Here is a 452,510-nt window from a genome sequence, read left to right on the forward strand (position 1 = left end):
GCGAAACGGCCACCTGTTCACCGCCGAGGGCACGGTGAAGATCCGCAACGCCAAGCACCGCTTCGATACCCGGCCGCTGGAGGAGGGCTGCGACTGCTACACCTGCCAGCACTTCTCTCGCGCCTACCTGCACCACCTGGATCGCTGCGGGGAAATGCTCGGCTCGATGCTCAACACCATCCATAACCTGCGCCACTATCAGCGTCTGATGGCCGGTTTGCGCGGTGCCATCGAAGCGGGTACATTGGCGAACTTCGTGGAAGGCTTCTACGCACGGCGCGGCCTGCCGGTGCCTCCCGCCCCGAACTGATACCGGCCGGTGCCGGGACCCTGGCGTTCCGGCACCGGCCGAGGCATGTCAGGCACCTCCTGGCAGCCCCCGTTACCCATCCCAACACTTCACACCCATCAGGAGACACTCCCCCATGCTGGATTTCTTCATCGCTCCGGCCTACGCCCAGGATGCCGCTGCCGGCAGCGGCATGGCCCAGATCGTGATGCTGGTCGGCTTCGTGCTGATCTTCTACTTCCTGCTGTGGCGCCCCCAGGCCAAGCGGGCCAAGCAGCACAAGCAGCTGATCGGTGGCCTCTCCAAGGGTGACGAGATCGTCATCGGCGGCGGCGTGCTGGGACGCATCACCAAGGTGAGCGACGACAGCGAGTTCCTGACCATGGAGATCGCCGAGGGCACCCAGATCAACGTGCAGAAGAACGCCGTGGCTGCGGTCCTGCCCAAGGGCACCATCAAGTCCATCTGACTCGTGCCCTTCCCGGCTCCGCCCGGGTCTCGGCAGAGGCCCGGGCGAAGCCGCCCTTCGACCGCCGCAGGGGAACTCGCCGGCGGTCATGACGCCATGGCGTCAGCCTCCTATTGTCAGCAACCAAGGGCAGGGCTCGCATGCTCAACCGTTACCCCCTGTGGAAGTATCTGCTGATACTTGCCGTCCTCATCGCCGGCCTGATCTTCTCGCTGCCCAACCTCTTCCCGGAAGACCCGGCGGTGCAGATCAGCAGCGCCCGCGGCGATGCCACCCTCGATGAGCGTGAGCTCGAGCGCGTCCGGGACTCCCTGGATGAGGCCGGCATCGCCATCAAGTCGGTCGAGAGCAGCGAGAGCCGCGTGCTGATCCGCCTCGGCGATGCCGACGAGCAGCTCCAGGCCCGCGACCGCATCGCCGCCATGCTCGGCGACGACTTCGTCGTGGCGCTCAACCTCGCCGAGTCCACCCCGACCTGGCTGCAGTCGCTCTCCGCCTCGCCCATGACGCTCGGCCTCGACCTGCGCGGCGGCGTGCACTTCCTGCTCGAAGTGGACATGGACGCGGCCCTGACCCAGCGCCTCGAGGTCAACGCCAGCGCCATGCGCGAGCAGCTGCGCAGCGAACGGATCCGCTACCGCGGCACCGAGATCGAGGAGCGCACCCTCACCATCACCTTCACCAACGAGGAGGACCGGGATGCCGCGCGCCGCCTGATCAGCCGCGAATTCCGCGACTTCGACTACCAGAACGTGGGTGACGGCCGGGGCGCCGCGCTGGCCATGACCCTGACCGACCAGGCGGTCAACGAGATCCAGGACTACGCGATCAACCAGAACCTCACCACCCTGCGCAACCGGGTGGACGAGCTGGGCGTCGCCGAGCCCATGGTGCAGCGCCAGGGTCCCGACCGCATCGTGGTGGAGCTGCCCGGCGTGCAGGACACCGTGGCCGCCAAGCGGGTGGTGGGTGCCACCGCCAACCTGGAATTCCGCCTCGAGGCGCGCCCCGATACCCCGGACCTCGAGACCGAAAGCTTCCCGTTCCGCAACGACCCGGCCCGCAGCGCCGACCTGATGCGTGACGTGATCATCACCGGTGACAGCGTCTCCAGCGCCAGCCGCAGCTTCGACGAGAACGGCCGCCCCCAGGTGAACATCAACCTGGACGGCACCGGCGGCACCCTGATGAACCGCGCCACCCGCACCAACATCGGCCGCAACATGGCGGTGCTGTTCATCGAGCACAAGACCCGCGACAGCGTGGAAGTGGTCGACGGCGAGGAGGTCATCGTACGCGAGCCCTACACCGAGCGCGGCCTGATCAGCCTGGCCACCATCCAGAGCGCGCTGGGCAACAGCTTCCGCATCACCGGGCTCGACTCCCCCACCGAGGCGGCGGAGCTTGCCCTGCTGCTGCGTTCCGGCTCGCTGGCCGCGCCGATCTACTTCGTGCAGGAACGCACCATCGGCCCGAGCCTGGGCGCCGAGAACATCAAGCGCGGCGTGATGTCGGTGCAGATCGGCCTGCTGCTGGTCGTGCTCTTCATGCTGATCCGCTACAAGGTGTTCGGCGTCATCGCCAACGTGGCACTGGCCCTCAACCTGACCCTGCTGGTCGCCGCCATGTCGCTGCTGGGCGCCACCCTCACCCTGCCGGGCATCGCCGGCATCGTGCTGACGCTGGGCATGGCGGTGGACGCCAACGTGCTGATCTTCGAGCGGATACGCGAGGAGCTGCGCGGAGGGCTGTCGGTACAGCAGGCGATCCATGCCGGCTACGAGCGCGCCTTCACCTCGATCGTCGACGCCAACATCACCACCCTGCTGGTGGCGGTGATCCTGTTCTCGATCGGCACCGGGCCGGTCAAGGGCTTCGCCGTGACCCTGTCGCTGGGGATCATCACCTCGCTGTTCACCGCCTTGCTGGTGACCCGCGCCATGGTGAACCTCGTTTACGGCGGCAAGCCGGTCAAGAAGCTCTGGATATAAGAGGTGATCATGAAACCCCTCATCAACCGACAGTTCGACTTCATGGGCAAGCGTCGGATCGCCTTCGCGATCTCGGCCGCGCTGATCCTGGTGTCGATCGCCTCGCTGCTGTTCCAGCAGCTCAACCTGGGGCTGGACTTCACCGGCGGCACCCTGGTGGAGGTGCGCTACGCCGTGGCCCCCTCCCTGGACGCCGTGCGCCAGACCCTGGAGGCCGCCGAGTTCCGGGATGTCTCGGTACAGACCTTCGGCGCCTCCACGGAGGTGCTGATCCGCCTGCAGCAGGCCTTTGACCCCGAGGTGGGCGATCGCGTGGTGCAGCTGCTGCGCTCGGGCGGCGACGGCGTCGAGCTGGTGCGCGCCGAGTTCGTCGGCGCCCAGGTCGGCGAGCAGCTGCGCGACCAGTCGGGCCTCGGCCTGCTGGTGGCGCTGGGCATCGTGATGCTCTACGTGGCCTTCCGCTTCCAGTACAAGTTCGCCATCGGCGCTCTGCTGGCGCTGATGCACGACGTGATCATCGTGGTCGGCATCTTCTCGCTGTTCCAGCTCGACTTCGACCTCACCGTGCTGGCGGCCCTGCTGGCGGTCATCGGCTACTCGCTGAACGACACCATCGTGGTCTACGACCGCATCCGCGAGACGATCCGCAAGTCGCGCATCGACGACATGCCGGCGATCTTCAACGAGGCGATCAACATGACCCTGTCGCGCACCCTGGCGACGTCCGGCACCACCCTGCTGGTGCTGATGGCGCTGCTGCTGCTGGGCGGCGACATGATCCACCACTTCTCGATCGCCCTGATCATCGGCGTGGTGGTCGGCACCTTCTCCTCCATCTACGTGGCTGCGGCCCTGCTGCTGGCGGTGCACCTCCAGCGCGAGGACCTGATCCCCGCCAAGAAGGAGGATGCCGAGGCCGAGGAGGAGCTGCCCTAGCCAGCGCCGAGCGCCGAGCGCCGAGCGCCGCACACGATGCCAACACCCGATGGGCATCCACAAAAAATCCCGCCGGATATCGCATCCGGCGGGATTTTTCGTTATCGACGTCGGCACCTGTGACTCGTCACCGAGCGGCTGGGCGCCGGGCGCTCGGCGCCTAGAAGTGCGGCTTGAGCTGCTGTACCAGGGCCTTGAAGAGTCGCGGGCCCGCCGCCATCAGCTGGCCTTCCACCTCGACCCTGGGCTGGCCGTCCGGGGTCCCCATCAGCGCGCCGGCCTCCTTGAGCAGCAGGCTGCCGACGTGCATGTCCTGCTCCTCGAGGCCCAGCACGAAGGCGGCATCGGCGCGACCGGCGGCCAGCTCGGCGAGGTCGAGCAGGCCGCTGCCCGAGGCGCGCTGCACCTCGATGACCGGGCCGAGCTGCTGGACAAGCGTCAGATAGGCCGGCAGGTGGCGCGGACGCAGCCAGGTCTCGGGCAGCCCCATGGCGACACGCGAGCCGCCTACCGCCAGTGTCCTGGGCACGCGGATGCGCTTGCCGTTGTGCTGGGCACCGCGGCCACGACTGGCCAGGTACTCGTCATCGCTGAAGGGGCAGATCACCACCGCGTGCTCCGGACGGCCCTTGACCAGACAGACCAGCGACAGGGCGAAGCCGGAGGCGGCCACGCCGAGGTTGGAGTAGCCGTGGAAGGGTTCGATCTTCCACAGGGTGTCGGCGCCCTCCCCCTCGCCGGCGCGGTGGGGAGTGAAGCGCCCGACGACGCCGTGCTGGGGGTAGCCGCGGGAGAGCTGACGGACGATCAGCGTCTCGGCGTTGCGGGCGGCGTCCTCGAGCAGGCGGTCGAGGTTGCTCTCTTCGTGGGCATTCTCGATACGCTCGCGAATGCGCAGGAACTGTTCGCCGGCGCTGCGCGCGGCGCGCAGCGCATATTGGACCATCGGATGCATGATCGGGCCTTGAGGAGTCGGTGGTGTTAAAGAACGGGGTTAAAAAACAGGTAAGGCGTTCGGTTGGAACGGTCGGCGCGAATCCTAGCAGACCCCGGCCCGTTGCGCCACGACCACCGAAGGTGGCTTGCACGGCGCTCGGGGCTCACAACATGCTAGACTCTGCCGCCCCGGTCCATCGCCCCGTTTCATGTCATCCTAGGGAAGCCTGCCATGCTCGACCGCATCCGTATCGTCCTGATCGGCACCAGCCACCCCGGCAATATCGGCGGCACCGCCCGCGCCATGCACAACATGGGGCTGGCCGACCTGGCCCTGGTGTCACCGCGCTGCGAGGCGGTCACCGCCGACAGCGTGTCCCGGGCCTCCGGCGCCGATCACCTGGTCAACGACGCACGGGTCGTCGAGACCCTGGAGCAGGCAGTCGCCGACTGCACCCTGGTGGTGGGGGCCAGCGCCCGCTCGCGCACTCTGCCCTGGCCGATGATCACGCCCCGCGAGCTGGGCGGGCGACTGCCCACGGAGCTGGCCGGCAACGACGCCCGGGTGGCGCTGGTATTCGGCCGCGAGGACAGCGGCCTGACCAACGCCGAGCTGCAGCGCTGCCACGCCCACGTGCACATCCCCACCAACCCCGACTTCAGCTCGCTGAACCTGGCCGCCGCGGTCCAGGTGCTGGCCTACGAGTGCCGGCTGGCCTGGCTGGCAGGAGAGCCGGCCGAGCCCGAGGCGCCCGACCAGGCGCTGGCCACCCACGAGGAGCTGGAGCACTACTTCGCCCACCTGGAGCGGACGCTGGTCGCCATCGGCTTCCACGACCCCGCCACGCCGCGCCAGCTGATGGCCCGCCTGCGCCGCTTCACCCTGCGGGCCCGCCCGGAGCGCATGGAGCTCAACATCCTGCGCGGCATCCTCTCGGACACCGAGAAGCTCGCGCCCCGACGCGATGACGGCGATCGCCCGGGGCACGATCGCCCGGGGCAGTGACCGGCCGCCGACGCGGCCCAGCCCCCGTGCCGGAGGCACCGCGCCTTGAAGCTGGCGCCCCGCGCCCCCAATAATGAAGGTCATCCCGGTGACCGACGGCCCAGGCCTCCGCTCTCCCCCTGCCACCCATTCCAAGGACCGCTGCATGTTTCAACGCCTGCGCGAGGACATCAACAGCGTATTCGACCGCGACCCAGCGGCCCGCAACTTCCTGGAAGTGCTGACCAACTATCCGGGACTGCACGCCCTTTTGATCCACCGGCTAAGCCACTGGCTGTGGCGCAGGAACCTCAAGTGGCTGGCGCGCACGCTCTCGACCTTCTCGCGCTGGCTGACCGGCGTGGAGATCCACCCCGGCGCCACCATCGGCCGGCGCTTCTTCATCGACCACGGCATGGGCGTGGTGATCGGCGAGACCGCCGAGGTGGGCGATGACGTCACCCTCTACCAGGGCGTGACCCTGGGCGGCACCAGCTGGAACAAGGGCAAGCGCCACCCGACCCTGGAGGAAGGCGTGATCGTCGGCGCCGGAGCCAAGATCCTTGGCCCCTTCACCGTGGGTGCCGGGGCCAAGGTGGGCTCCAACGCGGTGGTCACCAAGGAGGTGCCCGCCGGCGCCACCGTGGTGGGCATTCCCGGCAAGATCGTCAAGCGGGCCGAGCCGGACGCCGCCGAAAGCCTCGAGGTGGACCCCGAACGCCGCGAGGCGATGCGCCGCAAGTTCGGCTTCGACGCCTACGGGATCAGCGAGGACATGCCTGACCCGGTGGCACGCTCCATCCAGGCGATGCTCGATCACATGCACGCCGTGGACGAGCGCATCGAGCGCATGTGCCAGACCCTGCGCAAGGTGGATGCCAGCTACCGCGACGGTCGCCTGCCCGAGCTGCGCGACGAGGACTTCGCCGATGTCCTCGAGGACGCCGACCCCTGCGCCATGCCCGAGAAGGCCCCGACGACGTCGGCCGAGGAGAAGGCATCCACGGAGGCCGGGAGGAAGCGCCAGGGGCAGAATGGTTGACCCTGGCACTCGGTCTTTACCATAATGGCCCTCTGTCCAGGATGCCCTCATCGCCGGGGCGCCACCCGATCATCGAACGCCGACCCGTCTCGGCGCCGAGGTAGCCACCCGCCATGCGCCTGACCACCAAGGGACGCTACGCCGTCACCGCCATGCTCGACCTGACCGTGAATGCGCATGCCGGCCCCATCAGCCTGGCCGACATCTCGCGGCGGCAGGAGATCTCGCTCTCCTACCTGGAGCAGCTGTTCGCCCGGCTGCGCCGGGCCAGGCTGGTGGAGAGCGTGCGCGGGCCCGGCGGCGGCTACCTGCTGGCCATGGCCCCGGAGGCCATCTCGGTGGCCCGGGTGATCGACGCCGTGGACGAGTCGGTGGACGCCACCCGCTGCGGCGGCCTCTCGGACTGCCAGCAGGGGGACACCTGCCTGACCCACCACCTGTGGTGCGAGCTCTCCGAGCAGATCCACGGCTTCCTCGACGGCATCACCCTCGGCCAGCTGGCCGATCGCCAGGAAGTCCGGCAGATCGCCAGCCGGCAGCGTCGCCGCCCCGACGGCGACAGCATCCTTGCCTCGGCGCCCTGAGGGCGCCGGGCCGAACCCGAACACAGCCGAGTCCATGACCACACCCGTCTATCTCGATTACGCTGCCACCACGCCCGTCGACCCCCGTGTCGCCGAGCTGATGGCGCGCTACCTCACCGTCGACGGCATCTTCGCCAACCCCGCCTCGCGCAGCCACATGCTCGGCTGGCAGGCGGAACAGGCCGTGGAGAACGCCCGCCGCCAGGTCGCCGACCTGATCGGCGCCGACCCCCGCGAGATCGTCTGGACCAGCGGCGCCACCGAATCCGACAACCTGGCGCTGATCGGCTACCTGCGCGCCAACCGCGGACGCGGTCGCCACCTGGTGACCTCCTGCATCGAGCACAAGGCGGTGGTGGACACCGCCCATGCCCTGGAGGCCGAGGGCTTCGAGGTCACCTGGCTGACCCCGGGCCGCGACGGCCGCGTCACGGCCGACCAGCTGCGCGAGGCGATGCGCCCGGACACCGTGCTGGTCTCGCTGATGGCGGTGAACAACGAGCTGGGGGTGATCCACGACCTGGCGGCACTTTCCGAGGTGGCCCATGCCGGCGGGGCGGTGTTCCACGTGGATGCCGCCCAGGCCGTGGGGCGCCTGGACCTGAACGTCGAGCGCCTCGGCATCGACCTGATGTCGCTCTCCGGCCACAAGGCCTACGGCCCCAAGGGCATCGGCGCCCTCTATGTGAAGCGCCACCCCGACATCCGCCTCGAGGCGCTGATCCACGGTGGCGGCCACGAGCGGGGCATGCGCTCCGGCACCCTCGCCACCCACCAGATCGTCGGCATGGGCGAGGCCTTCGCCCTGGCCGGCGCCGAGGGCGAGGCCGATCAGGCACGCATCACCGCGCTGCGCGACCGCCTGCTGGAGGGCCTGGTCGACATCGGCGGCATTCACCGCAACACCGCGGTGGACGTGGCCGTGCCCAACATCCTCAACCTGGCCTTCGAGGGCGTGGACGGCGAGTCGCTGCTGATGGCGCTGCGCGACATCGCCCTCTCCACCGGCTCGGCGTGCAACTCGGCGAGCGTGGAACCGTCCTACGTGCTGAAGGGCATCGGCGTGCCGCGCGCCCTGGCGTTGGCCTCGCTGCGCTTAAGCTTCGGCCGCTTCACCAGTGACAGCGACATCGACCGGACGCTCGACGCCCTGCGGCACGCCCTGTCGGGGCTGCGCCGCCAGGCGATCTGAGCCATCATCTGCCTATCGGCATCCACCGCTTTCAGGAGAGAGACCATGGCGCATCTCACGATCACCACCGCTGCCGCCGACCAGATTCGCCGGGTGCTCGACGAGCGCGGCCACGGCCTGGGCCTGCGGGTCTCGGTCAAGCCCAGCGGCTGCTCCGGCTACAGTTACGTGCTCGACTTCGCCGACGAGGCCGCCAATGACGACGTCTGCTTCGAGGAGCACGGCGTTCAGGTCTTCGTCGCTCCCGATGCCCTGGAGATGCTCGACGGCAGCGAGGTGGACTACGTGAACGAGGGGCTCAACCGCTTCTTCCGCTTCAACAACCCCAACGTCAAGGACCAGTGCGGCTGCGGCGAGAGCTTCACGGTCTAGATTCACAGCATTCTCGCGACCCGAGGCGCGCCGGCGACAGGTCTGAAGGGGGTCCTACGCCAGGGGTGAGGAGCACCGCTCCGAACGGGCTGGCCATGGATGGCCAGCCCTGGACCTGCAAGCGGAGCAGGACGCGAGAGCGCAGCAGGGCGTCGGTAGCGCCCAGGGATGGGTTTACAGCGCCCCCGTACAGGCCTGTCGCCGGGTAAGCGCCTCGCAATCGGCGACGATTGTTCAACGCCGCCCCGGGGCGGTATAATCTGCGTCCAATCGGCGTCAGCTGCCGAGCTTCATCAGATTCACCGCGCCGCCCTCGCTTCCATCCCGGGAGCCACGGGCGGCGCGGCGCTATCCATCGACACCCCTGTCCACCACCCCCTACTGGAGACATGCCCATGGCTACCCAGCGCACCCTGTCCATCATCAAGCCCGACGCCGTCGCCAAGAACGCCATCGGCGAGATCATCGCCCGCTTCGAGAAGGCCGGCCTCAAGGTCGTTGCCGCCAAGATGCTGCACCTCGACGACGACAAGGCCGGTGGCTTCTACGCCGAGCACAAGGAGCGTCCCTTCTTCAAGGACCTGGTCGGCTTCATGACCTCCGGCCCGGTGGTGGTGCAGGTGCTCGAGGGCGAGGACGCCATCGCCAAGAACCGCGAGCTGATGGGCGCCACCAACCCCAAGGAAGCCGCGCCGGGCACCATCCGCGCCGACTTCGCCGAGACCATCGACGCCAACGCCGTGCACGGCTCCGACTCCCCCGAGTCCGCCGAGCGCGAGATCGCCTACTTCTTTGGCGCCGACGAGATCTGCCCGCGCTGAGTCAGGCCCCGGGCGGGGGCCATGCCCCCGCCTCCCCTGCCGCCCTCCCTTCCCCGACCCGCTGACCGCCATGACCGCTGATACCGCACCCCAGAAGACCAACCTGCTCGGCATGTCCCGCGAGGAGATGGAAGCCTTCTTCCTCTCCATCGGCGAGAAGAAGTTCCGTGCCGCCCAGGTGATGAAGTGGATCCACCACGAGGGCTGTGACGACTTCGCGGCCATGACCAACCTCTCCAAGGCGCTGCGCGCCAGGCTCGCCGAGGTGGCCGAGATCCGCGGCCCCGGCGTGGTCTACGAGGGCACCTCCAGCGACGGCACCCGCAAGTGGGTGCTGGAGGTCGAGGACGGCAGCTACGTGGAAACCGTGCTGATCCCCGCCGACAACGGCAAGCGTCGGACCCTGTGCGTCTCCTCCCAGGTGGGCTGCTCGCTGGACTGCAGCTTCTGCTCCACCGGCAAGCAGGGCTTCCAGCGCAACCTCAGCGCCGCCGAGATCATCGGCCAGGTGTGGGTGGCCCAGCGCAGCGTGGGCCCGCGCAAGGACACCGCCAACCGCCCGGTCACCAACGTGGTGATGATGGGCATGGGCGAACCGCTGCTGAACTATGACAACGTCGTGCCGGCCATGAAGCTGATGCTCGACGACAACGGCTACGGCCTCTCCAAGCGCCGCGTCACCCTCTCCACCTCGGGGGTGGTGCCGATGCTGGACCGGCTCGGCGACGAGCTCGACGTGAGCCTGGCCATCTCGCTGCACGCCGCCAACGACGAGCTGCGCAACGAGCTGGTGCCGCTCAACCGCAAGTACAACATCCGCACCCTGCTGGACGCCTGCCACCGCTACCTGGCCAAGTGCGACGACACCCGCATGGTCACCATCGAGTACACGGTGATCAAGGACGTCAACGACCAGCAGGAACATGCCGAGCAGCTCGCCGAACTGCTCCGCGAGCTGCCGTGCAAGATCAACCTGATCCCCTTCAACCCCTTCCCCCACTCGGGCTACGAGAAGCCCTCGCGCAACCAGGTGATGCGCTTCCAGCAGTGGCTCTACGAGCTGGGCTACACGGCACCGATCCGCACCACCCGCGGCGACGACATCGATGCCGCCTGCGGCCAGCTGGTGGGACGGGTCAAGGATCGCACGCGGCGCCACGAACGCTACATCCAGTCGATCCAGATCGACGCCGACTGAGCGGGGCCCGCCTTGACTTCAACCGGGCACAACGCTTTGATGGTCAGGCCTTTCACCCCTCCGGCACCTGCCTGCCACCGGCAAGCTGCCGGGAGGGCAGTGTCGACCCTGGGGAGAACACCATGACTCGCCGTTCCCGCTTGCCCGGCGCCATCCGCCTGCCCGCCCTGGCCATCCTGGTCGGCTCGCTGTGGCTGTCCGGCTGTGCCACCCAGCCCCAGGGCCTGGGCGGAGATCGCGAGACCAGCCCGGCCGACGCCTACACGCGCCTGGGCGTGGCCTACCTGGAACGCGACAACCTGCAGCGGGCCATGGGGGCCCTGGACCGGGCGCTGTCGATCGCCCCCGACGACCCGGAGGCGCTGCAGGCCATGGCCATGGTCTATCAGCGCCAGGGCGAGGCGGCCCTGGCCGATGAGACCTTCCAGCGCGCCCTGTCTGCCGACCGCAACTTCACCCGGGCGCGCAACAACTACGCGGCCTTCCTGTATGACCGGGGCCGCATACGCGAGGCCTGCGAACAGCTCGAGCTGGCCTCCGGCGATGCCCAGTATCCGGCCCGGGCCCAGCTGTTCGCCAACCTGGGGCAGTGCCAGCGGGAGCTGGGCGACGTCGCGGCGGCCCGGCGCAGCCTCGAGCGGGCCCAGAGCATCGACCCGCGTAGCGCCCGCAGCTACTACACCCTGGCCGAGCTGGAGTTCGCCGAAGGCAACCATGCCCGGGCCCAGCGGCAGCTCGAGACCTTCATCCGCCTGGCCGGCGCCGATGCCTCCAGCCTGCAGCTGGCACGTGACATCGCCCGCGCCCGGGGTGACCGGGACGCCGCCGCCTTCTATGGCCAACAGCTGGAAGATGCCCGTGGCACGCCTTGAACAACGACCCTACACGAAGGATGCTCAGTCATGAGCGACACCCATACCACCGACCCCGTCGACTCCGCCTTCGCGGCCTCACCGGGCGAGCAGCTCAAGCGCGAGCGGGAGACCCAGGGGCTCTCCCTGGGCGAGGTCGCCAGCGCGCTCAACCTGCGCCCGGCGGTGATCCGGGGGCTGGAAGAGGACAGCTACGAGGAGGTGCCGATCGCCGCCTATCGGCGTGGCTACCTGCGCTCCTATGCCCACCTGCTGGGCATCGACGACAAGCCGGTGCTGGATGCCTACCGCGCCCGCTTCGGCAGCGAGGAGGCCGAGCGCAAGGTGACGCCGGTGAATGTCACCCGCCCCCCGTCACGCCTCGGCGCCTGGCTGTTCCGCCTGGTCACCCTGCTGGTGATCGCCGGCCTGATCGGCCTGACCCTGCTCTGGTGGCAGAGCCGCGGCGGCAACGAGCCTCCCGGCATCGGTGACAGCGGTCCGGTCTCGGTGGACAGCCTCGACGGCACCACCACCATCACCGGGGGCGACGAACCGGCAGCACAGGAGCCTTCGGCCGCCCTGCCGCCGCTGCCCGACGAGGAGAGCGACCTGGGCCTGGTCGAGGACCCCGAGGCCGCCGGCGAGCCGGCCGGCACCGAGGTCGACCCCGATGGATCCCGGATCATCGCCGCCCAGTCGGACGCGGCTCCGCAGCCGGCAAGCGACGAGGCGGTTGCCGAGGACGTGGCCGACGCCGCCCCGGAACCCGAGGCGCCGGCCGAGGAAGCGCCCGTTGCCGGGCCACGCACCCTCGAGCTGACCTTCAACGAGCAGTCCTGGACCGAGATCTTCGACGCCAACAATCAGCGCGTCTTCGTCGGCCTCCAGGAACCCGGCACCACGGCCAGCGTCGAAGGCGAACCGCCGTTCCGCCTGACCGTGGGCAACGCCACCGGCGTCGAGCTGGTCTGGCAGGGCGAGCCCGTGGACCTGGCCGCCCGCGCCGGGGCCAACAACGTCGCCCGCTTCACACTGGGAGAATGATACCGTCACCATGCACGCACAATCCCCCATCGTTCGCCGCAAGTCACGCCAGATCCATGTCGGCAAGGTGCCGGTCGGGGGCGATGCCCCCATCTCCGTCCAGAGCATGACCAACACCAACACCCTGGACGTGGCCGCCACCGTGGCGCAGATCCGCCAGCTCGAGGCCGCCGGCGCCGATATCGTGCGCGTCTCGGTGCCCGACATGGACGCCGCGGAGGCCTTCGGCCGGATCAAGCGCGAGGTCGAGGTCCCGCTGGTCGCCGACATCCACTTCGACTACCGCATCGCCCTGCGCGTCGCCGAGCTCGGCGTCGACTGCCTGCGCATCAACCCCGGCAATATCGGCAAGGAAGAGCGCGTCCGCGCCGTGGTCTCGGCGGCCCGCGACAACGGCATCCCGATCCGCATCGGCGTCAACGCCGGGTCGCTGGAGAAGGACCTGCAGAAGAAGTACGGCGAGCCCACGCCCGCGGCCCTGGTCGAGTCCGCCATGCGCCATATCGACCACCTCGACCGCCTCGACTTCCCGGACTTCAAGGTCAGCGTCAAGGCCTCGGACGTGTTCATGGCGGTGGCCGCCTACCGCGACCTGGCAACGCGCATCGAGCAGCCGCTGCACCTGGGCATCACCGAGGCGGGGGGCCTGCGCTCGGGCACCGTCAAGTCGTCGATCGGGCTGGGGCTGCTGCTGCTGGACGGCATCGGCGACACCATCCGCGTCTCGCTGGCCGCCGACCCCGTCGAGGAGATCAAGGTCGGCTTCGACATGCTCAAGAGCCTGCGGCTGCGCGCCAAGGGCATCAACTTCATCGCCTGCCCCAGCTGCTCGCGCCAGAACTTCGACGTCATCGGCACCATGAATGCCCTGGAGGAGCGCCTCGAGGACATCATGACCCCGCTGGACGTCTCGGTGATCGGCTGCGTGGTCAACGGTCCCGGCGAGGCCAAGGAGAGCGACATCGGCCTCACCGGCGGCTCCCCGGCCAACCTCGTCTACATCGACGGCAAGCCGGCCTCCAAGCTGCGCAACGACCACCTCGTCGACGACCTGGAGCGGCTGATCCGCGACAAGGTCCGCGAGAAGGAGCAGGCCGAACAGGACGTGATCGCCCGCGGGGCCTGATCCCCTCAGTAGCCCCCGGCGATTCATCAAGGAGCACGTGTTGAGCAAGTCCCAGGCAAGTCCAAAAGAGCCAAGCAAGAAGAAGATCCAGGCCATCCGTGGCATGAACGACCTGCTGCCCGGCCAGTCGGCGCTGTGGCAGTACTTCGAGGGGCAGGTCCAGGCGCTGATGAAGCGCTACGGCTATGACGAGATCCGCACCCCCGTGGTCGAGCAGACCGCGCTGTTCAAGCGCTCCATCGGCGAGGTCACCGACATCGTCGAGAAGGAGATGTACACCTTCGACGACCGCAACGGCGATAGCCTGACGCTGCGCCCGGAGGGCACCGCCAGCTGCGTGCGCGCCGCCATGGAGCACGGCCTGCTGCACAACCAGACCCAGCGGCTCTGGTACCAGGGCCCGATGTTCCGCCACGAGCGTCCCCAGAAGGGGCGCTACCGCCAGTTCCACCAGGTCGGCGTGGAGGCCTTCGGCCTCGAGGGGCCGGACATCGACGCCGAGATGATCCTGCTCTCCGCGCGCCTGTGGCGCGAGCTGGGGCTGATGGAGCATGTCACCCTGGAGCTCAACTCGCTGGGCTCCACGGAGGCGCGTGCCGCCTATCGCGAGCGGCTGGTCGCCTACTTCGAGCAGCACCACGAGCAGCTCGACGAGGACTCCCGTCGCCGCCTCGGCAGCAACCCGCTGCGCATCCTCGACTCCAAGAACCCCGAGATGGCCGCGATGCTGGCCGATGCGCCGAAGCTGATGGATCACCTGGACGACGACTCCCGCGAGCACTTCGAGGCGCTCTGCGCCATGCTCGATGCGGCAGGCATCGACTACGTGCTCAACCCGAGGCTGGTGCGCGGTCTGGACTACTATGGCCGCACCGTCTTCGAGTGGACCACCACCGCACTGGGCAGCCAGGGCACGGTCTGTGCCGGTGGCCGCTACGACGGCCTGGTGGAGCAGCTGGGCGGCAAGGCGACCCCGGCGGTGGGCTTCGCCATGGGCATCGAGCGGCTGATCCTGCTGCTGGAGACCCTGGAGCTGGTGCCGGATACCGCCCGCGGCGAGCTGGACCTCTACGTGCTGCCCATGGATGATGCCGCCAGCCGCCAGGCGCTGCTGCTAGGCGAGCGCCTGCGCAGCGAGCTGCCCGGCCTGCGCGCCCAGCTGCACTGCGGCGGGGGCAGCTTCAAGAGCCGCATCAAGAAGGCCGACAGGAGCGGCGCCCGCCTGGCCCTGCTGCTGGGCGAGGACGAGCTGGCCAACGGCACGGCCACGCTGAAGTTCCTGCGCGAGGAGCGCGACCAGCAGAGCCTGCCCCAGGCCGGGCTGGCCACCACCCTGAGCCGCCTGCTGGCCCAGGACATCGCCTGATCATGCGGGGCCGGGCCGACGCGCCGGCCCCTTGGCGCCACCCCGACCGGGGCCCGGCACCGACCCCAGGAACAGAAGGAGACCGCCCGTGGCGGAGCTGAGAACCGAAGAAGAGCAGGTCGATGCGCTGAAGCGCTGGTGGAAGGAGAACGGCATGGCGCTGGTCGCCGGGGTGGCCATCGCCGCCGCCGGCGTGTTCGGCTGGAACGCCTGGCAGGACTACCAGGAGGGCAAGGCCTCGGCCGCCTCCATGCGCTACCAGCACCTGATCAACCTGACCGCCGGCAACGAGCTGGACGAGGCCAACCTCGGCGAGGCCCGCGAGCTGGTCGTCGAGATTACCGACGAGCACGGCAAGACACTCTACGCCGACCTGGCCCGGCTGATCGACGCCCGCCTGGCCGTCGCCCAGGAGGACATGGCCGGCGCCCGGGCCGCCCTCGAGGCGGTGATCGACGCCAGCGGCCGCGACTACGTCAAGGGCCTGGCCCGCCTGCGCCTGGCCCGCCTGCAGGTCGCCGAGGGCGACGCCGAGGCGGCCCTGGCCACCCTGGACGCCGGCGTGCCCGAGGCCCTGGCGGCCCAGCGTGCCGAGGTGCGCGGCGATGCCTTCCTGGCCCTCGACCGCCGCGACGACGCGCGCGGGGCCTGGCGCGAGGCGCTGGGCCTCGCCGAGGAGCGCGACCAGCCGCTGTACGGCGTACAGCTCAAGCTCGATAACCTGGGGCATGACGAGGCCACGATATGACACCGAGATTCCTGATCGCCGCCATGGCCGGCCTGGCCCTGCTGGCCGGCTGTGCCGGCAACAAGGTCGAGCCGCAGTACCCGCCCAAGGAGCTTGCCAGCTTCGAGGAGCGCGCCGAGCTCTCCAGCGCCTGGAGCCAGCGGGTCGGCCGCGGTCTGGGCCGTGCCGCCTACCCCATCGCCCCCGCCCGGGATGGCGACACCCTGTTCGCCGCCGACGAGCGCGGCCGCCTCGCGGCCTTCGATGCCGATGATGGCGACCGCCGCTGGCAGGTCGACCTCGAGATACCGGTCTCCAGCGCCCTGACCGCGGTAGCCGGCGACGTCTACCTGGGCACCCGCAACGGCGAGGTGCTGGCGGTGAGCCAGCGCGACGGCAGCGTGCGCTGGCGTGCCCGGGTACCCAGCGAGGTGCTGGCCGCCCCGCAGCCCAACCAGCAGCTGCTGGTGGTGCAGAGCGTCGACGGCAGCGTCACCGCCCTGGACCGCGCCAGCGGCGACGAGCGCTGGACCTACACCGCCAACCGCCCCTCGTTGACCCTGCGCGGCACCGGCACCCCCACGGTGATCGACCCGGTCACCTTCGCCGGCTTCGCCAACGGCCGCCTGGTGACCCTCGACAACCGCAGCGGCCAGCCGCTGTGGGAGCGGCGCATCGCCGTGGCCCAGGGCCGCAGCGACATCGACCGGCTGGTCGACCTGGCCGGCCAGCCCGTGCTGGCCCCCGACGGCCGACTGTTCGTGACCAGCTTCAACGGCCGCCTGGCCGCCCTGGAGGCCACCCGCGGCGAGCCGCTGTGGGACCGCGAACTCTCCAGCTACCACACCCCGGTACTGGTCGGCGACTTCCTGTTCGTCGTCGACGAGGCGGGCCATGTGTTCGCCCTGGACGCCAACAGCGGCAGCGAGATCTGGCGCAACACCGCCCTGGAGGGGCGCGCCATCACCGCACCGGCCTTCGCCGCCGGCAACCTGGTGTTCGGCGACTTCGAGGGCTACCTGCACCTGATCGACGCGCGCAGTGGCGAGCTGGTCGGGCGTACCCGGGTGGACCGCTCCGGCATCAGCGTGCGGCCGGTCACCGAGGGCAACCGCATCCATGTGCTCGCCGATGACGGCAGCCTAGAGACCCTGGACATCCAATGACACCCGTGATCGCCCTGGTCGGCCGCCCCAACGTGGGCAAGTCGACCCTGTTCAACCGCCTGACCCGCTCCCGCGATGCGCTGGTGGCCGACTTCCCCGGGCTCACCCGGGACCGCAAGTACGGCAACGGCCTGCTCGGCGGCAAGGCCTACACGGTGATCGACACCGGCGGCATCAGCGGTGACGAGGAAGGCATCGACGCCGCCATGGCCGAGCAGTCCCTGGCGGCCATCGACGAGGCGGACATCGTGCTGTTCCTGGTGGATGCCAGGGCCGGCCTCAACGTGGCCGACGAGGCCATCGCCAACCACCTGCGGGTCAACCAGAAGAAGACCTGGCTGGTCGTCAACAAGACCGATGGACTCGACGAGCCCAGCGCCGTGGCCGAGTTCTGGGAGCTGGGACTGGGCGAGCCGCGGCCCATCGCCGCCGCCCATGGCCGCAACGTCACCGCGCTGATCGAGGAGGTGCTCGAGCCCTTCCCCGAGCGCGACGAGAGCATCCCGGCGGACACCGGTACCAAGGGCATCCGCATCGGCGTGATCGGCCGCCCCAACGTGGGCAAGTCGACCCTGGTCAACCGCCTGCTCGGCGAGGAGCGGGTGGTGGTCTTCGACGAGGCGGGCACCACCCGTGACGCCATCGAGATCCCCTTCGAGCGCCGCGGCAAGCCCTACGTGCTGGTGGATACCGCCGGGGTGAGGCGCCGCAAGAACGTCCGCGAGATCGCCGAGAAGTTCTCGATCATCAAGACCCTGGAGGCGATCAAGGAGTGCCATGTCGCGGTCATGGTGCTGGATGCCCGTACCGGCCTGGTCGAGCAGGACCTTCACCTGCTCGACTACGTGCTGACCACCGGCCGGGCGCTGGTGCTGGCGGTCAACAAGTGGGACGGCCTGGAGCAGGAAGCCAGAGACAGGATGCGCACCGAGATCAAGCGCCGCCTGGGCTTCGCCGACTACGCCGAGCTGCACTTCATCTCGGCGCTGCACGGCACCGGCGTGGGCGACCTCTACCCCTCCATCGAGCGCGCCTTCGATTCCGCCAACAGCCACTGGTCCACCAACCGCCTGACCACCATCCTCCAGGACGCGGTGGAGCAGCACCAGCCGCCCATGGTGAACGGTCGCCGGATCAAGCTGCGCATGGCCCACCAGGGCGGCAGCAACCCGCCGATCATCGTGGTCCACGGCAACCAGACCGGGTCGCTGCCCGAGGCCTATCGCCGCTACTTGACCAACACCTTCCGCAAGGTGCTCAAGGTACGCGGCACGCCCCTGCGCTTCGAGTTCCGCTCCGGACAGAACCCCTTCGACAGCATGGCCGGCGCCAGCGACCGGGAGAAGGCCAAGAAGCGCGAACTGGGCCGCACCCGGGAGGCGCGCAAGAGCCGCCGCTGAGCCGCCCCCTCCGCTCCCCATCAGCGCCCGCCCGGCTCGCCATCGACGACGGGGTGGGCGCTGTCGTGATGGGCCGACAGTTTCGCTTCCCCGATGGGCCGACAGGGCCCCGTAAGCCTTGACAGGGATGCCCGGCGGCCCTGAAATACCCTCCTCGCTGCGATGCAGCACTGGCCCTGTCCCCGGAGGACCCCATGACGCTCTCCCGCCACCTGCCGCGCCGCTGGCGCCTGCTCGCCCCGCTCTGCCTCTCCGCCCTGCTCGCCGGCTGCCTGGCGCTGCCCCAGACCGGGCTGTTCGCCTTCCGCCTGGCGGTGACCTCGCTGGGGGTGGAGGAGGTGCGCATCGGCCCCTACGCCGTGGATGCCCGCCTCGACACCAGCGATATCATGTCGCTGGCGATGTCGAGCCTGGGCGCCGGCAGCCTGCCGGTGCAGGCGACCCTGGCCATGGGCCTGGGGCTGCCCACCGGGATGCCCCCGGTGGAGATGTCCGGCTTCCGCTGGACCCTGGACATGCCGGGCGTCGACCCGGTCAGCGGCAACTACGACCAGGACGTGACCCTGACCTCGGGTGACGATGCCAACCTGCGCCTGCCGGTGGCCTTCGACCTGCTGGCCGGCGGTCGCGACGGGCTCGGCCCCATGGTGGAGCTGGCCAGCCAGCTGGCCCGCCAGGGCGAACTGCCCGCCGGCAGCGAGCTTGCCATCACCCCGGGGGACCTGCGGGGCCTGGGCATGACCCTGCCCGCCGGCCTGCTCACCCCGACCATCCGCCTGGGCGTGGGCGAGGACGGCAGGCTAATTCCGCGGGGGTAGGCTCTACTTCCCGTGCAGGCGCCGGCGACCCACCCACTGGGTGGCGAACTGCCAGGCACCACGGCCGCTGCGCCCGCCGCGCAAGGTGGCGAAGCGGATCGCCTCGGCGCGGGCCTCGGCGTTCCAGTCCTCCCGGCTGCCCAGCTGGGTGACCCAGTGGCAGCAGGCCTCCAGGTAGACGTCCTGGTTGAAGGGGTGGAAGCCCAGCCACAGGCCGAAGCGGTCGGAGAGCGAGATCTTCTCCTCCACGGCGTCGCCGTGGTGGAGCTCGTCGCCCACCAGCCGCGAGCCCTCGTTGTCGCTCATGGACTCCGGCAGCAGGTGGCGGCGGTTGGAGGTGGCATAGAGCAGCACGTTGGGCGGCGGGCCGGTCAGGGCACCGTCCAGCACGCTCTTCAGCGCCTTGTAGGCGTCATCGTGCCCCTCGAAGGAGAGGTCGTCGCAGTAGACCACGAAGCGATGCGGCTGATCGCGCAGCTGGGCCACCAGCATCGGTAGGCCCGCGAGGTCGTGGCGGTCGACCTGCACCAGGCGCAGCCCTTCCGGCGCCAGGCTGTTGAGCAGCGCGCGGATCAGCGACGACTTGCCGCTGCCCCGGGAGCCCCAGAGCAGGGCGTGGTTGGCCGGCAGCCCCTGCAGGAAGGCGCGGGTGTTGTCGACCAGCGCCAGCTTCTGGCGCTCGATGCCCAGCAGGTCATCCAGGGAGAGGGCATCGCGGGGCGGCACCGGCAGCAGCCGCCCCCCCAGCACGTGTCGCTGCCAGAGGGCGGCCAGGTCACGCTCCCAGTCCACCTCCTGGGGAGGCGGCGGCAGCCAGTGCTCGACGTGATCCAGCAGGTTGAGCAGGCGACGCGACAGCTCGGGGTTCATGTTCTTCTCCTTGTCGTTCCTTTCCCGTTGTTGACCTTGCAGGCGTTCCCGGTATCTTGTGGCGAACCTTGTCGTGGCGTCCAGCGTCATACCCAACTGGACGCACAAGACCGGTCACAGGAGACCCTCCCCCATGCGCTGGATCCACCTTCTCGCTGCAGGCGCCCTGAGCCTGACCCTCACCGCCTGCACCACCTCGCCCACCGGGCGGCAGCAGCTCACCCTGGTATCCGACGCCCAGCTCAACCAGATGGGCGCCCAGGCCTTCCAGCAGTACCAGCAGGACCTGCCCACCGTGGGCGGTACCACCCACCGCTACGTGCAGTGCGTGGCCGACGCCCTGGTCGGTGCCCTGCCGGCGGAACAGCAGCGCGGCCAGGATTGGCAGATCCGCGTCTTCGAGTCCGACCAGGCCAACGCCTTCGCCCTGCCGGGCGGCTACATGGGGGTCAACACCGGCCTGCTGCAGGTGGCCAGGGACCAGGACCAGTTGGCCGCGGTGATCGGCCACGAGATCGCCCACGTGCTGGCGCGCCATGCCAACGAGCGGGTCTCGACCCAGACCGCCACCCAGCTGGGCCTGTCGGTGCTCTCGTCGGCGTCCGGCATGCAGGGGCCTGGCGGCCAGCAGATGATGGGGGCACTCGGCCTGGGCGCCCAGTACGGCATCCTGCTGCCCTTCTCCCGCCGCCACGAGAGCGAGGCCGACGTGCTCGGCCTGGAGCTGATGGCCGATGCCGGCTTCGACCCCCGCGCCAGCCTGGCCCTGTGGGAGAACATGAGCGCCCAGGGCGGTGGCCAGCCGCCGGCGTGGATGTCCAGCCACCCGAGCCACGGCCAGCGGGTGGGCGGCCTCCAGGCGCAGATGGACAGCGCCCTGGCCCGCTACCAGCAGGCCCGCCAGGCCGGGCGAACCCCCAACTGCCCGCGCCCCTAGGGAAACACTGATCCATTGCTGCGCTCGATATCCAACAAATTTCTGGAAAGCGAATGCTGAGACTCGGCCTGCTGCTGCTGATCGCCCCCCTCCTGGTGCTGATGGGGGTCTTCTTCTGGGAACACTCGAGCGTGCGCGAATGCACGCTCTCGGGGGGCTACTGGGACTACCTGGAGGGGATCTGCCGCGACACGCCCCAGCCCTTCGTCTCCTGGCTGGAGCGCCACCCCTGGCTGGTCAACGGCGGCATGCTGCTCTCCGTGATCGGCATGGGGCTCTGCATGGTGGGGCTGTACGTCAAGAGACGCTGAACGAAGGGTGGACGCCGGCGACTGGAGGCCGAAGGCCTCTCGGTGGCGCCAGAAACCTCTGCAACACCGTCGGGGCGCCTGACGGCGCCGATCGCGATGCGGAGCATCCCTCCTACAACGCCTGGCGCAGCCGCGCCAGCACCGGCGCGGTGTCGGGGCGCTTGCCGCGCCATTGGAAGAAGGACTCCGCCGCCTGCTCCACCAGCATGCCCAGCCCGTCCACCGGGCGGGCGGCGCGCTCGGCGGCCCAGCGCAGGAACACCGTGGGTTCGGCGCCGTACATCATGTCGTAGGCGGTGGCGCCCTTCGCGAAGAGGTCATCCGGCAGCGGTGGGAGATCCCCGGCGAGGCTCGCGCTGGTGCCGTTGATCACCAGATCGAAGGGGCCGGCCACGGCGTCGAAGCCGCCGCCGGCGATCTCGCCAAGATCGTCAAAGTCGGCGGCCAGCCGCTCGGCCTTCTCGGCGGTGCGGTTGGCCACGAGGAGGCTCGCCGGGGCCTCGGCCAGCAGCGGCTCCAGCACGCCGCGCACCGCCCCGCCAGCGCCCAGCACCAGCACCCGGGCGCCGGCAAGTCTCACGCCATGGCGCTTCAGGTCACGCACCAGGCCGATGCCGTCGGTGGTGTCGCCATATGTCTGGCCGTTGCCGCCGAGGATCAGGGTGTTCACCGCACCGGCCCGGCGGGCGCGCTGGCTCAGGGTGTCGCAGAGGCGGAAGGCCTCCTCCTTGAAGGGCACGGTGACGTTGGCGCCGCGCCCCCCCTCGGCCACGAAGCGCCGCCAGGCCCCGGCGAAGTCGTCCAGCGGCGCCTCGATGGCGGTGTAGGCGATCGCCTCCCCGGTCTGCTCGGCGAAGGCGGCGTGGATGGCCGGCGACTTCGAATGGGCCACCGGGTGGCCGAAGACGCAGTAGCGGTCGGTCATGGGTTCTCCTCTTCCCCCAGCCAGTCGCGGGGCCTCAGGTAGTCGGCGTAGAGTTCCGCCTCGCGGCTGCCGGGCTCCGGCGTCCAGGCATACTCCCAGCGCGCCAGGGGCGGCATCGACATCAGGATCGACTCGGTGCGCCCCCCGCTCTGCAGCCCGAACAGGGTGCCGCGGTCCCACACCAGGTTGAACTCCACATAGCGGCCGCGGCGGTAGAGCTGGAAGTCGCGCTCGCGCTCGCCCCAGGGGGTCTCCCGGCGGCGGCGCACGATGGGCAGGTAGGCCTCCAGGAAGGCGTCGCCCACGGCACGCTGGAAGGCGAAGCAGCTCTCGAAGCCGCCCTCGTTGAGGTCGTCGAAGAACAGCCCGCCCACGCCGCGGGTCTCGTCGCGGTGCTTCAGGTAGAAGTAGTCGTCGCACCACGCCTTGTAGCGCGGATAGACCTCGTCGCCGAAGGGCGCGCAGGCATCGCGCGCCACCCGGTGCCAGTGCACCACGTCCTCGAGCACCGGGTAGAAGGGCGTCAGGTCGAAGCCGCCACCGAACCACCAGACGGGCTCCTCCCCCGCCTTCTCGGCGATGAAGAAGCGGACGTTGCCATGGCTGGTGGGCACGTGGGGATTCTGCGGATGCAGCACCCAGGAGACGCCCACCGCATGGAAGCTGCGGCCGGCCAGCTCGGGCCGCGCCGCGGTGGCCGAGGGCGGCAGCCGCTCGCCGAAGACATGGGAGAAGTTGACCCCGCCCTTCTCGAACACCCGGCCGTGCTCGATCACCCGGGAGCGGCCGCCGCCGCCCTCGGGGCGATCCCAGGCATCCTCGCGGAAGCCCGCACCACCGTCCTCGGCGGCGAGGCCCTCACAGAGGCGCTCCTGGAGGTCGAGCAGGTAGGTCTTGACGGCGTCGAGTCGGGCGTGGGCCAAGGCGATCTCCTCGGGTGGCGTGGGTGACGGGTGCGCCGGGTCAGGGGCGCAGTACCCGGCCGCTGACCAGGTCGCGGATGGTGCTGGGGCGCTCGAGGCCACCGAGCTCGCCATCGACGATGGCATCGAGTCCATCGCCGAAGACCTCGCGCACCTCGGCGGCGCTCATGGCCGGCGGTTCGCTGGCGATATTGGCCGAGGTGGAGACGATGGGCCCGCCGAAGGCCTCGCACAGCGCGGCCACCAGGGGATGGGCGCTGACCCGCAGCGCCACCTTCTCGTGGCAGCCACGCACCAGGCCATGGCTGCGGCCGTTGTCGGGCACCAGCCAGGTATGGGGCCCCGGCCAGCTGGCCGCCAGGGGCGCATGGAGCTCCAGGGGCAGCCCCTCGAGCCAGGGCGAGAACTGGGCAATGCTTGCCGCTACCAGGATCACGCCCTTGGCGGGGTCGCGCTGCTTGAGGCGCAGCAGCCGGGCCAGGGCCTCGTCGTTGTCGGGATCGCAGCCGAGTCCCCACACGGCCTCGGTGGGATAGGCGATCACGCCGCCACGGCGCAGGGCGGCAACGGCATGGGCGATCTGGGTGGCCTGGCTCATGGGAGCTCCTCGACGCTTTACAGGGCTGGGATCATGAATGGCCGGGGATTCTATCATGCCCCCGAGAGCCGCACCCAACCGCCGGCGGCGTGGGCCACCCGCCCCTCCAGCTCGAGCTCCAGCAGGCGCCGCTGGCACTCGGCGATGCCCAGCCCCGAGAGACCCACCAGGGCATCCACCGGGGTGGGCGCGCTGCTCAGCCAGCGCAGCAGGGGGTCGCTCGTGCATGTCGGCTCGGCGGGGGACCCCGCGGGCTCGGCCGGGACGCCGACGGGCGGCAGCGCGATGCCGGCCCACTGGGTGAGCTCCACCAGGATGTCGTCCACCTCGCGGACCAGCACGGCCCCGTCACGGATCAGCCTCAGGCAGCCGCGGGCCTGGGGGTTGTGGATGGAGCCGGGCAGGGCGAAGACCTCCCGCCCCTGCTCGGCCGCCAGCCGGGCGCTGACCAGTGACCCGCTCTGCTCGGCGGCTTCCACCACCAGCACGCCGTACGAGAGCCCGGTGACGATGCGGTTGCGGCGGGGGAAGAAGCCGGGGCGGGCCCGGGTGCCGGGGGGATGCTCGGCGAGCAGCAGACCGCCCGGCTCGCGCAGGCGCTCATGCAGTCGATGGTGACGCGGCGGGTAGATCACGTCGACGCCGCAGCCGAGCACCGCGACGCTTGCCCCGCCGGCCTCCAGCGCCGCCTGCTGGGCGGCGGCATCGATGCCCAGCGCCATGCCGCTGACCACGCACCAGCCCCGCCCGGCCAGCTCCCGTGCGAAGGTGGCGGCATTGGTCAGCCCCTCGCGGGTGGCGCGCCGCGCACCGACCATGGCCAGCCGTGGCGGCTCAAGGGCGGCAAGGTCCCCCCAGGCCCAGAGCAGCGGGGGCGGATCGGCGATCTGGGACAGCAGGGTCGGCCAGGCGGGGTGACCGGCATGCAGCAGGTGACGGGACGGGGCCTCGGCCAGCCAGGCCTCCTGGGCGGCGATCTCCGCCGCGAGGGGACTGCGGCCGGGATGGTCCAGCCACAGGCGCAGTGCCGTGGCCGCCTCCCTGGGCAGGGCGGCAAGCCAGCCGTCGGGCCAGTGAGGCCCCAGGGCGGCCAGCTCGGCGAGCCGGCCCGCCCCCATGCCCGGCAGCAGGAAGAGCGCCAGCCACTCGCGGGCCTGCATCCTCGCGGCCACCACGCCGGAAGGGCCTCAGCGCAGGGCGGCGCCCAGGGCGCGCTGCGGCGTGTGAACGCGATCGCCCACTGCCAGGGAGCGGCTCGCCTTCATCACCAGGCCATAGCTCATCTTCTCGTAGGGCTGGAAGACCATCACCAGGCCGGCATCCTCACCCGGCAGGCGCAGGGACTCGCCGGTGCGCGGGTCGCTGACCAGCTCGCCACGCTGCTCGACCATCAGCACATGGCCCGCCTCGAGGCCATCGCGACGGCCGCGGTCCAGGGCGACCACCTGCAGGCGACCGATGAACTGCACGCCGCCGGGCACGGCCAGGATGGTGCCCTCCACCTCGCGCTCCGGGGCGCGGGGGACGAACTCGGTGACCAGGTCGCGGACCTCCAGCGGCAGCACGATGTCGTCGTTGCGGACCTCCTGGCGGGACGAGGTCACCTCCAGCACCACGATATCGTCCTCCTGGCGCTCGCGGCGCGCCTGGCCGACGCTCTCCAGCTCCAGTCCCAGCAGCTCGCCGGTGGCCGGGTCGAGGAAGCGATCGCCCACCCGGTAGAAGCCGACGCGGCCGCTGCCCTCGACCTCGCCGCGGGCATAGAGTCGATCCCCGAGCCCACTGATCAGTCGGCGGTCGTCGCCGCCCACCACGTAGGCCAGCTCCTCGAGGGATTCCGGGTCATCGACGATGCGATGGTCACGCAGGAAGTGGCGGATCGCCTCCAGCGGGATCGGCTCGATCGCCTCGCGGTGGGGAGTGGTACGTACCTCGGGGGAGAGCCGCACCTGCCCCTGGCCGCGCTCCAGTCCCAGGCAGGGGCGACCGTTGCAGTCGTAGAGATAGATCACGTCGCCCGGGTAGATCAGGTGCGGATTGCGGATCTGCGGGTTGACCTGCCACACCTCGGGCCACTGCCAGGGGTGGCGCAGGAACCGACCGGAGATGTCCCAGAGGGTATCGCCACGCACCACGGTGTAGCGCTCCGGCGCATCGCCGCGCAGCCCGTCGTCCCAGGAAAGCCCCTGGGCCAGCGCCGCGCCGGCGAGCGGCCCCACGGCCATCGCCATGCCCAGCACCGTCGCCGCGCCGCCCAGCCAGCGGCGCCATGCCTTGCCACGTCTCGTCTGCTTCATCCCTGCTGTCCCCCGCGTTGCCTTCCCCACGCCTGTCACCCTGGAACGATGACGGCGTGATATAGTCTGAGGTTATCGATGTGATGCGTGATCGGCGGTTTCGCCACCGCCTGCGCACTTCTAGAATAGTGTCATCTTGTAAATGACAGCATAACGGTGAATCCAACGCCATGGCCAAATTACCGATCCTCGAATTCCCCGACGAGCGGCTGCGCACCCGGGCAGCGCCGGTCGAGACGGTCGACGACGAGGTCCGCCAGCTGGTCGACGACATGCTCGAGACCATGTATGCCGCCCGGGGCATCGGGCTGGCCGCCACCCAGGTGGACGTGCATCGCCGGGTTATCGTCATGGACGTCAGCGACGACCAGTCACGCCCGCTGGTGCTGATCAACCCCGAATACACCCCCATGGGCGACGAGCGGGAGCCGATGCAAGAGGGCTGCCTGTCGATCCCCGAGTACTACGCCGACGTGCCCCGCGCGCTCAGGGTCCACCTCAAGGCGCTGGATCGCGACGGCCAACCCTACGAGCTCGAGGCCGACGGCCTGCTGGCCCACTGCATCCAGCACGAGCACGACCACCTCGAGGGCGTGCTGTTCGTCGACTACCTGTCGCCACTCAAGCGCGACCGGGTGATGAAGAAGATGCAGAAGCGCCACCGGCTGATGCAACCCGCCTGAATCCGCCGCTCAGGTTCCCCCCGAAGGCCGACGCACCCGCGTCGGCCTTCGTCGTTTGCGGCCGGCTCCGTTATCATGAAGGGGCATCCACTCCGGCAAGGCCCTGAACATGTCCCGACCCCACGACTCTCACTCCCTCAGCGTCATCTTCGCCGGCACGCCCGACTTCGCCGCCGAGAGTCTGCAGGCGCTGCTGGCCAGCCGACACCGCGTCATCGCCGTCTATACCCAGCCGGACCGCCCGGCTGGCCGCGGGCGCAAGCTGACCCCCAGCCCCGTCAAGGCGCTGGCCCTCGCGCATGGCCTGCCGGTCCACCAGCCCGAGACGCTCAAGGCGGCGGACGTCCAGGCCGAACTGGCCGCCCTGGGGGCCGACATCATGGTGGTGGTGGCCTACGGCCTGATCCTGCCGAGAGCGGTACTGGCAATCCCGCCGCTGGGCTGCCTCAACGTCCACGCCTCGCTGCTGCCGCGCTGGCGCGGTGCGGCCCCCATCCAGCGCGCCATCGAGGCCGGCGACACAGAGAGTGGCGTGACCATCATGCAGATGGACGAGGGACTCGACACCGGCGACATGCTGCTGGTGCGCCCTGCCCCGATCACCGCCGCCACCACCGGCGGCGAACTCCACGACACCCTGGCCGCGCTGGGCGGCGAGGCCATCGTCGAGGCGCTGGACGCCCTCGCCGGCGATGGCCTGCCCGCCACGCCTCAGCCCGAGACCGGCGTCAGCTATGCGGCCAAGCTTTCCAAGGCCGAGGCCGAGCTCGATTTCCGCCGGCCCGCCGCCGAGCTGGCCGCCCGGGTCCGCGCCTTCAACCCCTGGCCGGTGGCCTGGTGCCGCTTCGACGGCGACCGCTTGCGGCTGCTGCTGGCGGAGGCGGGCGCGCCCGTTGCCGGCGAGTCGCCCGCCGCGCCGGGCACCCTGCTCGGCCATGACGATGACGCCCTGCGCATCGCCTGCGGCCCCGACGGCCGCGAGGTACTGCGGGTGACCCGCGCCCAGCTGCCCGGCGGCAAGGCCCTGCCCGTCGGCGAACTGCTGCGGGCCCGTGGCGACCGCTTCCCCCCGGGCCTGCGCCTGGGCCACCAGGACGAGGAGACGCCGGCATGAGCCAGCAGACACCCGACAACCGCCGGGGGCCGGCTCCCCGTGGCCTGCAGAACGACGGCGGCCTGGCGGTGCGCGCCGCCGCCGCCCGGGCCCTGGCGCCGGTGATCGCCGGCAAGGGCTCACTGGCCGGCCTGGACGACCACCAGGTGGTGGCCCGCGACCGGGCCCTGTTCAAGGCGCTCTGCTACGGCACCTGCCGCACCCTGCCGCGCCTCGAGGCCCTGGCGACGAAGCTGCTGGTGAAGCCCTTCAAGGCGCGCGATGCCGACGTCCAGGCGCTGCTGCTGCTGGGGATCCACCAGCTGCTCTACCTGCGCATCCCGGCCCATGCCGCGGTGGGCGAAACGGCCGGCGCCGCCCGCCTGCTCGGCAAGGAGTGGGCGACCCGGGTGCTCAACGGCTGCCTGCGCCGCCTGCAGCGGGAGGCCGCCGAGCTCCAGGCCGAAGTGGACCGGGACCCGGCGGTCGCCCTGCTGCACCCGAAATGGCTGCTCAAGGCGCTGCGCCAGGCCTGGCCCGACGACTGGCGCGCCATCGCCGCGGCCAACAACGAGCCCGGCCCGATGACGCTACGGGTCAACCGCCGCCACGGCGACCGCGAGGCCTACATCGACCGGCTGGCCGCCGCCGGCCTGGAGGGCCGGCTCTGCCTGCACGCCCCGGACGGCATCACCCTGGAGACGCCCTGCGACGTCCACGCCCTGCCGGGCTTCGACGAGGGCCACGTCAGCGTCCAGGACGAGGCCGCCCAGCTGGCCACCGTACTGCTCGGCCCGGCACTGGCACCGCGCCCCGGCGCCCGGGTGCTGGATGCCTGCTGCGCCCCCGGCGGCAAGACCGCCCACCTGCTCGAGGTGTTCGACATCGACATGCAGGCCGTGGACAGCGATGCCGAGCGCCTGGCCCGGGTCGAGGACGCCCTGGCCCGGCTGAACCTCTCCGCGCGGCTCGCCCATGGTGACGCCACCGCCCTCGACTGGTGGGACGGGGTGCCCTTCGAGGCCATCCTGCTCGATGCGCCCTGCTCCGGTACCGGCGTGATCCGCCGCCACCCCGACATCAAGCGGCTGCGCCGCCCCTCGGACATCACGTCGCTGGCGGCGCTGCAGGCGCGGCTGCTCGACAACCTCTGGCCGCTGCTGCGGCCCGGCGGCACCCTGCTCTACGCCACCTGCTCGGTGCTCCCCGAGGAGAACAGCGACCAGGTCGACGCCTTCCTGGCGCGCACCCCGGATGCCGAGTCCACCACTCCCCTCGACGTGGCCTGGGGACGCGAGGCCGGCGCCGGCCGCCAGCTGCTGCCGGAGATCGACAGCCACGATGGCTTCTTCTATGCCAGACTGAGGAAGCGGTCGGGCTGAGCCACCGGCTGCCCATCCCCCATCCGGCACGCGACAGGAGTCCGCATGAGCAACCATACCTACAAGCATATCGAGCTGACCGGTTCCTCCGAGAAGAGCATCGAGGAGGCGATCCGCAACGCCATCGCCAAGGCCGCCGAGAGCCTGCACGGCATGCGCTGGTTCGAGGTCACCGACACCCGTGGCCATATCGAGCATGGCCGGGTGGCCCACTGGCAGGTCACCCTCAAGGTGGGCTTCACCCTGGACTGATCCCGGGCCGCCCCCTGTCTTTCTCGCGACGGCTGGTTTAGGCTTGCCGTCACCGTGCTGCGGCGCACCATCCGTGCCGCCCTCGATGACAGCGGATAACGACAAGCAATGAAGATCATCATTCTCGGCGCCGGCCAGGTCGGCGGCACCCTGGCCGAGCACCTGGCCCGCGAGGAAAACGACATCACGGTGGTGGACACCGACGGCGACCGGCTGCGCGAGCTGCACACCCGCCTCGACATCCGCACCGTGGTGGGGCCCGGCTCCTACCCCATGGTGCTGCGCCAGGCGGGCTGCGAGGACGCCGACATGCTGATCGCAGTGACCAGCCAGGACGAGGTCAACATGATCGCCTGCCAGGTCGCCCACACCCTGTTCCGCACCCCCACCAAGATCGCCCGGGTGCGCGCCACCGCCTACCTGACCCGCAAGGGGCTGTTCGCCCACGAGGCGGTGCCCATCGACGTGCTGATCAGCCCCGAGCAGGTGGTCACCGACCATATCCGCCGGCTGATCGAGCACCCCGGCGCCCTGCAGGTGCTGGAGTTTGCCGGCGGGCTGGTGCAGCTGGTGGCGGTCAAGGCGATCTACGGCGGCCCGCTGGTGGGCCAGGACCTGGCCTTCCTGCGCCGCCACATGCCCAGCGTGGATACCCGCGTCGCCGCCATCTATCGCCGCAACCGGCCGATCATTCCCCGTGGCGACACCGTGATCGAGGCCGACGACGAGGTGTTCTTCATCGCCGCCCGCCGTGACATCCGCGCGGTGATGAGCGAGCTGCGCCGCCTCGACCGGGACTTCCGCCGGGTGGTGATCGCCGGTGGCGGCAACATCGGCGAGCGCCTCGCCGAGCACCTGGAGCATAGCCACCAGGTGAAGATCATCGAGCACAACCTGGAGCGCTGCACGGTGCTCTCCGAGCGCCTCGACCGCACCGTGGTGTTGCACGGTAGCGCCACCAGCAAGCGGCTCCTGGAGGAGGAGAACGTCGAGGAGTGCGACATCTTCTGCGCGCTGACCAACGACGACGAGGTCAACATCATGTCGTCGATGCTGGCCAAGCGCATGGGCGCCAAGAAGGTGCTGACGCTGATCAACAACGCCGCCTACGTGGACCTGGTGCAGGGCGGCGAGATCGACATCGCCATCTCGCCCCAGCAGGCCACCATCGGCAGCCTGCTGACCCACGTGCGGCGCGGCGACATCGTCAACGTGCACTCGCTGCGCCGCGGCGCGGCGGAGGCCATCGAGGCGATCGCCCACGGCGACACCCAGTCGTCGAAGGTGGTGGGGCGTGCCATCGGCGAGATCGAGCTGCCGCGGGGCACCACCATCGGCGCCATCGTGCGCGGCAAGGAGGTGCTGATCGCCCACGACGACGTGGTGGTGGAGTCCGGCGACCACGTGATCCTGTTCGTGATCGACAAGCGCCGCATTCGCGACGTGGAGCGGCTGTTCCAGGTCGGCCTGACCTTCTTCTGACATGATCTTCTCGGGGAGCACCGCGCAATGAGCCTGCGCATGATCCTGCGCATCCTGGGGCTGCTGCTGATGCTGTTCAGCCTGACCATGATGCCGCCGATCCTGGTCTCGCTGCTGTTCGGCGACGGCCAGTGGCAGGCCTTCGCCATCGCCATCGCCATTACGGTGGTGACCGGCGCCGTGATGTACCTGCCCAACCGCGGGGCCCGCAAGGAGCTGCGCACCCGCGACGGCTTCCTGATCGCCGCGCTGTTCTGGAGCGTGCTGGCGCTGTTCGGCTCGCTGCCGCTGATGCTCACCGGTGAGTCCGCCCTCTCGATCACCGATGCGGTGTTCGAGTCCTTCTCGGGGCTGACCACCACCGGCGCCACCGTGATCACCGGCATCGAGGCCCTGCCCGAGTCGATCCTCTACTACCGCCAGCAGCTACAGTGGTTGGGCGGCATGGGTATCGTGGTACTGGCCGTGGCGATCCTGCCGACGCTGGGCGTCGGCGGCATGGCCCTCTACCGCACCGAGATCCCGGGCCCCCTCAAGGACTCCAAGCTCACCCCGCGCATCACCGAGACCGCCAAGGCGCTCTGGTACATCTACGCCTCCCTCACCGTGGCCTGCATGCTCGCCTACATGGCCGCCGGCATGGACTGGTTCGACGCCCTGGGCCACAGCTTCTCCACCGTGGCCATCGGCGGCTTCTCCACCTACGACGCCAGCATCGGCCACTTCGACAGCGCCCTGATCGAGATGATCTGCGTCTTCTTCCTGATCGTCTCCGCGGTCAGCTTCAGCCTGCACTTCGTCGCCTGGCGACAGCGCAGCGTGACGCACTACTTCCAGGACCCGGAGGCACGCTTCCTGCTGCTGTTCCTGCTGGGCCTGGCGGTGATCACCGTGGTCTCGCTGTGGCTCACCGAGACCTACGGCACCGAACGCGGCCTGCGCCACGGCATCTTCCAGGTGGTATCGGTGGCCACCACCGCCGGCTTCGGTGTGGCCGACTTCTCGGCCTGGCCGGGGGCACTGCCCTTCCTGCTGTTCATGGCCGCCTTCGTTGGCGGCTGCTCCGGCTCCACCGGCGGCGGCATGAAGGTGATCCGCATCATCCTGATCCTCAAGCAGGGCATGCGCGAGGTGATGCGCCTGATCCATCCCAATGCGGTGATCTCGGTGAAGGTGGGCAAGGTGAGCGTGCCGGACGGCATCGCCCAGGCGGTGTGGGGCTTCTTCTCGGTCTACGTGATGCTGTTCTTCCTGATGCTGGTGGGGGTGATGGCCACCGGGGTCGACCAGGTCACTGCCTGGTCCACCGTCGCCTCTGCGCTCAACAACCTGGGCCCGGCGCTGGGCGAGGCCTCCGGGCACTACGGCGACCTGCCGAGCCTGGCCAAGTGGATCCTGGTGATTGCCATGCTGCTCGGCCGCCTGGAGATCTTCACCGTGCTGGTGCTGTTTACCCCCGCCTTCTGGCGGCGCTGAGGGGATTTGGCCGGCAACGGTCCATCGTGGATAATCCCCTTCTCACTCCTTCATACCGAGCGTCCATGACCGACTCCCAGGACACCGCGATGCCCACCGAGCCGGCGGCCGGCGTCACCGGCCCGCGCCGCGTCATCCAGGTGGGCGATACCCGCTACACCCTGCTGGGCACCGCCCATGTCTCCGCCGAGAGCGCCGCCGACGTACGCGCGCTGATACGCTCCGGCGAGTTCGACGCCGTGGCCATCGAGCTGTGCGACTCCCGCCACCAGAGCCTCGACAACCCGGATGCCATGCACAACCAGGACCTGTTCGAGATCTTCCGCCAGGGCAAGGCCGGCATGGTGGCGGCGAGCCTGGCGCTGGGCGCCTTCCAGCAGCGCGTGGCCGAGCAGTCCGGCATCGAGCCCGGCGCCGAGATGCGTGCCGCCCTCGAGGAGAGCCGCACGGCGGGCCTGCCGCTGATGCTGATCGACCGCGACGTCGGCGTGACCCTCAAGCGCATCTACCACAACGTGCCCTGGTGGCAGCGCTTCTCGCTGTTCTCGGGGCTGCTCGGCAGCGTGCTGTCGCGCCAGGATGTCTCCGCCGAGGAGATCGAGCGGCTCAAGGAGGGGGACGTGCTGGAGTCCACCTTCAGCGAGTTCGCCGCCGAGTCCGAGACCCTCTACACGCCGCTGATCACCGAACGGGACCGCTACATGGTGCTGCGCCTGGCGGAGGACGCCCCCCCCGGGCGCTACCGGCACGTGCTGGTGGTCATCGGCGCCGGCCATATGAAGGGCATGGCGGAAGACCTGGAGGCAGCGCCCCCGGCCGACCCGACCGCCGAGCGCCGGCAGCTGGAGGTGACGCCGCCCCCGTCGAAGGTCTGGAAGGCGCTGCCCTGGCTGATCACCGCGCTGGTACTGACCGGCTTCGCCATCGGCTTCTCGCGCAATACCGAGCTGGGCTGGCAGCTGGTGGCCGAGTGGTTCCTGATCAACGGGGTCCTCTCGGCGCTGGCCACCCTGGTGGCCCTGGCCCATCCGCTGACCGTGGCGGCGACCTTCTTCGCCGCCCCGCTCACCTCGCTCAACCCCACCATCGGCGCCGGCTTCGTCGCCGCCGGGGTCGAGCTCTACCTGCGCAAGCCCAAGGTGCGGGACTTCTCGACCCTGCGCCACGACGTCACCGAACTGAAGGGCTGGTGGCGGAACCGGGTCTCGCGCACCCTGCTGGTCTTCCTGCTTGCCACCCTGGGCTCCGCCGCCGGCACCTGGATCGCCGGGTTCCGCATCGCCGGCGCGCTGTTCGGCAGCGGTGCCGCCTGACGACGGCCAACCGGCCACACCCATCCCGAGGCAGGTATCGGTATGAGAGATGGCGTCGTCGGTATGAGAGAAAGCAGGACCCGCCTCGTGGTCATTCACCTAAGGTCAATGAAGCGGCCATGGTGCTCCATCGAGAGGACCATAGCCGCCTGCCGGACCATCATCCATGGCAAGCATCCAGAAGAAAGCTTGCGGATAAGACGGGGAATGAAGACATGAAAACGGCCATTACGTCCATGGCACTGTTCCTGCTATTGCTGGGATCCGCTTCTGCCAATGCGGAATCCGAGGACATGCAGCAACTGGCCGAGGAGAAACAGTGCCTGAGCTGTCACGCTCGAGAAGATGACACGCCGAGGGCACCAGGCTTCACGAGTATCGCCGCAAAATACTCGGGTGGGGAGATGCGCGGGTACCTGATCGAGGTCGTGATGATGGGAGGCGAGAAACATTGGGGGTCAGCGACGATGCCCGAACCCCATGAGCGTGCCGAGGTGAGCGAGGAGGAAGCCGAACAGCTGGTCGACTGGATCCTCGGCAAGCACCAGGAGTAAGGCCGTCGCCCCGCGACTCGCCCCCCGGTGACCGCGCTGGCAGAGACTGATCGCGCCAGCGGAAACGCGAGTCGAACCGTCAGCGACCGGTTCTGGCCAGCAGTCGCCGCATCGCCGCCGTCGGCGCCTCGAGCTTCTCGAAGCGCCGGCTGGCGGCGTAGCTGTCGTTGAAGGCGTCGAAATAGTCGTCCAGGACCTGGGCGGCATCGGCGTCGCCGGCCTGACGCAGCAGTTCGGCGGCCACCTCGGCGGTGCAGAGGTGTGCCGGGGAGGCCGGCTTGCGCAGCCGGTAGCGGGTCAGCCGCTCGGTGCGCAGCGGGAGCACCGGCAGCCGGTCGAGGTAGGGGCTCTTGCGGAAGATGCGCCGGGCCTGGCGCCAGGTGCCGTCCAGCAGGATGAGCGCCGGGACCCATCCCGCCGCCTTCGCCTCTGCCACGGCGTCGATGCCCACCACCCGATCGGCATAGTCCGGCTGGTCGTCGGGAAAGATCACGAAGGGGGCGTAGCGCTCGTCTTCCAGCAGCGCCAGCAGCCGCTCGTCCGGCGTGGTGCGGTACCAGGTGAAGACCTCGGTGTCCGGCAGCACGTCGCGGATCAGGCGGCCGGTGTTGGTGGGCTTGTGGTGCTCCATGGGGTGGGTGAGCAGCCACACCCGCGTGTCGCTGACCGCCCGGGCCATGTAGGGGCAGAGGCAGTTGAGCTCCGGCAGGTGACAGCCGGGGCAGCGCGCAACGAAGCTGCCGCGGGCCTTGAACTCCCGGCGCGGCGGGCGGGGATGCCCGGTCCCGGGGTCACGGGAGAGAGCGGCCCCAGGGTCATGGGAGAGCGACTCGTCGGGATGCCGGTCGGCACAGGTGTCGGGCGTGTCGTGCTGCATGGCGGCTACCGCATCGGAGGAGGCGCCGCATTCTAGCACTTGTCCCGCCGCCGTTCAGGAGGCCAGCAGGGTCGCCGGCAGCCAGAGCCGCCCCTCGCGTCGCCAGTGGCGCACCAGCGCCGGCACGCCCTTGCCGGCGGCCTGGCTGAGCCGGGTGACCCCGGGGGGGGCCAGCGCCTCGGCCTCGGGGTCGACCAGCACGCAGGGCGTGTCGAAGGGCGCGTGATGCAGCAGCGAGGCGGCCGGCATCACGGCAAGCGACGTGCCCACCACCAGCAGCAGGTCCGCCTCGCCGACGATCTCGCAGGCCTCGCCGAAGTGCGGCACCTCCTCGCCGAACCACACCACGTCGGGGCGAAGCTGGCTGCCCTTGTCGCACAGGTCACCCAGTTCGATGCCGCCGCGGGGCAGCGGGTAGTGCATGCGGCGGTCCACCGTGGAGCGCGCCTTGAGGATCTCGCCATGCAGGTGCAGCACGTGGCGGGAGCCGGCCCGTTCGTGGAGGTCATCGATGTTCTGGGTGATGATGCTGACCCGGAAGCCCTGCTTCTCCAGCGCCGCCAGCGCCTTGTGGGCGGCATTGGGGCGCGCCCGGCGCACCTGGTCGCGGCGCTGGTTGTAGAAGCGCAGCACCCGCCCGGGGTCGCGACGCCAGCCGCCGGGAGTGGCGACCTCCTCGACCGGATGGTCGGCCCACAGGCCGTCGGTGGCGCGGAAGGTCTGGATGCCGCTCTCGGCGCTGATGCCGGCGCCGGTCAGCACCACCAGGTGGGGGCGTGCGGGTTCACCCATGTCGTCTCTCGTCCGGGTCAGTGAACCAGGCCATTGTCATCGCCGCCGGCGAACCGCTGCTTGTTGCGGTAGGGGTAGACGTCGATGACCCGCCCGTCGCGGACGGCCTGCTGGAGCCCCTTCCAGTAGTCGGCATCCAGCAGCTCCGGGTGGAGCTGGTAGAAAAGCTTGCGCAGGCGGATGTCGGCGAACAGGAAGGGGCCGAACTCCTCGGGGAAAATATCATTGGGCCCCACGGAATACCAAGGCTCGTCGGAGAGCTCCTGTTCGGGGTAGAGGGGCTCGGGGATGTGCCGGAAGTTGCACTCGGTGAGGTAGCAGACCTCATCGTAGTCGTAGAAGACTACCCGCCCATGGCGGGTCACGCCGAAGTTCTTCAGCAGCATGTCGCCGGGGAAGATGTTGGCGGCGGCCATCTGCTTGATGGCGTTGCCGTAGTCCTTCAGCACAGCCCGGGTCTCCGCCTCGTCGCACTGCTCCAGGTAGAGGTTGAGCGGCGTCATCATCCGCTCGGTATAGCAGTGCCTGATGATCACCTTGTCGCCCTTGAGCTGCACCGAGGAGGGCGCCACCTCCAGCAGGTGCGCCAGGCACTCGGGGTCGTAGTGGTCACGGCGGGTGATGAAGTGCGAGAACTCCTGGGTGTCGGCCATGCGTCCCACCCGGTCGTGGCGCTTGACCATGCGGTACTTCTCGCGGACGTTCTCGCGACTCATCGCCTTGGTGGGGTCGAAGCGGTCCTTGATGATCTTGAACACGGTGCGAAACGACGGCAGCACGAAGACCGCCATCACCATGCCGCGCACCCCGGGGGCGATGATGAAACGGTCCTCGCGCTTGGCCACGTGGCGGTTGAGGGCCCGGAAGAACTCGGTCTTGCCGTGCTTGAAGAAGCCGATGGCCGCATACAGCTCCCCGGCCGGCTTGCCGGGCATCAGCTCCTGGAGGTACTGCACGAACTCGCCGGGCACCGGCACCTCGACCTGGAAGTAGACCCGGGTGAAGGAGAAGATGATCGACACCTCCTCGGGCTCGATCAGCACGGTATCGAGGTGCAGCCCCTCCCCCGCGTCATGGAGCACCGGCAGCACCAGCGGCACCTGCTCGCCGCCTCCCCGGATCCGCCCAACCAGGTAGGCCCCCTTGTTGCGGTAGAAGACGCTCTTGAGCAGCTCGATCTCGGTGTCCCCGGCCTCCAGGATCGCCGCCGGCAGGTGGCCCGCCAGGAAGTCCCCGCCCAGCGCCACGTCGCGGGCCAGGTCCACGAAGGGGGTGCGGAAGGGCGCCTCCGCCAGTGCCCAGGCCAGCGCCGCCTCCCAGTCGCCCGCCACCGGCCGCCGCCGGCAGAGCTCGATCCCCGAGTGGTGCGCCGCATCCTCCCGGGAGCTGTAGACGAACATCCAGTCATCGCGGATATGCCGATGGTGGAAGATCGAGCAGAACATCGAGTTGAAGAAGGTCTCGGCCAGCTCGTAGTCCAGCCGCTGGTTGATCAGCTCGGCGTAGTGTCCCTTCGCCTCGCGCCAGCACTCGCAGTGGGCCAGCACATCGTCGTCGAAGGTACGCTTCAGCCGCTCGAGGGTGTCCGTCACCTTCTCCTCGTAGAGGTTGATGCGCTCCGCCGAGGCCTGCTGGGCCTCCCGCCAGGCGGCATCGCAGAAGCGCCGGCTCGCGTCGGAGGTGATCTGCTTGAACCGCGAACGGTACTCGTCGAAGCCGTGCAGCACCGTGGCGGCGAGGCGATAGGCGGGCGAGAGATTCATGGGCGGACTCCGGACAGCGTGGGGCCCCAGCATGGCGAATCGTGCGCGGCAAGGCGAGCCGACCATGGTGGTGAAGGCGGTCGCCGTGCCCTGCGATGCGCCCGCGTCATCGAAAGGTAACGCGACCGACACCCACGGGACACGCGGCTGTCATCCGGCACTGACAGGGTAGAGGCGCCTTATCCCTACCCGCATCCTGCAACCATCCCGAGGTGACACCGTGAAGACATCCCTGCTTTCTCTTGCCGCCGCCATCACCCTCGCCGCCGCCACTCAGGCCCAGGCCGCCGAGTCCTGCCCCACCACCCTGCGCTTCGCCGATACCGGCATCGAGGGCAGCGAGGAGCTGCAGCGCGCCTACCAGGGCTTCGTCGACGAGGTCGAGTCGCGCCTGGGCGTGACGGTGGAGTTCTTCCCGGTAGGCAACCGCACCACCGCCATCAACGCCCTGCGCTTCGAGCAGGTCGATATCGTGCTTGCCGGCCCCTCCGAGTATGTGCTGATGGCCGAGCGGGTCGAGGGCACCAGGCCCATCACCGCCATCGTGCGTCCCGAGTACTACTCGGTCTTCATCGCCCCCACCGACAGCGACATCGAGAGCCTCGAGGACCTCAAGGGCAAGCACGTGGCCATGAAGGACCACGGCTCCACCACCGGCCACATCATGCCCAGCTACATGCTGCACCAGGCCGGCCTGGACATCGACCGCGACCTGCAGATCTCGCTGCTCGACGGCGCCCGCATGCAGGCCCTGGCCGCCGGCGAGGTGGACGCCGTGGGCACCGGCGTGCGCGACTTCGCCCCCTTCGTCGCCCAGCAGGGTGAGGAGAACTACCGCATCATCGCGCGCGGCCAGGACATGCCGGGCGATCCCATGGTGGCCGGCCCGCACCTCTCCGCCGAGTGCATCAGCGAGATGCAGGAGGCCTTCATGAACGACCCCGACGGCCTGCTGCAGGCGATCCTCGCCCCGGGCGAGCGCGACAAGTACCTGGGCGCCGAGATGGTGCTGGTGGACGACAGCGAGTACGACATGGTGCGCGAGTCCTACGCGCTGCTCGGCCTCTCCGACTGATGGAGCTTCCATGCAGCTAAGCATCGACACCCTTACCAAGGTCTATCCGGACGGGACTCGCGCCCTCGACGGGCTGTCATTCGACGTCAGCCCCGGTGAAGGCGTGGTGATCCTCGGCCACAACGGCTGCGGCAAGTCGACGCTGATGAAGTGCCTGACCGGCCTGGAGCGCCCCACCTCGGGGCGCCTCAGCCTGGCCGGCGTCGACCTCGCCTCGGCCTCCCGCCGCGAACTGCGGCCGCTGCGCCAGCGCATCGGCTGCGTCTTCCAGAAGTTCAACATGGTCGGCAACCTCTCGGTGCTGCAGAACGTGCTGTTCGGCCTGATGGGCCGCCGCGGCATCCTGGCCAGCCACGCCCTGACCGCCAGCCGGCAGTCGCGCCAGGAGGCCATGGAGGCCCTGGAGCGGGTCGGCCTTGCCGACCTGGCGGCGCGCCGCACCGACACCCTCTCCGGCGGCCAGCAGCAGCGCGTGGCCATCGCCCGCATGCTGATGCAGGACGCCGAGATCGTGCTGGCCGACGAGCCGGTGGCCAGCCTCGACCCCCGCGCCGGCCGCGAGGTGATGGAACTGCTCTGGTCGGTGGTGCGCGAGCGCGGCATGACCGTGCTCTGCGTGCTGCACCAGGTCGAGCTGGCCCGGGAGTACGGCGAGCGGCTGATCGGCCTGCGCGCCGGACGCCTGGCCTTCGACCGCCCCGTCCGGCAGGTCAGCGATCTGGACCTGACCGAGCTCTATCAGACCCAACCGACCCTGGAGACCAAACCGGATGAGCCAAGCGTCGCCCCGACCCAGCGCCCCGCCCAGGCTTGAGCGCCCCTCCCCCATCGCCTTCATCCTGCTGCTGGCCTTCGCGGCCTTCTTCATCAGCGGCTTTTCCGGCGCCGACATCCACTCGGATCGCCTGCTGCGCGGCGTTGCGAACCTCGGCACCTTCTTCGGCGAGGCGGTGCCGCCGGATTTCGGCCGCTGGGACGTGATCGCCATCGCCATGCTGGAGACCTTCCAGATGGCCATCGTCGGGGTGGTGTTCGGGGTGATCCTGAGCCTGCCCATGGCGCTGCTCTGCGCCCGCAACACCAGCCCCCATCCGATCGTTCGGGTGATCGCCCGCAACGTGGTGGCCACCCTGCGCACCGTGCCGGACCTGGTGTGGGCGCTGATCTTCGTGGTCGCCGTGGGGCTCGGGCCGCTGGCCGGCATCCTGGCCATCGTCATGGACACCATCGGCTTCTGCGCGCGCTTCTTCTCCGAGCGCATCGAGGAGGTGGACCCCGGCCCCGGCCAGGCCCTGGCCGCCACCGGCGCCTCGCGCAGCGGCGTGGTGTGCGGCGCCATCCTGCCCGAGTGCACGCCGTCGTTCGTGGCCACCAGCCTCTTCTCGGTGGAGAAGGCGGTGCGCAGCGCCGTGGTCCTGGGCCTCGTCGGCGCAGGCGGCATCGGCGTGGAGCTCTCCGCTGCCATGAGCCTGTTCCGCTACGACCAGGCCCTCACCGTGATCCTGGCCATCCTGGTGGTGGTGATCGGCGTGGAGCAGGTCAGCGCCTGGATTCGCAAGCGGGTGATTTGAAGGACCGGTGAACCGCGACGACAGGGATCACGCGCCGTGATAGCCGTCCTCCTCGGGGTTCTCGTGGGCGCCTGGGGGCAGTTCGGCCGCCCAGGCCATGGCGGCGGCATGCTCGTGGCTTGCGAAGGCGCGGATCTCCACGGCCTTGAACAGCCGCTCCTCCAGGGCGGCGAACAGCTCGATCCAGGCCTGGTCGGTGACCACGGCGGCGCGGTGGTAGCGGTCGAGGTCGCCGAGTTGGGTCAGGCCGTAGCCGACATCCTTGAGCAGCGCGGTCAGGGTCATGAAGCGCAGGTCGTCGATCTCGACCACCAGGCTGATCAGGGGATGATTGCGCTTGGCGGCCTCGATGGCATCGATGGCCCGCTGCAGCTCGCTGCCCGTCACGATGCCCCCCGCCTTCATCGCCACGACATGCTCCGCCGGGTGGGTGATCAGGTCCAGCATGGGCGTTCTCCTCGGGTCCCGTGAGACGACATGCCTCGGTCGCCTTCAGCATAGCGCGCCGTGAAGCCCCGCGGGCGGAGCCTGCCGACCCCAGGCATCACGAAAACGTCATCATGGGGCGCCAGCATGCAGGGTGTCACCACCTGAGAGTCACCTGGCATGTTTCGACGACGCCCGCGGGAGCCGCTCAGCGAAGCGGAGATCGATCAGCTGATCCTGCTGGCGCGCGGCAACGCCCTGGCCCGGCAGATCCGCGCCGAACGGGCCGAGCGTGCCGAAGGCGCCGCCGTTACCCTGCAGCGCCACCTTGCCTCCGCACGGGTAGGGGATGGCACCCTGAGGATCCTGATGGTCTCGGACGTCTACTTCCCGCGGGTCAACGGCGTCTCCACCTCCATCGCCAGCTTTCGCGGCGCCCTCGAGCGCCTGGGGCACTCGGTGACCCTCATCTGCCCCGACTATCCGGTGGGCCAGGTGGACGAACCGGGGGTCATCCGCATTCGCTCGCGCGGCGTGCCCGGCGACCCGGAGGACCGCATGATGCGCTACCGGGAGGTGACCAGCCTGGTACCTCACCTTGCCGCGGGGGCCTTCGACCTGATCCACGTGCACACCCCCTTCGTGGCCCACCATGCGGGCATCAGGCTGGGGCGACGCCTCGGCATCCCGGTGGTGGCCACCTACCACACCCTCTTCGAGGAGTACCTGCACCACTACGTGCGCTGGCTGCCGTCAGCCTGGCTGCGCCTTGCCGCCCGCCGTCTCTCGGTGCATCAATGCCACCAGCTCGACGCCCTGGTGGCACCGTCGCGTGCCATGCACGATTCGCTGACACGCTATGGCGTGACGACGCCCATGGCGGTGATCCCGACCGGGCTGGCACTGGAAACCTTCACTCGCCCGCGGGACCCGGGTGACTTTCGCGCGCGCTATGATCTCCCGGACAGCGCCAGGCTGCTGCTGTACGTGGGGCGCGCTGCCTCCGAGAAGAACATCGGCTTCCTGATCGAGATGCTGCCGCGGGTGCTGGCCGAATACCCGGACACCCGCCTGGTGATCACCGGCGAGGGGCCGGCCCAGGAGGCCCTGGCCCGGCAGGCGCGAGAGCAGGGCATGTCGGGTGCGGTGCTGTTCCTCGGCTACCTGGACCGCGACGGCCCCCTGCAGGCCGCCTATCGCGCCGCCGACGCCTTCGTCTTCGCCTCGCGTACCGAGACCCAGGGCCTGGTGCTGCTGGAGGCCATGGCACTCGGGACCCCGGTGGTCTCCACCGCGGTGATGGGCACTCGCGACGTGCTCGTGGAAGGCGAGGGTTGCCTGATCGCCGAGGAGGACCTCGACGATTTCGCGTCCAAGGTGAACCGACTCCTGAGCGACGACGCCCTGCGCCATACCCTCGCAGAGCGAGCCCGGGCTTACGCCGCCGGCTGGCATGAGGATGCCAGGGCCGCTGACCTGGTCGAACTCTATCGATATCGCCTTTCGCTGCAAGCTGCCCGCTAGCCCCCTCCGGGTGTGGCCACTCCCCATCGACGAGACGCTCCCCTGACACGGTCTCGTCATGCCCGGTTAACCGCTTCGTCATACCGCTGACGCGCCGCTGTCATGGCCTGTCGGGAAGATGACCAGCGTGCCGATCACCACTCCCGTCATCACGCCATGGAGCCGACATGACCACCCAGACCTTCCACCGTACCCTGCTGGCCGGCGCTATCGCCGGTGCCATCGCCGCTACCAGCCTGGTGGCACACGCCGACCTCTCGTCGCGCTATACCGACACTGACGGCGACATGATCGCCGACATCCCCGCCGATGAGTCGCAGTGGGTCGACCCCGACACCCTGGTGTTCGCCTACACCCCGGTGGAGGATCCCGCCGTCTACGCCGATGTCTGGGCCGACTTCCTCGACCACCTGGCCGAGGCGACCGGCAAGCGGGTGCAGTTCTTCCCGGTGCAGTCCAACGCCGCCCAGCAGGAGGCGCTGCGCGCCGGCCGCCTGCACGTGGCCGGCTTCAACACCGGCGGCGTCCCCGTGGCGGTGAACTGCGGCGGCTTCCGCCCCTTCACCATCATGGCCGCGGAAGACGGCAGCTTCGGCTACGAGATGGAGATCATCACCTGGCCGGGCAGCGGCATCGAGCAGATGGAGGACCTGGCCGGACGCCAGCTCGCCTTCACCTCACCCACCTCGAACTCCGGCTTCCGGGCACCCTCGGCGCTCCTGCGCAGCGAGTACGGCATGGAGGCCGACGAGGACTTCGAGACCGCCTTCTCCGGCTCCCACGACAACTCCATCCTGGGCGTCATCAACAAGGACTACGAGGCGGCCGCCATCGCCAACTCGGTGGGCCACCGCATGCTGGCCCGGGGCGTCATCGAGGAGGGCGACTACGAGATCATCTACACCTCCGAGACCTTCCCCACCACCGCCTACGGCACGGCCCACAACCTGCATCCGGAGTTGCAGGAGGCCATCCAGCAGGCCTTCTTCAGCTACGACTGGGAGGGCACGGCGCTCGAGGCCGAGTTCGCCAACTCCGGCGAGGCGCAGTTCATTCCCGTGACCTATGAAGAGCACTGGTCGGTAATCCGCACCATCGCCGAGGCCAACGGCGTGACCTACGACTGCGACTGATTCCGCACAAGCACTGGCCGCGCTCCAACAGCGGAATCGAGCCAAAAGCACCACGGGCCAGGAGGGCCTCGCTCTCCGGGCCCGTCTGCGTGAAGGGAGACTGACCATGCTGACGCTTACCCAGGTCACCAAGCGCTACCCCACCGGGGACCGCGCCCTGACCGATATCGACCTCACCCTGCCGGCCGGCCAGGTGATGGCGCTGATCGGCCCCTCGGGGGCCGGCAAGAGCACCCTGATCCGCTGCGTGAACCGCCTGGTGGAGCCCACCAGCGGCAGCATCCGCCTGGGTGACACCGAACTGACCCGGCTCTCCGGCCGTGAGCTGCGCCGGGCACGCCGCGCCATGGGCATGATCTTCCAGGAGTACGCCCTGGTGGACCGCCTGACGGTGATGGAGAACGTGCTTTCCGGCCGGCTGGGCCAGGTGGGCTTCTGGCGCAGCTTCCTGCGCCGCTACCCCGCCGATGCCGTCACCGAGGCCTTCCGCCTGCTGGAGCGGGTCGGCCTGCCCCATGCCATCGACAAGCGCGCCGATGCGCTTTCCGGCGGCCAGCGCCAGCGGGTGGGCATCGCCCGGGCCCTGCTTCAGGACCCGCAGCTGCTGCTGGTGGACGAGCCCACGGCGAGCCTGGACCCCAAGACCTCGCGTCAGATCATGCGGCTGATCCGCGAACTCTGTGCCGAACGCGAGCTCGGCGCCATCATCAACATCCATGACGTGGCCCTGGCCCGACAGTTCGCCGATCGCATCGTCGGCCTGCGCGCCGGGGAGATCGTCTTCGACGGGCGGCCGGAGGCGCTGGATGCCGAGACCCTGACCACCATCTATGGCGAAGAGAACTGGGGCGAGGAGGAGGGGGACACCCAGGGGCAGGCGGCTGACGAAGCCTCATCTTCCTCCGCCGAGCCGGCCACCCGCCTGTCGCTGGCCACGGGGGGCGCCTCATGACTCGACAGGCGATGGCCCGGGCGGGCCAATGGCGGCGACTGCCGCTGATCCGTGACCCAAGGCTGCGCTGGGGCCTGGCGCTCGGCGGCCTGGTCTATCTGCTGCTGGCACTCTCCACCATCGACGTCAACTGGGCGCGGGTCGCCGAGGGCGCCGGCCGCGGGCTGAACTTCCTGGCCGCCTTCACCCAGCCCGACTTCGTCAGCCGCCGCGGCGACATCCTCGACGGCATCCTCGAGAGCCTGACCATGACGCTCACCTCCACGGTGACCGGTGTGGCCCTGGCGATTCCGGTGGGCCTGGGCGCCGCGCGCAATATCTCCCCCTGGCCGGTCTACTACCTGTGCCGGGGCATCATCACCGTGTCGCGCACCTTCCAGGAGATCATCATCGCCATCCTCTTCGTGGTGATGTTCGGCTTCGGTCCGCTGGCCGGCATGATCACCCTGGCCTTCGCCACCATCGGCTTCATGGCCAAGCTGCTCGCCGAGGACATCGAGGACCTGGACTGGCGCCAGGTGGAGGCGGTTCGCGCCACCGGGGCGAGCTGGTGGCAGACCATGAACCACGCCGTCCAGCCCCAGGTGATGCCGCGGCTGATCGGGCTCTCGATGTACCGCCTGGACATCAACTTCCGCGAATCGGCGGTGATCGGCATCGTCGGGGCCGGCGGCATCGGCGCCACCCTCAACACCTCCATCAGCCGCTACGAGTACGACACCTCGGCGGCCATCCTGCTGATCATCATCGCCATCGTGCTGCTCTGCGAGTACGGCTCGAGCCACGTGCGGCGCTGGACCCAGTAAGCCTCGGAGACCCTCCTCATGCCCGTTTCGACGACGACGCAGGGCACGCCGATCTGGCGCCTGCGCACCACCCGCGCCCAGTGGCTGGGCTACCTGGCCTGGCTGGCTGCCGCCTGCCTCTTCCTGCTGTGCTGGAAGGTGATCTCCGACAACACCATGTGGGTGTTCGTGGAGGATGCCGGCCGCCAGGGCAGCGACCTGATCAGCCGCATGCTGCCGCCGGAGTGGACCTACGCCCACCGCCTCTGGAAGCCGATGTGGGACACCATGAACATCGCCACCCTGGGTACCGTGCTGGGCATCGCCATGGCGTTTCCGGTGGCCTTCCTGGCGGCACGCAACACCACGCCCCACCCGCTGGTGCGCAGCGCCGCGCTGCTGATCATCGTCTCCTCGCGCTCCATCAACTCGCTGATCTGGGCGATGCTGCTGGTGACCATCCTGGGGCCGGGGGTGCTGGCCGGCATCATCGCCATCGCCCTGCGCTCCATCGGCTTCGTCGGCAAGCTGCTCTATGAAGCCATCGAGGAGATCCACCCCACCCCCGTGGAGGCGATCAGCGCTACCGGCGCCAGCCGCCTGCAGGTGATGAGCTACGGCGTGCTGCCCCAGGTGCTGCCCGCCTTCGCCGGCATCAGCGTCTACCGCTGGGACATCAACATCCGCGAATCCACGGTGCTGGGGCTGGTAGGCGCCGGCGGCATCGGCCTGCAGCTCAACGCCGCCATCAACAGCCTGGCCTGGAACCAGGTCAGCGTGATCTTCGTGATGATCTTCGTCACCGTGCTGGCCTCGGAGTGGATTTCCGCCCGGGTGCGCCACGCCATTACCTGAGGCTCCAACATGCGCTTTCCCGATGCCGACGTGACCACCCTGGACCTGATCCGCCACGGCGAGCCGGTGGGCGGCCGCATGCTGCGCGGCACCACCGACCACCCCCTGAGCGAACGCGGCTGGCAGCAGATGCGGCGCGCCACCGAGGCGCTGATGGTGAATGGCGAGCCCCCCTGGGACGCCGTCGTGACGTCGCCGCTGTCGCGCTGCCGGGAGTTCGCCCTGTGGTTCGGTGAGCACCACGACCTGCCGGTGATCACCGAGCCCGCGCTGGCCGAGATGGCCCTGGGGGAGTGGGAGGGCAGGACCCACGCCCAGGTGCGGGCCGCCGAAGAGGGTGAGGACCGCCAGGCGGCGCTGTGGGCCGACCCCAGCCTCACCTCTCCGCCCGGCGGCGAGACGCCGGCGGCCTTCGATGCGCGGGTCGGCGACGCCTGGCAGGCGCTGCTGGCGGCACCGCCGGGGAAGCACCTGCTGGTGGTCTGCCACCTCTTCGTCACCAATGCCCTGCTGCGCCAGGTGCTGGAGCAGCCGCTCTCCCGCGCCCTCGCCTTCGACCTGCCCTACGCCGCCACCTGCCGCATCCGCCACGAGCGCCACGCCCTGGGCGAGACCAGCCTGGTGGAATGGATCGGACGTTGAGCCCTGTCAGCAAAGGCGTGAGGCCTTCGCGTCCCGCCGGCGCCCCCTACCAGGGCAGCGCCTCGCCGTTGCTGTGCCAGAAGCCCCCGGTGGTCGCGAGGGTCAACGCCTCGATGCGTTCGGCGATGCCGGCGGCCGCCTCCTCCGGGGTGATCAGGCCGCCGAAGTTGACCATGCGGGTCTGCACATAGCCCGGGTGAAGCTGGGCGACGGCGATGCCGCGGGGCTTGAGGTCCATGGCCAGGGACTTGCCGAAGGCGTTGAGTGCCGCCTTGGAGGCCCGGTAGCCGTAGCGACCGCCGGAGTCGTTGTCGGCGATGGAGCCCATGCGGCTGGTGATGTTGGCCACCTTGCTGCCCTCCCCCAGGCAGCCGAGCAGCGCCTCGGTGACGCGCAGCGGCGCATAGGCGTTGACCTCCATCTGTGCGCGAATGGAGTCGAAGTCGAGCTCACCCAGGCGCTCGTCCTTGAGCAGGCCGGCGTTATTGATCAGCAGGTCGAGGCGCCGACCCTCCAGTTCCACGGCGAGCCGGGCGACGTCCTCGGCGCGGGTCACGTCAATGCCCTCGATGACCCGGGCGGCCACCTGCTTGAGCTCGGCGGTGTCATCGCCGCTGCCGCGGCAGACGCCGATCACCTCCCGGCCGGCATCCGCATAGTGGCGGGCCAGGGCGAGACCGACGCCGCGGTTGGCGCCGGTGATCAGTACGGTGGAAGACATGCTGGCTCCTCGATCTGTGCATCTCGCTGAAAACGGCCGAAGGCTGTGATCGGCGCGCCACCCGAGGCACCATGCGACATGGTGCCTTTCGGAACTCAGTAGAACACTCCCCGCGATGGCGCTTCAAGACATGACAAAAAGCCGGCGGCCCCGTGGGGTCGCCGGCAGAATGATCGAATCAGAAAAGCTGAAAAAAGGACCTTCGATTCCGTCAGCTATCAGAAGTGATAGCGGGCACCAACGATGTAGTAGAGGTCATCATTGATGCCGCTGTCGGCAGGCGCATCGAAGTCCTTGTCGGCATCGTTCAGCTCGAGGAACATGTCGAAGCTGTTCGACAGCTTATAGTGAGCCGCGGCAGCCCAGGCGTTTCGGTCACCGGAATTCTCGACATCGATATTGTAGTAGTCGGCATGGAACTTCCAGGAGGCTACGGCATAGGTCATGCCGATACCGACCGTATCGTAGTTGTCGTCCTGGGTCTCGTAGGCGAGGCGGGCCGAGAAGGCATCATTGATGTCGTAGGCCACCGTAGCGCCATAGATGTTCTCGCCCTGGCCGCCGGCCCGGCCATCCTCGTCATCCACATAGCCCAGCGCCAGGCGCAGGCCATCGACCTCGTAGCTGATGCCACCCTGGGTGACAACTTCCGAGGAGGGGGCATCGGGGGCCTCACCGCGCTTGCTGTAGTGCTTGGCGGAGATGAAGGCCTGGAACCCCTCGAGGTTGGGAGAGATATAGCCCAGGGAGTCGCCGCGTGCCTGGAGCCCACCGCCGCCGATCTCGTAGCCCCGCTCGATATAGACGTCGAACGGACCGGCCACGTAGTCGCTGTAGAAGCTGTCGTAGTTACCGGCCATGAAGGTACCGAACCACTCGCTCTTCAGGCCCAGGTAGCTGTTGCGAACCTCACTGAATCCGGAGTCGGTATCGCGCTCGTCCGCATTGAAGCGCCACTGCACCCGTGCGAAGGCACTCAGGTCGGAGGTGATCTGGTGGCTGCCGGTGATCTGCAGCCGAGACCCCACGTTGACAAACTCCTCGCCATTGTCGGTGGTCGGCGTTTCCAGGCCACCACCTTCGATGCCCATGGCGATGCGCCCGTAGAGGTCCAGCTTGGTACCGTCCTGGTCATAGACCACGGCGGCATGCCCGGCAGCACTGGCGGCCATGGCAGCTGCAACGGCAACCGTCATCAGTGTCTTCTTCATGTCATTCCCCTTGAATGATTCGTGAATATCTGGTGGAGAGCATTGACAACAACATTCTTGTTTTCGGAGAACGATACTCGCCAAATATTTCACGCTATTGACAGAAATCTGAAAGGGGAAAAGAAATGATCTTGACCCATAATTGAAAACCCCCTCGCGTCTTCCTGACGTCACACCGGCTGTAAAGCAGCAGCAGTTATCGGCGAGATGGCAAGCGCCTTCGTCCGTCTTCCTCCGGCTATTCAACGAGGACAGGAATGCAGCGGCAGGGGAAGGCGTCAGCCCGACCAGGCAGGATGGTGTGGCGATGCCACCGTGCCGCAGGGGAGCGATCCATCACGGGAATGACACGGCAGTGTCAGCAGGCTGTCACCAATGCCGGGGATGATTCCCCCATGACAGCTCCACGTCAGCGACTACGCTGTGGGGAATACGGCAGCCTCGGCCTGCCAGTGCCATCGGTATCGGGACCCCCAATGAGCCACGACAGCCAGCAACGCATTCGCCTCGAAGCGGTCAGCAAGCGCTGGGGCGAGACACCTGCGGTCGACGCCATCTCCTTCGATGTCGCGCCGGGACAGTTCGTGATCCTGCTCGGCCCCTCGGGGTGTGGCAAGTCCACGACCCTGCGCATGATCGCCGGGCTCGAGCAGGCCTCGTCGGGGCGTATCCATATCGGTGAACGCGATGTGACCCGGCTGCCGCCGGGCGATCGCGGCATCAGCATGGTGTTTCAGTCCTATGCGCTCTTCCCGCACCTGGACGTGGCCGACAACATCGTCTTCGGCCTGCGCAGCCGCAAGGTGCCCAGGGAGGAACGACGGGAACGCCTGCAGCGGGTCGCCGAACTGGTCGATCTCGGCGCCTACCTGGACCGCAAGCCCTCCCAGCTCTCCGGCGGCCAGCGCCAGCGGGTGGCCCTGGCCAGGGCGATCATCTCCGAGCATCCCATCTGCCTGATGGACGAACCGCTCTCCAACCTCGATGCCCGCCTGCGCGGCGAGATGCGTCGCGAGATCAAGGCGCTGCAGTCGCGACTGGGCATGACCGTGGTCTATGTCACCCATGACCAGGTCGAGGCCATGAGCATGGGCGACCGGGTGATCCTCATGCAGGACGGTCGCATCGTGCAGGACGCCAGTCCGGATGCCCTCTACAACCGCCCCGCCACCGCCTTTGCCGCGAGCTTCATCGGCAGCCCGGCAATGAACCTGGTGCGCCTGGTGGCCAGCGGCGAGGCGGCCGTGATCGAGGGAGAACCGGGTGCGGCCGTCGCCCCCCTGGGGGCTGCGGGAGGTGAGCTGGGGCTGCGCCCCGAGGATATCTCGGTGCTTTCCCCCCGGGACCCCGGGCTGCCCGCCAGAGTGATCGACGGCGAGTACCTGGGAGCCGACACCATCCTGCGCCTGGCCGTGGGCAACCAGACACTGCGTGCCCGGTTGCCCGGCAAGCAGCCGCTGGTCGAAGGTCAGGCCTGCCGCCTCGGCTGGGCCCCATCGGTGGCCCACCTGTTCGGCCAGGACGGCTCACGCCGGGACGACCTCACCCCCCTGCCAGTTTCCGCGGCCGTCGGCCGCTCATCGGGCGAAGGCGGACACAGCGCGTCGCCTACACGCTCCGGCACACCCCCGGGCATCCCATCGTGAACACAGGAGCCATGTCATGCGTGCACGTCTCTCCTTCCCCCTGACGGCCCTGGCCGCCGGCCTGCTGGCCGCCGGTCCCGTCACTGCCGACGACCCGGTCGAGCTGACCCTCTACTACCCCATTGCCGTGGGGGGTGCCCTCACCGAGGTCATCGACGGCCTTGTCGACCAGTTCGAGGCCGAGCATCCCGCCATCAGCGTGGACGCCATCTACGCCGGCAACTACGACGACACCCGAGTCCGCGCCATGTCGGCCATCGAGGCCGGTGATGCCCCGCAGCTCTCGGTACTGTTCTCCATCGACCTCTACGAACTGCTGGAACAGGACGCCATCATCGCCTTCGATGAGGTGGTCGAGACCGATGAGGAGCGCGAGTGGCTCGACAGCTTCTACCCCGGCCTGATGGAGAACGGGCAGCTGGATGGCATGACCTACGGCATTCCCTTCCAGCGCTCCACCATCGTGCTCTACTGGAACAAGGACGCCTTCGAGGCCGCCGGCCTCGACCCGGAAACGCCACCGGAGACCTGGGACGACATGGCGCGCATGGCCGCCGCAGTGCGCGACGCCTCGGGCGGTGACCAGTGGGGCGTGATGGTCCCCTCCACCGGCTACCCCTACTGGATGTTCCAGGCCTTCGCCTTCCAGAACGGCCACCGGCTGATGAGCGAGGACGGCACCGAGGTCTACTTCGACGACCCCGCCGCGATCGAGGCCCTGGAGTACTGGGTGTCGCTGGCGACCGAGCATGACGCCATGCCCGACGGCACCATCGAGTGGGGCACCCTGCGGCAGAACTTCATCGAGCAGTCCACGGCGATGATCTGGCACACCACCGGCAACCTGACCGCGGTGCGTAACGAGGCCGACTTCGATTTCGGCGTGGCCATGCTGCCGATGAAGACCCAGCGGGGGAGCCCCACCGGCGGCGGCAACTTTTACCTCTTCAAGGATGCCGACGAGGCGGAGCAGCGCGCCGCGATGACCTTCATCCGCTGGATGACTGACCCGGAGCGGGCCGCCGCCTGGTCGATCGAGACCGGCTACATGGGGGTGAGCCCCGCCGCCTACGAGACCGAGGCGCTGCGAGACTATATCGAGAGCTTCCCGCCTGCCGCCGTGGCCCGTGACCAGTTGGAGCACGGCACCGCCGAGCTCTCCACCTACCAGGGTGGTCGGGTGCGCCGAGCGCTGGACAATGCCGTGCAGGCGGCCCTGACCGGGCAGATGGCACCCGCCGAGGCGCTGGCTCAGGCCCAGCGGGAAGCCGATGCGGCCCTGCGGCGCTATGCCCGTTGAGGGAGGGCGAGGAGGACCTCGGCAGGGCCCCCGGGGCGGCGCCCGCCGCCCCGGGGAGCCGGATGACAAGGGAGGGCCAACATGGTCGAGATGAATGCCCATCGACGCATGCAGCTTTACGGCGCCCTGCTGCTGCTGCCGGCCGCCGTGCTGCTGGCCACCTTCGCCTACCTGCCGACCATCGCCACCCTGATCAACAGCCTGTTCCTGCCCGGCTTTCGCGGCGCACCGACGGAATTCGTCGGGCTGGAGAACTACCGGCTGCTGGTCGAGGACAGCACCTTCTGGCGGGTGGCACGCAACAACCTCATCTATGCACTGGGCACCATCCCCACCTCCATCGCCCTGGCCCTGGCCATGGCCCTGTTCGTGAACGCCCGCCTGCCGGGACGCGGCTTCGTACGCATGGCCTATTTCACCCCGACCATCCTGCCGATGATCGCCGCGGCCAACATCTGGATGTTCTTCTACGCCCCGCAGATCGGGCTGTTCAACAAGCTGCTGGGCGCCCTGGGGCTGTCCGGGGTGAACTGGCTGGGCGATCCCGGGGTGGCGCTCACGTCGGTGATCGTCATGACGGTCTGGAAGGAGGCCGGATTCTTCATGATCTTCTATCTCGCGGCCCTGCAGAGCATGCCGCCCGAACTCAGGGAAGCCGCCGACCTGGAAGGCACCAGCCGCTGGAGCTTCTTCTGGCGGGTAACCTTCCCGCTGCTGATGCCGACCACGCTGTTCGTGCTGATCAATGCGCTGATCAATGCCGTGCGGGTCGTGGACCACCTGTTCATCCTCACCAAGGGCGGACCCAACAACGCCACCAACCTGCTGCTCTACTACGTCTACGAGAACGCCTTCTCGTTCTTCGACCGCACCTACGCCGCCACCATCACCGTGGTGATCCTGCTGGTCCTGGCGATCGTGGCCACCGTCAAGTTCGCTATCCTCGACCGTCGGACGCACTACCAATGACCGCAGCATCACTGCAAGAGGCGAGCTCATGAGCCAAGCCAGTCTCCCTGCCGCCAGGCGGTTTGCGCTGCGGGTGCCGAGTCTCGAGACCACCGCCGCCTGGCTGCTGGCGATCGTCTGGATCTTTCCCCTGCTCTATGCGGTGTGGGCCGCCTTTCACCCGCCGGCCTTCATGGTGCGCTTCGACCTGTTCGCCCCGCTGACCCTGGAGAACTTCACCAACGCCTGGGCCCAGGCCCCGTTTGCCCGCTACTACCTCAACACCTTCCTGCTGGTTACCGGCGTCGTGCTGGCACAGTTCGTGGTCTGTACCCTGGCCGGCTTTGCCTTCGCGCGTTTCCCGATTCCCGGCAAGGACTTCCTGTTCATGCTGGTGCTGATCCAGCTGTTCGTCTTCCCCGAGGTGCTGATCGTCGAGAACTACCGGATCGCCAGCACCCTCGGGCTGGTCGACACCATCACCGGCATCGGGCTGCCCTATGTGGCCAGCGCCTTCGGCATCTTCCTGCTGCGCCAGACCTTCAAGACCATTCCCCGCGAACTGGAGGATGCCGCGCGGATCGAAGGCTGCGGCTGGATGGCGATCCTGCTCAAGGTCTACGTGCCGCTGGCCAAGCCCACCTACCTGGCCTATGGCCTGGTCTCGATCAGCCACCACTGGAACAACTTCCTGTGGCCCCTGGTGGTCACCAACTCGGTGGAGAGCCGACCGCTCACCGTCGGCCTCGGGGTCTTCTCGGCGCCGGAGACCGGCGTCAACTGGGCCACCGTCAGTGCCGCGACCCTGCTCAGCATCGCCCCGCTGCTGATCGCCTTCCTGCTGTTCCAGCGACAGTTCGTGCAGTCCTTCCTGCGCTCCGGGATCCGCTAGCCCATCGCCAGCCCCCAGCCTGTGACGGCCTCGGAGGGTGACTTGCCAAAAAGCGGACCAATTCAGTACACTTTCGATCCCCTCAGGTTCACGCTGTACCGGAGTCGCTCTCCATGCCCACCCCAGGCGCTGACAGGACCCGCGACACCCGACGCATCACCCTGCTGGCCATCTGGGTCGACGCCATCGTCGGGCTGGCCAAGGTCATCGGCGGGGTGCTGGTCGGCTCGGCGGCGCTGATCGCCGACGGCATCCACTCCTTCTCGGACCTGATCACCGACGGCTTCGTGCTGGCGGCCACCCACTACGGCAGCCAGGGCCCGGACCACGACCACCCCTACGGCCACGGGCGCATCGAGACCCTCGCCACCCTCTTCCTCGGCAGCGTGCTGATCTTCGTGGCCGGCGCCATCGCCTGGTCGAGCGTGGAGCGCTTCCTCTCGGCGGCCCAGATCCCACCCCCCGGCATCTGGGCCATGCTGCTGGCCCTGGTCTGCCTGCTGGCCAAGGAGGCGCTCTTCCATCTGACCATGCGCGTGGCGCGCCGCTACCGCTCGCGCCTGCTGGAGGCCAACGCCTGGCACTCGCGCTCCGACGTGCTCTCGACGGCGGTGGTGCTGGTGGCCCTGGTCGGCACCCAGTTCGGCCATGGCTGGCTGGATACCCTGGCCGCGGTCATCGTCGGGCTACTGGTCGGCAAGGTCGGCTGGGACCTGCTGTGGGAATCCGGCCGTGAGCTGGTCGATACCGCCCTGCCGGTGTCGCAGCAGGAGGCGATGCGCGAGGTGGCCCTGGACGTGCCGGGGGTGGTGGGCGTCCACGACCTGCGAACCCGCCAGTCGGCCGGGCGCACCATGCTTGACCTCCACGTGGTGGTATCGCCGCGGATCAGCGTGTCGGAGGGCCACGAGATCGGCAACGAGGTGAGCCGCCGCTTGCGCCAGGCCTATCCGGCGCTGACCGACCTGACGTTCCACGTCGACCCGGAAGATGATGCCGGCGAGGGCGATCCCAGCCGCCTCCCGGGCCTGCCGCTGCGCCCCGAGGTGGAGCGGGCCCTGGCGCGGCGCTGGTCCGGCCTGCCCGAATGGCACTGGCTGCTCGATCTCGAACTGCACTATCTGGAGGGGTCCGTGACCGTGGTGGCCTGCCTCGACGAGCACGCACCGCTGGAGAGTGACGCGACGGCGCAACGCCTCCAGCGCGCCGCCGCCGACCTCGCCTGGTTCTCCCACGTGGAGATCTGCCGCCTGGCGAGCCCTCCGGCAGCGTCAAGCTCCCTTTCGCGCCAGGGATGACATCCCCGCCCCGGACAGCGACAATGGCGGCCCCTTCGGCGACCCTCCTGGCGACTCCACCGGCATGAGCGACCCCCTGCGTATCCTCCACCAAGACGAGCACCTGGTGGCCGTGCACAAGCCGGCCGGGCTGCTGGTGCACCGCACCGCCCTGGCCCGTGGCGAGCGGGAGTTCCTGCTGCAGCGGCTGCGCGACCGGCTCGGCCAGCGGGTCTACCCCGTGCATCGCCTGGACCGCCCCACCTCGGGGATCATGCTGTTCGCCCTCTCGCCGGCGGTCGCCACCCGGCTCACCGAGGCCTTCACCGAGCGCCGGGTGGCCAAGCGCTACCTGGCGGTGGTGCGCGGCATCGGCCCCGAGGCCGAGCGGCTCGCGTATCCCCTGCGGGAGGAGGACGGCAGCCGCCCCAAGGCCGAGATGCCTGCCATGGAGGCGGTGACCGAGGTGCGACGGCTGGACAGCGTGGAACTGCCGGTAGAGGTGGACCGCTACCCGAACAGCCGCTATTCGCTGATGGAGGCGCGCCCGCTGACCGGGCGCCGCCACCAGATTCGCCGCCACCTCTCCCAGCGCGGCTATCCGATCATCGGCGACGCCAAGCACGGCAAGGGCAACCACAACCGCTTCTTCGCCGAGCACCTGGACGCTTCCCGGCTGCTGCTGGCCGCGGTCGAGCTGGCCCTCGTCCATCCGATGACCGGACAGCCGCTGCGACTCCAGTGCGCCCTGGACGCCACCATGTCGGCACTCCTGGAGCGCTTCGGCTGGGCCGGCCACCTGCCGCGGGACGCCGTGCACCGGGCCCTTCCCGATCTCGAACCCATGAGCTGACAGGGACCGCCATGACCGACCTGCCCTTCTCCTCCGCCGCCGTCGTCCACCAGGACACCGTCGAGACCGACGACCACGCCCTGCGCTTCGGCGGCATCCGCCGGCTCTACGGCACCCGCGCCGTCGAGCGCTTCCGCACCGCCCACGTGGTGGTGGTAGGCGTCGGCGGCGTGGGCAGCTGGACGGTGGAGGCTCTGGCACGCTCCGGCATCGGCCGGCTCACCCTGATCGATCTGGACGACGTCTGCGTCTCCAACGTCAACCGCCAGCTCCACGCCCTGGACGGCACCATCGGCCGGCCCAAGGTGGAGGTGCTGGCCGAGCGCTGCCACGCCATCCAGCCCGGCATCGAGGTGAGGGAAGATATTGCCTTCGCGACCCCCACCAACCTGGCCGAGCGGATCCCCGAGGACGCCGACCACGTGGTGGATGCCATCGACAGCGTGGTGGCCAAGGCGGCGCTGATCGCCTGGTGCAAGCGGCGCAAGCTGCCGATCACGGTCACCGGCGCCGCCGGGGGCCAGACCGACCCCACCCGCATCCGAGTCGCGGACCTCGCCCGCACCGAGCACGACCCGCTGCTGGCCAAGGTGCGCTCGCGCCTGCGCCGGGACTTCGGCTTCTCGCGCAACCCCAAGCGACGCTTCTCGGTGGAGTGCGTCTACTCCGACGAACAGCTGGTCTACCCCAGCAGCGACGGCGAGGTCTGCCTGCAGAAGCCGGGCAGCGGCGAGGCCACCCGGCTGGACTGCGCCTCCGGCTTCGGCGCCGCTACCTTCGTCACCGGCAGCTTCGGCTTCGTGGCCGCCTCGCGGGTGCTGGCCCGGCTGGCCAGGCGGGCCGCGGCCGCCCCCCCTTCGTCCTGAGCGCCCCCTTTCTCCCGACACCCCAGGAGCCTGCCATGCCCCGCCCGCTTCCCGTTCCCGGCATCTACGCCCACTACAAGGGCAACCGCTACGAGGTCCTTGGTGTGGCCCACCACAGCGAGACCGAGGAGCCGCTGGTGGTCTACCGCGCCCTCTACGGCGACTACGGCCTGTGGGTCAGGCCCCTTGCGATGTTCACCGAAACGGTGGAAGTGCAGGGCGAGCCGGTACCCCGCTTCGCCCTCGAGAAGGCGTTCTGACGCGCCCTACCTCTGGCCGCGGTGGGCCCACCCCGTCATCCGCTTCTCCAGCAGCGCAAACAGCTCGTACATCACCATGGCCATGGCGCTGATCACGATCAGCCCGGCGAACACCAGCGACATGCGCATCTGGGAGCCGGCGCTCATCATCAGGTAGCCGATCCCCTGATTGGACGCCACCGTCTCCGACACCACCGTGCCCACGAAGGCCAGGGTGATGGCGATCTTCAGCGAGGCGAAGAAGTAGGGCAGCGAGCGTGGCAACCCCACCTTGAGCAGCACGTCCAGGCGCCGCGCGCCCAGCACCCGCAGCACGTCCTCCAGCTCGGGCTCCAGGGTGGCGAGCCCCGTGGCCACGTTGACCACGATGGGGAAGAAGCAGATCAGGAAGGCGGTGAGGATCGCCGGCACCGAGCCGATACCGAACCACACCACCAGGATCGGCACGAAGGCCACCTTGGGGATGGCGTTGAAGCCCACCAGCAGCGGATAGCAGGCGTGGTAGAGGAAGCGCGAAGAGCCGATGATGAGCCCCAGCACCAGCCCCACCGCCACCCCCAGGCCGAAGCCCGCCATGGTGGTCCAGAAGGTCTGCCAGGAGTGCATCCCGATGGGCCCGGCGAAGGTGACCAGGGCCTGGGCGGTAGCCAAGGCGCTGGGGAAGATGAAGGGCGGCACCTCGAACAGCCTGACCGTCGCTTCCCAGACCAGGATCAGCGCCAGCACGGCGACCCAGGGCGCCAGACGCTCGCGCCATCTCGTCTGCGTCGTCATGAGCGCACCTCCCCGCCGCTGTGGATGTCACCGATTCGGGAGCGAAGCGCCTGCACCAGGGTGGTGAAGGATGCCTCAAAGGTCATCTCCAGGGGGCGTGGGCGAGGGAAGTCGATGGGCCGAGCCTCGAGGACTCGCCCCGGACGACGGCTCATCACGTAGACGGTATCGGCCAGGAAGGCCGCCTCGCGCAGATCGTGGGTGACCAGCACCACGGTGAACCGCTGGGCCTCCCAGAGATCCCGCAGGACGCACCACAGCTCCTCCCGGGTGAAGGCGTCCAGGGCCCCGAAGGGCTCATCGAGCATCAGCAGCTTCGGCCGATGGATCAGCGCGCGGCAGATGGAGGCACGCTGCTGCATGCCGCCGGAGAGCTGCCAGGGGTACTGCTCCTCGTAACCCTCGAGGCCCACGGTGCGCAGCAGCTCCCGGGCCCAGCCCTCGAACTCCGCGCGACGGCGACGAAACTGCCGCCGGTAGGGCTCGACGATCTCGAGGGGCAGCAGCACGTTGTCCAGGGTGGTGCGCCAGGGCAGCAGGTTGGCGCTCTGAAACGCCATGCCGCAGATCTTCAGCGGGCCGCTCACCGGCTCGCCGTCGACCCGCACGCTCCCCTCGGTGGGGCCATGCAGACCGGTACAGAGCTTCATGAAGGTGGACTTGCCGCAGCCCGAAGGGCCCACGAAGGCCACGAACTCGCCCTCCTCGATGGAGAGCGAGATATCCTCGATGGCGTTGCCGCTGCTGTCGTAGGCCAGGCTGACCCGATCGAAGTCGACAAACGCCATGCTCAGGGCGCCTCCGGCAGGATCATCCGCGCCTCCCGGGGCGGCAGATAGTCGGCGTTGAAGACCTGCGCGGGGGTCGGCACCACGGGCAGATCATAGGCCTCGGCCACCAGCTGGATGGCGTTGGCCAGGCGCGCCTCGTCCACTGCCCCCACGCCGTTGGCCCGGGCATCCGGAGTATCAATCACGCTCTCGATGGCCAGCTTCAACCGCCGCGTCTCCATCGCCACGTCGATCAGACCGTCCCGGGCCAGTACATAGTCGATGGCGCCATCCGGATCGGCCAGGGTCTCGGCCAGGGCACGGTTGAAGGCCCGCAGGAACCCCTCCACCGCCTCGGGGTTCTCCTCGGCAAAGGATCCGCTGGTGATGATGGCGTTGCCATACAACGGTACCCCATGGTCGGGGAAGGGCAGGATGGTCAGCGCCTCCTCGCCCATGCCGCGCCCCTCGAGGTTGAGCAGGCTGGTGAAGTAGAAGCCGGTGATGGCATCCACGTCGCCGCGCACCAGCAGGGTCTCACGCAGGGTGGGGTCGACGTTCTGCCACTCGACGTCATCGGCCTCGAGGCCGTTGGCGGCGGCGAAGATGCCCCAGGCGCGGTAGCCGGTGTCGAAGGCCGGCGCGGCCAGGGACTTGCCGACCAGATCCGCCGCGGATTCGATGCCGCGATCCCGGCGGGCAAAGACTGCCGCCGGCGTACCATCGTAGACCACGTAGACCCCCTGAATACCGGGCCCGTCGGGGTTCTCGGCCAGGAATTCCACCAGGGCGTTGAGGTCGCCGAAGCCCATCTCGTAAGCCCCCGACGCCACCCGGTTGATGGCACCCGCCGAACCGCTGCCGGAGTCGACCTGGACATCGAGCCCCTCCTCGGCGAAGTAGCCCCGCTCCACCGCCATCAGGAAAGGGGCGGACGGCCCCTCGAAGCGCCAGTCGAGCTGGAAGCGGATACGGGTCTCGTCGGCCAGGACGGCGCCGGACAGGACGAGCCCGGCAAGGGAGAGACCGAGCGCACCGGTCGATAGCCCGGCACGGCGGAGTGGGAAACGGCTCATGGAAGATACCCTCTCGCTGGTTGTTGTGATTGTTGTCATGCAGGAACCCTGCCAGCCCTGCATCCTGACCGACAGGTCAAGGACAGGGGCCACGACGGGGCAGCCTCTCCCCGCGCCCGAGCACCATGACGGCTCGGCACGTCGGAGGCTATGCACCAGCGTAGAACATCCCCGGGCTTCGGGTCCCGAGGGGCCAACGCGGACCGGCGCCACTGTGGGCGCCGGTCGAGATGCGAGGTGAAGGGGGGATCAGGAGGGGGCGCTTACTCGTCGCCGGCTTCCTGCATCTGCTTGAGCATGTAGTTCTCGAGGCCGACCTTGTCGATCAAGCCGAGCTCGGTCTCGATATGATCGATATGGTCCTCCTCGTCGGCGAGGATATCCCGGAACAGGTCGCGGCTGACGTAGTCCTTGACCTGCTCGCAGTAGGTGATTGCCTCGATGTAGTCGGCGCGGCCCTCATGCTCGATCTTGAGGTCGCACTCGAGCATCTCGCGAACGTCCTGCCCGATATTGAGCTTGCCCAGGTCCTGCAGGTTGGGAATCCCCTCGAGGAAGAGGATGCGCTCGATCAGCTTGTCGGCGTGCTGCATCTCCTCGATGGACTCGTCGTACTCCCACTTGGCCAGCGCCTTGAGGCCCCAGTCCTTGTACATCTTGGCGTGCAGGAAGTACTGGTTGATCGCCACCAGCTCGTTGCCCAGCGCCTTGTTGAGATGCTCGATGACCTTGCTGTCGCCTTTCATGGACTCACCTTTGACTGTGGTCGGGGAAGTGTGACTTCAGCTTGGCATGCCGGGAACGGCATTGCCAGGCACTGCTGACCAGTCTAGCGAGATCTGACGAAAAGCCAATGAAATCAATTAAATGACAGCGAAAACGAGAACGATCTCGATTCCGTGAGTGTTGGGGGGAGCGGTCACACGGCGTAGGCGAGGTCCTCGGCGCCGACCATCAGCTCGGCCTTCACCGCCTCGCGGGTGATGCTCTTGCCCTGGGAGGCGCACTTGCCGCACTGGGTGCCGCAACCGGTCTGGTTCTGTACCTCGCGCCAGCTGCGGGCCCCGTCCTCGACGGTCTGGCGGATCCGGTGGTCGGAGACCCCCTTGCAGAGACACACGTACATGAACATCACCTCGCTGCGGCTGACAAGGTTAATGTAAATGATTCGCATAGGCCCCTGCAAGCGGGAAGCGAACAATGTCTGATCCGGGTCAATCTCCCGCGCGGCGCGCCTCCTACTTGACGGGTTTCGGCAGCACCACTACCCGGGTAGCGGAGACAATATCCCCCCAGCTGCGCCGCTCACGGTCGACGAGGATCCAGAGGTAGCCGAGCCCGAAGGCCGCCAGCGAGAGCAGGCCGACCAGGAAGCGGACCAGGGCCTGCACCGGGGTGATGGAGCGGCCGTCGAGGGTCTGGACGCGCAGCCGCCACGCCTGCATCCCCAGGGTCATCCCCCCACGGGTCCAGGAGAAGGCCAGGAAGGCGAAGGCCGCACCCAGCAGCAGCAGCTGCAGCGACAGCCCCCAGAGCGGGCCGGCGCCCACCTGTTCGGCGGAAATGCCCAGCAGCTGGCGGCCGATCGTCAGGTGCAGGCCGGCCACCAGGATCCAGATCGCGGCGATCAGGAAGCTGTCGTAGAGCATCGCGCCCAGGCGGCGGGCGAGCCCCGCCGGCCAGACATCGTCGAGGTTGCCGAAGCGTCGTTGCATGGGAAGCTCCTGGTGTCAGCCGGTGCGCCTGAGCAGGTAGAGACCGAGGCCCGCACAGATCAGGGTCGGGGCCAGCACCGCCCAGGCCGGCGAGAAGCCGAACACCGTGGAGGCCGGCGCCAGCAGGTCCTGCAGGTACTTGAAGGAGAGGCCGGTGACCACGCCATAGAAGACCCGGGTGCCGGCGGCCACGGTGCGCAGCGGCCCGAACACGAAGGAGGCGGCCACCAGCACCAGGGAGCCCATGGTCAGCGGCATCAGCATCTTCTGCCAGAAGTGCAGCAGCGGCTGGGTCGCCGCCTGCCCCTGGTCCTGCAGGTAGCGGGCGTAGGCCCACAGCTCGCTGGGGGCCTGGCTGTCGATCGGGCGCAGCAGCCGGGCGAGCTGGTCAGGCGTCAGGCGGGTCTGCCAGGCCAGGCTGGCGTGATGCTCGACCTCGGTGCGCTCCTCCTCGAAGCGCGTCACCGCCACGTTCTCGAGCCGCCAGCCGCCGTCGCGCCAGACGGCCCGCTCGGCGCTCATCGCCTCGCGCAGGCGCTGCCCCTCGAAGCGGTAGCGGGTCAGGTCCAGCACGGTGTCATCGGCGCGGATGGCGCCGAAGCGGTAGAAGCTGTCGTCCTCGCGCTGCCAGCCGCCGCGCTCGGTGACCACGGCACCGGCCCCCTGGATCTGCTCCAGGCGCCAGGCGGCGGCGAACTGCTCGGTGCGCGGGCTGACGTATTCGGCGATGACCAGCACCACCACCACCACCAGGATGATCGGCTTCATCACCCCCCAGAGGATGCGGGTCAGGGAGCGACCGGCGGCCCGCATCACCGTCAGCTCGTTGCTCGACGCCATGCTGCCCAGCCCGATCAGGGCGCCGATCAGCACGCCCACCGGTGCGTACTGGTAGAAGCGCCAGGGCAGCCGCATCCCCAGGAAGAGCAGCACCTGGAAGGCGCCATAGTCGCCCTCCACGTCGTCAAGGTCGTTGATGTAGGTGATCACCAGGTCGAGGCCGAGCAGCACCACCTGCACCACGATGATCGCGGCCAGGACGTTGCGGGCCAGGTAGCGGTCGAAGCGATCGGCGATCATCCGCTCATCCCCTTGCGCTGGGCGCGCACCATCATGACCAGCCCCAGGGCGAGGAAGCCGGCGTGGATCGGCCACATGCCGATCACTGCCGGCAGGCTGCCGCGCCCGATGGCGTCCAGCGCGGCGAGCAGCAGGCTGAGGTAGGCCACGTGCAGGAAGATCGCCGGCAGCAGCTTGGCGAAGCGCCCCTGGCGAGGGTTGACCCGGGAGAGCGGCATGGCGAGCAGGGTGAGGATGAAGACCATCAGCGGCAGCCCCAGCCGCCACTGCAGCTGGGCCTGGGCGCGCGGCGACTCGTCCCTCAGCAGGGCGCCGGTGGTGGCGTACTCGGGCGAGTCGAGCTCGCGACTTTCACCGGCCTGGGAGAGACGCACCGCATAGGTCTCGAAGGTCAGCCGCTCGGCCTGGTGGCGGCCGGGGTCGACGCTGTAGCGCTCGCCGTCGGCGAGCACCAGGAAGCGGCTGCCGGTCTCCGGGTCGACGGTCTGGTAGCCGGCCTCGGCGCGGGTCACCACGCTCTCCGGGGTGCCGTCACTGCGTCGCTGGCGTTCGCTGATGAACACCTCCTGCATCAGGCTCTGGTCATCGCTCATGGCGGCCATGTAGGCGGTTCGCCCGCTGCCGAAGTCCTGGAAGCGCCCCGGTGCCAGGGCCGAGAAGTCCAGCTGGCTGCGCTGCTCCTCGAGCATCACGGCGTTGTGCAGGGCCCCCGCCGGGGTCAGCCACAGGCTGCACAGCGCCACCAGCACGGCCACTACCGCGGCCGGCACCAGGCTCACCTGCAGCAGCCTGTTGGGGCTGGTGCCGCAGGCCACCAGCACGGTGATCTCGCTGTTGAGGTAGAGCTGCCCGTAGGCGAGCAGGATGCCGAGGAAGAACGCCAGCGGCAGGATCAGCTCCATGAAGCCCGGCAGGTGGAACAGCATCAGGGTGCCGAGGATGCTGGCGGGAATCTCGCCTTCGGCCGCATCGGAGAAGTAGCGAATGAAGCGGCTGCCCATGATCACCAGCAGCAGGACACCGGCGACGGCGGCCATGGTCAGCAGGATCTCGCGGGCCAGGTAACGGAAGATGATCATGCAGCGTCTGCCATGCAATGGGGCCATGCCTTCGGTACACTGGAACGACACGGCAACGTGCCGGCATTATCCAGAATCCCCCCTCGCTTGTAACCCCAATTGCCAGTAACCCCAACGCTTGTCTTGTGGAGACGCCATGGAATTCCCAGTTCAGACGGGTAACCCCGCCAAGGTCGAGTCGCCCTGCCTCGTGATCCCGGTATTCAAGGATGGCGACCTGCTGCCCGCGGCGGCGCGCCTGGATGACGCCAGCGAGAAGCTGATCGGCCAGCTCATCGAGCGCGGTGATTTCGACGCCAGGCTGGGCAACGTGCAGATGATCCCCTTCGCCCCGGGCCTCGGTGCCGAGCGTCTGCTGCTGGTGGGCCTGGGCGAGCGCGACAAGTGCCGGGAGGGTGCCTTCCGCAAGGCTCTGGACGCCGCCTTCACGGCGCTGGCCGGCCTGCCGGTGGACGCCTGCGGCGCGGCCTTCACCGACGTGCCGGTGCCGGACCGCAGCTGCGCCTGGAAGGCCCGCATGGTGGCCGAGGCGGCCCGGCGTGCCGTCTACCGCTTCGACGAGTTCAAGTCGGAGAAGGCCCCCGCGCCGCGCCTGGCCGAGGTGACCCTGCTGGTCAGCGAGGGCGGTGACGCCGGGGCGGCCCGCGAGGGCGCGCGCATCGGCAGCGCTGTGGGCGAAGGCATCAGCTACGCCCGCACCCTGGGCAACCTGCCGGGCAACGTCTGCACCCCGAGCTACCTGGCCGAGCAGGCCGAGGCGCTGGGCCGGGCCTCGGGCGGTGCACTGGAGGTGGAGATCCTCGACGAGGAGGCCCTGGAGGCGCTGGGCGCCCACAGCCTGCTGTCGGTGGGCCGCGGCAGCGAGCAGCCCTCGCGGCTGATCGTCATGAAGTACCAGGGCGCCGACAATCCCGAGGAGGCGCCCCACGTGCTGGTGGGCAAGGGCATCACCTTCGACACCGGCGGCATCTCGCTCAAGCCCGGCGAGGCCATGGACGAGATGAAGTTCGACATGTGCGGCGCGGCCAGCGTGTTCGGCACCGTCAAGGCGGTGCTCGGCATCCGCCCGAAGGTCAATCTGGTGGCCATCGTCGCCGCCGCCGAGAACATGCCCGACGGCCGTGCCACCAAGCCCGGCGACATCATCCGGACCCTCAAGGGCCTCTCGGTGGAGGTGCTCAACACCGACGCCGAGGGCCGCCTGGTGCTGTGCGACGCCCTCACCTACGCGGAGCGCTTCGAGCCGGCAAGCGTAGTGGATATCGCCACCCTCACCGGCGCCTGCATCATCGCCCTGGGCCACCACGCCACCGGCCTGCTCTCCAACGACGACGACCTGGCCCTGGACCTGCTCGACGCCGGCGAGGCGGCCTGGGACCGCGCCTGGCACCTGCCGCTGTGGGACGAGTACCAGGAGCAGCTCGACTCCAACTTCGCCGACCTGGCCAACATCGGCGGTCGCCCGGCGGGCACCATCACCGCCGCCTGCTTCCTCTCGCGCTTCGCCGACAGGTTCCCCTGGGCGCACCTGGACATCGCCGGTACCGCCTGGAGCTCCGGCAAGGAGAAGGGCGCCAGCGGCCGCCCCGTGGGCCTGCTGACCCAGTACCTGCTGGACCGCGAAAGCGATGCCGAAGTGGAAACCGAGACGGAATAACGCCTCGCTCTTGCGTTTTTCCCGCGTCGCCTTTCTCATGTGGGACTGACGATGAATCCACGACCCGGGCCGGCTCTCACCGGCCCGAGCTTCCAGTATCACCCCGGGGCCGGCACGCCCCGGGCGTAGCGGAGACCCCTTGCCGTGTCGAATGCCAGCTTCGAACTCCTGCCCAACTCCACCCCCACGGCCGACTCGATCCGTGAGGACATCCTCGCCAGCCCCGGCTTCGGCCAGTACTTCACCGACCATATGGCCCACGTGCGCTGGACCCTGGACGCCGGCTGGCACGGCCGCGAGGTACGCCCCTACGGGCCGCTGACCCTGGACCCCGCCGCCGCCGTGCTGCATTACGCCCAGGAGATCTTCGAGGGCATCAAGGCCTACCGCCATGCCGACGGCTCGGTGTGGACCTTCCGCCCGGAGAAGAACGCCGAACGCTTCCGCCGCAGCGCCCGCCGCCTGGCCCTGCCGGAGCTCTCCGACGAGGACTTCATCGGCTCGCTCAAGGCCCTGCTGGCCCAGGACCACGCCTGGGTGCCGACGCCCAGGAGCGAGGCCGACGAGTGCAGCCTCTACCTGCGCCCCTTCATGATCGCCAGCGAGAAGTTCCTCGGCGTGCGCCCGGCCCAGGAGGTGGACTACTACGTGATCGCCTCCCCGGCGGCGGCCTACTTCAAGGGCGGCGTGGAGCCGGTCTCGATCTGGCTCTCCAGCCACTACAAGCGCGCCGCCCCCGGCGGCACCGGCTTCGCCAAGTGCGGCGGCAACTATGCCGCCTCCCTGGCTGCCCAGAAGGAGGCCAGCGAGCACGGCTGCGGCCAGGTGGCTTTCCTCGACGCCGCCGAGAACAAGTGGATCGAGGAGCTGGGCGGCATGAACCTCTTCTTCGTGTTCCAGGATGGCCGCATCGCCACGCCGCGCCTCACCGACACCATCCTCGAGGGCGTGACCCGCGACTCGGTGCTGACCCTGGCCCGCGATGAGGGCCTCACCCCCGAGGAGCGTCCGATCAGCATCGACGAGTGGCGCGAGGCAGCGGCCTCCGGCGAACTGACCGAGGTGTTCGCCTGCGGCACCGCCGCGGTGATCACCCCGGTGGGCGAACTGGTCACCGAGCAGGACCGCATCCGCCTGAAGGCGGACAGCGGCAACCCCGTGGCCAAGCGCCTGCGCACCAAGCTGCTCGACCTGCAGTACGGCCGCGCCGAGGATACCCATGGCTGGCTGACCCGCCTGGTGTAACAGTCCAATCGTCGCGACGGGCCCGCTAGGGCGGGTCCGCTGCTACAACGGCTCTCTCCACCTAGGTGAGGGGCGCCGAAGGGCAGGCCGACGCGGAGGTCCTACGCCAGGGATGGCGTCGGTAGCGTACAGGGAAGTATTCACAGCGCCTCCGCAGAGGCCTGCCCTGAGGAAAAGCCCCGGGCAGACTCAGATGACCCAGATCGACTTCTACGTCCTCCCCGATACCACCCTGGAGGCGCGCCTCGACTTCGCCTGCCGGCTGGCCGAGACCATCCAGCGCAAGGGCTATCGGCTGCACCTGCACGCCGAGGACGAGGCCATGGCCCGGGAGCTGGACGAGCGGCTCTGGACCTTCCGCCCCGACGCCTATGTGCCTCACGCCCTGCTGGGCGAGGGGGAAGGAGAGGCCGCCCCCGATCCGCGCATACCGGTCACCATCGGCTGGGCCGCCCCGCCCGCCCCGGACCAGGCCGTCCAGGCGCTGCTCAACCTCGCCCCGGGCATTCCGGAATGGTTCTCGCGCTTCGAGCGGGTCGCCGAGATCATCAACCAGCACCAGGCGGTGCTGGTGGCCAAGCGCGAGTGCTGGCAGACCTACAAGAAGCGCGGCTACCCGGTAAAGGCCCACCAGCTGCGCGGCCAGTCCGGCTGACGCTGGGCGCCTGGTCGCGCTATAATCGGGCCCATTTTTCGTCGCCCTCTCCTGCCGTCCGGCCCCCTGGCCGGCGGTGATCATTTCTGGACCCGGAACGCCCATGGACAAGACCTACCAACCCGAGCAGATCGAATCCCGCTGGTACGAGCGCTGGGAGGCCGATGGCCGCTTCGCCTCCTCCGGCGAGGGCGAGCCCTACTCCATCATGATCCCGCCGCCCAACGTCACCGGCAGCCTGCACATGGGCCACGCCTTCCAGGACACCATCATGGACACCCTGATCCGCTGGCGGCGGATGCAGGGGCGCAACACCCTGTGGCAGGTGGGCACCGACCACGCCGGCATCGCCACCCAGATGCTGGTGGAGCGCAAGGTCGCCGCCGAGGAGGGCAAGAGCCGCCACGACCTGGGCCGCGAGGCCTTCATCGACAAGGTGTGGGAGTGGAAGCAGGAGTCCGGCGGCCATATCACCCGCCAGCTGCGCCGCATGGGCGCCAGCGTCGACTGGTCCCGCGAGCGCTTCACCATGGACGACGGCTTCTACCAGGCGGTCCAGGAGGTCTTCGTGCGCCTCCACAAGGAAGGGCTGATCTACCGCGGCAAGCGGCTGGTCAACTGGGACCCGACCCTGCATACCGCCATCTCGGATCTCGAGGTGGAGAACCGCGACCAGCAGGGCCAGTTCTGGCACTTCCGCTATCCGCTGGCCGACGGCGTCACCACCGACGCGGGGCTCGACTACCTGGTGGTCGCCACCACCCGCCCCGAGACCCTGCTGGGCGACACCGGCGTGGCGGTGAACCCCGAGGATCCGCGCTACGCCTCCCTGGTGGGCAAGTTCGTCGAGCTGCCGCTGGTGGGGCGTCGGATCCCCATCGTCGCCGATGAGCACGCCGACATGGAGAAGGGCTCAGGCTGCGTGAAGATCACCCCGGCCCACGACTTCAACGACTATGAGGTGGGCCGCCGCCAGGGCCTGCCGCTGATCAACGTCTTCACCCAGGACGCCAGCATCCTCGCCCGGGCCGAGGCCTTCGACATCCAGGGCCGGCCGCTGCCCGAGATCGACACGAGCCTGCCCGAGGCCTACGCCGGCCTGGACCGCTTCGAGGCGCGCAAGCGGATCGTCGCCGACATGGAGGCCGCCGGGCTTCTCGAGCAGATCGAGACGGTCAGCAACACCCTGCCCTATGGCGACCGCAGTGGCGATGTCATCGAGCCGCTGCTCACCGACCAGTGGTTCGTCGCCGTGGAGAGCCTCGCCAAGCCGGCCATCGAGGCCGTCGAGAAGGGCGACATCCAGTTCGTGCCGAAGAACTACGAGAACATGTACTTCGCCTGGATGCGCGACCTCCAGGACTGGTGCATCTCCCGCCAGCTGTGGTGGGGCCACCGCATCCCCGCCTGGTACGACGCGGACGGCAACGTCTTCGTGGCCCGCAACGAGGTGGAGGCGACCCGCGACTACCTGGTCGAGCTCGCCCACTTCATCGAGCACGAGCAGGGCGACTTCGACACCGCCATGCGGCTGCGCGGCTTCAACCAGCTGCTGGGCAGCACCACCGAGATGACGCCCGACGCCCTCAGGACCATGGAAAAGCTCGGCGTGCCGCGCCTGACCCAGGACGAGGACGTGCTCGACACCTGGTTCAGCTCGGGCCTGTGGACCTTCGGCACCCTGGGCTGGCCGGAGAAGACCCCGGAGCTGCGTACCTTCCACCCCTCCAGCGTCCTGGTCACCGGCTTCGACATCATCTTCTTCTGGGTCGCCCGGATGATCATGCTGACCCTGAAGTTCACCGGCGAGGTGCCCTTCAAGCAGGTCTATGTCCACGGCCTGGTGCGCGACGGCCAGGGCCAGAAGATGTCCAAGTCCAAGGGCAACGTCCTCGACCCCATCGACCTGATCGACGGGATCGAGCTCGAGACCCTGGTCGAGAAGCGCACCGGCAGCCTGATGCAGCCGCAGAAGGCCAAGGCCATCGAGAAGGCCACCCGCGGCGAGTTCCCCGAGGGCATCGAGCCCCACGGCACCGACGCACTGCGCTTCACCTTCCTCTCCCAGGCCACCACCGGGCGCGACATCAAGTTCGACATGGGCCGCCTGGACGGCTACCGCAACTTCTGCAACAAGCTGTGGAACGCCTCGCGCTACGTGCTGATGAACGCCGAGGGCGAGGACACCGGCCTGGGAGGTGAACCGGTCGAGCTGTCGCTGGCCGACCGCTGGATCATCTCGCGCCTGCAGCAGACCGAGGCCCAGGTGACCCGGGCGATGGAGGAGTTCCGCTTCGACCACGCCTCCCAGGCGCTCTACGATTTCGTCTGGAACGAGTACTGCGACTGGTACCTGGAGCTCTCCAAGCCGGTGCTGTGGGACGACGGCGCCAGCCCCGAGGCCAAGCGCGGCACTCGTCGCACCCTGGTGCGTGTGCTGGAAGCGATCCTGCGCCTGGCCCACCCGATGATGCCCTTCATCAGCGAGGAGATCTGGCAGCGCGTGGCCCCCCTGGCCGGCACCCGTCAGGGCGAGGGCGACTCAATCATGGCCCAGGCCTGGCCCAGCGCTGAGCCGGAGAAGATCGATGAAGCCGCCGAGCGGGACATCGAGTGGCTCAAGGGCGTGATCGTGGCGATCCGCAACATCCGCGCCGAGATGAACATCGCCCCGGGCAAGCCGCTGGACGCGCTGCTCACCAAGGGCGGCCCGGACGACCCGGCGCGCCTCGAGGCCAACCGCCGCTTCCTGGCCAAGCTGGCCAAACTCGAGAGCGTCTCCTGGCTCGACGACCCGAGCAAGGCGCCCCTCTCAGCCACCCAGCTGGTGGGCGAGATGGAGGTGCTGGTGCCGATGGCGGACCTGATCGACAAGGACGCCGAACTCACCCGCCTGGGCAAGGAGATCGAGAAGCAGGACAAGCTGATCGGCGGCATCGAGAAGAAGCTCGGCAACGAGAGCTTCGTGGCCAAGGCGCCGGAGGCCGTGGTGGAGAAGGAGCGCGCCAAGCTCGCGGACTTCCTGGCGGCGCGCCGCCTGCTGGAGGAACAGCGCGACAAGATCGCCGCGCTCTGACCGACCCCGTCGGCGTCTCAGCCAGCGGCCCGCCCTAGGCGGGCCGCTGGCCGTTGGGGGCCTGCCCCCGTGGCAGCGCTACCACGACCATGTTGCAGCCGCGTTAAGAAACGCTGTTCTGCCAAATCCCGTTCCCCTAGAATGGTCCGCCACACCCACCGACCCGCCATGTCTCGATGCCTCAGACCGACTCGACCTTTGCGCTTGGCCGCCTGCTGATCTTCAACCTGCTGGGCGCCCTGCTGGTGTTCTCCTGGCTGTCGCCGGACCTGCTGTTCTGGACCGAGCTGGACGATGCCGTGTTCTTCACCACCAACGCCTGGCTGCACGAGGGGAACCCGGCCTGGGTGTGGCTGGTGGCGACCACCAACGCGCGGCTCTTCGACGTGATCAGCCTGGTGGTGCTGCTGGTGATCTACCTGTGGGCCATCTCCCGGGATCCGCTCCGCGAGCCGAGACTGCTCCGCTGGGGCGGCATCGGCATCACCATGCTGCTGGTGGCGGTGTTCATGGCCCAGGGCGTGCGCCTGGTGATCGACTACTCTCACCCCAGCCCCACGGTGGTCTATCAGGAGGTCAATCGGGTCACCGAACTGGTCGACTTCGCCACCAAGGACAGCTCCGGCGCCAGCTTCCCCGGCGACCACGGGGTGAACCTTTTCCTGTTCACCGCCTTCATGTGGCGCTTCGCCGGTCGCAAGGTGATGCTGGTGAGCCTGGTGGCGGCGGTGATCCTCAGCGCCCCGCGCATCCTGAGCGGCGCCCACTGGTTCAGCGACGTCTACTTCGGCGCCATCGCCATCAACCTGATCATCGCGCCCTGGTTCCTGCTCACCCCGATCGGGCCGGCCATGGCCCGCGGCATCACCGCCGGCATGGCCAGGGTCCAGGCGCTGCTGCCGGGACGCTAATTCGCCTTGCGCCAGCCGCCCAGCACCCGCTGATCGGGGCCGAAGAAGACCAACCGGTCATGGTCGATCAGGTAGCGGTAGGCGGTCTCCAGCATGCCGGTCACCCGGGCCGCGTCCTCGCCCTGAGGGCAGGCGCGCCGGGTGGTGCCCAGCTGCGAGAACTCGATGCGCTGGTTCTCGCCCAGATTGGCCCGCCCCATCAGCTGGTTGCAGCCGTCGCTGCCGGTGACGCTCCCGTCGGCCGCGATGCGAAACCAGGCGGGCTCGGGCAGCGAGAGCCGCTCGTCGGTGCCCACCAGCAGCAGGTTCCAGCGCTGCTCCACCACCGGGCCCGAGAGGCTCACCTCGCGCTCCGGCGGCGCATCGGGGCGGCTTCCACAGGCCGCCAACAGGGCCGCGGCGGCTATCACCAGGCCCAGGCGGGCCACAGCTGTCATCTTCATGGGTCGTCGTTCTTCCTTGTCACGTGGCCGGCCGCCTACCAGCTGCCGGTGTTTTCCATGGAGGCCCAGGGCTCCTGCGGGGGCAAGGCATCGCCCTTCTGCAGCAGCTCCACCGAGATGCCGTCGGGGCTCCTGACGAAGGCCATATGGCCATCCCGGGGCGGGCGGTTGATGGTGACCCCGGCGTTCTGCAGCTTCTCGCAGAGGGCGTAGATATCGTCGACCCGATAGGCCAGGTGGCCGAAGTTGCGCCCGCCGGTGTACTCCTCGGGGTCCCAGTTGTAAGTGAGCTCGAGCTCCGGCGCCTTGAGTTCGGCGGAACGCGCCTCGTCCTCGGGGGCGGCCAGGAAGACCAGGGTGAAGCGCCCCTTGTCATTCTCCTTGCGCCGCACCTCCTTCAAGCCCAGCAGGTCGCAGTAGAAGTGCAGCGAGGCGTCGAGGTCGCTGACGCGCACCATGGTGTGCAGATACTGCATGTTCAACTCCTTGTCGGGGGGAATCACGGGGCTATCGCAGATGGCGGTACCGCTCAAGGCTGTTCCGGTGACAGGCCTGCGAGGGGGCGCCATGAACCCCTCCCTGGGGGCTACCTCGACCTTCCCTGGTCCACGGACCCCCTCTTCGACCTGTCCCCGGCGCCTTTCGCTGACGCGCCATCGATAGCTCCAAATAGCCTTGTGGGATCAGTGAGTGTACTCGTTGAAGATCTCCGGCGTGCGATCGTCGCGGTGCCAGCCCAGCACCTGATAGTCGTCGTAGCGGCCGGTCTCCATGCCCGGCGAACCGTGGGGCATGCCCGGCACGGAGAGCCCCGCCACATCCGGGCGCTCCTCCAGCAGGCGATGGATGTCGGCCGCCGGCACATGGCCCTCGATCACGTAGCCATCGACCATGGCGGTATGGCAGGAGGCGAGCTCGGGGGTCAGTCCCTGCTCGATCTTGATGGCGCGCATCTCGCGGGTCTTGTGGCGCTCCACCGTGAATCCCTCGGCCTCCAGGTGGTCGGCCCAGGCGCCGCAGCAACCGCAGTTGGGATCCTGGTACATCTCGACCACGGGCCCCTCGGCCAGGGCGGGGGCCGTCAGCATCGCCAGCAGGGCGCCGGTGGCCAGGGGGAGAGTCATTCGCTTCATCGCAGTCGCTCCGCGGTGATAGGGTAATGGCACGATTGTCGGCGTCGACGGGGTCCTTGCCAAGGGGGCGGGATCACGTCAGCTCGCGACCTGGAGCCCCAGCATGAGCCACTACTGTGACCTGGCCCCGGGCCATCCGTTTCACGGCCCCTACCATGACCACGAATATGGCTTCCCGGTGGCCGACGACGAGGCCCTGTTCGAGCGCCTGGCCCTGGAGATCAACCAGGCGGGGCTCTCCTGGCTCACCGTGCTGAAGAAGCGCACCGCCTTCCGGGCCGCCTTCGAGGGCTTCGCCATCGACCGGGTGGCCGCCTATGGCGAGGCCGAGCGGGCCCGGCTGCTGGCCGACGCCGGCATCATCCGCAACCAACTCAAGGTCGACGCGGTGATCCACAACGCCGGGGTGATCCAGGCCCTGCGCGAAGAGCACGGCAGCCTCGCCGCCTGGCTCGACCACCACCACCCGCTCTCCCATGCGGAGTGGGTCCGGCTCTTCAAGCGCACCTTCCGCTTCACCGGGCCGGAGATCACCGGCGAGTTCCTGATGAGCACCGGCTACCTGCCCGGCGCCCACCGCGACGACTGCCCGGTGCAGGCGCGCATCCTCGCCGCCGGGCCACGCTGGGTAGAGCGATGAGCCACTGAGCGAGGAGCGCCGGGGGCAGGCCGAAGAGGGGGTCCTATGCCAGGGGTGAGGAGGATTCCTCCGAACGGGCTGGCCATGGATGGCCAGCACCGGACCTGCAAGCGGAGCGGGACGCGAGAGCGCAGCAGGGCATCGGTAGCGTACAGGGACGTATTCACAGCGCCCCCTCGCAGGCCTGTCGCCGGATCAGCTCCGTGCCAAGGGCCTCAACGGCAAAAGGGAACCCGCCCCCCGCCCGTGGCATCATAGGCAAGCACTCTCAGCGAGGAACGCCTCCCGATGGATTCGATTACCCAGGCCGCCCTGGGGGCCGCCGTGGGCGGTGCAGTGCTCGGCCGCCGGCTGGGCCGCAAGGCGGTGCTGATCGGTGCCATGCTCGGCACCCTGCCCGACCTGGACGTGGTCATCGACTACGGCGATGCCGTGGCCAACGTCACCGAGCACCGCGGCTTCTCCCACTCGCTGTTCGTGCTGGCGGGGCTGGCCACGGCGCTGACGCTGCTCTCCGCCCGCTTCGCCCCGGCCCGGGATATCTCCCTGGCGCGCTGGGGGGCCTTCTTCGGGCTCTGCCTGCTGACCCACCCGCTGCTCGACGCCCTGACCGCCTACGGCACCCAGCTCCTGTGGCCGCTGGACGTGCCACCCGCGGCCTGGCCCATCGTCTTCATCATCGACCCGCTCTACACCCTGCCGCTGCTGGTGGGCATCGGCGTGGCGCTGGCCACCGGCAACGGGCGGCGCGGACCGGCCTGGGGGCTGGCACTCTCCAGTGCCTACCTGGTGTTCGCCTTCGGCGCCAAGCAGCTGGTGGAGCACCGCCTGGAGCCGGTGCTGGCCGAGCGGGGGCTTGCCGAGGCCCCGCGGCTGGTCCAGCCCACCCCCTTCAACACCCTGCTGTGGCGCGTCACGGTGGTGGATGGCGACGAGCACCACGAGCTGCTGATGGGCCTGCTGGACGGCGACACCCCGCCGCTGGTGGAGTCCTATCGCCGCGGGGCCGAGCTGGAGGAGGCGGCGATGGCGAGCGAGCGAGGCGCGCGGCTGGCGTGGTTCGCCGGCCCCTTCCTGCGCTACGAGACCCTCGAGCTCGACGGCCACGAGACCCTGGTAGCCACCGACCTGCGCCTGGGCTTTCCCGGCTTTCATCCCTTCGCCTTCACCCTGGCCACCCGCGACGGCGATGGCTGGACGCCGGTGGCGACCTCCGAGCAGCTCGAAGCCCCCTCCCGGGGCAACCGCGAAGCGCTCTCGCGCCTGGCCGGGCGTATCCTGGCCCCGGAGCCGGCGCTCTGCACCAGCGACTTCGTCGCCGCCGGCTGGGCATTGGAGACCTCGGACACCTGCTGAGGCGGGCAGGCTCCACACAGGCAGCGGGGCGGCCGGATGGCCGCCCCGCTGCGTCGTGTCGGCTACCGCACGGGTGCCTGCCGCCTTACAGGCGCTCCACCAGGCCGTCGATGGCCTGACGGGCCTCCTTGAGGGCCGCGTCACGCTTGCCCTCGCCCATGGCGAGCCCTTCGGCGAAGACGGTATCCACCTCCGTGATGCCGATCATGCCCAGCATCAGCTTGAGGTGCGGGGTCTGGGTATCCATCTCGGTGCCGGCATACTGGCCACCGCGGGCCGCCAGGATGACCGCCCGCTTGCCCTCCACCAGGCCCTGGGGGCCGTTCTCGGTGTAGCGGAAGGTCACGCCGGCGCGCATCACGCGGTCGAACCAGGCCTTGAGCTGGCTGGGAATGCCGAAGTTGTACATCGGCACCGCCAGCACCACCACGTCATGGTCGCGCAGCTCCTGGATCAGTGAGTCCGAGCGAGCGGCCAGCTCGCGCTGCTCGGGGCTGCGCTCCTCCTCGCTGACCTGCCAGCTGCCCAGCTCGACCAGGGCCAGGTGGGGCAGCTCGTCGGCCGCCAGGTCGCGACGGGTCACCTCGACGCCGCGGCCCTGGGCCTGGGCGGTGAAGTGATCGGCCAGGGCCCTGGACTGGCCGTTCTCGCCGAGGATGGAAGAAGTGATCACAAGGGTACGAGTGGTCATGGCGACCTCCTGAAGGTCAGTCATCGGTACGATGGCCACCATGATAGGTGCATTTTTTGCCATAAAAAGCGCAAAAATCCGCACCCCACGTTCGATAAAAACGAAAGCACGACTAAGCGAGCCTGAAGCCCATTGGCGCGTCGCGAGCGAACACGGGTCGCGTGCGGCCGGAGCGCAGTTTCCGGAGTTGACTGTGTGCTCAATGAGGATACGACCGGGCCGGCGCACCGGCACCGCCCGCGCGCGAGCTGCGGAGCGCAGCAGCGCCCATGGTGCTTCAGGGGGCGATGCCCTGGCCGCAGCCCCGATACTGCTCCCCCTCGACACTCAGGGTCACCCGCGCCGGGAAGGGCTCGCCGCTCATGTCGTCCAGGCAGGCGCCGGCCTCGATGCGCAGCTCGAAGGGGGTGTCGCCGCGGCCGCTGGCCAGGATCACCCGCCCGGCGCCGTTGTCCAGGGTGGTGACCCGATAGGGCAGCGTCTGCTCCCGAGTGCCGTAGTCCAGGGTCAGGGTCGCCTCGGGGCGGTCATTGGCCAGGTGCACCATCCAGCCCGGCTCGTTGCCGCGTGCCTGGAACATCACCCCGGGACGCTGCTGACGGGTCAGCGCCTGGCGCTGCATGTAGGCCTGACACTCGAGCCTTCCCCGGGGCGTCTCCACGATGGCCGCATCCCCCTTGTTCCAGAAGCTGACCTGGCCGCCCTCGTAGCGGGCACCGCTCGCCACCACCGCCGGCTGGAGCCGCCAGGCACCGTGCGCCGACCAGAGTCTCAGCTCACCCTCCGGCCCCTTCGGGTCGGCGGTGACCAGCGACTGGTCGGGCATGCAGCGCCAGGCGGTGAAGCTCTCGGCGTCGCCGGGGAAGAGCACCGAGGGGAGCAGCGGCGCCTGGCCTCCCGGGGTGATCGGCGCCGGCGAGGTGGCGGTGGCACAGCCGCCGAGCAGCAGGGCCAGGCCGAGGGCGGAGGGGGCGAGCAGGCGGGACATGGCATCTCCTTGCGAGGATAGTGATTCCGTGATCCGCCGAGCATAGCAGCCGCCACGGTCGCCGGCCGCTCCCGCTGGCTCAACGCTGCCCTCCCCCGGCCCTCGCCCCCGTCAGCCGTGGCGCCGTCGCAGCCGCTCCGCCGCGGCGACCATGTTGGCCAGGGCCGGCTCCACCTCCTCCCAGCCACGGGTCTTCAGCCCGCAGTCGGGATTGACCCAGAGCCGCTCCACCGGGATGCGCTCGGCGGCCTTCTCCATCAGCGCCACCATCCAGTCGACCTCGGGGATATTGGGCGAGTGGATGTCGTAGACCCCGGGGCCGATCTCGTTGGGATAGGCGAAGTCCTGGAAGGCATCGAGCAGCTCCATGTCGGAGCGCGACGTCTCGATGGTGATGACGTCGGCGTCCAGCGCCGCGATGGCGGCGATGATGTCGTTGAATTCCGAATAGCACATATGGGTATGGATCTGGGTCTCGTCCCGGACCCCGGCCGCCGTGAGCCGGAAGCATGCCACCGCCCAGTCGAGGTAGCCCTGCCACTCCCCCTGACGCAGGGGCAGCCCCTCGCGCAGGGCGGGCTCGTCGATCTGGATGGCGCGGATGCCGGCCGCCTCGAGGTCGAGGACCTCGTCGCGCAGCGCCAGGGCAATCTGCCGGCAGGTGGTCTCCCGGGGCTGGTCGTCGCGCACGAAGGACCACTGCAGCATGGTCACCGGCCCGGTGAGCATGCCCTTCATCGGCCGGTCGGTGAGCGACTGGGCATAGCGGCTCCAGCGCACCGTCATGGGGCCCGGGCGGCTGACGTCACCGACGATCACCGGCGGCTTCACGCAGCGCGTGCCGTAGCTCTGCACCCAGCCGCTGCAGGTGAAGACATAGCCCTCCAGCTGCTCGCCGAAGTACTCCACCATGTCGTTGCGCTCGGGCTCGCCGTGCACCGGCATGTCGAGGCCCAGCGCCTCCTGGCGGGCCACGGCATGGGCGATCTCCTCGCGCATGCGGGCCTCGTAGGCCTCCCGGGAGAGCTCGCCGGCCTTGACGGCGCGACGGGCGGCGCGGATCTCGTCGGTCTGGGGGAAGGAGCCGATGGTGGTGGTGGGGAACAGCGGCAGCCCGAGCGAACGCCGCTGGGCCAGGGCGCGCTGCGGATAGGGGCTCGCGCGCTCATGATCCGCCGGCTCGACGCCTGCCAGACGGTCGGCCACCGCGGAACGGTGGAGTCGCGGCGAGTCGCGGCGGCTCTGCAGGGCCAGGGTGGCGGCCTCCAGGCGCTGGCGGTCGGCCTCGGTGGCGCGGCCGTCGAGCAGGCGCGCCAGGGTGGCCACCTCGTCGAGCTTCTGGCGGGCGAAGGCCAGCCAGCTGGCGAGCTCGGGGTCCAGCCCGGTCTCGCGCTCGAGGTCCACCGGCACGTGCAGCAGCGAGCAGGAGGGGGCGACCCATAGCCGCCTGCCGAGCCGCATGCGCGCCTGGGCGAGCCGCTCCCGGAGCAGCGCCAGGTCGGCCCGCCAGACGTTGCGCCCGTCGATGGCCCCCAGCGAGAGCACCTTGTAGGCGGGCAGCCGATCCAGCACGGCCTCGAGCTGTGCCGGGTCACGCACCAGATCGACATGCAGGCCCGCCACCGGCAGGTTCACGGCGAGGCCGAGGTTGTCGCCCAGGCCGCCGAAGTAGCTGCCCAGCAGCAGCTTCACCGGCGCCCGGCCGAGCACGCTGTAGGCGGCCTCGAAGGCCTGCTGCCAGGCCCGCGGCAGGTCCTGCACCAGGGCCGGCTCGTCGAGCTGCACCCACTCCACGCCCCGCTCGGCCAGGCGGGCAAGGATCTCGCCGTAGACCGGCAGCAGGGCCTCCAGCAGCGACAGGCGGTCGAACGCCTCGCGGCCCTTCTCCTTGCCCAGCCACAGCCAGGTCAGCGGGCCGAGCAGGGTCACCTTGACCGGGTGGCCCGCGGCCAGGGCCTCGTCGACCTGATCGAAGAGGCGCGAGCTGGCCAGCCGGAAGGCCTGACCGGCGTGGAGTTCCGGCACCAGGTAGTGGTAGTTGGTATCGAAGAACTTGGTCATCTCGCAGGCCGCGGCGGGCTCGCCGCGGGGCGCCCGGCCCCGGGCCATGCGGAAGGCGGTGTCCAGGTCCACCTCGCCGGCGGCCAGCTCGGCATCGGCCGCGAAGCGCGCGGGGACGGCCCCCAGCATCACCGAGAGGTCCAGCACCTGGTCGTAGAAGGCGAAGTCGCCCACCGTCACCAGATCGAGCCCCGCCTCGCGCTGGGCCGCCCAGTGGCGGGCACGCAGTTCGCGCCCCACCCGCTCCAGCCCCTCACGGTCGAGCTCGCCCCTCCAGTAGGCCTCGGTCGCCCGCTTCAGCTCGCGATTCGCCCCGATGCGGGGATAGCCGGAAACATGAGCGATAGTCATGATGAAACCCTTTCGACATGAATGATTCGACGAAGTCTGGCTGGCCCCGCGTTGTGAATCAAACTAAACTTCCTAATCTTCAAGATGAAAGTGGCTCACACAGATGCTGGAACTTCGCCATCTCCGCACCCTGGTCGCCCTGCGCGACGCCGGTTCCCTGGTGGAGGCCGCCGAGCGCGTGCACCTGACCCAGTCCGCCCTCTCCCACCAGATCAAGGACCTTGAGGAGCGGCTGGGCAACCCTCTGTTCGTGCGCAAGACCCGGCCGGTGGAGTTCACCCGCGCCGGCCAGCGCCTGCTGACCCTGGCCGAGCAGGTGCTGCCGCTGGTGCGCATGGCGGAGCGCGACCTGGCCAGGCTGGCCGGCAACGAGCAGGGGCGGCTGCACATGGCCATCGAGTGCCACAGCTGCTTCCAGTGGCTGATGCCGACCATCGACCACTTCCGCGACCACTGGCCGGAGGTGGAGATCGATATCCCCGGCGGCCACCACTTCGACCCGCTACCGGCCCTGGCCCGCGAACAGCTCGACCTGGTGATCACCGCCGACCCCCAGCCGCTGCCGGGCATCCACTACGAGCCGCTGTTCCGCTACGAGGGGCTGCTGGCCGTGGCGCGCCAGCACCGCCTGGCAGGCCAGGCGTTCGTCACCCCGGAGGAGCTGGCCGACGAGACACTGATCACCTATCCGGTGGAGCACTCGCGGCTGGATGTCTTCACCCAGTTCCTCGAGCCGGCCGGAGTGCGCCCCAGGGAGATACGCACCGCCGAGCTGACCATCATGATGATGCAGCTGGTGGCCAGCGGACGGGGAGTCTGTGCGCTGCCCAACTGGGCGCTCACCGAATACCTGGAGCGTGACTACGTCAAGGCAGTGGCGCTGGGCGAGAAGGGGGTGTGGAGCACGCTGTTCGCGGCGATCCGCGAGGAGACCCGACAGGCGCCGTGGATGGAGGACTTCCTGCGCACCGCCCGGGAGACCTCCTTCGCGGTGCTGGAGGGGGTCAGGCCGGCGTAGGGCCCGGCCCCTCCCCGGGGCCCTGGCCGAGGCGCTGGGGCAGCAGCAGGGTGAAGCGCGCCCCGCCGAGCTCGGGGCTCTCGTCCACCGCCACGCTGCCGCCGTGCCAGGCCATGACCTTCTGGACGATGGAGAGCCCCAGGCCGTAGCCCCCCGAGCTGCGGGTGCGGCTGTCGTCGAGCCGGGCGAAGGGCTTGAAGATCGCCAGCCGCTCGCCGGCCGGCACCCCGGGGCCGTCGTCCTCCACGTCGATGCGCACCAGCCGCGGCTCGGCATGCAGGCGGATAATGACCCGGGAACGGGCGTGGCGGCAGGCATTGGCCACCAGGTTCTGGAGGGCACGCTGCAGGTAACGAGGCTCGGCCATGGCCTCGACCTCGGGCCCCTCGGCCAGGGCGATGGCCAGGTGGCCATGCAGCGGACTCAGCGCCTCGATCACCCGTTCCGCCATGGCGCGGCCATCCACCAGGCTGGCCTCCATCTCGCGGCCGTTGACCGCATCGCTGCCCAGGCGGGCGTAGGTGAGGATCTCGTCGATCAGGCCATCGAGCTCCTCGATGTCGCCGTCGATACCCTGCAGCTGGCGACGGATCGCCGGGTCGTCGGTCATGTCCTCGACCATCTGCACGGCGAAGCGGATGCGCGCCACCGGCGTGCGCAGCTCATGGGAGACCGCACGGATCATGTCCTGCTGGGCGCGCAGCAGCGACTGCACCTGGGTCGCCATGCCGTTGAAGGCCATGCCCAGCCGGCCCAGGAAGTCCCCGCTCTCGACCTTGACCCGGGTGTCCAGACGCCCCGCCGCGATGCGCGTGGCCGCCAGCTCCAGGCGGGCCATGCGCGCCTCCACGCCGCGCACGATCAGGTAGATGGTCGCCCCCAGCACGGCGAGCAGGATCACCACCAGCAGCAGCTGCAGCGAGCCGGGCATCGGCTCGAAGGCCTCCACCGGGCCAATGGCCAGCCAGGTGGCCGACCCCGCCTCCTGGGGCAGTGCCAGATACATCGCCATGGACCAGCGGCCCGGCAGCAGGCGGATCACCACCTCGCCGTCGGCCAGCCGGTTGAGCTGATAGGCATCCAGCCCCGAGGGCGCCGCATCGCTCAGGCTCACCGGAATGCTGCCGCGGGACACCCGCTCGAGGCGGGCATGGCGCTCGTCGACGGGCACCTCGGCGAGCCACTCGCCGAGCAGCTCGGTGAGCCCGCGCAGCTGGTGCTCGCTGAGGCTCGCCAGGTCCACCTGCAGCAGGCGTTCGCCGCCGGCCAGCAGGTACTGCAGCCGCCAGCCCTGCTCGCCGCGCGAGTGCACCAGCACGCGGTCGCGCTCCAGGCGGGCGCGGGCGAAGTAGTTGAGGGAGACGGCCTCGACGGGCAGCACCGTAGGGGTCATGTCCAGCCGCCGGGCCTGGGAGGCCAGCCAGTCGCCGTGGGCCTCGGGCGGCAGGGTCGCGAGCCGCTCGGCAAGCAGGCGCATGGGCGCCTCGGCGAGCTGCTCGCGATGGTGCTCGCGGCGCACCTGGTCGACCATGGCCAGCCCCAGCAGGGCCAGGCCGAAGGTCAGCAGCAGCGCCAGCGCCAGCAGCACATAGACACGCAGGAAGGTGCTGTCGGCCAGGGCCCGCCGCATGGATCAGCTCTCCCTGACGAAGAGATAGCCCTTGCTGCGTACCGTCTTGATGCGGTGCGGCTGGTTGGGGTCATCGCCGATCTTGGGACGAATGCGTGAGACCCGCACGTCGATGGAGCGGTCCTGGCCGTCGTAGCGGATGCCGCGCAGCTGGGAGAAGATCTCCTCCCGGGTCAGCACCCGGCCGGCGTTGCTGGCCAGCAGCCACAGCAGGTCGAACTCGGCGCTGGTCAGGTCGATGCGCCCCCCTTCCAGCCACGCCTCGCGGGTCGCGCTGTCGATCTCGAGGTTACCGAAGACGAGGCGCGTCTCGCCGGTCGCCTCGCTGCTCTCGGCGCGACGCAGCAGGGCGCGCATGCGTGCCAGCAGCACCCGCGGCTGCACCGGCTTCGGCACGTAGTCATCGGCGCCCATCTCCAGCCCCAGCACCTGGTCCATGTCGTCGGTCCGGGCGGTGAGCATCAGGATCGGGCCCGGGTAGTCGCTGCGCACCCGCCGGCAGATCGACAGGCCATCCTCGCCCGGCAACATCAGGTCGAGGATCACCAGATCCGGCTGCAGCGCCAGGATACGCTCGACGCCGCGGGCGCCATCGGCCTCCAGGGTGACGCGAAAGCCGTTGGCTTCCAGGTAGTCACGGGTCAGGTCGGCCAGTCGCTCGTCATCCTCGATGATCAGCACATGATCCTGTTCCCGGGGTTCCAAGGTGTCGTCCATCCTCTGTTCCATCCTGGCTGGCAGGTGATCGGGGAGGCGGTGGCTCCCGCGCGGGAGTCTTACCGCCAATGGCTAAAGGATACCCGAAATCCCGGGATGCGCCTGCCTGTTGCCGATCGGCGACATCACGCCGCCTGCCGGGCCCGCCGTACGGTGCCGGAAAGACCCCAGGAAGGCCACAGCCCATCCACAGGTTATCCACTTGATGGAGCCGAAAAAGCACACTATCTTGTGTCCGACGCGGCCACGGGCACCATATGCTGTGCCCTAGCCAACGAAGCCATTGCTGTCAACCGCCACCGTCATCACCCGCTTCGCTCACCAGACAGGGACCCCCGGCGCCATGGATACCACCGCTACTCCGGACGAGTCGTCCGTTTCCGTCACCGCACCCCGCACCCTTCGCGTCATCAAGCGCACCGGCGACGTGGTGCCCTTCGACGCCGGCAAGATCGCCGTGGCCATGCGCAAGGCCTTCATCGCCGTGGAGGGTGACAACGCCTCCGCCTCCTCCCGGGTCCGCGACTTCGTGCGCGACGCCAGCGAGGCCATCGCCCAGGCCTTCCTGCGCCGCATGCCCGACGGCGGCACCCTGCACATCGAGGACATCCAGGATCAGGTGGAGCTGGCCCTGATGCGTGCGGGCGAGCAGAAGGTGGCCCGCGCCTACGTGCTCTATCGCGAGGAGCACGCCCGGGCGCGCGCCGCCGCCGGGGGCGACATCGCCAGGCCCCACCCCACCCTCAGCGTGACCCTGGCCGACGGCACCACCCGCCCGCTGGACCTTGGGCGGGTCGAGACCCTGGTGCATGACGCCTGCGAGGGACTCGCCAGCGTCGAGCCCGGGCGGATCGTCGAGGAGTCGCTCAAGAATCTCTACGACGGCGTCACCGTCGACGGCGTCTCCCAGGCGCTGATGATGACCGCCCGCACCCTGGTGGAGAAGGACCCCGACTACACCTACGTCACCGCCCGCCTGCTGCAGGACAACCTGCGCCGCGAGGCGCTGGCCTTCCTGGGGATCGCCGATGAGGCGACCTACCAGGAGATGGCCGAGCTCTACAAGCCCGCCTTCCAGGCCTACATCGCACGCGGCATCGAGTTCGAGCAGCTCGACCCGCGGCTGGCCGAGTTCGACCTGGAGCGCCTGGGCGAGGCCCTCGACCATACCCGCGACAACGCCTTCACCTACCTGGGCCTGCAGACGCTCTATGACCGCTACTTCATCCACCGCGATGACGTGCGCTACGAGCTGCCCCAGGTGATGTTCATGCGCGTGGCCATGGGCCTGGCGCTCAACGAGGACGATCGCGAGGCGCGGGCCATCGAGTTCTACGAGCTGCTCTCCAGCTTCGACTACATGGCCTCCACCCCGACCCTGTTCAATGCGGGCACGGTACGCAGCCAGCTCTCCTCGTGTTATCTCACCACCGTGCCCGACGAGCTCGACGGCATCTACAGCGCCATCCGCGACAACGCGCTGCTCTCCAAGTGGGCCGGCGGCCTCGGCAACGACTGGACGCCGGTGCGCGCCCTGGGCTCCTGGATCAAGGGGACCAACGGCAAGAGCCAGGGCGTGGTGCCCTTCCTCAAGGTGGTCAATGACACCGCGGTCGCGGTAAACCAGGGCGGCAAGCGCAAGGGGGCCGTCTGCGCCTACCTGGAGACCTGGCACCTGGACATCGAGGAGTTCCTGGAGCTGCGCAAGAACACCGGTGACGACCGCCGCCGCACCCACGACATGAACACCGCCAACTGGGTGCCGGACCTGTTCATGAAGCGGGTCTTCGACGACAAGGAGTGGACGCTCTTCTCGCCGTCCACCTGCCCGGACCTCCACGACCTCTACGGGGCCGCCTTCGAGGCGCGCTACGAGGAGTACGAGGCGATGACCCGTTCGGGCCAGCTCAAGCTGTTCAAGCGCGTCCGCGCCAAGGACCTGTGGCGGCGGATGCTCTCGATGCTGTTCGAGACCGGCCACCCCTGGATCACCTTCAAGGACCCGTGCAACCTGAGAAGCCCCCAGCAGCATGCCGGCGTGGTGCACTCCTCCAACCTGTGCACCGAGATCACCCTGAACACCTCCGCCGACGAGATCGCGGTGTGCAACCTGGGCTCGGTGAACCTGGCCCAGCACGTGGTGGACGGCGAGCTCGACGGGGAGAAGCTGAAGCGGACCGTGCGCACCGCCGTGCGTATGCTCGACAACGTCATCGACATCAACTACTACGCGGTGCCCCAGGCGTCGCGCTCCAACTTCCGGCACCGCCCGGTGGGGCTCGGCATCATGGGCTTCCAGGACGCCCTCTACGCCCAGGACATCGCCTACGCCAGTGACGGAGCCGTGGCGTTCGCCGACCGCTCCATGGAACTGGTGAGCTACCACGCCATCGAGGCCTCCAGCGACCTCGCCACCGAGCGTGGCCGCTACGAGAGCTTCGAGGGGTCGCTGTGGAGCCAGGGCATCCTGCCCATCGACTCCATCGGCAAGCTCAAGCAGGAGCGCGGCGAGAAGTACATCGAGCTCGACGAGAGCACCACCCAGGACTGGGGCCGCCTGCGCGACAAGATCGCCGAGCAGGGGATGCGCAACTCCAACGTGATGGCCATCGCCCCGACCGCGACCATCTCCAACATCTGCGGCGTGACCCAGTCCATCGAGCCCACCTACCAGAACCTCTACGTGAAATCGAACCTCTCCGGCGAGTTCACCGTGGTCAACGCCTGGCTGGTGCACGACCTGAAGGCCCGCGGCCTGTGGGACGAGGTGATGATCAACGACCTCAAGTACTACGACGGCTCGGTGCAGCCCATCGAGCGCGTGCCTGCCGACCTCAAGGCCAAGTACGCCACCGCCTTCGAGGTGGAGCCGAAGTGGCTGGTGGAGGCCGCCGCGCGCCGCCAGAAGTGGATCGACCAGGCCCAGTCGCTGAACCTCTACATCAAGGGCGTCTCCGGCAAGAAGCTCGACGTGACCTACCGCATGGCCTGGTTCCGCGGCCTAAAGACCACCTACTACCTGCGTGCCCTGGGCGCCACCTCGGTGGAGAAGTCCACCGTCGAGCGCGGCAACCTCAACGCGGTGAGCAACCAGGCCCCCTCCGCGGCACCGGCACCATCCGCGACACCGGCACCATCCGCGACACCGGCGAGCGAGGCCTCAGCGGGAGGGGCAAGAGAGCCCTCAGCGGGGGGTGCAAGAGAGCCCCGCGGCGTCGAGGACTTCCTGGCCGGCAAGGCGGGCAGCGGCTCCCGCGCCCCGAGTGCCGCCGATATCGACGACCTGGGCTGCGAAGCCTGCCAATAAGCGCCAGGCAAGAGGGAGGGCGCCAGCCTCCCTCTCCGCCAACACCGAATGTAGCCGGAACCTGACCGGGAGAGAGACAGATGCTGAACTGGGACGAATTCCACGAGGACGACAGCGCCGTTGCCGAACCGCCGCAGGCCCAAGCGGCACCGACCCCGGCGGCCGAGCCGCAGCCGGCGGCCCCGCAGCGCGAGACCGTTGCCGAGAGCCGCGGCAGCTATCAGATAGCCGAGGGCGACCGCCTGGCCAGGGCCCGCAAGTCTCTGGAGGAGCTCGACGTGGCCGCCGGCCTCGAGGAGCTGGAGATGGGCGCGGCCCGCATCCAGGTCGACGACAAGCAGATGATCAATGCCCGCGCCGACCTCAACCAGCTGGTGCCCTTCAAGTACGAGTGGGCCTGGCAGAAGTACCTGGACGGCAGCGCCAATCACTGGATGCCCCAGGAAGTGAACATGAACGCCGACATCGCCCTGTGGAAGAGCCAGGACGGCCTGACCGCGGACGAGCGGCGCATCGTCGAACGCAGCCTCGGCTACTTCTCCACCGCGGATTCGCTGGTGGCCAACAACCTGGTGCTGGCCCTCTATCGGCTGATCACCAACCCCGAGTGCCGCCAGTACCTGCTGCGCCAGGCCTTCGAGGAGGCGATCCACACCCACGCCTACCAGTACTGCGTGGAGTCGCTGAGCATGGACGAGGGCGCGGTCTTCAACATGTACCGCGAGGTGCCCTCGGTGGCCGCCAAGTCCGCCTGGAGCCTCAAGCACACCCAGTCCCTGGCGCGCCCGGACTTCCAGACCGGCACCCCGGAGACCGACCAGGAGCTGCTGCGCAACCTGGTGGCCTTCTACTGCGTCACCGAGGGCATCTTCTTCTACTGCGGCTTCAGCCAGATCCTCTCCATGGGGCGGCGCAACAAGATGACCGGCGTGGCCGAGCAGTTCCAGTACATCCTGCGCGACGAGTCCATGCACCTGAACTTCGGCGTGGACATGATCAACCAGATCAAGATCGAGAACCCGCACCTCTGGACCCCCGAGTTCCAGGACGAGGTGACCCAGATGATCCTCGAGGGTACCGAGCTCGAGATCGCCTACGCCCGGGACACCATGCCCCGCGGCGTGCTGGGCATGAACGCGGCGATCATGGAGGAGTACCTGCACTTCATCTGCAACCGCCGCCTGGCGCAGATCGGCCTCAAGGAGCAGTTCCCCGGCGCGCAGAACCCCTTCCCGTGGATGAGCGAGATCATCGACCTGCGCAAGGAGAAGAACTTCTTCGAGACCCGCGTCACCGAGTACCAGGTGGGCGGTGCGCTGAGCTGGGACTGATCCCGAAGACGCAAGGCCGGGGCACTCCGCCCCGGCAAGGATGGAGGGAGGCCTCGTCATGATGGAGATGCCCATCGCGACCCGTGAGAGCGGCGCGTCCGCGTCCACCGGCCTGCCACCACCCCAGATGATGACGCCCTGTCCGGCCCTGCCGGGCGGGGCGTTTTTCATGGCCGGCAACAGGTAAAACAACGGAGGACAATCCGATGCAGGCAACCCAAGCCGTGGCACGTGGTGACTCCCGGGCGTGGCAGTCCGCCCTGGACCGGGCGCTGAGCGCCCACGACAGCGAAGACGCGCTGGCCCACTATCTCCATGTGGCCTTCGCCTTCCCCTCTCCGGCGCCCAACCCCTACACGAGGGACCATCCGCTGCTCAACTACCGGGAGCTCAAGGAGTGGGCCAGTTCCCGTGGCTGGCGGGTGCGCCCCGCCCCCGAGTGCGCGCCCGATGGCGAGAAGTACAGCCCGCCGGTGCGCTTCTCGCGCCTGGCGAGCCGCTACCACTGAGGCTCGGGCGTCTCCCCCCCGCTCCCGGGCAGGAGGGAGCGGGCACACCTATCCCGGAGGGAGTATTGCCAGGGTCCGGCGGGTCGGCACAGACTGAAGACTCCCCGCAACCGACGGCGGAGCCTTCATCGAGGAGGGAGCACCATCCATGGAGAAGAGCATCATCACCCGGGTCTATGTGCCGACCCATGTCCGCCGGCTGCCCAACGGTGAGCGCGTGAGAGTGCCGGGGCACTACAAGGCGCCACCGAGCCGGAAATAGTCGGCGCCCCCTTGAAGCAGCCCATCGTCGGCTACCACCTCGACGAGGAGGGTCACTGGGTGGCCGAGCTGGCCTGCGGCCACTGCCAGCACCTGCGCCACCAGCCGCCCTGGACCGAGCGCCCCTGGGTGCTCAGCGCGGCCAGGCGGCGTTCACGGCTCGGCCTGCTTCTCGGCTGCGTCAAGTGCGACCGGGGCGAGCCCCGGGACCTTCCCGACCCCGAATAGCATCGGGCCGCCCGAAGGCGGCCCGATGCGTAGCTGGCCCGGGTAGCCGGGCGCTCCGGGCGCTATCCCTTGGGCCCCAGCAACAGCCAGACGATCAGCCCCAGCAGCGGGAAGAACAGCAGCACCAGGATCCACAGCAGCTTGGCCAGGCCACCGGCCGAACTCTTGGCCACCTTGACGATGGCCCAGATCACGATGATCAGCCAGATCAGGCCCAGCAGGCCTCCTACCTCGATTCCCATTCGACCTCTCCTTGTCCATTACCCGACGGCGCGATGCCGTTTCTCGACATACCGCCTATAGAGGTAGCACAGCGACGGCGAAACGGACAATCGCGACCGGTAGCGATTTGTCAGCGGCGGTAACCAGACCCGTCAGTCGGGCAGCAGGTGGCCCACCTTCACGTAGATCAGCGCCCCCTCCTCGCCCGTGAAGGGCGCGTGCTGGCTGCGGTGGGGGCTGCGCAGCCAGCTGCCGGCGGGATAGGCCCCGTGCTCGTCGTGGAAGACGCCCTCCAGCACCAGGATCTCCTCGCCGCCCCAGTGGGCGTGGGGCTGGAAGCGGGTGTTGGGCGCCCAGTGCACCAGCGCCACGTGCTCGCCCTCGAAGTCATGCAGGGGCAGCACCTCGAGCCCCTCCACCAGCCCCGGCTGCCACTCGGCCGAACGGGTATCGATCACCTTCTGCTCGGTATCCTGGGACGAGAACTGGTGCAGCTTGACGAAGAGGGTGGCGCCCTGCTCCCCCACCCGGGGGGCATGGGCGGTGCCGATGGGGTTGCGCAGGTAGCTGCCCGCCGGGTAGCGGCCGTGCTCGTCGGCAAACTCCCCCTCCAGCACCAGGATCTCCTCGCCGCCGCCATGCTCATGGGGCGGGAAGGTGCTGTTGGGCGCATAGCGCACCAGGGAGGTGGCCCGTGCCACCTCCTCGCCGATGCGGTCGAGCATCATCCGCTCGACCCCCGCCATGGGCGAGTCGACCCAGCGGTAGTCCTCGGGGGTGACCACCACCCGCTGGTGGAAGTCGGCATTGAGTCGCATGGCACTCTCTCCTGTCTGGGGCCCGCGTCAGGGCCGTGTCGTGTGGGTCGGACCGCCGGCGACGCCTGGCGTTCCCGGCAGCTGCCACCAGTCCGGCAGCCGGGTGCGGACCTCGTGCCGGGCGAAGCGGTCATCCATCAGCACCACGGTACCGCGATCCTCTGGGCCGCGGATCACCCGACCGGCGGCCTGCACCACCTTGATCAGCCCCGGCACCCGGTAGGCGTAGTCGTCGCCGCGGCCGAAGCGCGCCTGGAGCCGCGCCTTCAAGGCCTCGTTGAAGTCATCGAAGGGCGGCAGCCCCAGCGTGGCGATGAAGGCGCCGATCAGCCGCTCCCCCGGCAGGTCGACCCCCTCGGCGAAGGCGCCCCCCAGCACCGCGAAGCCGATACCCTGCCCCTGCGGCGTGAAACGGGCCAGGAAGGCGTCGCGCTCTGCCTCGCTCATCCCGCGGCTCTGGGTCCAGGTGGGAATCGTCGGGTGCGCCTCGGCGAAGGCCGCCCGCGCCTGCTCCAGATAGGCGAAGCTGCTGAAGAAGGCCAGGTAGTTGCCGGGGCAGCGGCGGTACTGGCCGGCCAGCTCGGCGACGATGGGCGCCACCGAGGCCTCGCGATCCCGCAGCCGGGTAGAGATATCGGCGCGGATGCGCACCTCGAGCTGCCCGGCGGCGAAGGGCGAGGCCACCGACTGCCAGACCGTTTCCACCGGCAGCCCCAGCAGGTCGCGATGGTAGGCGGGTGGGGCCAGGGTCGCCGAGAAGAGCACCGCGGCGTGGGCCGCCGCGAAGCGCGGGGCGAGGAAATCCGCCGGCACCAGGTTGCGCAGCCCCAACACCGCCCGACCGCGTCCGTAGCGGGCCAGGTCGCACAGCGAGTGGTCGCCGAAGGCCTCCGCCAGGCGGGTGAAGGCCAGCGCCTCGAAGAGCAGCTCCTGAAGCTCGGGGCTGGCCCCCTCGGGGTGCTCGCCCAGGTAGTCGGTGATGGCGCTGGCCGCCCCCTGCAGGGCGCCCACCATGGCCTCGGGCACGCCCTCTAGCACCCGATAGGCCGGCCGCCCCGTCTCGCCGGCCTCGGCGAGCCCCGCCTCCTTCACCACGCCCTGCCACTGGCGGGCCAGCCGCGCCAGCGGCCGGGAGAGCGCCGGCGGCGCGCTGCGGCGCAGCCGGGCGAGCCGGCGCTGGTCGAGCTCGGCGCTGTACATGCCTCGGGCCCGCTCCACCAGGTTGTGGGCCTCGTCCACCAGCAGGCCCACCCGCCAGCGATTGGCCACCGCCAGGCCGTGGAGCAGCGCGTTGGCGTCGAACCAGTGGTTGACGTCGCCGACCACCAGGTCGCACCAGCGCGCCAGCTCCTGGCCCAGGTAGTAGGGGCAGACGCTGTGCTTGCGGGCCACCTCACGCAGCGCCTCGCGGTCCAGCCAGCCGCGCTCCACGGCCGCCTGGCGCGCCGCCGGCAGGCGGTCGTAGAAGCCCGCCGCCAGCGGGCAGGCCTCGCCGTGGCAGGCCCGGCCAGGGTACTCGCAGGCCTTCTCCCGGGCGGTCAGCTCCAGCACCCGCAGCGGCAGTCTCTCGGGAGCTTCCGCCGAGGGACCACCGTCCTGCTCGCCCTCCGTGCCAAGCGCAGGCTTGGCCCCCAGCTGGCGCAGCGCATCCAGCGCCAGGGCCCGCCCCGGGGTCTTCATGGTGAGGAACATCACCCGGTCGAGGCCGTGGCGGGGCATCGCCGCCAGCTGGGGAAAGAGGGTGCCCAGGGTCTTGCCGATGCCGGTGGGGGCCTGGGCCAGCAGGCAGCGGCCGGTGGCCGCGGCCTTGTAGGCCCCCTCGGCCAGTGCCCGCTGGCCGGTGCGGAAGTCGGCATGGGGGAAGGCGAGCCCCGTCAGGGCGGCATCCCGTCGCGCGCGATGCGCCGCCTCCTGCTCGGCCCAGGCGCGATAGCGCCGGCACAGCGAGGCGAGGAAGGCGGCCAGCTCGGCGGCCTCGAAGCGCTGCTCGAGGCGGGTCTCCCGGCCGCTGGCCACCTCCAGATAGACCAGCGCCAGGGTGATCTCGGCCAGGCCCCGCTCGGCGCAGAGCAGGGCGCCGTAGGCCCTGGCCTGGGCCCAGTGCAGGGCACGCTGGTTGTCGGCCATGCGCTCGAGGCTGCCGCGGTGGGTCTTCACCTCCTCCAGGCAGTTGGCGGCCGGGTCATAGCCGTCGGCGCGACCGCCGACGGTGAGCCCCTCGACCACGTGGGAGAGCGCCACCTCGCGCTCGTAGCCCTCGCCGCGGCGGCGGGCCACCTCGGCATGGCCGGCGATGCCCTCCTCGGCGCTGGGTGCGGGGGTGAAGCGGTGGTCCAGATCTCCCTCACGGGCGGTGAAGTCGCACAGGGTGCGCACCGCCACCCGATGGCGTCGCACCTCGCTCATGCGAGCTGCACCCAGCGCACGTGGCAGACCGCCGCGGGAATGCCCTGCTCATGGAAGAAGGCGAGCCAGCGGCGCTGGTTGTCTTGCAGGCGGTCGCCGGGGCCCTTCACCTCGATCAGCCGGTAGCGCGGCTCTCCCTCTGCCGCCTGCGGGAAGAACTGGATCAGGTCCGGCAGGCCGGCACGGTTGGCCTTCAGGTCGCCCAGCAGCCGCGCGAAGCAGGCGCGCAGGTGCTCGGCGGGCAGGCACGAAAGCGAAAGCGAAAGCAGCGCCTCGTCGAGCGCCCCCCAGTGCACGAAGGGGTTGGCGAGCCCCTGCTTCTCCCGCCATGTCGAAAGGATCGCCCGCTCGTGGCGGCCGTCGTCGAGGCGCGCCAGGCAGGCGTCGAAGCGCTCGCGCCGGCGGGCCACGAAGTCCTCCCGGTAGAGGTCCGCCGGCCCGCTGTGGAAGGGGTGGAAGAAGGCGCCGGGCAGGGGCGCGAAGAGCGCCTCCCAGCAGAGCAGGCCGAAGAGCCCGGTGAGCAGGGTATTCTCCACATAGGCCACCGGCGCGTCGTCGTGCTGCAGGTACGCGCCCACCGCCCGCTCGACGCCGAGGGAAAACGACTGGGAGGCCGGCAGGCAGAGCTCGAGGCGCTCGGGGGCGGGCGCCGCCTCACGGGTCTGCGCCGCCAGCCCCAGCCGGCGCCGCAGGCGGGGAAGCAGCCGCGAGAGGGCCTGGGCCTCCGCCTCCCCCGGCGCCCCGCCGGCCAGGGCCTCGACCCGGGCTTCCGACAGGGCATGGGCCTCGGCGTGCTCTCCCCGGCGCTCCAGCAGGCGCAGGTATCGGATACGCGCCTCTACGCTGCCGGCGTCCACCGGCCAGCCCGCCTGGTGGTAGAGCCCAAGCGCCAGCTCGCCCTCCCCGGCCCGCTCGGCCTGTCGGCCCAGGGCCAGGTCCAGGCGCCGGCGCCTTGCCGCGAGCCAGGCGTTGTCCGCCGGTACGGCTGGCCGCTCGGCGGCCAGCGTTGCCACCGGCTCATCGGCGTCGAGCCGTTCGCGCAGCCGGTGCAGGGCCAGGTAGGCGTCCACCTCCGCGCGGCGCTGGAAGGCCCGGGAGTCGGCGCTGAAGGCCACCCGCTCGAAGCGCTGCACCCCGAGCTCGGCAAGCACGAAGTCGGACCAGTCCTGGCGCAGGTTGCCGAAGAACATCAGCCGAAGGCGGTCGCAGGTGGCCATCACCGTCAGGCGCACCACTCGATCCGGGGCCGCCGGCCACCACGCGGCCAGCGGACGCGCCGCGAGGCCCCGAGGCGCCAGGACATCGAGCAGGGCGGCCTTGCCCAGCGAGGCCGGCAGCCCTGCGGCGCGAATCTCATCGGCCAGGGCCAGGCGCAGCTCGGGCAGGCGCAACTGGGCGAAGAGGGTCACCAGGGAGAGGGCGGGGTCGTCCTCGACCAGGCCGGCCGCCACCAGCGGCGCCAGGGCCGCCTCGCCGCCGCCACTCTGGCCACTGATCTCGGCGTCGATCTCGGTGTTGATCTCCGGATAGACGAGTTTCGAGGTGCGAAAGTGCTCGCCACGGCGCATCACCATGCGCACCAGCAGCGCCCGGGAGGCCCGGGGCAGGGCGGCAAAGTCGACCAGGAACGCCTGCTCCTCGTCGCCGAGCAGGTCGCCATGGCGCTCGGCGACCCAGTCCAGCACGAACTGGAAGTTCACCAGGTAGTAGAAGGGATCCGCGAGGGAGGCGGCGGGAGAGATACTGGTCATCTATCCATGATATCAGCCTCGACGGGCTGGCTCACAGCCCCTCCGCCAGCGCGGCCACCACCTCGGCGGCGGACACCTCGCGGCAGCGGCTGGCGTTCTGCCCCGCCCACAGCGGGGAGAAGTCGCCGCTGCCCTGGGCCTCGGCGGCGGCGCGCAGCGGGGCGATGGCGGCGGTGGCCAGAGGGAAGGCCGGAGCGATGTCGCTCATCGGCCCCAGTTCGCGCATCAGCCGGGTGACGATACCCCGGGCCGGGCGCCCGCTGTAGAGGTTGGTCAGCGCCGTGTGGCGGGCCGCCTGGCTCATCAGCGCCCGCCGGTGAATCGCCGAGACACCCGACTCGGGGCAGCAGAGGAAGGCCGTGCCCACCTGCACCGCCTCGGCGCCCAGTGCCAGCGCCGCCGCCACGCCGCGGGCATCGGCGATGCCGCCGGCGGCGATCAGCGGCAGGTCGACGGCCTCGCGCACCTGGGGCAGCAGCGCGAAGGTGCCCACCTGGGTGGTGGACTCCTCGGTCAGGAACATGCCCCGGTGGCCGCCCGCCTCCAGCCCCTGGACGATGATGGCATCGGCGCCGTGGGCCGCGAGCCACTCGGCCTCCTGCACCGTGGTGGCCGAGGCGAGCACCGTGGCGCCCCACGCCTTGACCCGCTCGAGCAGCGCGGCCTCGGGCAGCCCGAAGTGGAAGCTCACCACCTCGGGGCGGAAGGGCGCGAGGGCATCGCAGGCCTCGTGATCGAAGGGGCGCCGCCCGGGGCCCTCGGGCACGGCACCGATGTCGAGGTCGAACTCGGCATAATAGGGGGCCAGCGCTTCATGCCAGCGCGCCTGGGCGACGGGGTCCGGCGCAGGCGGTGCATGGCAGAAGAAGTTGACGTTGATGGGGGCGGCGGTGGCGGCGCGGATGGCGGTGAGTTCCTCGGCCATGGCCGACGGCGGCAGCATGGCGCAGGGCAGCGCGCCCAGCCCGCCGGCCCTGGCCACGGCAATGGCCAGCTCGCTGCCCTGGGCGCCGGCCATGGGGGCCTGGAGGATCGGCCAGGTTACGCCGAGGGTGTGGGTCAGGCTCATCGGGGCTCTCCCGGATCTTGTGGAGCGTCTTGTGGAACGTCGGGTGGGTCGTCGGGCTCCCCGTCGCGGCGCCAGGGCCGGCGGGGGCCCAGGGTGTCGGCCACGAAGGCGCCGCGCTCGCCGAGGGGACGAGGCTCGCCGACGGTGGTGTCGCGGCGGGTCTGTCGCTCCATTTCACCGTTGATCTCGGCCCCCAGCAAGACGACGAAGGCCGATAGCCAGAACCACAGCATCAGCACCAACACGGCTCCCAGCGACCCGTAGAGCTGGCTCAGGGTGGCCATCCGCCCCATGTAGAGCGAGAGGCCGGCGGAGCCCAGGAGCCACAGCAGGGTGGCGGTGACGGTACCGACGCTGACCCACTCCCAGCGCGGCGAGCTGCGGTAGGGGGCGAAGCGGTAGAGCACCGCGATCACCGCCATCATCACCAGCAGCAGCGCCGACCAGCGCACCAGGCCGACCAGCATGGCCGGGATACCCGTCAGTCCGAGCTGGCCGCTGGCCAGGGGGAAGAGGGCCACGACGACGATGGTGACCAGGGTCAGGGCGATCAGCCCCAGGGTCAGGGCGGCCACCACCAGCAGGCGGCCCAGCGGACCGCGCCGCTCATCCTCGCCGTAGACCAGGTTGAGGGCGATGATCAGCCCACGCACCCCCTTGGAGGCCGCGAACAGGGCGATTGCCAGGCTGCCCAGGGCGGTGAGGCTGAGGCCGGTGGGAGTGTTGTCGCCGATCTCGCGGGCCTGCTCCTCGATCAGTCCCGCTGCCTCGGCCGGCACATGGCGGGCCAGCTCGGCGATCTGGCGGGCCATGTCCTGGGGGTCGAGCACCAGGGCCCAGAGGGAGATGACCGCCGCGATGGCGGGAAACACCGAGAGCAGGGCATAGAAGGCGATGCCGGCGGACAGCAGCCCGATGCGGTCGTCGGCCAGCTGCACCTTGACGCGCCAGAGGATGTCGAGCCAGCCGCGGCCGGGAATCTGGTGGGGGTGTGCGGCGTGGCGTCCGCGGCGCGGTGGAGCCATGGGGTGCCTCAGTTCGCTCGGGCGGGGTGCAGGACCATGCGGGCGTCACGGATCTCGATGTCGAAGCGGTTGAGGAAGCTCATGCCGAGCAGCGCCACGTCGCCCTCCATGCCGGGGCTGATGGAGCCGCGCACCTCCCGCGCCGCGAAGCCGCCGAGGCTCACCTCGTCGAGGGTAGTGAGGTCGCCTCGCACCCGGCCGTTGGCGGTGTTGAACCAGGCGCTGCCGGTCGACTCCAGCCCCAGCCGGTCGGCCAGTTCCGCGGAAACGGCCACATAGGTGGCCCCGGTGTCGAGGAGGAACTCCACCGGCTCGCCGTTGATGCGCCCGGTGGCCAGGAAGTGCCCGGCCCGGTTGCGTTCCAGCACCACCGAGCTCTCGCCCTCCACGGCATTGACCAGGTGGGCATTGGGGTTGCGCTGCTCCTCCAGGTAGCCGTGGAACCACCAGGTCCCGGCGCCGATGAACAGCATCCAGAACAGCAGCATCATGCCGAGCCCGGTGCGACGGACCGCCCTGTTGTCATCGCTCATGGCACGCCTCCCGCGCCGTTGGTGGTCTTCGACACTCATGCGTTGACACCCGACACCCCCCTGTCTGTACTGAATGCCGTCCAGCCGGACACAGGCTCAATCACAAGGATAACGCCCCATGCAGGACAGCACTCAGCTTTCGACCCCCGAGCGCCTCCATCATTCCCTTGCCGCCGGCCTCTGCCTGGGCGCCGCGCTGCTGATGGCCGGCGCCGCCCAGGCCTGGGACGGCCTGGTGGAGAAGCAGGTCTTCGAGATGGACGCGTACACCACCCGCGGCGGCGAGACCATCGCTCCCCTGGCGGTGGGCTGGGAGGCCTACGGCACCCTCAACGAGGCCCGCGACAACGCCATCCTGATCACCCATTTCTTCTCCGGCACCAGCCACGCCGCCGGCCGCTACGAGGAGGACGGCCCCGCCGGCTACTGGGACAGCATCATCGGGCCCGGCAAGCCACTGGATACCGACGAGTACTACATCATCGCCTCGGACACCCTGGTCAACCTCAACGCCCATGCCCCCAACGTGACCACCACCGGGCCGGCCTCGCTCCACCCGGAGACCGGCGAGCCCTGGGGGCTGGACTTCCCGGTGGTGACCATCGGCGACTTCGTCGATGTCCAGAAGGCGCTGCTGGAGAGTCAGGGCATCGAGCGGTTGCACGCCGTGATGGGCGCCTCGATGGGGGCGCTGCAGGCCTACGAGTGGGCCAGCACCTACCCCGATCGGGTAGAGCGGCTGATCCCGGTGATCGGCGCCGGCGAGGCCGACCCCTGGCTGCTGGCCACCCTGGCCGCCTGGGCCGCGCCGATCCGCGTGGACGCCAACTGGAACGGCGGAGACTACTACGATGGCGAGCCGCCGCTGGACGGCCTGCGCGAGGCGCTCAAGCTGGTTACCCTCAACGCCAACCACTGGCAGTGGGCCAACGAGACCTTCGATCGCAGCTGGGCCGACGAGGAGGCCGACCCCGCCCGGGATCTCGACGCCCGCTACGCCATCGAGCAGACCCTGGACGACATCGCCGCGGCCCGTGCCGAGCAGGCCGATGCCAACCACCTGCTCTACCTGGTGCGCGCCAACCAGATCTTCATGGCGGGCCACGGCGAGAGCCTGGAGGAGGGCCTGGCCGCTATCGAGGCACCGACGCTGATGCTCTACAGCGAGGATGACCTGGTCTTCGCCCCCCAGAGCGTGAAGCGGACCGCCGAGCTGATCGGCGCCGACGGCACCCCGGTGGAGCTGATCCCGCTGGAGGGCACCCGCGGCCACCTGGATGGCGTGGTGGCCATCGACCAGGCCGGCGATCGCCTGCGCGCCTTCCTGGCGGAGTGAGCGGCCTGATGCCCTGGCGGCTCAGCCCGCCAGGGCCCGCACCAGCAGGTACCCCCCCATGGCCAGCAGGCCGCTGAGGAAGGCACGCCGGAAGGTCGACTCCGAAAGCCGTCCGCGCAGCCACTGGCCCAGCCGCATGCCCACGAGGGCAGGCAGCACGGCCCCCAGGGAGAGCAGGCCCAGTTCCACGCTGAGCAGCCGCTGGCCTCCCAGGGCGGAGCCCAGCGCCAGGGTGGTAACCACGAAGAGCACGCCCATGGCCTGGATCAGCATCTCCCTGGGCAAGCCGAGAGACTGCAGGTAGGGCACGCCGGGAAAGACCGAGGAGCCGGTCATGCCGGTCAGCAGGCCGGTCAGGGCCCCGTTGATCGGCGCGGCATGGCGGCCACGGCCGACCAGCCTGTCCAGGCCCAGGTGGCATAGCCCCGCGAGCGCATAGAAGGCGATCAGCGCTCCCAGCAACCCGGAGAGCCAGCGCACCTCGACCCGGGCGAGGATGCCCACGCCCAGCCACACCGTCACCACCGATGCCAGCAGGAAAGGCCAGAGGCGCCGCACGATCCGCTGCAGGTAGCCTCCCACCAGCGCCTGCCAGACATTGGTGATCAGGGTGGGCGCCAGCAGCAGCGCCATGGCCGGCTGCAGCCCCAGGGTGGCGGTCAGCAGCGCCAGCGACACCGTGGGCATGCCCATGCCGATGACGCCCTTGACGCCACCGGCCACCAGGAAGGTGGCGGCAATGAGCAACAGCTCCAGGGTAGTCGGCATCCTGTCGGGCTCCCCGGGGCAGTCGCGGCGCCAGCCAGCGATGCGCCTGGCGCGCACGGGGAAAGCTGCCGCTGGACGGAGCGATCAGCCGCTGCCCCTCTCGGTGTGAATCGACACAGTTGACCCGAGATTGACGGCCCTCGCAACGTTCGGCCAACCCCGACGCCCCCTAGACGACCCGATCCAGCAGATCCCTGACCAGGGCCACGGGCTGGACCCGAGGCACCTGGAACTCGATATCCTCCCCGTCCATCGCGAAGGGCTCGCCCTGCACATAGTGGATCGGGAAGCCGACACCGAAGCGCATGCCGCCGCCGGCCTCGGCGGCGGCCAGCTCCCAGCGCTCTTCGTAGAGGTCCAGGGTACGCACCAGCAGGTCGGCCTCGACCTGGGCAAACCCCGCCAGGTCGAAGCGGAACACCGGCTGGCCCTGCAGGGCGACGCGCGCCTCCAGCTCGAGCCCCTGATCGGGCTGCCAGTCGAGTACCACGCCGGTTTCGGCGCGGGCCTCGAGTCCCAGCTCCCCGCCCGCCTCCAGTCCCAGCGTGGCGCTGACCACCGGAATGCCCGCCCCGAGGCCGCCGCGCAGGAACAGGCGCAATCCGGCACTGGCCGGCACCGCCAGCAGCGCCTCCCCGACCACCCGGGTCTCCTCCTCACGATCCGGGTTGTAGGTCACCTCGATATCGAGCTCGTCGAGGGTGCCGGGTCCCACCGAGGCGCGCAGGTCGAGCCCGCCGCCCAGGGTGGCGAAGATGCCGACGCGCTGGCGCGCCACGGTGAAGCCGACGATGGGAATGTCCAGACGGACCCTCATCAGGTTGCGCTCCCAGGGATCGGCCTCGAACAGGGTGACGCTGTCGGGGATGCCGATGCCGCCCGTCAGCTCGACCTCGCCCTGGGGCAGCACCGCCAGGCCGGCGCGACCCTCGAGCCAGGGCGTCAGCGCGATGGCCGCCTCGCCGGCACCGAACAGCGCGATCCTCTCCCCGGGCGCCTCGAGGCGCTCTCCGGTCTCCTCATCCACCTCGCGGTTGGTGGCACCGAAGGTCAGCTCTCCGGCGATCAGGCCACGGGAGTAGGCCCCGCGCCCCTCGACATCGAACAGGCCATCGTCCAGGGAGGCAGTGAGCCCGGCGTCGAAGCCGGGCAGGTCGGCGTTGATCTCCCCGGCGATCGCCAGCGCATAGCCTTCGTCCTCCTCGCGCGGGGCGATGGTCCCCGTCAGCTCGCCCCCCTCCACCCGCGGGATGGCATCGCCCAGCGTCACCCCGGCCGAGAGCATGGCGCCCTCGCCGCGGCTCACCGAGAAGGTCAGCTCCCCGGCCTCCAGCGCTGCCAGGCTGGGGGTGATCTCGCCCTCGCCACTGACGCTCTCGCCGTCCACGGTCAGCTCCAGGCTGGCGGCCTTGACGCCGCGCAGCTTGCCCTCGCCCACTGCCAGCCTGCCACTGCCCGTCAGCGCGCCCTCCTCGTAGGCCAGCGCGACCCGAGCCGTCTCGAAGAGCCGGCTGTCGAAATCGAAGTGGCCCCCGAAGCTGAGCTCTCGACTGCTCGCCTTCGCCTCGAGCTCCCCTTCACCATAGGGGGCCAGCGCGAACTCGATCTTCCCCTCACCGCCCCAGCCATCGGCGGTGGAGGCAAAGAGCACCAGGCTGGAGTCGGTCAGCTCGAAGGGCGGCGGCAGGCGCAGGTCACCGGTATCGATGGGCTGCTCCAGGCGAAAATCGTTGCCGCGCAGGGTAAAGGCCAGCCCCCTGTCGCCGAGGATGGGTAGCTCGGGCAGCAGGATGCCCTCCACGTTCAGCCCGCCCTCCTCATCGACCTCGAGCTCGTCGAGCTCCACCAGGACCGGCAGCGCCTGGGTCGCCTCCTTGCGCTCCAGGAAACCGTCGAGCAGCGCCTGCAGGTGCCGCCCCGTCAGCAGCCCGGCGCGAGGATCGCCCGGCAGGCTCAGCACGGGCAGGGAGAGGTCCTCGCCGAAGGCTTTCCAGTCCGGATTGTCGCCGGGAATATTGACGTCCAGATAGCCGAGGTTGCCGCTGTCGGACTCGCCGTTTAGGTTGAACCAGTAGCCGCGGACCACCAGCGGTGCCAGCAGGTCACTGTCGATGGCCTGCCCCTTGTCGGGCTCATCGAACTGCAGGGCCGCGGCGGCCTCCGGCGAGGTGTAGACCACCACCGGACGGGGCGTCTCATGCAAGGTATCGTGGACACCCCTGTCGGGTGCCGAGCGGGCCGACGAGGCGACCGTACGGCTGCGACCCTCGCTCTCCTGCGGCGTGCGGGACTCCGTCGCATCGCCCATGATCGCACTCCTTGCCGGCTTTCCCGGCTAGCGGTAGCCGGTCACGAAGGCCCGGCCGATCAGCTTGAAGGTCTCGATGAACTCCTCCGGGGCGCCCCCTTCCAGTTCGGCCCGCAGGCTCACCTGCCCCTTGCCGACCACCGGCAGCCAGATATTGTCCGAGGCCGAGGAAGTGCCCGCGCCGAAGGCCAGGTAGAGGTGTTTGCTGTACGAAATCGGCCTCTCCTGGCCGTCATCGAGGGTCGTGAAGGTCAGCGTCAGCTCGCCGAGACGCTCCTGACGCTCGCGCCCCTGCCCCGCCGGCAGCGCCGCCGCCGAGACATGCAGCAGCACCTCTCGCGCCTCCTTGACGATGCGCTCGGGCAGGGGCCAGGCAGGGGCCTTCTTGAGGATGTCGAAGAGGTTGAAGCGTCCCTCCTTGCCATCCAGGGGGTATCGCTTGCCATCGGGCTCCCAGGGCTGCCAGGCCACCCCGGTCACCCAGCCGCCGCGGTGCTCGCCGGTGGCGAGCTCGGGGATGGCGCGCACCCCCTTCGCCTCCCGAGGCACCAGGAAGCCGGCCTCGTCGCGCTCCCAGAGGCCCTCGCCGGCCTGGGCCGGAGGCTCGGCCCAGACCGCGTTGCCGCGCTGGTCCTTCGCGGTCAGCACGAGCCCCTTCCTGGCCCCCGGCGGATGGACGAAGGACTTTTCGGCCACGACCGCTTCCCCGTGCACGCGAGGCGCCGTGACCCCCTTGTCGCTGCGGATCTCGCCGGCGACCTTCATGGGCCCATCCACCGAAACCGCCTGGGTGACATGCAGGTCCCCCTCGATCTTCCCTCCTCGGGTACGGTCGAGGACCACATCGTCGAGGCTCTGGGGCGGTGCCGAGGAGGAGGTCCTGGCCCGATAGGGCAGCGTGCGGGCATCCAGCCGGCAGAGGAGGTCATTGAGCAGGACGCCGAGCGGCTGGCGGCGCTCCTTCCAGTGTCCGAGCCCTGCCTCCGTCAGCAGGGACCTGACACTGGGCTTGCGATCGCACTTCCCGAAGTGGTGGGTCACCGCCTCGCTGTTGAGATGAACCAGCAGGGCGTCCAGTGCCTGCTGGACGTTCTCCGGCGGCTCCCCCTCGCCCGGTGCGAGCAGGGCCTTCCAGCGCTCCGGCACGAGGCCCGCGTCGTAGCCGATGCGGTCGGCCAGCAGCGAAGCCAGGTCGAGACACTGGAAGCGCCGCCGGGTGGCGTCATCCAGCGGCTGGGGCTCACCATCCACCACGCGGTAGAGGCGCAGGTAGTGATGCCGGATACCCAGCGGGGTCGCGCTGGCCAGTTCGATGCGCGCCGCCTCCTCGGCGGCCTCGCGCAGGGTCGCCAGCCAGTAGTCGCCGCTGACGAAGCGTCGCTCGCCAAGCTCCAGCTCGAGGCTGTAGCGGTCCAGCATCAGCAGCAGTCGCTCGTCGGTCAGGTGAATCTCGGCGCTGCCGGCCTGGCGGGCTTGCTCCTCGCTGTCGTGACGCTGCAGCGCCGTGCCACGGTGCCAGCCCTCCTGCCATTCCCAGGCACCGCCCGAGCGCGTCAGGTGGCAGTAGCCATCCCAGCGGCGCAGCCAGGGCAGCTCGGGGTCCTCCTCCTCGTGGGGGGCCCGGCCGGCGACCAGCGCACCACGCCTGGGAGTCCCCGCGCTGTCATGAAGGTGGATGCCGAGATGGCAGTCGCTGTCGGGGCCGAAGGGCTCGTAGACCCGGTCGGGGCTGACGAACCCCGGCGGCAGCGCGTCGCGCGCCTCGGCCTCGGCGCCATTCTCCCGGGACCACTTGAGCACCAGCTCCCCGTCGCCTCCCGGGCCGGGATGGTGATGCACCTCGAGACGAAAGAGCGCATCACCGATCCCCGGGTGGAAGACCTCCAACTGAGGCTCGCAGGGGTCGTCGACCAGCGTGGCCTCCTCGCGCTCCCGGATCGTCAGCGAGGCATCGCCACAGGCGGGCAGGTCGGCCGCTGCGTCGAAGGGGTCGTCATCCAGAGGCGCCCACTTGAGCTGCACCATGGTGCGGGTACGGGTGCAAGTGTCGGCGCCATTCAGCGCCGGGTCGGCCAGCGAGGGGTCCTCCAGGGCGGTAATCTCGCGCTCCCAGAGGTCGACGTAGAGCACATGGTCCCCCGCCGGCGGGGCGAGCCCGGGCAGGTCGGCCTGCACGCTCAGGGGGTCCGCGCCCGCATCGGCGCCGGGTGCCGCCACCCACTCACCCAGCCGGCCATCGACCGCCACCCGCCCCCACCGGAGGGTGGGTCGGCCGTCCTCGTCGATGCCCAGCAGGCCGCCACTCGCCGGCATGCCGCTGCCCAGCGCCTGTCGACTGCTTTCCACCAGGGTCCGGCGCAGGGCATCCACCAGCGCGTTCCAGTCGGCATCGGTCAGCACCCGCCCCTGCTGCTGGTGAACCGCGTCATAGCGATGATCCGACTCCCTGCGATAGCGCGATATCTGTGTCTTCATGTCGTCTCCCTGCCTGGTGTCGGCTCTGTTTCAGCGCCGCAGTCGAGGGGGCTGTCGGGCGAGGCGCGGGTCGGTGATGATGGCGGTGGTCATGCCCAGCGGCAGATGCTGCTCGAGCTTGTGGCGGACCGCCTCGAGGCGACGCTGGTGGAAGCGATGGTGGTAGGCCCCCATCTCTCCCCCGTCCTCGGCGCCGGCATGGATCTCGGCGGGCCCGTCGGGATGCAGCACCCCGCAGCCCTCCTCGCCGAACTGTCGGGAGAGCATGACCGGCGCCCGGCTGGCCATCGAGGCGTGATGCACCTCCAGCCAGGGGCGGTCCTCCACCGCGGCGTAGGGCACCAGCGCCGGCAGGCTGCTGTAGCGCAGGCAGCCACGCCGGGGCGGGCCGCTATCGCTGGCCAGGTCGGCCCGCAGCGGGCCCAGCACGAGGCTGTCGCTCGCCTGGAGGTGTTCGGCCACCAGGCCGCCCAGCACGGTGGAATGCTCCAAGCGACACAGCGCCGTGGCGGTGCGTGCATAGCCGGCCAGGCTATCGCGCAGCGACAGGGCCGGCACCTCGCCGCGCGGCGAGAAGACCACCACGGCGCGACTGGCGGCGCAGCGTTCGAGATGCAGGGTCGCGCGACTCACCCTGAGCGTGTGAAGGAAGACCAGGTCCTCGAAGTGGAAATGGCGCGCCACCCCGTCGTCGGGGAGGTCCAGCACCACGCGGCCGGTGACCGGCAGCGGGTGCCCGTCGGCGCTGGCCACCCGATGGTGCTCCGATTCGAGCATCCAGCCGCTGGGCACCGGGCGCCGGATGCGCTCTACCTCCCAGCGCCAGGGCGAGGTCGCCACGAGGCGCCGACAGGCCTGGCGCCCATCGCGCAGCGGCCGCCAGTCGGCCTCCCCGCAGGCGATGTCCCCCGGCAGTGCCATGCCGCCGACCGGCTCGCGCGCCAGGGGGAAGAACCCCCGGCCCGGCGGCAGGTGCAGCAGCAGGCTGCGCGGGTGGAAGCGCCGCGGGCGGCGGCCGCCCACGCTCAGCTCCGCGGTGCGTAGCGTGAGGTCCTCGTGGCTGCCGGGAAAGCATGGCACCCCGGACTCGCCGACGAGCCGCGGGGTGCCGTCATCGTCCAGCACCCGCCGCATGCGGTAGCGGAAGTCGGGCGTGACCACCCGCGGCAGCGGGGTGCCGGGCAGGTAGGTGGTGATCACCCGCTGCCAGCCCTCGTGGACCCGCGCCGGCGAATCGGCCACCGCCGCGGCGAGCTCCTCCAGGGCCGCCACGGTGCCCTTGCGCTTGCGCCAGCGCACCGCATTGAGCACCTCCTGGCGCCGCCCCGCCACCGTGGGCGAGACCAGCCGGGCATCCAGCAGCTGGCCGAGGTAGGGCAGGATCCAGCTCTGGGCGCTCTCGTGGAAAGCATCGTCCAGGCGCTGTTCGAGGGTGCCGTGCAACTGGTCGAGCAGCAGGCCACAGCCGTCCAGCCAGGCGGCCAGCTGGCCCGACTCGTCGCGCTGGCGATAGAGCTCGGGCAGCAGCAGCCACAGCTGGCGGCCCAGCCGGCTCGACCATTGGGGATGGGGGACATCGGGCATCATGGGGTCGCCTCCTCCCAGTCGATGGCAAGATGGCCGGCAGCCAGCGGCAGGTGGAGCACCTCATCCACCCCGGCAGGCACCTGGCGCAGCCCGCTGTCGAGCGCCGGCATCCGGTCGCGGCCGATGGCGCAGCGTGAATTGACCACCCCGTCCACCGCCTCGATGTAGCGGAACACCTCGGCGATGGTCAGCGGCTCGCCGATATCGCGCTCGGCCAGCGTGAGCGCGCCCTGCAGCACCCGGCGCACCGCCTCGACCACCGTGTCGGGGTCGAAGGCCGCCGTGTCGAGGCGCAGGCGGGCGCGCAGGTGGATCGCGACCGGGGCGGCCTCGACCAGCCCCACGCGAATGCCCGGTGCGACGTGGGACTGCAGGTAGGCCGACAGGCTGGCCAGCAGGTGCGGCGACGCCTCCCCTCCCGCCGGCAGCACCACCACCGTGACCGCCCTGGCGCGTCGGGTGCGCGCCGGACCCGGACGCGCCCGGGCGCGCCAGACGCTGCTGTGGCTGGTCGCCAGGGCGGCGAAATCCGCCAGCGAGACGGCGCGATCGAAGGTCAGCAGGGTGGCCGGCGCCGAACGACGCAGCGATTCGCTGTCCTCGACGGCATTGCCACCCACGGCGGGCAGGGGCTGGCGCACGCCCGAGAGGCGCGGGTCGGGGCGGGCCAGGCGCTCCAGGGAGCCCGGCGGGAGGTTGCCGACCGGACCGCTGCCCTCGCGCCAGCCGATTCGCACGTTGCCGCGGCGCGCCGGCACGCGGCGTCCCCGCTCGCCATCGCCGAAGCCCAGCAGCAGGTCGCCATCCTCGGTGTAGCGCACGGTGTAGTGGCGATCCTCGGGGCCGGCGTCATGCAGCTGTCCCACCTGCTCCCAGTGCTCCCCCTCCACCCGGACCTCGAGCGCCGCGCGCACGCCCCCGGGCAGCTGGCGGTCGGCGGTAAAGGCCACATCCTTCAGGGCGACAGGCAGCCCCTGCGGGGTGATATCGACCCCGCCGTAGACCCTTTCCGGACGCGCCTCGCCATGCCCGGCGGCCACCACGTTGCCGTGGATGACCACCTCCGAGACCCTCAGGCCCAGGTCGTCGAGGGAGGGCGACAGGAAGACCCGCCCCTGCGCGTCGACCCGCTCGACCTCGGCCTCGACGGCCCGCCCGGCCGCACCGGCCACCAGCACGCGCCGCCCGCGACCCAGCTCGGCGGGCAGCGTCTCCAGTGCCAGACCGGGACCGGTAACGAGGCCCTCGTTGCGATCCCAGCCCCGCGGCCGCGAGACGTGTCGAAAGCCGCAGTGCAGCACGCTGTCGCCGAGCCAGAAGCGGCCGCCGCCGCGGTGTGCCCAGCCGGCGACCGTCAGGCGACGCCGCTCCCCCTCGAGGGAGGCCACGCTCTCCAGCCGGCCACAGGCGAACTGCTGCCCCCGCTGCACCACCACCAGGCCGCCCGCCTCGGCATCCCGGCCTCCCCTGACCTCCAGCTGCTGGTCCAGCGGCCGGCATCGGTCATTGCGCACGAAGGGCTCGAAGGGCACGCCGCGTGAGGGCGGTGCCGCCATCACGTACTGGGGGTTGCCGCGCTGCGACTCCCCGAGCAGCGGATCCTGGGTCGAGTCCTGAATGCGCAGCAGGCTGAAGCCGGCATGGGCGACGTCCAGGTCGGCCGGCCGGTACTCGACGCCGAGGATGCGATAGGCCTTCAGCTCCCGGTCGCTGCCGGGGCGCGCGACCCAGCTTCCCGCCAGGTCTCGCAGGTCGCCGGCCACCTTCAGCCGTACCACCCCACCCGCCTGGCCCTCCAGCTCTCGGCCGATGACGCCGGACACGGCCAGGCGGCGTGCCTTCGCCAGGTGGCCATGGCGGAAGTCGAGCCAGTCGAGGGGCCGGTCGAGGATCACGGCGCGCGCTTCCCGCGCGACCACCCGGCGAAAGCGGTCGGCGGGATCGGCGGCGGGCCCCAGGTAGACGACGTCGCCGGGGTCGAGGGGCGGCGGCGGCTCGGCGAGGCGCAGGCGCCTCGCCGCCAGGGGGGCGGCGACCTCAGGAACCGGCCCGAGCAGCGTCGGCCTCTCACGTACCCCGTGATGCACCCGGGTCTGCCCTCGGACAAAGCCATGCCTCTCGCCGAGGCCCTCCGCCAGACGCACCCGAAGCCAGCCGGGCGCCACCTCGCTGACCCCAGCCACCCGACACACCCGCAGGCGCCCCTCCACCTCGTCCTCCAGCACCAGCGGCTCGTCGGCTCGGACGTCGCCGGGCTTGCCGGGCAGCTCCAGCTCATCGCCGCACAGCGGGGCCGGCGAGCGGTCGTGGCCCGCCAGGCGCAGGGCATTCAGGGAGGCATGAACGTCGATATCCTCGAGGGTCTCGAAGGTCAGCGGGCCGCCCTCCAGCGGCTGATGGCGCACCGCCAGGCCCGCCGGGATCCGGCCATCGCGCCCCTCCCGGGCAAGCAGCACCAGCGGCGTGGCGGCGGAGGCCGGCGGCGCGGGGATATAGTCGATCATGGTCACCAGCTGGCGCACGCGCTCCCACAGCGTGGCCGTGCCCAGATACCCCTCGTTGGCCTCGGCATCGACATGGCCGGCCAGCACCTGGCTGGCGCGGGCGAGTGCCCGGGCGATCTCCCAGGCGGGGTCGCGGGTCGGGGTGCGGTACTGGTCGAGCAGCCGCTCGCGGCGGGTCTCGTCGCGCTCATCGGGCGGCGGTCCCATGACCCGCTCCCAGCGGGTGAGCTCGGGCTGGCCGGCAAATCCCGCGCGCAGGGTCTCGAGGAAGCTGGCGGCATTGCCGTGGACATACTCCAGCCGCGCCAGGCCGGCGCGGTTCCAGCGGGTCAGTTCGTCTCGTTTCATCCCCGCAGCCCTCCCTTGAGGTCGAGGCGAAGGTGACCCCGTGCCGGCCGCGCCGGGTCGCCGTCACACACCGGGAACTCGAGCCCGGAGAGCGCAATGCGTCCCGAGCGCGACTCGTCCGGATAGCGCCGTCCCGCGCGCTTGAAGCGAGTGAGGCAGACATCCCGCACGCCGGCGAGCGCCATCAGGGCCTGATAGAAGTCCGAGGCGTAGAGGTCCTCGCCGAAGGACAGACGCCCCGGGTGGAAGAGCCCCGCCGGCCCGTCGCCCAGCACGCGACGCACCGCCGCCTCCACCTCGGAGCGAAAGTGCTCGTCCGCTACCGTGACCCGCAGGCCCAGCACGATGCCCACCGCCGCGGCATCGCGCAGGACCACCTCCTGGCCCGCCAGGCGGCGCGCCTCCAGGTAGTCGCGCAGCACCCGGCGCACGCTGAGTGCCTCCCCGAAGGGCGGTCGCCACTCGGCCCCCTGCCCATCGAGGAAACGGGACAGCCGGCGGGACAGCTCGGGCGGCGCCACCGCGGGCAGCGGCTGGTCCAGGGGCTCGCCGTTCCAGCAGATCACCGCCACCTCGATGCGCTCCCAGGCCCCCGTCCAGCGCGACCAGGCGTGGGCCTGCTCCACCAGCGGATGGGCGATCAGGGTGGCGGCGTGGTCCTCCAGGGTGACGGCACGCTCCTGCCGGCGAATCCTCCGCGGCCCCTCGGCGCGATCGGCGTCCAACAGATCGGGGCGCGCCCGCCACAGGCGATACAGGGCCTCCCGGGAGAGCTGGCGATGCTCGGCGGCATCGAAACCGATCATGCGCAGCAGGGCGTCGACGCTGGCCGGCCGCCGTGCGCTGTCGAGGGTGGCCTCCGCCGTGACGCGGTCGTGCATGTCCGACAGCCAGTCGAGCTGGGTGGCCAGCACCTCCACCAGCACCACCTCCAGGTCGGCGGGATTCCAGTCACCGCGTTCGGGGAAGCGCCGGGCCAGGTCGGCCAGCATCATCGCGCGGAAGCCCTCGAAGTCACGGGTACGCCAGTCGAGGTCATCGGGGATCGCCGGCGGCGGCTCGGGCATCCGCACGCGACGCCCGCCGCAGTCGGGACAGCCGCCATCGAAGCGCAGCTCGGGGCGCGGGAGCTCAGCCATGCCAGCCCTCCCCGACCACGAAGGTCTGGCGCTCCTGACGGTCGATGGCCGCTAGCCGATAGCGAATCTCGATGATCAGCCGCGCCTCGTCGCTGTGCAGGTCGACCCTGAGGGTGGCGGGGTCCACCTCCCCGCGCAGGGCCTCGGCGAGCGACGCCGAGAGCTGCTGGGCGGCGGTCTCGCGCAGCAGGGAGTCGGGCGCGGCGAACACCAGCCGCCGCGCGCCAAACCCGAACGCCGGCCGGTAGATGCGCTCGCCGGGGGCGGTGAACAGCACCTGCTCGATGCGCTGGCGTATCTGGTCCGCCCGCCCGCAGCGCCGGGCGCCGCCGGCCTCGATGGCGAACGGGAAGGCCAGGCTGTCGCGTTCCGGCATTCTGCTCATTGGTCACCTCCTGCCGCCAGGCGCCGGGCCCGGGCGATGGTTCCGGCCCGTCAGCCGGTCATGGTTCGAGTGGAGAGGGTGCTGAACTCGCCCTGGGGAATCGGCGGCCCCGACGGCCCCGTGCTGGTGGGGTGCACATGGGTGGCGAAGAGGCTCAGGAAGCTGGTGCCCTTGATCAGCGGTTCGCCCCCCTCGCCGGCCAGGCTGACCATGCTGCCGTTCACCACCACCCGGGTGCCGTCCACGGTGATGCCGGCCGGTCCCATCTCGATGCGGTTGCCGAAGGCGTCCTCCACCACGGTGCCGGTGCGGGAGAGCACCAGGCGATTGCCGCTGGCATCCTCGAGGCGCACCTCGCCCCCCTGGCTGTCCAGCACCAGGGTGGCACCGCCGGGGTCGGTCAGCCGTGCCGCCCCCTCCGGCTCCAGGGTCAGCTCCGCGCCTCCGGCATGGCTGAGGCGGCAGCGCTCCTCGCCGGGCTCGTCGTCGAAGCGCAGCTGGTGGCCCCCCGGGGTTCGCCATAGCCGGCTGCGGGGTTCCGCCCGGGCCGCCCCCTCGGGCAGCTGGTCGGGGTGCTGCCAGGTGCCGCCCGTCCAGATCGGCCGGTCGATGTCGCCCTCCTCGAACTCCACCCAGACCATCGCGCCGGGGTCGGGGATCGCGAAGAGGCCGTAGCCGGGGCCGGCGAAGGGCACGCAGGGCAGCGCCCAGTCGGTCGCCTCGCTGCCCAGCACCGAGGGGATGCGCAGCTGCAGGCGGCCGGCCTGGTCGGGGTCGGCGTTGTCCACCACGAAGCCGCGATACTTGCCGAATCGCCGCTCGTCGATATGCCGGGCGAGTCGCGCCATGTCCTTCTCGAGCTCGGTCATCGTCTCCTCCGGGTTGCCGATGGATGTATCAGGACTCGGGCCAGGCATCCTGGCCCAGGGCGTTGCGAATCAGTCGGAAGCGCTGCCGATAGCCATCGGCGGCAAAGCGATGGGTCACCTCGGCGACGTAGTAGCGCCCGCCGTAGGTCGAGCCGACGCCGTCGATCACCACGGTGCCGTGGGGACGCAGCACGTGGCCGTAGCGCACCCCGTCCAGTTCCCCCTCGGCGACCACCTTCCAGGCATTCTCGTTGGCCGCGGCGATGGCCCGGGCCACGACCTCCGCCTGGGTGGCCCCGCCGGGCCGCGGGAGGTCCCAGACGAAGGGCTCGTGCCCCATGCCCGCGCTGCCGGCCGACTGCCGGCCGAGCAGCGGCAGGTCGGGCTCATGGAGCTCGGCATGGGCCTCGCTCTCGTCGGCATCCGCGCGCACCACGCGAACCGCATCGGGCAGGTGGCCGTCATGGCGGATATCCACCGAGAGGCAGTTGGTGTCGCTGCCGGCATGGACCAGCAGGGGCGGCTGGTCGCCCGCCTCGAGCCGGGGGGCGTGGAAGTGCAGCACCCCCTGCTCGACGAACAGCTCGAAGCCGTTGGCCTCGGCGCGGCGGCGCAGGAAGCGGATGTCGGTCTCGTCCTGGTTGAGGGCCGCGTTGGTCAGGCCGTCATCGCCCTCGAAGGCCAGCCCGTGGGATGCGGCGATCTCGGCGGCGATCTCGCCATCGCGGCGCGGCTCGTCGCGGCGCGACCAGCAGCGGCGGTGATGGCCACGGTCGAGCAGCAGGGATTCATCCTGCAGCGCCACCTCGACCCGGGCCTCGGCCATGGACTCCGGGGCGGTGACGGTCACCTCGCGGATCACCCCGTGCAGCACGGGCTGCTGGTGGTCACCGAAGGCCGCCATGACCACGACCCGCCGCCAGGGGCGCAGCAGTTCGCTGTCCTGGAGCCACCACTCGCCGGTCTCGTCGCGAAAGGTGTCGAAGCTCAGCGTGCCCACCCCCGCGGCGCCGCGCTCGAGACTGACCTGGACCTCGCGCAGCCAGGGATAGAAGGCCGCCAGCTCCTCGTCGTCGATGAACAGCCGGCACTCCACGGGCTGTCGCAGGGGGGCATCATTCGCCGAGGCGCCCATGCTCACTCCTCCCGGGCCGGAATCAGCAGCACCTGCCCGACCGCCGATGCCTCCAGCAGGTCCCCGGCGAACAGCCACTCGGGGTTGGCGTCCAGCAGGCGCCACCAGCGGTGCGGGTCACCGTAGTAGTAGCGCGCCAGCTGGTCGGGGCGGTCCCAGGCGCCGAGGGTGTGCTCCAGCACCGGCGTGGCCGGGCCCAGCTCCCGACTGCGCAGCCCCGCGAAGCCTTCGCCCTCTGCGGTGGCCCGGAAGCCACGGGTGCCGGCGTAGCGCGATGTCCGGTCGATCATGGTCGCTCTCCTCTCGGGCGCTTGTCGTGGTCTCTCCTGAGGTCTCGACTAGGTGACCTGCGGCCCCTCCTCCTGGCGCAGGGCCGTGCGGAACTGCCGCTTGATCTCCTCGCCGTAGAACTCGTTGCGGCTCTCGATGACCTGCAGGGTCAGCGTCGCCCGGGCCCGGTAGGGGTAGAGGCTGGGCAGCCAGTCGCTCACCTCGACCTGGGCCTGGGTCATGAACACCGGCAGGTGGTGGGGCCCCCAGCGGAACAGCAGCACCGAGGCGAACTCGTGCCGGGCGAAGGCCCTGGCCCCGCCCTGCCCCAGGGCCGCCAGGGTCCGCTGGCCGTCGGCCCCCTGGACCTTGGGCTCGAGCATGCTGCGCAGGGTATCGAGCTCCGGCTGGACGCCGAGGCGCGACGCCGGCTCCTCGCCGGCATTCATGCGGTCGGTGGCATCGAGCAGCACCGTCACCGTGAAGCTCTCGGGCTCGAGGCTGATGCCCTGGGAGGCACGGGGGACCTCGCTGCGGCCGGCAAAGTCATAGCCGCCCCGGGTGCCGGGCGCGTTGCCGGTGCGCAACGAGACGCTCCGCGTGCGGGTCATGGAGGCCGGATTGAACTCGAACTCGAGCCTCAGGGGCCGGTCGACCTCGGCATACTCCTCGAGGCTGCCGCGCTGGTAGCGCAGGCGGCCATGGTCACCGCTGATACCGTTCATGAGTGTCCTCCGGGATGGGGGTCGAGATCGGCCGTCGGGGGCCGGCCGCTATCCGCTCGGGTCAGCTCCCGGGCGAGGCAGTCGCGCAGGCGCTCGGCGATCAGCCGCGCCAGCTCCTCGGGCCCCGCCTCGGCGGGCAGCGTCAGCCGGCCGAGATCGAGCCGGTCGAGATCGTGCCGACCCGTGGCCAGCGGCTGCCCGGGCGCCAGGTCGGCGAGCTCCCTGGCGAGCCGGCACGCGATGAGTGGCCGCCAGGCGGCACAGCGCGGCGGCAGGTGGAGGCAGAGGTGGTCGATGCGCAGGCTCATGGCATCTCCTCCAGGAACGCCTGCAGCGGGCCCAGGGCCTCCCGCGGGGTGTCGCGGCCATCCTTGCCGAGCTCATGCCAGACCGCCTCGGCCAGCGCCGGCATGCCCAGCTCGCCATCGCGCCCGGCCGCCAGGAAGGCGGCATGGGTCGCGGCGTTGCGGATCTGGCCGCCGGTCAGGCCGACCTCGGCCAGGCGATCGACATCGAGGTCGCTGGCCAGCGGGGCCCTGGGCGGCAGCAGCCCCCGCCAGAGGCGGCGGCGCGCGGCCCGGTCCGGCCGTGGAAACTCGATTACGGTCTGGAAGCGGCGGATGAAGGCGGGGTCGAGGTGCTGGCGCTGGTTGGTGGTCAGGATGCAAGGCCCACGGTGGCGCTCGATGCGCGCCAGCAGGTGGCTAACCTCCATGTTGGCGTAGCGGTCACGGGCATCGCTGACCTCCCCCCGGCGGCCGAACAGGCTGTCGGCCTCGTCGAACAGCAGCACCGCCCGACGGCCGGCGGCGGCATCGAAGAGCCGGTTGAGGTTCTTCTCGGTCTCGCCGATGTACTTGCTGACCAGCAGGCCCAGGTCGACCCGGTAGAGCGGCCAGCCGAGGCGCCGGGCGATGGCCTCGGCGGCGAAGGTCTTGCCGGTGCCGGGCGGCCCGGCGAACAGCGCCACCGGCCCGCCCATCGCCCGGGCGCCCCAGTCGCCGTAGACGCGCTCGGCCTGGGTCACCCAGAGCAGGAAGGTCTCGATGCGCCGGCGGGCATGGGCCGGCAGCACCAGCGTCTCCCACTCGGCCTCGACCGGGAGCGCCAGCGCCCCGGGCAGCGTCACCGCCTCGCCCCGCCCCATCAGCCGGGCCAGCGCGGTGGCCCCGGCGCGCAGGGGCTGGTAGGCATCCAGCCGCTCGCAGCTGACCAGGTCGCGACGTCGCAACGGGGCCTGCTCGGCCAGGCGTTGCTGCAGCCCCTCGCCCTCGTGGTCATCGAGGAACAGCAGGTCGCGGATCAGCGCCGGGCTGGCAAAGGCCCCGCCGGGCTGCAGCGAATGGTAGAGCATGCCGATGCCGGCATCGGTCTCCGGCGCCAGCACGCAGGCCAGGATGTCCTGCTCGAGATCGTCCAGGGCGTGCTCCTCGACGAGCTCGCGCCAGGGTGAGCGCTGCCGGCCGCGCCGCACCCTGGCCTGCAGGGCGGCCAGGCGACGGCGCTGCGCATCGCTGACCTCGCGACCGGCACGCCGCTCGGCGACCAGCTGGCCCAGCAGGCCCAGCCGCTGGCGCTCCGGCTCCAGGTTGGCCACGCTCATGGCGCCTCCTCGGGGTGGATCGAGACCAGGATCGGGTCGCTGCGCTGGCCACCGCTCGGCCGGCGCGCATGCAGTGCCGCCTGGCCGGGCCCGGAGAGTGGCAGCGCCACCCGGACCGCGGATGAGAAGGCGGAGGCAGCGAGGCGCCGCACCGGTGGCACCAGGGCCAGGGCCGGCTCGGCCAGCACCCGCCAGCCCTGGTCGCGGTCCCACACCTCCCAGACCAGCTCGACCTCCTCGGGCTCGCCGGCCACCAGCACCTCCACCTCCAGCGGCAGGGCCGACTCGGCCGCCACCAGGGCCTGGCTGAGTCGGCCGCCATCATCCAGGGTCGCCAGCAGCGGGCGCCAGTCGCCATCGCCCCGGGGCGTCAGCCGGGACGGTGCCGCGGCCTGCAGGGCAGGCGGCATCGCCTCGCCGTGCGTCTGGGCCGAGACCCCCACCCCCAGGCTGCCGACGCGCGGGCGACGGTCGGCGGGCTGCCCCAGCGGCAGCGGCAGCAGCGCCAGCTCGTAGGCCATGGAGGGGCGGCTGGCGATACCGCTCTGGTTCGCCCAGAGCTGGTTGAGCGCCTCCAGGTCGAGGTTGAGGGGAATCACCTGCAGCCGCGCCCGCCCCTGCTCGTCCTCGACGTCGAGGATCGGCTGCCGGTGAAGGGACGCCACCACGCCCCCCAGCAGCCGCAGGTCCATCTCGCCGGCCGTGATGGTCTGCCCCTCGTCGCCGGTCTCGTCGCTGGAGAAGGCGCTCAGCAGGCAGTGCAGGCGCAGGTAGATCGGCGCCGGATAGGCCCCGTCGGCGGGAAAGCCGTCGATCTCGGTGCGGTAGACGAAGAGCCCCAGGTGCTGGGCATCGGGCTCCTGGCGCGCCTCGGCGAGCACCGCTTCCGGGTGGCCGATCAGGATGCGGCTGGCCGGCATCGCCAGAGCCTCGGCGAGATAGGCACGCAGGGCGCGGGCGGTGCGGGATAGGCTGTTCGGCTCGACCATCAGGGCCTCCGCATGTAGCGCCGGCTGGAGAGACTCGACCAGGCGCTCGGCGATACGGGCGACCCGGCCTTGGTGCCGGCCTCCTCGACGACGACCTCCACCCGGCCGATATGCACGCTGGCCTCACCGTGCGGCGCCTGGCGTCGTGGCCGAGACTCCTCGGGCGGTGGCGACAGGAGGGGCTCGACGACCTCTCGCCGGGGCGAGGCGGCGCGAGGACGGCCGGGATCGAGGGAATGCGACTCGACGTCAGGCTCGGGGAGCGCCCGAGAGCAGGGCGTCGCCGGCCGCTCGCGACGGGCGGGCGGCGAGCCGGCATCGCAGGGGTCTGACGGGGTGCCGGTGGTGGGGAGGGTCGGGCCGTCGTCAGGCTCCACGACGGACCTGACGTCTCGTGCCTGCCCTCCCTTGGGCGGCATGGTGGATGCAGCGGTCGTGTTGCTCACCGGCAGCACTGAGGCGGGACCCTCCTCAGCGGGCCTGGCATCGCCGGAGGGCGCGACGGTCGGCGCATGACGCCCCGCCTCGTCGCCAGTTCGAGCGGTCGCTGCGCGGGCCCCGGGCACGGTGCCGGGTTCCGGGTACGCAGAGGCCGGCGGCAGCCCGGACGCAGGGTCACGGCCTGACGCCACCGAGGGGGCGGGAGCCGGGGAGAAAGCGGAGGCTGGCCCCGGACGTCGGGCGCTGTGCCCGGGACCTCCGGGCTCCGGTACCTTTAGCGCGTGTGACGGACTCTCGACCGACCATCGCCTGGTACCCTCGGACCCGTTGCGAGGTTCCTGCCGGGCGGGCCCATCGTCCTGTCGCCGGGCGGGGGGGAAAGGATCATCAACGCTGTCCGCTTCGCGCTCGAGTCCACGATCAGGGGGTCTCGCTACCGAATCACTCACACTTTCCTGAGAATCGGATAAAGACACTGACCCATTCGCTGTCGATAACGTCACGTCAGGCTGTTCAACCAGATATCCCGCTCCCGCCCGGGAAGCGTCCTGCGGTGGCGGGGAAGGCGTTGCCGTGTCGGCATCCGGGGCATCACGGCCGCTGTCCGGCCGCTGGCCCGCGCCTCCCGGCACCGCAGCAGACCCGGCAATTTCCGCCGGGCCAGGGGCCAGTCCTCCTGAGGAGGACTCTAGTTCGCCCATGGGCATCCCGCCAGGCGGCCTGCGGCCCTCTGCCTGGAGCGCGGTCCGCTGCGCCTCGAGATAGATCCCTCGGATGAACTCCATGGCACTCGCTCCTTGCCGGCGCACCGGCCCGGCTCACCGATACAGGCCCCGCTCCCGGTCGATCAGGGCCAGATAGTGCTGCCGCCGCCAGCGCGGCAGGTCGAGGATCTCGCCCTCCTGCCAGTGGTAGGCCAGGGCCAGGCGATGCACCTCGCCGAGCAGGCCATCGATGCCGAACCCCAGCCCCAGGTCCGCGGCTACCGGCACGCGCTGGCGGGTACCGCACTCCGGGCAGTCGGCCTCGAGCTCGCTGGCCACCTCCGGCGAGGCCTCCTCCAGCGCCGCATCGATGGCCGCGAGCTCCGGCGGGGTCAGGCTGGCCGCGAGGGCCTCGACGGTGAAGCCGCTGTCCGCCTCGAGCAGGCAGTCGGCCACCAGCCGGCGAATCGCGGCCTCCTCCTCCAGGCCCGCCAGGCGGGCCTGGTCCGCGCCGGTGGGCACCCTCAGGCGCAGCCGCCCATGGCGTGCCAGCTCGAGCTCGGCCCAGGGATATCCCGCCCCGGCCGGCTTGACCGGCAGCTCCGAGCGGCGGAAGTGGAGGTCGAAGGGCGCCCCGCACTCGCGACAGGGGTGGCTCAGCCAGACCGCGTCGCCCACCACCACCCTCGCCAGCTGCCGTGTCAGGAAGCGGCGATCGCCCACCGACATGGCCGCGACCGTCGCCCGGTCCAACGGCCCTCCCTCGAGGCTCTCGATGGCCACCGCCAGCAGCTCGGTGATCCGCTCGGGCAGGCTTCGAGCGTCTTCCCCCCCTGCGGCCAGGGCCTCCTCGAGGCGCCCGGTCAACGGGCGAAAGCGTACTTCGTTCAGGCGGCGACCCTCGCGCAGCACCCCTCCCGGCAGCCGACAGGTGCCGGGGGAACTCGCCGCCGCACCGACTCGCCCGGCCTCGTCCGACATGCGCATCAGGACTCGGTGGGCTCGGAGACGCTGGTGTCGCGCTCCCAGCCCTCGTGCTCGAGCTGGATGGTCTGGATGCCCACGCTGTTCATGGTCCCGGCATCGAACTCCGGCAGCGCCTGGTACTCGGAGACCCAGGCGCGGTAGAGCTTGTAGGAGATCGCCACCTGCCCCTGCAGGTTGAGCACGTTGATGACGATGTCCTTGCGGAAGTTCTTCAGCGACATCCCCCCGTCGCCCTGGATGCTGTTGACCAGGTTGGCCCACTGCTCGAAGACCGGATCGTGGGTCAGCCCCTGCTCCAGGGTCACCGGCTCGTAGCTGGTACCGCCGGGCAGCCGGCGCTCGTGGGTCGGGTCGCCCCCGGTCCGCCAGCCCACCGCCTCGGTGGTGCGCTTGAGGGCACTCATCTTGCTGAGGCCGGCGACCGGCCTGCCGTCGATCAGCACCTGGAACTTGAAGGTGCGGTAGGGATCATGCCGGTGGGTATTCACGGTGAAGAGTGGCGCTGCCATGGTTCGCTCCCCCTATGCCTGGCCGACCTTCTGCTGCAGCCGGATGATGACGAATTCCGCGGGCTTGAGCGGCGCGAAGCCGACCTGGACGATCACCTGCCCCCGGTCGATGTCGCCCTGGGTCATGGTGTCGCCGAGGCCACAGCGCACGAAGTAGGCGTCGCTGGCCTTGCCGCCCTGGAAGGCCCCGGCCCGGAAGAGGCCGTTCATGAACGCCTCGATGCTGAGGCGCAGCGCCGACCAGAGCGACGCGTCGTTGGGCTCGAAGACCGCCCACTGGATGCCGTTGTAGAGGCTCTGCAGGATGAAGATCGCCGTGCGCCTGACCGGCACGTAGCGCCACTCCGGGCTGGCCCGGGTCGCCAGGGTACGCGCCCCCCAGATCACCGCACCGAATCCCGGCAGGCTGCGCAGGCAGTTGACCCCCAGCGGGTTGAGGGCCCCCTGGTGCACCTCCTGCACCTCCTGCTCGAGGCCGGCCAGCCCCAGCAGCGCCGTCTCGACGCCCGCCGGCGCCTTCCAGACCCCGCGCCGCGAATCGGTGCGCGCCCACATGCCGGCCGCGAAGCCGCTGGGAGGCACCTGCACGAAGCGTGGCGACCGCGCGGCCCCCGGAGGCGGCTCGGGCGTGTAGTGGGGATTGCCGACCGTCACCCAGGGGTAGTAGAGCACCGCATAGGTCGAGGTCGGCAGGCCGAGCGCCTTGACCTGGCCGGCCGTCTCCAGGGTGGCATCGGGTGGCGGGTCGAGGATCACCATGCGGTTGCGCAGGCGCTCGGCCTGGGCGATGGCGGCATCGATGACGGCATTGCCGGTGCCGTCATCGGCCCAGACCTGGCCGGGCAGGCAGAGGATGCTGACGTCGCCGATGCCCTCCACGGCGGCGAGCCCGGCATCGTACTCGCCGGCCCCAGGGTCGCTGCCGTCATCCCCCTCCTCGAGGACGACGCTGCCGCCGGCGGCGATCAGGCCCGCCAGGTACTGGCTGCCGCTGGTCTCCACGCCACCGTGCGCGACACCCAGCCCGAGGAGTACCGCAGCGTCATCGTCATCGGCGGGGGTCACGACCACCGCGGAACCGGGCAGCCGGGAGCCCGAGGTGAGTACCAGTCCCTCGGGGGTCGCCTCGCAGGTAAAGTTCGTGCGCGGGTTGGCGTCGGACGAGACACCTTGCCTGACCTGCTTCTGGACCTCTTCGGCCACTGCCGCCAGGTCATCGTCGACGGTGAACTCCGCCGCATCGAAGCCAACCTCGACGCTATGCTGCGCCTGGGCGCTGCCATCCAGGGTCACGGTGAAGGAGGTGCCGTTCAGGGTGACGGGGTCGAGCGTCGCGAGGTCCCCGGCGCTGCGGCTGGTGCCGAGCTGGTAGTCCGAGACCTCGCCCAGGGTCACCCTCACCCGCCGGGCGTCATCGTTCACCCGCGCCTCGATGAAGTCGGCGCGACTCTCGTCGAGGGTCAGGTCCTCGAAACGCTCCTGCTCCTCGTACTCGCCGTCGAGTCGCTCCTCGACGACCAGGGTGAAGCGCGGCGGCGTCTCCTCGGCCTCCTGGCGCTGCAGTTCCACCCGCAGCGCATTGCCCCAGGCCCCGCCGCTGGCGGCCTCGATCCTGAGCAGATGGTCATCCGGACCGGCCGGCGGATCGCCGTCCGGAAGCATGAAGCCCCGGGCAGCCTCGGCCCCGCGGGCGAGACGCACCACGTAGGCGGCCGAGCCGCCGTTGTGGAAGAAGGCCCGGACGGCGTGGCCGAGACTGTCGCCCCGGGGGTCGGTGACCGCCCGCAGGCCGCCGAAGGCCTGGGCATAGTCGTCCCAGCTGCTGATGAACACGGGTGAGGCCTCGGGGCCGCGTGCGGCGAAACCCAGGAAGGCTGCCGTCGAGGTGCCCACGGCCTCGATGGGCCTGGCGCCGCTGGGAATCTCCTCCAGGTAGACGCCGGGGTGGCGGTAGGTGGCCATGCTGTACCCTCTCGTGTCGACGGTGTCCGGTGATGCGCGCGCATCACGTCAGGTCAGTCGCAGAGGGATACCCGCCTGTCGCCCATGACATGGGGCCTCGCCGATCATGGCCCCGTACCGAGATCCCTCGCCGGCTTCCGGCCCTGGCAGGCCGGTAACCGTCAGCATCGAACATAATGAGGGTTCTCGCCAATGCAGGATGAGGGAGCTCAGCCCTCCGGCGCGTCCCTGCCGTTACGCGCCTCCCACTCCACCGCCGCCCGCTGGCCCCGGGCCTGGTCCACGGCCAGGCAGATCAGGATGGCGACGATGAAGAGCGCGGCGCAGAGCAGGATCGAGGCCTGCAGGCCCACCACCGACTGCAGCAGGCCGAGCGCCACGATGCCGAACACCCCGGCCAGCTTGTTGGCCAGGCCCCAGAAGCCGAAGAACTCGGCGGCCTTGCGGGTGGGCGAGAAGAGCCCCACCAGGGCGCGGCTGGCCGACTGGCTGGAGCCCAGCGAGAGCCCGGCCAGGCAGCCCACGAACAGGAAGAGGTGCTGGGCCTCCCAGCCGAGGGCGAAGCGCGCATTGAGGAAGGCGGTGACCTCAGGCGTGGCCCAGATGGCGATGATGGCCGCCACCCAGAGTCCCAGCGTGAAGAGATAGGTGACCTTGGTGCCGATGCGGTCCTGGATGAAGCCGAAGCCGAGTGCCCCGGCCGCCGCGGTGATCTGCACGATGATGAACATCAGGTTGCGGATCGACTCGTCCCAGCCGATCACCTGGGCGCCGTAGATGAAGGCGAAGGCGATGATGATGTAGACCCCGGCCATGGAGAAGAGCAGCGAGACCAGGAAGATGCCCAGGTCCCGGAAGCGCCTCAGCTCGTGCAGGGTGGTGGAGACCCGCTCCCAGGCGATCTCCCGGTAGGGTTTGCCCGGCGGCTGAGGGGTGCCACGCTCCTTCACCCACAGGAAGGTGGGGATGGCGGTGACCAGGAAGAAGGCCGCCGCGAAGGGCCCCACCCAGCGGATGCGCTCGAAGTTCTCGGCGGTGGCCTCGCCCAGCGCCACCAGGGTGAAGCCCGCGGCGAAGAGCCCGCCCACGTAGCCCAGCGCCCAGCCGAAGCCGGAGATCTTGCCCAGGTCCTCCGGCGGCCCCAGGTCGGGCAGGAAGGCGGCGATGAAGGACTCGCCCATGGAGTAGGCGTAGTTGGAGACCACGATCAGCAGCAGCCCCAGCACCACGTAGCCCGGCGCCACGAAGTAGAGCATGGCGGTGGTCGCCACGGTGGCCAGGTAGCTGGCGAAAAGGAAGCGCTTCTTGGCGGCCTGGTAGTCCATCACCGCCCCGCACAGGGGGCCGGTGACCACCACCAGCAGGTAGCTTGTCGCCAGCGCCAGGCTCCACAGGAAGTTGGCCAGCCGGTAGCCGTCGCCGCGGTCGCCGACGATGACCGTGGTGAACAGCTCGCCGAACACCACGGTGATGATCAGCAGGGTGTAGGCCTGGTTGGCGAAGTCGAACATCGCCCAGCCAAGGATCTCCTTGCGCGAGGCGCGGGTCCGCGGCGGCGTGGCGCTGGTCAGGGGGGGCATGGGGCTGTCCTTGCGGGTCGAGACGGCAAGCCTAGCAGCATGGGCCAGAGGCGCACCATCTCAACCCGCCGAGCACTCAGCGGCAGAGCCGGAAGCCACGCATGCCGAAATGGAAGTGGTCGGCGTGGGCCGGGTTGTAATCCGGCCCCAGCACGTTGCCGAAGAGGTCGCAGGCGCCATCCCTGGCCTCGCGCAGGAATTCGCCCCGGTCGCCCTCGTCGTGCCAGTGATCGAGCAGGCGGATCTCGCGCCCGTCGGCCAGGTGGAAGGCGGCCACGTCCAGCGCCTCGGCGGTGGCGTGCTCGCTGGGCCTCCCCTCCTCACGCCCGTAGACGTTGCGGCAGGCGAAGCTGCCCAGGTGCTCCACCCTCGCCACCCGGCTGCCCAGCACCGCCTCGGCGGCAGGCTGCAGGCGCTGCCGCTCGAAGAGCGTCCAGGCCAGCGCCAGCGGGCAGCTCGCCACGAAGCTCGCATTGAAGTCGACGCCGCTGGCCTCGAGGCGGACCACGTTGGCCAGCGGGCAGCCGGCCACGGGTTCATGGTCCGCCAGCGGAGTCATGCGCAGTTCGCCCTCCGGCACCGTGGCCAGGGCCGCGTGGCACCCCTCGCGGTCGTCGGCCAGGCGGCGCAGCTTCCACTGCGTCACCGGGGTCAGGGAGTCATCGACGTGAAGCGGCTCGGCGGGGTGCCAGTGGCGGGGAATCTGCGCCTCGAACTGCCACCAGGCCAGCGCCAGGGCGCTGGCCAGCAGCAGCAGGATCAGCAGCCCACGCATCGCCTTGACCTCCTGGATCGGCTTGTGGACAGGGTCACGAGCCGTCGGATGGCCTCTCTCCCGATCTGCCGCCTTCACCTGATGGGGTCGCCTGCTGGAGACGGTCGATGGCCGAGCCTCCCCGTCGGGACAGGTCGGCCAGGCGATCGATCTGCGCATCCAGCCGGGGAAGGGCCTCCTGGCGATAGCGTGACAGATCATCGATGGCGCCCATCACGTCCTCGAAGGCCTGCTCGAGGGCCTGCATGTCCAGCATCGCCCCGGAGGCGCGCTGCTGGATCTCCACCCCCTGCTGGCGCAGGGTGCGGGCCGTGCCGCCGATCATCGCCGAGGTGGTGGCATTGAGGGCCTCGACGCGGTCCAGCACCAGCCGCTGGTTGGCCATGGCCAGGGCCACGGTCACCGCGACCGTCAAGGCCGAGACGGTGACGTTGATGGCACGGTCGACGCCGCGTATCAGCTCGCGATTGTTGCGGATGACCACTTCCAGTGCCAGCACCCCCTGCTGGCTGACCGTCAGCTGCTGCTGAAGATCGACGACCCGCTGACGCAGCGGGAAGAGCAGCTCCTCCTCGAGAAAGCCTCGCTGAGGGTCCGCCGCGTCTCGCCGTGCGATCGCCTCCTGCAGACGTCTGTCGATCAGCCGCCCCAGGGCGACCTGTCGCGCCAGCTGGCCGAGGATCTCGCCCAGCGCGGTCTGATCGTCACTCAGCGTCAGGTTGTCACGACGCAGCATGTCGCGGCCCGCCTCCAGGTCGGCGATGATCGCATCCAGCGCCTGCTGGGCACTCTCGAACTTGCGAAAATAGCGCTGCAGGCGGCTGCCGACACCGGGAATCAGCGCCAGCACCCTGTCCAGCGGACTCGGCGATAGCCGGTGCCGGGCGGGGTCGAGCTGATGCATGCGCTCGCGCAGCTCGACCAGCGACTTGGCCACCGGCCCGCCTTCGTCGCCCTGATGGGCCAGCTGGCGCAACGGGGTGTCCAGCATGGCGCTGCGATGCGCGGCCTGCTGCTGCAGTTCCAGCCCCATCTCGTCCACGGCACGGCGCTGGCGAGCCAGCGATCCCTCGTCAGCGCCGGCGATCACCTCGGCGACGAACTCATCGGCCATGGCGGCCAGGGTGGCATCGTCGTCCGTGGCCTGGCCGCGGCCCTCCTCGGCGGTCCCCGGCTCGGATGTCCCCGCCTCGAATGTCGTAGTGCCCAGCTGACGGGCGATCTCCTCCAGGGGGGGCAACGACAGGCGGGAGCCGCCTGCGGATTCCTGATTCATAAGCACCTCGTCGAGACCTGAAATTCCCTCTGCCACTGACCCGGAGATCGAGCCATCCGTCTCCTCATCCACTGCCTCGCCCGTAGCGGTCGGCCCCCTCGACGAAGCGGCGCAGCTCCTCGAGGGCTCGGTCGGTGGTCAAGGATGCCTGGGGTCGCCCGGTCTCGATACGCGCCATGGCCACTGCCGTATCGTCGAGCACCGTCAGCGCCGACTCGTTGCGCGCGGCGAGCTCGCCCAGCCGATGCTCGGTCTCCTCGACCAGTTCCAGGCGACGCACCAGGGCGGCCCGCTCCTCCTCGCCCAGCCGCCTGTCATCGGCGGCCAGGCGGCGGCGTACGAAATCGGCATCCACGCTGGCGACCCCGCGGGCCTGGGAGGCCATGGCGTTGAGGGTATCCACCGCGCCGAGGCAGACCTCGGCCACCAGGCCCCGCGCCCGCTCGAAGGCCAGCTCGCTGCTGTCGAAGCGGCTCCTCAGCACCGCCAGCACATGGCGGTAGCGGCTGTAGAGGCGGTCGGCCTGAACGGCCAGGTCTGGCCGGCTCGCCTCGAGCAGGCCCTGCTTGGCTCGGCACATGGCCAGCACCAGGCTGTCGGCGTCCGCCGGCGGCCGGTCCGGATCGAGGACGGCCACACCGGCCTCCTGGGCATCACGGGCCTGTCGACTCCGGCGCTGCCGGCTCTCGGCCTCGCGCTGTATCCGCAGGCGGCGCTCTCGCCGCTGACGCAGCCAGCCGCGCAGGCGCCGCTCTAGCGGCAGCGCCACGGGAACCGCGACGATGCCCGCCAACCACCCCGGGAGGCTTGGCCCGAAGCCACCCCACAGCGAGGTCAGCCACAGCAGCATGCTGATGGAGGGCACCACCAGGCAGTAGCGGACGATGACCTGCCAGCGTGCCGGAGTCTCGGTGCCCAGAGCCAGCGACGGATTGACCAGCCCCACCAGCAGCCAGGGCAGGCAGGTCATGAAGAGGCCATAGGAAAATCCCTGCAAGAATCCCAACATGGGCCGGTATCCTTTATCCAGCGGCAGGAGCCGAGTATGGCTAGCCGGTGACGGCGAGCAGGTGCAGCGCAGCCCTTGGCGAGCATTGCCCCGGTGCAGGCAGCCGCCTACAGCAGCAGGGTCAGGATCAGGGCAGCGCCCCCGACCACGAGCGCCACGATCACGGCCACGTCGACCAGCCGATCCAGCCAGCGATCGAACTGCGCCCCGGACAGTCGACGCGACGGTCGCCGGCGGGTGGCACCGCGTCGCCGAGGGCCGCGGGCCGTGGGAAGGAGAGACATGGCGGAAGTCCGATTTCACCATTTCCCCTGAGCTTACGACCTGCGACGCTCCCAGGCCAGCGGAGACGACGCAGGCAGCCAGCGTCAGATCCCGTCGCGGCGATTGATGCGACGATTGACCACATTCGGCGCCCGGCGCAGGCGCTCCTCCTCACCGAGCAGCTCGGCCTCGAAGGCGTCGGCCCCCACCGGGGTCTCGCCATGGCGACGGAAGAGCTGGGTCAGCATGGCCTTGCGGTCGGCGCGCAGCTCGCGCACCAGCACCACCACCATGCCGTAAAGGATGAAGGTGAAGGGCAGTGCCGAGAGCACCGAGGCCGACTGCAGGCCGGTGAGGCCGCCGGCGGCGATCAGCGTCAGGCAGATGGCGGCGATCAGCACGCCCCACACCACCCGCTTGAAGAGCGGCGGGTTGATGGAGCCGTTGTCGGTCATCTGGGCCACGATGTAGGAGGCGGAGTCCGCCGAGGTGACCAGGAAGATGAAGATCAGCAGCATCGCCACCACCGAGAGCAGGCCGCTGAAGGGCATCAGGGCGAACATCTCGAACAGCGCCACGGTGATGTTGGCCTGGGTGGCCGCGGCCAGCCCCACGTCACCGTTAAGCTCCATGTTGAGCGCCGCGCCGCCGAACACGCCGATCCACAGGCAGGCCAGCAGCGGCGGGACCACCAGCACGCCGAAGACATACTGCTTGATGGTGCGCCCCCGGGAGACCCGCGCCACGAAGGTACCGACGAAGGGCGACCAGGCGATCACCCAGGCCCAGTAGAAGATGGTCCAGCTGCTCGCCCAAGTGTTGTCCGAGTAGGGCGAGATGCGCAGGCTCATGCCGATGAAGTTCTGCAGGTAGTCGCCGATCCCCAGGGTGATGGTCTCGAGGATGGCCACCGTGGGGCCGGTCGCCAGCACGTAGAGCATCAGGCCGATGCACAGGATCATGTTGAGGTTGGAGAGGCGCTTGATGCCCTTGTCCAGGCCCGACCAGGTGGAGGCCATGTAGGCCAGGAACATCACGAAGAGGATCAGGAACTGCCAGAGCACCGACTCGGGCAGGCCGAACACGGCGTTGAGCCCGCCGTTCATCTGCAGCACGCCCAGCCCCAGGGAGGTCGCCACCCCCATCACCGTGGCCACCACGGCGAAGACGTCGAGCGCCGGGGCATAGCGGCGCGCCCCGGGATGCTTGGCGGTCACCGAAGAGAGCACCGAGGAGACCAGCCCGGCCTGGCCCTTGCGGAACTGGAAGTAGGCGATGATCAGGCCCACCACCGCGAAGGCCGCCCACTGGTGGATGCCCCAGTTGAAGTAGCTGTACTGGATCGCATAGCGCGCCGCCTCGGTGGTCTCGGCCGGCATGTCGCCGTAGGGCGGCTCGATGTAGTGGAACATCGGCTCGGCCATGCCGTAGAACACCAGACCGACGCCGAAGCCGGCGGCCAGCAGCATGCTGATCCAGGAAAAGAAGCTGAAGCTCGGGGTGCTGTCCTGGGGGCCGAGGCGGATCTTGCCGTACTTGCTGAAGGCCAGGCCCAGCAGGAAGATCACGAACCCGAACACCGAGAAGAGGTAGAACCAGCCGAACAGCTGGGTGACACCGGCCAGGGCGGCACTGGCGGCATTGCCGAATCCCTGCGGGAAGGCGGCTCCCACCGCCACCAGCGCCAGGATGATCAGCGCAGAGACGGTAAAGACCGTCTTTCCTCCATGATCTGCCATATCGGCACCTTCTATGTCCAAGTATTGTACAGGATGAGTCTATCAGGCATGCGCCCTTGCCGCATGGCAGGCCCGCCGGGGATTGCATGCGGCGCCCGCTGCCCCGATGATGAAAACGTTCAGCAGGCTAACGTCTTTCCCCCCAGCGCTTCCAGGAGTCGCCATGCCCCGTCTCGCCGACACGCCCCTCTCCGTCCTCGACCTGGCACCGATCCGCGAGGGCGGCAGCGCCGCCGACAGCTTCCGGGAGAGCGTGGCCCTGGCGCGGCTGGCCGAGCGGCTGAGCTTCACCCGCTTCTGGCTGGCCGAGCACCACGGCATCGAGGGCATCGCCAGCGCGGCCACCGCCGTGCTGATCGGCCATGTGGCCGGTGCTACCGAACGCATCCGGGTAGGCAGTGGCGGCATCATGCTGCCCAACCACCCGCCGCTGGTGATCGCCGAGCAGTTCGGCACCCTGGAGACCCTCTACCCCGGGCGCATCGACCTGGGGCTGGGACGCGCGCCGGGCTCCGACGGCGCCACCATGGCCGCCCTGCGCCGGGACCCCTACGCCGGCGTGGAGGACTTCCCCCAGCGCCTCGAGGAGCTGCAGGGCTTCCTGGGCGACGCGCAGCCCGGCCAGCGGGTACGGGCCGTACCCGGCCAGGGCACCAAGGTGCCGATCTGGCTGCTCGGCTCCAGCGGCTACAGCGCCCAGCTGGCCGCCCGCCTCGGCCTGCCCTTCGCCTTCGCCGCCCAGTTCGCCCCCGGCTACCTGTTCGAGGCGCTGCGCCTCTATCGCGACAATTTCCGCCCCTCCGCGGTGCTGGAGCGGCCCCACGCCATGGTGGGCCTGCCGGTGATCGCCGCCGACAACGACGCCCACGCCGAGTACCTGGCCACCACCGCCCGGCAGAAGTTCCTGGGGATGATCCGCGGCCAGCGTACCTGTGCGAAGCCGCCGGTGGAGCACCTGTCGATGACCCCCATGGAGGAGGCCCAGCTGCAGCAGTTCCTGGGTGCGGCCATCGTCGGCGGTCCGGACACCGTGCGTGCGGGGCTCGAGGCCTTCCTCGAGCAGACCGGCGCCGACGAGCTGATGCTCAACACCGACGTCTACGCCCTGGAGGATCAGCTGAGAAGCTACGAGATCGTCGCCGAGGTGTGGCGCTCATGAGCCGGGACGACGACGCACAAGCGACCCTTGGTCACCTGGTCGAGGGCTTCCGGCGCATGGCCCCGCTCTCGCTGTTCGTCATCGTCTTCGGCCTGGCCTTCGGGGTCGCGGCCCTGCAGCAGGGGCTCTCCGGCCTGGAGACACTGCTGATGAGCGGCCTGGTGTTCGCCGGGGCCGCCCAGTTCGCCACCCTGGAACTGTGGGGCGATACCATCCCGCTGGTGCCCCTGGTGGCCATCACCCTGGCGATCAACGCCCGCCACCTGCTGATGGGCGCCGCCTTCTACCCCCACCTTCGCGACCTTCCCGCCGGTCGGCGCTACGCCAGTCTGGTCCTGCTCAGCGACGCCAACTGGGCCATGGCCATGAGCGGCGGCTCCACGGCGGCGCGGCTGGGCATCCTGGTCGGCGGCGGTATCGCCCTCTGGACCACCTGGATGATCGGCACCGGCCTGGGCGTGGCCTTCGGCAGCGGCATCGGCGAGCCCGAGCGCTTCGGGCTGGATGCCATCATGGGCTGCTTCCTGCTGGCCATGCTGGTGGGCGACAAGCGCGACCTCGGCGTGTTGCTGCCCTGGGGCGCCGCGGCCATCGCCGCCCTGGCGGCGATGGCCTGGCTGCCGCCCCATGCCCATGTGATCGTCGGCGCCCTGGCCGGCGGCCTGGTAGGCCTGCTGCTGCCCCCCGCCCGCCAGGAGGCGACCCGATGACCCTGACGGCCGCCAACGGCGGGGTGCTGCTGGCCATCCTGATCATGGCGCTGACCACCTACCTGACCCGCGCCGGCGGGGTCTTCGTGATGGCCCGGGTGCCCATCGGCCCGCGCGTCGAGCGCTTCATCAACGCCATGGCCGGCTCGGTGCTGGTGGCGGTGATCACGCCCATGGCCGTCCATGGCGACGGCGGCGCCCGCATGGCGCTGGTGGCCACGGCCGCGGTGATGCTGGCGCTGCGCAAGCCGCTACCGGCGATCACCGCCGGCATCCTCACCGCCGCGCTGTGGCGGCTGGTCGCATCCTGAGCCATCCTCGGAACGAAGCGCCCCGCCCGCTTTCCAAGGGCCAGCCCCTACGAGGGCCCCATTTCCTGCGGCGCCATGCGCCGCCCAACGGAGAGAGTGATGTCCGATTCCCGAGGCCCCGACCAGGACCCGCGCCGCGACTACCACCGCAACGTCGCCTGGCGCACCGCCCAGGCGTGGCAGCAGCGCGCCCGGCAGACCAACGCCGGCGGCCTGCTCGGCAGCCTGAAGATGCTGCTTGCCTGGCTGCTGTTCGGCGCCATGATGATCGTCGCCATGGTGCTGGGGCTGTTCTTCCTGCTGCTCGGCTGGGCGCTGATGCCGCTGCTGCGCTACCGGCTGAAGAAGCGCATGGAGAAGATGCGCGCCGACCAGGCCGAGGATGTGGGAGGCGGTTTCCACTACCGCGAGACCCGCTATCGCGAGACCCGCGACGCCGCCGGCCGCCACCGCGAACAGCAGGTGCTGGAGGGGGACTACGAGGTGAAGCCGGAGCAGCGGGGGCACGACGGTGCCCCCGATGACTCGCGCTGAGGGCTCAGGCCGCCAGCCAGGCCAGTGCCCCGGCGGCCATGGCCTCGATCCCGGTACGCAGGGTCACGGCGTTGCCCGGGAAGTAGTAGGGAGAGTGCGGCATCTCCAGGTGGCGCATCTTCTCGGCAACGCTCGCTCCGGGGGTATCGGCCCAGCGCCCGGCCGGCGTGGCGCCGATGAACCAGTAGACGCAGGGAATATCCTCCCCCCCGAAGCCCCCCGCCTCGGCATGGCCGAAGAAGGGGAAGTCCTCGCTGCCGTTGAGCCGCGGCATGGCGTAGAGGCCGGCCTCGCCGAAGTGCTCGGCGTGGGCGCGTCGTACATGCTCCACCGCGGTCGGATCGTTGTGCAGGGCGATGGTCTCGTTGAGCACCCGGAACGCCGGCGGCCTGGGCGAGCGTCCCGCCTCGCACTCGGCGCGGACGATGCGCTCGATGCTCGCGACCACCTGGCGGTGCAGGGCGTTGTCGAAGCTGCGGATATTGATCTCCAGCTCCGCCGAGTGGGGGATGATGTTGGCCTGGGTGCCGGCGTGCAGCTTGCCGACGGTGACCACCACGGTCTCCTCCGGCGGCACCTCCCGGGCGACGATGGTCTGCAGGCGGGTCACCACGTGGGCGGCGATCACCACCGGGTCCACCGTCTGGGCGGGCATGGAGCCGTGGCCGCCCGCCCCGTGGATGGTCACCGCCAGGTTGGTGCAGGCGGCCATGGCGCCGCCGGCGATATGGCCCACGGTGCCCGCCAGGGCCGGCATGTTGTGCTGGCCGAGGATCACGTCCGGCCGCGCGAAGCGCGTGTAGAGGCCGTCGTCGAGCATCGCCTTCGCCCCGCCGAAGATCTCCTCGGCGGGCTGGCAGACCAGCATCAGGGTCCCACACCAGTGCTCCCTTAGCCCGGCCATCACCGCGGCTGCGCCCACCAGGCAACTGCTGTGCAGGTCGTGGCCGCAGGCGTGCATCAGCGGCACCTCGTTGCCGTCCTCGGCGACGGCAGTCTCCCGGCTGGCGAAGTCGAGCCCGGTCGCCTCCCTGATGGGCAGCGCGTCCATGTCGCCGCGCAGCATCACCACAGGCCCCTCGCCGTTCCTGAGCAGCGCTACCACGCCGGTGCCGCCCACGCCGCGGGTCACCTCATAGCCCAGGCCCGCCAGGGCCTCGGCGAGTCGGGCGGATGTCTCATGCTCCTGGAAGGGAAGCTCCGGATGCTGGTGAAGCTGGCGATAGAGCGCCTGGACCTCCTCCAGGGTCGCGTCCACCCGGGCGCCGATGGCGCCCTTGAGATCCCACGTCGGGGTTTGCGTCGTCATCATGGCCTCCTTGGCGCTCATGGGGTGCGTTGCGGGGTCGGAACCGCCAGGGCGGGCTTGCCGAGCCACTGCCAGGCCGCCACCACGCCGACGTTGAGCAGCATCGCCCAGACGCCGGCGTGCCAGCCCAGCGGCGAGCTCCAGACGAAGTCCATCAGCAGGTAGGCGAGGCTGCCGACCAGGGCGCCGCCCATCACGCTGGCGCGACGCAGCCGCGGCAGGAACAGCGCGCCGATGACCATCGGGAAGAGCTGGACGATCAGCCCATAGGCGCCGAGCAGCAGCAGCACCAGGGATGCGGGGTTGGCCAGGGCGAACAGGTAGGCGATCAGCGACAGGGCGAGCACGCTCCAGCGGGTCACGCTCACCGTGGCCCTCTCGCTGGCACCCTTCATCACCGTGGGACCCATCACATCACGCACCAGCACGATGGCCGCGGTATGGGCCAGGTTGGCACCGGTGGACATGGCCGCCGCCAGGGCGCCGGAGAGCATCAGGCCGATGACCCAGGGCGAGAAGTTGGCCACGTCCATGACCATGCGCAGCAGCACGGTGTCGGAACGCACCAGGGGCTCGTCGGCAAACACCAGGATGCCGGCGAAGCCGATGAACAGCAGCGGCACCAGCAGGTAGGCGTAGAGGGGATAGAAGACGCTGACCTTGCGCAGGGTCTTGCCGCTGTCGGCGGAGTAGAACTTCATGAACAGGTGCGGCCACATGGCGCCGCCGAAGGCGCTGACCAGCACCGCGGTGCTGAAGTAGCCCCAGTTCATGCCGGTGGCCCCGGGCATGGTCAGGTACTCGGGCATGGTCAGCTGGATCTGGCTGAACATCTCGCCGACCCCGCCGTAGAGGCGCTCGGAGATCGACAGGCCCAGGAACCAGGCGATGGCGATCATCATGATGCCCTGGATCAGGTTGGTCCAGCCGATGCCGTTCAGGCCGCTGCAGAAGACGTAGGCGGCGACCACCACAAAGGCCAGCAGGGCGCCGAGCCAGAAGGGGATCAGCCCGTCGGTGGCGGCCTGGAACAGCAGGCCCGCCCCGGCGATCTGGATCGTCAGGTAGGGCACCAGCGCCAGCACCCCGATCACCCCGGCGAGAATGCCCAGCGGCCGGCTCTGGTAGTGGTCGGCGATCATGTCGCCCTGGGTCAGGTAGCCCTTCTGGCGCCCCAGCGCCGCCACCCGAGGGCCCATGGCCCAGATGGTGATCGGCACCAGCGACAGGTAGGCCAGGATATAAAAGGCCGGCGCCCCATGCTGGTAGGCCCAGCCCGGCGCCCCCAGGAAGGCGAAGGCGGAGAAGATCTCGGCGCCGAGAATGAAGAACAGGATCACCACGCCCACGTGGCGCCCCCCGGCTACGTAGCCTTCGAGGCTCGAGCTCTCCTGGCCCCGGGCGCGCAGGCCGACCCAGAGCACGCCGACGAGGTAGGTCAGGGTGATGCCGACGACGATCAGGGAATCACTCATGGCGGCCACCCCCGTGACGGATCACGAAGGCCACCCACATGCCGGCGAACAGCACCAGCATCCATAGGGCGTACCAGAAGAACAGGAAGGGAAGGCCGAGCACGGTGGGCTCGATGCGGTTGGCGATCAGGGCGCCGGGCCAGATCATGGCCAGGGTGCACAGCGCGAAGTGCAGCCCCGTCATCAGGTGATAGGTCTTGGTCATGGGAGTCATCCAGCTCGCGAAGCGAGTCTTGTTGTGGGTTGTCGTTCGACTATGGCCCAGGCCGAGAGATAGAAAAAATAGAGTCTTTGGATGCCATCCATATCAATCGGGCATGGAAGGCTCCCTCGGGGAGCAGGCTCCCGACCTCCCGGCCGGGAGCTTTTCGCTAGCGGGCCAGGCTCGGGCTCGCCCGGCCGGCCTCCGCCACCGTCACGGCATCGGCCACCAGCTCGGCGGTGATGGCGGAGAGGGTCCAGCCCAGGTGACCATGACCGGTGTTGTAGAAGACGCTGGGCAGCCGCCCCCTGCCCACCCGGGGCATCATGTCGGGGAGCATGGGGCGCAGGCCGGCCCAGGGCACGACCCGGCGGGTGCTGACGCCGGGGAAGCACTGCTCGACCCAGTCGATCAGGGGGCGAATCCGGTCATGGCGGATATCGCGATTGATCCCGTTGAACTCGGCCGTGCCGGCGACCCGGAAGCGATCGGCCCCCAGGCGGCTGGTGACCAGCTTGGCCTCGTCGTCGAGCAGGCTGACCATGGGCGCCGCCTCCCGGGAGGCGCGATCATCGAGGTGCACGGTGATCGAGTAGCCCTTGACCGGATAGACATTGATCCGATCGCCGAGCCTGGCCGCCAGGCCGCGACTCCCGACACCGGCGCAGACCACCAGGCCGTCGAACTCCTCACGCCCCAGCTCGGTGGCCACCCAGGCGCCGTCGGCATCGGCTCCCACCTCGCGGACCTCCATGCCGTAGCGCGTCGTCACCCCGCGTCGTTCGATGGCGGCCGCCAGGCCCTGGGTAAACTTGTGGATGTCACCGGTGGCATCGCTCTCGGTGAAGAACCCGCCGTAGTAGTCGCCGGCCAGGTTCGGCTCCAGGGCACGCATCTCCTCGGGCGTCACCGCCCGACGCTCCAGGCCTCCTTTCGCCAGCAGCTCGGATACCTTCTCGGCATGGGCGAAGCTCTTGTGGTCGCGGTAGATATGCAGGATGCCCCGCCGCTCCAGATCGAACTCGATGTTCTCTTCCCGGGCCCACCGGTAGAGATGGTCGCGGGCCGCGATCGCCAGGCGCGCCGTTTCGGTGGTGTTGTCGGCATAGCGGGGGATCGCCGCCATGAACTCGGCGAACCAGCTCAGCTTGTGCCAGGAGGGCTTGGGGTTGACCAGCAGGGGGGCATCGGCACGCAGCATCCAGCGCAACCCCTTGAGCACCGTGGGCCAGTGGGTCCAGACCTCGGCATTGGAGGCCGAGAGCTGGCCGCCGTTGGCGAAGGAGGTTTCCATGGCCGCATAGCGGTTGCGCTCGTAGAGGGTGACGTCCAGGCCACGCTTGAGCAGGGCATGGGCGGTGGTGACGCCCGTGATGCCCCCCCCGATGACGGCAATACGTTGCATCGCTCTTCTCCAGACGCGTCGGGTTGACCCCGCTGCCGCCTGGCAGCGAGCACCCCTTCCGTCATGGAACCTGAGAGATTCACGGTAGCCCGGTAGCCGGTGCCCGCTTGCTCCTTCGGTGTGCCGACGGACGCTGTCGCCGGCCGCTCTTCGGAATCGTTGACGCCACAGCGGTCCGGTGGCCTGAGAGTTTCCGGGGCAGTTGCTCCTTCGGCGCCGGCACCGCTGGACGCGGACCGGACTCTCCCGCTGTCGCGATAGTCGTCATTCCACTATCCGCCCCTGGACCCCATAGCAAAAGTATCAATAATGGATGACACCCATGCCATCCAGGTATTGCCGTTCCCATGGAATTCCGTCAGCTGCACTACTTCGTCGCCGTGGTGGAGGAGGGCTCCATCTCCGCCGCCAGCCGCCGCGTGCATATCGCCCAGCCGGCCCTGACGCGCCAGATCCGGCTGCTGGAGGAGGATCTCGACACGCGGCTGTTCGACCGCCATGCCCGCGGCATGCGGCTGACGGTGGCGGGCCAGGCCCTCTACGAGGAGGCCCAGGCGCTGCTCGACCGGCGCACCCGGCTCCGGGCTCGCCTCGCCTCGCTGGGCCAGGGAGTGATCGGCAAGGTCAGTCTGGGGGTGACGGTGACCCACCTCTGGGTGCCGGAGGTGGCGGAGCTGCTGGGGCGCTACCGCGACCGCTATCCGCAGGTCGCCTTCGAGGTCTTCCCGCTGCTGTCGGGGCCCCAGCTGGAGCGGCTGCGGGAAGGCAGCCTGGATGCCGGCATCCTCTACCTGGATGGTGACGGCCACCCGGGGCTGGAGGCCCGGCGCCTGCAGCCCGACCACCTGCTGCTGGCGGTGCCGGAGGCCTCGTCCTGGGCCAGCGCCCCGCCGGCGAGCCTGGCCGAGCTGAGCGATGCCGACTTCGTCTGGGGCTTTCGCAGCGCCTCGCCGGTCTACTACGACCGCGTCCAGGCCCACTTCCAGCGCCTCGACTTCCATCCTCGGGTGGTGCAGTACGGCGCCGACAACATCGCCATCCTCAGCATGGTGGCGGCGGGCCTGGGCATTGCCATCCTGCCCGCCGCCAGCAGCTGCCACCCCATGCCGGGCATCCGCTTCCTGCGCCTGCCGGAGCTGGACACATGCGACATGCCGCTGTGGTTCGCCTGGCGGCCGGACAACGACTCACCGGCGCTGCACAACCTGGTCGAGCTGGTCCGCGAGACCGCCGAGGGCTGACCTTCCCGACGCCGAGACGAGACGGCATTCGACAGGCCAGAGGCAAGCGACCCGCCAGAGGGCGGGTCCACTCGCCCGACGGACTCGACGAGGTCAGCCCCTGGGCCGCATCACCGCCACCGGGCAGCAGGCCTCGTGGAGCACCTCGTGGCTGACGCTGCCGGCCACCACCTGGGAGAGGCCGCTGCGCCCGTGGGTGGTCATGGCCAGCAGCACGTCGCGGCTGTCGGCCAGGTAGCTGACGATGGCGTCGGCCGGGGTGCCGTGCAGCACCTCCCAGTCCACCTCGATGCGGTACTCCCGCTCCAGGCGACGAGCCAGCCCATGCACATAGCCGGACTCCATCACGTCGCCCGGGGCGCCCTCCCCCGCGGCCGCCGCCATGGCACTGGCGTCGATCACCTGCAGCAGCTGCAGGCGGGCCCCGAAGCGCTCGGCCAGCGCCACCGCGTGGGGCAGCATCGCCTCGGAGAGCGGGGAGCCATCCACGCACACCATGACCACCTCCACCCGGCCATGGCGCTCGGGCGCGTAGCGGGGCCCGCACAGCAGTACCGGGCGACTGGCGCGGCGCACCACGCCCGCGGTCACGCTGCCGATCAGCATCTCCGGCACCGGGCGACGCCCGTGGGCGCCCAGGCACAGCCCAACGCCCTCCTGATCGGCCAGGCTCGCCAGGGCGTCCTTGGCGCTGTCGTTCACCACCACCTCGACCGGGATCGCCGCGAGGCCGGGGGTCTTCTCCTCGGCCAGGCGAGCCCTGAGGGCATCCCGCCGCCCCTCGGACTGGGCCGGGTCGGCGACCACCGACACCACGCTCAGCGAGGCCCCGAGCTGGGCCGCCAGGTTACGGCCCAGCGCCAGGCCGCGCAGGGAGTGGTCGGTCTCGTCCAGGGCCACATGGATCGTCTGCATGAAGGTTCTCCTCGAGGCGCCGGGCGAGTTGTCGGAATGACCCGGCACGTCTGTGATCGGCGCCTGGCGCCTATTGTTGTTTCTCGGAAGCCGCCTCGGCAGCGGGGCGCCGCGACAGCGTGAAGGGTCGGTGCAGCAGCTGGTAGGCCAGGGCCCCCACCACCACGCCCCAGAAGGCGGAGCCCAGGCCCAGGAAGCTGATCCCGGAGGCGGTGGCGATGAAGGTGATCACCGATGCCTCCAGGTGGTCCCTGTGGGCGGCGAAGGCGCTGACGTTGCTGGTGATGGCGCCGATCAGCGCCAGCCCCGCCAGGATCGCCACGAACTCGCCGGGCAGCGAGGTGAAGAGCAGCACGATGGTGCCGGCGAAGGTGCCGCCAATCAGGTAGAAGAGCCCGTTGGCGACCCCGGCCACGTAGCGCTTGTCGGGATCCTCGTGGGCCTCCTTGCTGGTGCAGATTGCCGCGGTGATGGCCGCCACCACCGTGGTGATGCCGCCGAAGAAGGCCGTCACGAAGGAGGTCAGGCTGGTCACGGTGACGATCGGCCTGGCCGGCGTGCTGTAGCCGGAGGTGCGCAGGATGGCCATGCCCGGCAGGAACTGTCCGGTGAGGCTGACCAGCACCAGCGGGATCGCCAGGCTCAGGGTGGCGTTCCAGGTCCACTCGGGCCGGATGAACTGCGGCTCGGCCAGCTGGATCGAGACCCCGCGCAGGCTCGCCCCCTCCAGCACCACCGCCAGCACCACGCCGACGATCAGCAGCAGGATCAGGCTGTAGCGCGGGGTGAGCCGCTTGAAGGCCAGGTAGGCGATCACCATGCCGATGGCCAGCGCCGGTACCGACGCAAGGGACTCGAAGACCCCCACCCCGAACTGGAACAGGATGCCCGCCATCATGGCGCTGGCGATACCCGGCGGGATCGCCTGGACGATGCGGTCGAAGGAGCCGGTGATGCCCACCACGAAGAGGATCGCCGCCGCGATGAGGTAGGCACCTACCGCCTCGTTGAGCGACAGCCCCGGGAACAGGGTGACCAGGAGCGCCGTCCCCGGTGCCGACCAGGCAGTCACCACCGGCACCTTCAGCCACAGGCTGAGCCCGATGCCGGAGGCGGCGGCGCCGATGGAGATCGCCCAGACCCAGGAGGTCATCATGGCCGTGGAGATCTCCGCGCTCTGGGCGGCCTGGAAGAAGATCGCCAGGGGCCCCGCGTAGGAGATCAGCACCGCCACGAAACCCGCCGTCACGGCGGGGATCGACCAGTCCTTGTGCAGTTGCATCATTGGCTCCGTCTTGGTTGGCAGAGTGCGGCGTCAGGCGACGCCCAGATGAGTATCGAGAATCGACGGATCCTCCCTGAGCCCCTGGGAATCGCCGCTGTAGACCACCTCGCCCTTGACCAGCAGCAGGTGCTTGTCGGCCACCTCCAGCAGGTTGTCGATGTTCTTGTCGACGATGATGCTGGCGATGCCCGAGGCCTTGATCTCGCGGATGATCTTCCAGATCTCGTCGCGGATCAGCGGTGCCAGGCCCTCGGTGGCCTCGTCCAGGATGATCATGTCGGGATTGGTGGTCAGCGCCCGGCCGATGGAGAGCATCTGCTGCTCGCCCCCGGAGAGGAAGGAACCATCGTGATTGATGCGCTGGCCGAGGCGCGGGAAGGTGTCCAGCACCCGCTCCAGGGTCCAGGGCGATTCGCCCCGCTCGTTGGGCCGCGCCGCCATGATCAGGTGCTCGCGCACGCTGATGCCGGGGAAGATGCCGCGCCCTTCCGGCACATAGCCGATCCCCTGGCGGATCAGCTGCCAGGGGCGCCGCTTCGTGGTGGGCTTGCCCTTGATGCTGACCTCCCCCTCCCGCGGCGGCACGAAGCCGAGGATCGACTTCAGGGTGGTGGTCTTGCCCATGCCGTTGCGGCCCATCAGGCTCAGGGTCTCGCCGGGCATCAGGCGCAGGTCGACCCCGTGCAGGACATGGCTCTCGCCGTAGTAGGTGTGCAGGCCCCTGGCCTCGATCAGCGGGGCGGCAGTGGATGACAGTGTCATGCGGCGGACTCCTCATGATGACGGCCGAGATAGACGTCCCGCACCCGCTCGCTGGCCCGGATCTGGGCGGTGGGGCCGGTCTCCAGCACGCAGCCATCGACCATCACGGTGATGCGGTCGGCCAGGCGGAACACCGAGTCCATGTCGTGCTCGATCAGCACCAGCGGATAGCGGTCCGAGAGCCCCTTGAGCAGCTCGGTGACCTGGGCGGTCTCCTCGCGGCCCATGCCGGCCATGGGCTCGTCGAGCAGCATCAGCCTGGGCGCGGTGGCCAGCACCATGGCGATCTGCAGCTGGCGCTGCTCGCCGTAGCTCATCGCCGAGGCCGGGGTATGGGCGCGATGCGTAAGCTGGCAGGTCTCCAGCACCTCCAGGGCGCGCTCGTCCACCTCGCGGGCCCGGTGGCGCGACCGCCAGCTGCCGAAGACGCCGCCCAGGTGGATGCGCGCCGCCAGCTGGCAGTTCTGCAGGCAGGTCAGCCGCGGGAAGATGTTGGTCTTCTGGTGGCTGCGGCCGATGCCCATCCGGGCGATCTGGCGCGCCTTCCGGCCCTGGATCGGCTGGCCCTGGAAGAGGATCTCGCCTGCGGAGGGCGGAAATTCGCCGGAGAGCAGGTTGATCAGGGTGCTCTTGCCCGCCCCGTTGGGGCCGAGGATGGCGTGGATCTCGCCCTGGCGGAGCGTGAAGTCGACGCTGTTGACCGCCACCAGGCCGCCGAAGCGGCGCGTCAGGCCCTTGGTTTGAAGCAGAGGGGTTTTAAGTAAAGGGGTCTCGAGCAGGGCGTCGTGATGTGTCGTGGCACTCATGGCTCAGCCCTCCTTGCTGGTGGCAGGCGCGACGGGCTTCGCCGCCTCGCTACGCGCGGTGGTGGTGTCCCGCTTCAGCCACTTGAGCAGCGGCGACTTGGCCAGCGACTCGCGGCTGGGCGGATCGATGATCAGCCCGGCGATGCCGCGGGGCAGCACCAGCACGGCGAGGATGATGGTGATGCCCATCAGGATCGGCCAGTGGGTGGTCAGGTGCTCGAAGGTGTGCTGCAGGATCTCGTAGGCGAAGGCGCCGAGGATCGGGCCGAAGATGGTGCCCATGCCGCCCAGGATCAGCATCATCAGCACCTCGCCGGAGGTGTGCCAGCCGAGCTGGGCCGGGTTGGCGAAGCCGTACTGCATGGCCGCCAGCATGCCGGCGAGGGAGGCCATCACCCCGGAGATCACGAAGGCGACCAGCTTGTAGTGGCTGGTGGCATAGCCCAGCGCCTCCATGCGGTGCTCGTTGTCATGGATGCCGTCGAGCACCTGGCCATAGAAGGAGCGGGTCAGCCAGCGCAGGAACAGATAGCCCACCACCACCATGGCCAGGCAGACATAGAAGAAGGTCAGCGGGTTGTCGAGGTCGAGCAGCACGGTGCCGCCGATCTCCACGCTGGGCCGGAACATGATGAAGACCCCGTCGGTGCCTCCGGTATGTCGCGAGGTGTTGACGAAGTAGTAGAGCATCTGGCCGAAGGCCAGGGTGGTCATGATGAAGAAGATGCCCTTGGTGCGGATGACCAGGAAGCCCACCACCAGCGCGGCCAGGGCCGCCACCAGCATCACCAGCGGCATCATCCACCAGATGGCGGCGGGGCTGAAGGCGGGGCTGGCGAGTGCCAGGGTATAGGCGCCGAGGCCGAAGAACAGCGCGTGGCCGAGGCTGACCAGGCCGACGATCCCCACCAGCAGATCCAGGCTCATGGCGAACAGCGCCAGGATCAGCATCAGGGTCATCTTTTCCATCATGAAGTCGCTCTGGGCGCCGAACACGGCGGGGCCCCACAGCGGGAAGAGGGCAACGAAGGCGGTCAGCACCAGCATGATGATGACGACGCGCTTGGGATAGCGATGCAACATGAGATGGCTCCCTCAGGCAAACAGCCCGCGTGGCTTGACCAGCAGCACGGCGGCCATGATCAGGTAGATGACCATGCTGGCCAGGCTGGGAATCAGGACCGACCCGAAGGTCTCGGCCATACCGATCAGGATCGCGCCCCAGAAGGCACCCTTGATCGAGCCGATGCCCCCGATGACCACCACCACGAAGCAGGTGATCAGGATGCTGTCCCCCATGCCCGGGGCGATGGAGGTGAGCGGCGCGGCGATCATCCCGGCGAAGGCGGTGAGCGCCACCCCCACGCTGAAGATCAGGGTGAAGAGGGTGCGCACGTTGATGCCGAGCCCCTCCACCATGTCGCGGTTGACCGCGCCGGCGCGGATGATGATGCCGAGCCGGGTATGGCGGATGACCCAGTAGATGACGCCGGCCAGCGCCAGACAGACGCCCATCACGAACAGCCGGTAGTGCGAATACTGCAGGTTGTCGGTGAGCTGGATGCGCCCGCTGAACAGCTCGGGAATCGGCACGCTGTGCACGTCGCCGCCCCAGATGATGCGCTGCATCTCGTTGAGCACCAGGATCAGGCCAAAGGTCAGCAGCACCTGGTAGAGGTGGTCGCGCTTGTAGAGCGTGTCGAGGAACAGCCGCTCGATGATCAGGCCGAGCGCGATGGCGATGGGGATCGCCGCCAGGATAGCCAGCCAGAAGTTGCCGAGGCGAAAGGTCAGGTCGTAGACCAGGTAGGCGCCGATCATGTACATGGCGCCGTGGGCCAGGTTGATGATGCCCATGATGCCGAAGATGAGCGTGAGACCGCTGGCGATCAGGAACAGCAGCAGGCCGTACTGCAGCCCGTTGAGCAGCTGCACGCCGAAGAATGCGAGATCCATGGGACCCCTCCGAGAATCGTGACCGAGGGGCGAGCGGCGCCCGCCCCGTTGTGCATGAGGCAGTCGTTACATGCGGCAGGCTTCGTCCGGCACCTCGAGGTTCTCGTGGGCGATGCCGACGACCTCGTGCTTGCCGTTGCGAATCTCGCGCAGGTAGACGTTCTGGATGGGGTGGTGGGAGTCGGAGAAGCTCAGCGGCCCCCGCGGGCTGTCCAGTTGGACGCTGGCCAGCGCCTGGATCAGGCGCTCGCGGTCGGCGGTATCGCCCTCCACGGCTTCCAGGGCCTGGACCAGCATCATGCCGGTGTCGTAGCCCTGCACCGCATAGGTGTCGGGCAGCTGGCCGTAGGCCTCCTGGTAGGCCTCGACGAAGGCGCGGTTCTGGGGCGTGTCCAGGGTCTCGGCATAGTGCAGGGTGGTCATCACCCCCTCCCCCGCCTCGCCGATGGCGGCCAGGTTGCCGTCGGTGAGAAAGCCCGAGCCCAGCAGCGGAATGGACTCCTTGAGGCCCGCGGCGGCGTAGTCGCGCACGAAGCTCACGCCGCCGCCGCCGGCGAAGAAGGTGTAGACCGCATCGGGCCGGTCGCTTGCGATCTGGGCCAGGTAGCTCTGGAACTCGGTGTTGGGGAAGGGCACCAGGATCTGGCGCACGATCTCGCCGCCGGCCTCGGTGAAGGCCTCCTCGAAGCCCGCCAGGTCCTCCTTGCCGCCGGCGTAGTCCCAGGTGATGGTCACGACCTTGCGATGGCCCATCTCGTAGGCGGCCTTGCCCATGGGGTAGCTGTCCTGCCACATGCTGAAGGAGGTGCGGAAGACGTTGGGCATGCACAGCTCGTTGGTGGCGGCACCCAGCCCGGCATTGGGAATGATGGTGATGGCGCCGGTCTGCTGGGCCACCCGCAGCATGCCCATGGCCACGCCGGAGTGCACCGGGCCGATCACGAAGTCGACGTTGTCGCCGCGCACCAGGCGGCTCATGTTTTGGGGGGCCTTGGAGGGGTTGGCCTCGGAGTCGAGCTTCACGTACTCGACGTCACGGCCGCCGAGCCGGTCGCCGTGCTGGGCGATGGCCAGCTCCAGGCCGTTGGTGATCGCCTCGCCCAGCGCGGTGTAGGTGCCGGTGTAGGGCAGCATCAGGCCGAGCTTGACGGCCCCGTTGTCGCTGGCATGGGCGGCACTGCCGGCGGCCATGCCGGCGGCGATCAGGGAGGTCAGGGCGCACTGCTTGAAGGTGGTTTTCATTGTGTTCTTCCGGGTGATCAGAGGTGGGGGCTCGGGGCCCCTGCTTGTTATAGAGAGCTTCTTAATTGAGACGGCGTCCCTGCCGCACTGCCATCGTCCATCTGCGCGAGTCGACATGACCCGGCCGGCGTGATCAGACGTGATAGATATCGATGACCTGGTGGATATAGTCGTTGTTGAGTTGCACTACCTTGCGGGTGATCAGCGGGCTCTCGCCCGACACGTCCAGGGTGTAGAAGGAGCTCCCGAAGAAGGTCTGGGTCTCCTTGTAGCGGTGGTTCAGGGTCTGCCAGTTGAAGCGCAGCTCCACCTTGCCGCCCTCCTCCTTGAGCACCTCGAGGTTGGTGATCTGGTGGGTGGTGCGCGGCTCCGGCGTGCTCGCCCCGCTGCGCTCGGTCTTGATCCGGTAGACCCGGTCCTCCAGACCCTCGCGGCTCGGGTAGTAGATCAGCGAGATCTCGCTGTGCGGGTCGCGGGTCAGCTGGTCGTCGTCGTCCCACGCCGGCATCCAGAACTCGACGTCCTTGCTGTAGCAGGTCAGCCACTCGTCCCACTCACGGTCGTCGAGCAGGCGCGCCTCGCGGTACAGGAAGGCCTGGATCTCGTGGTAGCTAAGGCTCATGGTGTCTCTCCCCTTCTCGGTAAGGCCTGACTCAGGCGCTCTGGGTGGCGATAAACTGGCTGCGTTCCTTGTCGATGGCGCGCAGCATCTCCTCGACCCAGTGCTTGTGATGCAGCACGTAGAGGCCTTCGTCTTCCGGCGAGGCGCCGCTCAGCAGCGGCTGCATGTCGATCGCCTTGGCGTTGTCGTCGGCGCCTTCGATCCACTGCTTGGCCCCGCGGGAGAGGTCGTTCCACTCGGCCAGCGACCCTTCGTAGCCGGTCTGGCAACCGCGGAACTCCTCGAGGTCGTCCGGGGTGCCCATGCCGGAGACGTTGAAGAAGTCCTCGTACTGGCGGATGCGCACGCGACGGTTCTCGGCGGACTCGCCCTTCGGCGCGAAGCAGTAGATGGTCACCTCGGTCTCGTCGACGCTGATCGGGCGCAGCACGCGAATCTGCGTGGAGAACTGGTCCATCAGGTAGACGTTGGGGTAGAGGCAGAGGTTACGGGTCTGGTTGACGATGGAGTCGGCCCGCGCCGCGCCGAACTGCTCCTCGATCCACTCGCGGTTCTGGTAGACCGGACGCACCTCGGGGTTGAGCAGGCGGGTCCACAGCAGCATGTGGCCGTTCTCATAGGAGTAGAAGCCGCCCTGGCTCTTCGACCAACCGTCGGCGTCCACCGCCTTGGTGCCGCCGGCGTCGTAGTTGCGGCGGTCCATGGTGGAGGCGTAGTTCCAGTGCACGGTGCTGACGTGATAGCCGTCGGCGCCGTTCTCGGCCTGCAGCTTCCAGTTGCCCTTGAAGGTGTAGGAGGAGGTGCCGCGCAGCACTTCCAGCCCTTCCGGGGCCTGGTCGACGATGTTGTCGATGATCTTCTTCGTTTCGCCCAGGTACTCGTCCAGCGGCTTGACGTCCTCGTTCAGGCTGCCGAACAGGAAGCCCTTGTAGCTCTCGAAGCGCGGCACGCGGGTCAGGTCATGGGAGCCCTCCTGCTTGAAGCCGTCCGGGTAGGCGCCGGTCTTCTCGTTCTTGGCCTTGAGCAGCTTGCCGTCGTTCTTGAAGGTCCAGCCGTGGAAGGGGCAGGTGAAGGTGCCCTTGTTGCCGCGCTTGCGGCGGCACAGGGTGGCGCCGCGGTGGGCACAGGCGTTGATCAGGGCGTGCAGCTCGCCGGCCTTGTCGCGGGTGATGACCACCGGCTGACGGCCCATGGTGACGGTCATGTAGTCGCCCGGCTCGGCAATCTGGCTCTCGTGAGCCAGGAACAGCCAGTTGCCTTCGAAGACGTGCTTCATCTCGAGCTCGAAGAAGGCCGGGTCGGTGAACATGCTGCGGTGGCAGCGGAAGATGCCGGCCTCGGCGTCGTCGACGACGGCACCGCGCACGCGCGCTTCGAGTTGATCAAGCTTGCTGGTCATGATCGGGACTCCTGGGTCTCGTGAGAGACGCTGTCTGGGTCAGGCACCTCTCGTCCTGGCGGGAGCCAAGGCTCCCCCTACCCATGGCGGCGAGGCCGCCATGGCGAGACGTGCATTGTGAGAATCCGGGGGGCGTCGGCCGGTGGCCGACGCGGGGTCAGGGCCGGGCCTCAGACCTTGGCGGTGCCGGCCAGCTGGCTGTGCTGGTCCTGCTCGTCTTCCTTGGCGCGCGGACGGGCGTGGCGGGTCTGCAGCTCGGCCACGTCGGTCCTGGCCAGCTCGATGTCGAACACCACCTCGGAGAAGGGGCCGTCCAGCTCGCGCTGGGCGATCACGTCCTGGGCCTCGATGCGCTCGGCCGGCACCACCAGCTCCTCGCGGGTGGCGAAGGCGAAGTCATCGAAGGTGTAGGGGTCGCCCGCCAGGTTGATCTGGGTGGTCAGGTGCTGGTGGCCCGGCGCGGAGATGAAGTAGTGGATGTGCGCCGGACGCTCGCCGTGGCGGCCCAGGGACTTCAGCACCACGTCGGTGGGGGCGCCTTCCGGCACGCCGTAGCCGGACGGGATGATGCTGCGCGCGGTGTAGCGGCCTTCCGCGTCGGTAAAGATGGTGCGACGCAGGTTGTACTCGGACTGGGTCGGGTCGAAGAAGGAGTAGCCGCCCTTGGAGTTGGCGTGCCAGATCTCGACCTTGGCGCCGGCGATCGGGGTGCCGTCGACGTCACGCACCTGGCCGGTCAACCACATGGTCTCGCCATCCGGGTCCTTCCCGTCGTCCATGCGCGCGAAGCCCTCGGCTTCCGGGGCGCCGGCGACATACAGCGGGCCCTCGATGGTGCGCGGGGTGCCGCCGACGCGCTTGGCCTCGGCGTCGATGGCGTCCTGGCGCATGTCCAGGTAGTGGTCGAAGCCCAGGCCCGGCGAGAGCAGGCCGAACTGGGTCTGGCCGCCCAGGGCGTTGAGCATGCTGACGGCGGACCAGTACTCCTCGGGGGTGACGTCGAAGTCGTCGATCAGCTTGAACAGGTCGGAGAGCAGGCGGTGCATGATCTGCTTGCTGCGCTCGTTGCCACCTTCCTGGTCGAAGCCGGCGACGGTCTTCAGGAAATCCTGGACGTCGGGGGTATCAAAGATCTTCACGGTCATGGTGGGTCATCTCCTCGTCGTTGTCGTTGTGCCCTGCGCTGCGTCAGGGGGAGTGCAAGGCCATGGTGTGGGCGGCTCTGGTGTCCGCTTCTACTGGATGTCGAGGGGATTCTGGCGCTCGCCGCAAGAGGCAACCAATATCGAATGGGTACCCCGCCATACCTCAGGGGTATCGGGCTGCCCGACCGGGCAGGTCAGTGCCCCGCCACGGCCGACGGCAAAAAACCCATGATTTACCAATGCATTAACCGAAAGCTTCGTGTCTCAGGTGGCACCTGCCACCGGCTGCCGCGTCAGGAGACCGCCATGCCGGCGGCGAAGGAGGGTCAGAAGGGGGGATCGCCAGCGCTCCGGGGGCGCCGGCGGGGCGAAAGCTCACGCTGAATCAACCGGGCACCGCCGGAACATTGCGACAAAAGCATAATGGCCGATGACGCCGACAAAAAAGGCGACGGGGTTGTCCGTCGCCAAGCCACCGGTCGCGCGCGACCGATCGAGAGAGAGGGATAGTAGGGCTCAGCTCGCGATGGAGATGGCCGGCAGGGTCGGCTTCGGTACCGAGAGCTTCTCGGTGGGGGCGATCACCTTCGCCTCCCCGACGACCACCTGAGCGCCGTGCTGATTGCGAACCTCGCAGCCTAGCACCACGCGATTCCGGGGCTCCTTCCTGACCACGGTCAGCATGATGCTCAGGGTGTCGCCCAGCCTGACCGGACGCTTGAAGGCCAGGCTCTGCTCCAGGTAGATGGTGCCGGGGCCGGGCATTACGGTGGCGAGCGCCCCGGAGATCAGCGAGCCGCTCCACATGCCGTGGGCGATGCGCTCCTTGAACATGGTTTCCGCAGCGAAGTCGGCATCCAGGTGCAGGGGGTTCACGTCGCCGGAAACGGCCGCGAACAGCACCAGCTCGTCGCGGGTCAGGGTCCTAGTAAAGGTGGCGGCATCGCCCTCCTTCAATTCGTCGTAGGTAATATTGTCGAGGGTCGTCAGGGTAGCGCTCATCGCGGGCTCCGGTAATCAGGGGGTGAGTAGGCTCGGGGTGAAAAGCAGGGCGGTCTCTGGCGTGGTGCCCGCGGGGGTCAGTGCCCCATCTCCAGCCCCACCTTGCCCATCCGACTCCCCGACTCGAGGCGATCCAGCGCATCGTGAATGGCCTCCAGCGGATAGACGCTGTCGATGACGGGGGTGATCCCGTGGCGCTCCACGTAGGAGAGCAGCTCCCGGAACTCCGCAGCGTTGCCGCTGGTGGAGCCGATGATCTGCAACTGGCGAATGAAGAGACGCCTGATATCCGCCGAGGGCTGGTCCCCCGAGGTCGCCCCGCAGGTCACCAGGCGCCCGCCGCGCACCAGCGACTTCATGGCCGAGGCCCAGACGGCCTCGCCAACGTTCTCGACCACCACGTCCACGCCGCGGCCGTCGGTAAGCGCCATGACGCGTCGAGCCACCTCCTCGGTACTGCCGTTGATCGCCTCGTGGGCGCCCAGCGTCAGGGCCCGCTGAAGCTTCTCGTCCTCCCGGGAGGTGACGATCACCCTGGCGCCGATGCTGGCGGCCAACTGCATGGCGGCCAGCGACACACCGCCGCCCACCCCGAACACCAGCACGGTCTCCCAGGGCTTCAGCTGCGCCCGGGTGAAGAGCATCCGCCAGGCGGTGAGGTAGTTGACCCCCAGGGCCGCGGCCTGCACAAAGTCCAGGTGCGCGGGCATGGGGAAGAGGTTCTCCACTGGCACGCTGAGCCACTGGGCGAAGGTGCCGTCCACATGCTCGCCCATCAGCTTCATGCGGGTGCAGAGCACGTCGTCGCCCCGCTGGCAGAACTCGCACCGCCCGCAGATCAGGTTGGGAAAGACCACCACCCGCTGGCCCGCCGCCAGGCGCGTCTCGCCCTCCTCGATGGCCTCCACCACGCCAGCGCCGTCCAGCCCCATCACCAGCGGCAGCTCGTGGGTGATGCCCGCGCCGCTGTTACGCATGTAGAGATCGACCTGATTGAGGGTGCCCGCCTCCAGGCGCACCAGCGCCTCGCCCGGCCGTCGCCGGGGCCGTTCGCCCTGCCTGACCTCGACCACCTCATTGCCACCGTGGCCGGTAATCACGACGGTCTTCATGGTCTCCTGCATGGCTAGGTCCTCTCCAGCAGCGTGGCGATGCCCTGCCCAACGCCCACGCACATGGTGCACAGGGCGTAGCGCTTGCCGCTCTGCTGCAGCTCATGGGCCGCGGTCAGCAGCAGGCGGGCACCGGACATGCCCAGCGGGTGGCCGAGCGCGATGGCACCGCCGTTGGGGTTGACCCGCGGGTCGTCGTCGGCGATCCCCAGCTCGCGCATACAGGCCAGCGCCTGGGCGGCGAAGGCCTCGTTGAGCTCGATCACGTCGATCTCGTCCAGCGACACGCCGGTGCGCGCCAGCAGCTTCTGCACCGCGGGCACCGGACCGATGCCCATGATGCGCGGCTCGACGCCGGCGGTGGCCATGCCGAGGATCTTCGCCATGGGGGTGAGGCCGTGCGTCTCCACCGCGGCGGCGCTTGCCACCAGCATGGCGGCGGCGCCGTCGTTGACCCCGGAGGCGTTGCCGGCGGTGACGCTGCCGCCCTCGCGGAAGGGCGCCGGCAGGGCGGCGAGCTTCTCGAGGGTGGTCGCGCGCAGGTGCTCGTCCTGGTCGAAGCGCAGCGGTTCCTGCTTGCGGCGCGGAATCTCGATGGCGGTGATCTCCAGCGCGAAGCGGCCGGCGGCCTGGGCGGCGGCGGCCTTCTGCTGGGAGCGCAGGGCGAAGGCGTCCTGATCCTCGCGAGAGATCTTGAACTGCTCGGCCACGTTCTCGGCGGTCTCCGGCATGGACTCGACGCCATAGGCCGGCTTCATCAGCGGGTTGATGAAGCGCCAGCCGATGGTGGTGTCCTCGATCTTCTGGCCCCGGGAGAAGGCGCTGTCGGCCTTGCCCATCACGTAGGGGGCGCGGGACATGGACTCCACGCCGCCGGCCAGCGCCAGCTCCATCTCACCGGCCCTGATGGCGCGGAAGGCAGTGCCCACCGCGTCCATGCCGGAGCCGCACAGGCGGTTCAGGGTGGTGCCGGGGATGGATACCGGCAGGCCCGCCAGCAGCGACGCCATGCGCGCCACGTTGCGGTTGTCTTCGCCGGCCTGGTTGGCACAGCCCATGAACACGTCGTCGATGGTGGCCGGATCGAGACCCGGCGCCTCGGCCAGCACCGCCTTGACGATGGCGGCCGCCAGGTCGTCGGGGCGCACACTCGAGAGGGTACCGCCGAAACGGCCCACGGCGCTGCGCCGCGGATGACAGAGGTAGACACTATTCATAACTAGCACCAAGTTATTCACGGCAATTTATTTAAAGTTCTTGCGGTAGGACTTGAGGATCTCGCCGACGATGCCGCTGCGGAAGCTCAGCACGCAGATCACGAAGATCACCCCGAGGATCGGCCCCACCCAGTTGCCCAGCGGCGACTGGGCCAGCAGGTGCTGCAGGCTGACCACGATGCCCGCGCCCACCACCGGACCGAACAGGGTGCCCACTCCGCCCAGCAGGGTCATCAGGATCACCTCGCCAGACATGTGCCAGTGGGCGTCGGTCAGCGAGGCCAGCTGGAACACCACCGTCTTGGTGGAGCCGGCAAGGCCCGCGAGGCCCGCGGAGAGCACGAAGGCCACCCACTTGTAGGCGTCGACGTTGTAGCCCAGCGACACCGCCCGCGGCTCGTTCTCGCGGATCGCCTTGAGCACCTGGCCGTAGGGCGAGTGCACGGCACGCTGCTTCAGGGCGAAGCCGAGCAGGAAGATGGCGAACACGAAGTAGTACATCACCAGGGTGTTGCCCAGGCTGATCACACCGAACAGATCGCCCCGCGGCACCCCGTGCAGGCCGTCCTCCCCGCCGGTGAAGGGCGACTGGAGGAAGATGAAGTAGACCAGCTGGGAGAGCGCAAGGGTGATCATGGCGAAGTAGATGCCCTGGCGGCGGATCGCCACGGCACCGAATACCGCACCGAGCGCCACGGCGGCCAGGGTCCCGGCGAGGATGCCCAGCTCCGGGGTGAGCGCCGGGTGGCTCGACAGCAGGTAGCCGGTGATGTAGCCGCCGGTGGCCAGGAAGGCGGCGTGGCCGAAGGAGAGCAGCCCCGCGTAGCCGAGCAGCAGGTTGAAGGCGCAGGCGAACAGCGCAAAGCACAGCACCTTCATCAGGAACACCGGGTAGGCCACGAAGGGCGCCACCAGGCCGATGACGATCAGCACCAGGTAGAAGACGTTGCGGCGCATGTCGGCGCGGCGCTGGCGCTTCATGGACGGCGTCAGGGTCTGGGTCGCGGACATGGTCATGCCTCCTTGCCGAACAGGCCGGCGGGTCGGGTCAGCAGCACCAGGATCATCACCAGGAAGATCACGGTGTTGGCCGCCTCGGGGTAGTACACCTTGGTCAGGCCCTCGATCAGGCCCATGCCGAGGCCGGTGAGCACGGCGCCGAGGATCGAGCCCATGCCGCCGATCACCACCACGGCGAAGACCACGATCAGCAGGTTGGAGCCCATGGTGGGCGACACCGGGTAGAGCGGTGCGGCCAGCACCCCGGCGAAGGCGGCCAGCGCCACGCCGAAGCCGTAGGTCAGGGTGATCAGCAGCGGCACGTTGACGCCGAAGGCCTGCATCAGCGCCGGGTTCTCGGTGCCGGCACGCAGGTAGGCGCCGAGCCGGGTACGCTCGATCATGTACCAGGTGAACAGGCACACCACGATGGCCGCCACCAGCACCCAGGCGCGGTAGGTGGGCAGGAACATGAAGCCCGTCTGGAAGCCGCCCTGCAGCGCCTCGGGGGTCGGGTAGCGAGCCCCGGAGACACCGAAGAAGTTGACCAGGGTTCCCTCGAAGATCAGCGCCAGGCCGAAGGTCAGCAGCAGGCCGTAGAGGTGATCCAGGTGGGCGATGCGACGCAGCAGCACGCGCTCGATCAGCATGCCGAACAGGCCGACGAAGAGCGGCGCCAGCAGCAGCGCCGCCCAGTAATTGATGCCCAGGTAGCGCATGCCGAGCAGGGTGATGAAGGCCCCCAGCATGTACATGGCGCCGTGGGCGAAGTTGACGATCTTCAGCAGGCCGAAGATCACCGCCAGGCCCAGGCTCAGCAGGGCATAGAAGGCGCCGTTGATCAGGCCCAGCAGCAGCTGCCCCATGAACACTGCCAGGGGCACCCCGAATATCATCGTCATGTCGAAAGTCTCCTATTAGAGCCGGCTCACACGCCTAGCAGGGTGTGCAGATGCTCGCGTCGGCTCGGCAGCTCGGCCGCCGAGATCTCCTCGACGATCAGGCCGTGATCCATCACGAAGTGGCGGTCGGCCAGCGGCGCGGCGAAGCGGAAGTTCTGCTCCACCAGCACGATGGTCATCCCCCGTTCCTTGAGCTTGACCAGCACCTGGCCAAGCGTCTGGACGATGACCGGCGCCAGCCCCTCGGTGATCTCGTCGAGCAGCAGCAGCCGCGCCCCGGTGCGCAGGATCCGCGCCATGGCCAGCATCTGCTGCTCGCCCCCGGAGAGCCGCGTGCCCTGACTGCGGCGCCGCTCGTAGAGGTTGGGAAACATCTCGTAGATCTCGTCGATCGACATCCCGCCGGAGCGCACCGTGGGTGGCAGCAGCAGGTTCTCCTCGACGTCGAGGCTGGCGAAGATCCCGCGCTCCTCGGGGCAGTAGCCGATCCCCAGCCGCGGGATGCGGTGCGCCTTCATGTCGAGGGTCTCGGTGCCGTTGATCATGATCGAGCCGGTACGCCGGCCGACCATGTTCATGATCGCCTTGAGGGTGGTGCTGCGCCCGGCGCCGTTGCGCCCCAGCAGCGTCACCAGCTCCCCGCGCTTCACGTCGAAGTCGACGCCGTGGAGGATGTGCGACTCGCCGTAGAAGGCGTGCAGGTCGCGCACGCGCAGCATCTCGGCGCCGTCGCGGTCCTGGTACTCCATCAGGCTCTCGGCTGGCTGGTTCATGCGCTGGCCTCCTCTTCCGCCGCTTCGCTGCCCATGTAGGCCTCCTTGACCCGCGGGTCGGCGGAGACCGTGGCGTAGTCGCCCTCGGCCAACACCGCACCGCGCGCCAGCACGGTGATGCGGTCGCACAGCCGGCTCACCACGCTGAGGTTGTGCTCCACCATCAGCACGGTGCGCCCGCGGGCCACCCGGCGGATCAGCTCGACGATGCGGTCGACGTCCTCGGCGCCCATGCCCTGGGTCGGCTCGTCGAGCAGCATCATGGTGGGGTCCATGGCCAGGGTGGTGGCCACCTCCAGCGCCCGCTTGCGCCCGTAGGGCATCTCCACGGTGAGCACGTCGGCATACTCCCGCAGGCCCACCTCCTCGAGCAGCTCGATGGCGCGGTCGTTGAGGTGGTCGAGGGTGCGTTCGGACTTCCAGAAGTGGAAGGAGGTGCCCATGGGCCGCTGCAGGGCCACGCGCACGTTCTCCATGGCGGTCATGTGGCCGAACACCGCGGAGATCTGGAAGGAGCGCACCAGGCCCAGGCGGGCGATCTCGTTGGCCTTCATGCCGGTGATCGGCTTGCCGCGGTAGAGGATCTCACCGCGGGTGGGCGGCAGGAACTTGGTGAGCAGGTTGAAGACCGTGGTCTTGCCTGCCCCGTTGGGGCCGATCAGGGCGTGGATATGCCCCTCCTGGACCTGCAGGTTGACATCGTCCACGGCGGTGAAGCCGCGGAATTCCTTGGTCAACCCGCGAGTTTCCAGTATGTACTCATCTGCCATATTGATTCCCTTGTCGTTGTTGATAATCAGGCAGCGGGTGCAAAGGGGCGCCACCGGGCACCCGGTGTCATAGTGACTCGCATAGAGGAAGTCCCAGCGCGATGCGCTGCTTCAGCCAGGGGCTGACGCGATAGCGTGGCTCGCCATAGTGGTCGTGGAGACAGCCGAGCACCCGGGCGAAGGTCTGTGGCCCGAAGCGCTCGCCGAAGGCCAGCGGGCCCTGCGGGTAGCCCAGCGCCAGCTTGACGGCACGGTCCAGGGTGGCCGGCTCGGCCACGCCGCGGCGCACGATCTCGCTGCCGATATTGACCATGAAGGCGAGGATGCGCTGGGCCACGAAACCCGGCGAGTCGTGGATCACCTCCACCGGCACCCCATCGGCGCCGAGGGCCGCACTCGCCTGGGCCAGCACCGCCTCGTCGATGGCGGGGTGGCGCATCAGCACCCGGCAGGCGTCGAAGCCGGCCAGGGTCTCCAGCGCCAGGGTGCGCTCCGCCGGCAGGCCCCGCTCGGCGATGGTCTCGCTGACCGTCGCCCCCATGGGCGTCACCAGGCAGATGGCCTCCGCCGAGGGGGCCGCGCCCTCCTCCAGCCGCGATCCGGCCTTCTTGGCCAGGCGGGCGATGCGCTCACGCCACTCGGGCTCCCGGCGATCCAGCCAGAAGGGGCGCGTGACGGGGACCGCCGGCGGCGGCACGACGTCCGGCTCGAGCCGTTTTCCCTGTGCGTAGCGGTAGAACCCCTCGCCGCTCTTGCGCCCCAGCAGGCCGGCGGCAATGCGCCGCGGCACCTGCCAGGAGGGCGTGTAGTAGGGGTCGTCATAGAACTGGCGGTAGACCGACTCCATCACTGCATGGGTCACATCGAGGCCGATCAGGTCCAGCAGCTCGAAGGGCCCCATGCGGAAACCCAGGGAGAGGCTGAGGATGCGGTCGATCTGCGCCGGTGTGGCGATCCCCTCGTCCAGCAGCCTCAGCGCCTCGGGGACGTAGGCGCGCCCGGCGTGGTTGACCAGGAACCCGGGGGTGTCCGGGGTCAGCGCCGGGAAGTGGCCGGCCTCCCGGGCCAGCCGCTCGAGCCGCGCGATCACCTCGGGACGGGTCAGCTCGCCGCGCACCACCTCGACGATCTTCATCAGCGGCACGGGGTTGAAGAAGTGGTAGCCCGCGACCCGCTCGGGGTGGCGGCAGGCGCTGGCGAGGCGCGTCACCGACAGCGACGAGGTATTGCTGGCCAGTATCGCCTCGTGGGAGACCACCTCCTCCAGCTGGCGCAGCAGCGCCTGCTTGGCCTCCAGGTTCTCGACGATCGCCTCGATCACCAGGTCGCACTCGGCGAGCCCGGCCAGGCCATCGCTTTGGTGGATGCGGGCAAGCGTCGCGTCCCGCTCTTCCGCCGAGAGGCGCCCCTTGGCCACCGAGCGCTCCAGCAGCTCGCCGATGAACCCCAGGGCTTCCTCGATGGCCCCTTCACGGCTGTCATGCAGCCACACCTCGTGGCCCGCCACGGCGAACAGCTGGACGATGCCGCGTCCCATCACGCCGCTGCCGACGACGCCGATCCTCTCCTTCGCTGACTCCGCCATGCCTCACCTCCTTAGAGCTTGCTCTCGAGTTCCGGCAGCGCCTGGAAGAGATCCGCGACGAGGCCGCAGATCATGGAGAGCGCCACCGGGAAGATCCCGATCTTCCTTACAGCTTGCTTTCCAACTCGGGCAGCGCCTCGAAGAGATCGGCGACCAATCCATAGTCCGCGACCTGGAAGATCGGCGCCTCCTCGTCCTTGTTGATGGCGACGATCACCTTGGAGTCCTTCATGCCGGCCAGGTGCTGGATGGCACCCGAGATGCCTACGGCGATGTAGAGCTCGGGGGCGACGATCTTGCCGGTCTGGCCCACCTGCATGTCGTTGGGCACGAAGCCGGCGTCCACCGCGGCGCGCGAGGCCCCGATGGCCGCGCCCAGCTTGTCGGCGATGCCGTCGAGCAGCGTGAAGTTCTCGCCGTTGCCCATGCCGCGGCCACCGGAGATCACCACCCGGGCGGCACCCAGCTCGGGGCGGTCGGACTTGGCCAGCGCCTCCTTGAGGAAGGTGGACTGGGTGTTGTCGGCCACGAAGTCCACGGCTTCCACGCTGGCGGCGCCGCTTTCGCTTTCCGCCACCGCATCGAAGCCGGTGGTGCGCACGGTGATCACCTTGAGGATGTCCTCGCTCTGCACCGTGGCGATGGCGTTGCCGGCGTAGATCGGGCGCTTGAAGGTGTCCGGAGACGCCACCGCGATGATCTCGGAGATCTGGGCGACGTCGCGCAGCGCCGCCACGCGGGGCAACACGTTCTTGCCGGTGGTGGAGGCGGCCGCCAGCAGGTGGGTGTAGTCGCCGGCCAGCTCGTTGAGCAGCGCCGCGGTGGGCTCGGCCAGCAGGTGGGCGTAGGCGGCGTGGTCGGCCACACGCACGCGGGAGACGCCGTCCAGCCTGGCGGCGGCCTCGGCGATGGCGGCCACATTCTCGCCTGCCACCAGCACGTCGATATCGCCGCCACTCTCTTTGACAATCTGCTGGGCGGCCGCCACCACATGGGCGGTGGCGCCGGCCAGGGCGCCGTCGTGATGTTCGGCCAGGATCAGGATGCTCATGCGACCACCTTCGCTTCGTTCTTGAGTTTGTCGACCAGCTCGTCCACGGAGCCCACCTTGATGCCGCCCTGGCGCTCGGCCGGCGGCTCGACCTTGAGCAGCTTGACCCGGCTGGCGACCGAGATGCCCAGCTCCGCCGGGGTCGTGACGGAAAGCGGCTTCTTCTTGGCCTTCATGATGTCCGGCAGCTTGGCGTAGCGCGGCTCGTTCAGGCGCAGGTCGGTGGTGACGATGGCGGGCAGGGTCAGCTCGACGGTCTGCAGGCCGCCGTCGACCTCGCGGGTGACCTGGAGCCGCGGCTCATCACCTTCGCCCTCGACACTGATTGCGGAGGCGAAGGTGCCCTGGGGCAGGCCGGTGAGGGCGGCGAGCATCTGGCCGGTCTGGTTGTTGTCGGTGTCGATGGCCTGCTTGCCGAGGATCACCAGGCCCGGCTGCTCCTCTTCCACCAGCCTGGCCAGCGCCTTGGCGGCGCCCAGCGACTCGACGCGCTCGTCGGCCTCGGCTGACGTATCGATATGAATGGCCCGGTCGGCGCCCAGCGCCAGGGCGGTGCGCAGCTGCTCCTGGGCGGCCTTGGGGCCGATGGTCACGGCGACCACCTCGGTGGCAATGCCCCTTTCCTTCAGGCGCACCGCCTCTTCCACGGCGATCTCGCAGAAGGGGTTCAGGGCCATCTTGACGTTGGTGAGGTCGACGTCGGAGTGATCCGGCTTGACCCGGATCTTGACGTTGTAATCGATGACGCGCTTGACCGCGACGAGGACTTTCATGGCGTATCTCCCTTAGCTTGTTGTTGGGTGCGCCGAGTCGGGGCTCAGCAGAAGGCCTGGAGGCCGGTCTGGGCACGACCGAGAATCAGCGCGTGGACGTCGTGGGTCCCCTCGTAGGTGTTCACCACCTCGAGGTTGACCAGGTGGCGCGCCACCCCGAACTCGTCGCTGATGCCGTTGCCGCCCAGCATGTCGCGGGCCAGGCGGGCGATATCCAGCGCCTTGCCGCAGCTGTTGCGCTTCATGATCGAGGTGATCTCCACCGCGGCGGTACCCTCGTCCTTCATGCGCCCCAGGCGCAGGCAGCCCTGCAGGGCCAGGCAGATATCGGTCTGCATGTCGGCCAGCTTCTTCTGGATCAGCTGGTTGGCGGCCAGCGGCCGACCGAACTGCTGACGGTCCAGGGTGTACTGGCGCGCGGTGTGCCAGCAGTCCTCGGCGGCACCCAGCGCCCCCCAACTGATGCCGTAGCGCGCCGAGTTGAGACAGGTGAAGGGACCCTTGAGGCCGCGCACCTCGGGGAACATGTTCTCCTCGGGCACGAAGACGCTGTCCATGACGATCTCGCCGGTGATCGAGGCGCGCAGCCCCACCTTGCCGTGGATCGCCGGGGCGGAGAGCCCCTCCCAGCCCTTCTCCAGCACGAAGCCGCGGATATCGCCCTCGTCGTCCTTGGCCCACACCACGAAGACATCGGCGATGGGGCTGTTGGTGATCCACATCTTGCTGCCGGTGAGGCGATAGCCGCCGTCGACCCGGCGGGCGCGGGTCACCATGGCGCCGGGGTCGGAGCCGTGGTTGGGCTCGGTGAGGCCGAAGCAGCCGATCCACTCGCCGCTGGCGAGCTTGGGCAGGTACTTCTGCCTGGTGGCCTCGTTGCCGAATGCGTTGATCGGCACCATCACCAGGGAGGACTGCACGCTCATCATGGAGCGGTAGCCGGAGTCGACGCGCTCGATCTCCCGGGCGATCAGCCCGTAGCAGACGTAGTTGAGGCCGCTACCGCCATACTGCTCGGGGATGGTGGCGCCGAGCAGGCCGGTCTCGCCCATCTCGCGGAAGATGGCCGGGTCGGTCTGCTCGTGGCGGAAGGCCTCCAGCACGCGGGGGGCGAGCTTGTCGGCGGCGAACTGGGCAGCGCTCTGCTGCACCATGCGCTCCTCTTCGGTGAGCTGCTGGTCGAGGAGCAGCGGGTCTTGCCAGTGGAAGGCGGGGTTCTGGGACATGGCGAAGGTTCCTGTCGTTGTCGTTAGGGGCGCAGACCAGCGTCAGCTGGCCTCGAGAAGGTCGGCGTAGGCCTTGAGGTGACGGTCGTCATCGCCGAAGCGGTGGCCGAGCATCACCAGATGGCGGGCATGATGGGCGAGGCTGTACTCCCAGGTCATGCCGATACCGCCGTGGAGCTGGATCGCCTCTTCGGCGATGAACTGGGCCGCGCGCTTGACCACGTGCTGGGCGGCGATCAGCTGTCGGCTGCGCTCGAGGCTTGCCGGCGCGTCGGCCACGCAGGCGGCGAGGATGGTCATGGAGGTGGCCAGCTCCAGCTCGGTGGTCATGTCCACCATGCGGTGCTGGAGCACCTGGAAGCGGCCGATGGGCTTGCCGAACTGCTGGCGGGTCTTGAGGTAGTCCAGGGTCAGCTCGCAGGCCTGCTGCATGCTGCCCACCGCCTCGGCGCACTGGGCCGCCATGGCGCGCCCCAGCTGGTGGTCCAGGGCCTCGAAGGCGGAGCCGCCCGCGCCCAGCAGGGCGTCATCGGCCAGCATCACACCATCGAGGGTCAGGTCGCAGGCCCAGGGGCCCGCCATGGTGGGATAGGCGCGGCGCTGCACGCCCTCCGCGGCCGGGTCGACCAGGAACAGCGAGAGGCCGTCGCACTCGCCGGGCTCGCCCGCCGTGCGCGCCAGCACCAGCACCTTGTGGGCGGCCTGGCCGCCGATCACCACCGACTTGCGGCCCGAGAGCCGCCAGCCGTCGGCAACGCGCTCGGCGCGGGTCTCGGTCCACTCGGGCCGATAGTGGGTGCGCGGCTCCTCGCTGGCCACCGCGAGCCGCAGTTCGCCGGCGGCCAGGGCCGGCAGCAGCGCCTCGCGCTGGGCCTCGCTGCCCAGCGCCTGCACCAGGCCCCCGCCGAGGATCTGCGACTCCAGGTAGGGCTCCAGGCAGAGGCCGCGGCCGAGCTCCTGCATCACTACCAGGTTCTCGACGCCGCTGCCGCTCATGCCGCCATGGGCCTCGTCGATGGGCACCGCCAGCACGCCAAGCTCGGCCAGCTGGGCCTGGAAGGTCTCGCTGAAGCCCGGCTCACTGCGCTGCACCTGGTCGCGCTGCTCGAAGCCGTAGTGCTCCCTGACCAGCCGGGCCAGCATGTCCTGCAGCATCTGCTGCTCGTCACTGAAGGAAAAGTCCATGGTGGTCTCCTATAAGCCCAGCTGGGCCTTCGCCAGGATGTTCTTCTGGATCTCGTTGGAGCCGCCGTAGATCGACAGCTTGCGCAGGTTCAGGTACTGGGCGGCCGGCGCCACGCTGTAGTCGGCGTGCAGCGGCTCGCCGTCATGCTCGAGCTGCATCTCTTCGGCCAGGAAGGGCAGGGCGTGGGGCCCCAGCACCCGCCGGGCGAGATCGCTGATCGCCTGGCGGATCTCGGAGCCGGTGATCTTGAGGATCGAGCTCTCCGCCCCCGGCACCCCGCCGGCCTGGGCGCGCGCGAGGATGCGCAGGGTGCTCATCTCCACCGCCATCAGGCGCATCTCCACCTCGGCGATGCGCTGCCGCAGCAGGGGGTCCTCCAGCGCCGGGCGACCGTCGATCACCTCCTGGCGGGCGATCGCCTTGAGGTGGGCCAGGGCCGCCTTGGAGATGCCGATGCCGGCCTGGCCAGTGCGCTCGTGGGTCAGCAGGTACTTGGCGCAGGTCCAGCCGTCGTTCTCCTCGCCCACCAGGTTCGCCACCGGCACCCGGACGTTGTCGAAGAACACCTCGTTGACCTCATGGGCGCCGTCCAGGGTGATGATCGGCCGCACCGAGATGCCGGGGCTCTCCATGTCGATCAGCAGGAAGGAGATGCCCGCCTGGGGCTTGGCCTCCGGGTCGGTGCGCACCAGGCAGAAGATCCAGTTGGCGTGCTGGCCCAGGGTGGTCCAGGTCTTCTGCCCATTGACGATGTAGTGGTCGCCCTCGCGCACCGCCCGGGTCTTCACCGCGGCCAGGTCGGAGCCGGCGCCGGGCTCGGAGTAGCCCTGGCACCACCAGTCCGTGCCGTCGAGGATGCGCGGCAGGTAGTGGGCCTTCTGCTCGGGGGTGCCGAACCTGATGATCACCGGCGCCACCATGTTGACACCGAAGGAGATCAGCCGCGGCGCACCCGCCGCCGCGCACTCCTCCTCGAAGATATGCTTCTCCACCACGCTCCAGCCTGTGCCGCCGTGCTCTACTGGCCAGTTGGCGGCGTACCAGCCGCGGCGGTGAAGGATCGCCTGCCAGCGCTGATGATCCTGCTTGGTGAGCTTCTTGCCGAGCCGCACCTTGGCGGCGATATCGGCAGGCAGTTCGTCCGCCAGGAAGGCCCTGACCTCATCGCGGAAGGCCAGCTCCTGTTCGCTGAAATGGATATTCATGCGGTGGTCCCTCTTGTGTTGTCTCCGCCGCCGTCGACATTGAGCGAGCGGCTGTCGCGGCCGCGCGCCAGGAAGGCCTCGACCTTGGCCTGGCGCTGGGGTGAGGCCAGGCACTCCAGGAAGAGCTCGCGCTCGCGGGCGAGCGCCTTGTCGAAGGGGTGGCGCATGGCCGCCTCCAGGGCCTCGACGGCCTTGAGGGGGGCCAGGTCGCCCGAAGCGGGCAGCGCCAGCGCCTCGCGCTGGGCGACCAGCCACGCGAGCGGCGCCTCCCCGGTAGCGACGAGCTCACGCTCCCGCGTGGGGCGCACGCCCTGCCCGGCCAGCTCCGCCGCCATAGCGAGGCGCGCCGCCTCGGGGGTATGCCCCTGGTCCGCCACGCCATCCACCAGCCCCAGTTCATGGGCCTGTCGGGCACCGATGGGCTCCCCGGAGAGGATCATCTCGAGGGCCGCCTCCAGCCCGATGAGGCGCGGCAGGCGCTGGGTGCCGCCGGCGCCGGGAATCAGCCCCAGCTTGACCTCCGGGAGGCCGAAGCGCGCATCGGGCGCAGCGAGGCGGTAGTGGCAGGCCATGGCCAGCTCCAGCCCGCCCCCCAGGGAGACGCCGTGGAGCCAGGCCACCACGGGCTTGGACGAGCTCTCGATGGCATCGATCACCTCGGGCAGCACCGGGGACTGGGGCGGCTTGCCGAACTCCTTGATATCGGCGCCGGCGGAGAAGCAACGGCCACCGGACTGCAGCAGGATCCACTCCACCCGGGGGTCCTCCAGGGCGTCGGCCAGGGCTGCCACGAGCCCCGACCGGACGGCCTGGCTCAGGGCATTCACCGGCGGGCTGAAGAGCGTGATCAGGCCGCAGCTCTCATGTCGGGTCAGGGTGACGGGGTTGCACATGGCGCTTTCTCTCCCGGTGGTTGTTGTCGGCCGAGCCAGGGGGGCTCAGCGATGCCGCCAGACCGGCGGGCGTTTCTCGATGAAGGCCTGCATGCCCTCCTTCTGGTCCTCGGTGGCGAAGCTGGCGTGCAGCAGCCGGCGCTCGAAGCGCACGCCCTCGGCCAGGGTGGTCTCCTGGGCCCGCTCGACGGCCTCCTTGTTGAGCCGCACCGCCACCGCGGACATCGAGGCGATCTGGGCCGCCGCGGTCATCGCCTCGTCCAGCAGCCGCTCCGCCGGCACCACCCGGCTCACCAGGCCGCTGCGCTCGGCCTCGTCGGCCGCCATCAGGCGCCCGGTCAGGCACAGGTCCATGGCCTTGGCCTTGCCGATGGCGCGGGTCAGCCGCTGGGTGCCGCCGGCGCCGGGCAGGGTGCCCACCTTGATCTCGGGCTGGCCGAAGCGGGCCGTGTCGGCGGCGATGATCAGGTCGCACATCATGGCCAGCTCGCAGCCGCCGCCCAGGGCCATCCCGGCCACCGCGGCGATCACCGGCTTGCGGCAGCGAGTCACCTCCTCCCAGTCACGGGTGATGAGGTCCGAGAGATAGGCCTCGGAGAAGGTCAGCGACTGGATCTCCTTGATGTCGGCCCCGGCGGCGAAGACCCGCTCCCCGCCGGTGATGACCATGGCGCCGATGGCGTCGTCCTGTTCGAAGGCGCGCAGCGCGCCGCCCAGCTCGCGCATCAGCGCCCCGTTCAGGGCGTTGTGGGCGTCGGGTCGGTGGAGGGTGATCACACCGACGGCGCCCGTGCGCTCGACTCGCAGATTCTCGTACATGGATGCCTCCAGAGTGCCGTGGCCGGAAGGGCTCCCCGGCGCGATTCATGACAGCGTGTTGTCGCATCACTCGGCCCGGACCCGGCCCGATCTGGACTCGAGTCTAGCCAGCCTCAAAATAAAAGACAATGTATTGACATAATTTTTATCCTAGCCTAACTTTCCCCAAGGCGGCCGGCGATGGCGGCGCCTTTTTATCAAACGAGAATATGACCAAAAACAACTCACTTTCAGGAGCTTGCATGCCAATCCATACGAATCTGACGCCCGAGCGCAGAAAATCCATGGTCGAGCTAGGTGCCTGGAATGACAAGATCATTACAGACTATCTGGACGAGGCGGTGGCCTCCGCCGGGGACAAGGCCGCCATCATCACCTACCGCATGGCAGACGGCAGCCGCGTGGAACTGAGCTACCGCGAGCTGAACGAGAAGGTCACTCGCATCGCGGCGGGACTGGCGGAGCTGGGGGTAAGAAAGGGCGATATCGTCTCCTGCCAGCTGCCCAACTGGTGGCAGATGACCGCGCTGCATCTGGCCTGCGTGCGCATCGGCGCCGTGCTCAACCCGCTGATGCCGATCTTCCGCGAGCATGAGCTCGAGTTCATGCTGGGCATGGCCGAGAGCAAGGTGCTGGTGGTACCCCAGACCTTCCGCAAGTTCGACCACGGCGCCATGGCCCATGAACTCAAGCGCTCGCTGCCCAAGCTGGCGCATGTGCTGGTGATCGGCAGCGAGGGGGAGGACAGCTTCGAGCGGGTGCTGCTGGAACGCGCCTGGGAAACCGAAACCGATACCGCCGCCCTGTTCCGGGAGCGTCGCCCGTCGGGAGACGACGTGGTGCAGATCCTCTACACCTCCGGCACCACCGGGAAGCCCAAGGGGGTGATGCACACCTCCAACACCCTGTTCAGCCATATCCGCCCCTTCGCCGAGCGCCTGGCACTCGGCGCGACGGACACCGTCTTCATGCCCTCCCCGCTGGCCCACCAGCTGGGCTTCCTCTATGGCCTGATGCTGCCCGTCTATCTCAAGGCCAGCGTGGTGCTCCAGGACACCTGGCTGCCGGAAGAGGCCGTGGCCATCATCCGTGCCGAACGGCCCAGCCTGATGCTCGGCTCGACCCCTTTCCTGGCCGATATCGCCGAGCAGGCCATCGAGCACGGCCCGGACCTGCAGTCGCTGACGCTCTTCCTGTGTGCCGGCGCCCCGATCCCCAGCCCCCTGGTGGAGAAGGCCGCCCAGAACCTGCCGACGCGCATCCTCTCCGCCTGGGGCATGACCGAGAACGGCGCGGTGACCACCACCCTGCCCGGAGACGACCCGGAGCGTGCCGTGCATACCGACGGCGTGCCGCTGCCCCATATCGAGCTCAAGGTCACCGACATGGAGGGCAACCCCCTGCCCGCCGGCCAGGAGGGCCCGCTCTATATGCGCGGCGCCAGCCTCTTCGTCGGCTACTTCAAGCAGCCGGAGCTCTACGGGGTGGATGACGAGGGCTGGTTCCCCACCGGCGACCTGGCGCGCCTCGACGAGCAGGGGTATGTGCGCATCACCGGACGCTCCAAGGACGTGGTGATCCGCGGCGGCGAGAACATTCCCATCGTCGATATCGAGAACACCCTCTATCAGCACCCGAAGATCCAGACCCTGGCCCTGGTGGGCAAGCCCGACGAGCGCCTCGGCGAGCGGCTGTGCGCCTACGTGACCCTCAAGGAGGGCGAGGAGTCGCTGACCCTCGAGGAGATCTGCGCCTTCCTGACCGAGCGCAAGGTGACCCGCCAGTACCAGCCGGAATTCCTGGAGGTGCTCGACGAACTGCCGCGCACCCCCTCCGGCAAGATCCAGAAATTCAAGCTTCGCGAGCAGCCCCTGCAGGGCGCCTGAAACAGAAACCCTATTCCCCACTACCCGAGCGGAGAGATGACATGAAAGGACTTGAGAACAGAACCGTGATCGTGACCGGCGGCGGCGGCGGCATCGGCCAGGCCGTGTGCAAGCGCTTCGCCGAGCATGGCGCCAGGGTGGCGGTGCTCGACCGCGATGAGGCCGCGGCCCAGGCCACCGTAGAGCTGATCACCGAGGCCGGCGGCACGGCCCGGGCCTACGCCGCCGACATCACCGACTACGCCGCCATCGTCAGCACCGTGGCGAGCATCGAGCAGGATCTCGGCACCCCCACCGTGCTGGTCAACAACGCCGGCTTCGACCGCTTCATGCCCTTCCTCAAGACCGAGCCGGCCATGTGGGAGTCGCTGATCGCCGTCAACCTGACCGGGGCACTCAACATGCACCACGTGGTGCTGCCGAAGATGGTCGAGGCCGGCGGCGGCCGGGTGATCAACATCGCCTCCGACGCGGCCCGCGTCGGCTCCTCCGGCGAGGCGGTCTACGCCGCCTGCAAGGCCGGCATGCTGGGCCTGAGCAAGACGCTGGCCCGGGAGCTCGCCAGCAAGAACGTCACCCTCAACGTGGTCTGCCCCGGCCCCACCGATACCGCCCTGCTCAAGGACGTGGCCGATACCGCCCGCGATCCGGAGAAGCTCCTCGAGGCCTTCCGCAACGCCGTGCCCATGCGCCGCATCGGCCAGCCCGAGGACTACCCCGGGATCATCACCCTGCTCGCCAGCGACGAGGCCAGCTTCATCACCGGCCAGGTGATCAGCGTCTCCGGCGGCCTGACCATGGCCGGCTAAGCGCCTCCCACGTCCTTTACCCGCAGCGAATTCCAGGAGCTCAGCGATGAACTACGAAGATATCCTCTATGACGTCACCGATGGGGTGGCCACCATCACCATCAATCGCGCCGACCGCTACAACGCCTTCCGCGGCCAGACCTGCATGGAGCTGCTCGACGCCTTCAACCGCGCCGGCTGGGACAAGTCCATCGGCGTGATCGTGCTGACCGGCGCCGGCGACAAGGCGTTCTGTACCGGCGGCGACCAGGGCGCCCACGAGGGGCAGTACGACGGGCGCGGCATCATCGGCCTGCCGGTGGAGGAGCTGCAGACCCTGATCCGCCAGGTGCCCAAGCCGGTCATTGCCCGGGTCAACGGCTTCGCCATCGGCGGCGGCCATGTGCTGCACGTGGTGTGCGACCTCTCCATCGCCTCCGAGACCGCCATCTTCGGCCAGGTGGGCCCCAAGGTGGGCTCCGTGGACCCCGGCTTCGGCACCGCCTATCTCTCCCGCGTCATCGGCGAGAAGCGCGCCCGCGAGATCTGGTACCTGTGCCGCAAGTACACCGCCCAGCAGGCGCTGGAGTGGGGCCTGGTCAACGCCGTGGTGCCGCCCGAGCAGCTCGACGAGGAGGTCCGCAAGTGGTGTGACGAGATCCTCGAGAAGAGCCCCACCGCCCTCTCCATCGCCAAGCGCTCCTTCAATGCCGACAGCGAGAACATCGCCGGCATCGGCGGCCTGGGCATGCAGGCGCTGAGCCTCTACTACGACACCGAGGAGTCGAAGGAAGGGGTCGCGGCCTTCAAGGAGAAGCGCAAGCCGGATTTTCGAAAGTTCTAGCTCCGCAAGTATTACAACCGCTGATGCAGGTTCAGCACTGACGATAGGCGCCGCCGCCCCAGCGGGCCGGCGGCCTCCCCCAGAGAGGATGGAGACGGCCATGAACTTTGCCTTTACCGAACAACAGGACGCCATTCGCGAGAGCGTGGCCAAGCTGTCCGCCGACATGCTGGCCCCCCGCTACCGCCAGCGCGAGGAAGAGGCGCTCATCGAGCGCGAGATCGTCGAGATGCTCGGCGAGATGGGCTGCCTGGGCGGCGAACTGCCCGAGGAGTATGGCGGCAGCGGCCTGGACTGCGTGACCAGCGGCGTGATCATCGAGGAGATCGCCCGCGGCGACTTCAACGTCGGCTACCTGCCGCTGCTCGCCTCGCTGAACGGCCAGATCATCGCCCAGCATGCGCGCCCCGAGCTGGCCCGGGAGTGGCTCGCCGGCATCACCTCCGGCAAGAAGATCTGCTGCATCGCCCTGACCGAGCCCCACGGCGGCAGTGACGCCGCCAACCTTAAGCTGAAGGCCACCCGCGAGGGCGACCACTTCGTGCTCAACGGCGAGAAGACCTCCATCTCCATGGCCGACCAGGCCGACGTGGCAGTGGTCTTCGCCCGCACCGGCACCCAGGAGCAGCGCGCCAGCGGCATCAGCGCCTTCCTGGTGCCCATGGACCTCCCCGGCATCACCACCAGCCGTTTCGAGGATTCCGGCCAGCGCGCCATTGGCCGCGGCTCGATTTTCTTCGACAATGTGGCCGTGCCCGCCGATCACATGCTTGGCGAGGAGGGCCAGGGCTTCAAGCAGGTGATGCAGGGTTTCGACTACAGCCGCGCGCTGATCGGCCTGCAGTGCCTGGCGGTGGCCCAGCAGTCGCTGGACGAGACCTGGCAGTGGCTCACCGAGCGCGAGGCCTTCGGCCAGCCGCTGGCAGCGTTCCAGGGGCTGACCCACCCGCTGGCCGAGTACCAGACCTACGTCCAGGCCGCTCGCCTGCAGTGCTACTACGCCCTGTGGCTGAAGGACAACGACCTGCCCCACACGGCCGAGGCGGCCATGAACAAGTGGTGGGGCCCCAAGCTCGCCTTCGACGTGATCAAGCAGTGCATGCTGGCCCACGGCCACACCGGCTGGGGCGAGGACCTGCCCTTCTCGCAGCGCATGCGCGACGTGCTGGGGCTGCAGATCGGCGACGGCACCGCCCAGATCATGAAGAACATCATTGCGCGCCAGTCGGTACCCCGGTGAATGCCATCGTCGGGGCCTGGGGCTCCGCCCACCACCCGGCGCCGCCGCTTTCCGACAAAGGAGTGCTACCCATGGCTGCCCAGGACGACAGAAGCGTCGCCAACCGCCTGTTCTTCCGCCTCTTCCAGGCAAGCAACATCCTGCAGAAGCAGACGGTGAGCGCCGTGGGACTGACCACGGTGCAGTGGGCGGTGCTGGGGGCGCTCTCACGCCGCGGCTACGAGGGGGGCATCGCCTTCAACGACCTGGTCGAGTACCTGATCGTCAGCCGCCAGAGCCTGGACGGCGTGCTCAAGCGGCTCGAGCGGGAAGGCCACGTGCAGCGCATCCCCCACCCCGACGACGGCCGCGCCCGGCTGATCCTGCTTACCGACCAGGGGCGCGCCTACTGGGAGAGCCTGCAGCCGCAGATCCATGACTTCTACGCCCAGGGCCTCAAGAGCCTGGGCTTCGACGAGACGGTCAGCCTGCTGCACTACCTCAACAAGCTCCAGAAGGACCTGGAGGCCATCCAACCCATCACATCCCAGGAGGAAATTCCCTCAACCGAGGGCACCATCGACACCTGACCGCTCAGCCGGCGCCTGCCGGCTAATTCCTCAACACCCCGAGTCACAACAACAACGGCCTCGCCGCTTCCGGTGAGGCAAGGGAGAACTCATGTCCAGACAACGTCACCCCATGCTCAAGACCACCGCCCTGACCCTCGGCGCCGCCCTGCTGGCCGGTGTCGGCAGCGCCCAGGCCGAGATCTCCGACGGCGCCATTCGCCTCGGCTACCTGGCCGACATGTCGGGCCCCTATCGCGACCTGGCCGGCCCCGGCGGCCTTGAGGCCATGCGCATGGCCATCGAGGAGCACGGCGGCTCGATCCACGGCGCCCCCATCGAAGTATTCAGTGCCGACGACCGTAACAGCGCCGACGTGGGCGCCAACACGGTGCGCGAGTGGATCGACCAGCGCGACGTCGATATGGTCGGCGGCCTGGTGGCCTCCTCGGTGACCATCGCCGCCACCCGCCTGCTCGCCGACCATGACCGCATCGCCATGGTCTCCGGCGCCGCCGCGCTCGGCATCACCAACGAGCACTGCAGCCCCAACCATATCCAGTGGGTCTACGACACCCACGCCATGTCTAACGGCACGGCGCGAGCCATCGTCGACGAAGGCGGCGAGCGCTGGTTCATCATCTCCGCCGACTACGCCTTCGGCCACTCCCTGGAGGAGGAAGTCTCCAACGTGGTCACCGAGATGGGCGGCGAGGTGGTCGGCACGGTGCGCCACCCGCTCAACAGCAACGACTTCTCCTCGTTCGTCCTGCAGGCCCAGGGCTCCGGGGCGCAGATCGTCGGCCTGGCCAACGCCGGCGCGGACACCGTCAATGCCATCAGCACCGCGGGCCAGTTCGGGCTGGTGGAGTCCGGCCAGACGCTGGCCGGACTGATGGTCTTCCTCAACGACATCCACGCCCTCGGGCTCGAGACCACCCAGGGCATGCAGCTGACCACCGGCTGGTACTGGGACATGAACGACGAGGCGCGGGAGTGGGCCCAGCGCTACTACGAGCGCATGGGCAGCATGCCCACCATGGTGCAGGCCGGCGTCTACTCCAGCACCCTGCACTACCTCAACGCCATCGAGGCCACCGGCAGCGATGACGCCGGCACCGTGCGTGCCTGGATGGGCGAGAACCCGGTCAATGACATCTTCACCACCAACGGCGTAATCCGCGAGGATGGTCGCATGGTCCACGACATGTACCTGGTGGAGGTGAAGTCGCCCGAGGAGTCCGAGGGCGAGTGGGACCTCTACCGCGTGCTGCGCACCATTCCCGGGGAGCTGGCCTTCCAGTCCCTGGAGAAGAGCCGCTGCCCGCTGATCACCCCCTGAGACAAGAGGCAGTAGGCAAGAGGGGGGCGCGGCCAGCCGGCCGCGCCCCCTTGCGTTGTGGCCGAGCACTGCTCAGGCCGCCTGCACCTCGATGCGCCGCCGGCGGTGCGTGTCGCGCCGCGGCAGCGTCAGGTGGACGACGCCACTGTCGATCCGTGCGCTGATCGCCTCGCTGTCGATCTCGTGGCTGAGGGTGAAGCGCCTCGCGTAGCGCTGGGCGCGCACCTCGGCGTAGAGCGGGCTCAGCCCTTCGGGCATCGGGATCGCCACCTCGCCTTCCAGGATGAGCACGCCGTTGTCCACCTCGATGGCCAGCGAGTCGCGGGTCACGCCGGGAATGTCGGCGATGATGTGCACGGCATCGTTCTCCTCGTGGATATCCACCGCCGGCAGCAGCGTCTCCTCCCGGCGCTTCTCCCCGGCAGAGCGGGGGAAGTCGGCGTCCTGACGGGTGATCTCGTTCATCTTTCTCACCTCCTTCGGTCTCGAAACGCGGTACTCGCGGGGCGGACTCAGGCCGCTTGCACCTCGATGCGCCGCGGCTTGAGCTCATCGCGCTTGGGCAGCACGATCTCGCACACGCCGTCCCGGAAACGCGCTTCGGCCCGATCGATGTCGAGCCCCTCAGGCAGCGCCACCGCTCGCCGGAAGTCGCCATGGAAGCGCTCCTGGCGGAAGCGCGTGCGCGCTTCATCGCCCGTGGGCGCCTCACGGCGACCGGCCACGGTTAGCACGTTGTCCTGCAGGCTCACCTCCAGGTCCTCGGCCCCGAGCCCCGGCACGAAGACGTAGACGCGCACCGCCTCGTCGGTGCGCCCGACGTTGATCGGCGGGAAGCTGCCGGACGGCACCGAGCGGATATCGGCCGCTCCGCCTCCGGGGAACATCTCGTCGAACAGTTGGCGAACCCACTCCATGCCCTGGGCGCGGGCCGGATCCAGGCCCCTGAGATCTCCGAACATATCGAACACCTCCTTCGCTTCAACAGCCAGATGACGGGACGGGGCCGAGCGGCGCGAGGCCGACAGGGCCCCATGATCTGCAAGATAGGTACGGTCGACCCGGTTTCAAGGTGTCGGAAGCGACGTCTCGAGCGCCGCCGGCGTTGATACGAGGCCCAGCCACCAGGCAAGCAAAAAGGGCCCGTATCGCCGAAGCGGATACGGGCCAAGGAGGATCGATTGACAGCCGCTGGCCGGCTCAGTCGGCCGGCTGCTTCTTAAGGGGATGGGCGTTGCTGGCGAACTCGAAGTCCTTGGTCTCGAAGATCATCGAGACCACCACCCCCAGCACCAGGGCCCAGAAGGTGGCGCCGATATCCAGGATCTGGATGCCCGAGGCGGCGATCAGGAAGGCGAACAGCGCGCCCATCTCGTGCTTCCTGCCGGAGAAGGCGATGGCCATGGCAGAGGTGATCACCCGCATCAGGGCCAGGCCGGCGATGATGGCGATGAAGTAGCGCGGCGTGGCCTCCAGCAGACTCACCACGTAGCCGTAGAAGGGGGCCGCCACCACGAAGATGGCGCCGGCCACCACCGCGGCGACCCAGCGCTTCTCATGGGTGCCCGCCTCGGGCGAGGAGCAGATGCCGGTCATGGGCGCGGCGATACAGGTGCTGTGCAGGTTGAAGAAGGCCGAGACCATGGTGCCGATGCCGCCCACGGCGGTGATGCCGTTGGCCGGCACCTCCTTGTAGCCCATGCCCTTGATCAGGCCGACGCCGGCCGGGGTCTCCATGCCCACCAGGATGATCGCCAGCGGCAGGCCATAGGCCAGGAAGGCGTTCAGGGTGAACTGGGGCATGATGAACTCGGGGAAGCGGATGGTGGCCTGGACGCCCGAGAGGTCCACCCCGGTGGCCATCAGGTAGATGACCCCGGCCAGCATGGAGACGATCAGTGGCGGCACCTTGCGCAGCAGCCGGGCCGAGAGGAAGAAGGCCAGGATCATGACGGTCGCCGGCACGATGGCATTCTCCAGCGGGCGCACCATGTTGAGGCCGAAGCTGAGCAGCATGCCGGCCACCATGCCCATGACGATGGGCATGGGCATCAGGCGCATGACGATGCCCATGACGCCCGATAGCCCCGCCACCAGCGAGATGGCCCCGGCGATCAGGGTCGCCCCCAGCGCCGCCTCCAGGCCCACCACGGGGATCACCGCGGCGAACATCAGCGCGCCGGGGATGGAGTTGGCCATGGGCATCGGCAGCCGGTAGTAGGCCGGCATGAAGATGCCGAACAGGCCGTTGATCATCAGGTAGCTGATGACCCAGATCATGATGAAGGAGGAGTCGAGCCCGGCGGCGGTGCCGGCACTGATGTGCACGACGCCGACGCTGAGCCCCAGGATACCCGCGACCAGGCCAGTACTGGCGTTGTCGACGTTGAGGTCGCGAAGGAAGTCTTTTGGCGCGTGCCGCAGGCTCACGCCCTTCTCGATATGCTTCACGGTGAGCTCCAGGGGGGTGATGTTGTCGTTGGTATTGTGTCGGTGGCTGGCAACGAGATGCGCCGGCCCGGAGCCTTCCGAACCGGCGCAGCGCGGACTAGCCCTGGTCGCCGCCACCCACCGGCAGCACGCTACCGGTGATGTAGCTGGCCTCGTCCGAGGCCAGGAACAGGATCGGCGCGGCCATCTCGTCCAGGGTGCCGTAGCGCTTCATCAGGCAGCTCTGCTTGGTCTGGTCGATATGCGCCTGGAACCAGGCCTTCTCCGTCTCGTTATCGGGCTCGGGCGTGCCGCGGGAGATCTTCCGCGGCGGCGCCTCGGTGCCCCCGATACCGGCGGCCGCCACGCGGATGCCGTGCTCGGCATACTCGAAGGCCAGGGACTCGGTCAGCGCATTGACGCCGCCCTTGGCCGCCGAATAGGGGATCCGGTGGATGCCGCGGGTGGCCACCGAGGAGACGTTGACGATGACGCCACCGCCCTGGGCCACCAGGGTGGGCAGCACGGCGCGGCAGCACCACAGCGTCGGCATCAGCGAGCGGGTGACCTCGGCGGCGATCTCGCTCTCGGTGAACTCGGTGAACGGCTTGAAGTTGATCGCCCCGCCCACGTTGTTGATCAGGATGTCGATGCGGCCGAAGTGCTCGACGCTCTTCGCCATCACCTCGGCGGCACCGTCCCAGGTCTCCAGGTCGGCCTGCAGCGCGATGGCGTCCACGCCCTGCGCCGCCAGCTCGGCGACCACCTCATGGATCAGGTCGGCGCGGTCCACCAGAGCCAGGCGGGCGCCCTCGGCACCGGCGCGCTCGGCGACCCGCTTGCCGATGCCCTGTGCGGCCCCGGTGATGACCATCACCCGGTCCTGAAAACGAGGGCCTTCGAAGCGGTTCCGGCTCATGCGGCCTCCCCCACCTGGTTGGGTGTGAACTTCTCGTAGTGGAAGCTCTGCGGCACGATGCCCTGGGCGTCGAAGTGCTTGAGCACCGCGTCGACCATGGGAGGCGGGCCGCACAGGTAGACGTCGACGTCGCCGTCGTGCATCACCTCGGCGTCCATGTGGTGGGTCACGTAGCCCTTGCGCGGATGCTCACTGGCCTCGTCCACCACCACGGTGGCGTAGGTGAAGTTGGGCAGCTTGGCCGCGAACTCGTCCAGGGCGTCCACCTTGACCAGGTGGTCGTCCTTGTTGACGCCGTAGATCAGGTGGATCGGCGCCTCGCAGCCCTTCTCCACCAGCTGGGAGAGCATGGAGAGGAAGGGCGCGAGGCCCGTGCCGCCAGCCAGCATCAGCACCGGACGAGTCACCTCGCGGATGTAGAAGCTGCCCAGCGGGCCGGTCAGGGTAAGGCGATCGCCTGCCGCGGCGCGCTCGCCGAGATAGCCGCTCATCACCCCGTTGGGGATGTTGCGGATCAGGAAGGTGGCCCGCTTCTCACCCGGCAGGGAGCTGAACGAGTAGGAGCGATGCGCCTCGGTGCCCGGCACGTCGATATGCACATACTGGCCGGGCAGGAAGGTGATCTCGGCGCCGTCATCCAGGTCCACCACCAGCTCGATGCTGTCCTCGGAGAGCTGCTCGACCGCGGCGACCGTGCCCTCGACCTTGCCCACCTCGGTCTTGCACAGGGTGGAGGCAACGGGGACCTGGATGACGCAGTCGGAGGACGGCACCATCTGGCAGGTCAGCACCATGCCGTCGGCGGCCTCCTCGTCGGAGAGCGCCTCCTCGATGTACTCGTCGCCCATGTCGAACTCGCCCTGCTCGCAATGGCCCTTGCAGGTGCCACAGACGCCGTCGGAGCAGTCCATCGGCAGGTTGACCTTCTGGCGGTAGGCAGCATCGAGAACCGTTTCACCTTCCTTGCAGCCGATGAAGCGGGTGACGCCGTCCTCGAAGTTGAGGGCAATGGTGTAGCTCATGGTCGTTCTCCTCCGACACCGGGTCTTCGTCTATCAGATGTGGTAGATATCGATGACCTGGTGGATATAGTCGTTGTTGAGTTGCACTACCTTGCGGGTGATCAGCGGGCTCTCGCCCGACACGTCCAGGGTGTAGAAGGAGCTCCCGAAGAAGGTCTGGGTCTCCTTGTAGCGGTGGTTCAGGGTCTGCCAGTTGAAGCGCAGCTCCACCTTGCCGCCCTCCTCCTTGAGCACCTCGAGGTTGGTGATCTGGTGGGTGGTGCGCGGCTCCGGCGTGCTCGCCCCGCTGCGCTCGGTCTTGATCCGGTAGACCCGGTCCTCCAGACCCTCGCGGCTCGGGTAGTAGATCAGCGAGATCTCGCTGTGCGGGTCGCGGGTCAGCTGGTCGTCGTCGTCCCACGCCGGCATCCAGAACTCGACGTCCTTGCTGTAGCAGGTCAGCCACTCGTCCCACTCACGGTCGTCGAGCAGGCGCGCCTCGCGGTACAGGAAGGCCTGGATCTCGTGGTAGCTAAGGCTCATGGTGTCTCTCCCCTTCTCGGTAAGGCCTGACTCAGGCGCTCTGGGTGGCGATAAACTGGCTGCGTTCCTTGTCGATGGCGCGCAGCATCTCCTCGACCCAGTGCTTGTGATGCAGCACGTAGAGGCCTTCGTCTTCCGGCGAGGCGCCGCTCAGCAGCGGCTGCATGTCGATCGCCTTGGCGTTGTCGTCGGCGCCTTCGATCCACTGCTTGGCCCCGCGGGAGAGGTCGTTCCACTCGGCCAGCGACCCTTCGTAGCCGGTCTGGCAACCGCGGAACTCCTCGAGGTCGTCCGGGGTGCCCATGCCGGAGACGTTGAAGAAGTCCTCGTACTGGCGGATGCGCACGCGACGGTTCTCGGCGGACTCGCCCTTCGGCGCGAAGCAGTAGATGGTCACCTCGGTCTCGTCGACGCTGATCGGGCGCAGCACGCGAATCTGCGTGGAGAACTGGTCCATCAGGTAGACGTTGGGGTAGAGGCAGAGGTTACGGGTCTGGTTGACGATGGAGTCGGCCCGCGCCGCGCCGAACTGCTCCTCGATCCACTCGCGGTTCTGGTAGACCGGACGCACCTCGGGGTTGAGCAGGCGGGTCCACAGCAGCATGTGGCCGTTCTCATAGGAGTAGAAGCCGCCCTGGCTCTTCGACCAACCGTCGGCGTCCACCGCCTTGGTGCCGCCGGCGTCGTAGTTGCGGCGGTCCATGGTGGAGGCGTAGTTCCAGTGCACGGTGCTGACGTGATAGCCGTCGGCGCCGTTCTCGGCCTGCAGCTTCCAGTTGCCCTTGAAGGTGTAGGAGGAGGTGCCGCGCAGCACTTCCAGCCCTTCCGGGGCCTGGTCGACGATGTTGTCGATGATCTTCTTCGTTTCGCCCAGGTACTCGTCCAGCGGCTTGACGTCCTCGTTCAGGCTGCCGAACAGGAAGCCCTTGTAGCTCTCGAAGCGCGGCACGCGGGTCAGGTCATGGGAGCCCTCCTGCTTGAAGCCGTCCGGGTAGGCGCCGGTCTTCTCGTTCTTGGCCTTGAGCAGCTTGCCGTCGTTCTTGAAGGTCCAGCCGTGGAAGGGGCAGGTGAAGGTGCCCTTGTTGCCGCGCTTGCGGCGGCACAGGGTGGCGCCGCGGTGGGCACAGGCGTTGATCAGGGCGTGCAGCTCGCCGGCCTTGTCGCGGGTGATGACCACCGGCTGACGGCCCATGGTGACGGTCATGTAGTCGCCCGGCTCGGCAATCTGGCTCTCGTGAGCCAGGAACAGCCAGTTGCCTTCGAAGACGTGCTTCATCTCGAGCTCGAAGAAGGCCGGGTCGGTGAACATGCTGCGGTGGCAGCGGAAGATGCCGGCCTCGGCGTCGTCGACGACGGCACCGCGCACGCGCGCTTCGAGTTGATCAAGCTTGCTGGTCATGATCGGGACTCCTGGGTCTCGTGAGAGACGCTGTCTGGGTCAGGCACCTCTCGTCCTGGCGGGAGCCAAGGCTCCCCCTACCCATGGCGGCGAGGCCGCCATGGCGAGACGTGCATTGTGAGAATCCGGGGGGCGTCGGCCGGTGGCCGACGCGGGGTCAGGGCCGGGCCTCAGACCTTGGCGGTGCCGGCCAGCTGGCTGTGCTGGTCCTGCTCGTCTTCCTTGGCGCGCGGACGGGCGTGGCGGGTCTGCAGCTCGGCCACGTCGGTCCTGGCCAGCTCGATGTCGAACACCACCTCGGAGAAGGGGCCGTCCAGCTCGCGCTGGGCGATCACGTCCTGGGCCTCGATGCGCTCGGCCGGCACCACCAGCTCCTCGCGGGTGGCGAAGGCGAAGTCATCGAAGGTGTAGGGGTCGCCCGCCAGGTTGATCTGGGTGGTCAGGTGCTGGTGGCCCGGCGCGGAGATGAAGTAGTGGATGTGCGCCGGACGCTCGCCGTGGCGGCCCAGGGACTTCAGCACCACGTCGGTGGGGGCGCCTTCCGGCACGCCGTAGCCGGACGGGATGATGCTGCGCGCGGTGTAGCGGCCTTCCGCGTCGGTAAAGATGGTGCGACGCAGGTTGTACTCGGACTGGGTCGGGTCGAAGAAGGAGTAGCCGCCCTTGGAGTTGGCGTGCCAGATCTCGACCTTGGCGCCGGCGATCGGGGTGCCGTCGACGTCACGCACCTGGCCGGTCAACCACATGGTCTCGCCATCCGGGTCCTTCCCGTCGTCCATGCGCGCGAAGCCCTCGGCTTCCGGGGCGCCGGCGACATACAGCGGGCCCTCGATGGTGCGCGGGGTGCCGCCGACGCGCTTGGCCTCGGCGTCGATGGCGTCCTGGCGCATGTCCAGGTAGTGGTCGAAGCCCAGGCCCGGCGAGAGCAGGCCGAACTGGGTCTGGCCGCCCAGGGCGTTGAGCATGCTGACGGCGGACCAGTACTCCTCGGGGGTGACGTCGAAGTCGTCGATCAGCTTGAACAGGTCGGAGAGCAGGCGGTGCATGATCTGCTTGCTGCGCTCGTTGCCACCTTCCTGGTCGAAGCCGGCGACGGTCTTCAGGAAATCCTGGACGTCGGGGGTATCGAAAATCTTCACGGTCATGGTGGGTATCCTCTGCGTTATCTCTTTGCTTCCGCCGGGGCGGGGCTGGCGTGATTCGTCCGTGACTCAGGAGTCGTCCTCGCGGATGGAGGACGGGTGGCGACACAGCGGCTTGACGCTGATCTCCATGTAGGGGAAGAGGGGCAGGTTGGAGATGATCTCCTGCAGCTCGGCGTTGTCCTCGACGTCGAAGATGCTGACGTTGGCGTAGCTGCCGGCCACGCGCCACAGGTGGCGCCACTTGCCGGCGCGCTGCAGCTCCTGGGCGTAGGCCTTCTCGGTGGCCTTGATCTCGGCGGCCTGCTCGGCCGGCATGGACGGGGGCAGCTTGACGGTCATTTCCACCTGAAACAGCATGGCTCGATCCTCCGGTTGTCGTGTCGTGGGCTTACTTGCGCGCGTAGTGCGCCAGCTTGTCTTCGTCGAGGGAGATGCCGAGGCCCGGGCCGGCCGGCAGGTCCACGCCGAACTCGCGGTAGTCGAGCGGCTCGACGACGATGTCGTCCTTGAGCAGCAGCGGGCCGAACATCTCGGTGCCCCAGGCCATCTCGGGCAGGGTCGCCCAGGCGTGCAGGGAGGCGGCGGTGCCGATGGTGCCCTCCAGCAGGGTGCCGCCGTAGAGGCCAATGCCCGCGGCCTGGGCCACGTGGGCCAGCTCCAGCACGCCGTTGATGCCGCCGGACTTGGCGATCTTCAGCGCGAAGGCGCCGCTGAAGCCGCCGCGGGCCAGGTCGAGGCCGTCGCGGGCGTCCTGCACCGCCTCGTCGGCCAGCATCGGCACGTTGAAGCGGTCGGCCAGACGGGTCAGGCCGGCATGCTCGCGGGCGGGAATGGCCTGTTCGATCAGCTCGATGCCGGCGTCCTGCAGGGCCTGGATGCCGTAGACCGCGGTGGACTCGTCCCAGGCCTGGTTGACGTCGACGCGCACCCCGGCGCGATCGCCCAGGGCCTCCTTGATGGCGGCCACGTGGCGCACGTCGTGCTTCACCGGGTTGGCACCGATCTTCAGCTTGAAGTCGCCGTGGCGCCGCTGCTCGAGACGCAGCAGGGCCTCGTCGATGTCCTTGGCGGTATCGCCGCTGGCCAGGGTCCAGAGCACCGGCAGGTGGGTCTGGCGGGCGCCGCCCAGCAGCTCGGCCACGGAGAGGCCCAGGCGCTTGCCCTGGGCGTCGAGCAGCGCGGTCTCCAGTGCCGACTTGGCGATCATGTTGCCGCGGGCATGGCGCTCGAGCCGGGCACGCAGGGCGTTGACGTTGCCGGAGGGCTGGCCGATCAGCAGCGGCGCCAGGTAGGTGTCGATGTTGCGCTTGATGCTCTCGGGGCTCTCCGGGCCGTAGGCCAGGCCGCCGATGGTGGTGCCCTCCCCCAGGCCCTCGATGCCATCGCTGTGGCGCATGCGCACGATGACCAGGGTCTGGCAGGCCATGGTGGTCATGGAGAGCTTGTGGGGACGGATGGTCGGCAGGTCGACCAGCAGCGTCTCGATGGACTGGATAGTGGCGCTCATGAGGGCTCCCGATGCGGGCAGTAAGGTGATTGCATGGCAGTCTGATTGCAGCGGGAAGACGGAACCAATATTGTTTGGGTGCCCCGCCATACCCAGGAGGTATCATGGAGCTGCGCCATCTGAGGTACTTCTGCGTGGTCGCGGAGGAGCTCAATCTCACCTGTGCGGCCGAGCGACTGCACATGTCACAGCCGCCCTTGTCCAGGCAGATCAAGCAGTTGGAGCAGGAAGTGGGGGCCGAGCTGTTCGAACGGGGACCGCGCGGCCTGCGCCTGACGGCCACCGGCAAGTTCTTCCAGCAGCACGCCCTGCAGATCCTCGAGAAGGTGGACGCCACCCTGGAGTCCACCCGCCGCATGGCCCGCAGCAAGCGCGTCATGTTCGGCATCGGCTTCGTGGCATCGGTGTTCTACGGGCAGCTGCCGCTGCTGGTGCGCGATCTGCGACAAAAGGATAATGTCGAGCTTGGCCTGGCCGAGCTGACCACGGTGCAGCAGATCCAGGCCCTCAAGGCGGGACGCATCGACATGGGCTTCGGGCGGCTCCGGATCGACGACCCGGAGGTGGAGCAGGAGGTGCTGTTCGACGAGCCGATCATGGCCGCGGTGCCCTGCGGCCACCCCCTGGAAGGCACCACGCCCACCCTGGCCGAACTCGCCCGCTACCCGCTGATCCTCTTCCCCGCCAAGCCCCGCCCCAGCATGGCCGATATCATGCTGGGCATGTTCCGGCGCCAGGGGCTCAAGGTGGAGGTGGTTCAGGAGGCCAACGAGCTGCAGACGGCGCTGAGCCTGGTGGCTTCGGAGATCGGCATCACCCTGGTGCCGGAACAGGTGCGCCGGCTGCGCCGCGATGGCATCAGCTATATCTACCTGGCGGACCGCTCGCTCACCTCCCCGGTGATCTGCAGCCGCCGCCGCGGCGAGAAGCCCACGCCGATCATGCAGGAAGCCAACGCCATCCTCGAGGTACTGGTGGAGAACCGCCGCAGCGGGCGCTATCCCTAGGAAGTGGTATCAGCACTCGATGGCGTTGACGGCGAGTCCTCCCTTCGAGGTCTCCTTGTACTTCGACTGCATGTCGGCACCGGTGTCGCGCATGGTGCGGATCACCTTGTCCAGGGAGATGAAGTGCTGGCCGTCACCGCGCAGCGCCATCTGGGCGGCGTTGATCGCCTTCACCGAGGCGATGGCGTTGCGCTCGATGCAGGGCACCTGCACCAGGCCACCCACCGGGTCGCAGGTCAGCCCCAGGTTGTGCTCCAGGCCGATCTCGGCGGCGTTCTCCACCTGGTCGATGGTGCCGCCCATCACCTCGGTGAGCCCGGCCGCGGCCATGGCGCAGGCGGAGCCCACCTCGCCCTGGCAACCCACCTCGGCGCCGGAGATCGAGGCGTTCTTCTTGCACAGGATGCCCACCGCGCCGGCGGCCAGCAGGAAGTCCACCACGTCGCGCTCGCCCGCGCCCTTGCGGAACTGCATGTAGTAGTGCAGCACCGCCGGGATGATCCCCGCCGCACCGTTGGTGGGGGCGGTGACCATGCGCCCGCCGGCGGCGTTCTCCTCGTTCACGGCGAGCGCATAGAGGTTGACCCAGTCCATGGCCGACATGGTCGAGGCGATCAGCGAATGATCGTCCTGGCTGGCCAGCATGCACCGGTAGAGGGCCCTGGCGCGTCGCTTGACGTTGAGCCCGCCGGGCAGCACGCCCTCGGCTTCCATCCCCTTGCTGACACAGGCCTGCATGGCGTTCCAGATCTCGCCGAGGCCCTGGCGGATCTCGGCCTCGCTGCGCCAGGCCTTCTCGTTCTCCAGCATCAGCTCGCTGATGCGCAGGCCGTGCTCGCGGCACAGCCGCAGCAGCTCCTCGGCGGTCTGGAACTCGTAGGGCAGCTCGGCGGTGTCGGCGTCGAGCTCGCCCCGCTCGGCCTGGGCCTCGTCGATGACGAAGCCGCCGCCCACCGAGTAGTAGGTGTTGCGATGGAGCTCCCCGCCGTGGCCATGGGCGATCAGCCGCATGGCATTGGGGTGGTGGGGCAGGTTCTCGTCGAGGAACTGCAGGTCGCGGGCCCACCGGAAGGGCACGCTGTGCCGGCTATCCAGGCGCAGCGTCTCCGACTCGACGACCTCCTCGATGCAGGGCGCGATGATATCCGGGTCGATGCGGTCCGGCCGCTCGCCCATCAGCCCCAAGACCACCGCCCGGTCGGTGCCGTGGCCCCGGCCGGTGGCGGAGAGCGAACCGAACAGCTGGACCTCGACGCGCGCCACGCGCGTCAGCAGGTCATCCGCCTGCAGCTCGCCGACGAAATCGCAGGCGGCCCGCATGGGGCCCACGGTATGCGAGCTCGACGGCCCGATACCGATCTTGAACAGGTCGAAGACGCTGATTGCCATGTTGCACCACCCCGGGCTGCCCGGATGTTGTGAATCAAGCCGCTATTGACCGAGCAAGGCGGGCCGACCGCCATGTGGCCCGCCTGCCCTGACAGCATAGCCGGCGTCACTTGCCGCGGTAGTAGCCCGGCGTGACGAAGGGCATTTTGCTGACGGTCATCGGCAGGCGCTTGCCGCGCACCTCGGCGTAGACGGTGGTGCCCACCTCGGCATTGGCGATGGTCACGTAGCCCATGGCCACCGGCTTGCCCACGCTGGGGCCGAAGCCGCCGGAAGTGACCACGCCGATGCCGTTATCCTCGGCGTCGAACAGCTCGGCGCCCTCGCGCACCGGGGCACGCCCCTCGCCCAGCAGGCCGACGCGCCTGCGGGTGTGATCCTTCTCCGCCACCTGGTGCAGGATCGGCTCGGCGCCGGGAAAGCCCCCGGCACGCTCGCCGCCCGGGCGGCGCGGCTTGCCGATGGCCCAGATCAGCCCGGCCTCCACCGGCAGGGTCGTGGTATCGATGTCATGGCCATAGAGGCAGAGCCCCGCCTCCAGGCGCAGGGAGTCGCGGGCGCCCAGGCCGATCGCCTCGACCTCCGGCTCGGCCAGCAGCCGGCGGGCCAGCGCCTCGGTCTGCCCGGCGTCCACCGAGATCTCGAAGCCATCCTCGCCGGTGTAGCCGCTGCGGCTGACCCAGACCGGAATACCGTCGATCTCGAAGCGGCCGTGCTGCATGAAGACCATCTCGCAGGCCTCGGGACACAGCCGGGCCATCACCTCGGCGGCTAGGGGGCCCTGGAGAGCCAGCAGGCCACGATCCAGCTCCTCGATCTCATGGCCCTCGGGCAGGTGGTCGCGCAGGTGGGCGATGTCCTGATCCCGGCAGGCGGCGTTGACCACCAGGTAGAGGTGGTCGCCGGCGTTGACCACCATCAGGTCGTCGAGGATGCCGCCCGTCTCATCTGTGAACAGCGCATAGCGCTGCATGCCCTCGGGCAGGCCGACGATATCCGCCGGCACCAGGGTCTCCAGAGCCTCGGCGGGCGAAGGACCCCGCAGCAGCAGCTGCCCCATGTGGGAGACATCGAACAGGCCGCAGGCCTGGCGGGTGTGCTCGTGCTCCTTCTTCACGCCCAGCGGGAACTGCACCGGCATCTCAAAGCCGGCGAAGGGCACCATCCTGGCGCCCAGCTCGACGTGAAGGTCATACAGGGGGGTACGTTTCGGTTGGCTCATGGCAGCTGCCTCCACTATTCGCGGGTCATGGGTGTCGGGTCGGGGCCGCCGTCAGGATATCGGCGCGCCGAATGCGCCCGGGTGGCACCAGACTAGACCAAGTTTCTTATAGGAAACAATAGGCGCCTAAGGAAACTCTAGATTCCTCCACCGTCGCGAGGCCAGATAACCGCAGGCAAACCCCAGTAACGCAGGCCGCGGGCGTCTTCTCGAGTCGCTCGACGTGACAGTTCGCCATCATGGCAGCCCTGCCAACGAGGGCAGGTGGCAGGAAGAGGCGGGAAGCAGACAGGGATCTTGAAGGGCAAGGCTCAACCCAGGGTCACGCGCCCTGAAACGTTTTTCCTAAGGGAAACGCACGATGGCCTCGGCGGTCCGTTCGAGGCCGACCCACGCCGAGGCCAACAGGTCAGTTCAGGGCTTCGCCCAGTCCGCCCGGGTGCTGTGCACGGCGCTCTTGTGGGTGATCTGCCAGCGGCCGTCGAGCTTGAGCAGCGCCAGCACGTCCACCCAGGAGTCCGCCAGGTTCTCGGTATTGTCGAAGCCCAGCAGCACGCTGGCCACCTCGCCGGCCTGGGTCACCTGGATGACGCGACCGCGCACCTGCCGGTGGCTGGCCGCCCAGCGCGCGAAGCGATCGCTGATCAGGTCCTTGCTGAAGCCGCCCTCGGCGTCCACCGCCAGGATCCAGGCGTCCTCGTGGAAGGCCTCTTCGAGCCTGTCCCGACGGCCCTGAAAGCCCTCCACATAGCCCTGCACCACGCGGACGATCTCGTCATGGTCAGGCGTGCGCTCGTCGACTGTCGTGTTCATGCGCTTCCCCTCCTGGTATCGAATTCATGCCAGCGCCGCCCGCCGTGAGACGGCAGGCGGCGTGTCACCCGAGCGGGTGGATCAGGCGGGCTGGCCGAGGCCGAGGATCTCGCGCGCCTGCTGCCAGGTGGCCACCGGACGCTCGTACTGTTCGCACAGCGCCACGGCTCGCTCGGCCAGAGCCGCATTGGAGGGGGCCAGGGTGTCGCGGTCGAGGCGCACGTTGTCCTCGAGGCCGGTGCGGGTGTGGCCGCCGGCGGCGATGGACCACTCGTTGAGCTTGAGCTGGTTGGAACCGACACCGGCGCCGCACCACTGGGCATCCGGCGCCAGGCGCTTGAGGGTCTCGATGTAGAAATCGAAGGTCGGCTTGTCGGCCGGCATGGCGTTCTTCACGCCCATCACGAACTGCACGTAGAGCGGCGCCTTGAGCTTGCCCTGCTTCGACAGGTTGACGGCCTGGTGGATGTGCGACAGGTCGAAGGCCTCGATCTCGGGCTTGATGTCGTACTTGAGCATCTCGCCGGCCAGCCAGTCGACCAGCTGGGGGGCGTTCTCGTAGACCCGGTTGGGGAAGTTGTTGGAGCCCACCGACAGGCTCGCCATGTCGGGCTTGAGCGGCAGCATGCCGCCACGCTCCTCACCCGCCCCGGAGCGGCCGCCGGTAGAGAGCTGGATGATCATGCCCGGGCAGTGCTTCTTCAGGCCTTCAACAAGGCGCCCGAACTTCTCCGGGTCGGAGCTGGGGGTCTGGTCATCGTTGCGCACGTGGCAGTGGGCGATGGTGGCCCCGGCCTCGAAGGCCGCCTGGGTGCTCTCGATCTGCTCCTCGACGGTGATCGGCACGGCCGGATTGTTTTCCTTGCGCGGCAGGCTGCCGGTGATGGCGACACAGATGATGCAGGGGTTGGACATGGAGACCTCTTTTCACGCCGAGGCGTGACTGATTGAGTGTTTCTTGTGTGTTGGGGCCAGGCGGCACGCCTAGGCCTGTTCGATCACCGCCAGCAGCTGCTCGGCGAACAGGCCGGGCACCTCCACGGAGGGCACGTGACCTACGCCCTCGAGGATCTCCAGGGGAGCGCCGTCGAGCTCCGCGGCCAGGGCCTCGAGGGTCGCCGGCGGGGTGGCCAGGTCCTCGCTCCCGCCCAGCAGCTGCACTTTCACCGGCTTGCCGCTGAGCTTGCCGGTAAAGGCGTGGCTGCCCAGCATCTCGCACAGCCTGGCGTAGGAGTCATCGTCACCGCGGCCCATCTGGGTGCACCAGCCCGCCCTGAGGGCCGGCTCGGCCTCGAAGCAGGCCGGGGCGAACCAGCGCGGCACGATCTCCTCGGACATCGCCGCCAGGCCCTCCACGCGGATGCGGCCGGCGCGGGTGTTCCACAGCTCGGCATTGCCGATCACCGCCCCGGTGTTGGTCAGGGTGGCGGAGAGCAGGCGCTCGGGGTGCTCGCTGATCAGCTGCTGGCCCACCACGCCGCCGATGGAGGTGCCGGCGAAGTGGAAGCGCTCGGCACCGGCGAGGTCGGCCAGGGCCAGGGCCTCCGCGGCCAGGTCGGCCGGGGTGATCGGACGCTCGCCCCAGGCCTGGCTGGCGCCGTGGCCGGGCAGGTCCCAGGTCAGCACCCGGTAGCGCGGCAGCAGCGCCGGCAGGACGTCGTCCCATACCGCCTGGCTCATGCCCAGGGGGTGCGCCAGCACCACCAGGGGGTTGGCCTCGCTGCCGAGCAGGCGATAGGCGACGCTGCGCCCGTTGATGTTCAGAAATGCCATGGAAACTCTCCTGTTAAACCCGCTCGATCAGGGTCGCGATGCCCTGCCCCACGCCTACGCACATGGTGCACAGGGCGTAGCGCTTGCCGCTCTTCTGCAGCTCGTGGGCCGCGGTCAGCAGCAGCCGGGCGCCGGACATGCCCAGCGGGTGGCCCAGCGCGATGGCGCCGCCGTTGGGGTTGACCCGCGGGTCGTCGTCGGCGATCCCCAGCTCGCGCAGGCAGGCCAGCGCCTGGGCGGCGAAGGCCTCGTTGAGCTCGATCACGTCGATCTCGTCCAGCGACACCCCGGTGCGCGCGAGCAGCTTCTGCACCGCGGGCACCGGGCCGATGCCCATGATGCGCGGCTCGACGCCGGCGGTGGCCATGCCGAGGATCTTCGCCATGGGGGTGAGGCCGTGCTTCTCCACCGCGGCGGCGCTTGCCACCAGCATGGCGGCGGCGCCGTCGTTGACCCCGGAGGCGTTGCCGGCGGTGACGCTGCCGCCCTCGCGGAAGGGTGCCGGCAGGGCGGCGAGCTTCTCGAGCGTCGTCGCGCGCAGGTGCTCGTCCTGGTCGAAGCGCAGCGGTTCCTGCTTGCGGCGCGGAATCTCGATGGCGGTGATCTCCAGCGCGAAGCGGCCGGCGGCCTGGGCGGCGGCGGCCTTCTGCTGGGAGCGCAGGGCGAAGGCGTCCTGATCCTCGCGAGAGATCTTGAACTGCTCGGCCACGTTCTCGGCGGTCTCCGGCATGGACTCGACGCCATAGGCCTGCTTCATCAGCGGGTTGATGAAGCGCCAGCCGATGGTGGTGTCCTCGATCTTCTGGCCCCGGGAGAAGGCGCTGTCGGCCTTGCCCATCACGTAGGGCGCCCGGGACATGGACTCCACGCCGCCGGCCAGCGCCAGGTCCAACTCGCCGGCCTTGATGGCGCGAAAGGCGGAGCCCACCGCGTCCATGCCGGAGCCGCACAGGCGGTTCAGGGTAGTGCCGGGGATTGATACCGGCATGCCCGCCAGCAGCAGCGACATGCGCGCCACGCTGCGGTTGTCCTCGCCGGCCTGGTTGGCGCAGCCCATGAAGACCTCTTCGATGGCGGCAGGGTCCAGCTCGGGGGCTTGTGCCAGCACCGCCTTGAAGATGGCGGCCGCCAGGTCGTCGGGGCGCACACTCGAGAGGGTACCGCCGAAGCGGCCCACGGCGCTGCGCCGCGGATGGCAGAGGAATACGTCGGTCATTGCCTTATCTCCTGGAAATCGCTGCGGGTGGCGGCATCACGCCCCGGCGTGGGCGCGGGCGGTACGGTCCTTCAGGTCCCGCAGGATCTCGAGCTCCTTATCGCTGGGCTCGGGCGTGCTCTCGAGCCGCTCGGCGAAGCGGATCTCCCAGCCAGTGGCCTCGATCACGTCCTCGCGGGTCACGCCCGGATGGAGCGACACCACGACGAGCTCCTTGGTCTCGGGGTCCGGCTTCATCACGCACAGATCGGTGATCACCCGGGTCGGGCCCTTGCCGATATTGGGCACGCCGTCGCGGCCCTTGCCGTCGCGGCCGAAGCCCAGGGTGGTGACGAAGTCGACCCGGTCGACGAAGGCGCGCCTGGAGTGCTTCAGGGTGATGAAGACCTCTCCCGCATTCGTCGCGATCTCCGGCGCGCCGCCGCCGCCCGGCAGGCGCACCTTGGGCTCGCGGTAGTCGCCGATCAGGGTGGTGTTGAGGTTGCAGTAGCGGTCGATCTGGGCGGTGCCCAGAAAGCCCACGTCGATCTTCCCGCCCTGCAGCCAGTAGCGGAACATCTCCGGCACCGCCACGGTGGTCAGGGCGGTCTCGGCCAGCTCGCCGTCACCGATGGAGAGCGGCAGCACGTCGGGCTTGGTCTGCAGGGTGCCGGACTCGTAGATCAGCACCACGTCGGGGGCGTGTGTCAGACGCGCCAGGTTGGCGGCCTCGGAGGGCAGGCCGATGCCGACGAAGCAGGTGGTGCCGTTCTCCAGCGCACGCGCCGCGGTGACGGTCATCATCTCCGAGGAAGTGTATTCGAGGCTCATCAGGCGTTCCCCCCTGCGTTCATGACGTTCTCTTCGATCCAGGCCGTGAAGGTGTCGCGATCCCGCGCGATGGCGTCCCACTCCTTGTAGAAGGCGTTGTTGCGCGGGTAGTAGCCGTGGGCATAGGAGGGCAGCGAGCCCTTCTCGGCCACGGCGATGGCATCGATGGCCCAGCCCGGGATGATGCAGGCGTTGGGGTGGTAGTCCGCTTCGCTGCGCAGGTCGTCGACGATCTCCTCGACGGTGACGATGCTCTGCCTGGCAGCCAGCACCGCCTCCTTCTGCACGCCGACGATGCCTTCCACCAGCACATTGCCGGCGCGGTCGGCCTTCTGGGCATGGACGATGGAGACGTCCGGGCGCACCGAGGGCACCGCCGCCAGGCGCTCGCCGGTGAAGGGGCACTCGATGAACTTGATCTGGTCGTTGACGCTGGGCAGCTCGCTGCCCACGTAGCCACGCAGCACCGCCAGGGGCAGGCCCGCCGCGCCGGCCTCGAAGGCACAGGCCATGGCGGCATGGCTGTGCTCGAGGATCTCGACCTTATGGGGCCAGCCCTTCTCCACCGCATCGCGCAGGCGATGCAGCGAGCCCACGCCGGGGTTGCCGCCCCAGGAGAAGATCACCTTCTTCGCGCAGCCCGCACCGATCAGCTGATCGTAGATCAGGTCAGGGGTCATGCGGATCAGGGTCAGGTCGCGCTTCTTCTGGCGAATCACCTCGTGACCCGCGGCGAAGGGAATCAGGTGGGTGAAGCCCTCCATGGCCACGGTGGCGCCATCCTCGACGTAGCGCGCTACCGCGTCATGCAGGCTCAGGAACTCGGCCATGGGATCTCCTCCTGGCGGTGACTCTCGCAAAAGTTCGAATAGCGAACTTTGTTTTGTGATGCGAACAATTTATCCCGCTTTCGGCCCATGGTCAAACCTGCGCTGGCGTTCATCGCACGACAAAACCGCATGGCGAACTAATGTTCGCCATGCGGCAACATGATAGACTGGGAAATAGACAGTGAATTCAAGGAGGATAGCGAGATGTCACGCAGTGACAGCGATGAGGTCCTGACCCCCGACGATCGCGATTTCGTCACCGCCCTGGCCAGCGGCCTGGAGGTGATCCTGGCCTTCGACGAGGCGCATCCGCGCATGACACTCAGCGAGGTCGCCGCGCGCACCGGCATGAACCGCGCCCGCGCCCGGCGCTTCCTGCTGACCCTGCATGCCCTGGGCTACGTGCGCAAGCAGCAGCGTGTCTTCGAGCTGGCCCCCCGGGTGCTGCAGCTGGGCTACGCCTTCCTCTCCGCCAACGACTATCGCAGCGTGATCCAGCAGGTGCTCGAGGATATCACCGAGGCCTGCGGCGAATCGTCCTCGCTGGGAGTGCTGGATGGCGACGAGGTGATCTACGTGGCGCGCTCCTCCTCGCGCCACCGGCTGATGGCCATCACCCTCTCGGTGGGCACCCGACTGCCGGCGGCCCACACCTCCATGGGGCGCGTGCTGTTGGCCCAGCTGCCGGACGCGGAGCTCGACGCCTGGCTCGAGCGGACGGTGCTGGAGCAGCATACCGACAAGACCATCACCGACAAGGCCGAGCTCAGGCAGTGCATCCTGAAGGTGCGCCAGCAGGGCTACGCCATCGCCGACCAGGAGCTCGACTCCGGGCTGCGCTCCATCGCCGTGCCGGCCTTCGACGCCAACGGCAAGCTGCTGGGCGCCATCAACATCAGCACCAATGCCGCCCGGGTCAGCCACGCGACCCTGATGGAACAGTACCTGCCGCTGCTGCAGGAGAAGTCACGGCTCATTCGCACCAGCATCAGCTGAGTCTCTCCCCACTCCAAGGAAGGCAACACCGTGCTGGAGATACTGGCCATTACCCTGCCGATCTTCCTGCTGATCGGCGCCGGCTTCACTGCCGCCCGTTCCGGCCTGATGAGCCGCGAGCACATGCAGGGCGTGGGCACCTTCGTCATGTACCTGGCGCTGCCCTCGCTGATCATCCGCGCCCTCACCGACTACCCCCTCGCGGAGGTGCTGAACCCTGCCTATCTGGTGGCCTACGGGGCGGGATCGCTGGCGGTCTTCCTGCTGGGGCTGGCGCTCTCCGTGGGGCTGCGCGGCAAGCGCCTGGATGCCGGCGCCATCCACGCTCTGGGCATGTCGGCGTCCAATAGCGGCTTCATCGGCTACCCCGTGGCGCTGATGGCCATCGGCCCGCCGGCGGCCATCTTCATGGCGCTGAACATGGTGGTGGAGACCCTGATCATCATTCCCGTGGCGCTGATCCTGGCCGAGGCCGGCCGCCAGAACGGTAACGGCCTGGGCCCGGTGGTTCGCCAGACCTTCGCCCGCCTGACCCGCAACCCGGTGCTGGTCGGCCTGCTCATCGGCATCATCCTGGCGCTGAGCGGCCTGCGCCTGCCCGGCCCGCTGGCACAGGCCATCGACATGCTCGCCGAGGCCGCCGGCCCCGCGGCGCTGTTCACCATCGGCGGCATGCTGCATGGCCTCAAGGTGCGCGGCATGGCCCTGGATGTCGGCCAGGTGGTGCTGGGCAAGCTGCTGCTCCACCCCCTGGCGGTACTGGTCGCCTTCCTGCTGCTGCCCGCCCCCGACCCGCTGCTGATCGCCGCGGCCCTGCTGTTCGCCTGCGCGCCGATGATCAGCGTCTACCCGCTGTTCGGTAAGCAGTATGGCCAGGGCGACGTCAGCGCCGCGGGCCTGATGGTCAGCACCCTGGCCTCCTTCATGACGATCAGCCTGACGATCTGGCTGCTGGCCCGCTTCGGGCTGCTGCCGGTCGGCTGATCTGGCAGCTTTCGATTAGCCTGCTAGTATTAAGCCTCTGCCTCTAGACGCTCGAGCGCCATGCCGCCTTCCACGACCACGCTCCCCACCCCTGCCGCCGATCGCCCCCTGCTCGGCATCGCCTTCATGCTGGGGGCCGGGCTGCTGTTCACCCTGCTGGACACCGGGGTCAAATGGCTCACCCAGAGCTATTCGCCCGTACAGGTGGTCTGGGCGCGCTACGCCGGCCATATGCTGGTGCTGGGCGGTTACCTGCTGATACTCGGCTGGCCCCGCTGCCGGGAAATCCTGGCCTCCATCGAGTCGCTTCCCGGCCAGTTCCTGCGCGGCCTGCTGCTGCTGGGCGCCAGCACCTTCGCCTTCCTGGCCTTTCGCGAGCTGCCGCTGCTGCAGGTCTATGTGATCAATTTCAGCGCGCCGCTGCTGGTGACCCTGCTGGCCATCCCGCTGCTGAAGGAGAAGGTGACCCCGGCACGCGGTGCCGCGGTCGTGACCGGCTTCATCGGGGTGGTGATCGCCGTGGGGCCGGTGGACTGGCGTGCCCAGCCCGCCGCCCTGCTGCCCTTCGGGATGGCGTTCTGCTTCGCGCTCTACCAGCTGGCCACGCGGCGCTTCGGGCGCAACGACCATCCGCTCGCCTCGCTGTTCTATGCGGGACTGGCCGGCGCCCTGGTGAGCTCCCTGGTGGTCCCCTTCGTCTGGACCCCTATCACCGTCGGCGACATCCCTCTCTTTCTGATGGTCGGCACCCTCGGGGCGGTAAGCCAGCTCAGCCTGATCCTGGCCATGCGCTGCGCACCCGCCTCCCTGGTCTCGCCCTTCCTCTACCTGCAGATCGTCTGGGCGACCCTGGCCGGCTACCTGGTCTTCGGCGATGTCCCACTGCTGGCCACCTACCTGGGCGCCGTGCTGATCATCGGGGCCGGGCTCTTCCTCGCGACGCGCCGGCACTGAAGCGACACCGGCGGCAGCCCGAACGCCGATACCCGTGACCACCAGCCCGGCCACCCACCTGACCACGAGGCTGCCGCGGCCCTGCCCCAGCAACCACAACGCCAGCGGTCGGGCCGCTGGCGTTGTCTTGTGGAAAGGCTCAGGGGTAAGGAATCAGCCGTCGGCGGCCTTGATGACAGCATCCAGCGCCGCCTGGTAGCCCTGGGTGCCGAGGCCGGCGATGACGCCGTCGGCGCGCAGGGAGACATAGGAGTGGTGGCGAAAGCTCTCGCGCTTGTGCACGTTGGAGAGATGCACCTCGATGATCTTGCCCTCGAAGGCGTTCAGTGCATCGAGTATCGCCACCGAGGTATGGGTATAGGCCGCCGGGTTGATGATGATGGCGGCGGTACCGTCGAGGCGCGCCGCCTGGATCCAGTCGATCAGCTCCCCCTCGTGATTGCTCTGCCGGCAATCGAGGTCCCAACCTGCCAGGACCGCCTTCTCACGCAGGGCGTTGTTGACGTCATCCAGGGACTCGTAGCCGTAGATCTCCGGCTGGCGGGTACCCAGCAGGTTGAGGTTGGGTCCGTGCAGTACCAGTACCTTGCGCTGACTCATCAGACTGTCTCCACATCATGTTGGCCGAGCCGTCAGGAGAGCCACCCGCGAGCCTCTCCGGAATACGCGATTGTGTGTCGCTCCCCCCGGGGTTGCAAGACAGCCAGCCCGCGCGGAACGGCCGGCGCCACATCGAGGGGGGAGCGGCGCCGGGCGCAGAAACATCCAATCTGGTCAGATTGCCCCTGACCCCAGCTGTGCATCCCCCCCCTGCCCTGCCGACAATGCGGATCAGCAAGACCACAGCGAAACCTTGAAGTCGCCAGGCTGCTTTCATGGCCGGGAACATCAACAGGATTCCCGGCACCCAGACCGGCTTCCCGACTCGGGGGCCACATATCGACATGGCATGTCGCCATGCTTTTGCCTTCAACAACTCCAAGAGGTGACCCGATGGACAAGACACGTTTGGCAGGGAAAAACTGCCTGATTACCGGCGCCGCACGCGGCATGGGGGCTGCCGTCGCCGAGCATTATGCCGCCCAGGGGGCCAATGTCTGTGTGGCCGACCTGAACATCGAGGGCTGCGAGGAAGTGGTCCAGCGCATCAACGCAAGGGACGGCGGCAAGGCCATCGCGGTCAAGCTCAACGTGACCGAGAGGGACCAGGTCAAGGCCGCCGTGCAGGCCACCGTCGACGCCTTCGGCAGCCTCAATGTCATGGTCAACAATGCCGGCATCAACAAGCCGCTGATGTTCCTCGACATCACCGAGGAGAACTGGCACCAGATCATGGACGTCAATGCGCTGGGCTGCCTGCTCGGCATGCAGGAAGCCGCCAAGCAGATGATCGCGCAGGGCAAGGAGAACGGGCCCTACAAGATCCTCAACGTGGGCTCCATCCTGTCGCGCCAGGCCTTCGATGACGTGGTGCCCTACTCCTGCAGCAAGCACGCCGTGCTGGCCATGATCAACGGCGGCGCCAAGGCGCTGGTCGACCACAACATCACCGTCAACGGTTACGGCCCCGGCGTGGTGCGCACCGAGCTGTGGGAGCAGCTCGACAAGGACCTGGTTAGCATCGGCAAGTTCGACAAGCAGGGCCAGTCCATGGACGAGCTCGCCGAGAAGATGATCCTGATGAAGCGCTACTCCTACCCGGAAGATGTGGTCGGCACGGCCTCCTTCCTGGCCAGCCCAGAGTCGGACTACATGACCGGCCAGCTGCTGATGATCGACGGCGGGATGATCCTGCAGTGATGGCATCGGCCAGCCGGTCGATGGCTCAGTAGCAGCCCCTGTCTCGCATCACCCGATCGGCCCTGTCCTGCGCCAAGGACAGGGCCTTCTTGATGGAGCGCCGCCCGTCCAGCACCTCGAAGATCTCGTGTCCGGCGATGCTGATCAGGTCGGTGATGCCCGGAACGGGAGGCCGCGGCCAGGCCTGCAGGATATCCTTCCTCGCCATGTCATCCACGATTCCGATAAGCGGTGACAGCGCCGAGACCTCCGGGTCGCGGCTGACGCTGAAGCGCGGGGTCACCAGGCTCCCGTTCAGGATATAGAGCTTGGACATGTTGGCCGAGGTGAGGTGACGCAGGGCCGTCCAGACACTCTCGATCCGCTCCTCGGCGAGGTTGGACGGAATGGCCAGGGCATAGCCCCCGATCGGGGTGATCGCACGGCCATGGTTGCCGATGGGGTGCGGCAGATAGCCCGTGTTGCCCCAGGCTGGCGACTTCTGATCGAACTCGATGAGCGGCGCCAGCAGCGTGTAGCAGTAGGCCATGCAGGATTCGCCGGAGGCATAGGATTGGGCTCGCTCGTACCATGCCATGTGGAGAATGTTGGGGGGCGAATACTTGAGAATATCCAGCATGTACTCGCAGGCCCGGTAGGCGGCATCCGACTGGAACATTGGCCGCAGCTCTTCCCCGGACGCCTGCTGGAAGTCATAGCCTTCCTCGCAGCGGCGAAGGTTGATGATCGGCTGACCGAACTTGGCCATCAGGAAACTGAAGGTATGGCCCAGCGGCGTGCCTCGCGCGGCATTCCAGGCAATGCCGTAACGCCCCCGGGCAGGGTCATGCAGCCGCCTGGCCACCTTGATCAGCTCCTCGGTCGTCGTGGGGGGCTCGAGCTGTGCCTCCTCGAGGATATCCGTCCGGTAACAGAGCAGCTCCGGGGTGGTCTGCAGGGGAATGCCGTATTGCTCACCGGCGTATCGCGTGCTCTGCACGGCGACAGGATGGAAGTCGGAGAGGTCATAGGCATCGCGCCGGATGAAACGATCGAGGGGCGTCAGGATGCCCTTCGACGCCAGCTCCCCGAACCAGGGCAGGTCGCAGGCCACCAGGTCATAGCGGGACTTCGCCCGGCCGGCATTGGTGAGGATCGCCTCGAGAAGGTCATCGATCGACCTGGCGGAGTTGTGGATCTCGAGACCGAAGATCGACTCCAGCTGCTGCTTCAGGTTGTGCATCGCCATGAAGGTGGGATCGGCGTGGATGAGCCCACGCAGCCCGCCCTTCAGTTCGAGCCGTGCCGAGAGCACCGCCGGTGGAGAGATCACGCGATCCGTCTCGGCCGCGCCGAGGAAGATCCGGCGACCGGACTCCGAGGCCGGGTCCACGCCGAACAGCGGGCCCAGCAGGCCCTTGATGCGGTGAGCATAGGCCTCCCACTCCTCGATCATCATGGGCGAGGGGTGCAGCGAGACGGTCTTGCCCGACCTGGTCCTGGGGCGTGACAGGATCAGCCCGCGCTTGATGATGCTCTCGATCCCGCGCTTGGCGGTACCGTAGGAGAGCCCGGACGCATCCGCCAGCGAGGTGGGCGTCGTCAGCCGGCCGGCCAGATGGTTGCGCATGAGGTGAAGCATCATGCGCAGCTCCCGGTAGCCCTGGTTCAGGGAGAGCGAGTGCTCGGTCTCCTCCTCGAACTTCTCGATGAAGTCGATGAAGCGAGAGAGCTCCGTATCGGAGAGCTTCGGCCTCGGCGTCTGGGACAGACTGTCGTAGGGCCCCTCGGGATGGCTCTCGTCGGGGAGGTCGCTCATGGTCGCCTCGAGGCAGGAAGAAAGGGAGTGCCACAAGATAGCGCCGCCCAACGCCTGGCCGCAAACGCGACGCCAACGCGGCTACCCCCAGCCGTCGACGATCAGCCGAATGCCCAGCAGGATCAGCAGGCCCAGGATGATCCGGAAGAAGAGCTCACCGCTCAGCCGCTGCTGGATGACCAGCCCCAGACGTACCCCCAGCCAGGCCACCGGGATCAGCAGCAGCGCGATGGTGAGGTTCTCGACATTCAGCAGGCCGAGCATGCCGTAGGGCACCAGCTTGACCAGGTTGGTGGCGGCCAGGAAGACCACGGCGGTTCCCAGGAACTGCTCCTTGGAGAGCCGGCACTGCAGCAGGTAGAAGTTGAGCGGCGGCCCCCCGGCGTGGGCGATGAAGCTGGTGAAGCCGGCGATACCGCCGCTCAGTGCACCCGTCCAGGCGGGCAGGACCCGGCCGCGGAAGGGCTTGAGCAGCCCCCACAGGCCGAACAGGATCGAGAACACCCCCAGCAGCACCTTCAGCAGGTCCTCGTCGAGGCGGCCGTAGGTCAGGTAGCCGACCGCCACCCCCAGCACCGCCGGGGGAAACATCAGCCAGAGCACGGCGCCCACACGGTGACGCCACCAGGCCTTGAGGCTGAACACATCCATCACGATCAGCAGCGGCAGCATCACGGCCACGGCGAAGGCCGGGCTGGCCTTCAGCGAGATCAGCGGCACCGCCACCACCCCGACGCCGCCGGCGAAGCCGGATTTCGAGATGCCGGTGATCAGTACGGCGATGATGATCAACACGATGAACTGCCAGTCGTACAGCATGCGGGCCCCTGCTCTGTGACCGGGTACAAAAAGGGGCCGTGGCGATCACGGCCCAATCGGAGTTTGCCATTGGCTCCCGTGAGGAAAGTGCCTCACGGGCTTCCGGGAGTCGCCTCCCGAAAGACGGGGTTACAGGACCTCGCAGATCTCCTCGAAGGCGAAGCGCTCCTGGCGCGGGAAGAGTGCCTCGGCATCGCCGTAGCCCAGGTTGCAGAGGAAGTTGCTCTTCACCTTGCCGTCCGGGAAGAAGGCCTCGTCGACGGCGGCATTGTTGAAGCCTGACATCGGCCCGGCATCCAGGCCCAGCGCCCGGGCCGCCAGGATGAAGTAGCCGCCCTGGATCGAGCTGTTGCGGAAGGCGGTGGTATGGATGAAGTCCGGCTTGCCCTCGAACAGCGACTTGGCGTCCTTGTTGTGGGAGAACATGCGCGGAAGATGCTCGTGGAACTCGGTGTCGAAGCCCAGCACCGCGACCACCGGGGCCTTCATGGTCTTCTCCTGATTGCCCGGCAGCAGCGCGGGCTTGAGACGCTCCTTGGCCTCCTGGCTCTTGAGGAAGAGGATGCGGGTCGGCTGGCAGTTCATGGAGGTCGGGCCGAAGTGCATCAGGTGGTAGAGCTCGCGCAGGGTCTCGTCGCTGACGCTGCGGTCCTGCCAGACGTTGTGGGTACGCGCCTGGGTGAACAGGGTCTCGATTGCGTTGTTGTCGATAGCTGTCATGTCGCTTTCCTCTTGCTGGATGGTATTGGCTTCAGGGTGTCTCGTCTTGCAGTGGGACTAGCGGCTCGCCTTGAGGCCGAAGTCGTAGGTCAGATGGCGGAAGGGGACTTCCATCGACCGTCCATCCGGTGCCTTTCCCGGCGGCAGCAGCTGGTACTCCCTGACCAGGGAATCCTTGACGCCGAAGACAGCGTCGGAGTCGAGATAGGGGTCGTCCTCGGCGAAGACCTGGGTCACCAGGGTTTCAAAGCCCTCGGCCATCAGCATGAAGTGCACGTGGGCGGGGCGATAAGGGTGTCGACCGGTGACCTCCAGCATCTTGCCGACCGGGCCGTCGGTGGGAATCGGGTAGGGCGAAGGGGTCACCGTCCAGAAGGCATAGCGCCCCTGGTCATCGGTGGTGAACCGGGCCCGCAGCGAGGCGCCCTCGAGCTCCTTCTGGACGTCGTAGAACCCTTCGCTGTCCGATTGCCAGACATCGATGACGACATTGGCCAGGGGCTCGCCGCGCTCATCATGCACCCGCCCCTCCACGAAGAAGGGCTCCCCCTCGACGTTCCAGTCGATCGACTCGCCCCGGGCGGCCTGGGGCGGATCGGCCACATAGAAGGGGCCCAGCACCGTGCTCTCGGAGACCATGGGATCCGAGGTGTGGTGATTGATGGCGTCGACCAGCATGGTGACGCCCAGGGTGTCGGAGAGCAGGATGAACTCCTGGCGCTTGTCGTCGCACATCTGGCCGGTGCGAGTCAGGAAGTCGATGGCCTGGGTCCACTCCTGCTCGGTGGGCTCCACCTCGCGGATGAAGGCGTGCAGGTGGGTGACCAGGCTGTTGAGCACCTGCTTCAGGCGCTCGTCACCGCAGCCGGCGAACTGCTCGATCACGGCATCCGTGATGTTCACGGCGTTAAGGTTTCGCATCTCGTCATCCCCTGGCGCCGGAGGCGCTCTCGATGGCCGGCAGCCCGGAAAGGCGCTCGGTATGGTGGATCGTGGCGATGTAGTCGTCCTCGCCGTGGCCCGTGCCGATCAGCGAGCTGTAGGCCTCGCGCATCTGGGCAGCCAGGGGCACGGCAACACCGTCGGCGTGGGCACAGCCGAGGATCAGGTCCAGGTCCTTGGCCATCTGGGCGGCCGAGAAGGTGGAGGTGAAGTCGCGGTCCTTCAGCGGCTGGGTCTTGTACTTGACCATCGGCGAACCGACGGCGCTGTCGGCCATCAGGTCCAGCATCGCCTCCCAGCCGATGTTGCCCTTGCGGGCCATGGCCAGGGCCTCGCCCATCATCCCCGCGCTCACCGCGATCATCAGGTTGATCGCCAGCTTGGCGTAGCGGGCCTGCTCCTCGTCTCCGAGCCAGTACTGGGCCTTGGTGAAGGCGGCCATCACCGGCACGGCCGCCTCCAGGGCGTCGCGCGGGCCGGAGACCATGGCCGACAGGGTGCCGGACTCGGCGGCGACGGGGTTGCCCGACACCGGGCTGCGCAGATAGGCGATGCCCCGCGCCTCGGCGGCCTCGGCCACCCGGGCGGAGGCCTCGATGCTGACGGTGCTGGTCTCGATCAGCACGCTGCCCGGGGCCATCGCCTCGATCAGGCCTTCCGGCCCCAGGTGCAGACCCAGCAGCGCCCGGTCATCGGGGATCGAGACGAACACCAGGCGGCACCCCTCGACGGCGGCGGCCAGGGACGGGTGAGGGGCGATGCCGGCCTGCTCGGCCAGGGCCATCCGCTCGGCGCTGAGGTCGAACCCCTGGACGGGGGTCCCCGCCGCCGCGATCCGCGCGGCCATGGGCAGGCCCAGCTTGCCGAGGCCGATCCAGGCGACCTTGTTGGTGGCTGTCATTGTGTTGTCCCCCCTTGTTGCCGTGACTGAAGCTCGGCGTAGATGCGGTGACCGGAGGCTGCCAGGTGGCGGACCCCCTCCTCGACGTCCGCCAGCAGCCTGCCGTGTCGCTTGTGGAACTCTCCCGCCACCATGACGCTGTCGACATTGGCCAGGCTCGCCTGCATGACCACGGTGGAGACCGGATCGCTGACCGGCTGCATGTTCAGCAGGCCGCTGTCCAGCAGCACCAGGTCGGCCTGCTTGCCCGGCGTCAGGCTGCCGATGCGCGCCTCCAGGCCCAGGGCGCGGGCACCGTCGAGGGTGATCCACTGAAGCGCCTCGCGAGTGCGGATGGTCGAGGTCTCGGGAATGCCGCCCCGCTCGCGCCGTGAGGCATCGTTGTCCAGCGAGCGCTGCATGCCGAGCGCCATGCGGGCCACGGTGAACATGTCACCGGAGATCACCGATTCCAGGTCCACCCCCAGGGAGACCACGCCGCCATGCCGGCGAACGTGGCCGGTGATCGGGAAGCCGTGCCCCTGGGTCATCTCGTTCTCGGGCGCGACGGAGAAGGTCACCCCCTGCGCGCAGAAGCGCGCCAGCTGAGCGTCGCTGAGGCTCTGGCCGTGGACGATGTTGATGTCCGGCCCCAGCAGCCCCTTCTCCTCGATCACGTCCCAGCCACCGGGGCTGACGGCCTCGCCGCCGCCCTGGTGCATGGAGGCCACCAGGCCGAACTCCTTGGCCAGCTCGAAGTCCTGCAGGCTGACCTCGAGGGTGGAGTAGTGCGGCCCGAGGATGGCCAGCCCCAGGGTGACGCGCCCTGCGGGGTCGGCCAATTCGCCCTCGAGCAGCCGCTCGACCTCGCTGCGCGGATGGGGGATCTCGCTGAAGTGGGGCTGCCCCGGTTTGGGGTCCGGCTTGGGCGAGCCATGGAAGAACAGCGCCCGGATGCCGGACGCCTTGAGCCCGTGCACCGCCGCATCGGTGTGCTCGGGGGTGGGGTTGTTGTGGCACCAGTCCCCCAGGGTGGTGGTGCCGCAGTTGAGCTGGTTGAGCGCCCCCATGCGGGTGGCGATCTGGATATCGTCGGGCGTGAAGAGCGTCGCCAGGCCGCGGTGGACATGGCCGAAGTACTCGAGCAGCGTCCAGTTGGCGGCCACCCCGCGCAGGGCAGTCTGCCAGGTGTGCATGTGCGCGTTGACCAGGCCGGGGATCAGGATGCCGCCGCGGCAGTCGATGACCTCGGCGCCCTCGGCCGGCAGGTCATGGCCCACGGCCAGGATCCGGTCGTCTTCCACCAGCACCTGGCCGTCGGCCAGGTCGCCGAGCTCGGGGTCCATGGTGATCACGGTGGCATTCGTAAATAGCGTCTTCATGTTTGGACTCCCTCCTCGCTCGCCGGCCGATGGCCGACCAGGGCATGGCTCAGCAGGCGATGGATGCCCTGGGCCTCGACCTCGCGGGGATTCCAGTAGGGGTTGCGGGTGGCGATCTCGGTGGCGCGCTCGACATCACTCGGCTTGAGGCCGATCTCCTCCAGCGCCGTGGGCGCACCCACCGCCCGGGCCAGGTCGAAGAGGCCGGCGGCGGGATCCTCGCAGCCCAGGGCTCGGGCGATGCGCGACATCGCCTCGGGGGCCGCCGGGGCGTTGTAGGCCACCGCATGGGGCAGCACGATGGTGTGGGTCTCGGCGTGGGGCAGGTCGAAGGAACCCCCCAGGGTGTGGCAGAGCTTGTGGTGCAGCGACATGCCCACCGACCCCAGGCAGGTACCGCACAGCCAGGCGCCATACAGGGCATCGGCGCGCGCCTCGGCGTTGCCCGGGTCGCCGGCGATCACCGGCAGGCTGCGGGCCAGCGCGGCGATGCCCTCCTCGGCCATCAGTGAGATCACCGGGTTGCGGTCGCGGGCGTAGAGCGCCTCCACCGCATGGGCGATGGCATTGATGCCGCTGGTGCCGGACATCCCGGCGGGCAGCGAGAGGGTCAGGTCGACGTCGTAGATCACCGTCTCGGGCAGCACCTCCAGGGTGCGCTGGGTGGTCTTGATGCCGTCGCGGGTCTCGCCGAGGATCGGCGTCATCTCGGAGCCGGCATAGGTGGTGGGGATGGCCACCTGGGGGAGCCCGGTGCGCAGCGCGATGGCCTTGCCCAGGCCGATGGTCGAACCGCCGCCGATGGCCACGGTGCAGTCCACCGTCAGCTCCTCGACCACCCGCATGGCGCGCTCGGTCACCTCGACCGGCGTGTGCATGGCGGCCTCGGTGAACAGCCCGGCCCCGCGCTCGCCCAGCTGCTCCAGCACCGCGCGGGCCTGTTCCTGCTGCTGGGGAGTGGCCAGCACCAGGGCCCGGCGGCAGCCGAGCTGCTCGATTTCCTCGGCGAGGCGCGACAAGGTCCCCTGGCCGAATACCACCCGAGATGGCAGGCCATGATAGACAAAGGGTTGCATGAATCTTTCCTCAGACGTTGAAGGTGCATGGGGGCGCCCCAGCGGGCGCCGCGGCGGCGAATCCACCTAGGCGGTCGCCGCCGCCGGGGCTGACGTGCCCATCCCGGTGATCGCCTGCACCAGCGCGTCCTCGCTGACGCTGTCACCGTCGAACTCGGCGGTGACCCGGCCGTCGTACATGGCGATGATGCGGTTGCTCAGTCCGAGCACCTCCGGCATCTCCGAGGAGATCACCAGCACCGCGTAGCCGGACTTGGCGAGGTCCTTGACCAGGGCGTGAATCTCGGCCTTGGAGCCCACATCGATGCCGCGGGTCGGCTCGTCGAGGATCAGCAGCTTGGGGTGGGTATGCAGCCACTTGCCGATGACGATCTTCTGCTGGTTGCCGCCGCTGAGGTTGCCGACCTTCTGGCGCCAGCTGGGGGTCTTGATCTTCATCGCCTGGTGGTACTTGTCGTAGACGCTGCGCTCGGCCGAGCCCTTCATGAAGCCCGCGGAGGAGACGCTGGAGAGGCTCGCCAGGGTCATGTTGTCCCGGCAGTTCATGCCCAGGATCAGCCCCTGGTCCTTGCGATCCTCGGGCACCAGGGCGATTCCCGCGGCCACCGCATCGTGGGTGTTGCGAAAGTTCACCACCTCGCCATCCAGCACCACCTCGCCCGCCACGGGCGTGCGCAGCCCGAAGATGGTCTCGGCCACCTCGGAGCGCCCCGCCCCCACCAGGCCATACATGCCGACGATCTCGCCCTTGCGGACGTTGAAGCTGACATCCTCGAAGATCCGCTTCACCGTGAGGTTGCGCAGTTCAAGCATGTTCTCGCCGAATTCGGTGGGCTTGCTGGCGTGGTCGAGCTCCAGGCTGCGGCCGATCATCATCCGCGTGACCTCGTCCTCGCTGGTCTCGCCGGTATTGACCGTGCCGGTGTACTCGCCGTCACGCAGCACCGAGATGCGATGGGAGAGGTGGAAGATCTCGTCCATGCGGTGCGAGATGTAGACGATCCCCACGCCCTGCTCGCAGAGCGAGTGGATCACGTCATACAGCACCGGCTTCTCGTGGTCGGTGAGCGAGGCGGTCGGCTCGTCGAACACCACCACCCGGGGGGTGAAGACCAGCGCCCGGCCGATCTCGACCATCTGCTTCTTGGCGATCGACAGCGACCCCACCAGGTCGTCGTGCCGGAAGCTGCACTTGAGGGTCTCGAGGATGGCATTGGTGTCCTCGCGCAGCTTGCGCCAGTCGACCCGGTTGCCCCACTTCTTCGGCAGGCTGCCGAGGAAGATGTTCTCGGCCACGGTCATCTCCGGCACCAGCGACTGCTCCTGGTGGATCAGCACCACCCCGGCCCGCTTGGCATGCTTGGGGTTCTCGAAGGCCATCTCCTCGCCGCCGAGGATGATCCGCCCCTCATTGGCCTGGTGCTTGCCGGCCAGCACCTTCATCAGGGTGGACTTGCCGGCGCCGTTCTCGCCGAGCAGGGCATGGACCTCGCCGGGGCGAACGTCGAAGTCGACCTTGTTGAGGGCCACCACCCCGGGAAAGCGCTTGGTGATGCCTTCGAGCTTGAGCACCGGGTCGGCGTCGATCGGCTGGCGCTGGCCAGTCGTGGCGTGGACGGGAGTCATATCCGCACCTCCTTGGTCGAGGGCACATTGAGCTTCTTGTCGATGATCAGCACCGAGATGAGGATCACCCCGAGCACGACCAGCACGTAGAAGGCCGGCACCTGCATCAGGTTCATGCCGTTACGCAGGATGCCGATGGCCAGCACGCCGCCCAGGGTGCCGACGATGCTGCCGTAGCCGCCGGTGAGCTTGGTGCCGCCGAGCACCACCGCGGTGATGGTCCACAGCTCGTAGTCACGCCCGAGGTTGGGCGTGGCAGCGCCCATCTGGCTGGCCAGCAGTACCCCGGCCAGGGCCGCGAAGAAGCCAACGATGATGAAGTTGATCATCATGTGGCGGCCGAGCCGGATGCCGGCGTCGATGGAGGCCTCCGGGTTGCCGCCCACCGCGAAGGTGTTGCGCCCGTGGCCGGTGCGGGTCAGCACCAGGTGCATCACCAGGGTGCAGGCCAGGAAGATGATCGCCAGTACCGGGATCGGCCCGATCGTGCTGGCGCCGAAGTCCGAGAAGGCGAAGTTCATCGAGTAGAAGGACTGCTCGCCGGTGTAGAGGAAGATCAGCCCGCGGATGCCCAGCATGGCGCCCAGGGTGACGATGAAGGCGTTGACCCCGGTCTTCCACACCACCAGGCCGTTGATCGCGCCGAGCAGAATGCCGGAGGCCAGCGCCGCGATGATCGCGATGGTCAGGCCATAGTCCTGCAGTCCCACCGCCAGCGAGGCGGCCAGCCCGAGTATCGCCCCCACCGAGAGGTCGATGTTGCCGTTGATCATCACGTAGGTCATGCCCAGGGCGATCAGGCCGATGGTCGATGTCTGGACCAGGATATTGGTGATGTTGCCCAGCGACAGGAAGTACTCCGACATGAAGCTGAAGAAGATGAAGATGGCGATGACGAAGACCCAGATCGGCTGGATGACTGTCCTGCCACGGAAGAAACCTTTGATGGAAATCATGTGTCATGCCTCCGGGTCATGAGTGGGTCGTCAACAGGCGCTTGCGCTTGTTGGCGAGATCCAGCCAGACGGCCAGGATGATGATCACCCAGGTCACGATCCACTGGGTGTAGTAGGGGTAGCCCATGAGCAGCAGGCCGTTCTGGATGAAGCCGAGGATCAGCACGCCGATCACCGTCTTCCAGATGCTGCCGGCGCCGCCGAGCAGGCTGGTGCCCCCCAGGATGATGCCGGCCAGCACCAGCAGCTCGTAGCCCTGACCCACGTTGTTCTGGGAGCCCATGACCCGCGAGCCGAGCACCAGGGCGGCGCAGGCCACGCAGAAGGCCGAGATCAGGTAGGTGCTGAAGACGCACCAGTTCTTGCGGATGCCCGAGTAGACCGCCGCCATGGGGTTACCGCCGACGGCGAAGATGCGCCGCCCGTAGCCGGTGCGGGACATGACGATCTGCATCAGGATGGCCAGCAGGCCGAACAGCAGCACCGGCACCGCGATCCCCAGCACATAGCCGCGACCGAAGAAGGCGAACCAGGTGCCATCCTGATTGGCGATATCCACGTTCTGGCCACCGCTGTAGATCAGTACCAGGCCCTGGATAATGGAGAGCATGGCCAGGGTGACGATCAGGGAGTTCAGCCGCATGAAGCCGATCAGGACGCCATTCACGGCGCCGAGCATCAGGGTCAGGGCGAACATCATCAGAATGGCATTGGTCGGGCCGATCTTGTCGTGGAGATCCACCACCAGGACGGTGGAAAAGGACAGCATCGAGCCTACGGAGAGATCCAGGTTACCGCCGATGATCACCACCGTGACGCCGACGGCGATGATGCCGATGATCGAGGCCTGCCGGACCACCGTCATGATGTTCGACTGGGAGAGAAACTGCTCGGAGAAGAACGAGAAGACGACCATGCCCAGCAGGAAGAAGATCAGGATACCCTGGGCGGAGAGGAAGCTCATCACCCCCGCCTTGCTGACATTTCCCGCCAGGAGTCGTGTTTTGGTTTGTTCTGCAGAAGACATGAGAATCACCTGTTTAGGTAGGACCGTGCGTAAGGAATGACTGCGCTCCGGCCAGTCCTGTCACCCGGGGCAGGCATCGCTCGTGCGACGCCTGCCCCGGGCAGTTGACCGTGACGTCAGAAGACCGGACGGTCGAACTCTTCCAGGTTTTCAGCGGTGATCTTCGGGGTCTCGAAGAAGTTGAGCTTGGGAACTTCCTCGCCGGCCAGCACGTCCAGTGCCGTCTGCAGGGCCGCCTCGGCATCGTCCACGGGAGACTGGTAGATGGAGCCGTAATACTCCCCACGCGCGATGGCGTCGTAGCCCACGGCGAAGTTGGTGGCGCCGATGAAGATGATCTCGTCGGCCCGGTCGGCCCCCTTGGCGGCATTCAGGGCGCCGACCCCCATGTTGTCGTCACCGGAGTAGACGCCGTCGATGCGGTCGTACTTGGTGAGGAAGTCCTCCATGACGCGCTGGGCCCGCTCACGGTTCCAGTTGCCCGGCTGGGTCTCCATCAGCTCGACGTCGGGGCAGAGCTCGGCGAGACGCTCCTCGAACCCGGCGGCCCGCTCGATGGCGGTGGTATAGCCCGGCTGACCGGAGATCTGCACGATCTGGCCCTCGCCCCCCAGGGCATCGCACATCATCTCGGCGGACGAGATGCCCTGCTGGACGTTGTCCGGACCGGAAAAGGCCGCGATAAAGTCGAGCCCGGCCTCGGCGATCTTGGAGTTGGTCACCACCACCGGGATACCGGCGTTGTGCGCCTGGCGAATGGCGGGAATCACCGCCTGGCCATTGGTCGGCCAGATGATGATAGCGTCGACCTGCTGCTGGACGAGGTCCTGCATCTGGCCGATCTGGCGAGCGACATCGCCACCGGCATCGAGCACCACGACATCGACATTCCCCGCCGCCTCCGCGGCCTCCTCGAAGGCGCTTTCGTAGGTGGTCTGGTAGCTGTCGACGCCGACGTTATTCTGGGTAATACCGATCCGATAGGTCGTCTCAGCGTGGGCGATGCCCGAGGAAAGGAGAAGCACACTGGTGGCTAGCGCTGTCTTGTAGAACATGTTGTCACCCGTTGTTGTAATGGCTTGTTGTAATAGCTTGGTGGATTGGCAATCTGGCGTTGCTTCGCTGACATGGGCGGCTGCCCGTCAGGGTGAATGAAGCTTATGGCCCGGGGAGAGCGCGCGGCAACGAGGCGGGAGGCGAAAAATGGCCATTCTGGTTATTTCTGCCATGAGGGGGGAAACAGCGGTCAGCCACCAGATGAACAGGCCCCGGCCGTCGAGACGGTCGGGGCCTTCAGCATGGCGGGGAAGCAACAGAACGGGGCCGGCCGGGGCAGCCAGGCCGGCCGCGGGTCAGGAGGCCGGCGGCTCCAGCAGCCGCTCCCAGGCCGCGATGACCGCCTGGCGATGGGCCTCGAACGCCTCCTTGCGGCCACGGGCGGGCTCGCGGGTGAGCGAGGCGCGGTGGGCGGCGCTGCGCAGGGCCAGGTAGGCCTCGCGCAGGCGCCGGCACTCCTCGGCGGGCAGGCGGCCGGTGGCCTCCAGGGTCTCGAGCAGGCGCATGTTGTCGCTCCACTGCAGCAGCTCGGGCGTCTCGTGGCCCATGGAGAGCACGGCAAACTGGCAGAGGAACTCGATGTCGACCATGCCGCCGGGGTCGTGCTTGAGGTCGAACTCACCCTCCCCGCTCTTGCCGCCCAGGTGGTCGCGCATCTTGTGGCGCATCTTCACCACCTCGTCGCGCAGCGCCGGAAGCTCGCGCTCGCGCCCGAGAATCTCGCCGCGGATCTCGGCGAAGCGGGCCGCCAGCCGCTCGTGGCCCGCCACCACCCTGGCGCGCACCAGCGCCTGGTGCTCCCAGGTCCAGGCATCGCGGCGCTGGTACTCGGCGAAGGCCTCCAGGGAGCTGACCAGCAGCCCCGAGTTGCCGGAGGGGCGCAGCCGCATGTCCACCTCGTAGAGGCTGCCGGCGGGGGTCACTGCGGTAAGCAGGTGGATGATGCGCTGGCCCAGCCGGGTGAAGAACACCGGGTTGTCCAGCGGGCGCTTGCCGTCGGTGCTGCCGCGGGGGGCGCCGTCATGGATGAAGACCAGGTCCAGGTCGGAGCCGTAGCCGAGCTCGATGCCGCCCAGCTTGCCGTAGCCGACCACCAGGAATTCCGGGGCATGGCCGGCACGGCCGCCCTCGGCGCGCTCCGGGAAGCCGTGCTTGCGGGTCAGGTGCTTCCAGGCCATGGCCAGCACCGCCTCGAGGATCACCTCGGCGATGAAGGTCAGGTAGTCGCTGACCTTCATCAGGTGGCGAGTGCCGGCGATATCGGAGGCCGCCACGTGCAGCACCTGGGCATGCTTGAACACCCGCAGCGCCTCCAGCTGGGCCTCCTCGTCCTCCTCGGGAATCCGCCCCAGCGCCTGGCGCAGCTCGTCGGAGAGCCGCGCCTTGTCGGCCGGCGTGTAGAGGGTCTCCGGGGTGAGCAGCTCGTCGAGCAGGATCGGGTAGCGGGCCAGCTGCTCGGCGATCCAGGGGCTGGCCGAGCAGAGCGACATCAGGTGGCCCAGGGCATCGGGGTTCTCGCGCAGCAGCGCCAGGTAGGCGGTGCGCCGCAGCACCGACTCGACCAGCGGCAGCACGCGCTCCAGCGCCGTGTCCGGCGCCTCGCTCTCCGCCACGGCATCCATCAGCAGCGGCATCAGCGCTTCCAGCCGCTCGTAGCCGATGCGCTGCATGCCCTGGACCTGGCGCGACTGGTAGAGCCCGTGCAGGCGCCGGGCCGCCGCCGCGGGGTCCTCGAAGCCGGCCTCCTCGAGCAGCTCGGCGACCTCCTCCGCGTCGAGCTCGCCGCGCCACAGGGCGCGCCAGCTCTCCAGGGCGATGCCCGCCTCCTCGCCGGCGTCGCCCTCCTCGACCTCCTCCTCCGGGTCGGCGATCACCGCATCGAAGTGCCGGCGTACCCGGGCCCGCACCTCGTCGAGGCGGGCCATGACCGCGGGCCAGTCCTCCATGTCCAGGGCCAGGGCCACCCGCTCCCGGTCCAGGTCGTCTTCGGGCAGGCTCTGGGTCTGGCGATCCTCCAGGGCCTGCAGCACATGCTCCAGGTCGCGCAGGAACACATAGTCGGGGGTGAGCTCCTCGACCACCTCGGCGGGCAGCAGGCCGAGCTCGGGCAGCCGCGTCAGGGCGGTCCTCAGCGAGGTGACCTGCAGCTCGGTATCGCGACCGCCGCGGATCAGCTGGAAGGCCTGCACCACGAACTCCACCTCGCGGATGCCGCCGGGGCCGAGCTTGATGTTGCCCTCCATGCCCTTGCGGCGCACCTCGCGGTTGATCATGCCCTTGAGCTCGCGCAGCGACTCGATGGCGCCGAAGTCGAGATAGCGGCGGTAGACGAAGGGCCGCAGGCTGGCCAGCAGCTCGGCGCCGGCGTCGAGGTCGCCGGCCACCGGGCGCGCCTTGAGCATGGCGTAGCGCTCCCACTCGCGCCCCTGGTCCTGGTAGTAGCCGGCCAGGGACGAGAAGCTGCCCACCAGGGGGCCGCCGTCGCCCAGCGGGCGCAGGCGCATGTCGACCCGGAAGGCGAAGCCGTCGGCGGTCACCGCGTCCAGGGCGCCGATCAGCCGCTGCCCCAGCTTGGTGAAGTACTCCTGGTGCTCCAGGGACTTGCGGCCACCCTCGGTCTCACCCTTCTCGGGGAAGGCGAAGATCAGGTCGATGTCGGAGGAGAGGTTGAGCTCGCCGGCCCCCAGCTTGCCCATGCCCAGCACCACCAGGCGCTGCTCGCTGCCGTCGCGGCGCGGCGCGGGCCGACCCCAGCGGGGCTCGAGGAAGCGCTCCAGCCAGGTGAGCGCCCCCTCCAGGCAGGTCTCGGCCAGCCGCGACACCGCAGCCGCGGTGGCCCACATGTCGATCCCCTCGGGGCGGGTCAGGTCACGCCAGACGATGCCGGTCATCCGCGCGCGCCGGAAGCGTCGGATCGCCGCCTGCATGGCGGCCTCGTCCTCGGCGGCCTCCAGCCGCTCGTCGAGCCAGTCGCGCAGCACCTCGGCGTCGGGGGCGGTGTCCAGCTCGCCGCTGGCATCCAGGTGCAGCAGCCACTCCGGGTAGCGCACCAGGGTCTCGGCGACGAAGTCCGACACCGAGAGCACCCGCGCCAGCTGCTCCCGGCGTGCCGTCGAGAGCCCCTGCCAGTCCTCCAGCGGCGACTCCCGCCCGGTCATCCCGGCCAGGTTGTCGGCCTGCTCAAGGGCCTCGGCCAGGCGCCGATGCACGTGTCCCAGCGGCGCCTTGAGGGGCTCGGGAATATCGAACAGCGGCAGGAAGTCGTCGGAAAGGGCCATGGGGGTCTCGCAACCGGGGGGGGACGAATGCCCCCAGCATAGCGAAGCCCAGGCGCCAGCGGCACCCGGCATGGCGAATCAGCCCAGGAACTTCTGCCAGGCCAGCAGCACCCAGGTGAACCCGGCCAGGAACAGCGCCAGCATCACCGCGGCGGAGCCGATGTCCTTGGCGCGCCCGGAGAGCTCGTGGTGCTCGGTGCCGATGCGGTCCACCACGCTCTCGATGGCGCTGTTGATGAGTTCCACGATCAGCACCAGCAGACAGCTGCCGACCAGCAGGATCCACTCCACCGGCCCCTGGCCGATCCACCAGGCCAGCGGCAGCAGCAGCCCGCAGAGGGCAAGCTCCTGGCGGAAGGCCGATTCGTTGCGCCACGCCGCCCGCAGCCCCTTGAGGGAATAGCGGGTGGAGTGGATCAGGTGCCGCCAGCCGGTGTGTCCAGGTTTCATGCCATGTCCTCAATGCGCCTCGATCATGCGTTCCAGGTCCAGCGACAGCGGGTCCAGGACCTGCGACCAGCTCAGGTAAGGTGTGCTGCCGGTGCCGTTGACCAGCACGCTGAACACCCCCCAGCGCCCGCTGCGGGTGCGGAAGTAGCCGCTCAGGGCGCGCACCGCCACCGGCTGGTTGAGGGTGCCGGTCTTGAGCATCACCTGCTGCTGAAAGGCGGGCGGGCCCCGGCGGATGAAGCGCATCACCCCGTTGTCGGGCGACTGCAGGGTGGCCACGAAGCTGGGGAAGAGCGCCGCACGGTGAAACATGCTCTCCAGCAGGGCGTTGGCACCGCGGGCCGAGGTGCGGTTCTCGGGGGTCAGCCCGCTGCCGCTGAGCAGGGTCAGCGGGCCGTGGTCGGGAATGCCGGCGACGAACGTCTCGATGGCCGAGCCCCCCAGGCGAAGGTCGCCGCGAGGCGTCTCCACCAGGTTAAGGGCCAGCATGTCGGCCATGAAGTTGTTGGAGTAGTTCATGACCCGCAGCAGCAGCTCCTGCAGCGGCCGGCCCTCCACCGCGGCCAGGGCATGGGCCGCGGCCGGCGGCTCGGCCTCGCTGGTGATGGCCCCCTCACGCACCGCGATGCCGGCCTGCTCGAGCATCGCCAGCAGGGTCGCGGCCGTCTGGCCGGCCGGGTCGGAGCTCGCCCGATAGATGTCACGGGGCCTAGCGTTGGTGGAGATCTGGCCGCGCACCACCATCACGTCACGCCCCTCGCGGGTCACCCGCTCGGCGTTGAGCTCGGTGCCGCTGTTGTCGGGCTTCGTCTCGACCCGGTTGTCGATCTCCACCAGGGCCGCCTGGCTGTCGCAGCTGGTGACCCGTGCCGGCTGGCCAGGGGAGGCCGCCGGCGCCACGCTGACGCACCAGCTGCCGTAGTTGACGCCCGCCGAGGAGAGCAGCGCGCTGTAGGCATTGGCCACCCGCTGGCGGGCATCGCAGCGATCCGTGGTGATGCACTCCACCGGCCCGAACCGCCACTGGCTGACCACCAGCCGGCCCTCCACCCGGCGCACGCCACGCTGGTGCAGGCGCTGGGTGAGCCGCCACAGGTCCTCGGTGGTCAGCGAGGGGTCGCCGCCGCCGTCGAGGATCAGGTCACCCTTCAGGACTCCCTCGCCATCGGGCAGCGCCTCGCTGACCAGGCGGGTGGTGAAGCGGTGCTGGGGGCCCCAGCGATCCAGCGCCGCCGCCGCCAGGTAGGACTTGCTCACCGAGGCCGGCGAGAGCTGGCGTTCGGGCTCGATGGCCCCCAGCACCTCGCGGTCGTCGAGCAGGCGGGCCTCGGCGCCGATCAGGAAGCCCTTGTCGGCCAGCCGGCCGAGCTCGGCGAAGCCCGAGGCGTGGGCGGCCAGCGGCAGCAGCAGGGCCAGCAGGAGGGGGAGTCGCAGCATCACGGACATGAAACGTTACCCGGCAGCCAGGGAATGAACGGGCTCTAGCCTAGTGACCCGAGACCGAGGAGAAAAGCTGAATCACCACCACGCCGCCGATGATCATCGCCATGCCCAGCAGCGCGGGCAGGTCGGGACGCTGGCCATAGACCACCACCCCCACCGCGGCGACCAGCACGATCCCCAGCCCCGCCCAGACCGCATAGGCGATGCCCACCGGAATGCTGCGCAGCACCAGCGACAGCAGGTAGAAGGCCAGCAGGTAGCTGACCGCCACCAGGACGCTGGGCCACAGCCGGGTGAAGCCGTCGGTAGCCTTGAGGGCGGTGGTGCCGACCACCTCGGCGACGATGGCCAGGGCCAGGTAGACGAAGGGCATCAGGACTCTCCTTGCAGGACGGGAACCCGGTCGGGGGCGTGGGGCAGGTCCACCACCAGCCGCCAGAGCGCCTGGCCGCTGGCGTGGTACTTCGCCTCGAAGGGCGTCAGGAAGGCGTCGCCCGGCCGGTAGCGCGACGCCTCCGCCACGATCCCGGTCGCCTGGGTCAGCGCCAGGGCGAACTCCTCCACGTAGAGGCGCCAGTTCGAGCGCAGCTCCAGCCGGCCGCCCAGGGCCAGGATCACCGGGAACACCGGGTGCCCCTGCCAGCGCATCTTGAGGTGGGCCGCCTTGGGATAGGGGTTGGGGTAGAGCAGGTAGTGGCGCGCCGGGCGCCAGCCCGCGGCCAGCGCCAGGCGCCAGAAGTCCACCAGGTCGGCGCGCACCAGCAGGGCGTTGTCGGGCAGGGCGCCATGGTCACGGGACAGCCGGTCGGCGCTGCGATCGACGCCGATCACCGCATGATCGGGAAAGCGCTCGGCCAGCCGGCGGGTGGAGAGCCCCACGCCGCAGCCGGCATCGAGGATCAGCGGCCGGTCGGCGCGAGCGGCGAGCCAGCGGGAGGCCGCCGCGAAGGCCTCACGGGTATGATCGGCCACCGGCTTGCGCAGCGGGTGCTCGAGGGCACGCGACACCCGGCGCGCCAGGTCCTCGTGGGGGCCGGACTGGTTGGTGACGATGGCGCGGGAGCTGGCAGGCATGGCGGCAACCGGACGACGACAGGGCCAGGCATTCTACCAGCCTCGACGAGCTCGGGCAGGTCGTTGCCCGGCGCGTCGCCGGGAATGAAAAAAGGGCGCACCCCGGTGAGGCGCGCCCATGACCACTCGCATGACTCAAACAGCCGTTTCATCCTGGCATGGCGGAGCGTGATTTTCAAACATTCGTTTCACTGCCGGCCGGTCCCGGCCGGCGCCCGATGGCCGCCGCCGCCGCATGACGCCGCCGCGGGCCGGGTGCTATGATCCATGGCCTGATACCTATAACGACTCGCAGACATCAACAGCACAACGAGGAACCCGGCTTGTCACATTTACCGGTGATCGTCGGCATGGGCGGTGTGAATCCCGCCGGCAGAACCTCGGGCCACCAGGCGTTCCGGCGCACCGTGCTCGACGCCCTGTCCGAAGACGACCAGGCCCGGACCCTGCTGGGCCTGGCAGCCATGATGCGCCTGGCCAGCGGCCAGGAGGACGGCAGCTGGAAGGATGCCATGGGCCAGCCGCTCGACGCGGCCTCCATCGTCGCCCAGACCCGGCAGCAGGTGCTCGACCACACCCTGATCCGCCGGATCGAGGACCCCCGCTTCAATGACGAGGGCCTGCCGGCCAACCGTCGGGCCAGCCTCGCCCTGGACTCCCCCCTGATCTTCCGCATCCGCCGTCGCCAGCTGCCGGACGACCTGCCGCCCACCTGGCAGGTACGCGAGCTCGATCGCCACACCCTGGAAGTCACCGTTCCCGCCGGCCACATGGACGTGATGCTGCCCGAGACCCGCCAGGCCCAGGTGCGCGCCGCCGGCCAGCTGCCCTCGGGCTTCGAGCCCAGCACGCTCTACCGCAGCGTGCACCACCCCCGCGGGCTCTCCATGGCGATCTTCGCCGCCAGCGACTGCCTCGGCGACAGCGGCCTCTCCTGGGACAGCCTGCGCGACCGGCTCGACCCCGACGCGGTCGCTGTCTATGCCGGCAACTCCATCGGCCAGCTCGACGACGAGGGCTGGGGCGGCCTGCTCAAGAGCTTCGTCTCCGGCAACCGGGCCACCTCCAAGCAGATGCCGCTGGGCTATGGCCAGATGCCCGCCGACTTCCTCAACGCCTACGTGCTGGGCAGCGTGGGGGGCACCGGCGCGGCGCTGGGCGCCTGCGCCAGCTTCCTCTACAACCTGCGCCTGGGGGTGGACGACATCCAGGCCGGCCGCCGCCGGGTGGTGATGGTCGGCACCGCCGACGCCCCGGTCACGCCCGAGATCATCGAGGGCTTCCGCGCCATGGGCGCCCTGGCCGACGACGACAGCCTCAAGGCCCTGGACGCCCTGGAGCTGCTCACCGATGCCGACTACCAGCGCGCCTGCCGCCCCTTCGCCCGCAACTGCGGCTTCACCATCGCCGAATCCAGCCAGTTCGTGATGCTGATGGACGACAGCCTGGCGCTGGAGGTCGGGGCCGAGATCCTCGGCAGCGTGCCCGCCGTGTTCGTCAACGCCGATGGCTGGAAGCGCTCTATCTCCGCCCCCGGCATCGGCAACTACATCACCCTGGGCAAGGCCGCGGCCTTCGTGCGCGACATGCTGGGCGAGCGCGCCCTGCGCGAGCGCACCTTCCTGCATGCCCACGGCACCAGCACCCCCAAGAACCGGGTGACCGAGTCCCATGTCTTCGACCTGGTGGCCCGGGCCTACGGCATCCACGACTGGCCGGTGGTGGCGGTCAAGGCCTACGTCGGCCACTCCCAGGGCAGCGCCGCCGGCGACCAGATGGCCAGCGCCCTGGGCAGCTTCGCCCACGGCCTGCTGCCGGGCATCGCCACCCTGGATGCGGTGGCCGATGACGTCCATGCGGAGCACCTGCGGCTCTCCCGCGACCCGCTGCGCTTCGCCGCGGACGCGGCCTTCATCAATGCCAAGGGCTTCGGCGGCAACAATGCCACCGGCGTGGTGCTCTCCCCGGGGGTGACCGAGCGGCTGCTGGTGCAGCGCCATGGCGAGACCGCCGTGGCCGCCTGGCAGGCCCGTCGCGAGGCCACCCGCGAGGCCGCCGCCGACTATCGCCGCCGCGCCGACCTCGGCCGGTTCCAGGCCCGCTACCGCTTCGGCGAGGGCGTGCTGGAGGGCCCCGAGCTGGAGGTCAGCGATACCTGCATCCGCATTCCCGGGTATGCCCGCCCCGTCTCGCTGGCGGTGGACAACCCCTTCGGCCGACTCGAGGACTGACACCGATGAACATCGCCGTCTATCCCGGCACCTTCGACCCCATCACCAATGGGCACTTCGACCTGATCGAGCGCGCTGCGCACCTGTTCGACAAGGTGGTGGTGGCCATCGCCTCGAGTCCCGGCAAGGGGCCGGCGTTCGACATCGATTCGCGGATCGCCCTGGCCCGCGAGGTGGTCGCCGGCCTGGACAACGTCGAGGTGGTGGGCTTCTCGGGGCTGATGACCGAATTCATGAAGGCGCAGCAGGCGCGCATCCTGCTGCGCGGCCTGCGGGCGGTCTCGGACTTCGAGTACGAGCTGCAGCTCGCCAACATGAACCGCGCCCAGATGCCGGAACTCGAGACCGTCTTCCTGACACCGGCAGTGGAGAACTCCTACATCTCCTCCACCCTGATCCGCGAGATCGCCAAGCTGGGCGGCGACGTGTCGCAGCACGTGCATCCCGGGGTCGCCGCGGCGCTGAAGAGCCATTACAATACCTGACCAGAACGGTCGGGCTTGACCCGCGCCGAGACAGCACCCTGCCGGGGCACGCCCATCGCGCCGGCCAGAGACTTCCGTGAGGTACCCCATGGCCCTGATGATCACCGACGAGTGCATCAACTGCGACGTCTGCGAGCCCGAATGCCCCAACGGCGCCATCTCGCCGGGGGAGGAGATCTACGTGATCGACCCCAACCTGTGTACCGAGTGCGTCGGCCACTACGACGAGCCGCAGTGCCAGCAGGTGTGCCCGGTGGACTGCATTCCGCTGGACCCCGAGCGCAAGGAGAGCCATGACGAGCTGATGGCGAAGTATCGCCTCATCACCGCGGCCTGAGGCCCGGTCTCCGCCTGCCCCCTGCTGCAACGCAGAACGCCCCGCCATCGTGCGGGGCGTTCTGCGTTCCGGGCCTTCCCCTACAGTTCGTCGGCGCGCTTGCTGACGGTGCAGCCCAGGCAGCGCCGGAACGTCGCCTCGGCCGGGGTCTTGATCAGCGTCTCGGCGGCGGTGTCCACCCCGCCCCCCAGGGCGGTGAAGGGCAGCGACACCAGGAACACCGCGGTGCCGGCCACGGTGGCCACCGCCAGCAGCGGCCGGGCGATCAGCGCATCGGCCACCATGGCCCCGCCGCTGGGTTGGGCCTCCATCCGCTGCTGCTGGGCCACCGCCGGCGTGCTGCCCAGCGCCACCACCAGCGCCAGTATGAAGAAGAATACGGTCCGCTTGCCCATCGCTTTCACTCCCCTGCTCCCTGCAGTCTCTGCTGCCGTTGTCGCCCTGCCAGTACCAGCCAACCGATACGCCGGGTATGGCACTAACCATTGTTAGCTTCTAGAATGCCCGAGGTTACATCCTTTCACAGGATCTTACATCAGGGTAGTCGGCTTTCGCCGCCAGCCCAACCCGCAGGCCCCGCCTGCCCCACCATGCAATGGAGCGCATGATGAAACGTCTGATCGCCACCGCCGCCCTGGCCACCCTGGTCGCCACCCCCGCCCTTGCCCAGAGCTATCAGTACAACCCCGATGAAGGCCCCTATGTGGGTGCCGGCCTGGGTTACTCCAAGCTGGATAACGATACCCTTGATTGGCTCGGCAGCATTGGTGCCAATACCGATGACAGCGATACCGGCTACAAGCTGTTTGTCGGATACCAGTTCAACCCCAACTTCGCCATCGAAGCCAGCTATGTGGATTTCGGTGACTTCACTGCCAGTGGTGCAGGAGGCGGTGACAGTGCCGAACTGAAGCTGGGCGTGGATGGTTTCACGGCTGCTTTGGTTGGCAAGCTGCCGATCCAGAATGGTTTCAGTGTCTTCGGCAAGCTGGGCCTGATTGCCTGGGATGGCGATCTAAGCCTCAATGCGAATATTGACGGGGAGTCTTATCGGGAATCTGGTGGCGAAGACGGCACCGACCCGTACTATGGCATCGGTGCCGAGTACGAGGTCGAGCGCGTCATTATTCGAGCCGAGTTCGAGCGCTACGATATCAGCGAGAGCGGCGAGGACTTCGAGATCGACCTGATCTCCGCCAGCATCGGCTACCGCTTCTGAGCCATCGCCACTGCCCTGCCGCCGCCCCGCCCTCGCGCGGGGCGGTTGCGTTACGGGATGGGCGGCGCCAAGATGGCGCGTTTTCGCCGCCCGCAGGACTGTCGTGAACCGCTCCACCCCCGACGCCGCCCGCCCCGAGGCCGCTCGCCGTCGCATCTGGGCGCTGGCCTGGCCGATCATCCTCTCCAATATCACCGTGCCCCTGCTGGGGCTGGTGGATACCGCCGTGGTGGGCCACCTGCCGGACTCCCGCTACCTGGCCGCGGTGACCCTGGGCGCCACCCTGTTCAGCTTCCTCTACTGGGGCTTCGGCTTCCTGCGCATGGGCACCACCGGGCTGACCTCCCAGGCGGTGGGCCGCGAGAACGACGGCGAGGTGCGCAACCTGCTGGGCCAGTCGCTGCTGCTGGCTGCCGGCATCGGCGCGCTGCTGATCCTGCTCTCCCGCCCGCTGATCGCGCTGGGCCTGTGGCTGCTCGACGGCAGCGAGGTGGCCACGGCCCTGGCCGCCGAGTATGCCCAGATCCGCATCCTCTCGGCACCGGCGGTGCTGGCCAACTACGCCATCCTCGGCTGGTTCCTGGGCCAGCAGAACTCCCGGGTGACGCTGGCCATCCTGGTGCTGACCAACGGCGTCAATATCGTCCTCGATCTCGTCTTCGTGGTGGGGCTGGGCATGACCAGCGACGGCGTGGCCTGGGCCACGGTGATCGCGGACTATACCGCCCTGGCCTTCGGCCTGTGGCTGGTGTCGCGCCAGCTGAAACTGCTGGAGGGCCGCTTCCTGCGCGAACGGCTGCTGAGGCTCAGCGCCTACGCCGAGCTGTTCTCGGTCAATGCCAACCTCTTCGTGCGCACCATGGGGCTGCTGTTCGCCATGGCCTTCTTCACCTCCCGGGGCGCGGTTCAGGGCGACACCGTGCTCGCCGCCAATGCCGTGCTGCTGCAGTTCATCATGCTGACCAGCTACGCCCTGGACGGCTTCGCCCATGCCGCCGAGGCGATCACCGGTCGCGCCGTGGGCCGCCGGCGCTGGGACGAGTTCGGCCAGGCGGTGCGCAGCGCGGCCGGCTTCTCGCTGCTCACCGCTGGCGCGGCCTCGCTGGCCTTCGCCCTGGGCGGCGAGTGGTTGATCGCCCTGCTCACCGGCCTGCCGGAGGTGCGTGCCACCGCCGGCGACTACCTGCCCTGGATGGTGGCGATGCCGCTGATCGCGGTGTGGAGCTACCTGCTGGACGGGGTCTTCATCGGCGCCACGGCGATCCGCGAGATGCGCAACAGCATCTTCGCCGGGCTCGCCGCCTACCTGCCCGCCTGGTGGCTGCTGCAGGCCATGCTGCCCCCGGCGCTGGAGAACCACGGCCTGTGGCTGGCCTTCCTGCTCTTCGCCGTGGTGCGCTCGGCGGTGCTGGGCGCCTACTACCGGCACCACCGCCGCCACCGCTGGTGCCCGGATGCCGCCTCGCCAACCTCATGACAGGACCCCACGGGGGCCCGAACGTTGAGGCAAGGGTGGCGCAACTGCCTGTCACTGCGCTACTTTCTGTGTGACACGCCAATATCGATAACAGAAGAAGGGAACATCCATGCTCAAGGCCCTGTCGAGACCGGCCGTCAAGCTGGTCGAACGCTACCTGCCCGACCCCTACATCTTCGTGCTGCTGCTGACCATCATCGCCGCGGCCGCCGCCATCGCCGTGGAGCGCCAGACCCCGCTGGCGGTGATGCGCATGTGGGGCGACGGCTTCTGGAACCTGCTGACCTTCTCCATGCAGATGCTGCTGGTGCTGGTCACGGGTTTCATGCTGGCCAGCTCGCCGCCGGTGAAGAAGCTGCTGCAGCGCCTGGCCGCCCTGGCCAAGGGGCCCGGCGGCGCCATCCTGCTGGTGACCTATGTCTCGCTGGCCGCCAGCTGGATCAACTGGGGCTTCGGCCTGGTGGTGGGGGCGCTGTTCGCCAAGGAGCTCGCTCGCCTGGTGCGCGTGGACTACCGCCTGCTGGTGGCCAGTGCCTACTCCGGCTTCGTGGTCTGGCATGGCGGCCTGGCCGGCTCCATCCCGCTGACCATCGCCACCGACGGCCACTTCAGCGCCGACCAGATCGGCGTGATCGGCACCGGCTCGACCATCTTCGCCTTCTTCAACCTGGCCATCGTGGCCTGCCTGTTCATCGCCATCCCGCTGGTCAACCGGCTGATGCTCCCCGACGAAAACGAGAGCGTCTACGTCGACCCCAAGCTGCTGGGCGATGACGAAGAGACCCGGGTACGGATCACCCGACCGGCCGAGCGTCTCGAGAACAGCGTCATCCTGGCCTGGCTGGTCGGCATCCCCGGGGTGCTCTTCCTCCTCGACCACTTCTTCCTGCGCGGCGGTGGCCTCAACCTGAACATCGTCAACTTCCTGTTCCTGTCCCTGGCCATCGTGCTTCACCGCACCCCGCGCAGCCTGCTCGAGAGCCTCAACGAGGCGATCAAGGGCGGCGCCGGCATCGTGATCCAGTTCCCCTTCTACGCGGGGATCATGGCGATCATGGTGCAGTCCGGCCTGGCGGCCACCATGTCCGAGGCGCTGGTCTCCTTTGCCACCGAGACCTCGCTGCCCTTCTGGTCCTTCATCAGCGCCGGCATCGTCAACCTCTTCGTGCCCTCCGGCGGCGGCCAGTGGGCCGTGCAGGCGCCGGTCATGCTGCCTGCCGCCGAGGCACTGGGCGTGGACGTGTCCCGAGTGGCCATGTCGGTAGCCTGGGGCGACGCCTGGACCAACCTGCTGCAGCCGTTCTGGGCGCTGCCGGTCCTGGCCATCGCCGGCCTCAAGGCCAAGGACATCATGGGCTTCTGCCTGATCCAGCTGTTCATCACCGGGGCGATCATCTCGGTGGGCCTCACCTGGTTCTGAGCCCCGCCCTGCCCCGAGGATCCCCGGCCCGGCGCCGGGGATCGTGTTTCACGGGCCGCCGGCCCGCCCGACGGGAGCCCTCCGATGTCGCTCTTCCTCGCCGTGATCACGACCGTCACCCTGGTCATCGAGACGCTGGGGGTGATGATCATCGTCGCGGGCTTTGCCATCGCGACCTGGCGCTTCCTCAAGCACCGCAACTTCTACGACAACCGCCACGCCTACCTGGAGTATCGCCACGGCATCGGTCGCTCGATCCTGCTGGGGCTGGACTTCCTGATCGCCGGCGACCTGATCAAGACGGTGATCGTCATGAACAGCGGCGAGCAGGTGGCTACCCTGGCCGCCGTGGTGCTGATCCGCGCCTTCCTCGGCTTCACCCTCCATGTGGAGGTGGAAGGCCACTGGCCTTGGCGTCCCCCTCACCCACCCCAGCGGCGCCGCAATCACGACGATGAGCCCGGCGATGCCTGAGCCCCCTGCCACGAGGACCCCGCCCATGGAAGAGACTGCCCTGCCCGGTCAGCACGAGCTGAGCATGACCGTCCTGATGACTCCCGACATGGCCAACTTCAGCGGCAAGGTGCATGGCGGTGCCATCCTCAAGAAGCTCGATGAGGTGGCCTATGCCTGTGCCAGCCGCTATGCCGGCCACTATGTGGTGACCCTCTCCGTGGACCAGGTCCTGTTCAAGCAGCCGATCCACGTCGGCGAGCTGGTCACCTTCCTGGCCAGCGTCAACCACGTGGGACGCTCCTCCATGGAGATCGGCATCAAGGTGGTCGCCGAGGACATCCGCCACAAGGTGATCCGCCACACCAACAGCTGCTACCTGACCATGGTGGCGGTGGACGACGACGGCAGGCCGGCGCCGGTGCCCCCGCTGGCGCTGACGACCCGGCTGCAGAAGCTGCGCTTCGAGAAGGCGGCCCTGCGCAAGAAGCTGCGCAAGCAGGCCGAGGAGGAGGAACGCCGCACCCAGGCGGAGCACGGCGTGGAGTGAGGCGTCAGCCGCAGCCGATCTCGGTGATGACATCGTCCGCGTCCAGGCGGACGTTGATGCGGTCGCTGCGATAGTCGAGGGTGACGGCCTGGCCGGGGCGGATGACGCGCAGGCTCGCCGCCCGGCTCTCCCGCTGGATCGACTCGCCCAGCGCCTCGCTGTACTCGCGCCCGACCCGATCCTGCACGTGTTCCGCCCCGCAGGCGGCACTCGTCTCCACCCGGGGCGGCGGCGGCGCCGATTCATGGGGCTGCGGGGAGCTCATCCCGGCACAGCCGACCAGCAGCAGGCTGGCGATGACGGCGGGAAGCAGCTTGAGGGGCATGGCCTTCTCCTCTTCCTTGATGAAAAGACCGGAGCGGGTCCCCCGCTCCGGCCTGTGGCAGTTCCTTGCAGCGGATCAGTCGGTGGAACGCTGTATCGCTTCCCCGCCCTCCTCGATGTCCTCGCCGACACCACGCCAGGTGTTGCAGCCAGAAAGCAGCGAGAGGGTGAACAGCGACAGCAGCACGATGGCCATGGTGCGTTTCATTGAGTTGCCTCCTTGCCCGTGGATCTTGGATACCCATATGCAATCTAGCACTACCGGCGGCACTCTGCCGCGCTATCCCAGCAGCAGCCGCAAGATAATCGCGACGATCACTGCGACGGTGAGCCACTTCACCACGAAGGCCCCCCGCGGGCTCATGTTGACCTTCACCGCCAGCCAGGCGCCCAGCATGCTGCCGGCAGCCAGCACCAGGCCATAGCCCCAGCGCACTTGATCGTTGACCAGAAACAGGGCCAGGGCCGGCAGGGTATAGACCAGGATGATCAGCACCTTGAAGACATTCACCTGGGCCAGGTCGATCTTGAGCATGCGGTAGAGCACCACCAGGAACAGCACGCCCACCCCGACCTGAATGAAGCCGCCGTAGAGGCCGATGGCGAACATCGCCAGGGTGACCGCCGGCGTGAGGCGCTCCGCCGTGAGCGGGCGGGTCGCCAGGCGCGGCTGGGGCAGCAGCATCAGCACCGCCGACCCCGCCATGACCGCGATCAGGATCGCCTCGAAGAGGGCATCGCCGGTCTGCAGGGCCAGCCAGGCCCCGATCAGCGAGCCGACCACCGCCGGCACCGAGAGCCGCAGCGACAGCGCCACATGGCGGGCACCGGCGCGGAAGAAGCTGGTCACTGCGGAGAGGCTCTGCAGCACGATCGAGACGCGGTTGGTACCGTTGGCCTCCTGAGCCGGCAGGCCCAGGAACATCAGCAGCGGCAGGGTCAGCATCGAGCCGCCCGCCGAGAGCACGTTGATGAAGCCGGCCACGGTGCCGATCGCCAGCAGGGCGAGCGCTTCGAGCAGGGTCATGCGGGCATCCTTGTCCTCCGGTGGCAGGCCGCACAGCATAATCCCCCCGCCACGAGGGGGAAACTCGCCGGGCGTTGTGTGCCATGATGCCGACAGGAAAGTGCCACGTGAGAGGAGACCGCCCATGGCCGATTTCGAAACGGACGCCCGCCTGGTGGCGGACACCTACCCGGTGACCGAGCTGCCGCTCTGCCAGCTGCGGCTGATGAACGACACCCGCTACCCCTGGCTGGTGCTGGTGCCGCGCCGCCATGGCGCGAGCGAGGTCTTCGATCTCGACGAGGACGAGCAGCAGCAGCTGTGGCGGGAGGGAACGGCGGTGGGGCGCGTGCTCAAGGAGGTGATGGGGGGCGACAAGCTCAATATCGCCACCCTGGGCAACGTGGTGGCCCAGCTGCACCTGCACGTGATCGTCCGACGCCAGGGTGACGATGCCTGGCCGGGGCCGGTATGGGGCCAGGGCGAGGCGACCCCCTACGACATGGACGCCCTGGCCGAGATGCGCGACCGCCTTCTGGCCGAGGTGGAGGGACTGGAGCTCGAGCCGGCGCCGGCTCAGCCGCCGAAGGGGTGACCCGCCGGCACCGACTCGGCGGGCGCCCCGCGCGAGGGCGGCTCGCCCAGCAGCGGCGCGCTGGCCGGCTGGCTGACGCCGGTCAGGGTCAGCGACACCCCCAGGGCCATGATGGCCAGCCCGCCCGCCAGGGCGGCCCAGCCGAGGAGGCGACCGGCACGACGCGCCTGGCGCTGGCCGGCCAGGCGACGCTCCGCCCAGCCCCGGGCGACCACGCTGGCCAGGGCCAGGGCCGAGACGGTGAGCGCGGTGCCCAGCGACATCACCAGTACCGCCGCCACCCCCACCGCGAAGTTGCCGAGCAGGCTGGCCGCTCCCAGCAGCAACACCCCCCCGCTGCAAGGGCGGATGCCGATGGCCACCACCGTGGCCAGCGCGGTGCGCCACTCCCCGGCCTGCTGCGGATCCACATGGTGGTGCCCCCCGCAGCAGGCCGCATCATGATCATGGCCATGGGCCCCATGAGGGCGATGCGCCTCGCCCGCGGTGGCCCCCGCCACGGCCGAGGTGGCGCGCAGCTGGCGGATGGCCCTCAGGCAGAGCCAGGCCCCCACCAGGGTCACCATGAGGAAGCTCGCCTGTTCCACCCAGGCCACGCTGCCCATGGCCTGGCGGGTCAGCCAGCCCAGGCCGTGCACCAGCACCACCACCAGGGCGATGGCTACCAGCCCCTGCAGCAGCGAGGCGGCGAAGGAGAGCGCCAGGGCCCGGCGCCGCGCGCCGCCCTGGGAGAGCAGGTAGGTGGTCAGCACCGCCTTGCCGTGGCCAGGGCCGGCGGCATGGAAGACCCCGTAGCCGAAGCTGATGCCGAGCAGGGTCATCCAGGTGGCCGGCGAGGGCGTTCCGGAGAGCTCGGTGATGGCCAGGGTCAGCGCCCGGTGGAAGTCACGCTGCCAGGCCACCAGCTGCAGGCTGAGCCCCTGGAGCCCCCCTTGCAACAGCAGCTGCCAGGCCAGAGCGGCCATCAGCAGGCCACCGACGAGCCATGCCAGGCGGGTTCGGGTCAGCGGCATGTCACCTCCCCGGTCTCGGCGAAGTGGCGACCGAGCCCGGGCTCGGCCTCGTCGGTGACGTCGAGCATCGCGGCTTCCATCACCTTCGCGGGATCCGGGTCGGCGGGCAGGATATGCGCCTCGCAGTCGAGCTCGCCGCCCAGCGCCAGGGCGTCGCCCGCCGGCGCACCGTCCTCCTCCTCGTGCACCACCTCGATGTAGTAGGTCGGGTCGAACACCTGGTAGCGCAGCATCCGGCCGTTCAGCGCCGTCGGGGTCTCCAGCGGCAGCAGGAAGATGAACTCCACCCGCCCGCCGCGCTCCAGCACGGTGTAGTCATTGACCTCGGCGAGGGCCAGGGGCTCGCCGTCGAGGCGAAGCTCGGTGAAGTAACCCTGGTCGACCAGGTTGTTGCGGATCTCGAGGCCGAGCTGGTCGAGGCCTGCCTCGAGGCCGCCTTCGCCCTCGGCGCGCCCCAGCTCCTCAAGCACCACCAGGCTGTAGAAGGGGTCCATGCGCCAGGCCTGGTGCAGCCCGGTGAGGCGCCCCTCGTCATCCACCACCAGGCGCATGCGCAGGTCGATCCAGCCATGGGGGTGAGCCTGTGCCAGGCCGCTCATGGCCAGGCACAGCAGCAGCGTGGCAGCCAGGGCGAGGTGGCGTCGCGGGTCATCGAACATGATCTCTCTCTTGTGCTTCACGCCATGCGAAAAGGTGAGCCGGAACTGGGGTTCAACGCCCCCTGCCCAGCTGCTCCTGCAACTCCACCAGCAGGCGGTCCAGGGTCTGCGGCGGCATCGGCCGCCCGCCCCGGGTCGCCGCCAGGCTCACCCGGCTCTGCTCGCCCTCCCCCGAGACCGCCACCCGCACCCGGTAGCCGGGCCAGCGCGAGAACACCGCCTCCAGACGACCCAGCTCGGCATCGGCATGGCGCACCACATAGCCGTTGGCCATCAACACCTGGGCCGAGGCGCGCAGCGTGGCGTCGGGGGCAAAGGGAACGTCGAGCTCCCGGGGCATCTCCCGGGGGGATGGCGTGGCGCAGCCCGACAGCAGCGCAGCGAACAGCAGTGCCAGCAGCAGGCGGCTCATCGGACACCTCCCGCCTCGATGGCGCCGCGCAGCCGCTGGCAGAACTCGGCGGTGCTGGCGCTGCGCGCCTCGGCCAGTTCGCCGCGCCAGTCGATCACCTGGATATCGCGGCTCACCCGCACCTCGCCATCGCCGGCCAGCAGCGAGACCCGCTCCAGCTGGGTAGCATCGCGGGTCAGGCTGCCCACGCCGCCGAAGCCGATCATCACCCCGCTGCTCACTCCGCCCCGGCCGCCGCCGATGCCGATCCCTCCGAACATCCCGCGGGTCTCCCAGCCATCGTAGCGGTCCCCGTAGCCGGGCAGGATGCGCGTCCGCTCGGCGCTCACCAGCCCCAGCGTCAGGTCGGTGTGGCGAATCAGGAAGCCCTCGGCCTCCAGGGCGTCGACGGCGGCGCGTACCAGCGACCGAGGAGCCTGGTCGCCGAGCGGCCAGCGGCACTCCGCCGCGGGGCGAGGCTCCGCCGCCGGCAGCGTGGAGGGCGTGGTCTGGCATCCGGCCAGCACCAGCACGAATCCCAGCACGGGAAGCAGCAGCCAGGGGCGCATGGGCAATCTCCGCTGAATGGATAGGGGCAGTGTACGCATCGCTCCGGGCCGTGGAAACGTCGGGCTTCAGCACACCGCCCGGGAGGGCTAAGCTGGGCCGGAAACCCGCGACACGAGCCCGCCCATGAAGATCCTCATCTGCCCGGATAGTTTCAAGGATGCCCTGCCTGCCGAGGCGGCGGCCCATGCCATCGCCTGCGGCATCCGGCGCCTCGGCGGCGACATCACCAGCGTCGAGTGCCCGCTGGCAGATGGCGGGGAGGGCAGCCTGGACGCCCTGCTGGCCGCCACCGGGGCCGAACGGCGCACCGCCCGGGTGCACGACGCCCTGGGGCGCGAGACCCGGGCCGACTGGGGCTGGCAGGCGGGCAGCCGCACCGCCTATGTGGAGCTGGCCGAGGCCAGCGGCCTCCAGGCACTGGCCCCGGCCGAGCGCACCGCCCTGCACAGCACCACCCTGGGCGTGGGCGAGCTGATCCGCGAGGCGCTGGACGCCGGCGCCGAGCGGCTGCTGCTCACCCTGGGCGGCAGCGCCACCAACGACGGCGGCGCCGGCATGCTGGAGGCGCTGGGCGCCCGGCTCCTGGATGCCGACGGAGGCGACCTGCCTCCCGGCGGCGCCGCACTCGCACAGTTGGCCGAGCTCGACCTCTCGGGGCTGGATCCGCGGCTGGCCGACCTTCGGGTGGAGACCGCCGTGGACGTGGACAATCCCCTGCTGGGTGAGCGGGGTGCCAGCGCCGTGTTCGGCCCCCAGAAGGGTGCCACCCCGGACGATGTCGTGCGGCTGGACGCCGCTCTGGAACGCTTCGCCGATGTGACCGCCGCGGCCCTGGGCGAGGAGCATCGCGAGCTGCCCGGTGCCGGGGCCGCCGGCGGCATGGGCTTCGCCGCCCGCGCCTTCCTGGGCGCCACCCTGCGCCCGGGCATCGAACTGGTGATGGCCCAGGCCGGCTTCGAGGCGCTGCTGGATGACGCCGACCTGGTGATCACTGGCGAGGGCCAGCTGGACGGCCAGAGCCTGGCCGGCAAGACCCCGGTGGGCGTGGCCCGCGCGGCAAGGGGGAAGGGGGTGCCGGTGGTGGTGCTGGCCGGGCGACTGGCACCGGGCTGGCAGGCCGCCCTCGAGGAGGGGGTTACCGCCGCCTTCGCCCTGGCCGACGGTCCCATGGGGCTGGACGAGGCGCTGGAGCGCTGTGCCGAGCTGCTGGCGGACCGCGCCGAGTCCGTGGTGCGACTGCTCGCCGCATCCAGGGAGTGACCCGGCCCACTTGAAACCCTGCCGGCACGCCGGCATGTCATGCATAGCGGCTATGGTGGCCATGACCATCATTGGCTCTCCGGCCACCCGGCCGGCGGGTTAGACTGTTCCCATCGCGATCAAGGAGGCATCCGCATGAGCAACACCAACACCATCGGCCTGCACGAGGGCAGCGCCAGCCAGCTGGCCGAGAAGCTCAACGAGCTGCTGGCCAACTACCAGATCTTCTACATGAACGTGCGTGGCTACCACTGGAACGTGAAGGGGCCCCAGTTCTTCCAGCTGCACGAGAAGTTCGAGGAGCTCTACACCGACCTGCTGACCAAGGTGGACGAGGTGGCCGAGCGGATCCTGACCCTGGGGCACCAGCCGGTGCACGCCTACAGCGACTACGTGACCATGTCGGGCATCGCCGAGGACAAGAACGTCACCGACGGCGAGGCCTGCGTGCGCGGCGTGCTGAAGGGCTACCAGACCCTGATCGAACTGCAGCGCGAGATCCTCTCGCTGGCCTCCGACGCCGACGACGAGGGCACCGCCGCCCAGGCCGGCGACTATATCCGCGAGCAGGAGAAGACCGTCTGGATGCTGGGCGCCTACCTGGGCTGAGCCTGCCCGGGGTCCAACCGGCGCAACGCCGGCTGCCGTTGCCACGACACCGCCCACGGGCGGTGTCGTCGTTTGCGGTCACCCCTCCGACATTATGAAGAGAATCGGGAACGGGGCCGCGCGGGCCACGGCATGCCGCCGGGAGCGATAGACTTCCCCCAGTACGCAGGGACGAGTGATCGCCCCGAACGAACAGGGAGGAGAGACCATGAACCGACTGCTGCTGGCCACCCTGATGGCCACCCTGGCGCTGGCCATGAGCCTGCCGGCCATGGCGGATCGCCCCCGCCACGGCGGCTACCAGCCCCAGGTACACCACCACTACCACCACCATGACCGCCGCGCCGACCGCGGACGACACCACTATCAGAAGCGCCACAAGGCGGCGAAGCGCAGCAAGCACCGCCACCGCACGCCGAGCCGCATGGTGGAGCACCACTACTACTCGTCACCGCCCCGCTACCGCGAACCCCGCCGGGACTCTCGCCGCTACCATCGCCGCAGCACCGACATCCCGCTGGTGACCGTGGGCGGCTACCCGGCGGTACGCATCCAGGTCAATCACTGAGACGGGCGGGCCAGGTCCTCGACCAGGGCCCGCAGCAGCGTCCAGAACTCCCCCACCGAGGCGATCTCCGCCCGCTCGTCGGGGGAGTGGGCGCCACGGATCAGCGGGCCGAAGGAGATCATCTCCAGGTGCGGGTACTTGCCGCCGAGGATCCCGCACTCCAGCCCCGCATGGATCACCTTGACCGCCGGCTCGCTGCCCAGCCGCTCGCGATGCAGGCGGCAGAAGCGCGCCAGCAGCTCGCTGTCCGTCCGGGGCGTCCAGCCCGGGTAGGCGTTCTCCACCCGCACCCGAGCGCCGATCAGGTCGAAGAGCGCGGCAAAGCGGTCGGCCAGGTCGGCGGTGGCGCTGTCGCGCAGCGAGCGCACCAGGGCGCAGAGGTGGAAGCGGCCCGCCTCCAGGCCGACCACGCCCAGGTTGTTGGAGGTCTCCACCACCCCGGGCACCTCGCTGCTCATCCGCTCCACCCCGCAGGGCGCCGCGTGCAGCGCCGCCACCAGCAGGTGGCTGGCCTGGGCGGTGAGCGCCTCGCCGACCGTCGTCTCCGGGGCCGAGACCGCCAGCGCCAGGCCGTCGTCCACGCCGGCCAGCTCGGCACGAAGCTCCGCCTCCAGGGCGGCGACCCGCTCCGCCACCGCCTCACGCCGGTCGGCCGGCAGGGCCAGGGTGGCGAAGGCCTCCCGCGGCAGGGCGTTGCGCAGCGTGCCCCCCCGGTAGTCCACCAGGCGCACCTCGCAGCCCTCCAGGGCGCGCAGCACCCGCACCAGCAGCCGGTTGGCGTTGCCCAGCCCCTTGTGGATATCCATGCCCGAGTGACCGCCCTTGAGGCCGGTGAGCGAGAGGCGCAGCGCCACCTCGTCTTCGGTCATGGGGGCGGTGGGCAGCTGGGCCTCCACCACCACGTCGGCGCCGCCGGCACAGCCGATATAGACCTCGCCGCGATCCTCGGAGTCCAGGTTGAGCAGCAGCTGCCCCGCCAGCCACCCCTCGGCCAGGTTCAGCGCCCCGCCCATGGAGGTCTCCTCCTCCAGGGTGAAGAGCGCCTCCAGCGGCCCATGCGCCAGGCTCTCGTCCTCGAGGATCGCCAGCGCCGCGGCCACGCCCAGGCCGTTGTCGGCGCCCAGGGTGGTATCGGTGGCACGCAGCCAGCCATCGTCGCCAATGCGGGTGCGGATCGGGTCGCGGGTGAAGTCGTGGGCGGAGCCGGCGTTGGCCTGGGGCACCATGTCCAGGTGGGCCTGGAGGATCACCCCCGGCGCCGCCTCGCAGCCCGGCGTGGCCGGCTTGCGCAGGCGCAGGTTGCCGAAGGCGTCGCGGTCATGGGGCAGGCCCCGGGCGTCGGCCCACCGTTCGAGGGTCGCCACCAGCGCCGCCTCGTGCCCGGAGGGGCGCGGCGTGTTGCACAGGGTGCGGAAGTGGCGCCACAGCGGCTGCGGCTCGAGCCGCTCGAGATGTTCGTTCATGAGGTGTCTGCTCTGCGATAACCGGCCTACCTTACTCAGCCCGCCCGGACAGGGGAAGCAGCAGCGATGGTATGGCTCGGGGCTATTCCGGCGACAAACCTGCGAGGGGGCGCCATGAACCCCTCCCTGGGGGCTACCTTGACCGTCCCTGGTCCACGGACCCCCTCTTCGGTTTATCCCCGGCGCCCCTCGCCATGAGCGACTGCCACAGCGTCTATCATCGCCGCTGCGGCCTGGCGCAGCCGGGTGGTGACCTCGCGGCGCCCGGAGACGCCGAGCCGGGCGGCCAGCCGCTCGGTGCTCGCCCCCTGGAAGCCCCAGGCCACCAGCAGGCAGAGCGATTCGTCGTCGCCCGCCACGCCCCGCGCCAGGGCGTGGCGCACCAGCGCCTGCAGCGCCGGGCGGACCAGGGCCGGCTCGCGCAGCCCGTAGGCCACGTCCTCCAGGTCGCGGCGGTCGGCGGCATCCGGCGCCGGGCCTTCGCCCTCCGCCAGCAGGGCGGCGGCGATCTCGGGCTCCAGGTCGCACAGCTCGAAGGCCAGCAGCCCCGGCAGGCCGCGCTGGAAGCGCGTGGCCAGTTCCTCCATCAGCCCCTCGCCGCGCTCGCTCAGCGGGCGCGCCACCATCAGCGCATGCTCGCCGGTGGCGGTCTCCCGGGTCAGCCCCAGCCGCACGGCGCGAAAGCCCAGCGAACGCCAGAAGGCGATCAGCCCCGGCTCGGCGCCGAAGCTCGCGCCGAGCAGGTCGATGCCCCCCCGCCGGGCCTCCTCGGCCTCGGCCTCGATTAGCCGACGCCCCAGCCCTTCCCGGCGATGCTCGGCCGCCACGGCGATGCGCACCACTCGCCGTAGCCGCCCGGTCAGCGCCCCGCGGCTGCCGGCGTGGGCGGCCAGCGACTGGGCCATCAGGTGGCCGCGGGGGCGGCGTTCGCCGCGGGCCACCCGCTCGGCCAGCTCGTCCGGAAAGCCGCCCTCGGCGCCGGCGACCAGCACCCCCGCGGGCTGCCCGTCGACCTCCAGGACGCCGAGTTCCACCCCGGGACCGTCGAGCAGGCGGCGCAGGTCGGCGGGGGTGGTGCGGTAGTGGGCCTGCACCAGCAGGCCGAACAGGGTGCGCAGCCGGGCCTCGTCACCGGCCAGCTCGGCGGGCGGCACTCGCCGCCAGGCCGGCGCCGCCGACGACCCGACCGGGGCCGGCTCGGCGTCGAGCAGCAGCAGGCGGTCGACCAGCGGCTCCAGGGGGTCGTCCGGCGCCCAGCGGATCGGCTCGCGCAGGTGCCAGCCCTGCCAGTCGGGGGTCCGACACGCCAGGCGCTCGCGGAAGCGCACCGCAAAGCCACGCCCCGAGCCCTCGTAGCCGTGCAGCGTGGTGGCGAAGGCGATCCGCGGGAAGGCGTCGAGCCACTCGCCGAGCAGCGCCGCAGGAATCGCCGCCGCCTCGTCCACCAGCAGCCGGGCGCCGGCGCCCCCGGCCTCCCCCGCCCGGGCCAGCCGGACCAGTTCATCGGGGGCGACGAAGCGCACCCGCCGGTCCCCCAGCACGAACGCCTGCCCGCGGCGCTGCCCGGCGGGGCAGAGCGCCGCGAGCCGCTCGAACAGCGTGGCGACCGCCGCCGGACGGGGCGCGGTGACGAGGATCTCCCTCTCGCCTGCCGCCAGCAGCCGCGCACAGGCGATGCCCAGCGCCGCACTCTTGCCCCGGCCGCGGTCGGCGGTGAGCACCAGCGGGCGGCGACGGCGCAGGTGCATCAGGCGCGCCACCGCCTCGGCCTGGTCGGCGGTCAGGCAGTCGGGATCGTCGGGCCGGACGGGCGCGGGGCAGGACGGGGCGGAGAGGGTCGGTAGTCGCGGTGGCCGATCGACCGGCCAGTGGATCACCTCGGGGGCCGCCGCCAGGTGCCTGGCCAGCCGCGCCAGATAGCGGCAGGTCAGCTGCTCGGGGCGCCAGGGGTACTCGGCCAGGCGGGCGTAGTCGGCGTCGGGGCGTGCGCCCCAGTCGGGTGGGGTCATCAGCACCAGCAGGCCGCCGGCCCGCAGCGTGCCCGCCAGGGCGCCGAAGGCATCGGGGTCGAAGCCGGCTCCCCGGGAGACCGCATCGACCACCAGCAGGTCCTGCTCGCCACCCAGTCGGGTACGCGCCCTGCCCGGGGTCAGGCAGTCCCCCTCGGCCAGCCCCGACGGGACGTTCGGGGACACCCAGAGCGGGGCCTGCCAGCCACCGGCCTGCCACAGCGCCAGGGCGGCGTGCCGGCAGGCATCGGCACCGCCGGTGAGCCACACCAGACCGCGCCAGCGACGGGCCGACAGGCCGCCGGCATGCCCGAGCAGCGCCTCGACGGCCCGGTCCACGGGCTCAGCCATGGGGGGCCGACCCCGGGGTCATCAACTTTAGTCGCACACCCCCTCCCATTCAACGCAGCCACTGCCCTGCCGCCCGCTTGACCACCGCAAGAAAAAATATGTTAAGAGATTGAAAGTAAAGACAATACCGACCCGCCAGGACAGGCCTTGGTGGCGATTCACCCCCTCCTGCCAGTGTACTTGGCAAGCTATCGATTGTGACAGTGGGCGCGTGCTAGCTTTGATGCTGTCGCCCCGCCTGCCCAGGCGGTCAAGCACCCCCGGCAGGTGACCCCGCCCCGACACGTCCTTCATCCGGGGCGGCATCGGCACGCCGTCTTCTCTACACGAACAGCAACAATCCCCAAGGGAGCACAGCATGAAGAAGATGACCAAGTTTGCCCTCACCGGCCTGGCCGCCGGTGTGGCCCTGGCCGCCCTCTCCGGCACGGCCCAGGCCCAGGAACGCTGGACCATGACCACCACCTGGCCGGACAACCTGGACCTGATCCAGATCGACCGCCACTGGGCCGAGCTGGTCAACAAGCTGGCCGGCGACGAGCTGCAGATCGAGTTCCGCGCCGGCGGCACCCTGATGCCCGGCACCGAGGTCTTCGACGCCACCGAGACCGGCAGCATCGAGGCCGCCGGCGACTGGCCCGGCTACTGGGCCGGCCGCAGCCCGGCCTTCTCCCCGCTGGCCACCACCACCAGCCTGTTCAACGGCATCGACTATCTCAACTGGATCAACCAGTGGGGCGGCTTCGACCTCTACCAGGAGGTCTACGGCGACTACAACATGGTCTACCTGCCCTACGGCATCACCAACAACGAGTCAGGCTTCATGGGCCGCACGCCCATCGAGAGCCTGGCCGACCTGGAAGGCAAGCGCCTGCGTCTCTCCGGCCGTGACCAGGGCCGCGTGCTCGAGGAGCTGGGCGGCTCCCAGGTCACCCTGGCCGGCGGCGAGATCTACCAGGCCATCGAGCGCGGCGTGATCGACGCCGGCGAGTTCTCCACCCCGGGCGTCGACTACAACGCCGGCTTCGCTGAGGTGGTCGAGCACTGGTCGGTACCCGGCTGGCACCAGTCCGCCAGCGTGTTCGGCGTGATGATCAACAAGGACGCCTGGGACGCCCTCTCCGAGGAGACCCAGGAGAAGCTGAAGATCGCCGCCGAGGCGACCATGACCTGGTCGCTGGCCTGGTCCGAGCGCCAGTCCACCGAGGGCACCATCAAGTTCCAGGAGGCCGGCGTGCAGATCAACCAGCTCTCCGAGGAGGAGCTGGCGCGCATCCAGGACATCACCAACGAGGTGATCCTGCGCGGCGCCTGCGAGGACCCGATGCATGCCAAGGTCTATCACTCCATGATCAGCTACCTGGAGCACTACGCGAACTGGCGTGACATCTCCGCGCCGTTCAACATGAGCCGCACCATGGACAACCTGCCGTCTCTGGAAGAGATCGAAGCCTGCCTGTAAGGCCCCTGCCGCCGCCCCGGTGTTCGCACCGGGGCGGCCTGCGTTCCGACGTCGGAGACCGTTCCCATGAATGCGATTGCCAAGGCGATCGACACGCTCAACGAGGCGCTCGGCCGGCTCATCGCGCCGCTGATCGCCGTGATCACGCTGATCGTCCTCTATGACATCGGCCTGCGCTTCTTCGCCGGCCGACCCAGCGACTGGGCCTTCGACATCACCAAGATGCTGTTCGGCGCCCACTTCATGCTGATGGCCGCCTACGGCCTGCGCCATCATGCCCATGTCGAGGTCGACGTGCTCAAGCGCCTGCTCTCGCGCCGCAAGCAGGCGGCGCTGGAGATTCTCGGCTACCTGATCTTCTTCGTGCCCTTCATCTGGATGATGCTGACCCTGGGCTGGAGCTTCTTCATGCGCTCCTGGAGCCGCGGCGAGACCACCTACGGGGTGGTGTCGATCCCGGTCTACCCCATCAAGGGGGTGATCGTGGTGGCGGCCGTGCTGATCCTGCTCCAGGCCGTCGCCATCGTCATCCGTGCCATCCAGCAGCTGCGGGAGGAGAAAACCGCATGAACCTGAGTCCCGAACTGCTCACCCTGGTGATGTTCGGCGGGCTGCTGATCGGCCTGTTCATGGGCCATCCACTGGCCTTCGTGCTGGGCGGCGTGGCCGTCATCGGCGCCTACCTGGGCCCCGGCGAGCGCGTGCTCGGCACCATCATCAACAACATCTACGGCAACGCCATGGACAACTACGTCCTGGTGGCCATTCCGCTCTTCGTGCTGATGGCGCGCTTCCTCAACGACTCGGGGGTCACCGAGAAGATGTTCGAGGCGATGCGCCTGCTGATGGCCAACCTGCGCGGCGGCCTGGCGCTCACCGTGGTCATCGTCTCGGTGCTGCTCGCCGCCACCACCGGCATCGTCGGCGCCTCCATCGCGGTGATGGGCATGATCGCCCTGGCCCCGATGCTCAAGTACCGCTACAACAAGGAGCTCAGCACCGGGGTGATCATGGCCAGCGGCTGCCTGGGCATCCTGATCCCGCCGAGCATCATGCTGATCCTGATGGCCAGCTACTCGCCGGTCTCGGTGGGTGCGCTGTTCGCCGGCGCTCTGGTGCCGGGCGTGATGCTGGGCGCGATGTATGCCCTCTATGTGCTGGTGATCTGCTTCGTGAAGCCCAGCTACGGGCCGCCGGTGCCCGCCGAGGAGCGCGCCGAGACCAGCACCGGCCAGCTGCTGATCATGCTGGCCAAGTACGTGCTGCCGCCCATGTCGCTGATCCTCGGCGTGCTGGGCTCGCTGTTCACCGGCATCGCCACCGCCACCGAGGCCTCGGCCATCGGCGTCGGCATCGCCTTCCTGCTGTTCCTGATCTTCGGCGACCGCAAGGTCTCGACCTGCTTTCGCACCATGATCGAGGCCGGCAAGACCACCACCATGGTGATGCTGGTACTGGTCGGCGCCACCGCCTTCACCGGGGTCTTCTCCCGCGGCGGCGGCATGACGGTGATCAACGACCTGGTCATGGCCATGCCCGGCGGCACCGTGGGCGCACTGATCTTCATGCTGTTCCTGGTGTTCATCCTGGGCATGTTCCTGGACTGGACCGGCATCGTGCTGCTGAGCTTCCCGATCATGCTGCCGATCGTCGCCGACATGGGTGTCGACGTGCTGTGGTTCGTGGTGATGGTGGCGGTGGTGCTGCAGACCTCCTTCCTGACCCCGCCGTTCGGCTATGCGCTGTTCTACATGAAGGGCGTGGCGCCACCGGGAATCGAGATCGTCGACCTCTACAAGGCGGTGCTACCCTTCGTGGCGCTGATCGTGCTGGCCTGCGTGCTGATGGCCTTCTTCCCGGCACTGGTCACCGGCCTGCCGGCGATGCTGCTGGGCTGAGGCTAGTCCCTCCCGCCACAGAGCGCCCGCCGTGACGACACGGCGGGCGCTTTGCATTGACGCCCGTCAGCCGAACGCGGCTGCAGCCGCTCGGCGCACCTGATACTATTCCCCACCGTCAACGCAACTCATTTGCAACTGCTCTGCAAGGAGTCACCCGCTTGTCTAGATCCAGCAGTGGCGGCCTGCCCGCCGCGAAGCGCCGGCTGATCCCCCACCTGCCCCCCTGGACGATACTCCTGCTCGGGATTGCCCTGATCGTGGCGCTGCCGATCCTCTCCATCATGGCGCACATCGTCATGCCGACGGGCGGCGTCTGGCAGCACCTGGCCAGCACCGTCCTGCCGCGCTACCTGGCCAACACCCTCTTCCTTGTCATCACGGTGGGGATCGGCACCCTGGTGATCGGGACCGGCACCGCCTGGCTGGTGGTGATGTGCCGCTTCCCCGGGCGCCGGCTGTTCGAGTGGGCGCTGCTGCTGCCGCTGGCCGTGCCCACCTATGTGATCGCCTATGCCTACACCGACTTCCTGCAGTTCTCCGGCCCGCTGCAGAGCTGGCTGCGCGAGCTCTTCGGCTGGAGCCACGGCGACTACTGGTTTCCCGCCATCCGCTCCCTGGGCGGGGCCGCGACGCTGATCACCCTGGTGCTCTATCCCTATGTCTACCTGCTGGCCCGCGCCTCCTTCATGGAGCAGTCGGTCTGCATGCTCGACGTGGGCCGCTCCCTGGGGCGGGGCCCCTGGCGGCTGTTCGGCAGCGTGGCGATCCCCCTGGCACGGCCGGCGCTGATCGGCGGCGTGTCGCTGGTGCTGATGGAGACGCTCAACGAGTTCGGGGCGGTCCAGTACTTCGGCGTGGACACCTTCACCACCGGCATCTATCGCACCTGGTTCGGGCTCGGGGAGCAGGTCGCCGCCGCCCAGCTGGCGGCCTGCCTGCTGGCCTTCGTCATCGCGCTGGTGCTGCTGGAACGCTGGTCGCGGGGCAAGCGGCGCTACTTCCACACCTCCAGCCGCTACCAGCAGCTGCCCGAGTTCCACCTGGGGGGCTGGCGTGCCGCCGGCGCCTTCCTGGCCTGCCTGCTGCCGATCCTGGGCGGCTTCCTGATCCCCAGCGGCATCCTCACCCAGCTGGCCATCGAGCAGGGCGACGCCCTGTTCGGCACCCGCTTCCTGACCTACGCCCGCAACAGCCTGGTGCTGGCCACCGTCGCCTCGCTGGTCGCGGTGGCCCTGGCCGTCGTGCTGAGCTATGGGGTGCGCCTCAACGACACCCGGCTGACCAGCACCGCCGCCCGCATCGCGGCGATGGGCTATGCGATTCCGGGCTCGGTGGTGGCGGTGGGCATCCTGATCCCCTTCGCCTGGCTCGACAACACCATCAATACCTGGCTACTGGAGCACGGCGGAGAGGTGATCGGCCTGATCTTCAGCGGCTCGGCGTTCATCCTGATCTACGCCTACGTGGTCCGCTTCCTGGCCGTCTCGTTCAATGCCGTGGAGGCAAGCCTGGGCAAGGTCACGCCGAGCATGGATGCCGCGGCACGCACCCTGGGGCAGACCGCCACCGGCACGCTGCGACGCGTGCATACGCCGATCATGCGGGGCAGCCTGCTGGCGGCCTGTATCCTGGTGTTCGTGGACGTGATGAAGGAGCTGCCGGCGACCATCATCCTGCGCCCCTTCAACTTCGATACGCTAGCGGTGAGGGCTCACAGCCTGGCGGCCGACGAGCGGCTCGCCGAGGCCTCCACGGCGTCACTGGCCATCGTCGTCGTAGGCATAGTCCCGGTGATCCTGCTCAGCCTGGCGATGCGCCGCTCCCGGCCCGGCAGCAGCAATTGAGGGGAAGACGAATACCTGGGAGGGGTCCAGCCGCAGCGTCACCGGCTGTCCCTCTGCAGGCAGGAAGACACCGGGCATGCGGGCGTGGACGTGGGCCTCTTCCCCGTCGGGCCCATGGGCGCAGATGTGCAGCAGGCTGGTGCGCCCCAGCAGCTTGGCCATGACGACATGGCTGTACCGGTGCGACTCCCGCGGCGCATCCAGTACCGCGACCTGCAGGGCTTCCGGACGCACCATCACCCTCGCCTCGCAGCCATCGGCCAGCCAGCCGGCCTCGACATTGCCCACCGGCGTGCTGATGACGCCGTCGCGAACCACGCCCGAGAGCTCGTTCACCTCGCCGAAGAACGACACCACGAAGGGGTCATTGGGCGTGCAGTAGAGCTCGCGCGGCGTGCCCATCTGGATGATTCGGCCATCGCACATCAGCGCGATGCGGTCGGCCATGAACATCGCCTCTTCCGGATCGTGGGTCACCAGCAGCGTGGCGGCCCCCACCTTCTTGAGCACGTGGAGGGTGTCGTCACGGATCTGGTCGCGAAGGCGCGCATCGAGGCTGGAGAAGGGCTCGTCGAGCAGCATCAGCTGCGGCTCCGGCGCCAGGGCACGGGCCAGGGCCACGCGCTGCTGCTGTCCGCCGGAGAGCATGTGCGGGTAGCTGTCGGCATGGGCCGCCATGCCCAGCTGCTCGAGCAGCGCCAGGGCCCGACGGCGGCGCTCGCGGCCGGGCAGGCGCTTGAGGCCGAAGGTGACGTTCTCCAGCACCGACAGGTGGGGAAACAGGGCCGAGTCCTGGAAGGCCAGGCCGACGCTGCGTTTCTCTGGGGGCAGGGTGTTCCCGCCGGGCCGTGCGACCTCCTGCCCGTCCAGGACCACTCGCCCCTGCTGCAGGGGCTCCAGGCCGGCCGCGATCCGCAGCAGGGTGGTCTTGCCGCAGCCGGACGGCCCCAGCAGGCAGACTACCTCGCCCGGGGCCACTTCCAGGTCGACTCCCTTGACCACGTCGCGCTTGCCGAAGGCATGGTGGATCCCTGCCATCGACAGCGCCAGTTCACGGGGCCCGGAGGCTTGCATGAGATTGTGCTTCATGGGCGTTCTCGACATCGTGCCGGACAACATGGCCCTATCATAACCGATCCCAAGTGTTAATGCGTTTGAAAGACACTCGCATTTCGATCGTTCCCTGCGCCAGCGCAAGAATCCGGCCTCTCCGGGCTTGACGGCTCTCGGCGGAGAGGGTTCAATGGCCACGAGTTAATGCAACGCATTATCATTCCCATTCCTGAGGCACACGAGGTCCCGATGATGAAGCCTGTTCGTTTTGCCGCCCCGCTGGCCGTTGCCCTGGCCGGCTCCGCCTTCGCCACCGCAGCGAGCGCCGATTCGCTCAATGTCTATTCGGCACGTCACTACGATTCCGACGAGGCGCTCTATCAGGCCTTCACCGAAGAGACCGGCATCGAGGTCAACCTCCTGGAAGGCGACTCCGCCCAGCTGATCGAGCGGATCAAGCGCGAGGGCGTGGCCAGCCCGGCCGACGTGATGATCACCGTGGACGCCGGCAACCTCTGGCGCGCCGAGCAGGACGGCATCTTCCAGGGGGTCGAGTCAGCGGTGCTGGACGAGCGCCTGCCGTCGTCCATGCGCCACCCGGAGGGGCTGTGGTTCGGCTTCAGCCAGCGGGCGCGGGTCATCTTCTATGATCGCGAGGACTTCGATCCGAGCCGGGTCGCCAGCTACGAGGACCTTGCCGATCCCGAGCTCGAGGGCCAGGTCTGCATCCGCTCCTCCAACAATATCTACAACCAGTCCCTGATGGCCTCTCTGATCGAGCACCATGGGGCCGAGGGGGCCGAGGAGTGGGCCCAGGGGGTCGTGGCCAACCTGGCACGCGACCCCGAAGGCGGCGACACCGACCAGATCAAGGCCGTGGCCAGCGGCGAGTGCAACCTCGCGCTGGCCAACCACTACTACTATGTTCGCCTGCTGCACTCGGACAGCGAGGCCGATCGCGAGGCCGCCCGGCGGGTCGGCGTGATCTTCCCCAATCAGGACGGCCGCGGCACCCACATCAACGTCGGCGGGGCCGGCGTAGTCGAGGGCGCGCCGAACCGCGACAACGCCGTGCGCTTCCTGGAGTTCCTGGCCTCCGATACCGCCCAGGAGATCTTTGCCAACGGCAACTACGAGTTCCCGGCGGTCGAGGGCGTCAAGAAGAACCCGGTGCTGGAGTCCTGGGGCGACTTCAAGAAGGACGACCTCAACATCAGCATCCTGGGCGAGAACAACCCCGAGGCGATTCGCATCTTCGATCGCGCCGGCTGGCGCTGAGCCTTCCGGCCCCCGCCCCAACCCGAAACGCCACCGCAGCCGCGGTGGCGTTTCTTTATTTGGTTCATCACTCCGTGGCGGGCTCTTCCGTGTAGGAGGGAGGCTCCGCATCGCGACGGGAGGCCGAAGGCCTCCTGGCGGAGACTGCAGCACCTTCAATGGCTCCACCGGGCCCCTGTCGGCGCCAGTCGCGCAGCGGAGCTGCCCTCCTACATATTGACGTCACACCGATGCCACGCTGGCCGATTATCGGGCCCGTTATTTGTATCAGTGGGCCTCGTCCCAGTTCGCCCCACTCTCCGCCTCGACGATCAGCGGCACGCTGAGCGACGCGGCGGCCTGCATGCGCCCCTTCACCTGCTCGATGAAGCGCTCCACCTGCCCCTCGGCCACCTCGAACACCAGTTCGTCGTGGACCTGCATCACCATCCAGGCGTCCATCTCGCCGGCCGCCAACCAGGCGTCCACGTCGATCATCGCCCGCTTGATGATGTCCGCCGCGGTGCCCTGCATGGGAGCGTTGATCGCCGTGCGCTCGGCGCCCTGGCGGCGGGCGCGGTTCTGGGAGTGGATCTCCGGCAGGTAGAGGCGCCGGCCGAACACCGTCTCGACGAAGCCGTCCTCTGCCGCCTGGGTACGGATGCGCTCCATGTAGCGGGCCACCCCGGGGTAGCGGTCGAAGTAGCGCTCGATCCAGGTCTGGGCCTGGTTGCGCTCGATATGCAGCTGGCGACCCAGGCCCCAGGCGCTCATGCCGTAGATCAGCCCGAAGTTGATCGCCTTGGCGCTGCGCCGCTGGTCGCCCGAGACCTTCTCCAGGGGCACCCCGAACACCTCCGCGGCGGTGGCGGCATGGATATCGCGCCCCTCGGCGAAGGCCTCGAGCAGCCCCCTGTCCTCGGAGAGGTGCGCCATGATGCGCAGCTCGATCTGGGAGTAGTCGGCGGCGACGATGCGGTAGCCGGGCCGGGCGATGAAGGCCTGGCGGATCTTGCGCCCCTCCTCGGTCCTGATCGGGATGTTCTGCAGGTTGGGGTCGCTGGAGGAGAGCCGCCCGGTGGCGGTGACCGCCTGGTGATAGCTGGTGTGCAGCCTGCCGGTTGCCTTGTTCACCAGCCGCGGCAGCTTGTCGGTGTAGGTGGACTTGAGCTTGGCCAGGCCGCGGTGCTCCATGATCACCTTGGGCAGCGGGTAGTCCAGCGCCAGCTCCTCGAGCACGGCCTCGGCGGTGGAGGGGGCCCCCTTGGGGGTCTTCTTGATCACCGGAATCTTCTGCTCCTCGAAGAGGATCTGGCCGAGCTGCTTGGGCGAGCCCAGGTTGAACTCGCGCCCGGCCAACTCGTGGGCACGGGCCTCCAGCTCACGGATGCGCCCCTCGAGCTCGCGGCTCTGGGTATGCAGCCGCTCGGGGTCCAGCGCCACGCCGGTGCGCTCCATGCGCGACAGCACCGGCACCAGCGGCAGCTCGATCGTCTCCAGCACCTCGGCCAGGCGCCCGGTGGCCGTGAGGCGCGGGCGCAGCTCGCCGTGCAGGCGCAGGGTGATGTCGACGTCCTCGCAGGCATAGGGAGCCGCCTGCTCCAGGGCGATCTGGTTGAAGGTGAGCTGCTTGGCGCCCTTGCCGGCGATCTCCTCGAAGGAGACGGTCTTCTCCCCCAGGTACTTGAGCGCCAGGGAGTCCATGTCGTGGCGGGTGGCGGTGGAGTCGAGCACGTAGGACTCCAGCATGGTGTCCTCCAGGGGCCCCGCCACCACGATGCCCTGGCTCGCCAGCACCGAGATGTCGTACTTGAGGTTCTGACCGATCTTGGTCTTCCCGGCGTCCTCCAGCAGCGGCTTGAGGGCGGCCAGCACGGCATCGCGGTCGAGCTGCGCGGGGGCGTCCAGGTAGTCGTGGGCCAGCGGGATGTAGGCCGCCTCTCCCGCCTGAAGCGCCAGCCCCACCCCGACGATCTCGGCCTCCATGTAGTTCAGGCTGGTGGTCTCCAGGTCGAAGCAGAAGGCCTCGGCCGCCCTCAGGCGCTCGAGCCAGGCGTCCAGCTCGGCCTGCTCGAGAATCACCTGGTCCTCGCGAGGAGCGCTGCCAGGGGGCGCGTCGGCATCGGCCGGGGTCGCGCTGCCACCGGTCACGTCATCCACCCCGACGTCGCTGCCCTCCAGCAGCTCGGCGAGCCAGGCCTTGAACTCGAACTCGCGGTAGAGCTCGAGGAGCGCCTCGCGGTCAGGGTGAGCGATGTCCAGGTCGTCGAGGCCCACCGGCAACTCGCAGTCCGTCTTGATGGTGGCCAGCTGGTAGGAGAGGAACGCCTGGTCGCGGTGCTCCTCGAGCTTCTTCGGCAGCGTCTTGGCACCGCGGAAGTCGAGTTCCTTGATCTTCTCCAGATCCGCATAGATGGCATCCAGGCCACCGCCCACGCCCTGCAGCAGGCCCAGCGCGGTCTTCTCGCCCACGCCGGGCACCCCGGGGATGTTGTCGACCTTGTCGCCCATCAGCGCCAGGAAGTCGATGATCAGCGCAGGCTCCAGGCCGAACTTCGCCTTCACGCCGGCCACGTCCAGGGTCTCATCCTTCATGGTGTTGACCAGGGTGATGTGCGCATTGACCAGCTGGGCCATGTCCTTGTCGCCGGTGGAGATCACCGCGTCGCGGCCGGCCTCGGTGGCCTGGCGGGCCAGGGTGCCGATGACGTCGTCGGCCTCCACCCCGTCGATGCAGAGCAGCGGCAGGCCCAGCGCCCTGACGCAGGCATGCAGCGGCGCCACCTGGGAGCGCAGGTCGTCGGGCATCGGCGGGCGATGGGCCTTGTACTGCTCGAACAGCTCGTCGCGGAAGGTCTTTCCCGGGGCGTCGAAGACCACCGCCATGGGACTGTCCGGATAGTCCTTGATCAGCCGCTTGAGCATGTTGAGCACGCCCTTGATGGCGCCGGTGGGCTGCCCCGAGGAGGTGGTCAGCGGCGGCAGGGCGTGGAAGGCGCGGTAGAGGTAGGAAGAACCGTCGACGAGAACGATGGGCGTGTCGGCCATGTATCGGCATCCATTGGGTCGGTGCACCCGGCAGGTGCAGGGGATCGTGATTCTGGTCATCCATGATACGCATTGCGGCCGCGTTTTGCCGCGGGTGGTGGGCAGCGTGCGCCGTGCGCCTTACACTGCGGGTATCTCCCCTCGCCCCTGCCACCGGCAGCCAGGAGGCCACCATGATCGTGACACGCACCCTTATCGCCCTGCTGATGGGACTCACCCTGGTCGCCACCGGGCCCGCCCTGGCCCAGTCCTCCGCCGAGCTGGAGCCGGATATCACCATCCGCCAGGAGGAGGATCGCACCATCCGCGAGTACCGCATCAACGGCGAGCTCTACGCCATCGAGATCCGCCCCTCCCGCGGCCCCTCCTACTACCTGGTGGACCATGACGGCGACGGCAACTTCGAGCGCCAGGAGGGCGACCGCATCGCCGTGCCCCAGTGGATCCTGCGGACGTTCTGATCAGGGGCTTTAACAGGGTCGGGACGCGTGCATCACTCGGCCAAGTCGCTACAATAGGCGGCTTGGCATTCCCGGGTGAGAGACACATGGCCGTATTCACACCGCTTACCGAGACCCAGGTCGCGGACTTCCTGGCACAGTTCGATGCCGGCTCGCTGGTCTCCCTGGAAGGCGTGCCCGCCGGCACCGAGAACAGCACCTTCTTCGTCACCACCGACCGGCGCGAGCTGGTGCTGACGCTGTTCGAGCAGGGTGAGCACGAGGAGCTGCCGTTCTTCGTCGACCTGCTCGACTACCTGGATGAGCACCGCCTCCCGGTGCCGGGGCCCCTGCACGACCGCGACGGCGTGGCGCTGCACAGCCTGGCCGGCAAGCCGGCACTGCTCTTCCCGCGGCTGCCGGGCCGGCACCCCAGGAATCCCAACCTGGCCCAGTGCCGGGCCCTGGGCGACGCCTTGGGCCATATGCACAAGGTCTCGCAGCGCTTCCCCGGCCACCGCCCCAACCCGCGCGACCTCCACTGGCTGCTGCCCATGCACCACAAGGTGCTGGTCTACCTCTCGCCGGAAGACCAGACGCTGATGAAGGACGAGGTGGAGACCTACCAGGGCTTCTTCGGCGATGCCCCGGCGCTGCCTCAGGGCGCCCTGCACGGCGACCTGTTCCGCGACAACACCCTGTTCGAGGGCGACCGCCTGGGCGGGCTGATCGACTTCTACAACGGCTGCACGGGCGACCTGCTGTTCGACCTGGCCATCGTCATCAACGACTGGGCCACCGAGCCCGACGGCCGGTTGAATGCCGAGCGCCACGACGCCCTGCTCGGTGCCTACCAGGCCCGCCGGCCGCTCACCGCCGCCGAGCGCGACGCCTGGCCGATGATGCTGCGCATGACCGCGCTGCGCTACTGGCTCTCGCGGCTGCTGGTGGTCTACGTGGACCCGCCGGCCCACGACCTGACGCCCCATGACCCCGAGCAGTTCCGCTCCATCCTGCTGGCGCGCCTGGAACACGGCGCGCTGCCCCTACCCGAGGTGAATGCATGAGTCTCGCCATGGCCAGTGCCGGCAGCCCGGCGAAGCGCGCACGCCGCGTCTGGAATATCGACCAGTGGGGCAGCGGCTACTACGACGTGGACGACTCGGGGCATGCCCTGGTGCGCCCCCTGGGCAGCGAGGCCGAGGGCCCGGCCCTGCCACTGGACGAGCTGGTCGCCGAGCTCAAGCGCGCCGGCCTGCGCCTGCCGGTGCTGGTGCGCTTCACCGACATCCTCCACGACCGGGTCGAGCAGCTGTGCGCCGCCTTCGATACCGCCATGCAGGAGGAGGCCTTCGGCGGCGGCTACACCGCCGTCTACCCGATCAAGGTCAACCAGCAGCGCCGGGTGGTCGAGGAGATCCTCGCCACCCAGGAGCGTGGCCGCGGCCGCGTCGGCCTGGAGGCCGGCAGCAAGCCGGAGCTGCTCGCCGTGCTGGCCCTCTCCGGGGACGGCCCCTCGCTGATCGTCTGCAACGGGTACAAGGATCGCGAGTACGTGCGCCTGGCATTGATGGGCGAGAAGCTCGGCCACCGGGTCTACCTGGTGGTGGAGAAGCTCTCCGAGCTGCCGCTGATCCTGGAGGAGGCCGAGCGCATCGGCGTCAGGCCGCGGATCGGCCTGCGCGCCCGCCTGGCCACCGTGGGCCGGGGCCGCTGGCAGAACACCGGCGGGGAGAAGTCCAAGTTCGGCCTCACCGCCAGCCAGATCCTGACGGTGGTGGACCAGCTGCGCGAGGCCGATGCCCTGGCCAGCCTGCAGCTGGTGCACTTTCACCTGGGCTCCCAGATCGCCAACATCCGCGACATCCAGGGCGGTCTGCGCGAGTGCGCGCGTTTCTACCAGAGCCTGGTGGAGCTGGGCGCCCCGGTGGACACCGTGGACGTGGGCGGGGGCCTCGGCGTCGACTACGAAGGCACCCGCTCGCGCAGCTTCTGCTCCGCCAACTACTCGATGCTCGAGTACGCCCGCAACGTGGTCTACGCCTTCCGCCAGGCCTGCCAGGAGCAGGGGCTACCCGAACCGCACCTGATCAGCGAGTCGGGCCGCGCCCTGACCGCCCACCACGCGGTGCTGATCACCAACGTGATCGGCGAGGAACGGGTCAGCGAGCAGGCACCGGAGCGGCGGGTCGAGGGCGACCCCCAGGTGGACGAGCTGTGGCGGGTCCATGACCTGCTGCATGCCCAGGTGGAGCCGCGGGGCCTGGTCGAGGCCTGGCACGACCTGGTGCAGGCCATGGGCGAGCTCCACGAGCGCTTCGTGATCGGCATGACCGACATCAACGCCCGCGCCGAGGGCGAGGCCGTCTACTTCGCCGCCTGCGCCCGCCTGCGCTCGCGCCTGGATACCCGCAACCGGGCCCATCGCGAGATCTCCGACGAGCTGGCCGAGAAGCTCGCCGACAAGCTGTTCGTCAACTTCTCGCTGTTCCAGTCGGTGCCCGATGTCTGGGGCATCCAGCAGATCTTCCCGGTGCTGCCGCTGGCCGGCCTCGACCGCGAGCCCGAGCGCCGCGGAGTCATCCAGGACATCACCTGCGACTCCGACGGCCGCATCGACGGCTATGTGGACGGCCAGGGCGTCGAGACCACCCTGCCCCTGCCCGAGTGGCAGGAGGGCGAGGAGAAGCTGCTGGGCTTCTTCCTGGTGGGCGCCTACCAGGAGATCCTCGGCGACCTGCACAACCTGTTTGGCGACACCGACTCGGTGGACGCCGCCCTGGACGATAACGGTAGCTGGGTGATCAGCCACGTGCAGCAGGGCGACCGGGTCGCCGACGTGCTGGGCTACGTGAACTTCGATGCCGAGGTGCTGCGCAACAACCTGGCCGAGCAGCTGGCCGGCAGCGGCCTCGACGAGCAGGAGCAGCAGCGCTTCCTCGACGACCTCTCCGAGGGCATCGCCGGGTACACCTACCTGGAATAAGCGCTCAGCTTGATCGCCATGAGAGGGCGCCGGGGACAGAACGAAGAGGGGGTCCTACGCTAGGGGTGAGGAGCATTGCTCCGAACGGGCTGGCCATGGATGGCCAGCACCGGACCTGCAAGCGGAGCGGGACGCGAGAGCGAAGCAGGGCGTCGGTAGCGCCCAAGGAAGGGTTCACAGCGCCCCCTCGCAGTTCTGTCGCCGGGAAAGCCCCGAGCGGTGCTACTCGAGGCAAGAAACAGCGAATCCCTACTCCGCCACGCGGGTGGTGAACTCCAGGCCGCCGGTCAGGGTGAAGTGCAGCTCGGCGCCGCGGGGCAGCGGTCCGACGCCGGCCGGGGTGCCGGTGAGCACCACGTCGCCCGGCTGCAGGGTGAAGTGACGGCTCATCTCCGCCACCAGGGTCGCCACCGGGAACAGCATGTCCGCCCCCTCGCCGTGCTGGCGCAGCTCCCCGTCGATCTCCAGGGTGAAGGCCAGGGCGCTCCAGTTGGGCACCTGGGAGAGCGGCAGGAAGGCGGAGAGCGGACAGGCCCCGTCGAAGGCCTTGGCGATCTCCCAGGGGTGCCCCTTCTCCTTCAGGCGGGTCTGCAGGTCCCGCAGGGTCAAGTCCAGCCCCAGGCCGATGCCCACCACGGCGCGTTCGGCCTCGTCGGCGGTGGCGTGGGAAAGCTCCTCGCCGATCAGCAGCGCCAGCTCGGTCTCGTAGTGAACCTCGCCCCGCGAGAAGGGCGCGTCCAGAGGCTCCTCCAGGGGAACGGCGCTGGTCGCCGGCTTGATGAACAGCAGCGGCTCGCTGGGCACCGGATTGTCCAGTTCCCGGGCATGATCGGCATAGTTGCGGCCGACACAGACGATCTTGCCTAGCGCGTGGGGAAACTCCTGGCCATCGGTAAAACGTGGAACAAAGCGCATGGCGGGTCTTCTCCTTCTCGTTATGCGTGCCGCCTCGCGGCGACAAGCCCCACAGTCTACCGCACCCGGCGCCCGGTACCACCTCCGCGGGCCGGACGGGTTGCCTCACCCCTCCGGCGACCAGGCCTCGTCGGGATCATGCGCCAGGAAGCCCGGCCGGCGGCGTCGGGCCGCGAAGGGAGCCTGACAGCGGTTGTCGCGACGATTGTAGACGAAGAACACGTTGCTGCGCGGATCCGGGGACATGTTGGCATTGGAGCCGTGCAGCACGTTGCAGTCGAACAGCAGCAGGCCCCCGGCGGCCCCGGTGGGTGCCTCGATGCCGTGGCGCGCCACCAGGGCGGCGAGCGCCTCGCGGCCCGGCACGCCGAGCTCCTGCGCCTTCAGCGACTGCCGGTGGTTGTCGTCCGGCGTCTCGCCCAGGCAGGGCACGAACACCCGATGGGAGCCGGGCACCAGCATCAGCGGACCGTTGAAGTGGTGGTTGTCGGTGAGCACGAGGGAGGCGCTCACCGCATGCATGGCGGGCATGCCATCTTCGGCGTGCCAGGTCTCGAAGTCGGAGTGCCAGTTGAAGCCCTTGCCCTCGAAGCCGGGCTTGTAGTTGATCCGCGACTGGTGCACGTAGGGCTCGCCGCCGAGGATCTGGCGGGCGCGGCCCACCAGGCGTGCGTCCCGAGCCAGCCGGCCGAGCCGCTCGGAGAGGAAGTGCACCGCGAACAGCGAGCGGATCTCGTTGCCGGATGGCTCGGTGATGGAGAAGTCGCGCCCCCGGAAGTCATCGCGCTCCAGCAGCGCGGCAAGCTCCCGGCGCAGGGCGTCGAGCTCCTCGCCGCCGATGAAGCCAGGCTCGAAGAGGAAGCCCTGCCGGTCGAACGCGTCGAGTTGCGCCTGGCTCAGCGGGCCGTCATCGGCGCGCCCCTTGACCACCGCCTCGCGGCGATTGAGCCATGGCATGTCCAGCGGCTCCGAGAGGCGGGTCGGGTAGGGGTCCTCCCCCGGGCGCGGCGCGCTCCTCACGCGGCTCTGGGGATCCGGCGAGTCCACCACGGTGCGATGGGTAACGGTTTCTTGCAGCGTACGGTCAGACGTCTTGACTGACATCCAATCACCTCCTGTGTTTCCGTGACCAGTTTCAGCAAGCATTCCGACGGCAAGACAGCCGCGGGCGACCCCCGCGAAGGCGCCGCAGGAGGTGAGGTAGGGATGCCCGGTGCCGGTTTCAAGGCCCGCTGCGGCGTGGCCAACCGGGAGCCGTCATGGCGGGCGGGGCTCAGCCCTCCCGGGCGGCGAGATACTCGTCCTTGAGCCTGACGTAGTTGCCGGCGGTATAGGGGAAGAAGGCGCGCTCCTTCTCCTTGAGCGGGCGCAGCGCCCGAGCCGGGTTGCCGGCGTAGACATGGCCGCTCTCCAGGCGCTTGCCCGGGGTCACCACCGCGCCGGCGGCGATGATCACCTCGTCCTCGACCACGGCGCCGTCCATCACGATGGCACCCATGCCCACCAGGATGCGGCTGCCCAGTGTCGCGCCGTGGAGGATCGCCTTGTGGCCGATGGTGACGTCGTCGCCGATGGTCAGCGGGAAGCCGCCGGGGTTGAAGTCGCTGGCGTGGGTGATGTGTAGCACGCAGCCGTCCTGCACGCTTACGCGGGCGCCGATGCGGATACGGTGCATGTCGCCACGCACCACCGCCATGGGCCACACCGAGCTGTCGTCGCCCAGCACCACGTCGCCCAGCACCAGGCTGGCGGGGTCGATGTAGACCCGCTCGCCCAGGGTGGGAGTCGTGCCCTGCCAGGCGCGGATCGCCGTCGTCTCGCTCATCGTCGCTTCCTCTTGTGGGTTCAGACCCGTCGGTTCAGACCAGGCCGGCCACCAATACTACCAGCGTCAGCGGGATGGCGACCCAGCGCACCAGGCCGCGCCACAGGGCGAAGCCGCCGGGGCCGACGCCCAGCGCCCCCCGGGCCGCCGACTCTGGCATCACCCAGGCGGCGAAGATGGCGATCAGCAGCCCCCCCAGGGGCAGGAAGATTTCCGGCGGGATGGTGCTGACCAGCTCGAAGGCGTTCATGCCGAACAGCGGCCGCCACTCCGCCAGGCTCGAGAAGGAGAGTACCGTGAGCAGGCCCACCAGCCACACGGCCACGCCCACCGCGGCCGACGCATGGCCGCGCTTGAGGCCGATGCCCTGGAGGGTGGCGACCATGGGCTCGGCCAGGTTGATCGACGAGGTCCAGGTGGCCAGCAGCAGCAGCAGGAAGAAGACGCTCAGCCACAGCGCCCCCCAGGGCAGCTGGGCGAAGGCGATGGGCAGGGTGACGAACATCAGCCCCGGCCCCTCCCCCGGGTCCATGCCCTGGGCGAACACCACCGAGAAGATGGCGATGCCGGCCAGCAGCGCCACGGTGACGTCGAGCACCGCCACGGCGCCGGCGGCCCGCGGCAGGCTCTGGTGGTCCGGCATGTAGGCGCCGTAGGCCATCAGCGCACAGGCACCCACCGCCAGGGTGAAGAAGGCGTGGCCCATGGCATGCATCACCACCAGCGGGGTCACCGCCGAGACGTCCGGCATGAACAGCCACGCCAGCGCCGGGACGAAGCCCTCGGTGGTGGCGGCATAGCCGGCCAGCAGCACCAGCAGCAGGTAGAGCATCGGCATCAGCAGGTTGTTGAGCCGCTCCAGCCCCTTGGCCACGCCGGCGGCCACCACCAGCATGGTCATGGCCAGGAAGAGGGTATGATTGAAGGTCATGCGCCGCGGGTCGGCGAGGAAGGCCTCGAAGCCGGCGCCGATCTCCGCGGGGGTGGCCCCCACGAAGCCTCCGTTGATGGAGGTGACCAGAAACTCGATGGACCAGCCCGAGACCACGGAGTAGAAGGAGAGGATGCAGAACACCGTGAAGGCGCCGAACAGGCCCAGCCAGCGCCAGTGCCGGCTGGCCCCGGCGTCGGCGGCCAGGTGGCCCAGCGACTGCACCGGGCTGCGGCGACCGGCGCGGCCGATCATGATCTCGGCCATCATCACCGGCAGCCCCAGCAGCAGCACGAAGGCCACGTAGAGCAGCAGGAAGGCGGCACCGCCGTTCTCGCCGGTGATATAGGGGAAGCGCCAGATGTTGCCCAACCCCACGGCGGCACCGGTCACCGCCAGTATGAAGGCGCGCCGCGTGCTCCAGCGCTCCAGCGTCTCGTTCATCACCGCTCTCCTGCCCTCTTGGCCTGGCCCGCGGGCCGTCACGAAGGCGGCAAGCCTAGCAGGCCGACCCGCGTCGGCCAAACGATTCGCCGGCGACCGTGGCGTTGAAACCACGGCCCGCCGCCCGCATCTAAGATGCCATTCCCGTCACGACTCGAGGTGCGCATGTCCCGCAACCCACTGCTCGACCCCCATGAGCTTCCCCCGTTCGCCGAGATCCGCCCCGAGCACGTGGTTCCCGCCATGGAGGAGCTGCTCGAGCGCAACCGCCGCGCCATCGAGGCGCTGGTCGAGCAGGCCCACCAGGCGCCGCCCAGCTGGGCGAGCCTGGCCGCCCCGCTGGAGTCCCTCAACGACGAGCTCTCGCGGGCCTGGTCGCCGGTCTCCCACCTCAACGGCACCATGAACAGCCCCGAGCTGCGCGAAGCCTACCAGGCCTGCCTGGGCAAGCTCTCCGAGTACAGCACCTGGCTGGGCCAGCACGAGGGGCTCTTCCAGGCCTGGCAGGCCCTCAGGGAGGGCCCCGCCTGGGCCGAACTGGATGACGCCCAGCGCCGCGCCGTGGACAACACCCTGCGCGACTTCCGCCTGGCCGGGGTCGACCTACCCCCCGAGCAGAAGCGCCGCTACGGCGAGATCAAGGCGCGCCTCTCCGAGCTCGGCAACACCTTCTCCAACCAGCTGCTGGATGCCACCCAGGCCTGGCACCTGGACCTGGCCGACGAGGCCCGCCTGGCCGGCCTGCCCGAGAGCGCCCTGGCCGCCCTGAGGGCCAACGCCGAGGCCAAGGGCCAGCCCGGCTACCGCATCACCCTGGACTTCCCCAGCTTCTACCCGGTGGTCTCCTATGCCGAGGATCGCGAGCTGCGCCGCGAGGTCTATACCGCCTTCGTCACCCGCGCCTCCGACCAGGGGCCCCATGCCGGCGAGCACGACAATGCGCCGGTCATGGTGGAGACCCTGGCCCTGCGCCACGAGCTCGCCGAGCTGCTCGGCTTCGCCACCTACGCCGACTACTCCCTGACCACCAAGATGGCCGAGTCCCCGCGCCAGGCGCTCGACTTCCTCGAGGACCTGGCGCGCCGCGCCGTGCCCCAGGCCCGGGAGGAGTTCGCCGAGCTCGAGGCCTTCGCCCGCGACGAACTGGGCATGAGCGAGCTGGCCCCCTGGGACGTGGGCTACGCCAGCGAGAAGATGCGCGAGGCGCGCCACGCCATCTCCCAGGAGCAGCTGCGCCCCTACTTCCCGGCGCCCCGGGTGGTGGAGGGCCTGTTCCGGGTGGTGGAGCGGCTCTTCGGCGTCACCTTCGAGGAGGACCGCGAGGCCCCGCGCTATCACCCCGACGTGCGCTTCTTCCGCATCATGGAGCACGGCGCGCCCATCGCCGGCTTCTACCTGGACCTCTATGCCCGGGAGGGCAAGCGCGGCGGCGCCTGGATGGACGAGTGCCGGGTCCGCCGCCTGGAGGGCGAGGCCCTGCAGCTGCCGGTGGCCTACCTGACCTGCAACTTCACCCGTCCGGTGGGCGACCGCCCGGCGCTGCTGACCCATGACGAGGTCACCACCCTGTTCCACGAGTTCGGCCACGGCCTGCACCACATGCTGACCCGGCAGACCATCGCCGACATCTCCGGCATCAACGGCGTGGCCTGGGACGCGGTGGAGCTGCCCAGCCAGTTCATGGAGAACTTCTGCTGGGAGCGCGACGGGCTCGACCTGATCGCCGGCCACGTCGACAGCGGCGAGCCGCTGCCCGGCGAGCTGCTCGACAGGCTGCAGGCCGCCCGGAACTTCCAGTCGGCCATGGGCATGGTGCGCCAGCTGGAGTTCTCGATCTTCGACCTGCGCCTGCACCACGAGCTGAAGGCCCCCTCCGCCGCCGAGATCCAGGCCCTGCTGGACGAGGTGCGAGACACCGTCTCGGTGGTGCCCCGGGCCGACTTCAACCGCTTCCAGAACGGCTTCGGCCATATCTTCGCCGGCGGCTACGCGGCGGGCTACTACAGCTACAAGTGGGCCGAGGTGCTCTCCGCCGACGCCTGGAGCGCCTTCGAGGAGGCAGGCATCTTCGACCCCGAGACCGGGCGGCGCTTCCGCACCGAAATCCTCGAGGCGGGCGGCGCCCGGGATGCCGCGGAGCTGTTCCGCGCCTTCCGCGGCCGCGAACCCAGCGTCGAGCCCCTGCTGCGCCACAGCGGCATCCGTGCCGCCTGATCCGTTCACCCCGCCCCGGCCCGCCGCCGGGGCCCGACAGGAGCCCTCATGGCCGCCCAGAAACGCTTTATCGCCGGCGCGATCTGCCCGCGCTGCGCCGAGATGGATCGCATCCGCAGCTGGGAGCAGCACGGCATCCGCTACCGTGAATGCGTCAGCTGCGACTTCTTCGAGCAGCTGCCCATCGAGGACGAGGCCGCGCCGGAGCTGAGCACCCGGGTCAACCAGCCCCGAGAGGAGCAGACCCGGCAGGACGTCCAGCCGGTGAGGATCCTGGACCCCAAGGGGCGCTGAGCGTGACCCGCCAGGGCATGGCCGCGGCCCTGCTCTCCCGCCGCCGGCAGCTCGAGGCAGTCGGGCTGGCCATCGCCGCCACGGTGCTGCTGGCGCGTCTCGACCTGGCCACCCTGGCGGCCGGGCTGGGGCTCTTCCTGTGGGGCATGACCCACCTGCAGGACGCCATCAAGCGCCTCTCCGGCGGCACCCTGGACCGCTGGCTGCACACCGCCACCCGCCACCCCTTCCGCGCCATCGGGGTCGGGGCCACGGCCACCGCTCTGGTGCAGTCCAGCTCGCTGGTCACCCTGCTCGCCATGTCCTTCGTCGGCGCCGGCCTGGTGGCCCTGCCCGGCGCCATCGCCCTGCTGTTCGGCGCCAACCTGGGCACCACCACCGGGGCCTGGCTGATCGCCGCCTTCGGCCTGCGCTTCGACCTGGCCACCTTCGCCATGCCCTTCCTGGCGCTGGGGCTGATCGGCTCGCGGGTGCTCCAGGACGCCCGGGGCGCCATCGCCGGCCTGTTGCTGGGGGTCGGGCTGCTGTTCCTGGGCATCGACTTCATGAAGCTGGGCTTCGAGGCCTGGCAGGATGGTCTCTCTTTGGACGGCCTGGCCGGCGGCAGCGCCTGGCACTGGCCACTGTTCGTGCTGTTCGGGGTGGTGGCCACGGTGGTGATGCAGTCGAGCCACGCCACCCTGCTGATCACCCTGGCGGCGCTGGCCGGGGGCCAGCTGCCCTATCTGCCGGCCCTGGCCGTGGCCATCGGCGCCAATATCGGCACCACCGTGACCGCCGTGCTCGGCGCCCTGGGGTCCGGTTTCGCGGCGCGCCGCCTGGCCGGCGCCCATGTGGTCTTCAACCTGGTTACCGCCGCCGTGGCACTGGCCCTGCTGGTGCCGCTGGCCTGGCTGGTGGACTGGCTGGGCGAGCTGATCGGCCTGGCCGCGGACGCCTGGCCGCTGAAGCTGGCGCTGTTCCACACCCTCTTCAACCTGCTGGGCATCGTGCTGATGCTGCCGCTGATCCCGCGGCTGGCGGCCCGCCTGGAGCTGGCCTTCCCCGAACCCGCCCGGACGCCTCCCGCCCAGGCCCGCTACCTGGCCCCCACCGCCCTGCAGCACGCCGACACCGCGGTGGCCGCCATCGAGCAGGAGTGCCAGCGACTCAACCGTCGCGCCTATCACCTGCTCTGCTCGGCGATCCTGGTCCCCAGCGCCGAGGCGATCGGCCACCCGCCCTCCCGGGCGGTGGTCAAGGCGCGCATCGAGCCGTCGGCCTGGACGCCGGTGAACACCCGCTACCACGAGCAGATCAAGCCGCTGATGGCCGAGATCCTCGACTTCTACTCGCGGCTGGACACGCCCCTCACCGAGGCCCAGGAGGCCCGGGTGGAGACCCTCTACGCCCGCACCCTGCGCATGGTCGAGGCGGTGCGCTTCGGCGAGGTGCTGCAGCGCAGCCTGCTGCGTCACGCCGCCCCGGCCAGCCCCCTGCGCGAGGCCCATGACGACATCCGCCTGGCCCTGGCGGAGGGCCTCAACCGCCTGGCCGCCAACCCCGAGGCGGCCGACATCTCCGCCCCCATCGACGAGGTGCGCCGCCACTGGCAGCAGGCGCTGGCCGAGCGCCTGCGCGAGCACCGCCTGGATCCCTGGCTGGCCTCCTCGCTGATGAACGACCTCCATCAGGCCACCCGCCTGATGGGCGCCCTCGCCCCCGCCTGACTCCGGGCTGTGCGGATTTCCGCACAGGCCCGTGCCGCTGCCGTGCGGAGATCCAGCCTCGCGTCATGCCGGGAAATTCGACCAAGGTGGAATACCGATACGCCAAGTCATTGAAATATCGATGCCTGGCCGTTCGTGGTCCGCAATTTGCGAATACCAGCGTTGAATGCCTGCTTCGCTTCGGGTCCGGCAATCCCGCCAGGAGCTGCCAGACTGAAGCCTGCACGCTCGAGATGGATGCCGACCCAGGCATCACCAACGACAACATGTAACGGAGTCACGCCATGCGCCATCTCTCCACCAAGCTGCTCGCCGGCACCGTCGCCGGCTCCCTGCTGGTCGCCGCGGCCGCCGCCCAGGCCGACCGCAGCGACTGGCCGTCCAACTTCACCGTGGGCACCGCCAGCCAGGGCGGCACCTACTTCGTCTACGGTTCCGGCTGGGCCAACCTGATCGCCGACGAGCTGGATGTCTCCGGCGGCGGCGAGGTCACCGGCGGCCCCAACCAGAACCTGGCCCTGGTGCATACCGGCGACCTGGCCCTGGGTCTGACCACCATGGGCCCGGCCGCCGAGGCCCTGGCCGGCCAGAGCCCGCTGGCCCCCGGCGTGCCCATGGACAACGTCTGTGCGCTCTTCCCGATGTACGAGACCCCGTTCTCCATCACCGCGCTCTCCAGCAGCGGCATCGAGTCGATCTCCGACATCCCGGACGGCGCCCGCATCGGCTTCGGCCCGTCGGCCTCCACCTCCGACACCTACTTCCCGGCCATCCTGGAAGAGCTGGGCGTCAACTTCGAGCGCCGCAACGGCGGCTGGACCGACCTGGGCGGCCAGCTCCAGGACGGCCTGCTCGACGTCATCGCCTTCGCCGCGGGTATCCCGATCCCCGCGGTCAGCCAGCTCGAAGTGCAGACCGACGTGAACATCATCGAGTTCACCGAGGAGGAGCAGGCCCAGGTGCTCGAGGCCTTCCCGGTCGCCGAGTTCCAGATCCCGGCCAGCACCTACAACACCCTGGAAGAGGATGCCCGCGCCGTCTCCATGTGGAACTTCGCCATCGCCGGCTGCGACGTGTCGGAGAGCTTCATCTACGAGGTGACCAAGCTCACCATGGAGAACAACGACAAGATGCGTAACGTGCATCGCTCCGCCGAGACCTCCATCCCGGAGAACATCGTGCACAACACCGTGCTGCCCTTCCATCCGGGCGCGGTGCGCTGGTACGAGGAGAACGGCCACGAGATCCCCGACGACCTCAAGCTGTAAGCCTGCACCACCGTGAATGCCGCCCCGCGCCGAGATCCGGCGCGGGGCGGCGTGCTTGCCGTCCCGAATCACACCCGAGGGTGAATCCCCCATGAGCAACTCTCCCGATACCCGTCCCGGGGCGTCCGAGGAGGCCGTCGACAAGGCACCCGAGACCATCGCCGAGGGCGTCGACGAGGAGGTCGTCGAGTCCAATCGGCGGCTCTACACGGGCTGGCACTGGCTGCTGTTCGCCGGTCTTGCCATCGCCTACTCCAGCTTCCACCTGATCTCGCTGAACGTCTATCCGATGGAGACCTGGTCATTCCGCCTGGTGCACATCGCCGGCGCCCTGGTCCTCGGCTTCGCCCTCTATACTGGCACCCGCTTCGCCGGCGAGGGCGACGTCCAGCACTCCCCCGCGTGGCTGCGCTGGGTGAGCTTCGCGCTGCTGGTGCCCGCCGGCTACGCGCTCTTCCAGGTCTTCCGCATGCAGCAGATGATCGCGGGCGGCGCCATGCGTATCGACCCGGCCATCGAGGCCTGGCACTTCGGCTATCCGCTGATCTTCGCCACGGCCGCGGCGATCCTGCTCTCCTGGGGCTATCGCCAGGTGCGCGAGAAGCTCTCGCCCCCGGACCTGGTGCTGATGGTCAGCGCCCTGGCCGTGGCCGGCTACCTGATCCTGATCTTCGGCACCCCGCTGCGTGCCTCCACCGGCACTTCCTTCGCGCCCATCGGCATCTCCTATGCGGCGCTGGCCGGTTCGCTGCTGATCCTGGAGCTGACCCGCCGCGTAGCCGGCCTGGCGCTGGTGATCATCTCGGCGATCTTCCTGCTCTACGTCTTCGCCGGCCCCTACCTGCCGGGCTTCCTGGGCTATCCCGGGCTGTCGTTCAACCGCTTCTTCAGTCAGGTCTACACCGATGCGGGCATCCTCGGCCCGACCACCGCGGTCTCCTCGACCTACATCATCCTGTTCATCATCTTCGCCGCCTTCCTGCAGGCCTCGAAGGTGGGTGACTACTTCGTCAACTTCGCCTTCGCCGCGGCCGGCCGCGCCCGCGGCGGCCCCGCCAAGGTCTCCATCTTCGCCTCGGGCCTGATGGGCATGATCAACGGCACCAGCGCCGGCAACGTGGTCTCCACCGGCTCGCTGACCATCCCGCTGATGAAGAAGGTGGGCTACCCCAGCAAGAGCGCCGGGGCCATCGAGGCCGCCGCCTCCACCGGCGGGCAGATCATGCCGCCGATCATGGGCGCCGGCGCCTTCATCATGGCCGAGATCACCGGCATCCCCTACACCGAGATCGCCGTGGCGGCGCTGATCCCCGCCATCCTCTACTTCCTCTCGGTGTACTGCATGGTGGACTTCGAGGCGGCCCGCAAGGGCATGCGCGGCATGCGCAAGGACGAGATCCCGCTGTTCTCGAAGCTGGTCAAGCAGGTCTACCTGTTCGCGCCGATCATCATCCTGATCGCCGCCCTGTTCATGGGCTACTCGGTGATCCGCGCCGGCACCCTGGCCACCGCCTCGGCGGCCGTGGTGAGCTGGATCTCGCCCAACAAGATGGGCATTCGCGCGATCCTCAAGGCGCTGCAGCTGGCCGGCACCATGTCGATCCAGATCATCGCCGTGTGCGCCTGTGCCGGCCTGATCGTCGGGGTGATCTCGCTGACCGGCGTCGGCGCCCGATTCTCCTCGCTGCTGCTCGGCCTGGCCGGGGTCAGCCAGCTGCTGGCGCTGTTCTTCGCCATGTGCATCTCGATCCTGCTGGGCATGGGCATGCCGACCACCGCCGCCTACGCGGTGGCCGCCTCGGTGGTGGCCCCCGGCCTGATCAACATCGGCATCCAGCCGCTGGTGGCCCACTTCTTCGTGTTCTACTTCGCGGTGGTGTCGGCGATCACGCCGCCGGTGGCCCTGGCCTCCTATGCCGCGGCGGGCATCTCCGGGGCCAATGCCATGGGCACCTCGGTGGCCTCGTTCAAGATCGGCCTGGCCGCCTTCATCGTGCCCTTCATGTTCTTCTACAGCCCGGCCATGCTGATGGAGGGCAGCGCCCTGCAGATCCTGCGGGTCGGCCTCACCGCCACCCTGGGCATCGTGCTGCTGGCCGCCACCGTCCAGGCCTGGTTCTTCGGGCCGGTGAAGGCCTGGCAGCGCCTGGTGATGCTGGTCGGCGCCATGTTCATGATCTACGGCGGCATCTATACCGATGTGGCCGGCCTGGCCATCGGCGTGCTGATGTTCCTGATGCAGCGCGGGCTGCGCGGGGGCGGCGGCACGCCCCGCACGGCCACCTCGGGGTAAACCTCGCCCTCCCGGCACCGGCCGGGAGGGCGAGCAAACGTCACGACGAGAAAGGGGCCCTGCCGGTAACGGCAGGGCCCCTCTTCTTTCATGGCATGTTCAGGGCCGGCTCGCTGCTCAGCCGACGATATTGTCGAGGATCCTCAGGCTCGGCGCGGCCTGGTTCAGGCCAGCATAGAGAGAAAATGCAGCCGGACGTAACTCCCGGCCGCGTCCTCTCAACCAACAATGTTATCCAGAATCTTCAGGGTCGGCGCGGCCTGGTTCAGGGTGTAGAAATGCAGGCCCGGCGCGCCGCCGTCGAGCAGGCGCTGGCAGAGACGCGAGATCACCTCCTCGCCGAAGGCGGCGATGGCCTCGCTGTCGTCACCGTAGGCCTCGAGCTGCTTGCGGATCCAGCGCGGGATCTCGGCACCGCAGGCATCGGAGAAGCGCGCCAGCTTGGCGTAGTTGGTGATCGGCATGATGCCGGGCACGATGGGCGCCTCGACCCCCAGCGCGCGGGCTCGCTCGACGAAGTGGAAGTAGGCGTCGGCGTTAAAGAAGTACTGGGTAATGGCGAGGTTCGCCCCGGCCTTCATCTTGCGGGCGAAGTTCTCCAGGTCCCGCTCGAGGCTCGGCGCCTGGGGGTGGGACTCCGGGTAGGCGGCCACAGCGATCTCGAAGTGATCGCCGGTCTCCTCGCGGATGAACTCGACCAGCTCGTTGGCGTAGCGCAGCTCGCCGATGCCGCCCATGCCCGAGGGCAGGTCCCCGCGCAGCGCCACCAGGCTATCGATGCCTTCCTCGCGGTAGCGGGCCAGCAGCTCACGCAGCTGCCCCTTCTCGCTGCCGATGCAGGAGAGGTGGGGCGCGGTGGTGATGCCCGACTCGCGCACCCGGCGCACGGTCTCCAGGGTGCGGTCCTGGGTGGAACCGCCGGCGCCGTAGGTCACCGAGAAGAAGCGCGGCCCCCGGGCGGCCAGGGCATCGCGCACCCCGAGCAGCTTCTCCCGGCCGGCATCGGTATTGGGCGGGAAGAACTCGAAGCTGACGCCGAGCGGATGTTCCTGGGTGCTCATCGGGGATCCTCATGAAGCAAATGCATAATGTCGCCATTGTGACGACTCGCCCGGCGGCCCACCAATGAAAGATTCGCGACGACACATCAATCTGGCTCATGTTGGCGTCGCCCCGGCCAGCAGGCATCATGAGCCTTTTGCCCGGAGGCCCCATGCACGCCCTCGACCCCGGCGCCCTGATGGGCCCGCTCTGGACCCTGCTGGCCTATGTCGCCCTGGGCTGGCTGGCCGCCCGGCGGCTCGCCGTGGACCCGCGGCCCGTGGCCACCCTGCTGATCTACCTGATCGCCCCGCTGACCTTCTTCCGCGCCCTGACACTGGGGGGGCCGACGCCCGGCTACCTGCTGCTCACGCTGGCGTCCTTCCTCACCGCCAGCCTGCTGGCCCTGGGGGTCCACCGCCTGACGCGCCATCGCTTCGCGGCCCAGGAGAGTGCCCTGCTGGCCTTCTCCGCCGGCACCGGCAACACCGGCTACTTCGGCCTGCCGGTGGCGCTGGTGCTGCTGCCCCCGGAGGGCGTCACCCTCTACCTCTTCTGCGTGCTGGGCATCACCCTCTACGAGTTCACGGTGGGCTTCTACCTGAGCGCCCGGGGGCAGTTCTCGGTGGGCGAGAGCCTGGCGAAGATCGTGCGCCTGCCGCTGGTCTACGCCTTCCTGGCGGCGCTGCTGGTCAGCGGCCTGGGCCTGGCGGTGCCGGAGGCCGCCATGGAGGGACTGGCGGTGTTCCCCGCCACCTATACCCTGCTGGGCATGATGATCATCGGCATGACCCTGGGGCGGGTATCGCTCCGGGAGGTGGATGGACGCTTCATCGGTGCCTGCGTGGCGATTCGCTACGGCCTATGGCCGCTGCTCGCCCTGGGCGCCGTGCTGGCCCTGCAGGCGCTGGCGCCGCTGTCGCCGGAACTGGCCATGGCCATCCTGCTGCTGGGCGTGGTGCCGATGGCCGCCAACGTGGTGGTGGTGGCCATGGAGCTGGGCATCGCCCCGGCCAAGGGGGCGCTCGCCGTGCTGGTCACCACCCTGGCCGCCCCGCTGCTGATCCCCTTCTACCTGACGCTGATGGTGCGTGTTGCCGGGCTGTGATCAGTAACGATAGCCGTCGGGCTTGTAGGGGCCGTCCGCCGGCACGCCGGTGTAGTGCACCTGGGCCTCGTTCATGCGGGTGATCACCCCGCCGAAGCCCTCCACCATGTAACGGGCCACCTCCTCGTCCAGGTGGCGGGGCAGCACCGTGACCCCCAGGGCCTCGCGCCGCTCCGCCTCGGGCAGGTCGGCGAAGCGCCCCCGGTAGAGGTGCATCTGCGCCAGCACCTGGTTGGCGAAGGAGCCGTCCATCACTCGGGAGGGGTGGCCGGTGGCGTTGCCCAGGTTCACCAGCCGCCCCTCGGAGAGCAGGATCAGGTAGTCCCGGCTGGCCGGGTCGAAGTGGCCCGGCTTGCTGTCGCGATAGACCTTGTGCACCTGGGGCTTGACCTCCTCCCAGTGCCAGCGGCGACGCATGTAGGCGGTATCGATCTCGCTGTCGAAGTGGCCGATGTTGCAGACCACCGCACCCGGCTTGAGGGTGTCGAGCATGGCCGCGTCGCAGGCACCGATGTTGCCGGTGGCGGTGACCACCAGGTCGATGCGGCCGAGCAGTTCGCGGTCGATGCTCTCCCGGCCGCGGTTGATGCCCTCGCGGTAGGGCGACACCACCTCGAAGCCGTCCATGCAGGCCTGCATGGCGCAGATCGGGTCGATCTCAGACACCTTGACGATCATCCCCTCCTGGCGCAGCGAGGCCGCCGAGCCCTTGCCCACGTCGCCGTAGCCCACCACCAGCGCCTGCTTGCCGGCCAGCAGGTGGTCGGTGCCGCGCTTGATGGCGTCCGACAGCGAGTGGCGACAGCCGTACTTGTTGTCGTTCTTCGACTTGGTGACGGCGTCGTTGACGTTGATGGCCGGCACCTTCAGCAGGCCATCGCGCAGCATCTCCTGCAGGCGATGCACCCCGGTGGTAGTCTCCTCGCTGATGCCGTGGATGGCATCGAGCAGCTCGGGGCGCTTGTCGTGGAGCAGGGCGGTGAGGTCGCCGCCGTCGTCGAGCACCAGATTGGGGGTCCAGCCGTCGGGGCCCGCTACCGTCTGCTCGATGCACCACCAGAACTCCTGCTCGGTCTCGCCCTTCCAGGCGAACACCGGGATGCCGGCGGCGGCGATGGCCGCGGCGGCGTGGTCCTGGGTGGAGAAGATATTGCACGACGACCAGCGCACCGAGGCTCCCAGGTCGACCAGGGTCTCGATCAGCACCGCGGTCTGGATGGTCATGTGGATGCAGCCGGCGATTCGGGCCCCGGCCAGCGGCTGCTCGTCCCGGTATTGCGCACGGATCGCCATCAGCGCGGGCATCTCCGTCTCGGCGATGCGGATCTCGCGGCGCCCCCAGTCGGCCAGGGCGATATCGGCCACCTTGAAGTCCTGGTCAGCGGGCGTGCTCACGGCGGGCTGGTTCATGGGATCACCTCGTCACATGGGGAAATGCGTGGGTTTCACTATAGGCAGGGAACCCGAACGCCGACAATCAACGCGGGAAGCCGTCGACCCCCCATTCGCCGAGGCGAGCCGCCAGCGCCGCCACCTCGGGGTGGGTGAAGAAGTCGATCAGTGCCGCGGCCCGCTCCGGCCCCACGCCCGGCTGCTCGCGCCACTGGTGCAACGAGCGCTCCGCCAGCGCCTCCCAGGTCGCGGCGTCCGCTGTAGCGTGTCCGGGCGGCGCCCCCAGGGCGGCGAGCCAGGCGGTGAAGGGGCGCGAGCGGGCGGTAGCGAAGGCGTCGCCCAGCGAGGCCGCCCGCTGCGGGCCGATGCCATGGGCCGCCTGCAGCGACGCGGCATCGAGTGCCAGCCCGTCCAGCAGCCCCGCGACCAGGCCGGCCTCCACCAGCGCCTGCCAGGTGCCGGGCCCCACGCCGGACAGCGCCAGCCCCTCGGAGCCGGAGAGCCAGGCCAGACGCTCCAGGAACTGCCCCTCGCAGCCGGGGCTCGGGCGCCAACAGCTGAGGGCATGGAAGGCCTCGGGATCGGGCGGCGCCAGTTCCGGCCGCTCGGCGGCCCGCCAGGCCACGCCCTCCAGGCGCGGGATGGTCAGGCCCGCCAGGGCGATGATCACGTGATCCCCCGGCCGGATGTCGAGCGATGCCCAGCGCGCCAGGGAGCCCACGCCCACCCGGCGGATCGTCCGCCGGTCGAGCTCCACCGGCACCAGATGCAGCAGCGGGGTGATGCGACCGGTCCGACCGACGCGAAACTCCACGCCGCGCACCTCGGCCAGCGCCTCCCGGGGCGGATGCTTCCAGGCCACCGCCCAGGTCGGCGGCTCGGCCTTCCAGGCCTCCCCCGGCGGTCGCGAGGCCTGTCTCAGCACCACCCCGTCGGTGGCGAAGGGCAGGGGGCCCCGGAACCAGGCGTCGCGCTGGCGTGCGACCTCCTCGAGGGTCGCCACCGGCCGGGTCAGCGCCGCGGACTCGGCGAAGCCCAGCTCGGCCAGTCCCTCGAGCCGCTCCGTCATCTCCCGGGGACCGTCCGGCCAGTCCCACACGAAGAGCCCGATCTCGGCCGCCGCCTCATCCTCCAGCGCCTGGCGGGCCAGCCGACCCGCCACCTCGCTGCGCGCCCCCACCCCGCCCGACTCCGCCTGGACGTGCCGCGCCAGGCGCAGGTGGAGCTCGCCCTGCAGCACGGCGTCCCGTGCCTCGGGCAGGCGCTCGGGCACGGCGGGCAGCCGGCGCACCCGGGCGGTCCATTCCTGCCCGCGGCGGCCGTCGCCGCGGCTGATGGCGCGCACCAGCACCCCGCGGCGATAGACCAGGGTCACGGCCACCCCGTCCACCTTGGGCTGGAGCCAGGCGTCCGACCGTCGGGCCAGCCAGCGCGAGACGGCCCCCTCGTCGGCAAGCTTGGCGAGCCCGGTCTGGGGTACCGGATGCGCGACGTCACCGCCCGGGTGACCCGGCGGCGGCAGCGCGGGCACCCGCCCGGGATGACAGCGACGCCAGCGCGCGAGGCGCTCACGGGCCTGGTCATAGACGTCGTCGCTGACGAGGGACTCGCCGCGCCGGTAGTAGGCGTCGTCCCACTCGGCGAGGCGCTCGACCAGGGTGTGTATCGCCTCCGGGGAGAGCGGGGCCGGGCAGGCGTCGGCCAGCGCCGGCGGCGGGAGCAGCAGGGACAGCAACAGGAGGGCGGCCAGCCACGGCCGGCCAAGGGGAAGACGCAGAGGCATGGGCGGCTCCGCCTGGCGAAGGGGTGGAGCTCACCATAGCAACAGGCCCCGCGCGGCGATGCCGGCGGGGCCTGTCATCGGGCGTAGGCGCTGGCTTACAGGCCGGCGGCCTGGCGCAGTGCGGCGGCGCGGTCGGTCTTCTCCCAGGGGAAGGCCGTGAAGGTCTCGGTGTGCTCCTGCCCCTGGGTGTCGGTCCAGGTGTAGGCGGTCTCGAAGGGCTCGCGGCCGAAGTGGCCATAGGCCGAGGTCAGGCGGTACATGGGATGGAGCAGGTCGAGCATGCGGGTGATGGCGTTGGGCCGCAGGTCGAAGTGCTCGCGCACCAGCTCGATGATCCGTGCGTCGTCGACCTTGCCGGTGCCGAAGGTGTTGATCGATACCGAGGTGGGCTCGGCCACGCCGATGGCATAGGAGACCTGGATCTCGCACTTGTCGGCCAGGCCCGCGGCGACCAGGTTCTTGGCCACGTAGCGCCCGGCGTAGGCGGCGCTGCGGTCGACCTTGGAGGGGTCCTTGCCGGAGAAGGCGCCGCCGCCGTGGCGAGCCATGCCGCCGTAGGTGTCGACGATGATCTTGCGCCCGGTCAGGCCGCAGTCGCCCACCGGGCCACCGATCACGAACTTGCCGGTGGGATTGATATGGTAGCGGGTCGTCTCGGTGAGCCACTCGGCGGGAATCACCTGCTCGATGATCTCGCGGCGGACCATCTTGCGCAGGTCCTCCTGGCCGATGCCCGGATCGTGCTGGGTCGAGAGCACCACCGCATCCACGCCGCAGGGCTTGCCGGCCTCGTCATAGCGGAAGGTGACCTGGCTCTTGGCATCCGGCCGCAGCCAGGGCAACAGGCCGTGCTTGCGCAGCTCGGCCTGGCGCTCCACCAGCCGATGGGCGTAGTGGATCGGCGCCGGCATGAAGCTCTCGGTCTCGTTGGTGGCGTAGCCGAACATCAGGCCCTGGTCGCCGGCCCCCTGGTCCTCGGGCTTGGCGCGGTCGACGCCCTGGGCGATGTCCACGCTCTGCTTGCCGATCAGGTTGAGCACGCCGCAGGTCTCGCCGTCGAAGCCGACGTCGGAGGAGGTGTAGCCGATGTCGGTGATCACCTCGCGCACCAGCGCCTCGAGGTCGACCCAGGCCGAGGTGGTGATCTCGCCGGCGACGATGGCCACGCCGGTCTTGACCAGGGTCTCGCAGGCCACCCGGGCATGCTTGTCGCGGGCGATGATGGCATCCAGCACCGCATCGGAGATCTGGTCGGCGATCTTGTCCGGGTGTCCCTCGGAGACGGACTCGGAGGTAAACAGGGAGTATTCGCTCATGGCGTCCTCGGCCCTCGTTGTATCGGCAATAGGCAGTCGCGAAGTCTACACGCTGCGGCCCTGCCGGGCATCCACGATTTGAAGCCCGGCGTCAAGTCGGCGACAATACGTCACCGACTTCGACCGCGCCGCGCACGTCCCGCGCCGCGCCCGAACCAGCCAGAACGCACCCCCGCCGCCCTCCGGCGGGTCTGAACCGCTTATGTCTGCCGCAGGCGAGGAGCCACCAATGCCATCCCGATTCGAACTGGCCAATGCCATTCGCGCCCTGTCCATGGATGCCGTCCAGAAGGCCAAATCCGGCCATCCCGGCGCCCCCATGGGCATGGCCGACATCGCCGAGGTGCTGTGGAACGACTACCTCAAGCACAACCCGGCCGACCCCAAGTGGCCAGACCGTGATCGCTTCGTGCTCTCCAACGGCCACGGCTCCATGCTCCTCTACTCCCTGCTGCACCTCACCGGCTACGAGCTGAGCCTCGAGGAGCTGCAGAGCTTCCGCCAGCTCCACGCCAAGACCGCCGGCCACCCGGAGTACGGCTATGCGCCGGGCGTCGAGACCACCACCGGCCCGCTGGGCCAGGGGCTGGCCAACGCCGTCGGCATGGCGCTGGCCGAGAAGACCCTGGCCGCCCAGTTCAACCGTCCCGGCCACACCATCGTCGACCACACCACCTGGTGCTTCGTCGGCGACGGCTGCCTGATGGAGGGCATCTCCCACGAGGTCGCCTCGCTGGCCGGCACCCAGAAGCTCGGCAAGCTGATCACCTTCTACGACGATAACGGCATCTCCATCGACGGCGAGGTCGAGGGCTGGTTCACCGACGACACCGCCAAGCGCTTCGAGGCCTATGGCTGGCACGTGGTGCCCAACGTCGACGGCCACAAGCCGGAGGAGATCCAGGCCGCCATCGAGCTGGCCAGGAGCCACGACGACCGGCCGAGCCTGATCATCTGCAAGACGGTGATCGGCTTCGGCGCGCCCAACAAGCAGGGCAAGGAGGAGTGCCACGGCGCCCCGCTGGGCGAGGAGGAGGTGGCCGCGGCACGCCAGCAGCTCGGCTGGCCCCACGCCCCCTTCCATATCCCCGAGGAGATCTACCGCGGCTGGGACGCCAGCGAGGTCGGCAGGACGCGCCAGGACGACTGGCAGGCCCGCTTCGATCGCTACGCCCAGGCGCATCCCGAGCTGGCCCGCGAGTTCCAGCGTCGCGTCCAGTGCAAGCTGCCGGTGGAGTTCACCAGCGAGGCGCTGATCGAGAAGGCCCAGCAGGCCGGCGAGACCATCGCCAGCCGCAAGGCGTCGCTCAACTGCCTCAACGAGTTGGGCCCGCAGCTGCCCGAGCTGCTCGGCGGTAGCGCCGACCTGGCGCCCTCCAACCTGACCTTCTGGGACGGCGCGAAGGCGATCACCCCGGAGACCCCGGACGGCAACTACCTGCACTACGGCGTGCGCGAGTTCGGCATGGGCGCGATCATGAACGGCATCGTGCTCCACGGCGGCTTCATCCCCTACGGCGCCACCTTCCTGATCTTCATGGAGTACATGCGCAACGCCGTGCGCATGGCGGCACTGATGGGCAAGCGGGCCATCTACGTCTTCACCCATGACTCCATCGGCCTGGGCGAGGACGGCCCCACCCACCAGCCGATCGAGCAGCTGACCAGCCTGCGCTCCACGCCGAACCTCTCCACCTGGCGCCCCTGCGACGCCGCCGAGACCGCCGCGGCCTGGGATGCCGCCCTCAAGCGCAACTCCGGCCCCACCGCCCTGGTGCTGTCGCGCCAGAACCTGCCCCACCAGGCGCGCACCAAGCAGCAGCTGGCCAACATCCAGCGCGGCGGCTATGTGCTGCGCGACTGCGAGGGCACCCCGGCGCTGATCCTGATCGCCACCGGCTCCGAGGTCGCCCTGGCCATGGACGCCGCCGCCGAGCTCGAGGCCCAGGGCCATGCCGTGCGCGTGGTCTCCATGCCCTCCACCTACCGCTTCAACGGCCAGGAGGCCGAGTACCGCGAGAGCGTGCTGCCGAAGGCCGTGACCAAGCGCCTGGCCATCGAGGCCGGCCACCGCGACTACTGGCATAAGTACGTGGGCCTGGAGGGGCGCATCATCGGCATGTCCACCTACGGCGAGTCCGCCCCGGCCGGCGACCTGTTCAAGCACTTCGGCTTCACCGTCGAGAACGTGGTCCAGCAGGCCACCGAGCTGCTCGAAGGCTGATCGCCGCGGGCACTTCGACGCGGTGTAACGCAAGAAGAAGGGCACGGCCGCCAGGCCGTGCCCTTCTTCCATTCCCGTCCGGGGCATCGCCATGGACCCTGCTCAGGCGATGGTGACCTCCGGGTCGAGGTAGACGTCCTGGATGGCGTGCAGCAGGGCCACCCCCTCGTCCATGGGCTTCTGGAAGGCCTTGCGACCGGAGATCAGCCCCATGCCGCCGGCGCGCTTGTTGATTACCGCGGTGCGCACCGCCTCGGCCAGGTCGGAGGCTCCCTTGGAGCCGCCGCCGGAGTTGATCAGCCCGGCGCGGCCCATGTAGCAGTTGGCCACCTGGTAGCGGGCCAGGTCGATGGGGTGGTCGGAGGTCAGCTCGTCATAGACCTTGGCATGGGTATGGCCGAAGCCGACGGCCCGGTAGCCCCCGTTGGTCTCGGGCAGCTTCTGCTTGACGATGTCGGCCTTGAGGGTGGCCGCCAGGTGGTTGGCCTGGCCGGTGAGGTCGGCCGCCACGTGGTAATCGGTGCCGTCCTGCTTGAAGGCCGGATTGCGCAGGTAGGCCCAGAGCACCGTGACCATGCCCAGCTCATGGGCCCGCTCGAAGGCCTCGCTGATCTCCATGATCTGCCGGCGGCTCTCGTGGGAGCCGAAGTAGATGGTCGCCCCCACCGCCACGCAGCCCATATCGAAGGCCTGCTCGACCTGGGCGAACAGCGTCTGGTCGTAGATCGCCGGATGGCTCAGGGTCTCGTTGTGGTTGAGCTTGAGCATCATCGGGATGCGGTGCGCATAGCGCCGGGCCACCGAGGAGAGCACGCCCAGCGTCGAGGCCACGCCGTTGCAGCCGCCCTCGATGGCCAGTTCGACGATGTTGGCCGGATCGAAGTAGCGGGGGTTGGGCGCGAAGGAGGCCCCGGCGGAGTGCTCGATGCCCTGGTCCACCGGCAGCAGGCTGAGATACCCCGTCCCGCCCAGCCGGCCGTGGTCGAACAGCCCCTGCAGGTTGCGCAGCACCGCGGGGCGGCGGTCGCTGTCGGCCACCACCCGGTCGACGAAGTCGGGCCCGGGCAGGTGCAGGCTGTCGCGGGGGATGCCCCGGCACTGGTGGGTCAGCAGGGTCTCGGCCTCGTCGCCGAGCCAGTTGGCGATATCGGTCATGGCGTTCCTCTCCGTGGTCGGGTTGATGTCGCTATTCCCAGCGTAGCGGATGACCGTAACCACCGTGGGCCGGGCCTTGCAACCTGTCGCCAGGAGAGGACAAGGGCCCCGCGGTTAGCGACCGCTCCGCCGCCGGCCCGTCGGCCGCGGCGACCGACAGCGGCGCGCGGCCGACACACGAATAGCGTGCTAACATGCTCCTCCCCTTCCGTCGCGACACGCGAGGATCATCGATGGCCGTTCTGCGCGGTTTCCTCTGGCTGCTGGGCTTCCTGCTGCTCGGCGATGCGCTGGTCACCCTGGCCGGCCTGCCGGTCTCGGCCGGCGTGGCCGGCATGCTGCTGCTCAGCGCCTGGCTGATGCTGCGCGGCACGGTATCGGCCGATATCGCCGCCGCCGCCCAGCCGCTGATCGGCGTGCTGGCCATGCTGATCATGCCCGGCGTGGTGGGCATCTTCTTCATGCTCGACGCGCTCGCCGGGCAGTGGACGGCGATCCTCGCCGCCCTGGTCCTCGGCACCCTGCTCAGCGTCTTCACCACCCTGTGGCTGATGCGCCGGCTGATGGGCGGGGGCGACCATGAGTGAGCTGATCGACCACCTGATGGCCACGCCGCTGGGAGCCATCGCCCTGACCCTGGCCGCCTACGTGGCCGGCCTGCACCTGTTCCGGCGGCTCGGCGCCCCCGGCTGGTGTCCGCCGATCCTGGTCGCCGCCCTGCTGCTGGCCGGGGTGCTGGCCCTCGCCAGCATCGACTACGCCGACTACCGCGAGGGTGCCGGCTGGCTGATGCTGCTGCTGGGGCCGGCCACCGTGGCCCTGGGCCTGCCCCTCTACCAGCAGATGCCGCACATCCGCGCCCTGTGGCGCCCGCTGCTGGCCTGCCTGCCGCTCTCCGCGCTGCTGGCCGCGCTCTACGCGGTGGGCATCGCCTGGCTGCTCGGGGCGCCGCCGGAGATCCTCGCCTCCCTCGCGCCCAAGTCGGTCACCGCCCCCATCGCCATCGGCATCACCGAGCAGATCGGCGGCTCGGTGTCGCTGATGATGGGCGGCCTGCTGCTTACCGGCGTGGTGGCCATCGCCGGAGTGGAGCTGCTCTCGCGCTGGCTGGGCATCCGCGACGAGCGCATCCTCGGGCTCGCCCTGGGCATCAACGGCCACGCCCTGGGCACCGTACGCGCCTTCGAGATCGGCCCCACCGCCGGTGCCTTCGCCTCGCTGGGGATGAGCCTCACCGGCATCCTCACCGCCCTGCTGCTGCCGCTGGCCTGGCGCCTGCCGGGACTCGTCGGCTGAAGTGCGCTAGAATCTGCGCTTTGTGTCTGCCCGGGAGTCAGTGCCACCGCCATGGCCCACCGCATCGCCATCAACGGTTACGGCCGCATCGGCCAGTGCGTGCTTCGCGCCCTGATTGAACAACAGCGAGCCGAGCAGCAGCGTGGCGACCCGGCGGACGCGCCGGGAAGCGGCCATCCGCCCCTGGAGGTGGTGGCGATCAACGAGCTCTCCGACCTCGCCACCATCGCCTACCTGACCCGCTACGACACCACCCACGGCCGCTTCCCCGGCCGCGTGGAGGCCGACGGCGAGCAGATGAGCGTGAATGGCCGGTCGATCCGGGTGCTCTCCGAGCCGGACCCCGACCGCCTGCCCTGGGGCGAGCTCGGCATCGACCTGGTGCTGGAGTGCTCCGGCAGCTTCCGGGACCGCGCCACGGCCGCCCGCCACCTGGCCGCCGGCGCCGGCCGCCTGCTCTTCTCCCAGCCGGCGGAGAGCGACGTGGATGCCACCATCGTCACCGGCATCAACGACCACGAGCTCGCCCCCGCCCACCGCATCGTCTCGGCGGCCTCCTGCACCACCAACTGCCTGGTGCCGGTACTCACCGTGCTGGACGAGGCGCTGGGCATCGAGCATGGCGTCACCACCACCATCCACTCGGCGATGAATGACCAGCCGGTGATCGACGCCTACCACCAGACGGACCTGCGGCTGACCCGGTCGGCGATGCACTCCATCGTGCCGGTGGATACCGGCCTGGCGCGGGGCATCAACCGCCTGATGCCCCACCTGGCCGGGCGCTTCGAGTGCCTCCACGTGCGGGTGCCGACCATCAACGTCTCGGCCATGGACCTCGCCATCACGGTGCGCCGCGACACCAGCGCCGCCGAGGTCAACGCCCTGCTCGCCGAGGCCAGCCGCGGCCGCCTGGCCGGGCTGCTCGGCTACACCGAAGAGCCCATGGCCTCGGTCGACTTCAACCACGATCCGCGCTCCGGTATCGTGGACGCCACCCAGACCCGGGTGGCCGGCGGCCGCCTGATCAAGCTGCTGTGCTGGTTCGACAACGAGTGGGGCTTCGCCAACCGCATGCTCGACGTCGCCCGCCGACTGGCCGCCATGCCGCCCGGCACGCCCTGAACCCTTCGCCTGTGGTTTACCTACCAAGGTTTCCAGATGAGGAACACGCCCCGATGAACGTGCGCAAGATGACCGACCTCGACCTCAGCGGCCAGCGCGTGCTGATCCGCGAGGACCTGAACGTGCCCGTCAAGCACGGCAAGGTGACCAGCGATGCCCGCCTGCGGGCCGCCCTGCCGACCATCCAGGCCGCCATGGAGGCCGGTGCCCGGGTGATGCTGATGAGCCACCTGGGCCGTCCCACCGAGGGCGAGCCCGCCGAGGAGTTCTCCCTGGCGCCGGTGGCCGAGCACCTGGGCGAGCTGCTCGGCCGCCCGGTCACCCTGATCGGCGACTACCTGGATGCCGCCCTGGACCTGGCCGACGGCGAGGTGGTGCTGCTCGAGAACGTGCGCTTCAACAAGGGCGAGAAGAAGGATGACGAGACCCTGGCGAAGCAGTATGCCGCGCTGTGCGACATCTACGTGATGGACGCCTTCGGCACCGCCCACCGCGCCCAGGCCTCCACCCACGGCGTGGCGCGCTTCGCCCCCACCGCCTGCGCCGGCCCGCTGCTGGCCGCCGAGCTCGACGCCCTGGAAAAGGCCCTGGCCACCCCGGCGCGCCCCATGGCGGCCATCGTCGGCGGCTCCAAGGTCTCCACCAAGCTCGACGTGCTCACCGCGCTCGCCGAGAAGTGCGACCAGCTGATCGTCGGCGGCGGCATCGCCAACACCTTCATCGCCGCGGCCGGGCATCCGGTGGGCAAGTCCCTGCATGAGGCCGACCTGATCGACCAGGCCCGGGCGCTGATGGAGAAGGTCGAGATCCCGCTGCCCACCGACGTGGTGGTGGCCACCGAGTTTTCCGAGCAGGCCTCCGCGGTGGTCAAGCCGGTGGACCAGGTGGGCGACGACGAGATGATCCTCGACATCGGCCCCGAGACCGCCGCGCGCCTGGCGGGCATGCTCAAGGATGCCGGCACCATCCTCTGGAACGGCCCGGTGGGGGTGTTCGAGATCGACCAGTTCGGCCACGGCACCGAGGTGATCGCCAAGGCCATCGCCGAGAGCCCGGCGTTCTCCATCGCCGGGGGCGGCGACACCCTCGCCGCCATCGACAAGTACGGCATCGCCGACCGGGTCTCCTACATCTCCACCGGCGGCGGCGCCTTCCTCGAGTATGTCGAGGGCAAGACCCTGCCGGCGGTGGCCGCCCTCGAGGCCGCCGCCCGCGGCTGATGCCGGCCCCCATTGAGCGACGACAACCCTTTTTCGATGAAAGACATGCGGCGCCCGGGCGGCGCCGCGACCACGTGAACAAGGTGACCCCATGGCACTGATCAGCATGCGCCAGATGCTGGACCACGCCGCCGAGCGCGGCTACGGCATCCCGGCCTTCAACGTCAACAACCTCGAGCAGATGCGCGCCATCATGGAAGCCGCCGACGCCACCGACTCCCCGGTGATCGTCCAGGCCTCCGCCGGCGCCCGCAAGTACGCCGGGGCCCCCTTCCTGCGCCACCTGATCCTGGCCGCGGTGGAGGAGTTCCCGCATATCCCGGTGGTGATGCACCAGGACCACGGCACCAGCCCCGCGGTGTGCCAGCGCTCCATCCAGCTCGGCTTCTCCTCGGTGATGATGGACGGCTCGCTGGGCGAGGACGGCAAGACCCCGATGGACTACGCCTACAACGTCGATGTCACCCGTCGCACCGTGGAGATGGCCCATGCCTGCGGCGTCTCCGTGGAGGGCGAGCTGGGCTGCCTGGGCAGCCTGGAGACCGGCATGGCCGGCGAGGAGGATGGCATCGGCGCCGAGGGCAAGCTGGACATGGAGCAGCTGCTCACCGACCCCGAGGAGGCCGCCGAGTTCGTCAAGGCCACCCAGGTCGACGCCCTGGCCATCGCCATCGGCACCAGCCACGGCGCCTACAAGTTCACCAAGCCGCCCACCGGCGACACCCTCTCCATCCAGCGCATCAAGGAGATCCACGCCCGCATCCCCGACACCCACCTGGTGATGCACGGCTCCTCCTCGGTGCCCCAGGAGTGGCTCGAGGTGATCAACCGCTACGGCGGCGAGATCCCCGAGACCTACGGCGTGCCGGTCGAGGAGATCGTCGAGGGCATCCGCCACGGCGTGCGCAAGGTCAACATCGACACCGACCTGCGCCTGGCCTCCACCGGGGCGGTGCGCCGCTTCCTGGCCGAGCACCCCAGCGAGTTCGACCCGCGCAAGTTCCTCAAGGAGACCGTCTCCGCCATGCGCGACGTCTGCATCGCCCGCTACGAGGCCTTCGGCACCGCCGGCAACGCCAGCCGCATCAAGCCGATCAGCCTCGAGGCCATGGTCGGCCGCTACGAGAGCAGCGAGCTCGCCCCCAAGGTGAAATGAGGCGCTGACGGTCAGCCAAGCGACAGAAGGGGCGGCCCATCGGGCCGCCCCTTGTCGTTTCCATACCCCACCGCTGCAGGGCGATAGCCAGCCACCTCACGAACGACACCGCCCCCGGCGCATGGCCGGGGGCGGTGGAGAGGAAGCGGTTTCCTCGGATGGGAGCGTCGAGGCGATTACCAGCTGGTGTCCTCTTCCTCCTCGTCAGGCGTCTCCCACTCTTCCTCTTCGTTCTCCTCTTCGTAGTCGAACTCGTACTCCTCTTCCTCGTTCTCGTACTCGGTGCCGTCATAGGCCGTGCCGGTCTCGGCGTTGCCCTGGGTGCTGCCACCGGTGGCATCCGGGGCGGTCTCCTCGTGGGGCGTCGGCTCTTCCGGCTCCTCGTCGTGCATGTCGCCGAAGGCCAGCGGGCTGGCGGCCAGGCCGAAGGTAATACCGAAGATACCGAGTTTCTTGAGGAATTCCTTGGACATCATGTTCGCACCTCCAATGGAGTCTGAACGTGAATTTCCTGATGAAGCCGAGGGCTTCGGTTGTCATGTCGAGAGGCCGGCAGGGCGTCTCGCCGACATGTCCTGCTCACCCCGACAGGTGCAGGCAGCGGGCCAGGCTGCCAAAAGAAAAATAAAAATCCTTTAAAATCAAATTAATGAAAGAATAGTGCGCCAGGCCATCCTGGCCGGGAACACCCCCGCGACGTGGTGAAATCTGGCACATGGGGCCGGCCGGCACAGTGGCCCGCGGCTATCGGCAGGGCGTGGGCCGCCCTGGGACTGCCGGCCGCAGATTGAAAACACTGTTCACAAAGTGGCCGGAGTAGGCTTTAATAAGGGACATGATGCACTCTGGCCACACCCGTGAGGTCTGGTGATGCCACGCCCTCTCTGCCTGCTCTTTGACTGTGACGGCACCCTGGTCGACAGCGAGCCGCTGCTCGCCGACGAGATGTCCACCGCCCTGACGGCGGTGGGACTGCCGTTCCAGGCCAGCGACTACATGGGCGAGTTCCGCGGCGCCCGCTTCCGTCGCATCGTGGCAGAGCTGGAGCGCCGGCACGGCAGCGTCGACCCCGAGCGCCTCGAGCCGCTGGAGGCGACGATGCGCAGCAACCTCAATCGCCGCCTGGCCAGCGAGCTCCGCCCCATCGCCGGTGCCACCGAGGCGCTGGCGCTGCTTCAGGACTACCCCATGGGCGTCGTCTCCAACGGCCCCGAGAACAAGATCCGCACCTCCCTGGCCGCCACCGGCCTCGAGGCGGTGTTCGGAAACCACCTGTTCAGCGCCTATGTCGCCAACTGCTGGAAGCCCGACCCCTGCCTCTACCTTCACGCCGCCCGCGAGATGGGCTTTGCCCCGGCGCAGTGCCTGGTCATCGAGGATTCCGTGGTAGGCGTGCGTGCCGCCCTGGCTGCGGGAATGACGGTGATCCACCTCAACCGCTTCCCCGACGCGGAGGAGACCCCGGAGGGCGCCATCATGATCACCAGCATGTTCCAGCTGCCCACGGTGGTCGCCCGTCTCGCCAACGACCCGCCCTCCCGCGCCGCCACGGCCCGCTGAGCCCACACCCGGCGACGATGCAGCCGGGCGCCGCGGGCGCTATCATCCCGCCACTGCCTTCATTCATCCGCAGGGGAGAGTCTGTCATGGCCTCACTTCAGGATCAGCTTCGCGGCCTGGTCTACTCCACCGAGCACGGGGAGACCTGCCCCGACTGCCGCCAGCCGGTGGCCGACTGCCGCTGTGACGAACAGGCCGAGCAGGCCCGGCTGGCCGAACTCGACGGCATCGTGCGCCTCCGCCGCGAGACCAGCGGTCGCAAGGGCAAGGGGGTGACCACCGTCTCGGGCATCCCGCTGCCGGCGGCCGAGCTCAAGGCCCTCGCCAAGGCGCTGAAGAAGCGCTGCGGCACCGGCGGCGCCGTGAAGGAGGGCGTCATCGAGATCCAGGGCGACCATCGCGATACGCTCAAGGCCGAGCTGGAGGCGCGTGGCTATACCGTCAAGCTGGCCGGTGGCTGAGCCTCGAGGCCGGCCAGCAGGGCGTCCAGCGCCAGCTCGACCGGCGCCTCCAGCTTCACGGCATAGAGGTCGTCGGCTCGGGTGCGCCCGAGGTTGAGGCAGGCGATCGGCTTGCCGTCGCGGGCGGCGGCCCGGGCAAAGCGGAAGCCGGAGAAGACCATCAGCGAAGAGCCCACCACCAGCAGCGCCTCGCTCTCGGCCAGCAGGTCGAAGGCGCGCTCGACGGTATCGCGAGGCACGCTGTCGCCGAAGAACACCACGTCGGGCTTCCAGATGCCATCGCCGCAGCGCGTGCAGCCGGGCACCTCGAAGCTCGAGAAGTCGGTCTCCAGGTCGGCGTCGCCATCCGGGGCGGCCCGCGCGCCGGTGGTCGACCACCGGGGGTTCCGGTCGGCGAGCTCGGCGTGCAGGTCGTGACGCATGCGCCGGGCCCCGCAGCCCATGCAGCGCACCCGGTCGGCCCGGCCGTGGAGGTCGATCACCCGGCGCGAACCCGCCCGCTGGTGCAGGCCGTCGACGTTCTGGGTGATCACCCCGCGGATCCGGCCCAGCGCCTCGAGCCGTGCCAGGGCATGATGGGCCGCATTGGGACGTGCCTCGCCCAGGGTGCGGAAGCCCACCAGGGCCCGTGCCCAGTAGCGCTGGCGGGCCGCATGGCTGCCCATGAACTGCTGGTGCTGCATGGGCGGCGAGCGCTTCCAGCCGCCGCTGCGGTCACGGTAGTCGGGAATGCCGCTGGCGGTGCTGATCCCCGCCCCGGTCAGCACCACCAGCCCGGAATGCCGCTCGAGGAAGGCCCGCAGGTCGTCGAGCGCCTGCCGGTCGACGACCCCGCCCTGATTCGTTCGCATGTCCACTCGCACCTCGCCTTCTCCGCGCCTCGAACCGAAAGAGCATGGCCCCCGACGGTCGAGGTTGTCTAGAATGGGCCAACGACTCCCCTGACCCTCCCCACTGAATGGGCAAGGAATCCCGATGGCCTGGCTGGAATACCTGCTTCCCCTGATCTTCCTGTTTCCGCTCTCGGCCATGGCGGTGATCGTGATGGCACTGCGCAACCTGCACGATGCCCGGGTGCGCTCGCCGTTCGATGCCCACCAGCTCCGCGAGCCCGGTCAGGCCCTGCGCGACCGCCTCGACCGCGCCTTTGCCGGCCTCTTCCTCAACGGCGCCCTGGGGCCCATCGTGACCCTGGCGCCGCTGGTCTACGGCATGGGGCGGATGCTCTTCGCCACCGAGCAGAACTGGTTCGAGTGGGCCCTATACGGGGCACTCAGCACGCTGCTGGTGCTGCTCTACTGCTTCCTGCTGATCCGCGACTTCCAGCGGATTCGCCGCCTGAAGCTGGGGCTGGCCTGCGAGCTGGCGGTGGGCCAGGAGCTGGCGCGGCTGATCCGTCCCGAGGCCCACCCCTACTACGTCTTCCACGACGTGCCGGGCAACGGCACCCGCATCGACCACGTGGTGGTCACCCCCTGCGGGGTCTTCGTGGTAGAGACCCGCGCCCGCACCCGTCCGTTCACGCCCTCCGGCCAGGAGATCAATCTGGTCAACGTGGAGCGCGAGCGGCTGCGCTTCCCCGGCTGGAGCGAGCGCCAGCCGCTGGAGAGGACCCGCGAACTGACCCGCTGGATGACCGACTGGCTGGCCCAGCAGACCGGCCGCGAGGTCCCGGTGATGGGCGTGCTGACGCTACCCGGCTGGAACGTGGAGGCCAGCGAGGCCCCCGACGACCTGCTGGTGGTCAGCGGCGAGAACCTCTCCCTGACCCTCGCCGAGCTTTGCCCCGGCGAGTTCGACCCGGCGGCCCACGATGCGGCGATCGCCGCGCTGCGCGAGCGCGCCGCCCGGGTGGAGCAGCTGAACGCCGCGGCGGACTGACCCCCGGCGGCCCTGTCCGGGACCGTACGGCGCCCCGCGGGCGGCCTCAGTCGCCCCGCAGCCGGCCCCCCATCTCCTGGGCCAGGTCCACGGCGTAGTGGTCGGTCATGCCCCCGATGAAGTCCAGCATCCGCCGGTAGCTGTCGTAGAGGCTCCAGGAGGGGCGCGGAGTGTTCTCACCGATCAGCGCCAGCACCCGCTGATGCTTGAAGGTCGAGCGGCCGGTATGGTGGAGCTCGTGGGCCGCGCCGATGAAGGCCTCCAGCAGGATGCCCAGGGTCGTGTAGGCACCGATCTCCAGCTTGGCCTTGCGCTCGTTCTGGAAGATGCGCTCCCGGGCCAGCTGCTTGGCCGCCTTGACCCCCCAGCCCAGGTCCGGGTGGCAGAGCTCCAGCAGGTCCTCCTTGAGGCGCCCGCCCAGCAGCTCCGCCTCGTGCTGCACGAACACCGCCCCCACGTCGTTCACCGCCCGCTCCATGGCCGCCCCGCGCAGCGCGGCGATGCGCCGCCGCTGGGAGACCCCGTGACGCTGCATGGCCGCATAGTCCGCCGGCTCGCCGCCGGCGATCTGGATCAGCACGTCGGCGACCTCCTCGTAGCGCAGGATGCCCATCTCCAGGCCATCCTCGAGGTCGAGCAGCGCATAGCAGATGTCGTCGGCGGCCTCCACCAGCCAGGCCAGCGGGTGGCGACACCAGCGCCCCTCGCCCCGGGGCAGCAGGCCCAGCCGCTCGGCCACCTCGACGAGCAGGTGGCGTTCGCTCTGGTAGCAGCCGAACTTGCCGGCCGCCCCGCCGTGCTCCACGGTCCAGGGGTACTTGAGCAGGGTGCCCAGGGTCGCCGTGGTCAGGCGCATCCCGCCGCGGAACTGGTTGTACTCCACCTGGGTGACGATGCGGAAGCCCTGGGCGTTGCCCTCGTAGGTGAGCAGGTCCTGGCGTTCGGGCGCCGAGAGCCCGTCGAGCAGGCCGCTGCCGTCGGACTCGGCGCGGGCGAACCAGTCGCGGATGGCGTACTCGCCGGCGTGACCGAAGGGCGGGTTGCCGATGTCGTGGCCCAAGCACGCCGCCTGGACGATCACCCCCAGGTCCGCCGGGGTGATCCAGCCGGGCAGGCGGCCGCTGAGCCGCTCGCCGACGATCATGCCCAGCGAGCGGCCCACGCAGCCTACCTCCAGGGAGTGAGTCAGACGGGTGTGGATATGGTCGTTGTCGGTCAGCGGGTGGACCTGGGTCTTGCGCCCCAGGCGCCGGAAGGAGCCGGCGAAAACGATCCTGTCGTGGTCCTTGTGGAAGGGGCTGCGACCGATCTCGTCGCGACCGCCGCCGGGGCGCTCGTCGCGCCGGTCATGCAGGCGGCTCGGGTCCAGCAGCCGCTCCCAGCTCATCTGCGTCATGGGCGTCTCTCCTTGAGAGACCCCATTCTGGCAGCCCCGGCCATTGCCGCCCAGCCCCGGCGCACGGCGTTGGCCCAGCCCTCGGTTGCCATGGCACCAAATCCGGACTAAATTCAGTCCACATGCCCGTGCGGAACCAGACGCCATGAAGTACTCAGAGAACATCAAGCCGATCAGCTATCTGAAGGCCCATGCCGCCGAGATTTCCCGCTCGCTCAACGAGCTGCGCGAGCCCATGGTGATCACCCAGAACGGCGAGGCCAGGATGGTCGTGCAGGACATCCGCAGCTATGAGCAGACCCAGGAGACACTGGCACTGCTCAAGATCCTGGCGCTGGGCAGCCAGGAGGTCGAGCAGGGCAAGACCCTGGATGCCGCCGAGGGCTTCCATCGGCTGCGCCGCGGGGATCGCTAGCCGTGGCGCTGCGGGTCGAGCTCACGGCCTCGGCCTTCGAGGACCTTCGTGAGCTCTGCGACTTCATCGCCGAAGACTCGCCCCCTGCGGCCGAGCAGCTGCTCGCCGCCATCGAAGCGCGCATCATGTCGCTGGGGCAGCATCCCGAGCGCGGCAGCCATCCCCGCGAGCTGCTGGAACTGGGCATCCGGGAGTATCGCCAGGTCATCGAGCCGCCGGTGCGCATCCTCTACCGCCAGCATGACGAGCGCCTCATCGTCTACCTGATTGCCCACAGTCGCCGCGACATGCAGCGGCTGCTGTCACGGCGTCTGCTCGGCTAGCGTCCTCTCATGACCGCTTGGCGCTCAGCCTACTCTCCGTCCGCCAGCGCCGGCAGCAGGGTCTTCAATTTACGCGTCAGGGTGTTGCGCCCCCAGCCGAGCAGCTCGGCCGCCTCGCCCTTGCGCCCGCCGGTATGGCGCAAGGCGGTCTCGATGAGGATGCGTTCGAAATCCGGGACGGCCTCCTCCAGCAGGTGGGTATGCCCCGCGGCCAGGGCCCGGTCGGCCCAGTCGCGGAAGGCCGTCCGCCAGTCGCCGCTGGGGGCGGTGCCACCGTCGCAGTCGCGCAGCTCCGGCGGCAGGTCCTCCACCAGGATCTCGCGGCCCGAGGCCATCACCGTCAGCCAGCGGCAGGTATTCTCCAGCTGGCGCACGTTGCCCGGCCAGGGCAGGCGGGTCAGGTGGGTCTCGGCCTCGGGGGTGAGCACCTTGATGTCGGTGGAGAGCTCCTTGGCGGCCTCGGCCAGGAAGTGGCGGGCCAGCCGCGGGATGTCCTCGCGCCGCTCGGCCAGCTTCGGCAGGTGCACGCGGATCACGTTGAGGCGGTGGAAGAGGTCCTCCCGGAAGCGCCCGTCGTCCACCAGGGTCTCGAGGTTCTGGTGGGTGGCGGCGATGATCCGCACGTCCACCTTCACCGGCGTGTGCCCCCCCACCCGGTAGAACTCGCCGTCGGCCAGCACGCGCAGCAGGCGGGTCTGGGTCTCGGCGGGCATGTCGCCGATCTCGTCCAGGAACAGGGTGCCGCCGTTGGCCTGCTCGAAACGCCCCTGCCGCTGGGCGGTGGCGCCGGTGAAGGCGCCCTTCTCGTGGCCGAACAGCTCGGACTCGATCAGGTCCCGGGGGATCGCCGCCATGTTCAGGGCGATGAACGGCTGGCCGGCCCGCGGGCTGTGCTGGTGCAGGGCCCGGGCCACCCGCTCCTTGCCGGTCCCGGACTCGCCGTTGATCAGCACGGTGATGTGCGAGTGCGACAGCCGGCCGATGGCGCGGAACACCTCCTGCATGGCCGGCGCCTCGCCGATGATCTCGGCGTCGAGCCCCTCGGGCACGCTCACCGGCCGCTTCCGCTCGCGGGCATGGGCCACCGCGCGGCGCACCAGCGACAGGGCCTCATCCACGTCGAAGGGCTTGGGCAGGTACTCGAAGGCGCCGCCCTGGTAGGAGGCCACCGCGCTGTCGAGGTCGGAGTGGGCGGTCATCACGATGACCGGCAGGTCCGGGTGGGCTTCCCGCACCCGGGCCATCAGGTCCAGGCCGTCGATGCCCGGCATGCGGATATCGGTGACCAGTACCTCGGGTGGGTTATCCAGCAGGCGCTGCAGGGCGGTATCGGCGCGCTCGATGCACTCCACCTCGAGGTCGGGCTGGGCCAGGGCGCGCTCCAGCACCCAGCGAATGGCGCGGTCGTCGTCGACGATCACCACGCGTGCGGCGTCAGTCATGGCGCTTCTCCAGCGGAATCAGCAGTCGGAATTCGGTTTGGCCCGGCACGGACTCGCATTCGATGAGGCCCTGGTGCTGGTGCAGGATCGCCTGGGCGATGGAGAGGCCCAGGCCGCTGCCGTCGGCGCGGCCGGAGACCATGGGATAGAACAGGGTCTCCTGCAGCGCCTCGGGAATGCCCGGACCGTTGTCGATGATGCCCACCTCGCAGACCAGCCGGTGGCGCTCGGCGCCCAGGGTGAACTGGCGCCGCGCCCGGGTGCGCAGCACCAGCCGCGGCTCGGCCGTGCCCGCCTCGGTCATCGCCTCCACGGCATTGCGCGCCACGTTGAGGACCGCCTGGATCATCTGCGCCTCGTCACCGGCGAGGTCGGGCAGGCTGGGGTCGTAGTCGCGCTCGATCCACACCTCGGGGTGCTCCACGATCAGCAGCGAGCGCACCCGCTCCAGCACCTTGTGGACGTTGAGGGGATCGTGGCGGGTCACCCGGTTGGGGCCGAGCATGGAGTCCACCAGGTCGCGCAGGCGGTCCACCTCTTCGACGATGATCCGGGTGAACTCCTTGAGCCCCGGGTCGTCCAGGTCCCGTTCGAGCAGCTGGGCCGCGCCGCGGATGCCCCCCAGGGGGTTCTTCACCTCATGGGCCAGCCCGCGGGTCAGCACCTTGATGGTCTCCTGGCGGGTCATCAGCGCCTCCTCCCGGGAGATGCGCATCAGGCGATCGCGGGGCTCGATCTCCAGCAGCAGTTCGTCCTCCGAGAGCGGGGTGACCGTGTAGTCCACGGTCAGCGTCTCGCCGCCCAGCATCACCAGGCGCGCCTCGCGCTGGGTGAAGGGGTGGAACTCGTCCCGCGCCTTGCCGAGCACCTCGCCGAGGCCATCCTCGTGCTCCATCAGCGAGACCAGCCCCAGCCCCTTCACGCGGGTCAGGCTGACCGCCAGCAGCGCCTCGGCGGAAGGGTTCATCCACCTCAGCCGCAGCTCGCCATCCAGCAGCAGCACGGCCGTGGTCAGGTGTTCCATCAAGCGTTGGTACATCGATCGGGCCATGTCGTATCCACTATTGCCATGGGTACTGCAAGAAGCGCGCCACTCCGGGAAAGCGCGATATCAGCGCATTGTCGCTCTCCGACCGGGCACCGGCATGCACCAAACTAGTGCATGCCGGCCGCGCATGCACCATCGGGCGCACCACACAGGGGACTGCCAGCCCGGGCGGACCCGCCGCCGCGGACGGAAGGGATCAGGACGAGGCGTCGTCACCGCGCAGAGCACGCCGACGCAGTTCCGGCTCGTTGTCGGGGATCCGCCCGGGTGCCGGGACGACACGCTGCCCGGGCGCCGCCGGCTCCTCGGCTGGCGGGGCCGGCGGTCGGGGCGGTGAGGGGTGGTAATAGGGGGGCCGGTCACGAGGCGGCTCGTGACAGGGCCTGGGGCTGCCGTCCGGGCACCACGGCCAGGGTGCCCAGCGAGGGGGCAACTAATCGCCGCCGGCGGGACGGTTCACGTTGGCGCGCTGCACATAGATGGTGACCGGCGAGCTGCGGTGACGCACCTCGCCGCCGGCATCGAGCAGCTCGGCCTGCAGCACGTGCTCGCCGGGATTCATGTTGGCGACCATGAAGGCGGAGGTGTGCATCGCCGTCTGGCTCACCTGGCCGTCGACCAGCAGGCGCACCCGGTGGTCCTCGCGCAGCTCCGGCTCGATGCCCAGCTCCACCGGCACGTTGCCGGCGGCCCCCACCGGGAAGGCCTGCTCATGGGACGGGGAGAGGATCCGGAAGCTGTCGTAGGGCATGAAGGGCTGCCCGGGGGAGCCCGTCGCCGCGGCCGCCCCGCTGCCCTCGACCCGAGGCGCGGCCTCGCCACGGCGCACCTCGCCGGTGGAGGGCACCACGGTCAGCGGGGCGAGCTCCACCTGTTCGCCGCCCCGCTCCGGGTTGTCGGTGAAGATCACGTTGCCCTGGGCATCGGTGGTGCGGTAGATGGTCTGCGCCTGGGCCGCCAGGCTCACCGAGAGCCCCAGCGCCAGTGCTGCGAGTGCCTTGTTCATGCGGATTCCCCTGCGTCGCGGCCGGCCCGATGGCGCGGCCTGTCATATGGCATCCCGAACCTGTTCCTTGGATAGTGTACATAACAAAGGGGTTCCGCCATGGCGGAACCCCTTCTGCGTTCAACGAGCCGATGCCGTTGACGTGCCGCTCCCGCATCGGGAAGCGGCGAGCGTCATCAGCAGCTGTAGTACATGTCGAACTCGATCGGATGGGTGGTCATGCGGATGCGCTCCACGTCCTCCATCTTCAGCTCGATGTAGGCATCGATCATGTCGTCGGTGAACACGCCACCCTCGGTCAGGAAGGCACGGTCCTGGTCCAGTGCCTCCAGGGCCTGGTCGAGGCTGTGGGCCACGGTCGGTACGGCCTTGCCCTCTTCCGGCGGCAGGTCGTAGAGGTTCTTGTCCATGGCGTCGCCGGGGTGGATCTTGTTCTTGATGCCGTCGATACCGGCCATCAGCATCGCCGCGAAGCAGAGGTAGGGGTTGGCGGTCGGGTCCGGGAAGCGGAGCTCGACGCGCTTGCCCTTGGGGCTGGCGGTGTAGGGGATGCGGATGGAGGCGGAGCGGTTGCGGGCCGAGTAGGCCAGCATGACCGGCGCCTCGAAGCCCGGCACCAGGCGCTTGTAGGAGTTGGTGGAGGCATTGGCGAAGGCGTTCAGGGCACGGGCGTGCTTGATGACGCCGCCGATGTAGTAGAGCGCCATCTCGGAGAGGCCCGCGTACTCGTCACCGGCGAACTGGTTGACGCCATCCTTCCAGAAGGACTGGTGCACGTGCATGCCGCTGCCGTTGTCGCCGACCAGCGGCTTGGGCATGAAGGTGGCGGTCTTGCCATAGGCGTGAGCCACGTTGTGGATCACGTACTTCATCTCCTGGACCTCGTCGGCCTTCTTGACCAGGGTGTTGAACTTGACCCCGATCTCGTTCTGGCCGGCGTTGGCCACCTCGTGGTGGTGCACCTCGACGGTCTGTCCGATGGCCTCCAGGGTGTTGCACATGGCGCCGCGGATGTCGTGGAAGCTGTCCACCGGGGGCACCGGGAAGTAGCCACCCTTGACCCGCGGACGGTGGGCCAGGTTACCGCCCTCGATGGGACGATCGGTGGACCAGGCACCCTCCTCGGAGGTGATCTTGTACATGGATCCCTCGATGTCGGACTTCCAGTGCACCTCGTCGAAGATGAAGAACTCGGGCTCCGGGCCGAAGAAGGCAGTGTCGCCCAGGCCGGTGGACTGCAGGTAGGCCTCGGCGCGCTTGGCGATGGAGCGCGGGTCACGCTCGTAGCCCTGCATGGTGGCCGGCTCGATGATGTCGCAGCGCAGCACCAGGGTGGCGTCCTCGGTGAAGGGGTCGAGGTAGGCGGTGCCGTCCTCGGGGCGCAGGATCATGTCCGACTCGTTGATGCCCTTCCAGCCGGAGATGGAGGAGCCGTCGAACATCTGGCCGTTCTCGAAAAATTCCTCGTCGACGTCACGGGCGGGAATGGTGACGTGCTGCTCCTTGCCGCGGGTATCGGTGAAGCGCAGGTCGACCCACTTGACGTCATGTTCTTCAATCAGGGCGAGAGTCTTGGCAGACATGGTGTCCTCCACGTTGAGCTTGGCTCGGGGTAAATGTCGGGATCCTGGAATCCGCTGGTGCCGGGCACCCCGGCACCATGTTTAGCACGCCGCAGGCCCGCTGCCCACGACCGCCAGGCCGAAGCCTGGCACTGTCCAAAACAATGCAGGGGGCGTGCCAACTCTGCACCCCGGAGTGGCGGAAAGAAGCTAATGAATTGATCCCGAAGGCCTTTGCCCCTTCCCTCGACGCACCATCCTGAACCGACGGACGATCGGGCCACCGCTCCCTGCCCGACGAGCGCCGCGTATTGCACGCTCATGGTGCATAAAGCACCGCCGTTGCACCGCCAGGAGGCAAGGTGGCGGACCGGACCCTCGGGATCGGCGTCTGATGCCCGGCTCCATGCGCCGGCACGGCCACTATCGTGCCGGGCAGCCCGGAAAATTCACCCGCCGGCGCTTTGAAACCTTTCTACACTCAGGGCTACAATTCCTTACACCTCATATCCCGGCAGCGAGCCTCAGCCCGCGCCACCGGAATAATCGACTCGGCGGCACGTCCCACGGAGCTCGCATGACCTCCTTCACTGGCTGCATCCTCATCGACGCCCGCACCTCGGGCGCCCGGCTCCCCAGGCAGCTCGCTGCCCTGGCGGACGGCGACGATGGCGCGCAGCCCCGCTTCAACCTCGTGGTGGCCGACGACACCCGCGATCCGCGCCTGCCCGCCATCGCCAGGCGCTATGGCGCCCTGCGGGTACCCTGCCCGGCCGGGCCGCTCGGCGCGCGCCTCAATGCCGCCGTTCTGCACTGCTCCGGCGTGGTGGTGCTGATCCCCGTGGCGAAGCGCACGCCGCCTCGGCACATCCTGATTGGCCTGGCCAGCGGGATCATCGCCCAGACCCACGATGCCGTCCTGCTGCCGGCCGGCAGCAGCGGACGTCTCGCCGGCCTGCTGGCCCGCCTGCGGCGCAGCCCGAGCTGCGACGCCCTGTGCCTGTCAAGGGAGTGGTTCGAGCGCATCGGCGGCTTCGACCCCGAACTGGAGGCCAGCGCCCTGCCGGAGCTGGTCGAGCGGTTACGGGCCTGCGGCGCCCGGGTGGCGTCCACCGCCCGCTGAGCGCAGCCGCCAAAGCATTGAAAAGGCGTGAAACGGTCGAGCCGGCGGCAATCTTCCTGCGACAACGCTGGTAGGGGCCATGGCCCAGCCTCTATAATGCGTCCCCGATTTTTCCCAGCAGGATCCCGTCGTGATCGAGAATCTTCGCAACATCGCCATCATCGCTCACGTCGACCACGGCAAGACCACCCTGGTCGACAAACTCCTCAGCCAGTCCGGCACCCTGGACCGCAAGGCCGAGGGGCAGGAGCGCATCATGGACTCCAACGACCAGGAGAAGGAACGCGGCATCACCATCCTGGCCAAGAACACGGCGATCCGCTGGCAGGATAGCGCCGGCAAGGACTTCCACATCAACATCGTGGATACGCCCGGACACGCCGACTTCGGCGGCGAGGTCGAGCGCGTGATGTCCATGGTCGACTCGGTGCTGCTGCTGGTGGACGCGGTGGACGGCCCCATGCCGCAGACCCGCTTCGTCACCCAGAAGGCCTTCGACCAGGGCCTCAAGCCGATCGTGGTGGTCAACAAGATCGACCGCCCCGGCGCGCGCCCCGACTGGGTCATCGACCAGATCTTCGACCTGTTCGACAACCTCGGCGCCACCGACGAGCAGCTCGACTTCCCGATCATCTACTGCTCGGCCCTCAACGGCATCGCCGGCATGGACCCCGAGGAGCTGGCCGAGGACATGACCCCCATGTTCCAGGCCATCGTCGACATCGTCGAGCCGCCCAAGGTCGAGCTCGACGGCCCCTTCCAGATGCAGATCTCGGCGCTGGACTACTCCAGCTACGTGGGCGTCATCGGCCTGGGCCGCATCAAGCGCGGCTCGGTGAAGCCCAACCAGCAGGTGGTGGTGATCGGCACCGACGGCAAGACCCGCAAGGGCAAGGTCGGCCAGGTCATGACCCACATGGGCCTGGAGCGCGTGCAGACCGACGAGGCCACCGCCGGCGACATCGTCTGCATCACCGGCATCGACGCCCTGGCGATCTCCGACACCCTGTGCGACCCGGCCGCCGTCGAGGCGCTGCCGCCGCTCTCCGTCGACCAGCCCACCGTCTCCATGACCTTCCAGGTCAACGACTCGCCGATGGCCGGCCGCGACGGCAAGTTCGTCACCAGCCGCAACATCAAGGATCGCCTGGACCAGGAGCTGATCCACAACGTGGCGCTGCGCGTCGAGCAGGGCGAATCCCCGGAGAAGTTCATCGTCTCCGGCCGCGGCGAGCTGCACCTCTCGGTGCTGATCGAGACCATGCGTCGCGAGGGCTTCGAGCTGGCCGTGGGCCGCCCCGAGGTGATCATCCGCGAGATCGACGGCGTCAAGCAGGAGCCGTACGAGGAGGTGATCATCGACTGCGAGGAGCAGCACCAGGGCGCCATCATGGAGGAGCTCGGCTACCGCAAGGGCGAGCTCTCCAACATGAACCCCGACGGCAAGGGCCGGGTGCGCCTGGACTTCATGATCCCCGCCCGCGGCCTGATCGGCTTCCGCGGCCAGTTCATGACCCTGACCTCCGGCACCGGCATCCTCACCAGCCGCTTCGACCACTACGGCCCGCTCAAGCCCGATGCCGCCATCGAGCGCCGCAACGGCGTGATGGTCTCCATGGTCGACGGCAAGGCGCTGGCCTACGCGCTCTACGCCCTGCAGGACCGCGGCAAGCTGATCATCGACCACGGCACCGAGGTCTACGAGGGCATGCTGGTGGGCATCCACAGCCGCGCCAACGACCTGGTGGTCAACCCCACCAAGGGCAAGAAGCTCGACAACATGCGCGCCTCGGGCAACGACGAGAACATCGTGCTGACCCCGCCGGTGAAGTTCACCCTGGAGCAGGCCATCGAGTTCCTCGATGACGACGAGCTGGTCGAGATCACCCCGAACCACATCCGCCTGCGCAAGAAGTTCCTCAAGGAGAACGAGCGCAAGCGCGCCAGCAAGAAGTAAGGCGCCGGCATCTGCCGCCACGACGCCCGCCCGGGACTCCCCGCGGCGGGCGTCGTCGTTGTCGCCCCCGGAATCTTCTATGCTGATAGCCTGCCTGCCCCAAACGACCAGCCCCCCGAAGGAGAAGCAGCATGCACAAGCACGTGGAGTGGGACGACCCCGGCGCCGACAGCGTCATGCGCCACTTCGAGAAGGACCCCTCGGGCCACTCGGATCCCGGGCCCGGCGACATCCTCTCGGCGCGCCACGAGGGCGCCGTGGTACGGATCAAGGTCGAGGCCTACGTGGACGGCACCAGCATCGGCGAGGTGGTGGCACTGATCGCCACCGACAACGGCCGGCGCATGAAGTCCCACGGCAAGCTCAACCTGGGCGATACCGTGCGCCTACCCGACGAATCCCGCGCCCTGGAGCCCCGCCCCGGCAGCGCCGAGGATGACGACGAGACCCCCGAGGACCGATAGCGAAAGCCAACACCATCGGCGAACTTAACGCATCCTAAACGATGGATGACTGGCTCCCGGCAGGCTTTTGTCGCACAGTTGCGGCACGGGCCCACAAGGCCACACGACTCGAGTCCCGGGAGCTTCAATGAGCACGCACAACGTCTGGACCCACAAGGGGACCTTCCTGCTGGCCGCCGTCGGCTCGGCGGTCGGTCTCGGCAACCTGTGGCGATTCCCCTACCTCACCGGCGAGAACGGCGGCGGTGCCTTCATCCTGATCTACGCCCTGACCATCTTCGCCGTGGGCATCCCCATCCTGATCGCCGAGACCATGCTCGGCCGCAACAGCCGCCGCAGCCCGATCATGGGCATGCGCTTCCTGACCCGCACCCACAACACCTCGCGGGCCTGGGAATCCATCGGCTGGCTGGGGGCCGCCTCGGCCTTCCTGATCCTGAGCTTCTACTCGGTGATCGCCGGCTGGGCCATCCACTACACCTGGCAGATGCTCACCGGCTCGCTGGCCGGTGCCGATGCCGAGACCATCGGCGCCGGCTTCGACGCCCTGCTCGCCTCGCCGGCCCTGCTCACCCTCTACCACACCCTGTTCATCATCGCCTCGGGGCTGATCGTCGGCATGGGCATCCACAAGGGCATCGAGGGCGGCCTGCGCATCATCATGCCGGCGCTGTTCGTGATCCTGCTGCTGGTGCTGGGCTACGGGGTGGCCAACGGCGACTTCGGTGCCGCGGCCAGCTTCCTGTTCACCTTCAACATCGCCGACCTGAGTCTCGAGGGCTGGCTGGCCGCCATGGGCCAGTCGTTCTTCACCCTGAGCCTCGGCATGGGGGCGATCATGGCCTATGGCGCCTACATGTCCAGCGACTCCTCGCTGACCCGCACCGCCATCGCCATCGCCATCGTCGACACCGCCGTGGCCATGGTGGCCGGCCTGGCGATCTTCTCGCTGGTGTTCGGCGCCGGCCTCGACGCCGGCCAGGGTCCGGGGCTGATGTTCGTCACCCTGCCGCTGGCCTTCGCCGAGATGCCCCTCGGCGCGCTGATCGGCGGCGTCTTCTTCATCCTGGTGCTGGGCGCCGCCATCAGCTCCTCGATCTCGCTGATCGAGCCGGTGGCGGCCTTCCTGGTCGAGCGCTTCGACATGACCCGCCCCCAGGCGGTGTTCGCCATGGTGGTGGCCAGCTGGGCGCTGGGGCTGCTCACCGTGGTCAGCTTCAACATCTACGCCGAGGGCACGATCTTCCACACCCTGTTCGGCCGCAGCGCCTTCGACTTCATCGAGCTGCTGACCAACATCTTCATGCCGCTGGGTGGCCTCTTGATCGCGCTGTTCGCCGGCTGGGCGCTGACCCACAGCGAGGTGATGAAGGAGATGCGCACCAACGAGACCTGGTTCGCCATCTGGCGCTTCCTGGTGCGCTTCGTCGCCCCGGCCGCCGTGGCCTTCGTCTTCCTGCGCAGCATCCCCCAGGTGGAGGGCTACCTGATCCCGACGATCGGCGCGGTGGTGATCGTCGGCGCCTTCGCCGCCGGGCGCACCTTCCTGGTGGAAGACAGCCAGGAGCGCTGAGCCGCCGCCCGCGGCCATGACGGCACAGCCATGACAACACAGCCATGACCACTTCAGCGGATACCCCCATGACACCCATGATCGAGGTCAGACACGTCCACAAGGCCTTCGGCGGCCTCAGGGTCATCAACGACTGTTCGCTCTCGGTGGAGAAGGGCTCGATCACCGGGCTGATCGGCCCCAACGGCGCCGGCAAGTCGACCCTGTTCAACATCATCGCCGGCGCCCTGCCCCTGGACAGCGGCCAGGTGCTGCTCGACGGCGAGGAGATCACCAACCGCCCGGCCAACGCGCTCTTCCACAAGGGGCTGCTGCGCACCTTCCAGATCGCCCACGAGTTCTCCCATATGACCGCCCTGGAGAACCTGATGATGGTGCCCCCGCGCCAGGCCGGCGAGAGCCTGTTCAACGCCTGGCTCAAGCCCGGGCTGGTGCGCCTCGAGGAGGCCGAGGTGCGCCGCCGGGCGCTGGAGGTGATCGACTTCGTCGGCCTGCACCACGTGCGCAACGAGCTGGCCGGCAACCTCTCCGGCGGCCAGAAGAAGCTGCTGGAGCTGGGCCGCACCATGATGACCGATGCCCGGGTGGTGCTGCTCGACGAGATCGCCGCCGGGGTCAACCGCACCCTGCTCGGCGACCTGGTGGAGAACATCGAACGCCTCAACCGCGAGATGGGCTACACCTTCCTGGTCATCGAGCACGACATGGACATGATCGCCCGGCTCTGCGACCCGGTGATCGTGCTCGCCCAGGGCAGCGTGATGGTCGAGGGCACCATCGAGGAGATCCAGAACAACCCCGAGGTGATCGAGGCCTACTTCGGTTCCAACGTGGCCTGAGGGGCTCCAACTTGGCCTGAGGGTTCCAACGCAGCCTTAGGGGTTCCAGCGCGGCCCCGCGCCCGGCCCCACCACGACAACTCAAGAACAACGTACGCAGAGACCCACCCACGATGCCACTACTCGAAGCACGCGACGTCCATGGCGGCTACGGCGGCATGAACATCCTCAACGGGGTGAACATGGCCATCGAGGCCGACGAGATCGGCGTGATCGTCGGGCCCAACGGGGCCGGCAAGTCCACCATGCTCAAGGCGGTGTTCGGCCTGCTGACGGTCAGCCAGGGCGAGATCCTGCTGCGCGGCGAGCCGATCCATAACCTGCCGCCCAACAAGCTGGTGCAGCGGGGCATGGGCTTCATCCCCCAGGAGAAGAACGTCTTCCCGAGCCTCTCGGTGAAGGAGAACCTGGAGATGGGCGCCTTCCTCAAGCCGCAGAACACCCGGCGCATGCTGAAGCAGGTCTACGACTTCTTCCCGCCGCTCTACGACAAGCGCCACCAGCCCGCCGGCGAGCTCTCCGGCGGCCAGCGCCAGATGGTCGCCATGGGCCGCGCGCTGATGGCCGAGCCCGAGCTGCTGCTGCTCGACGAGCCCACCGCCGGCCTCTCGCCGCTCTACATGAACGAGATCTTCGAGCGAGTGAAGGAGATCAACGCCGCCGGCGTCGGCATCCTGATGGTGGAGCAGAACGCCAAGCAGGCGCTGGCCATCGCCGACAAGGGCTTCGTGCTGGCCGCCGGCCAGAACCGCTTCACCGATACCGGCGCCGCGCTGCTGGCGGACCCGGAAGTGGCCAGGAGCTTCCTGGGCGGCTGAGCCCCGGAGCAGGGAGAAACAACCTCGTGAACGAACTCGTCTTCTTCATCAACAACGTGGTGATCGCCGGCAGCGTGACCGGCTCGATCTACGCCATCGGCGCCGTGGGCGTGACCCTGGTGTTCAGCATCATGCGCTTCGCCCACTTCGCCCACGCCGACATGATGACCTTCGGCGCCTTCATGGTGCTGCTGCTCACCGCGGCCTTCCCGGGGGTCGGCGCGGCCGTGGGGCTGCCCACCGCCATCGTCATGCTGCCGCTGGCCATGGCGCTCACCGCGCTGCTGGCGGTGGGCATCGACAAGGCCTTCTACAAGCCGCTGCGCGCCCACGGGGTCAAGCCCATCGTCATGGTGATCGGCTCGCTGGGCGTCACCCTGATGCTGCAGGGGCTGATCCGCCTGTTCGCCGGCACCAGCGGCCAGAGCCTCTACATCGGCGAGCGCAAGGAGATCTTCCGCCTCGCGCTGCCCTTCGAGGGGGTCCGTGCGCCCATCGTGATCACCGAGCCGCAGATCATCCTCTTCGTGCTGACCTTCGCCTGCGTGGTGGGGCTGCACCTCTTCCTCAACCGCTCGCGGCTGGGCAAGGCGATGCGCGCCATGTCCGACAACCCCGACCTGGCCCGCGCCTCGGGCATCAACACCAACACCATCGTGGCGGTGACCTGGGTGATCGCCGGGGGCCTGGCCGCCATCGCCGGCACCCTGCTGTCGCTGGACGTGACCTTCAAGCCGGACCTCAGCTTCTTCCTGCTGCTGCCGATCTTCGCCGCGGCCATCGTCGGCGGGGTGGGCCACCCCTACGGCGCCATCGCCGGGGGCTTCGTGGTGGGCTTCGCCGAGACCCTGGCGGTGTTCAACTGGGCAGTGCTGCTGCGCCCCTTCCGCGACAGCCTGCCCGAGTGGCTCGCCCAGGCCGGCAACCTGGCCTTCGTCGGCACCGAGTACAAGATCGTGGTGCCCTTCTTCATCCTGGTCGCCATCCTGGTGTGGCGCCCCACCGGTCTGTTCAAGGGGAAGGTGATCTGATGAGCACTCAAGACAAGCGCCGCGAGGATCTGGTCGACACCCCGTCGCGCTTCCCCGTGCGCGAGGTGGTCCTGTTCGCCGCCCTGCTGGTGGCCATCCTCGGCGTCTACGCCATGATGGGCACCGCCTACAGCACCCGCATGCTGGTGGAGGCCGCCTGCTACGCCATCCTGGCCCTGGGCCTGACCATCCAGTGGGGCTACGCCGGGCAGTTCAACGCCGGGGTGATGGGCTTCGTGGCCCTGGGCGGCTTCTGCGCCATGTTCTTCAGCGTGCCGGTCAACGACGCCTTCTGGGGCAGCGAGCTGCCCGGCGAGCTGGGCCGGGTGCTGCTCTACGGCGTGGCCGCCGTGCTGGTGGTGATCGGCGCCACCCGGCTCGACCGCCTGGGCGTGCCGAAGCGGCTGCGCACCCTCATCGCCGTGGTGCTGGGCGTGGTGCTCTACCTGGTGGTGATCAGCCTGATGCGCGAGGTGACCGGTGAGATCCAGTCCCGGGCCGGCTTCGTCGGCGGCCTGGGCCTGCCCGCCTGGACCGGCTGGATCGTCGGCGGTGCCCTGGCCGGGGCGGTGGGCTACTTCATCGGCCACATCTGCCTGGGCCTGCGCAGCGACTACCTCGCCATCGCCACCCTGGGCATCGCCGAGATCATCAAGGCGTTCCTCAAGAACTCCGACTGGCTGACCCGCGGCACCGCTACCGTCTCGCCGCTGCCCTGGCCCACCCCGGGTCCGGCGGAGCTGGGCTTCACCCTGGCCCGGGCGGCCTACCTCTCCATCACCGCGGTGATGATCGCGGTGATCTTCTTCCTGCTGCACCGCGCCTACCACGCCCCCTGGGGCCGCATGATCCGCGCCATCCGCGACAATGAGACCTCCGCGGCCGCCATGGGCAAGGACATCAATCGCCGCCGGCTGGAGATCTTCGTGCTCGGCTGCATCCTGATGGGCGTCGGCGGCGGCGCGCTGACCACCTTCAACAGCCTCTTCGATCCCCAGGGCTACCTGCCCCTCAACCACACCTTCCTGGTACTGGTGATGGTGATTCTGGGCGGGCCAGGCAACAACCTCGGCACCATCTTCGGTGCCGTGGCGGTCTACATCATCTGGATCATGTCCGAGCCGCTGGCGCTGTTCCTGATGCAGCTGGCGGTGAGCGTCGGCGAGGGGGCCTTCGGCTGGGACGCTCCGGCCAACATGGACAGCCGCGCCCTGCAGGCCCGGGTCTTCGTGATCGGCCTGCTGATCACCCTGGTGCTGCGCTTCGCGCCCAAGGGACTGCTACCCGAGAAGGTCAAGCACCACGGGTAGAGAGGCTAGAACGTGAAAGGCCCCGGTGGGTTTCCACCGGGGCCTTCTCGTTAGCGCTCTGGCTGGCTCGGCGCGATGCGCTCAGGGCTCGACGAAGCCCTTGCTGGTGAAGCGGCCATCCTCGACCACCATCTCGACCACCACGCCCGGCACGTCGCCGTTCTCGTCGAACTCGTGGGTGCCGGAGGCGCCCTCGTAGTTGATCTCGGTGCCGGCGGCGATCAGCTCCACGGCCTTCTCCCACTCGCCGGGCAGGATCACCTCGCCCGGGGCGCTGGAGACGCTGCGCAGCGCCGCGGAGAGCCCCTCGCGCTCGGCGCTGCCGTTCTGCTCGATGGCCAGGGCCAGCAGGAAGGCGGCGTCATAGGCCTGGGCGGCGAACACCGCGCTGGGATCGAAGCCGGCCGCCTCGGCCGCCGCGTTGAAGATATCGGTGCCCGGCAGGTCGGGGCTGCCCGGGCGGGTGGCGATCATGCCGTCCAGCACGTCGGCGCCGATCGCCTCGACCAGGCTGTCGCCCACCATGCCGTCCGCGCCCACGTACTGGGTGAACATGCCGCTCTCGTAGGCCTGACGCAGCACCGTCTGGCCGGAGGTGTCGGCATAGGCCAGCACCACCAGGGTCTCGGCGCCGCTGGCGGAGAGGCTGCCCAGCTCGGAGCGGTAGTCGGCGCGGTTGTCCTCGTGGGCCAGGTTCTCGGCCACGCTGCCGCCGCCCGCCTCGAAGGCCTCGGAGAAGGCATCCGACAGGCCGCGGCCGTAGTCGTTGTTGACGTAGGTGACCGCCACGAAGTCGATGCCCTTGTCGAGCAGCAGCTTGGCGAGCATCTCGCCCTGGAAGGCATCGGAGGGCACCGTGCGGAACACCAGGTCATTGTCGTCCAGCTCGCTGACCGCCGGGGCGGTAGAGGCGGGCGAGACCATCACCACCCCGCCGGGAATGGCCGCGTTGTTGGCGGCCGCGATGGTCGCGCCGGTGCACAGGGCGCCGACGATGGCGGTGACGTTCTCGGTGTTGACCATGCGGTCCGCCGCGTTGGAGGCCGCCGAGGCGTCGGAGCAGGTGGTGTCACCGCTGGGGATCACCAGCTCCTGGCCGCCCAGGATGCCGCCCTGCTCGTTGACCTGCTGCACCGCCAGCTGGGCGCCATCGAAGATCGGCGGGGTGAGGCTCTCGATCCCCCCGGTGAAGCCACCGAGGAAGCCCAGTTTCACTTCGGCCTGGGCGGCACCGGCCAGTGCCAGGGCGGAGGCCGCTACCGCCATCGACAGTACGCTCTTCTTCATGTTCTTGTTCCTGCGGTTTGTGGCGAAATTTCCCTCCTCAATCTGGAAGCCCCGCGAGGAAAACTCAAGCCCCCTTTGCCAACGCTCCGGGGCGCGCCTTCAACCCGCGGCCAGGGAACTGGCGGGCACCGCGGGGGCTCTGCCTATACTGAAGGCCCCCTTCCCCTGCACAAGGAACCGCCATGCGCCCGCTGATCCCCGCCGCCTTTATCAACAGCACCCTGGCCCTCGCCGCCCTCGGCCTCGCCGCCGGCACCGCCCACGCCTTCGTCCCCGCGGGCGAGGACCTCGTCTACGAGGTCGACGGCGAGGCCTTCGAAGGGTATCTCGCCACCGCCGAGGGCGAGTCCCGCGGCACCGTGCTGATCATCCACGACTGGGACGGCCTGGACGACTACGAGCGCCGCCGCGCCGACATGCTGGCCGAGCAGGGCTATGACGCCTTCGCCGCCGACCTCTACGGCCAGGGCAACCGCCCCCAGGAGATCGAGAAGAAGCGCAGCGAGACCGCCCGGCTCTACGAGGACCGCGAGCGCATGCGCACCCTCACCCTTGCCGGCCTGGCCGAGGCCCGCCAGCGTGGCGCCGCCGAGGCGGCGGTGGTGATGGGCTACTGCTTCGGCGGCGCCGTGGCCCTGGAGCTCGCCCGCTCCGAGGAGGCCGAGGCGGTGCACGGCTACGCCAGCTTCCACGGCGGCCTGGCCACCCCGGAGGGACAGAGCTGGCCGGAAGACGTGGGTCCCATCCTGATCGCCCACGGCGGCGCGGACAGCGCCATCCCCATGAGTGACGTGGCCACCCTGGCCGAGGAGCTGGAGGCCGCCGAGGCGACCTACGAGATCCAGGTCTACTCCGGCGCCCCCCACGCCTTCACGGTGTTCGGCATCGACGCCTATCAGGAGCGGGCCGACCAGAAGTCCTGGGCCGCCTTCCTCGACCTGCTGGAGGAGGCGCTCTAGGCATGCAACAGCAGATCCTCACCCTCACCGAGCTCTCCGGCACCCGCCGCGAGGTCGGCCAGGCCCACGGACGGGCCCATGCCCCGCTGATCCAGCGCAGCCTGGAGGTCTACGACCGGCTGTTCCACGATTTCGTCGGCATCCGCTGGGCCGAGGCGCGCCGCGAGGCGGAGCGCTTCGGCGCCATGATCGAGCGCGGCTTCCCCGCGATCCTCGAGGAGATGGCCGGCATCGCCGAGGGGGCCGGGGTCGAGCCGGCCGACATCCTCACCCTCAACTGCCGCAGCGAGATCTCGCTGACCCGCGCCAGCGGCGGCTGCTCCGCCTTCGCCCTGGCGCGTGCCGGCACCCAGTGGCTGGCCCAGAACTGGGACTGGCGCACCGACCAGCTGCACAACGTGGTGGCGCTGAAGATCAGCGGGCAGGACCACGCCCCGCTGGTCAGCGTCGGCGAGGCCGGCATGGTCGCCAAGATCGGCATGAACGCCCACGGCATCGGCGTCTGCCTCAACGCCATCCGCTCCCGAACCTGCGGCGAGGGGCTGCCGATCCACGTGGCGCTGCGCAAGATCCTCGAGAGCCCCGACATGGCCGGCGCCCTGGCCGTGGCCAGCCGCGACCGGGTCTGCTCCCCCGCCCACTTCCTGGTGGCCAGTGCGCAGGGCGAGGCCGTCGGGCTCGAGGTGCACCCGGGCGAGCCGGGCCGGCTCGAGGCCGCGGGCGGCGTGGTCACCCACACCAACCACCTCTACGCCCCAGGCGCCACCCGCCAGGTGGAGGACTTCCCCCGGGCCGACTCGCAGCCGCGCCTGGCACGGCTGGATGCGCTGCTGCGCGAGGCGCTGGTGCCCGAGGCGGCGATGGACGAGGCAGCGCTGTTCGAGGTCCTCGCCGACCACCACGGCGAGCCGCTGTCGATCTGCCGCCACTTCAACCCCGCCCAGCCCGCCGAGGAGCGCATGGAGACCCTGTTCGGGGTGGTGATGAACCTCACCGAGCGGCGCCTCGCGCTGCGCCACGGCAAGCCCTGCGAGACACGGGACGCGCTGGTGGTGACACTTTGACGCAGATCAACCACGGCCCTCGGGGAGCGGCTATCCTGACATTGTGATGAGAATATTTCTCATCACTGTTCAGGAGATCCCACATGAACAAACTGGCCTTGACCGCCCTGCTTACCGCCATGATGGCCCTTCCGGCCCTCGCCGAGGAGAAGCCCGGCGAGCACTTCGAGGGGGAGCCCTCCGACACCCTGGCCGAGGCAGTGGCCAACTTCTCGAAGTACAACCAGGAGCTTGCCGACCTGCTCGCCAAGGATGAGCTGACCATGCGCGAGATCGGCGAGATCCACGTCCTCACCTACACCCTGGAGAACGCCCTGCAGAAGATCGGCGAGGAGGTGGAGGAGATGGCCGAGGTACTGGAAGAGGTCCACCTCGGGTCGGAGACCGGCAACGTCGAGCGCGTCCGTACCAACGGCGAGGTCTATCTCGAATCCGCCCGCACGCTGATTCCCTGATCGCCCTTCCGCCAACCGCAACGCCGCGGGCGGGCCGGGTCATCCGGCCCGCCCGCGTGCTGCTCCTGCGCCGGCGCTACCCCGCCAGCGCCTCCTCCACCAGGCCACGCGCCTCATCGCTCATCGGCAGGCCCAGCGCCAGCGCGTGGGCCGCCGGCGACATCTTCTTCCAGGTCATCTGCACGATGCGGATCAGGTGGTCGTGGTCGATCTGCCTGGCGAAGTCGGCGAAGTAGTTCTCCAGAAACACCAGGCAGGCGCAGTCCTCCACCGCCTGGGTGCCCGGATCGCGGCCCAGCCCCTGCTTGCGGATCATCCGCGAGACCGCCTCGGCGTCCTCCTCGCCATAGCCCGCCTCGCGCATCAGCCGCGCGGTGGTCTCGCCGGCGCGCCGGCCCTGGTCGCGCCGCCAGGTCAGGTAGCCCACCCGCCCCTCCGGGTAGTCGCCGCGGGGCACCTGCCAGCGCTGCAGGTGCTGGCCGCGTACCGCCAGGCGCACCCGTTCGTCGGGCCGCTCATGCAGGCGCTCCAGCCAGGCGCTCATGCGCCCGGCGTGCCACAGTTCTCGGGGCACCGGCTCGCCCCCGACCTCGACCTGCCGCGGGTCCTCCGCGTGCAGGGCATCCAGGGCGGCCAGGGTCTTCGCAAAGGGGGTAACGGACATGCTCGCTCCTTGTGCTCGATGGCGGGGCCACTGCCTCACAGCATATCAGCGGACGCCCGCACCGGGGCGAAGGCAGGCCATCGGGGAGATACACTGAGCGAAAACCGACCAGGAGAGGCGCCATGAAATACATCTTCGAGGTGCATATCCGCGACGGCTACACCGCCGAGGACTATGCCGACGCCTGGGTACGCGCCAGCGAGCTGATCCAGCGGGCGCCGGGCGCCCGTGGCACCGAGCTGCACCGCAAGATCGACGACCCCCGGACCCTCATCGCCATCGCCCACTGGGACAGCAAGGCCAGCCGCGACACCATGGAGGCCCGGCCGAACCCGGCGGTGAAGGCGATCATCAAGAGCGCCGCGCCCTGCTGCGAGATCCGCCTGGTCGGCGAGTTCGAGGAGCCCGAGTGGGTGGTGATGCCGCCCGGCATGGAACGATGAAGCAAAAAGCCCCCGCAGTGCGGGGGCGAAGGACGCAGGCCGACAGGGAATCCCGAGGGGATGGAGAACATTGGCCGGCCGCGTCGGGGAACACCATGAAACGAGACCGGGCGTGTGCCCGGTCGACGAGCCTTACGACTGGACCTTCTCCTGAACGCGCTGCATCAGCTCGGGGTCCTGCTGGACGGCCTGGCCGATGGCGTTGAAGGTATCCACGTCGAGGCCATTATCCTCGACCGCCTCGACCATCTTGTCGTTGGCTTCCATCTGCACCTCCTGCTGGGAGGCCTCATCCTCGGCGGCATGCATGCGCTCGGTGTACTCCTCGGAGATCACCACGATCTCCTGGGACGCATCCGCGAACTGCTCGAGCTGATCATCGGAGAAATCCGTCGCCGGTGCCGCGGCCTGAGGCTGCTCCGGGGCGGCCGCCGGATCCTGCTGGGCGGGGTCCTGCTGAGCGTGAGCGGCGGCCGACATAAGGCCGGCACTGAGCAGGGCGGCAGCGAACAGGGCAGTCATCCTTTTCATTGATACCTCCAGTAAGTCACCCCTGCATGGGGCCTTGCGTGCATGTGGCCCTATGACGACAGCCACCGCTGCGCGTTCGGAATTTTCCGGTAACTCTTGGTAACAGGATGATTCATCAGGTATCGGTATCAGCCGGCAGGGAGCGAGAGACGAGCGTCATTCCGGACACACCACCAGGGAGAGCAGCCATGGCGTGCTCCTGCCTGCATTCGCCACCGTGCGCAAGGGCGGCAGTGCCGACACCGGCTCCAGCAGACCCCGAAGCCCCTCGAGCTCGCCTTCCTCTCCATGCCCCGCGTCATAGATCAACGTGGCGGTCCCCTTCAGCTCGCTCTCGGACAGCTCCTCATACAGTGAACCGTCCCACACCTTCAGGGTGATACGTCCGTACCGGCCTGAATCCGCAAGGGTAAGGTGCACATCCTGTACCAGCCTCTCCGCCACCGGGCTCGTACTCGCCGAACCACAGACGAACAGGTCGATATCCGTCCTGTCGGCATTGCTCGGGTTGCGCGGAGTCAGGCTCACCCTCTCGCCACTCTGGATGAACGAGGTCACCTGGGGCGGTTCGCGGGGAGCGTCCCCTTCAAAGTACTGCTTCAAGCCCTGGCGCGTCCCCTCGCTCGCGATCAGCCGGGCATCCACCAGCAGCCGCAACGTCTCCTGGCGCGACTCCACCGAGGGCGAGCCCAGCGCACCGATGATCAGCTGGGAATCGAGCCTGGCCCGCTCGAGATAGATATCGGCCACGCCCTTGGCCCCGATCCCGGCAATGGCCAGGAATCCCGATACCAGCGTCACCCAAAGCCCCTTCGATGCATCACCGGCCATATCGTCGCCCCCGTACTGCAGCGCCTGATCGAACCCGGCTCCATGGCCGTTCCACCCTGGCCATCCAGCTTCGAAGACGCGATATGGAGAGCTTAGGTAAGCCCGGAACGCTGCGCGAGCGAAGGCGATCATCCGCGGCGCCACGGCCTGCTGAGAGTTCCACCTGATCGTCGAGATCGAGGAGCTCACGTGGATGGTGGTACCACCCGGCAGCCAGGCCCGGCAGGTCGCTGATTAACCGAGGCCTGATGCGACTGGGATTACTGTGAGGCTTCAGTCGACTGGTGGGAGCTGGGCTCTGCCCGGCGAATGGAGACCGCAGGGCTCCTGGGCGGCAGCGAACGATGGGGTGGCGGCGCTGCGTGCGGCGATCGTTTTCTGGACACCCTTCGTTGCATGTAACGGAAGGGAGCGCTACTCTGTTACATGAAACAGAACGGAGGGTGCGCCATGGTAGCAACCGACAACGTGAACAACCGAGTGAAGAGGCATCGTGCCGCCTTGCGAGCGGCCGGCCTGCGCCCGATCCAGATCTGGGTGCCGGATACCCGCCAACCCGGCTTCGCCGAAGAGGCCCGCCGCCAGTGCGCTGCCGTCGCGGCTGCCGACGCCGGGGATCAGGACCTCCAGGACTTCATGGATGCCGCCCTCCTAGACCTGGACGACGACGAGTGTGACGCATGAGGCGTGGCGACCTGGTGACCATTGCCCTGTCGGGTGACTTTGGAAAACCGCGCCCTGCCCTCATCATCCAGTCGGATCAGTTTGCCGGAACCGGCAGTGTGACGGTGCTGTTGCTCTCCAGCACCCGGGTCGATGCGCCGCTGATCCGCCTCGATGTGGAGTCCACCCCCGAGAATGGACTACAGCGACGCTCCCAGATCATGGTGGACAAGCCCATGACGGTGAAGCGAGAGAGGGTGGGAGAGGCCTTTGGCCACCTCGATGACAGCACCATGGTTGCCGTCAACCGAGCGCTGGCCGTCTTCCTGGGCTTCGCGTGAGCGAGGCTCACCATCGGAGCCCCATGCCTTCCTGAGACCTACCCAACGTTCAGCCTCGATCCACGCTGACAAGCCCCCTCGCAGCGTGGGGTGGGGTGGGGTAAGGCCCGTTTTTTGGTTCATCGCAGACTGGCGTGAAAGCGAAGTGACCTTAAGGGTAGGCAAGAATAGAGAAACGGCGGTAAATCCGAGTAAGCTGATATTCGCCAAAACGTCAGCCTACGGACACCGCCGTTGCCATGGATGCTACCCCGCTCTGCCTGTTCTGGAAAGGGTTCACCGTCGCTCACCACGAGTTCCTGGATCCTCAAACGCTGCGCCTCCAGCAGGAGCCTGATGACCGGATTCCACCGGTCTGCAGCGGCTGCGGGGACCGGTTCTTGAGCTCGCGCTCGAGCTTCTCGATGTCCGGGTCATCCCCGCGCCTGCGGGGACCGGTCCTGACCAATCGCGACGACCTGGATGCCTACCGGGTCATCCCCGCGCCTACGGGGACCGGCCCGTGCACCCGCGCCACGGCCGCGGCCTCGACGGGTCATCCCCGCGCCTGCGGGGACCGGCAGCCTGGGGATGCGGGAGCATGTGACCACGCCGGGTCATCCCCGCGCCTGCGGGGACCGGGCAAGGGCTTCCTGCCGACTGCACAATTTTCGCCTTCCTTCACCCAGGGTCGGGTCGAGGAGTACCTACATCTGCTGGGCACCCACCAGCAGCTGGCATCGCCGTTCACGGGTCTGGGACTCGGCGCCGCGAACACCGAGGCGCTGCCGATGCCGAGCCGAGTGGTGTCACCACAGGTCGTGCGGCAGGTGGTCAAGGCCTCCCGCGAAGGGCAACGCCTGGAGGTCACCTACGCCTCCTTCTCCAGCCCCACGGGCGAAGACAGGATCATCGTGCCGCATACGCTGGTGTTCGCGGCGGGGCGCTGGCATGTGCGGGCCTTCTGCGAGAAGCATCGCGACTACCGGGACTTCGTGCTGAGCCGCTTCCGCGGGGTGCCGGAGCCATGTGGCGACATGCTGGGCGATCACGGTCTCGCCGAGGATGAGGACTGGCATACACCGGTCGAAGTATGCCTGATCCCCGACAGGCGGTTGTCGTCCCGGGAAAGGGCCCTGATCGCCGCGGACTACGGGATGGACGAAGGCGAACTCACCCTGTCATGCCGGGGCCCGCTTGTGCTCTATGCGCTACGCGAGCTGGGCGTGAACCCCCATCATGTGGAAACCGAACCACGGGCCCAGCAGGTCGAGATTGCCAACCGCCAGGACCTTGCAGCATGGATTAGTTGGGGGTGATGGTCGCCTTCGCCTCGGCGTCCAGCCGCTGGGCGGTTCGATCCACTATGCGCAGCCAGATCAGCAGCCCCGCCCCCAGGGCGACGAAGCCACCGGCCAGCCACAGGCCGGTGTCGTAGTGGCCGCTGGCCTCGGCGAGCATGCCGGTGAGCGCCGGGGCGACGATCTGCGCCACGCCGTAGCCCAGGGTCATGCGCCCCATCAGCCGCGCCGGGCTCTGCGGGTAGAGCCGGCCGGCCATGGTCAGCACCAGGCTCACGCAGCCCAGGAAGGTGCCGCCGTAGAGCACCGCGCTGAGCAGCACGCCGGCCAGGCTGCTGGTCACCGCCGGCAGCACGATGCCCACCACCTGCAGGGCCATGGCGGCGATCAGCGCGCCCAGGTAGCCGATGCGCCGGGCGATCAGGTCCCACAGCATCACCGCGGGGGCAGCGGCCAGGCCCACCAGGGCGAAGGTCCAGTTGCCGGCCCCGGCCAGCAGCGGCTCGCGCTCCACGATGGCCACGATGAAGGTGGCGCTGATCACGTAGCCGTAGCCGGCGCAGAAGTAGGCGGCCAGCATCAGCCGCATGAAGGTGCGGGTCGGCGGTTTCGCCGCTCGCTGTCCGCCACCGCCGGCGCCCTCCACCGGCCTGGCGGGGCGCGGCAGCCAGCGCCAGGCGGGCACCAGCAGGGCCGCGGCCAGGGCGGTGAAGCCCCACCACTGGGCCTGCCAGTCGAGAGCCAGGCCCAGCATCAGCTCCACCGCCAGGGCCGCCACCAGCATGCCCAGCCCCACCCCGGCGAAGTGGATGCCCAGCTCGCCGCGCTGCCCGTGGCTGATCAGCCAGTGCAGGATCAGCCCGGAGGCGAGCAGCATGGCACCGCTGCTGGAGAAGCCGGCCACGAAGCGCATGGCCGCCCATAGCCAGAAGCTGTCGGCCAGGGCCATGCCCGCGGTGGAGAGCACCGCCAGCAGCAGGGTGAGGCGGTAGAGAGTGTCCTTGAGCCGGATGCTGTGGATGGAGGCCGCCGTGAGGGCGCCCAGCATGTAGCCGGCGTAGTTGAGGGCGGCCAGCCAGCCGCCCTGGGCATCGGAGAGCCAGGTCTGCTGCTGCATCAACGGCAGCAGCGGCGTGTAGGCGAAGCGCGCCACGCCGATGCAGAGGATCTGGCTGAACACCCCGGCCAGCAGCACGCGGTAGCGCGGGGAGAGAGGAAAGGGCTTGGCCATGCCTGGCGCTCCGTCGGTCCCTGTGATGGTGGGCAGGCCACGCAGGCCTTGGGGCCGGCGTGGCCGGGTAGCGGCCTACCATACCGCACACCCGGCAACCCTGGCCGGCGGTATTCGACCAAAAGCGCAAGGCCAGGACCCCGGCCCGATGCCGCCTCCCGTGGCGCATCTGCCCCTTTTGCGGCCGATCTTGCTACTCTCATGGGCTGACCCACCACCACGGGAGCGCGCCCCATGTGGGATGAACGCTACAGCACGGATGACTATCTCTACGGCACCGAGCCCAACGACTTCCTGCGCGAGCACGCCGAACTGATCGGCGAGCCCCCCGGGCGGGTGCTCTGCCTGGCGGACGGCGAGGGGCGCAACGGCGTCTACCTGGCGGGGCTCGGCCACTGGGTCACCTCGGTGGACGCCTCCTCGGTGGGCCTGCGCAAGGCCGCCCGACTGGCCGAGCAGAAGGGCGTGGCGCTGACCACCCTCCACGCCGACCTCACCGCCCACGAGTTCGAACCCGAGTCCTACGACGCGGTGGTGTCGATCTTCTGCCACGTGCCGGCGGCGGGCCGCCCCCACCTGCACCGCCAGGTGATCCGCGCCCTGAAGCCCGGCGGCGTGCTGATCCTCGAGGCCTACACCCCGGATCAGGTGCCCCGCGACACCGGCGGCCCGGACACCCCCGACCGCACCCCCACCGCCGCCGAGCTCGACGCGGCCTTCGCCGAGCTAGAGATCGCGCTCAGCCGCGAGTGCGAGCGCGAGGTGGTGGAGGGCCGCGGCCACACCGGGCTGGGCGCCGTGGTGCAGTTCATCGCCCGCAAACGCCGATAACAAGGAACCCCAGGATGACGCTCCTTTCCCGACTCCAGGCCCTCGCCTCGCCCGCCATCGGCCTGGGCTGCATGAACCTCTCCCACGGCTACGGCCAGCCGGTGCCGGAGGCCGAGGCGCTGAAGGCCCTCGATACCGCCTTCGACATGGGCTACCGCCACTTCGATACCGCCACCCTCTACGGCGCCACCGCCAACGAGCGGCTGGTGGGCAAGGCCCTCTCGGGCAAGCGCGACGAGATCCTGCTGGCCAGCAAGTGCGGCATGGCCTTCGACCCCGAGCTCGGCCGCAAGGTGATCGACGGACGGCCCGAGACGCTACGGCAGCAGTGCGAGGCGAGCCTCGAACGCCTCAAGACCGACCACATCGACCTCTACTACCTGCACCGCTGGGACCGGACGGTGCCCATCGAGGAGAGCGTCGGCGCCCTGGCCAGGCTGGTGGCCGAGGGCAAGATCGGCGCCATCGGGCTCTCCGAGGTCTCGGCGGCCACCCTGCGCCGCGCCCGCACCGAGCACCCCATCGCCGCGGTGCAGTCGGAATACTCGCTGTGGACCCGCAACCCCGAGATCGCGGTGATCGAGGCGTGCCGCGAGGCGGACACCGCCTTCGTGGCCTTCAGCCCGCTGGGGCGCGGCTTCCTGGCCGGGGCGATCCAGGCCGACACCCCGCTGGCGGAGGGCGACGTGCGGCGCGGCATGCCGCGCTTCAGCGCCGAGAACCTGCCCCGCAACCTGTCGCAGCTGGCCGAGCTACAGGCGGTGGCGAGGGAGCATGAAGTCACCAGCGGCCAGCTGGCCCTGGCCTGGCTGCGCGCCAAGGGCGACGACATCCTGCCGATTCCCGGCACCCGCTCGGTGGCCCACATGCGCGAGAACCTGGCCGCCGACGGCCTGCGCCTGGCGCCGGTTACCGTCGCGCGGCTGGACGCCATGCTGACCCCGGACCGGGTCGCGGGGGAACGCTACGGCGAGGCGCTGCAGGCCGAGATCGATACCGAGGCGTTCCCGCCGGCCTGAGGCACGCCTGGGCAGCACGCAGAACCCCGCGCCGGCGTGAGCCGGCGCGGGGTTCTCGCTGACAGCGGCAGGCCGCCGAGGGCCCGGCCTCAGTCCAGGGCGCGGTCGTCGGCGTCGCTGGGGAAGTCCAGATCCTCCAGCCGGCCGGTCACCGCGGTGGCGATGTTGGCCAGGTGCGAGGCGACCCGCTTGTAGTGGCGCGCCAGCAGCGAGTAGGCCACCGCCTCGTGGAACTCGATCGCCTCCTCCTCGCGCAGCAGCGCCTCGATCAGGTCGTCGCAGCGGCCGCGGATCTCGCGGGTGGCGGTGATCACCCGGTGGGCCCTGGCCTCGTCGGAGTCACGGGTGGCGGCGATCAGCTCCTGGAAGAGCCCGGCGAGCCGCTCCGCCATCTCGTCCAGCGGCTGCTGGTAGCGCGGCACGTGGAAGCCCTCGCTGTAGAAGGCCCCCACCTCGAAGACGTTCTTGCAGTAGTCGCCGATGCGCTCGGCATCCTTGGCCACGCTCATCAGCGCCAGGCAGATGGCCACGTCGTGGCCGGGGTTGACGGTCAGGTGGCGCAGCACCTTGCGGCGGATGGAGCGCTCGAGCTCGTTGACGGCCCGGTCACGCTCGTAGAGCGGCCCGCGCACCTCCTCGGCGGCCACGGTGCTGTAGAGCACCTCGTTGGCGCGGGAAAACATCCAGGCGCCGTGTTCGAGCATCCGGGTCAGGTCCGTGTAGGCCTGGTCGATGGTGTTTTCCGAGGTGAGCGCGCTATAGAGCTGTTTGAACATGGGAAACCTCCCGGTTGGCCGCGCTCAGCGCAGGCTCATGAACAGTTCGGTGGCGGTGATGCCGACCAGCGGCACCACCAGGAATACGCCGATCAGGAACAGGAAGGCGTAGCGGATCTTCTGGCCGGCCAGGCGCCCGTACCAGGTGGCGATGCGCAGCGGGATGACCCGCAGCGGCCACCAGATGGCGGTGCCGGTCAGGTTGAAGATGACATGGAACAGCGCCACGGTCATCGCCGCGGCGATGGGGTTGGCGGTGGCGGCCAGCACGCTGGTCACGGTGGTGCCCAGGTTGGCACCCATCATGAACGGCAGCACCCGGCGCAGGCGCACCACTCCGGCCCCGGCCAGCGGCACCATCAGGCTGCTGGTGATGGAGCTGGACTGCACCAGCACGGTGGAGACCACCCCGACGCCGTAGGCGCGGGCGTCGGTGCGGAAGAAGTAGGTGCGGAACAGGCCGTCCATGTGGCGCAGCAGGGCACCGCGCAGGTTCTGCACCATGAACACCAGCGCCGTGAACATCAGCAGCAGGCCGAGGCCCGCCACCAGCAGCCCGGCGGCCGCGACGCTGGGCATCAGGGCGGCCCCCAGCCAGTTGGCGGCGTCGACGATGGGCGCGGTGATCACCTTGATGGGGCTGCTGGGCTTGGCCACCTCCTCCAGGCCGATCAGCTCGGCCAGCCAGCCGGCCAGCCGGGTGAACATACCGCGACCGCCCTCGTGGAACAGGCTGGTGATCCACTCGATCGGGAAGACGATCAGCACCGTGAGGATATTGAAGAAGTCGTGCATCATGGCCGCGGTGAAGGAGCGGCGGAAGTTGCGCTTGATGCGCACGTTGGCCAGGGCCACGATCACCCCGGTCACCGCGGTGCCGATGTTGGCCCCCATGATGGCGAACACCGCCGTGCCCAGGGTCATCTCGCCGCTGGCCACCAGGGTCACGATCAGCGCCGAGGTGAAGGAGGAGCTCTGCACGACCATGGTGACCAGCACGCCGGCCATCAGGGCGATGAAGGGGTTCTCGCCGTAGGCAAAGGCGCGGGTCAGCAGGTCGCTGTCGCTGCCGAAGGTGCCGAGGCCGGCACCCAGCACGTTGAGGGCGGCCAGGAACAGGTAGAGGCAAAGGCCGGCGTAGAGGCCCCGCAGCCAAGCCGGCACCTCGCGCGGCGACTGGCGGGAGAGGGCGGGACTATCGGGAGAAGGTCCGAGATTCGACATGAGCGGTCTGCCGTGTGGGTGAAGGATCCCTTCGTGACGGTTTAATGACGGTTCCGTGTCACTGCGCGCACGCTAACGCGCCTATGTGACACTTTGATGACATCCACATCAAGTGGGAGGAGACACCCGGATGGATGACACGCTTGACGCGATCATCGTCGGCGGCGGCATGGTCGGCGCGGCCGTGGCGGCGGCGCTGGGCCAGGCCGGCATGGCGGTGGCGCTGGTGGAGGGCGGCGGACCGCCCGAACCGGTCGCCGACGACGCTCCCTTCGACCTGCGTATCTCCTCGCTGAACCTGGCCTCGCAGCGGCTGCTGGAGGCGGTGGGTGCCTGGGGCTTCATCCCCGAGGCGCGCCGCTGCCCGTTCCGCCACATCGAGGCGAGCGACGAGACCAAGCGGCGCCAGGTGCACTTCGGCGCCGCCGACCTGGGGCTGCCGGACTTCGGTCACTTCGTCGAGAATCGGGTGATCCGCCGCGCCCTGTGGCAGCGGCTGGCCGAGCTGCCCGGCGTGGCGACCCACTGCCATGCCGGGCCGGTGGCCTGGCTGCCCGGGCGCCATCGCACGCTGCTGGAGCTGGACAACGGCCGGCTGCTGGCCGCCCGGCTGGTGGTGGGCGCCGACGGGGCCGGCTCCCGCGTCCGCGAGCTGGCCGGCATCGCCACCCGCGACGAGGACCATGGCCTGCGGGCGCTGATCATCAACGTGCGCACCCGGCTGCCCCAGCAGGACGTCAGCTGGCAGCGCTTCACCCCCGGTGGGCCCCAGGCCATGCTGCCGCTGCCCGGCCACCACGCCTCGCTGGTGTGGTACGGCAGCCCGGCGGCCACTGCCGAGCGCGAGGCGCTGGACGACGAGGCGCTGCGCCTGGCCATCGAGCGGGCCTTCCCCGAGCGGCTGGGCGGCCTCGAGACGGTGCTGGGGCGCGCCAGCTTTCCCATCCGGGGACGCCATGCCGAGCGCTATGTGCGCCCGCGCCTGGCGCTGGTGGGCGATGCCGCCCACGTCATCAATCCGCTGGCCGGCCAGGGCCTGAACCTGGGGCTGCAGGATGCCGCGGAGCTGAGCGAGCGGGTGGTGGCGGCCTTCCGCGCGGGGCAGGACCCCGGCGGCCAGGGGCTGCTGGCCGGCTACGCTCGCGCGCGACGCCCCCAGACCCTGGCGATGATCGCCGCCATGACGGCCTTCCACCGCGTCTTCACCGGGGCGGGGCCGCTGCGCCAGGCCGGCGCCGCCGGGCTGGCGGTGGCCGACCACCTGGGCGCCGCCAAGCGCCAGGTGATGCGCCGCGCCCTGGGGCTGTAGCCGTTCACGCCGGCGGCGACGTGGCCTCCCTCAGGGCCGCATCGAGAAACGCCAGCAGCTCGGGCAGCTCCCCCTCGAGGTGCTGGCTGAGGTCGTGATCGCCGGGCAGCAGGCGCAGCCTGGCCGGCGTGTCGCCGCGACTGGCATGGAGCCACTCGGCGTCGCTCGGCGGAATGACGCGGTCGTCCTGTCCGTGGACCAGCAGCACCGGGCAGCGCACCCTCGGCAGGGTGTTCACCGGGGCAATGGCGTCGAAGCGAGTGCCGATCACCCGTTCCACGTAGCGCAGCACGTACCAGCCCAGTGGGAAGAACGGCAGCCGCCTGCCGGCCAGCCAGCGTCGCATCATGCCGTCCGGATGGGCGAAGGCCGAGAGGCTGACCACCGCGCGGATGTCGTCGCGCCGCGAGGCGGCAAGCAGCGCCGCCGCCGCACCCACCGAGTGTCCCAGCAGCGCCACCGGCGCATCCCGCATGCCGGGTCGGGCGCGCAGCCACTCGACGGCCGCCTCGGTGTCTTCGGCGAAGCGCGGCATGGAAGAGAAGGTGTCGGGGTCGCTATCGCCGTGGTTGCGCGCGTCGAACAGCAGCACGTTCCAGCCCGCCGCCTGCAGCGGGCGCGCCACCGGCAGCATCAATTCACGGTTGGCACCCCAGCCATGGATGATCACCACCGTGCCGCGGCCCTCTCCGGGCAGCCACCACCCGGCCAGCCGTCGGTCTCGGCGAGTCGCAAGCGTCACCGTCTCGCCCCTTACCCCATGCTCGGCCAGCCCGAGCGCCAGCGGCACCCTGGGCGCCGCCAGCCCGGCCCTCAGCCGCCGATGGAAGAGGTGCAGCAGAACACCGAGGCCCGCCATCACGCCCGCCATTACGCCCCACCACCCCGCTGTCATTCCGGCTCCCTACTCGCTGTGCATGGCGCCATTCTCCTTGAAGCCAGCGACAGCGTCAGCCGCCGCGATGTCGCGGCTGCCGCCACAGCGGGGCAGTGCTACGCTTGACCCATCGCTGACCCGGAGGCGTCCCATGTCCCTGCTGCTCCCCTTCCTGCGTCGCCCCGCCGCGGCCTGCCTGCTCGCCCTGCTGCTGCCGCTTCCCGCCCTGGCCCAGTCGCCCGATGCCGAGTGGCAGGCCTTTGATTCGGCCCTGGCCGACGGCGCCCGCCATGCCAACACCTGGCAGGTGGGCTGGACCACCTTCTATGCCGGCAGCCTGGCCCTGAACGCCTGGCAGGCCAGCGAGGCGAGCGACCGCGACGACCGCTACGACGCCCGCGTCGGCGTGGTGAAGTCGGCCCTCGCCCTGGGCGGCATGTTCCTCGACCGCCAGCCGCACCCCGCCGCCCTTCGCGAGTTCGAGGCCGGCGAGCCGGGGGATATCGAGGGTGCCCGGGCCCTGCTGGAGTCGGTCGCCGAGGAGGAGCGCCGGCGGCGCAGCCTGGAGGCCCGGCTCGGCTCGCTGGCGATCAATACCGCGGCGGGGCTGCTGATCGCCGTGGGCGACGGCCGCGAGCGCGACGGCGCCATCAACTTCGCCACCGGCATGCTGATCAGCGAGCTGCAGCTGCAGACCCAGCCGCGCCAGGCCACCGCCGCGCTGAACCGCTTCCAGCCGGTCCGGGTGTCGCTCGGCGACCTGCAGCTCGAGGGCGAATACGCCCTGCTGGTGGCACCGAACCAGCTGGGCGTGGCGCTGCGCTACTGACCCACCCGCGGCGTGCTCGGGGGAGTGGCCAGCGACCACTTTGTTATGTTATAACCTCCGCCAGTTTTCGGAGGTCTTCCCCATGGCACATCGCACGCACCGGCATCGCCCGGAAGGGCCCTGCCATTTCTCGCTGATGTCGCTGGCCGCCACCCGCCGCCTGCTGCTGGTGGCCGCGCCGCTGGCGGGCCTGTGGCTCGCGGTCTCCTGGGCCGCCGGGTGGTGGTCCTGATGTCGCGCCTGCAACTGCACGACCTGCAGCTGGCCCGCGGCGGCCGGACGATCCTGGAGCACCTGGACGGCCGCTTCATGGACGGCGCCATCACCGCGCTGATCGGTGCCAACGGCGCCGGCAAGAGCACCCTGATCTCGGCGATCATGGGCATGCTGGCCCCGGTGGCCGGCAGCGTGGAGTGCCAGGTGCCCAGGGAACGGCGCGCCTGGCTGCCCCAGCAGCTGGCCCTGGACCTCACCTTCCCGATGAGCGTGGAAGAGCTGATCATGACCGGCACCTGGCCCAGCCACGGGGCGCTGAAGGGCTACTGTGCGGCCCACTACCGCCGCGGGCGCGAGATCATGGCGCGGCTGGGCATCTCCCACCTGGCCCACCGACAGCTCGGCGAGCTCTCCGGCGGCCAGCGCCAGCGCGCCCTGCTCGGCCGCACCCTGATGCAGGAGGCCGAGCTGCTGCTGCTCGACGAACCGTTCGCCAACGTCGACATCGAGACGGTGGACGTGCTGATGGACGTGCTGCGCGACATGGCCCGACAGGGCGCCACCATCGTCGTGGTGCTCCACGACATGGAGCAGCTCTCGCGCCTGGCCGACGACGTGCTCTTCCTGGCCGGCGGCCACGGCCGCTGGGTCAGCCCCGAATCATTGCTCGACCGCTACGCCGGCCAGCCGCCCCGGGCGCCGCGCCTGCCCCTGACCTTCCCGGATGCCCTCGATGCTGGAACTGCTTGACGCCTGGCTGTTCGCCCCCTTCGATTACGGCTTCATGAAGCGCGCCTTCGTGGCCGGCCTGGCGCTCTCCCTGGCCGCCCCGCCGCTGGGCGTGTTCCTGATGCTGCGCGGCATGAGCCTGATCGGCGACGCCATGGCCCATGCCATCCTGCCCGGCGTGGCGCTGGGCTTCCTGTTCGCCGGCTTCTCGCTGCCGATGATGAGCCTGGGCGGCATCCTCTCCGGGCTGCTGGTGGCAGTGCTCGCCGGCAGCGTGTCGCAGATGACCGGCCATCGCGAGGATTCCGCCATGGCCAGCTTCTTCCTGATCTCGCTGGCAGCGGGGGTGATGCTGGTGTCGCTGGGCGGCAGCAGCGTGGACCTCACCCACGTGCTCTTCGGCTCGATCCTCGCCGTGAACACCACGGCCCTGGTGCTGATCGCCACCATCAGCAGCCTGATCGTGATCATTCTGGCGGTGATCTTCCGCGCCCTGGTGGTGGAGTGCCTGGACCCGCTGTTTCTGGGCGGCCAGGGCGTCCGTGGCGGACTGGTGCACGGCGCCTTCCTCGGCCTGGTGGTGCTCAACCTCACCGCCGGCTTCCAGACCCTGGGCACCCTGATGGCCGTGGGCCTGATGATGCTGCCGGCCACCACGGCACGCTTCTGGAGCAAGCGCCTGGAAGGGCTGATCGGCATCGCCGTGGCCATCGCCCTGGTCGCCAGCACCGGCGGGCTGCTGCTCTCCTACCACCTGAGCCTGCCGTCAGGCCCCGCGATCATCCTGCTGGCCGGCGCGGCCTACCTGCTCTCGGCCCTGCTCGGCCGCCACCACAGCCTGCGCGAGCGCCTGCAGCGCCGCGCCGCACCGCTGGGTGCCCCCGAATCCCACTGACCCGATCCTGCTCTCCACGACTCGAGGACTCCTGACCCATGCGACTCGCCCACGCTTCCGCCGCCCTGATCGGCGTCTCCACCCTGCTCGCCCTGCCCGCCGCCTTCGCTGCCGAGCGCGTGCAGGTCGTCACCAGCTTCAGCATCCTCGCCGACATGGTCGAGAACGTCGGCGGCGAGCACGTCGAGGTGACCTCCCTGGTCGGCCCCGACAGCGACGCCCATGTCTACTCGCCGCGCCCCACCGATGCCCGCGCCCTGGCCGAGGCCGACCTGGTGGTGTTCAACGGCCTGCAGTTCGAGGGCTGGATGGAGCGGCTGATCGACTCCAGCGACTATGCCGGGCCGCTGGTCGTCACCACCACGGGCATCGACCGGGTGGCGGCGGCCCACGACGACCATGGCCATGACGAGCACGACGACCACGGCCACGACGAGCACGACGACCACGGCCACGACGACCACGGCCATGAGGGGCACGACCATGAGGGGCACGACCACGGCCATGAGGGGCACGACCACGGCCATGAGGGGCACGACCACGGCGACGATGACCCCCACGGCTGGCAGGACCTGGCCATGGGCAAGGTCTACGTGGCCAACATCCGCGACGGCCTGATCGAGGCCGACCCGGACAACGCCGAGGCCTACACCGCCAACGCCCAGCGCTACATCAACGAGATCGACGCCACCGACGCCGAGATCCGCGAATTGCTCGGCGAGATCCCCGCCTCCACCAGCGTGATCACCGGCCACGACTCCTTCGGCTACTTCGCCAGCGCCTACGGCCTGCGCTTCCTCTCGCCCCAGGGGCTCTCCACCGAGGCGGAGCCGAGTGCCGCCAACATGGCCCGGCTGATCGACGTGATCCGCGAGCAGAACGTCCAGGCCCTGTTCCACGAGAACATGACCAGCCCGGCGATCATCACCCAGCTCGCCGAGGAGACCGACCTGCCCATCGCCGGCACCCTCTACGCCGATGCCCTGGCCGCGGAAGGCGAGGCCAGCACCTACCTCGGCATGATGCGCCACAACGCCCGGACCCTGCATGACGCCCTGGCCGAGCCGGGCCATGACGACCAAGGCCATGACGAAGACGACCACGACGATCATGGTCACGGCCATAGCCACTGAACGACCGGCCTGGCCAACACGTCAAGGGGCGCCTTCGGGCGCCCCTTGACGTTTGCGTCACTCGAGCTTCCGGCACCCGCCCCCTCTGGCCGCATATGTCGACTATTCGTCGAGATCATTAGCCTGCTCGGCAATATAGCCGCCCACATTGGCAGGAAATGCATAAAACCTGGCCCGATCGATCAACCCCTCCCCGATCTTTGTTCCTACCATGGGGCCTGAGCGTCAGCTCGAAGCACGCTCCGAAGTACACAACAACGGTACACAACAACAACGCAAAGGCCATTCCATGACCACAACCCGCCAGTTCGCCCTGGGCGCCCTCGCCGCCTCCATCATGCTCGCCTCCCACGCCGGGGCCGCCGACTTTACCGACAACGAGATCCGTATCGGCTACCTGGCCGACATGTCAGGCGTCTACCGCGACCCGATCGGCCCCCTGGGCCTGGATGCTATCCAGATGGCCGTCGAAGAAATGGGCGGCAACATCCAGGGCGCCGAGATCGTGCTGTTCAGCGCCGATGACCGCAACAGTGCCGACGTGGGCTCCAGCGTCGTGCGCGAGTGGATCGACCAGCAGAACGTCGACATGGTCACCGGCCTGGTGGCCTCTTCGGTCACCCTGGCCGCGGTCAAGCTGCTGGAAGAGGAGAACCGTCTGGGCCTGGTCAACGGCGCCGTCTCCTCCGGGGTCACCAACGAGAGCTGCTCGCCCAACCATATCCACTGGGTCTACGACACCTGGGCCATGTCCAACGGTACCGCCCGCGCCATCACCCAGGAGGGCAACCCCAACTGGTACCTGCTCAGCGCCGACTACTCCTTCGGCCACGCCCTGGAAGCCGACGTGGAGCGGGTGGTCGTCGAGAATGGCGGCACCATCGTCGGTAGCGCCCGCCACCCCTTCCCGAGCAACGATTTCTCGTCGTTCATGCTCCAGGCCCAGGCTTCCGGTGCCGATGTGATCGCCCTGAACAACGCCGGCTCCGACACCATCAACGCCATCACCACCGCCGGCGAGTTCGGTATCACCCAGGCGGGCCAGATCCTGGCCGGCATGGTGCTGTTCAGCACGGACGTGCGCAGTATCGGGCTCGATGCCGCCCAGGGCCTGCAGTTCACCACCGCCTGGTTCTACGACCGCGACGAGGAGTCCCGCGCCTGGGCCGAACGCTTCCGCGAGCGCACCGGCAGCATGCCCACCCAGGTCCATGCCGGCCTCTACTCCAGCACCCTCCACTACCTTCAGGCGCTCGACGCCGTCGGCACCGACGAGGCCCAGGCGGTACGCGAGCAGATGGCCGCGACCCCGGTCAACGACATCTTCACCACGGGCGGCTATATCCGCGAGGACGGCCGCATGGTGCATGACATGTACCTGGTGGAGGTGAACTCGCCGGAGGAAGCCGCCGACGAGGACGACCTGTTCAAGCTGGTGCGCACCATCCCCGCCGAGGAGGCCTTCCGTCCGCTCTCCGATAGCCAGTGCCATCTGGTCAACAACGGCGCCTGAGGGGGAACGAGATGAGCCTCAATCCGAAGATCCAGCAGAACACCATCGGCGCGGCGCTCAACCGCAGCGCCCGCAAGCACGGCGGCAAGCTGGCACTGGCCTTCAACGACCGGGGCTGGTCCTACGCCGACCTCAACCGGGCGGTGAACCGGGTCGCCAACCGGCTGCTCGATTCGGGCCTCGCGCCCGGAGACCGCCTGGCGGTCTACGGCAAGAACTCCGACGCCTACGTGATCGCCTGGCTGGCGGCGACCCGGGCCGGCCTGGTGCACGTGCCGGTGAACTACGCCCTGACCGCGGACGAACTCGGCTACATTCTCGAGCAGTCCGGCGCCACGGGCCTGCTCAGCGACCTCGGCCTGGCCGACACGGTGACCGCCGCCACCGAGGGCATGGCGCTGGTGCTGTCGGGCACCCTCCATGCGGGGCAGAGCGACGGCTTCGACGTGCTGGCTGCGGCCATGAGCGAGGGCGGCGAGGCCGAGCCGGAGATGGCGGTGGAGGGCGCAAGCCTCGCCCAGCTGCTCTACACCTCCGGCACCACCGCCGCGCCCAAGGCGGCGATGATGACCCACCAGGCCCTGCTCGCCGAGTACATGGCCTGCATGGTGGAACTCGACATCAAGGGCGACGAGCCGATGCTGGCCGCCCTGCCGCTCTATCACTCCGCGCAGATGCACGTCTTCCTGATGCCGGCGCTGCTGCTGGGCGCGCCGGTCCACCTGCGCGAGGCGCCGCTGCCCGACGACTGCCTGGCCCAGATCAGCCGCCAGGGCATCGCCTCCTTCTTCGCCCCGCCCACGGTGTGGATCAGCCTGCTGCGCCATCCCGACTTCGCGCGCTCCGACCTGAGCCGCCTGAAGAAGGCCTACTACGGCGCCTCCATCATGCCGGTGCCGGTACTGGAGGAGCTGCGCCAGCGCATTCCCGGCGTGGGGCTCTACAACTGCTACGGCCAGAGCGAGATCGCCCCCCTGGCCACGGTGCTGCGCCCCGAGGAGCATGATGCTCGGCCGGCCTCGGCGGGCCGTCCGATCCTCACCGTGGAGACCCGCATCGTCGACGCCGAGATGAACGACGTGCCCGCCGGGGAGCACGGCGAGATCGTCCACCGCTCGCCCCAGCTGCTCACCGGCTACTGGGACAAGCCCGAGATGACCGAGGAGGCCTTCCTTGGCGGCTGGTTCCACTCCGGCGACGTGGGCTACGTCGACGAGGAGGGCTATCTCTTCGTCGTCGACCGCATCAAGGACGTCATCAATACCGGCGGCGTGGTGGTGGCCAGCCGCGAGGTGGAGGAGGGGCTGTTCCAGCATCCGGCCGTCTCCGAGGTGGCGGTGATCGGCCTGCCCGACGAGAAGTGGATCGAGGCGATCACCGCCGTGGTGGTGCTCAAGGAGGGCGAGGAGGCCAGCGAGGAGGCGCTGATCGCCCACGCGAAGCGCGTCATGGCCCATTACAAGGTGCCCAAGCGCGTGCTCTTCGCCGATGCCCTGCCCAAGAGCACCGCCGGCAAGATTCTCAAGCGACACCTGCGGAAGGAGCTGAACGCGTGACCCAGGCCACTCCCCTGGACGAGCTGACCCCGCTCTTCCACGACATGATCTGCCGCTTCCTGGAACAGGAGGTGGCGCCCCACTACGAGGCGTGGGAGGCGGCCGGCGAACTGCCCCGCGCACTCTGGAAGCGCATGGGCGAGGCCGGGCTGCTGGGCATCGACATGCCGGAGCCGCTGGGGGGTGCCGGGGCTGACTTCGCCATCACCCAGCTGGTCATCGAGGAGATCTCACGGCGCGGCTACGGCGGCCTGGCCAGCGCCTACAACATCCACGCCAATATCGTCATGCCCTACCTGCTGCATATCGCCACCCCGGAACAGCAGCAGCGCTGGCTGCCGGCCATGGCCAGCGGCGAGGTGATCGGCGCCATCGCCATGACCGAGCCCGGTGCCGGCAGCGACCTGGCCGCCATGAAGACCCGCGCCCCGCGCACCGAGGGCGGCTGGCGGCTGGACGGCAGCAAGCTCTTCATCACCAACGGCCAGGTGGCCGACCTGGTGATCGTCTGCGCCAAGAACGACCCGGAGGCCGGCGCCAAGGGGGTCTCGCTGTTCCTGGTCGACACCACCCTGCCCGGCTTCTCCCGGGGCCAGCCGATCAAGAAGATCGGCCAGCACGCCAGCGACACCGCCGAGCTCTTCTTCGACGGCATCGAACTGCCCGCCGATGCCCTGCTCGGCGAGGAGGGCCGCGGCTTCGCCTACCTGATGCAGGAGCTCCCCCGGGAGCGCCTCGGCGTCGGCGCCCAGGCCCTGGGCGCCATGGAGGGTGCCCTGGCGCTGACACTGGAGTACGTCAAAGAGCGCCGCGCCTTCGGCCAGCGCGTGGGCGACTTCCAGAACACCCGCTTCACCCTGGCCGAGGTGCAGGCCGACATCGAGCTGGGCCGCGCCTACCTCGAGAAGTGCATGGCGCAGTATCGCCAGGGCGCCATGGGACCCACCGAGGCGGCGATCCTCAAGCTGCGCCTCACCGAGATGCAGTGCGCCACCGCCGATACCTGCCTGCAGCTGTTCGGCGGCTACGGCTACACCCGCGAATACCCCATCTCGCGCTTCTATCTGGATGCCCGGGTGCAGACCATCTACGCCGGCACCTCGGAGATCATGAAGGAAGTCGTTGCCCGCTCGCTGCTGGGCAGGACCTGAATCAGGAGAGACCCCATGCGTCTGGATTCCGTTGTCATCCTGGGCGGCGCCCGCACCGCCATCGGCGGCTTCGGCGGCAGCCTGGCGGGCCTTGCGCCCCACGAGCTCGGCACCGTCACCGCCCGGGAGGCGCTCGCGCGAGCCGGCGTCGAGGCCGCGGCCATCGACCACGCCGTCTATGGCCATATCATCACCACCGGCCCCCAGGATGCCTACCTGGCTCGGCATATCGCCCGAGAGAGCGGCGTGCCCGACGAGGCCGGCGCCTTCAACGTCAACCGCCTGTGCGGTTCCGGGGTGCAGGCGCTGCTCTCCGCCGCCCAGCAGATCACCCTGGGCGACAGCCGCCTGGCCCTGGCCGGCGGCGCCGAGTCCATGAGCCGGGGGGCCTACCTGCTGCCGCCCCAGGCGCGCCGCGGCCTGCGCATGGGCCACGCGGCGGTCACCGACCTGACCCTCGGCATCCTCAGCGACCCCTTCGGCAGCGGCCACATGGGCTGCACCGCCGAGAACATCGCCAGCCGCCACGGCCTCACCCGCGAGGCGGTGGACCGCTTCGCCCTGGAGAGCCACCACAAGGCGGCCCGGGCCATCGCCGAGGGGCGCTTCACCGAGCAGATCGTCCCGGTCACCGTGCGCGAGGGGAAGACGGAACGCCGCTTTGACCAGGACGAGCACGTCCGCGAGGGCGTCACCCTGGAGGATCTCGCCCGGCTCCGGCCCGCCTTCCAGAAGGAGGGCATCGTCACCGCCGGCAACGCCTCGGGCCTCAACGACGGCGCGGCGAGCCTGGTGCTGGCCCACGTCGACGAGGCCGAGCGCCGCGGCCTCAGGCCACGCGCACGCTTCCTAGTGGGCACCACCGCCGGGGTCGAACCGCACCTGATGGGGCTGGGCCCGATTCCCGCCGTGCGCCGCTGCCTGGAGCAGGCAGGGCTCGCCATCGGTGATATCGACGTCATCGAGTCCAACGAGGCCTTCGCCGCCCAGGCCATGGCGGTGGCCGACGAGCTGGGCTTCCCGGCCGAAAGGCTCAACCCCAACGGCGGCGCCGTGGGGCTGGGTCATCCTGTCGGCGCCACCGGCGCCATCCTGGTGATCAAGGCGCTGGCCGAGCTGGAGCGCACCGGCGGCCGCTACGGCCTGATCACCCTCTGCATCGGCGGCGGCCAGGGCATCGCCCTGCTGATCGAGCGCTGCTGAAGGAACCCCGGACAACCACGAGGAGACACGCCGATGACCACCGTCAACCCCAGGATCCTGCCGCCCACGCCCTCGGCCACCAACCCGCCCCTGCTGATCGGCGAGCTGCTGGAGAGCGGCGTGCGCATGGCTGGCGACAACCAGATCGTCTACCGCGACCTGAGCCGCCACAGCTACCGCCGCTTTCGCGAACGCGTGCACCAGCTCGCCCATCTGCTCAGTGCCCAGGGCGTACGTGCCGGCGACGTGGTCGCCGTCCTCGACTGGGACAGCCACCGCTACCTGGAGGCCTTCTTCGCCATCCCCATGCTGGGGGCCATCCTCCACACGGTGAACGTGCGCCTCTCGCCGGAGCAGATCCACTACACCATGGAGCACGCTGAGGACGACTTCGTGCTCGTGCATCGCGACTTCGTGCCGCTGCTGGAGGAGCTCCACGAGCGGCTGCCGCGCATCCGCGGCTACCTGCTCTGCCAGGAGGAGGAGACGCCCCTCGAGACCCGCCTGCCCCTGGTGGGCGAGTACGAGGCTCTGCTGGCCGAGCAGCCCGGCCACTACGACTTCCCCACCTTCGACGAGAACGCGGTGGCCACGCTGTTCTACACCACCGGCACCACCGGCAACCCCAAGGGGGTCTACTTCACCCACCGCCAGCTGGTACTGCACACCCTGGGCGAGGCCAGCACCTTCCAGGCGCCGGGGTTCGAGCTGCTCGACCGCGACAAGGTCTACATGCCGATCACGCCGATGTTCCACGTGCATGCGTGGGGCGTGCCCTACACCGCCACCCTGCTCGGCGCGACCCAGGTCTACCCGGGGCGCTACGAGCCGGAAATGCTGGTCAAGCTGCTGGTCAGCGAGAAGGTGGACTTCTCCCACTGCGTGCCCACCCTGCTCGGCATGGTGGTGGGCGCCGAGCCGGTCACCTCAGGCCGGGTCGACCTCTCCGGCTGGAAGCTGTTGATCGGCGGCAGCCCCCTGACCCAGGCGCTGGCCCGGCAGGCCCATGAGCTGGGCATCGATACCCGCAGCGCCTACGGCATGTCGGAGACCTGCCCGCTGCTCACCGCCGACATCCTGCCCCGGGATATCGCCCAGGCCGACTTCGAGACCCAGCTGCCGTGGCGCTGCAAGGCAGGCGTGGCAGTGCCACTGGTGCACCTGCAGGTGGTGGACGAGAGCGGCACACCGCTGCCCCAGGACGGCGAAAGCGTCGGCGAGGTGCGCGTCCGCGCCCCCTGGCTGACCCAGGCCTACTTCAAGGAAACCACCCGCAGCGAGGAGCTGTGGCGCGACGGCTGGCTGCATACCGGAGACGTGGCCACCCTCGACGAGCGCGGCTTCCTGCAGATCCGCGACCGCATCAAGGATGTGATCAAGACCGGCGGCGAGTGGGTCTCCTCCCTGGAGCTGGAGAACCTGATCGCCCAGTGCCCAGGAGTGGCCGAGGTGGCGGTGATCGGCATGCCCGACGAGCAGTGGGGCGAGCGTCCCGCCGCCCTGGTGGTGCCCCGGGATCTCAACGCGCCGCCCACCGGCGACGAGGTGCTGGCCTTCCTCAAGGGGTTCGTCAACGAGGGGCGCATCAACCGCTGGGCGCTGCCTTCCTCCATCCGCTTCGTCGACGAGATTCCCAAGACCAGCGTGGGCAAACTGGACAAGAAGCGCATCCGCCAGGAGGCCTGAGGGCGGGTCTGAGCTTTGACTGAAAAGTCGGCGAGCGAAGAACAGACAAGGCAAAAATCGGCGAAAAGACGGAGTTTACAACTGTAAATGAGCACTTTGAGCTGATTTTTAACGCCGTATGGCCGAGCGCAGCCATTTTTCGGGCAAAGCTTACCGGGGTACCGCCAACGCCCGCCGATAGGCGGCGGGGGTATCCCCGGTCCAGCCACGGAAGGCGCGGCTGAAGCAGGCCTGGTCCTGGAATCCCAGCGACTCGGCCAGGGTCGTCAACGGCTGCTCGCTGCGGGTCAGCGCCTGGATGGCGAAGTCCCGCCGACACTCGTCCTTGACCGCCTGGAAGCGGGTCCCCTCCGCCGCCAGGCGCCGCGAGAGGGTGCGCACCGACAGGTGAAGCGCCTCGGCTACCTCCGCCACGCTGGCCGAGTAGGCGCCGTGGCGGGTCAGGTGCTCGCGCACCCGGTGGGCGAGCAGGCGCTCCTCGAAGGAGACATAGAACCAGTCCGCCGGGGCGCGCTGCAGGAAGGCGCCCAGGTGCTGCTTGGTCTGGCGGATCGGCTCGTCGAGCACCGCCCGATCGAAGTAGATGGCGGTCTGGGGGCAGTCGAAGAGCACCCGTCCCGGATAGAAGTAGCGATAGTCGGCACTGTGTGCCGGCTGGGGATAGGCGCACTCCATCAGCAGCGGTGGAATCTTGCGGGCGATCATCCACGACGCGATGCCGTGGAGCAGCTTCAGCATCAGCTCGTGCACCAGAATGCGGCTGCCTGCCGGCGCGCGGTGCTCCACCAGGCCGATGCGCACCCGCTCGTCGCCGTGGCTGACCTCGTAGCCGAAGTCATCCAGCAGGATCCGGAAGAACAGCCGATAGCGGTGGAGCGCCACCCTGAGGGTCGGCGCCTCCAGCAGGCTCAGGCAGAGCAGCTTGAGGGTACCACCGCGCAGCGGCCGGGAAAAGAACCCCGGCGTCTCGTCATCGCACTCGTTGACCAGCAGGCGATAGAGGGTGGCAAACTGCTCCACGGTGACTCGCCCGTGCCGGGCGTCCAGCCAGCCTGGCGAGATGCCGGCGCGACGCAGCAGGCTGCCACGCTCGCGATGCAGCTGGGGCACCCCGCGAAACAGCTCGCCGACGAAGTGTCTCGACACCGTGACCGTCACTCTGCCCTCCCTTGCCCCTCAGGCCGCATGCCTCGACATGCCCTCGGTTATACGCGATCGTCCTGCCGGCTTCACTTCTCCGTGAGTCGCCTGTGGCGGCGGAACGTTCTGTGCCACCATGCCGGAGGGAACGCCACCGGGAACTCTCCATGCTGGAATTTCGTCAGGTCCACAAGGCCTACGCCACCCTCCAGGGGCCACTGACGGTGCTGGACGGCGTCGACCTGACCCTGGCGGCCGGGCAGAGCCTGGCGCTGATGGGCGAGTCGGGCAGCGGCAAGTCGACCCTGCTGCACCTGGCCGCGGGGCTCGACCTGCCGGATGCCGGCACGGTCTCCCTGGCCGACCGGCCGCTGTCGGCGCTGGCCGAACCCGAGCGGGCCCGGCTGCGGCGCGAGGCGCTGGGCCTGGTGTTCCAGCAGTTCCACCTGGTGCCGAGCCTTAACGTGATCGACAACCTGCGCCTACAGGCCCGACTGGCGGCCGTGGAGGACCCCGAATGGACCGCCGAGCTGGTGAGCCGGCTCGGCCTGGCCGGGCTGGAGAAGCGCTACCCGGAGCAGCTCTCCGGCGGCCAGCAGCAGCGCCTGGCCATCGGCCGTGCCCTGGCCCCGCGCCCCGCCCTGCTGCTCGCCGACGAGCCCACCGGCAACCTCGACGAGACCACCGCCGGCGACGTGCTGGCCCTGCTGCTGGAGCTGGTACACAAGACCGGCTGCGCGCTGCTGGTGGTGACCCATAGCCCCCAGGTGGCGGCGCCGCTGGACCGCTGCCTGGTGCTTTCCCGCGGCCGGCTTCACCCGCCGACGGACCGCTGATGGCCACGGCCCTGTCGACCCTGCTCTCCCACTATCGGCGCCACCCCGGCCAGCTGGTGATGCTGCTGCTCGGCCTCTGGGTGGCCAGCGCCCTGTGGAGCGGCGTCCAGGCGATCAACGCCTCGGCCCGGGACAGCTACGCCCGCGCCGAGGCGCTCTTCACCACCGGCCTGGACCGCCTGGAGCGCCGCGACGGCCAGTCGCTGACCCGGGAGGACTTCACCGCCCTGCGCCGGGCAGGGGTGCCGGTCTCGCCGCTGCTGGAGGGCGAGCTGGAGGGCCCGGACGGCAACCGGCTGACGGTGATCGGCATCGACCCGCTGACCCTGCCCGGCGGCAGCGCCTTCGCCACGGCGGGCAGCCTATCTTCAAGCTCAGGCGAGCTCGCCGGCTTCCTGTCGCCCCCCTGGCAGACCCGGGTGGCCCCGGACACCCTGGCCGCCCTGGGCGTCGCCCGGGGCGATGCCGCAGGAAGCACGCCCGGGCTGAGCGCCGGGCGACGCCTGCCACCGCTGAGCCTGACGCCCTCGCTGCCGCCGGACACCCTGGTGATGGACATCGCCGCCGCCGCGGCCCTGCTGGAGAGCGGCGAGCGGATCAGCCGGCTGGTGGCGGCGCCCGGCGCGCTTGCCGAAGCCCCCGACGGGCTGGTGCTGACGCCTGCCACGACCCTGGCCTCGCCGGGCCAGCTCACCGAGAGCTTCCATCTCAACCTCACCGCCCTGGCGCTGCTGGCGCTGGTGGTGGGGCTGTTCATCGTCCAGGCGGCGCTCGGCCTCGCCCTGGAGCAGCGCCTGGGGATGCTGCGCACCCTGCGCGCGCTGGGCGTGACCGGCCGGGCCCTGGTGGGCCTGCTCGCCCTGGAGCTGGTGATCCTGGGCCTGGCCGGGGCGCTGGCCGGCATCGCCAGCGGCGTCTGGCTGGCCCGGGCGCTGCTGCCCGACGTGGCGGCCACCCTGGGCAGCCTCTACGGGGCGGGAGTCGGCGCCGAGCTGCGGCTGCCCTGGCACTACTGGCTGGGCGGGCTGGCGGTGACCCTGGGCGGCCTGCTGCTGGCCGGCTCCGGCGTGCTGTGGCGGGCGGCCCGGCTCAGCGTGCTCGACCTGGGCCAGGCCCAGGCATGGCGGGCCGGCTTCCACCGCCAGCTGCGGCTGATGGCCATGGCCGGCGGCCTGGCGGCGCTTGTCGGCCTGGCGCTGTGGGCCTGGCTGGCCCGCCTGCCGCCGGGCGAGGGGCTGCTGGCCGGCTTCGGCCTGGTGGCCGCCCTGCTGCTGGCCAGCGCCCTGTGGCTGCCGCCGGTGCTGGCCGCGGCCCTGGCCGGGCTGGCACACCTGGCCCGGCGACGCCCGCTGGCCCAGTGGGCCCTGGCCGACCTGCAGCTGCAGCTGCCACGGCTGTCGCTGGCCATGATGGCCCTGCTGATCGCGCTCTCCGCCAACCTGGGGGTGGGCAGCATGGTGGGCGGCTTTCGCCTCACCTTCCTCGACTGGCTGGACCAGCGCCTGGTCGCGGACCTCTACCTGCGCCCGCCGGCGGAACGGTTCGACGAGGTCCACGCCTGGCTCGGCGAGCATCCGGAGGTGGCCGAGCGACTGGCCACGCGGCGCAGCGAGGCCACCCTGCTGGCGGCCGAACGCGAGAGGGCCTCGCGTCCCCTGGAGCTGCCGATCGGCCTCTACGGCATCACCCCCGGGGCGACCCTGATGCCCGCCTGGCCCCTGCGGGAGACCCTGGCGGGGCGCCAGGCGGCCTGGTCGGCGTTCGCGGCCGGCGACGCCTTCATCAACGAGCAGCTGGCCACCGCCGAGGGGCTCGCCCCCGGCGACCGCCTCACCCTGGCCGGCGCGGGCACTCACGGGGGCTCCCGCCAGACGCTGACCGTGGTGGCGGTCTACCCCGACTACGGCAACCCCCGCGGCGAGGTGCTGCTGGCCACGCCCCGGCTGGCCGAGCGCTTCCGGGCGCCGCCGGGCTCGGTGGGCATCGTGCTGGCGCCGGGCGCCGACGCGGATGACCTGCGTCGCGCCCTCGCCGAGCGCTTCGCGCTGGGCCGCGACAGCCTGCTGGACCAGCGCGAGGTGAAGCGTGTCGCCACCGGCATCTTCGAGCGCACCTTCACCATCACCCGGGCGCTCAACGCCCTGACCCTGGGCGTGGCGGCACTGGCGCTGCTGGCCAGCCTGCTTGCCCAGGCCCGCGAGCGACGGCGCCAGCTGGCGCCGCTGTGGGCGCTGGGCGTGCCCCGCGCCCGGCTGGGCCACCTTCAGCTGGCCCAGCTGGGCGGGGCGGCCCTGGCCACGGGCCTGCTGGCGGTGCCGCTGGGCATCGCCATCACCTGGGGGCTGGTAGCGGTGATCAACGTGGCGGCCTTCGGCTGGCGCCTGCCGCTCCATGTCTTTCCCGGCGAGATCGCCCTGACCCTGGCCACCGCGGTGGCGGTGGCGCTGCTGGCCGCCGCGCTGCCCGTGCTGCGGCTGTGGCAGGCACCGCCCCGCACGCTGCTGGCCGAGGAGACCCCGTCATGAGTGCCCGAGGCGCCCACGAGCGGTGGAGAGATCCCGCCTGGAGAGGCACGGCCTGGAGAAACCCGGCGTGGCGCGGCCTGGCGCTGGGCCTGGCCCTGCTGCTGGGCGGCTGCGAGCAGGGTACTGCGCCCGAGCCCTCCGCCGGCTTCGCCGGCCTGGGCGACAGCGCCGAGGGCTTTGCCCAGGCACGACCCGGCACGCCGCTGCGCTTCCCCGAGGACCACGGCGCCCACCCCGACCACCGCATCGAGTGGTGGTACCTCACCGCCAACCTGGAGGACCAGGCCGGCGAGCCGCTGGGCCTGCAGTGGACGTTGTTCCGCCAGGCCCTGGTGCCCCCCGCCGAGCGCCCCGCCCCCGGCCCCTGGGTCTCCGACCAGCTGTGGATGGCGCATCTGGCGGTCTCCCGGGGCGAGACCCACCGGGTGGCGGAGCGCTTCGCCCGCAGCCACGCCGCGGACCCGATCCATGACGGAGCCGGCCAGGCCGGGGCCGTGGCTCACCCCTTCCGGACCTGGCTCGACAACTGGGTGCTGGCCACCCGGGTGGAAGACCCCGACGCCGACACCTTCGAGCGACTGACCCTCACCGCCTTCGACGGCGAGGGCGAGGCGCGCGTCGGCTACCGCCTCGACCTCACCGCCGAGGGGCCCCTGGTACTGCACGGCGATGCCGGCTTCAGCCAGAAGGCCGCCGACGGTCAGGGCTCGATCTACTACAGCCAGCCGTTCTGGCGCGTGGAGGGCGAGGTGACCCTGGACGGCGAGACCCTTGAGGTCACCGGCCGCGGCTGGCTCGACCGGGAGTGGAGCAGCCAGCTGCTGGGGCCCGAGCAGGCGGGCTGGGACTGGTTCTCCCTGCACCTGGACGACGGCCACCGGCTGATGGCCTTCCAGCTGCGGGGCGGCGGGGCGGCCGGCGGCGACTACCGCTCCGGCACCTGGATCTCGCCCGAGGGGGAGCCCCGGGCGCTGGCACCCGGCGAGCTTGCCCTCACGCCGCTGGCCACCTCAGGCGCGGCCGACCGCGAGGTGCCCACCCGCTGGCGGCTCACGGTGCCCGCAGCGGGCCTCGACCTGGTCGTGGAGGCGCCCCACGCCGAGCGCTGGATGGACACCGCGGTGCCCTACTGGGAGGGAGAGGTGGTCGCCCGCGACCATGACAGCGACGAGCGCCTGGGCGTAGGGTACCTGGAGATGACGGGTTACTGATGGCCGACCCGCACGGCCGAGACCGTCACTCAGGCGGCAGCAGCAAGCTGCAGCGGATACCGGCCGGCAGCGCCAGGTCGGCATTGTCGAGGGTCAGGCGCACGCCGAAGGTGCCACTGGCGGCATCGAAGACGCGATCGACGATGGCGACTTCGGCGGCATGGGTGCCGGCGAAGGGAGCCGGCGTCTCCACGGTCAACACCATGCCCGGCTCGACCTCGGTGAACCGATCGATCGGCAGGAAGGCCTCCACATGCAGCGGGTCGAGGGTCACCAGCTGCATCAGCGACGACTGCTCGTTGACATACTCCCCCGGATGCATCTGACGGCTCAGCACAACGCCATCGACGGGGCTGCCGATCTCCCGGTAGTCGAGCAGGATTCGGGAACGTTCCGCCTCGAGCACGGCCAGCTGGGACTCCAGTTCGGCCATCTCCAGCTCGGCACGCGCCAGCACCTCCTCGGTTCGCGTGCGCTCCAGGTCCTCCACCGCCACCAGCTGCCGCTCCCTGAGCTGGGCCGAGCGGCGGCGCTGAGCACCGAAATACTCCACTCGCTGTCGCCCAGACTCGATGGAGGTCCGGCTGGCGGCACGGGTCTCGGCGATGCGCAGCGTGATGGCCTCCAGGTCAGCCGTGAGGCGGGCCAATGGCTGGCCACGCCTGATCACATCGCCACGCTCCACCAGCACTGCCTCGAGCAACCCCTCGCTGGGTGCGCCGATCGCGACGCTGGCGCTGGGCTCGATCAGGCACTCCCTGATACGCAGCCCATCCGCCTGGACAGGAGGGGCGAATGCCAGGCTCACGAGAAGGCCGATGAGCCCGCTCGCCCCGAGTCCTCCGGTTCGTGACAGCCCCCGGGGGGCGGCGCGGTGACGACAGCTCCACATGGTGCAGGACTCCCTTCGGGGTGGTGGTCTTGACGTTCCCATGGCGAATCAGTCCTTGGCGAAATGCAGCATCTTCCTGAGTCCCTCGTCGCGCCTCATCAGGCGGCGCTTGGCCGTAATGCGCCGGGTCACCAGGCGACGTGACTGCCAGCGGCGCGGTAACAGCCGGCCCCACCAGCCGGTCAGCAGGCTCCCCCCGGTCAGCGACGATGGCATGACCACCAGGCGACACTCCTCAAGCGCCGGCCAGCGCTCACCGATCAGAAACAGCCACTCCTCGGCGGGGTGATCGGAGGTCAGCACCACCGCCAGGTGTGTCACCCAGGGCTCCGGCATCGCGCCGTAACGCCAGTCGCGCATCGCATCGCCCAGGATCAGCCATCTGCCACCCCCTCCCCCGGGCAAGCCTTCGTGCCCTGATGCCGGAGGAGCGATCCCCTCCACCGTCAGCAGCAGGCTCCCGGCATCGTCGCTTTGCAGGGACAGCCACTCCCGCACCCAATCGCCGGCTGCCTCATGGCTCGCCAACCGGTGGACCCCGGACCAGCGGCGGGCCGGACGCGGCTTTCGTGCCGGCCGCCACACCGGTCGACGATGCAGCCAGTCCAGCTCCTGCGCCACGGAGGGGAGCCAGCGGCCCACCCCGCCCACGCGCGGCAGCCCCGACAGCAGGGCATGCACGCGTGCCTGGCTGACCAGCTCCCGGTGGCGCCCCTCGAGTCCGGCGTGCACGTCCAGCAGGGTCCTGAGGCCCGGGACGATCTCCCGGTTGGCGAGCAACGGCTCCAGTCGCTCGTCGAGGATCTCGACTCGCTCCGGGCCTGTCCGGTAATGCACCCCTTCCTGCCAGCCGGTACTCACCAGCAGCGCTGCCCTTACCGCCCGCTGGCAGATCTCGACGTTGGCCATGAGGCCACCTCGCGACCCCGCCAGGCCCGCCAGCACCTGCCGGCCCTGTTCGGTCAGGGTGGGCAAGTCGAAGGCGGACCCGACCTCGAAGTGGTGCGACGCCTGCAGCAGGGCGGACAAGGCCAGGGCCTGAACGGCCAGGGAAGACTCACTGGCGCAGGCGTTGGACGCATGCAGGGCCACGCTGTCCAGGGCGCGCTCGGCAAACAGGTCTCCGGCCTCCTGAAGCAGCACCAGGGTATGGGAGCCAGGGAACAGCTCGGTTGGCGATGCCCCGCCACGGCCCAGCCGAGCGATGTGGCCTCGCAATGCGGCCGCCGTGTGGCCGGAGTCACGGGCGACATGCAGCAGGTCCATGGCCAGCACCCCGAGCGGCACGCAGACCAGTTGACGGGTATAGAGCCGCAAGCGGCCTTCCCGACGCCTCTCCTCCGGTATCACGGTGACCTCCCACCGCGGCTCGGCCTCGGCCGCCAGGAACTGCTGCAAGGCATCGGCCCCGAGGCCATCGGGCGTGACCAGCACCACCTGCCAGCCCGCCCTGGCGGCACTGAGGGCGGCCAGGGCCAGGGCCGGATGCCGGCTGACCGCCCGGTTGTCCAGCAGCATGTCGCCACACAGCAGGCGCCAGGCCTGCATCAGCAGGTCCGGCTGATCCTCGAGGCCGAGGGGCTCGGCCAGGCCTGATGTGCGCAGCACTTCGGCCAGGGCCAGGGCCGCCTCCACGGAAAGGCGGCGCTCGCGCAGGGCCCTGTTGAGAGATCGTTGCGCCTCGACGGAGGCCAGCGCGTCCTGTCGCGATGCGCCCGCGGCCTGCTGCCAGGCCGCCGCGAGGCGAGCCCTGGCACCACGCGAGGCCCATGGCGCCTGCCTTGCCAGGCCATTCCAGGCTACCAGCCAGCGCTCCGGCGGTTCACCGGGCTGCAGGGCGGACGCAGGCCCTCTCCTGATGCGCCAGGGCGAACCGGGTGTAACGGCCAGCGAATCAGACATTCAGGCGCTCCAGGAATACCTGCCGCAGCGCCCGATAGAGCTGCTGCCCCAGCGGCACGTTGCCATGGTCGAAGCGCAACTGCAGTCGGCCCCCCACGCTGTCGGCACCGATCAGCCCCGGGGCCTCGGCCTCGAACAGGAAGTAGGGCTCCATGGCACTGGGCCGTTGCCCATTTGACGGATCCAGGGGCACCTTGCCGCCGCCTTCGCTGGTCAGCGCCAGGCTAGGCAGGTCGGTGGACGCCAGCGGCGATAGCCGCGGATCGGTGAGCATCAGCACACGGCCCGGCTCCGCGGCCGGTCGCGCCAGCACCTCCCGGGTCCGCGTCATCACCAGGTCGATGCGCTCCTGGGGGATCAGGCTGCGGACCACCGGACGCTGCGGATCGACGATCAGTGCCACCGGCTCGCCACGCCTCAGGTAACGGCCTGTCAGGTGCTGGGCGGAGGGCAGCGCCAGGATGCCATCCACGGGGCTTGTCACCACCAGGTCGGCGCGTCGCCGTTCGGCGTCCTCGAGGCGCGCCTCCATCAACGCCAGCTCCTCACCGGTGATGCGCTCCTGGACCCGGTCGCTGACGGCTGCCAGGGCACGTCGAACCTGAAGTTCGCGCACCTGGGCCTGCATGACACGAATCTCGGCATCCAGCAGCGGGGCGTCGAGCACGATCAGCGGATCGCCCCGGCGCACCGGCTTGCCCGGCTCGGCGATCACCTCGGCCACGAAGCCGCTGGCCGTGGCGTGAACCTCCGCCCGGTCGGGCACCCAGACGACTCCCTCGCCCATGGTGGCATAGGGCGCCGGCACCAGGGTCACCGGCAGCACCACGCCGGCGACGAACAGCCCGGTGGCCAGCCAGGCGCGCCCACGCCGACGCTCGAGGCGCGGGCTGTTGAACAGGAAGTGCAGCCCCTTCAGCAATGGCCACACCAGCATCTGCAGGACCGACCAGGCAGCCAGCAGGATACCGAGGGTGAAGAACATCGAGGCCACGAACATCACGATGATGGCCATCAGGAACATCCGGTAGCAGAACGAGGCGATGGCGTAGAAGAGCAGCCAGCCCCGCTCTCCCCGGGCGGTGACCGGCGAGCGGACCTCACCCATGCCGAAGAGGTAGCGCTGCACCAGATAGAAGAAGTAGCGATTGGCGCGAGTGAACAGGTTGGGGATCTCGAGCAGGTCGGCGAAGACGTAGTAGCCGTCGAAGCGCAGCAGGGGATTGCCGTTGAACAGCAGGGTCGATACGCCCCCGACGACCATGACGTTGAAGGCGATGGCCCGCACCAGGCCGCTTTCGGCTTCCAGCCAGACGAACATGGCAATCGCCGCCAGCGTCAGCTCGACAAGGATACCTGCGGCGCCGACCAGCGCCCGCTGCCACTTGGAGGGGTAGGCGGTGGCGGCAGAGGCATCCACATAGGGCACCGGCATGAACACCAGCAGCATGATGCCCAGCTCATGCATCTCGCCCCCCCAGCGCTTCACCATCAGCCCGTGGCCCAGCTCATGGACCGACTTGACCAGGATGAAGACCCCGATCAGCAGCGGCAGGTTGTTGATCGACATCAGCTGGCTGGAGAGATCCGCCGCCAGGCCCTCCCAGTGCATCACCGCCATCACCGAGGCGGCCAGGACCAGCGCCATCCAGAGCAGCAGCCCGACAAGGCCGAGCAGCGGACGGGCCAGGGGGTAGAGCCAGTCCAGCAGCCTGTCCGGATCCAGCAGCGGGAGGCGGATCGCCAGGGGGCTTCGCACCCGCTGCAGCCACTGGCGGCGGCGATGACGGTCACGGCGCTCGAACAGGGCATCCAGGTGCAGGGCGCCCTCGTGGCTCAGGGCATCGGCACCGTGAAGGGTGCCCAGCAACTGGATGGTCTCGTCCTGGGTCGGCGCATCGCCGCCCAGGGTGGCCACCACGTCCTGCCACACCTCGTCGAGGGTTCGCTGGCCATCGAGCTGGGCAATCAGCCGGTAGGCCGCCGGTCCGAAGCGATGGAAACGGCCGGAGACGGGGTCCTGCAGCACGTACCAGGGCTGGCCTCGGTAGAGGTGGCGGTGCATCTGGACGTGTCCGCGCAGCTGCGGGCGGGAGTGGGCAACGGCTCCCCACCAGGGACTGTAGAGGCCGGTATCGATGGCCATCAGGGCCACCAGCGCCAGAGCTGCAGGCGGAACCAGTCGATGATCCTGTAGCTCCAGATCCATGCCAGGCGCCGCTCATCCACGCTCACCTTGGCCACTCCCTCCATGCCGGGGCGCAGCCTCTGCAGGGCCTCGGGATCCTCCAGTACCCCCTCGACCCGGAAGCGATTCTGCCCATCGCCGGGCTCGGACACCGGGGTGATCCGCTCGACCTGGAAGGCCAGCGCCTGCTCCGGCAGGGAGGCCAGGACCAGCTGCCCTCGCTGCTGCTCGGCGAGATGGCCGATGTCGCGCTCGTCGACGCGGACCACGACGCGGTAGGCATCGAGGGGCGCCAGCTCCAGCATCGGCTCTCCCCCGGACATGGCCGCTCCGATGGAGCGCGACAGGTCACCGCTCAGGACATAGGCATCGAAGGGGGCGACCAGTCGGCTGCGACGCACCTGTTCCCGCGCCAGGTCGGCCTGGGCACGCGCCTGCTCGGCCTGGGCAGCGGCCACCGCCACGGCAGAGCGATCGCCCTCCGCCAGGGCCCGCTCGTATTCGAGCTGGCGCTGTCGTTCCATGCTCAGCCAGTGCAGCAGCTCCAGCTGACGATCGGTAGCGTCCAGCTCGGCCAGCACCTGGCCGGCGGAGACGGTATCCCCGGGCCGAACCGATGCCTCGGCGAGATAGCCATCGAAGGGAGCCGCCAGGGTGCGCTGCACACTGCCCTCGATCAGGGCATCGCTGGTGATGCGAAACTGGCCGGTGGCAAGCGACAGGTAGGCCACCAGGGCAGCCAGCAGGACAGCCACCAGCTTCTTGCCCAGGTGCCGGGGGCCGAACAGCGCACCCGCGCCATCGACCAGGCTGTCCCAGCCACGCCCGACCAGCCAGCGGTCGCTGCGACGTCGCGCATCCAGCACCGGTGCCGCGGAAGCCGCCACGGCCTCGAGGGTATCGAGCAGGTGATCATCCATGCGGTCGCGTTCGGCAAGCTCCACCAGGATCACGCCGATACGCTGGTCTCCCCAAGCCAGGGGGACGGAGACCACCGCTGCGCTGCCGGACTGCTCCAGCAGCCGAGCATGGGCCAGCGTCGAGAACACCTGGCCATGCGGGGCCGGATGCATCAGGGTGGCATCCTGGTCCAGCGCCTCGTGCATGGCCGCGGCCAGCAGGCGCATGGCCTGCATGCGATTGTCGGCGACTGCCGTATGGGATAGCGCGGCGACCCTCAGCCGGCCACCGCGGTTGAGCCCCACGCCAACCCGAACGGCGTTCAGCCGGGAGGCCAGTTCACTGGCCAGGCTGTCACAGGCATCGCGCAGTTGACGGGCATCCAGCACCGGTGCCAGCAGGTCGAAGGCGGCCTCGACTCGCTCGCGCTGCTGGGCTTCCTGCTCGGCGCGGCGACGCCAGAGCAGGGTTTCCAACCAGGCCACGCCCCACTGCAGGCGTCGCATCAATTCCGGCAACCCCTCCTTGTCGGCACCCGCCACCTCAAGGGCAACCACGGCGTCGAGCCGGGACTCCAGGAAGACGGGCAAGGCAAGGGCAAAACGCGACTCTCCACCGGCTTCGGTATCGATACGCCTTGCCGCCCCGGCGGCAGAGGCCACCGCGGCATCTACCGCCGTGGAGAGACTTTCGGCAGGGGGACTGGCATCCGGCCAGGCGGCCACGGGGACCAGCAGGGCGTCCTCCACCTCGTGGAACAGCACGACCATGGAGCGACACCCGGGGATCATGCGACTCTGGAGGCTCAGCCAGGCCTGCAGGTACGCCGGCTCATCCTGGGCATCGGCCAGGCGCTTCCACAGCGCCTGGTCGAGAAAGGCAATGCGGTCATGCCCCGGAACATCCGGGTGACGACGTGCGGCTGAGCCTTCCATCACGATGACTTCTCCTGGCGGCATCGCTCCCTGATGACGCCCTTAGCGTCGATTGGCCGACCTACTGGCCACCGGGTCGACCCTCCCGGGGATCCGCGATGTCCAGCTTGCCATAGCGCTTCTCGTACTCGCCGACCACCGCACTCAGCAGGGTGAGTAGTCGCTTGGCAGCGAAGGGACTGACGATGATGCGGTCGTGCAGCTTGACCTTGAACTCCGACTCCCTGGCGTTCCACGTCTGGTTGGTACCGAAGAACAGCGTCACCTCCTCGCGCGTGCTGGTGACGTTCACTACGTTGGCGTAGGACATGTTCATCGCCGAGTCGTCCCAGACCACCTTCGGCGTGGATGACTTGGCTTCGGCACCGTTCGGCGCACCCTGCGCCTCGTTCGGAGTATCAGTCATGGTGTTCTCCATTCTGTTTCACCTCGTGTGGCAACCGGCATCCCATCGCCAGCCGCTGTTTGGCGCCTCTACCGACGGTCACAGAGCGTTACCGTCGGCTCACGTTCAGCGTAGTCGAGAACCGAACTTTCCGATCAGCGACAGCGGCTTCGACAGTGCCAGCGAATTCAACGTATCGAACTCGAATCCTTCCATGTCGTCGCCTTCACCCACAGGTTCCTCTTCCATGGTTTGCTCCGCTGCTGCCTGCCTGGCGCGGTCGGAAAGGATCCTCGCCGGCGCCTCTACCGGCGGCGTGTCGGTCATGCCGCTGTCGCCACGCAGCGCACCACTCCTCAGATCGAACAGCAGCAGCTCATGCCCCAGCGCCAGCCCCTTGCCACTGCCCTGGTCGCGGGGCGGCTCGGCAGGCGCGTTATCTGGCGCCTCGACCTCCCCGCCATCCCCCGTCTCGTACATCATCGGCAGGAGTCTCAGGCCCGGCTCCAGCGACTCGGCCATCAAGGCACCATCGCCATGGGTCAGCCCCGCCAGGTGGCCGAGCTCATGCATCAGCACGGTCAGCAGGTCGATGCGGCCCTGGGCATCGCTGCCCTTTGCCGCATGCAGGCTGCCGTCGGATCCGAGGGTGAATTCCTCGTCGGCATCCGGAGTGGCATCGATAAACCAGCCATGGCTCGCCGCCTGGGCGTCGATCAGGATTCGCCCCTGAACCACCTGGGCCAGGCGCAGCCCGCCGAGGTCGACCACCTCGAGGTCGATCGCCGGCATCGCGTCCGGCAGGTGGTCGCCATGCACGGCTTTCAGGCGATGCCATGCCTCGGCCATCAGCGCCTCGAGCTCCGCCTCGTTCGGCACCGATCCGGCCTCCACGGCGCCCAGGGCGGGGCGAGCCGCCGTCAGGGCCTCCTCGGCATCCAGATAGGCGACATCATTGGTACGGGCCATGAAGTGCTCGAACGCGGCACTGGTGTCCGACTCGACCATCAGCCCCCAGTCGCCGGCGTTGAGCTGGCTGTAGTAGACATGGCCCAGCAGCTGCCAGGCAGCGTCGGCACCCTCACCACTGCTGGCCGGCTTCAATGCCGCGGTGACCTGGCCACCGGTCAGCGTCAGCTTGAGGTCGTAGGCCTCGCCCTCGGTCAGTGTCACGTCCAGGGTGGCGCTGATCTGTGCACCCTTGGCGGTCACGTAACCCAGCAGCAGCTGGCCGGCCCCGATGTCGAGCAGGGCGAACTTGTAGTCGTCGACGTCGTGGTAGTCGTAGACGAAGCCCGAGCGCCCCTCGGCCATCAGCCGTGCCTCGAGTTCCAGGGCGGCGTAGGGGGCGACGCCCAGCGGCAGGTCACCGAACAGCATGGCCGGCGTGCCGGTCGACGAACCGGTCAGCACGCCATCCTGCAGCAGCCAGTCACCGACACTCTCCTGCAGGCCGTGGGCATTCCCCTCGAACCCCCATATCGCCTCGTAGGTGGTCAGGGGCGGCAGGCTCTGGACCTGATAGTTGGCAAAGTGGCTCACCGCGTTGTCGGAGCCCAGGGCCAGGTAGCCATCGTTGAGCAGGTCCGCACCGAAGGCGTGGCGAATCTCGTACCGGCCATCGACGACCAGGGTGGCCAGGTTGCCGTTGAGGATCAGCCCGAGTTCGTAGGTCTGACCACCACGCATCTGCAGGTTCGTCTCGGAAAGGACACGCCACTCGTCACCGATCCGCTGGCCGATCACCAGCTTGTTGGTGCTGATGTCGATACCTGCGAACTTGAAGTCGTCGCTGTCCTGATAGTCGAAGAGGATATAGGCGTTGGACTTGACACCGGCCCTGGGCCGCTCCGCACTGACATCCACCAGGATCTCGACGTAGTTGGGCAGCTGGTCCTGCATGTGCAGGATACTTATCGCTCCCCCATCGGTACCGGCTGAGGTGGAATAGAGCCCTCCCCCCATGGTCCAGTCACCGGACTCCACGGCGAAGGCGCTGCTCTCCAGGGCATCGACGCCATCCCCGAGGAAGAGCTCGCGGCGCATGATCTCGCGCTTGCCCTGGAAGTTGCCGGGCTGCGGGTCGTCCGGGGCGCCGGTCTGCGCCTGCCAGTCGGCGTCCTTCTGCAGCACCAGCCCCAGTTCGCCATAGGGCTCGAAGTTGCGGGCCCCGTCCAGGTCGGCGATGCGCCGATCGTTCCCCTGGTCGTCGGCATGGCGTTCATGATCCGGCGCCCACTGGTCCGCCCCGTCGCTCGCGGAGAGCTCATAGAGGAACTCCTGGAGCTGCGGCTGCAGCGAGCGGCTGATGTGGAAGGCGCCGAAGGGGCTGAAGGGCACCACATAGCTGTTGTACTCGCCCACCCAGTCGATGGCCCGGTCGGCCCCAGTGTTGAGGATCAAGCGGTCGCGCCCGGCGCCGCCGAAGGCGATGTCGGCGTAGGACTGGTAAGCATCCGGCAGGTTGTTGGACAGGGGGGTGTCGGTGTGAAAGTTGGAGCCGTGATCATCGTCCATGTTGATCAGGTCATCGCCGCGGCCGCCATACATGTGGTCGCGCCCACTGCCGCCGACCAGCCAGTCGTTACCCAGGTCGCCGAAGAGGCGGTCGTCGCCATCGGTTGTCCGCCCCTCGCCGAAGCGACTGTCGATGGGGCCTTCGGTGGGATCGAAGTTGAGCAGGAAGTCGAACATCACCACCTGGTCACCGTCATCGTTGAGTCCGACCAGGTACTCGGTCTCACCACCGACCAGTCGCGTAACCAGCAGGTCGAGATAGTCGGCGGCATCACCTGGGAAGGAACCATCATCATTCAGGATCCCCAGTGCAGCTGCGGCATCCACCCACTCGGCGTTCTTCACCCAGTCGCCGTCGCTGCCCAGCATGATGCGCCGCCAGGGGTCGTGCTCGTCGTAAAGCGAGAACTCCCCGGTGCCGGGACGACGCCCCTCGTACTGCAGGATATCGCCAGTATTGATCGGTGCCCGATCGGCATACCAGGACTGTATGGCGTCGTTGCCCCAGAGCTCCTGCTGGCGCACCAGCAGCCAGTTGAGGCCACCGTCGTAGTAGCCCGGCAGCGCCTCGGCGCCGGAGATGGCGTCGTCGCCAGCACCACCGTGCAGCCAGTCGTTGCCCAGGCCGCCGAAGATGATGTCGTTGCCACCCTGGGTGAAGGCGAAGAGGCGCACCGCCAGCTTGAGCTCGTGCTCCTGATTGATCACCGCCTGCTGGATATTGCCGGGCGTGCTGATCACCTTGTCGAGCTCGGTCAGGGCCTCGATGCCGAACAGCGGCTCGGCCTGGCCGTTGCGGCTGGGCAGGATCAGGCCATCGTCGCCGATCACGCCATCATCGCCGGTGCCGCCGCTGATCCAGTCGTTGCCGGTGCCGCCGGTGATCCAGTCATCCTCGCTGCCACCGAAGATGGCATCGTGGCCGGCCATGCCATGGATCAGGTCATCCCCGGATTCACCGTGAATCAGGTCGTCACCGCTGTTGCCCTCGCGGGTCTCGCCCACGCCGGCCTGGTAGTCAATCAGCTCGAAGGCCCGCGGCTGGATCAGGATCCAGCTCGGTTCATTATTCTCGAGCGAGTACCAGGCATCCTCGATGGCCTGCGCATCGGTGCCGGGAGCAAACTGGCGGTCCTCGAAGAACTCGCCGGCGCTCAGGTGGCGGGTGGTATCGAAGTTGTAGCTCAGCGGCAGGCCATCGGCGCCGACCAGGCGATAGATGTTGGCGTTGTCGCCCATGATCACATCGGCATCGCGGCCGTGGCGGTCCTGCCACTCGATGAGGTCGTCATCGGTGCCCACGAACTCGTTGCGCTCCAGCCGCTGGCCGGCGCCGCCGTAGATCTCGTCGCCGCCATCGGGACGCTGGTCTGCCTCGACAAGACCAAACAGCGAGGAGCTGCCGCCAATGATGTCGTCCTGGCCCAGGCCACCGTAGAGCAGGTCGCTGCCGCCGTTGCCCTCGATATAGTCGTCGCCGTCGCTGGCACGCTCGATGACGTTGAAGCGAAGCGAAAGGATCGACGTATTTCCCTCGTTCACATCGACATCAAAGGAATGGGGTCCGGCTTCACCGCGATCACGCCGCGGGTCGATATCGACCTTCTCCAGCCCGGTTTCACCGGCGACGAGCTCGTCCAGTTTATCCTCGGTAGCCGCCTGCCAGCCGGTAAGGGTGAGGCCCCACTGGCCCAGCAAGTTGGCAAGCTCGAAGTCGCCCAGGATCTCGATGCTGCCATCGCCCTGGATCACATCGTCACCCAGGCCGCCGAACAGCATGTCGCCGTCGGCCCCTCCGGCCATCAGGTCGTCGCCGTAGGGACGATGCGCACCGGTGGCATCCTGGGTGTCATGGTCATGATCGAGCAGGCTGATGGTCCGCCCGAAGGACCAGTCGGGGTCCGTGCCCTGGCCATTTACGGTATCGAGGTTAAGCTCCGGGTAGCCGCTGGCGGTGGAGGCCTCGGTACCGACAGCCGGCATGGCGTAGATCTCGTTGCCAGTCAGCTGGAAGTGCCGCTGGCTGCTCGTGGTGTCACTGCGCCAGATGGTGCCACTGTCGCCCAGCATCACGTTGCTGCCGCTGCCGCCGTCCATGATGTCGTTGAAGGAGTCGATGCGCACCCTGGCATCGACCCCCAACGTCTCCCAAAGCAAATCGATTGCCGCGGTGTCACCATCGAGGAGATCGATGCCACCCTCGACGTTGTGGCCGCCGATCATGTCATCGTCGCCGGCCCCGCCGAACATCACGTCGTTGCCCTGCTGGCCGAGCATGATGTCGTCGCCATCGCCGCCGAACATCAGGTCGCCGGCGCCGCCATCCGCGGCACCGGTATCGATGGCGAAGAAGTTCTGCGAATGCCCGAGGACGGTGCCGCCTTCATCGCGATAGGTGGTCAGCTGCGGGTAGAGGCGGCCATGGTCGCCGAACATCAGATCGTCGCCGGTGCCACCGAACATGATGTCGCTGTCGGTACCGCCGAACATAACGTCGTCGCCTTCCCCGCCGTCGATCAGGTCACGGCCGCCCAGGGTCGGGTCGGTGGTGGTGATCAGATCCAGGGTCAGGTAGTAAGTCGCCGCGAAGGGGTTACCGTGAAGGCCCTCGAGATAGGCCTCGATGGAGGCGATGGCCGCATTGCCTGCATTTGCGTTGCCTGTATAACCCCAGACCAGGCGGCCCTGGTCACCCAGGATGATGTCGTCACCCTCCTCGCCGAACAGCAGGTCGCCGAGCACACCACCCAGCACGATATCGTCACCGTCACCGGCCAGCACCAGGTCCTGGCCGCCTTCGTCTTCGTGATCATCGGTAGTTTCCAGGCGGGTTAGCACTCCACCCAGAATCTCGACTTCGCCATTCAATGAATCCCCAGAGACAAAGTCCAGTTCACCGTTATCTCCCAGCAGGATGTCGTTACCGCCCTGGCCATGGATCTCATCACCGGACAGGCCACCGAGAACGATATCGTCACCGTCGCCGGCATAGATCAGGTCGGCGCCGCCGACGAAGTCGCTGGCGTCAGCCGGCTTGTCGAGCAGTGTGCCGTCGAAGGCCGTGCCCCCCAGCCAGCTCTGGACGAATTCGAGGTAGACATGCGCAGGGTTGCTGGTATCGAACCGGAGCTCACCGTTATCACCGAGGATCAGGTTATTGCCAACGTCCTGGTTATCCGGCAGGGCGCCATCCAGATTGCCATAGAGGACATCGCCCTCGGCGCCACCCAGAATGATATCGTTGCCGGCTCCCCCGGCGATCAGGTCAGAGCCACCGCTGGCATTCTCAGTATCGGTCGTGACGATCCGAGAGACGGCACCACCCAGGTAAGGCAACACGCCAGGCCCGGGAGTCAGTGCCTCGGCAGACACCAGTTCCACCCGTCCGTTGTCGCCCAGCAGCACGTCATCACCTGCCTGGCCATGGATTTCATCACCCGCCAGGCCGCCGATGACGATATCGTCGCCGTCACCGGCATGGATCTCGTCCGCACCGCCGACGAAGAGATCCGGGTCGGCCACACCATCGCCGCCCAGCAGGCTGCGCACCAGGGAGAGAGAGATCCAGTCGGGATTGCCGGTATCGAAGACCAGCTCGCCGTTGTCGCCGAGGATCAGGTTGTCGCCGACGACCTGGTCACCCGTCAGCGGGATATCCAGATTGCCGTAGAGGACGTCGCCCTCGGCACCGCCGAGGAGGATATCGTTGCCCTCACCGCCCCTGAGGGTATCCACCCCACCGCTGGCATTCTCGGTATCGGTGGTGACGATGCGCTCGACCACGCCGGCCAGGAAGAGTCGAGCACCGGGGGCATCGGTATTCACCTCCCAGGAGGAGATCAGCTCGACCAGGCCGTTGTCGCCCAGCAGGATATCGTCGCCTTCATTGCCATCGATGGTGTCGCCCGCAGTGCCGCCGAGGATGATATCGTCGCCCTTGAAGCCGAGAATGATATCGATGCCACCGACGAAGCCGTCGGTATCATCATCCTCGGTCACGACACTCTCGACGCGATCGAGATAGACGAAGGACTTGTCGTCGACCGACTGGCTGCCGAAGGTAACGACACCGTTATCGCCGATAATGATGTCGTCGCCATCGGCACCGTGGATCACATCACCCTTGGCACCGCCGATCAGTACGTTACTTCCCAGGTCGCCGTAGAGGGTATCGACACCGCCAGTCGCATTCCTCGTATCGGTGGTTTCCACTCGGGTGAGATAACCGCCGAAGGTCACCAGGGCAGCGCCTTGCTCGTGCAGACCCACGGCCGGGGCGAAGGTCAGCAGGGCGTTGTCGCCGACCAGGATGTCGTCGCCGGTCGCCTCTGCGTAGATCGGAGCACCCGTGCTCTGATCAAAGCCGGTGATTACCTTGACGACAGCGGGTGCATAGCCGTCACCGGAGGCGTTCAGACTGCCGCCGTTGACTCCATGGAGCGTGTCGTCACCGGAGCCACCGATCAGTACATCGTTGCCGCCGTTGCCGTACAGCGTGTCGTTGCCGCCCTCACCGTCATCGGCGAACAGGCTCCTGATGGTGGTGACGCGACGCTCATTGAACTCGATGCGCCCCCAGTCGCCGATCAGGATGTCGTTACCCTGGGGGGCACTCTCCGGCAGGTTGTCGGGATCGACTTCCCAGTCGCCATAGAGATGATCATCGCCACCGCCCCCGATGATGATGTCGTCACCGGCACCACCAACGATGGTGTCATCTCCGTTGATGTCGCTGGGCTGGGCAAGGATCAGATCGATCGTGGCACGGTTGTGGTCGAAGCTATCGTCTTCACTGTCATCGAAGAGGGCCTTGATGTCGTCAGGAAGTTCATCGTCACCGATCAGGCGATGCACGCCCTCCCCGCCGAAGTTCCGATAGGCCACCAGGCCACTGTCGCCGAACAGCACATCGGGGCCGTCACCGCCATCGATGACGTCATCTCCTTCGCCACCAAAGACCAGGTCCGGGCCACCGCCGCCCAGGATGGTATCCACCCCGGCGCCGCCGAAGATGATGTTACCGCCCTCACCGCCACCCAGCAGGGTATTGGTGCCGCTGACCGGATCCGACTCCGCTTCGTCGACCAGGGAGTGGATGCGGATGGCGAGTCCTTCGGCGGTGTATTCGACACGGCCACCATCGCCGAAGATCGTATCACCACCCCTGCCGCCGTTGATGGTGCTGTTGCCGAAGCCACCGAAGATCAGGTCATCCTCGGTGCCGCCGTCCAGGGTATTGTTGCCATGCTCGTAGTCGCCATCAAAGGCCCACTGGATGACCCTCAGGGCATTGCCATCGAAGTCGAAGTCCGAATCGTCTGCCAGGGCATCGTCGATGCCGAAGGCCGAGCCATCACCGAACAGAATATCGAAGCCCTTGCCGCCGAAGATCGTATCGTTGCCTTCGCCACCCTTGAGGATATCATCGCCGGGTCCGCCATAGATGATGTCATTGCCATCGCCACCGAAGATACGATCGTTGCCGCCAGCGCCAAGGTCGACATACTGCACGGAGTGCAGCGTCCAGGCCGAGCTCCTGGTGACCGTGACCTGGCCGCCATCGCCGAACAGGATATCGGCATGATCGCCGCCGATGATGATGTCATCACCACCGCCACCAAAGACCAGGTTGTTGCCGTTGCCCGTCGTGATGCGGTTGTTGCCGTCATCACTGGACGCGGAGGCGTTGATGCGTAGCCCGTCTTCCGTGCTTCCCTCGACCTCGACATCCACCTGACGCAGTGTCCCTGTACCGCCGAAGATCAGGTCATCGCCACTCCCGCCATGGATGATATCGTCACCCCGGCCGCCGAAGATGATGTTGTTGCCTCCCCCGCTGTTCTGGGTGGCATCGATGACATCGTTGCCCAGGCCACCGTAGACCAGATCGTTGCCGCCGCCGAGGTAGATCTTGTCGTTGCCTTCTCCCCCATGGATCTCGGCATCGATATCCCAGACGCGGCTGAGGTCGATCGTGTCAGCCCCCTCACCGCCGCGCACCAGGATCCTGCTGATCCCGCTGTAGGTCTGGGCCGCATTTACCGGAACCCCGAACTGGTCCGACCAGACCTTGACCGAGTCCACCCCGGTCTGCTCGACGATGATATGTTCGCCGATATCACGGGTATCCCCTTCCAGGCGAAGGTGTGCCGAGTCCCCGATATTGAGGATCAGCGTGTCGCCGGACTCGGTGGCCAGGATGGGTTCACGGTCGAAGGGAATCTCGAACTCGAAGAGCACGATGGGCGGGGTGATATCGAGGGTGAACTTGCTGGTCAGGATCTTGACATAGGCGCGCAGCTGGGCGGCGATATCCCCGGAGATATCGAAGATGGCGATGGGCGCCAGCAGCGGGCTACCGGTACGCGCCTCGAATTCGATGACGCTGAGCAATTCACTCAACCGTACTCGCCCGTCACGATCCGGGTCGTAGAGGTCGAAGTTGACCGTGAGAATGATCCCGCCTTCCACCCCGGCACTGCCGATCCCCAGATTCACCTCGGCACCGGCGAAGACCTCGCCGGTCAGGATCAGCTCGGGCACGTCGGCGCCGCTGCCATCCGGGTTCTCGCGGTCGCTGATGTAGAAGCCGCCGAGCAGGTCGAGGGGGTTCTCGAAGTTGCCATCGGCAAAGGTCTGGAAGCCGTAGGTGTCGTAGCCGAAGGCCAGGTCGATCTGCATCCCCAGCCCCACGGTGATCACGGCAAAGATGGGGCCGTAGACCGGGAAGCTCTGCTGGTACTCGAAGTCGAGGACGAAGGGCGGCATGTCGTAGGTGACCAGCACCGCCGGCCGGCCCACCAGCAGCCCGAAGATCTGTGCCGGGTCGTTCAGGATCGGAAAGTCGAAGCCCCCTCCCTCGCCGAAACCGCTGGTCAGCGAACGGGTCGTGCTGGCCGCTTTCGAATCACTGCCCAGGCTATCAAGACCATCCAGGATGGTATTGATATCCAGATCGCCAGGGAGGATGCCATCGGCAGCCCCTGCCAGGTCAAAGCTGCCATTGGAAAGGTCGCCAGCGCTTATCGCTCCACCACTCGTGAAGACCGTGAAGCTACCGATGGGAATATAGGCATCCTCTCCATCGAGCCCTCCGATATCGTTGGCCAGCTTGATGATATCGGCGATGGCATAGATGAAGCCCGGGTTGAACTCGCCGAAGGTGGCGGCCAGATCGACCAGGGTGATCGGCTTGCCGGCAAGATCGGATATCACCGGAATCGGCGTGGTCAGCACGTCGATGATCGGCTCCAGCGGGCCGGTGATCTGCTGGATCTGTCCGACAATGGGCCCCAGCAGGTCGGTGAGGAAGGAGCCGACGTTGAGCCGCACATCGTTGAAGGCGATCTCGTTGAGGGAGTCGGCAAAGTTGAAGTTCAGCCCCGAGGCGAAACTGGCATCGATCAAAGGCGTGTCGCTTCCGGCTGCGGTATTGCCCCAGTCGAAGACGAAGTCGGTCTGGATGCTGGGCAGCAGCGGCGCGATGGTACCCGACGGCAGGATATCGTCGTTGAACTGGACGGTTCCCTGGACATCGAGTCGAGCCCCCGCCTCCAGGGTCACCTGGGCATCGAGCTGGCCCAGTTCGAAGAAGGCGAGTCGGTTACCGCCGGAAGTGTTTACCAGGTCGACCTGGAAGTCGGCGAAGACACCGGTGCCGACCAGCTCACGCTTGCCCGTCTCGCTATTGACAGCAAAGGCATCCCCGTTGGGCGTCACGACCAGCTCAAGGAAACCCAGCCGCCCCGAGAGCTGGTCTGTCGGGCCGAAGGCCAGTTCCGCCCGGGCCTGGAACTCGGCGATCTCATCGCCCGCCGTGACCTCCTCCCCGTCGATCGTGTAGTCGACACGACCCACATCGAAGTAGGCCCCCTGCTGGGTGCTCAAGCCGAAGCCCAGGCCCAGGCTCCACTCGAGGATGATCTCGGGGTCCACGTCCAGGTCCAGGCCCAGGGCGGGGAAGCCCAGGTCGAAGTCGAAAGCGACATCGGGACTCCAGGAGCCGCCCAGCACGAAGTTCCACTGGACGCCATCGGCTGTCATCTCGGCATTGATGTAGTGATTGATATCGGCGTCATAGTCACTACTCAGGACGCCGCCGAGAGCACCGATATCGATCCAGCCGGTAGCGGTGGGGTCGAACAGCTGCTCGAGGCTCAACCCAGTGAAGGCATTGGGCGCCGACTCATCCAGCTTGACGAGTACCGTGGTTGACCAGAGCGAGCGGAACAGCAGGTCCTGGACGATCTCCAGGCCACGCAGGGGCGCTTCCGCCACCTGCTCGCGGAAGGGATCGACGAAGTCCTGACGGAAGTCCTCGATCACCGTGGCTCCATCGGCGAGGCTGTCGCCCAGGAAGGGGATATCCACGCCCAGCACCTGGCCTTGGAGAAGCGACTGAAGGTTGGCCAGGAAGAGGTCGAAGCCATCGATCATCAGCGGCAGGCTGGAGAAGATATCAAAGCTCTCGAAGTCCAGGGCGTCGAAGAAGCCGTCGCTGAAGGCCAGTACGTCGGCTCCCCCGCCGACAGTGCCCGCTAGCGTTAGCTCGCCGCTTCCATCCAGCGACAATCCCGCCCCCAGCAGGATATCGCCCAGATAGCTGGAGCTGGTGGGGAAGTAGACCGGCAGCGTGGCTGCTGCGGCGCCAGCAAGTTGCGGATTGAAATCAGCCTCGAAAGCATCGAGGAATCCTGCGTTGGCGCCACCGGCACCGAAGAGTTCCAGAGGATCAAAATCTCCACCCTCGAACAGGGCAAAGCTGAAATCGATCAACGCCGTACCATCGCGTACCGAGGCCCCCAATGGCCCCAGGGCGGCGTTGAAGGTGAGGTTGTCGCCGGTGGCGCGCAGGTTGCCCGAGAGGTTGGTGCGCCCATCGCCGTAGAGCAGGTTGACGGTCGGGGCAGGATTGCCGTCGCCATCGAGTATCAGGTCGCCGTCTTCATCGATGAGCGTTGTCAGGTCGATGCCGAAGCTGAGCCTGGCATCGATGGCACCACTGACGGCCAGGCCGGCGGCACCGTAGAGGCCAAGATCGTCGATGCTGAGCCCGAGAGCATCGAAGTCCGTGTCACCCAGCAACGCCTTGATATCCAGCTGTATATTGATCGGCTCGCTGAAGCTGCGCGAGAAGTCGATATCGAAGATCAGGTTCTGGTTGCCCTCCACCAGTTCCAGGGCCAGGCCGATGGCGCCATCGGGCAGCCCCAGCGCCTCGGTGAGACGGCCTTCCAGTTCCTGGATGGTGGCGACCGGGTTGGCCAGGATCTCCTCGATGCCGGCGGCGAAGTCGTCGGCGATCCCCACCATGTCGAGAATGCTGATCCCCAGGATGGGGATCTCCTCGCTGAGGAAGCCGATACCGGAGAAGCCATCGACGATGCCACGCAGGCTTTCCAGTGCCTCGCCGAAGGTGGAGAAGTCCAGCGCAGCGAAGCTGCCCAGGTCACCCAGAACGGCCTGCAAGGCCTCCTCGAAGGTATCGAAGGAAGTGAATACCGAGGTGGGGTCACCTGGAATCTCATACTTTCCGATCTCGATTGTCGGCAGGGCAAACTCCCCGGCGACAATGTCCCCGAAGTCCACCAGGCGCACCACGATCTCGCCACCGGCAAGGCCGAGACCCGCCACGGCGGTTCCCGCTTCGCCCAGCACAGTGACATCGAAGGCGATATCACCGGCGGTGACATCAATATCAGGCGCAGCAAGGAAATCACCGAGTGCCGTGATGTCGTCCTCCCGCACGGCATCGAGAAGCTGGCGCAGGCTATAACCGCTGGCATCCGCCCCCGGGTCCGCCAGGCCCAGCGAGAAGCTGGCGGTCAATTCCGGCGTGCCGGCTTCCAGCCCTACGCCGATAAAGCCCAGGCGCGCCTCGGCGGCGAAGTCGGGCAGGGTCAGGCTGATCTGTGCCTGAAGCAGGTCCCGTCCGTCATGCTCGATGGACATGCGATCACTCAGCCCGAGGCTGCCGATGCGATCGCCCAGGATGGTGTCGTCGCCGACATCGGCCTGGCGCTCCGCGCTGCCGGCAGAGAAGATGCCTAGCTGGCGGGCCGTACGCGAGCCGTTGAGGGTCTCGACTTCGAAGTCGTGATCACCGGAGGTAGCGTCTTCCAGCACCAGACTGGCATTGTCGGCAGATATCGAGACTACCACCTTGCCATCATTACCCTCTGCCCCGTTGATCGCGCTGATGGCGCCATCGATATCCGTCACGCCCGTCAGGTCGACGGTAACGATCTCGCCGGAGCGTGTCCTGATCAGCAGGTCGTCGGTATTGGCTTCCAGGTTGCCGAAACCAGCCTCGATCTCGACCAGCCCCAGCCAGTCGCGGGCCTGGTCGCCGGGCTCGGTTTCAGCGGTGGTAATGCCGAAGCTGGTAATGCCCGAGGCCTCGCTGGCCGTGAAGGTCAGCCGGCCACTATCGATACCGACCACGACGGAGCGGGTATTGACCCCATTGTCGAGAAAAGCGTCGTCCACCTTGTCCTGCAGCACGCGCTGAAGGTCATAGAGGGTCCGCGCCTTGAGAATCTCGTCGGGTGTCAGGGTGATATCGGCAGTCTGCACGCCGCTGCCGGCGTCGTAGGCGATGGTGAACGTGGCCGTCTCGCTTGGTCCGAAATACTGCGTCACGGCCTGGGCGGCACTCAGCCGCAGGGAGGCATCGATGCTGTCGCCATCGGCGAAGCCCAGCGCTTCGGCGCCGGTGATGGAGATCTCGGTGACCGCGTCATCCAGGGCCTTGATGCCCAGGCGCTTGGCACCCAGGGCGACAAACTCGATCTCGCCATCAAAGTCACCGGGGGCATCGTCAAGCTTCTGATTGAGCAGCTCGACCAGTTCGGCGATGGAGCGCAGCTCGGCGGTTTCGGACTCGGTGATGCCGATTTCAACGGTATCGGTGGCGTTGTAGCCGATGACGATGGTGTTGGCATCGCCGCTGATCTGGCCGTACTGGCTGGCGATCTCCCCGCCGCCCTGAAGCAGCAGGCCAGCTGTGTCAGAAGAAGTGCCACTATCCTTGCCAAAGAGCCCGGCAAACTCGGCGCTGAACTCGACCTCGAGGTAATGCACTCCCTCGGCGATGCTGCCGAGGATCAGCTCGTTGCCGCTGCGGGAGAAGGCCAGGCGATCATCTTCCCCTTCCGCAACGAGCAGGGCGTTGAGGTCACTGACCAGGTCGCTGAGGGTGCGATTGCCCGTGGTCACCTCTGCCGGAAGCTGGAGTTCGATCGGGTTGGCGTCATCCCCGTTGAGGACGATGGTGACGGCGCCATCACTGTCCAGTTCGTAGTCCGCCTGGGTGGCCAGGGCCACCGCCACATTGGAGGCACGACTGGAGGCAAGGCCGATCTCGCTGAAGGCGGTGTTGGTCTGCTGGACATTGACATCGAAGGAGGACACGCCGTCAGCGGCCACCAGCACGATACGGCCATTGAGGACCTCTGCCGTGATCTCGCCGGGCAGCTGCTCATTGATATCGTCGGCCAGATCCTGGGCGGTGGTATTGGTGCTGGTGGCGAGCCTGGTCACGGTGATGGTTTCCCAGGCACCGCCATCGACGCGGAGCTGGAAGGAGGCATCCGACGAGAGCCTGCCCTGAACGGTCTGCACCTCGCCGCCGCCGGTGGCCGCCAGTTGGTCCATGGGCGTAACGCCCAGTTCCGCCAGATCCGGGTTGGTGTCGAGGTTACCCCCCTCCCCGAGCAGGATACCCAGGGTGACGTTCATGCTCTCGGAGACGGCCAGCTCGATGGTGGAGGCGCTGAAGGTCAGCTCCAGCGGGCCGAGCAGGCTGGTATTACCGCCCTCCTCCTCGGAGAGGCGCTGCAGGAAGTCCACCGGGGACTCGGCGCTGCTGACGCGGCTTTCGAGCCGCGAGAGCGTCAGCGGCAGCAGCAGCTTGGCATTGTTCGGGTCATGGGCGCCCGAGGCCGCGGGGTCGTACCAGATGACCGCCGCCCCGTCTTCCGAGAACTGCAGGGTGCCGTCCGTGAATTCGGTGGTATCCAGCAGGCCCAGTGCAGCCAGCCGTGCCGTCAACTCCTGGACATTGGTAAAGGGCACCAGGGTCTCGATGTTGCCATCGATTTCGACCTGAGCAATCAGGCGGCTGATCTGGTTCAGGGTGTTGCCCGCCTCCTCGCCGATCTGGTCGAAGAGCAGGGCTTCCTGAATCAGGTCGTTGAAGCCCAGGACCTCGCCGAGCACCAGGTCGGCGAAGGGGATATCGAGGTTGCCCAGGTAGGCGGAATCCGCCACGCGATCGGCCCAGGCGCGCAGCTGGCCGAGCATGCCCAGTACGCTGTTGGCGCTGACCTGGTTGAAGTCGACCACTTCCGGGGTCAGGCCGGTTTCGAGCCCGCTGCGATGGTCGGTATCCATCTCGGCGCCGTAGTCCATGCGCCAGTTGCCCGAGCGGTCCTGCACCAGGGACGCTTCGGTCAATGACAGGATGCCCTCGCCACCGAACTCGATCTTGATCTCGTCCCACTCGCCCGTGGTGCGCTCGAGACCATCGATGACCTCAAGGGTCAGATCGAAGGCGAATGACGCATCGTTGGCCGGAGGAAGGGTGAAGAGCTCATTGGCACTCTTGGTGGTCAGCTCATCGAGGCGCACCACCCCATCGGCGTCAATGGAGAAGTTCTCGACGAGCCGCAGGGGCTCGGGGTCAACGCCGGTCACCGAGATCCTCAGCTGCCCGGTATAGGCCTCGATCGTCTCGTTCTCGTCTTCAGGGTCCGGCATTTCATCCATGACCTTCGAGACGGTGACGCCCTCCAGCTGGCCATTGAGCGCATCGATCAGGTCATCGAGGCTGTCGCCCTCCTCGGCGTTGATATTGGCGCGCTGGGGAAGTGCCGCTCCCACCGCCAGCAGGAAGGCGGCGGTCAGGTCATCGGTCAACAGGCCATCTTCCGCCGCGATGTCCATCAGCAGGTCATCGCCGTCGAGACGCAGGTTGATGCCCTCCGCGCCGGTGTTGTCAGCCACCAGCGACAGGGAGAGCCGATCCTCATCGTCGAGCACCACCTCGACCAGCTCCGCCAGCCCGGCCTCCAACAGCGCGCTCTCCACGGCGGCCTTCACATCGCCACTCTCGGCGGGCGCCACGATGACCGCCAGCGGTTCGGTGCCGGCATCACCGCTCAGGAAAAAGGCCAGCTCGAACTCCACGGGGTGGTCGAAATCGCTGACCCCGTCGACCGCGGTCAATACGCCATCGGTGCTCACCAGCGGCAGGTCGGCGGCGAAGCCCAGGGTGGCCGGCAGGCTGTCCGGGGTGACCTCCACCTCCTGGACGATATCCAGAGTGAAGGTGCTGCCATCCGCGGCCTGAAGTCCCAGGAAGCCGGCATTGACGAACAGTCCAGCCAGATCCTCATTCGACGACAGCGTCATCTGGATGGGAGCGTCGTCGACAAAAGTGCCGGCCCGCAGGCCGAAACTCTCCTGGAAGGGGGCCAGGTCGGGGCTGGTATCAACTTCCGGCAGGTAGAAGGAGAAAGCCAGGGGGATATCCAGGTCGGCAGAGAGGTCGATCTCCGGCTGGACCGGGGTAGCCGTTGGCGTCAGGCTGCCACCACTGGTGAATCGCTCAGTCAACGCCTCGATACCCAGCTGGTCGGCGACGATGCCGAAGTCGAGCTGGAAGGTATGCTGGAAGCCGAACACCAGGCTGCCGGAGAAGCCGAGCTGGTAGAAGGTGTTTTCGTCTGCGTCGCTAAGCTGATCGAAGGTAAAGCCGCCGCTTCCCAAGGTCAGCAGTTCATTGAAAATGGCGCTGCCTGTGAATTCGACGTTTTCAAACAGGGGAAAGGAAGTCGATTCTGCGGCGATGGCGCCAACCTGCTCGTTGAGGGCATCGGCTACTGACTCGATATCACCTTCTGCCTGGTTGCTGGCGGCATAGTCATCCAGCACCGAGAGCAGGGCGCCGACGAAGAGCACGTCGTAGGCCTCACGCCAGCTGGCGAAACCGTCTCCGTCCAGGTCCAGAGTGGCAAGAACCGTGCTGTCCTCGGGGCCAATCCACTGCCCATTGAATCCAAAATCACCTGTTGCATAGCCGTAGAGATAGTCGGCACGCTTGCCCAATTCGACTAGATAAGTTTCAAGCTCTTCCGGGGAGTAATCGGCAAAATCGAATTCTGTCTTGCTGAATGGCTGTTGCAGGAGTGGTGAACTGCCAGTAGTCGGATCCAGCCCCGGAGTCAGGAGCTGTTGAGAAGCGGGATCTACCGCAGACTGGCCGAGCAGGTCGGCGATCCTGGGCGGGCGAGTTTCACTGTCGACTACCTCGCCATCCTCGACGGTATAGGTGGTGGCCAGCATCCCCGGCAGGCCGGCGAACTCCTCGTCCAGGGTGGAGATGATATCGTCGAGCTTGTTGCCGAAGGCGAGGAAACCCTCGGCGGCATCGAAGACCATGTCGCCGAAGGCCCCGGAACCCACCAGCGAGGAGAGTTCGCCATTGAGCAGGAAGCGGGGCTCCAGGGGTTCCAGGCCATGGTGGGCCGATCGAGCCGATTGACCCATCGACGCCTGACGGAGCTGCCAGCGCGCCTTGCCACCGCGCCTGAACCCCCGGTAGGGGTGTCGGGGTCGCCACCAGTCGGCAACGGGCAGGGGATGCTCGGCCTGCGTGCCTGAGTTGCCGTTGGTGCCTGGATTGTTGGTGACCTGCTCGTTGCCCCGCCGCCCCGCCACTGCCCTGGTCATGACGCTCTCCCGCCCCGGTTCAGGCTGGCTTCACTCCTGGTCTTCCGGCTGGCCGGAAGCCCTTGCGCCATTGCTGAGCCAGAGACACTACATTGGCCGGAAAGGCCGGCCAGTGATCATGCTCCCCAATCAAAGACGCTTCCTCGAACACGTCACCGACACCCCATCGCCTTGGGATGCCGGTTGCATCATGATCGATACGGGCAGCCATGCTTCCCTACCGAGGAGCCTGGCAGACCACGCATCAGCATTAGCTTGAACAGTTAGTCCTAAGAAACGCCACCGGTATTTTTGATAACAAGAACCAACGCACGCCTAGTACGAGGTCATTATTCGTCGATAGCTCTTTAGGGTTAGGCTACAAAACAGGCAGGGTCAAACAAGTTATCTTTCAAATCTTGACAATCAACAACATGACAATATTGGATTTCCCACAAGCCTTTCATCCATAAAGGAAAACTCTTGAACAACCGGAAAGCTTTAATTTAATTCAGGCTAATCAAGTGACTGCTCTTTTCCAAGACGCCCATGGGAGTCAATATGCTTTTCCGTAACATGATTATTGCCATGATGGTTTCCATGCTGACTCCGCTAATCGAGTGGGCGGTAGCCCAATCACCTCGCCAGCAGTCGATCGCCACCACCACCACCGTGGACGCGGGGCGCTGGCAGGCCATCCGCCTGAGACACCTTCCCGAGGGCGCCTCCTTGCAGATCCAGCTGGAAACCGACGGGCGTCTTCGCCTCTTCCTTGTGGAGGAGGCCGAGTTCGACCGGCTGCCGAATGCCGCCAGGCCGCTGCTGGCCAGCGAAACCCGAGGCCATGTCGACCTGACGCTGAGGATTCCCGAGAGCAGCGACTACTATCTGGTGCTGGACAACCGTCAGGGCAGTGAAAGGCGCCAGGTATCGGTAGGGATCACGGGATCTCGATAGTGAAGCAGCCGCCGCGCCCGGAGAGGGAACGGCGGCTCATCGCAGGGAACAAGGGAAACGGTCAGGGTCGTCAGTCGCCCAGCGCGGCCAGGCGGTCGGCCTGGACCACCTCGATCCAGTAGCCGTCCACGTCCTTCACGAACACCACGTTCTTCATCTTGCCCTGGTCGGCGCGCTTGACGAACTCCACCCCGTTGGCGTCGAACCAGGCCTCGGCGGCCTCCAGGTCCGGCACGCTGAAGCAGATGTGGCCGAAGCCCTGGGGCTCGGCATTGCCGTCGTGGTAAGCGAAGTCGGCCTGGTTCTCGGTGCCCCAGTTGTGGGTCAGCTCCAGCAGCCCCTTCTGGCTGAAGGTCCAGACGGTGCGCTCGCCCTCGTCGTCGGGCACCGCCTCGCCTTCCTCCAGCTTCGCCAGGAAGTAGAGCGAGAAGCGCATCTCCTCGAAGTCGAGCCGGCGCAGCACCCGCATGCCGAACACCCGCGAGTAGAAGGCCAGCGCCTTCTCGGGGTCCTTCACTCGCAGCATGGTGTGGTTGAGCCGGAAGCCCTCCGAATCCGCGGTGGGGGTCTGTACGCCGGGGTGCTGCTCGCCCTGAAAGCTCATGCCTTTCTCCTGTGGACGTTGAGGTGTCCTGTGATCATGGGGATGGCGACGACACTTTTCCACCCGCCCGCCGCCATACAACTCATGTATAACTTTTTGTCACTTCATGCCCAGGAAGGGCCAATTCAACGGGATATTCGCCGAAAAATGACTTGCAGGCCGAACCAATCCTTCTACACTTCCTGTACAAGACCGACAACGCACCCCGGAGGCCCTCGATGAGCGCCCATGCCTACGAACTGCACGACCATATCACCCTCAAGCAGCTGGCCGACGCTGTCGCCAAGGGCTTCTCGCCCATCGTGGAGGTGGAATCCATGGACGGCATCTACACGGTTCGCCTGCACCATGGCACCGGCGTCTCGGAGCTGTCGGATACCGAGGGCCGGACCCGCACCTTCCTGGGGACCGGCGAGATCCGCGACCTGCTGGGCGGCATCGGCCTGACCCATGGGGTGCTGACTTGGTCGGACCAGTGTGGCGACGAGATGATCGGCGTGCCGGGCCACGCCATGACGCCCGACGAGATGCTCACCCACGGCACCCGCATCGCCTTCCGCTGAGCGTTCGCGGCGGCTAATGTAGGGGGCAGGACCGCCACTCGTGGACCCGACGATGCCCGTGATGCCCACCGCTGCCCGTTCCTCGCTGCGCCTGCTCGGCCTGGCGCTGCTCCTGTCGCTCGTCGCCGGCTGCGCCAGCCGCGACCTGGCCACCCGGGACTTGGCTCCCGGCGAGGGGCTGACCATCGAGCGGGCGCTGATCCTCTCGGCCGCCGAGCGCTCCCTGGGCACCCCCTATCGCTTCGGCGGCAACACGCCCGACGCCCTGGACTGCTCGGGGCTGGTGGCGCTGGCCTACCGCACCGCCGGCATCGCGGTGCCGCGCACTGCCGACGACCAGTTCCGCGCGCTGCCGTCCGTGGACCGGGCCCGCCCCGGCGACCTGCTGTTCTTCGATACCGCCGGACGCGGCAAGGCCAGCCACGTGGGCATCTACCGCGGCGACGGCCAGATGATCCACGCCCCGGGGCGCGGCCGCCGGGTGGAAACGGCGCCGGTGGAGATCGCCTACTGGCAGGAGCGCTTCCTCGGCGCGGCCTCCGCGGCCCCCTGAGCCGGCCTACCCGTCCTGCCGATCCGGCGGTCAGGCCTCGGTCAGCGGCCGCGTCGGCAGCCAGACCCGCACCGCCAGCCCCCCCAGCCGCGAGCGGCCCAGGCTCAGGCTGCCCCCGTGAAGGGCGACCAGGTCGGCGACGATGGCCAGGCCCAGGCCGCTGCCGGAGCGCACCTCATCGAGTCTCGCCCCCCGGGCCATGGCCTGCCGGCGCTGCGTCTCGCTCATGCCGGGGCCGTCATCCTCGACCTCCAGCCAGCTGCCCCCCGCCTCGCTGCGGCCGGCGAGGATGACCCGGCTGTCGGCCCAGCGCAGGGCGTTCTCGAGCAGGTTGCCGACCAGCTCCTGGAGGTCCTGAGGGTCCATGCGCACCGTCATCGCCTCCGGCAGCGAGTGGCTCAGGCGGATGCCGCGCCGCTCGGCCAGCCGGCCCAGCCCCTCCAGCACCGGCGCCAGCACCTCGAGGCAGCGGCTCGGCCGATGCAGGCCGGCGTCGCCCGCGGCGGAGGCCCTGGCCAGGTGGTGTCGCACGGCCTCGTCGAGGCGCCTGAGCTCGGCCTGCATGCGCTGGCGCTGCGGCTCCTCGAGACCATCTGCCTGGGTATAGAGGACGCTCACCGGGGTCTTGAGGGCGTGGGCCAGGTTGCCCGCGGCGTGGCGGGCCCGCTCCATCAGCCGCCGGTCCCGGGCCAGCACGGCGTTGATGGCGCCGGCCAGCCGCGACAGCTCGGCGGGGAGCCGGGTGTCCAGCCGTTCGGCCTCACCGTTCTCGACGTCGCGCAGGTCGGCCTGCAGCCGGCGCAGCGGCGCCAGGGCCCAGCGTACCTGGATCGCCAGTGCGCCCAGCAGCAGCAGGGCCAGCCCCAGCAGGGAGAGCGCCAGCAGGCGAGAGAAGCCGGCAAGCTCCGCATCCAGCGCCTCCCGACTGAGCGCCACGCCGACGTGCAGCGGCGACTCGAGGGGAGCGAGGCGGATATCGCGCTCGATCAGGCGCAACGGCACGCCCCTGGGCCCCGTGACGTCACGCACCTCGGGGCCGGAAGCGCCCTGCACCGGCAGCCGCTGGTCCCAAAGCGAGCGGGATGCCAGCACCCGCTCGCCGCCGTCGCTGACCTGCCAGTACCAGCCGGAGAAGACCCGGTCGAAGCGTGGATCCCCCAGCGAGCGCTCGTGCAGCAGCCTCTGCTCGACCTCGTCATAGCGCACCTCGACGATGACCACGTTGAGCAGGGCCGCGAGGCGCTCGTCGAAGGCAGCGGTGGTGGAGACGCGAAAGTGGTGGGCGAGGCCGAACCCCGCCAGGGGCAGCGAGATCAGGATCACCAGCAGGGCCGCCACCAGCAGGCGGGTGGCCAGGGAGGCCCGCGCCAGCGAGGGCAGGCGACTCATCCGCTCTCCTCGCCGCCCGTCAGCCGGTAGCCCTGGCCGCGCAGGGTCTCGATGTGCACCGCACCCAGCTTGCGGCGCAGCCGGCTGACCTGGACATCGATGACGTTGGAGTCGGGCTCGTGGTCGCGATCGTAGACGTGCTCGGCCAGCTCGCTGCGGCTGACCACCCGCGGAGCGGCATGGGCCAGGTAGGCGAGCAGCCGCGCCTCCTGGGCGGTCAGGCTCACCGGGCAGCCGGCGCGGGTCACGCTGCCGGTGTGGGTATCGAAGGCCAGCTCGCCGATGCGCAGCACCGGGTGGGCATGGCCATGGCTGCGCCGCACCAGGGCGCGCAGCCGGAACAGCACCTCGGCGGTCTCGAAGGGCTTGGTGACGTAGTCGTCGGCGCCCGCCGAGAAGCCCACCGCCTTGTCGGCCCAGCGGGTGCGGGCGGTGAGTACCAGCACCGGCAGCTCGATGCCATCCTCGCGCCACTGGCCCAGCCAGCGGGTGCCATCGCCATCGGGCAGCCCCAGGTCGAGGATCACCGCATCGTAGGTCTCGGTGCGCACCAGGAAGTCGGCCTCGCCGCCGCTGGCCGCCCGTTCCACCAGCACCCCGCCACCGGCCAGGGCCTCGCCCAGCGCCTCGGCCAGGGCACGATCATCCTCCGCCAGCAGCACCTTCATGGGCGGCGTCTCATGTCGTCGATGCCGACGCCCTCGATGCCGATCAGCTCGCCGCTGGCGGCATCGAACTCGAATTCCACCCGCTGGCCCCGCGGGCCGAGCATCTCCACCTCGTAGATCAGCCGGCCATCGTCATGCTCCAGCTCCAGCTCCACCTCCAGCACCTGTCCCGCGTAGTGGGCCTCCAGCCAGTCGAGAACCGTGGCCATGGGCACCAGCTCGCCGCGACTCACGCGTTGATGGAGCTCCTGCCAGTCGTCGTCGGCAGACGCCGGAAGCGGGCCGGCCAGGGCGAGCAGCAGCACCAGGGCGACGGCGAGGCCCGAGCGGAGAGAGGCGGGGAAGGGGAGTGAAAGGTTCATGGGGGCAGCTTGCCAGCCATAACATGAATGCAGCATGAACGACGCGGTCAGCTTCCGGCAAGGTCGCGGGTGGTACAAGGGTGGCGTACCCAACCGAGAGGAGTTTACCCCATGACCATCAAGATGCTGTTAGCCGGTTCCCTCACCGCCCTGGCGCTGGGCGCCACCGCCGCCCAGGCCGATGATGCCCTGCCAGCGGGCAGCCTCGACGCCGTGCTGGAGCGTGGCGCCGCCTATGGTTTTACCCACTACCTGGAGATCGAAGCCAAGGAGCGTGGCCAGGTGGAGCTCGAAGGCTGGCTCGACGAGGAGTGGCAGGCGGAGGTGCGGCTCGCCCTGGAGAGCGGCGAGCTCTACAAGGAGTCGCGCAAGCGCCGGGACGACGGTCCCTGGGGCATGAGCGAGGCCGAGGTGCGCCTGGCCATGGAGGTCGCCGTGGCCGAGGGCATGGCCGAGTTCGAGGAGATCGAGTTCAAGCGCGACGACCTGATCAAGGTCGAGGGGCGCGACGAGGCCGGCCGCGAACTCGAGGTGACCACCCGCCGGGGCGAGGAGGAGGCGCTGAAGGTCGAGCGCGACTGACCGACCGCCGACCACCTGAGAAAGGCAGAGGCCCGGGGTGCCGCCAGCGCCCCGGGCCGCTTTCATCCGTCCGCTCGGAAGCCCCTCGAATCGCTTAAGCCTTCGTTAAGCCGCCGGGGCCAGGGTATCGGTGACACGTCATGGAGACGACCCGATGCCTGAACCGAGACTCCTCCCCTGCCTGCCGGCCGCGGCTACCCCCTCGCCGCTGCACTGGCAGGAGGCCCGCCACTGGACCCGGCGGCGCCGCCTGGAACACCTGATCCGCCGCCGCTTCGCCGAGGAGCATGGCGCCACCGTCACCCAGCTGCTGCCGAGGCTGTTCGGCCTGTGGCAGGGCGACCGGCCCCTGGCCGCGGTCGGCGTGCGCTCGGCGGCAAGCGGCCCGCTGTTCCAGGAGCGCTACCTGGACGTCAGCGCCGAGCGTCTGCTGGCCGAGCGCTTCGCCCGCCCCGTGGCCCGCCATCAGGTCGCCGAGATCGGCAACCTGGCCAGCCGCCGTCCCGGCCTGCAGCGCCCGCTCTTCCTGCTCCTGGTGGACCAGCTCGGCCGCGAGGGCATCGGCTGGCTGCTGTTCACCGCCACCCCCGAGGTGGCCAACGGCATCCGCCGCCTGGGCCTCACCCTGGTGCCGGTGATGGTCGCCGACCCGGCGCGCCTCGGTGCCGAGCAGGCCCAGTGGGGGCGGTACTACCAGCGCCGCCCCTGGGTGATGGCCGGCGACCTGCGCCGCGCCCATCGCGAGCTGGGCGAGCGCGGCCTGCTGCCCTCGGCCCTGGCCCCCCAGGCGGAGGTGGCCCATGCGCACCTCGCCTGAGGCCTTCCTCGCGCGGCTGGCCCGCCACACCGAGGAGCGACCGACACGCATCGCGCTGGACGACGGCGAGCACCGGCTCACCTTCGCCGAGCTGTCGGGCGAGATCGAATCGCGCCGGCGCCGCCTGCATGATGGCGGCGCCAAGAGGGTCGCCCTGGCCCTGGACAACGGCATCGACTGGGCGCTGTGGGACCTGGCGCTGCTCCAGGAGGGCCGCGTGTCGGTGCCGGTGCCCGCCTTCTTCAGCGACGCCCAGCGATGCCACCTGGTGGACGCCGCCGGGCTCGACGCCTGGATCGGCCCCGGCGGCGAGGCCCATGGCTTCGCCGCCAGGTCAGACCCGATCATCGCCACCCGACCCGTCGCCTCGCCGCCGGCCCTGCATCCCGGCACCACCCGCATCACCTTTACCTCCGGCACCAGCGGCTCACCCAAGGGAGTCTGCCTGGATGCCGCCGCCCCGCTGGCCGTGGCCGCGAGCATCGTCGCGGTGGTCGAACCGCTCGGCATCGAACGCCACCTGGCGATGCTGCCGCTTTCCACCCTGCTCGAGAACATCGGCGGCCTCTACGTGCCGCTGTGGCTGGGCGCCACCGCCTGCCTGCCCGGGGTCGCCGAGCTGGGGTGGCAGGGTGGGAGCGGCTTCGACCCGCGCCGAGCGCTGGCCACCCTCGACGCCTGCCGGCCCCACAGCCTGATCCTGGTGCCCCAGCTGCTCCAGGCGCTGGTGGCGGCACGCCCGAATGCCCTCGAGAGCCTGCGCTTCGTGGCGGTGGGCGGGGCCAGGGTCGCCGATACCCTGCTGGCGCGTGCCCGGCGCGGCGGCTGGCCGGTCTTCGAGGGCTATGGCCTCTCGGAGTGCGCCTCGGTGGTCTGCCTCAACCGCCCCGGCGAGCCCGCTCGGGGCGTGGGCCGGCCGCTGCCCCATGCCGAGGTGCGCCTGGCCGACGACGGCGAGGTGTGGGTCCAGGGAGCCAGCATGCTCGGCTATCTCGGTGAGCCCACGCCCGCCTCGGCGTGGCACGCCACCGGTGACCTGGGGCGCTGGGACGGCGACGCCCTGGTGCTGGAGGGCCGTCGTCGCGAGGTCTTCATCACCGCCTATGGCCGCAACGTCGACCCCCAGTGGGTGGAGGGTGAGCTCTGCGCCCGACCCGCCGTCGCCCAGGCCCTGGTCCACGGCGAGGCGCTACCCGCCAACCGCGCGCTGCTGGTGCCCGCCTCGCCCGAGGTCGACGACGACGCCCTGGCCGCCGCGGTGGCCGAGGTCAACGCCGGCCTGCCCGACTACGCCCGCGTCCAAGAGTGGCGCCGCAGCGCCCCCTTCACTCCCCACAACCACCAGCTGACGGCCAACGGCCGCCTGCGTCGCGACGCCATCCTTGCCGCCCATGGCGACTGGCTATGCGCCGCCCCCACACGACTCGAGCCGTGCCTTTCCCGGACGCCACAAGGAGCGACCCCATGACCCCCTACCAGCAACTGCAGCAGGCCACCCGCGACGAGCGCGACTGGCTGCTTGCCACCCCGCTGCTGACCCGCGCCCTGGCCGGCCGCGTCAGCCGTGACGAGTACCTCGCCTTCCTCGGCCAGGCCTACCACCACGTGCGCTTCACGGTACCGCTGATGATGGCCTGCGGCGCCCGCCTGCCGGAGCGGCTGGCGTGGCTGCGCGACGCCCTGGTGGAGTACATCGAGGAGGAGCACGGCCACGAGCAGTGGATCCTCGACGACATCCGTGCCGCCGGCGGCGACGCCGAGGCGGCCGCCGCACGGCCGGCGGACCCCGCCACCCGGCTGATGGTGGCCGCCGTGCGCGACGAGATCGAGCACGGCCATCCGGTGGGCTTCTTCGGCATGGTTCAGGTGCTGGAGGGCACCAGCACGGCGCTGGCCACCCAGGCCGCCGAACGGCTGCAGGTGAGCCTCGACCTCCCCGACGATGCGGTGCGCTACCTGACCTCCCACGGCAGCCTGGATATCGGCCACCTGGCCGTCTTCGAGGGGCTGGTGAACCGCCTGGAGGCGCAGGACCTGGACGCGGTGATCGATACCGCACGACTGGTCTACCGCCTCTACGGCGCCATGTTCCGCGGCGTCGAGGCGCGCTGTGCCGGCGGCAGCGCCGCCCGGGAGCTCTCCGATGCGCTGGCCTGATCGCCTCGCCCGACGCCCGCGGCTGCCGGAAGGCGGCTGGCCGGCCCAGCGGGTGCTGATCACCGGGGCCAGCGGCGGCATCGGCCAGGCGCTGGTGGACGAGCTGGCCGCCGCCGGGGCGCAGCTGCTGATCACCGGCCGCCGCGCCGAGGCCCTGGCGGCCACGGCGGCCCGCCACCCCGACCGGGTCACCGCGCTGCCCGCCGACCTGACCCGCGCCGAGGCGCGCGCCCGGCTGGTGGCCGCCGCGGACCGGGCGGGCATCACCATGCTGGTCAACGCCGCCGGAGTGAACCGGGTGGCACTGTTCACCGAGGGCTCCGATGACGAGCTCGAGCGCCTCATCACCCTCAACCTCACCGCCACCCTGCAGCTCACCCGCGCCCTGCTCCCCGGGCTGATGGCGGCGCGCCAGGGCTGGGTAATCACCCTGGGCTCCACCTTCGGCACCCTGGGCTACCCCGGCCAGGTCGGCTACTGCGCCACCAAGTTCGCCCTGCGCGGCTTCAGCCAGGCCCTGCGCCGGGAGCTCGCCGACACCCGGGTACGGGTGCTGCATGTCTCGCCCCGGGCCACCCGCACCGCCATGAACGCCCCCGAGGTGGAGGCCATGAACACGGCCCTTGGCAACGCCATGGACAGCCCCGTACGGGTCGCCCAGGCGGTGCGCCACGCCGTGGAGCGCGGCCGCCAGGAGGCCCAGCTGGGCAGGCCGGAGCGTCTCTTCGTGCGCCTCAACGCCCTGCTGCCGGGCGTGGTGGACCGCGCCCTGGCGCGCCAGCTTCCCGTCATCCGCCGCTTTATCGGCACACCGGAGACCACGCCATGACCGCTCGACGACTCTCTCGCCTCCCCCTCCTGCGCCTTGCCGCCACGCTGCTGGTCGCCGGCCTCGGCGGCCTGTTCGCCATCGCCGCCCTGGCCGCGGGCGACGAAACCGTCACGGACCCGGCGGTGGCCCGTCTTCAGGAACGCTGGGCCGAGATCCGCTACCGGCTGCCGGACGACCAGCAGGCCAGGGCCCTGGCCGAGCTGGGGGACGAGGTCGAACGTCAGCTGGCCGACCACCCCGACTCCGCCGAGCGGCTGATCTGGGCCGGCATCGTGCGCTCCAGCCAGGCCGGCGCCGAGGGCGGGCTGGGGGCCCTGGGCCTGGTCAAGCAGGCCCGCCGCCACCTGGAGGCCGCCCTGGCGAAGGACCCGCTGGCGCTGGAGGGCTCCGCCTATACCAGCCTGGGAGCGCTCTACTACCAGGTGCCGGGCTGGCCGCTCGGCTTCGGCGACGACGACAAGGCGGAGTGGCACCTCAGGCGGGCGCTGGCCATCAACCCCGACGGGCTCGACAGCCTCTACTTCTGGGGTGACTATCTGCACCAGCAGGGCCGCGACGCCGAGGCGCGCCAGGCCTTGGAGCGGGCCCTGCAGGCGTCGCCCCGACCCGGGCGCGAGCTCGCCGATGCCGGCCGCCGGGAGGAAGTCCGCCACCTGCTGTCACGACTGGAGAAATGACGACCCGATGCGCATCCTGCTGGTCGAGGATGACCCGAGCCTGGCCTCGGGCATCCGCCTGGCCCTCAAGCCCGTGCACTACACCGTGGACCATCTCGCCGACGGCGCCATGGCGCTGGCGGCCCTGCAGGGCGACGAACCCTTCGACGCGGTGATCCTCGACCTGGGCCTGCCCGGGCTCGACGGCATGCGGGTGCTGGAGGGCGCGCGGCGCGGCGGCAGCCGGGTCCCCGTGCTGGTGCTGACCGCCCGGGACGCCGTGGACGACCGCATCGCCGGGCTGGATGCCGGCGCCGACGACTACCTGGTCAAGCCCTTCGAGGTGGCCGAGCTCAAGGCCCGCCTGCGCGCCCTGCTGCGCCGCAGCCAGGGCCAGGCCAGCCCGCTGCTGGAGTGCCGCGGCATCCGCCTCGACCCCGCCAGCCGCGAGGTGTGCTACCGCGGCGAGGCCGTCCCGCTGTCGCGCCGCGAGTTCACCCTGCTCCAGGAGTTCATGGGCCACCCGGGACGGGTCTTCACCCGCGACACCCTGACCCGGCTGGTCTACGGCTGGGAAGAGGATGTGGAGAGCAACGCCATCGAGGTGCATGTCCACCACCTGCGTCGCAAGCTGTTCCCGGGGCTGATCCGCACGGTACGCGGCATCGGCTACGTGCTGGACCGCGCCCCCCGGGAGGCCGAAGCGTGACCTCCATCCGCCGACGCACCCTGGGGCTGGTGCTGCTGGTCTTCGGGGTCAGCATGCTGGCCATCGGCCTGGTCAGCTACCGCTACGCCGCCCACGAGATCGAGGAGCTCTACGACGCCAGCCTGGCCCAGAACGCCCGCCTGCTGGAGGGGCTGATCCAGGCGCCGCTGCCGGCGGAGCAGCGCGAGGCGCTGCTCGCCAGCCTGGAGAGCGCCCTGGCGCGCGCCGACCAGTCGGACAAGGGCCTGCCCGGCCACCGCTACGAGAGCAAGCTGGCCTTCCAGCTATGGGAGGGGGAGCGGCGGCTGCTGCGCTCGGCCAGCGCCCCGCCCGAGCCCTTCACCGGAGCGCCACCCGGCTATGCCAGCAGCCGGGTGGCGGACCACGACTGGCGGGTCTATGTGCTGGACGTGGCCGAGTCATCGCGGCGCATCATGGTCGCCGAGCGCGACGATGTGCGCGGCGAGCTGACTCGCGCCGTGGCCCTGCGCACCCTGCTGCCGGACCTGGTCGGCCTGCCGCTGCTGGCGCTGCTGCTGTGGTGGGCCACCGGCCGGGGGCTGCGCCCGCTGTCGCGGCTGGCCGCGGCGATCCGCCAGCGCGACCCGCACAACCTGCAGCCGCTGGTGATGCACCCCCTGCCCCGGGAGCTGGACACCATCGTCGGCGCTCTGAATCGGCTGCTGGAGCGTATTCGAGGGCTGCGGGTGCGCGAGCAGCGCTTCATCGCCGATGCCGCCCACGAGCTGCGCACCCCCCTGGCGGTGCTCGACCTGCACGCCCAGAACGCCCTGGCCGCCGAGGATTCCGACGACCGTCGCGGGGCGCTGGAGGAGCTGCGCAGCGGCGTGGCACGGGCCACCCGGCTGGTCACCCAGCTGCTGACCCTGGCGCGCCTGGAGCCCGAGGAGGAGGAGCAGGACGCAGGCGTCCGGGTCGACGGCGACCTGCTGGCCGAGGTGCGCGAAGCGCTGGCCGAACTCTCGCCGCTGGCGTTGGAGCGCGGCCAGACGCTGGAGCTCGCCGCCGAGGAGGGGCGCGACTGGCGGCTGGCGGCCGAGCCGGGCGCCATCGCCACCCTGGTGCAGAACCTGGTCGGCAACGCCCTGCGCTACACCCCGGACGGCGGCCGGGTGACGTTGACCCTGGCGGCCGACGACGCCCGGCTGATACTGAGCGTGGACGACCAGGGCCCGGGGATTCCCGCCGCGGAGCGCGAGCGCGTCACCGAGCGCTTCCATCGCGCGGGTGCCGGGGCCGGCGCCGGCCTGGGGCTCTCCATCGTCGAGCGCCTGCTGGCTCGCCATGGCGGGCAGCTCACCCTGACGGAGGCTCCTGGCGCTGGCGGCGGCCTGCGCGCGGTGGCGACGCTCCAAAGGCGGCCCTAGCCAGGCCAGGAAAAGCGAGGCGGGCCGCCGGTGATACCGGTGGCCCGTCTCGCTCAAGGCACGGCAAGGGCTTACGCCATGCGCTTCAGGGTGTTGTCGTGCAGCCAGAACTGGTGCGCCAGGCTGGCCAGCACGTGCACGCCGATCAGCAGCCACAGCAGGTTGGCCAGCACCTCGTGGGTCTCCTCGGCGGCCTCCTCCAGCCACTCGATCTCCGCCCCCGAGGCGATCAGCGCCGTGCCGAAGAACTCCACGCCATGCCCGCTGCCCAGGGCGGCGAGCAGGCCGCTCGCGGGGATCAGCAGCATCGCCGCATAGAGCGCCCAGTGGCCCAGCCGGGCCGCCCACTTCCAGTGCGCATGGGCGGCGAGCCTGCCGTGGTTCACCCCGCGCCACAGCAGCCGGAACACCAGCAGCCCCAGCAGCAGCAGCCCGACGCTCTTGTGCAGCGTCATCGCCTCCCGCTCGCCCATCCCGACGAGCTCCGCCAGCCACTCCGTGCCGAGCATCAGGATCAGCAGCACGGCCATGCCCCAGTGAAGCGCCCGTGAGACGGCGCCGTAACGTTGTGCGGAATCCAGCCAGTTCATGTCGTCATCCTCCTCGTTCGATGGATGACGACCGTTCTACGCCAGCGCGGCTGACAGGAACCTTAACGCCCCGTTCATGGGGCGTTCATCCTTGCATCACGCCGCCCATGACGGCTCCGAGCCGCGCAATCCGCAACGGCGGTGTCACATGCCGGTCATGCCGCCGTAAGCCATCCTTAAGGAAGGGGCGCCACAGTCGGAGGTGATGACAGATCACTCACGCGAGACAACGCCATGACCCGGAGCGCAACGCTGTTACTCGATGCCACCCCCATCACCGAGACTCGCGCCATCCTGCCGCTGCTGCTGGCCGGCCTGGCGCTGCTGGCACTTGGCGTGCTGGCCGCCGGCTGGGATCCCGTGGAGCTGCCCATGGGCCTGGTCGCCCTGGGGGCCGCGATGGCCGTCCTGATGGGCCCCGAACCGTGGCGGGGCGAGGAAGCGCTGGAGGCCACCAACTGCCTGGTGCTGGCCAGCCTGATCACCCTGGTGGGCCTCCACCTGCTGGGCTGAGGCGCCGTCCGAAAACGGGCTGCGGTCGCAGGCTTCCCAGACACCGCCTGCGGCCAGGAGCTACCGGGCTGCCCCCGGCCGGCCGCGCTCCCGTCTCCCTACTCGCGCCCCGACGGCCCCCTGACGGCAGGGTCGGGGCCGGTCTCGTACTCCACGCCGTGGTCGCGCAGGTAGTCGCGGATCAGCTGGCGGACCACCTGGGACGGGGTCAGGTCCTGTGAGGCACAGAGCCGCTCGAAGGCCCGCTTCTTGTGCGGGTCGATCAGCAGGGTCAGGCGTGCCGTCTTCTTTTCCATGGTCATTCTCCCCGGTCTATTAACATTGAATGTTAATGAGCGGGGTCGTGCCGGGCAACGACAGCGGGCCCCTGTCGGCCATTCTCATGGTATGTTAATGTCATTAACATACTGTCGACGCCCCATCGGCAGGCACTCTCCACGGCGCGGACGACACGCAGCGAGGATTCCCGGCATGGCACGCACCCCCCTGCCCTTCCAGCTCCCCGGCATCGCCACCGGGCTGCGCGCGGCCTGGCGAGACGGCTATGGCCTTGACGACCTGCGCCGCGACGTCCTGGCCGGCCTGACCATCGGCACCGTGGCCGTGCCGCTCTCCATGGCCCTGGCCATCGCCACCGGCGTGCCCCCCCAGCACGGGCTCTACACGGCCATCGTCGCCGGCGCCATCATCGCGCTGACCGGCGGCTCACGCTTCAACGTCTCGGGGCCGACCGCGGCCTTCGTGGTCATCCTCTTCCCCATCGTCCAGCAATACGGCCTGGGCGGCCTGCTGATCGCCACGATGATGGCGGGGCTGATCCTGGTGGCGCTGGGCCTCAGCGGCATGGGGCGGCTCATCCAGTATGTCCCCTATCCCGTGATACTGGGCTTCACCGCGGGGATCGCGGTGGTGATCGCGGTGCTGCAGGTGCCCGACTTCCTGGGGCTGGAGGTCGGCCAGCTGGGCGAGCACTTCGTCGACAACCTGGGGCGTATCCTCACCTCCCTGCCCAGCCTGAGCCCGCTGGAGCTGGGGGTCGGCGCCTTCACGCTGGGCGTCATGCTGCTCTGGCCGCGGCTGCACCTGCCGATTCCGGCGCCCCTGATCGGGCTGGTCGTGGGCGCGGTGATCGCCTATGCGGCCAACCACTGGCTGGGCGGCCCCGATGCCGGCCATGCGGTGGAGACCATCGCCTCGCGCTTCACCTGGGAGGCCCACGGCGAGACGGGCGTGGGGATCCCCCCGATCGCCCCGAGCCTGGTGGCCCCCTGGCGCCTGCCCGGCGCCGACGGCGACCCCCTGGTGGTGGATTTCGCACTGATTCGCGCCCTGCTGGGACCGGCGTTCGCCATCGCCATGCTGGGGGCCATCGAGTCCCTGCTGTGCGCGGTGGTCTCGGACGGCCTGACGCGTACCCGGCACGACCCCAACGCCGAGCTGATCGGCCAGGGGCTCGGCAACCTCGTCGCACCGCTGTTCGGCGGCATCACGGCCACCGCCGCCATCGCCCGGACCGCCACCAATATCCGTAGCGGCGCCCGTTCGCCGATCGCGGCGGTAGTGCATGCGCTGGTGGTGCTGCTGGCGGTGGTCGCCCTGGCGGGGCTGCTGGGGCTGGTGCCGATGGCCGCGCTGGCGGCGCTGCTGTTCATCGTCGCCTGGAACATGAGCGAGGCCCGCCACTTCCTGCATACCCTGCGGTCGGCCCCGCCGGGCGACGTGGCCATCCTGGTGACCTGCTTCACCCTGACCGTACTCTTCGACATGGTGCTGGCCGTGGCGGTGGGCATCGGCCTGGCCGCCGCCCTGTTCATCCGGCGCATGTCGCTGCTGACCGAGACCCGCCGCGTCGACACCGAATCGCCGGCCGCCAGCGACGCCCTGCCCGAGGCGGTCGCCCTCTACGATATCGACGGGCCGCTGTTCTTCGGCGCTGCCGAGAAGGCGCTCACCTCGCTGCACCTGGTGGATCACCGCGTGCGGATCATCATCCTCGACATGCATGACGTGCCGAGCATGGACGGCACGGCGATCGTCGCCCTCAAGGCCCTGGTCGAGGAGATGCACCGCGAAGGCGTCGGGCTGGTAATGGTCGGCCTGCCGACGCGGATCATCGTCAAGCTCCGCCGCGCGGGGCTTCGCAAGACCGCCGGCCGGCTGACCTGGTGTCGCGAGCTGTCCCACGCCCGCGCCGTGGCGCGGCGCTGGCTCGACCGGACCGACTGAGGGAGGGGGGGCGTCCCGATGGCAGGCATCGGCCGGCCCCGGGCCTTTACAGCGACGCGGCGGCCGGGGATAGTGTGGACCTGACGACAGGGGCGCCGCGGGGCAGAGCCGCCGCGGCTGAGAGGCACCCTTGGAACCTGACCCGGATAATGCCGGCGTAGGGAGTCGTGCGGTCCCGGCCCTGGCGCCTGCCTGCACCTCCCGCGCCCGGGAGGCCGCATGTCCCACACGACGTTTCCCTCGATCGACCCCGCCGCCCACCTGGCGCGGGTGCGCGAACGCAGCCCGCTGATCCACAACATCACCAACCTGGTGGCCATGAACACCATGGCCAACGTGCTGCTGGCCATCGGCGCCTCGCCGGCCATGGTCCATGCCCGGGAGGAGGCCGCGGAGTTCACCGCCGTCGCCGACGCCCTGACGGTCAATATCGGCACCCTCTCGCCCCACTGGGTGGAGGCCATGATCGAGGCCGCCGAGGCGGCTCGCCTGGTGGGCAAGCCCTGGGTGCTGGACCCGGTGGCGGTGGGGGCCACCGCCTACCGCCGCGAGACCGGCGTGCGCCTGCTGGAGCGCCTGCCCACGGTGATCCGCGGCAACGCCTCGGAGATCATCGCCCTGGAGGCCGGCGGCGCCGGCGGGCGCGGCGTCGACAGCAGCGACCCGGCCGAGGCCGCCGAGCAGGCCGCCGTCCGCCTGGCCCGCCGCACCGGCGGCGTGGTGGCGGTGACCGGCGAGGTGGACCTCGTCACCGACGGCCGCCGCCTGGCCCGCGTGCACGGCGGCCATGCGCTGATGCCGAGGGTCACCACCCTGGGCTGCTCGCTCACCGGCGTGGTGGCCGCCTTCGTGGCCGGCGCCGAGGACACCTTCGCGGCCACCGTCGCCGCCCTGGCCTGCTACGCCGCGGCCGGCGAGATCGCCGGCGAGACGGCACGGGGGCCCGGCAGCTTCGCCGTGGCCTTCCTCGACGCCCTGCATGCCCTGGAGGGCGAGACCCTGGGGCCCCGCCTGCACCTGGAGATGACCGATGCGACTTGACCTCTCCCTCTATCTCGTCACCGATCCGGGCCTGTGCGCCGGCCGCGGCCTGGTCGACACCGTGGTGGCCGCGGTGCGCGGCGGAGTGACGGTGGTGCAGCTGCGTGACAAGCACGCCGCCGACGGGGAGATGATCGACCAGGCGCGGCGGCTGAAGGCCGCCCTGGCCGGCAGCGGCGTGCCGTTGATCATCAACGACCGCCTGGCGGTGGCCGTGGAGAGCGGCGCCGATGGCCTGCATATCGGCCAGGACGACGGCGAGGTCGCGGCCGCCCGCGCGGCGCTGGGCGAGCGGGCGCTGCTGGGCCTCTCGGTGCAGACCCTGGAGCAGATGGCGCGCCTCGATACCGAACGTCTCGACTACCTGGGGCTGGGGCCGGTGTTCGCCACCCCCAGCAAGCACGACCACGCCCAGCCGCTGGGCTTCACGGGGCTGGCCCGCCTGGTGGCCGCCAGCCCCCTGCCCGGCGTGGCCATCGGCGGGCTCAAGGCGGAGCATGTCGCGGCTACCCGGGAGGCCGGGGCCCAGGGGCTGGCAGTGATCTCGGCGATCTGCGGCCGGCCCGACCCGGAGGCCGCGGCCCGGGCCTTCTTCGCCGGACGCTGAGCCGCGGGGGCCCCGTCAGGAGGTGGGGCGACGCTTTAGGGTGGTGCGCCCCTCGCGGTAGGCGATGGCCAGGCCGCTGCCGATGATCAGCGCACTGCCCACGAAGACCCAGAGATCCGGCATCTCGCCCCAGAACCACCAGCCCAGCAGCACCGCCCAGAGCATGGCGGTGTAGTCGAAGGGCGCGGCGATGGCCGCCGGGGCGTGGCGGAAGGCCAGGGTGATGAAGGCGGTGGCCCCCACCCCGAACAGCCCCGAGCCCAGGAAGGCCAGCCAGTGCCAGGGGTGGGGCGTCTGCCACACCCAGGGCAGCGCCAGGGCAGTCAGCAGGAAGGGCACCAGGGTCATGTAGAAGACCATGGCCCAGAGGTGCTCGGTGGCCCCCCAGCGGCGCGCGGTGATCATCATCAGCGCATAGAAGAGCGCCGCCCCGACCAGCGCCAGGGCGCCGGGGTCGAAGGCCTCGCCGCCCGGGCGCACCACGATCAGCACCCCGGCGAAGCCCACCAGCGAGGCGGCCAGCACCGGCCCCTCGATCCGTTCGCCCAGCAGCGGCACCGAGAGCAGGGTGACGAACAGCGGCGCCACGAAGGCAATGGCGGTGGCCTCGGCCAGGGGCAGCAGGGTCAGGCCCAGCACGAAGCAGAACATGGTGCCGGTGTAGATCAGCCCGCGCAGCAGGTGCACCCCGGGACGCCGGGTGCGCAGCTTGCGCAGCCCCCCGCCGAAGTGGGCCAGGGCGGCGATCAGCGGCAGCGAGACCAGGGTGCGGAAGAAGATGATCTGCAGCGGCGAGTGCACCTCCCCCAGCCACTTGGCGATGGCGTCGCCGATGGCCAGGCAGAGCACCCCCAGGCACATGAATCCGATTCCCCTGAACGACCCCGACATGCCATGCCTCCCCTTCGCTTCGACGCGAGACCCAAAAGCACCACCCCGCCGGCCCGATGGGGCGGCGGGGTGGGAATGAGGCTCAGGCTAGAACGTTCGCAGACGAACGGCAAGGCTAGAAGTTGACCACCATGCAGTCCATGCCCTCGCGAGTCAGGCTGCGGCAGGCGCGGTAGGCCTGGTTCTCGTCGAGGTTGACCAGCCGGGCGCGGAAGACCTTCTGGGGGCCACCGGCCTCGTCCACGGCGATCCGGGCCCCAGCAAGCTCGCTGGTGAGGCGGTCGGCGGCCCGGCTCGCCAGACTGCGGGCGTTGTCGGGGTCGCTGAAGGCCCCCACCTGAACGCCCCAGCCACCGGTCGGCCCCGCCGGCTCTAGGCGGTGCACCGCCCGGTCGGGGGCGGCGGCCGCCGGCTCGCTGCGGGCGATCAGGTCGCGGATCGGGTCGGCGGCCGAGCCCTGGGCGGTCTCCGGCAGGTCGGGCTGCGCCGAGGGCAGCGGCTCCGGCGCCTGGAGGCTGGCCAGCTGCACGCCAGGCTGACTGGCGGGCGGCGCCGGCGTGGTGGACGGCGTGCCACCCGGCAGGCTCATGCGGTCGCCGGAGAAGTCCGCCTGGGCCACCCAGTCGCCGCGCCCGTAGAGGGAGGCCCGCACGAAGCCCCGATCGAGCAGGTCGGCCATGTGGGTATCCCGCGAGGCCGCGGTGAAGCCGCCCATCACCACCGAGACCAGGCGACGGCCGTCGCGCACCGCCGAGGTGGCCACGTTGAAGCCCGAGGCGCGGATGAAGCCGGTCTTCATGCCGTCGGCGCCCGGGTAGTTGTCCAGCAGGCGGTTGTGGCCGGAGATGGTCTGGCCGTTCCAGGAGAAGCGGGTCTGGGAAAAGTAGGGGTAATACTGGGGGAAGTCCTGCATCAGGCGGATCGACAGGGTCGCCATGTCCCGCGCCGTGGTGGTCTGGCCGGCATCGGGCAGGCCGTTGGGATTGCGGAAGGTGGTCCGGGGCATGCCCAGCTGCCGGGCCTTGTCGGTCATCATGCGGGCGAAGTTCGTCTCGCTGCCCCCCAGCGCCTCGGCCACCACCACTGCCACATCGTTGGCGGAACGGATCACCAGCGCCTGGATGGCGGTCTCCACGGGAAGGGTGGAGCCGGCCTTCACATAGAGCTTGGACGCCTGCCTGGAGGCCGCATAGGCGGAGACCGGCAGCCGCGAATCGAGCTGAAGGTTCCCCCTCTCCAGTTCCTCGAAGAGCATATAGAGCGTCATCATCTTGGTCAGTGACGCCGGATAGCGGGTCTCGTCGGCATTGGCGGCGTGCAGCACCTCGCCGCTCTCGACATCGACCACGATGGCGGCGTAGCGCGGATTGGCCTGGGCCGTGCCGGCCGCCATGGAGATGGCCAGGCAAGCCAGCAGCGCGAGCGCGCCGATGCCATGGCGCCGGATTGTGGTTATGGTTGCGGTCACCATCTGCGTTCCCTCTGCGTTCCCCTGCGTGCCGCGCGGGCGGCACTGCCTCACTAGGCATTATGAACGGGAATCCCTCGCTGTACAGGTCGCTAAAACAGGAAAAGGCGTGCTTTTGTGCACTTTCACATTTCACCGGCCGCCGACCTACCGGCCAACCGTCCCGGTGAGGGCGCTCCTTGCTAGCCCGCCGGGCCCAGCAGGCGCGCCACCCCCAGCCAGGCCAGGCGCAGCGCCAGCAGGGTCAGCGCCCACTTGAACAGGGTGTCGAAGCGCTGCTCCGAGAGCCGGTGCAGCAGGCGCAGGCCCAGCCAGGTGCCGAGGAACCCCGCGGCGACCATGGCCAGCATCAGCGCCAGCCAGTCGCGGAACACGAAGCCCGCCACCCCGAACACGAAGGCCTTGGTCAGGTGCTGGGCACTCATGCAGGCGGAGAAGGTAGCGACCTTACTAGGTGCTCGACACCACCCGCTTGAGCAGCAAAGGCAGCAGCAACACGAGCAGTGTGATGCGCAGCAGGTGGTGGGTGGTGACAAAGGCAGGATCGATACCCAGGCTAAGTGCCACCAAACTAAGTTCAGGTGCACCACCGGGCATGTAGGCGAGTAGCGCTGCCGCAGCGGAGTATCCGGTCAGTAAATGCCCCACCCAGGCAGCAGCTATGGCGAGTAGCAGCAACACTAAAGCCTGCACAATGGCCATCAGTAACGCATGTCCCACCTCGGCCAGCCGGGTACCGGCAAAGCGGCCGCCTACCGAGATACCGATAACCACCTGCGCGAGAGCGATTATCAGAGGAGGCACCGCCGCATGCGTAAGGCCAGTGAGGTGTAGTGCCGCCGAGGCGAGTGCCGGACCGAATAGCAACGGACTGGGCAGGTGTAGGCGTTTACCCAACCACAAGCCGCCTAACCCCGCTAGCACCAGCCACGCGATGTCGGCGGGTGCCGGCATCCACAGCCATTGCGACAAGGTCGGTCTGGCTCCGCCGATATCGATATGCCCGATGAACTGCAGCACGGGTGGAATGGCTATCAGAAGGACCAGGATGCGAACAGCATGAGTGATGCCGATGATCCGAAGGTCAGCCCCTGAAGAGAGCGCCATCACCGTCACCGTGGAAACTCCACCTGGCACACCCGAGTACAGCGCGGTCTCCCAAGAATGCCCCGCCACACGGCAGGAGAACCATACCGAGAAAGCCATCATCACTGCCGTGGCGATCAGCATGATGGCAAGGCTGGTACCCCACAGCACCGCCTCACCGGTCATATCCGGTGTAAATGCTGAACCCAGCATGACGCCGATGACGACCAGCACCCCCTTGCGCCCTGTGCGGGGGGATTTCAGCGGAACGCCCGCCAGGGACGCGGCCGTCGTGGTGATCATGGCACCAAGCAACCATGGGAGCGGCAGCTGAGCCCAGTAAGCCACGCCACCCCCGAAAAGCCCTAGGATTAGGGTGGGCAGGAATCGGCCTAGTGCCCCCAACCATGCCGTCAACAGCACCTTCAATTTCACATCACTCCATAACAAGGCCTCGGCAACGAGGAAATCGTGCTAAGGCCGACATCAGCGCTTAAATTTGCCCTGCTTCTCATAATACAGCACTTCTCTCTCAGCCAGAGGTCATGTTGGACGAGGGTACACTTGATCGGGCTGGACCTCTCGAGCCAAGTGTTCGTACTACGTCTACTGGGCGACCGTTAGGATGCGACAGGTTGAATCGGTACGGCTCCCGGTGATTGTCGATGAAGCCGAGCACCACTTGACACGCAGGTCGAGCTTTGCCTGAGCAAAAATATGCGGAAGACTTGCGCAGGGTTTCATTGGTCTTCTTTAACTCGCAATTCTCACGTTCCAGCGCCTTGATTCGTTCGCACTCGGTGGTGTCCGTGCCTTCCCGGTACCATTGAGTTCAGACTGATGAAAACCGGACAATCTGAATTGATGAAATCAGGACAACCTTCGGTGATATTGACACCCAGATGTGACTGCCTCATGTTCGGTTCCTGCTCGTTGGCTAGGAGTTTGCCTGCAGCTTCCTTCAGATTCTGCCTCTCGACGGACACCCTTGCTGTTCAGCTAACGGTTCCCGCCATCAGGGTCCGCAGGGGGCTTTCACCCCCAAGTCACCCAGCCAACCACCACGGCGGACCGGATAGCGTCTGATCGGCGCTGCGCGCCATGCCTGGCGCACCACAAAAAAGCGGCCTGTATAAGGCCGCAACAAACGGTCAAAACAGACACCAAGCCTCTAGAACTTAATACGCGACCCCAACATAGCAACATTAACATTGCTATATTCGGCACCAACGCCAGATAAAGAATGACGCCTATAACCCGCATAAATATCAAGCCATTGAGCTGGCTCATAAACATACCCAACACCGACAGTCTCGGCCTGATCCCCTTTTAGCCTTAAATCTTTTGTTTCCGCATAGTGGACATCAAATGCATGCTCTCCATTAAACCTATAGCCCACTTTCGCCCAATAAAACTCTGAATCTGGTGACACGGCGTTGCCATCAGTCCGATTCGAATAAGCCCCCGTCAGATTGAAACCGCTCGTGTGAAGCCACGAGATTGACCCGCCAATAGTTTCCACATCTCCAGATGCTTCACCCACATCCTTGGTTGAAAAGCCTAGCCTGGCAACAACCCGCCCCGCCAAAGGTAATGAGACACGCCCACCGAGCTCAGTGACATCAGAATTACTCTTAACACCCTGGCTAATAGACAAGTCAACGGGGCCTAATGAAGGAGCATCATATCTCAACCTAGAGTACCTACTCTCAAAGTCTTGATCACTGACAGAACTTCTAAGAGCAATCTCTTCTGTAGTTTCTTTATTAACAAATGGCAACCCCCCACCAACCAGAGGAAGATTGGCAAAAGAAACAACGTTAGTTCCGGACAAATCTGCTTCAATATTCCCATTTGCCGCGCCATCACCCTGACCAAGTGAGAAACGGCCTGCCGCGCCTTCCAAAAACACATTGAGGTGACGGTCCTTAAACTCTCCACTAATATTTTTATTCTCAGGACTCACTGCACTTGAGGGATTTTGCACATAGCCAAGTTCAACATGCGCACCAATCACAATATCCTGACTATCTAAACTACCCCTTAACCTAGCACCTACCCTGCTTGCACTATTAGCATTATCTACAATGTAGCCTTCTGAGCCGAGCCCAGTATCACCATGCATATACCCTAAGTTAATTTGCCCATAAGGGCTAACCTCAAAATCTTTAGTGGGATCTGCATTAACCACACCCACCCCCACAACACTTGCACCAACAATGGCAACTGTTTTTTTAAAAGCATCAGTCATACCTAGTCCCTCAATTCTTATGTAATCCACAAAGTTCGCAGCCACTTCTATTCATTTACTAAAATATTTTCTTCCTCAAGCACCTCCAAAATACTAATAGTTAGAATTTAAGCAAACCTTTCTCTCCCAAGGGCACCGCATCAGGAGCCTTGGTCCCTTAGATTCTTGAAAAAATCTAACTCAGCACACCATCACTACTTTTGAAAAGCCAGGAGCCATATGGGCATAGAAAAAACATCGCTCCTAGCTTACAACAAACTGAAAACTCCCTAAGTTTCACATCAACACTGTGGAGCTCCCCCTATTAAACAACTCCGATCATCTTGCGCAGCACATAGTGGAGGATGCCGCCATGGCGGTAGTACTCCAGCTCGTTGGCGGTGTCGATGCGGCAGAGGGCGTCGATGTGCTTCTCGCCCTTGTCGCTCCTGACGGTGACTCTCACCTGGCCGCCCGGGGAGAGCTCGCCGAGCCCCTCGATGGAGATCTGCTCGTCGCCGGTCAGGCCCAGGGTCTGGCGGCTCTCCCCCTCGGGGAACTGCAGCGGCACCACGCCCATGCCGATCAGGTTGGAGCGGTGGATGCGCTCGTAGGACTCGGCGATCACCGCGCGCACGCCGAGCAGGCGGGTGCCCTTGGCGGCCCAGTCGCGGCTGGAGCCGGTGCCGTACTCCTTGCCGGCGACAACCACCAGCGGCGTGCCCTCTTCCTGGTAGCGCATGGCGGCGTCGTAGATCGCCATCTGCTCGCCGGAAGGCACGTGGCGGGTCTCGCCGCCCACCACGCCGTCGAGCATCTCGTTACGGATACGCACGTTGGCGAAGGTGCCACGCATCATGATCTCGTGGTTGCCGCGCCGTGACCCGTAGGAGTTGAAGTCCACCGGCTTGACGCCGCGCTCCTGCAGGTAGCGCCCGGCGGGGCTGTCGGGCTTGATGCTGCCGGCCGGCGAGATATGGTCGGTGGTCACCGAGTCGCCGAGCATCGCCAGGATCCGGGCCTCCTTCACGTCCTCGATGGCGTCGGGCGTCCGCCCCATGCCCTCGAAGAAGGGCGGGTGCTGGATGTAGGTGGAGGCCTCGGACCATTCGTAGACCTTGCTCTGCGGCACGTCGATGGCCTTCCAGACGTCGTCGCCATCGAATACCTCGGCGTACTCCTTCGAGAACATCTGGGTATCGACCTTGGCCACCGCCTCGGCGATCTCCGCCTGGCTGGGCCAGATGTCCTTGAGGTAGACCGGCTCGCCGTCCTTGCCGGTGCCGATGGGGTCCTTCGTCAGATCGCAGCGCACGTTGCCGGCCAGGGCGTAGGCCACCACCAGCGGCGGCGAGGCCAGCCAGTTGGTCTTGACCAGCGGGTGGACGCGGCCCTCGAAGTTGCGGTTGCCGGAGAGCACCGAGGCCACGGTGAGGTCGGCAGCCTCGATCGCCTTCTCGATGGGGCCGGGCAGCGGGCCGGAGTTGCCGATGCAGGTGGTGCAGCCGTAGCCGACCAGCTGGAACCCTAGGGCGTCGAGGTCCTCGCTGAAGCCGCCGGCGTTGAGGTAGTCGGTCACCACCTTGGAGCCCGGTGCCAGGGAGGTCTTCACCCAGGGCTGGGTCGAGAGCCCCCTCTCCAGGGCCTTGCGGGCCACCAGGCCGGCCGCCATCATCACGCTGGGGTTGGAGGTGTTGGTGCAGGAGGTGATGGCGGCGATCACGACCGCCCCCGGGTCGAGCTGGAACTGCTTGCCGTCCAGGTCCACGGCCTGGCTGTCGGCGTGCTCGTAGTCAGGAAGGTCATAGCTGCGTTCGACGCCCACCGCGGTCTGGCCGCCCTCGGACATCAGCTTGCCCTTCTCCACGGTGCGCTCGGTGGAGGAGAGCGGCTTGCCGTCCTCTTCCATGACCTTCTCGAAGGCGGCCCGCATGTCGCCCAGGGCGACGCGGTCCTGGGGCCGCTTGGGGCCCGCCAGGCTGGCCTCGACCTCGCCCATGTCGAGGTGCAGGGTATCGCTGAACACCGGCTCGGCGCCGGCCTCGCGCCACAGGCCCTGGGCCTTGCTGTAGGCCTCCACCAGGGCGACCTGGGCGTCGTCGCGGCCGGTCAGGCGCAGGTAGTTGAGGGTCTCCTCGTCCACCGGGAAGAAGCCGCAGGTGGCGCCATACTCCGGGGCCATGTTGGCGATGGTGGCCCGGTCGGCCAGCGGCAGGTCCTCGAGGCCGTCGCCGTAGAACTCGACGAACTTGCCCACCACGCCCTTCTTGCGCAGCATCTCGGTCACCGTCAGCACCAGGTCGGTGGCGGTGATGCCCTCGCGCAGCTTGCCGGTGAGCTTGAAGCCGATCACCTCGGGGATCAGCATCGAGACCGGCTGGCCGAGCATGGCGGCCTCTGCCTCGATGCCGCCCACGCCCCAGCCGAGCACGCCCAGGCCGTTGATCATGGTGGTGTGGGAGTCGGTGCCCACCAGGGTGTCGGGGTAAGCGACGGTCCTGCCGTCCTCCTCCTTCGTCCAGACCGTCTTGCCCAGGTACTCCAGGTTGACCTGGTGGCAGATGCCGGTGCCCGGCGGCACCACGCGGAAGTTGTCAAAGGCCTTCTGGCCCCAGCGCAGGAACTCGTAGCGCTCTCGGTTGCGCTCCATCTCGATGGCGACGTTGTCCTTGAAGGCCGAGGCATTGCCGAACTTGTCGACCATCACCGAGTGGTCGATGACCAGGTCCACCGGCGAGAGCGGGTTGATGCGGGCGGGGTCCTCGCCGAGGCGCTCCACCGCCGCCCGCATGGAGGCCAGGTCGACGACACCGGGCACCCCGGTGAAGTCCTGCATCAGCACCCGGGCCGGGCGGTAGCCGATCTCGCGGTCGGAGCGCGCCTCCCGCTGCCAGTCCACCAGCGCCTGCATGTCCTCCCGGGAGACGCTGTCGTCATCGGCGAAGCGCAGCTGGTTCTCGAGCAGGATCTTGAGCGTCTTGGGCAGCCGCTCGATGCTGCCCAGCGCCTCGGCGGCCTTGGGCAGACTGAAGTAATGGTAGGTGCGACCGCCGGCTTCCAGGGTCTGCAGGGTATCCGATAAGGGTGCGTTGCTCATAGGGTTCTCCTTTCGTTGCATGGGCCGGCGACCCTAATGGCCACCGGACCGATGGTCGTGCATGACAGGAGTGGCTCAGCCAAACACCCAGGCATCGATCAGTCCGCTTGGGTAGGTCAAGGTCAGGAGCTCGGCCATCCCGACGAGGAAGACCGTGACCCCCAGCGCCATGCCTACCGCGACCCAGGGCTTGAGACGTGCGATGAACATCAGAAAGGTCAGGCAGAACAGCGTCGCGGTGGTGATGAGGCCGAGCATCAGGATCGCGCCAACCAGGGCGAAGAAGCCTACTAACCAGACGACTTGCTGAAGCAGAGGCTGGCGTTGCCAGGTTGGCTTACGGACCAGGCTGCGCAGGATCTCCAGCAGACAGGCGATGCCCATGATCGCCAGGGCCAGGCGGGGCATGAGGCCACCGAGCAAGCTGAGATCGGCAAGGTGGAACCAACCAAAGATGGCCATGCCCAGCAGAGCGGCAAAGATCACCAGGTCGATGCCACCAATGCTGATGGGCCTGCTGCCGGCCGCAGGGGCTGCTCCGGCACCAGCCGCAGGCGCTTGCTCGGTATCGGTCGACCGCAGCTTGCGCCACAGCTGCCGAAACATGGGCAAGAACAGGGCGGCGAGGATCATGGCGCCGATGATCAGCACACCCGGGCGCAGGAAGGCATCGCTGCCCTGGAACTGCACGGCCTGATAGAAGTAGGTTTCAGCACCAGGGGCCAACACGAAGCCGATCAGGAAAGCGGGACGTGACCAGCCGGCCTGCTTGAACAGGACGCCGAGGACCCCGATCGCACCGAGGGCCAAGAGGTCCCCCGGGGAGCGAGTGGCCTGGAAGGCGGCGAACATGATCAGCACCGTGATTAGGGGCGCCAGGATGACGAAGGGCACTCGGGTCAGGCTAGCGACCGGGCGGGCCAGGCCCAGGCAGAACGCCGCACCGAGGATGTTGGCCAGGGCCAGCGACCAGATGATGGTGTAGGTCAGGTCGAGATTGGTCTCGATCATGCTGACGCCGGGCTGCAGGCCGAGCAGCAGCAGGCCTCCGAGGAAGACGGCGGCGGTGCCCGAGCCGGGCACGCCGAACAGCAGGGTGGGCACCATGGCACCCGAGGCACAGGCATTGTTGGCGGCTTCCGGAGCGATGACCCCGCGGATGTCACCCTGGCCAAACTGGGACTTGTCCTTGGCGCTCTGCACGGCATGGCCATAGGTCATCCAGTCCACCACCGAACCGGCGAGGCCTGGAATCGTGCCCAGCAGGCTACCGATGCCCGCGCAGCGTGCCACGAGTCCACGATTCTTGCCGACATCCTGGATGCCCTGCTTCCATCCCTTTCCAAGCCGGGTGGGCTCTCCAGCGATGGCGCCGCGCTTGACCAGCAGATCGATGATCTCGGGGAGTGCGAAGATCCCCAGGCCGATCACCACCAGCGGCAGGCCATCGAAGAGATAGTCGATGTCGAAGTTGAGACGGAACTCCCCGGTGGCGGGCGCCATGCCGATGGTGCCGACCAACAGGCCCAGGCCGCAGGCGGCGAGTCCCTTGAGCAGGTCGCGTCCGGAGAGTACCGCCACCATCGACAGCCCGAGCAGGGTCAGCATGAAGAGCTCGGAGGAAGAGAACGACAGTACCACCGGCCGGGCGATCAGGATGAACCCGGTCAGCACGGCGGCACCGATCAGGCCGCCGATCATCGAGGCGAGGAAGGCACTGGAAAGGGCCCGTGCCGCCTGGCCGCGCTTGGCCAGGGAGAAGCCGTCGATGACGGTGGCCTGGGAGGCGCTGGAGCCGGGAATGCCCAGCAGCACGGAAGCGAAGGTATCGCCGGTGGGAATCACGGCGACCAGGCCCATCAGCATGCCGAGGGCGACGCTCGGCTCCATGCCGTAGAGGAAGGGCAGCAGCAGCGCCATTCCCGCGATGCCGCCGAGGCCGGGAATGATCCCGACCACCAGGCCGACCAGCACGCCAAGGACCATGTAGAGCAGATGCTGCAGGGTGAACAACTGCCCCAGACTGGAGAGGAGGATATCGAACATGGGAGGTGGCTCTCGTGTTGTGCGGTGAGTTGAGCCCGAAGGCATCGGCCCTTGTTGCCAAGGGGCCGATGCCCGTTCTCACGCGTCAGATGCGGGCGCCGTGCTTCGTTTCGAGCCAGTCCGCGAGCCACTCGCGAAGATCGTCATCCAGCGACATGGCGTCCTCGAGATGTTGCTGGACGATATCGCCAACGATCGGGGTGTAGGGACCCAGCTGGGCGTCGGCCTCCTGCTTGAACTCCTCGGTGTCGACGAACTCGAGGGCCGCTTCCCGGTAGGTCTCGACGAGCGCCTCGGGGGTGTCCTTGGGCACCATGATCAGCTTCTGGAGCGTGAAGCCCGAGGCGAAGAACTTCCGGAAGGCCTCGTTGGCGGTACCGCTCGGGGCCTCGCCGTTGAGGTTCTCATAGACTTCGCTGAAGGTGGGAAGGTCGGGGAACGCCGGGTCGCGTACGATCTGCCCTTCGTCATTCAGCACGCCGAGCGAGAAGAGCGGGACGGCGCGGCCCGACTCCACCAGAGGAGCCACGCTACTCAGGTAGGCGGAGGTGGTCTGGAAGTCGATTTCCGCTTCGCCGCGCTCGAAGGCCAGGCGACCCTCGCCACGGCCACGCATGCCGGAGACGGCCTGAACCTCGACACCCAGCATGTCAAGGGCGATCAGTACCGGCAGCTCGAGGCCGGTGTGGCTCTGGATCGCCAGCTTGACCGACTGCTCCAGCAGGCCGGAGAGGGCGCTCTCAGGGTCCTCACCCAGGCTGGGTTGGGCATAGACGACACCGCCGGTCGGGGTGGCCAGGATCGGTGTCCAGTCAGCGTAGTCGTAGCGTACCCGCCTGTCCCCGAGCATGGCGGGATACTGGGTCGAAGCGGAGGTGCCCAGCCAGTCGCTACCGTCGCTCTTGGCGCGCATGGCAAAGATGTTGGCGCCGTTGATGGAGCCACCGCCCGGCACATTGTCGATCATGAAGCCAGGCTGGCTTGGAATATGCTCGCTGAACCAGGGTGCGAAGAAGCGGGCCCAGACATCGGTGCCGCCGCCGACGCCGAAGGGAATGGTCCACTTGATGGTTCCGGGCACCTCCACGTCCTGTGCCTGTACGGATGCGGTGGCCGCCAGTCCGAACCCGGCGATCGCCAGGCCGAGGGCGGCGGCCTTTTTCAGGCGACCGAGCGAAGTGCGAGCTGTTGTTGTCTTGTGAATGGTCATGGCATGCTCCTGGGCTGTTGTCATTAGCGGGTGGCTAAGCACCCGATGGTCGCGATGATCAGCTGGCCTGCAAGGCAGGCATTGTCTCACCGGGTGGTGTGGAAGCGGTGTAGAAGATCGTGCCACTCATGATCTTCCTGGCGGTACGAATCAGTGACACGCGCGCGATATCGCTGGCATTGCCTTGGCGGTGCTCGACGTCGAGGTCGATGAAACCGGAGGGATGCTCCAGTCGCACATGTGCCAGACACTCTCCTGCGGACATCCGCCCGCTTTCTACTGCGATGCGGTGGGCGATGGTGCCGGGAACGCTGACCGCCGAGGCGACGGCAATGGCACCGGTGACAGCGATTGCCTTGTGGCAGCGATGGGGGACGAAATACCGCGTACTCAGGGTGCTTGCACGGTCACACGCCGTAGAGACCAGCACCGGCTTGGGCAGTACACTGTTGCGGACATCGCCAAGCCCCATGCATAGACCTGCCTTGAGGCGAATGCTTTCGAGCCGCTCGAGCAGCACGCTATTGGCATCCAGCTCGGCGGGGGATTCATCGCCTCTCAGGCCGAGGTCTGCGGCGTCGAGCATGATGATCGGCGTTGCCGCGTCGAGACAGGTGACGTCGACACCTTCGATCGAGTCGCACGCCTTTCCGGTCGGCAGCAATGAGCCGGTCTTGGACCCCATGATATCCAGGAAGCTGAGCTGGATGCCGGCGGCACTTCCGGGCACGCCGCTGATGGACGTACTGCCCTCATATGAGACCTGGCGGCCCGGCGTCGGCACATGACATTCGATCAAGCGCTGGGTGTTGAGGTTGCGAACACGCACGACGGTGGTCCCTTCTTGAGGCTCCACCAGCCCCGTTTCAAGTGCATAAGGCCCCACGGCGGAAAGCATGTTGCCGCAATTCGGATTGAAGTCGACGCGCCGGTTGAGCACATCGACCTGCGCGAACAGGTAGTCGACATCCGCCTCGGGATGGGAGGAGTGCTCCACGATGGCTACCTTGCTAGTCAGCGGATCCCCTCCCCCGATGCCATCTATCTGGAGAGCGTGGCCCGACCCCATGAGATTAAGCAGGATCTCGGCTTGCGCTTCCTGGCTGTCGGGAAGGTCTCTCATGCGCAGGACGGGGCCTCGGGAGGTGCCGCCGCGCATGATCATGCAGGGAATGCTGTTCATCATCGTCATGCCACATCGCGTTGGGAAGTCGTGATGTGAGCATGTCAGCGGCCAACTAATGCTTCAAATGCAAATAAAGACCTCCATAAATGCGTAAATCGCATTAATGCGCTATAATCATTAATCGTTACTACTCCATGCAAGAGTGCGGATATGCAACATCGGCTAGAATTTCTTGATCTGCAAGCCTTTATTCAGGTCGCAGAGCTGGGCTCCTTCCACGAGGCCGCGCAACGTCTGCACCTCTCTCAGCCAGCGCTTTCTCGCCGCATTCAGAAGCTCGAGGAACTCCTAGAGGTCGAGCTGCTGGAACGCACCACCCGACGGACACGGCTGACCCCCATCGGCACGGACTTCCTTCCCCGCGCGAGACGCATGATCGAGGAGTACGAATCGTCGATCCTGGGGATCCGTGAGTTGGCCACGCACCAGAAGGGCACGGTCACCATTGCCTGCATTCCCACTGCGGCGTTCTATTTCCTCCCTAGTGTGATCCGCGGGTTCAGCGAGGCATGGCCAGGGATCCGCATCAGGATCCTCGATGTGAGTGCCAAGGAAGGTTTGGAAAAGGTGATCAGCGGCGAGGCCGACTTCGGCATCAACATGTTCAGTGCACAGAGCCCGGAAGTCTCCTTCACACCACTATTGCGAGACCCCTTTGTTCTGGCGCTACGTTCCGACCATCCTCTGGCGGATAAAGACCGAATCGTATGGTCAGACCTCGAACAGGTCAGGTTGATCACCGTGAGTCGAGACAGTGGCAATCGGATGCTACTGGACAACACCCTCTCGGCAGAGGGAATTCGGCTGAATAGCTTCTACGAAGTCCAGCACCTTTCCACTTCGCTTGGTCTTGTTGAATCTGGTCTTGGAGTGGCGATCCTGCCCAAAATGACAATGCCTGGCCCCGACCATGACATCCTGAGTTCACGTGAGCTTCCTGAACCACACATTCAGCGCACCATCGGTCTGGTGAGAAGTAATTCGCACAGCATTTCCAGCACAGCCCAGCTGTTTATCGATATGCTCCTTGAGCATTGGGGAGGCTCCATAAGCCCCTGAAAGATCGGCGGTCTTAAACTGCACTGGTCGCTATGCCTTCTGCTACATGACAATGGCTCCTGGCGATACTCAGTCACCACGAGCCATATCACGAAAAAGCAGAGTAGCCAGATCACAGGCCCGCAGCCTGCTATCTATCGCTAGATTAAATTGCGATAGATCGTGTGTTTTCCCGGACAATTTTTCCGAACACGTATGGATCAAATGACTTTAAGTCGAACTGGCACTTTCTAACCGACCAGTTTGCCTTTGTTCCATGGCTCGCGGATTTCAGTCATCCCGAACCATACACGTACCTGTAGCTCCCAAAGCCTAGATATACCTGAACCTCGCCAGCCACAAGCATATACAGCATGAACAATATGGTTATGGTCCTCCTAAGCCATGCACCGGGATCAGCGCCGCCGCCGGCATCACCTGGGCCATGGCCATGATCATCAGCAGCCCGCCGCCCACGCCCACTGCGGCGGTCACCGCCGAGGTCAGCACCGAGACCAGCACCAGCACGCCGTTGACACCCCCGGAGAGCGGCGAGAGCGCCTCCAGCAGCGCCATCATGTCGCCCCCCTCACCCGATGCGCCCCTCCTCCACCGCGTGGCAGGCCACCTCGCTGCCGTCACTCCTGGCGATCAGCGCCGGCACCTCGGCCTTGCAGCGCGCGTTCGCATGGGGGCAGCGCGGATGGAAGGCGCAGCCGGAGGGCGGGTGCACCGGGTTTGGCACCTCCCCCTCGATCGTGGTGCGCTCGCGGCCCTCGCCCTCCAGCGACGGCACCGCCGCCAGCAGCATCCGCGAGTAGGGGTGGTGCGGCGTGGCGAACAGCTGGTCGGCGGGGGCGATCTCGGCGATGCGCCCCAGGTACATCACCGCGATGCGGTCGGCCATGTGCTTCACCACCGCCATGTCGTGGCTGATGAACAGGTAGGTGAGCCCGTACTGCTGCTGCAGGTCCTTCATCAGGTTGAGGATCTGCGCCTGTACCGAGACGTCCAGCGCCGAGGTGGGCTCGTCGCAGACCATGAACTCCGGCTCGTTGGCGAGCGCCCGGGCGATGGAGATGCGCTGGCGCTGGCCGCCGGAGAACTCGTGGGGGTAGCGCAGCGCATCCGCCGCCGACATGCCCACCTGCTCGAGCAGCTCGCCCACCCGGCGGTGGCGGTCGGTAGCGCCCATCTCGGGGCGGAAGAAGCGCAGCGGCTCGCCGATGATGGTGCCCACCCGCCACAGCGGGTTGAGGCTGGCGTAGGGGTCCTGGAAGATCATCTGGAAGCGCTGGCGGATCGCCGCGGCCTGGCGACCCGAGCGGCCGGCCAGGTCGCTGATCTCCTGGCCGTCGAAGACCAGCCGGCCGCGGGTCAGGCCGTAGAGGCCGACGATCAGCCGCGCCACCGTGGACTTGCCGCAGCCCGACTCCCCCACCAGGGCGACGGTCTCGCCGCGACGGATGGTGAAGCTCACCCCGTCCACAGCCTTGAGCGTCAGCTTCTCGGCGCGCTCCAGCACCCGGTTGAGCCAGGGGCGGGAAACATCGAAGTGGCGCGCCAGGTCGCTGGCCTCGAGCAGCACCTCGCCGCTCTCGGCGGTCCGAGTCGGCCCGGACTGGGCGGGTTGAATCTGGCTCATCGGGCCACCTCCTGCGTGTCACCCGCCGATGCGCGGCGCGGCAGCGGGTTGTCGGGATCGTGCAGCCAGCAGGCGGCCCGGCTGCCACCGGCCGGCAGCAGCTCGGGGCGCTCGGTACGGCAGCGCTCGGCGGCGTGGGGGCAGCGCGGGTTGAAGGCGCAGCCCGGCGGGATCGCCGCCAGGCGTGGCATGGCACCCTCGATCTGGTAGAGCCGCTCGCGGCGCTCGGCCAGGCCCGGGATGGAGGCCATCAGCCCCTCGGTATAGGGGTGCCGGGGATGGCCGATCACCTCCTTCACCGGGCCGATCTCGATCAGCCGCCCGGCGTACATCACGGCCACGCGGTCGGCGGTCTCGGCGATCACCCCCATGTCGTGGGTGACCAGCATCACCGCCGCACCGCGCTCGGCGCAGACCCGCTTGAGCAGGGCGAGGATCTGCGCCTGCACAGAGACGTCCAGCGCCGTGGTGGGCTCGTCGGCGATGATCAGCTCAGGCTCGGCGGCCAGCGCCAGGGCGATCACCACCCGCTGGCGCATGCCGCCGGAGAACTGGTGGGGGTAGCTGTCCAGCCGCGTCTCCGGGGCGGGGATGCCAACCTCGGTGAGCAGCTCCAGCGCCCGGGCGCGGGCCTGCTTCTCGTTCATGGGCAGGTGGGCGCGGAGGGTCTCCACCAGCTGGTCGCCGATGGAGAAGAGCGGGTTGAGGCTGGTCAGCGGGTCCTGGAAGATCATGCCGATATGGCGGCCGCGCAGGGGCACGAAGTCCTCCTCGGCGAGATCGTCGATGCGCCGCCCCATCAGGCGAATCTCGCCGCCGGCGATATGGCCCGGGGGCTCCAGCAGCCGGATGACGGCGTTGCCGGTCATCGACTTGCCGGCGCCGGACTCTCCCACCACGCCGAGCACCTCGCCCGGGGCGATATCGAAGGAGACATCGTCCAGGGCCACCAGGGTGGCGTGGCGAGTGGGGAACTCCACCCGCAGGCGGCGCACGCTGAGCACGGGCTCCCGCTCGCCGTCGGGCTTGTGGCCCATGGCGGCATCGGCAGGGCCTTGTCTATCGGAGCTTGGGGTTGAGGACATCACGCAACCAGTCTCCCAGCAGGTTGACGGAGAGCGCCAGCAGCAGCAGCGCCACCCCGGGGAAGAGCAGGATCCACCACTCTCCCGAGAACATGTAGTCCTGGCCGACCCGGATCAGGGTCCCCAGGCTCGGCTGGGTGGCCGGCATGCCGACCCCCAGGAACGACAGCGTGGCCTCGGCGATGATCGCCAGCGCCAGCCCGATGGTGCCGATCACCAGCACCGGGCGCATCACGTTGGGCAGGATGTGCTGGAAGAGGATGCGGTGGTCCGGCAGGCCGATCACCCGGGCCGCCTGCACGTACTCCTTGCCCTTCTCCACCATGGTCGCCCCGCGCACCGCCCGGGCGTACTGCACCCAGTCGGAGAGCCCGATGGCCACGATCAGCACGATGATCGCCACCTCGGCGTGCATGGAGCGCGGCAGGAAGCCGCGGATCACGCCGAAGATCAGCAGCGCCATCAGGATCGACGGGAAGGTGAGCTGGACATCGGCGATGCGCATGATCAGGGCATCCCGCCAGCCGCCGCGGAACCCCGCCATCAGGCCCAGGGCGGTGCCCAGCGCCAGGGCGAAGAGCACCGCGGCGAAGCCCACCAGCAGCGAGATGCGCGAGCCGTAGAGGATCGCCGAGAAGACGTCTCGGCCCTGGCTGTCGCTGCCCAGCAGGTAGAAGTTGCCGGTGAAGTCCGAGGTGGTCAGCGGCGGGCTGAAGGCGTCGATCAGCTCCAGCTGGCGCGGATCGAAGGGGTTCTGCGGCGCGATCCAGGGGGCGAACAGGGCGCCGGCGAACATCGTCAGGGTCACCAGGGTGGCGAGTATCACCACCGGCTGGCGCTTCCAGGAGTAGACGATGTCGCTGGCCAGGAAGGTTCGCAGGGCCCCCGGCGGCTTCGCTACAGCGGGCGAGCCGTCGGTTCGTTGCACGTCCTGGCTCATTTGGCACCTCCCTGCACCCGCAGGCGCGGGTCGACCGCGTAGTAGAGCAGGTCCACCACCAGATTGATGACCACGAACACCAGGGCAATCATCATCAGGTAGGCCGCCATCACCGGGACGTCGACGAAGCGCACCGCGGTGATGAACAGCGCCCCGACGCCGGGCCACTGGAACACCGTCTCGGTGATGATGGCGAAGGCGATGATGGTGCCGAGCTGCAGGCCGATGATGGTGATCACCGGGATCAGGGTGTTCTTGAGCGCGTGGCGCAGGTTGACCACCCGCTTAGACAGCCCCCGGGCCCGGGCGAACTTGATGTAGTCGGTGCGCAGCACCTCGAGCATCTCGGCGCGCACCAGGCGCATGATCAGCGTCAGCTGGAAGAGTCCGAGAGTGATGGCCGGCAGGATCAGCGAGCGTAGCCCGCTGCCGGTGAGCAGGCCGGTGTTCCACCAGCCCAGGTCGACCACCTGGCCGCGGCCGAAGGCCGGCAGCCAGCCCAGTTCCACGGCGAAGACGTAGATCAGCAGGATGCCGATCAGGAAGGTGGGCAGCGACACCCCGATCAGAGAGGCGGTCATGATGAACTTCGACAGCCAGTTGCCGCGCTGGATGGCGGTGTAGATGCCGAGCACGATACCCATGACCACGGCGAAGATCGCCGAGATGATGGCGAGCTCCAGGGTCGCCGGCAGGCGCTCGAGGATCAGGTCGCTGACCGAGCGCGCCGAGCGGTAGGAGATGCCGAACTCGAACTGGGCGGCATTGACGATGAACTGCCAGAACTGCACCACCACCGGCTGGTCGAGCCCGAGCTGGGCGCGCAGCGCGGCGCGGTCGGCCTCGGTGGCCTCCTGGCCGAGCATGTTGAGCACCGGGTCGCCCACATAGTGGAACAGCGAGAAGGAGATGAGCGCGACCACGAACATCACGAAGATGGCCTGCAGCACGCGCTGGATCAGGAAAGCGAGCATGGGATTACCACAACGTTGTGCCCCCCGGCCGCTTGTGGCGGCCGGGGGGCTTGGGCGTTACCAACGAATCAGTCGTTGAACTTCAGGTACTTGAAGTGCGGGGTATTCTCGCTCTGCACCTTGAAGTCGATATCGTCGCGCATCGACCAGGTGAGCATCTGGTGGTGGATCGGGATGTAGACGATCTCGTCGTGCACGATCTGCCACGCCTCCTCGATCATGGCGTTGCGCGCCTCGATGTCGGTCTCCTGGCCCATGGCCACGGTCAGCTCGTCGACCCGCTCGTCGGAGTAGCCGGTGAAGTTCCAGCTGCCGCGGTCGCCGGCCTTGGTGTGGTAGAGGTAGTTGAAGACATACTCGGAGTCCATGGTCGGCACGCCCCAGCCGAGCATGTAGAAGTCGTACTCCTCCCGGGCCAGCTCGGCGAAGTGCAGCGAGCGGGTCTGGGCCACCAGATCCACGGTGATGCCGATGCGCGCCAGCATGCTGACAACCGCCTGGCAGATCTGTTCGTCGTTGACGTAGCGGTCGTTGGGGCACTGCAGGGTGACGCGGAAGCCGTCGCCGTAGCCGGCCTCCGCCATCAGCTCCTGGGCACGGCCGATGTCGGCCGGCAGCACCACGTCGAGCTCCTCGGAGTAGCCGTTGACGAAGGGCGGCGCGATCATCCCGGCGGGCTCGGAGTTGCCGCGCATCACCGCCACCTGGATGGTGCTCTGATCCACGGCGAGGTCGATGGCCTCGCGCACGCGGCGGTCGGCGAAGGGGTTATCGTCGGTGTCGGCGGTGCGCAGCTCGGCGGACCCCAGGTCCATGCCCAGGAAGATGGTGCGGTTCTCGGCGCCCTGCTCGTTCTTGAGGCCCGGGGCGTTGCCCAGGCGCTCGATATCCTGCACCGGGGTCTCCTGGAGCAGGTCCACCTCGCCGGAGAGCAGCGCCGCCACGCGAGTGGCCGCCGACTCGATGGGGGTGAAGATCAGCTCGGAGATCTCCATGGGGTAGTGGTCGATGCCCCAGTAGTCGTCGTTGCGCTCGAGCACGGTACGCACGTCGGGCTCGCGGCTCACCACCCGGAAGGGGCCGGTGCCGTTGGCGTTGCGCACCGCGTAGGTCTCCTCGCCGGCGGCATAGTTCTGCGGCTCCTCGACGCCGTGCTCCTCGGCCCAGGCGCGGCTCATGATGAACAGGTTGGTGAAGTTGTTGGGCAGCAGCGGGTTGGGGTCGTGGGTCTCCACGTGCACGGTGGTGTCGTCCTCGGCGCGCACCTCCTTGATGGAGGTGAGCAGGCCACGCATGTCGGCATTCTCGTGGCGGGCCCGGTTCAGCGAGAAGACCACGTCATCGGCGGTCAGCGCCTGGCCCTCGTGGAAGGTCACCCCCTCGCGGATCTTGAACACCCAGACGTGGGGGTCATCCTCGTGCACGTACCACTCGGTGGCCAGCCCCGGCTGGTACTCCACGTCCATGTCCTGATAGACCAGGGTGTCGAAGATCTGGTGGTTCAGCGCGTGGGTCGGCCCCTCGTTCTGGGAGTGGGGGTCCAGGGTCAGGCCGTCGGCGGAGCGGGTCCAGCGCAGGGTCTCGGCGTGGGCGGCGGAGGCGACCATGGCGGCGGCCACGGCCCCGGCAAGCAGTGTCTTCCTGAGCATCTTGTTGTTCCTCGTTCAAGCGTTTGATGGGCATCGGCCCTGAGAGGGTTTCTCCCATAACGTAGACGAGAATGCCAGCGCCTCCCCGTGGAAGGTTTCAGCGCTGTTTCGACTATGTGGTCAGGCGGGGGCCATCGGCGGGCCAGCCGTCGGCGTACTCCGCTGGCCTGGCCCGCTAGCCGCCGGTCATGTTCATGAAGCGCACCACCTGGACGTCACCGTCGGTGGTGAAGTGGTGGCGCTCGGGCTTCCTGGTCATGGCGGCGACGATGGTGGCCTTGAGGCGCTCGGTGTCGCCGGGGTGGCGGCGCAGCATGGCGCGCAGATCCACGGCGTGCTCGTTGCCGAGACACAGCAGCAGCCGGCCCTCGGCGGTGACGCGCACCCGGTTGCAGGCGTCGCAGAAGTTGTGGCTGTGGGGCGAGATGAAGCCGACCCGACTCTCGGAGTCCGCCATGCGGTAGTACCGCGAGGGGCCCAGCGTCGTCTCGGTGGTGGGCACCAGGGCGTGGCGGGTCTCGATGGTCGCACGCACCTCGTCGCTTCCGCAGAAGGTGGTGGCGCGGTCGTGGCCGATCGCCTGGCCCAGCGGCATCTCCTCGATAAAGCTGATATCGACGCCCTCGTCGCGGGCGAACTCGACCAGGTCGAGCACCTCGTCGTCGTTGCGCCCCTTGAGGATCACGGCGTTGAGCTTGATGCGTTCGAAACCGGCCTCCCGGGCGGCGCGAATGCCGTCGATCACCTTCGCCAGGTCACCGGTGCGGGTCAGGGCGCGAAAACGCGCCGGGTCCAGGGTGTCGAGGCTGATATTGAGGCGCTTGAGCCCCCCGTCGCGCAGGGTCCGGGCGTGCCTGGCGAGGCCGGCGCCGTTGGTGGTCATGGCGAAATCGCGCAGCCCCGGCAGGGCGCCGACCTCCTCCACCAGGGTCTCGATGCCGCGCTTGACCAGCGGCTCGCCGCCGGTGAGGCGGATCTTCTCCACGCCCAGCTCCACGAAGGCGCGGCAGAGGGTCGCCATCTCCTCCAGGGTGAGCACCTGGGCGCGGGGCAGGAAGGTCATCTCCTCGGCCATGCAGTAGACGCAGCGGAAGTCGCAGCGGTCGGTGACCGAGAGGCGCAGGTAGCGGACGGTGCGGCCGAAGCCGTCGACGAGCGCGCTCATGTCGTCTGCTCCGCCACTCGGGACTCGGCGTCCATGGGCAGCCGGGCGATCAGCTCGCCCACGTCGCTTGCCACCTCGGCGACGGTGGCCTCGTCATAGAACTGGCCGCGGCGCTTGCGCAGGCCGCGCTCGTAGAGCCTCACATGCTCGGTGGGGGTGACGCCGGCATTGGCTAGGCAGTGGCTGGCGCAGTGCATCTGGCAGCCGTCGATGGCCACGATGGGGCGCCCCGAGCGGGCGGTGCGCACCAGGCCGGGCACCCCGCCGCCGACGCCGGCGATGCAGGACATCTCGGCCACGCCGCCGTGATCCAGGCGCAGCGCCACGTCGTTGGCCAGCTGGGCCACGTCGGAACAGCCGGAGCAGGAGTAGACCAGGGTGCGGGGCTTGCTCGCGGGTCGGGACATGTCGGCCTCCGGGGGACGGGACGACGGCCCTGCCAGGGGCGGGCTCAGTCGTCGGTCATCATGAAGTCGCGCAGCTTCTGCTCATCGAGCACGGTGAGCCGCTGGCGATCGATGTTGATGGCGCCGCTGTCGCGCAGCTTGGCCAGCAGCCGCGACAGGGTCTCGGGGGTCATGGCGAGCTGGGCCGCCAGCCAGCGCTTGGGAATGGTCAGGCGAATCACCCGCGGGCTGCGGCTGCGCCCCGAGGGCAGCTGGCGCAGCACGTAGCTGACCAGCCGCGACATGGCATCCCCCTGGGTCAGCAGCGCCAGGTCTTCGAGCCGGTCGGTGAGCTCCAGGGCCAGGCGGCTCATGAACTCGGCGCGACACGCCGGCTGGCGATCGAGGATCTCCCGGCAGCGGGCCGCGGGTATCGACAGCACATGGGTACGGCGCAGCGCCTCCGAGGAGTAGAGGTAGACCCCGGCGCTGGAGACCATGCTCAGCTCCCCCAGGGTGCCGCCGCGCTCCACGCAGCGGATGGTGGCCATGCGGCCGTCGCCGGCGCTGCGCACCAGGCGCACGGTCCCGCTGATCACCACATGCAGCCAGTCGGCCGGCGTCTCCTGGCGGAACAGCCACTCGCGGGTCTTGAGGGTGCGCAGCTCGCTGTCCTGGAGCAGCGCCTCCAGCTCGTCATCCTCGATGTGCGACAGCCAGGGCACCCCGCGGACCAGGTCCCGCAGCTGGCGCGGCTTGAAGAGCAGCTCAGTCGAGGAACTGGGCGGCGGGGCAGTATCCGTAGGCATGGCCTTCCTCCACGTTCTTGTTGGCATCCATCACCAGGTAGCCATGGGCCTGGCTCGCCGCGCTCAGCATGTGCGAGCCCTGGCCGCCCGCCAGCCGAGCGACGGGCTCCCCCGACGTCCAGTCGAGGACCACCCGTAGCAGCTCGCGTCGCCCCCGGGTCCCCCGCCGCGTGAAGCCGGCGATGACGGGAAAGCGCTGCAGCGGCGTCGGGGTCCGCCCCTGGCGGCCCTGCACGAAGGGCAGGGCCAGCAGCTGCCAGCCCACCAGCGAGGCCACCGGGTTGCCCGGCAGGCCGATCAGCGGCGTGCCAGCCTCGAGGGACTCGCCCAGATAACCGAGGGCGAAGGGCTTGCCCGGCTTCATGGCCACGCCGTGGAAGACGATGCCGCCCAGGCGCTCCACCACCGGGCGAACATGGTCCTCTTCCCCCACCGAGACACCCCCGGTACACATTACCAGATCGGCCTCGTCGCGAGCCCGGGCAAAGGCCTGACGCAGGTCAAGCGAGGTGTCCGCGATCACGCCCAGATCGAGCACCTCGCAGCCGGCCCGGGCCAGCAGCGCCGTCAGCATGGCGCGGTTGCTGTCGTAGACCTGGCCGGGCACCCGATTGGCACCGGGCTCGATCAGCTCGTCACCGGTGGAGATCAGGGCGACAGTCAGGCGGCGCACCACCGCCACCTCGGCGATGCCATGGCTGGCCAGCAGGGCGATGGCCGCCGCGTCGAGACGCGCCCCGGCCGGCAGCAAGAGCTCGCCCGCCCGGGTCTCCTCGCCGCGGCGGCGGATATTGGCCCCCTCGGTGAGCTCGCCCTCGATGTGAACCCGCCCCCGCTCATCGAGGCTCACCCGCTCCTGAGGCACCACGGCATCGGCGCCCAGCGGCACCGGCGCGCCGGTGAAGATCCGCGCGCAGCCGCCGGGCGGCAGCCTCAGCACGCCGGCCCCGGCGGGCACGCGCAGCGTCACCGGCAGGCCCTCGGGGGAGCGCTCGGCCAGGCGCAGGGCGTAGCCGTCCATGGCGCTGTTGTCGACCCCCGGCAGGTCCAGGGTGGCCGTCACCTCCTCGGCCGCCACCCGGCCGGCGGCCTGGGCCAGCGGGACCCGCTCGGCACCCTCCACGGGCCGGGCCGCGGCGATCATCCGCGCCCGGGCGTCGAAGAGGTCGAGCAGCCCCGGGGTGGCAATCTCGGCGCATCCGCAGTTCATGCGCTGGCCTCCTGGCGGCGGGTCTCGCTATCGTCCTGGCGAGGCGCCGGGACCGCCCGACGGCTGCCGCAGCGCCTGGCCTCCGGCAGCACCATGGCCACGAAGTTGCAGGGCCGGGTGCGGGCATCGAGCTGGGCGACCAGGATGCCGTCCCAGGCGGTGGCGCACGCCTTCGGCGAGCCGGGCATGGCGAACACCAGGGTGCGGTCGATCAGGCCGGCCACGGCGCGGGACTGGATGGTGGAGGTGCCGATGCTCTCGATCGACAGCTGGCGAAACAGCTCACCGTAGCCGTCGATGGCCTTGTCGAACAGCGGCGAGAGCGCCTCGGGAGTGGTATCGCGGGGCGTGAAGCCGGTTCCGCCATTGACCAGCACCACCTGGATGTCGTCACGCACCACCCACTTCGAGACCACCGCGCGGATGCGATAGACGTCATCGGGCACGATGCGCCGCTCGACCAGCGCGTGGCCGGCCTCGGTGAGCCGTTCGGAGAGCAGGTCGCCGCTGCCATCCTCGTCGAACCCGCGGGTGTCGGAGACGGTCAGCACGGCGATGCCCAGCGGGGCGAAGGGGGTGTTGGCGTGGACGTGGGCCATGGGGTCCTCCTGACCGCCCGCAGGGCGGGCGGCAACATGCAAAGGGGAATCGCGAAACGGGAGGGCCGGGCGGCCCTCGGCTTACTGCATCAGGCTGCCGGCGGCGTCATCATCCAGGGCCACCCCCTCGACGCCGATCTCCGACTCCAGCACCAGCAGGTAGTGGCGCAGCGCGCGACGGGTGGACTGCTCGCGCAGGCTGTGGCGCACACGCTCGGCAACCTGATCGAAGGGCAGCTCGCGGCCCTCGACGCGCTCGTCGATGGTGACCAGGTGCCAGCCGTAGCGGGACGCCAGCGGCCGGTCGTGCAGACCCTGGGGCAGGTGCTGAAGGGCCCGGTCCAGCTCGGGCACGGTCTGCCCCGGTGCCAGCCAGCCCAGCTCGCCGCCCTGCTCCTTGGAGGGGCAGGCCGAGTGGCGCATGGCGAACTCGGTGAAGCGCTCGGGAATGGCCGCAAGCTCCTTGAGCAGCTTCTCGCCCTGACGGTAGCCGGCATCCCGGGCCTCGGCGTCATCCGGCGCGGCGGGCAGAAGGATATGGCGCACCCTGAGGCGAGTGGGCTCGCTGAAGCGCTCGGCGTGGGCGGCATGGAAGCGGCGGCAGTCCTCCTCGGAGGGCTCCGGCACGTTCAGCTCCTGCTCCAGCAGGGCGGCGATGGCGGCATCGGCGTCGTCCAGCGCCTCGGCGGAGCCCTCGAGCAGGCCGAGGGCCGCGGCCCGCTGGCGCAGCAGCTCGCGCACCACCAGGGCCCGGGCCGCCTTGAGCTGGGCGGTGCCGGCGGAATCCGCCGGGTGGAACTGCATCTCCTGGGCGATGGCGGACTCCTCGATGGTGGCCCCGCCGACCCGGATGGGAGGGGGGCTGGCGCCCCCCGGGATCATCTCGATATCGATCTTCTGCATGGTGATGGCCCCTTAGCCTCTTTTACGCACGAGCTGGTAACGACGGGTGATATAGCCGAGCGGAAGGCTCCACACGTGCACCAGGCGCGAGAAGGGGAAGAGCAGGATGATGGTCAGGCCCAGGAAGATGTGCAGCTTGTAGATCCATGAGACGTTCTCCATGTAGGCCGCCGCGCCGCCGCCGAAGAAGACGATGGACTGGGCCCAGCTGGAGAGGGTCAGCATCATCTCGCCGTCCATGTGGCCCAGCGAGAAGAAGATGGTGATCATGCCCAGGAAGGCCTGGAAGACGATCAGCCCGAGGATCAGGGTGTCCATGGTGCTGGAGGAGGCGCGCACCCGCGGGTTGAAGATGCGGCGATGCAGCAGCATGGCGCCGCCCACCAGGCACATCAGGCCGGCCACGCCGCCTACCACGATGGCCAGCAGCTGCTTGGTGCCGGCATGCAGGAAGGGCGAGTAGACCCAGTGCGGCGTCAGCATGCCGAACAGGTGGCCGAAGAAGATCACGATGATGCCGATATGGAAGAGGTTGCTGCCGAGGCGCATGTTCTTCGACGACAGCATCTGGCTGGAGCCGGTCTTCCAGGTGAACTGGCCGTGGTCATAGCGCAGCAGGCTGCCGACCAGGAACACGGTGCCCACCAGGTAGGGGTAGTAGCCGTAGATCAGGTGGTCGAGATAGGTGCCGAATGCGGACATGGTAATTCTCCTGTTAACGACCCGTCACCGGAGGCATCGCCTCGGGTGAGAGAATGCGAACGGCCTCGCTCTGCACGCCCTGCTTGCGCTCGGCCAGGCGACGGCCCTCGGCCGACTGCAGGGCGCAGTCCTGGTCGGACTCGGCGGAGAAACGCACCGCCTCCTCTTCCCAGACCGCATCCAGCGCCTCGGGGGTGTCATCGGGGGCCTCGGCCTGGACCTCCTCGCGGTGGGCGTCGGCCTCGGCCTCGGCACCGATCAGCGCCAGCAGCGCCCTGGGGACCAGGGCATGGTCGGCATGACGCTCCTCGAGACGCGCGGTGAGCAGGCCGAGGATGTGGCGGATCTCGCCCAGCCAGCGGCCGATCTCGCCCTCGTCACGGGTCGAGAGGTACTCCAGGAACACCGGCAGGTAGTCGGGCAGCTCCCGGGCGTCCAGCGCGAAGCCGGCGGCGTTGTACTCGTCCATCAGGTCGACCATCGCCTGGCCGCGATCGCGGGACTCGCCGTGCACGTGCTCGAAGAGCAGCAGCGAGGTGGCGCGTCCCTTGTCGAACAGCGCCACGTACTCGGACTGCAGCTCGAGCAGGTCGCCGTCGGCGATGCGCTGGCACCAGTCCATCAGGGCGGTGCGCAGGGGCGCCGCGAGGCGGCGCTCCTGGTCGATGATCTCGATGAGCTCGCCGGCCGCGGCCTGGAGCTCCCGGGTGGGGTAGTCGAGCAGGCGGGCCAGCACGCGCAGGCTGCGCATGCCGACGACCGACTCGGCCATCTTGAGGGCAGCATCAGCCATGACGGGCCTCCTCGGCTTGCGGATCAAAGGATTCCACCGGCTTGACCAGGGTGGTGGTCTGGGAGCGGCCGTTGAACAGGCTCGGCTTGCTCTCGCCGTGGCAGCCATCGCCGAAGCTGAAGCCGCAGCCGCCGCGCTCCGGGAAGGCCTCGGTGGCCATCTCGCGGTGGCTGGTGGGGATCACGAAGCGATCCTCGTAGTTGGCGATGGCCAGGTAGCGGTACATCTCCTCCACCTGGGCCTCGGTCAGCTCGACGCCCTCCAGCACCTCGGTATTGGCCTGGCCGTCCACGTGCTTGCCGCGCATGTAGAGGCGCATGGCCATCAGGCGCTTGAGGGCCAGCACCACGGGGGCCTCCTCGCCGGCGGTAAGCATGTTGGCGAGGTAGCGCACCGGGATACGCAGCGACTCGATCTTCGGCATGATGCCGTCGAACTCGATCTTGCCGGCCTCGGCGGCGGACTGGATCGGCGAGAGCGGCGGCACGTACCAGACCATGGGCAGGGTGCGGTACTCGGGGTGCAGCGGCAACGCCAGGCCCCACTCCATGGCCATCTTGTAGACCGGCGACGCCTGGGCGGCCTTGATCACGTTGTCGGTGATGCCATCCTTCCTCGCCTGGGCGATCACTTCCGGGTCGTTGGGATCCAGGAAGATCTCGCACTGGCGGTGGTAGAGGTCACGCTCGTCCGGCGAGCTCGCCACCTCCTCGATGCGGTCGGCATCGTAGAGCAGCACGCCGAGGTAGCGGATGCGGCCCACACAGGTCTCGGAGCAGATGGTCGGCATGCCCGCCTCGATGCGCGGGTAGCAGAAGATGCACTTCTCCGACTTGCCGGTCTTCCAGTTGTAGTAGATCTTCTTGTAGGGGCAGCCGGAGATGCACATCCGCCAGCCGCGGCACTTGTCCTGGTCGATCAGGACGATGCCGTCCTCCTCGCGCTTGTAGATCGCGCCGGACGGGCAGCTCGCCACGCAGGTCGGGTTGAGGCAGTGCTCGCACAGCCGCGGCAGGTACATCATGAAGGTGTTCTCGAACTGGCCGTAGATGTCGGCCTGCACCTTCTCGAAGTTCATGTCCTTGCGGCGCTTGGCGAACTCGGTGCCGAGGATCTCCTCCCAGTTCGGGCCCCATTCGATCTTGTTCATGCGCTCGCCGGAGATCAGCGAACGCGGGCGCGCCACCGGCTGGTGCTCACCGATCTTGGCGGTGTGCAGGTGCTCGTAGTCGAAGGTGAACGGCTCGTAGTAGTCGTCGATCTCCGGCAGGTCGGGGTTGGCGAAGATGTTCGCCAGCACCCGCCACTTGCCGCCGATCTTCGGCTCGATCTTGCCGTCCTTGCGGCGCAGCCAGCCGCCCTTCCACTTCTTCTGGTTCTCCCACTCCTTGGGATAGCCGATGCCGGGCTTGGTCTCGACGTTGTTGAACCAGGCGTACTCGACGCCCTCGCGGCTGGTCCAGACGTTCTTGCAGGTCACCGAACAGGTGTGGCAACCGATGCACTTGTCGAGGTTGAGGACCATGCCTACCTGGGAACGAATCTTCATTTCACGGCCTCCTGCACGTAGTCATTGCCCTCGCCATCCAGCCAGTCGATGTGCTTCATCTTGCGAACCATGACGAACTCATCGCGGTTGGAACCGACGGTGCCGTAGTAGTTGAAGCTGTAGGAGAGCTGCGCGTAGCCGCCAATCATGTGGGTCGGCTTCGGACAGACCCGGGTCACGGAGTTGTGCATCCCGCCGCGGGTGCCGGAGACCTCGGAGCCCGGCACGTTCACCTGGCGCTCCTGGGCGTGGTACATCATCACCATGCCGGACTTGACCCGCTGGCTGACCACCGCACGGGCGGCGATGGAACCGTTGGCGTTGTACAGCTCGACCCAGTCGTTGTCCTCGATGCCCACCTCGGCGGCGTCACTCTCGGAGAGCCAGACCACCGGGCCGCCGCGGTTGAGCGTCAGCATCAGCAGGTTGTCGCTGTAGGTGGAGTGGATCCCCCACTTCTGGTGCGGCGTGATGAAGTTCAGCGCCTTGCTCTTGTAGCCGTTGTCGGCCGGCTGTTCGAAGCTCACCAGGGTCTTGGTGTTGATCGGCGGACGGTAGGTCAGCAGGCTCTCGCCGAAGGCGCGCATCCAGGCGTGGTCCTGGTAGAACTGCTGGCGGCCGCTCACGGTGCGCCACGGGATCATCTCGTGGACGTTGGTGTAGCCGGCGTTGTAGGAGACGTGCTCGTCCTCGAGGCCGGACCAGGTCGGGCTGGAGATGATCTTGCGCGGCTGGGCGACGATGTCGCGGAAGCGGATCTTCTCCTCCTCCTTGGGATGCGCCAGGTGGGTGTGATCCCGCCCGGTGATCTTGGAGAGCGCACCCCACGCCTTCACCGCCACCTGGCCGTTGGTCTCCGGCGCCAGGGTCAGGATCATCTCGGCCGCGTCGATGGCGGTCTCGATCTGCGGGCGACCCTTGGAGGAGCCCTCCAGCTTGCGGTGGTTGAGCTTGCCGAGCAGTTCCACCTCGGAGTCGGTGTTCCAGCTGATGCCCTTGCCGCCGTTGCCGATGCTCTCCAGCAGCGGACCGACGGAGGTGAAGCGCTCGTAGGTCTCGGGGTAGTTGCGCTTGATCTCGATCAGCGCCGGCATGGTCTTGCCGGGGATCGGCTCGCACTCGCCCTTCTTCCAGTCCAGCACTTCGGGCTGGGCCAGCTCGGCGGGGGAGTCATGCTGGTGCGGCAGGGTGACCAGGTCGGTCTCCTCGCCCAGGTGCCCCACGCAGACCCGGGAGAACTCCTTGGCGATGCCCTTGTAGATATCCCAGTCGCTGCGCGACTCCCACGCCGGGTCAGTGGCCGCGGTCAGCGGGTGGATGAAGGGGTGCATGTCCGAGGTGTTGAGGTCGTTCTTCTCGTACCAGGTGGCCGTCGGCAGCACGATGTCCGAGTAGAGGCAGGTGGAGGACATGCGGAAGTCCAGGGTCACCACCAGGTCGAGCTTGCCTTCCGGCGCCTCGTCGTGCCACTTCACCTCTTCCGGCTTCTGGCCGCCGAAGTCGCCCAGGTCCTTGCCCTGGATACCGTGGCGGGTGCCCAGCAGGTACTTGAGCATGTACTCGTGGCCCTTGCCGGAGCTGCCCAGCAGGTTGGAGCGCCAGATAAAGAGGTTGCGCGGGAAGTTCTGGGGGTTGTCCGGATCTTCCGCGGCGAAGGCCAGCTTGCCGGCCTTGAGCTGCTCGACGGCGTAATCCTTGGTGGACAGGCCGGCGGCCTCGGCGGCCTTGGCCAGGCGCAGCGGGTTGGCACCCAGCTGGGGCGCGGAGGGCAGCCAGCCCATGCGCTCGGAGCGCACGTTGAAGTCGATCAGGCTGCCGCTGTACTTGCTGTGGTCGGCCAGCGGCGAGAGGATCTCCTTGATCTCGAGCTTCTCGTAGCGCCACTGGGAGGAGTGGTTGTAGAAGAAGGAGGTGGAGTTCATGTGCCGCGGCGGACGGTTCCAGTCGAGGCCGAAGGCCAGCGGGGTCCAGCCGGTCTGCGGGCGCAGCTTCTCCTGGCCGACGTAGTGGGCCCAGCCGCCGCCGCTCTGGCCGATACAGCCGCACATGATCAGCATGTTGATCAGGCCGCGGTAGTTCATGTCCATGTGGTACCAGTGGTTCATCGCGGCACCCACGATGATCATGGACCGGCCCTGGGTCTTGTCGGCGTTCTCGGCAAACTCGCGGGCGATGCGCGCGACCTGCTCGGCGGGCACGCCGGTGATCTTCTCCTGCCAGGCGGGGGTGTAGGGCTTCACCTCGTCCAGGGAGGTGGCGCCGTCATCCTCGCCGAAGCCACGATCGATGCCGTAGTTGGCGCACATCAGGTCGAACACGGTGACCGCCAGCACGTCGCTGCCGTCGGCCTTCTTCAGGCGCTTGGCGGGCAGGCTGTGGAAGAGCAGCTCGTCGCTGGCCCCGCCGCTCTCGACGTGGTCGAAGTGCTCGTGCTTGAGCCCGCCGAAGTAGGGGAAGGCGACCTTGGCGACGTCGTCGTGGTGGTCGGCCAGGGTCAGCAGCGGCTTGATCTCGTCACCGGCAGAGTCGCGGGGCTCGAGGTTCCACTTGCCCTCCTCGCCGCTCTCCTGCCCCCAGCGGAAGCCGATGGAGCCGCGCGGCACCACCAGCTGGTCGCGGGTCTCGTCCCACGCCACGGTCTTCCACTCGGGGTTGTTGTTCTCGCCCATGCCGTCGGCGAAGTCGCTGGCGCGCATCTGCTTGCCCGGCACGTAGCTGCCGTCCTCGCGCTGCTCCAGCTCCACCAGGAAGGGCATGTCGGAGTACTGGCGCACGTACTCGGTGAAGTAGGCGCTGGGCTTCTCGAGGTGGAACTCCTTGAGGATGACGTGGCCCATGGCCATGGCGATGGCCGCGTCGGTGCCCTGCTTGACCGACAGCCACTCGTCGGTGAGCTTGGAGACCTCGGCGTAGTCCGGGGTGATGGAGACCGTCTTGGTGCCCTTGTAGCGCACCTCGGTGAAGAAGTGGGCGTCCGGGGTGCGGGTCTGGGGCACGTTGGAGCCCCAGGCGATGATGTAGCCGGAGTTGTACCAGTCGGCGGACTCGGGCACGTCGGTCTGCTCGCCCCAGGTCTGGGGGCTGGCCGGCGGCAGGTCGCAGTACCAGTCATAGAAGCTCATGCAGACGCCGCCGATCAGCGACAGGTAGCGGCTGCCCGCGGCGTAGCTGACCATGGACATGGCGGGGATCGGCGAGAAGCCGATGATGCGGTCCGGGCCGAACTGCTTGGCGGTATAGACGTTGGAGGCGGCGATCAGCTCGTTGAGCTCGTCCCAGTCGGCGCGCACGAAGCCGCCCATGCCGCGGGCACGCTTGTACTGCTTGGTCCGGGCCGGGTCCTCGACGATGGAGGCCCAGGCGTCCACCGGGTCCTTCTTCTCCTTGAGGGCGTCGCGCCACAGCTTGAGCAGGGGCTTGCGGATCAGCGGGTACTTGAGGCGGTTGGCGCTGTACAGGTACCAGGAGTAGCTGGCGCCCCGCGGGCAGCCGCGCGGCTCGTGGTTGGGCAGGTCCGGGCGGGTGCGCGGGTAGTCGGTCTGCTGGGTCTCCCAGGTGACCAGGCCGTTCTTGACGTAGATCTTCCAGCTGCAGGAGCCGGTGCAGTTCACGCCATGGGTAGAGCGCACGACCTTGTCGTGCTGCCAGCGCTGACGATAGCCGTCCTCCCAGCCGCGCGACTCCTCGCGAGTCTCGCCGTGCTCGTTGGCGAAGGGCTCGCGGGCCTTGCGGAAGAAGTTCAGCCGATCAATGAAGTGACTCATGGTCGATCTCCAGGCTTCTTGGAAAGTAGGGTGTGACCGCCCGGGCCACCCGGCCTGCCGTGCGGCGTGGCGTGATGGACCGCACGCCAGGCAGGAACCTTGTCGAGGATTCTGGGTGATCGAGCGGCGGATTACTGCCCGGTTACCTCCATATACCGCCCCTCTACCCCCAAGGTGATAGGCCCGCCCAGCCGAGGGGATAAGCCCGACGAGTCAGGCCCGGCCGGCATACCCGCTGGCGTGGTCCCAGACCATCACCAGCATGCACACGACCAGCGAGCCGTAGAGGAACATGAAGCCGGCGGTACGGATGCCGACCCACTCGCTGCCGATCACGAACATCAGCGGCAGCAGGGCGGCGAAGAGCCCGCCCAGGGTCAGTGCCAGCCCCCCCACCAGGGGCATCTCGTCGCCGTGGTCGCGATGGATCAGCCGCATCAGGCTGCCCTGCCCAATGCCCATGGCCATGCCCATGGCGGTCAGCAGCGACAGGAAGCCCCACAGCGGGGCCTCGTAGCGCAGCACGATCACGCCGTGGACGCCCTCGATCGACATGGCGAAGGGGGGGTAGGAGAGCAGGAACAGGCAGACCAGCACGAAGGCGCTGACCCACCAGCGCAGGGCGCGGAAGTCGCGCACATCGGCCCAGGCGCCGCCGACCACCTGGCCCAGGCCCACTGCCAGGGTGAAGGGCAGCGCGGCCAGGGCTGCCCCCTTGAGGGGCAACTGGTACTGGGCGCTGAGGTAGGCCGGCAGCCACAGCGCCAGGGCCACGAAGGCGCCGTAGAAGAAGCTGTAGACCAGCGCCAGGCGCCACAGCCGCCAGCAGGCCAGGCGACCCAGGCCGGCCAGCAGGCCACGCCAGGGCCGGGCGTGCGACCCGCGCGCCTCGTCGAGGCGATCATCGGCGAACAGCCACAGCAGCGCGGCCACCAGCAGCACCGGCAGCAGGTAGAGCAGCGGCGCCGTGCGCCAGCCGTAGGCCTGGCTGACCAGCGGCAGCAGCAGGTAGCTGAGCCCGGCGCCGGCCATCCCGGCGCCATAGAGCCCCAGCGCCAGGCCGGCGTGGCGCCGCGGGCAGAGCCCCGCCACGTAGACCAGCCCCGCCGCGAGCGACCCGGCGCCCAGGCCCAGGCCGGCCCCGGCCAGCAGGAAATGGTGGTAGTCCCGTGACTGGGCGAGCCCCCACAGGAAGGGACAGATCAGCAGCAGGCTGGCGATCATCACCCGCCGCCCACCGAAGCGCTGCGCCAGGGCCGCCATGGGCAGCGAGGCCAGGGCGCCCACCGCCATGGGCATGGCCAGCAGCACCGCGAAGCGCCCCTCGCCCAGGGCCAGCAGGACCTTGAGCTCCAGGCCCAGCACCGCGAAGATGGTCCAGCTGGCGAACACCAGTGCAAAGACCAGCGGCGAGAGCAGCACGACGACCAGGGGTCGATAGCCCCCGGTCGGGTCCTGGTCGAGATCTGGGGCGGCTGGCATCATCGGGGGCCGGAAAAAAGTGGAATCTCGACAGAGTCTCGGGAGCCAGCCACCGACGGTCAAAGGGGCATCGGAGGTATGCGTTATACCCCCATGGGTGTAGTAGACTGAATTCCCTCATCCCCCTGGACGAGCACGAGGCGCGATGAAACTGCTGCGACACTCCCTGGTGGCACGGATCACCGCCTCGCTGCTGGCCATCAGCGCCATGGCGCTGGTCAGCATCGTGGTGACCATGACCGTGGCCAGCGACAGCCGCGGCGATGCCGCCGCCATCAACATGGCCGGCTCGCTGCGCATGAACACCTACCAGATCGTCAGCGCCCTGCAGCGCCACGAGCAGCGGCCCGGGAGCGAGGCCCGCGCCCGCGTGGCCGAGCTCTCAGATCGCCTCGAGCAGCGCCTGGCCAGCCCCGAGCTGACCGGCGCCCTGCCTGACGCCGAGGACCACGCCCTGCAGCGCCAGTACCGGCTGATCCTGGCGCGCTGGGGCCAGGAGCTGGCCCCGCAGGTCGAACTTGCCACCGGCGGCGGCGGCGTGGAACCCGACGCCCTGCGCGCGACCCTCGACGGCCTGGTCGAAGACATCGATGCCCTGGTCACCCTGCTGGAGCAGAACAGCGAGTCGAAGATCCAGCTGCTCAGTGCCCTGCAGATCCTCTTCCTGGCCCTGACCGCCGTGGTGGTAGTGATCGCCCTCTACGACATCCGTCACAATCTGGTGCTGCCGCTGCGCCAGCTGGTGGTGCTGGCCCGGGAGGCCGCCCATCGCAACTTCGGCCACCGCACCCGGCTCTCCGGTAACGACGAGCTGGCCCTGCTGGGGCGCACCTTCGACACCATGGCCGAGGAGCTCGGGGCCAGCTACTCCGAGCTGGAGGCGCGGGTCTCGCGCAAGAAGGCGGAACTCGAGCGCAGCAATCGCGCCATGCAGGTGCTGCACGACGGCAGCCGCGCCCTCTACGGCGGCGGCAATGACCTCTGCGCCAGCGCCGCCCCCATGCTGCGCCATCTGGAGCAGCTGCTCCAAATCGGCCCGATCCGGCTCTCGCTCCACGACTCCCACGACGATCGCGACATCCCGATACTGGCCACCCACTCGCCGCGCCGTCCCGAGTACTGTCGCGACCATGACTGCCACGCCTGCCTGCTCGACCCCCAGCCGCTGACGCTGCAGGCCACCGAGGCCGGCGAGTGCCTGCTGCTGCCGGTGAGCGTGGGCGACCTGATGCTGGGCACCCTGGAGGTCTGGTATCCGCGGGAGGCCCCGCCCACCGACAGCGTCAAGCGCCTGCTCAACGCCCTGGCCGACCAGCTGGCCACCGCGGTCTACCTGCAGCGGCGCATCGAGGAACAGCAGCAGGTCACGCTGATGAACGAGCGCACCATCATCGCCAGGGAGCTCCACGACTCCCTGGCCCAGTCGCTCTCCTACCTGAAGATGCAGGTGGCACGGCTGGAGCGCATGCAGCAGAAGGAGGCCCCGCGGGAGACCCAGGCGGCGGTGTTCGACGAGCTGCGCACCGGGCTGGACAGCGCCTACCGCCAGCTGCGCGAGCTGCTCACCACCTTCCGACTCAAGCTCGAGGGGCCGGGACTGGCCAGCGCCCTGCGCCAGACCGTGGAGGAGTTCGGCGAGCGCCTGGGCACCCGGGTGGGCCTGACCGTCGACCTGCCGCCCCACCTGCTCAACCCCAACGAGGAGATCCACGTGCTGCAAGTGGTGCGGGAGTCGCTGGCCAACGTGGTCAAGCACGCCCACGCCCACTGGGCGGAGGTCACGGTGAGCTTCCGCGCGGCGCGCCTGCACGTCACCGTCGAGGATGACGGAGTGGGCCTCGAGGACGACAGTTCGCCGCCCATGCACTACGGTCTGGTGATCATGCGCGACCGGGCCGAGACCCTGGGCGGCCGGCTGACGCTGCAGAACCGCGACGGCGGCGGCACCCGGGTGGAACTGGTGTTCACCCCCCAGACCGCACGCCTGATCAGCCAGCACGTCGGGGCGGACAACCGCCCCGCCACCCCCGTCGACCCTCGGGTCGACGCCATCGCCACCGACCGCCACGGCCACAGGGAATAAGCCAGGATGACCGACACCCCCCACGACACCCCCGCCAGCATCCTGATCATCGACGACCATCCGCTGTTGCGCCGCGGCGTCTCCCAGCTGCTGGAGCTGGAGGAGGACATGGCGCTGATCGGCGAGGCCGGCGAGCCCGTGGAGGGCATCCGCCTGGCCCTGGCGCTCGACCCCGACATGGTGCTGCTCGACCTCAACATGCCCGGCATGAACGGCATCGAGACTCTCAAGCGGCTGCGCGAGGAGGGCTTCGCCGGCCGAGTGGTGATGTTCACCGTCTCCGACCATGAGGAGGACGTGGTGGACGCCCTGCAGGCGGGCGCCGACGGCTACCTGCTCAAGGACATGGACCCGGACGAGATGATCCGCCAGCTGCGCCAGGCGTCGCTGGGCCGCATGGTGATCAGCGAGAGCCTCACCGCCCTGCTGGCCGGGGCGCTGCGCAGCCAGCGCAGCCAGCCGGCGGTCCCCGACATCCAGAGCCTGACCCAGCGCGAGCGGGAGATCCTGCGCGAGCTGGCCGGCGGACTCTCCAACAAGATGATCGCCCGCAAGCTCGACATCACCGAGGGCACGGTGAAGGTGCACGTCAAGCACCTGCTCAAGAAGCTCAACCTGCGCTCCCGGGTGGAGGCCGCCGTGTGGGCGGTGCAGGAGGGCATCGACCGCTGAGCCCGCGGGGGATATCCCGCGGTTCTGTGTGGATACCTCCAAATAATCCGGGGGCCCCTGCGCCCCCCTCGGCCCCTACTCCCCTCAAGAAAAACCCCATATCAAGCAATGGGTTGCCGCTTATCCCCCACTACCTCCCTGGAGGTATCCCGCCGTTTTCTGGCCCCTTTCGCCACGTTTCGCGCCTTGCCGGGCAGGCGTATCTTTCCCCCCAAGGCTCACCGTCTTGATATCGGTCAACCGATGCCAAACGCCAGGAGCACACCGCTAGCCTCAAGGGGAAATGCCATGACCAGGAAGAATGCCGACATCGAACACTGGGATGTCGAGAACGAGGAGTTCTGGGAGAAGGAGGGCAGGAAGGTCGCCAGCCGCAACCTGTGGATCTCCATCCCGAGCCTGCTGATGGGCTTTGCCGTCTGGTTGATGTGGGGGATGATCACCACCCAGATGCAGAACCTGGGCTTCCCGTTCACGGTGGGTGAGCTGTTCACCCTGACCGCCCTGGCAGGGCTCTCCGGGGCGACCCTGCGCATCCCGGCCTCGTTCATGATCCGCATCGCCGGCGGGCGCAACACCGTCTTCCTGACCACCGCCCTGCTGATGTTCCCGGCACTGGGGACCGGCATCGCGCTGATGAATCCCGAGACACCGCTGTGGGTCTTCCAGGCCCTGGCGCTGCTCTCCGGCATCGGCGGCGGCAACTTCGCCGCCTCCATGAGCAACATCTCCACCTTCTACCCGAAGAAGCAGCAGGGCTATGCCCTGGGCATGAACGCCGGCCTCGGCAACTTCGGCGTCACCACCATGCAGATCCTGATCCCGCTGGTGATGACCGTGGGCATCTTCGGCGCCATCGCCGGCGCCCCCATGGAGCTTCAGAGCGCCAGCGGCACCCTGATCGGGCGCATCGAGGCGGGCACCGATACCTGGATCCAGAACGCCGGCTTCATCTGGCTGGTCTTCCTGATCCCGCTGGCCTTCGCCGGCTGGTTCGGCATGAACAACCTGCGCACCATCACCCCCGACCCGGGCACCCCGGCCCAGGCCTTCGGCAAGATCCTCGGCCTCTACGCCGTGGGGGCGGTCACCAGCGTCATCGGCATGCTGGCCCTGGTATGGCTCAACATGTGGATCGCCGTCCCGCTGACCATCGTGCTGACCGTGGTGCTGCTGCGGCTGATCCCCGGCGACATCAAGCCGAACATCCAGAAGCAGTTCGCGATCTTCTCCAACAAGCACACCTGGTCGATGACGGTTCTCTACATCCTGACCTTCGGCTCCTTCATCGGCTTCTCCGCAGCCCTGCCGCTCTCCATCAACGTCATCTTCGGCAACATGATGGAGGTCGCCGCCGACGGCACCGTGACCCGCGTGGCCAACCCCGACGCCCCCAGCGCCCTGACCTGGGCCTGGATCGGCCCCTTCGTCGGCGCCCTGATCCGTCCCATCGGCGGCTGGATCTCCGACAAGGTGGGCGGCTCCATCGTCACCCAGATCATCTCGGTGATCATGGTGGTGGCCTCCGCGGTGACCGGCTACGTGATGATGCTGGCCTACAACGCCACCGACCCGAACAGCTACTTCGCGATCTTCATGATCCTGTTCGTGATCCTGTTCGCCGCCAGCGGCATCGGCAACGGCTCCACCTTCCGCAGCATCGGCGTGATCTTCGACCAGCACCAGAAGGGCCCGGTGCTGGGCTGGACCTCCGCCGTGGCCGCCTACGGCGCCTTCATCGCCCCGCGGGTGATGGGTGAGCAGATCCAGGCCGGCACCCCCGAGCTCGCCATGTACGGCTTTGCGATCTTCTACGCGGTCTGCCTGGTGATCAACTGGTGGTTCTACCTGCGCAAGAACGCCTACGTGAAGAACCCCTGACCCGCCCTGACCACACGCCCGGTGGCCGGAAGAACCCGGCCGCCCCGCCTCTACCCCGGATGCTGGAGGTGCCCCATGAAGATCATGATCGCCTATGACGGTTCGCGGAATGCCAAGCTGGCACTGGCCCGGACCATCACCATGTTTCACGCCATGTCGCCGCTGATCGTGCTGGTCGGCGTCGCCGAGAACCCACGTGACTCCACCGACGCCAACGAGGACCTCTTCCAGGAGGAGTACAAGGAGCTCAAGGCCGACCTGGAGGAGGCGGTCGAGGTGGCCGTGAAGGAGGGCCTCGACGCCGAGCTGATCATCGCCGAGGGCGACGCCCGCAAGATGCTGCTCGACGCCACCAAGCGCCTGTCGCCGGACATCCTGGTGATCGCCCGCCACAGCCAGAAGCCCGACGGTGGCTTCATCGCCCAGTCGCTGAGCTACTTCGTCGACGAGCTCGACTACATGACCTTCGGCAGCGTCAGCTCCTTCCTGACTCGCCGCGCCGAATGTCCCCTACTGATCCTGCCCAGCTGATCGGCCCCGTTCGCCTTGCGAAAAGGATGACACGACCATGAAAGTCGCTGACCTGTTCAAGGTACGCACTCCGGAGATCAGGGCCCTGCACCTGACCTGGATCGCCTTCTTCATCACCTTCTATGTCTGGTTCAACATGGCGCCGCTGGCTACCAGCATGCTGCGCGACGTCGACTGGCTGACCCAGGACCATATCCGCCTGTTTGCCATCTGCAACGTGGCGCTGACCATCCCCGCGCGGATCATCGTCGGCATGGCGCTGGACCGCTTCGGCCCGCGCCGGGTCTTCTCGATCCTGATGGTGGTCATGGCGATTCCCGCGCTGATGTTCGCCTTCGGCAACAGCATGACCCAGCTGCTGGTCGCCCGCCTGGTGCTGAGCTCCATCGGCGCCAGCTTCGTGGTCGGCATCCACATGACCGCGCTGTGGTTCAAGCCCAAGCACATCGGCTTCGCCGAGGGCTTCTACGCCGGCTGGGGCAACTTCGGCTCCGCCGCCGCCGCCATGACCCTGCCCACCATCGCCATCGTCTGGTACGGCGGCGACGAGGGCTGGCGCTGGGCCATCGCCCAGAGCGCCTTCGTGATGGCCGCCTACGGCGTCTTCTACTGGTTCGCCATCACCGACGGCCCCGATGCCACCTCCCACCGCAAGACCCGCAAGGCGATGGCCATGGAGGTCAGCAGCTGGGCCGACATGGTCAAGCTGATCCTGTGGACCATCCCGCTGGTCGGCGTGCTGGCGATCCTGGTGTGGCGCATCCAGAACATGGGCTTCATGTCCACCACCGCCGCGGTGATCGCCTACCTCGCGATCGTGGCCATCGTGATCTACCAGGTGGTGCAGATCATTCGCGTCAACGTGCCGATCCTCAAGAAGGGCGTGCCGGAGGACGACAAGTACCACTTCAACAGCGTCGCCGCGCTCAACACCACCTACTTCGCCAACTTCGGCGCCGAGCTGGCGGTGATCTCCATGCTGCCGATGTTCTTCGAGCAGACCTGGGGCCTCTCCGCCGCGGCCGCCGGCCTGATCGCCTCGTCGTTCGCCTTCGTCAACCTGGTGGCGCGCCCCATGGGCGGCGCGGTCTCCGACCGCATGGGCAACCGGCGCTTCGTGATGCTCAGCTACATGTTCGGCATCGGCATCGGCTTCACCCTGATGGCGATGATGAACTCCAGCTGGCCGCTGATCCTGGCGATCGCCATCACCATCTTCACCTCCTTCTTCGTGCAGGGATCGGAGGGCGCCACCTTCGGCATCATCCCGTCGATCAAGCGCCGCATCACCGGCCAGATCTCCGGCATGGCCGGCGCCTACGGCAACGTGGGGGCGGTGGTCTACCTGACCATCTTCACCTTCGTCACCCCGACCCAGTTCTTCTACATCCTGGCGGCAGGCGCCTTCTTCAGCTGGCTGGTCTGCTTCATCTGGCTCAAGGAGCCCGAGGGCGCCTTCGCGGACGAGTACCATATCTCCTCCGTGGACCGCATGATCGCGGAGCAGGAACAGCTCAAGGCCGAAGGCAAGACCTGAGCTTCCTTCACTCTTCCACCCACTCCCTGCGCCCGGCCCCGCCGGGCGCAGGCGTTCCAGGCGGCATGAAAGGTCATTGATTTGATTTCCGACAATGTCGCTGGGGTATTCCGGCGGCATAGTAGTATTCAGGATGCATGGTTTCAGGAAGCCCCCGACAGGAGACCCGTCGACATGTCCCACACCGACACCACGCTTGCACCCGACACCCGGGGCCGCGGCCTGGCCGCCGTCATCTACGTGCTCTACCTGGGCAGCATCATGGCGGTGGTCACCGCGCCGATCGGCGTGCTGATCGCCCACCTGCGCCGCGGCCGGGTTTCGCCCCTGGCCGACAGCCACCTGTTGTTCCAGATCCGCACCTTCTGGCTGGGCGCCCTGGCCGGCGCCGGCGCCCTGGCGGCCTGGAACCTGCTGGGCTGGGTCGGCGCCCCCGCCTGGGCCTCCTGGACGCTGGGCTACGGCTTCTTCACCGCCTGCCTGGTCTGGACCATCGGCCGCTGCGGCGTCGGCATCCAGCGCCTGATGGCCGGCCAGCCGCTGCGCGACCCGCGCAGCCTGCTGTTCGGCGGTGCCGCGGTGCGCCTGGATGACTGACGGAGCCGCCGCCATGACCCACACCCCGCAGCGCCAACGCTCCACCGCCGTCACCGGCCTGGCCTGGGGATTCATCCTCTTCTCGCTGGCAGTGATGGGGCTGCTCGCCCTGCCCCTGGCCCCGGGCGAGGGGCTGGCCGCCAGCCTGGGCGTCGAGGCCGGCAGCGGCGGGCTGACCGGCGGCGTGGCCTGGCTGGCCGAGCGCCACAGTGGGGTGGCTGGCCTGCTGGCTATCGGCGCGCTGGTCACCCTGACCCTGGCCATCGCCCTGCTGCGCCGACGCTGCTGGGCGAGGCGCGCCTTCGTCGCCCTGATGGCGGCCGGTTTCGTGGGCGTGCTGGGCGGCGCTGCGCTGACGCCGCTGACCTTCGGCCTGCTGCCGGAGGCCACCACCGAGGCGGCGATCAACACCCAGGAGCCGGTCGCCGGGCTGATCGGTCTGCTGGGCGGGCTGATCCTCGCCGCCACCCTGCTCACAGTGCTGTTCGCCTGGGCCGGCTGGAAGCTCACCACCCCGGCGGTGCGTGCCGAGTTCGAGCCCGCTCCCGGCCCCCCGGCGGGCTGAGATGAGCAATCACGACGTCGTCCGCGAGAGTTCGCTTCCCAACCCCGGCTGGGGGCCGCTCTCGGCACTGCCGGGCAACCCGCTGATGTGGGTGCTGATCCTCAGCGAGATGCTGGTGTTCGCCGCCTTCTTCGGCCTGTTCGCCTGGCTGCGCGCCGGCGAGCGCGAGGTGTTCGACGCTTCCCAGCAGCTGCTCGACCCGGTGGCCGGCGGCCTCAACACCCTGGTGCTGCTGACCAGCGGGCTGTTCGCGGCCCTGGCGGTGCAGGCCATCGGCCGAGGCGAGCGGCGGCGCTGCCGCCAGTGGCTGGGCGGGGCCTTTGCGCTGGGGGTGGTGTTCTGCGTGGTCAAGGTGGTGGAGTACGCCGACAAGCTCGGCCAGGGCCTCATGCCCGAGACCAACACCTTCTTCACCTTCTACTACCTGCTGACCGGCTTCCACTTCGCACATGTGCTCTTCGGCCTGGGGTTGATCGCCCTGGTGGCCTGGAAGCTCTCCCACGACAACGTGGAGACCGCCGCCGCCTTCTGGCACATGGTCGACCTGATCTGGATCCTGCTCTACCCGATCCTCTACCTGCTGAGGTAAGCCCATGGGCGACACGAAGCGTATCGGAGGCGACGCGGCCACCCGCCGGCTGCTGATCACCTGGGCGGTGCTGATGGGCCTGACCCTGATCACCATGGCCTCGGCCCGGCTGGGCGGGGAGGCGCGCCTCGAGGCGCTGCCGCTGTGGTCGGCGGGCCTGCTGCTGGCCACCACCTTCTTCAAGGCCCACCGGGTGCTGATGGTCTACCTGGGCCTGAGCGCCTCGACGCCGGCCTGGCGCGGCGCCTTCACCGGCCTGACCCTCTTCACCCTGCTGCTGGTGGGCGCCGGCTACCTGGTGGCCCAGGCGGCTTGAATCTGCACCTCACTGTCGCGAGAGGCGCCGGGGGCAGACCGAAGAGGAGGTCCTACGCCAGGGATGGCGTCGGTAGCGTACAGGGAGGTATTCACAGCGCCTCCTCTGCGGTCTGACGCCGGATCAGCCTCGAGCGCCATTGCCACGAATGAAAGGGATCAGGGAGGCGGGCCGACGCCGGCCCAGTCGGCCAGGCGGCGGCCCAGCCAGATCAGTCCCCACACCGCGAAGGGCACCACGAACATCACCAGGATGCCCCAGTCGCGGGTGTTGATCAGCCAGGCCAGCGGGGTGATCACCGCCAGGGCCACCAGCAGCCCCACCACCACGGCAATGGCGGGACGGCGATTCGACACGCTGTCGTTTCTCATGGCCGGCCCTCCTCAGTGACCGATGATCTGGCGGTAGATGCCCGGCAGCGCCTGGGCCAGGTGCTCGGGCCGGTTGACGATGGCGTAGCTGCCGCGGCCGAACAGGTGCGAGACGTACTGGTGCGCCTCGCGGTCCACGGTGACGCCGAACACCCGCACCTCCTGCTGGCGCGCCTCGAGCACCGCCTTGCGGGTGTCCTCGATGCCGTAGCGCCCCTCGTAGTAGTCGGTGTCGTTGGGCTTGCCGTCGGTGATCACCAGCAGCAGGCGGTGGCGATTGGGTCGCTTGGCCAGTTCCCCGGTCACGTGGCGGATCGCCGGCCCCATGCGGGTGTAGTGGCCGGGCCTGAGGGCCGAGACGCGACGCGCCACCCGCTCGCCCATCGTCTCCTCGAAGCCCTTGATGGTGTTGACCCACACCTTCTGGCGGCGATGGGAAGTGAAGCAGTGGATGGCGTAGTCGTCGCCGCAGCCGGCCAGGCCGTGGCCCAGCACCAGCAGCGCCTCCTTCTCCACGTCGAGCACCCGGCGGTCGTCCAGCCAGGCGTCGGTGGAGAGCGAGACATCGATCAGGATATCCACCGCCAGGTCGCGGGCCTGCTCGCGGGCCGACATGTAGAGGCGGTCGCTGGCCTCGCCGGTGGCGGCCAGGTCGCAGCGCGAGCGGATCACCGCGTCCATGTCGAGATCAGAGCCGTCGACCTGGCCGCGCAGGATCTCGCGACGCGGACGCAGCGCCTCGAACTCCCGGCGCACCCGGCGTATACGCCGCCGGGTGGCGTCGTCGGGCTCCCACTGCTCGCCCTCCTCGCTCTGCAGGTCGGTGATCACCTGGCAGTGGTCGGGCAGGTAGCGCTGCTTGCGGTAGTTCCACTCGGGGTAGAGCTGCTTGCCGCGCAGCCGTTCGCCCAGTGCCTCGTCCGGCGGCAGGTCGAGGTCCACCTTGAGCCGGGTCGCCGCCCGCTGCTTGTGGGGGCTGATGACGATCTCCTCGATCTGCTCGGCGGCGCGCTTGGCCTCCTCGTCCTCGTTGTCCTCCACCAGGCGGTTGAGGTTCACCATCTCGGTCCAGGAGAGCATCTTCTCGAAGCGGTTGGCGACCAGCGGGTCGTTGCGCTCCGACTGGTCCTGGTGGCGCCGCTCGGCCTTGCGCTTGCCCTCGCTGGCCTGCTGGGCGCTGTTGGCCTCGCCGTCGTGGGGATCCTCGTCGTCCTCCTCGCGCCCCAGACCCGTGCCCAAGTCGACCACCTGGCCCCACAGCGGCACCGGCAGCGGGGGGCGATAGCCCCGCGGCGCCCGGAACGCCGCCAGGGAGACCGCCGGGTCGGCCACCGCGGCGGCCATGGAGGCGGCCCAGCCCTCCAGCGGTGAATCATCGCCCAGCAGGGCCCGCAGCGTGGCCTCCAGGGCCTGCTCCATGGGCGGCAGCTTGCGCCGCACCGGGCGCACCGCCAGCAGCGCCGCACAGAGGCCGCGATAGCGCCCGGCGAGGCCGGGGAAGCGCGCGAGGGCCGCCTCGGTGGCCCGCATCGCCTCGCGCAGCCGGGCCAGGTCATCCTGCAGCGGGTCGGCGTGGCGCGCCGGATGTCGTGCCACCGCCAGGTAGGCGGTCAGCCAGAAGTAGAGGTCGCGGTTGAGGCGGGCCTCGGGGAAGACATCCAGGGTCGGCGGCAGCAGCAGGTGCTCCTCGTCGCGACGCGCCAGGTCCACGGCCTCGTCGTCGAAGCCGAGCCGCTGGCGCAGCGAGAGTCGGTGCGACGAGCTGCGCGCCACGATGGCGGCGACCTCCAGGCCACACTCGCCGCCGCTGGCGCGGAAGAAGACGCCGAGCACGTGGCGCAGCTCCTCCAGGGCCACGGCGGCTTCGGGATGGCGCCGGTAGCTGGCGGCGCTGGAGGCCCAGCGGTGCCAGTGGCGGCCGACGAGCTCCTCGACCTCGAGAAAGTGCAGCATGGTGAATCTCCTGACGTAGACTCGTATCGGCGCCTCTTTGCTCGGGGCTGATTCGGCGGCAGGCCTGCGAGGAGGCGCTGTGAATACCTCCCTGTACGCTACCGACGCCATCCCTGGCGTAGGACCTCCTCTTCGGCCTGCCCCCGACGCCCCTCACTATCGAATGCTTCAGCCAAAGGTGGCGTTGATGGCTTCCATAAGCCCTTCCTGGACGTCCAGATCGTCGGTCAGCGGCTCCACCAGGGTGGCGCGGGTGGCCTCCAGGATCGGCATGCCGGCCTGGATCAGGGTGGCGCAGTAGACCAGCAGGCGCGTGGAGACCCCCTCCTCCAGGTCCTGGCCCTTGAGCTCGCGCAGGCGGGCGGCGAGGTTGACCAGGGCGGCACAGCGCTGGTGGGACAGACCGCTCTCGCGGGCCACGATGCCACACTCCACGTCGGGGGGCGGGAAGTCGAATGACATCGCCACGAAGCGCTGGCGGGTGCTGGGCTTCAGGGACTTGAGGATGTGCTGGTAGCCGGGGTTGTAGGAGACCACCAGCATGAAGTCGTCGGGCGCCTCGAGCAGTTCGCCGGTGCGCTCCAGGGGCAGCAGGCGGCGGTCGTCGGTCAGCGGGTGCAGCACCACGGTGACGTCCTTGCGCGCCTCGACCACCTCGTCGAGATAGCAGATGCCGCCCTCGCGCACGGCGCGGGTCAGCGGGCCGTCGACCCAGCGGGTCTCGCCACCCTGCAGCAGGTAGCGGCCGGTGAGGTCGGCGGCGGTGAGATCGTCATGGCAGGAGACGGTGAACAGCGGCCGCCCCAGCTTCTCCGCCATATGGGTCACGAAGCGGGTCTTGCCGCAACCCGTGGGTCCCTTGAGCAGCAGCGGCAGGTGCTGCCGGTAGGCCTGCTCGAAGAGGGCGCATTCATTGCCGACCGGCTGATAGAAGGGCAGCTCCCGGTCGAACTCGGACACCGTTGCGGTATGGGACATGGGTCACTCCAGGGGTTTCACCGGCGGGCCGCGGCAGAGGCCACGACCCGCCAGGGGCTCACTCGGTGGCAGACAGCGGCTTGCTGGTGGCAGGCACCTGCTCGCGCGCCGGGCCGAAGACCGCGTAGATGAACATCACCGCGGCGAGGCCGACGAAGATGCCGGTGCCGAAGCGGAACACGTAGAAGAGATCGAGCTGATCCTGGATCTGCATGAAGTTCATGCCGAGCACCCGCTGCAGGTGGGTCTGGACGACGCCTGCGAAGGTCAGGGTGAAGGTCATGAACCACATGGCGGAGGTCATGATCCAGAAGGCCCACATGTTCAGCACCTGGTTGTAGGGCTGCACGCGGCGCAGCTGCGGCATGGCGTAGGTGATGACGCCCAGCACCAGCATCACGTAGGCGCCGTAGAAGGCCAGGTGGCCGTGGGCCGCGGTGATCTGGGTGCCGTGGGTGTAGTAGTTGATCCACGACAGGGTGTGCATGAAGCCCCACACGCCGGCGCCGAAGAAGGCCACCGCGGCACTGCCCATGGTCCACAGCATGGCGGCCTTGTTCGGGTGGTTGCGGTTGCCCTTCCAGAACATGTAGAAGGCGAACACCACCATGGCGAAGAACGGGATCACCTCCAGGGTGGAAAAGATGCTGCCGATGGGCTGCCAGTAGCCGGGGGTGCCGATCCAGTAGTAGTGGTGGCCGGTGCCCAGCAGGCCGGAGAACAGCGCCAGGCCGACGATGACGTAGAGCCACTTCTCGATGATCTCGCGGTCGACGCCGGTCATCTTGATCAGCAGGTAGCCGAGCAGGGAGGCCATGATCAGCTCCCACACGCCTTCCACCCAGATGTGGACGATCCACCACCACCACAGCTTGTCCAGCGCCAGGTTATCGGGGTTGTAGAAGGCGAACAGCCAGAACACCGCGGCCAGCCAGAGGCCGAGCATCAGCACCATGTTGATGGCCGTCCTGCGCCCCTTGAGCATGGTCAGGCTGGTGTTGAACAGGAACATCAGGAAGGAGATCGTGATGAAGATCTTCGCCCAGAGCGGCTGCTCGAGGTAGTGGCGCCCCTCGTGGATGCCGAACTGGTAGCTGATCAGGGCCCCGGCGCCGGCGATGGCGAAGATCGCCAGTTGCAGATAGGCGAGGTTGGGGCTGTAGATCTCGTTCTCGGCCTCCTCGGGCATCAGGTAGTAGGTGCAGCCCATGAAGCCGATCAGCAGCCAGACGATCAGCAGGTTGGTGTGGCTGGTACGGGTGATGTTGAAGGGCATGGCCTCGGACATGAAGTGAGGCCAGACATAGGCGGCGGCGGCGGCAAGACCGAAGACGATCTGCAGCGCGAACAGCGCCATCGCGACCATGAAGAATGGCAGGGCCACCTTCTGCGTTTCATATTTCATCGGTTCGGCTCTCCTGGGTTCGGGAATCCGGCGGGGTCATGGCGTCCGGATCAACCGGCCGGATGGGGCGGCCAGCCCTGGGTGTCGATGGAGTCGGTCCATTCGAAGAAGTCGATCAGCGCCTGCATCTCTTCGTCGTTGATCTCGAAGTAGGGCATCTGACGACGGTTCGGGGCACCGGTGGGCTGGGCACGCATCCAGGCCGCCAGGGCCATGCGGGCCCCCTCGGGGTTGTCGTGGCCGCCGTAGCGGGTCCAGACGTTGCCGATCTCCGGTGCGAAGTAGGAGCCTTCACCGAGGATGGTGTGGCAGTTGATGCAGTTGTGTTCCTCCCAGACATGCTTGCCCTGCCGCACGGAGTCCGTCATCGGCTGGGTGGACGTATTGACGATGTAGAAATGGCTGTGAGCCGTCAGCGCGGCAAACACCAGGAAGAAGAACAGCGACCCGCCATAGAAGATATTGCGGGCAGCTGCCTTTGTCAGGCCTTCGGTCATGGACCATACCCCCTTGCTCGTCTTGCATTCTTGTCGAAACCGGCGGCCCGCGTTTGCCGCTGCGCACCCGCCGTTTCCGCCCCCTTTAATATGCATTCAGCATGCATGTTAAAGAGTAGCAGTCGGAACCCGTCCATGACTTTGACGAGGGTCAATAGGGAGTGGCCGGAATGCGGCAACGGAGGCTTGCCAGACGCGGCAAGGGGGGAAGCCGGCAGCGCACTGCCGGCAGGGAGGAGTCACGCCTCGGTGAGATCCTCGATCCAGGTCAGCGCCGCGACGCCGCTGGGCAGGCCCAGGGTCGGGATGGCCAGCATGGCCACCTGCTTCAGCGCCTCGGGGGACTCGCCCTCCTCCAGGCCGCGGCGGGCATGGGAGTGCACCGCGCCTTCGGAGCGCGCGCCCACGGCCAGCGCCAGCTTGACCAGGCGGCGGGTACGGGCATCCAGGGGGCCCGCCTCGGCGCACGCCTTGCCCAGGGCGGCATTGGCGTCCCACACCTCGGGAAACTGCTCGGCGACCTTGCCGGCGCCGGAGGGAAGATCCTGTTGGCTCATGAAGTCACTCCTTGTCGGTGGTTATCGGACACTCCGGCCCAGTATAGAGAGCCGCGAGCCCCCGCGTCATGCCGCGCCTCAGCCAGCCGCCAGCCAGGAGAGCGGATCATGGCGGATCGCTGCCCCCAGCATGTAGAGGAAGGTGACCACCGCGGCCAGGGCCGCGGCACCGCGTACCGCGGGCGTGGGGCCGCGCTTGATCGCCACCGTGCCCAGCCCGATGTAGAGCAGCAGGGCGATGAGCTTGGCGGCCAGCCAGGGGTGCTGGTGGGGCCACATCTTGAGCATCACCATCAGCAGCACGCCCAGCGCCAGCAGCAGGGTATCGATCAGGTGGGGCAGTACCTTCACCCAGCGGCGCTGCCGCCAGGGCGACTCGCGTACCGACCACCAGGCCCGCAGCATGAAGAACAGCAGGCTCAGGGTCGCGGCGGTGACATGCAGGTGCTTGATCATGAAATAGTGCTCGAGCATTGGCAGCCTCCCTTGCGCCGTCAGCCATCCTTGCCGTCGACCCGGCCCGTGGTCAACGGCACCGTGTAGTGGAAGAGGAAGATCAGGTAGGCGATGCACCAGAAGACGATGCTCAGGTTGTAGGTCCAGTGGGTGATCTGCGGGAACATCGCCAGCACCGGCGAACGCAGCAGGGCGCCGGCGAACATCAGCCCCAGCGCCACCCCGATGCCCGGCAGGGTGCGGATCGGCCGGCCGGTGTGCCCCAGCGAGACCCGCGCCATCATCGCCAGCATCATGGAGGCGATGCCGCCGATGGCCAGGGCATGCAGCGCCAGCTCCACCCGGAACACGCCGGTCAGCGCCAGGGCCCACATCACCAGCCCCACCACGATGAAGGCATAGCTCAGGTGCAGCCCCCACAGCAGCGGCTCCGCGAGGGTATGCTGCCCGCCCCAGCGGGCCAGGCGCACCGCATTGGCGGCGGCGGCCACCAGCATGGTCCAGCCCTGCAGGCCCCGGGGCAGTTCGACCCCGAGCAGCACCGCCAGCTGCAGCAGCACCACCGCATAGATCGACCACAGCGCCAGCCGCTCCAGCATCGGCCAGGCGACCGGCTGGGGGCGGTCGAGCCGCCGGGAGGTGAAGAAGGGGATCACCCGGCCGCCCAGCAGCACCATCAGGGTGGCGATCAACAGCACCCCCAGGTAGCCGCCCTCGCGGATCGGCGGCAGCTGGCCGCGCATCACCCCCAGGTGCATGGCCAGGTTGGCCACCGCCATGAGCAGGAAGAGCGGCACGAAGATCAGGTTGCGCCACTGCCCGGCGGCCACCACCAGGCGGCCCAGGGCCAACGCCGCCAGGGGCAGGAAGACCACGTCCACGGCCACCAGGACCCCGGCGGGGAGCCCCATGGGGAAGGCGATGAGCAGTCGCGCCGCCAGCCAGACGCCGACCAGGCCCAGCAGCGGCCCGCCGTGGAGGCTGCGCCGGCCGGTCCAGTTCTGCACCGCGGTGAGCAGGAAGCCCACCGCCACCGCGGCGCCGAAGCCGAAGATCATCTCGTGCTGGTGCCACCACATCAGCCCGCCATGGGGGCGCAGCAGGATATCGCCATGCCAGAAGGCGAACCACACCACCATGGCCAGCACGCTGAACAGCGAGGCCAGCAGGAAGAAGGGGCGGAAGGCGAGCCGGGCGACGGGCATGCCGGCCGGCTCGGGTTGGGGTGACGTCATGGCGAGATTCCCGACGGTTGCACTGGTGGTGTTGCCCCCATTGTGCCTTGCCCGGGACTGCCGGGACCATGACAGGTATCAAGAATGCTTCTTATCTCGACCGATCAGTGGCTGGTGCCCTCCTCGTACTGGGTCTTGTTCCAGACGTTGTACTTGCCCGAGGGCTTGCGCATGGGCATGCGGTCCAGCTCCTCCAGGGTGTTGGCATCGAGCTTCAGCAGGTAGCCGTCGTCGTCCCAGATGCTCAGCAGCAGGGTCTCGCCGCGGCGGTCAAACTCCACGTGGGCGGCGGTCTTGCCGGGCTCAGGGATCAGCGTCTCGACGATCTCCAGCGACTGCTTGTCGATGACGTGGATGCGGTCGTGGTGGGGGCCGAAGAAGACATCCACCCAGGCGTAGGGCGAGTTCTCGTGGCTGCGCATGAAGAAGCCGGGACCGTCTGTCTCGAGATGGGTGATCAGCGACCAGTCGCTCATGTCGAACACCGAGACCTGCCCCTTGTCGATGTGGGGGATCGCCATCACCCGGCGGCCGTCCAGCTCCCAGGTGATGCCGGCGCCCAGGTGCGGCATGCCCTCCAGGGGCAGGTCCGCCACCTTGCGCTCCTCGTCCATGTCGAACACCTGGCCGCCCTGGCCACCGCGGGCCGCACCCACGATGTAGCGGTACTCCTGGTCGAAGAAGAAGTCGTCCAGGTAGTCGGGGGCCTCCATGCGGTGCAGCGCGAAGTCGCCGACGATGGCCTCGTCGCCCTCGGCGCGCTCCTCGGGCCAGCGGATCTCCCACACCTCGGGAATATCGCGCAGGGCCGCCACGAAGCTGTTGCGCGGCGGCGCGGTATAGACGGCACTGACCCGCGAGGTCTCGCCGTCGAGCCCCTCCACCGGGATCACCGCGATCAGGTCCAGGTCACGCGCGTCGAGCAGCACCAGGCTGTGGGGCAGGTAGTTGCCGGCCAGCACGTAGTGGCCATCGGCGGAGACGGCGATGTTGCGCATGTTGATCCCGGCGCGCACCTCGGCGGTGACCTCCAGGTTGTAGATATCGTACTTGGTCACCCAGCCGTCCCGGGAACCGAAGTAGACATAGCGGCCGTCAGGGCTGTACTTGGGGCCGCCGTGCAGCGCATAGCGGCTGGGAAAGCGAGCGATGCGCTCGAAGCGGTCGCCGTCGAGCAGGCTGACATGGTGGTCGCCGATCTCCACGACGATGAAGAGGTTCTTGAGGTCCTCGACCTCGAACACCGGCGTATCGGGCAGGCTGCCGTAGGGGTGGCGCACCTCGTGGCTGGCCAGGATGTCGGTCTCCTCCCAGCTGGGCTCGTGCTCGGGCGGCGTGAAGATCCACTCGGCCAGCGCCGCCACCTCCTCCTCCGCGAGCAGTTCCCGGTAGGCGGGCATCTGGGTGGCGGGTCGGCCGTCGCGGATCACCGAGACCGCCTCGTCGTGCTTGAGCCGCGAGAGGTTGTCCGGCAGCAGCGCCGGCCCGATGCCACCCAGCCGGCTCACGCCGTGGCAGATGGCACAGTGGCGGTTGTAGAGCATGTTGGGGTCCGGCGCTTCGGCCAGGGCCGGCAGCGCCGGCGCCAGCAGCCCCAGCAGGCCACCGAGCAGCAGGGCGGGTCGTATCACAGGGCGACCCTCCCGGGCATCGGGTGGGGGAAGGCGGCCAGCGCGGCATCCGGCTCGCGGGCCAGGCGGGTCATGGCCGGCGCCAGAGTATCGGCGAGGGTCACCACCTCGCCCACCACGATCAGGGTGGGGGGCCGGAAGGCCTCGCGCTCGATCACCTCGACCAGATCGCCCAGGGTGGCCAGCACGTGGCGCTGCTCCGGGGTGGTGCCGCGCTCCACCAGGGCGACCGGGGTGGCGGCGGGCATGCCGTGGCGCTGCAGCTCGCGGCGGATCATCGCCGCGTTGGCCAGGCCCATGTAGAACACCGTGGTGTGGTGGGGCACGGCCAGGGCCGCCCAGTTCAGGTCCAGCTCCCGGTCTCCCTTGCAGTGGCCGGTGACGAAGGTGACGCTCTGGGCGTAGTCGCGGTGGGTCAGCGGAAAGCCGGCGTAGCTGGAGCAGCCCGAGGCGGAGGTGATGCCCGGCACCACCCGGAAGCCGATGTCGTGCTCGATCAGGGCCTCGGCCTCCTCGCCGCCACGTCCGAAGATATAGGGATCGCCGCCCTTGAGGCGCAGCACCCGCTCACCCTCGCCGGCCAGCCGCACCAGCAGGGCGTTGGTCTCCTCCTGGGTCAGGGCGTGGCAGCGCGAGGCCTTGCCCACGTAGAAGCGACGCGCTTCGGGCCTGGCCATGGCGAGGATCTCGGCGGAGACCAGCCGATCGAACACCAGGCAGTCCGCCTGCTGCAGCAGCGACAGGGCGCGCAGGGTCAGCAGCCCCGGGTCGCCGGGGCCAGCGCCGACGATGGCCACCTCGCCGCGGCCCAGCGGCGCCTCGTCGAGGTCGAAGCTCAGGTGTTGTGTCTTGCGGAATGCCGTCATGGCTCGCTCTCCCGGGATGTCACGGTCATGGTCGTCGCCTCGCGCGGCTCAGAGCTCGGTGGCCTGGATGGCCTCATAGGGCGCCGCCACGCGCCGGTCATGGCCCTCGTCGACGCCGATCTCGGCGTTGGTCAGGTAGCAGCCGGGATCCTCCTCCCAGGGATCGCCGGTCACCTTCCAGGCCCGCACGCGAGTATTGCCGTTGCAGATGTCGAGGAAGCGACACTCGGCACAGCGTCCCTTGAGCGGCCGCGGGCGCTGGCGGAAGCCGGCCATCAGCGGATCGGAGCTGTCCCGCCAGATCTCGGAGAAGGGGCGGCTGCGCACGTTGCCCAGGTCGTGGTCCCACCAGAAGGTGTCGGGGTGGACGTTGCCGAGGTTGTCGATGTTGGCGATATGCTCACCGGAGGCGTTGCCGCCCCAGTTGACCAGGCGCTGCTTCAGGTCGTCGGCCTGGTCGGGGAAGTGCTCACGGGCCCACATCAGCAGGAAGGGGCCGTCGGCGTCGTTGTTGCCGGTGACGTACTCGCGCTCCACGCCACGCGCCAGCTCTGCGCGGCAGTGGTCGAACAGGCGGGTCATGGCGTCGCGGGTCATGCGGTACCAGGCGTCCTGCTTGCTGTGTCGCCGGCCGCGGCCGCCGTAGTTGAGGTGCGAGAGGTAGAACTTGTCGACGTCATGCTCGTCGAGCAGCGCCAGGATGTCGCCCAGCTGCTCGTAGTTCTCGCGGGTCAGGGTGAAGCGCAGGCCCACCTTGATGCCACGCTCCTTGCACAGTTTCACCGCGTGCATGGACTCCCGGAAGGCGCCCTGGCGCTGGCGGATCACGTCGTGGGTAGCCTCGAGACCGTCGATGCTGATGCCCACGTAGTCGTAGCCGACGTCGGCGATCTCGTCGATGTTGGACTCGTCGATCAGGGTGCCGTTGGTGGAGAGCCCGGTATAGATGCCCAGCGCCCTCGCCCGCCGCGACAGCTCGAAGATGTCCGGGCGCATCAGCGGCTCGCCGCCGGAGAGGATCAGCGCCGGCACCCGGAAACCGTGCAGGTCGTCGAGCACCGCATGAGCCTCGGCGGTGGAGAGCTCCCCGGCGAAGTCGATGTCCGCCGAGGTGGTGTAGCAGTGCTTGCAGGTCAGGTTGCAACGGCGGATCAGGTTCCAGATCACCACCGGGCCCGGCGGCTTGCGGGCCGGCGCGAGCGGCGCCGGTTCCATCAGGGACTTGATATAGCGGGTGACGCGGAACATGCGGACCTCCTCCTGCGGCGGGCCTCAGCCCGGCCGGTCGGACCGCCCTGCGAGCCGCAGGCCGGTCTTCTTGAGAATGCGAGAGCTGTAGAGGATGCGATGGTCCCGGCAGGCACTGCCGAGCAGCTCGCGAAGGGTGTCGGCCTGCGCTTCCACCTCGGCGCGGGTGCGCCCGTGGAGCATGGCGAACAGGTTGTAGGGCCAGTCCGGCAGGTGGCGCGGGCGCCGATAGCAGTGGCTGACGCCGGGCAGCCGGGCCACCTCGCGACCGAGGCGGTCGATCCGGGCGTCGTCCACGTCCCATACCGTCATGCCGTTGGCCACGTAGCCGAGCCGGTAGTGGTTGGGCACCGCGGCGACCCGGCGCACGATGCCCACCGCCTGCATCCGCGCCAGGCGATCGCGCACCGCCTCGCCGGAGAGGCCCAGCGGCCGGCCCACCGCCCCCCAGGGGTCCGGCACCAGCGGCAGCCCCGCCTGGGTGGCCAGCACGATGGCGCGATCCGTGGCGTCCAGCCCCGCGGCGTCAGACGGGCAGGTGGAGACGGACATGGAATTCCTCCTGCTTGGGCATGTTGAACACGGGCAGGCCGGTGGCGGCCTCGATCTCGGCGATCACCTGGGCGATGCGCTCCGGGGCCTCGGTGGCCAGCACGAACCACATGTTGAGGCGGTGCTCGCGGCGGTAGTTATGGGCCACCTCGGGGAAGGCGTTGACCGCCTCGACGACGGCGTCATAGTCCCGCTCCGGCACCGCCAGGGCCGCCAGGGTCAGGCCGCCGCCGAGGCGCTCGGCGTGGTACATCGGGCCGAAGCGGCTGAGCACGCCGCTCTCCAGCAGCCGCTCCAGGCGGTAGAGCAGCTCGCCTTCGGAGAGGCCGAGCTCCACGGCCACCGCGGCGTAGGGCGAGGCGACCAGCGGCAGGCCATCCTGCAGGCGATTGATGATGCGCCGGTCGGCGGCATCGAGCTCCGCCGGCGGGATGGCATACGCGGTGGTCATGGGCGCTCCTCGCGGGTATAGCGGCCACCGCGCTGCCGGTAGGCCTTGAGGCTGAACAGCACCCAGTGGGGAAGGGCGTGCAGGGCGTGGCCTTCGATGATCTCGTCCAGGGCGGCCAGCACGCGCTCGCGGCGGGTGCCGTGGATCATGCAGAACAGGTTGTAGGGCCAGTCGGGCAGGCGACGCGGCCGGCGATAGCAGAGGGTCACGGCGGGCTCGGCAGCCAGCCGGCGGCCCAGCTCGGCCACCTCGGCATCGGGCACGTCCCACACCACCATGGCGTTGGCGCAGATCCCCAGCGCACGATGCCTGACCACCAGCCCGAGCCGCTTGACCAGGCCCTCGGCCTGCCAGCGGGCCATGCAGGCCATCACCTCGGCCTCGCTCATGCCGCACCGCTCGGCCAGCGCCTGCCAGGGGCGCGGCACCAGCGGCAGGCCCTGCTCGACCAGGGCGCGCAGGCGGCGCTCGGCGAGGGGCTCTGCGCAGGCGAGAGCCGGCTGTCGGGCGTTCATGGCGCCTCCAGTTCATGCCAGGGGATCGGGAAACCGAGGTCGATATGGAAACCCTCGAGCATCGGCAGGCGCAGGATCTCGCGCTCGAGCTCCGCCTCCAGAGCATCGAGGCGAGCCTCGAGGACGGCCTCGTCGGGCGCGGTCATCACGAACCAGAGGTTGAAATCGTGCTCTCGCAGGTAGTTGTGGTTGACGCCGGGGGCGCGGTTGATCGCCTCGGCCACGGCATCGCGGGCTTCCTCGGGAACGGCCACGGCGGCCAGCAGGCTGGCCCCGGCGCGGGCGTGGTCGAAGACTGGGCCGACACGGCTCAGCACGCCGCTCGCCTGGAGCCGATCGAGACGGCTGATCACCTGATCCTCGCTGGCGTCCAGGCGCTCGGCCATGGCCGCGAAGGGACGCTCGCAGACCGGCAGGCCACGCTGGTAGAGGTCGATCAGTTGGCGATCCAGGGAGTCGAGTCTGGCCATCAGGCGCTGTGCCTCCGAACCGATAAGATGCTTTCATGAAGCATCTTACCTGCACGGCATCGCGGGCAAGCGGTGATCTCCACCGTGGTTGACGCAAGTCAAAAGAGGTATTTTCAATGCGGCTTCATGACCCAATGGCCTTCTCAACCCGCCCTACGATTGATATCCGTCAAGGCGCCACCCCGCCGCCGGTCGGACACTGCAGCCAGACCCGCCGTCGCCGGCTGCCGACATCCGCTGCGAGAGACGTCCATGCTTCCGTTCGCCCGATTCCTGATCTGCCTGAGCCTGCTGCTGCCACTCACGGCGGTGGCCGGCGACGGCGAGGCCTCGCCCGATGCCGAGCGCCTCGATGCCGAGCGCCTCGAGACCCTGCTCTACCAGGACTGCGGCTCCTGCCACGGCATGACCCTGCGCGGTGGCCTCGGCCCCGCCCTGCCCCGGGACCGCATGCAGGCGCTCAGCCCCGAGGCGCTTACCCACATCATCCGCCACGGCATCCCCGGCACCGCCATGCCCGGCTGGAAGGCACTGCTCAGCGAAGCGGAAGCCCGCTGGATCGCCGACCACCTGCAGACCGACAACCGCCTGAAGTCCCTGGACGACTGATGCTCCCGAGGAGACCCCCATGCCGCTGATTCGCCCCCTGAAGATTCTGGTTGCCGCCGGCGCCCTGTCGCTGCTGGCCGTCGGCCCCGCCCTGGCCGAGAGCCCCGCCGAGCTGCGCGGCACCGGCGACCTGGGCGTGGTGATCGAGCGCGCCACCGGCAGCGTGGCGCTGGTCGACACCACCCACAAGACGGTGCTCAGGCACATCGAGGGCTTCGGCGACCTCTCCCACGCCTCGGTCAAGTTCACCCGCGATGCCCGCCACGCCTTCGTGTTCGGCCGCGACGGCGGGCTGACCCGGCTCGACCTGCTCTCCGGCGAGATCGACGGGCGCATCATCCAGGGCGGCAACAGCATCGGCGGTGCCATCTCCCAGGACGGCCGCTACGTGGCGGTGGGCAACTACGAGCCGGGCGGCGTGAAGGTCTTCGACGTGGAGACCATGGAGCTGGTGGTCGACGTGCCAGCCACCTACGAGAAGCCCGACGGCACCACCGACCAGGCCAAGGTGGTGGGCGTGGTGGACGTGCCGGGCAACATGTTCGTCTTCAGCCTGTTCGAGGCCGGCGAGATCTGGACCCTGGACATGTCCACGCCGGAGCCCGAGGTGACCCGTTATCGCGACGTGGGCAGCATGCCCTACGACGCCCTGATCACCGCCAACGGGCGCTACTACATTGCCGGGCTGTTCGGCGAGGACGGCATGGCGCTGCTCGACCTGTGGCACCCGGAGAAGGGGGTGCAGCGCATCCTGCCCGACTACGGCCGCGGCGAGGAGCGCCTGCCGGTCTACAAGATGCCGCACCTGGAGGGCTGGGCCATGGCCGGCGACCAGGCCTTCTTCCCCGCCGTGGGCCGCAACGAGGTGCTGGTGGCCGATACCGGCGACTGGTCGCTGACCGATCGCATCGCGGTGCACGGCCAGCCGATCTTCGTGATGAGCCGCCCCGACGAGCAGCAGGTGTGGGTTACCTTCGCCCACCCGAACAACGACCGCGTCCAGGTGATCGACACCCGCACCCACGAGGTGATCGAGACGCTCTCCCCCGGGGAGTCGATCCTGCACAAGGAGTTCACCCCCCGCGGCGAGCACATCTGGATCTCCGCCCGGGACAGCGGCCACGTGGTGGTCTATGACACCCGCACCTTCGAGGAGCTGGCCCGGCTGCCGGCGGAGTCGCCCAGCGGAATCTTCTTCACCCACCGGGCCCACCGCATCGGGCTGTAGCCACCGTCAACCGCAATGAAGCCTGTCCTCCCGGGCCGAATGATCAGGGCTGCCGGGGCCACCCCGGCAGCTGGAACTCCTCCTGAAGGTGGCGCAGCTCCGGCTGATGCTGCTCGGCGATCCGTGCGGCCAGCTCGGCGCCCTTCGGCAGCAGGTGGACCTCGATGCGGCGTCCGTCGTCGCGACCCGGGCGCCTCACCACCAGACCCAGCTGCTCGCAGCGATCCACCAGCGCCACCGTGCCGTGATGCTTGGCCTGCAGGCGCTCGGCGAGCTCCCCCACGCTGGCCCACTCGCGCCCCTCGAATCCCTTGAGGTGCAGCAGCAGCTGATACTGCAGCGGCGTCACGCCGTGCTGCCGGCAGATATCCTCGCTCTGTCGCAGGAAACAGCGCAGCTGATAGCGGAAGTGTGACAGCCGCTGGAAGTCCTGCTTGGTCAACCGCTCACCCTCGGTCATGAAAGCCCCTTCTCCTGCTTCACGCGCCTTGACAGGTGCCGCGCCGAGCACTAACTGTTAAGACATTAATATCACAACATGATATTAAATGTCCCGACGCGCCCCCGCAACCTACCAGGCGGCCAGCCGCGCCGGGAAACCAGCCCGAACAGGGGGAAAAGCCATGAACCTGATCACCGTCGTCCGCCTGCCCTTCACGCGCAGCGTCGGCTGGAAGGAGCTGCAGCAGCGCCGCCCCTCCATTCCGCTGCTGGCCTGGGTCGTCGTATTGCCGATGTCGCTGCTGCCGCCGCTGATGCTCTACTACGCCGGCACCCACCATGGGGACGCCTTCGTCGCCGGCTTCGCCGACCGGGAGTGGCGCTTCATCACCACCATCCTGTTCCTGGCGGAGCTGCTGACCTTCTTCGTGATGGGCTGGCTGATCCACGCCGTCGTGAACAGCAGCCGCCAGCTCAGGATCGACTATCAGGACGCCTACCTGATAGCCGCCCTGGCCCCGCTGCCGCTGTGGTCCTCGGCGGTGGTTCTGGTGATTCCCAGCCTGCTGCTCAACGCCCTGGCGGTGCTGGTGGCGCTCGGCATCTCCATCAGCCTGGTCTATCACGGCCTCCAGGCCCTCTGTCAGCGCCAGGATGAAGACGTGGAGACCATGGCGGCGACCTATACCATCATGGCCGCCGGGGTGCTGGCCTGGGGGCTGCTGATGGCCATCGTCTGGGCCTACTGACCCGGTGCGACATCCTGCATCAGGGCAGAGGGTAGCGATCTTCACCTTTAAGATGTATTTTTTATGCATCTTAAAAGCACCCCCCGACGAACCCGAAGAGGAGCCAGCCATGCTGACCCCTGCCCAGGAAGCCCTGATCGCAGCCACCGCCCCCACCGTCGCCGAGCACCTCGACGCCATCACCCGGCGCTTCTACCCGCTGATGTTCGAGCGCTATCCCGAGGTGAGGCCGCTTTTCAACGAGGCCCACCAGGCCGATGGCGGCCAGCCGAGAGCCCTGGCCGGCGCGGTGCTGGCCTACGTGCAGCTGCGCCAGGATCGCAAGAAGGTGCGCGAGACCCTGGCCACGGTGGTCAGCAAGCACGTCTCCCTGGATATCCGTCCCGAGCACTACCCCATCGTCGGCGAGTGCCTGATGGCGGCCATCGGCGAGGTGCTCGGCGATGCCGTGACGCCGGAGATCGCTGCCGCCTGGGGCGGCCTCTACGAGGAGCTGGCCGGCCTGCTGATCGAGTTGGAGGAGTACCGCTATCGGGAATTCGAACAGCGCCCCGGCGGCTGGCGCGGCACCCGCACCTTCCGCATCGCCGAGACCCGCCAGGAGAGCGCCGTGATCCGCTCCTTCGTGCTGGCGCCCGTGGACGGCGGCCCGGTGGCCGACCATGCCCCCGGCCAGTACATCGGGGTGAGGCTGACCCTCGACGGCGAGCCGCTCTATCGCCACTACAGCCTCTCGGCGCTGCCCAACGGCAGCACCTATCGAATTTCCGTGAAGCGCGAGCCGGAAGGGCGCGCCAGCCGCCACCTGCACGACGCCATGGCGGTGGGTGACACCCTGGCGCTGCTGCCCCCGGCCGGCGACCTGACCCTGGCCGAGGGTAGCGAGCCGCTGCTGCTGGCCTCCGGCGGGGTCGGCCAGACGCCGATGCTGCCCCTGGCCCGCCAGGCACTGGCCCAGGGCCGGCGGGTGGTCTACCTGCACGCCGCCCTGGATGCCGAGCACCACGCCTTCCGCGACGAGGTCGCGGCCCTGGCCGAGGCGCACCCGGAGCGGCTGCACACGGTGACCGTCCATGAGCGCGGCGGGGCGGCCGACCATGTGGGCCGCGTCGACCGTGCGCTGCTGGCCCGGCTGCTGCCGGAGGACGCACGCTGCTACACCGTGGGGCCCCAGGGCTTCATGAGCGCCGTCGACCGGGCCCTGGCCGAACTGGGTGTGCCGGCCGAGCGCCGCCACCACGAACACTTCGGCCCCTCGCGCCCCCTCGACGCCGCCTGAGGCGGCTCGGCTCCACCGACGACACGAAGCGCCCCGGCACATGCCGGGGCGCCATCGTTGGCGAGTCCGCGGAAACGACTCAATACATGTCGAGGCGGGCGAGATCCCGGGTCTGCAGCCGCGCCTCGGCCTCCTGCTGTTCGGCAAGATGCTGGAAAAGCTCGACCTCTTCGGGAATCGAGGCCAGCTCGGCGCGCAGCCGATACATGTCCTCGAGGGTCTGGTGGGCGGTCATCACGTTGGCCAGGATATCCTGCACGTCATGACAGCCCAGGCAGGGGGGAATGCGCTCCAGTACGGCGGGGTGGCCGAACTCCTGGCTGTCGATCAGCCAGGTGGTCAGGAGCCCCCGATCGGCATCCTCGAGATAGGCTGCAATGCCCTCCTGCAGGCGCCGCTCGCGGTCGGCGAGGAACACCAGCGCCATGCGCATGCGCTCATCGGCTGCCGCCTCCGCCAGCCGGGCATACTGCACACCCAGCTGCCTGTGGAAATCATGGATCCACTCGGGCAGATCCTTCACCTGTCGAAAGGCCATGGTCTACCTCCCGTTGCTTCGGCATGGGGGTCAGCTGCCGCGCGCCAGCAGCATCGCCTTGATCTGGCCGATGGCGCGCATCGGGTTGAGCCCCTTGGGGCAGACCCAGGTGCAATTGGCGATCTGCCGGCAGCGGAACACGCTGAAGGGGTCGTCGAGGGTGGCCAGCCGTTCGTCGGTGGCGGTGTCGCGACTGTCGATCAGGAAGCGATAGGCCTGGATCAGGCCGGCCGGGCCGATGTACCTGTCGGGATTCCACCACCAGGAGGGGCAGGCCGAACTGCAGCAGGCGCAGAGGATGCACTCGTAGAGGCCGTCGAGCTTCTCGCGATCCTCGGGGCTCTGACGTCGCTCGATGGCGGGGGGCGCCTGGTCGTTGATCAGCCAGGGCCGGATCTTCTCGAACTGGCGGAAGAAGAGACGCTGGTCGACGACCAGGTCGCGGATCACCGGCATTCCCGGCAGCGGACGCAGGATCAGGGTGTCACCGCCGCCCAGTACCTCTTCCAAAGCTGTGATACAGGCCAGGCCGTTCCTGCCGTTGATGTTCATGCCGTCGGAACCGCACACCCCTTCCCGGCAGGAGCGCCGATAGGCCAGGGTGGCATCCTCCTGCTTCAGGTGCTCGAGGACGTCGAGCACCATGGCCTTGCGGAAGCGCTCCTCGACCTCCAGCGTCTCCATCCGTGGCAGGTCATCCTGCTCGGGATGATAGCGATAGAGCCGCACCTGTATCATGACGTTGCCCTCCCCGCCTCGGCCCATCCCTTAAGGTGTATTGACAATACGTCTTCAAGACTAGATGCCACCCCGTCCTCGTCAAGGGGAAACTCCCCGGGTCGGCGACTCAGGGCGGACCCACCCCCAGTCGTCCAGCAGCACGTAGAGCGCCGGGATCACCAGCAGCACCAGCACGGTGGCGCTGAGCAGACCGAACACCACGGAGATCACCAGCGGCTTGATGGCCGCCGCCTGGGAGCTGGTCTCGGCCAGCAGCGGCAGCAGCCCGGCGATGGTGGTAGTGGACGAGATCAGGATGGCGCGCAACCGGTCGCGGCTGGCCTGGCCGGCGGCCATCACCGCATCCAGCCCGCGCTCGCGGTGCGTCTTGATGAAGTGGATCAGCAGGATGGCGTTGTTGACCACGATGCCGGCCAGGGAGGCCGCGCCGATCAGCGAGGGCATGGAGAGGTAGTAGCCCATGAGCACATGGCCCCAGAGGGCGCCGATGAAGGCCAGCGGGATGGAGAGCATGACGATCAGCGGCTCCACGTAGCTGCGGAACTGGAAGGAGAGGATCACGAAGATCCCCACCAGGCCGATCAGCAGGCCGCGGCCGATAGAGCCGCCGGTCTCGGCGGAGCTGGCCACCTGCCCCTCGAAGGAGACCGCCACCTCGGGGTGGCGGGCACCGAAATCCTCCAGCCAGCCGCTGCCGACGAGGTCATCGACGATGGCCTGGCCGCTGGCCCGGCGCGCATCCACGTTGGCCTCCACGGTGACGGTACGCTGCCCGTCGATCCGTGTGATGCGCGCCCATTCGCGCCGCTCCTCGGCATTGGCCACCACCTCAAGCGGCACCCGGCGCCCGTCGGGCAGGACGATGGTCAGGTCCGCCAGGGCGTCGAGGGAGTTCCGGTCCACCTCGGCCAGGCGGATCAGCACCTCGATCTCCTGGTCGCCGATGCGCTGGGTATCGGCGATCTCCCCCAGCAGCGCCGCACGCAGCTGGCCGGCCACCTCGTCGGCGGAGAGCCCCAGGCCGTGGGCGCCCTCGGCCATGGAGAAGGCCAGCTGGGGCTTGCCCAGGCGCAGGTCATCGATGACGTTGTAGACGGCCGCGTACCCCTCGAGATGCCCCCCCAGCGCCAGCGCCGCCGCCTTCATCGCATCGAGGTCGTCTCCCGTCAGGCGCACCTCCACCGGCACGCCGGCGGGCCCGAAGCCGGGCTCCTGGATGATCAGCCGCTGCAGCCCCTCGATCTCGCCGATGGCCTCGCGCCAGGCGGCGGTCAGCGCATCCAGGGTCACCCGGCGCCGCTCGGCGGTGAGCAGGTCGACGATAAGGGTGGCCACATGGGGGCCGGCCTCGCGGGCGCTGGGGTTGTGGTTGAAGCGCACCTGGATCGCCTCCACCAGGGAGGCGCCCTCCGGCTGCTCCGGCGAGTAGCGGGCATCGAGCTCGCGCATCGCCGCCTCGACCCGCTCGGCCACCGCCTCGGTGCGCGCCAGGGGCGTGCCCTGGGGCATCAGGATACGCGCCTCCAGCACGTCGCCCTCGATATCCGGCATCGCCTCGCTGCCCAGGTGCCCCCCGGCCATGAAACCGGCCGACCCCAGGAGGATGGCGAGCACGAGCCCCAGCACCGCATGGCGAAAGCGGATCGCCCGGTCGGCCAGCCCCCCGACGGCCTCGCGAAAGCGCGCGAAGCGTCGTTCGAAGGCGGCCCGGAAGCGGGAGTCGCGGCCCTCGGCCAGTGTCCCCACGCTGCCCTTGAGACTGCCCTTGAGATGGTGGGGCAGGATCCAGAACGCTTCGATGAGGCTTGCCGCCAGGGCCGCGATCAGCACCACCGGCAGCACCTCCAGCACCGCGCCCAGCTCCCCGGCCAGGAAGGAGAGCGGAGCGAACACCGCCACCGTGGTCAGGAACGACGAGAGCACCCCGGGCAGCACCTGTCGGGTTCCCTCGACCACCGCCTCCAGAGGCGTGACGTCCTCGTCGGCGTGGGCGGCGATGTTATCGGTGATCACGATGGCATCATCCATGACGATGCCGATGGCCATCAGCAGCGCCACCAGGGTGATCATGTTCATCGACAGACCGGTCAGAGCCATGACGATGAAGGCCCCCATGAAGGCCGCCGGCAGGCCCAGCACCGCCCACAGCGCCAGCCGCGGGCGGAAGAAGAGGCTCATCACCAGCACCACCAGCACCAGGCCCATCAGGCCATTGCCCACCAGCATCTGCAGGCGGTCACGGACGATGCTGGTGGCATCCTGGGTCAGCGTCAGCGAGATGCCGCCGTCGAAACGACGACGCTCAGCCTCGAGCAGCGACTCGAGCCGCTCCTTGACCGTCAGTGCATCGTCCCGCAGCGCCTTGCTCACCTCCAGCACCAGCGCCGGCTCGCCGTTGAAGCGGACCTGCTCCTCGGCGCGCTCGCCGGCCTCGGTGATGGTGGCCAGCTCGCCCAGGGTCAGCTCACCGCCGCCGGCGTCGGAGACCACTACCAGCTCGGCCAGCTCGGCGGGCGAGCGACGCTGGTCGGTGAAGCGCAGCAGGAGGTCGCGGTCGGCGGTCTCCAGGGTGCCCAGAGGCAGGTCGAGGCTCTGGCCGGCCACCCGCCGCGCCAGCTCCCGGGCCGAGAGGCCGTGCTGACCCAGCACCTCGCGGGGTACCTCCACCTGCCACTGGCGCCGAGACATGCCGTGGATCGCCACCCGGGCGACGCCGGGCAGGGTCATGATGCGCTCCTCCAGGCGCAGGGCGTAGTCTTCCAGCTGGCGCCTTGGCATCTCGCCGGACACCGCCACCGCCGCCACCAGGTCGCTGCGGTGGAGCTCGCGCACCACCGGGGGGTCGGCCCGGGCCGGCAGCTCGGTGATGGCGCTTACCTCGGTGTCGATCTCGTTGAGGAAGCGGATGGCATCGCCGCCGGCGGCCATGGTCGCCGTGGCGCTGGCCAGGTTGTCCTGGGCCACGCAGCCGAATTCGTCGAGAAATTCCACGCCCTTGACGGCATCGAACAGGCGCCGGCAGACCGCATCCTCCACGTCGGCGGCGCTGGCCCCGCGGTAGACCACCTCCACGGACACCTCCACCGGACGATAGTCGGGGAAGGTCTCGCGCTTGAGGTGGGGGGCGGCGAAAAGCCCGGCAGCCAGCAGCAGGATCAGCAGCAGGTTGGCGGCGGTGGGGTGGGCGGCAAACCAGCGGATCATGGTCGCTCTCCCGCCGCGGCGTCACCCCGGGCCCGGGTGGCCAGGCGTGCCTCGGCGTCCTCGTCCCGACGCACGGCGAGCGCCATGCCCTCGATGGCCGGCTGCAGGTCGTCGAGCACCACGCGCTCCCCCGGGGCCAGGCCCGCCTCGATCACCGCCAGCCAGCCCTGCGCGAAGGCCACGGAGACCGGACGTCGTACCAGGCGATCCTCCTCGTCGGCCAGATAGAGTTCGCCCTGATGGAGCGCCGACGCCGGCACCACCATCGCGGCCTCGGGGCCGGGCGCCGAGAGCCGCACCCGGGTATACATATCGCGCTGCAGCGGCGGATGATCGGGAGGGCGCGCATCGCGCCAGGGATGATCGACCCTCACCACCACCCGCACGGCGCGGGTGGCCGGGTCGAGGCCGCTGGCGACCCTGACGACCCTGCCCTCCCAGCCCACGCCGGGCGCCCCGACCAGCGCCAGCTTGGCCTCGATGGCGCCGAGGTCGAGGCGCTCGCCGAGGTCCAGGGTGCCGGGGGGCAGGTCTTCGGGAAACACGCCCCCCAGCAGACGGCGCATCGCCGTGAACGGGATACGCGCCTCCACCTCGGCGGCGGCCAGGCTGTCCGCCTCGAACAGCCGCTGCCCGGCGCTCACGAACTGGTGGAGCTCGACCGCCACCTCGGCCAGGCGCAGGTCATAGGGCGCCACGAAGCGGGTATCCGCCAGGTCCCGGCGGGCCTGGGCCAGGCGCACCGCGGCCCGTTCGCGCTGGGCCTCGATCACCTGGCGCCGCGCCGGCAGCAGCGCCAGGCTGTTCTCCAGCGACGTCAGCGCCTGGCGCTGTCCCAGGGTGCTGCGCCGCTGGGCATCGCGCTGGGAGGTCGAGACCGAGCCGCTGGCCGCCAGGCTTTCGATACGCGACAGCTCCTGCTCGGCGAGGCCCAGGGCCTGGCGCTCCAGTGCCAGCAGGCGGCCGGTGTTCTCCTCCTCGGCGGCAAGCTGAGCCAGCTCGCCGGCCAGGCTGGCCAGCTCCGCCTCGGCCTCGGCGATGGCCAGCTCATAGCGGCTCGGGTCCAGCGCCAGCAGCAGGGTGCCCTCATGCAGCAGGGTGCCGCTCTCCAGCGCCGGATGGCGCTCCACCACCCGGCCCGAGACGTTAGCCACGGCCTGCCAGGTCTCGGCGGGGCGCGCCGCGCCGTGGCCGCGCGCCTCCAGGCGAAACGCCAGGGGACGGGCCTCGATCACCGCCACCGCGGCCGGGGCAGGCGGCGTGTCGCTGCGCTCCGGCACCTGGCGATTGGCTACAAAAAAGACCAGCAGCGCCACGCCCACGGCGGCTCCCGCCAGCACCATGAGCCCTCGGCCCAGTCGCTTCGCCCGGGTGCTCATGCCTCACCTCCGCGATCCGCTTGAATACCGTGTCGATAGAGGTCGAAGGCCGCCGGCCCACGGTCGACGATCCCGGCCACGTCACCGTCGATCAGCGCCTGCAGCACCAGCCCCTGGAGGCAGCCGATGAACTGGGCCGCCGCGGCGTCCAGGTCGAGCCCGGGGCGCAGCTGGCCGCGTCGCTGGCCCTCCTCGAGCCACCCTGCCAGGCGCTGCCGATAGGTCGCCAGCAGGCCCTTCACCATGCGGCTGGCCGGGGTGGGACAAGGCTGCTGCAGCTGCCCCATCAGCAGGCGCGGCACCCCGGGATGCTCGGCGATGAAGGCCACATGGGCCAGGAACATCGCCTCCAGCGCTTGCAGGGGGTCCTCGGCGCCCTCGGCGGCGGCACCGACCCGCGCCATGACACGCTCGGCCACCCAGGCCACCACCGCCTCCCAGATGGCCTCCTTGTTGGGGAAGTGGCGAAACAGCGCCCCCTGGGTCACCCCCATGCGGCTGGCGATGCGGCCGGTGGTCAGGGTCGCGGGATCCTCCTCGCCACACAGGGCGACGACGGTCTCCACGGTGCGCTCCCGGCGCTCGTCGGCGGGGAGATGCTGGCGTTGGGACATACTCATGCCTCGAAAGATAGTAATTGATTACTATCTAGCATGATGGCGAGCGTACCGCCTGCCGACATCATGCGACGCTGACCTCGGTCAAATTAATGGCACCCAATACCGCCCGGCAGCGTCTCCTGGGCCTTGGGCGATGAGGGGCGAGATGGGGGGCGACAATTCGCCCCATGTCAGCTCCACCATAAAGAGGTATTAAATATACATCTTTAAGGCGCTACCTCGATCCACCTGCCAGCGACGTCGGTTATTCCACCCCGCCAGTCGGGCAGAGCACATCACCCCAGGAGGACCTCACCATGAGCCTGATCGAACAGACCGTCGGCCGCACCGCCCTGACCCTGCCGGGCGCCACCCGGGTATTTCGCGATCACAACATCGACTTCTGCTGCGGCGGACGCATCAGCCTGCGCGAGGCCGCCGAGCGCATCGGCCTGGCCCCCGAGGCCCTGGTCGCCGAGCTCGAGGCGCTGCCGCAGGGCACGAGCGAGGAGCGCGACTGGCGGGAGGCCAGCAATGACGAGCTGATCGACCATATCCTGACCCGCTATCACGACGTCCACCGCCAGCAGCTGCCCGAGCTTACGCGCATGGCCCGTCGCGTGGAGCAGGTCCACGGCGAGCGGGACACCTGCCCCAACGGCCTGGCCGACCTGCTCACCACCATCCACCAGGAGATGGAGAGCCATATGCAGAAGGAGGAGCAGATCCTCTTCCCGATGCTGCGCCGGGGCATGGGCGCCCAGGCCCAGGGGCCCATCGCGGTGATGCGCCACGAGCATGACGACCACGGCGAGAACCTCGAGCAGGTCTTGGCGCTGACCGACAACATCACCCCGCCCAAGGGCGCCTGCACCACCTGGCGCGCCCTCTACACCGGGCTGCGGGAATTCCGCGACGACCTGATGCAGCACATCCACCTGGAGAACAACCTGCTGTTCGAACGCGCCGGCTGAACGATGTCGCGCTGACCCGCCCGTCACGGCCCCCGCCCGGGGGCCGCTTGCGTTCAGGAGTGCTTGGATTCAAGAAAAAGTGCCGACGCCTGGCCCGCCCGGACACCCAACCCGGGTCCCCCATGACCCGCGTCAAAAGGCCATGGGGAATGGTCGACTAGCATGGTCGGGTTTCCCACCACAGGAGGCTCACCATGGAGCTCGTCTGCCCCGCCGGCAACCTGCCCGCCCTGAAGCGTGCCGTTGATGAAGGGGCCGATGCCGTCTACTTCGGCTTCCAGAATACGACCAACGCCCGCCAGTTCGCCGGCCTCAACTTCACCGACAGGCGCGCCCGGGAGGGCATCGACTACGCCCACGCTCGCGGCAAGCGGGTGTTCTGCGCCATCAACACCTACCCGCAGCCCGACGGCTGGGCGCTGTGGACCCGCGCCGTGGACCAGGCCGCGGAGCTCGGCGTCGACGCTCTGATCATGGCCGACATGGGGCTGCTCGACTACGCCGCCCGCCGCCACCCGGACCTCGCCCGCCACCTCTCGGTGCAGGGCTCGGCGACCAGCCATGAGGCGCTGCGCTTCTACCACGATCAGTTCGGCATCCGGCGCGCCGTGCTGCCCCGGGTGCTCTCGATCACCCAGGTGCGCGACTTAGCCAAGCAGAGCCCGGTGGAGCTCGAGGTGTTCGCCTTCGGCAGCCTCTGCATCATGGCCGAGGGGCGCTGCTACCTCTCCTCCTACCTCACCGGCGAGTCCCCCAACACCCGCGGTGTCTGCTCGCCGGCCGCCCACGTGCGCTGGGAGGAGACCCCCGAGGGCCTGGAGTCGCGCCTGAACGGCGTGCTGATCGACCGCTACGGCGAGGGCGAGAACGCCGGCTACCCGACGCTGTGCAAGGGGCGCTTCGAGGTGGGCGGCGAGACCTACCACGCCATCGAGGAGCCCACCAGCCTCAACACTCTGGAGCTGCTGCCCGAGCTCGCGGAGCTGGGCATCAGCGCGGTGAAGATAGAGGGGCGTCAGCGCAGCCCGGCCTATGTGTCCAAGGTCGCCGGTATCTGGCGCCAGGCCCTGGATCGCCTGGAGCGCGCTCCGGGCAGCTTCCACACCGAGCCCGCCTGGATGACCGGCCTCGGCGAGGTCTCGGAAGGCAGCACCACCACCCTGGGCGCCTACGAGCGCCGCTGGAAATAGGAGAGAGCCCATGTCCGCCACCCCCACGCTCCAGCTGTCGCTGGGCCCGGTGCTCTTCTACTGGACCCGCGAGCGCTACGCCGACTTCTACCGCGAGGCCGCCGACTGGCCGGTGGAGATCGTCCACCTGGGCGAGTCGGTCTGCTCGCGGCGCCGCGACATGAAGCTCGACGACTGGCTGGGCATCGGCCGCGAGCTGGCCCAGAGCGGCAAGCAGGTGGTGCTCTCGAGCCAGACCCTGATCGAGTCCGAGGCCGACCTGCGCGACCTGCGCAAGCTGTGTGACAACGGCGAGTTTCTGGTGGAGGCCAATGACCAGAGCGCCCTGCAGCGCCTCTCGGCGGCGGGCCGCCCCTTCGTGGCCGGCGCGGCGCTCAACCTCTACAACCCGGCCACGCTCTCGGTGCTGGCCCGGGCCGGCATGCGGCGCTGGCAGGCCCCGGTGGAGATGTCGAAGGACGACCTCGCCCGGCTGCTGGCCGACTGCCGCAACGAGGGCCTCGAGGCGCCCTGCGAGGTGTTCGCCTACGGCCACCTGCCGCTGGCCTGGTCGTCGCGCTGCTTCACCGCACGGCGCTACCAGAAGCCCAAGGACCGCTGCCGGTTCGTCTGCCAGAAGCACCCGGAGGGCCTGGCCCTGCGCTCCCAGGAAGACCAGCAGGTGTTCACCCTGAACGGCATCCAGACCCTCTCCGGGGCCTGCCAGGACCTGCGCCACGAGGTGCCCGCCATGGCCGGGATGGGCGTGGGCATCGCCCGCCTGAGCCCGCGCCCCGAAGGCATGGCCGAGGTGGTCTCGGCCTTCGATGCCGCCCGCCGCGGCGAGCTGCCGGGGCCGGACCCGCTCAGCCTGGTGGATGCCGAGATCTGCGACGGCTACTGGCACGGCCGACCCGGCATGGATCACAGCCGGGCCGCCGGCCTGGGGTAAGCGCCCCATGGTCCCGCTACAGGACGTGCTCGCCGGCGAGATCCTCCTGCCCATCGCCGGCTTCGACGCCCGTGACGATCACGCCTTCCCGGGCCGGCGGGCGGCGGTGATCCATCTTCAGGGCTGCCCGCTGGCGTGCGGCTACTGTGAGACGGCGAGCCGCATGGGCCCGGCACGCCGGGCCGCCCCGGGCGAATGGCAGGCCATGGAGGCGCTGCTGGCCACTCGGCTGGGCGAGATCGATGCCGTGGTCTTCAGCGGCGGCGAGCCCACCCTGCACCCCGACCTGCCGGCCGCCGCCGAAGTCTGCCGAGCGCTGGGCCTGGCGGTGGGCCTGCATACCGCCGGCCCCTACCCGGAGCGGCTCGAGGCGCTGCTGCCGCGGCTCGACTGGGTGGCCCTGGACGCCAAGGGGCGGGGCGCCGACTTCGACCGCATCGGCGGCCGACCCGGCATCTGGCGGCGCCACGCGCGCAGCCTGTCGCTGCTGCTGGAAGGCGACGTCCCCTTCGAGTGCCGCACCACGGTGCACTGGCGCGACTTCACCCTGGAGGCGCTCGAGCGGCTGGCCATGACCCTGGCCGACTGCGGGGTGCGCCACTACGCCATCCAGCTCGCCCGCAGGGAGCGCTGTCTGGATCCGGGCTACTCACAGCCGGTAGACGAGGCCCCGCCACGGGAAGCCCTGGAAACCCTGGCCCGGCGGCTCAGGCGCCACTTCGAGCACCTCGAGCTGCGCGATTGAGCACGCCCCAAACGCCACCGCCCCGGGCCACTCTCGTGACCCGGGGCGGTGGGCGTTCGTCGCCTGGGGATCAGCCTGTCAGCCGCACTTGGACCAGCCGCAGCCGGAGTAGCAGGTGGGGCAGCCGTCCATCATGATCAGCTCGCCGTTGCACTCGGGGCAGTGGCCCACCACGGTGGGGCCGTCGCCCTTGGCGTGGGCGGCCTCCTGGGCCTTGCGCTCGGCCTGCTCGATCTCCTCGGGCGTGGGCGGCTCCCACAGGTGGCCGCTGGCCTGGCGCTGGGCGTAGCGCGCCACCAGCTCCTCCACCGGCACCTGGTTGCCGTCCTGGTCGAGGAAGCCGCGGCGGTAGAGGATCTGCTGGATCGACCAGGCGATGGCCGCCACCTCGGAGTCGTGGAACATCGGCTTGCCCCAGCGGTTCATGCCGCAGCGCACCAGGCCCTTGTCCCAGGCCACCTTGCGCAGGTCGGCCACCGCCTGGGTGACGTAGCCACCCCGGGCGGCCAGCGACAGGCTGCGCATGGTAGCGGTGATCCACTGGTGCTCGCTGGAGAGCTGGCCGGAGGGGAAGAAGAACTCCACCGGGCGCTCGATCACCACCCGCTTGCCGTTGAGCACGCCCTCCACGGGCATGAAGGAGACCAGCAGGTAGACCTTCTTGCGCCCCTCGGCGCCCACGTAGGAGATCTTCTCCGAGACGGCCTCCAGGGTGCCCTCGGGGCGCGAGGGGATGCGCACCGTGAGCGGGTTCTCCTCGGCCAACGGCGGCTCTTCCACCGCCTTCTTGACACTGTAGGACACGATCTTTGACGAAATCTCGACGGCCATCAGGGGGCTCCTCCGGAAAGTTGTTGGGTGGCACTGGGCATCCATCGCTCGGGGCTGATCCGGCAAGTGCCGTTACTACCACTTGCCATAGGTGCCTTCCTTCAGCGCGTCATAGAGGTTCGCCGCGTTGTGCTCCTCGCCGTCATAGACCACCTTCTCGTCGCCACGCAGTTCCACGGTCTCGCCGTTCTCCAGCTCGAAGACATAGGTGGTGTTCTTGAGGTCGTCCTCGCGCACCAGCACGCCCTGGAAGGCCTCCGGGTTGAAGCGGAAGGTGGTGCAGCCCTTGAGCTTGCTGGCGTAGGCGTCCAGGTAGAGGTCCTTGAACGAGTCGAAGGCAAACTCGGTGGGCACGTTCACCGTCTTGGAGATCGCCGAGTCGACCCAGGCCTGGGCGGCGGCCTGCACCGCCACGTGCTGCTTCGGGCTCACCGCGTCGGCGGTGATGAAGTAGTCCGGCAGGTCGCTCTCCACGGCGTCGGCGGCAATGAAGTGGCGGTAGGCCGCCAGCTCGAAGGAGACCACCTCGACCTGCTCCTTGGTCTTCTTGCCCGACTGGATCACGTTGCGGAAGTAGCGATGCGAGAACGACGGCTCGATGCCGTTGGAGGCGTTGTTGCCCAGCGACAGCGAGATGGTGCCGGTGGGCGCGATGGAGCTGTGGTGGGTGAAGCGCGCACCGTGCTCGGCGAGCGCCGCCACCAGCTCCGGCTCCACCTCGGCGACCTTCTGCATGTAGCGGCTGTAGCGGGCGTGCAGGATGCGGCCCGGCACCTTGTCGCCCACCTCGTAGCCATCCTGCTTGAGCTCGGGGCGCTCGCGCATCATCCGCGGGGTGATCTCGTAGTCCTCGTCGAGTGCCGGAGCCATGCCCTTCTCGCGGGAGAGTTCCAGGGCCTGCTTCCAGCCCTCGATGGCCAGATTGCGGCTCACCTCCTCGGTGAAGGCCAGCGACTCGGGCGAGCCGTAGGGGATCTTGAGCATGGTCAAGGTGGAGCCCAGGCCCAGGAAGCCCATGCCGTGGCGACGCTTGGCCTCGATCTCGCGGCGCTGGCCCGGCAGCGGCAGGCCGCTGATCTCCACCACGTTGTCGAGCATGCGGGTGAAGATCGCCACCACCTGGCGGTAGCGCTCCCAGTCGAAGCGGGGCTTCTTGCCGAAGGGGTCGATGACGAAGCGGGTCAGGTTGACCGAGCCGAGCAGGCAGGCGCCCTCCGGAGGCAGCGGCTGCTCCCCGCAGGGGTTGGTGGCGCGGATCTCCTCGCAGAACCAGTTGTTGTTCATGCGATTGACCTGATCGATCAGGATGAAGCCCGGCTCGGCGAAGTCGTAGGTCGACTTCATGATGGTGTCCCACAGCTCGCGGGCCTTGATCACCTCGACGATGCGGCAGGCCACGCGGCCCTCGGCGTCGACGGTGTAGCCCTCTTCCACCACCGGCCAGTCGCGGTAGAGCAGCTCGCTCTCGTCGACGTCCTCCTTCTCGCCCTCGTGGAGCGGGAAGGCCAGCGGCCAGTCGGCGTCCTGCTTCACCGCTTCCATGAACTCGTCGGTGATCAGCAGGCTGAGGTTGAACTGGCGCAGGCGCCCCGCCTCGCGCTTGGCCTCGATGAACTGGCGCACGTCGGGGTGACCGACATCGAAGGTGCCCATCTGGGCGCCGCGGCGCCCGCCGGCGGAGGCCACCGTGAAGCACATCTTGTCGTAGATATCCATGAACGCCAGGGGGCCGTTGGTGCCGGCCCCGGCGCCGAACACGAAGGCGCCCTTGTGGCGCAGGGTGGAGAAGTCGTAGCCGATGCCGCAGCCCGCCTTGAGGGTCATGCCGGCATCCACCACCGAGTCGAGGATGTCGTGCATGGAGTCGCGGATGGTGCGCGACACCGTGCAGTTGATCAGGCTCACCGCCGGCTTGTAGGCCTCGGCGCCGGCGTTGGACATGATGCGCCCGGCGGGGATGGCCCCGTTCTCCAGCGCCCAGCGGAACTTCGGCAGCCACTCGTCGGCCTTGTCGCCTTCCACCGCGGCCAGGGCACGGGCCACCCGCTCCCAGGTGGCGGAAACGTCCTTGTCCACGGGCTTGCCGTGGCGGTCCTTGAGGCGGTACTTGGCATCCCAGATGTCGCGGGAGGGGGCCTGCAGGGGCACCTCGTTGGATGACTTCACTGCCTTGGTGGAAGTGCTCATTCGGATGGCTCCGGAAGTTTGTCGGTTGCGGTTCAGCTCGTTCGGTTCGCCAGCCGCTCCAGGCGGACCAGCAGCTCGCCGAAGGGGCCCTGGGCCAGACCCTCCTCGCGTCCGTCGAGCAGGTTCTTGACCATCAGCCCCAGTTCGGTGTCGCCCTCGATCAGCAGGCGGCGCTGGAAGAACAGCGCGTCGGGATCCTCGCGGCGGGTGGCCAGGCAGAGGAACTCCCGCCAGCCGCCGCGGATGGTGGCCTCGCCGGACTCGACACATACCCTCAGGCGCTCGCCCTCCAGGGTGAGGGTCAGCGCCATGCCGAGGTCCTCGATGGCCAGGGTGATGCGGCGCCCCGCCAGGGCGTCGAACTCCCCCTCGGCCAGGGGCTCGGCGAAGGTGCGGTTGAGCAGCGGTTCCACCAGGCGGCGCTTGACGCCGACCGGCACACGCGGATCGATGGCGCGAATCAGGCGGGCGGGGGCGGGAGGACGCGGCAGGGCCTGTAACGGTAAAGGCAACAACGGCAGGGACATGACAGCTCTCCTGAGGGTAACCATGCGGCCGGGGCCGCCGAACCGTTCATCCTAGGCCGGTGCTCCGGAGGCTGCACTGACATGCATCATGTCGACGGTGGGCCTCGATCACCCGCGGCCCGCCTACCATATATAGACCATATCCTCTCGGCAAGCCCCATATCTGGTGCAAGCGTGAGCGCATCATGATCCATTTTCATTTGACAGCGACACCGCCACAGGGCGGTGGGGAGGAGCGCGAAGGCGGCGCCCGCAAGCGCGGGCGCCGCCTTCCGAGAGATCACACCTAGACGGTGCGGGAGTAGCGCCCCTGGCTCTTCGCCAGGTAGGCATCGAAGGCCATGGCGGCGTTGCGCATCATCAGCCGGCCGGTGGGCAGCACCTCGATCTCGCCCTCGCGGATCGCCAGCAGGCCGTCGTCGGCCATCTCCTGGAGCTCCTCCAGGGCATCGGCGAAGTAGTCGCGGAAGACGATGGCGTGCTGGCGCTCGATGGCGGCGAAGTCGATGCGGTTGTGGCACATCAGGGCGTTGATCACGTCCCGGCGCAGGCGGTCGTCGTCGCTGAGCCGGTAGCCGCGGAACACCGGCAGGCGCCCCTCCTCCAGGCGGTGCTGGTACTGGGCGGTCTCCTTGACGTTCTGGCTGTAGGTGTCCCCCACCTTGCCGATGGAGGTGATGCCGAGGCCGATCATGTCGCAGTCGGCGTGGGTGGAGTAGCCCTGGAAGTTGCGCTGCAGGGTGCCGTTCTCCCGGGCCAGGGAGAGCTCGTCGTCGGGCAGGGCGAAGTGGTCCATGCCGATATAGACGTAGCCAGCGGCGGTGAGGCGGCGGATGGTCAGCTCGAGCAGCTCCAGCTTGCGCTCCGGCGGCGGCATGTCCTCGGGGCGGATCAGGCGCTGGGCCTTGAACAGCTCCGGCAGGTGGGCATAGCTGTAGCTGGCGATGCGGTCCGGCTGCAGGGCGATGATCTTGTCGAGGGTCGCATCGAAGCTGGCCACCGTCTGCAGCGGCAGGCCGTAGATCAGGTCGACGCTCACCGATTCGAAGCCTGCCTCGCGGGCGGCGTGCACCAGGGAGATGACATCCTCCTCGCTCTGCACGCGGTTGACGGCCTTCTGCACGTCGAGATCGAAGTCCTGGACGCCGAAGCTCAGCCGGTTGAAGCCCAGGGCATGGAGCTCGTGGATCTGCTCGGGGGTGACGGTGCGCGGGTCCACCTCCAGGGAGAACTCGCGCTCGGCGGGCGGGGCGAAGTGGAACGCCTCGTCCAGCGCCGCCATCAGCTCGCCGAGCTGGGCGTTGCTCAGGTAGGTGGGCGTGCCGCCGCCCAGGTGCAGCTGGGTCAGGCGCCGCGACTCGTCGAACAGCGCCCCCTGCACGCGGATCTCCTGCTTGAGCCACTCGAGGTACTCGGCGGCGCGCTCGGTGTTGTGGGTGATGATCTTGTTGCAGGCGCAGTAGTAGCAGAGACTCTTGCAGAAGGGGATATGCACGTAGACCGACAGCGGCTTGGGCGCCTCGGCCCGGTTGCTGCGCTCGGCCGCGGCGCGGTAGTCATCCTCGGCGAAGGCCGCATGGAACTGGGGCGCCGTGGGATAGGAGGTATAGCGCGGCCCCGGACGGTCGTACTTCTCCACCAGGGGGCGATCGAACAGCAGGTCGTCTTGCATCGTGAAACAGCCTCTTTAACCGGGTGGCGGCACCGCGGCGCCGCCGTATGGGGCAGAGTATGCCATTCAGGGTCCGACGCGTCGGTACCCTTCTCGAGGTAGCTGACCTGGATCAAACACCACCGTTTGAGATTCACTCGGGGCTGATCCGTCGACAATCCTGCGAGGAGGCGCTGTGAATACTTCCCTGTACGCTACCGACGCCCTGCTTCGCTCTCGCGTCCTGCTTCGCTCGCAGGACCGGTGCTGGCCATCCATGGCCAGCCCGTTCGGAGCAGTGCTCCTCACCCCTGGCGTAGGACCTCCTCTTCGGCTTGCCCCCGGCGCCCCTCGCTATCGGCCATTGCACGCGCAGTGCCTCGATTTACCATGCGGCGGCTCCAGTGGAGCAGCCGCCAGGCGGCGAGCCCCCAGGCCAGGCTCCAGGCAAGTGCCGAGCCCCACAGCAGGGCGAGCCAGTGCTGGCCGGCCTCCGGCGCCAGCAGGCGCAGCACCGCGGCCAGGCAGAAGAGCAGCGCCAGCGACAACAGCAGCGGCTCCGCCTCGGGGCGTGCCTTGGCGCGCAGGATCGCCTGGCGCAGCATGATGCCGGAGGCCAGGGTGCCCAGCGCCCCGATGGTGAAGGCGTGCAGGGTGGCGCTGGCGTGGGGCTGCTGCCACCAGGCCCGGGCCAGCAGCAGCAGGCCGATGCCCAGCCAGGCATACCCCAGCATCAGCCCGAGCAGGTCGGGTCGCCTTCGGCAGGCCCAGGGGCGCCAGCGCCACAGCCGCAGGAGTACCAGCAGCCCGGCCGCCATCGCCGGGACCGCCGCCAGCGGCCGCAGGGGCGGCCACAGCATCAGCAGCGGGGTGACGCCCAGCAGCAGGATCAGCGCCGCCTCGAGGTGCGGCTGCACCCCGGCGCCGGCCTGGCGTCGGCTGGCCATCAGGTGGCCGTTCACCGCCGGCGCGAGCACCCGCCCGCCCATGAACACCATCAGCAACACCAGCCAGAGCACGCTCTGGTGCATCAGCGGCGCCGTGGTGGGCATGGGGCCCAGGTGGCGCCAGGTCAGGGTGACGACCGCCAGCAGGCAGAGCAGTCCCAGCAGCGGCGAGAGCACCCGGTTGCGCCACTTCTTGGCGGCAAGGAAGCGCGGCACCAGGTGCCAGGCCACGAGCAGCGCGAACCCGGCGTCGGCCAGGGTCACCGGCACGGCTCCCGGCCAGACCAGCCCGCCCAGCCGCGCCAGCAGCCACAGGGCGACCAGCGCCTGCAGCCGTCGCGGCGGCAGCGGCCCGAGCAGATAGCCGGCGATCACGGCCAGGGCGAAACCGAACATCAGCTCGCGACCATGTGCCGCAGGCGAGGCCAGCAGCGCGACTCCTCCCGGGTGGTAGAGTGACAGCAGGGAAAGCGGCACCAGCAGCGCCGCGTGCAGGGCCGCCAGCGGGAAGAGCCAGCGCCAGGCGGGGGTGGATGACGCGGCCGAGGCGGGTCTCAGGGATGACACTCGGGATTTCCCTTTGCACGAATCATAAACATGCATATAAAATACTACTTAATGTCACCGCTGCCAATTTGCGAGGTCCGGTTGCCATGAGACTTCCTGCCACGCGCCTTGCCTGGAGCGGTCTGGCCTACGGCTGCATCGGGCTCGGCACCGCCGGGCTGGTGATGCCGCTGCTGCCCACCACGCCCTTCCTGCTGGTGGCCGCCTGGGCCGCGCCCAAGGGCTCGCCACGGCTGGCCCGCTGGCTGCACGCGCACCCCCGCCTGGGACCGACGCTGCACGCCTGGCGCGAACGGCGCGCCGTGCCCCGCCGTGCCAAGCGGCTGGCGGCGGCACTGCTGCTGGTCAGCTGGGGGGTGCTGTGGCTGGGAGGCGCCAGCGGCGCCGTGCTGGCCGCCACCGGCGCACTGTTCTGTGGAGTCGCCGCCTTCGTGCTGACGCGCCCCGCCGCCGAGGGGCACGGAACTCTCCGCCCGGGCAAGCATCAGGTGGTAGAATGAAAGGCGCTTAGCTTATCAACATTGACTAATATCAAGCCGCAAGGCACCGGGACGCCCCATGCATCTGACCCGCTTCACCGACTACTCCCTGCGTGTCCTCATCTTCCTGGCGGTCAAGGGGGAGGAGCGCTCCACCATCCACGAGATCGCCGGGCGCTTCGATATCTCGCGCAACCACCTGATGAAGGTGGTCCAGGACCTCAGTCACAAGGGCTATATCACCGCCATCCGCGGCAAGAACGGCGGCCTGCTGCTCAAGAAGGCGCCAGACGAGATACGCCTCGGCAAGCTGGTCCGCGACACGGAGCATGACCTGCTGCTGGTGGAGTGCTTCGGCGAGAGCAACGAGTGCCGGATCACCCCGGCCTGCCGGTTGAAGCCGATCCTGGCCGAGGCACTTCGCGCCTTCATGGCCGTGCTGGACAAGTACACCCTGGCCGACATGCTCGGCCCCCGGCAGCCGGAGCTGGCCCAGCTGCTGAGGATCGAGCCGGCCTCCCGCGACGGCGCCACCCCGAACCCGGCGAGCTGACCCACGCAGGGCTTGCACCCGCGGCCGTCAGGGACGACGCTGAACAGGGCATGCTGTCGTGACCCAGGTCATGGCACTCCATGAACGCCCGGGCGATCATGGCTGCCAACCATCGGAGGCGGGGACGCCCTCCGATTTTTTCACCGCCATAAGATGCATCCAGGAGACATGTTCATGAAGCGACTGGCCACCCTGACCCTGACCGGCGTCGCCGCTCTGACCCTATCGGCCGCCGTGCAGGCCGAGCCCGACGGCGAGGCGATCTACAACCAGGCCTGCATGGCCTGCCACATGACCGGTGCCGCCGGCGCCCCCATCAAGGGCGACGAGGCCGCCTGGGCCCCGCGCCTGGAGCAGGGCATGGAGACCCTCTACACCCACTCCATCGAGGGCTTCAACGCCATGCCCGCCAAGGGCGGGTTCACCAACCTCAGCGACGAGGAGGTGAAGGCCGCGGTGGACTTCATGCTGGAACCGGTGCTCTAAGCCGCAAGGCAGGCACCCATCGAAAGCGCCCCCGGCAGCCAGGCTGCCGGGGGCGCTGTGTCTGCGGGCCGGGCAGCCGCCCGGTCCCACCTGCAGGGTTACATGGCGCGCTGGATATGCGCCCGGGCCAGGTCGTTGAGCACCTGAACGTCGATCTCCTGGTAGCCCAGCAGCCGCCCCTCGTGCTCGGCCATGAAGGCACGGGCGTCCTCCTCGCGGCCGAAGGAGGCCAGTGTCGGTCCCATGGCCCCCATCAGCGGCTGTTCGGTCACGTAGACCGCCACGTCGGCGGCGATGAAGGCGTCATCCGAGGGCCGCTCCCAGTCGGTGGCACCCATGTCGTGGACATAGGCCTGGCGCAGCTGGGGCACCGAGTCGGGCTGCAGCAGCCAGACGAAGAGGTCCGAGGTGGAGCAGAAGGTCAGCAGGCGTCCGTCCCGCAGGCAGGCCTGGGCCTTGGGGCCCGCGAACCCGGCGATGAACATCCCGCACACCGCACACTCGTCGTCGTCCCGGAAGGGGCGCGGCTCGCAGGCCGCGGCCACCTCCTCCTCGCCGCCGCAGCCGGCCAGCCCCGCCAGGGTCACGCCCCCCAGCACGATGATGAACTTCCTGCGTGTCAGCATTGGTCGTTTTCCTTGTCAGATCTCGCGGCGGCGGAAGATCCACAGCGCCAGGCCCAGCGGCACCGCCACCCAGGCCAGCAGCGTGCCGAGCAGCAGCGCCGGGTGGAAGGCCGCATCGGCGCCGATGGAGGCCAGCCCCGCCTGGGTCCGCGCCGCCTCGAAGAAGGTGAGGTTGACGATGCGGAAGATATCGGTGGGGTTGAGCAGCAGCAGATAGTGGAAGAGCCCCTCGCTGACCTGGCCGCCGGTGCTCACCAGCACGCCCAGCAGCGCCAGGTCGAAGACGATGACGAAGGCGAACCACACCACCAGGGCGATGCCCGCCGCCCGGGACTTCTCCGCCACGCTGACGCTGATCAGGTAGGCGAAGCCGATGAAGGCCCAGCCCAGCAGCATCGCCGAGAGGATGAACAGCGCCAGGGCCGCCACCAGCTCGCCCAGCTGCTCCACGCTGCCCAGGGCGGCGATGATCGCCCCGGCCACCCCGAAGCCCACCAGGGTGGAGACGCCGAGGATCGCCGCATGGCCCAGGAACTTGCCGGCGAGGATCTCGACCCGGCTCATGGGGTAGGTGAGCAGCAGCAGCAGGGTGCCCTGCTCGTCCTCGCCGACGATGCTGTCGTAGGCCAGCATCAGGGCGATCAGCGGGATCAGGAACACCGCCAGGCTCGACAGGCTGACGATGGTGGTGGAGACCCGGGTGAAGCCCACCTGGCCCGAGGCCGCGGCGCCGAAGTAGGCCAGGCCGATGGCCAGCAGGCCGAACACCAGGGTGATGGCCAGCACCCAGCGGTTGCGCAGGCCGTCGCGGAACTCCTTGCCGGCCACGATGAACAGGTTTCTCATGCGCTCACTCCCTGCTGCGCGTCAATGGCCGTGGCGGGGGCCGGCTCGGCCGCCGCCCGGGTGCGAATGGTGCCGTCGAAGTGGGCATAGAGCGACTCCAGGGTGGGCGGCTCCAGCGCCAGGTCGGCGGTCTCGGGGTCGGCCATCAGCTCGCGGAGCACCGCCATCTTGGCGCGCACCGGCACCTCCAGCTCGAGGCGGCCCTCGCCCGCCTGTCTCGCCAGCACGCCGTGGGGCCGCAGCGACTCGACCAGGCGCTCCGGCGCCCGGGCCGTGCGCAGGCGCACCACCAGGGGGAGGTCGGCGGCCTGGCGCAGCTCGTCGATGCTGCCGGAGGCGAGCATGCGCCCCTGGCCGAGGATCGCCGCCCGATCGATATGGCGCTCCACGCCGGGCAGCACGTGGGAGCAGAGGATCACGCTGACCCCGCGGCCGCGCAGCTCGTCGACCATGCCGTAGAAGTCGCGGGTGGCCATGGGATCCAGGCCCACGGTGGGCTCGTCGAGCAGCATCAGCCGCGGCTCGCCGATCAGCGCCTGGGCAAGGCCGAGGCGCTGGCGCATGCCCTTGGAGTAGGTCTTCACCCGGCGATGCATGGCATGGCCCAGCCCCACCCGCTCCAGCAGCGGCTTCACCACCCCGGTGCCGATGCGCTTGAGGCGGGCGAAGTAGTCGAGCACCTCGAAGCCCGAGAGCTGCTCGTAGAACTGCACGTTCTCGGGCAGGTAGCCCAGGCGCAGGCGCAGGTCGTTGGCCGCGGCACCGCCGGGGTCGTGGCCGAACACCTTCAGGGTGCCGCGGGTCGGGCGGATCAGGCCCAGGATCAGCTTCATGGATGTGGACTTGCCGGCGCCGTTATGGCCCATCAGGCCCAGCACCTCGCCCTCGCCCAGGGTCAGGCTCACCTCGTCGAGGGCGGTCAGCTTGCCGAAGCGCTTGCCGACCGCGCTCATCTCGATCACCGGTTGGGTCATTGCAGTGTCTCCGCCATCCAGTCGGGAAGGGCCATCAGCGGATGGCTGTCGCGTACGCCCGGCGGGCGCAGGATCGGGAACTCGCGCTGCACCCAGCGCAGCACCTGTACCGCCGGGCTGTTCATCAGGATCTTGGCCATGGGGTAGGTCCAGATCAGCCGATCCACCGAGTCGTTGGGCTCGTAGGGGATGTCGCCCAGGCCATCGCCGCTGAGGTCCCAGCCCAGGTAGTCGCTCCAGTAGTTGCCGCGCCCCTCCAGGGACCACTCCTGCTCGCGCAGGGCCACGTACTTGACCTGGGTCTCGTTGCCCACGAAGGCGTTGCCGTGGAACGCGTTGTCCTCGGAGCCCGCGGTCATGTGGATGCCGATCTCGGTGCGGGCGAAGAGGTTGTCGCGGATCTCGTTGAACAGCGAGTTGTAGACGAACAGCGCCTTGCCCTCGGTACCGCTGATGGCGTGGCCATCCGGCGCGGCCGAGAGGCTGCCGCGCTGCGCCTCCACGGCGACGTTCTCGGCGATCACGGAGTCGACGATGAAGTTCATCAGGAAACCGTAGTTCTGGTCGCGCAGGGAGCGGTTACCGACGACCTCGAGCTGCCGCGACTGCATCAGCGCATAGCCCAGGCGGTTGTTGCGGGTCTCGTTGTCACGCACCTCGTTGGAGTGCGAGAACATGTAGTGCACGCCGTAGCGCTGGTCGCGCAGCAGGTTGCCGATCAGCCGGTTGTGGTTGCTGACGTCGATGTAGATGCCGTCACGGGCCTCCCACACCTCGTTGCCGCGGATCTCGGCGCCGGTGACGTTGTAGAGCTGCAGGCCGTTGCCGCGGTCCTGGGAGCGCAGCGCGGTGTCGCCGCTGATGCGGTTGCCGATCACCTTCACGTCGGGCACGGCATCGAGCCAGATGCCGAAGCCGCGGGCCTCGATGCGGGTGTTCTCGATGACGGCCCCCGCCGCCTCGCGGGCCACGAAGATGCCGCTGTCCATGGCGTTGATGTCGGCACCATCCTCGCGGATGTGCAGGTCGCGCACCGTGGCGCCGGGGGCGACCACGGTCAGCACGCTGCCGCTACGCTGGCCGTCGAGGATGGCACCGGGCTCGCCGACCAGGGTGATGGGCACCTCGACCACGAAATTGCCGAGGTGGACGCCTTCGGCCACCCGCACCGTATCACCGGGCGCGGCGGCCGCAAGCACCTGCTGCAGCGGGGCCTCGCCGGGCACGGCGCGCCATTCGGCGGCCAGGGCGAGGCCGGGCAGCAGCAGGAAGAGAAGAGGGAGCAACCATCTCGAGTGCATGGCGTTCTCTGTCTGTCGGGGGAGGAACTGCCGGACCGGCGTGGGTCGCCGGCCCGGCAGGGGCTGCCGAGGGTCTGGGATCAGGCCGGCTCGACCAGCAGTCGGCCGACCATCTCCATGTGCAGCGCGTGGCAGAACCAGTTGCAGTAGTACCAGAACACCCCGGGCTTGTCGGCCGTGAAGGTGATCGAGGCGGTCTGCTGCGGGCTGATCTCCATGCTGACCCCGTGATCCACCACGCAGAAGCCGTGGGTAAGGTCCTCGACGCGGTCCAGGTTGGTGATGGTCACCGTCACCTCGTCGCCCTGCTTCACCGGGATCTCGGTGATGCCGAAGTTGGGCGCCACGGTGGTCATGTAGACCCGCACCTTGTTGCCGTCACGGATGATCTCGTTGTCGGTCTCCAGGGTGATGCCATCCTCGCGGGCCATGGCCACGGTGTCGGCGAAGTAGGGGTCATCGCGCTCCCAGATCTGCTTGGTCTGGATCTGGTCGCGGCGGATGATCACCGCATCGTGGGGCTCGGCGAAGGTCGGGGTGTCGTGGAGCAGCACCATCTCGTCGCCGGAGATGTCGATCATCTGATCGTTCTCGGGATGCAGCGGGCCCACCGGCAGGTAGCGATCCTTGGAGAACTTGTTCAGGGAGAACAGGTACTTGCCATCGGCATCCTTGGACTCCGCGAGGGTCGCGTGGTTGTGGCCCGGCTGGTAGTGGACGTCGATCTTCTGGCGGATGTAGTTGACGTCCTCGCCGTTGTAGTGGCGTACGGCGTCCTCCATGTTCCATTTCACCACCTGGCTGTCGATGAACAGGGTGGTGTAGGCGTTACCGCGGCCGTCGTAGGTGGTGTGCAGCGGCCCGAGGCCCAGCTCCGGCTCGGCGGCGATCACGTCGCGCTCGTCCGCCAGGTTGCCCGCGAAGAGGTCGTCGAGCCTGGCGATCTCGATCATCGACACGGTGGGCGAGAGCTTGCCCGCGGCGATGAAGTACTTGCCATCGGTGGAGGTGTTGAGGCCGTGGGGGTTCTTCGGCACCGGCACGTAGCGGGTGACGTTGAGGTCGGAGCTCTTGCGGCCATCCACCACCGGCACGTCGGAGTCGCCGATGGTCATGAAGTCGCCGTTGGCCACCGCCGCCTCGATGTTCTCGATGTTGAACACCACCACCCAGTCGCGGTCGGCGCGCATCTTGCCGGCCAGGTCCACGGCACCCTCGGAGTTGTAGCAGGTCGCCGCGGCGTACTTGCCGGTGTAGTCGGCATCCATGTTGTCCAGGTTGCCGTCGACCATCACCTGCCACTTCACCTCCATGGTGTCGGCATCGATGGCATTCCACAGGGTGAAGTACTTCGACGGGTCGTTGATGTCGCGGCCGTCGTTGGGCTGGGGGATCATGTATTCGCCGTTGGCGAACACGTAGCCGGTGCGCGGCGCCTTCTGCAGGCGCAGGCCGTGGATCGCCTGGACGTTGGGCACCGTCACCATGGCGTCGGTCTTGAAGACGTCGAGACGGATCCGCGCGACGCGGGTATTGGCCTTGTCGTTGATGAACAGGTAGCGGCCATCGTGGCTGCCGTCGGTGTAGCTGACGTGGGGGTGGTGGGCATCGCCGTTGGTGAAGCGGTGGCTGTCACCCATGATGCGCTTGGACTCGTTGGTCATCCCCCAGCCGGAGGCCGAGCAGTGGTTGAACACCGGAATGCGCATGATCTCGCGCATGGAGGGCACGCCGTAGACACGCACCTCGCCGCTGTGACCACCGCTCCAGAAGCCGTAGTACTCGTCGAGCTCGCCCGGCGGCACATGGATATCGGCGGCGCCGCCGTTGCTGGCCGCCTGGGCCGGCTGGCTGCGAGTCAGGGCCCCCACGCCCGCCACGCCGGCGGCACCGGCCATGCTGGCCGCGCCGACCGCGGCGCTGCCCGCCAGGAAGCGGCGGCGCCCCTCGTTGACGGCCCCGGTGGGCTTGTCGTCCCTCTGCTTGTCGCTCATGACTCTGTCTCCGTTTCGTTGTCGAGATGACATCTCGTCGCCGACTCTGCGGCCGGCCGTTCTGCTTCCGTCGCGGCGCCGTGCTGCGGGGCGCGGCGCTGCCTACGGTTCACTGCCTCGGCAGCCTTCAGCTGCCGTCGGCGGATACCTCGGTGGCGGCGATGCGCCGACTCTCGGCCACCTTGCTGCTCAGGCGGGTCGCCTTCTCCCGCTTCTTGCGCTGCACCACCATGGGCGGACACTTGCGGTCGTCGTGGTAGGTGATCTGGCAGTCCAGGCAGTAGTGGCACTCGTTGGGATTGATCCGGCCGTCCGGATGGATCGCCTGGATATGGCACTCGTGGGCGCAGATCTGGCAGGGCTTGCCGCACTCCTTGTGGCGACGCAGCCAGTCGAACAGGCGGATGCGCGCGGGGATCGCCAGGCCGGCGCCCAGCGGGCAGACATAGCGGCAGTAGAACTTGTGGTTGAAGGCGCTGATCACCAGCAGCAGCACCGCGTAGAGCACGAAGCCCCATTCGCGCTGGAACTTCAGCAGCACGGCGGTCTTGAAGGGCTCCACCTCGGCGTAGACCTCGGCCTGGCCCAGCGACTGCAGGGAGACGGCGAACAGCCCCAGCAGGATGATGTACTTCAGCGCCCAGAGCCGCTCGTGGACGGCGAAGGGCAGCTCGAACTGCGGCACCTTGAGCCTGAGGGCCACCGCGCTGATCAGCTCCTGCATGGCGCCGAAGGGGCAGAGCCAGCCGCAGTAGACGCCGCGTCCCCACAGCAGCAGGGTGACCGCCACGAAGCTCCAGAGGATGAACATCATCGGGTCCATCAGGAAGGTGGACCACTGGAAGTCGGTGAACAGGGCATTGGCGAAGGTCAGGATGTTGACCACCGAGAGCTGCGCCAGGGCGTACCAGCCGATGAACACCACGGTGTAGACCAGGAAGGTGTAGCGCAGGGTATGCAGCAGGCGGGGTCGCCTGGCCAGCCAGTCCTGGAAGAGCAGGATGAAGGTGAGCACGCCGAGACCGGCGCCCAGCACCACGATGTGCATGACGCGGTCTTCCCACACCGAGACCCACAGGGGCTGCGCGTCCTCCTCCAGCAGGGCGTCGGCCGGCGGCTCGGGAATCTCCAAGAAGCGCTCCGGCACCTTCACCTCCGTGGAGAAGCCGGCGAACTCGGTGTCCAGGGCGCCCACCTGGCGGCGCACCAGCAGCTCCAGCTCCCAGGCCTGGCCGGGATCGAAGCGGGTCTCCTCGCGCAGGATGAAGATGTCGCGCTCCGGCAGGCGTGGCGCCCCCTCGGCCTCGATGCCCCACAGGCGGCGCATGTCGGCATCGTGGAACTGGTCGGTGCGACCGCCGTGGTGGATCATGATGCGGTCGTAGATGCCCCCGCGCACGAACCCCGAGCCCTTGAAGGAGTAGCGGCCGTCGGCCATGATCGCCAGCGCATGCTCGCCCTCGCCGAGCTCCGCCATCAGCTGCTCGAACTGCCGTTCGCCGAGCAGGTTGCGGCCCACGGTGGGCACGTTGAGGTGGGCGACATAGAGGTCGATGAAGGTCTCGCCCTCGCGGCCTTCCGGAGCCGCCTCGACCCCCTCGGCGTCCGTGCCGACGAACGCCTCGTCCACCTCGCCGCGGGTCAGGTGCAGGTGGCCGATGGCGCCCTCCTCGAGCAGCGCCTCCCAGCTCGCCTCCTCGAACAGCTCGTCGCGGACCGTCGCCGCCTCGGCGGGGCCGCCGCCGACCAGGATGCCCAGCTCCCGGGCCACGCGGCGCGCCGAGCGCATGATCCCCTCGCCCATCACCACCACGGTGACGGTGGCCCCGGAGACCGCGTCGACCTGCTCGTAGCCCTCGCGCTGCTGGCGCGACAGGCCCACTCGGACCTTCTGGCGTACCGACTTGCCGGCGTACTGGCCGACGAAGTCGTCGAGCACCGTCTCGGGGATGCCCACCAGCATGATCGGCTCGGAGTGCTCGAGCACCTCGACGCCGGTGATGCGTCCCTCGAGGTCCATGCCGACGCGCATGTTGACCGGATGGCCGGAGTAGGCCGGGATCGGCGCGATATCGTTGGTCTCGAAGACGTAGCCCACGGTCTCGCCGTCGCGCAGTACCGGCACCGCCGGCGGCGCCTCGAGGGGCTCCCCGACGGCGTCCGCGTCGGGGAAGACCATGGGCAGCCACTCGGCCGCCCGGGCCGTGGCGGACAGGGCGGTCATCGACAGGACCGCCGCGAGCAGCAGCCCCAGGGTCACCCACCAGATACGCACTAACGTTGTCACAGGACGCTCCACCTCTCCGTCAGCCTGTCCGGAACAGAACATGTATCCGGAAAACCTCTTTAGTGGTGAAGGATGGGATAGATTGCCGCACCCGACAACGAACACAGGTCAAGGTATTCGCCTTTTACCCCTGTGACTCGGGTGCTATGTTGAATCGCACGCCCCTTCAGGGCCTCAGGCTCGACCTCAGGAGACCCTCGCGCCCATGGACATCCCGGCCGCCATCCGGCACCCCCTGATTCACCAGCAGCGCTTCCTGGCGACGGAGCTGACCTTCCAGCTTGGCGAGATCCCCACCCCCATCCGCCTCCGCTGCTACCGGGAAGCGGGGAGCGAGCGTGTCACCTGCGAGCAGAGCCACTACCTGCAGACGCCGCTCCAGGCCGAACCCTCCTTCGAGACCAGTGACGACCACCCCAGCGTCGACGCGGCGCTGGCGGCCATCACCGACGAGATGGTGGCGCAGTACCAGCGCGCCGAGGCGGCCGGCTACCGCCCCGACGAGGGCTGGCTGCTGCCCAGCCGCGACTTCGACTGAGCGCCACCTCGGCATGACCTGCATCAAGGGCGCTCGCCAGCGCGGCGCCTAGACTGGAGGCAGGTTCCCTCGAAGGAGTGAGTGGATCATGCCGAAGGTTGCCCAGGCCTGGCTGACCGCCCTGCTGATGCTCGCCGCCGCCCCCGGGGTGATGGCCGAGTCCGCGACGCCCATGGGGGATCCCGGGCGCGGCGCCGAGCTGGCGCCGCGATGTACCGGCTGTCACGGCCCCGAGGGCCGCAGCAACATCACCCGCTATCCCAGCATTGCCGGCATGGAGCCGTCGCTCTTCCGGGAACGCATGGCCGGCCTGAAGGCCGGGGAAGGCGGCCACCTCCTGAAGAACATGACCCGCGGGCTGAGCGAGCAGGATATCGCCGACCTGGCCGCCCACTTCGCCACCCGGGAGTGAGTCGCCGGTCGGCAGCCCCGGCCTGCGGTGCTACCATTCGGCGCATCGTCCTCCAGGACCCCCGGTCATGCCCAAGCCGTTCACTGCCGCGTCGGCCGCCCTGCTGCTGAACGCGCTGCTGCTCCTCCCGGCGGCACACGCCACCACCTTCAACACCGACGACGCGGCAACCCACGGCCACTGGCAGTCGCTGACGCTATCGCTGGGCGAGGAGCGCCACTACCGCGCCCTGGAGGCCCACAGCTACAGCGACTCCCTGCTGAGTCTCAACTTCACCCCGGGCGACTGCGAGCGGCCCTGGCTGGAGCTGCGGGTGGAACTGGGCGAGCGCCAGCCGCAGAGCCGGGTGGTCAATCGCGTGCCCGCCGACCTGCGCGTGGATCACGAGACCATCCACAGCGGCGAGGCGGCATTCATTACCCAGCGCGGCGACGGCGGCTTCTACGTGCAGTTCACCCTGGACGAACGGCCCCTGCTGGTGGAGGAGATGCGCCGGGGGGAGACCCTGCGCCTGCGGATGATGCGCGGCGAGGATGACCCCTGGTTCATGGTGTTCTCCCTGGAGGGTGCCGCCGAGGCCATGGACCGGGCCAGGCAGCGGTGCCGGAACGATCGGGGCTGAGCGACCCGATCGGCCTCAGTGGCCGATCATCTCGCGCAGCCTCTCGGGCAGCTCGAGCTCGGTGTCGGCCGGCAGCGCCTCGATGGCGTCGGCATACCAGCTCATGCCCTGCTCCACCCTGCCCGTCATGGTGAAGCGGATCCGCTCGCCCTCGGTAAGCCCGGGGGCCGCGTCGCCCTCGGCCAGGCGCAGGTTCATGCGCATGGCGCGCATCACCCCGGGAATCGCCTCGTGGGCCACGCTGATGCGGTGCGCCTCGGCGTCATAGCCGAGATAGATGCCACGCACCTCATGGCGGGACTCCGCCATCTCTCCCCGGGCATGGCCTTGGTGGCCAGGCTGGCCTGGGTCCGACGCCGGGACCAGGGGAGCCGACCCCATCAGCAGGGCCGCGGCCAGCAGAGCAGTGCGCTTCATCTCGATACTCCTCGGTATCAGGGTCGTGGTATCCACGTGCCGTCGTGGAAATAACGCGCGAAGGGCCGCCCCGCGACGGGACGGCCCGGTTGGCATGGGGACGAGGCATCACTCCTGGCCGGCGAGCAGCCGGTTGTCCAGGGTCTCCACGCTGAGGTACTCCTCGAAGGTCCAGAGTCGCACGAAGCGGTCGCGCTGCGCCTCGCCCCCGCCCCAGGCGGTCAGCGCCACGGGGGGCTGCGGCATGCCCTCGGCGAGCTGCTCCAGCCACCAGTCGGCCATCTCCTCCTCCCAGGGCTGGCCGTACTCGGCCATCAGCTGCGCCTTCACCTCGGCGTGGTCCTCCACCTCGGGATGGAAGGCCACCACCAGCGCCAGCCGGTCGCTGCCCGCCGGGAAGACGTAGCGCAGGTCGGTCTCCACCGCCGGAGCGCCCCCCAGGCGGCCATCGATGACCAGGTCGCCGTCGTCGGTGCGTGCCTCGGTCACCTCGGTGACGCCATCCTGCGCCAGGCGCTCACGCACCTGCTCCGGGGACATGCCGAGCTCGGCGCTGCCGTAGCCGGTGATCCCCTCCGCCGCCAGCGCCGTGCCGGCGACCAGCAGCAGGGCGGGCCAGAGCCCGCCGAGCCACTTGCCGGGATGCCTCATCCCTGCCTTCATGAATCCTCCTTATCAGCGCTCGAGGCGCGTGGCGTTGATCTCGACCATCTCCTCGTCCACCTCGTCGGCGCCGAACATCAGCCCGAACTGCCAGGAGACGTGGTGGAAGCGCGAGGCCGCGTGGTCATCGTGCAGTGCGAAGTTGACGTTGTACTTGCCGTCCAGGGCGAGCGGCTTGTCGCCGGGCGCGCCGGTGCGCAGGGCGCGGGTCAGGTAGGCGGTCCACACGCCGTCCGCCTCGCTGGCGCTGAACACCACCGCCTCGCTGTCGTCGAAGTGGCGCTCCTCGAGGATGTAGCCGGACTCGGTGCGCTCGCTGCCGCTCTTGTAGCGCGCCATATCCAGGTAGACCCCGCCGCCGAACAGCTCGTCGATCTCCTCGCGCTCCTTGAGCTTGTCCCAGCCACCGCGGGCGGCGCCGCGACGACCGCGCACCTCGACCTCGGTGCGGCTCTCGGTGAGGTACTTGGTCACGCCGTTGCCGCTGATCAGGTCGAGGCGCTCGGCCAGCTCGCTCTCGGCCAGGGCCTCCGCCTCGGGGGCGTCGGGCATGTAGGCGGAGTCGTGGTGGCAGCTGGCCCAGCAGCCGCCGCGGTCGGCCATGTCGACGCGGTCGTCGGCGAAGCTCACGGTCAGCTTGATCTCGTTCTCGGGGTCCATCATGCCGCCGTCGACGAAGGGCAGCGGCGCGTGCTCGCCGGCCTCCCACTGGAAGCGCATGTAGAGGTAGTCGTCATCGAAGGCGGCCTGCACGGCCATCGGCACGTGGCCGCGCTTGTCACCCAGGTCATAGGTCTCGATCTTCTCGGCACTGGTGGCCAGGGCGCCGATATCGGCCTCCTCGCCGGCGTGGCACCACACGCAGCGGTCGCCGAAGCTGAAGGCGCGGCCACCGCCGTGGGAGCTGCCGTCCTGGATCCACTCGATGGAGGCCTGGCCCGGCAGGAAGAGCGTCACGTCCAGCGCCGGGACCTCGTCCCAGGCCAGGCCGGAGGCGATGTCGCCCTCGGCGGCCACCGCCTCGCCCAGCTCCTCGGCCTCCAGCGGCAGCTCGGGCTCGCCGCGATCCTGGTCGGCCTCGGTGTCATGGGCGAAGCGGGCGGCCCAGACCGGCGACTCGTCCCAGGCCTCGGGGAGCTCGTGGGCGATGCCCTGGTGGCACTCGATGCAGGTCTGGCCCTGCTCGAAGGCCCGGGCATGCTCGCGTGCGGCGCGGGCCGGCTGCTGCTCCAGGTCCATGGCGGACCAGTCATGGCAGTTGCGGCACTCGCGGGAGTCGGTGCGCAGCATGGAGCGCCAGACGTTCTCGGCCAGCTGCATCCGCTTGCCGTCGAACTTCTCCTTGGTGTCCACGGTGCCCAGCATCCAGTGCCACACCTCGCGGCTGGCCTGGATCTTGCGGACCATCTTGGGGCCCCAGGCGTCGGGCACGTGGCAATCGGAGCACTCGGCGCCCACCCCGGTGGGGTTCCGGTAGTGGGGGCGGTCCTGGTACTCCTCGTAGACCCAGCTCATCTCGTGACAGGCCGAGCTGCAGAACTTCATGTTGTTGGTGGCTTCCATCACCGTGTTGAAGCCCCCCCAGAAGATGATCCCGGCCACGAAGAAGATCACGGCGGCCCCCAGGGAGGCTCCCATGATCGTGATCTTGCGCCAGCCGCGCAGGCGTTCCCTAAGCATGTCGGTCTCCCGAAGATGTCATGACAGCCGATGTTCTGGTCTCGTTGTGGCGTCCGGCCCCTTGCCCGGCCACTCCACCGCGGAACCGGCGGCGGGGAGTGGCTGGAGAAGGAGCCGGAGCACCCGAAGGCGCTCCGGCGCGTCGCTGATACGCGATCAGCCGACGTGGTTCTTGCGGTTGTAGACGTTGAACTTGCCGGTCGGCGTGTTCAGGTTCTCGACCCGGGCCTTCTCCTCGAGGGTCTTGTCGTCGAAGACCACGATGGCGCCGTCATCCTGGTGGCCGCGACCGCGGGCCCAGATGGAGACCCATACCTCAGAGCCGGTCTGGTCGTACTCCATGTGCACCGCCACGGCATCGTGCTCGACGGGACGGTCGGCGACGTGGATCGGGGTCAGCTCGCGGGTCTCCTTGTTCATGACCATGACCCACTGGTTGACGTCGGCCTCGGGGTGCATGGCCTGGTCGATCCAGACGTTGTCGGACTCCGGATGGGTGCGCACGAACAGGCCGGGGCCGTCGGTCTCGACGCTGCCGCAGATCTCCCAGGCCTGGTCCGGATAGTTCTCCGGGTCGTTGCCCCAGAAGGTCATGCGGCCCT

416 protein-coding genes, 1 CRISPR repeat array and 2 riboswitches (2 of these 419 cut by a window edge) are annotated in these 452,510 nt (G+C 68.9%); of the genes, 182 read left to right on the plus strand and 234 right to left on the minus strand.

What is annotated here, in order from left to right:
• The 4 genes from tgt to secF all read left to right on the plus strand — a co-directional run.
• On the plus strand, positions 1–310 hold the final stretch of the coding sequence (gene tgt / locus NFC98_RS15275; RefSeq protein ID WP_254277859.1) for a tRNA guanosine(34) transglycosylase Tgt. Its footprint begins 809 nt before the window's first position; only the last 310 of its 1,119 coding nucleotides appear in the window; its start codon lies off the left edge, out of view; it ends in the stop codon at positions 308–310.
• Positions 311–425: 115 nt separating this feature from the next.
• A complete protein-coding gene (gene yajC / locus NFC98_RS15280; RefSeq protein WP_254275771.1) occupies positions 426–758 on the plus strand; it encodes a preprotein translocase subunit YajC in 333 nt (110 codons plus the stop codon).
• 140 nt (positions 759–898) lie between these two features.
• Complete coding sequence (gene secD / locus NFC98_RS15285) at positions 899–2,749, plus strand: protein translocase subunit SecD (protein WP_254275772.1); 1,851 nt, start codon at positions 899–901, stop codon at positions 2,747–2,749.
• Between the two features lie 9 nt (positions 2,750–2,758).
• Positions 2,759–3,685 (plus strand): protein translocase subunit SecF, encoded by a 927-nt coding sequence (gene secF / locus NFC98_RS15290; protein ID WP_254275773.1) that lies wholly within the window; start codon positions 2,759–2,761, stop codon positions 3,683–3,685.
• A 160-nt stretch (positions 3,686–3,845) separates the two neighbouring features.
• Here the strand turns inward: secF and NFC98_RS15295 are convergent, their stop codons facing one another.
• Complete coding sequence (locus NFC98_RS15295; protein WP_183334021.1) at positions 3,846–4,640, minus strand: inositol monophosphatase family protein; 795 nt, start codon at positions 4,638–4,640, stop codon at positions 3,846–3,848.
• Between the two features lie 213 nt (positions 4,641–4,853).
• On the opposite strand from NFC98_RS15295, the gene trmJ reads away from it, so the two are divergent.
• The 15 genes from trmJ (at position 4,854) to NFC98_RS15370 (ending at position 19,316) form a co-directional block, all read left to right on the plus strand.
• A complete protein-coding gene (gene trmJ / locus NFC98_RS15300) occupies positions 4,854–5,627 on the plus strand; it encodes a tRNA (cytosine(32)/uridine(32)-2'-O)-methyltransferase TrmJ (RefSeq protein ID WP_254275774.1) in 774 nt (257 codons plus the stop codon).
• A 73-nt stretch (positions 5,628–5,700) separates the two neighbouring features.
• Positions 5,701–6,648: a serine O-acetyltransferase gene (gene cysE / locus NFC98_RS15305; RefSeq protein WP_302055075.1), complete on the plus strand. Its 948-nt coding sequence runs from the start codon at positions 5,701–5,703 to the stop codon at positions 6,646–6,648.
• A gap of 113 nt (positions 6,649–6,761) precedes the next feature.
• Positions 6,762–7,232, plus strand: coding sequence for an Rrf2 family transcriptional regulator (locus NFC98_RS15310; protein ID WP_183334014.1), 471 nt, complete (start codon positions 6,762–6,764; stop codon positions 7,230–7,232).
• A 34-nt stretch (positions 7,233–7,266) separates the two neighbouring features.
• Positions 7,267–8,424 carry an aminotransferase class V-fold PLP-dependent enzyme gene (locus NFC98_RS15315; protein WP_254275776.1) on the plus strand — a complete coding sequence of 386 codons (1,158 nt, stop codon included), beginning with the start codon at positions 7,267–7,269 and terminating at the stop codon, positions 8,422–8,424.
• A gap of 45 nt (positions 8,425–8,469) precedes the next feature.
• Complete coding sequence (locus NFC98_RS15320; RefSeq protein WP_183334011.1) at positions 8,470–8,796, plus strand: iron-sulfur cluster assembly accessory protein; 327 nt, start codon at positions 8,470–8,472, stop codon at positions 8,794–8,796.
• 395 nt (positions 8,797–9,191) lie between these two features.
• Positions 9,192–9,617, plus strand: a complete 426-nt coding sequence (gene ndk, locus NFC98_RS15325; RefSeq protein WP_183334009.1) for a nucleoside-diphosphate kinase — start codon at positions 9,192–9,194, stop codon at positions 9,615–9,617.
• A 70-nt stretch (positions 9,618–9,687) separates the two neighbouring features.
• Positions 9,688–10,815 carry a 23S rRNA (adenine(2503)-C(2))-methyltransferase RlmN gene (gene rlmN / locus NFC98_RS15330; protein ID WP_254275777.1) on the plus strand — a complete coding sequence of 376 codons (1,128 nt, stop codon included), beginning with the start codon at positions 9,688–9,690 and terminating at the stop codon, positions 10,813–10,815.
• Positions 10,816–10,937: 122 nt separating this feature from the next.
• On the plus strand, positions 10,938–11,687 hold the full coding sequence (gene pilW, locus NFC98_RS15335) for a type IV pilus biogenesis/stability protein PilW (RefSeq protein WP_254275778.1): 750 nt from the start codon (positions 10,938–10,940) through the stop codon (positions 11,685–11,687).
• 30 nt (positions 11,688–11,717) lie between these two features.
• Positions 11,718–12,713, plus strand: coding sequence for a RodZ domain-containing protein (locus NFC98_RS15340; protein WP_254275779.1), 996 nt, complete (start codon positions 11,718–11,720; stop codon positions 12,711–12,713).
• Between the two features lie 10 nt (positions 12,714–12,723).
• On the plus strand, positions 12,724–13,839 hold the full coding sequence (gene ispG, locus NFC98_RS15345) for a flavodoxin-dependent (E)-4-hydroxy-3-methylbut-2-enyl-diphosphate synthase (protein ID WP_254275780.1): 1,116 nt from the start codon (positions 12,724–12,726) through the stop codon (positions 13,837–13,839).
• Between the two features lie 40 nt (positions 13,840–13,879).
• The gene (gene hisS, locus NFC98_RS15350; protein WP_302055076.1) at positions 13,880–15,205 is read left to right on the plus strand and encodes a histidine--tRNA ligase; all 1,326 of its coding nucleotides are present in this window, start codon (positions 13,880–13,882) and stop codon (positions 15,203–15,205) included.
• A gap of 88 nt (positions 15,206–15,293) precedes the next feature.
• The gene (locus tag NFC98_RS15355) at positions 15,294–15,953 is read left to right on the plus strand and encodes a tetratricopeptide repeat protein (RefSeq protein WP_254275781.1); all 660 of its coding nucleotides are present in this window, start codon (positions 15,294–15,296) and stop codon (positions 15,951–15,953) included.
• Positions 15,950–17,098, plus strand: coding sequence for an outer membrane protein assembly factor BamB (bamB, locus tag NFC98_RS15360; protein ID WP_254275782.1), 1,149 nt, complete (start codon positions 15,950–15,952; stop codon positions 17,096–17,098). Before NFC98_RS15355 ends, bamB begins: the two co-directional genes overlap by 4 nt.
• Complete coding sequence (gene der / locus NFC98_RS15365) at positions 17,095–18,498, plus strand: ribosome biogenesis GTPase Der (RefSeq protein WP_183333996.1); 1,404 nt, start codon at positions 17,095–17,097, stop codon at positions 18,496–18,498. Before bamB ends, der begins: the two co-directional genes overlap by 4 nt.
• 194 nt (positions 18,499–18,692) lie before the next feature.
• Positions 18,693–19,316: a hypothetical protein gene (locus NFC98_RS15370; RefSeq protein WP_254275783.1), complete on the plus strand. Its 624-nt coding sequence runs from the start codon at positions 18,693–18,695 to the stop codon at positions 19,314–19,316.
• Positions 19,317–19,319: 3 nt separating this feature from the next.
• On the opposite strand, the gene NFC98_RS15375 is transcribed toward NFC98_RS15370, so the two are convergent.
• Entirely contained in the window at positions 19,320–20,186 is an 867-nt protein-coding gene (locus NFC98_RS15375; protein ID WP_254275784.1) for an ATP-binding protein, read from the minus strand.
• Positions 20,187–20,319: 133 nt separating this feature from the next.
• Between NFC98_RS15375 and NFC98_RS15380 the strand changes: the two genes are divergently transcribed.
• Together NFC98_RS15380 and NFC98_RS15385 are read left to right on the plus strand one after the other, a co-directional pair.
• Positions 20,320–21,123 carry a M48 family metallopeptidase gene (locus NFC98_RS15380; RefSeq protein WP_254275785.1) on the plus strand — a complete coding sequence of 268 codons (804 nt, stop codon included), beginning with the start codon at positions 20,320–20,322 and terminating at the stop codon, positions 21,121–21,123.
• A 53-nt stretch (positions 21,124–21,176) separates the two neighbouring features.
• The gene (locus NFC98_RS15385; protein ID WP_254275786.1) at positions 21,177–21,434 is read left to right on the plus strand and encodes a hypothetical protein; all 258 of its coding nucleotides are present in this window, start codon (positions 21,177–21,179) and stop codon (positions 21,432–21,434) included.
• 112 nt (positions 21,435–21,546) lie between these two features.
• Here NFC98_RS15385 and aroE read toward each other — a convergent pair whose 3' ends face one another.
• Genes aroE through NFC98_RS15410 form a run of 5 tightly spaced genes read right to left on the minus strand, consistent with a single transcriptional unit; the run spans position 21,547 to position 26,177 of the window.
• Positions 21,547–22,359, minus strand: a complete 813-nt coding sequence (gene aroE / locus NFC98_RS15390) for a shikimate dehydrogenase (RefSeq protein WP_254275787.1) — start codon at positions 22,357–22,359, stop codon at positions 21,547–21,549.
• Complete coding sequence (gene hemF, locus NFC98_RS15395) at positions 22,356–23,282, minus strand: oxygen-dependent coproporphyrinogen oxidase (protein ID WP_254275788.1); 927 nt, start codon at positions 23,280–23,282, stop codon at positions 22,356–22,358. The genes aroE and hemF overlap by 4 nt, the downstream gene beginning before the upstream one ends.
• A gap of 40 nt (positions 23,283–23,322) precedes the next feature.
• A complete protein-coding gene (locus NFC98_RS15400) occupies positions 23,323–23,880 on the minus strand; it encodes an L-threonylcarbamoyladenylate synthase (RefSeq protein WP_254275789.1) in 558 nt (185 codons plus the stop codon).
• A gap of 53 nt (positions 23,881–23,933) precedes the next feature.
• The gene (dprA, locus tag NFC98_RS15405) at positions 23,934–25,040 is read right to left on the minus strand and encodes a DNA-processing protein DprA (RefSeq protein ID WP_254275790.1); all 1,107 of its coding nucleotides are present in this window, start codon (positions 25,038–25,040) and stop codon (positions 23,934–23,936) included.
• Positions 25,041–25,067: 27 nt separating this feature from the next.
• Positions 25,068–26,177 carry a LysM peptidoglycan-binding domain-containing protein gene (locus tag NFC98_RS15410; protein ID WP_254275791.1) on the minus strand — a complete coding sequence of 370 codons (1,110 nt, stop codon included), beginning with the start codon at positions 26,175–26,177 and terminating at the stop codon, positions 25,068–25,070.
• A gap of 170 nt (positions 26,178–26,347) precedes the next feature.
• On the opposite strand from NFC98_RS15410, the gene def reads away from it, so the two are divergent.
• The 8 genes from def to NFC98_RS15450 all read left to right on the plus strand — a co-directional run bounded on the left by def (position 26,348) and on the right by NFC98_RS15450 (position 34,412).
• Positions 26,348–26,860, plus strand: a complete 513-nt coding sequence (gene def / locus NFC98_RS15415; protein WP_254275792.1) for a peptide deformylase — start codon at positions 26,348–26,350, stop codon at positions 26,858–26,860.
• Positions 26,861–26,969: 109 nt separating this feature from the next.
• Complete coding sequence (gene fmt, locus NFC98_RS15420) at positions 26,970–27,974, plus strand: methionyl-tRNA formyltransferase (protein WP_254275793.1); 1,005 nt, start codon at positions 26,970–26,972, stop codon at positions 27,972–27,974.
• Positions 27,971–29,335, plus strand: a complete 1,365-nt coding sequence (rsmB, locus tag NFC98_RS15425) for a 16S rRNA (cytosine(967)-C(5))-methyltransferase RsmB (protein WP_254275794.1) — start codon at positions 27,971–27,973, stop codon at positions 29,333–29,335. Before fmt ends, rsmB begins: the two co-directional genes overlap by 4 nt.
• 45 nt (positions 29,336–29,380) lie before the next feature.
• Positions 29,381–29,587, plus strand: a complete 207-nt coding sequence (locus NFC98_RS15430; RefSeq protein WP_254275795.1) for a dodecin — start codon at positions 29,381–29,383, stop codon at positions 29,585–29,587.
• A 108-nt stretch (positions 29,588–29,695) separates the two neighbouring features.
• On the plus strand, positions 29,696–31,069 hold the full coding sequence (gene trkA, locus NFC98_RS15435; RefSeq protein WP_254275796.1) for a Trk system potassium transporter TrkA: 1,374 nt from the start codon (positions 29,696–29,698) through the stop codon (positions 31,067–31,069).
• A 27-nt stretch (positions 31,070–31,096) separates the two neighbouring features.
• Positions 31,097–32,545, plus strand: a complete 1,449-nt coding sequence (locus NFC98_RS15440; protein ID WP_254275797.1) for a TrkH family potassium uptake protein — start codon at positions 31,097–31,099, stop codon at positions 32,543–32,545.
• Positions 32,546–32,610: 65 nt separating this feature from the next.
• Positions 32,611–33,858, plus strand: coding sequence for a TraB/GumN family protein (locus tag NFC98_RS15445; protein WP_254275798.1), 1,248 nt, complete (start codon positions 32,611–32,613; stop codon positions 33,856–33,858).
• A 215-nt stretch (positions 33,859–34,073) separates the two neighbouring features.
• On the plus strand, positions 34,074–34,412 hold the full coding sequence (locus tag NFC98_RS15450) for a c-type cytochrome (protein WP_254275799.1): 339 nt from the start codon (positions 34,074–34,076) through the stop codon (positions 34,410–34,412).
• A gap of 79 nt (positions 34,413–34,491) precedes the next feature.
• Here NFC98_RS15450 and NFC98_RS15455 read toward each other — a convergent pair whose 3' ends face one another.
• The 3 genes from NFC98_RS15455 to aceK are packed head-to-tail and all read right to left on the minus strand — an operon-like array spanning position 34,492 to position 37,844.
• Positions 34,492–35,289, minus strand: a complete 798-nt coding sequence (locus tag NFC98_RS15455) for a tRNA-uridine aminocarboxypropyltransferase (RefSeq protein WP_254275800.1) — start codon at positions 35,287–35,289, stop codon at positions 34,492–34,494.
• A 54-nt stretch (positions 35,290–35,343) separates the two neighbouring features.
• Positions 35,344–36,081 carry an NAD-dependent deacylase gene (locus NFC98_RS15460; RefSeq protein ID WP_254275801.1) on the minus strand — a complete coding sequence of 246 codons (738 nt, stop codon included), beginning with the start codon at positions 36,079–36,081 and terminating at the stop codon, positions 35,344–35,346.
• A 17-nt stretch (positions 36,082–36,098) separates the two neighbouring features.
• Positions 36,099–37,844, minus strand: coding sequence for a bifunctional isocitrate dehydrogenase kinase/phosphatase (aceK, locus tag NFC98_RS15465; protein WP_254275802.1), 1,746 nt, complete (start codon positions 37,842–37,844; stop codon positions 36,099–36,101).
• Between the two features lie 220 nt (positions 37,845–38,064).
• On the opposite strand from aceK, the gene phnD (NFC98_RS15470) reads away from it, so the two are divergent.
• From phnD (NFC98_RS15470) to phnE (NFC98_RS15480), 3 genes are read left to right on the plus strand one after another with little or no spacing between them, the layout of a single operon-like run.
• A complete protein-coding gene (gene phnD / locus NFC98_RS15470) occupies positions 38,065–38,919 on the plus strand; it encodes a phosphate/phosphite/phosphonate ABC transporter substrate-binding protein (RefSeq protein ID WP_254275803.1) in 855 nt (284 codons plus the stop codon).
• A 10-nt stretch (positions 38,920–38,929) separates the two neighbouring features.
• Positions 38,930–39,733: a phosphonate ABC transporter ATP-binding protein gene (gene phnC / locus NFC98_RS15475; protein WP_254275804.1), complete on the plus strand. Its 804-nt coding sequence runs from the start codon at positions 38,930–38,932 to the stop codon at positions 39,731–39,733.
• Positions 39,690–40,490 (plus strand): phosphonate ABC transporter, permease protein PhnE, encoded by an 801-nt coding sequence (phnE, locus tag NFC98_RS15480; protein ID WP_254275805.1) that lies wholly within the window; start codon positions 39,690–39,692, stop codon positions 40,488–40,490. Before phnC (NFC98_RS15475) ends, phnE (NFC98_RS15480) begins: the two co-directional genes overlap by 44 nt.
• Before the next feature lie 27 nt (positions 40,491–40,517).
• Here the strand turns inward: phnE (NFC98_RS15480) and NFC98_RS15485 are convergent, their stop codons facing one another.
• Positions 40,518–40,937, minus strand: a complete 420-nt coding sequence (locus NFC98_RS15485; RefSeq protein ID WP_254275806.1) for an STAS/SEC14 domain-containing protein — start codon at positions 40,935–40,937, stop codon at positions 40,518–40,520.
• A gap of 159 nt (positions 40,938–41,096) precedes the next feature.
• On the opposite strand from NFC98_RS15485, the gene NFC98_RS15490 reads away from it, so the two are divergent.
• The 6 genes from NFC98_RS15490 (at position 41,097) to NFC98_RS15515 (ending at position 46,807) form a co-directional block, all read left to right on the plus strand.
• Entirely contained in the window at positions 41,097–42,440 is a 1,344-nt protein-coding gene (locus NFC98_RS15490; RefSeq protein ID WP_254275807.1) for a glycosyltransferase, read from the plus strand.
• Between the two features lie 167 nt (positions 42,441–42,607).
• Entirely contained in the window at positions 42,608–43,573 is a 966-nt protein-coding gene (gene phnD, locus NFC98_RS15495) for a phosphate/phosphite/phosphonate ABC transporter substrate-binding protein (RefSeq protein WP_254275808.1), read from the plus strand.
• 106 nt (positions 43,574–43,679) lie between these two features.
• Positions 43,680–44,525 (plus strand): phosphonate ABC transporter ATP-binding protein, encoded by an 846-nt coding sequence (phnC, locus tag NFC98_RS15500; RefSeq protein WP_254275809.1) that lies wholly within the window; start codon positions 43,680–43,682, stop codon positions 44,523–44,525.
• Positions 44,522–45,331 (plus strand): phosphonate ABC transporter, permease protein PhnE, encoded by an 810-nt coding sequence (gene phnE, locus NFC98_RS15505; RefSeq protein ID WP_254275810.1) that lies wholly within the window; start codon positions 44,522–44,524, stop codon positions 45,329–45,331. The genes phnC (NFC98_RS15500) and phnE (NFC98_RS15505) overlap by 4 nt, the downstream gene beginning before the upstream one ends.
• Before the next feature lie 18 nt (positions 45,332–45,349).
• On the plus strand, positions 45,350–46,165 hold the full coding sequence (phnE, locus tag NFC98_RS15510; protein WP_254275811.1) for a phosphonate ABC transporter, permease protein PhnE: 816 nt from the start codon (positions 45,350–45,352) through the stop codon (positions 46,163–46,165).
• A gap of 9 nt (positions 46,166–46,174) precedes the next feature.
• Complete coding sequence (locus tag NFC98_RS15515; protein ID WP_254275812.1) at positions 46,175–46,807, plus strand: histidine phosphatase family protein; 633 nt, start codon at positions 46,175–46,177, stop codon at positions 46,805–46,807.
• A gap of 46 nt (positions 46,808–46,853) precedes the next feature.
• On the opposite strand, the gene NFC98_RS15520 is transcribed toward NFC98_RS15515, so the two are convergent.
• Together NFC98_RS15520 and NFC98_RS15525 are read right to left on the minus strand one after the other, a co-directional pair.
• A complete protein-coding gene (locus NFC98_RS15520; RefSeq protein ID WP_254275813.1) occupies positions 46,854–47,528 on the minus strand; it encodes an SDR family oxidoreductase in 675 nt (224 codons plus the stop codon).
• Between the two features lie 218 nt (positions 47,529–47,746).
• Positions 47,747–48,739, minus strand: a complete 993-nt coding sequence (locus NFC98_RS15525; protein ID WP_254275814.1) for a porin — start codon at positions 48,737–48,739, stop codon at positions 47,747–47,749.
• A 476-nt stretch (positions 48,740–49,215) separates the two neighbouring features.
• Here NFC98_RS15525 and NFC98_RS15530 point away from each other — a divergent pair, with 476 nt between their 5' ends.
• The 8 genes from NFC98_RS15530 (at position 49,216) to NFC98_RS15565 (ending at position 56,781) form a co-directional block, all read left to right on the plus strand.
• A complete protein-coding gene (locus NFC98_RS15530) occupies positions 49,216–50,385 on the plus strand; it encodes an ABC transporter ATP-binding protein (protein WP_254275815.1) in 1,170 nt (389 codons plus the stop codon).
• A 16-nt stretch (positions 50,386–50,401) separates the two neighbouring features.
• A complete protein-coding gene (locus tag NFC98_RS15535; protein WP_254275816.1) occupies positions 50,402–51,685 on the plus strand; it encodes an ABC transporter substrate-binding protein in 1,284 nt (427 codons plus the stop codon).
• An 81-nt stretch (positions 51,686–51,766) separates the two neighbouring features.
• Entirely contained in the window at positions 51,767–52,654 is an 888-nt protein-coding gene (locus NFC98_RS15540) for a carbohydrate ABC transporter permease (protein ID WP_254275817.1), read from the plus strand.
• A gap of 28 nt (positions 52,655–52,682) precedes the next feature.
• Positions 52,683–53,525, plus strand: a complete 843-nt coding sequence (locus tag NFC98_RS15545) for a carbohydrate ABC transporter permease (RefSeq protein ID WP_254275818.1) — start codon at positions 52,683–52,685, stop codon at positions 53,523–53,525.
• Between the two features lie 113 nt (positions 53,526–53,638).
• A complete protein-coding gene (locus tag NFC98_RS15550) occupies positions 53,639–54,823 on the plus strand; it encodes a cation diffusion facilitator family transporter (RefSeq protein ID WP_254275819.1) in 1,185 nt (394 codons plus the stop codon).
• 64 nt (positions 54,824–54,887) lie between these two features.
• Entirely contained in the window at positions 54,888–55,655 is a 768-nt protein-coding gene (locus tag NFC98_RS15555) for a pseudouridine synthase (protein ID WP_254275820.1), read from the plus strand.
• A gap of 11 nt (positions 55,656–55,666) precedes the next feature.
• Positions 55,667–56,521: a tRNA cyclic N6-threonylcarbamoyladenosine(37) synthase TcdA gene (tcdA, locus tag NFC98_RS15560; RefSeq protein ID WP_254275821.1), complete on the plus strand. Its 855-nt coding sequence runs from the start codon at positions 55,667–55,669 to the stop codon at positions 56,519–56,521.
• Between the two features lie 35 nt (positions 56,522–56,556).
• Positions 56,557–56,781, plus strand: coding sequence for a DUF1653 domain-containing protein (locus NFC98_RS15565; protein ID WP_183332096.1), 225 nt, complete (start codon positions 56,557–56,559; stop codon positions 56,779–56,781).
• Positions 56,782–56,787: 6 nt separating this feature from the next.
• Here the strand turns inward: NFC98_RS15565 and NFC98_RS15570 are convergent, their stop codons facing one another.
• From NFC98_RS15570 to lptF, 8 genes are all read right to left on the minus strand, one after another.
• Positions 56,788–57,555, minus strand: coding sequence for an ABC transporter permease (locus NFC98_RS15570; RefSeq protein ID WP_254275822.1), 768 nt, complete (start codon positions 57,553–57,555; stop codon positions 56,788–56,790).
• Positions 57,552–58,343 (minus strand): ABC transporter ATP-binding protein, encoded by a 792-nt coding sequence (locus NFC98_RS15575; protein ID WP_254275823.1) that lies wholly within the window; start codon positions 58,341–58,343, stop codon positions 57,552–57,554. The genes NFC98_RS15570 and NFC98_RS15575 overlap by 4 nt, the downstream gene beginning before the upstream one ends.
• 2 nt (positions 58,344–58,345) lie before the next feature.
• Positions 58,346–59,401 carry an ABC transporter substrate-binding protein gene (locus tag NFC98_RS15580; protein WP_254275824.1) on the minus strand — a complete coding sequence of 352 codons (1,056 nt, stop codon included), beginning with the start codon at positions 59,399–59,401 and terminating at the stop codon, positions 58,346–58,348.
• 263 nt (positions 59,402–59,664) lie between these two features.
• Positions 59,665–60,147 carry a bacterioferritin gene (bfr, locus tag NFC98_RS15585; protein ID WP_183332088.1) on the minus strand — a complete coding sequence of 161 codons (483 nt, stop codon included), beginning with the start codon at positions 60,145–60,147 and terminating at the stop codon, positions 59,665–59,667.
• 173 nt (positions 60,148–60,320) lie between these two features.
• Positions 60,321–60,527 (minus strand): (2Fe-2S)-binding protein, encoded by a 207-nt coding sequence (locus NFC98_RS15590; RefSeq protein ID WP_254275825.1) that lies wholly within the window; start codon positions 60,525–60,527, stop codon positions 60,321–60,323.
• 112 nt (positions 60,528–60,639) lie between these two features.
• Complete coding sequence (locus NFC98_RS15595; protein ID WP_254275826.1) at positions 60,640–61,116, minus strand: RDD family protein; 477 nt, start codon at positions 61,114–61,116, stop codon at positions 60,640–60,642.
• A 15-nt stretch (positions 61,117–61,131) separates the two neighbouring features.
• On the minus strand, positions 61,132–62,196 hold the full coding sequence (lptG, locus tag NFC98_RS15600) for an LPS export ABC transporter permease LptG (RefSeq protein WP_254275827.1): 1,065 nt from the start codon (positions 62,194–62,196) through the stop codon (positions 61,132–61,134).
• On the minus strand, positions 62,193–63,275 hold the full coding sequence (gene lptF, locus NFC98_RS15605; RefSeq protein WP_254275828.1) for an LPS export ABC transporter permease LptF: 1,083 nt from the start codon (positions 63,273–63,275) through the stop codon (positions 62,193–62,195). Before lptF ends, lptG begins: the two co-directional genes overlap by 4 nt.
• 136 nt (positions 63,276–63,411) lie before the next feature.
• On the opposite strand from lptF, the gene NFC98_RS15610 reads away from it, so the two are divergent.
• The 5 genes from NFC98_RS15610 to NFC98_RS15630 all read left to right on the plus strand — a co-directional run bounded on the left by NFC98_RS15610 (position 63,412) and on the right by NFC98_RS15630 (position 70,819).
• Entirely contained in the window at positions 63,412–64,932 is a 1,521-nt protein-coding gene (locus NFC98_RS15610) for a leucyl aminopeptidase (RefSeq protein ID WP_254275829.1), read from the plus strand.
• 144 nt (positions 64,933–65,076) lie between these two features.
• Positions 65,077–66,177 (plus strand): branched-chain amino acid aminotransferase, encoded by a 1,101-nt coding sequence (locus tag NFC98_RS15615; RefSeq protein WP_254275830.1) that lies wholly within the window; start codon positions 65,077–65,079, stop codon positions 66,175–66,177.
• A gap of 193 nt (positions 66,178–66,370) precedes the next feature.
• The gene (locus NFC98_RS15620) at positions 66,371–66,832 is read left to right on the plus strand and encodes a DNA polymerase III subunit chi (RefSeq protein WP_254275831.1); all 462 of its coding nucleotides are present in this window, start codon (positions 66,371–66,373) and stop codon (positions 66,830–66,832) included.
• Between the two features lie 103 nt (positions 66,833–66,935).
• Positions 66,936–69,908: a valine--tRNA ligase gene (locus NFC98_RS15625; RefSeq protein ID WP_254275832.1), complete on the plus strand. Its 2,973-nt coding sequence runs from the start codon at positions 66,936–66,938 to the stop codon at positions 69,906–69,908.
• A gap of 176 nt (positions 69,909–70,084) precedes the next feature.
• On the plus strand, positions 70,085–70,819 hold the full coding sequence (locus tag NFC98_RS15630) for a phosphatase PAP2 family protein (protein WP_254275833.1): 735 nt from the start codon (positions 70,085–70,087) through the stop codon (positions 70,817–70,819).
• Here the strand turns inward: NFC98_RS15630 and NFC98_RS15635 are convergent.
• The 3 genes from NFC98_RS15635 to NFC98_RS15645 all read right to left on the minus strand — a co-directional run bounded on the left by NFC98_RS15635 (position 70,816) and on the right by NFC98_RS15645 (position 72,395).
• Positions 70,816–71,256 carry an META domain-containing protein gene (locus NFC98_RS15635; protein ID WP_254277861.1) on the minus strand — a complete coding sequence of 147 codons (441 nt, stop codon included), beginning with the start codon at positions 71,254–71,256 and terminating at the stop codon, positions 70,816–70,818. The two genes, NFC98_RS15630 and NFC98_RS15635, sit on opposite strands and share 4 nt — an antisense overlap.
• A 41-nt stretch (positions 71,257–71,297) precedes the next feature.
• Positions 71,298–71,738, minus strand: a complete 441-nt coding sequence (gene gloA / locus NFC98_RS15640; RefSeq protein ID WP_254275834.1) for a lactoylglutathione lyase — start codon at positions 71,736–71,738, stop codon at positions 71,298–71,300.
• A gap of 207 nt (positions 71,739–71,945) precedes the next feature.
• Positions 71,946–72,395, minus strand: coding sequence for a DUF411 domain-containing protein (locus NFC98_RS15645; RefSeq protein ID WP_254275835.1), 450 nt, complete (start codon positions 72,393–72,395; stop codon positions 71,946–71,948).
• 103 nt (positions 72,396–72,498) lie between these two features.
• Between NFC98_RS15645 and NFC98_RS15650 the strand changes: the two genes are divergently transcribed.
• Positions 72,499–73,035 (plus strand): DNA-3-methyladenine glycosylase I, encoded by a 537-nt coding sequence (locus NFC98_RS15650; protein ID WP_254275836.1) that lies wholly within the window; start codon positions 72,499–72,501, stop codon positions 73,033–73,035.
• A gap of 288 nt (positions 73,036–73,323) precedes the next feature.
• On the plus strand, positions 73,324–74,391 hold the full coding sequence (locus NFC98_RS15655; RefSeq protein ID WP_254275837.1) for a metal-dependent hydrolase: 1,068 nt from the start codon (positions 73,324–73,326) through the stop codon (positions 74,389–74,391).
• Positions 74,392–74,476: 85 nt separating this feature from the next.
• On the opposite strand, the gene NFC98_RS15660 is transcribed toward NFC98_RS15655, so the two are convergent.
• The 3 genes from NFC98_RS15660 to metE form a co-directional block, all read right to left on the minus strand.
• Positions 74,477–75,082 (minus strand): FMN-dependent NADH-azoreductase, encoded by a 606-nt coding sequence (locus tag NFC98_RS15660; protein WP_254275838.1) that lies wholly within the window; start codon positions 75,080–75,082, stop codon positions 74,477–74,479.
• A 277-nt stretch (positions 75,083–75,359) separates the two neighbouring features.
• The gene (locus NFC98_RS15665; RefSeq protein ID WP_254275839.1) at positions 75,360–76,070 is read right to left on the minus strand and encodes a COG3650 family protein; all 711 of its coding nucleotides are present in this window, start codon (positions 76,068–76,070) and stop codon (positions 75,360–75,362) included.
• Positions 76,071–76,181: 111 nt separating this feature from the next.
• Positions 76,182–78,482, minus strand: coding sequence for a 5-methyltetrahydropteroyltriglutamate--homocysteine S-methyltransferase (gene metE / locus NFC98_RS15670; RefSeq protein ID WP_254275840.1), 2,301 nt, complete (start codon positions 78,480–78,482; stop codon positions 76,182–76,184).
• Positions 78,483–78,585: 103 nt separating this feature from the next.
• On the opposite strand from metE, the gene NFC98_RS15675 reads away from it, so the two are divergent.
• On the plus strand, positions 78,586–79,500 hold the full coding sequence (locus NFC98_RS15675; RefSeq protein ID WP_183332054.1) for a LysR family transcriptional regulator: 915 nt from the start codon (positions 78,586–78,588) through the stop codon (positions 79,498–79,500).
• Here the strand turns inward: NFC98_RS15675 and NFC98_RS15680 are convergent.
• On the minus strand, positions 79,487–81,130 hold the full coding sequence (locus tag NFC98_RS15680) for an ATP-binding protein (RefSeq protein WP_254275841.1): 1,644 nt from the start codon (positions 81,128–81,130) through the stop codon (positions 79,487–79,489). The genes NFC98_RS15675 and NFC98_RS15680 overlap by 14 nt on opposite strands.
• 3 nt (positions 81,131–81,133) lie before the next feature.
• Complete coding sequence (locus tag NFC98_RS15685; RefSeq protein WP_254275842.1) at positions 81,134–81,847, minus strand: winged helix-turn-helix domain-containing protein; 714 nt, start codon at positions 81,845–81,847, stop codon at positions 81,134–81,136.
• A gap of 343 nt (positions 81,848–82,190) precedes the next feature.
• Here NFC98_RS15685 and NFC98_RS15690 point away from each other — a divergent pair, with 343 nt between their 5' ends.
• The 4 genes from NFC98_RS15690 (at position 82,191) to NFC98_RS15705 (ending at position 87,483) form a co-directional block, all read left to right on the plus strand.
• Positions 82,191–85,154 (plus strand): ribonucleoside-diphosphate reductase subunit alpha, encoded by a 2,964-nt coding sequence (locus tag NFC98_RS15690; protein WP_254275843.1) that lies wholly within the window; start codon positions 82,191–82,193, stop codon positions 85,152–85,154.
• An 80-nt stretch (positions 85,155–85,234) separates the two neighbouring features.
• Complete coding sequence (locus NFC98_RS15695) at positions 85,235–86,485, plus strand: ribonucleotide-diphosphate reductase subunit beta (RefSeq protein ID WP_254275844.1); 1,251 nt, start codon at positions 85,235–85,237, stop codon at positions 86,483–86,485.
• A gap of 206 nt (positions 86,486–86,691) precedes the next feature.
• Positions 86,692–86,994, plus strand: a complete 303-nt coding sequence (locus NFC98_RS15700; RefSeq protein WP_254275845.1) for a hypothetical protein — start codon at positions 86,692–86,694, stop codon at positions 86,992–86,994.
• Positions 86,995–87,267: 273 nt separating this feature from the next.
• Positions 87,268–87,483 carry a DUF3565 domain-containing protein gene (locus NFC98_RS15705; RefSeq protein ID WP_254275846.1) on the plus strand — a complete coding sequence of 72 codons (216 nt, stop codon included), beginning with the start codon at positions 87,268–87,270 and terminating at the stop codon, positions 87,481–87,483.
• Positions 87,484–87,545: 62 nt separating this feature from the next.
• Here NFC98_RS15705 and NFC98_RS15710 read toward each other — a convergent pair whose 3' ends face one another.
• From NFC98_RS15710 to NFC98_RS15740, 7 genes are all read right to left on the minus strand, one after another.
• Positions 87,546–87,725: a PLDc N-terminal domain-containing protein gene (locus tag NFC98_RS15710; RefSeq protein ID WP_254275847.1), complete on the minus strand. Its 180-nt coding sequence runs from the start codon at positions 87,723–87,725 to the stop codon at positions 87,546–87,548.
• A 132-nt stretch (positions 87,726–87,857) separates the two neighbouring features.
• Positions 87,858–88,523, minus strand: a complete 666-nt coding sequence (locus NFC98_RS15715) for a cupin domain-containing protein (RefSeq protein WP_254275848.1) — start codon at positions 88,521–88,523, stop codon at positions 87,858–87,860.
• Positions 88,524–88,550: 27 nt separating this feature from the next.
• On the minus strand, positions 88,551–90,929 hold the full coding sequence (locus tag NFC98_RS15720) for an ATP-dependent DNA helicase (protein WP_254275849.1): 2,379 nt from the start codon (positions 90,927–90,929) through the stop codon (positions 88,551–88,553).
• Complete coding sequence (locus NFC98_RS15725; RefSeq protein ID WP_254275850.1) at positions 90,926–92,680, minus strand: VRR-NUC domain-containing protein; 1,755 nt, start codon at positions 92,678–92,680, stop codon at positions 90,926–90,928. The genes NFC98_RS15720 and NFC98_RS15725 overlap by 4 nt, the downstream gene beginning before the upstream one ends.
• Before the next feature lie 31 nt (positions 92,681–92,711).
• Positions 92,712–93,749, minus strand: a complete 1,038-nt coding sequence (locus NFC98_RS15730; protein WP_254275851.1) for a nitronate monooxygenase family protein — start codon at positions 93,747–93,749, stop codon at positions 92,712–92,714.
• Complete coding sequence (locus NFC98_RS15735; protein WP_254275852.1) at positions 93,746–94,774, minus strand: YihY/virulence factor BrkB family protein; 1,029 nt, start codon at positions 94,772–94,774, stop codon at positions 93,746–93,748. Before NFC98_RS15735 ends, NFC98_RS15730 begins: the two co-directional genes overlap by 4 nt.
• An 8-nt stretch (positions 94,775–94,782) precedes the next feature.
• Entirely contained in the window at positions 94,783–95,307 is a 525-nt protein-coding gene (locus NFC98_RS15740; RefSeq protein ID WP_183332029.1) for a TIGR02281 family clan AA aspartic protease, read from the minus strand.
• Positions 95,308–95,425: 118 nt separating this feature from the next.
• Between NFC98_RS15740 and NFC98_RS15745 the strand changes: the two genes are divergently transcribed.
• Entirely contained in the window at positions 95,426–96,643 is a 1,218-nt protein-coding gene (locus NFC98_RS15745; RefSeq protein ID WP_254275853.1) for a homoserine O-acetyltransferase, read from the plus strand.
• A 21-nt stretch (positions 96,644–96,664) separates the two neighbouring features.
• On the opposite strand, the gene NFC98_RS15750 is transcribed toward NFC98_RS15745, so the two are convergent.
• From NFC98_RS15750 to NFC98_RS15860, 23 genes are all read right to left on the minus strand, one after another.
• On the minus strand, positions 96,665–97,411 hold the full coding sequence (locus NFC98_RS15750) for a sulfite exporter TauE/SafE family protein (RefSeq protein ID WP_254275854.1): 747 nt from the start codon (positions 97,409–97,411) through the stop codon (positions 96,665–96,667).
• A gap of 169 nt (positions 97,412–97,580) precedes the next feature.
• The gene (locus NFC98_RS15755) at positions 97,581–99,719 is read right to left on the minus strand and encodes a hypothetical protein (RefSeq protein ID WP_254275855.1); all 2,139 of its coding nucleotides are present in this window, start codon (positions 99,717–99,719) and stop codon (positions 97,581–97,583) included.
• A gap of 27 nt (positions 99,720–99,746) precedes the next feature.
• Entirely contained in the window at positions 99,747–102,194 is a 2,448-nt protein-coding gene (locus NFC98_RS15760) for a DUF6519 domain-containing protein (protein ID WP_254275856.1), read from the minus strand.
• Positions 102,195–102,224: 30 nt separating this feature from the next.
• Positions 102,225–103,781, minus strand: coding sequence for a hypothetical protein (locus NFC98_RS15765; protein WP_254275857.1), 1,557 nt, complete (start codon positions 103,779–103,781; stop codon positions 102,225–102,227).
• Positions 103,778–106,633, minus strand: coding sequence for a baseplate J/gp47 family protein (locus tag NFC98_RS15770; RefSeq protein WP_254275858.1), 2,856 nt, complete (start codon positions 106,631–106,633; stop codon positions 103,778–103,780). The genes NFC98_RS15765 and NFC98_RS15770 overlap by 4 nt, the downstream gene beginning before the upstream one ends.
• Positions 106,630–107,772, minus strand: a complete 1,143-nt coding sequence (locus NFC98_RS15775) for a hypothetical protein (protein ID WP_254275859.1) — start codon at positions 107,770–107,772, stop codon at positions 106,630–106,632. Before NFC98_RS15775 ends, NFC98_RS15770 begins: the two co-directional genes overlap by 4 nt.
• Entirely contained in the window at positions 107,765–108,157 is a 393-nt protein-coding gene (locus tag NFC98_RS15780; RefSeq protein ID WP_254275860.1) for a GPW/gp25 family protein, read from the minus strand. The genes NFC98_RS15775 and NFC98_RS15780 overlap by 8 nt, the downstream gene beginning before the upstream one ends.
• A 50-nt stretch (positions 108,158–108,207) precedes the next feature.
• Positions 108,208–109,026 (minus strand): phage baseplate assembly protein V, encoded by an 819-nt coding sequence (locus tag NFC98_RS15785; RefSeq protein WP_254275861.1) that lies wholly within the window; start codon positions 109,024–109,026, stop codon positions 108,208–108,210.
• A 28-nt stretch (positions 109,027–109,054) separates the two neighbouring features.
• Complete coding sequence (locus NFC98_RS15790) at positions 109,055–110,161, minus strand: phage late control D family protein (protein WP_254275862.1); 1,107 nt, start codon at positions 110,159–110,161, stop codon at positions 109,055–109,057.
• Between the two features lie 2 nt (positions 110,162–110,163).
• The gene (locus NFC98_RS15795) at positions 110,164–110,451 is read right to left on the minus strand and encodes a hypothetical protein (RefSeq protein WP_254275863.1); all 288 of its coding nucleotides are present in this window, start codon (positions 110,449–110,451) and stop codon (positions 110,164–110,166) included.
• A gap of 48 nt (positions 110,452–110,499) precedes the next feature.
• Entirely contained in the window at positions 110,500–111,156 is a 657-nt protein-coding gene (locus tag NFC98_RS15800) for a hypothetical protein (RefSeq protein ID WP_254275864.1), read from the minus strand.
• Entirely contained in the window at positions 111,153–111,464 is a 312-nt protein-coding gene (locus NFC98_RS15805; RefSeq protein WP_254275865.1) for a hypothetical protein, read from the minus strand. The genes NFC98_RS15800 and NFC98_RS15805 overlap by 4 nt, the downstream gene beginning before the upstream one ends.
• Positions 111,461–112,759, minus strand: a complete 1,299-nt coding sequence (locus NFC98_RS15810; protein WP_254275866.1) for an ATP-binding protein — start codon at positions 112,757–112,759, stop codon at positions 111,461–111,463. The genes NFC98_RS15805 and NFC98_RS15810 overlap by 4 nt, the downstream gene beginning before the upstream one ends.
• Positions 112,756–113,748, minus strand: a complete 993-nt coding sequence (locus NFC98_RS15815) for a Pvc16 family protein (RefSeq protein WP_254275867.1) — start codon at positions 113,746–113,748, stop codon at positions 112,756–112,758. The genes NFC98_RS15810 and NFC98_RS15815 overlap by 4 nt, the downstream gene beginning before the upstream one ends.
• Before the next feature lie 1,259 nt (positions 113,749–115,007).
• Positions 115,008–115,880, minus strand: coding sequence for a hypothetical protein (locus tag NFC98_RS15820; RefSeq protein ID WP_254275868.1), 873 nt, complete (start codon positions 115,878–115,880; stop codon positions 115,008–115,010).
• On the minus strand, positions 115,880–116,389 hold the full coding sequence (locus NFC98_RS15825) for a phage tail protein (protein ID WP_254275869.1): 510 nt from the start codon (positions 116,387–116,389) through the stop codon (positions 115,880–115,882). The genes NFC98_RS15820 and NFC98_RS15825 overlap by 1 nt, the downstream gene beginning before the upstream one ends.
• Before the next feature lie 12 nt (positions 116,390–116,401).
• Complete coding sequence (locus NFC98_RS15830) at positions 116,402–118,351, minus strand: phage tail sheath subtilisin-like domain-containing protein (RefSeq protein ID WP_254275870.1); 1,950 nt, start codon at positions 118,349–118,351, stop codon at positions 116,402–116,404.
• Between the two features lie 209 nt (positions 118,352–118,560).
• Positions 118,561–119,931: an MFS transporter gene (locus NFC98_RS15835; RefSeq protein ID WP_254275871.1), complete on the minus strand. Its 1,371-nt coding sequence runs from the start codon at positions 119,929–119,931 to the stop codon at positions 118,561–118,563.
• A 76-nt stretch (positions 119,932–120,007) separates the two neighbouring features.
• Entirely contained in the window at positions 120,008–120,706 is a 699-nt protein-coding gene (locus NFC98_RS15840) for an extensin family protein (protein WP_254275872.1), read from the minus strand.
• A gap of 34 nt (positions 120,707–120,740) precedes the next feature.
• Positions 120,741–121,982: a toxic anion resistance protein gene (locus NFC98_RS15845; RefSeq protein ID WP_254275873.1), complete on the minus strand. Its 1,242-nt coding sequence runs from the start codon at positions 121,980–121,982 to the stop codon at positions 120,741–120,743.
• A gap of 64 nt (positions 121,983–122,046) precedes the next feature.
• Positions 122,047–122,991, minus strand: coding sequence for a cobyrinic acid a,c-diamide synthase (locus tag NFC98_RS15850; protein ID WP_254275874.1), 945 nt, complete (start codon positions 122,989–122,991; stop codon positions 122,047–122,049).
• Between the two features lie 107 nt (positions 122,992–123,098).
• Positions 123,099–123,275, minus strand: coding sequence for a hypothetical protein (locus tag NFC98_RS15855; protein WP_254275875.1), 177 nt, complete (start codon positions 123,273–123,275; stop codon positions 123,099–123,101).
• Positions 123,276–123,359: 84 nt separating this feature from the next.
• Positions 123,360–124,994: a BCCT family transporter gene (locus NFC98_RS15860; RefSeq protein ID WP_254275876.1), complete on the minus strand. Its 1,635-nt coding sequence runs from the start codon at positions 124,992–124,994 to the stop codon at positions 123,360–123,362.
• 163 nt (positions 124,995–125,157) lie between these two features.
• Between NFC98_RS15860 and NFC98_RS15865 the strand changes: the two genes are divergently transcribed.
• The 4 genes from NFC98_RS15865 (at position 125,158) to NFC98_RS15880 (ending at position 127,708) form a co-directional block, all read left to right on the plus strand.
• Entirely contained in the window at positions 125,158–126,153 is a 996-nt protein-coding gene (locus tag NFC98_RS15865; protein ID WP_254275877.1) for an LLM class flavin-dependent oxidoreductase, read from the plus strand.
• Positions 126,150–126,863, plus strand: coding sequence for an AzlC family ABC transporter permease (locus tag NFC98_RS15870; RefSeq protein WP_254275878.1), 714 nt, complete (start codon positions 126,150–126,152; stop codon positions 126,861–126,863). The genes NFC98_RS15865 and NFC98_RS15870 overlap by 4 nt, the downstream gene beginning before the upstream one ends.
• Complete coding sequence (locus tag NFC98_RS15875) at positions 126,860–127,174, plus strand: AzlD family protein (protein WP_183331979.1); 315 nt, start codon at positions 126,860–126,862, stop codon at positions 127,172–127,174. Before NFC98_RS15870 ends, NFC98_RS15875 begins: the two co-directional genes overlap by 4 nt.
• 99 nt (positions 127,175–127,273) lie before the next feature.
• A complete protein-coding gene (locus NFC98_RS15880; protein ID WP_254275879.1) occupies positions 127,274–127,708 on the plus strand; it encodes a hypothetical protein in 435 nt (144 codons plus the stop codon).
• Between the two features lie 4 nt (positions 127,709–127,712).
• Here NFC98_RS15880 and NFC98_RS15885 read toward each other — a convergent pair whose 3' ends face one another.
• The 4 genes from NFC98_RS15885 to NFC98_RS15900 all read right to left on the minus strand — a co-directional run bounded on the left by NFC98_RS15885 (position 127,713) and on the right by NFC98_RS15900 (position 132,270).
• Positions 127,713–129,017 (minus strand): amidohydrolase, encoded by a 1,305-nt coding sequence (locus NFC98_RS15885; protein WP_254275880.1) that lies wholly within the window; start codon positions 129,015–129,017, stop codon positions 127,713–127,715.
• 17 nt (positions 129,018–129,034) lie between these two features.
• Positions 129,035–130,492, minus strand: a complete 1,458-nt coding sequence (locus NFC98_RS15890) for a sodium:solute symporter (protein WP_254275881.1) — start codon at positions 130,490–130,492, stop codon at positions 129,035–129,037.
• Positions 130,485–130,697, minus strand: coding sequence for a hypothetical protein (locus tag NFC98_RS15895; RefSeq protein ID WP_183331971.1), 213 nt, complete (start codon positions 130,695–130,697; stop codon positions 130,485–130,487). The genes NFC98_RS15890 and NFC98_RS15895 overlap by 8 nt, the downstream gene beginning before the upstream one ends.
• Positions 130,698–130,863: 166 nt before the next feature.
• Positions 130,864–132,270, minus strand: coding sequence for a D-amino acid dehydrogenase (locus tag NFC98_RS15900; RefSeq protein WP_367948967.1), 1,407 nt, complete (start codon positions 132,268–132,270; stop codon positions 130,864–130,866).
• Positions 132,261–132,358, minus strand: a riboswitch (glycine riboswitch). Its footprint overlaps the gene before it by 10 nt.
• Positions 132,359–132,446: 88 nt before the next feature.
• Between NFC98_RS15900 and NFC98_RS15905 the strand changes: the two genes are divergently transcribed.
• Positions 132,447–133,340, plus strand: coding sequence for a LysR family transcriptional regulator (locus tag NFC98_RS15905; RefSeq protein WP_254275883.1), 894 nt, complete (start codon positions 132,447–132,449; stop codon positions 133,338–133,340).
• Between the two features lie 93 nt (positions 133,341–133,433).
• On the opposite strand, the gene NFC98_RS15910 is transcribed toward NFC98_RS15905, so the two are convergent.
• The 25 genes from NFC98_RS15910 to NFC98_RS16030 form a co-directional block, all read right to left on the minus strand.
• On the minus strand, positions 133,434–134,255 hold the full coding sequence (locus NFC98_RS15910) for a universal stress protein (RefSeq protein ID WP_254275884.1): 822 nt from the start codon (positions 134,253–134,255) through the stop codon (positions 133,434–133,436).
• A 70-nt stretch (positions 134,256–134,325) separates the two neighbouring features.
• Complete coding sequence (locus tag NFC98_RS15915; protein WP_254275885.1) at positions 134,326–135,537, minus strand: benzoate/H(+) symporter BenE family transporter; 1,212 nt, start codon at positions 135,535–135,537, stop codon at positions 134,326–134,328.
• A 33-nt stretch (positions 135,538–135,570) separates the two neighbouring features.
• The gene (locus NFC98_RS15920) at positions 135,571–136,302 is read right to left on the minus strand and encodes an ABC transporter ATP-binding protein (RefSeq protein WP_254275886.1); all 732 of its coding nucleotides are present in this window, start codon (positions 136,300–136,302) and stop codon (positions 135,571–135,573) included.
• Complete coding sequence (locus NFC98_RS15925) at positions 136,299–137,108, minus strand: ABC transporter ATP-binding protein (RefSeq protein ID WP_254275887.1); 810 nt, start codon at positions 137,106–137,108, stop codon at positions 136,299–136,301. Before NFC98_RS15925 ends, NFC98_RS15920 begins: the two co-directional genes overlap by 4 nt.
• A 3-nt stretch (positions 137,109–137,111) precedes the next feature.
• Positions 137,112–138,191 (minus strand): branched-chain amino acid ABC transporter permease, encoded by a 1,080-nt coding sequence (locus tag NFC98_RS15930; protein WP_254275888.1) that lies wholly within the window; start codon positions 138,189–138,191, stop codon positions 137,112–137,114.
• Positions 138,192–138,203: 12 nt separating this feature from the next.
• A complete protein-coding gene (locus NFC98_RS15935; RefSeq protein WP_254275889.1) occupies positions 138,204–139,064 on the minus strand; it encodes a branched-chain amino acid ABC transporter permease in 861 nt (286 codons plus the stop codon).
• A gap of 66 nt (positions 139,065–139,130) precedes the next feature.
• Positions 139,131–140,306 (minus strand): ABC transporter substrate-binding protein, encoded by a 1,176-nt coding sequence (locus NFC98_RS15940; RefSeq protein ID WP_254275890.1) that lies wholly within the window; start codon positions 140,304–140,306, stop codon positions 139,131–139,133.
• Between the two features lie 133 nt (positions 140,307–140,439).
• Positions 140,440–140,928 carry a benzoate 1,2-dioxygenase small subunit gene (gene benB, locus NFC98_RS15945; protein ID WP_254275891.1) on the minus strand — a complete coding sequence of 163 codons (489 nt, stop codon included), beginning with the start codon at positions 140,926–140,928 and terminating at the stop codon, positions 140,440–140,442.
• Between the two features lie 31 nt (positions 140,929–140,959).
• The gene (locus tag NFC98_RS15950; RefSeq protein WP_254275892.1) at positions 140,960–142,327 is read right to left on the minus strand and encodes a Rieske 2Fe-2S domain-containing protein; all 1,368 of its coding nucleotides are present in this window, start codon (positions 142,325–142,327) and stop codon (positions 140,960–140,962) included.
• Positions 142,328–142,497: 170 nt separating this feature from the next.
• Entirely contained in the window at positions 142,498–143,472 is a 975-nt protein-coding gene (gene catA / locus NFC98_RS15955) for a catechol 1,2-dioxygenase (protein WP_254275893.1), read from the minus strand.
• 516 nt (positions 143,473–143,988) lie between these two features.
• Positions 143,989–144,462, minus strand: coding sequence for a MaoC/PaaZ C-terminal domain-containing protein (locus NFC98_RS15960; protein ID WP_367948968.1), 474 nt, complete (start codon positions 144,460–144,462; stop codon positions 143,989–143,991).
• 89 nt (positions 144,463–144,551) lie between these two features.
• The gene (locus tag NFC98_RS15965) at positions 144,552–145,586 is read right to left on the minus strand and encodes a zinc-binding dehydrogenase (protein WP_254275895.1); all 1,035 of its coding nucleotides are present in this window, start codon (positions 145,584–145,586) and stop codon (positions 144,552–144,554) included.
• 14 nt (positions 145,587–145,600) lie between these two features.
• Positions 145,601–146,803 carry a 3-oxoadipyl-CoA thiolase gene (gene pcaF / locus NFC98_RS15970; protein WP_254275896.1) on the minus strand — a complete coding sequence of 401 codons (1,203 nt, stop codon included), beginning with the start codon at positions 146,801–146,803 and terminating at the stop codon, positions 145,601–145,603.
• A 27-nt stretch (positions 146,804–146,830) separates the two neighbouring features.
• A complete protein-coding gene (locus NFC98_RS15975) occupies positions 146,831–147,814 on the minus strand; it encodes a branched-chain amino acid ABC transporter permease (protein ID WP_254275897.1) in 984 nt (327 codons plus the stop codon).
• A 2-nt stretch (positions 147,815–147,816) separates the two neighbouring features.
• The gene (locus NFC98_RS15980; RefSeq protein WP_254275898.1) at positions 147,817–148,704 is read right to left on the minus strand and encodes a branched-chain amino acid ABC transporter permease; all 888 of its coding nucleotides are present in this window, start codon (positions 148,702–148,704) and stop codon (positions 147,817–147,819) included.
• Between the two features lie 26 nt (positions 148,705–148,730).
• Entirely contained in the window at positions 148,731–149,477 is a 747-nt protein-coding gene (locus NFC98_RS15985; RefSeq protein WP_254275899.1) for an ABC transporter ATP-binding protein, read from the minus strand.
• Entirely contained in the window at positions 149,474–150,247 is a 774-nt protein-coding gene (locus NFC98_RS15990) for an ABC transporter ATP-binding protein (RefSeq protein ID WP_183331940.1), read from the minus strand. The genes NFC98_RS15985 and NFC98_RS15990 overlap by 4 nt, the downstream gene beginning before the upstream one ends.
• Positions 150,248–150,314: 67 nt before the next feature.
• A complete protein-coding gene (locus NFC98_RS15995; RefSeq protein WP_254275900.1) occupies positions 150,315–151,832 on the minus strand; it encodes a 3-hydroxyacyl-CoA dehydrogenase in 1,518 nt (505 codons plus the stop codon).
• Between the two features lie 106 nt (positions 151,833–151,938).
• On the minus strand, positions 151,939–152,883 hold the full coding sequence (locus NFC98_RS16000) for an electron transfer flavoprotein subunit alpha/FixB family protein (RefSeq protein WP_254275901.1): 945 nt from the start codon (positions 152,881–152,883) through the stop codon (positions 151,939–151,941).
• Complete coding sequence (locus NFC98_RS16005) at positions 152,880–153,656, minus strand: electron transfer flavoprotein subunit beta/FixA family protein (protein WP_254275902.1); 777 nt, start codon at positions 153,654–153,656, stop codon at positions 152,880–152,882. Before NFC98_RS16005 ends, NFC98_RS16000 begins: the two co-directional genes overlap by 4 nt.
• A 44-nt stretch (positions 153,657–153,700) precedes the next feature.
• Positions 153,701–154,882, minus strand: a complete 1,182-nt coding sequence (locus NFC98_RS16010; RefSeq protein ID WP_086511950.1) for an acyl-CoA dehydrogenase — start codon at positions 154,880–154,882, stop codon at positions 153,701–153,703.
• A gap of 42 nt (positions 154,883–154,924) precedes the next feature.
• The gene (locus tag NFC98_RS16015; RefSeq protein ID WP_254275903.1) at positions 154,925–156,067 is read right to left on the minus strand and encodes an acyl-CoA dehydrogenase family protein; all 1,143 of its coding nucleotides are present in this window, start codon (positions 156,065–156,067) and stop codon (positions 154,925–154,927) included.
• A 9-nt stretch (positions 156,068–156,076) separates the two neighbouring features.
• Positions 156,077–157,273, minus strand: a complete 1,197-nt coding sequence (locus NFC98_RS16020; RefSeq protein WP_254275904.1) for an acyl-CoA dehydrogenase family protein — start codon at positions 157,271–157,273, stop codon at positions 156,077–156,079.
• Positions 157,270–158,166 carry an enoyl-CoA hydratase/isomerase family protein gene (locus tag NFC98_RS16025; protein ID WP_254275905.1) on the minus strand — a complete coding sequence of 299 codons (897 nt, stop codon included), beginning with the start codon at positions 158,164–158,166 and terminating at the stop codon, positions 157,270–157,272. The genes NFC98_RS16020 and NFC98_RS16025 overlap by 4 nt, the downstream gene beginning before the upstream one ends.
• A gap of 45 nt (positions 158,167–158,211) precedes the next feature.
• Positions 158,212–158,985, minus strand: a complete 774-nt coding sequence (locus tag NFC98_RS16030) for an enoyl-CoA hydratase (protein ID WP_254275906.1) — start codon at positions 158,983–158,985, stop codon at positions 158,212–158,214.
• A gap of 284 nt (positions 158,986–159,269) precedes the next feature.
• On the opposite strand from NFC98_RS16030, the gene NFC98_RS16035 reads away from it, so the two are divergent.
• From NFC98_RS16035 to NFC98_RS16060, 6 genes are all read left to right on the plus strand, one after another.
• Positions 159,270–160,871 (plus strand): AMP-binding protein, encoded by a 1,602-nt coding sequence (locus tag NFC98_RS16035; protein ID WP_254275907.1) that lies wholly within the window; start codon positions 159,270–159,272, stop codon positions 160,869–160,871.
• 41 nt (positions 160,872–160,912) lie between these two features.
• Positions 160,913–161,680 carry an SDR family NAD(P)-dependent oxidoreductase gene (locus tag NFC98_RS16040; RefSeq protein ID WP_254275908.1) on the plus strand — a complete coding sequence of 256 codons (768 nt, stop codon included), beginning with the start codon at positions 160,913–160,915 and terminating at the stop codon, positions 161,678–161,680.
• A 46-nt stretch (positions 161,681–161,726) separates the two neighbouring features.
• A complete protein-coding gene (locus NFC98_RS16045) occupies positions 161,727–162,503 on the plus strand; it encodes an enoyl-CoA hydratase-related protein (RefSeq protein WP_254275909.1) in 777 nt (258 codons plus the stop codon).
• Positions 162,504–162,603: 100 nt separating this feature from the next.
• A complete protein-coding gene (aliB, locus tag NFC98_RS16050) occupies positions 162,604–163,743 on the plus strand; it encodes a cyclohexanecarboxyl-CoA dehydrogenase (protein ID WP_254275910.1) in 1,140 nt (379 codons plus the stop codon).
• 71 nt (positions 163,744–163,814) lie between these two features.
• Positions 163,815–164,312, plus strand: a complete 498-nt coding sequence (locus NFC98_RS16055; protein ID WP_254275911.1) for a MarR family winged helix-turn-helix transcriptional regulator — start codon at positions 163,815–163,817, stop codon at positions 164,310–164,312.
• 112 nt (positions 164,313–164,424) lie between these two features.
• Positions 164,425–165,633, plus strand: a complete 1,209-nt coding sequence (locus NFC98_RS16060; protein WP_254277862.1) for an ABC transporter substrate-binding protein — start codon at positions 164,425–164,427, stop codon at positions 165,631–165,633.
• 72 nt (positions 165,634–165,705) lie between these two features.
• On the opposite strand, the gene NFC98_RS16065 is transcribed toward NFC98_RS16060, so the two are convergent.
• The 10 genes from NFC98_RS16065 to NFC98_RS16110 form a co-directional block, all read right to left on the minus strand.
• A complete protein-coding gene (locus tag NFC98_RS16065; RefSeq protein ID WP_254275912.1) occupies positions 165,706–166,098 on the minus strand; it encodes an Hsp20/alpha crystallin family protein in 393 nt (130 codons plus the stop codon).
• A gap of 47 nt (positions 166,099–166,145) precedes the next feature.
• Positions 166,146–166,595, minus strand: coding sequence for an Hsp20/alpha crystallin family protein (locus NFC98_RS16070; protein ID WP_254275913.1), 450 nt, complete (start codon positions 166,593–166,595; stop codon positions 166,146–166,148).
• Positions 166,596–166,833: 238 nt separating this feature from the next.
• On the minus strand, positions 166,834–168,084 hold the full coding sequence (locus NFC98_RS16075) for a benzoate/H(+) symporter BenE family transporter (protein ID WP_254275914.1): 1,251 nt from the start codon (positions 168,082–168,084) through the stop codon (positions 166,834–166,836).
• Positions 168,085–168,181: 97 nt separating this feature from the next.
• Entirely contained in the window at positions 168,182–168,982 is an 801-nt protein-coding gene (gene benD / locus NFC98_RS16080; protein ID WP_254275915.1) for a benzoate diol dehydrogenase BenD, read from the minus strand.
• Positions 168,979–170,004 (minus strand): benzoate 1,2-dioxygenase electron transfer component BenC, encoded by a 1,026-nt coding sequence (benC, locus tag NFC98_RS16085; RefSeq protein ID WP_254275916.1) that lies wholly within the window; start codon positions 170,002–170,004, stop codon positions 168,979–168,981. The genes benD and benC overlap by 4 nt, the downstream gene beginning before the upstream one ends.
• 33 nt (positions 170,005–170,037) lie before the next feature.
• Entirely contained in the window at positions 170,038–170,526 is a 489-nt protein-coding gene (benB, locus tag NFC98_RS16090; RefSeq protein WP_254275917.1) for a benzoate 1,2-dioxygenase small subunit, read from the minus strand.
• A gap of 31 nt (positions 170,527–170,557) precedes the next feature.
• Positions 170,558–171,925, minus strand: a complete 1,368-nt coding sequence (locus NFC98_RS16095; protein WP_254275892.1) for a Rieske 2Fe-2S domain-containing protein — start codon at positions 171,923–171,925, stop codon at positions 170,558–170,560.
• 170 nt (positions 171,926–172,095) lie between these two features.
• On the minus strand, positions 172,096–173,070 hold the full coding sequence (catA, locus tag NFC98_RS16100; RefSeq protein WP_254275893.1) for a catechol 1,2-dioxygenase: 975 nt from the start codon (positions 173,068–173,070) through the stop codon (positions 172,096–172,098).
• Between the two features lie 66 nt (positions 173,071–173,136).
• On the minus strand, positions 173,137–173,427 hold the full coding sequence (catC, locus tag NFC98_RS16105) for a muconolactone Delta-isomerase (RefSeq protein WP_086511712.1): 291 nt from the start codon (positions 173,425–173,427) through the stop codon (positions 173,137–173,139).
• 31 nt (positions 173,428–173,458) lie between these two features.
• Entirely contained in the window at positions 173,459–174,577 is a 1,119-nt protein-coding gene (locus NFC98_RS16110; RefSeq protein WP_254275918.1) for a muconate/chloromuconate family cycloisomerase, read from the minus strand.
• A 104-nt stretch (positions 174,578–174,681) separates the two neighbouring features.
• On the opposite strand from NFC98_RS16110, the gene NFC98_RS16115 reads away from it, so the two are divergent.
• Positions 174,682–175,584, plus strand: coding sequence for a LysR family transcriptional regulator (locus NFC98_RS16115; RefSeq protein WP_254275919.1), 903 nt, complete (start codon positions 174,682–174,684; stop codon positions 175,582–175,584).
• A 9-nt stretch (positions 175,585–175,593) separates the two neighbouring features.
• Here the strand turns inward: NFC98_RS16115 and NFC98_RS16120 are convergent, their stop codons facing one another.
• The 8 genes from NFC98_RS16120 to NFC98_RS16155 form a co-directional block, all read right to left on the minus strand.
• Positions 175,594–176,973, minus strand: coding sequence for an L-serine ammonia-lyase (locus NFC98_RS16120; RefSeq protein WP_254275920.1), 1,380 nt, complete (start codon positions 176,971–176,973; stop codon positions 175,594–175,596).
• A 106-nt stretch (positions 176,974–177,079) separates the two neighbouring features.
• Positions 177,080–178,195, minus strand: a complete 1,116-nt coding sequence (gene gcvT, locus NFC98_RS16125; RefSeq protein WP_254275921.1) for a glycine cleavage system aminomethyltransferase GcvT — start codon at positions 178,193–178,195, stop codon at positions 177,080–177,082.
• Between the two features lie 414 nt (positions 178,196–178,609).
• Positions 178,610–179,008 carry a nuclear transport factor 2 family protein gene (locus tag NFC98_RS16130; protein ID WP_254275922.1) on the minus strand — a complete coding sequence of 133 codons (399 nt, stop codon included), beginning with the start codon at positions 179,006–179,008 and terminating at the stop codon, positions 178,610–178,612.
• Between the two features lie 81 nt (positions 179,009–179,089).
• Complete coding sequence (locus NFC98_RS16135; protein WP_254275923.1) at positions 179,090–179,923, minus strand: 3-keto-5-aminohexanoate cleavage protein; 834 nt, start codon at positions 179,921–179,923, stop codon at positions 179,090–179,092.
• A 69-nt stretch (positions 179,924–179,992) separates the two neighbouring features.
• Complete coding sequence (locus tag NFC98_RS16140; protein WP_254275924.1) at positions 179,993–180,781, minus strand: alpha/beta fold hydrolase; 789 nt, start codon at positions 180,779–180,781, stop codon at positions 179,993–179,995.
• 13 nt (positions 180,782–180,794) lie between these two features.
• Entirely contained in the window at positions 180,795–181,997 is a 1,203-nt protein-coding gene (gene pcaF, locus NFC98_RS16145; RefSeq protein WP_254275925.1) for a 3-oxoadipyl-CoA thiolase, read from the minus strand.
• Between the two features lie 36 nt (positions 181,998–182,033).
• On the minus strand, positions 182,034–182,807 hold the full coding sequence (locus NFC98_RS16150) for a CoA-transferase subunit beta (protein ID WP_254275926.1): 774 nt from the start codon (positions 182,805–182,807) through the stop codon (positions 182,034–182,036).
• Positions 182,807–183,637 (minus strand): CoA transferase subunit A, encoded by an 831-nt coding sequence (locus NFC98_RS16155; protein WP_254275927.1) that lies wholly within the window; start codon positions 183,635–183,637, stop codon positions 182,807–182,809. Before NFC98_RS16155 ends, NFC98_RS16150 begins: the two co-directional genes overlap by 1 nt.
• Positions 183,638–183,841: 204 nt before the next feature.
• Here NFC98_RS16155 and NFC98_RS16160 point away from each other — a divergent pair, with 204 nt between their 5' ends.
• From NFC98_RS16160 to NFC98_RS16170, 3 genes are read left to right on the plus strand one after another with little or no spacing between them, the layout of a single operon-like run.
• On the plus strand, positions 183,842–184,633 hold the full coding sequence (locus tag NFC98_RS16160) for an IclR family transcriptional regulator C-terminal domain-containing protein (protein WP_254275928.1): 792 nt from the start codon (positions 183,842–183,844) through the stop codon (positions 184,631–184,633).
• Positions 184,634–184,663: 30 nt separating this feature from the next.
• Positions 184,664–185,617, plus strand: a complete 954-nt coding sequence (locus NFC98_RS16165; protein WP_254275929.1) for an AEC family transporter — start codon at positions 184,664–184,666, stop codon at positions 185,615–185,617.
• 60 nt (positions 185,618–185,677) lie between these two features.
• Entirely contained in the window at positions 185,678–186,571 is an 894-nt protein-coding gene (locus tag NFC98_RS16170; RefSeq protein WP_254275930.1) for a DMT family transporter, read from the plus strand.
• Between the two features lie 153 nt (positions 186,572–186,724).
• Here NFC98_RS16170 and aroQ read toward each other — a convergent pair whose 3' ends face one another.
• Positions 186,725–187,171, minus strand: a complete 447-nt coding sequence (gene aroQ / locus NFC98_RS16175) for a type II 3-dehydroquinate dehydratase (RefSeq protein WP_254275931.1) — start codon at positions 187,169–187,171, stop codon at positions 186,725–186,727.
• A 393-nt stretch (positions 187,172–187,564) separates the two neighbouring features.
• Between aroQ and NFC98_RS16180 the strand changes: the two genes are divergently transcribed.
• Positions 187,565–188,371, plus strand: a complete 807-nt coding sequence (locus tag NFC98_RS16180; protein WP_183332534.1) for an SDR family NAD(P)-dependent oxidoreductase — start codon at positions 187,565–187,567, stop codon at positions 188,369–188,371.
• Positions 188,372–188,396: 25 nt separating this feature from the next.
• Here the strand turns inward: NFC98_RS16180 and NFC98_RS16185 are convergent, their stop codons facing one another.
• From NFC98_RS16185 to NFC98_RS16260, 16 genes are all read right to left on the minus strand, one after another.
• On the minus strand, positions 188,397–190,169 hold the full coding sequence (locus NFC98_RS16185; RefSeq protein WP_254275932.1) for an ABC transporter substrate-binding protein: 1,773 nt from the start codon (positions 190,167–190,169) through the stop codon (positions 188,397–188,399).
• A gap of 81 nt (positions 190,170–190,250) precedes the next feature.
• Positions 190,251–190,988 carry a sulfite exporter TauE/SafE family protein gene (locus NFC98_RS16190; protein WP_254275933.1) on the minus strand — a complete coding sequence of 246 codons (738 nt, stop codon included), beginning with the start codon at positions 190,986–190,988 and terminating at the stop codon, positions 190,251–190,253.
• Positions 190,989–191,117: 129 nt separating this feature from the next.
• Positions 191,118–191,708 (minus strand): malonic semialdehyde reductase, encoded by a 591-nt coding sequence (locus NFC98_RS16195; RefSeq protein ID WP_254275934.1) that lies wholly within the window; start codon positions 191,706–191,708, stop codon positions 191,118–191,120.
• Between the two features lie 57 nt (positions 191,709–191,765).
• Positions 191,766–192,629 carry an intradiol ring-cleavage dioxygenase gene (locus NFC98_RS16200; protein WP_254275935.1) on the minus strand — a complete coding sequence of 288 codons (864 nt, stop codon included), beginning with the start codon at positions 192,627–192,629 and terminating at the stop codon, positions 191,766–191,768.
• Between the two features lie 4 nt (positions 192,630–192,633).
• Positions 192,634–193,551 (minus strand): NAD(P)-dependent oxidoreductase, encoded by a 918-nt coding sequence (locus tag NFC98_RS16205; protein WP_254275936.1) that lies wholly within the window; start codon positions 193,549–193,551, stop codon positions 192,634–192,636.
• Complete coding sequence (locus tag NFC98_RS16210) at positions 193,548–194,912, minus strand: amidohydrolase family protein (protein ID WP_254275937.1); 1,365 nt, start codon at positions 194,910–194,912, stop codon at positions 193,548–193,550. Before NFC98_RS16210 ends, NFC98_RS16205 begins: the two co-directional genes overlap by 4 nt.
• Positions 194,909–195,988 (minus strand): maleylacetate reductase, encoded by a 1,080-nt coding sequence (locus NFC98_RS16215; RefSeq protein ID WP_254275938.1) that lies wholly within the window; start codon positions 195,986–195,988, stop codon positions 194,909–194,911. The genes NFC98_RS16210 and NFC98_RS16215 overlap by 4 nt, the downstream gene beginning before the upstream one ends.
• Positions 195,989–196,054: 66 nt before the next feature.
• On the minus strand, positions 196,055–197,614 hold the full coding sequence (locus NFC98_RS16220; protein ID WP_254275939.1) for a sugar ABC transporter ATP-binding protein: 1,560 nt from the start codon (positions 197,612–197,614) through the stop codon (positions 196,055–196,057).
• On the minus strand, positions 197,611–198,570 hold the full coding sequence (locus NFC98_RS16225) for an ABC transporter permease (RefSeq protein WP_254275940.1): 960 nt from the start codon (positions 198,568–198,570) through the stop codon (positions 197,611–197,613). Before NFC98_RS16225 ends, NFC98_RS16220 begins: the two co-directional genes overlap by 4 nt.
• Positions 198,571–198,586: 16 nt before the next feature.
• Positions 198,587–199,597, minus strand: coding sequence for an ABC transporter permease (locus NFC98_RS16230; RefSeq protein ID WP_254275941.1), 1,011 nt, complete (start codon positions 199,595–199,597; stop codon positions 198,587–198,589).
• 116 nt (positions 199,598–199,713) lie between these two features.
• Positions 199,714–200,652 (minus strand): sugar ABC transporter substrate-binding protein, encoded by a 939-nt coding sequence (locus NFC98_RS16235; protein WP_254275942.1) that lies wholly within the window; start codon positions 200,650–200,652, stop codon positions 199,714–199,716.
• A 297-nt stretch (positions 200,653–200,949) separates the two neighbouring features.
• A complete protein-coding gene (glnE, locus tag NFC98_RS16240) occupies positions 200,950–203,931 on the minus strand; it encodes a bifunctional [glutamate--ammonia ligase]-adenylyl-L-tyrosine phosphorylase/[glutamate--ammonia-ligase] adenylyltransferase (RefSeq protein ID WP_254275943.1) in 2,982 nt (993 codons plus the stop codon).
• A gap of 78 nt (positions 203,932–204,009) precedes the next feature.
• Entirely contained in the window at positions 204,010–204,381 is a 372-nt protein-coding gene (locus NFC98_RS16245; protein WP_183333751.1) for a diacylglycerol kinase, read from the minus strand.
• Between the two features lie 9 nt (positions 204,382–204,390).
• On the minus strand, positions 204,391–205,818 hold the full coding sequence (dacB, locus tag NFC98_RS16250) for a D-alanyl-D-alanine carboxypeptidase/D-alanyl-D-alanine-endopeptidase (protein ID WP_254277863.1): 1,428 nt from the start codon (positions 205,816–205,818) through the stop codon (positions 204,391–204,393).
• A gap of 49 nt (positions 205,819–205,867) precedes the next feature.
• The gene (locus NFC98_RS16255; protein WP_302055079.1) at positions 205,868–206,197 is read right to left on the minus strand and encodes a multidrug efflux SMR transporter; all 330 of its coding nucleotides are present in this window, start codon (positions 206,195–206,197) and stop codon (positions 205,868–205,870) included.
• Complete coding sequence (locus NFC98_RS16260; protein ID WP_254275944.1) at positions 206,197–206,898, minus strand: methyltransferase domain-containing protein; 702 nt, start codon at positions 206,896–206,898, stop codon at positions 206,197–206,199. The genes NFC98_RS16255 and NFC98_RS16260 overlap by 1 nt, the downstream gene beginning before the upstream one ends.
• Positions 206,899–207,248: 350 nt before the next feature.
• On the opposite strand from NFC98_RS16260, the gene NFC98_RS16265 reads away from it, so the two are divergent.
• From NFC98_RS16265 to NFC98_RS16275, 3 genes are all read left to right on the plus strand, one after another.
• Entirely contained in the window at positions 207,249–209,129 is a 1,881-nt protein-coding gene (locus NFC98_RS16265; RefSeq protein ID WP_254277865.1) for a beta-ketoacyl synthase, read from the plus strand.
• Positions 209,130–209,134: 5 nt separating this feature from the next.
• Positions 209,135–209,614 (plus strand): pantetheine-phosphate adenylyltransferase, encoded by a 480-nt coding sequence (coaD, locus tag NFC98_RS16270; RefSeq protein WP_254275945.1) that lies wholly within the window; start codon positions 209,135–209,137, stop codon positions 209,612–209,614.
• A gap of 88 nt (positions 209,615–209,702) precedes the next feature.
• A complete protein-coding gene (locus tag NFC98_RS16275; protein WP_183333757.1) occupies positions 209,703–209,951 on the plus strand; it encodes a YfhL family 4Fe-4S dicluster ferredoxin in 249 nt (82 codons plus the stop codon).
• Between the two features lie 80 nt (positions 209,952–210,031).
• Here the strand turns inward: NFC98_RS16275 and NFC98_RS16280 are convergent, their stop codons facing one another.
• A complete protein-coding gene (locus NFC98_RS16280) occupies positions 210,032–210,346 on the minus strand; it encodes a hypothetical protein (protein ID WP_254275946.1) in 315 nt (104 codons plus the stop codon).
• Positions 210,347–210,558: 212 nt separating this feature from the next.
• Between NFC98_RS16280 and NFC98_RS16285 the strand changes: the two genes are divergently transcribed.
• The 5 genes from NFC98_RS16285 (at position 210,559) to NFC98_RS16305 (ending at position 215,070) form a co-directional block, all read left to right on the plus strand.
• Positions 210,559–211,170 carry an outer membrane beta-barrel protein gene (locus NFC98_RS16285; protein ID WP_254275947.1) on the plus strand — a complete coding sequence of 204 codons (612 nt, stop codon included), beginning with the start codon at positions 210,559–210,561 and terminating at the stop codon, positions 211,168–211,170.
• Between the two features lie 103 nt (positions 211,171–211,273).
• On the plus strand, positions 211,274–212,647 hold the full coding sequence (locus tag NFC98_RS16290; protein ID WP_254275948.1) for an MATE family efflux transporter: 1,374 nt from the start codon (positions 211,274–211,276) through the stop codon (positions 212,645–212,647).
• Positions 212,648–212,756: 109 nt separating this feature from the next.
• Complete coding sequence (locus tag NFC98_RS16295; RefSeq protein WP_254275949.1) at positions 212,757–214,067, plus strand: short-chain fatty acid transporter; 1,311 nt, start codon at positions 212,757–212,759, stop codon at positions 214,065–214,067.
• Between the two features lie 84 nt (positions 214,068–214,151).
• Entirely contained in the window at positions 214,152–214,541 is a 390-nt protein-coding gene (locus tag NFC98_RS16300) for a DUF1622 domain-containing protein (protein ID WP_254275950.1), read from the plus strand.
• Positions 214,542–214,566: 25 nt separating this feature from the next.
• Positions 214,567–215,070: an acyl-CoA thioesterase gene (locus NFC98_RS16305; protein WP_254275951.1), complete on the plus strand. Its 504-nt coding sequence runs from the start codon at positions 214,567–214,569 to the stop codon at positions 215,068–215,070.
• Between the two features lie 4 nt (positions 215,071–215,074).
• Here NFC98_RS16305 and NFC98_RS16310 read toward each other — a convergent pair whose 3' ends face one another.
• From NFC98_RS16310 to NFC98_RS16320, 3 genes are all read right to left on the minus strand, one after another.
• Entirely contained in the window at positions 215,075–215,395 is a 321-nt protein-coding gene (locus NFC98_RS16310) for an I78 family peptidase inhibitor (protein WP_254275952.1), read from the minus strand.
• A gap of 75 nt (positions 215,396–215,470) precedes the next feature.
• Positions 215,471–215,602: an entericidin A/B family lipoprotein gene (locus tag NFC98_RS16315; protein WP_254275953.1), complete on the minus strand. Its 132-nt coding sequence runs from the start codon at positions 215,600–215,602 to the stop codon at positions 215,471–215,473.
• 72 nt (positions 215,603–215,674) lie between these two features.
• A complete protein-coding gene (locus tag NFC98_RS16320) occupies positions 215,675–216,421 on the minus strand; it encodes a sulfite exporter TauE/SafE family protein (RefSeq protein WP_254275954.1) in 747 nt (248 codons plus the stop codon).
• A gap of 124 nt (positions 216,422–216,545) precedes the next feature.
• Between NFC98_RS16320 and NFC98_RS16325 the strand changes: the two genes are divergently transcribed.
• Positions 216,546–216,995 (plus strand): HIT domain-containing protein, encoded by a 450-nt coding sequence (locus tag NFC98_RS16325; RefSeq protein WP_254275955.1) that lies wholly within the window; start codon positions 216,546–216,548, stop codon positions 216,993–216,995.
• Here NFC98_RS16325 and NFC98_RS16330 read toward each other — a convergent pair.
• From NFC98_RS16330 to NFC98_RS16345, 4 genes are read right to left on the minus strand one after another with little or no spacing between them, the layout of a single operon-like run.
• Entirely contained in the window at positions 216,977–218,008 is a 1,032-nt protein-coding gene (locus NFC98_RS16330) for a nickel/cobalt transporter (protein ID WP_254275956.1), read from the minus strand. The genes NFC98_RS16325 and NFC98_RS16330 overlap by 19 nt on opposite strands.
• On the minus strand, positions 217,999–218,667 hold the full coding sequence (locus NFC98_RS16335) for a DUF1007 family protein (protein ID WP_254275957.1): 669 nt from the start codon (positions 218,665–218,667) through the stop codon (positions 217,999–218,001). Before NFC98_RS16335 ends, NFC98_RS16330 begins: the two co-directional genes overlap by 10 nt.
• 52 nt (positions 218,668–218,719) lie before the next feature.
• Positions 218,720–219,079, minus strand: coding sequence for a hypothetical protein (locus NFC98_RS16340; RefSeq protein ID WP_254275958.1), 360 nt, complete (start codon positions 219,077–219,079; stop codon positions 218,720–218,722).
• Positions 219,076–219,627, minus strand: a complete 552-nt coding sequence (locus NFC98_RS16345) for a hypothetical protein (protein ID WP_254275959.1) — start codon at positions 219,625–219,627, stop codon at positions 219,076–219,078. The genes NFC98_RS16340 and NFC98_RS16345 overlap by 4 nt, the downstream gene beginning before the upstream one ends.
• 124 nt (positions 219,628–219,751) lie before the next feature.
• On the opposite strand from NFC98_RS16345, the gene NFC98_RS16350 reads away from it, so the two are divergent.
• The 3 genes from NFC98_RS16350 (at position 219,752) to NFC98_RS16360 (ending at position 222,065) form a co-directional block, all read left to right on the plus strand.
• A complete protein-coding gene (locus NFC98_RS16350) occupies positions 219,752–220,888 on the plus strand; it encodes a glycerate kinase (protein ID WP_254275960.1) in 1,137 nt (378 codons plus the stop codon).
• A 135-nt stretch (positions 220,889–221,023) separates the two neighbouring features.
• Positions 221,024–221,497, plus strand: a complete 474-nt coding sequence (locus tag NFC98_RS16355) for a Dps family protein (protein WP_254275961.1) — start codon at positions 221,024–221,026, stop codon at positions 221,495–221,497.
• 208 nt (positions 221,498–221,705) lie between these two features.
• The gene (locus tag NFC98_RS16360) at positions 221,706–222,065 is read left to right on the plus strand and encodes a hypothetical protein (RefSeq protein WP_254275962.1); all 360 of its coding nucleotides are present in this window, start codon (positions 221,706–221,708) and stop codon (positions 222,063–222,065) included.
• Here the strand turns inward: NFC98_RS16360 and NFC98_RS16365 are convergent.
• Positions 222,059–223,528, minus strand: a complete 1,470-nt coding sequence (locus NFC98_RS16365; protein WP_254275963.1) for an aminoacyl-histidine dipeptidase — start codon at positions 223,526–223,528, stop codon at positions 222,059–222,061. The two genes, NFC98_RS16360 and NFC98_RS16365, sit on opposite strands and share 7 nt — an antisense overlap.
• Positions 223,529–223,701: 173 nt before the next feature.
• Complete coding sequence (locus NFC98_RS16370; protein ID WP_254275964.1) at positions 223,702–225,888, minus strand: tRNA(Met) cytidine acetyltransferase TmcA; 2,187 nt, start codon at positions 225,886–225,888, stop codon at positions 223,702–223,704.
• Positions 225,889–226,246: 358 nt separating this feature from the next.
• Between NFC98_RS16370 and dctP the strand changes: the two genes are divergently transcribed.
• The 4 genes from dctP to NFC98_RS16390 all read left to right on the plus strand — a co-directional run bounded on the left by dctP (position 226,247) and on the right by NFC98_RS16390 (position 231,095).
• Positions 226,247–227,350 carry a TRAP transporter substrate-binding protein DctP gene (dctP, locus tag NFC98_RS16375; protein WP_254275965.1) on the plus strand — a complete coding sequence of 368 codons (1,104 nt, stop codon included), beginning with the start codon at positions 226,247–226,249 and terminating at the stop codon, positions 227,348–227,350.
• A gap of 66 nt (positions 227,351–227,416) precedes the next feature.
• Positions 227,417–227,920, plus strand: a complete 504-nt coding sequence (locus tag NFC98_RS16380) for a TRAP transporter small permease subunit (RefSeq protein WP_254275966.1) — start codon at positions 227,417–227,419, stop codon at positions 227,918–227,920.
• A complete protein-coding gene (locus tag NFC98_RS16385; protein ID WP_254275967.1) occupies positions 227,917–229,248 on the plus strand; it encodes a TRAP transporter large permease subunit in 1,332 nt (443 codons plus the stop codon). Before NFC98_RS16380 ends, NFC98_RS16385 begins: the two co-directional genes overlap by 4 nt.
• Positions 229,249–229,532: 284 nt before the next feature.
• Positions 229,533–231,095 carry an iron ABC transporter permease gene (locus NFC98_RS16390; protein WP_254277866.1) on the plus strand — a complete coding sequence of 521 codons (1,563 nt, stop codon included), beginning with the start codon at positions 229,533–229,535 and terminating at the stop codon, positions 231,093–231,095.
• Here NFC98_RS16390 and NFC98_RS16395 read toward each other — a convergent pair.
• Positions 231,009–232,184: an ABC transporter ATP-binding protein gene (locus tag NFC98_RS16395; RefSeq protein ID WP_254275968.1), complete on the minus strand. Its 1,176-nt coding sequence runs from the start codon at positions 232,182–232,184 to the stop codon at positions 231,009–231,011. The two genes, NFC98_RS16390 and NFC98_RS16395, sit on opposite strands and share 87 nt — an antisense overlap.
• 216 nt (positions 232,185–232,400) lie before the next feature.
• Between NFC98_RS16395 and NFC98_RS16400 the strand changes: the two genes are divergently transcribed.
• The gene (locus NFC98_RS16400) at positions 232,401–233,426 is read left to right on the plus strand and encodes a Fe(3+) ABC transporter substrate-binding protein (protein ID WP_254277867.1); all 1,026 of its coding nucleotides are present in this window, start codon (positions 232,401–232,403) and stop codon (positions 233,424–233,426) included.
• Positions 233,427–233,693: 267 nt separating this feature from the next.
• Here NFC98_RS16400 and polA read toward each other — a convergent pair whose 3' ends face one another.
• Positions 233,694–236,453: a DNA polymerase I gene (gene polA, locus NFC98_RS16405; protein WP_254275969.1), complete on the minus strand. Its 2,760-nt coding sequence runs from the start codon at positions 236,451–236,453 to the stop codon at positions 233,694–233,696.
• 173 nt (positions 236,454–236,626) lie between these two features.
• On the opposite strand from polA, the gene NFC98_RS16410 reads away from it, so the two are divergent.
• The 3 genes from NFC98_RS16410 to speA all read left to right on the plus strand — a co-directional run bounded on the left by NFC98_RS16410 (position 236,627) and on the right by speA (position 239,879).
• Positions 236,627–236,914 carry a DUF2782 domain-containing protein gene (locus NFC98_RS16410; RefSeq protein ID WP_254275970.1) on the plus strand — a complete coding sequence of 96 codons (288 nt, stop codon included), beginning with the start codon at positions 236,627–236,629 and terminating at the stop codon, positions 236,912–236,914.
• Between the two features lie 86 nt (positions 236,915–237,000).
• A complete protein-coding gene (locus tag NFC98_RS16415; RefSeq protein ID WP_254275971.1) occupies positions 237,001–237,960 on the plus strand; it encodes a homoserine kinase in 960 nt (319 codons plus the stop codon).
• Complete coding sequence (gene speA / locus NFC98_RS16420) at positions 237,957–239,879, plus strand: biosynthetic arginine decarboxylase (RefSeq protein WP_254275972.1); 1,923 nt, start codon at positions 237,957–237,959, stop codon at positions 239,877–239,879. The genes NFC98_RS16415 and speA overlap by 4 nt, the downstream gene beginning before the upstream one ends.
• 249 nt (positions 239,880–240,128) lie before the next feature.
• Here the strand turns inward: speA and NFC98_RS16425 are convergent, their stop codons facing one another.
• The 4 genes from NFC98_RS16425 to NFC98_RS16440 form a co-directional block, all read right to left on the minus strand.
• Positions 240,129–240,794 (minus strand): fumarylacetoacetate hydrolase family protein, encoded by a 666-nt coding sequence (locus NFC98_RS16425; protein WP_254275973.1) that lies wholly within the window; start codon positions 240,792–240,794, stop codon positions 240,129–240,131.
• Between the two features lie 105 nt (positions 240,795–240,899).
• Positions 240,900–241,898 carry an ectoine hydroxylase gene (gene thpD, locus NFC98_RS16430; protein ID WP_254275974.1) on the minus strand — a complete coding sequence of 333 codons (999 nt, stop codon included), beginning with the start codon at positions 241,896–241,898 and terminating at the stop codon, positions 240,900–240,902.
• 169 nt (positions 241,899–242,067) lie between these two features.
• A complete protein-coding gene (locus NFC98_RS16435) occupies positions 242,068–242,619 on the minus strand; it encodes a gamma carbonic anhydrase family protein (protein WP_254275975.1) in 552 nt (183 codons plus the stop codon).
• Positions 242,620–242,653: 34 nt separating this feature from the next.
• On the minus strand, positions 242,654–243,994 hold the full coding sequence (locus NFC98_RS16440; protein ID WP_254275976.1) for a sodium-dependent transporter: 1,341 nt from the start codon (positions 243,992–243,994) through the stop codon (positions 242,654–242,656).
• 165 nt (positions 243,995–244,159) lie between these two features.
• Between NFC98_RS16440 and prlC the strand changes: the two genes are divergently transcribed.
• From prlC to NFC98_RS16465, 5 genes are all read left to right on the plus strand, one after another.
• The gene (gene prlC, locus NFC98_RS16445) at positions 244,160–246,208 is read left to right on the plus strand and encodes an oligopeptidase A (protein WP_254275977.1); all 2,049 of its coding nucleotides are present in this window, start codon (positions 244,160–244,162) and stop codon (positions 246,206–246,208) included.
• 48 nt (positions 246,209–246,256) lie between these two features.
• Positions 246,257–246,502: a YheV family putative zinc ribbon protein gene (locus NFC98_RS16450; protein ID WP_254275978.1), complete on the plus strand. Its 246-nt coding sequence runs from the start codon at positions 246,257–246,259 to the stop codon at positions 246,500–246,502.
• A 2-nt stretch (positions 246,503–246,504) separates the two neighbouring features.
• Positions 246,505–248,211 carry a Na/Pi cotransporter family protein gene (locus tag NFC98_RS16455; RefSeq protein ID WP_254275979.1) on the plus strand — a complete coding sequence of 569 codons (1,707 nt, stop codon included), beginning with the start codon at positions 246,505–246,507 and terminating at the stop codon, positions 248,209–248,211.
• A 284-nt stretch (positions 248,212–248,495) separates the two neighbouring features.
• The gene (locus NFC98_RS16460; protein ID WP_254275980.1) at positions 248,496–249,479 is read left to right on the plus strand and encodes a TAXI family TRAP transporter solute-binding subunit; all 984 of its coding nucleotides are present in this window, start codon (positions 248,496–248,498) and stop codon (positions 249,477–249,479) included.
• A 91-nt stretch (positions 249,480–249,570) separates the two neighbouring features.
• The gene (locus NFC98_RS16465; RefSeq protein ID WP_254275981.1) at positions 249,571–251,772 is read left to right on the plus strand and encodes a TRAP transporter fused permease subunit; all 2,202 of its coding nucleotides are present in this window, start codon (positions 249,571–249,573) and stop codon (positions 251,770–251,772) included.
• Positions 251,773–251,990: 218 nt separating this feature from the next.
• Here NFC98_RS16465 and metF read toward each other — a convergent pair whose 3' ends face one another.
• Entirely contained in the window at positions 251,991–252,833 is an 843-nt protein-coding gene (gene metF / locus NFC98_RS16470) for a methylenetetrahydrofolate reductase [NAD(P)H] (RefSeq protein WP_254275982.1), read from the minus strand.
• A 152-nt stretch (positions 252,834–252,985) separates the two neighbouring features.
• Between metF and NFC98_RS16475 the strand changes: the two genes are divergently transcribed.
• Positions 252,986–253,921 (plus strand): AEC family transporter, encoded by a 936-nt coding sequence (locus tag NFC98_RS16475; protein ID WP_254275983.1) that lies wholly within the window; start codon positions 252,986–252,988, stop codon positions 253,919–253,921.
• Here the strand turns inward: NFC98_RS16475 and ahcY are convergent, their stop codons facing one another.
• From ahcY to metK, 3 genes are all read right to left on the minus strand, one after another.
• Positions 253,922–255,331, minus strand: a complete 1,410-nt coding sequence (ahcY, locus tag NFC98_RS16480) for an adenosylhomocysteinase (protein WP_254275984.1) — start codon at positions 255,329–255,331, stop codon at positions 253,922–253,924.
• A gap of 67 nt (positions 255,332–255,398) precedes the next feature.
• Complete coding sequence (ligB, locus tag NFC98_RS16485) at positions 255,399–257,096, minus strand: NAD-dependent DNA ligase LigB (RefSeq protein WP_254275985.1); 1,698 nt, start codon at positions 257,094–257,096, stop codon at positions 255,399–255,401.
• A 95-nt stretch (positions 257,097–257,191) separates the two neighbouring features.
• Positions 257,192–258,412, minus strand: a complete 1,221-nt coding sequence (gene metK, locus NFC98_RS16490) for a methionine adenosyltransferase (protein WP_183333487.1) — start codon at positions 258,410–258,412, stop codon at positions 257,192–257,194.
• A gap of 229 nt (positions 258,413–258,641) precedes the next feature.
• Between metK and tkt the strand changes: the two genes are divergently transcribed.
• The gene (gene tkt / locus NFC98_RS16495) at positions 258,642–260,636 is read left to right on the plus strand and encodes a transketolase (RefSeq protein WP_254275986.1); all 1,995 of its coding nucleotides are present in this window, start codon (positions 258,642–258,644) and stop codon (positions 260,634–260,636) included.
• Between the two features lie 102 nt (positions 260,637–260,738).
• Here tkt and NFC98_RS16500 read toward each other — a convergent pair whose 3' ends face one another.
• Positions 260,739–261,791 (minus strand): class I fructose-bisphosphate aldolase, encoded by a 1,053-nt coding sequence (locus NFC98_RS16500; protein ID WP_254275987.1) that lies wholly within the window; start codon positions 261,789–261,791, stop codon positions 260,739–260,741.
• 233 nt (positions 261,792–262,024) lie between these two features.
• Between NFC98_RS16500 and NFC98_RS16505 the strand changes: the two genes are divergently transcribed.
• The 5 genes from NFC98_RS16505 to fba all read left to right on the plus strand — a co-directional run bounded on the left by NFC98_RS16505 (position 262,025) and on the right by fba (position 266,588).
• Positions 262,025–262,378, plus strand: a complete 354-nt coding sequence (locus NFC98_RS16505) for a CidA/LrgA family protein (protein WP_254275988.1) — start codon at positions 262,025–262,027, stop codon at positions 262,376–262,378.
• The gene (locus tag NFC98_RS16510; RefSeq protein WP_254275989.1) at positions 262,371–263,087 is read left to right on the plus strand and encodes an LrgB family protein; all 717 of its coding nucleotides are present in this window, start codon (positions 262,371–262,373) and stop codon (positions 263,085–263,087) included. Before NFC98_RS16505 ends, NFC98_RS16510 begins: the two co-directional genes overlap by 8 nt.
• A 51-nt stretch (positions 263,088–263,138) precedes the next feature.
• Positions 263,139–264,212, plus strand: a complete 1,074-nt coding sequence (locus NFC98_RS16515) for a type I glyceraldehyde-3-phosphate dehydrogenase (RefSeq protein ID WP_254275990.1) — start codon at positions 263,139–263,141, stop codon at positions 264,210–264,212.
• A gap of 53 nt (positions 264,213–264,265) precedes the next feature.
• Positions 264,266–265,432, plus strand: coding sequence for a phosphoglycerate kinase (locus NFC98_RS16520; protein WP_254275991.1), 1,167 nt, complete (start codon positions 264,266–264,268; stop codon positions 265,430–265,432).
• 91 nt (positions 265,433–265,523) lie between these two features.
• Positions 265,524–266,588, plus strand: a complete 1,065-nt coding sequence (gene fba, locus NFC98_RS16525) for a class II fructose-bisphosphate aldolase (RefSeq protein ID WP_254275992.1) — start codon at positions 265,524–265,526, stop codon at positions 266,586–266,588.
• Positions 266,589–266,764: 176 nt separating this feature from the next.
• Here the strand turns inward: fba and NFC98_RS16530 are convergent, their stop codons facing one another.
• Positions 266,765–267,064: a hypothetical protein gene (locus tag NFC98_RS16530; RefSeq protein WP_254275993.1), complete on the minus strand. Its 300-nt coding sequence runs from the start codon at positions 267,062–267,064 to the stop codon at positions 266,765–266,767.
• 394 nt (positions 267,065–267,458) lie between these two features.
• Here NFC98_RS16530 and NFC98_RS16535 point away from each other — a divergent pair, with 394 nt between their 5' ends.
• Both NFC98_RS16535 and NFC98_RS16540 read left to right on the plus strand, forming a co-directional pair.
• Entirely contained in the window at positions 267,459–268,148 is a 690-nt protein-coding gene (locus NFC98_RS16535) for an HAD family phosphatase (RefSeq protein ID WP_254275994.1), read from the plus strand.
• A gap of 86 nt (positions 268,149–268,234) precedes the next feature.
• Positions 268,235–268,609, plus strand: coding sequence for a translation initiation factor Sui1 (locus NFC98_RS16540; RefSeq protein WP_183333471.1), 375 nt, complete (start codon positions 268,235–268,237; stop codon positions 268,607–268,609).
• On the opposite strand, the gene NFC98_RS16545 is transcribed toward NFC98_RS16540, so the two are convergent.
• A complete protein-coding gene (locus NFC98_RS16545; protein WP_254275995.1) occupies positions 268,582–269,460 on the minus strand; it encodes an NAD-dependent protein deacetylase in 879 nt (292 codons plus the stop codon). The two genes, NFC98_RS16540 and NFC98_RS16545, sit on opposite strands and share 28 nt — an antisense overlap.
• Positions 269,461–269,584: 124 nt before the next feature.
• Between NFC98_RS16545 and NFC98_RS16550 the strand changes: the two genes are divergently transcribed.
• The gene (locus NFC98_RS16550) at positions 269,585–270,490 is read left to right on the plus strand and encodes a nuclease-related domain-containing protein (RefSeq protein ID WP_254275996.1); all 906 of its coding nucleotides are present in this window, start codon (positions 269,585–269,587) and stop codon (positions 270,488–270,490) included.
• A gap of 46 nt (positions 270,491–270,536) precedes the next feature.
• Here the strand turns inward: NFC98_RS16550 and NFC98_RS16555 are convergent, their stop codons facing one another.
• On the minus strand, positions 270,537–271,886 hold the full coding sequence (locus tag NFC98_RS16555) for a deoxyguanosinetriphosphate triphosphohydrolase (RefSeq protein WP_254275997.1): 1,350 nt from the start codon (positions 271,884–271,886) through the stop codon (positions 270,537–270,539).
• Between the two features lie 145 nt (positions 271,887–272,031).
• On the opposite strand from NFC98_RS16555, the gene NFC98_RS16560 reads away from it, so the two are divergent.
• Positions 272,032–272,301 carry a type II toxin-antitoxin system Phd/YefM family antitoxin gene (locus NFC98_RS16560; RefSeq protein WP_183333463.1) on the plus strand — a complete coding sequence of 90 codons (270 nt, stop codon included), beginning with the start codon at positions 272,032–272,034 and terminating at the stop codon, positions 272,299–272,301.
• 2 nt (positions 272,302–272,303) lie between these two features.
• The gene (locus tag NFC98_RS16565) at positions 272,304–272,624 is read left to right on the plus strand and encodes a type II toxin-antitoxin system RelE/ParE family toxin (RefSeq protein ID WP_254275998.1); all 321 of its coding nucleotides are present in this window, start codon (positions 272,304–272,306) and stop codon (positions 272,622–272,624) included.
• Positions 272,625–272,653: 29 nt separating this feature from the next.
• Here NFC98_RS16565 and glnG read toward each other — a convergent pair whose 3' ends face one another.
• The 4 genes from glnG to glnA form a co-directional block, all read right to left on the minus strand.
• Complete coding sequence (glnG, locus tag NFC98_RS16570) at positions 272,654–274,066, minus strand: nitrogen regulation protein NR(I) (protein WP_254275999.1); 1,413 nt, start codon at positions 274,064–274,066, stop codon at positions 272,654–272,656.
• The gene (glnL, locus tag NFC98_RS16575; RefSeq protein ID WP_254277868.1) at positions 274,059–275,105 is read right to left on the minus strand and encodes a nitrogen regulation protein NR(II); all 1,047 of its coding nucleotides are present in this window, start codon (positions 275,103–275,105) and stop codon (positions 274,059–274,061) included. The genes glnG and glnL overlap by 8 nt, the downstream gene beginning before the upstream one ends.
• 442 nt (positions 275,106–275,547) lie before the next feature.
• Positions 275,548–276,120: a DUF4124 domain-containing protein gene (locus NFC98_RS16580; protein WP_254276000.1), complete on the minus strand. Its 573-nt coding sequence runs from the start codon at positions 276,118–276,120 to the stop codon at positions 275,548–275,550.
• A gap of 176 nt (positions 276,121–276,296) precedes the next feature.
• Positions 276,297–277,703, minus strand: a complete 1,407-nt coding sequence (glnA, locus tag NFC98_RS16585; protein WP_254276001.1) for a glutamate--ammonia ligase — start codon at positions 277,701–277,703, stop codon at positions 276,297–276,299.
• A gap of 556 nt (positions 277,704–278,259) precedes the next feature.
• On the opposite strand from glnA, the gene NFC98_RS16590 reads away from it, so the two are divergent.
• From NFC98_RS16590 to NFC98_RS16625, 8 genes are all read left to right on the plus strand, one after another.
• Entirely contained in the window at positions 278,260–278,805 is a 546-nt protein-coding gene (locus tag NFC98_RS16590; RefSeq protein ID WP_254276002.1) for a hypothetical protein, read from the plus strand.
• A gap of 130 nt (positions 278,806–278,935) precedes the next feature.
• A complete protein-coding gene (gene typA / locus NFC98_RS16595; RefSeq protein ID WP_254276003.1) occupies positions 278,936–280,762 on the plus strand; it encodes a translational GTPase TypA in 1,827 nt (608 codons plus the stop codon).
• 131 nt (positions 280,763–280,893) lie between these two features.
• Positions 280,894–281,226, plus strand: a complete 333-nt coding sequence (locus NFC98_RS16600; protein ID WP_254276004.1) for a hypothetical protein — start codon at positions 280,894–280,896, stop codon at positions 281,224–281,226.
• Between the two features lie 127 nt (positions 281,227–281,353).
• Positions 281,354–282,799, plus strand: a complete 1,446-nt coding sequence (locus tag NFC98_RS16605; protein WP_254276005.1) for a sodium-dependent transporter — start codon at positions 281,354–281,356, stop codon at positions 282,797–282,799.
• A gap of 68 nt (positions 282,800–282,867) precedes the next feature.
• Positions 282,868–283,638, plus strand: coding sequence for an ABC transporter ATP-binding protein (locus NFC98_RS16610; RefSeq protein ID WP_254276006.1), 771 nt, complete (start codon positions 282,868–282,870; stop codon positions 283,636–283,638).
• Between the two features lie 113 nt (positions 283,639–283,751).
• The gene (locus tag NFC98_RS16615; protein ID WP_254276007.1) at positions 283,752–284,456 is read left to right on the plus strand and encodes an ABC transporter ATP-binding protein; all 705 of its coding nucleotides are present in this window, start codon (positions 283,752–283,754) and stop codon (positions 284,454–284,456) included.
• A gap of 26 nt (positions 284,457–284,482) precedes the next feature.
• Positions 284,483–285,487 (plus strand): branched-chain amino acid ABC transporter permease, encoded by a 1,005-nt coding sequence (locus tag NFC98_RS16620; RefSeq protein WP_254276008.1) that lies wholly within the window; start codon positions 284,483–284,485, stop codon positions 285,485–285,487.
• Positions 285,487–286,797: a branched-chain amino acid ABC transporter permease gene (locus NFC98_RS16625; protein ID WP_254276009.1), complete on the plus strand. Its 1,311-nt coding sequence runs from the start codon at positions 285,487–285,489 to the stop codon at positions 286,795–286,797. Before NFC98_RS16620 ends, NFC98_RS16625 begins: the two co-directional genes overlap by 1 nt.
• A gap of 81 nt (positions 286,798–286,878) precedes the next feature.
• Here NFC98_RS16625 and NFC98_RS16630 read toward each other — a convergent pair whose 3' ends face one another.
• Positions 286,879–288,084, minus strand: coding sequence for an ABC transporter substrate-binding protein (locus tag NFC98_RS16630; RefSeq protein WP_254276010.1), 1,206 nt, complete (start codon positions 288,082–288,084; stop codon positions 286,879–286,881).
• Between the two features lie 182 nt (positions 288,085–288,266).
• On the opposite strand from NFC98_RS16630, the gene NFC98_RS16635 reads away from it, so the two are divergent.
• The 3 genes from NFC98_RS16635 (at position 288,267) to NFC98_RS16645 (ending at position 290,562) form a co-directional block, all read left to right on the plus strand.
• Positions 288,267–289,043, plus strand: a complete 777-nt coding sequence (locus NFC98_RS16635) for a dienelactone hydrolase family protein (protein WP_254276011.1) — start codon at positions 288,267–288,269, stop codon at positions 289,041–289,043.
• A gap of 2 nt (positions 289,044–289,045) precedes the next feature.
• Positions 289,046–290,107, plus strand: a complete 1,062-nt coding sequence (locus NFC98_RS16640; RefSeq protein WP_254276012.1) for a C45 family peptidase — start codon at positions 289,046–289,048, stop codon at positions 290,105–290,107.
• A gap of 83 nt (positions 290,108–290,190) precedes the next feature.
• The gene (locus tag NFC98_RS16645) at positions 290,191–290,562 is read left to right on the plus strand and encodes a DUF6746 family protein (RefSeq protein ID WP_254276013.1); all 372 of its coding nucleotides are present in this window, start codon (positions 290,191–290,193) and stop codon (positions 290,560–290,562) included.
• 76 nt (positions 290,563–290,638) lie between these two features.
• On the opposite strand, the gene NFC98_RS16650 is transcribed toward NFC98_RS16645, so the two are convergent.
• On the minus strand, positions 290,639–291,226 hold the full coding sequence (locus NFC98_RS16650; RefSeq protein WP_254276014.1) for a DUF4202 domain-containing protein: 588 nt from the start codon (positions 291,224–291,226) through the stop codon (positions 290,639–290,641).
• A gap of 122 nt (positions 291,227–291,348) precedes the next feature.
• Here NFC98_RS16650 and NFC98_RS16655 point away from each other — a divergent pair, with 122 nt between their 5' ends.
• Positions 291,349–291,669, plus strand: a complete 321-nt coding sequence (locus tag NFC98_RS16655; protein ID WP_254276015.1) for an antibiotic biosynthesis monooxygenase — start codon at positions 291,349–291,351, stop codon at positions 291,667–291,669.
• A 132-nt stretch (positions 291,670–291,801) separates the two neighbouring features.
• On the opposite strand, the gene NFC98_RS16660 is transcribed toward NFC98_RS16655, so the two are convergent.
• Complete coding sequence (locus NFC98_RS16660; RefSeq protein WP_254276016.1) at positions 291,802–292,200, minus strand: DUF4168 domain-containing protein; 399 nt, start codon at positions 292,198–292,200, stop codon at positions 291,802–291,804.
• Between the two features lie 156 nt (positions 292,201–292,356).
• Entirely contained in the window at positions 292,357–293,163 is an 807-nt protein-coding gene (locus NFC98_RS16665; RefSeq protein ID WP_254276017.1) for a hypothetical protein, read from the minus strand.
• A 318-nt stretch (positions 293,164–293,481) separates the two neighbouring features.
• Between NFC98_RS16665 and NFC98_RS16670 the strand changes: the two genes are divergently transcribed.
• The 3 genes from NFC98_RS16670 to NFC98_RS16680 all read left to right on the plus strand — a co-directional run bounded on the left by NFC98_RS16670 (position 293,482) and on the right by NFC98_RS16680 (position 295,333).
• Positions 293,482–293,715, plus strand: a complete 234-nt coding sequence (locus NFC98_RS16670) for an antitoxin MazE family protein (RefSeq protein ID WP_254276018.1) — start codon at positions 293,482–293,484, stop codon at positions 293,713–293,715.
• Positions 293,712–294,035 (plus strand): type II toxin-antitoxin system PemK/MazF family toxin, encoded by a 324-nt coding sequence (locus tag NFC98_RS16675; RefSeq protein ID WP_254276019.1) that lies wholly within the window; start codon positions 293,712–293,714, stop codon positions 294,033–294,035. The genes NFC98_RS16670 and NFC98_RS16675 overlap by 4 nt, the downstream gene beginning before the upstream one ends.
• Positions 294,036–294,382: 347 nt before the next feature.
• Positions 294,383–294,656: a CRISPR direct-repeat array (repeat unit 29 nt; unit sequence CGGGTCATCCCCGCGCCTGCGGGGACCGG).
• Between the two features lie 164 nt (positions 294,657–294,820).
• Complete coding sequence (locus tag NFC98_RS16680; RefSeq protein WP_254276020.1) at positions 294,821–295,333, plus strand: WYL domain-containing protein; 513 nt, start codon at positions 294,821–294,823, stop codon at positions 295,331–295,333.
• On the opposite strand, the gene NFC98_RS16685 is transcribed toward NFC98_RS16680, so the two are convergent.
• Positions 295,320–296,546, minus strand: a complete 1,227-nt coding sequence (locus tag NFC98_RS16685) for a YbfB/YjiJ family MFS transporter (protein ID WP_254276021.1) — start codon at positions 296,544–296,546, stop codon at positions 295,320–295,322. The genes NFC98_RS16680 and NFC98_RS16685 overlap by 14 nt on opposite strands.
• A gap of 234 nt (positions 296,547–296,780) precedes the next feature.
• Between NFC98_RS16685 and NFC98_RS16690 the strand changes: the two genes are divergently transcribed.
• Both NFC98_RS16690 and NFC98_RS16695 read left to right on the plus strand, forming a co-directional pair.
• Positions 296,781–297,377 (plus strand): cyclopropane-fatty-acyl-phospholipid synthase family protein, encoded by a 597-nt coding sequence (locus NFC98_RS16690; protein ID WP_254276022.1) that lies wholly within the window; start codon positions 296,781–296,783, stop codon positions 297,375–297,377.
• 14 nt (positions 297,378–297,391) lie between these two features.
• Positions 297,392–298,396 carry an aldo/keto reductase gene (locus tag NFC98_RS16695; RefSeq protein WP_254276023.1) on the plus strand — a complete coding sequence of 335 codons (1,005 nt, stop codon included), beginning with the start codon at positions 297,392–297,394 and terminating at the stop codon, positions 298,394–298,396.
• An 89-nt stretch (positions 298,397–298,485) separates the two neighbouring features.
• Here NFC98_RS16695 and NFC98_RS16700 read toward each other — a convergent pair whose 3' ends face one another.
• Positions 298,486–299,172, minus strand: a complete 687-nt coding sequence (locus NFC98_RS16700; protein WP_183329671.1) for a PhoU domain-containing protein — start codon at positions 299,170–299,172, stop codon at positions 298,486–298,488.
• Positions 299,173–299,196: 24 nt separating this feature from the next.
• Positions 299,197–300,396: a Na/Pi cotransporter family protein gene (locus tag NFC98_RS16705; RefSeq protein ID WP_254276024.1), complete on the minus strand. Its 1,200-nt coding sequence runs from the start codon at positions 300,394–300,396 to the stop codon at positions 299,197–299,199.
• A 130-nt stretch (positions 300,397–300,526) separates the two neighbouring features.
• Here NFC98_RS16705 and NFC98_RS16710 point away from each other — a divergent pair, with 130 nt between their 5' ends.
• Complete coding sequence (locus NFC98_RS16710; RefSeq protein WP_254276025.1) at positions 300,527–301,705, plus strand: FAD-dependent monooxygenase; 1,179 nt, start codon at positions 300,527–300,529, stop codon at positions 301,703–301,705.
• 4 nt (positions 301,706–301,709) lie between these two features.
• Here NFC98_RS16710 and NFC98_RS16715 read toward each other — a convergent pair whose 3' ends face one another.
• Complete coding sequence (locus NFC98_RS16715) at positions 301,710–302,600, minus strand: alpha/beta hydrolase (RefSeq protein WP_254276026.1); 891 nt, start codon at positions 302,598–302,600, stop codon at positions 301,710–301,712.
• A gap of 133 nt (positions 302,601–302,733) precedes the next feature.
• On the opposite strand from NFC98_RS16715, the gene NFC98_RS16720 reads away from it, so the two are divergent.
• From NFC98_RS16720 to NFC98_RS16765, 10 genes are all read left to right on the plus strand, one after another.
• Positions 302,734–303,411, plus strand: coding sequence for a hypothetical protein (locus tag NFC98_RS16720; protein ID WP_254276027.1), 678 nt, complete (start codon positions 302,734–302,736; stop codon positions 303,409–303,411).
• Positions 303,412–303,493: 82 nt separating this feature from the next.
• Positions 303,494–303,643, plus strand: a complete 150-nt coding sequence (locus NFC98_RS16725; protein WP_183329674.1) for a hypothetical protein — start codon at positions 303,494–303,496, stop codon at positions 303,641–303,643.
• Complete coding sequence (locus tag NFC98_RS16730; RefSeq protein WP_169956546.1) at positions 303,643–304,377, plus strand: metal ABC transporter ATP-binding protein; 735 nt, start codon at positions 303,643–303,645, stop codon at positions 304,375–304,377. The genes NFC98_RS16725 and NFC98_RS16730 overlap by 1 nt, the downstream gene beginning before the upstream one ends.
• The gene (locus tag NFC98_RS16735; RefSeq protein WP_169956545.1) at positions 304,361–305,251 is read left to right on the plus strand and encodes a metal ABC transporter permease; all 891 of its coding nucleotides are present in this window, start codon (positions 304,361–304,363) and stop codon (positions 305,249–305,251) included. Before NFC98_RS16730 ends, NFC98_RS16735 begins: the two co-directional genes overlap by 17 nt.
• Positions 305,252–305,289: 38 nt before the next feature.
• Complete coding sequence (locus NFC98_RS16740) at positions 305,290–306,384, plus strand: metal ABC transporter solute-binding protein, Zn/Mn family (protein ID WP_254276028.1); 1,095 nt, start codon at positions 305,290–305,292, stop codon at positions 306,382–306,384.
• Positions 306,385–306,673: 289 nt separating this feature from the next.
• Complete coding sequence (locus NFC98_RS16745) at positions 306,674–307,897, plus strand: ABC transporter substrate-binding protein (RefSeq protein ID WP_254276029.1); 1,224 nt, start codon at positions 306,674–306,676, stop codon at positions 307,895–307,897.
• An 11-nt stretch (positions 307,898–307,908) separates the two neighbouring features.
• Entirely contained in the window at positions 307,909–309,453 is a 1,545-nt protein-coding gene (locus NFC98_RS16750; RefSeq protein ID WP_254276030.1) for a fatty acyl-CoA synthetase, read from the plus strand.
• Between the two features lie 44 nt (positions 309,454–309,497).
• Positions 309,498–310,604, plus strand: a complete 1,107-nt coding sequence (locus NFC98_RS16755; RefSeq protein ID WP_254277869.1) for an acyl-CoA dehydrogenase family protein — start codon at positions 309,498–309,500, stop codon at positions 310,602–310,604.
• 15 nt (positions 310,605–310,619) lie between these two features.
• Positions 310,620–311,807, plus strand: a complete 1,188-nt coding sequence (gene bktB / locus NFC98_RS16760) for a beta-ketothiolase BktB (protein WP_254276031.1) — start codon at positions 310,620–310,622, stop codon at positions 311,805–311,807.
• Between the two features lie 33 nt (positions 311,808–311,840).
• Positions 311,841–313,493, plus strand: coding sequence for a fatty acid--CoA ligase (locus NFC98_RS16765; RefSeq protein WP_254276032.1), 1,653 nt, complete (start codon positions 311,841–311,843; stop codon positions 313,491–313,493).
• Positions 313,494–313,643: 150 nt separating this feature from the next.
• Here NFC98_RS16765 and NFC98_RS16770 read toward each other — a convergent pair whose 3' ends face one another.
• Positions 313,644–314,651, minus strand: a complete 1,008-nt coding sequence (locus NFC98_RS16770; RefSeq protein WP_254276033.1) for an AraC family transcriptional regulator — start codon at positions 314,649–314,651, stop codon at positions 313,644–313,646.
• A 149-nt stretch (positions 314,652–314,800) separates the two neighbouring features.
• Here NFC98_RS16770 and NFC98_RS16775 point away from each other — a divergent pair, with 149 nt between their 5' ends.
• From NFC98_RS16775 to NFC98_RS16785, 3 genes are read left to right on the plus strand one after another with little or no spacing between them, the layout of a single operon-like run.
• Positions 314,801–315,469, plus strand: coding sequence for an ABC transporter ATP-binding protein (locus NFC98_RS16775; protein ID WP_254276034.1), 669 nt, complete (start codon positions 314,801–314,803; stop codon positions 315,467–315,469).
• Positions 315,469–317,994, plus strand: a complete 2,526-nt coding sequence (locus NFC98_RS16780) for an FtsX-like permease family protein (RefSeq protein WP_254276035.1) — start codon at positions 315,469–315,471, stop codon at positions 317,992–317,994. The genes NFC98_RS16775 and NFC98_RS16780 overlap by 1 nt, the downstream gene beginning before the upstream one ends.
• The gene (locus NFC98_RS16785) at positions 317,991–319,205 is read left to right on the plus strand and encodes a lipocalin-like domain-containing protein (protein WP_254276036.1); all 1,215 of its coding nucleotides are present in this window, start codon (positions 317,991–317,993) and stop codon (positions 319,203–319,205) included. The genes NFC98_RS16780 and NFC98_RS16785 overlap by 4 nt, the downstream gene beginning before the upstream one ends.
• A gap of 25 nt (positions 319,206–319,230) precedes the next feature.
• Here NFC98_RS16785 and NFC98_RS16790 read toward each other — a convergent pair whose 3' ends face one another.
• From NFC98_RS16790 to NFC98_RS16815, 6 genes are all read right to left on the minus strand, one after another.
• The gene (locus NFC98_RS16790) at positions 319,231–320,013 is read right to left on the minus strand and encodes an efflux RND transporter periplasmic adaptor subunit (protein WP_254276037.1); all 783 of its coding nucleotides are present in this window, start codon (positions 320,011–320,013) and stop codon (positions 319,231–319,233) included.
• A 132-nt stretch (positions 320,014–320,145) separates the two neighbouring features.
• Complete coding sequence (locus NFC98_RS16795) at positions 320,146–321,999, minus strand: hypothetical protein (RefSeq protein ID WP_254276038.1); 1,854 nt, start codon at positions 321,997–321,999, stop codon at positions 320,146–320,148.
• A complete protein-coding gene (locus tag NFC98_RS16800; RefSeq protein WP_254276039.1) occupies positions 321,992–324,208 on the minus strand; it encodes a biotin/lipoyl-binding protein in 2,217 nt (738 codons plus the stop codon). The genes NFC98_RS16795 and NFC98_RS16800 overlap by 8 nt, the downstream gene beginning before the upstream one ends.
• Positions 324,145–326,022 (minus strand): HlyD family efflux transporter periplasmic adaptor subunit, encoded by a 1,878-nt coding sequence (locus NFC98_RS16805; RefSeq protein ID WP_254277870.1) that lies wholly within the window; start codon positions 326,020–326,022, stop codon positions 324,145–324,147. The genes NFC98_RS16800 and NFC98_RS16805 overlap by 64 nt, the downstream gene beginning before the upstream one ends.
• A gap of 61 nt (positions 326,023–326,083) precedes the next feature.
• A complete protein-coding gene (locus NFC98_RS16810; RefSeq protein WP_254276040.1) occupies positions 326,084–326,428 on the minus strand; it encodes a DUF3467 domain-containing protein in 345 nt (114 codons plus the stop codon).
• A gap of 105 nt (positions 326,429–326,533) precedes the next feature.
• Positions 326,534–343,657: a hypothetical protein gene (locus NFC98_RS16815; protein WP_254277881.1), complete on the minus strand. Its 17,124-nt coding sequence runs from the start codon at positions 343,655–343,657 to the stop codon at positions 326,534–326,536.
• A gap of 579 nt (positions 343,658–344,236) precedes the next feature.
• Here NFC98_RS16815 and NFC98_RS16820 point away from each other — a divergent pair.
• Positions 344,237–344,593, plus strand: coding sequence for a hypothetical protein (locus NFC98_RS16820; protein ID WP_254276041.1), 357 nt, complete (start codon positions 344,237–344,239; stop codon positions 344,591–344,593).
• A 70-nt stretch (positions 344,594–344,663) separates the two neighbouring features.
• Here NFC98_RS16820 and gloA (NFC98_RS16825) read toward each other — a convergent pair whose 3' ends face one another.
• Positions 344,664–345,197 (minus strand): lactoylglutathione lyase, encoded by a 534-nt coding sequence (gene gloA, locus NFC98_RS16825; RefSeq protein ID WP_254276042.1) that lies wholly within the window; start codon positions 345,195–345,197, stop codon positions 344,664–344,666.
• Between the two features lie 218 nt (positions 345,198–345,415).
• Between gloA (NFC98_RS16825) and NFC98_RS16830 the strand changes: the two genes are divergently transcribed.
• Together NFC98_RS16830 and NFC98_RS16835 are read left to right on the plus strand one after the other, a co-directional pair.
• Positions 345,416–345,760 (plus strand): hypothetical protein, encoded by a 345-nt coding sequence (locus NFC98_RS16830; protein ID WP_254276043.1) that lies wholly within the window; start codon positions 345,416–345,418, stop codon positions 345,758–345,760.
• Between the two features lie 61 nt (positions 345,761–345,821).
• Complete coding sequence (locus NFC98_RS16835) at positions 345,822–346,313, plus strand: C40 family peptidase (RefSeq protein ID WP_254277871.1); 492 nt, start codon at positions 345,822–345,824, stop codon at positions 346,311–346,313.
• Positions 346,314–346,343: 30 nt separating this feature from the next.
• Here NFC98_RS16835 and NFC98_RS16840 read toward each other — a convergent pair whose 3' ends face one another.
• Genes NFC98_RS16840 through NFC98_RS16850 form a run of 3 tightly spaced genes read right to left on the minus strand, consistent with a single transcriptional unit; the run spans position 346,344 to position 348,732 of the window.
• Complete coding sequence (locus NFC98_RS16840; protein WP_254276044.1) at positions 346,344–347,702, minus strand: sensor histidine kinase; 1,359 nt, start codon at positions 347,700–347,702, stop codon at positions 346,344–346,346.
• Complete coding sequence (locus tag NFC98_RS16845) at positions 347,699–348,370, minus strand: response regulator transcription factor (RefSeq protein ID WP_254276045.1); 672 nt, start codon at positions 348,368–348,370, stop codon at positions 347,699–347,701. Before NFC98_RS16845 ends, NFC98_RS16840 begins: the two co-directional genes overlap by 4 nt.
• Positions 348,367–348,732 (minus strand): PepSY domain-containing protein, encoded by a 366-nt coding sequence (locus NFC98_RS16850; RefSeq protein WP_254276046.1) that lies wholly within the window; start codon positions 348,730–348,732, stop codon positions 348,367–348,369. The genes NFC98_RS16845 and NFC98_RS16850 overlap by 4 nt, the downstream gene beginning before the upstream one ends.
• A 111-nt stretch (positions 348,733–348,843) precedes the next feature.
• Between NFC98_RS16850 and NFC98_RS16855 the strand changes: the two genes are divergently transcribed.
• The 8 genes from NFC98_RS16855 (at position 348,844) to NFC98_RS16890 (ending at position 355,873) form a co-directional block, all read left to right on the plus strand.
• Positions 348,844–349,314 carry a PepSY domain-containing protein gene (locus NFC98_RS16855; RefSeq protein WP_254276047.1) on the plus strand — a complete coding sequence of 157 codons (471 nt, stop codon included), beginning with the start codon at positions 348,844–348,846 and terminating at the stop codon, positions 349,312–349,314.
• 154 nt (positions 349,315–349,468) lie between these two features.
• On the plus strand, positions 349,469–350,131 hold the full coding sequence (locus NFC98_RS16860; RefSeq protein ID WP_254276048.1) for a thermostable hemolysin: 663 nt from the start codon (positions 349,469–349,471) through the stop codon (positions 350,129–350,131).
• A complete protein-coding gene (locus tag NFC98_RS16865; protein ID WP_254276049.1) occupies positions 350,115–351,599 on the plus strand; it encodes an AMP-binding protein in 1,485 nt (494 codons plus the stop codon). The genes NFC98_RS16860 and NFC98_RS16865 overlap by 17 nt, the downstream gene beginning before the upstream one ends.
• A complete protein-coding gene (locus NFC98_RS16870) occupies positions 351,596–352,288 on the plus strand; it encodes a TenA family transcriptional regulator (protein WP_254276050.1) in 693 nt (230 codons plus the stop codon). The genes NFC98_RS16865 and NFC98_RS16870 overlap by 4 nt, the downstream gene beginning before the upstream one ends.
• Positions 352,275–353,117 (plus strand): SDR family oxidoreductase, encoded by an 843-nt coding sequence (locus NFC98_RS16875; protein ID WP_254276051.1) that lies wholly within the window; start codon positions 352,275–352,277, stop codon positions 353,115–353,117. Before NFC98_RS16870 ends, NFC98_RS16875 begins: the two co-directional genes overlap by 14 nt.
• A complete protein-coding gene (locus tag NFC98_RS16880; RefSeq protein WP_254276052.1) occupies positions 353,114–353,797 on the plus strand; it encodes a hypothetical protein in 684 nt (227 codons plus the stop codon). The genes NFC98_RS16875 and NFC98_RS16880 overlap by 4 nt, the downstream gene beginning before the upstream one ends.
• Before the next feature lie 7 nt (positions 353,798–353,804).
• Complete coding sequence (locus tag NFC98_RS16885; RefSeq protein WP_254276053.1) at positions 353,805–354,485, plus strand: response regulator transcription factor; 681 nt, start codon at positions 353,805–353,807, stop codon at positions 354,483–354,485.
• The gene (locus tag NFC98_RS16890) at positions 354,482–355,873 is read left to right on the plus strand and encodes an ATP-binding protein (protein WP_254276054.1); all 1,392 of its coding nucleotides are present in this window, start codon (positions 354,482–354,484) and stop codon (positions 355,871–355,873) included. Before NFC98_RS16885 ends, NFC98_RS16890 begins: the two co-directional genes overlap by 4 nt.
• Positions 355,874–355,944: 71 nt before the next feature.
• Here the strand turns inward: NFC98_RS16890 and NFC98_RS16895 are convergent, their stop codons facing one another.
• Positions 355,945–356,463 (minus strand): cytochrome b, encoded by a 519-nt coding sequence (locus tag NFC98_RS16895; protein WP_254276055.1) that lies wholly within the window; start codon positions 356,461–356,463, stop codon positions 355,945–355,947.
• A 234-nt stretch (positions 356,464–356,697) separates the two neighbouring features.
• Here NFC98_RS16895 and NFC98_RS16900 point away from each other — a divergent pair, with 234 nt between their 5' ends.
• Positions 356,698–356,976: a hypothetical protein gene (locus tag NFC98_RS16900; RefSeq protein ID WP_254276056.1), complete on the plus strand. Its 279-nt coding sequence runs from the start codon at positions 356,698–356,700 to the stop codon at positions 356,974–356,976.
• 98 nt (positions 356,977–357,074) lie between these two features.
• Here NFC98_RS16900 and NFC98_RS16905 read toward each other — a convergent pair whose 3' ends face one another.
• Positions 357,075–357,272: a CopG family transcriptional regulator gene (locus tag NFC98_RS16905; RefSeq protein WP_254276057.1), complete on the minus strand. Its 198-nt coding sequence runs from the start codon at positions 357,270–357,272 to the stop codon at positions 357,075–357,077.
• Between the two features lie 175 nt (positions 357,273–357,447).
• Here NFC98_RS16905 and dauA point away from each other — a divergent pair, with 175 nt between their 5' ends.
• The 3 genes from dauA to thiE all read left to right on the plus strand — a co-directional run bounded on the left by dauA (position 357,448) and on the right by thiE (position 360,850).
• Positions 357,448–359,202: a C4-dicarboxylic acid transporter DauA gene (gene dauA, locus NFC98_RS16910; RefSeq protein ID WP_254276058.1), complete on the plus strand. Its 1,755-nt coding sequence runs from the start codon at positions 357,448–357,450 to the stop codon at positions 359,200–359,202.
• Positions 359,203–359,280: 78 nt separating this feature from the next.
• Positions 359,281–359,383, plus strand: a riboswitch (TPP riboswitch).
• A gap of 38 nt (positions 359,384–359,421) precedes the next feature.
• A complete protein-coding gene (gene thiM / locus NFC98_RS16915) occupies positions 359,422–360,243 on the plus strand; it encodes a hydroxyethylthiazole kinase (protein WP_254276059.1) in 822 nt (273 codons plus the stop codon).
• Positions 360,233–360,850: a thiamine phosphate synthase gene (gene thiE, locus NFC98_RS16920; protein WP_254276060.1), complete on the plus strand. Its 618-nt coding sequence runs from the start codon at positions 360,233–360,235 to the stop codon at positions 360,848–360,850. Before thiM ends, thiE begins: the two co-directional genes overlap by 11 nt.
• Positions 360,851–360,865: 15 nt before the next feature.
• On the opposite strand, the gene NFC98_RS16925 is transcribed toward thiE, so the two are convergent.
• From NFC98_RS16925 to NFC98_RS16965, 9 genes are all read right to left on the minus strand, one after another.
• Positions 360,866–361,741, minus strand: a complete 876-nt coding sequence (locus NFC98_RS16925) for a DMT family transporter (protein WP_254276061.1) — start codon at positions 361,739–361,741, stop codon at positions 360,866–360,868.
• A gap of 115 nt (positions 361,742–361,856) precedes the next feature.
• Positions 361,857–363,212, minus strand: a complete 1,356-nt coding sequence (locus NFC98_RS16930) for a D-alanyl-D-alanine carboxypeptidase (protein ID WP_254276062.1) — start codon at positions 363,210–363,212, stop codon at positions 361,857–361,859.
• Positions 363,213–363,391: 179 nt separating this feature from the next.
• Positions 363,392–363,634: a hypothetical protein gene (locus NFC98_RS16935; RefSeq protein WP_254276063.1), complete on the minus strand. Its 243-nt coding sequence runs from the start codon at positions 363,632–363,634 to the stop codon at positions 363,392–363,394.
• Between the two features lie 25 nt (positions 363,635–363,659).
• Positions 363,660–364,730 carry an AbrB family transcriptional regulator gene (locus tag NFC98_RS16940; protein ID WP_367948955.1) on the minus strand — a complete coding sequence of 357 codons (1,071 nt, stop codon included), beginning with the start codon at positions 364,728–364,730 and terminating at the stop codon, positions 363,660–363,662.
• 736 nt (positions 364,731–365,466) lie between these two features.
• The gene (locus NFC98_RS16945; protein WP_254276064.1) at positions 365,467–366,546 is read right to left on the minus strand and encodes a porin; all 1,080 of its coding nucleotides are present in this window, start codon (positions 366,544–366,546) and stop codon (positions 365,467–365,469) included.
• Between the two features lie 304 nt (positions 366,547–366,850).
• A complete protein-coding gene (gene acnA / locus NFC98_RS16950) occupies positions 366,851–369,622 on the minus strand; it encodes an aconitate hydratase AcnA (RefSeq protein WP_254276065.1) in 2,772 nt (923 codons plus the stop codon).
• Positions 369,623–369,697: 75 nt separating this feature from the next.
• Complete coding sequence (locus tag NFC98_RS16955; protein ID WP_254276066.1) at positions 369,698–371,668, minus strand: tripartite tricarboxylate transporter permease; 1,971 nt, start codon at positions 371,666–371,668, stop codon at positions 369,698–369,700.
• A gap of 85 nt (positions 371,669–371,753) precedes the next feature.
• Positions 371,754–372,878, minus strand: coding sequence for a tripartite tricarboxylate transporter substrate binding protein (locus tag NFC98_RS16960; RefSeq protein ID WP_254276067.1), 1,125 nt, complete (start codon positions 372,876–372,878; stop codon positions 371,754–371,756).
• 58 nt (positions 372,879–372,936) lie between these two features.
• On the minus strand, positions 372,937–374,070 hold the full coding sequence (locus NFC98_RS16965) for a 4-oxalomesaconate tautomerase (RefSeq protein ID WP_254276068.1): 1,134 nt from the start codon (positions 374,068–374,070) through the stop codon (positions 372,937–372,939).
• A gap of 144 nt (positions 374,071–374,214) precedes the next feature.
• Here NFC98_RS16965 and NFC98_RS16970 point away from each other — a divergent pair, with 144 nt between their 5' ends.
• Positions 374,215–375,123 (plus strand): LysR family transcriptional regulator, encoded by a 909-nt coding sequence (locus NFC98_RS16970; RefSeq protein ID WP_254276069.1) that lies wholly within the window; start codon positions 374,215–374,217, stop codon positions 375,121–375,123.
• Between the two features lie 366 nt (positions 375,124–375,489).
• Here NFC98_RS16970 and NFC98_RS16975 read toward each other — a convergent pair whose 3' ends face one another.
• The 17 genes from NFC98_RS16975 to NFC98_RS17055 all read right to left on the minus strand — a co-directional run bounded on the left by NFC98_RS16975 (position 375,490) and on the right by NFC98_RS17055 (position 394,757).
• Positions 375,490–375,681, minus strand: a complete 192-nt coding sequence (locus tag NFC98_RS16975; RefSeq protein ID WP_254276070.1) for a hypothetical protein — start codon at positions 375,679–375,681, stop codon at positions 375,490–375,492.
• 10 nt (positions 375,682–375,691) lie between these two features.
• The gene (locus tag NFC98_RS16980; RefSeq protein ID WP_254276071.1) at positions 375,692–376,747 is read right to left on the minus strand and encodes an ABC transporter ATP-binding protein; all 1,056 of its coding nucleotides are present in this window, start codon (positions 376,745–376,747) and stop codon (positions 375,692–375,694) included.
• Positions 376,744–377,784, minus strand: coding sequence for an ABC transporter ATP-binding protein (locus NFC98_RS16985; protein ID WP_254276072.1), 1,041 nt, complete (start codon positions 377,782–377,784; stop codon positions 376,744–376,746). The genes NFC98_RS16980 and NFC98_RS16985 overlap by 4 nt, the downstream gene beginning before the upstream one ends.
• A gap of 22 nt (positions 377,785–377,806) precedes the next feature.
• Positions 377,807–378,772, minus strand: coding sequence for an ABC transporter permease (locus NFC98_RS16990; protein WP_254276073.1), 966 nt, complete (start codon positions 378,770–378,772; stop codon positions 377,807–377,809).
• Positions 378,769–379,746: an ABC transporter permease gene (locus NFC98_RS16995; protein WP_254276074.1), complete on the minus strand. Its 978-nt coding sequence runs from the start codon at positions 379,744–379,746 to the stop codon at positions 378,769–378,771. The genes NFC98_RS16990 and NFC98_RS16995 overlap by 4 nt, the downstream gene beginning before the upstream one ends.
• 68 nt (positions 379,747–379,814) lie before the next feature.
• Positions 379,815–381,395, minus strand: coding sequence for an ABC transporter substrate-binding protein (locus tag NFC98_RS17000; RefSeq protein WP_254276075.1), 1,581 nt, complete (start codon positions 381,393–381,395; stop codon positions 379,815–379,817).
• 175 nt (positions 381,396–381,570) lie between these two features.
• Positions 381,571–382,560 carry a GTP 3',8-cyclase MoaA gene (moaA, locus tag NFC98_RS17005; RefSeq protein ID WP_254276076.1) on the minus strand — a complete coding sequence of 330 codons (990 nt, stop codon included), beginning with the start codon at positions 382,558–382,560 and terminating at the stop codon, positions 381,571–381,573.
• Positions 382,557–382,967: a putative zinc-binding protein gene (locus NFC98_RS17010; protein ID WP_254276077.1), complete on the minus strand. Its 411-nt coding sequence runs from the start codon at positions 382,965–382,967 to the stop codon at positions 382,557–382,559. The genes moaA and NFC98_RS17010 overlap by 4 nt, the downstream gene beginning before the upstream one ends.
• Positions 382,968–383,011: 44 nt before the next feature.
• On the minus strand, positions 383,012–383,755 hold the full coding sequence (locus NFC98_RS17015) for a Crp/Fnr family transcriptional regulator (protein ID WP_254276078.1): 744 nt from the start codon (positions 383,753–383,755) through the stop codon (positions 383,012–383,014).
• Entirely contained in the window at positions 383,715–384,965 is a 1,251-nt protein-coding gene (gene glp / locus NFC98_RS17020; protein WP_254276079.1) for a gephyrin-like molybdotransferase Glp, read from the minus strand. The genes NFC98_RS17015 and glp overlap by 41 nt, the downstream gene beginning before the upstream one ends.
• On the minus strand, positions 384,962–385,564 hold the full coding sequence (gene moaB, locus NFC98_RS17025; protein WP_254276080.1) for a molybdenum cofactor biosynthesis protein B: 603 nt from the start codon (positions 385,562–385,564) through the stop codon (positions 384,962–384,964). Before moaB ends, glp begins: the two co-directional genes overlap by 4 nt.
• An 81-nt stretch (positions 385,565–385,645) precedes the next feature.
• Entirely contained in the window at positions 385,646–386,467 is an 822-nt protein-coding gene (locus tag NFC98_RS17030; protein ID WP_254276081.1) for a peptidylprolyl isomerase, read from the minus strand.
• Positions 386,468–386,479: 12 nt separating this feature from the next.
• Positions 386,480–387,169 (minus strand): respiratory nitrate reductase subunit gamma, encoded by a 690-nt coding sequence (gene narI / locus NFC98_RS17035; RefSeq protein WP_254276082.1) that lies wholly within the window; start codon positions 387,167–387,169, stop codon positions 386,480–386,482.
• A 13-nt stretch (positions 387,170–387,182) separates the two neighbouring features.
• Positions 387,183–387,962: a nitrate reductase molybdenum cofactor assembly chaperone gene (narJ, locus tag NFC98_RS17040; protein ID WP_254276083.1), complete on the minus strand. Its 780-nt coding sequence runs from the start codon at positions 387,960–387,962 to the stop codon at positions 387,183–387,185.
• Positions 387,955–389,511, minus strand: a complete 1,557-nt coding sequence (narH, locus tag NFC98_RS17045) for a nitrate reductase subunit beta (RefSeq protein WP_254276084.1) — start codon at positions 389,509–389,511, stop codon at positions 387,955–387,957. The genes narJ and narH overlap by 8 nt, the downstream gene beginning before the upstream one ends.
• Positions 389,508–393,275 (minus strand): nitrate reductase subunit alpha, encoded by a 3,768-nt coding sequence (locus NFC98_RS17050; protein WP_254276085.1) that lies wholly within the window; start codon positions 393,273–393,275, stop codon positions 389,508–389,510. Before NFC98_RS17050 ends, narH begins: the two co-directional genes overlap by 4 nt.
• A 213-nt stretch (positions 393,276–393,488) precedes the next feature.
• On the minus strand, positions 393,489–394,757 hold the full coding sequence (locus NFC98_RS17055; RefSeq protein WP_254276086.1) for an MFS transporter: 1,269 nt from the start codon (positions 394,755–394,757) through the stop codon (positions 393,489–393,491).
• Positions 394,758–394,902: 145 nt separating this feature from the next.
• Here NFC98_RS17055 and NFC98_RS17060 point away from each other — a divergent pair, with 145 nt between their 5' ends.
• From NFC98_RS17060 to NFC98_RS17100, 9 genes are all read left to right on the plus strand, one after another.
• Complete coding sequence (locus NFC98_RS17060) at positions 394,903–396,840, plus strand: type IV pili methyl-accepting chemotaxis transducer N-terminal domain-containing protein (RefSeq protein WP_254276087.1); 1,938 nt, start codon at positions 394,903–394,905, stop codon at positions 396,838–396,840.
• Between the two features lie 6 nt (positions 396,841–396,846).
• Positions 396,847–397,512, plus strand: coding sequence for a two-component system response regulator NarL (narL, locus tag NFC98_RS17065; RefSeq protein ID WP_254276088.1), 666 nt, complete (start codon positions 396,847–396,849; stop codon positions 397,510–397,512).
• Positions 397,513–397,800: 288 nt separating this feature from the next.
• Positions 397,801–399,393, plus strand: coding sequence for an antiporter (locus tag NFC98_RS17070; RefSeq protein ID WP_254276089.1), 1,593 nt, complete (start codon positions 397,801–397,803; stop codon positions 399,391–399,393).
• A 75-nt stretch (positions 399,394–399,468) separates the two neighbouring features.
• Positions 399,469–399,924: a universal stress protein gene (locus NFC98_RS17075; protein WP_254276090.1), complete on the plus strand. Its 456-nt coding sequence runs from the start codon at positions 399,469–399,471 to the stop codon at positions 399,922–399,924.
• Positions 399,925–399,961: 37 nt separating this feature from the next.
• Positions 399,962–401,461, plus strand: a complete 1,500-nt coding sequence (locus NFC98_RS17080) for an MFS transporter (RefSeq protein WP_254276091.1) — start codon at positions 399,962–399,964, stop codon at positions 401,459–401,461.
• A gap of 174 nt (positions 401,462–401,635) precedes the next feature.
• Complete coding sequence (locus tag NFC98_RS17085; RefSeq protein WP_253446874.1) at positions 401,636–402,058, plus strand: hypothetical protein; 423 nt, start codon at positions 401,636–401,638, stop codon at positions 402,056–402,058.
• Positions 402,059–402,071: 13 nt separating this feature from the next.
• Complete coding sequence (locus NFC98_RS17090; protein ID WP_254276092.1) at positions 402,072–402,623, plus strand: hypothetical protein; 552 nt, start codon at positions 402,072–402,074, stop codon at positions 402,621–402,623.
• 1 nt (position 402,624) lies between these two features.
• Positions 402,625–403,212 carry a cytochrome c oxidase subunit 3 family protein gene (locus NFC98_RS17095; RefSeq protein ID WP_254276093.1) on the plus strand — a complete coding sequence of 196 codons (588 nt, stop codon included), beginning with the start codon at positions 402,625–402,627 and terminating at the stop codon, positions 403,210–403,212.
• Positions 403,213–403,216: 4 nt separating this feature from the next.
• Positions 403,217–403,528, plus strand: coding sequence for a cytochrome C oxidase subunit IV family protein (locus tag NFC98_RS17100; RefSeq protein WP_254276094.1), 312 nt, complete (start codon positions 403,217–403,219; stop codon positions 403,526–403,528).
• 158 nt (positions 403,529–403,686) lie between these two features.
• Here NFC98_RS17100 and NFC98_RS17105 read toward each other — a convergent pair whose 3' ends face one another.
• The 15 genes from NFC98_RS17105 to NFC98_RS17175 form a co-directional block, all read right to left on the minus strand.
• Positions 403,687–403,899, minus strand: coding sequence for a hypothetical protein (locus tag NFC98_RS17105; RefSeq protein WP_254276095.1), 213 nt, complete (start codon positions 403,897–403,899; stop codon positions 403,687–403,689).
• Between the two features lie 12 nt (positions 403,900–403,911).
• Positions 403,912–405,852 (minus strand): nitric oxide reductase activation protein NorD, encoded by a 1,941-nt coding sequence (locus NFC98_RS17110; RefSeq protein WP_254276096.1) that lies wholly within the window; start codon positions 405,850–405,852, stop codon positions 403,912–403,914.
• A 168-nt stretch (positions 405,853–406,020) separates the two neighbouring features.
• Positions 406,021–406,830 (minus strand): CbbQ/NirQ/NorQ/GpvN family protein, encoded by an 810-nt coding sequence (locus NFC98_RS17115; RefSeq protein WP_254276097.1) that lies wholly within the window; start codon positions 406,828–406,830, stop codon positions 406,021–406,023.
• 58 nt (positions 406,831–406,888) lie between these two features.
• A complete protein-coding gene (locus NFC98_RS17120) occupies positions 406,889–408,235 on the minus strand; it encodes a cbb3-type cytochrome c oxidase subunit I (RefSeq protein WP_254276098.1) in 1,347 nt (448 codons plus the stop codon).
• 50 nt (positions 408,236–408,285) lie between these two features.
• A complete protein-coding gene (locus NFC98_RS17125) occupies positions 408,286–408,732 on the minus strand; it encodes a cytochrome c (protein ID WP_254276099.1) in 447 nt (148 codons plus the stop codon).
• A 239-nt stretch (positions 408,733–408,971) separates the two neighbouring features.
• Positions 408,972–409,289, minus strand: a complete 318-nt coding sequence (locus NFC98_RS17130) for a carboxymuconolactone decarboxylase family protein (protein WP_254276100.1) — start codon at positions 409,287–409,289, stop codon at positions 408,972–408,974.
• Positions 409,290–409,367: 78 nt separating this feature from the next.
• Positions 409,368–409,763, minus strand: a complete 396-nt coding sequence (locus NFC98_RS17135; protein WP_254276101.1) for a SirB2 family protein — start codon at positions 409,761–409,763, stop codon at positions 409,368–409,370.
• Positions 409,764–409,783: 20 nt separating this feature from the next.
• Positions 409,784–410,980, minus strand: coding sequence for an NnrS family protein (locus tag NFC98_RS17140; protein ID WP_254276102.1), 1,197 nt, complete (start codon positions 410,978–410,980; stop codon positions 409,784–409,786).
• A 104-nt stretch (positions 410,981–411,084) separates the two neighbouring features.
• Complete coding sequence (locus tag NFC98_RS17145; RefSeq protein ID WP_254276103.1) at positions 411,085–412,611, minus strand: nitrite reductase; 1,527 nt, start codon at positions 412,609–412,611, stop codon at positions 411,085–411,087.
• On the minus strand, positions 412,608–413,477 hold the full coding sequence (gene cobA / locus NFC98_RS17150) for a uroporphyrinogen-III C-methyltransferase (RefSeq protein WP_253446906.1): 870 nt from the start codon (positions 413,475–413,477) through the stop codon (positions 412,608–412,610). The genes NFC98_RS17145 and cobA overlap by 4 nt, the downstream gene beginning before the upstream one ends.
• A 48-nt stretch (positions 413,478–413,525) precedes the next feature.
• The gene (gene nirJ / locus NFC98_RS17155) at positions 413,526–414,725 is read right to left on the minus strand and encodes a heme d1 biosynthesis radical SAM protein NirJ (protein ID WP_254276104.1); all 1,200 of its coding nucleotides are present in this window, start codon (positions 414,723–414,725) and stop codon (positions 413,526–413,528) included.
• A 24-nt stretch (positions 414,726–414,749) separates the two neighbouring features.
• Positions 414,750–415,277 carry an Lrp/AsnC family transcriptional regulator gene (locus tag NFC98_RS17160; protein WP_254276105.1) on the minus strand — a complete coding sequence of 176 codons (528 nt, stop codon included), beginning with the start codon at positions 415,275–415,277 and terminating at the stop codon, positions 414,750–414,752.
• The gene (locus tag NFC98_RS17165; RefSeq protein WP_254276106.1) at positions 415,252–415,728 is read right to left on the minus strand and encodes an Lrp/AsnC family transcriptional regulator; all 477 of its coding nucleotides are present in this window, start codon (positions 415,726–415,728) and stop codon (positions 415,252–415,254) included. The genes NFC98_RS17160 and NFC98_RS17165 overlap by 26 nt, the downstream gene beginning before the upstream one ends.
• Positions 415,725–416,243, minus strand: a complete 519-nt coding sequence (locus tag NFC98_RS17170; RefSeq protein WP_254276107.1) for an AsnC family protein — start codon at positions 416,241–416,243, stop codon at positions 415,725–415,727. Before NFC98_RS17170 ends, NFC98_RS17165 begins: the two co-directional genes overlap by 4 nt.
• Positions 416,240–416,713: an Lrp/AsnC family transcriptional regulator gene (locus NFC98_RS17175; RefSeq protein ID WP_254276108.1), complete on the minus strand. Its 474-nt coding sequence runs from the start codon at positions 416,711–416,713 to the stop codon at positions 416,240–416,242. The genes NFC98_RS17170 and NFC98_RS17175 overlap by 4 nt, the downstream gene beginning before the upstream one ends.
• A gap of 252 nt (positions 416,714–416,965) precedes the next feature.
• Between NFC98_RS17175 and NFC98_RS17180 the strand changes: the two genes are divergently transcribed.
• Entirely contained in the window at positions 416,966–417,322 is a 357-nt protein-coding gene (locus NFC98_RS17180) for a cytochrome c (RefSeq protein ID WP_254276109.1), read from the plus strand.
• A gap of 19 nt (positions 417,323–417,341) precedes the next feature.
• On the plus strand, positions 417,342–418,550 hold the full coding sequence (locus NFC98_RS17185) for a cytochrome D1 domain-containing protein (protein WP_254276110.1): 1,209 nt from the start codon (positions 417,342–417,344) through the stop codon (positions 418,548–418,550).
• Positions 418,551–418,593: 43 nt separating this feature from the next.
• Here NFC98_RS17185 and NFC98_RS17190 read toward each other — a convergent pair whose 3' ends face one another.
• The gene (locus tag NFC98_RS17190; protein ID WP_254276111.1) at positions 418,594–419,010 is read right to left on the minus strand and encodes a MarR family winged helix-turn-helix transcriptional regulator; all 417 of its coding nucleotides are present in this window, start codon (positions 419,008–419,010) and stop codon (positions 418,594–418,596) included.
• Between the two features lie 163 nt (positions 419,011–419,173).
• Between NFC98_RS17190 and NFC98_RS17195 the strand changes: the two genes are divergently transcribed.
• Together NFC98_RS17195 and hmpA are read left to right on the plus strand one after the other, a co-directional pair.
• Positions 419,174–419,740, plus strand: coding sequence for a Yip1 family protein (locus NFC98_RS17195; RefSeq protein WP_254276112.1), 567 nt, complete (start codon positions 419,174–419,176; stop codon positions 419,738–419,740).
• A gap of 109 nt (positions 419,741–419,849) precedes the next feature.
• Positions 419,850–421,019: an NO-inducible flavohemoprotein gene (gene hmpA, locus NFC98_RS17200; RefSeq protein WP_254276113.1), complete on the plus strand. Its 1,170-nt coding sequence runs from the start codon at positions 419,850–419,852 to the stop codon at positions 421,017–421,019.
• A gap of 79 nt (positions 421,020–421,098) precedes the next feature.
• Here hmpA and NFC98_RS17205 read toward each other — a convergent pair whose 3' ends face one another.
• The 5 genes from NFC98_RS17205 to NFC98_RS17225 form a co-directional block, all read right to left on the minus strand.
• Complete coding sequence (locus NFC98_RS17205) at positions 421,099–421,557, minus strand: 2-hydroxyacyl-CoA dehydratase (RefSeq protein WP_254276114.1); 459 nt, start codon at positions 421,555–421,557, stop codon at positions 421,099–421,101.
• A gap of 30 nt (positions 421,558–421,587) precedes the next feature.
• Complete coding sequence (locus NFC98_RS17210) at positions 421,588–422,292, minus strand: succinate dehydrogenase iron-sulfur subunit (protein ID WP_302055112.1); 705 nt, start codon at positions 422,290–422,292, stop codon at positions 421,588–421,590.
• Positions 422,293–422,376: 84 nt separating this feature from the next.
• Complete coding sequence (locus NFC98_RS17215) at positions 422,377–425,502, minus strand: efflux RND transporter permease subunit (protein WP_254276116.1); 3,126 nt, start codon at positions 425,500–425,502, stop codon at positions 422,377–422,379.
• Positions 425,499–426,881: an efflux RND transporter periplasmic adaptor subunit gene (locus tag NFC98_RS17220; RefSeq protein ID WP_254276117.1), complete on the minus strand. Its 1,383-nt coding sequence runs from the start codon at positions 426,879–426,881 to the stop codon at positions 425,499–425,501. The genes NFC98_RS17215 and NFC98_RS17220 overlap by 4 nt, the downstream gene beginning before the upstream one ends.
• Entirely contained in the window at positions 426,878–427,495 is a 618-nt protein-coding gene (locus NFC98_RS17225; RefSeq protein ID WP_253446947.1) for a TetR/AcrR family transcriptional regulator, read from the minus strand. Before NFC98_RS17225 ends, NFC98_RS17220 begins: the two co-directional genes overlap by 4 nt.
• A gap of 302 nt (positions 427,496–427,797) precedes the next feature.
• Here NFC98_RS17225 and ytfE point away from each other — a divergent pair, with 302 nt between their 5' ends.
• The 4 genes from ytfE to NFC98_RS17245 all read left to right on the plus strand — a co-directional run bounded on the left by ytfE (position 427,798) and on the right by NFC98_RS17245 (position 431,320).
• On the plus strand, positions 427,798–428,454 hold the full coding sequence (gene ytfE / locus NFC98_RS17230) for an iron-sulfur cluster repair protein YtfE (protein WP_254276118.1): 657 nt from the start codon (positions 427,798–427,800) through the stop codon (positions 428,452–428,454).
• A gap of 194 nt (positions 428,455–428,648) precedes the next feature.
• Positions 428,649–429,644, plus strand: coding sequence for a peptidase U32 family protein (locus tag NFC98_RS17235; protein WP_254276119.1), 996 nt, complete (start codon positions 428,649–428,651; stop codon positions 429,642–429,644).
• 10 nt (positions 429,645–429,654) lie between these two features.
• Positions 429,655–430,575, plus strand: a complete 921-nt coding sequence (locus NFC98_RS17240) for a U32 family peptidase (RefSeq protein WP_254276120.1) — start codon at positions 429,655–429,657, stop codon at positions 430,573–430,575.
• 7 nt (positions 430,576–430,582) lie between these two features.
• Entirely contained in the window at positions 430,583–431,320 is a 738-nt protein-coding gene (locus tag NFC98_RS17245; protein ID WP_254276121.1) for an anaerobic ribonucleoside-triphosphate reductase activating protein, read from the plus strand.
• 78 nt (positions 431,321–431,398) lie between these two features.
• Here the strand turns inward: NFC98_RS17245 and NFC98_RS17250 are convergent, their stop codons facing one another.
• The 5 genes from NFC98_RS17250 to NFC98_RS17270 all read right to left on the minus strand — a co-directional run bounded on the left by NFC98_RS17250 (position 431,399) and on the right by NFC98_RS17270 (position 438,030).
• Positions 431,399–432,151: a ribonucleoside-diphosphate reductase gene (locus NFC98_RS17250; RefSeq protein ID WP_183329769.1), complete on the minus strand. Its 753-nt coding sequence runs from the start codon at positions 432,149–432,151 to the stop codon at positions 431,399–431,401.
• Positions 432,152–432,226: 75 nt separating this feature from the next.
• Positions 432,227–434,338 carry an adenosylcobalamin-dependent ribonucleoside-diphosphate reductase gene (locus NFC98_RS17255; RefSeq protein ID WP_254276122.1) on the minus strand — a complete coding sequence of 704 codons (2,112 nt, stop codon included), beginning with the start codon at positions 434,336–434,338 and terminating at the stop codon, positions 432,227–432,229.
• A 32-nt stretch (positions 434,339–434,370) separates the two neighbouring features.
• Positions 434,371–434,865, minus strand: coding sequence for an SCP2 domain-containing protein (locus NFC98_RS17260; protein WP_254276123.1), 495 nt, complete (start codon positions 434,863–434,865; stop codon positions 434,371–434,373).
• Positions 434,866–435,151: 286 nt separating this feature from the next.
• A complete protein-coding gene (gene hemN / locus NFC98_RS17265) occupies positions 435,152–436,537 on the minus strand; it encodes an oxygen-independent coproporphyrinogen III oxidase (RefSeq protein ID WP_254276124.1) in 1,386 nt (461 codons plus the stop codon).
• Positions 436,538–436,821: 284 nt separating this feature from the next.
• Positions 436,822–438,030 (minus strand): NnrS family protein, encoded by a 1,209-nt coding sequence (locus tag NFC98_RS17270; protein ID WP_254276125.1) that lies wholly within the window; start codon positions 438,028–438,030, stop codon positions 436,822–436,824.
• A gap of 86 nt (positions 438,031–438,116) precedes the next feature.
• Here NFC98_RS17270 and NFC98_RS17275 point away from each other — a divergent pair, with 86 nt between their 5' ends.
• The 3 genes from NFC98_RS17275 to NFC98_RS17285 all read left to right on the plus strand — a co-directional run bounded on the left by NFC98_RS17275 (position 438,117) and on the right by NFC98_RS17285 (position 439,548).
• The gene (locus NFC98_RS17275) at positions 438,117–438,530 is read left to right on the plus strand and encodes a YbaN family protein (RefSeq protein WP_254276126.1); all 414 of its coding nucleotides are present in this window, start codon (positions 438,117–438,119) and stop codon (positions 438,528–438,530) included.
• A gap of 58 nt (positions 438,531–438,588) precedes the next feature.
• Entirely contained in the window at positions 438,589–439,062 is a 474-nt protein-coding gene (locus NFC98_RS17280; protein WP_254276127.1) for an Rrf2 family transcriptional regulator, read from the plus strand.
• A gap of 174 nt (positions 439,063–439,236) precedes the next feature.
• A complete protein-coding gene (locus tag NFC98_RS17285; RefSeq protein WP_254276128.1) occupies positions 439,237–439,548 on the plus strand; it encodes a cytochrome c5 family protein in 312 nt (103 codons plus the stop codon).
• Between the two features lie 98 nt (positions 439,549–439,646).
• Here NFC98_RS17285 and NFC98_RS17290 read toward each other — a convergent pair whose 3' ends face one another.
• From NFC98_RS17290 to nosR, 6 genes are all read right to left on the minus strand, one after another.
• The gene (locus tag NFC98_RS17290) at positions 439,647–440,174 is read right to left on the minus strand and encodes a nitrous oxide reductase accessory protein NosL (protein ID WP_254276129.1); all 528 of its coding nucleotides are present in this window, start codon (positions 440,172–440,174) and stop codon (positions 439,647–439,649) included.
• A gap of 15 nt (positions 440,175–440,189) precedes the next feature.
• Entirely contained in the window at positions 440,190–441,020 is an 831-nt protein-coding gene (locus NFC98_RS17295; RefSeq protein ID WP_254276130.1) for an ABC transporter permease subunit, read from the minus strand.
• Positions 441,017–441,994, minus strand: coding sequence for an ABC transporter ATP-binding protein (locus NFC98_RS17300; RefSeq protein WP_254276131.1), 978 nt, complete (start codon positions 441,992–441,994; stop codon positions 441,017–441,019). The genes NFC98_RS17295 and NFC98_RS17300 overlap by 4 nt, the downstream gene beginning before the upstream one ends.
• On the minus strand, positions 441,991–443,295 hold the full coding sequence (locus NFC98_RS17305; protein WP_254276132.1) for a nitrous oxide reductase family maturation protein NosD: 1,305 nt from the start codon (positions 443,293–443,295) through the stop codon (positions 441,991–441,993). Before NFC98_RS17305 ends, NFC98_RS17300 begins: the two co-directional genes overlap by 4 nt.
• A gap of 80 nt (positions 443,296–443,375) precedes the next feature.
• Entirely contained in the window at positions 443,376–445,289 is a 1,914-nt protein-coding gene (nosZ, locus tag NFC98_RS17310) for a TAT-dependent nitrous-oxide reductase (RefSeq protein WP_254276133.1), read from the minus strand.
• 127 nt (positions 445,290–445,416) lie between these two features.
• Positions 445,417–447,576 (minus strand): transcriptional regulator NosR, encoded by a 2,160-nt coding sequence (gene nosR, locus NFC98_RS17315; RefSeq protein WP_254276134.1) that lies wholly within the window; start codon positions 447,574–447,576, stop codon positions 445,417–445,419.
• A 205-nt stretch (positions 447,577–447,781) separates the two neighbouring features.
• Here nosR and NFC98_RS17320 point away from each other — a divergent pair, with 205 nt between their 5' ends.
• The 3 genes from NFC98_RS17320 (at position 447,782) to NFC98_RS17330 (ending at position 449,148) form a co-directional block, all read left to right on the plus strand.
• On the plus strand, positions 447,782–448,114 hold the full coding sequence (locus tag NFC98_RS17320; RefSeq protein ID WP_254276135.1) for a hypothetical protein: 333 nt from the start codon (positions 447,782–447,784) through the stop codon (positions 448,112–448,114).
• A gap of 88 nt (positions 448,115–448,202) precedes the next feature.
• Positions 448,203–448,526: a c-type cytochrome gene (locus NFC98_RS17325; RefSeq protein ID WP_254276136.1), complete on the plus strand. Its 324-nt coding sequence runs from the start codon at positions 448,203–448,205 to the stop codon at positions 448,524–448,526.
• Between the two features lie 67 nt (positions 448,527–448,593).
• On the plus strand, positions 448,594–449,148 hold the full coding sequence (locus NFC98_RS17330) for a hypothetical protein (protein WP_254276137.1): 555 nt from the start codon (positions 448,594–448,596) through the stop codon (positions 449,146–449,148).
• Positions 449,149–449,163: 15 nt separating this feature from the next.
• Here NFC98_RS17330 and NFC98_RS17335 read toward each other — a convergent pair whose 3' ends face one another.
• The 4 genes from NFC98_RS17335 to NFC98_RS17350 all read right to left on the minus strand — a co-directional run.
• Positions 449,164–449,565: a copper-binding protein gene (locus NFC98_RS17335; RefSeq protein WP_254276138.1), complete on the minus strand. Its 402-nt coding sequence runs from the start codon at positions 449,563–449,565 to the stop codon at positions 449,164–449,166.
• A gap of 108 nt (positions 449,566–449,673) precedes the next feature.
• On the minus strand, positions 449,674–450,228 hold the full coding sequence (locus NFC98_RS17340) for a hypothetical protein (protein ID WP_254276139.1): 555 nt from the start codon (positions 450,226–450,228) through the stop codon (positions 449,674–449,676).
• A 12-nt stretch (positions 450,229–450,240) separates the two neighbouring features.
• Entirely contained in the window at positions 450,241–451,908 is a 1,668-nt protein-coding gene (locus NFC98_RS17345; RefSeq protein WP_254276140.1) for a NapC/NirT family cytochrome c, read from the minus strand.
• A 156-nt stretch (positions 451,909–452,064) separates the two neighbouring features.
• Positions 452,065–452,510: the 3' portion of a cytochrome D1 domain-containing protein gene (locus NFC98_RS17350; protein ID WP_254276141.1), read on the minus strand. The gene runs 1,168 nt beyond the window's last position; only the last 446 of its 1,614 coding nucleotides appear in the window; its start codon lies beyond the right edge, outside the window; it ends in the stop codon at positions 452,065–452,067.

The organism is Halomonas sp. 3H (genome assembly GCF_024206005.1).
GTDB lineage: Bacteria > Pseudomonadota > Gammaproteobacteria > Pseudomonadales > Halomonadaceae > Halomonas > Halomonas campaniensis.

Coding starts and splice junctions, on each gene's coding strand:
- yajC (WP_254275771.1), top strand. CDS start 426: ATGCTGGATTTCTTCATCGCTCCGGCCTACGCCCAGGATGCCGCTGCC.
- secD (WP_254275772.1), top strand. CDS start 899: ATGCTCAACCGTTACCCCCTGTGGAAGTATCTGCTGATACTTGCCGTC.
- secF (WP_254275773.1), top strand. CDS start 2,759: ATGAAACCCCTCATCAACCGACAGTTCGACTTCATGGGCAAGCGTCGG.
- NFC98_RS15295 (WP_183334021.1), bottom strand. CDS start 4,640: ATGCATCCGATGGTCCAATATGCGCTGCGCGCCGCGCGCAGCGCCGGC.
- trmJ (WP_254275774.1), top strand. CDS start 4,854: ATGCTCGACCGCATCCGTATCGTCCTGATCGGCACCAGCCACCCCGGC.
- cysE (WP_302055075.1), top strand. CDS start 5,701: ATGAAGGTCATCCCGGTGACCGACGGCCCAGGCCTCCGCTCTCCCCCT.
- NFC98_RS15310 (WP_183334014.1), top strand. CDS start 6,762: ATGCGCCTGACCACCAAGGGACGCTACGCCGTCACCGCCATGCTCGAC.
- NFC98_RS15315 (WP_254275776.1), top strand. CDS start 7,267: ATGACCACACCCGTCTATCTCGATTACGCTGCCACCACGCCCGTCGAC.
- NFC98_RS15320 (WP_183334011.1), top strand. CDS start 8,470: ATGGCGCATCTCACGATCACCACCGCTGCCGCCGACCAGATTCGCCGG.
- ndk (WP_183334009.1), top strand. CDS start 9,192: ATGGCTACCCAGCGCACCCTGTCCATCATCAAGCCCGACGCCGTCGCC.
- rlmN (WP_254275777.1), top strand. CDS start 9,688: ATGACCGCTGATACCGCACCCCAGAAGACCAACCTGCTCGGCATGTCC.
- pilW (WP_254275778.1), top strand. CDS start 10,938: ATGACTCGCCGTTCCCGCTTGCCCGGCGCCATCCGCCTGCCCGCCCTG.
- NFC98_RS15340 (WP_254275779.1), top strand. CDS start 11,718: ATGAGCGACACCCATACCACCGACCCCGTCGACTCCGCCTTCGCGGCC.
- ispG (WP_254275780.1), top strand. CDS start 12,724: ATGCACGCACAATCCCCCATCGTTCGCCGCAAGTCACGCCAGATCCAT.
- bamB (WP_254275782.1), top strand. CDS start 15,950: ATGACACCGAGATTCCTGATCGCCGCCATGGCCGGCCTGGCCCTGCTG.
- der (WP_183333996.1), top strand. CDS start 17,095: ATGACACCCGTGATCGCCCTGGTCGGCCGCCCCAACGTGGGCAAGTCG.
- NFC98_RS15370 (WP_254275783.1), top strand. CDS start 18,693: ATGACGCTCTCCCGCCACCTGCCGCGCCGCTGGCGCCTGCTCGCCCCG.
- NFC98_RS15375 (WP_254275784.1), bottom strand. CDS start 20,186: ATGAACCCCGAGCTGTCGCGTCGCCTGCTCAACCTGCTGGATCACGTC.
- NFC98_RS15380 (WP_254275785.1), top strand. CDS start 20,320: ATGCGCTGGATCCACCTTCTCGCTGCAGGCGCCCTGAGCCTGACCCTC.
- NFC98_RS15385 (WP_254275786.1), top strand. CDS start 21,177: ATGCTGAGACTCGGCCTGCTGCTGCTGATCGCCCCCCTCCTGGTGCTG.
- aroE (WP_254275787.1), bottom strand. CDS start 22,359: ATGACCGACCGCTACTGCGTCTTCGGCCACCCGGTGGCCCATTCGAAG.
- NFC98_RS15400 (WP_254275789.1), bottom strand. CDS start 23,880: ATGAGCCAGGCCACCCAGATCGCCCATGCCGTTGCCGCCCTGCGCCGT.
- dprA (WP_254275790.1), bottom strand. CDS start 25,040: ATGCAGGCCCGCGAGTGGCTGGCGCTCTTCCTGCTGCCGGGCATGGGG.
- NFC98_RS15410 (WP_254275791.1), bottom strand. CDS start 26,177: ATGAAGCAGACGAGACGTGGCAAGGCATGGCGCCGCTGGCTGGGCGGC.
- def (WP_254275792.1), top strand. CDS start 26,348: ATGGCCAAATTACCGATCCTCGAATTCCCCGACGAGCGGCTGCGCACC.
- fmt (WP_254275793.1), top strand. CDS start 26,970: ATGTCCCGACCCCACGACTCTCACTCCCTCAGCGTCATCTTCGCCGGC.
- rsmB (WP_254275794.1), top strand. CDS start 27,971: ATGAGCCAGCAGACACCCGACAACCGCCGGGGGCCGGCTCCCCGTGGC.
- NFC98_RS15430 (WP_254275795.1), top strand. CDS start 29,381: ATGAGCAACCATACCTACAAGCATATCGAGCTGACCGGTTCCTCCGAG.
- trkA (WP_254275796.1), top strand. CDS start 29,696: ATGAAGATCATCATTCTCGGCGCCGGCCAGGTCGGCGGCACCCTGGCC.
- NFC98_RS15440 (WP_254275797.1), top strand. CDS start 31,097: ATGAGCCTGCGCATGATCCTGCGCATCCTGGGGCTGCTGCTGATGCTG.
- NFC98_RS15445 (WP_254275798.1), top strand. CDS start 32,611: ATGACCGACTCCCAGGACACCGCGATGCCCACCGAGCCGGCGGCCGGC.
- NFC98_RS15450 (WP_254275799.1), top strand. CDS start 34,074: ATGAAAACGGCCATTACGTCCATGGCACTGTTCCTGCTATTGCTGGGA.
- NFC98_RS15455 (WP_254275800.1), bottom strand. CDS start 35,289: ATGCAGCACGACACGCCCGACACCTGTGCCGACCGGCATCCCGACGAG.
- NFC98_RS15460 (WP_254275801.1), bottom strand. CDS start 36,081: ATGGGTGAACCCGCACGCCCCCACCTGGTGGTGCTGACCGGCGCCGGC.
- aceK (WP_254275802.1), bottom strand. CDS start 37,844: ATGAATCTCTCGCCCGCCTATCGCCTCGCCGCCACGGTGCTGCACGGC.
- phnC (WP_254275804.1), top strand. CDS start 38,930: ATGCAGCTAAGCATCGACACCCTTACCAAGGTCTATCCGGACGGGACT.
- phnE (WP_254275805.1), top strand. CDS start 39,690: ATGAGCCAAGCGTCGCCCCGACCCAGCGCCCCGCCCAGGCTTGAGCGC.
- NFC98_RS15485 (WP_254275806.1), bottom strand. CDS start 40,937: ATGCTGGACCTGATCACCCACCCGGCGGAGCATGTCGTGGCGATGAAG.
- NFC98_RS15490 (WP_254275807.1), top strand. CDS start 41,097: ATGTTTCGACGACGCCCGCGGGAGCCGCTCAGCGAAGCGGAGATCGAT.
- phnD (WP_254275808.1), top strand. CDS start 42,608: ATGACCACCCAGACCTTCCACCGTACCCTGCTGGCCGGCGCTATCGCC.
- phnC (WP_254275809.1), top strand. CDS start 43,680: ATGCTGACGCTTACCCAGGTCACCAAGCGCTACCCCACCGGGGACCGC.
- phnE (WP_254275810.1), top strand. CDS start 44,522: ATGACTCGACAGGCGATGGCCCGGGCGGGCCAATGGCGGCGACTGCCG.
- phnE (WP_254275811.1), top strand. CDS start 45,350: ATGCCCGTTTCGACGACGACGCAGGGCACGCCGATCTGGCGCCTGCGC.
- NFC98_RS15515 (WP_254275812.1), top strand. CDS start 46,175: ATGCGCTTTCCCGATGCCGACGTGACCACCCTGGACCTGATCCGCCAC.
- NFC98_RS15520 (WP_254275813.1), bottom strand. CDS start 47,528: ATGTCTTCCACCGTACTGATCACCGGCGCCAACCGCGGCGTCGGTCTC.
- NFC98_RS15525 (WP_254275814.1), bottom strand. CDS start 48,739: ATGAAGAAGACACTGATGACGGTTGCCGTTGCAGCTGCCATGGCCGCC.
- NFC98_RS15530 (WP_254275815.1), top strand. CDS start 49,216: ATGAGCCACGACAGCCAGCAACGCATTCGCCTCGAAGCGGTCAGCAAG.
- NFC98_RS15535 (WP_254275816.1), top strand. CDS start 50,402: ATGCGTGCACGTCTCTCCTTCCCCCTGACGGCCCTGGCCGCCGGCCTG.
- NFC98_RS15540 (WP_254275817.1), top strand. CDS start 51,767: ATGGTCGAGATGAATGCCCATCGACGCATGCAGCTTTACGGCGCCCTG.
- NFC98_RS15545 (WP_254275818.1), top strand. CDS start 52,683: ATGAGCCAAGCCAGTCTCCCTGCCGCCAGGCGGTTTGCGCTGCGGGTG.
- NFC98_RS15550 (WP_254275819.1), top strand. CDS start 53,639: ATGCCCACCCCAGGCGCTGACAGGACCCGCGACACCCGACGCATCACC.
- NFC98_RS15555 (WP_254275820.1), top strand. CDS start 54,888: ATGAGCGACCCCCTGCGTATCCTCCACCAAGACGAGCACCTGGTGGCC.
- tcdA (WP_254275821.1), top strand. CDS start 55,667: ATGACCGACCTGCCCTTCTCCTCCGCCGCCGTCGTCCACCAGGACACC.
- NFC98_RS15565 (WP_183332096.1), top strand. CDS start 56,557: ATGCCCCGCCCGCTTCCCGTTCCCGGCATCTACGCCCACTACAAGGGC.
- NFC98_RS15570 (WP_254275822.1), bottom strand. CDS start 57,555: ATGACGACGCAGACGAGATGGCGCGAGCGTCTGGCGCCCTGGGTCGCC.
- NFC98_RS15575 (WP_254275823.1), bottom strand. CDS start 58,343: ATGGCGTTTGTCGACTTCGATCGGGTCAGCCTGGCCTACGACAGCAGC.
- NFC98_RS15580 (WP_254275824.1), bottom strand. CDS start 59,401: ATGAGCCGTTTCCCACTCCGCCGTGCCGGGCTATCGACCGGTGCGCTC.
- bfr (WP_183332088.1), bottom strand. CDS start 60,147: ATGAAAGGCGACAGCAAGGTCATCGAGCATCTCAACAAGGCGCTGGGC.
- NFC98_RS15590 (WP_254275825.1), bottom strand. CDS start 60,527: ATGTACGTGTGTCTCTGCAAGGGGGTCTCCGACCACCGGATCCGCCAG.
- NFC98_RS15595 (WP_254275826.1), bottom strand. CDS start 61,116: ATGCAACGACGCTTCGGCAACCTCGACGATGTCTGGCCGGCGGGGCTC.
- lptG (WP_254275827.1), bottom strand. CDS start 62,196: ATGATCGCCGATCGCTTCGACCGCTACCTGGCCCGCAACGTCCTGGCC.
- lptF (WP_254275828.1), bottom strand. CDS start 63,275: ATGATCATCTTCCGTTACCTGGCCCGCGAGATCCTGCTGACCATGGCC.
- NFC98_RS15610 (WP_254275829.1), top strand. CDS start 63,412: ATGGAATTCCCAGTTCAGACGGGTAACCCCGCCAAGGTCGAGTCGCCC.
- NFC98_RS15620 (WP_254275831.1), top strand. CDS start 66,371: ATGACCCAGATCGACTTCTACGTCCTCCCCGATACCACCCTGGAGGCG.
- NFC98_RS15625 (WP_254275832.1), top strand. CDS start 66,936: ATGGACAAGACCTACCAACCCGAGCAGATCGAATCCCGCTGGTACGAG.
- NFC98_RS15630 (WP_254275833.1), top strand. CDS start 70,085: ATGCCTCAGACCGACTCGACCTTTGCGCTTGGCCGCCTGCTGATCTTC.
- NFC98_RS15635 (WP_254277861.1), bottom strand. CDS start 71,256: ATGACAGCTGTGGCCCGCCTGGGCCTGGTGATAGCCGCCGCGGCCCTG.
- gloA (WP_254275834.1), bottom strand. CDS start 71,738: ATGCAGTATCTGCACACCATGGTGCGCGTCAGCGACCTCGACGCCTCG.
- NFC98_RS15645 (WP_254275835.1), bottom strand. CDS start 72,395: ATGAAGCGAATGACTCTCCCCCTGGCCACCGGCGCCCTGCTGGCGATG.
- NFC98_RS15650 (WP_254275836.1), top strand. CDS start 72,499: ATGAGCCACTACTGTGACCTGGCCCCGGGCCATCCGTTTCACGGCCCC.
- NFC98_RS15655 (WP_254275837.1), top strand. CDS start 73,324: ATGGATTCGATTACCCAGGCCGCCCTGGGGGCCGCCGTGGGCGGTGCA.
- NFC98_RS15660 (WP_254275838.1), bottom strand. CDS start 75,082: ATGACCACTCGTACCCTTGTGATCACTTCTTCCATCCTCGGCGAGAAC.
- NFC98_RS15665 (WP_254275839.1), bottom strand. CDS start 76,070: ATGTCCCGCCTGCTCGCCCCCTCCGCCCTCGGCCTGGCCCTGCTGCTC.
- metE (WP_254275840.1), bottom strand. CDS start 78,482: ATGACTATCGCTCATGTTTCCGGCTATCCCCGCATCGGGGCGAATCGC.
- NFC98_RS15675 (WP_183332054.1), top strand. CDS start 78,586: ATGCTGGAACTTCGCCATCTCCGCACCCTGGTCGCCCTGCGCGACGCC.
- NFC98_RS15680 (WP_254275841.1), bottom strand. CDS start 81,130: ATGCGGCGGGCCCTGGCCGACAGCACCTTCCTGCGTGTCTATGTGCTG.
- NFC98_RS15685 (WP_254275842.1), bottom strand. CDS start 81,847: ATGGACGACACCTTGGAACCCCGGGAACAGGATCATGTGCTGATCATC.
- NFC98_RS15690 (WP_254275843.1), top strand. CDS start 82,191: ATGGATACCACCGCTACTCCGGACGAGTCGTCCGTTTCCGTCACCGCA.
- NFC98_RS15695 (WP_254275844.1), top strand. CDS start 85,235: ATGCTGAACTGGGACGAATTCCACGAGGACGACAGCGCCGTTGCCGAA.
- NFC98_RS15700 (WP_254275845.1), top strand. CDS start 86,692: ATGCAGGCAACCCAAGCCGTGGCACGTGGTGACTCCCGGGCGTGGCAG.
- NFC98_RS15710 (WP_254275847.1), bottom strand. CDS start 87,725: ATGGGAATCGAGGTAGGAGGCCTGCTGGGCCTGATCTGGCTGATCATC.
- NFC98_RS15715 (WP_254275848.1), bottom strand. CDS start 88,523: ATGCGACTCAATGCCGACTTCCACCAGCGGGTGGTGGTCACCCCCGAG.
- NFC98_RS15720 (WP_254275849.1), bottom strand. CDS start 90,929: ATGAGCGAGGTGCGACGCCATCGGGTGGCGGTGCGCACCCTGTGCGAC.
- NFC98_RS15725 (WP_254275850.1), bottom strand. CDS start 92,680: ATGACCAGTATCTCTCCCGCCGCCTCCCTCGCGGATCCCTTCTACTAC.
- NFC98_RS15730 (WP_254275851.1), bottom strand. CDS start 93,749: ATGAGCCTGACCCACACCCTCGGCGTAACCTGGCCGATCCTCCAGGCC.
- NFC98_RS15735 (WP_254275852.1), bottom strand. CDS start 94,774: ATGGCTCCACCGCGCCGCGGACGCCACGCCGCACACCCCCACCAGATT.
- NFC98_RS15740 (WP_183332029.1), bottom strand. CDS start 95,307: ATGAGCGATGACAACAGGGCGGTCCGTCGCACCGGGCTCGGCATGATG.
- NFC98_RS15745 (WP_254275853.1), top strand. CDS start 95,426: ATGCAGGACAGCACTCAGCTTTCGACCCCCGAGCGCCTCCATCATTCC.
- NFC98_RS15750 (WP_254275854.1), bottom strand. CDS start 97,411: ATGCCGACTACCCTGGAGCTGTTGCTCATTGCCGCCACCTTCCTGGTG.
- NFC98_RS15755 (WP_254275855.1), bottom strand. CDS start 99,719: ATGGGCGATGCGACGGAGTCCCGCACGCCGCAGGAGAGCGAGGGTCGC.
- NFC98_RS15760 (WP_254275856.1), bottom strand. CDS start 102,194: ATGAAGACACAGATATCGCGCTATCGCAGGGAGTCGGATCATCGCTAT.
- NFC98_RS15765 (WP_254275857.1), bottom strand. CDS start 103,781: ATGATGCCCGATGTCCCCCATCCCCAATGGTCGAGCCGGCTGGGCCGC.
- NFC98_RS15770 (WP_254275858.1), bottom strand. CDS start 106,633: ATGAAACGAGACGAACTGACCCGCTGGAACCGCGCCGGCCTGGCGCGG.
- NFC98_RS15775 (WP_254275859.1), bottom strand. CDS start 107,772: ATGGCTGAGCTCCCGCGCCCCGAGCTGCGCTTCGATGGCGGCTGTCCC.
- NFC98_RS15780 (WP_254275860.1), bottom strand. CDS start 108,157: ATGAGCAGAATGCCGGAACGCGACAGCCTGGCCTTCCCGTTCGCCATC.
- NFC98_RS15785 (WP_254275861.1), bottom strand. CDS start 109,026: ATGACCGAGCTCGAGAAGGACATGGCGCGACTCGCCCGGCATATCGAC.
- NFC98_RS15790 (WP_254275862.1), bottom strand. CDS start 110,161: ATGGGCGCCTCGGCGAATGATGCCCCCCTGCGACAGCCCGTGGAGTGC.
- NFC98_RS15795 (WP_254275863.1), bottom strand. CDS start 110,451: ATGATCGACCGGACATCGCGCTACGCCGGCACCCGTGGCTTCCGGGCC.
- NFC98_RS15800 (WP_254275864.1), bottom strand. CDS start 111,156: ATGAACGGTATCAGCGGTGACCATGGCCGCCTGCGCTACCAGCGCGGC.
- NFC98_RS15805 (WP_254275865.1), bottom strand. CDS start 111,464: ATGAGCCTGCGCATCGACCACCTCTGCCTCCACCTGCCGCCGCGCTGT.
- NFC98_RS15810 (WP_254275866.1), bottom strand. CDS start 112,759: ATGAGCGTGGCCAACCTGGAGCCGGAGCGCCAGCGGCTGGGCCTGCTG.
- NFC98_RS15815 (WP_254275867.1), bottom strand. CDS start 113,748: ATGGTCGAGCCGAACAGCCTATCCCGCACCGCCCGCGCCCTGCGTGCC.
- NFC98_RS15820 (WP_254275868.1), bottom strand. CDS start 115,880: ATGCGCATGTCGGACGAGGCCGGGCGAGTCGGTGCGGCGGCGAGTTCC.
- NFC98_RS15825 (WP_254275869.1), bottom strand. CDS start 116,389: ATGGCAGCGCCACTCTTCACCGTGAATACCCACCGGCATGATCCCTAC.
- NFC98_RS15830 (WP_254275870.1), bottom strand. CDS start 118,351: ATGGCCACCTACCGCCACCCCGGCGTCTACCTGGAGGAGATTCCCAGC.
- NFC98_RS15835 (WP_254275871.1), bottom strand. CDS start 119,931: ATGCCCCCCCTGACCAGCGCCACGCCGCCGCGGACCCGCGCCTCGCGC.
- NFC98_RS15840 (WP_254275872.1), bottom strand. CDS start 120,706: ATGCGTGGGCTGCTGATCCTGCTGCTGCTGGCCAGCGCCCTGGCGCTG.
- NFC98_RS15845 (WP_254275873.1), bottom strand. CDS start 121,982: ATGAATCAGGAATCCGCAGGCGGCTCCCGCCTGTCGTTGCCCCCCCTG.
- NFC98_RS15850 (WP_254275874.1), bottom strand. CDS start 122,991: ATGTTGGGATTCTTGCAGGGATTTTCCTATGGCCTCTTCATGACCTGC.
- NFC98_RS15855 (WP_254275875.1), bottom strand. CDS start 123,275: ATGTCTCTCCTTCCCACGGCCCGCGGCCCTCGGCGACGCGGTGCCACC.
- NFC98_RS15860 (WP_254275876.1), bottom strand. CDS start 124,994: ATGGCAGATCATGGAGGAAAGACGGTCTTTACCGTCTCTGCGCTGATC.
- NFC98_RS15865 (WP_254275877.1), top strand. CDS start 125,158: ATGCCCCGTCTCGCCGACACGCCCCTCTCCGTCCTCGACCTGGCACCG.
- NFC98_RS15870 (WP_254275878.1), top strand. CDS start 126,150: ATGAGCCGGGACGACGACGCACAAGCGACCCTTGGTCACCTGGTCGAG.
- NFC98_RS15875 (WP_183331979.1), top strand. CDS start 126,860: ATGACCCTGACGGCCGCCAACGGCGGGGTGCTGCTGGCCATCCTGATC.
- NFC98_RS15880 (WP_254275879.1), top strand. CDS start 127,274: ATGTCCGATTCCCGAGGCCCCGACCAGGACCCGCGCCGCGACTACCAC.
- NFC98_RS15885 (WP_254275880.1), bottom strand. CDS start 129,017: ATGACGACGCAAACCCCGACGTGGGATCTCAAGGGCGCCATCGGCGCC.
- NFC98_RS15890 (WP_254275881.1), bottom strand. CDS start 130,492: ATGAGTGATTCCCTGATCGTCGTCGGCATCACCCTGACCTACCTCGTC.
- NFC98_RS15895 (WP_183331971.1), bottom strand. CDS start 130,697: ATGACCAAGACCTATCACCTGATGACGGGGCTGCACTTCGCGCTGTGC.
- NFC98_RS15905 (WP_254275883.1), top strand. CDS start 132,447: ATGGAATTCCGTCAGCTGCACTACTTCGTCGCCGTGGTGGAGGAGGGC.
- NFC98_RS15910 (WP_254275884.1), bottom strand. CDS start 134,255: ATGCAGACGATCCATGTGGCCCTGGACGAGACCGACCACTCCCTGCGC.
- NFC98_RS15915 (WP_254275885.1), bottom strand. CDS start 135,537: ATGCAACTGCACAAGGACTGGTCGATCCCCGCCGTGACGGCGGGTTTC.
- NFC98_RS15920 (WP_254275886.1), bottom strand. CDS start 136,302: ATGACACTGTCATCCACTGCCGCCCCGCTGATCGAGGCCAGGGGCCTG.
- NFC98_RS15925 (WP_254275887.1), bottom strand. CDS start 137,108: ATGAGTGCCACGACACATCACGACGCCCTGCTCGAGACCCCTTTACTT.
- NFC98_RS15930 (WP_254275888.1), bottom strand. CDS start 138,191: ATGTTGCATCGCTATCCCAAGCGCGTCGTCATCATCATGCTGGTGCTG.
- NFC98_RS15935 (WP_254275889.1), bottom strand. CDS start 139,064: ATGGATCTCGCATTCTTCGGCGTGCAGCTGCTCAACGGGCTGCAGTAC.
- NFC98_RS15940 (WP_254275890.1), bottom strand. CDS start 140,306: ATGAAAACCACCTTCAAGCAGTGCGCCCTGACCTCCCTGATCGCCGCC.
- benB (WP_254275891.1), bottom strand. CDS start 140,928: ATGAGCCTTAGCTACCACGAGATCCAGGCCTTCCTGTACCGCGAGGCG.
- NFC98_RS15950 (WP_254275892.1), bottom strand. CDS start 142,327: ATGACCAGCAAGCTTGATCAACTCGAAGCGCGCGTGCGCGGTGCCGTC.
- catA (WP_254275893.1), bottom strand. CDS start 143,472: ATGACCGTGAAGATCTTTGATACCCCCGACGTCCAGGATTTCCTGAAG.
- NFC98_RS15965 (WP_254275895.1), bottom strand. CDS start 145,586: ATGAAGACCGTCGTGATTACCGGCCACGGTGGCAATGAGGTGGTCGAG.
- pcaF (WP_254275896.1), bottom strand. CDS start 146,803: ATGAATAGTGTCTACCTCTGTCATCCGCGGCGCAGCGCCGTGGGCCGT.
- NFC98_RS15975 (WP_254275897.1), bottom strand. CDS start 147,814: ATGTCCGCGACCCAGACCCTGACGCCGTCCATGAAGCGCCAGCGCCGC.
- NFC98_RS15980 (WP_254275898.1), bottom strand. CDS start 148,704: ATGACGATGATATTCGGGGTGCCCCTGGCAGTGTTCATGGGGCAGCTG.
- NFC98_RS15985 (WP_254275899.1), bottom strand. CDS start 149,477: ATGAACCAGCCAGCCGAGAGCCTGATGGAGTACCAGGACCGCGACGGC.
- NFC98_RS15990 (WP_183331940.1), bottom strand. CDS start 150,247: ATGGCAGATGAGTACATACTGGAAACTCGCGGGTTGACCAAGGAATTC.
- NFC98_RS15995 (WP_254275900.1), bottom strand. CDS start 151,832: ATGGCGGAGTCAGCGAAGGAGAGGATCGGCGTCGTCGGCAGCGGCGTG.
- NFC98_RS16000 (WP_254275901.1), bottom strand. CDS start 152,883: ATGAGCATCCTGATCCTGGCCGAACATCACGACGGCGCCCTGGCCGGC.
- NFC98_RS16005 (WP_254275902.1), bottom strand. CDS start 153,656: ATGAAAGTCCTCGTCGCGGTCAAGCGCGTCATCGATTACAACGTCAAG.
- NFC98_RS16010 (WP_086511950.1), bottom strand. CDS start 154,882: ATGTCCCAGAACCCCGCCTTCCACTGGCAAGACCCGCTGCTCCTCGAC.
- NFC98_RS16015 (WP_254275903.1), bottom strand. CDS start 156,067: ATGGACTTTTCCTTCAGTGACGAGCAGCAGATGCTGCAGGACATGCTG.
- NFC98_RS16020 (WP_254275904.1), bottom strand. CDS start 157,273: ATGAATATCCATTTCAGCGAACAGGAGCTGGCCTTCCGCGATGAGGTC.
- NFC98_RS16025 (WP_254275905.1), bottom strand. CDS start 158,166: ATGTGCAACCCCGTCACCCTGACCCGACATGAGAGCTGCGGCCTGATC.
- NFC98_RS16030 (WP_254275906.1), bottom strand. CDS start 158,985: ATGTACGAGAATCTGCGAGTCGAGCGCACGGGCGCCGTCGGTGTGATC.
- NFC98_RS16035 (WP_254275907.1), top strand. CDS start 159,270: ATGGTCGAGCTAGGTGCCTGGAATGACAAGATCATTACAGACTATCTG.
- NFC98_RS16040 (WP_254275908.1), top strand. CDS start 160,913: ATGAAAGGACTTGAGAACAGAACCGTGATCGTGACCGGCGGCGGCGGC.
- NFC98_RS16045 (WP_254275909.1), top strand. CDS start 161,727: ATGAACTACGAAGATATCCTCTATGACGTCACCGATGGGGTGGCCACC.
- aliB (WP_254275910.1), top strand. CDS start 162,604: ATGAACTTTGCCTTTACCGAACAACAGGACGCCATTCGCGAGAGCGTG.
- NFC98_RS16055 (WP_254275911.1), top strand. CDS start 163,815: ATGGCTGCCCAGGACGACAGAAGCGTCGCCAACCGCCTGTTCTTCCGC.
- NFC98_RS16060 (WP_254277862.1), top strand. CDS start 164,425: ATGCTCAAGACCACCGCCCTGACCCTCGGCGCCGCCCTGCTGGCCGGT.
- NFC98_RS16065 (WP_254275912.1), bottom strand. CDS start 166,098: ATGAACGAGATCACCCGTCAGGACGCCGACTTCCCCCGCTCTGCCGGG.
- NFC98_RS16070 (WP_254275913.1), bottom strand. CDS start 166,595: ATGTTCGGAGATCTCAGGGGCCTGGATCCGGCCCGCGCCCAGGGCATG.
- benD (WP_254275915.1), bottom strand. CDS start 168,982: ATGAGCCGGAACCGCTTCGAAGGCCCTCGTTTTCAGGACCGGGTGATG.
- benC (WP_254275916.1), bottom strand. CDS start 170,004: ATGAGCTACACCATTGCCCTCAACTTCGAGGACGGCGTCACCCGCTTC.
- benB (WP_254275917.1), bottom strand. CDS start 170,526: ATGAGCCTTAGCTACCACGAGATCCAGGCCTTCCTGTACCGCGAGGCG.
- NFC98_RS16095 (WP_254275892.1), bottom strand. CDS start 171,925: ATGACCAGCAAGCTTGATCAACTCGAAGCGCGCGTGCGCGGTGCCGTC.
- catA (WP_254275893.1), bottom strand. CDS start 173,070: ATGACCGTGAAGATTTTCGATACCCCCGACGTCCAGGATTTCCTGAAG.
- catC (WP_086511712.1), bottom strand. CDS start 173,427: ATGCTGTTTCAGGTGGAAATGACCGTCAAGCTGCCCCCGTCCATGCCG.
- NFC98_RS16110 (WP_254275918.1), bottom strand. CDS start 174,577: ATGAGCGCCACTATCCAGTCCATCGAGACGCTGCTGGTCGACCTGCCG.
- NFC98_RS16115 (WP_254275919.1), top strand. CDS start 174,682: ATGGAGCTGCGCCATCTGAGGTACTTCTGCGTGGTCGCGGAGGAGCTC.
- NFC98_RS16120 (WP_254275920.1), bottom strand. CDS start 176,973: ATGGCAATCAGCGTCTTCGACCTGTTCAAGATCGGTATCGGGCCGTCG.
- gcvT (WP_254275921.1), bottom strand. CDS start 178,195: ATGAGCCAACCGAAACGTACCCCCCTGTATGACCTTCACGTCGAGCTG.
- NFC98_RS16130 (WP_254275922.1), bottom strand. CDS start 179,008: ATGAACACGACAGTCGACGAGCGCACGCCTGACCATGACGAGATCGTC.
- NFC98_RS16135 (WP_254275923.1), bottom strand. CDS start 179,923: ATGTCCAACCCCTGCATCATCTGTGTCGCCATCACCGGCAGCCTGCCG.
- NFC98_RS16140 (WP_254275924.1), bottom strand. CDS start 180,781: ATGGCATTTCTGAACATCAACGGGCGCAGCGTCGCCTATCGCCTGCTC.
- pcaF (WP_254275925.1), bottom strand. CDS start 181,997: ATGACCGACGTATTCCTCTGCCATCCGCGGCGCAGCGCCGTGGGCCGC.
- NFC98_RS16150 (WP_254275926.1), bottom strand. CDS start 182,807: ATGAGCCTCGAATACACTTCCTCGGAGATGATGACCGTCACCGCGGCG.
- NFC98_RS16155 (WP_254275927.1), bottom strand. CDS start 183,637: ATGGCCGAGTTCCTGAGCCTGCATGACGCGGTAGCGCGCTACGTCGAG.
- NFC98_RS16160 (WP_254275928.1), top strand. CDS start 183,842: ATGTCACGCAGTGACAGCGATGAGGTCCTGACCCCCGACGATCGCGAT.
- NFC98_RS16170 (WP_254275930.1), top strand. CDS start 185,678: ATGCCGCCTTCCACGACCACGCTCCCCACCCCTGCCGCCGATCGCCCC.
- aroQ (WP_254275931.1), bottom strand. CDS start 187,171: ATGAGTCAGCGCAAGGTACTGGTACTGCACGGACCCAACCTCAACCTG.
- NFC98_RS16180 (WP_183332534.1), top strand. CDS start 187,565: ATGGACAAGACACGTTTGGCAGGGAAAAACTGCCTGATTACCGGCGCC.
- NFC98_RS16185 (WP_254275932.1), bottom strand. CDS start 190,169: ATGAGCGACCTCCCCGACGAGAGCCATCCCGAGGGGCCCTACGACAGT.
- NFC98_RS16190 (WP_254275933.1), bottom strand. CDS start 190,988: ATGCTGTACGACTGGCAGTTCATCGTGTTGATCATCATCGCCGTACTG.
- NFC98_RS16195 (WP_254275934.1), bottom strand. CDS start 191,708: ATGACAGCTATCGACAACAACGCAATCGAGACCCTGTTCACCCAGGCG.
- NFC98_RS16200 (WP_254275935.1), bottom strand. CDS start 192,629: ATGCGAAACCTTAACGCCGTGAACATCACGGATGCCGTGATCGAGCAG.
- NFC98_RS16205 (WP_254275936.1), bottom strand. CDS start 193,551: ATGACAGCCACCAACAAGGTCGCCTGGATCGGCCTCGGCAAGCTGGGC.
- NFC98_RS16210 (WP_254275937.1), bottom strand. CDS start 194,912: ATGAAGACGCTATTTACGAATGCCACCGTGATCACCATGGACCCCGAG.
- NFC98_RS16215 (WP_254275938.1), bottom strand. CDS start 195,988: ATGCAACCCTTTGTCTATCATGGCCTGCCATCTCGGGTGGTATTCGGC.
- NFC98_RS16220 (WP_254275939.1), bottom strand. CDS start 197,614: ATGACTCCCGTCCACGCCACGACTGGCCAGCGCCAGCCGATCGACGCC.
- NFC98_RS16225 (WP_254275940.1), bottom strand. CDS start 198,570: ATGATTTCCATCAAAGGTTTCTTCCGTGGCAGGACAGTCATCCAGCCG.
- NFC98_RS16230 (WP_254275941.1), bottom strand. CDS start 199,597: ATGTCTTCTGCAGAACAAACCAAAACACGACTCCTGGCGGGAAATGTC.
- NFC98_RS16235 (WP_254275942.1), bottom strand. CDS start 200,652: ATGTTCTACAAGACAGCGCTAGCCACCAGTGTGCTTCTCCTTTCCTCG.
- glnE (WP_254275943.1), bottom strand. CDS start 203,931: ATGGCCCTTTCCGACGACTTCCTGCCGCTGTTCGATATTCCCGAGCCC.
- NFC98_RS16245 (WP_183333751.1), bottom strand. CDS start 204,381: ATGAAACCTGGACACACCGGCTGGCGGCACCTGATCCACTCCACCCGC.
- dacB (WP_254277863.1), bottom strand. CDS start 205,818: ATGCTGCGACTCCCCCTCCTGCTGGCCCTGCTGCTGCCGCTGGCCGCC.
- NFC98_RS16255 (WP_302055079.1), bottom strand. CDS start 206,197: ATGCCCTTCGTCTACCTGGCCCTGGCCATCGTCGCCGAGGTGGTCGGC.
- NFC98_RS16260 (WP_254275944.1), bottom strand. CDS start 206,898: ATGCCTGCCAGCTCCCGCGCCATCGTCACCAACCAGTCCGGCCCCCAC.
- NFC98_RS16265 (WP_254277865.1), top strand. CDS start 207,249: ATGGGCGGTGTGAATCCCGCCGGCAGAACCTCGGGCCACCAGGCGTTC.
- coaD (WP_254275945.1), top strand. CDS start 209,135: ATGAACATCGCCGTCTATCCCGGCACCTTCGACCCCATCACCAATGGG.
- NFC98_RS16275 (WP_183333757.1), top strand. CDS start 209,703: ATGGCCCTGATGATCACCGACGAGTGCATCAACTGCGACGTCTGCGAG.
- NFC98_RS16280 (WP_254275946.1), bottom strand. CDS start 210,346: ATGGGCAAGCGGACCGTATTCTTCTTCATACTGGCGCTGGTGGTGGCG.
- NFC98_RS16285 (WP_254275947.1), top strand. CDS start 210,559: ATGAAACGTCTGATCGCCACCGCCGCCCTGGCCACCCTGGTCGCCACC.
- NFC98_RS16295 (WP_254275949.1), top strand. CDS start 212,757: ATGCTCAAGGCCCTGTCGAGACCGGCCGTCAAGCTGGTCGAACGCTAC.
- NFC98_RS16300 (WP_254275950.1), top strand. CDS start 214,152: ATGTCGCTCTTCCTCGCCGTGATCACGACCGTCACCCTGGTCATCGAG.
- NFC98_RS16305 (WP_254275951.1), top strand. CDS start 214,567: ATGGAAGAGACTGCCCTGCCCGGTCAGCACGAGCTGAGCATGACCGTC.
- NFC98_RS16310 (WP_254275952.1), bottom strand. CDS start 215,395: ATGCCCCTCAAGCTGCTTCCCGCCGTCATCGCCAGCCTGCTGCTGGTC.
- NFC98_RS16315 (WP_254275953.1), bottom strand. CDS start 215,602: ATGAAACGCACCATGGCCATCGTGCTGCTGTCGCTGTTCACCCTCTCG.
- NFC98_RS16320 (WP_254275954.1), bottom strand. CDS start 216,421: ATGACCCTGCTCGAAGCGCTCGCCCTGCTGGCGATCGGCACCGTGGCC.
- NFC98_RS16325 (WP_254275955.1), top strand. CDS start 216,546: ATGGCCGATTTCGAAACGGACGCCCGCCTGGTGGCGGACACCTACCCG.
- NFC98_RS16330 (WP_254275956.1), bottom strand. CDS start 218,008: ATGCCGCTGACCCGAACCCGCCTGGCATGGCTCGTCGGTGGCCTGCTG.
- NFC98_RS16335 (WP_254275957.1), bottom strand. CDS start 218,667: ATGTTCGATGACCCGCGACGCCACCTCGCCCTGGCTGCCACGCTGCTG.
- NFC98_RS16340 (WP_254275958.1), bottom strand. CDS start 219,079: ATGAGCCGCCTGCTGCTGGCACTGCTGTTCGCTGCGCTGCTGTCGGGC.
- NFC98_RS16345 (WP_254275959.1), bottom strand. CDS start 219,627: ATGCGCCCCTGGCTGCTGCTTCCCGTGCTGGGATTCGTGCTGGTGCTG.
- NFC98_RS16350 (WP_254275960.1), top strand. CDS start 219,752: ATGAAGATCCTCATCTGCCCGGATAGTTTCAAGGATGCCCTGCCTGCC.
- NFC98_RS16355 (WP_254275961.1), top strand. CDS start 221,024: ATGAGCAACACCAACACCATCGGCCTGCACGAGGGCAGCGCCAGCCAG.
- NFC98_RS16360 (WP_254275962.1), top strand. CDS start 221,706: ATGAACCGACTGCTGCTGGCCACCCTGATGGCCACCCTGGCGCTGGCC.
- NFC98_RS16365 (WP_254275963.1), bottom strand. CDS start 223,528: ATGAACGAACATCTCGAGCGGCTCGAGCCGCAGCCGCTGTGGCGCCAC.
- NFC98_RS16370 (WP_254275964.1), bottom strand. CDS start 225,888: ATGGCTGAGCCCGTGGACCGGGCCGTCGAGGCGCTGCTCGGGCATGCC.
- dctP (WP_254275965.1), top strand. CDS start 226,247: ATGAAGAAGATGACCAAGTTTGCCCTCACCGGCCTGGCCGCCGGTGTG.
- NFC98_RS16380 (WP_254275966.1), top strand. CDS start 227,417: ATGAATGCGATTGCCAAGGCGATCGACACGCTCAACGAGGCGCTCGGC.
- NFC98_RS16385 (WP_254275967.1), top strand. CDS start 227,917: ATGAACCTGAGTCCCGAACTGCTCACCCTGGTGATGTTCGGCGGGCTG.
- NFC98_RS16390 (WP_254277866.1), top strand. CDS start 229,533: ATGGCGCACATCGTCATGCCGACGGGCGGCGTCTGGCAGCACCTGGCC.
- NFC98_RS16395 (WP_254275968.1), bottom strand. CDS start 232,184: ATGAAGCACAATCTCATGCAAGCCTCCGGGCCCCGTGAACTGGCGCTG.
- NFC98_RS16400 (WP_254277867.1), top strand. CDS start 232,401: ATGAAGCCTGTTCGTTTTGCCGCCCCGCTGGCCGTTGCCCTGGCCGGC.
- polA (WP_254275969.1), bottom strand. CDS start 236,453: ATGGCCGACACGCCCATCGTTCTCGTCGACGGTTCTTCCTACCTCTAC.
- NFC98_RS16410 (WP_254275970.1), top strand. CDS start 236,627: ATGATCGTGACACGCACCCTTATCGCCCTGCTGATGGGACTCACCCTG.
- NFC98_RS16415 (WP_254275971.1), top strand. CDS start 237,001: ATGGCCGTATTCACACCGCTTACCGAGACCCAGGTCGCGGACTTCCTG.
- speA (WP_254275972.1), top strand. CDS start 237,957: ATGAGTCTCGCCATGGCCAGTGCCGGCAGCCCGGCGAAGCGCGCACGC.
- NFC98_RS16425 (WP_254275973.1), bottom strand. CDS start 240,794: ATGCGCTTTGTTCCACGTTTTACCGATGGCCAGGAGTTTCCCCACGCG.
- thpD (WP_254275974.1), bottom strand. CDS start 241,898: ATGTCAGTCAAGACGTCTGACCGTACGCTGCAAGAAACCGTTACCCAT.
- NFC98_RS16435 (WP_254275975.1), bottom strand. CDS start 242,619: ATGAGCGAGACGACGGCGATCCGCGCCTGGCAGGGCACGACTCCCACC.
- NFC98_RS16440 (WP_254275976.1), bottom strand. CDS start 243,994: ATGAACGAGACGCTGGAGCGCTGGAGCACGCGGCGCGCCTTCATACTG.
- prlC (WP_254275977.1), top strand. CDS start 244,160: ATGTCCCGCAACCCACTGCTCGACCCCCATGAGCTTCCCCCGTTCGCC.
- NFC98_RS16450 (WP_254275978.1), top strand. CDS start 246,257: ATGGCCGCCCAGAAACGCTTTATCGCCGGCGCGATCTGCCCGCGCTGC.
- NFC98_RS16460 (WP_254275980.1), top strand. CDS start 248,496: ATGCGCCATCTCTCCACCAAGCTGCTCGCCGGCACCGTCGCCGGCTCC.
- NFC98_RS16465 (WP_254275981.1), top strand. CDS start 249,571: ATGAGCAACTCTCCCGATACCCGTCCCGGGGCGTCCGAGGAGGCCGTC.
- metF (WP_254275982.1), bottom strand. CDS start 252,833: ATGAGCACCCAGGAACATCCGCTCGGCGTCAGCTTCGAGTTCTTCCCG.
- NFC98_RS16475 (WP_254275983.1), top strand. CDS start 252,986: ATGCACGCCCTCGACCCCGGCGCCCTGATGGGCCCGCTCTGGACCCTG.
- ahcY (WP_254275984.1), bottom strand. CDS start 255,331: ATGAACCAGCCCGCCGTGAGCACGCCCGCTGACCAGGACTTCAAGGTG.
- ligB (WP_254275985.1), bottom strand. CDS start 257,096: ATGCCTCTGCGTCTTCCCCTTGGCCGGCCGTGGCTGGCCGCCCTCCTG.
- metK (WP_183333487.1), bottom strand. CDS start 258,412: ATGAGCGAATACTCCCTGTTTACCTCCGAGTCCGTCTCCGAGGGACAC.
- tkt (WP_254275986.1), top strand. CDS start 258,642: ATGCCATCCCGATTCGAACTGGCCAATGCCATTCGCGCCCTGTCCATG.
- NFC98_RS16500 (WP_254275987.1), bottom strand. CDS start 261,791: ATGACCGATATCGCCAACTGGCTCGGCGACGAGGCCGAGACCCTGCTG.
- NFC98_RS16505 (WP_254275988.1), top strand. CDS start 262,025: ATGGCCGTTCTGCGCGGTTTCCTCTGGCTGCTGGGCTTCCTGCTGCTC.
- NFC98_RS16510 (WP_254275989.1), top strand. CDS start 262,371: ATGAGTGAGCTGATCGACCACCTGATGGCCACGCCGCTGGGAGCCATC.
- NFC98_RS16515 (WP_254275990.1), top strand. CDS start 263,139: ATGGCCCACCGCATCGCCATCAACGGTTACGGCCGCATCGGCCAGTGC.
- NFC98_RS16520 (WP_254275991.1), top strand. CDS start 264,266: ATGAACGTGCGCAAGATGACCGACCTCGACCTCAGCGGCCAGCGCGTG.
- fba (WP_254275992.1), top strand. CDS start 265,524: ATGGCACTGATCAGCATGCGCCAGATGCTGGACCACGCCGCCGAGCGC.
- NFC98_RS16530 (WP_254275993.1), bottom strand. CDS start 267,064: ATGATGTCCAAGGAATTCCTCAAGAAACTCGGTATCTTCGGTATTACC.
- NFC98_RS16535 (WP_254275994.1), top strand. CDS start 267,459: ATGCCACGCCCTCTCTGCCTGCTCTTTGACTGTGACGGCACCCTGGTC.
- NFC98_RS16540 (WP_183333471.1), top strand. CDS start 268,235: ATGGCCTCACTTCAGGATCAGCTTCGCGGCCTGGTCTACTCCACCGAG.
- NFC98_RS16545 (WP_254275995.1), bottom strand. CDS start 269,460: ATGCGAACGAATCAGGGCGGGGTCGTCGACCGGCAGGCGCTCGACGAC.
- NFC98_RS16550 (WP_254275996.1), top strand. CDS start 269,585: ATGGCCTGGCTGGAATACCTGCTTCCCCTGATCTTCCTGTTTCCGCTC.
- NFC98_RS16555 (WP_254275997.1), bottom strand. CDS start 271,886: ATGACGCAGATGAGCTGGGAGCGGCTGCTGGACCCGAGCCGCCTGCAT.
- NFC98_RS16560 (WP_183333463.1), top strand. CDS start 272,032: ATGAAGTACTCAGAGAACATCAAGCCGATCAGCTATCTGAAGGCCCAT.
- glnG (WP_254275999.1), bottom strand. CDS start 274,066: ATGACTGACGCCGCACGCGTGGTGATCGTCGACGACGACCGCGCCATT.
- glnL (WP_254277868.1), bottom strand. CDS start 275,105: ATGTACCAACGCTTGATGGAACACCTGACCACGGCCGTGCTGCTGCTG.
- NFC98_RS16580 (WP_254276000.1), bottom strand. CDS start 276,120: ATGAACAAGGCACTCGCAGCACTGGCGCTGGGGCTCTCGGTGAGCCTG.
- glnA (WP_254276001.1), bottom strand. CDS start 277,703: ATGTCTGCCAAGACTCTCGCCCTGATTGAAGAACATGACGTCAAGTGG.
- NFC98_RS16590 (WP_254276002.1), top strand. CDS start 278,260: ATGACCTCCTTCACTGGCTGCATCCTCATCGACGCCCGCACCTCGGGC.
- NFC98_RS16600 (WP_254276004.1), top strand. CDS start 280,894: ATGCACAAGCACGTGGAGTGGGACGACCCCGGCGCCGACAGCGTCATG.
- NFC98_RS16605 (WP_254276005.1), top strand. CDS start 281,354: ATGAGCACGCACAACGTCTGGACCCACAAGGGGACCTTCCTGCTGGCC.
- NFC98_RS16610 (WP_254276006.1), top strand. CDS start 282,868: ATGACACCCATGATCGAGGTCAGACACGTCCACAAGGCCTTCGGCGGC.
- NFC98_RS16615 (WP_254276007.1), top strand. CDS start 283,752: ATGCCACTACTCGAAGCACGCGACGTCCATGGCGGCTACGGCGGCATG.
- NFC98_RS16625 (WP_254276009.1), top strand. CDS start 285,487: ATGAGCACTCAAGACAAGCGCCGCGAGGATCTGGTCGACACCCCGTCG.
- NFC98_RS16630 (WP_254276010.1), bottom strand. CDS start 288,084: ATGAAGAAGAGCGTACTGTCGATGGCGGTAGCGGCCTCCGCCCTGGCA.
- NFC98_RS16635 (WP_254276011.1), top strand. CDS start 288,267: ATGCGCCCGCTGATCCCCGCCGCCTTTATCAACAGCACCCTGGCCCTC.
- NFC98_RS16640 (WP_254276012.1), top strand. CDS start 289,046: ATGCAACAGCAGATCCTCACCCTCACCGAGCTCTCCGGCACCCGCCGC.
- NFC98_RS16645 (WP_254276013.1), top strand. CDS start 290,191: ATGAACAAACTGGCCTTGACCGCCCTGCTTACCGCCATGATGGCCCTT.
- NFC98_RS16650 (WP_254276014.1), bottom strand. CDS start 291,226: ATGTCCGTTACCCCCTTTGCGAAGACCCTGGCCGCCCTGGATGCCCTG.
- NFC98_RS16655 (WP_254276015.1), top strand. CDS start 291,349: ATGAAATACATCTTCGAGGTGCATATCCGCGACGGCTACACCGCCGAG.
- NFC98_RS16660 (WP_254276016.1), bottom strand. CDS start 292,200: ATGAAAAGGATGACTGCCCTGTTCGCTGCCGCCCTGCTCAGTGCCGGC.
- NFC98_RS16665 (WP_254276017.1), bottom strand. CDS start 293,163: ATGATCGCCTTCGCTCGCGCAGCGTTCCGGGCTTACCTAAGCTCTCCA.
- NFC98_RS16670 (WP_254276018.1), top strand. CDS start 293,482: ATGGTAGCAACCGACAACGTGAACAACCGAGTGAAGAGGCATCGTGCC.
- NFC98_RS16675 (WP_254276019.1), top strand. CDS start 293,712: ATGAGGCGTGGCGACCTGGTGACCATTGCCCTGTCGGGTGACTTTGGA.
- NFC98_RS16685 (WP_254276021.1), bottom strand. CDS start 296,546: ATGGCCAAGCCCTTTCCTCTCTCCCCGCGCTACCGCGTGCTGCTGGCC.
- NFC98_RS16690 (WP_254276022.1), top strand. CDS start 296,781: ATGTGGGATGAACGCTACAGCACGGATGACTATCTCTACGGCACCGAG.
- NFC98_RS16695 (WP_254276023.1), top strand. CDS start 297,392: ATGACGCTCCTTTCCCGACTCCAGGCCCTCGCCTCGCCCGCCATCGGC.
- NFC98_RS16700 (WP_183329671.1), bottom strand. CDS start 299,172: ATGTTCAAACAGCTCTATAGCGCGCTCACCTCGGAAAACACCATCGAC.
- NFC98_RS16705 (WP_254276024.1), bottom strand. CDS start 300,396: ATGTCGAATCTCGGACCTTCTCCCGATAGTCCCGCCCTCTCCCGCCAG.
- NFC98_RS16710 (WP_254276025.1), top strand. CDS start 300,527: ATGGATGACACGCTTGACGCGATCATCGTCGGCGGCGGCATGGTCGGC.
- NFC98_RS16715 (WP_254276026.1), bottom strand. CDS start 302,600: ATGACAGCGGGGTGGTGGGGCGTAATGGCGGGCGTGATGGCGGGCCTC.
- NFC98_RS16720 (WP_254276027.1), top strand. CDS start 302,734: ATGTCCCTGCTGCTCCCCTTCCTGCGTCGCCCCGCCGCGGCCTGCCTG.
- NFC98_RS16725 (WP_183329674.1), top strand. CDS start 303,494: ATGGCACATCGCACGCACCGGCATCGCCCGGAAGGGCCCTGCCATTTC.
- NFC98_RS16730 (WP_169956546.1), top strand. CDS start 303,643: ATGTCGCGCCTGCAACTGCACGACCTGCAGCTGGCCCGCGGCGGCCGG.
- NFC98_RS16735 (WP_169956545.1), top strand. CDS start 304,361: ATGCTGGAACTGCTTGACGCCTGGCTGTTCGCCCCCTTCGATTACGGC.
- NFC98_RS16740 (WP_254276028.1), top strand. CDS start 305,290: ATGCGACTCGCCCACGCTTCCGCCGCCCTGATCGGCGTCTCCACCCTG.
- NFC98_RS16745 (WP_254276029.1), top strand. CDS start 306,674: ATGACCACAACCCGCCAGTTCGCCCTGGGCGCCCTCGCCGCCTCCATC.
- NFC98_RS16750 (WP_254276030.1), top strand. CDS start 307,909: ATGAGCCTCAATCCGAAGATCCAGCAGAACACCATCGGCGCGGCGCTC.
- NFC98_RS16755 (WP_254277869.1), top strand. CDS start 309,498: ATGATCTGCCGCTTCCTGGAACAGGAGGTGGCGCCCCACTACGAGGCG.
- bktB (WP_254276031.1), top strand. CDS start 310,620: ATGCGTCTGGATTCCGTTGTCATCCTGGGCGGCGCCCGCACCGCCATC.
- NFC98_RS16765 (WP_254276032.1), top strand. CDS start 311,841: ATGACCACCGTCAACCCCAGGATCCTGCCGCCCACGCCCTCGGCCACC.
- NFC98_RS16775 (WP_254276034.1), top strand. CDS start 314,801: ATGCTGGAATTTCGTCAGGTCCACAAGGCCTACGCCACCCTCCAGGGG.
- NFC98_RS16780 (WP_254276035.1), top strand. CDS start 315,469: ATGGCCACGGCCCTGTCGACCCTGCTCTCCCACTATCGGCGCCACCCC.
- NFC98_RS16785 (WP_254276036.1), top strand. CDS start 317,991: ATGAGTGCCCGAGGCGCCCACGAGCGGTGGAGAGATCCCGCCTGGAGA.
- NFC98_RS16795 (WP_254276038.1), bottom strand. CDS start 321,999: ATGTCTGATTCGCTGGCCGTTACACCCGGTTCGCCCTGGCGCATCAGG.
- NFC98_RS16800 (WP_254276039.1), bottom strand. CDS start 324,208: ATGGATCTGGAGCTACAGGATCATCGACTGGTTCCGCCTGCAGCTCTG.
- NFC98_RS16805 (WP_254277870.1), bottom strand. CDS start 326,022: ATGGAAGGCTCAGCCGCACGTCGTCACCCGGATGTTCCGGGGCATGAC.
- NFC98_RS16810 (WP_254276040.1), bottom strand. CDS start 326,428: ATGACTGATACTCCGAACGAGGCGCAGGGTGCGCCGAACGGTGCCGAA.
- NFC98_RS16815 (WP_254277881.1), bottom strand. CDS start 343,657: ATGACCAGGGCAGTGGCGGGGCGGCGGGGCAACGAGCAGGTCACCAAC.
- NFC98_RS16820 (WP_254276041.1), top strand. CDS start 344,237: ATGCTGACTCCGCTAATCGAGTGGGCGGTAGCCCAATCACCTCGCCAG.
- gloA (WP_254276042.1), bottom strand. CDS start 345,197: ATGAGCTTTCAGGGCGAGCAGCACCCCGGCGTACAGACCCCCACCGCG.
- NFC98_RS16830 (WP_254276043.1), top strand. CDS start 345,416: ATGAGCGCCCATGCCTACGAACTGCACGACCATATCACCCTCAAGCAG.
- NFC98_RS16835 (WP_254277871.1), top strand. CDS start 345,822: ATGCCCACCGCTGCCCGTTCCTCGCTGCGCCTGCTCGGCCTGGCGCTG.
- NFC98_RS16840 (WP_254276044.1), bottom strand. CDS start 347,702: ATGAGTCGCCTGCCCTCGCTGGCGCGGGCCTCCCTGGCCACCCGCCTG.
- NFC98_RS16845 (WP_254276045.1), bottom strand. CDS start 348,370: ATGAAGGTGCTGCTGGCGGAGGATGATCGTGCCCTGGCCGAGGCGCTG.
- NFC98_RS16850 (WP_254276046.1), bottom strand. CDS start 348,732: ATGAACCTTTCACTCCCCTTCCCCGCCTCTCTCCGCTCGGGCCTCGCC.
- NFC98_RS16855 (WP_254276047.1), top strand. CDS start 348,844: ATGACCATCAAGATGCTGTTAGCCGGTTCCCTCACCGCCCTGGCGCTG.
- NFC98_RS16860 (WP_254276048.1), top strand. CDS start 349,469: ATGCCTGAACCGAGACTCCTCCCCTGCCTGCCGGCCGCGGCTACCCCC.
- NFC98_RS16865 (WP_254276049.1), top strand. CDS start 350,115: ATGCGCACCTCGCCTGAGGCCTTCCTCGCGCGGCTGGCCCGCCACACC.
- NFC98_RS16870 (WP_254276050.1), top strand. CDS start 351,596: ATGACCCCCTACCAGCAACTGCAGCAGGCCACCCGCGACGAGCGCGAC.
- NFC98_RS16875 (WP_254276051.1), top strand. CDS start 352,275: ATGCGCTGGCCTGATCGCCTCGCCCGACGCCCGCGGCTGCCGGAAGGC.
- NFC98_RS16880 (WP_254276052.1), top strand. CDS start 353,114: ATGACCGCTCGACGACTCTCTCGCCTCCCCCTCCTGCGCCTTGCCGCC.
- NFC98_RS16885 (WP_254276053.1), top strand. CDS start 353,805: ATGCGCATCCTGCTGGTCGAGGATGACCCGAGCCTGGCCTCGGGCATC.
- NFC98_RS16895 (WP_254276055.1), bottom strand. CDS start 356,463: ATGAACTGGCTGGATTCCGCACAACGTTACGGCGCCGTCTCACGGGCG.
- NFC98_RS16900 (WP_254276056.1), top strand. CDS start 356,698: ATGACCCGGAGCGCAACGCTGTTACTCGATGCCACCCCCATCACCGAG.
- NFC98_RS16905 (WP_254276057.1), bottom strand. CDS start 357,272: ATGGAAAAGAAGACGGCACGCCTGACCCTGCTGATCGACCCGCACAAG.
- dauA (WP_254276058.1), top strand. CDS start 357,448: ATGGCACGCACCCCCCTGCCCTTCCAGCTCCCCGGCATCGCCACCGGG.
- thiM (WP_254276059.1), top strand. CDS start 359,422: ATGTCCCACACGACGTTTCCCTCGATCGACCCCGCCGCCCACCTGGCG.
- thiE (WP_254276060.1), top strand. CDS start 360,233: ATGCGACTTGACCTCTCCCTCTATCTCGTCACCGATCCGGGCCTGTGC.
- NFC98_RS16925 (WP_254276061.1), bottom strand. CDS start 361,741: ATGTCGGGGTCGTTCAGGGGAATCGGATTCATGTGCCTGGGGGTGCTC.
- NFC98_RS16930 (WP_254276062.1), bottom strand. CDS start 363,212: ATGGTGACCGCAACCATAACCACAATCCGGCGCCATGGCATCGGCGCG.
- NFC98_RS16935 (WP_254276063.1), bottom strand. CDS start 363,634: ATGAGTGCCCAGCACCTGACCAAGGCCTTCGTGTTCGGGGTGGCGGGC.
- NFC98_RS16945 (WP_254276064.1), bottom strand. CDS start 366,546: ATGACTGATGCTTTTAAAAAAACAGTTGCCATTGTTGGTGCAAGTGTT.
- acnA (WP_254276065.1), bottom strand. CDS start 369,622: ATGAGCAACGCACCCTTATCGGATACCCTGCAGACCCTGGAAGCCGGC.
- NFC98_RS16955 (WP_254276066.1), bottom strand. CDS start 371,668: ATGTTCGATATCCTCCTCTCCAGTCTGGGGCAGTTGTTCACCCTGCAG.
- NFC98_RS16960 (WP_254276067.1), bottom strand. CDS start 372,878: ATGACCATTCACAAGACAACAACAGCTCGCACTTCGCTCGGTCGCCTG.
- NFC98_RS16965 (WP_254276068.1), bottom strand. CDS start 374,070: ATGACGATGATGAACAGCATTCCCTGCATGATCATGCGCGGCGGCACC.
- NFC98_RS16970 (WP_254276069.1), top strand. CDS start 374,215: ATGCAACATCGGCTAGAATTTCTTGATCTGCAAGCCTTTATTCAGGTC.
- NFC98_RS16975 (WP_254276070.1), bottom strand. CDS start 375,681: ATGATGGCGCTGCTGGAGGCGCTCTCGCCGCTCTCCGGGGGTGTCAAC.
- NFC98_RS16980 (WP_254276071.1), bottom strand. CDS start 376,747: ATGAGCCAGATTCAACCCGCCCAGTCCGGGCCGACTCGGACCGCCGAG.
- NFC98_RS16985 (WP_254276072.1), bottom strand. CDS start 377,784: ATGGGCCACAAGCCCGACGGCGAGCGGGAGCCCGTGCTCAGCGTGCGC.
- NFC98_RS16990 (WP_254276073.1), bottom strand. CDS start 378,772: ATGAGCCAGGACGTGCAACGAACCGACGGCTCGCCCGCTGTAGCGAAG.
- NFC98_RS16995 (WP_254276074.1), bottom strand. CDS start 379,746: ATGCTCGCTTTCCTGATCCAGCGCGTGCTGCAGGCCATCTTCGTGATG.
- NFC98_RS17000 (WP_254276075.1), bottom strand. CDS start 381,395: ATGCTCAGGAAGACACTGCTTGCCGGGGCCGTGGCCGCCGCCATGGTC.
- moaA (WP_254276076.1), bottom strand. CDS start 382,560: ATGAGCGCGCTCGTCGACGGCTTCGGCCGCACCGTCCGCTACCTGCGC.
- NFC98_RS17010 (WP_254276077.1), bottom strand. CDS start 382,967: ATGTCCCGACCCGCGAGCAAGCCCCGCACCCTGGTCTACTCCTGCTCC.
- NFC98_RS17015 (WP_254276078.1), bottom strand. CDS start 383,755: ATGCCTACGGATACTGCCCCGCCGCCCAGTTCCTCGACTGAGCTGCTC.
- glp (WP_254276079.1), bottom strand. CDS start 384,965: ATGAACTGCGGATGCGCCGAGATTGCCACCCCGGGGCTGCTCGACCTC.
- moaB (WP_254276080.1), bottom strand. CDS start 385,564: ATGGCCCACGTCCACGCCAACACCCCCTTCGCCCCGCTGGGCATCGCC.
- NFC98_RS17030 (WP_254276081.1), bottom strand. CDS start 386,467: ATGCAGAAGATCGATATCGAGATGATCCCGGGGGGCGCCAGCCCCCCT.
- narI (WP_254276082.1), bottom strand. CDS start 387,169: ATGTCCGCATTCGGCACCTATCTCGACCACCTGATCTACGGCTACTAC.
- narJ (WP_254276083.1), bottom strand. CDS start 387,962: ATGGCTGATGCTGCCCTCAAGATGGCCGAGTCGGTCGTCGGCATGCGC.
- narH (WP_254276084.1), bottom strand. CDS start 389,511: ATGAAGATTCGTTCCCAGGTAGGCATGGTCCTCAACCTCGACAAGTGC.
- NFC98_RS17050 (WP_254276085.1), bottom strand. CDS start 393,275: ATGAGTCACTTCATTGATCGGCTGAACTTCTTCCGCAAGGCCCGCGAG.
- NFC98_RS17055 (WP_254276086.1), bottom strand. CDS start 394,757: ATGCCAGCCGCCCCAGATCTCGACCAGGACCCGACCGGGGGCTATCGA.
- NFC98_RS17060 (WP_254276087.1), top strand. CDS start 394,903: ATGAAACTGCTGCGACACTCCCTGGTGGCACGGATCACCGCCTCGCTG.
- narL (WP_254276088.1), top strand. CDS start 396,847: ATGACCGACACCCCCCACGACACCCCCGCCAGCATCCTGATCATCGAC.
- NFC98_RS17070 (WP_254276089.1), top strand. CDS start 397,801: ATGACCAGGAAGAATGCCGACATCGAACACTGGGATGTCGAGAACGAG.
- NFC98_RS17075 (WP_254276090.1), top strand. CDS start 399,469: ATGAAGATCATGATCGCCTATGACGGTTCGCGGAATGCCAAGCTGGCA.
- NFC98_RS17080 (WP_254276091.1), top strand. CDS start 399,962: ATGAAAGTCGCTGACCTGTTCAAGGTACGCACTCCGGAGATCAGGGCC.
- NFC98_RS17085 (WP_253446874.1), top strand. CDS start 401,636: ATGTCCCACACCGACACCACGCTTGCACCCGACACCCGGGGCCGCGGC.
- NFC98_RS17090 (WP_254276092.1), top strand. CDS start 402,072: ATGACCCACACCCCGCAGCGCCAACGCTCCACCGCCGTCACCGGCCTG.
- NFC98_RS17095 (WP_254276093.1), top strand. CDS start 402,625: ATGAGCAATCACGACGTCGTCCGCGAGAGTTCGCTTCCCAACCCCGGC.
- NFC98_RS17100 (WP_254276094.1), top strand. CDS start 403,217: ATGGGCGACACGAAGCGTATCGGAGGCGACGCGGCCACCCGCCGGCTG.
- NFC98_RS17105 (WP_254276095.1), bottom strand. CDS start 403,899: ATGAGAAACGACAGCGTGTCGAATCGCCGTCCCGCCATTGCCGTGGTG.
- NFC98_RS17110 (WP_254276096.1), bottom strand. CDS start 405,852: ATGCTGCACTTTCTCGAGGTCGAGGAGCTCGTCGGCCGCCACTGGCAC.
- NFC98_RS17115 (WP_254276097.1), bottom strand. CDS start 406,830: ATGTCCCATACCGCAACGGTGTCCGAGTTCGACCGGGAGCTGCCCTTC.
- NFC98_RS17120 (WP_254276098.1), bottom strand. CDS start 408,235: ATGAAATATGAAACGCAGAAGGTGGCCCTGCCATTCTTCATGGTCGCG.
- NFC98_RS17125 (WP_254276099.1), bottom strand. CDS start 408,732: ATGACCGAAGGCCTGACAAAGGCAGCTGCCCGCAATATCTTCTATGGC.
- NFC98_RS17130 (WP_254276100.1), bottom strand. CDS start 409,289: ATGAGCCAACAGGATCTTCCCTCCGGCGCCGGCAAGGTCGCCGAGCAG.
- NFC98_RS17135 (WP_254276101.1), bottom strand. CDS start 409,763: ATGCTCGAGCACTATTTCATGATCAAGCACCTGCATGTCACCGCCGCG.
- NFC98_RS17140 (WP_254276102.1), bottom strand. CDS start 410,980: ATGACGTCACCCCAACCCGAGCCGGCCGGCATGCCCGTCGCCCGGCTC.
- cobA (WP_253446906.1), bottom strand. CDS start 413,477: ATGACGGCATTCCGCAAGACACAACACCTGAGCTTCGACCTCGACGAG.
- nirJ (WP_254276104.1), bottom strand. CDS start 414,725: ATGTTCCGCGTCACCCGCTATATCAAGTCCCTGATGGAACCGGCGCCG.
- NFC98_RS17160 (WP_254276105.1), bottom strand. CDS start 415,277: ATGTCCGTCTCCACCTGCCCGTCTGACGCCGCGGGGCTGGACGCCACG.
- NFC98_RS17165 (WP_254276106.1), bottom strand. CDS start 415,728: ATGACCACCGCGTATGCCATCCCGCCGGCGGAGCTCGATGCCGCCGAC.
- NFC98_RS17170 (WP_254276107.1), bottom strand. CDS start 416,243: ATGAACGCCCGACAGCCGGCTCTCGCCTGCGCAGAGCCCCTCGCCGAG.
- NFC98_RS17175 (WP_254276108.1), bottom strand. CDS start 416,713: ATGGCCAGACTCGACTCCCTGGATCGCCAACTGATCGACCTCTACCAG.
- NFC98_RS17180 (WP_254276109.1), top strand. CDS start 416,966: ATGCTTCCGTTCGCCCGATTCCTGATCTGCCTGAGCCTGCTGCTGCCA.
- NFC98_RS17185 (WP_254276110.1), top strand. CDS start 417,342: ATGCCGCTGATTCGCCCCCTGAAGATTCTGGTTGCCGCCGGCGCCCTG.
- NFC98_RS17190 (WP_254276111.1), bottom strand. CDS start 419,010: ATGACCGAGGGTGAGCGGTTGACCAAGCAGGACTTCCAGCGGCTGTCA.
- NFC98_RS17195 (WP_254276112.1), top strand. CDS start 419,174: ATGAACCTGATCACCGTCGTCCGCCTGCCCTTCACGCGCAGCGTCGGC.
- hmpA (WP_254276113.1), top strand. CDS start 419,850: ATGCTGACCCCTGCCCAGGAAGCCCTGATCGCAGCCACCGCCCCCACC.
- NFC98_RS17205 (WP_254276114.1), bottom strand. CDS start 421,557: ATGGCCTTTCGACAGGTGAAGGATCTGCCCGAGTGGATCCATGATTTC.
- NFC98_RS17215 (WP_254276116.1), bottom strand. CDS start 425,502: ATGATCCGCTGGTTTGCCGCCCACCCCACCGCCGCCAACCTGCTGCTG.
- NFC98_RS17220 (WP_254276117.1), bottom strand. CDS start 426,881: ATGAGCACCCGGGCGAAGCGACTGGGCCGAGGGCTCATGGTGCTGGCG.
- NFC98_RS17225 (WP_253446947.1), bottom strand. CDS start 427,495: ATGTCCCAACGCCAGCATCTCCCCGCCGACGAGCGCCGGGAGCGCACC.
- ytfE (WP_254276118.1), top strand. CDS start 427,798: ATGAGCCTGATCGAACAGACCGTCGGCCGCACCGCCCTGACCCTGCCG.
- NFC98_RS17235 (WP_254276119.1), top strand. CDS start 428,649: ATGGAGCTCGTCTGCCCCGCCGGCAACCTGCCCGCCCTGAAGCGTGCC.
- NFC98_RS17240 (WP_254276120.1), top strand. CDS start 429,655: ATGTCCGCCACCCCCACGCTCCAGCTGTCGCTGGGCCCGGTGCTCTTC.
- NFC98_RS17245 (WP_254276121.1), top strand. CDS start 430,583: ATGGTCCCGCTACAGGACGTGCTCGCCGGCGAGATCCTCCTGCCCATC.
- NFC98_RS17250 (WP_183329769.1), bottom strand. CDS start 432,151: ATGGCCGTCGAGATTTCGTCAAAGATCGTGTCCTACAGTGTCAAGAAG.
- NFC98_RS17255 (WP_254276122.1), bottom strand. CDS start 434,338: ATGAGCACTTCCACCAAGGCAGTGAAGTCATCCAACGAGGTGCCCCTG.
- NFC98_RS17260 (WP_254276123.1), bottom strand. CDS start 434,865: ATGTCCCTGCCGTTGTTGCCTTTACCGTTACAGGCCCTGCCGCGTCCT.
- hemN (WP_254276124.1), bottom strand. CDS start 436,537: ATGCAAGACGACCTGCTGTTCGATCGCCCCCTGGTGGAGAAGTACGAC.
- NFC98_RS17275 (WP_254276126.1), top strand. CDS start 438,117: ATGAGACTTCCTGCCACGCGCCTTGCCTGGAGCGGTCTGGCCTACGGC.
- NFC98_RS17280 (WP_254276127.1), top strand. CDS start 438,589: ATGCATCTGACCCGCTTCACCGACTACTCCCTGCGTGTCCTCATCTTC.
- NFC98_RS17285 (WP_254276128.1), top strand. CDS start 439,237: ATGAAGCGACTGGCCACCCTGACCCTGACCGGCGTCGCCGCTCTGACC.
- NFC98_RS17290 (WP_254276129.1), bottom strand. CDS start 440,174: ATGCTGACACGCAGGAAGTTCATCATCGTGCTGGGGGGCGTGACCCTG.
- NFC98_RS17295 (WP_254276130.1), bottom strand. CDS start 441,020: ATGAGAAACCTGTTCATCGTGGCCGGCAAGGAGTTCCGCGACGGCCTG.
- NFC98_RS17300 (WP_254276131.1), bottom strand. CDS start 441,994: ATGACCCAACCGGTGATCGAGATGAGCGCGGTCGGCAAGCGCTTCGGC.
- NFC98_RS17305 (WP_254276132.1), bottom strand. CDS start 443,295: ATGCACTCGAGATGGTTGCTCCCTCTTCTCTTCCTGCTGCTGCCCGGC.
- nosZ (WP_254276133.1), bottom strand. CDS start 445,289: ATGAGCGACAAGCAGAGGGACGACAAGCCCACCGGGGCCGTCAACGAG.
- NFC98_RS17320 (WP_254276135.1), top strand. CDS start 447,782: ATGGACATCCCGGCCGCCATCCGGCACCCCCTGATTCACCAGCAGCGC.
- NFC98_RS17325 (WP_254276136.1), top strand. CDS start 448,203: ATGCCGAAGGTTGCCCAGGCCTGGCTGACCGCCCTGCTGATGCTCGCC.
- NFC98_RS17330 (WP_254276137.1), top strand. CDS start 448,594: ATGCCCAAGCCGTTCACTGCCGCGTCGGCCGCCCTGCTGCTGAACGCG.
- NFC98_RS17335 (WP_254276138.1), bottom strand. CDS start 449,565: ATGAAGCGCACTGCTCTGCTGGCCGCGGCCCTGCTGATGGGGTCGGCT.
- NFC98_RS17340 (WP_254276139.1), bottom strand. CDS start 450,228: ATGAAGGCAGGGATGAGGCATCCCGGCAAGTGGCTCGGCGGGCTCTGG.
- NFC98_RS17345 (WP_254276140.1), bottom strand. CDS start 451,908: ATGCTTAGGGAACGCCTGCGCGGCTGGCGCAAGATCACGATCATGGGA.